Origin of the sequence: Bradyrhizobium sp. ORS 285, from assembly GCF_900176205.1 — a bacterium.
Classification (GTDB): Bacteria; Pseudomonadota; Alphaproteobacteria; order Rhizobiales; family Xanthobacteraceae; genus Bradyrhizobium.
The window spans coordinates 6432672-6894044 of record NZ_LT859959.1; the positions used below are offsets into that span (position 1 = coordinate 6432672).

The following is a 461373-nucleotide window of genomic DNA, read 5'->3' on the forward strand; positions in this document are numbered from 1 at the left end:
GGCTTCCTTCAGCCGCAGCGCTTCCTCGACGGCGATCTCGTCGAACGGATTCATCGACATCTTGACGTTGGCGAGCTCAACGCCCGATCCGTCGCTCTTGACGCGGACCTTGACGTTGTAGTCGACCACCCGCTTGACCGGCACCAGAACCTTCATCGATCCTCTTTCGCTCTATATCTTCCGGGGTTGATCTTTCGGGCGCGGAACCTAAAGCGCCCGTACCCCCCGGTCAACGCGCGAGGGGCGAAAAAACGCCACCCCGCACGCCCCCGGGTTAACGGTTTTGCCCCGGCACCCACAACACGTCGCCAGCGCCGTTCCGATTTGCGGCGCGGCTGGCCACGAACAGGAAATCCGACAACCGGTTCATATAACGAATGGCAGCCTCGCTGACCGGCTCGTCCGGTCGGGAAGCAAGTTCCGCCATGATCCGTTCCGCCCTGCGGCAAATGGTACGCGCGACGTGCAGATGCGCCGCCGCCGGGGTTCCCCCGGGGAGCACGAACGAGGTGAGCGGCGCGAGCTTCTCATTCAACGTGTCGATGTCCCGCTCCAGGCGATCCACCTGGCTCGCCACCACGCGCAGCCGCTCCGCCTTGCCCTCCCGCTGCGGCACCGCCAGATCGGCGCCCAGGTCAAACAGATCGTTCTGGATCAGGCCGAGCATCGCATCGATCTCGGGCGCGTCGGCCAGATGCAGCCGCACCACCCCGAGCGCGGCGTTGGTCTCGTCGACGGTTCCATAGGCGGAGACACGCAGATCGAATTTCGGCCGGCGTTCGCCATTGCCGAGCGCCGTCGTACCGTCGTCACCGGTCCGCGTGTAGATGCGATTCAGAACCACCATGCTGAAATCTCAATATCCTTGTCTCGACGTCTCGGCGCTCGATCTCAACGACCCATCTCAGCGCCCCATGGCCCAGATCGTCGCCATGGCAATGACGATCGCCACGAACTGCAGGATCACCCGCCAGCGCATCAGCTTCTGCGACAGGTTCGGCGAACCGCCGCGCGTCATGTTGACGAGGCCGAGAAACAGCACCAGGGCGACCGCGCCGACCGCGATCGGAAGGATGAATTTACCGAGAAGTGAAGCCATTGGTGCTAGATAACACCGCGAACGCAGGAGCGCCATGCCGGATCGGGGCATCCGCCCCTGCAACCGCTGGCTTTTGGCACCGTATTATTGGATTGTATCAGGCCAATTCCGTTGCGGAGTGCAGGGACAAGTGAAGGCGCTTCGCACCATCTTCCACGTCGTCATGGATGCGTTCTACACCTTCCTCGCCGACGACGGCTGGGCGATCGCGAGCCACATCGCGCTGTCGACCCTGATGGCGCTGTTTCCGTTCCTGATCGTGCTGACCTCGCTGGCCGGCTTCCTCGGCTCCAAGGACCTCGCCGACCAGGCCGCCGGCCTGATCCTCGAGACCTGGCCTGCCCAGGTCGCGGATGCGCTGACCGGCGAGATCCACGACGTGCTGACCACGACCCGCACCGACGCGCTGACGATCGGCGCCGTGCTCGCGGTCTACTTCGCCTCGAACGGCGTCGAGGCGCTGCGGGTCGCCCTCAACCGCGCCTATGGCGTGATCGAGCAGCGCCGCTGGTACTGGCTGCGGTTGGAATCGATCGGCTATACGCTGGTCGCCGCCGTGACGGCACTGGCGATGTCGTTCCTGATCGTGCTCGGGCCGCTGATGCTGGCCACCGCCCGGCGCTATCTGCCGCTCGCGGTCGAAGCCAATGAGCGCTTCGTCAACCTGTCGCGCTACGGCATCACGATCAGCGCGCTCGTCGTTGCGCTGTTCATCCTGCATGCCTGGCTGCCGGCGGGGCGGCGCAGCTTCATGCAGATCATGCCGGGTATCGTCTTCACCTTCGTCGCCTCGCTGGTGTCGGGCATCGTGTTCGGCCAGTATCTGGCGCGCTTCGCCAACAACTACGTGACGATGTATGCGGGGCTCGCCTCGGTCATCATCGCGCTGGTGTTCCTGTATTTCATCGCCGCCATCTTCGTGTATGGCGGCGAGTTGAACGCGTCGATCATCAAGTCGCGGCTGCCGCGCGGGATGTCGCTGCAAGAAGCGCAGTCGCTAGAGCCCGCGGCGAAACGGGCTTGAGCAGGAATGCGTCCGCGCCTGCGGCGCGCGAGGCCGCCTCGTCCTCGCCGCGCCCTGAGACGCCGATGATCGGGATGTCGCCATGGGGGGCACCAAGGGCGCGGATCAGGGCAATGGTTTCGACGCCGTTGATCCCGGGCAGCACCATGTCCATCAGCACGGCATCATAGTGGCCTGTGGCGATCCGTTCCGGCGCCGCCTCGCCGCGGCCGATGAACTCCGCCTGATGGCCAAGCTCGTTGAGGATGGTGTTGAGCACGACCCGGCCGAACGGGTTGTCTTCCACCCCGAGGATGCGCAGCGGCCGCGTCGGCGCCAGCGTCACACCGTCCTCGCCTCCCTCCGCTGTCGTGTGCGGCGCTGCCGCGACGGACAGCGTGACGGTCAGCGTGAAGGTCGTGCCGCCGCCTTCATGGGGCGTCACCGCGACGTCGCCCCCCATCGCACGCGCGAGCTGCCGGACCGAGGACAGGCCGAGGCCGGCGCCACCGAAGCGCGAGGCGATCGAGACGTTGGCTTGGCTGAAGGGACGGAATAGCCGCTTGATCTCCTGCAGGGTCAGGCCGATGCCCGAGTCCGAGACGTGGAAGGCGACCGCCACCTTGCCCTTCGTGCCGCCCCTGCCGCGGCCGGACTTGCCGGCCAACGCGATCCTCAGCGCCACCCCACCCTGCTCGGTGAACTTCACCGCATTGTCGATCAGGTTTTCCAGCGCCGCGCGCAGCCGCACGGGATCGCCGATCACGAGCGCCGGCAGTGCGTCGGAAACCTCCACCTTGGCCTCCAGCCCCTTGGCGGCCGCCCGGCCGGACAACGAGTCGCCCGCCGCGCGCGCCAGCACGCGCAGGTCGAACAGATCCTCGCGCAGCACCGCGCCGGTGGTCTCGTCCTTGGCGGCAGCGACGAACAGCGTCGCCAGACTGGACAGATGCTCGGCTCCCGCCTTGATCGTATCGACCCAGCGCCGCTCGCGCTCACCCAGCTCGGAGGTGGCGAGCAGATCGCTGATGGCGAGAATGCCTGTCAGGGGCGTGCGCACCTCGTGGGCGAACACCGCGAGCGCGGCCTCCACGACGCCAGGTCCCGGCGTCGCTGCACCAGTCTTCGGGGCCGGCTTCCCCGTGATGGCCTTCAGCGCTCTGGATTTGGCCGCACGTCGCCGCGTCCCCGCCGGCGCCGTGACCTGAGGAACGTGCTTCTGCAGCGGCCGCGCCTTCGCGCGCTCCTTGGCAGGCATAGCCTTCGCCGCGTCAGTCTTCGGCTTGCGTGCTTTGGACGACGGCGTCCTCAGGGAGGTCGTCCTGGAAGATGTCGTCTGAGAGGAGGTCGTCCTAGAGGGCGCCTTCACAGCGCGCGTCTTGGACGCGCCGGATGGCCTGGGCGCAGCCGGCTTGGCCGGTCGACCCCGCCGCCCCGTACTCATGTTCCGAACGCGCTTCATCATGGCCCCTGTGACATGAACTCCGACAAACGAAGGGGCACTTCTACTGTCATGTCTCGTCGTGCCGCTTTCGATTGAAGCTCCCGATAACCCGCGCCATTGAGCAGCATGGCACGGTCGTTTCCGGGTGTCACGATGCCCCGGAGGTTGTCCCCGCCGGAAACATTCGGAGACGCCGGGACTTGCGACAGGAGGCGGCTAGACCAAGCCGATCCTGTGTCGGATTTCCGCCGGCGAGACGCCCTCCGCGCGCAATGTGCGCAATCCCGTCGCCTGGGTGGACTTGGACAGCTTGTGGCCCTGCACGTCGCGAATCAGTTGATGGTGCCGATAGGCCGGCGCCGGCAGGCCGAGCAGGACCTGCAGCAGCCGGTGCACGCTGGTGGCATGAAACAGGTCCTGGCCGCGCACCACCTCGGTCACGCCTTGCAGCGCGTCGTCCACGACCACGGACAAATGGTAGCTGGTGGGCGTTTCCTTGCGCGCCAGGATCACGTCGCCCCATGCGGCCGGGCTGGCCTCGACCATCCCGATCTCGCCACCGGGCCCGCGGCCAACCTCATCCCAGCTCAGCCGGCCAGCGCGCGCGACCGCCGCCACCATGTCCAGCCGCAGGGCATAGGGCGCGCCGCCCGCCATCAGCTCTGCACGCTGGGCCTCAGAGAGCATTTTGGCCTGCCCCGGATAGAGCGGCGCACCGTCGGGATCGCGCGGCCAGCCGCCATCGCCATCCCGTTGCGCCACCAGCCGCGCGATCTCGGCCCGGCTGTCGAAGCTCGGATAGACCAGCCCCATCGCCTGCAGCCGCGCCAACGCGGCGCCATACTCGGCAAGATGCTGCGATTGCCGCCGCACCGGCTGCTCCCAGACGATGCCGAGCCAGCCGAGGTCCTCGTAGATCGCCTGCTCGTAATCGGGCCGGCAGCGAGTCGGGTCGATGTCCTCGATGCGCAGCAGCAGGCGGCCGCCGGTCTCCTGCGCGCGCTGGAAATTCAGCAGCGCCGAATAGGCGTGGCCGAGATGAAGATAGCCGTTGGGGCTCGGGGCAAATCGGAAAACGGGTGGCATGGCATATCGTCCTTGCAGGACTTGAGCTCGCGTGATCCGACACTCATGCTCCTTCGCGGGCACCTTCGATCCGAGATGGATGCGCGGTCAAGCCCGCGCATGACGATCCAGAAAGTCCTGCCACGATGACCCTCCATCTCGACAGCCAGGCCATTCTCGAGGATGCGATCCGCGACCTCGTCAAGCAGGACACGCGGCTTGCGCCGATCCTGGAGGTCACCGGCATGCCGGCGCTGCGGCGGCGCGAGCCCGGCTTTGCCGGGATCGCGCACATCGTCTGCGGCCAGCAGCTGTCGACAGCCAGCGCTGCGGCGATCTGGGGCCGGCTGCAGGCGGCGTTCGATCCGTTCGAGGCCGAGGCGATCCGCCGCGCCCGCGCCGACCGGCTGGGGCGCCTCGGGCTGTCGGCGGCCAAGATCAAGACGCTGAAGCACATCGCGCGCGAGCTCGCTGCCGGGCGGCTGAACCTCGACGTGCTCGCCAACGAGGATGCCGACGCGGCGCATGCGACGCTCACCGCCCTGCCCGGCATCGGGCCGTGGACGGCCGACGTGTATCTGCTGTTCTGCCTCGGCCATGGCGATGCCTGGCCGGCGGGCGACCTCGCCGTTCAGGAGGCGGTGAAGGTCGGGCTCGGCCTCAGCGCGCGCCCGACGGCCAAGCAGATGATGCCGCTCGCGGAGCCCTGGCGGCCGCTGCGCGGCGCCGCGGCGCATCTGTGGTGGAGCTACTATAGCGTGATCAAGAACCGCGAGGGCGTCATCGCTTCCGCGAACTAACAACGGCGGTGAACGCCGTTTGAAACAGGGTTGGGGTTGCAAAACGGTCATCGATGTCGGCCCGGATCGCAGGTGAGACATCCACCACCGCCCGAGGTCAGACGCGCCTCGACGGCTGGCTGACGGTAGCGGCGGGACGCGGGCCGGCGGCCGTGCCGCGTGTCTATCTCGACACCTCGCAGGGACGGATTCCACCGCACGAAGCTCACATCCTGTCGATGGCAGGCTGAGCGGGTTTCCGCCGGCGGCCGAACCCGTGTAGCCTTGCGCACACGCAGCTTGCATGGGGACAAAAGGCGATGGCTCATCTCGGGACCGGCGACTACACGTATCGCGTCGTCAAGCACTGGGCGAAGCTGCCCGAAGGCTGGGCCCTGACCGACGTCGCCTCGGTCGCCGTCGACAGCAAGGATCGCGTCTACGCCTTCAACCGCGGCGCCCATCCGATGATCGTGTTCGATCGCGACGGCAATTTTCTGCGCAGCTGGGGCGAGGGCCTGTTCAGCCGCGCGCACGGGCTGTCGATCGATGCGGACGACAATCTCTACTGCACCGATGACGGCGACCACACCGTGCGCAAGTGCTCTGTCGACGGCAAGGTGCTGCTGACCATCGGCCTGCCGGAGCGGCCCACGCCGTTCATGAGCGGCGAGCCGTTCAACCGCTGCACCCACACCGCGCTGTCGCCGTCCGGCGAGATCTACGTCTCCGACGGCTATGGCAATGCGCGGGTTCACAAATACACGGCCGAGGGCAAGCTCATCAGGAGCTGGGGCGAGCCGGGATCCGATCCCGGACAGTTCAACATCGTTCACAACATTGCGACCGATGCCGATGGGTTTGTCTATGTTGCCGACCGTGAGAACCACCGCGTCCAGATCTTCGATGGTGAGGGCCGCTACGAGACGCAGTGGAACAACCTGCACCGGCCCTGCGCGCTGTGCGCCTGCGGCGCCAAGCGCAAGACCTTCATCATCGGCGAGCTCGGCCCGGGCCTGCCGGTGAACCTCAACGTTCCCAATCTCGGACCGCGGCTGACGATTACGCATTCCAGCGGCAAGCGGCTGGCGCGACTCGGCGGCGAGCACGGTCCGGGCCTGCAAACAGGGCGTTTTCTCGCGCCTCATGGGCTCGCGATCGACAGTCGCGGCGACATCTATGTCGGCGAGGTCGGCGTCACCAATTGGAGCACGAGCTTTCCCGGCCAGCCGATGCCCGCCGAGGTCAACATCCATCGCTGCCTGCAGAAGCTGGAGCGGGTGCCGGCCTGAGGTCCCTTCTGCAACTGAGTTGCACTGCGGCGGAGCGTGGCACCGCCATGCTTTCGACGCGCTTTGGACCGACCTTCGAAAGGCGGGAGAAGTGATGTCAAACCATGTGTCAAGCCATTCTTGGGGCTTCACAATCCCGTCACGCTGCATGTAGTATGTGAGGGCATGCTGCTTCGCAGCCGTTATGGAGGCCAGGAGCGTTACTTGAACGCACATGTCTCGCAAGGCGGTTGGCCGGTGTTGGTGCTGAACGCGGACTTCCGGCCGCTGAGTTATTACCCGCTGTCTCTCTGGTCGTGGCAAGACGCGATCAAGGCGGTGTTCCTCGATCGCGTCAACATTGTCGAGTACTACGACAGGGCGATCCGAAGTCCATCGTTCGAGATCCAGCTGCCCAGTGTGGTCTCGCTGAAATCCTTCGTGAAGCCGTCGACGCATCCGGCCTTCACCCGCTTCAACGTCTTCCTCCGCGACCGCTTCGCCTGCCAGTACTGCCACTCCGGCGACGACCTGACCTTCGATCACGTCATCCCCCGCAGCAAGGGGGGCCAGACCACCTGGGAAAACGTCGTCGCCGCCTGCTCGCCCTGCAATCTGAAGAAGGGCAATCTGACGCCGCAGCAGGCCAAGATGTTCCCCAAGCAGGCGCCCTACGCGCCCACCGTCCACCAGCTCCATCGCAACGGCCGGCTGTTCCCGCCGAACTACCTGCACGACAGCTGGCTCGACTATCTCTATTGGGACACTGAGCTGGATCCATAGGGGATTGCAGCGTCCCGCTCGTTCGATGGCGCCTTTGCCGCCATGCTGCTCGTCTGTCGCCCGACGACCGGCGACATCCGGGCCGTCAACCCTAAGCGGTATTATCCGGCGGATTAACCCGGCCTTAGGCCCCTGTTCAGCATGCTCTCGCGCAAGGGCCGTCGACAGGGCTGGCTCGCTCCCATCATCGATCGACAGGGCCATCCGCTTCGCATGCAGACCGCTTCCACCGACACCAAGGCGGCGGCGCTTGCGAAGGCCCAGGCGGCGAGCTCGCTGCAGAACATTGCCCTGACGCTGTTCGCCAACGTCGCCATCGCGATCTCGCTCGCGCTGCTGATCTATCTGCGGGAGGGCAGCACGCCGATCCTGTGGTGGCTCGCGGCGGCGGTGGCCTTTGCCCTGCTGCGGGCCGGGTGGGTCTCGCACCTGAAATCCTCGGGAAAGATCGAGCGCCATCCGCACCGCGTGCTTCGCGGCCTGACGATCATGGCGTTCGCCAGCGGAGCGTTGTGGTCGGTGGTCCCGCTCGGCCTGCCGGTCTTCACCCAGGCCCACAACGTCAACGACGTCGTCTTCATCATGGCCGGCACGACGACCGGCGCGATCATCCAGAGTCTCGCTTATTCGCCGATGGCCATCGCCTTCGGCGCGCCGCTGATGGGCGCGACGGTGCTGCGCATGCTGCTGTCCGGCGGCGACGTCGGCTACATCGTCGCCGCCGACATCGCGTTCCTCACCGTGATGCTGTTCCGCGCCGCCCGGCTCGGCGAGCGCAATTTCATCGCCAGCCACAGCACGACCATCGCGGCAACGGAGCTGGCGGAATCGCTCGCCTCGGCCAATCATACGCTCGAGCGCCTGGTGCGGATGGATTCGCTCACCGGCCTCGCCAACCGCAGCCACTTCCGCACGGCAGCGGGCGCGGCCTGCGCCGCCGGCCATGGCGTGGCGTTCGTGCTGTTCGACGTCGACAACTTCAAGACCATCAACGACACGCGCGGCCACGATGCCGGCGACCGCGTGCTGCAGACCGTCGCGGCGCTGCTGCGGTCCGCCTGCGGCGACGATGATCTGCCGGTGCGGCTCGGCGGCGACGAGTTCATCGTCGTGCTGCAAGGCAAGGACTGCGCCGCCCGGGCCGTGGCGCTGGGCGAGCGGCTGATAGCGGCGCTGCTGCGGCCGGTGCTGATCGCCGGCCAGCCCTTGAGCGTCAGCTGCTCGATCGGCATCGCCGCGCAGGCCGACGGCGCCATCGACATCGAGGAGCTCTCCGCCCGCGCCGACGCGGCGCTGTATCGCGCCAAGGACGACGGCCGCGCCTGCATGCGGGTGTTCGACGACCGGATGCAGTCGGCGCTGACGATGCAGCGCCGGCTCGACGTCGAGCTGGCGACCGCGCTGGCGCGGCGCGAGCTGCATGTCGAATTCCAGCCGCAGGTCGCAATGGCAACCCAGGAGGTGATCGGCTTCGAGGCGCTGCTGCGCTGGAAGCACCCCTGCGCCGGGATGATCCCGCCGCCGGACATCGTCTCCGCCGCGATCCGGCTGCGCCTGTCCGGCCAGCTCACCGAGTTCGTCGGCGAGCGCGCCTGCGCGTTCCTGCGCGCGCTCGACCGCAAGAAGGCGCATGGCATCCGCGTGTCGGTCAACGTCTCGCCGCGCGAGTTTCCGATCCATTCTCCGGCGCAGACGCTCAAGCTGGTCACCGAGCGCTATGGCGTCGATCCCCGGCGGATCGAGATCGAAGTCACCGAGGAGGCGATGTTCGATCCCAAGCGCTGCGCCGACGAGCTCAAGCTGATCGACCAGCACGGCTTTGCACTCGCGATCGACGATTTCGGCGTCGGCCATTCCTCGATCGCCAATCTGATGGCGGTGGAGATCGACACCGTCAAGATCGACCGCTCCTTCATCGACGGCATCGCCGGCAATCGCCGGGACCAGCAGCTCGTCGCCGCGATCACCGCCGTGGCGCTGCCGCTCGGCCACCGCATCATCGCCGAGGGCGTCGAGCGCGAGGAGGACGCGCAGTGCCTGCGCATGCTCGGCTGCTCCTACGGCCAGGGCTGGCTGTACGGCAAGCCGATGAAGGAGGACGATGCGATCGCCTGGCTGGTCCAGCACCGCAACGCCGCCGCCACCGTCGAGCCGCTGCCGCGCAGCGCCTGAGCACGCCCCGTCATGGCTGCAGCAGATGGGCAAGGTTTGGTGCAAAGGCGCCGGCCCATGCGGCGGCGATGACCAGGACGAGGCCGGGGATCAGCCGCAGCGCGAAGGACGAGCCGCCGCTGGTCCAGGCCACCACGATCTTGCTGATCGTGTTGGCCGACAGCGCAGCCAGGATCGGGACCACCGCGTCAGCCGCGCCGATCTTGCCGGACGCCACCAGCGTGGCCGCAGCGACCGCCGGCGCGTGCGTATCGACGAGACCGGCGACGGCCGCGCTCACCACCAGGCCGGCTTCGCCGAACGCCTCGCGCAAGCCGGCTGACAGCACCAGCACCGCCGAGATCGTCAGCGCCAGCAGCAAAGCGCCCGGCAGGCTGAAGGCGTGTCCGGGCGGCAGGTCCGCCGCGCCGCTCTGCCGCAGTCCGATGATCGTGAAGATCGCGCCGTAGACCACGGCGGCGGCGCCGGCGCACAGCAGCGGGATCAGCAGCGACTGCAGCGCCGGCAGGCTGGTGGCCGCCAGCACCGCCGCGAGCTGGACGATGGTCGCGACGGTGGACAGCGTTGCGCCGGCGGCCGCGGCACCGCCGAGCTCCGGCGCCTTGCGCGCCCGCGCGCCCATCGCGCCGATCGTGACGGTGCTGGAGACGAAGCCCGAGGCAAAGCCGGAGACCGCGAGCCCCCCGCGCGCGCCGAGCAGCCGCATCGAAATGTGTCCGGCGGCACCGATCGCCATCATCAGCACGACCAGCATCCAGATGCTGCGCGGATTGAGCGCCCCGAACGGACCGACCGGCTGATCGGGCAGCAGCGGCAGCACCACGAGCGTCGCCGCGGCGAAGATCAGCCCGTCCTTGAGCTCGCTCTCGCTGAGCACCGAACGCACGAAGCCGTGCAGCGCCGGCCGCGCCGCCAGCAATACGGCCAGCACGACGGCGACACCTGCGGCCAAGGCAGGCCGCTCGGTGGAGAGGCCGCCGAGGAGCACGGTCAGGATCAGCGCCGTCTCCGATGTCAGTCCGGGATCGTCGCTGCGCGAGCGCAGATAGGCGATCGCGGTCAGACCCATGATGCCAGCCGCGACGACTGCGAGCAGCAGCTTGCCGCCGGTCAGCATGCTGATCGCGCCCGCCAGCGAGGCCGCGGCGAAGGTGCGCAGGCCGGCTGGCGAGCGCCCCGGCCCCTCGCCCTTGCGGCGCTCGCGCTCGAGCCCGATCAGCAGGCCGATGCCGAGCGCGACGGCGATCGCGACGATCTCGGGGCTGCGGCTCATGATCTCCGGCATCGACATGGTCCTGAAGGTCCCCTGCTGCTCACGGCGCGACGAAGGCGCTGACGATCATCAGCACACAGGTGACGAGACCGAGCGCGGGGATCCAGAGCGGGACGCGCACATGGGCGACCTCCGATCCGATGTGCCGGATACGAATGCGCAGCAGACACAGATTGACGATGGCAAAGATGGTCAGCGTCACGAGCGAGGTTCCCTCCGCCAGCCGCTCCAGCGGGAAGGCCAGCGCGAGCACGGCCACCGCCAGCATCACCAGCCCGGTCGCGATCAGCGGCGTGCCCGTGCGCGGGTGGACGCGGCCGGCGATGCGCGGCAGGTCGCCCTGCTCCGCCATGCCGTAGACGACGCGCGCCGTCATCGTCATCTGGGCAAGAACCGTGTTGAGCGTGGACACGACCGCAATCGTGCTGAATGTCGCCGGACTGATGCCGGCCACGGCGTTGAACACCAGGCTGAGCGGCGCCGGCGAGGTCGACAACACGCCCGGCGGCACCGCGCTGACCGCAATCGCTGCGATCAGCACATACAGCACCGCCGTGATGAGCAGCGTCAGCGCCATCGCGCGCGGAATGTTTCGCTGCGGATTCTTCGCCTCTTCGACGACATTGGCGAGATCCTCGAAGCCGACGAAGGCGAAGAACGCGAGCAGCCCCGCAAAGGTGATGCCCGAGAGGGCTCCGAGCTCGAGCGGCGGCGGCGTCAACAAGGCCGGCGCGAACGAGACTCCGGAATAGACGGCCGAGACCACGATCCACACCAGTCCGCCGGTCTCGATCAAGGTCAGCAGGCCCGCCAGCATCACCGATTCCAGAATGCCCCAGGAGGCGACGACGCCGAGCGCGACCACGATCGCCATCGCGATCAACGGCGTCGGCAGATCGATCAGTTGCCGGATGTAGCCGGCCCCGCCGAGCGTCACGGCGGCAGCGGCGATGATTCCCGTGGCGAGCCGCAACGCGCCCGTGGCGGTGGACAATAGCCGCGACTTGAACGCGGCCCTCACATAGGCTGCCTCTCCGGCGCTGACGGGATAGCGCGTCGCGAGCTCGGCGTAGGAGGCGGCGGTGAACGCCATCACGAACGCCGCCAGCGCAAACGCGAAGGCCGAATAGCTGCCGGCATGACCCGCGACCGCGCCGATCAGGACATAGATCCCGGCCCCGACGGTGACACCCGTCCCGTAAAGGACGAGCAACGGAAGCCCGAGCCGCCGCCGCAATCCGGAAGGAGGCACGATGTCAGTCTGCGGCACCACGAGGTCCATTCTTCATCACGACGAGCGACAGATGTTGTAGGGGCTTAGATGACCGAACGCGAGCGCTCTTGATCCCGGTCAATCGGGACCATGCACCCGAAGTCAGCGTCGGCGGCATTCGGCCGCCCGCCGCTTCATCGCGGACGATGCTCACCTGGGCATGCCTTCGCGCTCTCGCCGCTCCATGAGCCCGAGCTGTGCTGATCGATCCCCTCTCGCGTAACGAGAGGGTGCAGGGAAGACCGAGCCTCGGCTGAGGCCCGTGGCCCTCGTGCGGAGAAAAGTGCACGGGGCAGGAACCACAGGATCAGCCGGACAAGACCCGGCCTTCCCTGCGCGATGGTTGGAACGGCTGCTCCGCGCTCTCCCCGGGGACCGGCTTGTTTGCCCCCGTCATCGGCAACGACGCACGATTGTCACCGCACGAACGTCATCGCAAACTTGACGCCAGCTTCGGGGCGCCAGGACCACACGGCTTGACCGTCCGCGAGCTGCCAGTCGTCTTGCGCATCAGCGCACTGACAGGCCCGCGGCCACCACTCCCCGCCCCTACGTATCGTGACGACGCGTACGCCCCTTGCATGGGACGGGATGGGCGGAAGATAAGCATAGATTCCGAAAAAGCGAAACATGAATATTTTTCGCCGAGGCACTGGACAGCGACGGCTGATTGCGCCGGATGCCACGTGATTTGGGCGACGGGCAGCGAGGGACAACCGGCAGACGCCGTCGTCCGCCAACGGCGAGTGCGCGCGGTAGCTTCCCTCACGTGCCGCAGCGGCTTAGGATGCCCTCGTCCTCACGTTCCGGAATACGCGCCGTGGCTGACTTCGAGCCGATCTACACGACGAACGATACCGAGAGCGTCGGCCGCTTCGTCGCAAAACATTACGCGCTGCCAGAGCCGCTCACCTGCCGCCTGATGAACCGCGGCTTCAACGACGTCTATCTGATCACTGCGGCCAGCGGCGACCGCTACGTCCTTCGCCTGTCGCAGCACCGCGCCCGCGGCCCTGCCGATGTCCGCACCGAGACCGACTTCCTCGCGCATCTCGCGCGCTGCGGCGTGCCGGTCGCCCCCGCGAGTCCGGCTCGCGACGGAGCGCTGTTCGTGCACGGCGAGGCGGCGGAAGGCTCGCGGGAAGGCGTGCTGTTTCACGCGATCGAGGGCCGGGCCCGGACGTCGCCTCGCCAAGCGATGCGCGCGCCAACGGCGTGACGCTGGCCAGGATTCACGATGCGGCGTCGTGCTATCGCGCGGAAGCGCCGCTCTACCGGCTGGATCTCGATCATCTGCTGCATCGGCCGCTCGCGCGCGTTCAGCAGCTCTGCCGCCTGATCGATGCCGACGACGGCGGCATTCTCCAGGACATCGCGGCCCGCACCGCCGCCCGGATCGAGGCGATGCAGGGGCTGACGTGGACGCATTGTCATGGCGACTGCCATGGCTTCAATGCGCGCATCGCCGCTGACGGCACAGCCGTGTTCTTCGACTTCGACGACGGCGGCCCCGGCTATCTGGCCTACGATCTGTCGGTCTTCCTGTGGGCGAAGCTGTCGTTCGGCCGGCGCTTCCATGCGGCGTGGCACGCCTTCGTGGACGGCTACCACTCGGTCCGCCCGATCTCTGCCGCGGACCTCGAAGCCGCTCATGCCTTCGTGATCGTCAGGCACATCTGGCTGATGGGCGAGCAGGCCAGCCGCTCGCCCGAGTGGGGCAGCGAGAACATCCGCTGGGTGACGCAGCAGCGTGACTTTCTCGAAGGCTGGGAGGCGGCGCAGCTCACCGCCCGGCTGTTGTGATCGCGAAGGGACGGATGGATTGAACCATATGGCTTCGAGGGCCGACGCATGATCCGGCACTCAACGCAACGAGCGAGCAATCGAGCGTGCTGCGCGATGCAGCGCCCTCTCCCCTTGCTAGGGCTTTGCGCAATTGCAGCTTCGTGATTCGATGATTTTATCGTGAGTCGGGGCGAAAATCATGGTCGAGCGCAATGTCGGACAGATGAGCCTGGCGGACAGCTTGGTTCGTAAGTCGCGAAGCAGCATCCTGGACGAAGTCGGCGCTGTGGTGGACTGGGCGCCGTTGCGGTCGCTGCTCGGCAAGCGAGGTGGCGACGGCGCTGGTAACAGCAGCTATCCGGCGGAGGTCCTGCTGCGGTGTTTGCTCGCCGGAATCTGGCACAATTTGTCCGATCCGGCGCTGGAAGCTGCCATTGCGGACCGTCTGTCGTTCCGTCGCTTTGTCGGCCTCAGCCTGCACGACCGCACGCCGGATCACACCACGCTGTGGCGGTTCAGGCAGGAACTTGCCAAGGATGGACTGATTGAGAAGATATTCGAGGAGATCAACCGTCAGTTCGAAGCCAAGCATCTGATCTTGAAGCAGGGCACCCTCGTGGATGCCTCATTGATTCCGGCTCGTGCGAGACCGCCTCGAAAAGCGTCCAAAGAGCGAGAGGAGACCTCGCCAAAGCCCTCTGTCGACCCCGATGCGAAGTGGGGAAAGAAAGGCAAAAAGAGCGTGTTCGGCTATAAGATCCACACCGGCGTGGATGCGGGTCACACGATCATTCGCCGCATTCATATGACGGATGCCTCGGTCACGGACACCAAGCCCGCGGATCGGCTGTTCTGCGGTGACGAGAAAGCGGTTTATGGCGATCAGGCTTACTACACCCATCGCCGGCATGCGCGCCTGAAGAAGGCTGGCATCAAGGACCGTTTGATGCACCGGGCGAACAAGCATCACGCACTTACAGCCCGGCAAAAGCAGCGCAATAAATTGATCGCAAAGGTCCGCGCAGAGGTTGAAAGACCCTATGCGGTTCTCAAGGAACAATATGGTCTGCGGCGCATGCGCTTCTTCAATTACACGCGCAACAAGGTCCAGGTTGTTCTTGCTTGCTGTGCCTACAATCTACGTCGCGTCGCGGGTATCCTATCCTCACCACGGGAGAGGCATGCCTGCGGATGAAAAATCATGGGGATGGGCACGCAGAATGCCGCCATAGCAGCCGGTCTCGGCCAAACGACAGAGGCCGACCGCCTTCAAAAAAGCCCACGAGGCTAGATCAGCCTCAATCACCTCTTTGCGCAAAGCCCTCCTTGCGGGAGAGGGCATCGATGGCCCATCCCCTTGCGCGGTTGGGTGAGGGGTATCTCTCGGCAAGAGAGGCTCGCGGAGAGATACCCCTCACCCAACCGGGGTTGTAGCTCTGTCCTACATGCCCTCTCCCGCAAGGGGAGAGGGCGCATCCATCTGCACCTGCTGATCCAATCAGCGCTACCGTCGTTTGTTTGTATGGCAGTGATAGCTACCTAGCGGAATGCGTCAATCACGACGCGGTGGTTCCGGTGAGCCCAGCAATCTTCCGGATAAAACCGAACGGGCGGCGACTTCGGAGATTTTGGCAGTGACAGACGCATTAACTCGCTCCCGCCGGCTCGGCTCGATCGGCAGCGTGGTCGGACTGCTCGCGCTCGTTGCAGCGATCCTGCCGCACTGGGTGCTGCCGGCGATCGATCCGCCGCCGCCCATCGACAAGGTCCTCGTCGACGTCGGACATCGCGTCAAGGACCGGCTGGTGGCGCGGATCAAGGGCGTCGACTACCAGGCGCCTGTGCGCGAGCGATCGTGGACCGACCGGCTGCACCAGCAGCTGCCCTTGGCCGCGGTCTCGCTCGGCCTGCTCGCGATCATCCTCGGCGTCGTCGGCCAGCTGCGGCGCGAGGAGCGTCACATCGCGGCGATGGCCACGACCTTGGGCGGCTGCGCGATCGCCGTCCAGCTGTCCTTCGTGCTGATGGGCGTTCTGATCGTGGTGGCGATCATCTATTTCATCGGCGATTTCCTTTCGCTGTCCTGATCGCGGGATGCGCGTACATCGACTTGCTTGCCGCAGGCGACGCGCCTCTTCGTCGATCGAGATCTTTCAACCTCATTGCGAGCGCAGCGAAGCAATCCAGGATGGTGGGTGGGACTCTGGATTGCGTCGTCGCTGCGCTCCTCGCAATGACGGAGAGGGACCGACCATCATACACAGATGACCCATTCGTGTCCTGAGCGTCACAGCGCGACAGCGATTGAATTCCGCACATTGCCAACGGCATCATCCAGTGATTAGTACGCGGCCGGCGTCGAGCATTCCGCTCCGCCGCATGAGGAGAGAGACGATGACTGCGATCATCCGTTGCTCCGCCAGGAGCCGCCGGGCCTGATCCTCGCGTGAGGCGGGGTGTGGTTCGGCACGCGTGCGTTCGCGCGCGCTGTCAGTCCCAGACTACATCTCCCTGTCTTTCTCCAAGGTACCCACATGGGCAATTCCCATCACGTGGACGGCCGTGCGCCGGTCCACGGCTTCTACTCGTCCAGCTCCTGGATCGAGGGCGCCGCCGTGCGCCAGCTCGAAATGGTGGCTGATCTCGATGGCGTGCGCGCGGTCGCCGGCCTGCCGGACCTGCATCCCGGCAAGTTCGGTCCCGTCGGCTGCGCCATTCTCGCCGACCACATCCATCCCGGATTCGTCGGCTCCGACGCCGGCTGCGGCATGGCGCTGTATCAGCTCGATCTCGCTTCCCGCCGCATTCGCGTCGACAAAGCGGCCGACCGGCTGCGCGATGTCGCCAAGCCGTATGACGGCGACATCGCTGGCGAGCTTGCAGCGCATGAGCTCGCGCCGTCCGACCTCGACGCGTCGCTCGGCACGATCGGCGGCGGCAATCATTTCTGTGAATTGCAGGCCGTCGAGCAAGTGTTCGATGAAACGGCCGGCATCGATCGCGATCGCGCTTTCCTGCTGGTGCATTCGGGCTCGCGCGGCCTCGGCCATGCGCTGCTCGAACGGCACGTCGCTGATGGCCTGAAGCCGCTCGCGCCTGATAGCGCGGAAGGCCAGTCCTATCTCGTGGCGCACGACCATGCGCTGCGTTGGGCACGGCTCAACCGCGACGTCATCGCACGGCGTGCGGCATCGGCGTTGCGTTGCGAGGCAGATCCGGTCTGCGAATGCTCGCATAATTGCGTGGTCCATCGCAGCGAGGGCGTGCTGCACCGGAAGGGCGCGGCGCCGTCCGACCAGGGGCTCGTGGTGGTGCCGGGCTCGCGCGGCGCACTCTCCTATTTGGTCGCGCCGCTTGCCACCGCGCCAAAGGAGGCGCTGTGGTCGATCGCGCACGGCGCGGGACGCAAGTTCGACCGGTCGTCGATGATCGGCCGGGTCGGTGCCACCCGATCGGATCGCGAGCGGCTGGCGCGCAATCCATTCGGCGGCCGCGTGATCTGCGAGGATCGCGCGCTGCTCGCGGAGGAGGCGCCGGAGGCCTACAAGCCGATCGCGGGTGTGATCGCCGATCTCGAAAGCTTCGGGCTCGCGCGCGTCGTGGCCAGCTTCCGTCCGCTGGTGACGGTGAAGAAGATCGCGGTCGAACGGCGGCACAAGGAGGACCGCCGATGAGACGGCTCCTCCTCACCTCGGGACGCGGTCCGGCGGAATGCCGGATCGCGGTCGCGCATGCGCTCACCCGGCTCGCAGCCGAAGCGGAGGCTGCGGATTGCGATTGCGCGATCGCGCCAGGAGAGGCGGATCGTCACGGCCCGGCCAGCGCTGTTGTCGTGCTGGACGGGCCGGGCGCCGACGCGCTCGCGCAGCGCTGGACCCGGGGCTCGCTGCTCTGGGTGTGCCGCAGTCCGCTGCGGCCGCATCACGGGCGCAAGAACTGGTTCATCGGCGTGATCGATCTGCCGCTGCCGCCAATGGTGCCGGCATTGGCGGCGGCGGACATCAGGTTCGAAAGCTTCCGCGCCGGTGGTCCGGGCGGCCAGCACCAGAACAAGACCGAGAGCGCGGTGCGCGCCGTGCATCTGCCGAGCGGCCTCACCGCGATCGCCCGCGACGGCCGCTCGCAGCATCGCAACAAGGCCCTGGCGCTCGCCCGTCTTGCGGCGTTGCTGGACGGTCGCGCACGCGTGGTCGAGGCTGGCGAGGCGCGCCTGATGCAAGCCGCGCATGACCGCGTCGAACGCGGCGCAGCCGGTCTGCGCTTCGAGGGGCCGGCGTTCAGGCCCGCAGGGTGACAGAGGAGCGGCCAGGGAACGATCCCTTCCTGGCCGCCCCACGCCGCGCGAACACCTGCGCCCCTCGCTTACGGGCTAGCTCCTTGGAAGGCCAGAATTTTGCGCTCGTCTGTCTCCACGCCGTCATGGCCGGGCTTGTCCCGGCCATCCACGTCGTTCGGCGCACCGGGAACGACGTGGATGCCCGGGTCAAGCCCGGGCATGACGGAGAAACTAACTCGCAGCTTTCTTCGTGGCGCTGACTCTTAACGAGCTACAAGCAGCCGAACTAATCGCCGGATTATTGGACCGTTTCGATGTGTACGGCTATCATCTAACAAGAACGGCCAAATGTTCAATTAATGAACGAAACAATCCGGAGGATGGAATGCTCTGCAGATCGACGGCGCTCGCGATGCTCAGTGTGGGACTCCTGCTCGCAGGCCCGGCGCCTGCGACAGCTCAGCAGGCAGACGTCAACGCGCCCGATCTCGTCCTCGTCAATGGCAAGGTTCTCACCCTGGACGAGCAATCCAGCGTCACCGAGGCGATCGCCGTGCGAGACGGAAAGATTCTCGCGGTCGGAAGCAGCGCGTCGATGCGGGCGCTCGCCGGAGCGCGCACGCAGGTGCTTGACGTCTCCGGCAAGACCGTCGTTCCAGGATTGATCGATACGCATGCGCATTTCAAGGCGGCCGGACTTGGCGACTATGTCGTCATCATGGGCCGGGCGAAGACGGTCGCGGAGGCGCTCGAAGCGATCAAGGCCTTCGTCGCCAAGAGGAAGCCGGGCGAGTGGATCGTCGGCGGAGCGTGGCACCCGCCGTCACAACTCGCCGAGAAGCGTTATTTGACCAGGCAGGAGATCGACAGCGTCGCGCCTGATAATCCGGTCTATCTGCGCACCGTCGGACACTTCTCGATGGCGAATTCGATGGCCTTGCAGAAGGCCGGCGTCGACAAGACCACCGCCAACCCGGACGGCGGCTCGTTCGAGCGCGACGCGGCCGGCGAACTGACCGGCCTGCTCGTCGAGACCGCGATCGAGCGGGTCGAGAAGGCTGTTCCGCCGTGGACCGACGAGGATGAAATCCGGCAGTTCACGATTGCCGAGCGCGCGCTGAATAGTTTTGGGATCACGAGTGCAATAGAAGGCGCGACGGAAGCGCGCGACATCCGCACCTTGCAGAAGCTCGCCGCGTCCGGACAGGCGACGCTGCGGACGGGATTGATGTACAGGCCGGAGCCGCCCGCCGATCTCAACGCCTGGGACGCGATCATCTCGGGGAATGGCGCCTCGTCCGGATTCGGCGACGACTGGGTCAGGTTTGCCGGCATCAAGATCTTCTACGACGGCGGCATGACGCTGAAGACGGCGCTGATGCGCGACGTCTATCCGGACTCCCACGACAGCTACCATGGCATCGCGCAGCAGACGCCCGAGCGGCTGGCGCAACTCGTCTCGATCTGCAATCGCAACGGCTGGCGGGTGGGCGTGCATGTGGTCGGCGATCTCGGCATCGACCAGGTGCTCGACGCCTTCGAGGCGGCCGACAAGGAAAAGTCCATCCGGGATCGTCGTTTCGTTCTGATCCATGCGAGCCTGATCAGGCCCGAACAGATGGAGCGCGCGCGCAAGCTGGGATTAAGGGTCGACTTCCAGAACGTCTTCATGTGGGACAAGGCCGCGACCGTCGAGCGATTCCTGGGGCGGCCGATCGCCGATCGCGCCGTGCCGACCAGGACGCTGATCGAGACGATGGGGCTGGACAACCTCGGTGCCGGATCCGACTTTCCCGTCAACCCGATCAATCCGTTCCTCAACATGTACATCATGGTGACGCGGAAGGACCCGAGCGGGAAGGTCTACGGCGCTTCGGAGGCGATCAGCCGCGAGCAGGCGCTGCGCCTCTACACGTCTGCCGCATCGCGCTACACGTTCGACGAAACGCGAAAGGGGACGATCCAGCCGGGCAGGCTCGCCGATCTCACGGTGCTGTCGGCGGACTACATGACCGTGCCGGACGAGCAGATCAAGGACATCAAGGCCGATATCACGCTCGTCGGAGGCAAGATCGTATTTCAGCGCTGACGAGAGCCGTTGGCGTCGTGGCAAGCCACGATCGAGAAGGTGCCTCCGTCGTCGTCGCCACCTTCTCTGCTTTGCGCCGGTCATCCTCCTCGACAGTCGGACTTTTGCGACCGTCTGCCTCCCCGTCGTCATGGCCGGGCTTGTCCCGGCCATCCACGTCGTTCAGCGCCCGGGGAGCGACGTGGATGCCCGGGCCTTCGCCGCGACGAAGCGGCTTCGGCCGCGCAGGCGGGACAAGCCCGGGCATGACGGAGAAACTAACTGGCAGCATCCTTCGCGGCGATGCCCCCCTGCGTGCCGAAGGAGCCATGCGCCATCTGAGGCATCTTCATGCCGGCCATGCCGCACCTTCGCACATGACATTGCGCTGCGAAACGGCTAAGCGGACCGCCCCCCAGGACATCAGACGAGACGAGCATGGCGGCAGCGGCCCATTGCGGCATCGACTTCGGCACTTCGAATACGACGGTCGGCCTCAGCGATCACGCCTCCGCGCAGCTCATTCCGCTGGAGGGCGAGCAGCGCACCCTGCCGAGCGCGATGTTCTTCGATTTCGAGGATCACGGCGTGCAGTTCGGGCGCGCGGCGATCGATCGCTACCTGACCGGCCATGACGGCCGCTTCATGCGCGCGCTCAAGAGCATTCTCGGCACCGCGCTGATCCACGAGAAGACCTATATCCGGCAGAAGGCGGTGCCGTTCTCCGGCATTCTCGGCTTCTTCTTCGCGCATCTGAAGACGCAGATCGAGACCCGGCTCGGCCATGAGGTCAGCCAGGTCGTGCTCGGCCGCCCCGTGCGCTTCGTCGACAAGGACGACGCCGCCGACGCCGAGGCGCAGAGCGCGCTGGAGGGGATCGCGCGCGACCAGGGCTTCAAGCACATCGCCTTTCAATACGAGCCGATCGCGGCCGCGCTCGACTATGAGCAGCAGGTGAACCGCGAGGAGCTGGTGCTGATCGTCGACATCGGCGGCGGCACCTCGGACTTCTCGATCGTGCGCGTCTCGCCGGAGCGGCGCGGCAAGGCTGACCGCGAGGACGACATCCTCGCCAATGGCGGCATCCATATCGGCGGCACCGATTTCGACCGGTTGCTGAGCCTCAAAAGCGTCATGCCGCATCTCGGCTATGGCAGCTTCACCGCCGACGGCAAGCGCGAGCTGCCGACGGCGTACTACCACGAGCTCGCGACCTGGCATCGCATCAACCAGCTCTACAAGAAGGGCGTCATCCACGAGCTGCGCCAGATCCGCTACGAGGCCGAGCGGCGCGACCTCGTCGACCGCTTCATCAAGGTGGTGGAGGAGCATCGCGGCCATACACTCGCGATCGGCGTCGAGCAGGCCAAGATCGCGCTGACGTCGGCGAAGTCGCTGACCTCTGTGCTGTCCGAGAAGGACGAGTGGGCGCGCATCAAGTTCACGCGCAAGGATTTCGACCGCGCGATCGCCGATTCCGTCGAGCGCGTCGTCCGCACCGTCACGACGCTGCTGGATGACGCCGCGGTCGAGGCCGCCGCCATCAACACGATCTTTCTCACCGGCGGCTCGAGCATGGTGCCGGCGTTGCGCGAGGGGATCCTGAAGCTGTTTCCGGCAGCACGCGTCGCCGAGACCGACCTGCTCGGCAGTGTCGGCATCGGGCTGTCGCTCGATGCGCGGCGCAAGTTCAGCTGAAGGCTCCTCTCATTCAGGGGCGGCTGTCGCAACCGCCCGCGCCGTCCGCTTCGGCGCGCTCTGAAGCTGGGCTCGCGCCGCTGGCTGCGGCGCGGCGGACGCCGCGTCAACGCTGCGGACGGGGGCGGGCTTTGCGCGCGGCCGGGCACCAACCGCTCCGGTCCGTCCCAGCTCTCCCGCCCGGATGATGCCCCACGGCCCCGCATTGGCCGGAGACGGCGAAGGGCCCGCACCGGCTCGCTTCGCGCGCTGGGTCCGCGGCAGCTCGGCACGCGGCGCCGGGGCGGCTTCCGCAGGCGCCTCCACGCGGGACGTGACCTCCAGTGCGACGGGCTGGACCTGCGCCCCGACCAGGAGCGCCGGCTCGAGTGCAACGGCCGGAGCGACCGGCGCAAGCGACGCGGCTTCCGGCGCGGTTGCGTTCACGATCGGCTCGTCGGGCAAGGTCACGAGAGCCGGAGCGAGGACCGCAGCAGCTTCGCGCGGCGCGTCGGTGGTATCGTCGGCCAGCCCGAAAAACAGATGGCTCGGCAGCAGACACCCCGCCACCGCCAAGGCGACGGCCACGCTCGGACCAAGCGCGGCCTTCATGGACAGGGCCGGGGCCGGCAGCGCGTTGCCGGCGCGCTTGGCGATGTCGACAGTGGCGACCGCAATGAAGGCCGCAAGACCGAGGCTGCCGCCGACCATCGGCAGGACCGTCGATGCCTGCACCAGAACCACCGCGAGGGTCAGCGCGGCCACGATCGGCTGCAGCAATCCGGACAGCCGCTGCGGCGACGACATGCCGAGGAAACAACCTGCATAGTAGGCGTCGACGAGACAGCGCTGGTCCGGCCAAAGCGCCTGCATGATCGCCATGCCGGCAAACGCCAGCGTGGCCGAGACGAAGGTGCGCGCTGCCCGCCCCGCGTCGGCGACATGCGGAAGCCGCTGGATGAAAAGGGTCAGGAACGTGCCGGCGAGACAGGCCGCCAGAATCGCGAGCGAGCCGTCAAGCTCCTGGTCGAACTGAGTGAGATGCCTCAGATGCAGCGTGTCGCCTTGCCCGGCGAGCCACGGCCCGAGCGTGACGAACAGCAGCGATCCGAACGCCGCCAGCACGCCCAATCGTCCGCCATAGCCTTCCAGCAGCACGACACGCCGCCGGATTTCGATCGCGGTGAAGATGCAGAACAGCAGGCCACAGAAGATCGACAGCAGATAAAGCGACGATTCCTGCGGCAGTCCGGTGCGAGCGACGCTGTCGCTGAGCTGTGCGATCGGCGTCATGCCGCTGAAGCTGCCGCCATAGACCGAAGAGGAAAATGTGATCGCGGCGAGATTGCCGGGAGACGCAATGACCAGGCCGGCGCACAGCACGACCGTCACCGCCGCCGAGGCGAGCGCGGGCGGCAAGCCCAACGCGCTCAGATGCAGCGTCGCGAAACAGCCGAGACAGGCGCCCGCAAAGGACACCAGGAGTGCGACAGAGAGATCGTAACGCCGCGCGTGCGGACGCGGCTCGAACAGGACCGGCAGGCCTGTTCGCCATGGCGCGGAGTCACATGGTGCGGACTCAGAAGCCTGCTGCATCAACGAACCACCCCCCGTGTGGATCGACCGGGGCCCCGATCTCGCCGTCACCGCCGGACGAGACCCCTCAGCACCGCTTTGTGCACGATGAAGTGAAAACATGGCGAAACACGAGCGGCCGTGTGGCCGCGGCGCGTTATCGCCGCAAAAAGGCTCACGCTCTGCCGTCACGGCCCCGCGAATGTGGACGGATCGGGCGTCCACTCCGGCGCAGGCTGCACATCCTGGCGAGCCATGATGCGCGGCCGCGGGGCCACGCGTGGGACCACGCGCGCCTGGCTGCGCTTGGGCAGCATCGCCGGCACCGCACCCGCCTGGCCATAGCGGTCGACACGCCGCTGCGGCTCCGAGGACATCGGCAGGGGCGCGACGGCGCTGGGTTCCCCGGACCGGCCTCCGCCGTCCGGCCGCAGGATCTGCATCGGAAGCTCCGGCACGCCAGCGTTGGCCAACGGAGCGTCGGGCAGAGCGCCCTCTTCTCTTGCGTGGTCGACCGGTGGCGACTGGGGCGCGGGCGGCGCAACCGACAGCGGTGAAGCGGCCGGCTCGACGCGCGGCTGTTCGAACAGCAGCTCGCTCGACATCAGCATCGCGGCGATGGCCAGCGCGGCGAGAACACCTCGCGTCCACGCGATCATGGTCTGCCGCGGCGATTCTCCGGCTTCGATGAACAGCCGCACGCCGGCGTCGACGAACAACACCGAGACGAAGGCGACATAGCCGAGGCTGCCGCCGACCGCGGGAAGGATCGGCGCGGTGAGCATGAGCAGAGCCGCGAGCAGGACCGCCGCCGCCATCGCCTGCAGCAGGCTGCGCAGCCGGCGCGACGACGACATGCCGAGGAAGCAGCCGGCATAATAGGCGTCGAGCTCGGAGGCGTTGTTGGGCACGAATTGCAGCAGCAGCACAAGGCCGGCGAACGCCACCGTCGCCGCGACGAAGATGCGCACCGCGCGCCGCGATCCCGCGACCGGTGCCCAGCGCAGCGCCGCCATGGTCGCCAGCATGCCCACCGTGCACAGCAGGAAGGTGATCGCGGCCGCGACGAAGCCGAGCTCCGGCACCGGCCGGCGTGCGATCGGAAACAGCTCGCCCTCCGGGCCGAGCATCGGCGCCAGGCCGACGAACAGGAAGGAGGCGACAGCCGCGAGCGCGCCGAGCCGTCCGCCATAGCCGCGCGCCAGCCCGCCGCGCAGCCACAGATCGAGCGCACAGGCGAGACAGAACATCAGGCCGCAGAACAGCGAGAGCAGAACGAAGGCCGCATCGAGCGGCAGGCCGGCGCGGATGACGCTGGCATTCAGCAGCACCACCGGGGTCATGCCGACGAAGCTGCCGCCATAGGCCGATGAGAAGAACGTGCCGGGCACGAGGTCCGCCGTCCGCGTCAGGATCAGCGAGGCGCATAGCAGCAGCGCGGCCGCTGCCGAGGCGACCAGCGGCGACAGGCCGGAGGCGCTGAGATGCAGCGTCATCAGGCAGCCGAGGAAGGCGGCGATCAAGGAAGCCAGCGGCGGACAGCCGAGCTGAAACAGCTCCGAGCCGTAAAAGGGGATGGGCCGGCTCAGCTGCCGTGTGCGCCACATGTGTGGATCGAACGCACGCTGCGCCTGCGACCCACGCGACCGATGTCCCGCCGTCCCGCGATTCATTCCAACACCTCATCGGGCGCAACCCTGGGCCCGTCCCGCCTATGATACCTCTAGCGGTTGTACACACGCTGCATCCCTGCATTTGCGTGTGCTCGATTAATGCACTGCAATGCAGCGTTGTGAAGACGTTTGGTTCCATTGCTGGAAAGAAACAATTCCGTAACCTTAACGGCGGTCGGATCGCCGTAATATCAATGACATGGACATGGCATGGTCGGGCGCAGACGCCGCTTGCCCGAAGTCGTGTTTAACGGCAACATCCGGCATGCTCACGCCCACGTTGCATACCGCGCGCCTGGTCCTGCGTTCGCTGGCGCTCAGCGACGCCCCCGCGATCCAGCGCCATTTCGACAATTGGAACATCGTCCGCAACCTCGCGGCCACCGTGCCGTGGCCCTATCCGCCCGACGGCGCGGAGACCTTCGTCAGGCTGCAGCTCGACAGGATCGCGGCCGGCGAGGAGATCTACCAATGGGTGCTGGTGCTGCGCGACGGTGACGGCGAGGCCATCGGCAACATCCACTTCCGGCCGCGCCTGCAGTCGGCGAAGGGCCATCGCGGCTTCTGGCTCGCCGAGCCGTATTGGAATCGCGGGCTGATGAGCGAGGCGATCGGGGCGGTGAACGACTTCGCCTTCGGCCCGCTCGGTCTCGATCAGTTCACCGTCTGCAACGTCGCGAGCAACGTGGCCTCGCGCCGGGTCAAGCAGAAGACCGGCGCGGAGTTCACGGGCTTCATCACGCTCGCGCACCACAATGGCGAGACGCGATCCGAGCAATGGGTGGTGCGGCGGGAGACGTGGCTGCAAGGCCGGCGCGATCGCGCCACTCCCGCCTGAACCACAGCGCTACGCCTCCGCCACCACGTCGATCACCGCCTGCGCAAAAGCCTGCGGCGCTTCCTGCGGCAGATTGTGGCCGATGCCCCCGGTGACGAGGCGATGCTCATAGCGGCCGGTGAACTTCTTGGCATAGGCCTCCGGTGCCGGATGCGGTGCGCCGTTCGCGTCGCCCTCCATCGTGATGGTCGGGACCGCAATCGTGGGGAAGGTCGCGAGCTTCGCCTCCAGCGCATCATACTTCGACTCGCCCTGCGCGAGCCCGAGGCGCCAGCGATAATTGTGCACGACGATGTCGACATGATCCGGATTGTCGAAGGCGGCAGCGCTGCGCGCGAAGGTCGCGTCGTCGAACGCCCATTTCGGCGACGCGGTCTGCCAGATCAGCCGCGCGAAGTCGCGCCGGTTCTTGTCATAGCCATCGCGGCCGCGCTCGGTGGCGAAATAGAACTGGTACCACCATTGCAGCTCGGCGGCCGGCGGCAGCGGCTGGCGGCCGGCCTGCTGGCTGCCGATCAGATAGCCGCTGACCGAGACCATGGCCTTGCAGCGCTCCGGCCACAGCGCGGCGATGATGTTGGCGGTGCGTGCGCCCCAATCATAGCCGGCGAGCGTCGCGCTCTTGATGCCCAGCGCATCCATCAGCGCAATGATGTCGGCGGCGACCGCCACCGGCTGGCCGCTTCGCAAGGCGGTCGGCGACACCAGTCGCGTGGTGCCGTAGCCGCGCAGATGCGGAATGATGACGCGATGGCCGACGGCCGCCAGCGCCGGAGCAACGTCGGCGAAGCTGTGGATGTCGTAGGGCCAGCCGTGCAGCAGGATCACGACAGGACCATCGCCGGGCCCTGCTTCCGCATAGCCGATGCTGAGCTCGCCCGCGGTGACCTGCTTGATCGGACCGAGCGCCGTCGTCGTTCCCGGCTTGATCGCCGGCAACTTCGCTGAAGTGTTGACGCTCTGCGCCCCCGCACCGTTGGACCCGAGCTGAAGCGCCGCGGCGGCGGTTCCAGCCAGAGTGAGGAAGCGGCGACGGCTGGGTTGAAAGGGATCGCGCATGGCAGGCTCCTGGTTGATCTGGCGCGACCGTGCCTGATCCCACCTGCCCGCGCTTGGAGACGACATTGATTTTTCCTTGAGGCCGGCTTGATTTCGAGCCGCACCGCGTGAAGGTTGCCGAGCTCCCGAGGCGGCCGATGGCAACGCATGTGCTGTATTCCTTCGAAGATTGCGTGCTGGATCCCGGCCGCCGCGAGCTGCGCCGCGGCGAGCTCCTCGTCGCGATGGAACCGCAGGTGTTCGACCTGCTCGCGTTCCTGATCAGGATGCGCGAGCGCGTGGTCAGCCGCGACGAGGTTCTCGCCGAGGTGTGGGGCGGCCGCATCGTCTCCGAGGCGACGCTGGCGAGCCGCATCAGCGCGGCGCGGAGCGCGATCGGCGACAGCGGCGAGGCGCAGCGGCTGATCCGCACCATCCCGCGCAAGGGACTACGCTTCGTCGGCGTGGTCCGCGAGGAGGCCGATGCGCGTGAAGCGCCGACGGCTCCCACGGCGCGGATCGACGGTCCGTCGATCGCGGTGCTGCCTTTCACCAATATGAGTGGCGATCCCGCCCAGGACTACTTCGCCGACGGCATGGTCGAGGACATCATCACCGCGCTCTCCCGCTGCAGCGGGCTCGCCGTGATCGCGCGCAATTCGTCCTTCACCTATAAGGGCAAGGCGATGGACATCCGCGAGGTCGGGCGCGAGCTCGGCGTCGGCTACGTGCTGGAGGGCAGCGTCCGCCGCGCCGGCGAGCGGCTGCGCATCAGCGGCCAGCTGATCGACGCCGTCTCCGGCGCGCATCTGTGGGCCGACCGCTTCGATGGCGATGTCGGGGACATGTTCGCGCTGCAGGACCGCATCACTGAGCGCGTCGTGGCCATCATCGAACCGACGCTCGAGCTCGCCGAAGGCGAGCGGCGCCGCGCATTGCCGCAGCCCGCGGCCTATGACCTGCTGCTGCGCGCCGCCAGCCTACGCGACGCGTTCACTCCGGACAGCCTGAAAGCGGCGATCGCCTGCCTCGACGAGGCGCTGGCGCTCGATCCCACTTATGCGCCGGCCATGGCCGCGCGCGCCTACGGCCAGGCGCTGCGGCATTTCCAGGGCTGGAGCGACCCCGGCGAGGACTATCGTGATGAGGCTGTCGCGCTGGCCTGGCAGGCGACCGAGCGGGCGCCCGGCGATGCGCAGGTGCTGTGGATGGCCGCCTTCGCGATCTGGAACATGGCCGACGACATCACGCCTGCGCGCGAACTGTTCAAACGATCGCTCGCGATCAATCCGAATTCGGCGATGGCGCTCACGATGAGCGGCTGGATCGAAGCCATGGCCGGCCATCCCGCCGAAGGACGGGCGCTGGTCGAACGCGCGCTGCGCCTGAATCCGCGCGATCCGCGCGGCTGGTTCGCAGCCGGCGCGATGGCGATCTGCGCGGTCGCTGACGCGGATTTCACTGATGCGATCCACTGGGCCGAGATGGCCTTGACGCAGAACCGCCGCTTCGCCGTCGCGCTGCGCGTCCTGATCGTCGCCTTGGTGGGACGTGGCGATGTCGTCCGGGCGGCCGACATCGCGCGCCAGTTGCTCGCCGTGGAGCCTCACCTCTCCGTCTCAGGGTTCCTGAATCGGATCCCATTTCCAGTTCCGGCCATGGCTACAACCTACGCGGAAGCGCTGCGTGCCGCGGGTGTCCCCGGCTGAGTCCGATTGCGTGCAGAGGAACACGCTTCAACTGTGAATTCTGCCAGTTTCTGGGAAGTCGAGACACTTGGAGGAGCGTCGTTCACACTACCTTAGGTTCCACTCCGTAGTTTCGCGGACATTACCCGGGAGCCGAGAAACGGCGCATTGCGGAGGGGATGAATGAAGGCATTGCTTCTCAAATTTTACGAAGACGAATCCGGCGCAACCGCCATCGAATACGGGCTGATCGCCGCGGGCATCGCCCTTGCGATCATCACCATTCTCAACAAGCTCGGACTGACCCTCGAGGGCATCTTCACGACGCTGACAACAAAACTGAATGGTGGCTGATCCATCGAATTGTCTGGAATGGCGTTCTCAGGGCTGGAGCAATCCGGTCGCCATGGTCGGACGGGGCCGGGCTCTCAAGCCCGGCCTTTTGCTTTTGCACGCGTCGATGAAAGTGCCCGCGGCTCAATGCGCCATGCTGCGCCCGGCCTCCTCGCAGGCGCTCATGCAACGCCGGCAGGACTCGGCGCAGATCCGGCAATGCGCATGCATGCCGGCGTGCTTCTCGCATTCCTCCGCGCAGAGACGGCAGGCTGCGGCGCAGGCGTCGAGCATGCGGCGGATCATCTCCTGATCCGAGCCCGTCCGCCGCGTCGCAATGCGACCGGTGATGTTGCAGACGTCGGCGCAATCGAGATTGAGACGGATGCATTGCGTGAGCTTCGCGACGCTCTCCTCGCCGAGACAGGCATCCGCGCAGGACGTGCAGGTCTGGGCGCAGGAGTAGCACTCCTCGATGCAGCGGACGAGCGCATCATTGACTTGGCCGCGGACGTGCGGATGGGTTTCGATCATCTGTTGGGCGTGCATGGGTGACTCCAAGCGAGCTGGCCCCCGTGCGCGTCAATGACGATCGGCAGAGAAGGTTCTAATCGGCGCGTCGTTCTAAAGGCGCGATCTCTGCTGCAGCGGAACGGATGTGCCGTGCTTACGTTCTCCTTTAGCATGCCGGGTGACAACCGGCCGCAATGGGGAACGGCGGACGCAGCTGATTTTGCCGGTTTCTGGCTGCGACATCAACGTATCGGTACGCGCTGACGCCTAACCTGTTCCCGGCATGCATCTCATTCCGCCTTGCGTCGGCCGCTGTCTCAGTGACAGCAGCTGCCATCGGCCTCGCCAGACGTCCCATCCGCGCTCAGCACGCTCTTCGCGTTCCGCTCCGCCGGAATGTCGAAGCCGGCATTGGCGGCGAAGAAGCCGACAGGCTTCAGCATGAAGCCGGCATACTCGACCGGCATGATCGGGAAATCCTCGGGCTTGCACACATGGGTGTGCCCGAACGAATGCCAGACCACGATGTCGGCGTTCTCGATGTTGCGGTTCTGCGCGATGTAGCGCGGCAGGCCATCACCGCCGCCATGCACGTTCGGATAGTCGCCGCTGGCGTATTTCTCGGCTGGATCATAGGCGGTGACCCAGACATGCTTGGTGGCAAAGCCGCCGCGGCTGCGCACGAAGCTGCCCTCCTGTGCGAGCATCACCGGGCTCGGATTGACCACCAGCTTGTAGCCGGGCGCCCCGCCGACCGAGTTTGTCTCGTTGGGATTGGAGATCTTCCAGTAGCGCCCGGTCTCGCCATTGGCGAGCCTGGCCGCATCGCGCTCACGCGCCAGCACGCGGCTGGTGGTGTCGAACACGTTGCCATGCGGATTGTCGCGGCCCCACGGACGCGGCACGAATTCGTGCTCGGTGACGGTGTTGCCGCCGCCGTCGACATCCATGTGCAGGCGGGCGTTGAAGAAGTGCTGATGCGTGGGCCCACCCAAATTGTCATCGACCATGCCGCCCCACGGATAGGTCGCGCCCGGCGCGATCGCCGCCGTCTGGATGATGCCGGTGAGCTTGCATTCGAGCTGGATGGTGCCGTCCTGGTACAGGTACCAGTAGAAGCCGTAGTCGTAATTGCCGACGGTGGCGAAGAAGCTGATGACGAGCCGGCGCGAGCGCCTGACCTCGAACAGGCCGTTGCGGAATTCGTAGTGCTTCCAGAGGATGCCGTAGTCCTCTTCATGCATGCAGATCGCGTTCTGCATCACGAATGGCTCGCCCTTGCTGTCGGCGGCGGGCACGTTGAAGTAATGGATGTTGCCGAGACAGTCGCAGCCGAGCTCCAGCGCATTGGCGAGCATGCCGAGGCCGTACTCGCCGGCGTCGAAGGCCGACTTCCAGAAATGGTTGGCGGTCGGATCGGCATAAGGCACCACCATCTCGGTGACGCTGGCGCGATGGATGATCGGCCGCGTGCGCTCGCCGTCCTGATAGCATAGCCGATGCAGCACGAGACCTTCGCGCGGCGTGAAGCCGACGCGAAAGCTCCATTTCTGCCACTCGACCTTCCAGCCATCAACGGTGAAGCTCGGTCCCTGCGGCTGCTCGATGTTGAGCGGCTTGATGTCGGCGCGGGGCGCCGTCACCTCGTGGGCGCCGTAGTTGCGCTTCTTGCGCGGGATCGGGATGACCGGGTCCTCGTCGGTCAGATCGATGACCTTCCCGGCGATCAGGTCGACGACGGCGACCACGCCCTCGATCGGATGCGCATAGCCATTGTCCTGCGGATGCTCGCGGAAATAGCTGACCGCGCGCACGATGCGCGCGCCGCGCTCGAACGGCAGGTCGAAGAAGCCGGACGAGAACGGATCGACCTGCACCAGTTCGATGTCCTTGTCGGTCAGACCGCGCCGTTGCATCGCCTTGCGCCAGCCGGCGTCGGCCTTCACGGTGGCCTCGCAGCGGAAGAATTCCTCGAGCATGACCGGTGGCTGGCCGTAGGGCGCCGCGCGGTTCGGCACCACCTTGCGCGCAACGATAGCCTGAGCGCCGAGATCGACGACATGCTCGACCGACTCGCCGGAGGCGATATCGAGCGAGACCACGAAGGCTCTCCGCGGCAGCTTCTGTCCGCCGCCATGGGCCGCAAGCTCGGCCTTGCCCGGCTCCTCCAGCCGCACGATGGGAAAGCGGCAATTCTCCGCGGAGGCTGCACTCGCACGCACCAGATCGCAGGCAGCGGCGATCTCCTCCGACGTCAGCGGATCAAGCGGATGACTGACGGCGATTGCGGCGATGCCCTGCACGGATGTCTCCATCGAGGTGGATGGTCTCTGGGAGAGACTGCCAATCAGACGCAGGACAGCGTTATCGAAATCGGGCAAGATCCGGAGCGAGCCGGTCCTGCCGCCGGCCCGCGCTGGCGCGCATCTTGCACGGCCTTCGCACAAGATTTCGCCGTGATGTCATGAGCTTGAGCCCGACACATAGAGCGGACGTCAGCACCGGCCTCGTGCAGACGACCAGCACGGATGTCGACGAGCATTGCGCCAAGCTCGGCGGCTGGCGGCTGACCTACGACCAGATCAGCGCCGGCGCCTTCCGCGGCAGCTTCACCCAATTGTCGCTGCCGCAACTTGATGTCTTCCACGAGGTGACGAGCCAACAGGTGCGGCAACATGGCGAGCTCGGACGCGGCTGCTGCGGCCTCGCCGTCCGCTGCGGCGGCGACGGGCCGGTGAATGTCAACGGGAGCGGTGTCACGCACAACGTGCTGATCGTTTCCTTCGATGCCGAGATCGACATCTGCACGCCGCCCGGCTTCGCATTGCGCGGCGTGACCCTGTCCGTCCAACTCATCGACGAGATCGCCAACAAACTGGCGATCGAGCTGCCGCGCGATCTGCGCCATCGCATGCGCGCGCTGTCGGCGCCAGCGGATGTGCTGGCTCGCTTCCGCGCCGCGCTTGCGACCATCGACAGGCTCTACGGCGCAGAGGTGAAGCTACCGCTGAGCGCGGCGTCTCGCGAAGCCCTTCAGGACAGCATGCTGCTGGCGATCACGGACCTGCTGCCGGACGCGCGCCCCTGTGACGACACCCGCAGTACCGCCACACGCAAACGGATCGTCGACCGGGCCTGCGACATGATGCTCGCATCAGCCGACCAGCCCATCTCGCTGCTTGATGTCTGCAAGGCGGTCGGCGCCAGCCGGCGCAAGCTGAGCTACTGCTTCCAGGACGTGCTGGGCACCAGTCCCCTCGCCTATTGGCGCGCGGTGCGTCTCAATCGCGTACGGCGAGACCTCAAGGCACCGCACGATCCGCGCGACGGAATTTACGACATCGCCGTGCGCCACGGCTTCTGGCACTTCAGTCAGTTCTCGCTCGACTACAAGCGCCATTTCGCAGAACTGCCATCCGAAACCCTGCGGCGTGCGCGTATGGACGCCCCTGCGCGATTGAGGCAAAACTCCTTGCATCACTGAGATCGGCGGCGCTGAGTTGCTGAACCAAGAACGGCGCACCCAAGCGCCTGACGATGCGGAGGACCTGATGCTGATCCCGATGGCGGACGTGCCGCGCTGGTACGCCGAGCGCAAACCCAAAGACAGCATCGCGCTCCAACATGGAACTGACGCGCTGACCTGGGAGCAACTCGAGCGCCGCGCCAATGCGCGCGCCCGCGCCTTCGCCGCCAAGGGCGTCAAGCCCGGCGACTTCGTCGCCATCGGCTTGCCCAACGGCAATGCGCTGTTCGAAACCAGTTTTGCAGTGTGGAAATGCGGTGCCACGCCGACATCGTTGTCATGGCGGTTGCCACGTGGAGAAGCTGCCGCGGTGCTCGAGATTCTCAAGCCGTCGCTGGTGGTGGGCGGCGAGGCCGACTGGAACGCGCCGAATGCGCTGCCGGCTGATTTCTCGCCGGAAGGATTTTCGGACGAGCCGCTCACGGCCCCGGTGTCGCGCTATTGGAAGGCGATGACCTCGGGCGGCTCGACCGGGCGTCCCAAGGTGATCCTGGATCATCAGCCGGCCGTGACCGACACCGCGGCGGAGCCACCGCTCGGAATTCCAAGAGGCGCGGCGCTGCTCAATCCCGGGCCGCTGTATCACAACGCGCCGTTCATCGTGTCGCACTACGCGCTGTTCGCCGGGGGCACCCTCACGGGGATGGCGAAATTCGACGCCGAGGAGACGCTGCGGCTGATCCAGGCGCAGCGCATCCAGTGGGTCAATTTCGTGCCGACCATGATGCACAGGATCTGGGCGCTGCCGGAGGCGGTGCGCAACAGCTACGATGTCTCGAGCCTGAAGATGGTCTTCCACATGGCCGCGCCGATGCCGCCATGGCTGAAGGAGAAATGGATCGAGTGGCTCGGCGCCGAGCGCGTCTATGAGCTCTATGGCGGCACCGAGCGGCAGGGCCGCACCATCATCTCCGGCACCGAATGGCTGCAGCACAAGGGCTCGGTCGGCAAGATCGACGAGACCTGCGGCTTGCGCATCCTCGGCCCCGACGGCAACGACGTCGCCCCCGGCGAAAGCGGCGAGATCTACTTCCTGCCGGCCGATGGAGCGGGCAGCACCTATCACTATCTCGGCGCCGAGCCGAAGCGGCGCGCCGACGGCTGGGAGTCGCTTGGCGACATCGGCCGGCTCGATGCCGACGGCTATCTCTATCTCGGCGATCGCCTCGCCGACATGGTCTTGCGCGGCGGCGCCAACATCTACCCGGCCGAGGTCGAGGCCGCGCTGATGGCGCATCCCGACATCCGCTCCTGCGTCGTGGTCGGCCTGCCCGATCCCGAGCTCGGCCAGCGCGTGCATGCGATCGTCGAGATCGACCGCGCCAAGGACGCCCAGGCGATCGTCGACGGCATGGGGACGTTCCTGGCCGATCGGCTGAGCCGCTACAAGCATCCAGAAAGCTATGAGCTGGTCGACACCATGCTGCGCGACGATTCCGGCAAGGTGCGCCGAACCCTGCTGCGCGACGAGCGCGCGGCCTGGATCAAGGATGGCCGCGACTTCCGTCTGGTGCCGATCCGCGCGCGCCCCGCCGCCGACTGAGGGGACGACAATTTTTCGAACGTTTACGGTGCTGGCGTAGACTCCGAAGATGGGCAGGAGTGTTCGCGCCATGATCTCACGACGACGGTTTCTCGGCACCGCAGCCGCGGCTGCGGCGCTGCCCTTGGCGCCGATTCCGCGGGCGCGGGCGGAGCTACGCCCTGTCCTCAACGATGCCAGCCGGCTCAATCCGACGCCGGTTGCCAAGCATGTGGTGATCTCCAAGCCCGGCACTGACGACCTGATCGCGCGGCTGCGCGCCGAGTTGAAGGAAGCTGCGGCTGCGAGACGCCCGGTGACCGCTGCCGTGGCCCGGCATTCGATGGGCGGCCAGAGCCTGCCGCGCGACGGCACCGCGATCACGCTCGACGGCGGTGCCATCGAGCTCGACACGGCGGCGCGGACCTATCGCACCGCCGCCGGCAACCGCTGGTGGGACGTCATCGCCACCCTCGATGCCAAGGGCTTCTCGCCGGCGGTGATGCAGTCGAACAGCGACTTCGGCGTCGGCAGCACGTTCAGCGTCAACGCCCATGGCTGGCCGGTGCCGTACGGCCCGTTCGGCTCGACAGTGAAATCGATCCGCCTGCTGCTCGCGGACGGCACCTTGGTGCAGTGCTCGCGCACCGAGAATGCCGAACTGTTTGGCCTTGCCATGGGCGGCTATGGGCTGTTCGGGATCATCGTCGACCTCGAGGTCGAGATGGTGCCGAACGTCCTGCTCGAACCGCGCTTCGAGCGGATGGCGCCGGAAAAGTTCGCTGAGATGTTCACGCAGAGCATCGACGGCGATCCCAACGTGAAGATGGCCTATGGCCGGATGTCGGTGTCGCGCAAGGCGTTCTTCGACGATGCACTGCTCGTCACCTTCCGCCCCGCAGCCGATGCGCCCGCGACCCTGCCGGCCGTGGCGAGCTCGGGCAAGCTGACGGGCGTCGCCAACACGATCTACCGCGCCCAGACCGGCTGGGAGGTCGCCAAGGGCCTGCGCTGGTTCATGGAGACGCGGCTCGGCCCCGCCATCTCCGACAGCCGCTACACCCGCAACTCGCTGATGGCCGAGCCGGTGGCGAACCTGGCGCAGAAGGACATGCACCGCACCGACATCCTGCACGAATATTTCGTGGCGCCGGAGCGGTTCGGCGAGTTCCTGACCGCCTGCCGCGAGATCATCCCGAAGGCGCGCGCCGAATTCCTCAACGTCACCCTACGCTACGTCGCCGAGGACAAGACGCCGGCACTGACCATCGCGCCGGTGCGCCGCATCGCGGCGGTGATGTCGTTCTCGCAGGTCACCTCGCCGGAAGGTGAGATCGACATGCTGCGCACGACCGAGGCCCTGATCGACCTGGTCACCGCGATTGGCGGCGCGTTCTATCTGCCCTATCGTCTGCACGCGCGCCGCGACCAGGTCGAGAAGGCCTATCCGGCCGCGGCGCGCTTCGTCGCCGCCAAGCGGCAATATGATCCCAACCTTCTGTTCCGCAACACGATGTGGGACGCCTATTTCGCATGACGACACCTGCCGACGGCTTCTCATTCGACCGCTATCGCATCGCCGCCCTCGCGCTCGCCGTGGCGCTGCTGTTCGCGGCCGCGACCGACTACATCCCCGCCTTCCTCGATGCGCAGGGCCGCGTGTTCGGCCTGTTCCAGCTCGACATCTACAAGGACGCGCTGCACGTCGCCTCCGGACTGTGGGCGTTGGCCGCGATGCTGTCTCGCCGCAGCGCCGTGTTCTTCCTGCGCGTGTTCGGCACGCTGTATTTCCTCGACGGCGTGATGGGCGTGTTCACCGGCTCCGGCTATCTCGATCTCTCCATCATCATCGACGGCATCCGCAACACGTCTTGGCTGGTGAAGGTGCTTTCCAGCTTGCCGCATCTCGCGCTTGGTGCTGTTGGCATCGCCGTTGGCTGGTCACCCTGGCGCTCAGGGCGATCGCATATGAAGATTTGAGGCTGCTCGATGAGACCCTGCCTGTTAGTTACTCCGTCATGCCCGGGCTCGTCCCGGGCATCCACGTCGTTCTCAGGACGCCGGACAACGTGGATGGCCGGGACAAGCCCGGCCATGACGGCGTGGATAGACGTAAGCACAAAACATCGATCTTCATATGCAACCGCCCTGCCCCGGGGCACGAGGCCCGCGCTTGCATGAGCCTGCGTCGCAAGATCCTCTATTTCGCCGGCGCCGTCGTCGTCGCCGCGGCGATCGGCATCACGACGACGGTGATCACCGTCGAGACGGTCTGTAGCGCCGACGTGCCCACGCCCGTGGTGACCTCGCAGTTCGGCATCACCGATCCCGGCTATGCGAGGTCGCAGGGCGACAGCTTCCTGACCTTCCCCGAATGGTACATCGTCCACGCCTACAGCGATCTCGCCGGCGTGACTGGGCAGAAATCGGAATCCGACTTTCATTATCTCTCGAGCATCGCCGGCTTCTGGCGCAGCCTGTGCCGCGCGACGCGGCAGGCCGATGGATCGGGGCCCGCGACCTCCGATCAGAAGCTGACGAACTACATCATCGGCTTCAGCTTCACCGCCGAGATGGCGCTGCAGGGCGGCTATGAGAAGACGGTCGGCGCTCTCACCGAGGAGACGACCGACGGCGTGAAGACCGCCGAGGACGCCTTCAACCTGGCCCTGCTGAAGGACTACGCGGCATTCCTCTATCAGACGCCCTGGTATCGCTACCCGTTCTGGGCGAAACTCGAGCAGTTCTGGCGCGACACGCCGTTCGTACCCTCGTTGCGCTCGGTGGAACGGCGGCTCTCGCTCAGCCTGCAATATGCCGGGCGTGCGGCCTATGCGGCGGTCATCGGCTACGCCGCCGGCTACGATCCCGCAATCCTGACGATCCAGAGCGTCGTGACCGGCCTGCCCGCCGCCGACCTGGCGGCCATCCCCGGCGTGAAGGTGATCCGCGAGGTGACCGACGCCAAGGGCGTCAGAGGCGTGCTGGTGCAGACCGAGCGCTACGCCAGGTTCGACGCATTCGTGAAGGAGCTCGGACGCCATCCCGGCGCGGCCCTGGCTGAGGTCGCCGGCAACCACCGCATCCTGGTGACCATCGTGGTGCCTCCCGGCGATGGGCGACTGGCGGCCTTCGAGGGACTGCCTATATTCAGTGTCCCGATCCAATCCCGCCCCGGCGCGCGCCGCATCGGCGTCGACGTCCCGATCCGCTCCCTGGTTCAGGACATCACCCGCTTCGAAGCCGCCGGCTATGATTTCGAGCATGCGTACGACTATTGACAGGCTGTCTCCAGCGCGCGCCCTGCCCGTGCAAGGGTTGCTGGTCGTCGCCCTTGCGTGGTTCGCGGGCATGGCGGCGCTGGCACTGGTGGTCAAGCCCGAGGCGGTCGTCGTCTTCGGGCCGGCTGACCGCATGATTCCGGCGATCGTCGCCGGCGATGGAGCCTTGCTCGATGCCGGGCGTTTCCACGTCTCGGCGCGCACCGGCGCGGCGACGGTGGGCGAGCTCTATGCGGCGGGGGCATGGTTCGTCTGGCCCGTGATGTCCAAAGGCTGCGGCCGCGGATGATCGGCGCGAGAGCGTCGTTTCTCCCGGCACGGCCGCGGAGCGGCGGAACTGGCGCCCGTGGCCAAAGATGTTAAGCTCGCGTTGACGCTGCGGCCGAGACGCGACAATCACGCGACACGAAGCAAGCTTGGTCGAAGTCCCCCGGGGCATCGACAGAGCAGGAGAAAGAAATGCCTTCTTTGACCGAATGGAAAGTGCCGTTCGCCTTCCAGCCTCGCGCCGAAGACTATCAATATGATCTCGACCACGCGCTGTCGTCGATCGTCGGCCTGCATTCGATCATCCCGCCGGATGCCTTCAGCGCGGAGACGCTGGGCACCGAGCGCGCCGGCAATGCGGTCGTGATCGATGACGGGCTGGTGCTCACCATCGGCTATCTCATCACCGAGGCTGAATCGGTCTGGCTGCATCTCAACGATGGGCGCGTGGTCGAAGGCCATGTGCTCGGGTTCGATTTCGCGACCGGCTTCGGCCTGGTGCAGGCGCTCGGGCAGCTCGACCTGCCGGCGCTGCCGCTGGGCTCCTCGGCGTCGACCAAGATCGGCGACCAGGTCGTGCTCGGCGGCGCCGGCGGCCGGACCCGCTCGGTCGCAAGCCAGATCATCGCCAAGCAGGAATTCGCCGGCTATTGGGAGTATCTGCTCGACGAGGCGATCTTCACCCATCCGGCGCATCCCAATTGGGGCGGCACCGGCCTGCTCTCGCCCAAGGGCGAGCTGATCGGCATCGGCTCGCTGCAGCTCGAGCGTGAGCGCGACAGCAAGGCTGAGCACGTCAACATGATCGTGCCGATCGATCTGTTGAAGCCGATCATCGACGATCTCCGCCGCTTCGGCCGAGTCAACAAGCCGGCCCGGCCCTGGCTCGGCATGTACGCCACCGAGGTTGACGACCGCGTCGTGGTCATCGGCGTCTCCAACAACGGCCCGGCCGCGCGCGCCGAGCTGAAGGCCGGCGACATCATCCTCGGCATCAATGGCGACAAGGTCACGACCCAGAGCGAGTTCTACCGCAAGCTCTGGTCGCTCGGCGATGCCGGCGTCGACGTGCCGCTGACCGTGCACCATGAGGGCGTCACCTTCGACGTCACGGTGGCGTCGACCGATCGCGCCAAGCTGTTGAAGGCGCCGCGCCTCCACTGAGGCGCGGCCTCACGCTATCACGTGCCAAGCCGCCGCGACCTGATCGTGCAGATGAGCATCACTCGGCAGCTGTGAGGCGGCCGTCGGATCGAAGCCCGGATGGGTCTGCGTGTAGGTCGCCATCGCCTGCACCAGCTGCGTGACCTGGGTATCGAGCTCCAGGCCGCCCGCCTTGATCTCCTGCAGCTGATAGGAGCCGCCGAGGAACCAGTCGGCGATCGTCACCTGCTGGTGAGTGCCGAGAATGTCGATCTCGAGATCGTTGCCGGATTTGACGAACCAGAAATTGTCGGCCGTGTAGGCGCTGCCGAAATCCAGCGTGCCGGTCGGCTTGGACAGCGACGCGACACCGTTGATGATCACGTCATTGCCGTCGCCCGGCGCATAGACATAGGTCGCGCCGACACCACCGACCAGGATGTTGTCGCCGGCGCCGCCGTTCAGCACATCCCTGCCCAGGCCGCCGATCAGCAGATCGTCATTGGCGGTGCCGTAGAGCATGTCGTTGCCGCCGCCAGCAATCAACAGCGCGCCGTCGGTCGCTGCGATCGTCACGCCCGACACCGGATCGATCATCACCGTCGTCGCGGCATCGCTCAGCGCTGCGCTGAGCCAGTCGAGATTATCAGTCTTGCCGCCCCACAACGTGCTGATCGCCGTGTCGATCAGCTTGGCATCCTCGCCGTCGGCGCTCGCCACCGAGTCGATCAGGGCAATCTTGCCGAGGATGTCGACGGCCGAGCCCGTCGCGATCGAGGACCACAGGTCGGACGAGAGATCTGCGACGAGCAGGTTCTTGGCCGTGTCCTGATACAGAATGCCGTGCTCGTGCCCGATCACGCCCGGCGTCGCCGACAGCACCTCGTCATGGTTCTGCGCCAGCAGCGCCGAATACTCCACGACGATGTCGGCGAGCGCCTTCTCGACACCGCCGTTCTTGAGATAGTGCGCCGCCGTCGATGCGCTGACGCTGTCGGCGAGCACGCCGCCGCCATTGAACAGCGCCTGCACGGCGCTGTTGCCGTAACCGCTGGCGTCGGTCACCGTCGAATAGGCGATCATATCCTTCATCTTGTCGGCCGGCGCGCCTTCACCGCCCACGCCAGCCGCGGGAATGCCGACCGCCTTGGCGATCGCGTCATCCTCCAGCGGCGCCAGCAGCACCGCAGCCGCCTTCTTCCAGTCCTGCGCATTGTTGTCGCTCGCCCACTGCATCATCGTCAGCAGCGCGATCGAATGCAGCTTGATCGGATCGAGCCCGAGGTCGGTTCCCGCGCCGAGCACCGTCTTCTGCTCGGACGAGATACCTATCGCCGCATCGGTGATCGCCAACGCGCCGGCGACCGGTCCGAGCTGCAGCAGCGCAAGCGGCGCTTCCAGCACCGGCGCTGCGGCCCGCACATATTGCAAAACTTCGCCTGAGAGCGAGACCGTGTGAATGTCGGAATAGCGGTCGACCGGGTGCGAGCCGAGTGCGCCCCAGAAGCCGTGGAGCTGATCGTAGCGGACCTCGGCCGCGAACTCGAACGGCATCGCGTCATACGCGTAGGCCACCTTGTCGTTCAGCGCCGCGATGTAGCCGGCCAAGCCGCCGCCGAGCGAGTGACCGGTCAGCGAGACATGGGACGTCGTCGCCCATGTCTTGTAGTAGGCCTCCGCATCTGGAAACTGCGTCGGCCAGCCGGTGAGCCCGGCGCCGCCGAGCCACGCCGGCACGTCGGCGATGCTGTCGGTGCCGCGATACGAGATGATCCGCGTCGATGGATCACCAGCGAGCTGATAGGTCGCCGCCTCGAAATTATCAGCCGCAGCGACGACAGAGCCGGCCACCAGCTCGTAATTGCCGATGCGATTGAAATTGACAGAGAGCGTCGGATTGACACCTCTGTTGTAGACGTCCATGGCGAGCACCGCGTTGATCAACGCGGCTGACGGCGAACTGGTCATGATGCGCATCCCCCGTAACAGCCGGTCGGCCATTTTGACCGCAACATCAGATAGATTTGGAACCTGCTGCTGCGCCGTCGGCTTTCATGAAGTGCGACATCACGTCCGATGTTTGTCAATCGCGATTCGTCCACACGTGTATTTGCTGACGATGCGCTCGTTGCGCGATGCGCACACCATCAGCCCGCTCCCGATGCCCACGACTGGCCTGTGATGCCTTGGAGCGGTCATGCGCGCAGCGAACACCGGTTCGGAAAATGATCATTGCCGCCGCCGCCGATTTTGCGTTGCATGACAGGGCTCCCCGGCCAGCGGGTGACACATCGAAACCCGCCCGACCAGGAGATCTGCATGACCGACGCCGTGGTGGATGACATTCTCATCATGTTGCCGCCGCTGCTGCAGACGCTCGAGGCGCTGTCCTTCGTCGCGCGCTATCTGAACCCGCCGGATTTCGATCGCGTGATGGCCGAGATCGGCGATCCCGAGCAGACCCTGCACACCGCGCGCGTCCATCTGACATCGTGGCCGGCGGATTTTGCCCATATCCGGCTGGCGTTCGATACCGCCTCCGATGCCGCGCTGCTGTCCTTCGCCGGCCTGCGCGCGGTTCAGCGCGGTGAAGGCGATCTGGTCGACGTGTTCCGCGCCTTGCGCCAGCTGCCGCGCGCGCTCGAGGCGCTGTTTCCGCTGGCGCCGACGCTGCCGCCGCTGAGCGAGTTCTTCCTGGACCCGGCCGTCTCCGAGGACCAGGCCGTTCGCCAGTTGCTCGCTGCGTCGGCCGGCAAGGATGCGGTGTTCCACGATCACAACGAGATCGGCAATCGCGGCGGTTTCTCGCTCTACGTGCCCGAATACTACACCGCCGACCGCGCCTGGCCGCTGGTAATGGCGCTGCATGGCGGCAGCGGCAATGGCCGCGACTTCCTGTGGAGCTGGCTGCGCGCGGCCCGCAGTCTCGGCGCAATCCTCGTGGCGCCGACCGCCACGGGGCCGACCTGGGCGCTGATGGGCGAGGACGCCGACACGCCGAACCTCGTGCGCATCCTCGACCTCGTGCGCAGCCGCATCTCGATCGATCCCGCACGGATGCTGCTCACGGGAATGAGCGATGGCGGCACCTTCTGCTATGTCAGCGGGCTGGAGCGCAGCTCGCCGTTCACCCATCTCGCCCCCGTCGCCGCGACCTTCCACCCGCTGATGGCCGAGATCGCTGATCGCGATCGCCTGCGCGGACTGCCGATCCAGATCGTGCACGGCCAGCTCGACTGGATGTTCCCGGTCGAGATTGCGCGGCACACCCAGGAGGCCTTGGCAAAATCCGGCGCGCATGTCGTCTATCGCGAGATCGACGATCTCAGCCATTGCTATCCGCGCGAGGTGAATGTCGAGCTGCTGCGCTGGCTGATGAGCTGACACGATCAGCTCCGCTCGTCCGACATGACCGATCGGTAAGATCGGCGACATAATCTCGACGGATTTTCTCCGCATTGATTAGCGCTCGGCTAACAGCGGGGGCGCTGCACAGGGCGGACATGATGCCGCCGAAGGATCGCCCATGCCCTCGCCCGCTGCGCCGCTCTCCTCGGCCCGCCCCACCTCCGTCGTGCTCGCGGACGGCGTGAGCCGCCTGGAGGTCACGCTTAAGCTCACCACCGCGATCCTGGCGCTGGCGGCCGGCGTCTACACCTATCTCGGCGTGCGCGAGCTGCTCAATGGCAGCCCGACCACGGTGTTCTTCGCGGCCGTCATCTATTCCGTTGCGGTCTCTGTCGGCATCTACGCCTTCTGGGTGTTCATGATGCAGTTCATGCCGCACGTCACCAGCATGATGGGACGGCTGCTGATGGCCGGCTGCATGGTGCTGGGCTCGCTGATGATCGTCGCGATGTCGTCCTGGCTCAACGCCTCGGCGCTGGCCGGCGCCGCCGCCATTCAGCAGCACCTGGCGATCACCGTGCAGAACTACACGCGCGATCTGGACCGCGCGAACAGCCAGGCGATCGCCGCACAAAGCCTGTTGCCCGACATCCAGCTCGCCTCCTCGCGCTTCGCCAAGCTGGCCGACGCCGAGCGAGCCGGCTCGCTCACCGGCACCTCCGGCTCCGGTACGGTGGTTCAGCTTCTCACGCAGATGTCGACGCAGCTCGACGGGCTCGGGCAGCAGGTGCAGGAGTCCGGCAAACGAGTTTCGGCGCTCTACGAGCAGGGCGGCAAGAGCCTTGCCAAGATGCGCGAGCTGATCTCCGACCGCGGCCCCATCGCCAGTCGAAGCGATGCGTTCGCCACGGAGTCGCTGACCCTGATGGGCGTGATCGCCAATCTGCAGCAGACCTCGGTGGCGCCTGCCGTCAGGCGCACCGCGGCCTCGCTCTCCGCCGGCTTCATCGCGCCCGCCGCGGGCGGACGCAGCGGCGACCTCGCCGAGCGGCAGACCGCCGTGGTCGGCAAGGTCGAAGGGGCGATCGCCACGCAGGCGGCGTCGCTGGCGGACGCCGCCGACAAGATCCTGGCGCTGCCGCGCATCGAGCCGACGCGGTTTCAGACCTTGTCACCGGCGGAGGCCGTGCTGCGCTATGCTGGCGACTTCATTCCGAGCTGGGCCGGCGCCATCTCGATCGACCTGATGCCGGCGGTGCTCGTCCTGATCCTCTGCGTCGTGCACGCCGCAATCCGTCGCGAGGGCCTGCCCGCCGCCAGCGCCTCGAGCCTGACCGCGAGCGACCTCGTGACCGCGCTGCAGATCGCCCGCGAGGTCGAGGATGCTCGACGGGCCGCCGAGGCACGGCCTGCCGCTGCACCGGCCGACACACCCACGGCGCCTGCTGACGAGCCGCAGCCGGCGGCCGCCGTGGCCACCGCGGACGAGAACGTCACCTCGCTGTCCTCCGCTCGAATCGGGAAGTAGTCCGGTGGCTTCGGCCTTGAATCGACGCGTCCACGCCTGGCTCGCCGACAATCCGGACGAGAGCATTCTGCGCTGGGTGTTTCGCACCATCCTCGTCGTGACGATCGTAGTCCTCGCAGCCGACTTGATCGAGCTGAATGATCCGCGTGCCTCATCGGAAGCGGCATCGCCTCAGCTCGACATTCGGAAGGAGCCGACGGACGCTCCGGCCGAGACACCCTCGGTGCTCACGCCCTTGTTGAAGCGGTTGATGCCGCTGCCGAAGGGCGATCCGGCGCTGGAGCAGCCGATCAGCCTCGAGCTGCGCGGCGGCGGCCGGCTCTACGCGACCGGCACGATCACGCCCGGCAGCGCGCGCGCCTTCACCGACGAGGTCGAACGCCATGGCGAGTACATCAAGACCATCGTGCTGAACTCGCCGGGCGGTTCGGTGGCCGATGCGCTCGTGATGGGGCGGCTGATCCGCGCGCGCAAATTTTCGACCGAGGTCGAGCCCGGCAAGACCTGCGTGTCGTCGTGCCCGCTGGTGCTCGCCGGCGGCGTGGAGCGCCGCGTTGGCGAGCGCGCCACCATCGGCGTGCATCAGGTCGCCGCGGTGCGCGCCGCCAATGCCGTCCGCACCGACAACGACATGAGTCTGGCGCAAAACGTCTCGGCGCGCTGCCAGCGCTACCTCGCCGACATGGGGATCGACCTGAAGGTCTGGGTGCATGCGATGGAAACCCCGCATGACCAATTGTTCACCTTCAAGCCCGACGAGCTGAAAACGCTCAATCTTGTCACGTCGGGGCCGGAATCGCGTCCCGAAAAACCGCGCAGTTAGTTTGTCTGGTCCGGCTTGAACCTTCCGCCGCAACGGCGGAACCAAGCTTCGACGGCGGCGTTGTCGGCCGTCACACTGGAGAACATGATCATGCGGACATTGGTGGGAATGATCCTGGGTGCGCTGCTTCTGGGGTTCGGCGTCTACATCCACGATTCGATGCAGACCTCGGAAGTCGCCAACGGATCGGGCGCGCAATCGCGCCGGACCATCGTCAACTGGGACGTCGCGTCGGACAGCTGGAATTCGCTGAAGACCCGCGCGCATGACGACTGGGTTCGCATCTCGTCGAAGTAACGCGCGGCATCGCTGGTTTGCAGGGCGTCTCGACCTCGGGTCGGGGCGCCCTTTGCTTTGCACCCTAGTTGGCGGCCTTGGCTTTGCGCGCATCGGCGATGACCTGCTCGAACTGCGCCATGGTCAGCACGCCCGGCACCCTGAACTTGCCGACGATGAAGGACGGCGTGCCGCGGAAGCGCAGGCCGCGCGCCTGTTTGTCGTTGCGCGCCAGCATCGCGTCGATCGCCTTGGCGTTGGCGGAGAGATCGCGCTTGGCGCGATCGACATCGATGCCGGCCTCGGCAAGCAGCTCGTCTATGCGCGGCTCGGTGAGCTTGGAGCTGACACCGATCAGCGCCTCATGCGCCTTCGCATATTTGTCCTGATACTTGGTCGCCAGCGCCATCCGAGCCGCGGTCACCGACACCGGCCCGAGGATCGGCCACTCCTTGAGGACCCAGCGGACCTTGCCGTCGTCATGCACGACCTGCTGCAGTTCGGGATCGAGCTTGCGGCAATACGGACAATTGTAGTCGAACCATTCGACGATCGCGATGTCGCCCGAGGCGTTGCCGAGCACCGGCGCGTCGGGATCGCGCAGCACCGAGGCCTCGTCGGGCTCGTCGGCGTCGTCAGCGTTCTGGGCACGGCTTGATCGTGAAAAAACAGAAAGCGCGGCGCCGGCGGCCAAAAGGGAGAGAAGCTCGCGCCGGCTGCTCGCCGGGATGATCGCATCCGATGTGCTGCGCTTCATGAAAATCAGCTCCAGATATGCAGCAGGCTGCGTGTCAGCATGTAGAGCGCCACCGCCGCGATCACGACCGAGAATACCACGTTCAACGCACCGCGCCGCTCCGAGAGATGGCGCGCCAGGCGCGTGCCGGCAAGGCCACCGGCGATGCCGCCGGCAATGAACAGTCCGGCGAGATCCCAGGCGACCAGCCCCGACCAGGCATAGCTCGCGGCCGTGGTGAGCCCGAAGGTCGTCACGGCGACCAGGGACGAGCTCACCGCGTTCATGATCGGCATGCCCGTGGCGGCCATCAGCGCCGGCACGATCAGGAAGCCGCCGCCGATGCCGAAGAAGCCGGACAGCGTGCCGGTGGCAAGTCCGAAGCCGACGATGGCGGGGACGTTCGCCATGCTCATCTTGACGTCGGGGATGCCGACCCGCGCCCGGGTCTTCAGCATCAGCAGCGCGATCACCATCATCACTAGCGCGAACAGCGCCAGCAGCTTCTGGCCGTCGACCATCTTGCCGAGCAGCGAACCGGTGAAGGCGCCGACGATGCCGGCGGCGGCGAACAGCGCCGCGATCGGCCAGATCACGGTGCCGCCGCGGGCATGGTTGGCGAGATTGATCGCGGCATTGGTGGCGACCGCGATCGCGCTCGAGCCGATCGCGATATGCGGCTCCGGCACGCCGACGACATAGACCATCAGCGGCACTGCGAGCACCGAGCCGCCGCCGCCGACGAGGCCGAGCGAGAACCCGACCATTCCGCCGCAGAGCACGCCGAGGATGCCTTGAATCGTCGAAATCATGGCGGGAGCAGGTTCATTTCCCGGGCATCAAGGCAAGCCCCAAATTCACCGGAGCAGCATTGCCGCGCGACCGTCGCCGCAGGCCGGTACGCCCCGTCAACGACAGCGGCCGGACGCGCGAGGCATCCGGCCGCCGCGACACCTTGCGTAACGCCGAGCTCAGGCCGCGCCCTTCAGCTTCTTGGTGCACTCGCTGAAGTAGCCGCCGCCCTTCTGGATCCACTTCATGCCGCCATTGGCGTTGGTCGCCTTGTTGGCGTTGTACTGATCGACGCAGGTATGCATGCGGGCCGTGCCGGGCTTCTCCTTGGCGTATTTCTGATCCACCGCCGTCGGGAAGACGGCCGGACCGCTCGGCGCCGCAGGAGCCGCTTCCTCCTTGGCGGCAGACTTGCTCTCCTTCGCCGGCTTCGCCTCGGCGGCGGGCGCGGCCGGAGCGGCCGGTGCAGCAGCCGGCGCCGCGGCGGTGGCGTCGCTGCCGCACTGCGCCTTGCGGAAGTCGTTCCACTTCTGGCCGTTCAGCGTACCGGCCTCCTTCGCCTGCTTGTACTTGGCGCTGCACTCCTGCGAGGTCAGCGCCTGCGCCGGCACGACGGCGAACGCAGCCAGGCTGAGAGCTGCGATGGCAACCAATGATTTTGCGTGAAAACTCATTCTCGATCTCCCCGTGGAGCATGATGGAATGGGACTACAATCTTAGCGGGCGAAGGGCCTGCGACAAGGCGGGGAGGCTCGGCCTTGCGCGAAAATATAATTTGCCTCGCCTGCCGATCCGGCCCATGGCATTCACACCGGGTTCAGCATCGGCGGACATGGGCCGCGCGTTTCGTTCGAGGATTTCAGCATGACTCTCCCTGCCCGCGCGGCTGCCACGGTCGCCGCCATCGCCATCCTGTTGGCCGCGGGTCCCGCTGTCTGCCAGCCCGGATTGACGCTGCCGGCACGGCCCGATGCCGCCACCGACAAGTTCGCCACCATGGAGAAGACAGCGCGCCGCGCGATCTCGGTCGCCTGCTCCAAGGAGGCCGACGAGCAAGGGTTGAAGGGCAAGGCGCGCGGCAAGTTCCGCTCCGCCTGCAAGCGCGACAAGGCGGCGGCGGCCACCCCCCCGGCTGCGTCCGACAAGCCCAAGTGATCCGCGCGAAGTGATCCGCGGAACAACGGCGTAAAGCCTTTGTTGGCTTTCCTCCGCATGCATGGCCGCACCGCAGCGGCGGGGAATTGTTCCCCCGCTTCGGGTTTGGCATAAGGCGCCGTGCGCCAGATCATCTCCTCCCTCCCCTTTGAATGGCCGAGCCGCGCCAAGACGCTGAGCGCGCTCGAGACGCTCGCGCTCGGCACCGCCGGCGGGCTCCTTTTCCTGTTCGCCCATCTGCCGGGCGGGCTGATCTCGGGCGCGATGATCGCGACCGCGATTGCCGCCATTGCCGGCCGCCCGCTGGCGATGCCGCCGATCCTGACCCAGACCATCCTGCTGCTGCTCGGCATCTCCATCGGCGCGATCGTCTCGCGCGAGCTGATCACCCATGTCAGCGCCTATCCGGTGACGATCGGCCTGCTCGCGCTCGCGACCTTCTGCTCGACCTTCGGCTCCAGCCTCTATCTGCAGCGCGTCCATGGCTGGGACCGCACCTCGGCGCTGCTCGCCGGCAGCCCCGGCGCGCTGTCGCAGATCACGCTGCTCGCGGTCGAGCGCGGCGCCGACCTGCCGGCGATCGCCGTGGTGCAGACCTTGCGCGTGATCATCCTGACCGCGGCACTGCCGCTCGTGCTGGCGATCGCCGGCGTCGCGCCGGCGGCGCCGGTCTCGCTCGACCAGAGCGTCGCCTCGCCGCTCGGCCTGCTCGCGCTGCTGGTCGCTTCGCTCGCCGCGGCCGTCCTGATGCAGTTGATCAAGTTTCCGGCGAGCTGGCTGTTCGGCGCAATGGTCGCGAGTGGCATCCTGCACGGCACGGACCTGGTCGAAGGCGGCCTGCCTGAGTGGATGCGCGGCGTCGCGCTGGTCGGCATCGGCGCGCTGATCGGCAGCCGCTTCGCCCGGATGCGGATCAAGACGCTCGTCAGCCATGTCAGGGCGGCACTCGGCTCGTTCGCGATCGCGGTCGCGATCTCCGCGCTGTTCGTCACCGTGATCGTGCTGGTGACGCATGTGCGCTTCTCCGACACCATCGTTGCCTTCGCGCCCGGCGCGATGGACGCGATGATGGCGCTGGCGCTGACCCTGCACATCGACCCGATCTTCGTCGGCGCGCATCACCTCTCGCGCTTCGTCTTCGTCACCATCGCGACACCCGGCATCGTCCATCTGTTCGGACGGCCGCAGGAGGATGTCGACGACTAAAGCGCGATGAGATCAGGATGAATCATCATCGCGCGTTAGGTTGTTGTTTGCGCATGATCTATTCGGAAAACCGCTGCGCACTTTTCCGGATCATGCTTTAGGCGGCCGGAGCAGCACGCGATACTTGCAGGGTGCAGTAGCGCTCAGCTGGTAAGGCGTCCCCGGTCTTCACCTCTCCCGCAGGGAGAGGTCGGATTGCATCGCCAGATGCAATCCGGGTGAGGGGATCAGGTGAGAGCGATAGCGCGGATGGACCCCCTCACCCGGCGCTGCGCGCCGACCTCTCCCCGGCGGGGAGAGGTGAAGAGGCCCCGGCGATCGCCTTGCGATGATCAGGCGGCCGTCTTGCGCGTGATGCCCCGGCCAGAGATGGCGGCGATCAGCAGCGAGATCAGCACGCTGTAGCCGGCCAAGGACAGGCCGAGGAAGCGGAATTGCACCTCGTCGCAGCGCACGACATGGACGCTGTCGAGCCGTTCCAGCAGGCTGCCGGCGCTGCCGAGATTGCCGATCGGCCCGGTGCATTCGGTCGGCCCCGGCCAGAAGCCCCATTCGACGCCGGAGTGATAGACGCCGAGCCCGGCATTGCCGAGCGCCGCCAGCGCGATCAGGCCGAGGCCCGCGACCACCAGCGCGCGCGGCGCGCCGCCCTTGGCCGCCAGCGCAATCACCAGCCCGAGCGGCACGATCGCGTAATACGCCCAGCGCTGCTTCAGGCAGAGCTCGCAGGGTTGCAGGCCCCAGACCAGCTGCATGTACCAGGCGCCGGCCAGCGCCGCCGCCGCGATGCCGGCCGCGAGCAGCGCCGCCGTCATCGCCGGGCTCGTCGGCCCCGCTGCGGGGCGCGCCATCACCGAGGTATTGCTCATCGATCCTCCCGAACGGGCCTGCATCCGGCCCCAGGCGGGCCGCTCCGGCTCCTACTCCCGGCCGCGAAACCTGTCGAGATGCGAGCGCATCACGTCCGTGCGGGTTGACCCTGCCCCGCCGCCCGGTATAGTCCGCCCCGCTTCGTACGGTTCCTGCCCAGGGCCAATGCGAATGCCCCTGTGGCGGAACTGGTAGACGCGCTCGACTCAAAATCGAGTTCCGCAAGGAGTGCTGGTTCGATTCCGGCCAGGGGCACCAACTAGGCTGTTCACGCCCGTTCTAAATCGTCCGCAAGCGTTCGCGCAGCGCTCGGAACCCCTTGAAGAATAGAGCTTTCCGCGTACATCGGTGTTCGTCACCGTTTGTTCTCGTCCGACCCCAGCCGGCCAATTTGTTGGTATTTTTGTTGGTATCGTGTTGGTATCGCGAGAACAAACGTTCACGGTGACTTTCGCTATTCCGAGTGCAGGAATTGAGCAGATGGCCCGTAAGAACGCTGGCGCGTGTGCCGACCCCAAACAGATCAGAACCGACGTCGACTGCCGCGCCGCCCAGCCGAGATTCGACAATGGCGCGTGGAGTCCCGCCAAGATTTCCGACGTGACCGGCGGCGGTCTCTACCTCTTCGTCACACCCGACGAGAACAGGCCAGGTAAGGCCGTCTCCAAGCTCTGGCGGATGGCCTACCGCTTCTACGGTCGCCAGAAAACCTACTCGATCGGCCCTTATGGCAACGGAAAGGACGGCACGTTTTCGCTCGCCGACGCGCGTCGCGAGCGCGACAAGGCCAAAGACCTGCTCAAGGACGGCAAAGACCCCAGCACCGAGAAGCAGCTCGAGAAGCACAGGCAAGCGGCCGCCCGACCTTTCGAGCAATGGGCTGACGAGTGGCTGGCGAAGAAGAAGGTAGAGAAAGTCAAACGCGGAAGGATCGTCGCGGTTCGCGATTCCAAGACCATCAAGGTCCTTGAGCTGCGCGTCGGCTACGTCAAGGATCGCTTCGGCAAGCTGTGCAGGAAGGATATCAAGCGTCCGGACGTGCTCGCTTTCATGCGTTCATACGAAGCCGAAGGAAAGCTGGAAACGCGCGACCGCGTGCGCAGCATCGGTGCGCAAATCTGCGACTATGCCGACGTCGAAGGCGACGGCTACAATCCATTCCGCAACCTGAATGGACAGATGATTGCCAACATTTCGACGCCGCGTCCCGGCGTCACCGAACCACGCGACGTGGCGCGCGTATTCAAGCTCATCAGCGCACCGTGCGAAAGAGCGAGGTTTGGTGACGTTGTTGGCCTTGCCTTGCGGTTCGATGCGCTGACTATTCCCCGCCCAGGCATGATCAATGAAATGGAGTGGAGCGAGGTCGATTGGGACGCTGAACGCTGGACTATTCCAGCCGCCAAAATGAAGACCGGTTGGGACCATGTCGTGCCCTTGTCACGGCAGGCACTCGCAATCCTGCGCAACGTCCAGAAGCTGACCGGCCGTCGCCAGTACGTTTTTTCCTGCTCCAAGGATGCCCCGCTATCGAACAACACGCTCAACAAGCGCTTGAGGTTGCTTGGCATTGACACCAAGACTGATCATTGCGCCCACGGATTCCGGACCACCTTCTCGACCCTGTCTCACCACGAAGAGATCAAGGAGGCCAAGGCATGGGACGGCGATGTCGTCGAGCTGCAGCTCGCGCATCTCGATAGTTCAACCGTGGAAGGTCTCTACAAGAAACACGGACCACTCGCACTGATCGGCTCGCGCACAAAGCTAATGCAGCATTGGGCTGATCGTATCGACAAATGGCTCGATCCCAAGAAGGTGATGCCGATCCAGCGCGGCACGCAGCGAGCGTGACGCCAGCACAGATGAAGCTATCGCTCATTTGCTTGCTGAAATCGGCATGGCCAAACCCAAGTTGCCCAAGCACCTCGGCAGGGAACTCCGCTGCTCGCTAATGTGCTCGCGCGTGTATCATCGCGGCGTATATAATTTCTGATGCGCTGCATTCTCGGCAAGCAAGTCTGGAGATTTCGTCGTGTGCGGCAAGGCGGGCTCGATCTCCAACACCTTGCAGCCGCGCGCCAGCAGAAAATGGTACAGGAACAATTCGAAAAAGGCGCTGTGGTGCTGATCGTTGATCGTAGAACGAAACCGCGCGATCAGTTCGTCACGAGTTTTCGCAGGATATCCGGCACTAGACATCGAGCTTTTCGCGCACACGGCCAGCTTCGAGACGCGCGGAGAGATTGAGGTATGCAAACTGCGTCTCGCCCGCAGGCAACGCCAAGCTGGCACAAGAAATGTCGTCAAAAATGCTCATTCAATCGAGCTGCCCGTTCGGCGCAAATGTCTCCCTGTTTGAGCAAGCATCAACGCACCGTTTGTGGCAAGCGCGGCGATGCGGGGCAGCGAACCGCCCCGCATGCCACGTCATGCCATGCGGCGGGATCAAAAAGCCATCGGCTTCGCCTTGGTTGACCCGGCGGGCGCAACGAACATCACCGCCGAGATGCTCGCACCCGGGGGCGGCGGGGTTGCCCCCTGCTGATAGACGATCGTCATTGAAGATTGCGCTCCCGAGGGCCAACCCGTGACTGGAACCGTAATCATGAGGTTGGGAGAATTGATCACCTGCGTGGGAACGATGATCGGCGGGATCGCCGGCGTGGGTCCCGGCACCACAAATCCCACCTGGCCGCCGACCGGAATGTTGGTGCACTGAATGCCGAGGTAGAACATCTGCGCCGGCGAAGGGCCGGTGATCGGCACGGTCTCGGTCCATGTCGGTGCCAGGCCGTTGATGGTGATGACGCCGCGCACACCCATGTTGGGATGCGAAGTCACGAATTGCACGAGCGCGTCGTACGTGGGGAATGGCGCAAGCCCCTGGAACGGATTGACCGGCGGATTGGTCGGGTTGTTCTCGACCCAGGTGATTGTGATGTAATGACCTGACCCCATCGGCGTGGGCGGGGTCCATTCGAACGGCTGGTTGACGACGCAGATTTGATTGCCGGCGGTCGCCGCCAGCGGCTGGTGGTTGGTCGACTGGCCGCTGACAGTCACGAGGTCGCCGCGCCAGTTCTGCGGCCAGAGCGCCACACTGCTGTCGGTCCAGAAGAACCAGACGCGTCCGGTACCGGCGGTGCCCTGCGCATTGAGCGCGCGCGGATAGACAAAGTTTGTCACGTTGGTGAAGACGTTGCCGCCGTAGTCGGTGGCATAGCCTTGCGGAGTGACATATTGCGCGGAATTCGCCGGCAGCTTGCCGGCGAAGACGATGTCCGGTGAACTGCTCCACGGGCCGGCAGGCGGCTGGTTCGGCACTTGCCCGAGATAGTCACGTACGAAGAATCCGCTGAAAGACATAGGGTACTCCCTGGGGGGCGATGCAACAAACGCCGTGCGGACGGCGCAGCCGCGGCACGGCGTAGTGACGGACAGTGCGAGCTAGAACCCGTAGGTCATGGTGCCGAGGACGGCGGCGTAGATGTCGTAAGCGATGTCGACCCCGGCGAGCGTTTCGCGATTGACGACGAAGTCGAGCGTCGAGCGCAGCACCATGTGCTCCGGCGCGTCTTTCAGCAGCGCCAGGGTGTCAGATGCCAACTGCTGGCCCGGGATGATCAACGTGACCGTCACGTTGGCGCCGGTCTGCGGCTGGGTCGGCCCCTGCTTGTAATAGATGGTGATCGACGACACAGCGTTCCCCGGCCAGCCGTAGATCGGCACCATGTTGAGCATGTTGGGGTTGGAGATCGGCGTCAGGTTCGAGCTGATCGTCGCAATGCTCGGAATGGGTCCCGGGATGGTGTAACCGAGTTGGGCGTCGGTCGGCATGTTCTTGCACTGGATGCCCAGGTAGAACATGGGGGGCGCGGTGGATGGGCCGGTCACACCGGTGGTCTGCGTCCAGGTATAGCCGAGGCTGGTGACGTCGGTGGTGTTGCGCCAGCCCATGTTCGGGTTTTGCAGCACGAAATTGACGAGATCGTTGAAGGTGTTGAAGGCGCCGAAGCCCAACGCCGGATTTTGCGGCGTTGCGGTTGGGTTGTTTTCGATCCAGCTGACGCCGCAATAGTGCGTGCCGGCAGCCGGCGGCGGCGGCGTCCAGATGAAGGGCAGGTTGCAGATCACGACCTGGTTGTTCGCCGTGGTGGTGATGGGCTGATAGTTGATCGCGCTTCCGGCCACCGTGACCGAACCGGTGTTCCAGTTTTGCGGCCAGAGCGCGAGATCGCTCTCCACCCAGTAGAACCATGCCCGTCCCGTGATTGGCGCCTGCGGCGTCGCCGCGGGATTGGTGTTGAGCGCGCGCAGGAACGTGTAATTCGGCGTCGGCGGCGTGGTCGTGTAGACCGTCGAGCCATAGTCGGTCGCGTAGCCTGCGGGGCTCGTATACGTCGACAGCGGCGGTGGCGCCGGATTGCCGGTGCCCGCGAAGATGATGTCGGGGCAGCTCGACCAGCTTGAGCCGGTCTGGTTGGGCACTTGCCCCAGATTGTCGCGGACGAAAAAGCCGATGTAGTTGCCCATGGAATGCTCCAATCGAATGTCAGGTCTTGTTGGGCCCTCGACCGCGGGTCAGGTCGGGTTAACTTGCTGCGCGATAGCGATGTTCATCGAATTGATGGCGGCCGCGTACAGCCCCGTGCAGTCGGAAGCTGCTGCGATGCCCCACGGCCCGAGCACGCCGTTCGACCAGCTCAAGGTCTGCTTGATGCGGAGCGATTGGGCATCGAGGATGCGAATTGCCGCCGCGGCGACGTCGCTCGCATAAAGCGAGACGCCGTCGGCCGACACCGCCAGCGACACGAAGTTCGTGACGTTCGAAGGATTGGGCAGATGAACCAGCTGCGCCGTTTGTGTGGCGAGGTTGACGACCGACATGTAGGCATTGTTGCCGGCCTGGATCGCGACATATCCGGTCGAGCCGTCGGGGCTCACGGCGAGCGTGCTCGGAATGGGTCCGGTGACGCCGGCTGCGAGCGGCAGCGATGTGCCTACGCTCCAGTTGCTCGACGAGCCGGACAGCGTCCATAGCGTCGCTGTCGTCGCATCGACGGTGTAGGCACAAACGCCGCCGCCACTGGCCGGGCCGATCGCGAAAGGCGTCGACAGCGGCGGTCCGAGCCCGGTATAGGCTGCGACATCGGCGAGCAGGTTGAAGGCCTTGCTCGCGACATCGGTCGAGAACACCATGAAGCTGTACTGGTTGCCGCCGTTGCTGACCAGTGCGAACAACGTGCTGCCGTCCGGCGACACCGCCAGACCGACCGCCTGGCGGGCACTGAAGCCGGCGAGCGGGATCGGAATGCTCCCGATTTTCGACATCGTCGACAGAGTGTAGACGTCGATCCCCGCGACAGCATGCGTCGCGACATAGATGGCGTCATCGGCCGCTTGCGGCGAGATCGCCACCGTATTGATCTTGGCGCTGCCGAGATAGGGCGAGACCGCCGCGCCCGACACGGCGCCCTTGACGATGCCGGTGAGCGGACTCCCTCCCTGCGAGAAGATCTGAACCATCGCATCGCACCAGCCGACCATGGTTGTGTTGTCGGCGGAAAGGGCCACGTTGGTGATCACGCCGCCGGCGGACGTGGGCGCGGCGACTTCCGCATATTCCGCGAACGTAACCACAGCCACTGAGTTGCTCCCCGGCAGCGCCACCACGCACAGTTCTCCTTCAGGGGTGAAGGCGGCGCTGAGCGGCGCCGCAGGCAATGTCTGGGAGTTCTGGATCGTGGCCAGCGAATAATTGATCAGCGCCACGGTGTTGGGCCCGCTGCCGGTCGCGATCGCGTAGGCGCCGGTGGGCGAGATCGCAACGCTGTTGGCGCCGGGCAGCGGGTAGGTCTGCCGCGGGCTCGTCGCCGCGAACTGGGTGTTGTAGCCATAGACCGCGCCGTCGCCGGAGGCGGCGACGAGGAACTTCTTGCCGTCGGGCGTGAGACCGATCGATACCGGCTTTCCGATATTGCGGAGCAGCGTGCCCACCGCCGGCGTGTCGCCGCCGACCGTGATGATCGAAATCGTTCCCGACGCGGAATTGGCGACGTAGATCGATGCGCCGCTTGCGGATATTGCGAGGCCGCGCGGCGCGTTGCCGACCGTGACCGCCGGCCCGGCGGCATAGCTGCCGCCCGTATTGCTGATCGGCACCACCTGCCCTGCTGTGGAATCGCCCATGTCAATCGTCACCCAGCAGGTCCCGTCGGGCCCAACCGCGAGCTCTTGCGGCATCCCGCCGACATCGACGGTCGCGACAGAGGTGAAGGTGAACGCGGGGATCGCTGCGACATTGGCGACGCTGAAGATACTGACGGTGCCGTCACTCGAGTTGGCGACGTACATCAACGTTCCGTCGAGCGAGAAGGCGATGCCGAGCGGCCTGTTGCCGGTCGTCACCGTGGTGAGCGGGTAGTAATTGGCGGTCGACAGGATGGAGACGAGATTGCCGCCCGGTGCGGTCACCGCCACGAAGCCGGCATTGACCGGCGCCGCGCAATACCCGCTGTCCTGGTTCGTCGTCGCGGTCTGCACCGCGATATTGAAAGCCGAGACGAACAGGCTGCGGCTGACGGTCGGATCGTCGCTGCCGCCTTGCGGCGTGAGCGTGAGCATCTGCGGTGTCAGCAGCGCCGGCGTCGCCGAGCTGACCGCCGGATAGGCCGGTCCTACCGGACCGGTGGTGCTGCTGGTCAGCGTGACCGAGTTGTTGGTGTTGACGTTCCAGGCGAGGTTCGTCGGATAGCCATTACCGAAATCGTTGACATAGATGCTTGCTGGATTCGCGGTGAATCCGTTGATCACCGGCAGCACTTGCGCGGTGACGCTCAACGATGCGATGTTGTCGACATTGCCGGGTCGCTGGCCTTCAGCCACCAGCGTGAACTGTGTGGTGTCGCCGATATTCGGCGAGTAGCCGTTCAATGCCGTGACGTCGATCCCAAGCGGCTGCAGTGTCATGCTGGTCATGTTGGTTGTCGACCAGGTCAGCTGTACCGACGCCGAGCCATTGTTCAGGATCGATTGCGCCGGCGAGACGCTGAACGCGGTGATGGCGACATGCGGCTGCTTAACCAGGGTGACCGCGAAGCTGCCGGACTTGAAGCCCGTGACGTCGGAATAGCCGACCAGCACCACCGTCGGTCCCGGCTGGAAGTTGGTGAACAGCGAGGAGATGTCGAAGGCGATCGTGCCGCCCGAGCTTTTTGGGAACAATGGTCCCGCCTCTTTCGGCGAAAATGACCAATACGGCGGATTGGCATTGAGGTAGGGCGTGATCGTCCAGTCGGTCGTGCCCTGCGCGGCCTTCACGCTGAGTTGCTTCGCCTCGTCGACCGTCAGCAGCGCGCCATAGCCATTGATATCGGCGGCGAAGGCGAAGTTGAGGGTGAAGGTGCTGGACGGGGTGACCATGACGGCCGGCGCATTCGGATTTTGCGTCATCGTCAGTACGAGCGAATTCGACACCGGCGGGTTGAGATTGTCCGATGCCACGACCTGCAACGGCGACAGATCGACCCACATCGCGGTGGTGAGATCGCCGGTGTTGTCGTCCGGCACCTGGAACACCACGGGGATGTTGCCCATGATCGGGAAGAAACTGCTGCTGGTGATGCCGGTGACCCGATAGGCGAGCACGGTTAGGCCGGCCGAGGGGCCCGGCGCCGTCGCCAGCGTGAAATCGGTGAGCGAGAAGGTGATCTCGGCCGGCGTGGGCTGCAGCGTGACCGCGGCCGTCGGCGTAAGGCCGATATATTGTCCGCTCTCGTCGCTGTAACTCTCAAACGACCACCCGGAGGACACCAGCGAGAGCGCGTTGAACTCGGCTGCCGTCATGCCTAGCGGAGTGAGATTGAGATAAAGCAGCGAACCCGTTCCCGTCGACGCCTGAGCTGGCGGCACCAGCGTGCCGGCGGTAAAGCCCGCCACCACGGTCGAGGTCATCGCGAGCGTGAGCTTATTGTCGGCGGGGTTGGAGCTTATATAGATCGTCCCCGGCGCATCGGGGTTGTTGAGGCTGTAGCCAAGCTGCGGAATCACGCCTTGGGGTGCTTGCAGTTTGCGCATCGTCGCTCCTCTCCTTACGGGTCAGCTCACGCACTCACCACGATGGTATCGGTGAACACGCCATCCGCCGTCCCATCGACGGCGTAGTAATCGAAATATAAATTCGCCTGGCTGAGCGTGCTCGCCGCCTTGAGCCCGGTGACCGTCACGGTCACCGCGCCGTCGGGCTGCAGCACCACGTCGTCAGCCACGGGGGTCGCCGCCCAGTACGCGCCATAGATCGAGTCCTGCTGTAGCGCGAAGCTCCAGCTCGGTGCGGCCAGCGAGATCGAGGGCACGTCGACCGCGTCAACCAGCTGGCCGAAATGAATGTAGAAGATCGAACCGGCCGGCTTGCTGCCCTCCGGCGCCAGCACGCCCGGCGTAAAGGTGACGACGTTGGGCTTGGCGTTGCGGATCGTTAGCGTCATGTTCTGGGTCTGGCCGCCAGTGACGATCGCCTTGCCTGCGGAGTTGAGCAGGTCGAAGGTGAGCTGAGTCTGATTGATGCGCAGCCAGCCTTCGGTCAGCAATTGCGGCGTGTAGTTCCAGACCGCGCCGGTGGTCGCCGCCGCGATGTCGGAGACCGTCACCCATTCCGGCTTGCTGTTGAAAAGCATCTGCTCGACGAAAGAGATGTCGAAGCCGCTCGCCGCGGGCACCGGCATCAGGAGCAGCGCCGGCTCCTGCGGCACCGGCGTCGGCTTGAGCACGGGTGCAGCGAGGAAATAGACCTCGAGCGACGACAACGCTTCGCTCGAAATGTCCGAGGGGATCTCCAGCGTCTCGGTCGGCAGGATGCCGGTCACCGCGTGCACCGGGGCGCGCGGATCAACCAGCATCAGCACGCGGAACGTCTCGGCCCCAGCCGGCGGCGGATCGGGATCAGCAAGCGTCGGGGTCACTGTGAGCTGGATCGTGCTTGCGTCGGGTACCACCACGCCGGGATCGCTGCCGTCGGCGCCTTCGCTGAAGAAGGTCGACAGGTCGAAGCCGCTGCCCGATTGACGGAAGAAGCCGACCAGCCCGTCGTCGAGCTTGTCTGCATCGCCGAGCAACACCGGGAATTTCACGCCCGACAGTCCGTTCTCCGTGTCGGTCCATTGCGAGCTGGTGAGGCAGCCGAGCGTGTTCTGATTGAGGAGCGGCCGGCCCTGCAGGTCGATCCGGATCGCCGCCTGCACCACGGCAACGGGGCGCCCGACCAGCACCGCCAGACCGCTTTCCAGCGACAGGTTTTGCGGGTTGACCGTGCCGTGGGTGGTATCGACGGCGCGGAAGAAGGACTGGAAGAAGGCCGGCGTGGCGTTGAACAGCGCGAGCGCGACCTGTAGCAACAGCGGATTGGCGTCGGCGAGCGCCTGGGCGATCGGCTCATCGATAGTCGCGTCGTCGCCCGGTGCGCCCTGCCACACCACCTGCGGCGGCACGTTGCCGTTCACCTGGAGGGCGCCGAGTGGCCTTCCCGTGCCGTCATACAGGAAGAAGCCGCCGGTCAGATGGTTGGGCATCAGCCAGCCGCACACCGGCGAGGTGGCGGGATGCTCCGTCATCTCCTCGATCGAACTGACGTTTGCCGACATCCATTCGAACAGCAGGCGGCTCGGCTGCGAGATGCGCGGCGCGGCATAACCGATTCCGGGTTCGACGGTGTTGTTGCCGATCACCGTCGTCATCGACTCCGCGGTATAGAAGTCGCCGGCGCCGATCTGGAGCTGGCGCTGCTGGCCGAAGGCATCGACCACCATGCCGGAAACCTTGAAATAGCCCGCGCGGATCGGATTGTAAGCGGCATCGAACATCGGTCCGACCGGATAGCTGTTGCCGACGATTGCCGCCGTCTGAGCGGTGATGGCCACCGCTGCCGGACCGGCATTGGGCGGCGTCACCAGCGAGAATTGCGCCTGCAAGACCCGGTCGAGCAGCGCCGGGCCGAAGCCGGACAGCGGCTGGACCACGATCTGGGTGTTCTGCAGCGCGGTCAGAATGGCCTGCAGCGTCGGATCGCTGTTCTTCTTCACATACTGGGTGATCGCATTCTCGAGATTGGCGGGCGCCTGGTCCGACAGCAGCGCCGAACCCGAATAGGTTGGGGTGTAGGTCTGTGTGGCCGGATCGATGTTGATGCCGTTCGGTCCGCTCGGCGTGTAGGAGATGAAGCTGCCGGTGTCGGGATTGATCGTGTAGTTCGCGGTGAAGAACGCCGGATTGTAGTTTTCCAGCTGGGTCTGGTTGACGATGGTCGGCTGCAACGGCACGAAATCGACGGTCCATTGCAGGAACATCGGGATCCACGGATTTGCGTTTTCCCACCAGCTGACTTCGACCGGCGAAGGCGCGGCGCCCGCGGTGATGGTCCATTGCGTCTGCTGACCGCCGGTCAGCAGTGCCTTCAGCGCGGTTCGCAACGCCGGCTCGCCGACATTCGACCAGCCCGACGCAAGCTGCGTGTCCAGCAGCAGCGCTTCGGCGAGCAGCGCTTCGCAATCGGCGAGATAGGGCAGCATGTTGCTGTTCAGCCGTGTCACCGCGCTGTAGTCGCTTGCGCTGCGGCTGATCCCGTTGATGCTGAGGGCGCTGACGATCTGGTCGGTCGAGCGGCACACCAGCGTGCCCGTATCGGAATGATCGTTGTCGCCACCGTAACGCGCCGGCAGCTCGAGCCCGTCGCCGGCCAGCAGCAGCACCGGCTCGGCCGGCTGCCAGTAGCGGGGACCCGGCACTTCGCGCAGCGACAGATCCTTGCGCTGGGCGATCAGGTTCCGGAGGTTAGTGTCCGCCGTATCGCTGGCCGTCTGCGCCGCGGTCCAGGCCGCCTGCAGGCCCTGCCATTGCGGCAACAGCACTTGCGCAAAATGGTTGAACACCGTGGTCTGATTGAGGCTGCCCTGCGGCTGGTTGAAATAGCGGTACCAGTCCGTGAAGATCTGCCACTGGTAGGTCGAGACATGCTCGCCGACCGCGAGCTTGTCCTGGCGGGCGACGTTGGCATCGTTCAGTGCATCGGCGATGCCCGGCGGCAGATTGATCGCCTCGTGCGTGACGCCATCGGGGTCGCTCTGATAGATCGTCCAGATCAGGTTTGAGTCGACGCGCTGGAATTGACTGGTGTGCAGCTTCTCGGCAAGGCTCGCGAGCATGTCGACGGTCGGCTGCGACAGGTTCGGCCACTGACCCTGCTGAAACGCGGTGAGGATCTGCTCGAAGAACGGAATGTTCGGATGCAGCAGGTTGCGGAAATAGGCTGCCAGCGCCTCCGAAGGAGTATTGCCGACGGCGGCGGTTGCAACGATCGGCGGCAGCGAACCCCCTTGCGGCACATACGCGCCGTTGGGGTTCCAGTTCACCGCCTGGGTGGTGCCGCTATAGAGCGTGTAAGGCGGGGGCGGCTCGTCCTGCTCGCCGGGCATCTCGCTTCCATGCGTCGACCAGCGATAGTCGCTGCGCAGGGTGGGCTTTCGCCGGCCCGCCAGCGTCTTGGCGCGGCGTGCCGCGACGATCTGCGCCGGATCAAGCGTAATGTCTTCGTACCAGCCGGTGACGACATACATCAGCTGCGCCGGTCCGGCGAGATCCGCCAACGCATCGAAGAATCCAAACGAGCTGCGTCCCTCCGGATAGTAGGCGGCGAACTGCGGCGTACCGAGCGAGACGGCGCTGAGCGGCTGGCCGGTCGCGGCAGTCAAGGGGGTTTGACCGAGCTGCGTATTGTAATCGTCGAGGTTCGCGCGCAGGCCCATATAGGCGAAGCCCGGCGCCTGGCTGTTCTGCTGCTTGACCGGCAGCAGCGGCGCGTATTGACCGGCCGGGAGCGTCGTCGAAAGCCCGTCGCTCTCCACCACGAACGAGGTCGGGGTGACGGTGGAGCCGCTGATCGCAAAGCGCGTCACCAGCCAGCGGTTGGGCACCGCCTCGAACTTGACCGGCGCGGCACTGTCGGCCTTGCCCTTGGTGAGCGCATCGGGCAGCGCCCAATGCAGGTGCACGCCCGCTTCCAGCGGCTGCAGCGGCGGTGCGTTGAGGGCGCGGTTGGCGACCGCACCGGTGTAAGCCTGGAGGTTCGTCGGAGTCAGCGCCGCGTAGTTGACGGTTGCACCGGAGAATGAGGTCGTGCCTTGAATGGCGTCGCTCTCGCTGACGCAAAAAGCGACGAGATCGACCGGTACGACAACGCCCGTATTGCCTGCAGCGGCCACGACCTCGCCTCCCCTCAATTCCCGACCACGAATTCGACCTTGACCACGCCCTTGATGAATTCGAGCGCGTATTCGGCCGAGGTGAAATCGGCGATGTTCTGCGAAAAATCAGTATTCAGCTTGGTCAGCACCGAATTGGCCGCAGCGGCCACCTTGATGGTCTGGCCATCGGCCCGCAACGGCACGTCGGCGCTGGCCGGCCCGCCCTTGGGATCGGTGAGGAACTGCTGTCCCGGATTGGGCCCAGTGACCGCACGCAACGTGGTCGAGGCCGTCCCGCTTTTCAGTTCGACCCCGCAATGCAGCTGTTCGGGCGCTTCGTGGATTGCAACCATCGCGACCGTGCCGTCGAACAGACACAGCATCACGTCGCGAGACAGCATCACCATGCGCAGCTTCGGCACCTCGTTGTTGCCCTGTGTGTCGGAGTAGCCGTTGATGTTGAGCCGTGGCCAACCCGGCACCAGCTGCGAGCGCAGCAACACGCCAGTGACCTGCTGCGGCGAATTGCCGAGGTTCGCCTGCTTGGCGCGCGCCAGATGGGGACGGTCATTGACCCTCGCCTTTCGCGCCACGCGGGCGCTGCGCCTCGTCAGTTCGTCATACTGCTCCTTGTCGATCCGAAGCTCGCCCTGGGTCGCCCGGCCGATACTGAAGGCGCCGTCGACCAGGGCCTCAATCCAGTTGGGATCAACCGAGAACAGCCGAAAACTCTCGGTCGGCAGCATGGCCTCGCTCGGCACCAGCCAGGCGAAGGGCACGCCGACCAGCAATCGCAACTGGCCGATGAACTGCGAGACGATATCGGGAATTTCCGGCGCGAAGACGCGGTTGCCGCGCGTCTGCACCAGGCTTGGAAACAGCGTTCCATCGCCGAGCTTGGCGGAGAGCAACGCCTGCTCGGCCAACGCCGCCGCGTTCTTGCCGAGCGTTTTCTTCCATTGATAGAGCGCGGTCGAATAGGCCGCGCTCTGTAAGGCCAGCAACTGACCAAGTTGCCAGGCCGCGGCGTAGCTCGTGTCGAACATCCCGGTATAGGGATCGTAACGCAGCATCGCATCGGGCCCGAAGGCCGGGACGCTGACGAAGCTGCCGGTGCCGCCATAGGGCAGCAGCGGTCCGCGATACCAGGAGACAGTGTCGCCAGCCTCCCGGAGGTGATGGTCGAGCGGGACATAGCCTTGCGCCAGCGCGTTGAGCACCAGCGTGTCGGCGTCGGCGCCGGTCAAGGCTGTGGCTTCATCGGTGATGGCGTTTGCGACCGCAGTGGCGTCGGGGGCCGGCGCGTCGATCTTGATGGTGGTTGCGCCAAGTTCGCCGGCCATGTTCTTGTTGAGATTTTCCGCCAGATTCTGGAAATTCTCGTCGAGATTGTTGGCGTAGAAGTTCCAGCTCGCCAGCACGATCAGCCGGACCGTGCTGATGCCTTGCGGGAAATTTGCCGATGCATTGCCGTCGTCGTCCGGCAGATAGTCGCCCATATTCTCCAGCGAGACCAGCAGCGCGACCGCATTGAAATTGATTGCCGGCATGCGGTTGCCGAGCACGACCGAGAATTGCTTGCTCAGCTGGGTGTCGTCGACCGAATCCAGTGTATCGATTTCACGGATATGGGCCAGATACGGCAAATCGGTCGCGGTTGGCGCGATGCTGCTGAACATTGCGACCGACAGATCGATATAGCTGGTCGGCGTATCCGGCGCTTGGCCGTAGTCGAGCGGGTTGATGCCGGGATAGGAGAAAGTGCCGGCCGGCATCTTGCCCGTGCCGGTTACCTTCGACCCGAACACGGTAATTGTCTGACCCGTTGGGATCACGTCCGCGGCAGTCCCGTTCTTGATCGGTGGCGTCTCGCTTTTCTCAAGCAGCAGGACCGCCAGCCACGGCGCATCAAGCTCCGACTCCACCGAGGTGCGCTGCCAGGGCAATGTCGAGACCTTGAGCACGACGTTGGGCAGCACGCCGTCAAACTCGCCATTGGCATTGGACGGCGGAAAATAGGAGGCGATGGCGTCGCCCGGGAGCTGAAAGCGATTGCCGCCGACCGCGAACACGCGCTGGGCGGTGAAGTCGTTGGGTGTGGTCTGATCGACGGTCTGATGCGCGACCAGCTTGTATTCGCCGGCCTTGAGCGGTGGGATGTCGTACTGGATGAAGGTGACCGTCTTTTGCAGTGTGGTGCCCATCGCATCGCTCCCGTCACGCCGCTTCGCCGAGATAGCGCAGCTCCGGGGCGGCCAGCAGGTAGCTGGTCGCGCGATCCGCGAGGCTCGACACGTTCACCGCCGTGTTGACCGCAAAGCCCGAATTGTTGATTGCCGTGATCAGCGCGGCGCGGTTGGCGGTGGCGCGGGCCGATCCGATGGTGTTCTGCACGGTCTCGGCGGAGGTGAAGGGATCGCTGGTCTGCACGACGGGCTTGCTCCACGTCAGCGTCTGGACGGCCGGATCGATGGTGTATTTCAGGTACTCGAGCTTGATCGGCAGCGTGTGGTCGGGAGGCGGGACCGTAGGCACCAGCGTGAAGCCGGTGAGCACGTTGGGAATCGTCGTGTCGTTAAGCGGATCGACTCCCTTCGGCACGCCGTTGGAATCGAAGTCGCGTTTCTCCCACATTGCCTTGGAAATGTTCTGCAGCTGCATCTCCGCGAGGAACTGGCTGTTTTCCTCGGTGGTGAACTGCAGTGTCAGATTCGAGGTGAGCTGCGCGACGCCGACAGGACCGACGCCGAACGTGGTGGTTGGGTTCACCTGCGCCGGCGAAAGCGTGATGTCGACGATCGAATCGTTCGGATTGGTGGTGATGCTCTTGAGAAATTGATAGGCGCTGAGCGGGATGTTGCTGACCACGGTGCACTGGAAGCTGTGGCCGTCCACCAGCCAGTCGAGCCCGGTCGACGGGTCGAAGGTATTGAGCAGGCCAGTCGTTGCGTTGATCTGCAGCACCGGTGGCGGCGGCGGATCGGTATCATCCGCGGCGGCGTCGGCCAGTGCGAGCATCGCCGAGCGGCGCGCGAGCTTCGCGCTGCTGCCGGGAGCCTTGGGCAGCATCTGGCTCGTGAAGGTGCCCCAGTCCACCGTGGTGTCGCCGGAGCGCGGGGCGTGGCCGAAGCCGATGGTGAAGGAGATGATGTCGAGATCGACATCGACCTCGCCCGAGAAGTCCGGTCCCCAGATCTCGGCGCCGACGCCGACGTGGATGGTGATCGTGATGGTGGTGAACCACAGATCGATCGAGAACGACGCGCCGAGGTCGATCGAAGCCGAGATGTAGTAATGCAGCGGCTGGAACACGAGCAGGAAGTCCGCCTCGACGTCGAACCAGGCGCGGAGCCCGCCGCTCGACCACACCGCGCTGAGGCTGCCGCCGGCCATCACCGCGCTCGAGGTCAGCGCAAAATATTCGCCGCCCGAGATCGTCAGTTGCGGAGTGACCTGCCAGTTCAGGCCCAGCCGCGGCACCACAGGATAATATTTCGGCACGTTGTAGTGGCTGCTGTAGCCGCCGAGCGTGACCACGAACTGGCCGGCATAATCGCCGGAATACCAGAGATAGAAGGCGAAGCCGCCGGTCAGGTGGCAGTCCTTGGAAAGCAAATAGGAGGCGCTGGTGAGCTGTCCGGCGATCGACAGCACGCCCTGCGACGGCTTGATCGAAGCCTTGATTGCGAGCTGGGCGAAGGCCAGCGGCGTCGCCGGCGCGGGCGGCAGCGACAGCGACGACAGCCCGAGGATATCGACCTCGAAATCCTTGCCGAGCGAAACCGTCAGCAGCGCGAACGTATCGAGCAGCTCGAAGCTGGTGAAACGCAGTCCCGCGGCGAACCAGTATTCGCCGATCTCCGGCGCGATCACGCCGGATTGGCTGAGCGTCTGCATGGTGGCGGCGACCTGCGAGCCGATGTCGCCGCTGGGGCTGGAATTCGGCGCATTGATGCCGACGGCCCATTGCACCAGCGGGAAGTCCGCAACCCCGCTGACGTCGGGGATCAGCAGCTGGCGATTGATGCCGAAGCCCGCCGAAACTCCGGTCACGAAGAAGAAGCTCGGGCCGCCGAGCGGCGCGTCCAGCACCGCGTAAAGGAAGAAGGACGGATCGCCCTCGTAGGTGGCGTATCCCGCCAGGGCGCCCAGCGAGATCGGACCCATCTCCAGCGACAGCTCGCCGTAGAGATCGACCGGATCGATCTTTCCGACCAGCGCGCCGGAGATCGCAAGCTCGCCCGCCTGCAAAGATGCGCTGATTCCCGCAACGGTGAAGCTCGGCTGAAAACTCGTGAGCGGCGATCCTGCGCCCAGCCCCATCAGCCCGATTTCAAGCGGACCGATCGTGACCGTCGCATTGATCAGCGCCCACAGCTTGGCATCCGTGGTGTCGTAGTGGACACCGACCTTCTGGATCGACACCGGCCCGATGCTCTGCTGCACCGCGAACCATTTGGTGCCGTCGGACGCAGTCGCGGGCGTATCGCCCGTTGGCCGCTGTTGCGCAGGCGGCGTCGGCGGAGCAGCCGGCGCCGGTGCCTCTGCGAGCGACGTTCCCGGAGCCTCTGAGAGCGACGCTGTTGGCGTGCCGATGGTGATCGACGTCTTGCTGCCGTTGACGTCGAACTCCATGGTGAGCGCGACGCCGTTGGGAAGGCCGGTGGCTGGCGGCCGCGGATAGGCCGCGGGAAACTTGCTAAAGCCGTCGATGATCTTGCCGGCCTGGGTCTCCGTCAGCACGGGAACCGAGGCCATGCCCTGAATCGAATCCAGCGCGACATCGCCGAACTTGGAGATCGCCGATCCGACCAGCGGCAGCTTCGACAGGAGGATCGACGTGCTCGTCGCCATGCCGAAATAGAACTGCCAGCGGTTGGTCGCGTCGTACCAGATGGCGACATCGGCGGCGCCCCAGGTCTTCGAGATCGCGCCAAGCAGCAGGATCTGCTGGGTAATGTCGTAGGCACCGTCGACTTCGGTGAGATCGAGATCGAGCCCGGGCGGGATGTCGGGCGGCGTGATGCCGACGATGCCGCAGAGATCGGCGATGGTGACGACCTCATCGTCGACCGCCTTCCACTGCATGCTGAGAACGGTGTCTTTCTGAAAATCGAGGTTGACCGTGAACTGGTTCGATCCGACCAGGATCTCGCCATGGACGTTGCCCGTCCAGGTCTTGGCAGGCGTGCCGGAATAGGTGATTGCAACGCCGCCGCTGATCTTCTTCAGGATCGGGTCGCTCTCATTCACATAGTCAATCTCGGCCTCGAAGCTGAAATTGCCCGCCGCCGAGCCGTAGGTCATATCGAGCTTCGACAGCACGATCTGGATGGGGGTTGGAAGACTCACCCCGAAGATGGTCCCGATCTGAGAGATCAGGTCGGAGAGATTGATCGATTGCCCCGGCTCGCTGCCGCCCTCGAAGGCCCAGTTCGGCGAGGGGTCGTACGCCGCCGTCAGCGCCAGCGGGGCGTTGGCGATGGTGAAATGCGAGCCGAATTGGAACGATTGCACGGCGCTCGACGCATAGCTGATCGCCATGTCGATTTCGGTCAGCGTGAAGCCCGGGATCACACTGAGCGAGCCGTTCGCTCCGACATTCAGCGAATACGTGCTCTGCTGGATGTCGGCGGTCGCGCTGAACACCGAAACCGCCATATCGCTGGCCGTGCCGGGCAATTTCAGTCCTTGGGCGAACTGGCCAAGGAAGTCATTGATGTCGATGACCTTGCCTTGCTGCAGTCCCACCGTCATCACCAGCGACGGATAGGTGATCCCGACCTCGAGCGGCGCGGTGGCGACGATGAAGTCCGCCGCGACCAGGAGTGAGAAGCCGTTGCCGTCGGGCGGCGAGGTCGAACCGTTCCACAGCACCGGGATCGTCACAGCGGCGATCAGGCGCTGCAGCTGGAACACGCCGCCGATGACGGTCCAGTTGGTGCCGAGCGAGATCTCGAACTGCAGGTTGGAGATCGACCACGTCTTGGTGTTGATCGTCGCGAACAGGTAATCGAGCGTGAGCGTGCCGATCGGCGTATTGGCGGCCGTGAGCAGCGTCGCCGGCGAGGTGCCGTAGGTAAATCCGGTGAGCTGATCGAGCGAATTGATCGGCGGAACACCGCCCGAAGTGTCGAGCTTGACCATGTAGCTGGTCTGGTCGGCGGCGGTGACCTCGATCTGTATCGGCACCGTCAGCGCCGGCGTGAGCAGATCTGTCGTGATGGCGACCGTGCCTGCGAGCGGCGTCGTTCCGTCCGGCAATGGCACCGGCGAAGGCAGGCAGCCGAGCTCGAGGAAGAGATCGAGGCTGAAGCCGTTGATCGACGGTCCCTGGATCTTCTGGCTGGTGAGGTGGAAGCTCGGCGCGGCAAAGCCATTGCCGCCGGTCACCATCTCGGCTCCGCCGCTCACCGCGCAGCTCGGGCCGAGCAGAAACTCGAAATTGGCGGTGGCCGACTTCGTGGTGTCGATCGTCGCATCGATCAACGATGCCGACGCCGAGTCGGCTGAAGCCACTGCGATGCTCGCGGCAGTGAACGTCAGAGCGTTGAGCGCGCTGTCGGTCAGGTCGCCGACCGCCGGAAAGCTGGCGGCCAGGGTCCAGCCTGCCGGCATCGTCGCCGTCACCGCCAGATCGAGCGTGCCACCGCTACCAGTGGTGAAGGTCAGCGTCGCCGGCACATTGGCATCGACCAGATAGAACAGAAACGTCTTGCTCGCGAGCTGCGCCGCTGCATAGGTCACGCTCGTCGCGCCGACGGTTGCGACGCCGATCGTGGCCGTCAGCGTGCCACCGAAGCAGCCGGTGACCAGCGCATCGATCCGCGGCGCATTGGGGATGCCGCCGGGCACCAGCGTCAGGACGCCGCCGGGGCTGAGCCCGTCGATCAGTTGCTTGATGGCATTTCCATCCATGACCAGCTTCCGGCTACATGGTGAAGGAGATGACGACGGGCAGATGGTCGCTGGCGAACAGATTGACGAACTCGGCGACGCGCCGCGCGGCGGTGTTCTGCGCGTTGAAGTCAGGCTGGGTGCTGAAGCGGCCGGCGTTCATCTCGAACAGCGTCACCGTCGAATCGACCATGCTCGGCAGCGCCAGCGCCGCGTTGTGCACGTAGACGGCGGTCTGCACGTTGACCATGTTCGGAGTGTTGAGGCATTGCGCGATCGGATTGCCGATCATCGGCGCGCCGCCCAGCGAGCAGGCGCTCATCATGTCGATCGCTCCAGTATTGGCGGCATCAATGCCCATGCCGACGACGCCGGTGCCGAGCCCCCGGTAGAAGATGTTGTCGATCGCTTGGGTACGGAAATCGTTGATCGCATTGCCGTAGCGCGCCGGACCGCCGGGGCCGACGGTCAGCGCGCAAATGGTCTGATTGAGCGGATTGTCGCCCATGGTGCCGCCATGCGGTGCGGGATTGGCGATCGCCATCGTCGCATTCGCACCGCCGCCATAACCGCTCGGCGTGGCAAAGGCGTCAGTAAAGGCATCGTAGGCGTAGAATACGTTATCGATCACGACATTGAAGTCGCCGCCGATCAGCGCGTTGTTACAGTTGATCCAGTTGCCGCCGCCTGCCCAGTCGTAGGCCTGATACATCGGCTGCGAAAAAGCGGCACGCTGCATGCCGCCGGAAGAGGCGGGACTGGCCGACGGGGCGTGATAGCAGATGATCGGCAGCAGCTGGTCGGCCGCGGTGGCGTGGCCGGGACGATTCACCTTGACCGTGATGTAGGCGGGCCGCCGCGTTCCCGTGCGTTGGGCGCTGCCCGCTGCCGCTCCGGTGAACTCGATCCAGTTCCAGACATTGCCGCCGAGCGGATTGAAGTTCACCGTGGTGTCGGAGATATCGCCGTTGAAGCGGTCGGGACGGTTGGGATTGACCAGGGGATCGGCGCTGTCACGGCCGAACATCGCAAGGCCGAGCGCATTGACCGGCAGGACGACCGTTCCGGAGGCGGGCAACGTCAGCGCATCGGTGAGCGTATAACCTCCCGGCACCACCACCGGGTTGATGCCCCAGGTCACTGCGTTGAGCGTGATGCCGCCCGCGCCGACCTGCGTGCCGGCCGGCAACACCACACCAGCCGCGGTCGGCGTGTTCGCGCCGACAATGCCCTGGCCCGGGATGTTGGTGCCCGCCGGCACCACAAACGGAGTGCCGCCGCCCGGCACAGCCAACGTTCCGCCGAGTGCGACTCCAGGAAAGGGTATAGGAGGTCCACCGAAGGCGATCGCCCCCTGCATCCGGCAGTCCTGGGACTGGGAGTTCGGCGAAGGCCCGGCGGCCGCCGGCGGACGAATCGGCGGAGCCGCCTGCATCACGAACTTGGCGATGTTCTGATTCCAGAAAACCGCGTAGCCTTCGTGGTGAGCAACGTCCCAGTCCGTATCAACCGCGGTATTGAAAGGATCGGCCGGCAGCGGCGGAACGCCGGTGCGCAGCAGCGCGCCCTTGATCCAGTCGTAGTACCAGTTGTTCAGCGGCGCCGGCAGCGTATTCAGCGTCTCTTGCAGGGTCTGCAGATAGAGATTGCCGATCGCGTTCTGCTTCAGCTCCATAATAAAGAGAACGTCGGGCTGATAGGCGGCGACCGCCGATGCGATGAAATTGATGCGCGCCTGCCGCGCGCGATATCCGTTCTGGTCACCGAAGTTCTGGATGTTCCAGTACATGCAGCGGATATACGGCACGCGTTTATCCTTTGCCGCGGCGAGACCGCGGCCGAATGAATTGATTGCAAAAAGGGAAAGCACTAAGTGGACAACTATTAGTCCAGGTTGCATAAAAGAACAATGACAATTTGAAAGAGTTTTCGAATATTTAATCTAAGGTTGTAGAAGCGCGGCAGGAGACCGCTGTTACAGCCGCGTGGAAAATTTACGACGGGAGGAAACGAAGGGCGATGCGCCCTTTGATTGAGAAGACTGCAAGCAATTATTCCCCCGCCCGCGCACACTGGCCGCGTCTTGGTCAGCCATCCGGCGCTGCTTCTACGAATGAGTGGGGGCGAGGTTCGCGCTACTTCAGGCAACCGTCATTCGATGCGAACGATTGCCCGCTCGCCGTCTTGTGCTCGGAGTCGGCGGTGTCCGGCCTGCTTCGAGAGAGGCTGAGCCCGCGGGCCAGTGTGTAGACATCCGGCCCGCGTGCGTTGCGTCATCAACGTTATGCCTCGTAGGCGATCATCGGACCCGCATCTACGATGCGACAGCGAGTGCGTTCTGCAGGGTGACATCATTGAGCGACGCCAGCGCGGCCGAGGCCACGTCGAACCCTTGACCATCCGCCCCGTAGCTAGCCATCGCCTGCACAAGCTGCGACAGCTGCCTATCGGCATCGAACGTCGTCGTCGTTGCCACCGCCTGCTCCAGCGCCGTGAACGCATCATTGGAGACCACCGCGGGGCCGACTCCGATCATGCTCGCATCCGATGCGGTCGCCAGGGTGATTGCGGACACCGCGGGCGGATCGACATCGATGACGGTCGTGGTCGAATCGACCGCGGCGGAATCGACGGGCACAGAGGACAAATTGGTGACCTTGAAGATCACACCGGCATTGTTCGCACCGCCGGTTTGCGCCTCTCCCAACAGATTGCCGGCGGCATCCATCGTCAGCTGGCCCGGGAACAGTCCGTTGACGCCGTTGAAGTTCGTCATCGAGATCACCGTGCTGTTGTAGCCGGCGCCAGTCTTGACAACCTTGAACACATTCCCGCGGCCGAACGTACTGCTGGTCGCGGCTGTGCCGTAAAGATTTCCCGCACCGTCGATCACCAGCGGTCCAGCATAGGACGAGAAATTGCTGGTGAAAGAAGCTATCAAAGTGGGCGCACTGTAGCCGCTGCTCGTCTTCTGCAGCTCGTAGACGCCGCCGCTGTTGTAGGCTCCCCCTGTGGTCTGAACGCCGAAGAGATTGCCGTCTGGATCCAGCGTCAGCCCGCCCGCGCAATAGATTCCGCTGCCGAGCACGATCATGCTGCCATAGCCACTGGCGGTCTTGGGGATCTCGAAGACCGTGGTCGCCGTCGCCCCCAGCAGGTTGCCATCCGAATCCAGGATCAACTGGCCGAACGGCATCTGCCCGTTTTCGTTGTTGAACGATGCCAAGACGATCGGCGTGCTGCTGTAGGTGGTGCCGGTCTTGACGATCTCATACACGGTTCCGCGACCGCCAACCCCGCCTAATTGTGTCGTACCGAGCAGATTGCCTGCAGCATCCATGATTGGACTAGAAGGAGAGGAGCCGGTTGTGGCTGGCGTGAACGTAGCCACTGTGGTCACGCTGGGGTTCCAACCGCTGCCGTTCTTGACGAGCTCGTACACTGTACCGCCGCTGTTGGCCTTAGCCGCGGTCGCGCCAAACAAATTGCCAGCGGCATCCATGAACAAGTTGCCGGCCGTTCCGACACTCGCCAAATAAGATGGCGTGCTGCTCCAGCCGGAGCCACTCTTGGCCAGCTCAAAGATCTGACCGCTCGTTACCGTCGTCCCGAAAAGATTGCCAGCCGCATCGAGGGTCAGACCACCGATCGGAGTGCCATTGTTGCTATTGAACGCATACAGCACTCCCGGACTGCTGTAGCTCGGCGCGACGTAGCCCGAACTGCTGTCCGACAACGTGAACGTCGTCGTTGGGCTGCTATTCGGCACGCCGGCTGTCGGCGTAAACGTCAGCGCCCTCAACTGAGCGGTGATCGACGCCGCGCTGCCCGATAGGGTGTACACGCCGTTGGCGCCGCTCAGGCCCGTGCCGGACAGGGTGCCGCCGCCTCCGTTCAAGGTAATCGTCAGAGTATCCGTCGCGCCGACGTTGAGATCGTCGATCGTCACCGTGCTGAACGGATGAACGGCAGCCTCCGATGTTGTGGTCTGACCGGCAACCGTGCCGCGGATCGTGGGCAAAACGCCGGCATAGCTGTCGACCACGGCAGCGCTGCGTCCAGTGTTGCCATAATTGTCCACGACGGTCGCAACCAGCGCGTTCCCACCCAGCTTCGGCAGCGCGACGCCGAGGGAGAAGCTGCCATTGGCCTGAACCGTCGCCGTCCCCAATGTCACGCCGTTGTCCGTCAGGGTGACGGTCCGGCCCGCGACGACGGCAGCGCCGGCCGCGGTGACCGTTCCGGAGATAGTCTGGGTCGCGCCATAGCCGCTATGCGACACACCGGTGATCGCAACCGTCGGCGGTGTGCTGTAGAGGAAGTCAACAACAGCCGAGCTGGCGCCGGTATTGCCAAGACTGTCTGTCACGCTCGCAACAATGGCATTGCTGCCCTGGTTCGGTAGCGTGACCGTCGCCGAGAAGCTGCCGTCCGCCTGCACGGTGGCCGTGCCCAACGTGACACCATTGTCCGTCAGCGTGACTGTCTGCCCCACGACCTTGCCGATGCCGCCGGCTGTGACCGTGCCGGTGATGGTCTGAACCGCCACGTTGCTGGTCTCGGCTGCGCTCGAGATCGTTACCGTCGGCGCCGCGTTGTTGCGTAGGTCGATCACCGTGCCGCTGGGGCCGAACTGAAGCAGCTCGACCACGGTGCCTGAGCCAAGGAACTGGTCCTTGACGGTGAGCGTCTCGCCACTCGACAGGATGCGGATCAGCAGATCGGTCCCGTTTCGCGTGATGTCGACATCGCTCGGGCTCAGTCCAACCAGTCGAACGACGTCGGTACCGCTGTTGGTCGCCGCCTCCTGGATCACGTCGTTGCCGGAGCCGGCCCGATAGAGGTAGGTGTCCGCACCCGCGCCACCATTAAGCGTATCGCTGCCGCCGCGACCATCGATCGTCTCGGCATTCGCCGTTCCGGTGAAGGTATCCGCCGCGTCCGTGCCGATAAAGGCCGGCTGGCTCGCCACGATGCCGCTGATGGTCGGCGCGGACCAGCTCACGCCGTCGCTGAAGCTTACAGTCGCCAGCGAACCGCTGCCGAACTGCCCCTTCACGAGGATCGTCTTGCCGGTCGACGCGTTCTCGATCACGAGATCAGCGCCATTGCCCGGCCGGCTAAGGATCACCGATGTCGATGCAATGTCCTGCATCACGAGGACGTTGTCGCTGGTGTTGTCCTCGATGACGTCATTGCCGTCAGCGGAGCTATAGACGTAAGTGTCAGCTCCATTGCCGCCGTTCAGATAGTCGTTGCCGGGCCCGCCATTGAGCGTGTCGTTGCCGTCCCGCCCATAGAGGCTGTCGTTCCCCGTCCCGCCGAACAGCGAATTGGCGTCGAAATCGCCGTAGAACGTGTCGTCGCCGCCATTCGCCAGCATTGAGCGGGTAACGAGCGTCGACCGATTCCAGATCGTGCCGTCGGCAAAATGAACACTGTCGACGCCGCTCCAGGCTGCCCACCCGTTCAGCTGGCTCTTCAACAGGATGGAGTCCGTCGATCCCGCAATCGACAGTAAGAGATCACTGCCGTTGTTCGCCTCCGACACGATGATGTCGTTGACCGAGATGTCGGCGCCGAGATTGAGGACATCGGAATCGCCGCTGCCGCCGTTGTCGAGGATGGTGTCCTGCCCGTCACCGCGATTGAACACATAAGTATCGTTGCCTGCGCCGCCTTCCAAGTAGTCGTTGCCGGTACCGCCAGCCAGCACGTCGTTGCCGTCACGTCCATAGAGATTGTCGTCGCCAGCACCGCCGAACAAGGAGTTAGCGTTGAAATCGCCGTAGAAGCTGTCATTGCCGGAATTGGCGGAGATGGACAGCTGCCAGATCTTCGCTCGGTCCCACACCGTGCCGTCGGTGAAATGGACCTCGTCGGCACCGCTCCAGGCCGCCCAGCCGTTCAGCTGGTTCCTCAGATAGACCGCATCGGTGGTCCCGGAGATCGACAATAGAATGTCGCTGCCGTTGTTGGCCTGGCTCACGACCACATTGCCGGCACTGATCCCGGCCCCGAAGTTCAGGATGTCGAGCTCGCCAGATCCGCCATTGTCGAGGATGGTATCCTGGCCATCGCCGAGGTTGAACTGATAGGTATCGTTGCCGTTGCCACCCTCAAGATAGTCGTTGCCGGTGCCGCCCGCGAGGATGTCGTTGCCGTCGCGGCCGTAAAGATTGTCGTTGCCGGCGCCGCCGAACAGCGAGTTGGCGTTGAAATCGCCGTAGAAGATGTCGTTGCCGGAATTCGCAGCCATCGAGAGCTGTAGCAGCGTCGCCCGATTCCACACCGTTCCATCGGCAAAATGAACCTCGTCGGCACCGCTCCAAGCCGCCCAGCCGTTCAGCTGACTTCTCAGGAAGACCGCGTCGGTGGTCCCCGAAATCGACAGCAGAATGTCGCTGCCGTTGTTGGCCTGGCTCACGACCACGTTGCCGACATTGATCCCGGCCCCGAAGTTCAGGACGTCGAGCTCGCCAGATCCGCCATTGTCGAGAATGGTGTCCTGACCATCGCCAAGATTGAACAAATACACATCGTTACCGTTACCGCCTTCGAGATAGTCGTTGCCGGTGCCGCCGGCGAGGACGTCATTGCCGTCGCGGCCGTATAGACTGTCGTTACCTGCGCCGCCCGACAGGATGTTGGCGTTGAGATCACCGTAGAACGTGTCGTTGCCGGCATTGGCCAGCGTCGACTGCACCACCATCGCCTGGCGGTTCCACACGGTGCCGTCGGCAAAATGAACCTCGTCCACGCCGCTCCAGGTGCCCCAACCGTTCAACTGGTTGCGGAGCAGGATGCTGTCGCTGGTGCCGGCAATCGACAGCAGCAGATCGCTGCCGTTGTTGACCTGCGCCACGACGATGTCGGCCGGTCGAATGCCAGAGCCGAAATTCAGCAGGTCCACATCGCTGGTCCAGCCGTTGTCCAGGATCGTGTCCTGCCCGTCTCCAAGATTGAACTGATAGGTGTCGTTGCCGTTGCCGCCCTCGAGGTAGTCGTTGCCTGCCCCGCCGACCAGGATGTCGTTGCCATCCCGCCCATAGAGACTGTCGTTGCCGTCCAGGCCGAGGAGCATGTTCGGATTGTTGTCGCCATTGAGCGTATCGGCCCCTGAGGTACCCGGGATCACGATCGGAACGGCGTTCGCAATGCCTGCGCGGTCGAGCGACGTCCCGTCGGCAAATTGTAGCTTCTCGATGCCGGAGCCGGCTCCGAGGAAGTGATCGTCCACGGTGATGACGGCCCCAGTCGCATTCACCGTGATCAGCAGGTCGTTCTGATCCGCGACGGATCGCGACAGCGTCACCTGGTTGCGATTGAGATCGGTCAACAGCAACACGTCCGTGTCGGACGCACTGCCCACGTCACGAATGACGTCGCTGCCATCGCCGGAGGCGTAGCGGTAGGTATCGCTGCCGCCGGCTCCGAGCAGCAGGTCGTCACCACCGTTGCCTTGAATCACATCGGCACCGTCAGTGCCGGCAATCGTCTCAGCGCCGGTCGTTCCCGTGAACCAGGCCGCGGTCTGGATCTGGGCCCGGTTCCAGGTGGTGCCATCCGCAAAAGCGATCTGCTCGATGCCGCGGTCCGTCGAGACGAAATGCGAGCTAACGGTCGTGGTCTCGCCCGTCGCGTTGATCCGAATCAGGAGATCAGCGTTGACGCGAGACAGCGTGACGTCCCCCGAATTCAGTCCGACAAGCTGGACCACGTCAGTCGCCCAGCCATCCTCGCTCTCGAGGATCGTATCATTGCCGCCTCCGGCATAGATCCGATAGGTGTCGCCTCCGCCGCGACCGATCAGCACGTCGTCACCGGCCAGGCCATCGATCACATCGGCCGAGCGTGTTCCGACGAACGTATCGTTGCCGGCCGAGATGGCGTTGGTGCCATTGCCGCCATAGGCCCGGTTCAGGATCTCCGTCGTCTGCCACACCGTGCCGTCGGCGAATTCGAACGTCGAGATCTCGGAATTCGAATTGAACCAGTTCAGAATCGTCAAGGTATCGTCGGAGCCGGCCAAGCGAACGACGATGTTGGTGCCATCCGTCTCCAGGCGGAGGTCGGCGGGCGCGACGTCCGGCTTGAACAACACGCGATCTGCGCCGTCGCCGCTGTCGCTGATCGTGTCCGCACCATAACCCCGCCCGAACACATAAGTATCGCTGCCGCCGCCGCCCTGCAGCAGGTCGTTGCCGGCTCCGCCGTCCAGAACATCGGCACCGTTGAAGCCGGTGATCGTATCCGCGCCCGCGGTCTCGTTCTGAGCGATCCATCGTAGCCGCAGATCGTTCTGCGTCCAGACCGTGCCGTCATCGAGCTGCACTCGCTCGATGCCCTGGCTGAACCAGTCCTCGAGCGTCTGCTTGATCAGAATTGAGCCTCCATCCCCGGAGCCCACCGCGCTCTCGGCGATCAGCAAGGTCAGATCATTGCCGTTGCGCGCGAGCCTGACATCGGCGGCCGCGATGCCCTGGAGCTTCACGGTGTCGTAGCTGGAGGCGTTGCCCACCGTGCCCTCGATGATGGTGTCGTTACCATCACCGCGGCTGTAGACATAGGTGTCGTCACCGCTCCCGCCCGACATCACATCGTCGCCGCGACCGCCGGTAATGACGTCGTTGGTGTTGAAGCCGTCGATGACGTCGTTGCCAGTGGTCGAGTATTGCGCCAGCACCTTCAGCCGCAGGTCGTTCTGCGTCCAGACCGTGCCGTTGTCGAACACGACCTGCTCGATACCCTGGCTGAACCAGTTATCCAGCGTCTGCTTGATCAGGATCGAGCCGCCGTCACCGGCGCCCGCCGCGCTCTCGGCGATGACCAGCGTCAGATCGTTGCCATTGCGGACGAAGCTGATCGCGGCGGGATCGATGCCTTGCAGCCGCAACGTATCGAAGGTCGAGAAGTTGCCGGCCGGCCCGTCGATGATGGTGTCATTGCCGTCGCCGCGGGCATAGATGTAGGTATCGTCGCCGGCGCCACCGTTCAGCGTATCGTTGCCGCGCCCGCCGATCAGGATGTCGTTGGTGTTGAAGCCATTGATCACGTCGTCACCCGGCGTGAACGCCTGCGACAGCGCCGTCGTGCGCAGATAAGTCTGGTCCCAAGTCGTCCCATCGTCGAACACGATGGTCTCGACGCCCTGGCTGAACCAGTCGCCGAGCTCGTCTTTGAGGAGAATCGAGCCGCCGTCATTGGCGCCCGGCACGCTCTCATTGATCACCAGCCTCAGGTCGTTGCCGTTGCGGCTGAACGAGACGCTGGCCGGGCTGATGCCCTTGAGCCGGAGCGTATCGATGGTGCTGTAATTGCCGGCTGTCACCTCGGTGATGACATCGTTGCCGTCGCCACGATTGTAGACATAGGTGTCATCGCCGGCCCCACCGGCCAGCATGTCGTCGCCCTTGCCGCCGGTGATCACGTCGTTGGTGTTGTAGCCGACGATGATGTCGTTGCCATCGGTCGAGGCCTGAGCCAGCAGCTTCAGGCGCAGGTCGTTCTGCGTCCACACCGTGCCATCGTCGAACTTGACCTGCTCGATTCCTTGCGCGAACCAGTCGTCGAGCTCGGCCCTGAGCAGCACCGAGCCGGCATCGCCCGCACCGGGGGCGCTTTCGGCGAATACCAGCCGGACGTCGTTGCCGTCGCGGACCAGGGCCACGTCGGACGGATTGATGCTCTTGAGCACCAGCGTGTCGAAGGCGGAGGTCTGCGCATCCGGCCCGTCGATGATGGTGTCATTGCCGTCCCCGCGGACATAGACATAGGTATCATTCTCGCGGCCGCCGTCGATGACGTCGTCGCCCTTGCCGCCTTGCAGCGTATCGGCATAGGAGAAGCCGTAGATGACGTCGTTGCCAGCCGTGCCAGCGCTTGCATCCATGCTCTGGATCACCTCCTCCCAGCTGACATAGGAGCCATCAGCAAAGGTGAAGTACTCAATGCGGTCGATGGTGGTGTTGAGCAGACCGTAATCGACCCGGAACTGACCCTTGACCGTCACGGCATCGTCGGTGCCGTTGATCGAGATGGTGACATCGTTGGAATTGCCGTCGCGGTGGAACGACAGATCATCGAGAGTGATGCCCTGACCGAAGCGCAGGAAGTCCGGCCTCTCACCCCAGATCCAGGCCTGATTGTCCTCGATCGTGTCATGGCCGTCCCCACGGCCAAAGATGTAGGTGTCGCCACCGTCACCGCCGGACATATAGTCGGTGCCAAGGCCGCCATTGAGCACGTCAGCATCAGGCGTCCCCAGAAGACTGTCGTCAGTCACATAGGACGGCATTCCGACCGCTTTGGCGAGGTCGAGCTTGCTCCACGTCGTGCCGTCGGCGAACTTGATTACCTCGATAGACTTATCGAAATCCTGGTAGGCGGTGACGAGGCCCGGCCGGCGGCCGGCGAACTCGTCGACCACCCGGATCTGGTTGTCGGTTCCGTTCTGGGTGATGAGGAGATCGAGCCCGTCGCGCTCGAACGTGAGATCGGAGACATTGAGGTGCGCGAACCAGATCGCATCCTCCTGGCTATCGCCGAGCCCCTGCCAGACGTCCTGAATGACGTCGTGGCCGAAATTGTAACCGACCACGTAGGCATCGCGGCCGCCTTGCCCCCGCACGACTTGGTCAGAGCTGTTGAGGTAGAAGATATCGCTGGTATCGTCGCCACCGGTCAGGTTGCCGTTGCCGATCACCAGCTCTGAGGCCGGAATGTCGAACAGCTTGTCGGCAACCGCTTGCAATGACAGATTGACCGGATCGTTCTCATAGGCATTGACAATGTTGGCGAACAGATAGGCGTCGGTGATTTGCCTTCCCTGGTCGTCACGCTGGAAGTCCGGCAGCATCATGCCGATGATGCCCTTCCACTGCTCCAGATAGCTGCCTGCCGCGGTCGGGTCACTCGGTGTATGCTGGAAAATCTGCTCCAGCATCGGTGCGAACTGCTGGTCAGTGGTCGGCTTGAAGGTGTCGGTCGCGACATCGTAGGTGATGCCAGCAAAAAACGGCTTCAGCTCGCCTTGCATGGCTACGCGGATAGCAAGCCTGTTCAGCACATTCCAGCCAGCCGTGACCGCGTCGGCGGCGCGCGAGATGGCGTCCGCGCTCGGATTCGTCGGGATACCGAGGCCGATCTGCTCGCCGGTAAAGCGCTCGAGGAAGGCGATATCGGCGGCCGTCAGCGTCTGCCAGCTACCCCGCTCGGGCGTGCTGCCCACCACCTGCTGTAGCGTCGGCCGCTCGATGACTACCCCATTGGCATCGCGCACAGACTGGCCACTCGCATAGGCGTAGTAGAGACCATGGTCGTCCGACTTGCTGATGATGAAGTCGTAGAGCACCGCGCCTTTTTCGTTGGTCGTGCCGACGAACTGGAACTCTGCCGTTGGCTCGGTTCCCGGCGTGCCCGTAGGCACGGGAACAGCGGCCTGCCACGCGTAGAGAATCGGACGGACCGCCTCACGCAGCGCGGACAGGGAGAGCGTCGCCATCGACGGCAACACGGTGTCGACAACATTGGTCAGGCTCGGCTTCAGCGTCATCGCGACCCGAAGGTCGGTCAGCGTGCCGAACCCTTTCAAATTCGGCCGGCTCGAAGCCGCCTCGCTGACGCTCGAGTCCCCCAGCCACGTCGTATTATAGTTGTCGGTCTCGAGCTGGACATCCGCGGCGAGCCCGGTCGAGCCATCGGCCCGCGTAAAGGTTCCCGTCGCGGAGATCGTATCGGCGCCATCCGTGTAGGTCGAAGGCGTCGATCCGGTCCCGATCGCGACGATGTTGAGGTCGGCCAGCGACTTCAGCTCGCCGGCATTGGTGATGCCGTCTTCGTTAGCGTCCACCCACACTTTGATCGACGCGAACGTATCTGCCGCATCGATGACGCCATCGCCGTTGAAATCGGCCAGCCCATCGTCGAGCGCGCTGACCACCCCGTCATGATTGCCGTCGAGCTGAGCCAGCTGCGCAAAGCCGGATTCGTTCTCGTTGCCGAACAGCTCACCGACATCATCGACCACGCCATTGCCATTCAGATCCCGGACGAGGAAACCATCGTCTCCGCCGATCCATCCCACCGGCTCGGCAAACCCGTCCTTGTCGATATCGAAGCGAGCGCGCGACGCCTCCTGAATCGTGAAGCTGATCCCGTTGCCATCGAGATCGAGCACCAGCGGATCTTTCCGCCCGTTCGGTTTCCTGCCATACAGCGCCTGGCCAGCCTTATCGAGCGCCGTGAGCTCTGCCGCAGCCGTCTCAAACCCGCTCGTCCACATGTTGCTGCGGACGGTCTTGAATGTGATCTCGACGACGTAGAGGCCAGCTATCTGCGTGCCGCTGGTAACGCTAAAATTAAAGTGTGGAATGAAGGTCTTGTTGCCATCAGAATCGATAATGATCAGATCACCGGTCTTACTGCGACCGTACTTATTGCCGTAGATATCATACGCAAACTGATCCTCTGATCCGCCCCAACGTACAGCGCCCGAAAGAATATTCTTGTAAAACATCAGGCGATCGCTCTCGTCTGCGTCTTCGACGAGTAGCTCACCGTTATGAGAAATCTCTACTTTATCCTCACCTTTGCCTGTTTTTACGATTGTACCCGGCCCGCTCGACGAAAGAGTATCGTTTCCGGCTCCCATATCGACGGACACTCCCTCGCCTGAGACCGAGACGTCATCCTTTCCGTCGCTGGTGTAAAGCGACTTTATCGAACCAGTCGTCACCACGTCTTTGAATGTGTCTACACCAAACCAAGCCTTTGGCAGCTTCACGACATCAAAATTGTCGAGCACGATGTCGATGCCGTTTCCGATCAAATGTCCCTTAACGAACTCCAACCGCGCCCCGTACCCAGACGCATCGAAGACGTCCTGGCTACCATCAGGAGCCGTTCCAGCATTTATTTCCTTAATGCTTTTTAAGTCCGTGCCCGACGTTACGACAAGTTCGTCAGCTTGATCGGACAGCATCAGCTTCTCGACAGAATGAAGAACATCAACCTCCTTGCCGCGCTGAACAGTCAAAAAGACGCCTGTTCCAGTGGCCGAAAAGCCATCAGGTGCTGATCCGCCGCTCGAGATTACCAGCTTCTGCTTTTCAGTGGCATCGGCGTACGAGGCCGTGTCAACGCCACGATCCCCATCGAGGTAGTCGTCGTCGGCTCCGCCTAAGAGAACATCGTCTCCCCATGAGCCGTAGAGCACATCCTTTCCTGCCTCTCCGAATAAACGATTGTTGCTGGTGTCGTTCTCTCCGGGGACGTCAGATCCAGCATAAACTACGTCGTCTCCAGCGCCACCGTGAACGACATCTGCTCCCACGCCTCCCCAAATTGTGTCGGAATCATCACCTCCGTCTATTTCATCATCGCCAGCGCCTCCCTTGATAAAGTCCTTACCACCTTCCCCGAAAAGGAAGTCAGCGCCGCCCCCGCCATAGATGCGATCGGCACCATCTCCCCCGTAAATATGATCAATCGATCCTTCCGCATCGACGCCAGCAACATCCCCCCAAAGAACGTCGTCGCCTCCACCAGATCGAATAACATCCTCACCTGGACCACCAACCGCGTAGACCTGCTTGAAATTTCGGAGATCTAACGATCCACTACCGCCAGTTCCGAACGCCGCGACCACTGCTGCGCTCTGATCGATGCGCGTCATGTCCCCGTCAACGATGATGGCGCTTTTCGGCAGACTAATGCGACTACTTACTTGATCATCTACCGCTCCCCCCGGGATCTTAAGCGCAATTTTTGCACCCGACTGCAAGATGAAGAATTTATCAAAGTAGGGGAGTAAGATCTCAGCGTTAGTCGACTTTCCTCCTTTCGCATCTTCAGCCCAAGGCCAGTCCCTAACATCCGCCTCAGCAACGCCAAGTTTGCCTGCAATTTTTGATAGAATCTTCGGATCAAGAAGATCGTAAGTTCTGACCAACCCCTCGTTCGGCTGGCTGCTGTCGTCTTTGTCGTTGATTCGGACGTTTATGAAAGACCCAATCGCTGGCTTGACAAGCGCTCGATCGAGCCCCGTCATCACCAATGACTGAATGGCATCCAGCTCACTTACTCCTCCGAGCCCTCCCCTATAAATCACGCCAGTCGAAGCTGTTCCCGAACCATCGAATAGCTCAATTCGAGTCTTAACAGTCCCGAGGTATTCCTCTGCAGAGGCCATTGCCGGCTGAATGAAATTGGACCAAACAATGGTAGAAACTCCAGTCCCTACGACTGTCCCAATTATATAGGCCACACGAGCCTCGGGATTGGCCGCAATGATGAGATCCGTGACAATCGACGCGATCTTGGCCTTTGTCAGACTCTCAAAGACATAACGCTCGCCATCGATAAAGGCGTAGTCACCATCGCGCGTGATGACCTTATTAACTTCCAGGGCAGCGCCAACTGGTCCAAAGTTCTTAAAAAAGAATCTTAGAGTTCCGGATTGAACTCTTTTTGCGAGAAAATCACCCACAAACGCATCAATCTGGTCAGCGACATATGGATCCAGATCCACCGGAGTAACCGGCTTCGCTATGTAGTATTCGGGCGCTGACATAGTCACTGGCTCCAATTTTAGTTATTCGTCTATACGGTGGGCTGGAAGGATGAGATCCAATGAATTGCCACTTAGAGATCGTCAAATCTCGACAGAGACTTTCTCAACTCGACAACACCGCACACAAACTCCTGCTCTCCATAGTTTGGCTCTTGAGGCACTCGAATCGACGTCAGACGAGCAGCTCTCATATCCATCTTGTACTTGAAGTCTGATTGTCCTTTCTTTCTGATATGAAAGAAAATCGAGTCTCCGACGGTCGCATCAATCTTTCCTCTCAGCAACTCGCCTGACAGTGTCTCCTCCACCACGCCCCCCGTTTTGAGATCGAATGACACATAGAATGGCCGTGTATAAATGCACTTGAACGACAAACGTTGGGCCTCCCCCCCTGCGTTAGCAGTAGTGCTCGCATCACCAGCAAGAACAAGCGCGTGTAGAACGGCAATAGATCGCAGCCTTAGTGAGTACATCATCGTATCTTTCCTAGTCATTTCCATCGTCGCAAGGGTGCCACGGCCGATCACCTTTCTCTCAGGCTCTCCTGCCGATATCTGAACAGCGGCGACATCACGTACTCGATGATCCGCCGCGTCCCCGTCTTGATCTCCACCGTCACCGCCATGCCCGGTGCCAGCGCGACCATCTTGTCCTCGACCTGCATCTGCTTCTCTTCCAGCGACACCCGCGCCGAGTAGATGAACTCCTGCCCCGCCGGCTCGCTGGTCTCGGCCAGTGCGCCGGTAGGCTTGCCGCCGTTCTGCTTGTCCGCCGGCTTCTCGCGGACGATCGAATCCTGCGACACGCTCAGCACCTTGCCGTGGACGAGGCCGTAGCGGGTGAAGTTGAAGGTGTCGATCTTGATCTCGGCAGGCTGGCCGACATTGACGAAGCCGATGTCGCGGTTGGAGATCATGGCCTCGGCCTCGAGCTGGCTGTCGGCCGGAACAATGAGCATCAGTTGTTGCGCCGGTGTGACGACGCCGCCGACGGTGTGCAGCGCGAGCTGCTGCACGGTGCCGTCGATCGGGGCGCGCAGCACCTGCTCGGCGATCTTGCGCTCGGCCTTGACGAGGTCTTGCGTCAGTTCCTCGACTTTTTTCTCTGCATCGGTGAGATCCGACAGCACCTGGCGCTCGAAGCCGGAGCGGGTCTGCGCCAGCTGCTGCTCCAACACCAGCCGTGCCGCCTCGATCTCGACCAGGCGCCGCGTCTGCACGACGCGTTCGCTCTGCTGGTCGATCAGCCGCGACTGCGCGTCGATGAAGGCGATCTGGTTGCCGTACTGGATCTCCTTGGCGTTGCGGCGGATGTCGGCGGTCTCCTGCAGGAACGGCAGGGTCGCGTCGATCTTGGCGATGGCAGCCTCCACCGACTGCGCCTCGGCGCGCTTCTGCGCGATCTGCTGTAGGTTCGATGCGAGCTTCGATAGCTGCTCGGCCGCCTGCGCCTGCAAAGCGGCGCGGGTGCGCGCGACGTCATTGGTTGCGGCGCCCTTGGGCAGGCTGAGCGGCCGCAGCGCGGCGAGATCCGCAAAGCTGTCCCGCAGCACGCCCAGCCGGGCAACATCGAGCCGCGCCTGCATCAGGCCCTGCGCGACGCGGCGGCGCTCGGCCTCGGTCACGGTGCGGTCGAGCTCGACCAGCACGTCGCCGGCCCGCACCTTGTCGCCGTCCTGAACATGGATTGCGGCGACGACGCCGGCCTCCAGCGGCTGGATCGTCTTGGTGCGCCCGGTCGGCACGATCTTGCCCTGCGCCGAGGCGATGATGTCGACATGGCCCATGATCGACCAGGCGATCGCGATTGCGAAGAACAGCATGATGCTGCCGGCAATCGCGCGGCCCGCAGGCGAGGCCGGCGTCTCGACGATCTCCAACGCGGCGGGAAGAAATTCGCGGGCATCATTGCGGCGCTTGCGGTGCGCATTCAGCGAGATCGGCGCGTTGTCCTGCTTGTGCGCCTCAGCCGACGACATGGAGCCCCGCCTGGATCTGGTGCAAGGTCGCGTAGCGGCCGGCGCGCTTGATCAGCTCGTCATGGGTGCCGTCCTCGACCAGGCGGCCGCCCTCGATGGTGATGATGCGGTCAGCATTGCGCACCGCCGACAGCCGGTGCGCAATGATGAAGACGGTGCGCCCGGCGCAGATCTTGCGCATGTTGCGCTGGATGATGTTCTCGCTCTCATAGTCGAGCGCCGAGGTCGCCTCGTCGAAGATGAGAATGCGCGGATTGGTCACCAGAGCACGCGCGATCGCGATGCGCTGGCGCTGGCCGCCGGACAGGCTGGCGCCGCGCTCGCCGACCACCGTGTCGTAGCCGTCGGGCAGCCCGAGGATGAACTCATGCGCGCCGGCGAGCTCGGCCGCCTGGATCACCCGCTCCATCGGCATGCCGGGATCGGCGAGCGCGATGTTGTCGCGGATCGAGCGGTTGAACAGTACGTTCTCCTGCAGCACCGCTCCGATCTGCCGGCGCAGCCAGGTGACATCGGCCACCGTGAGATCGACACCGTCGATCAGGATCCGGCCGCCCTCAGGGACGTAGAGCCGCTGGATCAGCTTGGTCAGCGTCGACTTGCCGGAGCCGGAGGGGCCGACGATGCCGACCACCTGCCCGACCGGCACCTTCAGGCTGACGTCGTGCAGCGCCAGTGGTCCATCGACGCGATAGCGGAAATGGACGTGATCGAACACCACCTCGCCGCGCACTGGCGGCAGCGCCGCGCGGCCGGGGTTGAAGGCCGGCTCCGGCGTGGTGTTGAGGATGTCGCCGAGCCGCGCCACCGACAGCCGCGCCTGGTGGAAATCCTGCCACAGCTGCGCCAGACGCAGCACCGGCTGCGCCACGCGCCCGGCCAGCATGTTGAAGGCAATGAGCTCACCGACGCTCAAGCTCCCCTCGATCACCAGATGCGCACCAAAATACAAGGTCAGCGCGGTGACGATCTTGCTGATGAACTGCACCGACTGGCTGGCCCAATTGCCGAGCGACAGCACGTCGAAGCTGGCGCCGACATAGCCTGCGAGCTGCTCCTCCCAGCGCCGCTGCATCTGCGGCTCGATCGCCATCGCCTTCAGCGTCTGGATCGCGGTGACGGTCTCGACCAGGAAGGCCTGATTCTCGGCGCCGCGATTGAACTTGACATCGAGACGCTTGCGGAACAGCGGCGTCACACCGGCCGACAGCGTGATGTAGAACGGAAACGAGCCGACCACGATCCAGGAGAGGAACGGCGAGTAGTAGAACATCACCCCTAAGAAGACGAAGGTGAAGGCGAGATCGATCACCAGCGTGAGCGCCGAGCTGGTGATGAAGTTCCGGATATTCTCGAGCTCGCGTACCCGCGCCACCGAATCGCCGGCGCGCCGCGCTTCGAAATAGGCGATCGGGAGCGCCACCAAATGCCGGAACAGCCGCGCACCGAGCTCGACGTCGATGCGGTTGGTGGTGTGCGAGAACACGTAGGTTCGCAAGCCACCCAGCACGGTCTCGAAAATGGTTACCGTGATGAGCCCGAACACCAGCACGTCGAGAGTGGTGTAGCCGCGATGCGTCAGCACCTTGTCGGTGACGACCTGGAAGAACAGCGGCGTGACCAGGCCAAACAGCTGCAGGAAGAACGACGCCAGCAGCACCTCGCCGAGCAGCCGGCGATATTTCTGCATCGCCTGCAGGAACCAGGTGACGTCGAAACGGCGCGCGAGATCCGTCAGCGAGGCGCGGCGCGCCATCAGCACGACCATGCCGGTCCAGTTGGCCTCGAACTCGGCGCGCTTGAGGCTCTGCGGCCGGTTGATGAGCGGATCCTGGACCAGCGCCGCATCGGCCGTGACCTGGCCCAGGATGACGAACGAGCCATCCGAGCGCGCCGCGATCGCCGGCAGCGGCAGCTTGGCAAGGCCGTCCCAATTCTCCCTGACCGCCCGCGCCTTCAGCTTCAGCTGCTTCGCGCAGCGAAGCATCTGAGTCACACCGACTGGCTCTCCCGCCAACTGATGTGCAATCTGCGCCGGATCGACAGCAACCTGATGGAACCGCAGCAGCAATGTCAGGCAGTCAAGCCCCGTATCCCTCTGCCCCGCGTCCATCGCCTCAATCTACCGAAAGTTGTGCCACGTTATGGTGCACATGAGGCTATCGATGGGCAAGATGGAGCAGGGTTGTGTTTCCGTAATTTTACTAGTGTTTCAAATCAGCAACTATTCTACCGCCCGTTGATTGCAGGCCTCACTCGAGGTAACCGTCGCCTGTACCCCCTCTCTCAATTGTGATGCAGAGGCATTCTCAAAGACTGTTTTCCGTCCGTCATCTGCTCTTGTCGTCAGAGCTTCGATGCAGACGGATCCCGCGGCTAAGATGCCGGAACGGCCAGCGCCGAGCTCGACGTCGATGCAGTCGGTCGTGCGGGAGAAGACGTCCGTTCGAAGCCCACCAAGGACGGTCTCGAAGATGGTGACCGTAACGATGCCGAACCCCCGGGACGTCGCGCGTGTGCTGTAGCCAATATGCGTCAACACCTTGTCAGGGACGACCTGGAAGAGCAGCGGCAGGACCAGACCCAACACCTGCAAGAAGAACGACGCCAGCAGCACCTCGCCGAGAAGCCGACGATATGTCTGTATGGCTTGAAGGACCCTGGTGATGTCAACGCGTAGCGCGAGATCCGTCAGGGAGGCGCGGCGCGCCATCAGCACGATCGTGCCGGTTCAGTTGGCCTCGAACTCGGCGCGCTTGGGAGTCTGCGGCCGTTGACCGGGATCCCGGGTCAGCGCCGCATCGGCTATGACTTTGCCGAGAATGACAGACGAGCCGTCTGGCCGCGCCGCGATTCCCGGCAGCGGCAGCTTGGCCAAGCCATCCAGTTCTCCCTGACCGCCCGCGCCCTCAGTTTCAGCTGCTTTGCCAACGAAGCATCTCTGTCACTCCGACCGGCTCTCCCGCCAATTGTTGTGCAATCTGTTGCCCCGGATGGACAATCGGCAATTGCGACTGCTTAGCCAGAATGACGGGCAACAAATTCTCGAATCCTGCGGTCACCGACAGCGACCAGGGTTCGACGCAAGGGCGACCAGAGGCACGTGAGTGGGTCATGATGGGCCGCTCTGTGATTCAGAGAGCTGGGGAGCTTCTCCTGCGACGTCTCTCGCAACCTCGGCCGCGAGAACGAAGTCGAACGTCGTTTCCCAGAACGGCGACGAAAATCCGAGCTGTTGCGCCCGCTGGGAGTCATCCACCTTATCAAAGGTCGCCAGCAGGCTCTTCTTCACCCCAAACACCGCATCCGAATCGATGTAGCGGTCGTCGGGATCGAAGATGTGCGTCGTCAGCGTCTGGAATCCATTGGCCGAGATAATGAAGTGCAGATGGGCGGGCCTGAACGGATGCCGGCCGAGCTTGCCCAGAAGCTGGCCGACCGGGCCATCGTCGGGGATTGGATAGAAACGCGGCTTCACCGCACGGAACCAGTAGCGGCCGGCATCGTCGGTGCGGAACACGCCGCGCAGGTTGAAGTCGGGCTGCAGTCCCTTCTGCTGCACATCGTAGAAGCCGTCGTCATTGGTCTGCCAGACGTCGAGCTTGGCGTTGGGAATCGGCCTGCCCGCCGTGTCGCGGACGATACCGGAGATCACCATATCCTCGCCCTTGCGGTCGAGGCAGATGTTGGCGCCGAGCGGCAGCTCCGGCGCGTCATGCACATAGAACGGGCCGAGCACCGTGCTCTCCGATGCGCCAGCCGGCTTGCGGTGATTGATCGCGTCGACCAGCATCGAGACTCCCAGAACGTCCGAGAGCAGGATGAACTCCTGCCGCCAGTCGGTGCACATCTGCCCGGTCCTGGTCAGGAACATGATCGCCTCGAACCACTCCTGCTGGGTCGGCTCGATCTCCTTTACCGCCTCGTGCAGCTTGCGGGTGACGACCGCCATCACCTCCTTCAGCCGCTCGTCCTTCGCGTTCTTGTTGCGGCCGATCACGACCTCGGCGGAGTTCTCTTCGGTGAAATAGCCCTGCTCATGATCGTCCATGAGGTCTTCCCTTCCCACTTCAGTTCGCCAGGATCCGCTTGAACACGCGGCGCAGCTCTGCGGCCGGATCTTCGGCCAAGGTCTCGCGGCGCCAGCAGACATGCTGATCCGGACGCGTCAGCACGATGCCGCCGTCCTTCACCTCGCGCAGCCGCGCCCAGTCCCCCGTCAGGTCCTGCCACGTCTGGCGCGGGCCGACGACATGCGCATCGATCTCGATGCCGAGCTGCTGGCCAAGCTTCCTCGCCGCTGCGGCCCAAGCCTCGCCACCGATGCCGGTCAGCACCGTGAACTTGCCATGGCCGGCGAGATCGAGCGTCGAGATCTTCGTGCCGCCATCCTTGCCGAACAGCCAGGCGTGCGGCAGGCGCGCGCCGGGCCACGTCGTCTGCTGGAAATGCAGCTCGGGGTCTTTGGCAAAGGCCGGCTCCTGCTGCCCGTCGGTCACGATGGCGTCGGAGCGATAGCGATGGTTCATCTCGACACCATGCGCGTCGAACTCATAGACCTTGCTGGCTATGGTCTCGCGGATTTTGGCGCGCTGCTGCTCGGCCTGCTCGGTGCGGTCGCAGCGCGCATCCATGTTCTGCTGCATCTTCACCGGATCGATCGAGTCCAGCAGGCCGAGCGCCTGGAAGATCGGGCCGAACTCCTCGATCGACTTGTTGGCACGGGTCACGATCTGCTTGGCGACCGGGGCGCGCTCGACCGTGTAGCTGTCGAGCAGCTTCGGTCCGGCGCGGTCCTTGATAACGTAAGCGAGCTTCCAGGAGAGGTTGAAGGCGTCCTGGATCGAGGTGTTCGAGCCGAGGCCGTTCGACGGCGGATGGCGATGGATCGCGTCGCCCATGCAGAACACGCGGCCATGCGAGGTCCGGGTCGCATACATGTTGTTGACCGTCCAGGTCGACACCGACTGCAGCTCGATCTGAAGATCCTGGTCGCCGACGAGATCGCGCGCAACCTTCACCGCAAAGGCCTCGTCGACCTCCGGCGCCGGCTGGTTGATGTCATAGCCCCAGACGATCAGCCATTCGTTCCAGGGCCGGACCATGCGGACCAGCCCCATGCCTATGCCGCCGACATCGGCGCCAGGCTGCACCACCCAATACAGCACCGAGGGCCGATGCGCGACGTAACGCGACAGATCGGCCTTGAACAGGATGTTCATCGAGCCGCCGACACCCATCTTGCCCTCGAACGGCAGGCCGGCATGCTGGGCGACCAGCGAGTTGCCGCCATCGGCGCCGATCAGATATTTCGAGCGCACCGTGAACGTCTTTCCGGTGAGACGGTCGAGCAAGGTCGTGGTGACGCCGTCGTCGTCCTGGACATGGCTCTCATACACCGTCGACATCCGCGCCTGGGTGCCGCGCGAACACGCGGTCTTGAACAGCAGCGGCTCCATATAGGTCTGCGGCAGATCATTCATCTTTGCAGGTGACGACAGCTGATGCTCGGCGCGCGACAGCGGGTGATTGCCCCAGGTCTTGAGCCGGCCGATCTCCTCGCCAGCGAGCGAAGTGCAGAACACGTTCTCGCCCATAATGTCCTGCTGCGAGGCGAACATGTAGGCCTCGTCCTCGACGTCGCGGCCGAGGTCGCGCAGCACCTCCATCGTGCGCTGGTTGGTGATGTGCGCGCGCGGCGTGTTGGCGAGCCAGCGATAGCGGTTGACCACCATGTTCTCGACGCCATAGGTGGACAGCAGCGCCGCGGCGGCCGAGCCGGCCGGCCCGGTGCCGATGATGAGAACGTCTGTTTTGATGTCGGCCATCGGGCCCTCCCTGTCGTTGATTGTCTGTTGTCAGTTGTCGATCGGTCCGCCACGCAGCAGGCGGCGGACCGGCAGCAGCTGGATGCCGGTCCGGCTTGCGAACAGGCCCCACAATCCCTGCGGCGCGAACAGCATGATGACGATGCCGATCAGGCCGAGCGCGAGCAGATAGAGCGAGCCGAAATCGGCCAGCAGCTTCTGCAGGCCGAAGAAGATCAGGACGCCGACGATCGGCCCCTCAATGGTGCCGATGCCGCCGATCACCACGATGAAGATCACATAGGCGGTCCAGTCGATCACCGAGAACGCCGCATCCGGCGAGATCCGCGCCTTCTGCACGTAGATCAGCGCGCCGACGAGTCCCGTCAACGCCGCGCTGGTCAGATAGACCATCGCCTTCAGCCGCCGCGCATCGACGCCGACGGCGCGGGCCGCCTCCTGATTGTCGCGGACGGACGCGAGTGCGAGGCCATGACGCGAGCGCAATAGGCGATACACTGTAAAGATGGTCGCGACCGCGAGCAGCAGCGCCAGCCAGTAGCAGATGATGTCGACCGCCTGCGCCGGCCGCACGCCGAGCAGGCGCTGCACGATCTCCATGCCGAACATGGCGCGGGTCGCGGCACTCGGCAGCGACGTGCCGGTGCCGCCGCCGAGCGTCTTCCATTGCGCGACGAGGAGGCGGACGATCTCCGCGACCACCCAGGTGCCGATCGCGAAGTATGCCCCCTGCAGGCGGAAGGCGAAGAAGCCGGCGGGAATGGCGAGCGCGGCCGCCGCCACGCCGCCGAGCAGGATCGCGACGAGCGGATCGAGCTTCAGCAGCACGACGCCCGCGAACATCGCGTAGGCGCCGAGGCCAACGAACGCCTGCTGGCCGACGGAGACGAGACCGGCATAGCCGGCGAGCAGATTCCAGCTCTGCGCCAGCACCAGCATGGTCAGGATGAAGAACAGGTCCTGCAAGGTCGAGCGCGGCAGGTAGACCGGCGCGACGAATCCGGCCACGACGATCAGGGCCGCGATCACGGCGAAAGCCATCGAGGCCTTCGTCCTCGTCTCGACGCGCCAGGGGATGGTTCGTCCGTGCATCGGCCTGTCCCCTCAATCGACCGCGCGCGGGAAGAAGCCGCGCGGACGGACCAGCAGCACCAGCACGAAGGCGATATGACCGGCGAGGATCTGCCATTCCGGATTGATCGCGCCGCCCACCGTCTGCGCCACGCCGAGCACGACCCCGCCCGCCAAGGTCCCCCACAGCGAGCCGAGCCCGCCCATGATGACGGCCTCGAACGCGTAGATCAGCCGCGCCGGACCGATGGTCGGATCGAAATTGGCGCGGGTGCCGAGAAACACCGCGGCGATCGCGACGATCGCCATTGCGATGCCGGTCGCCACTGCAAAGGTCCGGTTGGGCTTGATGCCCATCAGCCCGGCGGTCACGGCATCATCCGACGTGGCGCGGAAGGCGCGGCCGAGCTCGGTACCATAGAGCACGCGATTGAGGATGAGGATCACGCCGACCGCCGAGGCGAAGGTCAGCATCGGCATGACGCCGATATTGAACGGCCCGATCGCGACCGACGCAGTCTCCAGCGCGCCTGAGGGAATGCGGCGGCTGTCGGCCGAGTACGCCTGCAACAAGCCATTCTGCAGCACCACCGAGAGCCCAAAAGTGACGAGCAGCGGCGGCAGGATGTCCGGACCGAGCGTCCGGTTGAGCACATAGGCCTGCAGCAGCCAGCCGATGCCGAACATCAACGGCATCGCGATCAGCACAGCCACAAACGGATGCAGGCCGAGACCACTGACCAAGACCAGGACCAGATAGGCCGCGAGCACGATCAGATCGCCATGCGCGAGGTTCACCAGCCGCATGATGCCAAACACCAGCGATAGGCCTGCGGCGAACAGCGCGTACAGGCCGCCGAGCAGCACGCCCTGCAGGATGGTATCCGCCCAGCTCATGCATGCGCTCCGAAATAGGCCGCGTGGATCGCCTCGCGGCTGAGCTCCGCGGGGCGGCCGCTCAGAGTCACGCGGCCCTCCATCATGCAGTACAATCGATCGGCGACCCTCATGGCCTGGCCGATGTCCTGCTCGACGATGACGATCGACGCGCCGCTCTCGCGGATCGCGGGAAAGGCCGCATAGATATCCTTGATGATGATCGGCGCGAGCCCGAGGCTCAGCTCATCACAGAGCAGAACGCGCGGGTTCGACATCAGCGCCCGGCCGATCGCCACCATCTGCTGCTGGCCGCCGGACAGCGCGGTGCCCGGGGTGTGGCGTCGCTCCTTCAGCACCGGGAACAATCGGTAGATGGTCTCGAGCGACCACGGTCCCGGCGTCGCGCGGCCGTAGCGCCCGATCAGCAGGTTTTCTTCCACGGACAGCGACGGGAACAACTTGCGTCCCTCCGGCACCATCGCAATACCCAGCGCCACGACATCAGGTGCAGCCAGCGCGCCGACCGGACGTCCGTCGAACAGGATCTGGTCGGCGCCGTTGCGCAGCACGCCGGAGATCGAGCGCAGCAAGGTCGACTTGCCGGCGCCGTTGGCGCCGACGATCGCAATCGTCTCGCCCGCCTGCAACATGAGGTCGACGCCGAACAGCGCCTGGAAGTCGCGATAGAAGGCGGTCAGCCGATGGGTTTCGAGCAGCGCCATCAGACCTCAATCCCCAGATAGATCTCACGCACCGCGGTGGAGGCCATGATCTCCTCGGGTTTGCCGATGCCGATGACCTTGCCGAAATTGAGCACCAGCAACCGCTGCACCACGGCATTCAGTGCATGCAGCACGTGCTCTATCCAGACGATGGTGACGCCCGAGCTGTGAATGCCGCTGATCGTCTCGACCAGCGAGCGGCATTCGGCCTCGGTGAGGCCGCCGGCGATCTCGTCGAGCAGCAGCAGCTTCGGATCGGTCGCGAGCGCGCGCGCCAGCTCCAGCCGCTTGCGCTGCAGGAGACCAAGCCCGCCGGCCAGCGTGTTGGCGCGGTCGATCAGCCCGGTCTTCACCAGGATGTCGGCACAGCGATCCGTCACTTCCGACTCCGCCTTGCGCGCCCCCATCGCCGCGGCCACCACGAGGTTCTCGAACACGGTCAGCTTCTCGAACGGCTGCGGGATCTGGAACGTGCGCCCCACCCCCGCGTGACACCGCGCCATCGGCGGCATCCGCGTGACGTCGACGCCGTCGAATGCCACGCGGCCGGCATCGACGCGCAGATTGCCGGTGATCAGGTTGAACAGCGTCGACTTGCCGGCGCCGTTCGGACCAATGATGCCCAACGCCTCGCCCGGCGCGACGTCGAAGGTCACGTCATCCGTGACCTTCAACGCGCCGAAGCGCTTGGCGACATGATCAAGCTCGAGGATGGGCACGCCAGCTGCTCCGCTCATCGATCATCAGGCGATCGGCTCCATCGTCCCGCCTGCGGGAATGTTGGGCGCCGTCTTGTTGTCGGTGATCACGAGGTCGTAGCCGCCGCCATCCCTGAGCCGCCACTGGCCGCCGACCAGTGGCGTCTTGCAGACGTTCTTTGCGGCGAAGGGCGGCAGCTTGGCGCCGTTCCACGCGATCGGGCCGACAATGGTGTCGAGCTTGGTCGCCGCCACCGCCGCAATCATCTTGTCGGCGTTGGTCGGATCGTCGACGCGCTTGAGCACATCGGCCGCGATCTCGAACAGCGCGTGCACGAAGCCGATCGGCTGCGTCCACGGCCGCTTGGTCGCGGCGGTGAAGCCGTCGGCGAGCTCCTTGGCGGAAGCGCCGGTCAGCGACGACTTGAAGGGATGGCTCGGCGTCCACCACACTTCCGAGGAGAGATTGTGTCCCTGCTTGCCGAGCGCCTCGACGGCCTGCGGGAACAACAAGGCCTTGCCGATGGAAGCGATCTTCGGCGCAAAGCCCTTCTGCTTGGCCTGATTCCAGAACGTGGTGAAGTCAGGCGGGATCATCACGCCGGTGATGACCTCGACATTGCCGGACTTGAAAGCGTTGATCTGGGCGGAGAAATCGTCCGACAAATTCTGGTAGCGGCCGGGATCGATCAGTCTGTAGCCCTTCTCCGTCAGCACCGGCGGGAAGCCGACCTTCGGATCACCCCACGCGTTGCCGTCACCGTCATTGGGGAAGAGACCGCCAACCTGCTTGTTGGTCGAGAGCTGCGCCCACATGTTGGTGAAGACGGCGATGACGTCCTCGAGGCCCCAGAAGAAGTGATAGCTCGAGCTGAACGGCTTCCAGGACGCGGGATCGCCGGGATTGCCCTGCTGGCCAATGAACCAGGGCTGCCACGGCGCGACGGTGGAGATGCACGGCAGGCCCTCGGACTCGCAGGTGGTCGAGACCGGATTGGTCGTCTCCGGCGTCGAGGCGACCAGCATGAGATTGACCTTGTCGCTGACGATCAGCTCCTTGGCGACCTCGGCGGCGCGGTTCGGATTGGACTGGCTGTCCTTGACGACCACCTGAACCTGCAGGCCGGCCGCCTTCGCCGCGGCGTTGAAGCCGTCGATGATGAACCTGTCGGCCTCTGCAAATGCGGCCAGCGGACCGCTCTGCGGGCTGACATAGCCGATCTTGGCCGCCTTGCCGGCTGCGAGCGCGGGCTTGAAGATCGTATCGGTGGCGGACAGCAGGCCGCCGACAGCGGCGGTCTCGAGGAGCCTTCGTCGCGTGATCATGTGTCGTTCCCTCCCTGTTTTGTTTTTTAAGTAACGATCGGTCTACAACGGTGGTTCTGTGCCGGCCCAGGCGTCCTGCAGCAGCGCGCGGATGTCGGCCTGGCTGAACGGCCGCGGATTGGCATAGGGATTCTTGACTGCGATCGCGGCGGCCCGGTCGAGATCGGACTCGGTCAGGCCAAAATCCTTAAGCCGGGTCGGCGCGCCAAGCTGTACAGCGAAGCGATGCAGCGCCTTGCCGGGCGTCGCACCGCCGAGCGAAGCGGAGATCGGCGTCAGGAGATCGCTTGCGGCCGCGGCGTTGAAGCCGATCGTATGCGGCAGCAGGATCGCATGCGTCTGCGCATGCGGCGTGTCGAAGCTGCCGCCTAGCGTGTGACAGAGCTTGTGATGCAGCGACATCGAGGCGCCGCCGAGAGTCGCGCCACACAGCCATGCGCCGTACAGCGCGTCGGCGCGGGCGCTTCTGTCGGAAGGATCTGCGACCACGGCCGGCAACGCCGTCGCGAACGCCCTGATCGCGTCCGCCGCCATCAGCGACAGGATCGGATTGCGATCGGGCGCATACAGCGCCTCGGCGGCATGCGCGATCGCGTTCAGCCCTGACGAGATGGTCATCTCCTTCGGCAGGCTCAGCGAGAGGTCGACATCGTAGATCACCGTCTCCGGCAGGATCGCAGGATCACGCCGCGTGGTCTTCTCGCCCTCGCTGGTCTCGCCGAGAATGTCGGTCATCTCGGAGCCGGCATAGGTGGTCGGGATGGCGATCTGGTCGGCGCCGGTGCGCAGCGCGATCGCCTTGCCGAGCCCGATCGACGAGCCACCGCCGAGCGCGATCACGCAATTCGCGCCGCTCTGCTCGTAGGCTGCGACGGCCTCGCGCGTGACGTCGACCGGCGTGTGCATCACCGCGCCCGCAAACACGCCGGCGGTCGCGCTGCCGAGCCGGTCGGCCAGCGCGTCGACATCGTTGCGCTGCTGCGGCGTCGCCAGCAGCAGCGCGCGCTTGCGGCCCAGCCGCTCCATCTCGGTTGCGAGCTGCGACAGCGTGCCCGCGCCAAACACGACGCGCGAGCGGATACCCGGGAAGACGAAGGCGCGTGTGCCGGTCATGTCATGCTCCGCGTCTTCGGCGCGCGCGCCATGACGAAGGTGTAGGCGAGGCTCCACGGCACGTCCTTGCGCCGGGTCGGCTTGAAGTCGGCGAGCAGGCTCGGCTTGACGCAATGCAACGCGTCCTCAGTCGCATCAGCGCGATCGAACAGCTGCGTCGTGATCGGCTCAAAGCCATCGGCCGACACGATGAAATGAATGCTGGCCGGACGCCGCAGCGGACAGCTGAGCTCGCCGATCAGCCGGCCCGCGGGACCATCGAGCGGCACCGCGTAGCTCGCCGGCTTGATAGTGAGATAATCGAACCCGCCATCAGCATCGGCCGTGAAGATGCCGCGGAGATTGCAGTCCGGCTGCTCGTCCGGCAGCTGGTTCTCGAAGAAGCCCTGCCCGTTGGCCTGCCAGGTCTCGACCACAGCGCCGGCGACGGGATCACCGTCGAGGTCAACCACCCTGCCCTGAACGGCCAGCGGCTCCCCAATGCGGTCTAGACAGATGTTGGCGCCATTCGGCCGCCGCGGCGCATCGGCCCGATAGAACGGCCCGCGCGGCGCATTCGGGGTGGCGCCGGCGGGACGGCGGCTGTTGATATCCTCAACCAGCGCGGTCGCGCCGATCAGGTCAGCGAGCAGCACCCATTCCTGGCGGTTGTCGGTCGTCGCCTCGCCCACCGCCGCGAGATAAGCCATCGCGTCCCGCCACTCGGTCCTGGTCGGCCGAAGCTCGCGGATCAGCTGATGGATATGGCCGACGATCGCCGCCATGCCGGTCGCAAGCCGGCCGTTTCCGGCTCGCAGGATGCGCTCCGCCATGGCCTCGTCCGGCCGTTCGCCGCGATCGATGGGCAGGTCCTGCCGCATCGTCCCTCCCCAAAGACGTTTCGCAAATTTGAGGAACGGTAGCAGGGGCTGGCGGCGAGGTTGATGATTTCTCTGCGGGATAATATAGCAGATTGCTATGAAGATCGACGAACGCCACCTGGTTCAGCTCGCGGCGGTCATCAACGCGGGCGGCGTGACCGAGGGGGCCGCACTGCTCGGCATGACGCAGCCGGCCGTTTCCCGCACACTGGCTGCACTGGAAAAGCGGCTGGGCGAGGCGCTGTTCGTGAAAGGCCGCAGGCCGCTGCGCCCGACGCCGTTCGGCCGCGCGCTCGCCGATCACGGCCAGGCCATGCTGCTCGCATCGCGCAAGGCCTCCGAACTGATCGATAATTTCCGCCATGGGCTGGCCGGCAGCGTCCGGGTCGCCGGCACGCCGTTCTTCATGGACGGTCTGATTTCCGGCCTGATTGCCGAGTTCCACAATATCCGTCCGGACGTGCGCGTGATCCAGAGCTACGGCTACATGGCGGAGCTGCAGGATGCGATCCGTGCCGACCGCATTGATCTCGCCATTTGCCCGGTCGATGTGCTCGATGGCGACGATCTCGAATTCCAGTCGATCCTGCCGGGACGAAACGTTGTCGCCTGCCGTGTCACCCACCCGCTGCTGATGAAGCGCAAGCTGAAGGGCCAGGAGATCCTCGACTTTCCCTGGATCGCCCCGCCGCCGACCAGTCCGCTGCAGGCCGACATGCGCGCACTATTGCTATCGTTCGGATCGACCGGCGTCAGCATGCCTTACGTCGGCGGCTCGCTGGCGAGTGCGATGAACTATCTGAAGCGGACCGACGCGCTCACCATCCTCCCGCACGGTGTCGTCTTCGCCTACCGCAAGGAGCGGGAGATCACGGCGCTGCCGCTACGCGTGCCGCATCCGGAGCGCGCGCTCGGCATTCTCCGGCTCACGGGCAGCCCGCAATCGCCGGCGGTAACCGCCTTCGCAGAATTCATCGCAGCCGGGTTCGCTAAACTGGCCGACCTCATCCGCCGTCACGAGCAATCCGTGATCTGGAAGGCCTAGAAGCCGGCGCTTGTCGCGGCCTCCCCTCGATGAGAAACGCGGCGAAGCTGAAGCCGGCATCGGCACAGCCGTAAAGAAAGGGCAACCATCCACATGTGCCCTCGATGATCGCCGCGGCCAAGTTGATCCATGAGTGACTCAGGCCATGCCTGTCAGCAGCTGAGCCTGCTCGCCTGTGTGCATAGCTGACACGCTTGCCTTGCAGGTCGAAAGCGTCGCCGTCTCACTTCGAGCGCTAGGGGCAAGATCAGCGCAATGCACTGCCGACTCGCCGGCCACAATCGACGCACACCAACTAATTCCGACAATTTTCGGTCGCAATTTACAACAATTATCGCCGAGCGTGCATCTGACTTGTGCAACCTCGGCGAGCTTTCATCTTGCTCGTGCGGATGATCGTTCGTATGATTCGAATGTGATCGGATCGTGAGAAAAGTTCACTTCGGCACACTCTCCTTCCCAACGCTCGCGAGACCCGGCCAGTGTTACAGCGACGTAGTTTCCTCGGGCTTCCGCTATTAGCCGTATGTGGCTCGCCGAACTTGGCCTGGGCGGGCAACTCCGTCGAGCCAGCCAAAGTCAGAGTCACGATTGGCGGAAAGGCCTTTCTCCAATACGCACCCGTGACACTTGCCGAACGACTCGGCTTTTTCAAGGACGCGGGCCTCGAGCCGGAGCTTCTTGATGTGAGCGGGGGATCGAAGGCGCTGCAGGCCCTGGTGGCAGGAAGTGCCGAACTCACCGCTGGCGCCTTCGACCACACCATTCAGATGCATGCAAAGGGACAAAAGATCGTCGGGGTTGTGCTGTTTGGCAGGCATCCGACATTCGCATTGGTCCTGCGCAAGGAGAAGGCTGCCGCCTATCGTGACCCAAGCAGCCTGAGAGGCATGAAGATCGGGGTCACGGCGTTGGGATCCCAAACGCAGTTCATGGTGGAGTACATGGCCCTGCGAACTGGCGTCTCCCCAGCCGACCTGTCCTTTGTCAGTGTGGGAGGTGGCACGGGCGCCGTGGCCGCGATCCGCAACGGCGCGGTCGATGCGGTCGTGACGGGAGAACCGGCGCTTACCACGATGATAGAAGCAGGTGACGTCAAGCTGATCGCGGACACGCGCACCAACGAAGGCACGATCGGCATTTTTGGTGGTCTCTATCCGTCAGGGACGATCTACGCTCGATCGGACTTCATCGAGCGCAATCCCGATACAGTCCAGGCCTTTGCTCTCGCCATGGTTCGCGCGCTCCAGTGGATTGATCGCGCATCGGTCGATGAGATTGCCGATGCTCTCCCGGAGGAATGGGCCAAGCCCGATCGAAACATATTTCTCGCCTCCATCCGGGGCACACGCGACATGTTTTCCCCCGACGGCCGGTTCAGCACCGAGAGCGCGGGCATCGCACTTCAGGTGTTATCGACCGTCGATCCACAATTGCGGGGCGTGACGGTCGATCTCGCGGAGACATTTACGAACAAATTCGTCGAGAAGGCTCTCCAGACGCTCGCATCGAAATAGCACCGCGGAGAGCTCGAATCGATGAACACGCCTGCGGCACTGTGTGATCGAGGCTAGGTGGTGGCGCCCAGAATTTCCCGGCATTTGGACGCCTCGGTTGCTGTCAAGAAGGCAGCGCGGAAGACGGCTCCAGCACATGAGCCCAAGCCCCCCAAAGGGCGCTCCACGATTCTTGCAAAGCGCCGGCGCGATATCCCGCTTCATCATCAGGTGTTCTTGGTTCTACAGGATGAAATCGCCGAGCGCCGCTATGCGCCGGGAGAGATATTGCCGGCGGAGGCGGATCTGGCGGCACTCTTCGGCGTCTCGCGCGTGACCATTCGGGCAGCTTTGGACACTCTGAACGAGCTCGGACTGATTGAACGCCGACAGGGCATCGGCACGTTCGTTCGGGAGCTGTCGAAGCCGGAACCTCTCACCGTGCCGATGATGGACCTCGCCGCCCGGGCCAGGGAGATCGTGCGCACAACGCGAGCTCATGTGGTCGAGTTCGAATTCAAGGTGGCCCCTCGTCACATTCGCGAGCACTTCCAAGCCCAGACAGACGACCTCTTCCAGCGAACAGTTCGCATCCGTTACATGAATGATTGGCCAATCATGCAGGTTACGACCTACATTCCGGAAGCGATCGGACGGCAATTTGGTCCTGAAGACATGGAAGGTGGGTCGCTCTATGCGATTTTGCAGCGCTTCGGCATTACGTTCGCGTCCGGCGAGCAGATCGTGACGGCAGCTGCAGCTGACCCCATTGTCGCCGCGCGTCTCAATGTCGCGATAGGAGCGCCGCTCCTGAAGGTGGTGCGCATTCATTTCGACGGCGCCGGACGTCCGATTCAGCACTTCGAGCTGCTCGCTCCTTCCGCAACCTATGAGCTGCGTATGCCGTTGAAAGACTTCTAGCCTGCCTACAAACACGCCAAATCCCAAGCACGCCCGTCCGAACCGCAATTTGGGTACGCGCAGGCGCAACGCTCTCGATCTCGCGGGGCTTACCCGCAGCAGCCCACCCCATTGGAAGAGATCACAAGACATGAGCCCCTGCACGGCGGCTGAACGGCACCAATGACGTCAGAACCAGCTACTCCTTCGTTCCCTCGCTTCCAATCGACTGTCCCACACTACGTGGCCGGGCGACCAAATTACGCACCCGCGCTCATCCAATTGGTGGCGGATCACCTTCGTCTGACCAAGCACCATCGATTGATGGATTTGGGCTGCGGCCCAGCCTGGCTCGGTATCGCGTTTGCGCCGCGGGTCGGCGAGGTCATCGGAATAGATCCGGAGCCCGCCATGCTCGAGGCTGCCCGGACGCTCGCGACCGCGGCGGGCGTTGACATCGAACTGATCGAAGGCAGCTCTTTCGATCTCACCCCGCAGCTCGGCCGCTTTCGCGCCGTGGCGATTGGCCGCGCCTTTCATTGGATGGATCGCGCCGATACGCTGCGAAGGCTCGATCCATTGATCGAGGAGGACGGCGCCGTCCTGCTGTTCAACGACGTGCGTCCCGATGTCCCCCAGAACGCCTGGTACAAGCGTTATTCTGACGTCGTCGATCGCTTCACCAACAGGAGTGTCGGCTTCGCACCCGAGCGCTTACGTCACGAAACAATCCTGCTGGAGTCGCGCTTCAGTGAGCTCACCAGAATTGGCGTTGTTGAACAGCGTCTGGTGCCTGTCGCTCGTCTGATCGATCGCGCACTATCGATGTCGACGTCCTCGCCTGAACAGCTGGGCGCCCTCTCTGGTCAGTTCGCGCAGGAGCTGGCGACAGAGATGTCGCCGTTCGCGGCCACCGGTGGCGTCTTGGAAGTGATTGAATCGCAAGTCCTCATCGCACAACGCCGCTGAGGCTCAAGCTCAGCCGCAGGCTCGACATCCTTGCCGTCCAACAGAGACGACAGCCAGCCCGCACGCGCCTGTCCGCCAGATCATCGGACCGCTCCAGGACCAAGGCAGCCCGCAGCAAGGACCTCAGCTCAGCTCGACGCCGGCTACGGAACACGCGGATTCGATGAGATGCCGCACCGTCCGGGCATCCCAGTCCAGCCGCTCGGGAACATCGGTCCAATAATTCGACAGCACATGTGCAGCATGCCGTGCCTTCACCCCCAGACCGACCACTGTTCGCGCCGGGGTCGCCATGATGGCGCGCTCAATCGGGTCGAGCGAGTTCAAGACCGCTTCGATGCGCTCGATGCTTGGCTCGACCACGGCCGCCATCTGGGACTTCGCATCGCAGGACGCTGCAGCTGATTGCGCATCTTGCTGCTGGAGCGCTGCGAGTTCTGCGGAGAGGGCTTCAAAGCTGCGGCCGAGGGCCACAAGCACGGCATCGGGATCTTTCTCGATGGTTTGCTGATCGAGCATCGGACCATTCGGCTCGACGGCTGCCAAAATTCGCAGGGTTTCATCAAGAGACATCACCGAACTCCAGGCCTAAAACGGTCGGTGGAAGGTCGCCGACAGCCGGTCGGTTGCAAGGGATCGACGTGCACCCAACGGACGCCATCGCCTCTCCTTCTCGATGCGAGACGATATCGCCCAGTCGTATTAACATCAATACAATATCTGCTACAGGCCGTAATCAATAGGTCCTAGATTGCCTGGAGCACGTGACCACTCACGCTGATCACGTTGAGAGTTCGCCTGCAAAGCAGGAACGGGTCGTCTTCGACGCCGACACTTTCCAAGCGATCTTTCGAGACCAAATCGGTGGCGTTCGGCCAGCCTGACCTACTCATGCCACGCAGGCGTGCTCTTGGCCAGCTACCGAAATTGGTGGTCCTACGCGGGCGGCAGACTCACGGGCTTGCGAAAGCTCGATCGCCTCCCGCAGTGCGGCCAATTGCCCTAGCGCGCCTTTTCCATCATTGCTCGTTATACGCGAGTAGCCTAGCGCCTCTTCTTCCACCGGTGGTCCACTTCCAGCGGTGGCCGCAGAACCGCGCAGACCGATCATGCCGATCGCCGCTGGCTACGCAGCAGATTTCGATAGCCGCCTCGCGTCAGAGCCTGACCTGCTTGAACCAGCCGGATGGTTCGGCTGCGCAGATCGTGCGTCTTCCAGCCCCGATCTTCGACTCGCGTGGATCCGAACAGCACCGCCGCGATCGCGCGGTAATTTTGGCCTTCGACACGGCCGTCGAAGGCGCGTAGCGCCAGAACGAGGCGCTGGCGCTGCTGAATCGGCCCGGTCTGAGCTGGCAGCCTGATCGGACCTCGTCTCAGCGCCGTCCAAAGCCGATAGGCCGCTCGTGTCTGCAAGTCGAAATCACGGTCGAGCGGCAGTTCGACGGCCAGGGCCGCTCCCCTTGCTGGAAGACGGGAGAGCAGCAGCCGGTGCGTCGCGCCACCCAGCTGCAGCACCGCGTGCCAGCCATCGGACGCCCGTCGCAGCTCGGTCTCGGGTGATCCGCGCAGGTCGAGCTGAGAGAATGGCGGAACCGAGCCTTGCGAGATCGGAGCAAGGCGAAGCACACTCGGCAGCACTTCCGGTGCCCAGAATATGGCCTGAGCATCAAACCGGCGTGTGGGGTCAGCTGCGAAAAGAAAGCCCCCAACGCTTGCGGAATTCAGGATCGCTTGGGCCGTCTTTATCCTGCTCAAGCAGGTCGCTGTAATCTCGCCGGTAGTCTGGATTACGACGTAGACACTCCCAGGCAAAATCGGCCGCATCGGCTGTTTCGAGCTTCTTGTAAGACTCCGGCGACCGCCAGTTGAACTCAGACATTACACGTTTGTCCCTGCATTGCAGCTCTCTCACCAACACTTGCGGAGGCTAGCAACGAGGAGTCTGGCGCGGGGCCTATCAATCTACGCACTTGACAGGGATCGAGCACAACAAAGTAGATTTTGAGTATTCCGGGGCTGATCGGTTTCACTCAAATCGCGCGGTTTTGAGTCCTGATACCACCCGCACCGCTTTGTCCGGTCTGCCAGGCCCTGCTCAGGTCGACGTGCTACACGGGATCGCAGCAAGCGATTGAGCTGCCCACCGCGAGATCACATCCAACCTATTGATCCCCAAGGCTGATCCCCAAGGCTCACGCGAACTCTGCAATGGCGCTCACGCTCCCTTGACGATCGCTTACTCTCGGCGAGGCAATCTCAGCTGGGCCTAGGCAAAACGTCTGCCTCAACGCGCTCCCCTCAATCTGCGGATTCGCGCGGTCGATGGCCAAAGGCGGTGCAGCCAAGCTGACCCGGCACAACGAAAGACGCCGCATCGTTTGCTCGAGCACACCTCTGCCGTCGCGAGTGACGACGTGCAGTGCTCCATCCGGGCCGCTCGAGCGCAAATGGCGGCGTTGACGCTATCTCTCGCGTCTATTGGACCATCTTAAGCCGCTCGATGGGCAACGCGTCATTCCGACCGGCGAACAGCTTGGCCTCCAGCATCGATTGTAAGGGGGCAACATCCCCCCCGCGCAACGCGCCAATCGCAGTTCGAATTCCAGCCGTGAGGCGGGGATCGATGCGACCCGCAGCAATGGCCTGGAATTTTGAACCGACGTCGTCCCAGCTCATCGGGTTCGTCGGCTCTCCCTTTGGCGCCAACACGGTTTGCTCGAAGGTGGCTGAGGCCGTGATGATTCGAACCCTTCCGGGAACTGCAGCCGGAAACATCCGGTCAAACTCGGGATTGACGGTCATTCGTACACGCCCGGCGATCTCGATGGCTGCTTGATCCGTCAGCAACTCGTTGGTCACCGGGAGCAACGCCGGTGCGCCGCTGGTCGCCGCCACACCAAGACAGAAGGGAAGGCTGTACTGCGCTCCCTCCAACGTCGCCGGCGCCACCTCGTTGCTCAGGGTCAAAGACCTTCCAAAGGTCTCCACATCGATGTTGATGATGGCTTCCGGGTGAATGCCATGATCTTTCATCAATGTGAGCAGAGCATCAATCGGCGCGTGAAGCCAACGGCAGCAACTATAAGGCTTGAAATAGGTGCTGTTGATGAGCCAGCTCGTCCCGATCCCGTCGAGCAGCCGGCCGCGATCGTAACGTTCCGAACTGTCCAGAATGTCGATCGGTCCAGTGAAGCCCTGCTTCGCCAGATCGACCGCCAGGATGCCATTGGCAGCTCCCCATGGGATCCCCTCCTTGACACTGTTGCCTCTGAAGCGCGTGTATGGGGTCGCCGACTGGCTCGGTGCCGTCGTGCCGGCGATTGAGATCGCATGCGCGATCTGCTCCCGCGAGAGCCCTCTCAGCCACCCCACCGCCGCGGCAACGGCTTGACCGCTCCAGAGGCCGCTGTTCACCGTCGGAACGCTTCGCAGATCCCGGGAACCAGAAATACGAATGCCGATCTCATATCCAATGGCAATGGCGGCAAGCGCCCGCTGCCCATCCAAGGATGGACTGCCGAGCAGTGACAAGACCCCGGGAATGATCGCTGCGCCCGGATGCCCCGACGCAGCGCGGTGGCCATCATCCAGGTCGAGCGAGCACGCAGCGGCCGCATTGACAAAAGTGGCCCCTGCAGCGGTGGACCGCTCTCCGGAAAACCACATCGCAGCCGGTCCATGGCCCCAGGTCGCGCTCGCGATCTGACGCACGGCCACCGCATTTGGCGTCTCATAACCGGCGATCGCGGCCGTCATCAGATCGAACACGCATTTCGCCGCACTGATCCGGGCTTCTTCTGGAACTTTGCTCGCGCTGACCCATTCGGCCAGCAGCTCGGCAGAGGTATAGGTCATGCGGCCTCCAGGATCTTCATCACGTGTGCCGGGTCGGACGACGTGGTAGCGCGACCGACCGACTCGTGATTGGCTGATTGAACTCTATCGACGTGACACGAAGCTTACGTATCTTCCTCGCGAATGGCGGCACGAAGTCAAAGTCGGAATTCGTGAGCGCCTATTCGTCTGAGTTATGGGCTCGGCGGAATGCCGCGCCGAGTCCGGTCAGTCGGTTTTGGCAGGGACGGTCGCGGTGTGGTGCCACTTGCCGGGCAGCCGAAGCTTCGAGGACAGTCCAGCCAGCTGCTCGTACATCGCAATGGAGAGGTTCGAGGCGATCACGACCGCAATGCCTGCCAGCTCGATCGGGGCAGGCATCTCGCGCCAGATCAGCAGACCAAGCAGAAAAGCAAAGACGAAGGTCGCGTATTCGAAGGGTGCAACGACGCTCGCCGGCGCCATCTGGTAGGCCTTGGTGAGCAGAATCTGGGCCGCACCGCCCAGAACACCAATTGCGACGAGGATCGGCAGATCAGTCATGCTCGGCCAGACTGCAGAGAACGGCAGCGTTGCGGCTCCCACCACAGTGCCCGACAGCGAAAAGTAGAACACAATGGCCATGCTCGTCTCGGTATCCCGCATCTTGCGAATCGAGATCAATGCAAGCGCTGTTGCCACGGCACCGGCCAGCGCGAACAACACTCCCGAGGAGAGGCCCCGGCCATCGGGATGGGCCATCAGCAATACGCCGCCAAATCCGAAAACGACGGCCATAAGACGATGGAGCCGAATGCTTTCGCCGAGCAGAGGAATGGCGAACAGCGTAATGAACAATGGCGCTGCGTAGCCGAGCGCCGTCGCGGTCGCCAGCGGCAGCATCCCGACCGCTGTGAAGCTGAGAAACAGAGAGCTGAGGCCAGCGACGGAGCGTCGCAGATGAGCGCCCGGCCGCTTGGTGCGAAGCAGGCGATAGCCCCCGAGACGCCGGACAAGCCAGAGGACCGGCAGCAGGGCGAAGAGACTGCGAACGAAAACGATCTGTCCGACAGGGTACTCGCCGCCCAACTTCTTGATCAAGGCGAACATGACGGCGAGCACCGCGGCGGACAGCACCTTGTAGCCGATCGCCGGCATGTGAGATGACACCGGATGGTTTGGTACGTTCTGCCGGCTGCTGATGATCGTCATACAAGCCTCGCCCCGGAAAACCTGCCAAGATCTACGCGATACGGCGAAGCTCATCGCGCCAGGGCGGCGCAAGCGGAGCGCTGAAGGTCTCGATCACCTGGTCCTTGGAGGCGGCGTCCAGTCCCAGCCGGCGCAGATTTCGGCCCTCTTCCAGATAGTTCGTCTCGTTGACGATGCAGGCGAGATCGATGATCGACTTGATCGCGGTGGAATGGAGCCCGACCTTGACGCCGAGCTCGAACCAGGGGACCAGAACATAGGGAACGTCCTGCACGATAAACCTGTCGCGCAGGTGCTGAGGTGCCATTTTCGTGGTGTTGTGCTCGACCGTCTCTCTGGCGAACTCGCCGAAGCTCGCGAAATGTCTGTCATAGTAGCTGTTCATGATCGCCACGACGGGTTGCGGTTCGAAGCCAAATGCCCGGGCAATCGCCATTCTCTCCCGATCGATTTCGTCGATGACCCGGGCAACCGAGGCCGACATCCCTTCCCGATAGAAATAGAAGTCGCCCTTTCGGGTCTCGATCCATCCGGCATTCATCAGCGCCGGCGTCGGATGGATCACTCCTGTAATGCAAGACATTCCGATCTCGAGAACATTGCTGCGCCACTCCAGCGGCATCGGGAAGAAGGCCCCGATCTCGTCACGTAAGGAGTCAGTGACGTCGACGGGCATGGCCGCGATCGGCATGATGCTCTTGATCCCGATCACCAGCACCTTTCCATCCTGCATTCTCGAGGCATAGGGCGCCGTGGCGGTCTCAAGGATGTACCGCGCATTGATTTGTCTGCGAGCCATGAGAGCAAAGAAATTGCCCGTGATCGAAATCACGACATGCTTGCTGAGATCGAACTTCGCGAGTTCGCTCAGGATCGCCTCATGGCCATAGGACGGGACCGTGATGATGATGAACCTGGAGAACCGGACGACGTCAGCCATGTCCGAGCTGACAACGGGATGGAAGCGGCCTTCGATCTTGAGGCCAGCTTCCAGATAGCCATTGCGTTCGATCGTCTCCGCGTGCCGGCGATGCTCAGGATGCGCGTACAACAATACGTTCGCTCCTCGGCTGGCGAGATCAGCCGCGAACGCACACCCGCAATTCCCGGCACCAATGATCGAAACCGACGTCTGCATGTCGCTGCTCCATGACACAACCTAACGTAGATTGCAGTATTCTTGGAGCGACGCGACTTGGTCAACATAATAATCCGGTAAACATCTAGAAGCATCTCGCTAACGTACGCGCCACAAATACTAATAATTACGTCGCGAGAAGCGAAAAATGCGCAACTCCACTTTGGCAGCCAGCCAACAGATTGCTTTTATCTCGACGATGACAGGCGCATCTGCGCTGAGGCGCCTTCTCGGCGTCCGAGGGCCATGGCGAGGATCATGCTTCGTCCCATGCGGGCCCTTGTGCGCGCTGGACGTCTGCAGAGAAATTCAAAGTTACAATTTTCGGGACATCCGTCTCGACATAGCGACGAACTAGAAGATCACCGCGTATGCGCCGGCTGCTGCAGACTCTCGCGTGCGTCGACCATCCCAGGCGCAAGACTGAAATGATCTGGGCCGCCGAGGCTCCACCAAGTCGCAGCCATGGCACCATACTGGGCGAGCAATGCTGCCCGACAATGACCGGCGGCCGATTGAAGAATGAAGTCGCCCTGATAACCAGCGAGTTTCAGCTGAATGAGCGCGTTGGCCAAGTCGGTTCGCTGACGAGATGGCGATGCCCGATCGGTATGCAAATTCCAGTCCTTGAGGTGGACGTTCACGATCCGGTTGCCGCATGCGGCAAGGGCCTCATGCGCCTGGGAACTGATCGAGGGTCGGCATCCAATTGTGTATGTGATGCCGAGCCGGTCTGCGGGATATGGCTCGAGCAGCGATCCCAGGAAGCGCGGGTCGGCATCAGACTGCACGGAGAGGATGACGCCGCAAGCCTCCAGCAGCGGCATCAGCCGATCCAGTCCCGATCGAAGTGCCGCTGCCTCCTCGGAGGAAAGCTGTTGCCCGCCGTTCGGGGACGGCATCACGAGAAGCTTGATGTCGGTCTCGGCACACGCCTCGATCACAGCGCCGAGCAGATCGAGCCGCGCCCGATGCTCGCGGCCTTCAGCCTTATAGAAGGGGACTTGCATCATGAAGTCGGCCGACAGCGAGGGGATGCAGATCTCGCACTCGCGGCTGACCTGCCGCATCTGATCTCGTCCGGTCGTCGACATCACAGGATTCATCAGGATCGGTTCTTCACCGATCCTCCACTCGACCAGCTCGAACCCTGCTTTTTGAGCAACCGTGAATTCCTCGCGCCAACAGTCCGTGAGAAAGCCTCGCCCTCTCTTGTCAGCCGGTTCCATGAGGTCGCCCTGCATAAATCCGATGCGGCTGACCATCTGCGCCCCTCCGAACATCATGCCATGGATCCTTCGACTGGACGCGCCACTCCGACGACCAGCAACCGGCTGCGGCACGGAGAGCCTGAGCCATGAAGATAGGGCGACTGATCCCGCGCTGCCACTACCAACCCTGGTAGAGGTCCGAGGTCCGAGCGCAGCTCCCCGTCTTGTCGCGACCGCCGTCATTTGCCGAATTGCGTCACCGATTCACCGATCCCTTTCTGCGCCAAGCCCGGCCGGCGGTAGCCGTACACGGCCTGCCCCCTATCCGGCTTGGTAGCTGTCGCGTCGGTAGGAAGCTGCTCTACTGCATCTGACGCTACGCAGACGTAATGGGAGATGGAATGATGCACAGGGCAGTCCTCGCTGATGGCGCTCATCCGGCAGGCGATTTCCGCGGTGTCGCAAACTCAGCTCAAAATCAGGACAAAGGCTTTGCAGCCACGACCGATTGGACCCCGGAGCCGGGGAGCGATCAACCCGCGGCGAGATGCGATCGCATGCCCGATCCTGCGCCCGTGGCCGGCGACGCAAGTCAGTTGATGTCGATGCCAGCGAAACCACGCATTCTGCTGGTCGGCGACAGGGGATTCACGAGCCTCCTCAAATACATTATCGAAAGCAACGGCTTCGACTGCGTGCTGGCCGACACCCTGCGAGATGCGATCGTCTCCATCACCGCGGTGCGGCCCGCTTTGATCGCCCTGGACGACGCCGCGTGCGGAGATCGAGTAGCCAACGCGCTCGAGCTGTTGCACCGGGACCCTGCAATGCGGAATGTCCCGACTCTGATCATGGCAAGCGTATCGCCCCACCTGGAGGCGACATGCGTCCAGACGGATCGGACGAGCTATATATTGAAGCCGTTTCTTCCGGACATCTTCATCGACCGGCTGCATGCTCTGCTGCGCGAACCAGCCTGCTCCAAGCCGAAAATGCTCCGGTTTGCCGACATCGTCATGGAGTCGGACGCCCATCGCGTCTCCAGAGGAGCGCGTTGTATTCGCCTCTGCCCCGTCGAATATCGAATATTGCAGTATCTCCTCGAAGCCCCGCGACGGGTATTTTCTCGGGAGCAGATCCTGTCCAACATACGGGCACAGACCCAAGAAAACGCCGTGCGTTCAATCGATGTTCACATCAGCCGTATTCGCAAGGCGCTCTGTGAAGGTGGCGAGCCGAACTATATCCGGACGGTGCGAGGATTGGGCTATTCACTCGACTTCGCCCCGGACGGACCTGCCACCTACATGCCACGCCCCAGGCTGATCAACAACGCGCCAGGGGCGCACCAGTCAGATCGAGAAGACTCCGCGGTCCGTCCATCCCTGGAGCGGACCGCAAGCTCGCCTTCGAGAGAGGGAGGTCCTACTCCAGTTCGACTCATCTCACGCTAAATGGCTGATGCATCACGATACGCCAGCTCGCCGCTGCATTCGTTAGGCGAGACGTCCCGTCATCGAGCTCCGATGCGCAGGCCTCCCCACGCGATGTCGGTTGCCTCCGGGTAGTAGCACGCCCGGGAGCGGTCATCGGCCACCGTTTCCAGCTGCGGCCGTTCGACGGAACATAGACCCTCTGCTCGCGCGCAACGCGGATGGAAGCCGCAGCCCGGCGGCGGATTGGCTGCGGAGGGAACTTCACCCACGATCTGGACCAGAGGCCGGCGTGCCCTTGGATCCGGGACCGGATAACTGTCCCGCAGAAGCCTCGTGTAAGGATGCAAGGGACGGTCGAAAACGTCCACCGTCGGTCCCTCTTCAACGATGCGACCAAGATACATGACGCAGACGCGGTCGCAGAAATGGCGGACCACCCCGAGATCATGCGAGACGAACAAGAACGACAGGCCGCGGCGCTCGCGGAGCCCTTCAAGCAGCCGAAGAATTTGCGCCTGGACCGAAACGTCGAGAGCAGAAACCGCCTCGTCGGCGACGACCAGTTCAGGATCCAGCACCAGGGCCCGCGCAATGCCAATCCGTTGCCGCTGGCCGCCTGAGAACTCGTGCGGATAACGTTCCATTGCTTCTCGCGGCAATCCGACCTCGGCCATGGCGGCTTCAGCCTTCTCGCGGATTTCTTTGGAAGAGATGCGGAGATGGACGCGAAGAGGCTCTTCCAGAGTCTGGCGAATCGTTCGGCGTGGGTTCAACGAGGAATAGGGATCCTGAAACACGATCTGCATCCGGCGACGCAGCGCACGCAACGCGGCCCCCTTGGCTGCCCGAACATCGATGCCATCGAATGCTATTGACCCGCTATCCGGTTCGATGAGACGAAGGATGGCACGCGCGACCGTCGACTTGCCACACCCGGACTCACCGACGAGGCCAAGGGACGTCCCCTTTGGCACCCGGAACGATACATCATCAACCGCCCGGACGCTTCGGGCGCCTGAACCTCCGTGCCTCGCGAAGGTCTTCGACAGATTGCGCACGACAAAGTCACCGTTTGCCAGAGACGTCGTCATCAGTGCATTCCTCCGACCGGCCTGACGGGACAGCGCACCAGATGTCCGGGATCACCTGATGATACGAGCTCTGGGTGCAGCTCAATGCAACTGCGGTCTTTGAACGGGCAACGCGGCGCATAGGCGCAGCCTGCTGGAACGGCAGACAGGGCAGGAACGCTGCCGGGGATCGGCTCCAGATTTTCGGTGGCCCGGTCAGCTCGCGGCATGGCACGCAGCAGCGCCGCCGTGTAAGGATGCATGGGCTTTGCGAACAGCGCATCGACGGTCGCAAGCTCGACGATCTCTCCTGCATACATCACCGCAACACGGTCGGCGATCTGTGCCACCACGCCAAGATTATGCGTGATGAACAGCATCGACATTCCGTAGGCCTGTTTGAGCTCTTCGAGCTGTGTCAGCACCTGCGCCTGGATGGTCACATCGAGCGCCGTCGTCGGCTCGTCGGCCAAAAGAACCTTCGGATGGCAGGCAAGTGCCATGGCGATCATGACGCGTTGGCGCATCCCTCCCGAGAATTGATGCGGATATTCATCCAAGCGGCTCTTCGGCGACGGAATCTTGACTTCTTCCAACAGCCGAAGCGCCTCAGCCTTGGCCTGCATGCGCGCCCCGCCACGGTGAATCAGGATCGCCTCCGCAATCTGGTCGCCCACCGTCATGGTCGGATTGAGACTCGTCATCGGCTCCTGGAAGATCATCGCAATCGAATTACCACGGATGGAGCTCATATCGCGCTCAGACAAGGTTACCAGATCCTGCCCCTCGAACAGCACCTCGCCGCCTTGGATGCGAGCACCGGCCTGCGGAAGCAGCCGGAGGATCGACAGGGCCGTGACGCTCTTGCCACTGCCCGACTCGCCCACGACGGCGAGCGTTTCGTTCGGCATCAGTGAGACGGAAACATTCCGGACTGCCGGGTACCAGCGATCTCGGATGCGGAATTCGGTCCGCAGGTTGCGCAGGTCGAGAGCTGGCCTAGGAAACGAGGTCATGACCGCTATTCTCCCCGCAGCTTTGGATCGATTGCATCTCGCAACGCGTCTCCCAGGAGATTGAGGGCGAGCACGATCAACAAGATCGCAAGGCTCGGAAAAACCGCCAGCCACCAGGCGTCAAGGATGTTGTCGAACCCTTCGCGGATCATGCTGCCCCAGGTCGGCGTCGGCGGTGGAACCCCCAGCCCGATGAAGCTCAGCGATGCTTCCGTGCGGATCGCGGATGCCATCCACAACGAGCTCATCACCACGACATCCGAGATGAGATTGGGAAGAATATGAACTCCCATGATCCGGACGGGTCCGAACCCGAGCGCGCGACCGGCAATCACGAAGTCCTGCTGCTTCAAGGCAATGGTTGGCGCACGGGCAACTCGCGCAAACGGCGCGATCTCCGTAATGGCGATCGCAATGATGAGATTCTGCAGACTGGCGCCGAGCATCGCCGCGATCATGAGACCGAGCAGGAGAGCTGGAAACGAGAGCATCACATCGAGCACCCCCATCACGAGCTGATCGACGACTCCCCCGACATAGCCCGCAACGATCCCGATCGTGCAGCCGATCGTCATCGCAATCAGGATGGCGACGAAGCCGACCATGAGAGAGATGCGGGCTCCATAGATCAAACGGGACAGAACATCTCGGCCGTAATTGTCTGTCCCGAACGGGAACTCCGCCGATGGCGGCTCGAGCCTGGCAACGATATTCTGCTCCAGCGGGTCATGCGGTGCGATCAGCGGCGCGAGCACAGCCACCGCGATGATGATCGCAAGGAGCAGCGCACCGAGCCAAAACAGAGGATTCTTGGAGAAGGTCAGCCACAATCGACTGGGCTGCGCCACTGCAACCGATGCAACCTCAATCGTCATTTGTACTTCACCCGCGGATCGATGAGCCCATAGGTAATATCCGTCAGCGTATTCACGACGATCACGCAGATGGCAAAGATGATCATCAGTCCCTCGAGCAGCGTATAGTCTCGTGCATTGAGGGCCCCGAAGATCAGCTTGCCGAGGCCCGGCCGGTTGAAGATGATTTCCGTGAGCACCGAATTGCCGATCAAGGTCCCGAAGTAGAGACCGACGACGGTGACTACCGGAATGAGGCCATTGCGCAGAGCGTGCCGCATGATGAGGCGCGTGGGCGTAACCCCCTTTGCGCGAGCCGTGCGGATGTAGTCCTCGCCCAGAACTCCCAGCATTGATGACCGCGTCACACGCACCACATAGGCCATCAGGATCAAGCCAAGATTCAGCGCAGGCAAGGCAAGGCTTCGTAACCGTTCGAGCGGATCAGTGCTATCCGACGTCAGAACCGGAAACCATCCCAGCTGGATGGCGAAGACGATGAGCAAGAGAATGCCCGACACGAACGCCGGGAATGAGAGTCCCACCAACGAGACCAGCCGCGATACGTAGTCGATCCAGCTGTTGCGGCCGAGCGCCGCGAGAATTCCGAGCGGCAGGCCCAGGACGATTCCAATCGTGATGGCAGCCAAGGTGAGTTGGATGGTGGAGGGCAACACCAGCAGGACCTCCTGAACGACGGTCCGGCCGCTGCTCAGCGATTGGCCGAGATTCCCGGTGAGCACCTCTGCAAGAAAGTGAAGATATTGAACCTGGATCGGCTGGTCGAGCCCGAGCCGGGCTCGCATGGCCCGAAGCGAGGCTTCGGTGGCTTGGTCACCAAGGATGACGGATGCCGCATCGCCCGGAACGAGACGCACCAGCACGAAGATGGCGGTCAACATCACGAGCAAGGTGGGGATCGCCAGCAGCAGCCGCTTGAAGGCAAAGCTGATCATTCGAGCGCCCCATTCACTTGCAAACAAAAGCCGGCATATCCGAGCGGGCCTTCTCTCTCCGGACAGGGGATGCGGCTCACAACACCTCCTCCTCTTGATCGAGCGTTGCCAGCTCTCCAAGCGTCACTGGCTTGAGCGGAGGCCTGACGTGGTAGAAGCCAATCTCCCTTGCGGGACAATTCTGGATGTCCGCAAGGATGCGGGTGACGGTGTAACCGCATTGCCGTCCCTGGCAGGGCCCCATCCCCGCTCGCGTGAAAGCCTTGATCTGGTTTGGGCCGGCCCCGCCGATCCGGGCCATCGCACGGATCTCTCCTGCCGTGACCTCCTCGCAGCGGCATATCACCGTCTGATCGGAGGGACTAAAGATCCTGCTGTGTGGCCTGAACAGCGCGTCGAGGAAGGGCCGCAATGCAAGTTCGCGAGCCAGGCTCTTTCGAACGCGAGCGGCTTCCTTGACCACGGTCGGCTCGTCCGCATAGCCGAGCTTGACGGCCAGCCTCTGTGCTGCAAGCGCGCCACGGCATTGCGCCGCCTTTGCACCGGCAATGCCCGCGCCATCTCCGGCAACGAAGATGCCGGCTCTTGACGTTTCACCCCATGGGTCGAGAACCGGAACGTAGCAATCCTGCTCGTCACGCCATTCGACCGCGCAGCCCAGCCCCAACGCTGCATGGATGTTCGGCACGACACCTTCATGCACAAGCAGATTGTCCGCGGACACGGTCGTCTGTTGTCCACCGGCCGTTCGATAGCTGATGGCTTCGAGCCGTTCCGACCCGTGCGCTTCCAGGTCGATGACGTGATGGACGATCGGCACGCGCCTGTGTCGCAGGACGGTCTTCCACGCAAGCCCTTTGAGGAGCGCGCCGCTGGCGCGCAGAGCCTTCGGCAGATGCCCGAGCGACGCCCAGTGACGTCCGGCCGGTGTGGTGTCGAGATAGCCGGCGATCTGACCTCCGGCGTTGAGCAACTGAACGAGGTAGAGAAGCGGCAACGGGCCACAACCAGCGACCCAGACGGGCTTCGAGGGGATCTGCCCGGCAGTTTTCAGGAGGACTTGAGCGGCCCCCACCGTGAGAACCCCCGGGAGTGTCCAGCCGGGAAAGGGAGTGGGCCTCTCCTGGGCGCCGGTTGCGAGAATGATGGCGCGCGCTTCGATCGTCCTGGCCTTGCCATCATGGGTCACGAAGGCGCGGAAACCAGGTTCGACCTGCCAAAGCTGTGTACGAGGCTCGTACCGCGCTCCGCTGGCGCGGAATGCATCGGCCGTCGCTTTTCCTTCCTGATAGGCCCTTCCAAGGATGGCTCCCCTTGGCGTCGCGGCTTGAGTCTCAACCGCGCGCCAGATCTGCCCGCCAGGCAAAGCTTGATCGTCCACCACCAGAACGTCAATTCCATAGCGGCGGGCCGTGATCGCCGCTGTCATGCCTGCAGGGCCGGCCCCTACGATCAGGAGATCGGTTTTGCTCATGACGGCAAGCACCGCTTACGCTGCTGGCGCTCAACCCTCATGCCCTCCTCCACCGGAGTCATGCAGGTCTGAACCGAGCCGATTCCATCCACCTGGGCGAGACAGTCGAAACAGACGCCGATCATACAATAAGGAGCCCGCTTGCTGCCCTTCACCGGCGTGGGACGCGACCAGGCAACAGCCTGCCGGAGCAGGACAGCTGCCACGCTCTCGCCCGGCTCAGCCGCGACAGGCCTGCCTTCGACATAGATCGTCACGGTCTCAACGGGCTCATGCAGCTTTCGGAACATCAAAGCGACTCTGGTGAAAGATATCGAGCGTATCCGGCAGCTGCCCGGCTAAGATGGCGTCGGCCAGGACAGTGGAATGCAAAGCCGCAAGCGTGACGCCTGAATGGCACAAGGCGACGAAGGCTCCCGGGTGGGTCTGCGACTGCGCGTAAACGGGACACCCGTCAGGGGTCATGATGCGCAAGCCAGCCCACTGCCGGACCAATTTCGCCTCAGCAAGCCCCGGCACGATGCGAAGCGTCCGCCGGCTGAGATCTGCGGCCGCGACAGCGGTCGCGGAGCTATCAAAACCGGTCTCCTCATGGGTTGCACCGATCATCACGGTGCCTTCCCGCGTTTGACGCAAGCCGCTGGTCGGCAAAGGCAGGAATGGTTCGACGCGCTCGGTCACCAGGATCTGCCCTCGCTGCGGCCGCAGCGGGATATCAAGACCCACTTGCCGCGCGAGCGCCTGGGACCCGAGGCCCGCAGCAATGAGCACACGTGGCGCACTGACGGTTTCGTCTCCAAATGCCACCGTAAAGCCCGCCTCGCAGGGCACGATCTTCCGCACTGCAACGTTACGGCGCAGGTCTCCGCCAAGGCGCAGAATTCCAGCATGAAGAGCGGCAAGGAGCTGAAGCGGATTGGCGTGCCCGTCCCGCTGACCGAAGCTTGCCCCGGACACGTCCGGCCCCAACCGAACCTTCGGAAGCAGCCTGGTCAGTTCGGCGCGATCGAGCATCCGCCAATCCGCCTCCGCTCCGCCGAGCTGATTGTGCAACCGCTGAAGGTCCGAGCGGCGCTTCTCGAACGCATCCTCTCCGAGGCAGAATGCCAGGCCGCCATTCTGCTCGTAGTGAAGATCCAGCTTGGAGAGATCAGTGAGTTCCGCCGCAAAGTCGGACCACATGTCGACACTACGACGCGACAGCTGCTGGTAGGCCGGCATGTTCTGGCCTTTGCCCTGGAGCCAAACAAGGCCGAAATTAGCCCGCGCCGCACGATGATCATGATCGTCACCGTCGAGCACGAGCACCCGGCATTGTCTTCGCGCAAGGCCATAAGCGATCGCAGCACCGACAGTGCCAGCACCGATAACTATTATCTCAGGATGCATCAGATTTCCTCTTGCCCAATAAGACGACAAAAAGGGATATTTGGTCAAAGTCGAAAATCTCTGGCTGTATTCTTCAGGGTTATGGGATGGCTCGTCAGATCAATCTCAGACAGGTTGAGGCGTTCAAAGCGGTGATCGAGAGCGGCTCGATCAGCCGAGCCGCTTTGATCCTCAACATCTCCCAGCCCGCGATGAGCAAGCTGATCGCCCATCTCGAAGAGGATACCGGACTCAGCCTGTTCGATCGGGTCAAAGGCCGCCTAGCTCCGACACAGCGTGGCATGCGGCTTTACAAGGAGATCGATCGGATCTTTTCAGGCGTTCGCCAGGTGGAGAATGCCGTCGAGGCGATCCGCCGCGAAGAGCAGGGGCAGCTTCTCGTCGGCGTCATGCCGGCCTTGTCGCGCGCATTCATCCAGCAGGCGACGATGGGATTTCTACGGCAGCATCCCAACGTGTTCTGCTCGGTCAAATCACGCAGCTCGGAATGGATTGTGGACTGGCTGGTGACACGCAAGCTCGATGTCGGCCTTGTCAGCTCACGGATCGACAACCCCTACGTGATCGCCGAGCCGCTGACGCAGCACCCGCTGGTCTGCATCATGCCGACGGATCATCCCCTGGCGATGAAGAACGTTGTCGAGCCGGACGATCTCGACAACATTCCCTTCGTGTCCTTCGATCCTGAGAGCCAGGCTGGTCAGTGCATCGCAACGATGTTCGACGCCTACAACGTCCGCCCCAACACCGTGCTCGTGGCCAATGTGTCACCGACACTTTGCGAATTCGTGGCCGCAGGCCTGGGCGTCTCGCTGGTGCACCCTTTGATGTTCAGCGGGCTTCAGGACCGCTTGGCCATCAGACGCTTTGAGCCCGCTTTGTCTTATGATTTCCAGCTCTGCCGCATGCGCGATAGCCGCAATGCAAGCCTAGTCGATGCCTTCCTCCAGCAAGCACGCACGACGGCTGCACGGCTTTCTCAGGAGTCCCTCAGCGCGGCATAAGCGTTGTCTCTTCGGTGATCGGCGGCGCGAGATTCATGGCTCCTTTGAGCTCATAGCCATAGTTGACGCGCTTGCTGTGGCCCCAGACCTGCTGAAGCTCAAACAGCGGAACAGAACAGACGGCCTCATGGACCTTGCGCTGAGCCTCCTTCCACAGCTCCTGCTGCCGCTCCACGCTGCCTTCCACCCGCGCCGCCTGGATCTCTGCATCCGCAACCTCGCAATGCGAGAAATTGGCAACGGCCGTCGGCTTTCCAATACTTGAGCTCGAGTGATAAAACTCGGTCAGATACGTATCGGCGACCGGAAATCTGGCCGCGCCATAGAACACCAGAGCGCTGGCATTGCCGCGGATCTGGCTCTGATAGGTCGCGTGATCGACTACGCTCATATCGAGCTTGATCCCCACCTTCGCGAGCTGGCGCTGAATGATTTCCATTGTCGGCAGGATAGCCGAGATGTTGGACACCACGACCTTGAGCGTCAGGCCATTCGCGTAGCCAGCGTCGGCCAAGAGCGCCTTGGCCTTGACCGGATCGTAAGCATAAGGCCCGGACGAACAGTCCTCTCCGATATAGCCTGGGGGAACCACCGAGCAACCTTTCAGGCTGACGCTCTTGCCGACAAACTGCACAAGGTCGTCGAGATTGACCGCAGCGGCGATTGCCTGCCGGACCCTGATGTCGTCGAGCGGCGGAATGCTGCTGTTGATGTGAAGCGTCCGAAACTCTCCGGGACGGAAGACATCAACGACCATGTTGCTGCGCTGCCGGGTCGTATCGACCCAGCGCTGCTCGCGACGGCCTTGAATGACGTCGAGCTCTCCGGACGAAAAGGCGAGCTCGCGAGCGCTGTCGGAGGGGATCGTACGGTACATGATAGTGCTGATCTGCGGGCGGCCGCGGAAATAGCCCTCGTTTGCAACCAGCTTTACATGCCGCTGAGTCTCGTGCTCCGCAAACGCAAACGGACCTGTACCGACCGGGTTGGAGGCAAACTTGCCGCCGAGCTCCTCGACTGCTCGTTTGCAGAGGATGTTTCCGCCGTGATAATTCGACAAGCGGCCGAGGAAATTCGGATCCGGATATTTCAGCGTGATGCGGATCGTCGCCTCGTCGACCTTCTCGATGCTGTCCATTGCCGCGAAGTCTGCAGCGAAGCTCGAGCGGTTGGGGTCTGCGGCACGCGTGAGCGAGTAGACGACATCATCTGCGGTGAGGCTGCCCCAGTCGCCATGGAACTTGACGCCCTTTCGAATGAAGAAGGTCCAGACTCGGCCGTCTGCGGAGGTTTCCCAGCGCTCGGCGAGATCGGGCTCGAGATCCTTAGGGTCTGCGCTCCCGGGCTTGAACCGGACCAGGCCGTTGAACATCAAGCCGATCAGGGGCTTGTCGGTGCTGGTCGTCGCACGATGCGGATCGAGCGTGGTGATGTCTGATCCTCCAGCACCGATTTGCAGGGTGGCCCCAGGCACCACTTCCCCCGCGCACACACCACCGGTCGCACTCACCATGGCGGCGATGCAGAATGCCAGTACACAGACATATTTCATAGAGATGGACTTCATCCGGTGCCTCGCCCGTTACCCCACCCGTCAGGCTGGAAGAGTCCTCCCCCTCTGTCAAAGTCCGAAATCAAGGAAACCTATTCTTACTCGTTATGGGTGCTCGCAAGATCAGATTGGGGCGGCTGACCGGCACTGGCTCCAGTCGGCGTCCTATCCGTCCACACCGGCGAAGTTGGGCCGGATAGTCCGGAGACCTCGATCAAACCAAGCCGTATCGCCCTGACGACGGCGACCGTCCGGCTGTTCGTGCCAAGCTTTCTCGTCGCCTTCTTGATGTGGAAGTTGATCGTGTTTTCGCTGATCTTGAGAATGATTCCGATGTCCCAGGAGGACTTGCCCTCCGCCGTCCACGCCAGACATTCGCGTTCGCGCGGCGAAAGCTTGATCGCCGTCTTGCCCATCGCTGGCTGGGCAAGCTCGCCAAAGGCAACATGGAACTGACACGCCAGTGCGTGAAGATGCTTCAACTGCCGGACCGGGTCGGCGTCGTCGAAGCGGGAGGCAAAGGATAGAACGGAGATGCGCCCGGACGGCCCAAACAGCGGCACGCTCACGCCGTGCTTGAGGCCGGCTTCGCGGCTCTCGAGAAGGACCAATCGCTCACCGTCGTGCAGCTGACGCCGCTCGAGCAGTTGATCCCACATGAATGGCTTGCTGTGCGACGCCGTTCGCCTGATGACCGGGTCGATCTCATGATACTTGTGCTCGAAATAATGGTTACGCCAGTCGAGCGGGAAGTTAAGTGCGATGGCCGGCATCGGATGGTCTGGCAGACGTACCGTCTCTTCGTAGTTCAACGCGCCATACGCTACTTGACCGAACCCCTCATCGGCCGCAGAACCGACGAGCAGATCGAACAGGTCGGCCAACGACTGTGTGCGGTTTGCACAATCGATGAAGCTGAAGAGGTCCATTGCTACCTCACGGCAGACAAAGCTGCGCACGCTCCGCCCAGATATGATCGTGAAAACGAATCCGTCTCAACGCCCCGGTTGCCGACGGTCCGTCCCAGCCCCTTCGTCGGCCTCGACTGAGGCGAGAAGCGGGCACTTGCTTGTCCAAACTTCAACCCAACCTGAGGTAGACCGTACCATCATACGCTCCGTCGTGCAATTGACGATCACAATCGCTTAATCTGTCAGAAGCCGTGATGCCACCAGCGTTGCCCTTCTCAGAAATCGGCCGCCGGTCGATCTTGCCGATCCGGTCGACCACATCGCGCAGTAAAAGTGCCTGCCAGATAGGCGTTCTTCGGCACTCCTCTCGGCAAGCATCAGCTCGCTGGTACAAACTTCGAGCGGATCATGCACGTCCACCGCATTCTTTCCGCACGCAGCACCTGCAACCCAGCAGCGCGCTTATGTCACGCGAGCCGTTCAGTATGGCCAGGACTAGCCTTGCAAAAGCCAACAACTGCCCAGCAGCACAACTCAGAATTGCGTCTAATTATAGGTGATATTGGGGCGCGGTCTGACAGACGTCATCTCCCGAGAGAGCGATGGCACAACAGCCCTCGATAGGTGAGGGAGCTACTCGACTCGGTAGCTCCCTCGGCGGAGCTGTGCCCATTAGTCTGCATCTTCCTGTCACGAGACACATTGGAAGATGCTCATGCGTACCGTTTCAATCAGGTGGGACACCGTCCATCGACATGGCGAAGCGTGGATTTCACATCACCGGCTGCGCTACCGGATGTTCGTCGAGCGCCAGAGGTGGTCCGTGCCTCATTATCAGGGCATCGAATATGATCAGTTCGACACACCGGCAGCCACCTATATTCTGGTCGTCGACGATCACGATCAGGCGCTGGGGACTGCACGGCTGATCCCGACGACACGCCCCTACATGGTCAGATCCTTGTGGCCAGACCTGGTTGACGGCTCGCTGCCGCATTCGGACGCCATCTGGGAAGCATCTCGATTCGGTTGCGATCGTGCGCTGAGCGCCGGCAAACGTCGCGAAGTGATCGGGCAGCTCATCCAGGGCTGCCAGGAATTCGGCCTGGCAAACGGCATCTCATGTTATCTTGGTGTCATGCCCAGCTGGATCTTCAAGAATGTCATCGCCGCCCATGGCTGCCCCGTGAGACCACTGGGCACGAAGCTGCGGTTGGAAGGGCATGACATCGGGGCAGCCTATATCGGCGTATCAGCGGCAATCCTGGAGTCGGTCCGCCGGCATACAGGCATCCCAAGCGCGCTGAACGCGAGTCCTTCTCCTGCTGGGCCTGTCTCACCCGCACTGTCCCCGCGCCTGGCGGAGGACGCCCTATTGGCGCCCGCCGAAGAGCTGGCGTACAGCCCGGACTTGGAAGGCCTCGCGGGAGTTCGGTGAGCACGATCCCGAACCTTCGACAATCCTGCCATGCGCCGCCCGCCCCGCCAGCAGCTCGATTGAGCTTGGATCGAAGCTCGATCGAGCATCTCTGCAGACGATGCAGCACGTCCGTCATCGTTGGCCATCAAAGCGTCGGTTCTTCGCCAGCCTCGCCATGCTGGACGTGGACTCTAAGAAGCTCTCTGCCCTGCGAACGCCGAATGTATCAAGCGCGTCTGCTCTGCGGACAGCCGTGTGTCGGGTGCTGCGGCGATCTCCCGGAGATTGGCGAGCCTTGTCGTCCCGAAGATGCAGGACGACACCTGTCTCAGACCCAAGACATATGAGATAGCGGCCTGAGCCGCCGACATTTCGTCGATACCAGCGAGGGCAGGTCGGAGGTGCCTGGCCGCCTTCGCAAGGCGCCTCGCATCTCTGTTCAGCAGAGAACGGGCCAAGTACCAAAGATCGGCCTTGTTGCGGGGCCGGCCGATCTTCCCTCCGCTGAGATGACCCTGGGCCAGAACAGTACCGGCGATGACGGCAACGCCGGCCTTGTGAAGATAGTCGAGCACCGGCAGCCGATCGAGCTGAGCGACGTTGAGATCAATGAGCGCAACATCAAAGATGCCGTCAAGATCGGCAATATATCTCATGTTTGCTTCGGAATGCGTATTGATCCCCAGGAGGCGGAACATACCGCGTTGGCGCATCCCTTGTAGTCTGGTCAGCAGCTCGTCTGTAATGGAAGCTGGCGGAAAGCTGTGGAGATAGAAGATATCGATGTAGTCAACGCCAAGGTTCTGAATGCTCTTCGCGCACGCTTGTTCAATGTAGTCAGGGCTAATGATCTTGCGTTTTGACATCCCGGAGCGATAGCAGAGGCTTGCGGCGGAGGGTGCCCGCCTTTGTGGATACAACGATCTTCGACCGGTCTGTGCGCCGCAGGATATCTGCTAAGGCCCGACCAAGACGTGGCTCGGCATTATAGTCACAGTAATTGTGGCCTGTATCGAAATGGTTGATTCCGAGCTCGACCGCCTCATGAACGATTTTGATCGCGTCACGCTCATCAAACTGCCGGTTTCCCCAAACCCGGAACAGCCCAGCCCGATTTCGGAGACGGAGATCTCACGGATTTCCCGATATTTCATACCGCGGCAACAGCAATCCATAGAAACAGTGGAGCCAAAACAACCATGTCCCGGTCACGTGCACAAGCTTCAACCGTTGACCGGGAAACGCATTCTTTTTGGAGCCCTGATCGCGCCGCCGACGCAGCTCAGAGTTGAGGCTTGCTGCTCCTCAACGGACACAAGTCACTTGCGAGGCTGAGCGCCGGCCGTTCCACTCTGCTTCGCCGAGCAGGCCGACGTGCAGCACGCTCCGCGTCATTTGATCTTGGGGACTGGTATCCGCTTCGACTTGGCAAACGCTCGATCGGTCGCCATGAAACGGGCCACCATTGCGGAGGCTAGACGACCGAGATCGTTTGCCGGCTGGTCTGAATGGCGGCCAACAGCCGCCGCGTAGGCCTGCAGATCGCGAAACACGCTTGCAGACAGCTCCAGCGTGATTTTGACCGGCTTCTCGTCGGGAAGTTCCGAGATCTTCAGCTTTGCCATGACTACCCCTGATACGGCTCGAGCACGAGGTCACGATTGACGATGACGCGGATCGGGAAGCCCGGCCTCACCGTCAAAGTGGGCTGGATGTTCATCTGCTGACCGACCAGCTCTTGACCTGTGCGGCTCATGGCATTGCCGAAGCCCTGGCGCAGCGCCTGGATGATGCCCGCGTTGCTCGTGTTCTGATTGGCGCCGGCGTTGACCTCGCTTCCCATCGAGAGCAGCGTCGACAGCAGCGCTGCGCCGACCAGCTGCCTGACATGATTGTCGACCTCGTCTGAGAGACCTGAATAGCCCGCAGCGTCGGCGCCCTGCTGCCGCTCCAGAACGATTGAACGGCCATTCGGCATGATCAGCCTGGTCCAGACCAGCAGGACGCGCGATTGGCCGGCCGTCACCTGGCTGTCGTAGATCCCAATCAACCGCGCTCCCTGCGGGACAAGCAGGAAGCGGCCTGACGGGGAATCGAACACGTTCTCGGTGACCTGCGCCGTGATCTGGCCCGGCAGGTCGGAGCGAATACCCGTGATCAGAGCGCCCGCAATCACAGCCCCGGCCTGGACCACATAGGGTGATGCGGCCCGCCCGATACGGTCGGGACTTGTGGTGCGGCGATCGATGGGAGCATTGACAAAAGCGAGCTTGCGCTCCTGACCATTCTGGGTGAACGCGTCGTCGGGACTGGACACCGCGCCTGTCCGTTCGCCGGCGTGAGCCGCGCTTGCCGCGCCATTGGCATCGTGAGCATTGATGGTCGCAAACAGGCGGCTCACCCGCGCAGCATCCCGCTCCTGCTCATGGCGGAGCTGTTCCTGATCAGGAGCCGCCGTAGGTGCCTCGCCCTGCGCAGCGACAATCGGCTTGCCGAGATCGCCGGGCAGCGGCGGCCCAATCACCGGAACGTTCCTGGGAAGATTGGCGTAGTCACGGGGCAGCGCCGAAATCCCGTCTGCAATGTCGTGATGATTCGTGCTGTAGAGCTCGGCCGAGCCCGATTTGCCTGTCCTGCTGGTCTGGAATGTCCAGGCGACTGCGCCGCCAATCAACAGGAGCGCCACGGCACTCCCACCGGCCAGGACGTTGCGCGACAATCGCGTCACCGGTGGGAGATCGCCGTTCAGGCGCATGGCCTTGGTGCGTTGTTCCGTTTTGTCGGCCGCAAACGCCGGCTGTGAGGGTGCGGGTTTGACGTCCTCGCCAGTCACAGAGAGGCTCCGTCGGTCCTGACGATCCTGACCGTGCGCTGCTGATCGCCACCGAGGCGCAACTCGGCCGCGGCAAACAGCCGATCGACGATCATGGTGTTGCGTAAGGCACGGTAGTTGACGATCTCCGGCGCGCCATCGCTCCCGATGATGAACAAAGGCGGTAATTCACCCTGCACAATTCCAGGGGCAAACTCGATATAGACCTTGCGACCGTCATCATAGGCGTTGACAGGCTTCCATGGCGGATCGTCACCCTCGATGCGATAGCGAAACCGCCGCAGCGCCGGATTGGGCAGCTCCGGCCTCAAGACGAGCTGGCGCGCTCTTGTCTCGGCATTCTGCGGATAGTACCAGCCCACGGCCGGCATATAAGGCTTCTCCCTGGCGCGAAGCTCGAGCAGATAGGTCCGCCGGTCGGTGTTGACGACGAGATTGGTCTCGATTGCGGCACGCGTCGGCTTGACCAGGATGTGGACGCGGCGGCGCTCGCCCGTACCGCTCTCGGTATCACCTATGACCCAGCGCACGGTGTCACCGGCGGACACTGGTCCCGATGCCGCGAGCTGTTCACCCTCCTCGAGCATGATGTCGGTGATCTGCCCGGGCGCCGCATAGACCTGATAAAGCGCGCCAGGACTATAGGCGTAGATCTGCGTCGCGTTGAAGTAGCCCTTCTTGCGCGGCTCGACCCGCGCCGCGCTGTTGGCCGTCTCGACGCGGTCGAGCGGCTCCGCGTCTTCCTGGGCACCCGCCTTGCCACCAAGGGACACCTTCCAGGGCGGCGGAAGATGAAGCGGCGGAGCCTTTCCATCAAGGACGGCAGGCGGCGCCGGCAATGATGGTGCTTCACTGTCATAGCTGATCTTCGGCGGACGGGTCGTGGTGCAGCCGCAGAGCAGAACCAGAATGGCGGCTGCAATCATCCTTGTCCCTGCAGGCACCCGGATCGTTGGCTTGCTCATTGCGACAGCTCCTTCGACCAGTTGATGGCGTGGACGTAGACACCCAGCGGGTTCTTGCGCAGGCGGTCAGCATCGTCCGGCATGGCCAGCACGATGGTGAGGATCGCGCTCCAGCGTTCGGTCGCAACCGAGGCACCGTTCTCGTAGCGACGCTCGATCCAGGCGATCCGGAAGCTGTCCGGCGAGGCGCGGATCACACTGGAGACCTCGACCGAGACCTGGACCTTCCCGAGCTTGGTAAAAGGATCATTGGAGCGGGCATAATCATTCAGGGCAGCCGCGCCGCGATCGGTGGTGAAGTCGTAGGCGCGCAGCCAATTCTGGCGTAGTACGATGCCATCGGCCGGCAGACCTCTCACATCCTCGACGAACCGCGCGAGATGGAAGGCGACCTGCGGATCGGTCGGCATGTAGTCGGCGACCGCAGGCGCCACCCGCTGGACCTCGCCGAGATGGCCGACCTCGACGACCCAGGGCGTCACCGTGCCGCGGGTCGACTGCCAGATCAGCGCGCCTGCGAAGCCTGCGGCGAGGGTGAGGCAACCGAACGCCATCAACCGCCAGTTCTTGGCCTGAACGCGTGCAGCGCCGATGCGCTCATCCCACACCTGGGCTGCCTTCTGATAGGGCGTCACCGGCTCGGGCGTATGGCCGTAATGAACGGATGATCGTTTGAACATGTCAGGAATTCTCCTCGGAGAGATCGATCGCGCTTCCCTGACCGCCGCGCTCGGCTTGGCGAAGGGCTTGTGCCGTGGCGGATGCCCCCTGTTGGACGGCGTGCGCAGCCCTCATGCGCCGCGCCCACATTGGAGAGCGGGCCACCGAGCTGTCCATCTGGCCCTGCCGGTCCGCGCCGCCGGCATCGACTGGCACCTTCTGGCGCAGGGGACTTGCGTTCGCTCCAGTTGCCTCGGCACTGGCACCACTGACGCGGCCTGCGCCGGACGCCACAGCCCCCAGCGGCGCTACGGCGCGGCCTGCGCCAGAGATCACTCCACCTGCGAGCCCCGCTCCGCCAGCGGCCATGCCGGCGCCGGCCACGACGAGCCCCCCCGCGGCGAGCGACGTCCCCACCGCGCTCCCTGCTCCCAGCTGCGGTCCACCACTGACAAGCCCATTGGCGATCCCGGGCCCGAACAACCCGAGGCCAAGCAGCGACAGGGCTGCAAGGACTAGGGCCATCGCACTCTCAACCGTCGGAGGATCGCCGCCTGTCACCTGCGTCAATTCACCAAACAGGGTCGAGCCGGTTCCTGAGATCAGGGCAAGCAGCAAGACCTTCACACCGGAGGAGATGACGTTGCCGAGCACACGTTCCGCTGCGAAGGCGGTCTTGCCGAACAGAGCAAACGGGATGAGAACAAATCCGGCAAGCGTCGTGAGCTTGAACTCGATGAGCGTGACGAAGAGCTGGATGGCCAGAATGAAGAAGGCGAGGAGCACAACCACCCACGCAAACAGCAGGACCGCAATCTGCAGGAAGTTTTCGAAGAAGCTCACATAGCCCAGGAGGCCGGAAATCGCCTGGAGCAGTGGCCGCCCTGTATCGAGCCCCACTTGCGCGATTCTGCCCGGCCGCAAGAAGTCCGCCGCCGACAACGCGGAGCCGGAGGCCTTCAGGCCGAGTGCTGCGAAGCTCTCGAAGACCACACGGGCGAGGCTGTTCCAGTTGCCGATCAGGTAGGCAAATACGCCGACAAACAGCGTCTTCTTGACCAGCCGGGCGACGACATCGTCTTCGCCGCCAAACGCCCAGAACAGCGCGGCCAGCGTCACATCGATGGCGACGAGCGTGGTTGCGAGATATCCGACCTCACCGCCAAGAAGACCGAAGCCACTGTCGATGGTCCGGGTAAAGGTCTCTAGGAACTGATCGATGATCCCCGTTCCTGTCATCGGGCCCTCTCGGCGATCAGTCGTCGCATAGCCGCAGCAAGGGTTCCGCCAGTTCGATCCGGAACACTCGTCATCATCAGTGAAACATTCGTACGTTGGAGGGCTGGTCCATCTGACTCTGCGTCAAGAAGCGGCGGAGCTGTTCGCGTGCCTGATCCTGGGCGGCTGCGCGCTCGGCCATCGAGAGGCCCTGCGCCCGTCCCTGGGCGGCCACGACGGCCGTCAGATCCGCGAGCTGCTGCGCCTGCATCGCCAGGATCTGGTTGCCGGCTTGCGTGACGGCCAACGCGCCGGCGGCCCCTTGGCTCGCAGCTATCAGCGCCGCGGACTGGCCCTTGACGGTGTCGAGATTACCGACGACCCCTGCCTGCAGCTTGAGCGCATCCTCCAGCGCAGCCACCGAGGTCTGCCAGCGGGTCCGGGCATTGCTGACAAGGTCGGCGGCGCTGGCGCCAGCAGCTGCCGGCGCGTAGATCGTCTTGAACGCCTGCTCGATCTGCTGCACGTCGTAGGCCAGGCGCTGGGCCTGCTTCAGCAGATCCTGGGTCCGCTGGATCGATTGCTGCAGCTGGATCAGTGACGAATACGGCAGTTGGACGAGGTTGCGCGACTGATTGATCAGCATCTGGGCTTGGTTTTGCAGGGCCAGGATCTGATTGTTGATCTGCTGCAGCTCGCGCGCGGCGGTCAGTACGTTCTGAGCATAGTTGTTGGGATCGAAGACGACGAGCTGAGCCCGCACCGGAGCCGCCGAAGTCAGGATCAGCAGCGCCATCGACGCTGCCCATCGCCTGGCAGACATCATCGCTCCATCTCCACATTTTCCAGCCGCGGAATGAGGTCGGCGGCCCAGCCGAGCTTGCGGTGCCGCAACCACGCTGCCGCAAAGCCCGGCCGGCCGGCGGACTTGAGAACCTCCGAGATCGCGGCCTGATCGGCTTTGGACGACACAGTAGCAAAGGCGAGCGCGACCTCGCCGAGACCAAGCTCGAACATGCGGTTGCCCCGGCGGGACTGGCAGTAATAGTCGCGCTTGGGCACCGCACGGCTGACGAGCTCGATCTGACGATCATTGAGGCCGAAGCGACGATAGATGCCGCTGATCTGCGGCTCGAGCGCGCGCTCATTCGGCAGCAGGATGCGTGTCGGACAGCTCTCGATGATCGCGGGTGCGATCGGCGAGCCGTCGATGTCGGAGAGCGACTGCGTCGCGAAGACGACGGAGGCGTTCTTCTTGCGCAGCGTCTTCAACCACTCCCTGAGCTGGCCTGCGAAATCGGTATCATCCAGCGCCAGCCACCCTTCGTCGATGATCAGAAGTGTCGGGCGGCCGTCGAGCCTCTGTGCGATCTGGTGAAAGAGATAAGCGAGGACGGCAGGAGCCGCAGCGGTGCCGATCAGCCCCTCGGTCTCGAACACCTGGACCGACCGATCGCCCACGAGCTCATGGTCGGCATCCAGCAGTCGTCCGTGAGCGCCATCGAGGCAATACGGCTTGAGGGCACGTTTCAAGCTGTTCGACTGCAGCAACACCGACAGGCCGGTCAGGGTGCGCTCAGCCACAGGCGCTGAGGACAACGAGGTCAGCGCCGACCAGAGATGCTCCTTGGCGTCGGGTGTCACCACGATCTTCTCGCGCGCGAGCAGGCCAGCGATCCAGTCGGCCGCCCAGGCACGCTCCATCACATCAGGTATTCCAGCCAGCGGCTGCAGCGTGACCGAGCTCTCGTCTTCAGCTGACAGCGTTCCGCCGAGATCATGCCAGTCGCCCTCCATGGCGAGCGCCGCGGCCCGCAGCGAGCCGCCGAAATCGAACGCGAAGATCTGTGCATTCGGATAGCGACGGAACTGCAGAGCCATTAACGCCAACAGCACCGACTTGCCGGCTCCGGTCGGTCCGACCACCAGCGTGTGACCGACATCGCCGACGTGAAGCGAAAATCGGAACGGGGTCGCGCCTTCGGTGCGGCCGAACAGCAGCACCGGCGCCCTCAAATGGTGGTCGCGCACTTCGCCCGCCCACACTGCCGACAACGGAACGAGATGAACAAGGTTGAGCGTCGATAGCGGCGGCTGCCGGACATTGGCGTAGACATGTCCCGGAAGGCTGCCGAGCCAGGCCTCGACCGCATTGACGGTCTCCGCCATGCAGGTGAAATCGCGCCCCTGGATCACCTTCTCAATTTGGCGCAGCTTCTCGTCAGCCTGCGCCGGATCAGCATCCCACACCGTGACCGTCGCCGTGACATAGGCTTGGCCAATCTCGTCGGAGCCGAGGTCCTGCAGCGCTGCATCGGCGTCGACGGCCTTGTTGTGGGCGTCACTGTCGACGAGGCTCGCCGCCTCGTTTGTCACGACCTCCTTCAGGATCGTTCCCAGAGACTTGCGCTTGGCGAACCACTGCCGCCGGATCCGTGTCACGAGCTTCACGGCATCCTGCTTGTCGAGCATGATGGCGCGCGTCGACCAGCGGTAGGCGAATGCAAGAGCGTTCAATTCGTCAAGCAGGCCTGGCGTGGTTGCGGAGGGAAAGCCGATAATGGTGAGCACACGCAGGTGGACCGCCCCCAGCATCGGCGCCAAGCCGCAGGTCAGCGGCTGATCGGCGAGCAGCCCATCCAGATGCATGGGGATTTCAGGGACGCGCACCCGCTGGCGCTTGGTCGAGATGGTCGAATGCAGGTAGCTCAGCACGGCGTCGTCGCCCAGCCAGCCGCACTCCGGCATGAAACCGCTGACGAGCTGCAGGACGCGGTCAGTGCGATCGACAAAGCTTCGCAGAATGTGGCGTCCGCGGGCGTGGTCCGGCTGCGACAAGCCTTCATAGAGCACGCGTTCGGAACGGGCGACGTCTTCGCGGGGCGGCAGGTATAGAAACGTGAGATAATAGCTCGACTCGTAGTGCGCCGCCTGCTCCTCGAACTGTGCCTTGCGCTCGGCATCGACCAGCGCGGACGCTTTATCCGGAAACATGCAAACCGGGTAGGCTCCAGTCGAATGCCGCTGCGCCTCGACGAAGATCGCCCAGCCCGAGCCTAAGCGCCGCAATGCATTATTGAGACGGGCAGCGACTGCCGTAAGCTCGGATGCGACCGAGCTCTCCAGGTCAGGTCCGCGAAAGCGCGCCGTCCGCTGCAGCGAGCCATCCTTGTTGAGGACGACGCCCTCGTCCACCAGCGCGGCCCAGGGCAGGAAGTCCGCAAGCCGGATATTGGTACGGCGGTATTCGGCCAAATTGAACATGGGCGCCTCACTGGCTGAGATGATTGGGGATCCGCAGGTGACGGCGCACGACCTCGATGAAGGAGGGATCGCGCCGTGTCGCCCAGACTGCGAGCATGTGGCAGACGAACCAGAGCAGCAGGCCGAAGAACCAGAGCCGCAAACCGAGACCGAGCGCCGCTGACAAGGTGCCGTTGAGAATGGCGACCGACCGCGGAGCGCCCCCGATCAAAATGGGCTCGGTCAGCGAGCGGTGGACGGGCGCGCTGAAGCCCTTGATTTCATCATTCATCAGATCACCACGCCGCCACCGAAGGAGAAGAACGACAGGAAGAAGCTCGAGGCCGCAAAGGCGATGGACAGACCAAACACGATCTGGATCAGCCGCCGGAAGCCGCCCGAGGTTTCGCCGAAACCCAATGACAGACCCGTCGTGATGATGATGATCACCGCAATGATCTTGGCGACCGGCCCCTCGACAGAAAGCAGGATCTTGTTGAGCGGCTGCTCCCAAGGCATGTTCGAGCCCGCCGCATGTACTGGCGCCGCCGCAAGCACGGAGGTTGCAACAATCGCCATCATGGCAATCGACGAACGAGACAGTCGCGCCTTCACTGCTGATCTCCTACGGGAACGAGCCTGTAATCTCCGCTGGCTGAGAGCCCATCGACGCGCACGAGCTCACCAAGCCGCCGCTGCGAGCCGCGTCCAGTAAGGACGGCGATCATATTGATCGTCTCGGCAATGAGAGCTTTGGGGACGGTGACCACGGCTTCCTGAATCAGCTGCTCCAGCCGGCGCAGAGCGCCGATTGCCGAGCCAGCGTGAATGGTGCCGATGCCGCCCGGATGGCCCGTGCCCCAGGCCTTGACGAGATCGAGCGCCTCGGGGCCGCGGACCTCGCCGATCGGAATACGATCCGGGCGCAGCCTGAGCGCGGTGCGCACCAGATCAGAGAGTGATGCCACACCCAGCTTTGTCCGAAGCGCCACCAGGTTTGGCGAGGCGCATTGCAGCTCCCTGGTATCTTCGATCAGCACGACGCGATCGCCGGTTCTCGCGACTTCAGCCAGCAACGCATTGACCAGCGTTGTCTTGCCGGTCGAGGTGCCGCCTGCCACCAGAATGTTGCAGCGGCTGGCAACCGCTCGCCGCAAGGCGACGGCCTGTTCCGCGGTTGCAATTCCAGCAGCCACGTAGTCGTCGAGAGTGAACACCGCGATCGCCGGCTTGCGAATGGCAAATGTCGGCGCCGCAACGAGCGGCGGCAGCAGGCCTTCGAAACGTTCGCCCGTCGTCGGCAGCTCTGCCGACACGCGCGGAGAGCCGGCATGGACCTCGAGCCCGACATGATGCGCGACCAGCCGGACGACGCGCTCGCCATCACCAGCAGCAAGACTCTCACCGGTATCGGCCAGGCCAGACGCGAGCCGGTCGACCCAGAGCCTGCCATCTGGATTGAGCATGATCTCGACGACGGATTGGTCGTCGAGATGGCGCGCGATGGCAGGTCCCAATGCTGTCCGCAGCATGCGGGCGCCACGAGCGATGCGCTGTGTCTGAACGAAGCCCGTCACCATCATCTCCAATCATCGAAACGCGATCGTTTGCGTCGCTTGGAGCGATCAAAGATGCAGACCTCTTGCAGGGGCAAGGCCAACAACACTTCGAGCGTAGCCCTTCGAAGAAAAGCGTAGAGGCCAGAGCGCTGCGCGGCCGGGAGGGAGCAGTCCGGCGGCTCACATCAACTCGCTTGGCCCGCGCCATAGGGGTCGCTGCATCGCTCTCTCAAAGCTAGGAGCGAAGATGTCGTCTGCTGGATCAAAGCCGATCGTGACCTGCAGCGTACCGGCCTGGCCTCACCACCTGGCCTGGCTGATCGGCTGCTGGGAACGAGCCCGACGCTCGCCTGGGGCTGCGACGAGATCAGCCATGACGATCTTCGTCGCGCTCCCTGACTGAACATCCGACGATCGCGGCCCCTGTTCTCTCGGAGCGGCAAACCAAATCAGGGCGGCCGCCTGGAGCGCAAGGTTCACTCCGAATGCGACTTGATAGGCAATGACAGGATAGTGCCCGTTGGACTGCGGCCATTGCGTCAGCAGCACACCGATCCCATACTGGGCAAGGAACCCCCAGCCAAAATGTACGACATTCAGTGCGCCATTGGCGCGGCCCGCCAATTCCTTCGGATAGTAATCAGAAATGATCGCAAAGCTGAGAACGGTAGCAGCGCCGACGATGGCGATGATCAGCCATGGCGCAATCGCCGGTACCGGCAGCCGCCATACCAGCGCCAGTTGAGCCGCCATGAAGAGCACTGCAACCATGGCCAGCAGATGCTCTGGGCTCAGTCCCTTGCGCCGTGTCCAGTTGGCCAGGGCGCCGAGCATCCAGGCACCGAGGCTCAGCATGAGCGCCGTCAGACAAAGCGCCGTCATGACCTGGGCACGTGTCATGCCCTCCACATCGGCCAACCACGCGGACGCCCATAGCCCTTGGAGCGACCACGCCGATCCGATGCAGGCTCCGGATAACGGCGCGATCCGCCAGAACCGGACGTCACGAAGAATGCTCCGCAAGCCGCCCACCGCCGGCGGCGGCGAGCCCTTCGTTTCGCCCTCCGGCACAAGCCAATAGATCAGGACCGCAGCGCCGGCTGTTATGATCGCCAGGATCTCGAACAGGCCGCGCCATCCGGTCTTCGCCAGGATCGCTTCCGCCGGCAGAGTCGCGCTGACTGCGCCAAGCGCGCCCAGCATGACCATGTAGCCGTTGACCAACGCAACCCGCTCGCGCGGAAACCATAGAACGATGGCCTTCAGGCCCGCGGTCAGAGCCGCGGCTACCCCGAGCCCGATCAGAGCGCGTGAGAGCAACAGAGAGAGCGGCCCCGTGGACCTTGCGAAGGCCTCCGCGCCCAGGGCTGCGACGACGAGAAGCGCGCTCTGAACCCGGCGCGGACCATAGCGGTCGAGCATCATGCCGACCGGGATCTGCGCAGCCGCAAGGACCAGGAAATAAGCCGCCGTGATCAGACCAAGATCGGCGGCATTCAATCCGATCTCCGCAGCAAGAGGGGCCGAGACGAGTCCATTGATGGTGCGAAAGAAGTAGGACAGAAAGTAACCCAGCGCGAAGGGCAGAAACACCAGAGCGGCGAGCCGCCAGCCCGTGATCTCGCGGTGGCCTTTGCTTCCAGCTTCGATGCCCTTGCGGCCGAACGTGACCGACAACGAACTTTCGTGGCCCGCGCGCCCGCTGGCGCGCTCAGCGGGTCGCATGAGGGGGAAGGCGAAAGGGATCCTCGCCGCCCTCCCCAGCGGCAGGCACGCCCCAGGACACCTCGGCGATTGAGGGCTCGGCATGGCGACGTTGAGCCGAAATCGGCTGGCTCACTTGACCGGTTCGTGCAACGCCATCAGGCCGCGTCTCTCGCCGCCGTTCCGACAAGTCGCGCTGCAGACGTTGGATCGCGCTAATCCGGCCCGCTTGATCGAAATTGCGATCGTCACCGCTGACCTCACCGGCGCTCTCCTGATCTGCCAGCGACGTTACCGCCAAATGGTAGCGTGCATGAAGCGCGACCGTCTCATTGAGGACCTCGATATCGCGTCGAATCGTCTGCAGCTGCTGCTCGAGGCCTTGCAGGCGATCTTGCGCCGGCATTGGTCCGTCCAGGGGCTGCGCCAGAAATTGTTCAAGCGCCCTTTCTACGACGATCGCGCGGTTCACGCATCTTGCCTCGGCTGCGCCGGCGAGCCGGGCGAGAATCTCGGCGGAAAGCTGCAAAGTGACTTTGTTCTTCATCGTTCGGACCTCATCTGGTCCGTCGATTAGGTCAGCTCCCCTTGCCTGGCACGCGCAAGATGCGATCGCTCGCAGCCTAGCGTGAGAAAAGAAACCCTGGCGTAGATGCTAAGCCGGCCCACGCGCGAGGATAGGTCACGATCGAAGCTGCGTCAGGAGCCCGGCTCGTTTGACGGCGGCCTGACGAAATCCTCAGGGATCTCGCGCAGGAAGCTCTGACCCTTCTGCAGTCGCCGGCCGAGCGCTTCGACAAATCCTTCGAACCGCTCGCGTCCCTTGATCTGCGCAGTGGCCTGCGCTTCGGACGGCAGCGGAGGCGTCACGGTCAGCCAGAAGCGAACGAACAGCGCATGGGTCTCGGCAAGGATGCCGACATCGCGCTCGAGCCGCTGCATCTGCCGCGACAGCCTGTCGAGCCGGCGTGTCAGTGCGGCCTCGCGCCGATCGGCGGCGTCGGGCGACAGGAACGACTGAACCGCCGCCTCGACGATCGCCGAACGCGAAAGCTTCCTGCGATCGGCGAGCTCTGCGATCTGCCGCAGCAGCTCCGGCGGGAAGTAGACGTTCATTCGATCCCGCATTGGTTTGTCCTCATAAGCCCATGTCATCACCCGGGTCGAGCGCAGCCTGGCGCGCAATCCCCGTGGTGCTCGCATCGCGTGAGCGGGCCTGCTGCGGCATCCCATCATCGTCATCGAAAACGACAGAAAACTCGTCCGCTGGATCCGGGCTCGTGGTTTCGCTCGCGATCGCCTGGTGCTGCGGCAGCTCCGGCTCCCGTCGCAAGCCGCCATTGGCCTGCTCGCTCCCCGTTTCAGCTGGCACCATGAGCTCGGATCCGGCGAGCACGGGCATGATGGGCGCGAGCGATGACCAGTCATCAAAACCTGCAGACGTCCTGGTCCTGGCAGGGGCCGGCGGCGGCAGAATGCGAGAGCTAAGTCTCTGATCCTCGAAATAGCGCGCCTTCCTGGCGAGAATCGGTGGAGCACCGGCAGCCATCACGATCTCATCGGCCGCCGGCAACTGCATCACTTCGCCCGGCGTCAGGAGCGGACGCGGCGTCTCCTGGCGCGACACCATGAGGTGACCCAACCATGGCGCCATGCGATGCCCGGCATAATTCTTCACGTCTCGCATTTCGGTTGCGGTGCCGAGCGCGTCGGACACGCGCTTGGCGGTCCGTTCGTCATTGGTTGCGAAGCTGACGCGGACGTGGCAGTTGTCCAGTATGGCGTTGTTCGGCCCATACGCCTTCTCGATCTGATTGAGCGATTGCGCAATCAGGAAGCTCTTGATGCCGTATCCGGCCATGAAGGCGAGAGCAGATTCGAAGAAGTCGAGCCGGCCTAGCGCCGGAAACTCGTCAAGCATCATCAGCAAGCGATGGTGGCGCTGCTTCGCCTTGAGGTCCTCGGTCAGGCGGCGGCCGATCTGGTTCAGAACGAGGCGAATGAGCGGCTTGGTGCGCGAGATATCGGACGGCGGGACGACGAGATAGAGCGTCGCGGGCTCTGCCCCTGCAATTATATCGGCGATGCGCCAATCGCTTCTCCCGGTGACGGCAGCGATCACCGGGTCCCGGTACAGACCGAGGAACGACATCGCAGTTGATAGCACCCCGGATCGCTCATTCTCCGACTTGTTCAGAAGCTCGCGCGCGGTCGATGCCACCACCGGATGCGACCCGGCGGCGCCCAGATGAGGCGTCGCCATCATCGCCATCAGCGTCGCCTCGATCGAACGCCGCGGGTCGGAGAGGAACGCGGCAACACCGGCCAAGGTCTTGTCGGCCTCGGAATAGAGCACGTGCAGGATCGCACCCACCAGAAGGGAATGGCTGGTCTTTTCCCAATGATTGCGCTTGTCGAGCGAGCCCTCGGGATCGACCAGCACATCAGCGACATTCTGGACGTCACGCACTTCGGACGGCCCTCGCCTGACCTCGAGCAATGGATTGTAGGCTGCGGCATCCGGATTGGTCGGGTCGAACAACAGCACGCGGCCATGCCGCGCGCGAAATCCTGCCGTGAGCTGCCAGTTCTCGCCCTTGATGTCGTGAACGATGGCCGATCCCGGCCATGTCAGAAGAGAAGGCACAACGAGACCGACGCCCTTGCCCGATCGGGTCGGCGCAAAGCAGAGCACATGCTCCGGTCCGTCATGGCGCAGGTAGTGCGCTCCCAATCGTCCGAGGACCACGCCGTCCTCACCGAGCAGCCCCGCCTTGCGCACCTCGCCCAGCTCGGCCCAGCGCGCGGACCCGTAGGTGGCTGCGGTCTTCGCCTCCCGCGACCGCCAGAGCGACATGCCGATCGCCACCGCAATGGACACAAGACTGCCACTGACCGCGATCGCCGCACCTTGGGCGAAGATCGAGGGCGCGTAGGCATCGTAGATGAACCACCACCAGAAGAAGACCGGTGGGAGGTAAACTGGCCAGCCGGCAAGCACGAACCACGGCGTTCCCAGTCGCGGTTGAAAAGCAAGCTGCCAGGCCGTCCACTCGGTCGCCGACCAGATCGCGAGCAGGTTGATCAGCAAGACGGTGAGCAATTGTGCCCATTGAATCCGGGTCGCAGGCATATGGTGTCCTCCCACGGCTAGAGACCGAGGTCGCGCTTGCGGCCAAGCTGCCATTCGATGCCACCGGTCTTGGCGAGACCTGTGACCCTCTGACCGAGCCGGTGATCGATGTCCCGGGACCACGGCACGAGGTAGAAGCCGAGAGCATTATCGATCATGGCGAAGCGGCCGGAGGCGAGGACAAGCCGCTGACGGTAGGTTCCCGTAATCTGTTCGCCGGCGGCGACCGGCAGCTGCGGCAATTTGTTCGTCGCCGACAGTCGCGCCCCGACAGATGCGAGCTCCTGCCGGCGCAGCGTCTTGAGGAGATCGCGTTGGGGGACGATCTGCTCGCCATGCCTCTGCGCGAGCCCCCGGTCCGCGAGATACTCTGCCCGGCTGCGGAGCGCGCCCCTCACTTCGGCGCCAAATCCGCTCAGCGCAGGAGAGGCAGGCTCTCGCTCGACCAGTCGATGATCGAGCCAGGTTGCCCCCTCAGCCTTGATCTGATCTGCCAAAGCAAGATCCGAGCGCGTCGCCAGAACCAGGGTCGGCTGCGCCTCGTCCGGTGCGCCAAAACGCCTGATCTCGACGATGCCGCCGGGCTGAGGCGCCTGCGCAAAGGCCTCGATCCCGCGGAAGCGGACGTGGTGGGCGCGGCCGTCCATGCCATCGATGACCGCATAGGCTTCACCTGTCAGCTCGTCATGGAGTCCATGGGCGACCAACCGGCCCACGACCGGTGATGAGCTGTCAAAGCCATGGATGACGTAGTCGGCAGCGCTCCGCTCCTCACCACCGTGAGCGAACGCCTGATGCATGGTCCTGATGATGTCATCGCGCGCGCCGAGCTCGCGGAGCTTTCGCTCTGCACCGAGCTCGACCATCCACTCGTTGGGCCCGACTGCTGCGGCCAATCCCAGACGCTCAAGATATTGCAAGCGCCCTCGCATCAGGCCGAGAACCTCGGGATCGGGCCGACCCGCCACGTGCTGACGGAGATCGATCGCACCCACGTCATCGGACGCCCTGCGGATTTCACGATCGAGGCGTGTCCAGCGGTCCGCCGTGATCTCCCTTTCGAGCACGTTGCGAATGTCATGCTCCGGCTTTGGACCAAGCTCGAGCGCGACCAGCTCCTCGGCCCGGGAGCGCAGGCCTCGGCCGATATAGTCGCGGGCAATCACGAGATCAGCGCCTGTCTGATCGACGCCGCGAACGAGCACATGGACATGCGGATGATCCGTGTTCCAATGATCGACTGCGATCCACTCGAGGCGCGTCGACAGATCGGCCTCCATCTGGCGCATCAGATCTCGCGTGAAGGCCCGGAGGTCCACCATGTCGACTGCGTCCTCTGGCGAGACGATGAACCGGAAATGATGCCTGTCGTCTCTGCTCCGCGCCTCAAAGGCTGCTTCATCGGCGAGATCACCTCGCGCGTCGAACATCTTTGCCGGCTCGCCGTCACGGGTGACACCTTCCCGTTTGAGATAGGTCAGATGCGTCGCCAGCGGCGCTGACCGAAACGCTCGGCCCTTGTGCCTTGCAATGCGGGCCTTCACCGTGACACGGCGGGCCGGGGCGAAGAGGCGCTCGCGACTGAAGCTGAGCCTGCCGCGGCCGAACGTCGAATGGGCACGAGCCGTCCGACCTCCTTCGATCGCCATCAGCGGGCTGACATGCCCAGCAGCGTTCGCGGCGCGCAGAACGCGACTGATGAAGCTCTTGGCCTTCCTTCCACGGCCCTGACGGATGCGGCCCGGGCGGATGCGGAACTCGCGCTCGCTGGTGCTCATGCGCGGTGCCCCGCAGCACAGACTGACGCTGAAGTGCCGGAGACAGCATTGAACTTGCTGACGAAGACAATGAGCGCGGCACGCGCTCCGACCGAACGGCACGGTTGAACGCAAGCCATGTCAATGGCTTGCTGATCAACCGGTGAGCCGCTTTTATCTTGCCGTCGAAGCCGGGCAAATCGCTGCCGGCTTCCGCCCCTCGTCTCAGCTCTCAGCCAGACATCCCGCGCCGACCGCTCGCATGCAGCGGCCAAGCAGCCGATGCCGTAAAGCAGGCGATGGACAAGCAAAATCAAAAATGACGCAACGCACCGCGCGACAGCGACAAAAACGGTTCTGCTACCGCAGCTTTTGAGAGGCAAAGCCTGGCGTCGCAATCGCGATGACAACAGTCTCTGGCCGCCGCCGCTGCTCATCGGAGCGGAGTTTATCTTCGCAGGTTGTGCGCAGATCGCCTGCATCATCTCGGCTGCCTCGTCCACAGGGGAATGGCACGCCCGACGACGTCTGACGTCGCCGTCGGACCGAAATATCTTCCATCCAGCGAACTCTCCGATTGCCTATTCATGAGAAAGAGCTCGTCATTGCCGATGGTGCGGCAACCTTGCCAGTCCGGCAGCTTCCGTCGATGTCTGTCGCTTGCTTGCGCGAGGCCGGCCTCGACATCATCGATAAGGATGACGTTGTTGCGTCGACACACCGCTTGCCCGGGAAGAGCAGAAATGTGCTTCAGCATCGGCACACCTCGGGGCAGGTAGCCTTCATCCGCGAGCCATCCGGCCAGCACGTCCTGGGGCTGGACAACGACGATCTCGTTGATACTCCATTGCCGGACCGGCTGAATCCAATAGAGGCCAATGGCAACACTGCCGGAGGCATTCCAGATGAGCAGCGGACGGGGCCGCGGGAGTCCAGCTTCCATCAGCAGCGACGCGCTCACGAGAATGATGAAGACACTGGAAAGCCGTCTCGTCATGGCATGACACTCCGCCGGTGCAGCCAGGCCCGATGCCGCAGGTGCGTGTAGGGACGCGGCGGTTGGCCAGCGGCCATGCGGTTCTGAACGTGCCGCCAATGATCAGGTGCGACATCAGCCGGATCGATGCCGAGAGCCTCGATCGCATCGATCTGCTGCAACACCCGTTCGACCTTCGGCCAGCCGAACACCTGCAGCAGGATCGCTGCTCCTGGAACGACGAAGGGCACGGTCGCGCAGTCTTCTCCGGGGCCGACCGCCTGCATAATGTTGATCCGCGACAGCGCCGTACCGAAACCATTCGACGACCAACGCACGAATGCGAAGACGCTTCCCGGCGTGAACGCCACCTCCCGGCGATATTGGTCGAGCCGGAGCTCCTGCACGGTTCGACCAAAGCGTATGCGGTTCTCGATCTTTCCCTGCAGCCATAGCAATTGAACACGCGTCAGCTCGCTCATTGGCAAACTCTGAAGTTGACGAAATCTGGATGGTGCTGCGGGCCGATCATGAGAACGCCTGCGGCAGCTCGAGCGGCTTCCGCGGTCGGCAGCAGGAGAAGCCAGCGTGCACTGGCGCCCGAAAGCGCGCGCCCGTTAGACAAAATCCGAAGGATTTTGCAGTTAGGGAAGTTAGAAGGCAAAAAGGAACCGCCCGGCCAAAGGCTTAGGAGCAATTTCGGTCCCCGATGGCACGACGATCCGGTCCCCGATGGCACGCGTCCTCCGGTCCCCGATAGCACGAGACAATTCACAGCTTGTCCCCCGCAGAGCTCGAGGGACGGTGCCTGGCGAAGCGCCGCGCGACTGGGTCTGTGACGACGGCTGCGAAGCTCAGCCGTTCGGTACCGTTGGGATCGCGCGACAGCACGAGCTCATAGCCCGGCAACCGCTGACGGCGGACAATTTCGCGAAGATCGTAGGCGAAATGCTTCAACGGCGAGAGGCTGCCGGACTTGGCATGGAGATAGCCGAGATCGAAGCTCCAACCGCCATGCTGATGGCCGCCATGCTTGCGCACGAGGCGATAGAGCCAACGCTCCAACCCACCCGTTAGCGCGAAATAGGCCCGGTCAATCGTCAGCACGAGCGCATCATCAATGACGCCCGAATAGAACCAGTCCGGCAGGATCAACTGCAATCCGGACGGCCTGCCATGGGCATCCGCCGTCTCCTTCCACTCGTTGATCCAGGAGAAGCGGTGCCGCCGCCGCTCGGCCGGCTGACGGATCGAAGTGAGCACGGTCGTCGACTGCAGCCGATCAAGTCCTGCCTTCAGACGGTCGTAGTCACGGACGCCGGTGCCGCGGCCGACGAATGTCAGGATCTCATACGGCGTGGCGGCCATCAGGCGTGACGTCTTCAATCCGGCGTCGCGAGCCTCCACGATCTGCGACGCCGCCCAGATCAGAACGTCCGCATCCCAGATCGTCGCCATGCCGTGTTCGGGGACGGCCTCGACCCTGATGGCGACAGGCCCAGCGCGGAAGTCGATCGGCAGAACGCGCTTGCTCTTTGCGAGCGAGAAGAACGGATAGGCCATCAGATCCTGTGCGTCGCGCGCTGCCAGATCCCCTGGCAGAGCGCGAAACAGATCGAGCTGATCGCGCTCGGATTTGCGCAAATGCCGCACGTTCAGGCCCGCCCTGCCCGTGATGCGCGACGCTCCTGTCCTGCATAGGGAATGAGACCCGGATGCCGCTTGGCCGGCAGAACGGTGCCCTGCCCGGGATCAGCCGTTGACGTTTTGGTGCCGCGATCGGCCCAGGCTTTCAGATCGTCGAGTGCATAGACAACGCGGCCGCCGATCTTGCGGTAGAGGGGACCTGTGCCGTATGTGCGGTGCTTTTCCAGAGTACGGCCGGACAGACCGAGATAACGCGCAGCCTCGGGTGTACGAAGAAAGCGCGGCGGCGAACCGGCTGTCTGATCGGGCATCGGGCATCCTCCGGGACAGTTTTGCGCCCTCACGGATCGTTCGGCGCGTCGACGGTCATGGTGGAGGCGCAGGGCAGCGAAGGGGGATGCCGGAGATTGGGGCGCGCGTTTTCGGCATCCCCGGCGTCAGCAAGGCATCTCATGCTTGCGCGGCGGACCCAATCTCAGTGACAGCCCCGATCCGCAGCTGGTCTTGCAGCAAAGGTGTTGCGGCCGAGCGCATGAAGCCGTCCAGCTGTACGCTAGGCGCGGGCCGCGTAATCAGCAGTTCGGCATGGCGATTGTGCTCGCCATGAGGTCACCATTCTTCGAGACTGCGCCGGCACTGGCAGGATGAGCTGTGGATCGTGTCCCATAGAGTGGTGTAGCTGGCATGGTGGATCACCGGGCGATTCCGGTGCGGGCCGAGCTCGTCAGCCTGCCACGGCGGGCAGGCCGGCAATGGGATCATCGCTCAAAGGCGCGATGGTTTCCAGCGTCATGTAGCGGGCGCGCTGGACGGCCCACTCGTCGTTCTGCTCGAGCAGGATCGCACCGACGAGACGGACGATTGCTTCCTCGTTTGGGAAGATGCCGACGACCTCGGTGCGGCGCTTGATCTCGCCATTGACCCTCTCGATTGGATTGGTCGAGTGCAGCTTGGCGCGGTGCTGTGCCGGGAAGCTCATATAGGCGAGCACGTCAGGCTCGGCCTCATCCATGAGGGCGGCGAGCTTGGGCACGTTGGGACGGATCTGGTCGGCGACCTTGCGCCATTGCGCCTTGGCTGCCTCGGCGTCGTCCTGGGCAAAGGCCGTGGCGATGAAGGCGGAGACCACGCGGCGCCCGCTCTTACCGGCATGAGCGAGAGCGTTGCGCATGAAGTGAACGCGACAACGCTGCCAGGTGGCATTGAGCACCTTGGCGACGGTGGCCTTGATGCCCTCGTGAGCATCCGAGATCACGAGCTTCACGCCACGCAGTCCACGGCGTGTGAGCTTGCGCAGGAACGCGGTCCAGAACGTCTCGGCCTCGGACGGGCCGACGTCCATGCCCAGCACCTCGCGCCTTCCGTCGCTGTTGACGCCGATCGCGACGATCACCGCGACCGAGACGATGCGCCCATTCTGGCGCACCTTCACGTAGGTGGCGTCGATCCACAGATACGGCCAGTCGCCTTCGATCGGACGGGCGAGAAAGGCCTTTACCTTGTCGTCGATCTCGCCACAGAGCCGGCTCACCTGGCTCTTGGAGATGCCGCTCATCCCCATCGCCTGCACGAGGTCGTCGACCGAACGGGTCGAGACGCCCTGCACGTAGGCTTCCTGGATCACGGCGGTCAGCGCCTTCTCGGCCATCCGGCGCGGCTCCAGGAAGCCCGGGAAGTAGCTTCCCTTGCGCAGCTTGGGAATGCGCAACTCGACCGCGCCGGCACGCGTTTCCCAGATCCGGTCACGGTAGCCGTTGCGCTGCGCCAGACGCTCGGAGCTCTTCTCGCCATAGGCCGCTCCGGTCAGCCCGGCGACTTCCATCTCCATCAACCGCTGGGCTGCAAAGCCGATCATCTCGCGCAGAAGATCCGCGTCCGGGGCCTTCTCCACGAGCGCGCGAAGGTTCATCATCTCGTCGGTCATCGGTGGTTCCTCGAATCAGGTTGGTGTCAGCAACCCGACCCTACCGGGCAATCGCCGGTGACCACCGCAAAGCCGTCCACCCACTACAGCGCTATGGGGGAGCGCGCGGGCGGACGGCTTTGCTCTACCGAGCTACACCACGCCCGGGGACACGACCAGAGTTGTGAACCACAGCGTGCTCGGACGCGTGTTGCAGGCTGGCGAATGGATGAGTGTTGTCCCCAATAGCGGCTGCCTGATACGGTCGTCAGATCAGGACCACAACATCCAATGGTGGACACATCCGACAGCAGCGCCCGCTCGGCCGCAGCTTGCAATAAGAAGAGGTCAGAGCCACCGCTTCAATGATTGCAGAGACCATTGGATTGCGCACCAGCTACGTCTGATCGGATCCCCGTAGCAGCTGATGATAGCCCTTCTCTGACATCCACTGCGCCCGCGCGAGATGGCTGTCGAAGGCACGCCGAGCCCGCTCGGGCTCCTTGGACGGATCGATGTGCAAAACGACCCGGGCAACCTCCTCCCAGTTCGCGCCCTCGGATGCTGCATCCAGCAGGCGCAGATAGGTCACGACATGCGCCTCGTCGTAGGGTGTAAGAACGGAATCAGTCGGCGCGACGTCGGCGACGGTGGGATTGAACGGCGGAACGGGCATTCTGTGACTACCTGTTGAGCGAAACACAACCTGCCGACCTGAAAAGCCGCGCAGAGCTTGTCGAGATCCGAGCACGACACCGTCTTCCAACGTCTTTAGCCGCCGCTCCCGAGAGACAATTCGACGCGTCTTGGCCGTTATCGTGAAGCGTTTGCGCCTAATCGGAGGCGCTTTGCTCCAAGCCCGCGCTCGCGCCTTGGCTTGTGCCTCTGCGCGCGTAAGCAGTCTAGTGTTTCATCTCAAGCATAGAGCGCACAGCGATGATGCCAAAGAGCGCTTGAAGCTCTGCGTCGTAATCTCGCTTGCCGAGACCACGACGGTATCCAAAAACCGCCTACACAATCTAGACGCCCGTGAGCGACCGCGTCGCCAAGCTGGTTCCGGCGAATCGAGTGCGTTTGCTGGTCTAGCCCTCGAACCGATCTCATGACTAAGCAGCCCCGTTCGGGTTCCTAGCCGAGGCCAAGGATTGAGGACAGAGACTTGGCTCATCCAGACGTAGCGGCTTTCCTGTCAGCCGCTGGATTGGAATCAATGGGCCATGACCACCCTCACGCGCCGGCGCGATCCACAATCACCTAACGAAACTTGGCGCATCTATTCTGTGGCTTCTATCCCGGCAGTCGGGCGAGCAGCAGGTCGGCAGCGCCCGTAGCTATGAGAAGGCGCATGAGACGCTCGAGGCGGCATGGCACGTATTCCCTCCAACCGCTCACCAGAGGACTTTAATGAATGGCGCGAGGATCACGCCTTCACGGTCTGGAAATATGCGATGTGGGATGCCGGATGCCGACTGCCGACACAGACCCATCGGGACGCTCACGCTGTTTTTGCGGCGCGATGATTGCCCTGACGACAACAGTCGCGCATATCCGTTCCAGCCAAATGCGGGCGGCAAAAGACTTTGATCCTGGGCACAGAGACTGATGTGCAATCTCTATTCGATCACGACAAATCAGGCCGCCATCGCGGCACTGTTTCGGATCGTCCTCCGCCACGAGGTAACCCCCTCAATGCCCGGTGTCTTTCCGGGCTACCCCGCACCCGTCACCCGCGGCAACGGAGAGGACCGCGATATAGTGATGATGCGCTGGGAATGCCGCCACCTCCGCGAACTGACCACCGGTGACAACATCCGCAACACCTCGTCCCCCGCATTACCGCGGCTGGTTGAAGCCAGAACACCGATGCCTGGTGCCGTTCAACAGCTTGGCCGAATATGCGCCGGAGCCGAACCCAGAGACGAAGACGATGGATGTGGTCTGGTTTGCGTTGTCGGATGATCGGCCATTGACCAGCTTCGCCGGCATCTGGACCGAGTTCAAAGGCCAACGCGGAACGAAATCCCGTTCCGGCCCTCATCTCGTCTAGGCTTCCTGACGACAGAACCCAACACAGTCGTGGCCCCAATTTACATTAAGGCGATGCCGGTTATTCTCACTACGAATGAAGAGCGGGACATCTGCCTGCGAGCGCCGTGGGATGAGGCCAGATCTTGCAGCGACTATTGGTCGATAATGCTCTCCGGATCGTCGCGCGCGGAACGGCCAAAGAAGATCCGTCTGCGGCCTGATCAGACGTTGCACACGGCTGTTCCAAGACGTTGGGTACATCCAGTTGCGATCCGAGCAGGAGATCACCGCATCCAAAAATCCCGCCGCCTAAGGCCGGAACTAAACCTGCCTGAAAGACTCGAATCGCTTGTTAGCGTGGAGTTCTTCAGTGGCGTTGCAGCGTCGCCGCCGAACAGTGGTCGGCATGAAATCATCCTATCCTGGATTTATCGAGCCCGCGCTCGCCAGTGCCGTCGACCGCGTGCCGAGCGGAGCGCGATGGATCCACGAGATCAAATTTGACGGGTATCGCGTCCAGGTTCATTTGGAGAGCAACGACGTCAAGGTCTTTACGCGCCGCGGCTATGACTGGACGCCACGCTTCCGCAAGATCGCCCACGAGGCCGCCGAGATCAAAACGCATTCGGCCATCATCGATGGCGAGGTCGTCGTCCCCCAAGCAAACGGCGCCACGGATTTCTCCGTTCTGCAGAATGAACTCAAAGGCCGCTCCCAGAAGATCGTCCTGGTCGCCTTCGACCTGCTCTATCTCGATGGCCACGATCTGCGCCGTTTGCCGCTGACGGAGCGCAAGACCAGACTCAAGAAGCTCATCGCCGGCAGCAGGCTCCAGTTCAGCGAAAGCTTCGCTATCCACGGCCGCGAGATGTTCAGCCACGCGTGCAAGGTTGGTCTGGAGGGTGTCGTGTCCAAGGTGGCGGACAGTCGCTACGTTTCGGGCCGCAACAATGATTGGGTCAAGAAGACCTGCGCACAACGGGAGACCCTACCCATTGCGGGCTTCTCGCTCGACGGGGACGAATGGGACGGCATCTATGTCGGCCGTTACAAGAATGGTGACCTGGTCTATGCCGGCAAGGTCGATCACGGCTTCGATCGCAACTCGGCCGATGAGCTCCGCACCCGCCTCACGCCGCTGATCCGCAAGACACAGCCCTATTCCAAGCGGATCGCCCACCACGGGGTGTGGGTCGAGCCGGAGCTGCTGGCGGAAATCGAGTACCGCACCAAGTCGGCCGAGGGAAAGGTCCGTCATCCCTTCTTCAAGGGGCTCCGGGAGGATCTTTGATGGCGAGCTATCGGCGATCGATGAAGCCCAAGGGGTCGATGAGCGTCCCGGAGCTACGCTATGCGATCTACGGAAACGCACATCCGCAATATCCAGAAGCAGACGGTGAGGCCATTACCGGAGTCGCACCGATGCCGCCCGCCCAGCGTCCGCAAGACCCTTACCTTGACGGCCGGGATATGCGTTTCAACGGCTACAAGATCAGGACGCTCGAGCAAGGCGGGGAGTATCCCGACACAATGCCTCAGGTCATCGAGGCCATCGATGCTGACGGGAGAACGGCGTTGTACGTCCCTCTTTCAAAGGACGGGAAGGTCATCCGGATCGCAGGATTTTTAGAAGCACTCAAGACATGCGGACAAATAGCCGGCTAAACACGAAGGCCTGGTAAGAGAACTCCGGAAGGATAAACAACACACAAGGGTCTTATGAGTTGAGGGGACGCCACTTCGTTGCTCTAAGCGATAATCACGTTTCTCAGACGACATGAAGATATCGAGCCCTGGCCGTACACAGTGGCCTACGGTCGTAACCCCTTTCGTCTGCAACATCTTTAGAATAGCGGTATTTTCAAGAATTGCTAGTATTCCCACTCGTGTAATTCTTCAGGAGAGTTCCATTGAGTGCCGGCGATGTTCCGAGCGATACAGCGCGCCATCATCCTGATCACGAATTGCTATCTGCGGAGCTCAGAGAAATCGAGACGATCTATGCGTCCGCGCGCGTCGGCCTCTGCGTGCTCGACCGCGACCTGCGCTATCGTCGCGTCAACGGTCGGCTTGCCGAAATGAATGGGATTCCGGCTATGGGTCACATCGGCAAGACCGTTCGCGAGATCGTCCCGACGCTTGCGGACGAAGTCGAGCGCATCGCTAGCCGGATCTTCGAGACCGGGGAGCCTGTCATTGACCTCGAGATTTCCGCGCAAGGCGAACGCTGGGACGAAGCGGCGATCAACGAATACGGCGATTTCGCCACCTTCCGCTCGATCGTCGAAACCGAGACCTACCGGCGCGACGTCGCCCCGCATCGCCACGCGGCGCTCGATGATTTCCGCTTGCTCGCGCTCTCCAAGACCATGTGAGCGCATTGAAAAGGCGAGGCGATTTGAGGCTATGCTAACGAAGGACATGCTGGACCTCGCCCAGCCCGTTGTGAACCAGGACGTTCACGCCGGAGAAGTTCGAGGACTGCTAGCTGCTGACGCGGCGCCTTATATACTGGGTAACACTTACGACCAAGGACGGAGCGAGCTGTTGGCCCGCTCCGTCGGGCGGTATCAGGTCGCGGCAAGGTGCTTGTGGGATGCCTTGTTAATGGTCTTGCGAGCGCCGATCCCGCGCGACGCGGCGATTCCCTTCGGATAACCGCTGCGATCATTGTATTTGCGGCGAGAACCGGCGAGTGGCGTGTGCCGCGCGCTGACCTCCTTTGCCGTTGCGAGATCGAGCAGCGCGATGCCTCCAACCATGAGCAAGGCCAGTGCCACGTTTCCCTTCTTGGGATTATCGGGGTGCAGGCCTCCCATCAATGTTGCGAGGTCGAGCCCGTCGCCGGCGACGCGGCTCCACAGCCCGGTCTTCTTCTCGGTCGAGAGCGAGAGCACACCTGAGGCGATCTCGCGGGCGCCATAGGCACGGACCAGCCCTTCCTGGCCTTCCATGCCGAGCGCACGCGTGACGCGTTGCGGAGCCAGCATTTCTAGTGCGCCGAGTCCCAGGCTGAACCAACCGAGGTTGCGCGCCATGCGGTCGGAGGCGCCGAACGAACTCGGCCCCGTGCTGATGACTTTCGGGTCGCCCTCTGAGCGTACGAAGTTCGAGATTTTTCCTAAGAGCATCGTATCCGTCCTCCTGTCAGGTCTTGAGCACCACTTTCACGCAGCTGTCCTGCTTGTCGCGGAACACCTTGTACATTTCGGGCCCCTGTTTGAGGCTCACGGTGTGCGTGACCACAAAGGAGGGGTCGATGTGGCCGTCCTGGATGTGACGAAGCAGCTCGTCGGTCCAGCGGTTCACGTGCGTCTGTCCGGTTCGGACGCTCAATCCCTTGTTCATCAGCTGGCCCATCGGAATCTTGTCGACCAGGCCGCCATAGACGCCGGGGATCGATAGAATGCCGCCCGGCCGGCAGACATAGATCATCTCACGCAACACGTGGGGACGATCGCTCTCTGCCAGCATCATCTGCTTCGCTCGATCGAGGATCGTATCCGGCTGGCCGAGCGACACATGCGACTCGGTTCCGATGCAATCGATGCACTTCTCGGGGCCCCTGCCATCGGTCAGTTCGTTGAGCCGGTCGACGACGCTTTCCGTCTCGAAATTGACGGTGGTCGCTCCCCCTGCTTCCGCCATGCTGAGCCGTTCCGGAATGCGGTCGATTGCGATGATCTGGTTGGCTCCAAGCAGGGCAGCGCTGCGGATCGTCATCTGCCCGACGGGCCCGCACCCCCAGATCGCGACCGTATCGGTCGGCTCGATGTCGCATTGCGCCGCCGCCTGCCACCCTGTCGGGAGGATGTCGCCGAGGAACAGCACCTGCTCGTCCGTCAATCCGTCGGGTACCTTAATGTGGGTTGCATCAGCAAACGGCACGCGGAGATATTCGGCCTGGCCGCCCGGGTAACCACCGGTCAGATGAGTGTAGCCGAACAGCCCTGCGGTCGTATGGCCGAAGACCTTATCCGCAATGTGCTTGTTGCGGTTCGTCCGCTCGCAAACGGAGAAGTTGCCGCGCTTGCACTGATCGCATTCGCCGCAGATGATCGTGAAGGGAACGACGATCCGATCGCCCTTTTTCAATTTGCCGTTGACGCCGGAGCCGACCTCGACGACCTCGCCCATCATCTCGTGACCCATGACGTCACCCGGCATCATGGCCGGAATGAAGTTGTGGAAGAGATGAAGATCCGAACCACAGATGGCGCAGCTCGTCACTTTGATGATGGCGTCTCTGGGATTCTCGATTTCCGGATCCGTGACGGTGTCACACCGGATGTCTTCCTTACCGTGCCAAACGAGAGCTTTCATGCGAACACTCCGACTGATGCCCCAGTGAAGGGCGCAACTCAGGCTCCCATTGTCGGTTGCTAATGAAATACAAAGTCATCGTTTGTCACAGCGGGGAGTTTGCGTCGTTGACCACAGAGATTCGGTGCACCAGGTCTCATGCGACGCTCGATAAGACCTTCAACACTTTTTATTCTGGAAAGCGTTCGGCCGGGCGACTTGTGACGGGTCGCAGAGCACTTAGGCCGATGACCCCTGTTGTTTTTGATCCTGCTGCCAAACCCGCTAGCAACGTCTCGTGACATACAAGGCTGTGCTGCAGCTCCAGGAACGTTGCAAGAGATTGCGGATTGTAGGCCGACCTTTCCGCTGGAAACCGCCTCATCTGCGTTTTGCCGCGGAGGCTACGCTGCGGCGGCGCTCCGGCACATGGTTGGGCTACGATGCCTCATTCGCATCAGCGAACGTCAAGGCCAACGCCCAGAGTACCGCGTCGACGCCGCTTGACAGCGGCGGCAGCCGGCCGGTGTCAACATCGCGCCGGACGGTACTTAAATCCTCAGCGTGGTCCCGGGAAAGCCGCCTCAGCCGACTATTCCTGCCAGGTGTGGTGCAGGAAGGAAAAGGTGGCCGATGCTCGACCTCTGGTACAAGAACGCAGCCGTCTATAGCCTCAACGTGGCGACATACAAGGATAGTGACGGCGACGGCGTCGGCGACTTCAAGGGATTGGCAGCGCAGCTCGACCATATCGCCCAGCTTGGCGTGAACTGCCTGTGGTTGCTTCCGTTCTATCCAAGTCCGGGGCTGGATCACGGCTACGACGTGACGGACTACTACAACGTGGCGCCTGCGCTCGGTACACTCGGAGACTTTGTCGAATTCAGTCATCAAGCGCGACTGCGCGGCATTCGCCTCATCATCGATCTCCCGATCAACCATACGTCAGAGCAGCACGCATGGTTTCAGCAGGCCCGCGCCGACCCGGAGTCGCCATTTCGCGATTACTATGTCTGGTCAGACACGGAGCCCGAGAACAGCGCCGAAGGCGTCGTGTTTCCAGGCGTTCAGTTGAGCGTGTGGACTTATGATCTTTGCGCTCGATCCTGGTACTACCATCGCTTCTACCAGCATCAGCCGGATCTGAACATTGCCTGCTCCGCCGTTCGCGAAGAGATCTTCAAGATCGTCGGCTTTTGGCTCGAACTCGGGGTGTCGGGCTTCCGGATCGATGCCGCCCCCTTCGTTGTCGAGGAGATACGTCCGGACCGCCCGCCGACGCGCCGATACGAATTCTTTGGAGAGCTTCGCGATTTTTTGTCATGGCGCAGAGGTGATGCCGTCTTGCTGGCGGAAGCCAATGTTGCTCCCGCCGAACTCGGCCACTACTTCGGCGACGGGTCGCGTATACACCTTCTCTTCGCGTTCCTGTTGAATCAGCATCTGTTCCTGGCGCTTGCGCGCGGCAAGGCCGAACCGTTGCGGGCATGCCTGGCCGCATTGCCCCGGCTGCCCGCATTCGCTCAATGGGCGCAATTCCTGCGTAATCATGATGAGCTTGATCTGGGACGCTTGACCGTGGACGAGCGCGGCGAGATCTATGCTGCGTTCGCTCCCGCTCTCAAGATGCAGCTCTACGGACGCGGAATTCGTCGCCGGCTTGCATGCATCCTAGGCAACGATCGTCAGCGGATGGAGCTGGCCTACAGCCTGCTGTTCAGCCTCCCCGGCACCCCGGTCATCTACTACGGAGACGAGCTCGGGATGGGTGACAATCTCGCGCTTCCGGAGCGATGGCCGGTCCGAACGTGCATGCAATGGGCCGACGTGGAAGGCGGCGGCTTCTCGCCGCGGCCGGCGGCCCGGCTGCTTTACGACATCGTCAAAGATGCCGAGTACGGACCGTGCAAAGTCAATGCCGTCGCCCAGCAGCGCGACCCTGAATCGCTTTTCAACTGGCTGCGACGCCTCGTGGAATTGCGCAAGTCTTGCTTGGAGATCGGATGGGGCGATTTGAGTCTGCTGCCAGCGCATCCTCTCTCAATCCTGGCTCAGAAATTCGCATGGGAGGGCCGATCGGTGCTTATCCTGCACAACTTGTCCGAGACCGAGTGCCGTGCGCATGTCGAGGGGCTCGTGGCGGGGCAGAAATTGACCGACCTGTTCGGCAACCGCGTGTACCCATCAAAACGCCATGCGGATTCTGCGATCGACATCGACGGCTACGGATATCGCTGGTTTCGACTGGATTGACGAGAGACTGAGAGGCGGCCTTTCGCAGTTGTGGTTGTCCCGCTGGTCCGAAGCGGGAGACCGGTGCAGGTGCCGTTCGGAGGTGCTGAATGAAAATAGCCCAAATTGCTCCTCTCGCCGAAAGCGTTCCTCCAAAGCTTTACGGCGGCACAGAAAGAGTGGTCGCCTGGCTCGTCGATGCACTAGTCGAACTTGGGCACGAGGTCACTCTGTTTGCGAGCGGCGATTCCAGCACGCGAGCGACGCTTTTTCCCGTCTGCCCTCAAGCTCTTCGCCTCGGGCGGCCACGCTCGGACCCGAATGCAGCATTGGCTGCCCAGCTCGAACTCATAAGCGATTGCGCAAGCCAATTCGACGTGATCCACGCCCACATCGACTGGCTCCATCTGCCAATGCTCGGCCGCACAGGAGTCCCGTTCGTGACCACGATGCATGGTCGGCTCGACCTACCGGGACTGCCCGCCGTCGTCGACAGGTTCCAGGATGCGTGTTTTGTGTCGATCTCGGATCATCAGCGTCGTCCACTTGCGGGCGCCAAATGGTGCGGGACGGTGTATCATGGTCTGCCGATCGAGCAGTTCAGCGCCTCGTTTGCTCCCGGATCATACCTCGCCTTTCTAGGGCGCTTGACCGCTGACAAGGGTCCCGAGGATGCCATTCGCATCGCTCGAGCCGCGAGAATGCCGCTTCGAATCGCTGCCAAGATCCCCCGTGCCGAAGGCGGGTACTTCAGAGAGAAGATTGAGCCTCAGATCGACGGCAAGCAGATCCAGCTCGTGGGCGAAGTCGGCGATGACGCGAAGCAGCCATTTCTGGCCGGGGCCGCTGCCTTGCTCTTCCCAATCCGATGGCCCGAACCGTTCGGATTGGTGATGATCGAGGCAATGGCCTGCGGTACGCCGGTCATCGCCTATCATTCAGGTTCGGTGCCCGAGGTCATCGACCACGGCGTGACCGGTTTCATCGTCGAGAGCGAGACGCAAGCAGTCGAAGCCGTCGAGCGGCTTGCACAACTCGATCGTCGGCGCGTCCGGGCGCGCTTCGAGGAACGCTTCACCGCGGAGCGAATGGCTCGGGACTACTTGCGGCACTATCATAGCCTCGCGGCTCGGTAGACGACCCCAGCCGTGATGGTCGACGCGGCCGCCATTCTCGTCGGGATACGTGATCGTACCGGCAGTCGTCTCCCTCCCCGGAGCGCCGCTATCGGCTCTAAGGAGATGCAGGCGTGGCTCGTAAGCACACAGCGAAGCCGGCCCATCCATCGCGATCGATACGCGGACGTAGGAACGATGCTTGAACGAGCTGATTGTCCGGCGGATTTTCAGCTGAAAGCGCCCCTCATGCGGTCAACCCTCGTCGGCTTCCTATCGGCAGCGCTGCTGTCATCCGTCGCCTTTGCACAGTCGGCGACAGACGATATCAAGGCCAAAGCGCAACGCCTTGTCTCCCCTCTGGTCGAAACCCGTGACAGTCGACTTCAAGCGGTCGCCACGTTCGACCATCAGGTCACCGGTGTCACGGTATCGCCGGACGGTCGGATCTTCGTGAACTTCCCGCGCTGGACCGAAGATGCGCCCATCTCCGTGGCCGAACTGATGCCGAACGGCTCGACCAAACCGTACCCTAACGAGGAATGGAACAGCTGGCGCAATGCGCGGATGGCCGAAGTCTTAGCCAACGATCACTTCGTCTGCGTTCAAAGCGTTGTTGCGGACCGAGATGGTTCGCTTTGGGTCGTTGATCCCGCGGCGCCGAACGCCGAGAAGACCGTAAAGGGTGGGCCCAAGATCGTCGAGATTGACCTGAAATCGAACAGCGTAAAGCGGATCTTTCCGATTGCGCCTGACATCGCCGGCCCAGCCAGCTATCTGAACGATATCCGCATCGCTCCCGACGGACGGTTTGCCTATCTGACGGATTCCGGCTCGCCTGGCGGTCTGGTCGTTCTCAACACCGAGTCAGGGAAGGCCTGGCGCGTATTGAACGACGATCCTTCCACGCAATTCGATCCGAACACCGTCGTGATGACTGACGGCCAGCCGCTGCGGCGGCCAGACGGTCGGCAACCGCAGTTCAGTGCAGATAGCCTGGCGCTATCAAAGGATGGCGCCACTCTTTATTGGCAAGCCCTGACCGGAAAGACGCTATATCGGCTCTCCACATCCAACATCCAGAACCCCGAGGCCGCGAGCCGTGCCCGTCCGGAGACGGTTGGAACGACCGAGCCGGCCGATGGACTCTGGATGGGCGAGAATGGCGAGATCTATCTGAGCTCGATCGCCAACAATGCGGTCAAGATCGTCAATCCCCAGGACGGCAGCATTCGGCAGGTGTTGACGGATCCTCGCCTGCGCTGGCCGGATACATTCTCACAAGGTCCTGACGGCCAGATCTATGTCACAGCTTCCCATATCCAGGATTCACCCTGGTTTCACATGGCCTGGACTGACAAGAACTTCACCTTGTTCAAGTTCTCTCCGGTCCAGGGTAGCGCAGTCGGGTCACACGGCGGCTCCAGCCGGCAGTAAGCCGCTCGCCCGAGAGGGCGACGCAAGGTGAGGTGGGCCGATGGCGCGTTGGGTGGAGCCAGTCTTCGGGGCGTTGCTGATGGCGTTGGTCCTTGCCGACGTCTTCCTCACGGTTCTCTACGCACGGGCGGGCACCGGCATCGTCAGCAGCCGCTTGGCAAGGGCCGTCTGGCTCTCATTACGCAGGATTGCCGCTGTCTGCGGCGATGGTCATCTGCTTTCATTCTGCGGCCCGCTCATCGTGGTTGCGTTGCTGCTGGCCTGGTCGATTTCTCTCGCACTTGGTGCTGCATTGATCGTGCACCCCCAGCTCGGGACGAGCATCGTCAACAGCAACCAGGAGACCCCGACCGACTTCATGACTGCGCTGTATGTCGCCGGAAGCAGCCTCTCGATTGTCGGTGGCAGCAACTACGGTCCGCAAAGCGCTGGAGCCAAGCTGCTGTTTCTCATCAATTCCGTGATCGGAACTTCAGTCATTTCGCTGACGATCACTTACTTGATGCAGGTCTACGGCGCACTCCGGAGCAGAAATTCGCTCTGTTTGAAAATCCACGCACTCTCCGGCGAGACCGGCGACGCCGCGGATCTTCTCGCCCATCTGTTTGCAAACAACCAGCTGAGCGCGGGTTACACCAATCTGTCCGAGCTTGCCGCGGATTTCACCGACGCCAAGGAAGCTCACCACTTCTATCCCATTCTATTCTACTTCCGCTTCCCTGAACCGATTTACGCCGTCTCCAGATCGTCGCTCATCGCGCTCGACGCTGTTTCGCTGATCCGAAGCGTCTTGTCGCAAGATGCCGAATGGCTGAAACAATCGGGGGCTGTCACCCAACTGTGGTCCTCGGCGCTACTCCTCATGTCCACCCTCAACGATGTATTTCTGCATGAAAGGGCATCGAGGGAGGCTGATGATACGGATTTGCATCTGTGGCGCGCCCGACTTGACAACGCACGAGAGCGACTTGAGCGCGCGGGCATTTGCGTGACTGTCGATCTACGTAGATCGGTCGACTTATATGTAACGTATAGAAATTTGTGGGCTCCCCTCGTCCACATGGTTGGCAGTTCTATGGCTTACGAAGGAACAGACATAGATCCAGCAATACGGAGGACGAAGACAATTGAGTGTCCTAGATCGGGACGTAGTCGATAAGGCGCAATTCAGACCAATTGCTTAAAACAGCCCGGAACAACTCTGAGTTCGATCGAGACAAGCACCGAACGCTTGGCGCCACCTCGTGAGCCTGGCTTCGGCTGCCTCGACGCTCCACTCTCGTCCGTCCAATGGTGTTGCGGCAAATCTCGGCCTCAGCGGTTTATTACGAAACGACGGATGCTTCTTCCGCCTCGATCAAAGCTGCATTGGAAAGTAACGACGCGCCCCGGCGGGTAGGCTGTTCCGTTCACCGCAGGGGTACCGTCTACGCGCTGTCCTTCATACTTGGTGTCGACGTCTGGCAGACGCAGTCGCAAAGCGGACGCCGCATGATTCGGCAGTGCGCCATCAGAACCGACGGACCCGTGGCTTCGGCCACTTCGCCAACGAGCACAATCAGGCCAATAGCGCCAGACGCCAATGTCAGCTTGACCGCCCTGCTCATCGCCAGTCTCCATGCCCGCCACCTAGGCGAACGACACTAATGTTTTCCGCTGACCTGATGCCGCACAATACTGGCAGCCCCTTCAGCTTTTCAACCGTCATATGCTGATCGCGTGTTGCGACAAGTCAGCTCCTGCCCTCGAATGGTGAGCGACGGCGCACCCGAAGGGCTGGAGCGACATGAAACGCAAGCGTTTTAAGTCAGTCTTGCGCTGTCGGCCGTATGACTATGCTGCCAACATCGATTTCGGGCGGCTGCTCGAGTGCAAAGAGAATGCCTCGTGCGACGGCATCAGGAGGGATTGCAATATCTCCTAGGCGCTCCCCGATGACCTCCTTGACTGTCCGGTCTGTAATCGAATCTCCGAAGTTGGTGGCGACCATTCCCGGTGATACCTCTGTGACTCGAAGGTTCGGTCCTGCCTCCTGCCTCAGCGCTTCCGTTGCCGTACGGACTGCATTCTTGGTCGCGGCGTAGACGCCCATTGTCGGTAGTATCTTGAGTCCCGCCGTCGAGACGACGTTGATCATGTGACCGCTTCCCTGCTGCGCAAATATGGGCAGCGCGGCCGCGATCCCATAAAGTGTGCCACGAAGATTGACGTCGATCATGGCGTCCCAATCCTCGACACGCAGTGCGTCGAACCGTGAGATCGGCCCGATTCCAGCGTTGTTGATGATGGCATCAAGTCTGCCGCCGCATTTGATCGCCAATGCGACAAGCGCTTCAAGATCTTGACGATGGCGTACGTCCGTCCTCTGGAACGCGGCCTTGCCTCCTGCAGCGGTGATCTCGTCCGTGATCGCTGCGAGCGCCTTCTCGTTTCGGGCGCCCAACACGACGAAACCGCCATGTTCGGCCAGCAGTTTAGCGGTGGCGCATCCAATGCCGCTGCTCGCCCCCGTGATCGCAACGACTTTACCCTCGATGCTCATTGCCCGTCTCCTTTGCGAGTCCTTCCCAGAAAGATAGCTAAGCGGAACAAGATGCCCTATGCTTCGTAGGCTATGAAGTTGTCGCAATCGTCCAAATTGATGCCCGACCCGCTATCGAATGTTCTCGATGCCCTTGGAGCGAGGGTGACGCGGCGCACCCGCCTGGAGGCGGCAGGGAACTGGGCTCTCGCGTTTCCCGCGATGGATCGGCTCAAGTTCGTTGCGGTGCTACGCGGCACAAGCTGGATGCTGCTGCCGTCGCGCGAGCCACAATACCTGCAAGCGGGCGACGTCTGTCTGCTCGGACGCACACCCTATGTCGTGGCCAGCGATCCGACACAGACACCGATCGATGGAAAGGTCTTTTATGGAGCTTCTGGCTGCGATGTGACGCGCTTCGGCGGCGATGACACAATTGGGATCGGAGGAACAGTCAAGTTTGCCGCTGACAATGCAGGCTTTTTGCTCGACTTGTTGCCAGACTTTCTGCTCGTTTCCCGCACCACACCTGCGTCGAGAGCAATAGCAACGATCCTCAGCCTGATGAACGACGAGCTCCAGAGAGACAGAATTGGCGGAGAAGTCGTCAGTGCACGGCTGGCCGACTTGCTGTTGGTAGAAGCGATCCGCGCTTTTGCGAGCCGGTCCGACCAAGTTGGGGTTGGATGGCTTGGCGCGCTTTCAGATCCCCGGCTCGGTCGGGTTCTTCGTGCGATCCATCAAGATGTCTCACGGCGTTGGACCGTGGAGGAGCTTGCCAATGTCGCGGGTATGTCGCGCGCGGCCTTTTCCGCAACGTTCATGCGCCGCTTAGGGCAAGCACCGCTCGCCTATTTGCGAGCCTGGCGTCTCACCATCGCCCGTGCAGCTTTGGCCAGAGGTGGCGCGACTGTTGCTACTATCGCAAGCAAAGTTGGCTACGAGTCGCAGAGCGCTTTCGCCCACGCCTTCAAACGCGAGTTCGGCATCAGTCCGAAAGCTGGCCTAGCATAGTAAACCGTCTGAGGTAAGCTTCTGAGAGAGGCTGCCTAATTCACGCCGTCTTTCTCGTCAGTCCGGAGACGCTTCGGCGGGTCGCTCAGCCCAGGGTAAGCCCCCGGTGACGGCCGCTTTGCGCCGGAGCTGACGCTTGTTTGGGCCATAGGACTAGTCCTGGAGCTAATCCTATGGCCAAAGCGAAAGTGGCGGTATCACGCCGTGCGGCGACGGCGGAATTGGTCGCGGGCGGACAAGGAGCGTGTCGTCGCTGTGCCGCTGCAGCTGGGGCCGCCGCTAAAGCACGGTCGATAGCGCCCCGCTCGGCAATTCGAGCGGGGCGCTATCGTTTCACTCAGCCGTCTTGCGCGGCCGCGACCAGAGGAGCGTGTAGCCCTCGCCGCCCTCGTCGTCGAACAGGTTGGCGTAGATCGGGGCGTTGAAGGAGGGGTCGTCGAGCTTGAGCGAGAGATAGTCGCGGCCCTCCTCGGAGCGGCGGGCCCAGGCGGCGCCGATCTCGACCCGGCCGGCGTAGACGCGGTGACTGGGCGCGTTCTCGCTGGAGCGGTTGGCTTCGGGGACGATGCGCACGCCCTTGGCCTTGAGGCTCAGGGTGATGATCTCGCCCTGGAAATCGTCGCCGACCTTCTTGAAGGAACCGATGGAAGCCATGTTCTCTCTCCTTGGCTGGTTCGGGCCGCGACCACCGCGGCCTCGATGGCGCATCTCGGGCGAATGGCGAGCGACGGCGCACCCGAAGGGCTGAAGCGACAGCGGAGGACGGCGCCAGCCAACTTTCTTGTCCCGCGAGGAATGGGCTTCAGCCCAGGGGAAGAAAGTTGACCGGCGGCGTTGCGCTCAGGCGATCGAGGCGGAGCCGGCCTTCGGCCAGATCAAGCCAACGAGGCAAGGTGCGTTGCCGGCCCTGATCAGCTCACAGGAGAGACATCGCGAACTGAGGCAGCACAAGAGGACGGCAGCACCAGGCGTACGATCAGAATTCGCCGGGAAGAAAAGCGCATCTGGATCGCGCTCAATGCCTTGCGAAGGCGCCTTGCTTCAGCCGTCCAACCGATCGAGCTGGGTCGAGATCCCCGCAAAAGTGCCCCCAAGCTGCTCGGTGACGCGCTCCTTCAGCTCAAGACGCGCTCATCATGCACGCCTGCCCACGTCGACGCCCACTCGACGACTGGGCGGCTTGGCGCCCGCACAAGGTTCGGGGCCGCAAGGAACGAAGAGGCTGGTCGTGGGCCCGCTCAAAGCAAGACGGGCGGAGTTCATGACCAAGCAACTGGCGCAAGGCGACACAACACACCAGCAGCGCTCCTGACCACCCGATGATCTCGCGCCAGAGCGGGAGTGGTCCGACGAGCAGTGCCAGCCCCAGCGCAGCCTGACGCCCGGCGATCGCAGCGGGAATGAGGAAAGCGGCCGCGATGACGCTACGCACCAGAACTGATCCCGAGACGGCGAACAGAACCCGGCCACAGACCAGGGTGAGCACGCCCGCGATGAACCCGGCGAGACATGCCACCCCGACCCCACTTCCAGCATTCACGAACGTGAAGCCGATGCTGACCGCGACGGAGAATGGCAACGCGTTGACGGCAAGCGCAAACAGCGCCCGGCACATCAGGCCAAGGCTGATCAGTCCAAGAATAAGAGCAAGGGCAAGCACGGTGGTGGCCTCCGCACATGACTTTGACGGATGCGCCTTCCACCACCACCGCGGCACAATCCAAACAGCATAGACCTCGATTTGGACAAAGTTGCGGAGAGTCGCGCCGACTTCGGCAGCGCTCCGTCTGCGTTGCATAAAAGGCGGCTCGGCGGCGCTCACGCGCCGCCATGCCCGAAGATCCAAACGGGAATACCGAGACGACGAGCCTTGTCGGCGAGGTTGCCTTGGATGCCTGAGCCGGGGAAGACCATGACGCCGATCGGCAGCGTCTCCAACATGGCGTCGTTGCGCTTGAAGGGTGCGGCCTTGTTGTGCCTGGTCCAATCAGGCTTGAAGGCAATCTGAGGCACCCTGCGGTTCGCGGCCCATTTGGAGGCGATCAATTCGGCGCCTTTCGGCGAGCCGCCGTGCAGGAGGACCATGTCCGGATGCTTGGCGTGGACTTTGTCGAGCCGGTCCCAGACGAGTGCGACATCGTTGTAGTCAGGTCCGCCGGTGAGTGCGATCTTCGGTCCCTTTGGCAGCATGACTTCGGTCTCGGCGCGACGCTTGGCTACGAGGAAATCACGGGAGTCGATTATGGCCGCTGTCAGCGTGCGATGGTTGACCTGCGATCCCGACCGCGGGCGCCAAGGTGATCGCGTGTGAAGCTCGAAGGCCTCTGTGGCTAGGTCGCGGAACAGCTCCATCGCGTTGCGGCGCTCGACCAGTGACAGCCCTTCCGACGTCAGGCGCTCGAGTTCGACGGAGCGGACTTCCGAGCCGTTCTGCTCACGTTGGCTCGCGCGCTGCGCCTGCTCGTTATCGTCGAGCTCGCGCTCGATGCGCATTGTCGCGCGGTGGAACAGGTTGACGGTCGACCACAAGAGATCCTTCAGCTCGGGCTCGAGGCGAGTGTCCGAAAGCGTCGCCACCAGGGCGTCGAAGATGTCGGCGACGGCGCCCGCGATAATCCTACCCTCGGGCAGCGGCCGGGGATCGGGTTCGTCGTCGAACGGCCTGTAGCCATGCAGCTGGAGTTCGGTCAGGGCATCGTCGGCCGTCGATTGGATGTCGCGCGGCTCACGCATCTCGTCGTGCGGGTCGGACATGGGGACCTCGTCTGTGATCGTCAGAGCCGCGCCCATCGCGGCCTTCCATAGCGATCTCCAAGACGGCGGGCGGCCCGGACCAGAACCCGCTGCACCTCAGCAGCGGGCCGGAGCGACAGCGGAGGATGGCGGGGCGCAGCTATTTTGCTTCGCGATGCAAAGGTCCGCTTGCGGGCCGGCGGAAAATAGCTGCGAGCCGCCATTGCCGGACCGGGCCGGCTGACGTCCGATCGCCTCTGAAGAAGGCCCTCGGCGCGGCCCTCTCGGGCATAGACGAGATTTCCCTTGCACCCGCACGCGTCGCTGATGCCGAACGGCACCCAAGCAAAGGCCGGGCGTCTAGGCCGCACCCACGCCCATGAACCTCGCGGCGTCTTCGGGCAGCAACTGAGGCCGCAGCATCTCCCGAAGCTGGGTTCTCCCGAACGCGCGGAGATCTTCGTTGAAGTCCTCCAGGCGCGGACAAAGTGCGACCGCCTCAATGCCGGAGTCCAGCGCACGTGTCGTCAAAGCCTTCGCCGCACTGACACCTGCGGCATCGGCATCGACAGCGACATAGAGCCGGCGCAGCGTGGCCGGCCACAGCAGCGTGGCGAGATGATTGGCCGAGAGTGCGGCGACAACCGGCAAGGTCGGCAGCACCGTGCGCAACGACAGCATGGTCTCGATGCCCTCTCCGGCCGCCAGCACATCGTCACCGATGCCGAAGCGAACGGCATGTCCGAGCAGATCGCCCATCGCCCGCCGCGGCGAATCGATCGGCGCCTTGCCAAGTCTGCGATCGTCGAAGCCGTCGGGATCGAGCCAGGTTCGATGGACGCCCGTGATGCGGCCCTTGAGATCGGTCACAGCGGCAATCAGCGCCGGCCAGGTCTCCACAACGTCTGTGTCTTCCGGACGATAGAAGCAGCGCGGATGAAAGCGGAGAGCATCGGTGCTGACTGGCGGGTCGATCCCGCGGTTTGCGAGATAGGTCTCTCCGAGCGTCCCAGGCAACGGCTGAGCCATTCCAAACAGGCGACGGGCCGCTTTGATCGCATCGCGCGGGCGGACGACCTTGGTCTCCACAGGGGGCTCGCGCTGCCACCGGGGCAGCTTCAGGAAGCGGCGCGCCTCCTCGGCAATCTCGCGGAAGCTTTGCAGGCCACACGTCGTCCCGATGATGTCGAGCAGATCACCATGCTCGCCGGTCGCGGCATCTACCCATTTGCCGGCTGCTCCCTTCGATGAGGCGTGCAGCCGGACGAACAGCGACCGGCCGGGCGTGTTGTTGACGTCGCCGACCAGCCAATAGCGTCCTTCGCGCCGGCCCTGGGAGAGATAGTGACGACACACCGCCTCGGCCTCACGCGCAAGCCGGTGTGCCAGTTCGGACGCGTCACCTGCCATCACGTCCGCTCCCGCCCGCGGACATCAGCAATCGGAAACCGCTCCAGAACCTTGGCCAGAACCGCAGCGCCGCTTGGATCAGTCGGGATGAACATCCTGAGCTTCCAGGAGATGATCTCGCCGAACAGCCCGTAGGCCCTGAGACAGTCCCTGAGGCCTTCAGCGAAGCCAGATAGCTCAATGCGAACGACGCTCATGACGCGGACGCGCCGGAGCTGCAGGCCTTCGGCGAGGTCGAGCGCGTAATCGTCGCGCAGCAGCGCCGCGAACGCGTCCTCGGGCGCGAGCACGGGAGCCTCCCTCGACATGGCCGAGACCCAGCTGAGCGGGACCTTGCGGCCAATGATGCGCTCGCCCGCGTCGGTCTGAAGCCGGTAGACGCGCGTGAACTCCTGCGGAAGGCGCTTCCAGATCGGCAGCAGCAGGCCCGTGACGAGATAGATCGTGCTCGTCGAGAACTCCGGAATCGACGCGAGCTGCGCCGTCCAGCCCGCCTTGAACTGCTCACGATCCGCTTCCACCCAATCGTGCTCGGCGAGCTTTGCGAGCGGCAAAGTCTGGCGTCCCATCGGCCCGATCAAATGGACGCGCCGCTCAATCTCTCCGTCGTCGAGCAGACCGCTCAGCGCCGGCAGTTGGATTGCTGCGCGCCCGGTTCGGATATTGCGCAGCGGAACGGCGCGGCGTTGCAGGAGCCGTTCCAGGGCCTCGTTGAGCGGCAGCGGCTGGTTGCGGTCACGCTGGGTGATGGTGACGAGATGGGTCTCTGCGCCCGTGGCCGGATGGCTGTAGATCGTCCTCCGGCCGGTGACGACTAAGCTCTCGGCGCGCAGCGTCTCCAAGCCGACGTCCAAGGTTCCGGAGGCGATCGCTCCCTCGATACGCGCCGCAAGCAATTGCTCGAACACCATGAACAAGATGTTCTGCAGCTCGATCGTGAGCGCCAGCAGCCGGTTCAGGAACGTCGTGATCGGCGGCAGCTCGTCGCGCAGGCCGTTCTCGTCCGTCAACTTCAATCCCGTTGCCTGCTCGAAGCGCTCCAGCGAGCAGCTGCCGACTTGGCCGCGGACCAGAAGCCCATAAAGCTGGCGCAAGGCATCGCGGGCGTGCGGACTTTCGAGATTGTCCTCCGGGCGGAACAGCCCCTGCCCGCCGGTCTGGCGCTGGCCGCGGGTGATGGCCCCTAACGTGTCGAGCCGTCGGGCAATCGTGGACAGGAAGCGCTTCTCGGCCTTCACGTTGGTCGCGATCGGCCGAAACAGCGGCGGCTGCGCCTGGTTGGTGCGGTTGGTCCGCCCAAGCCCCTGGATCGCAGCGTCCGCCTTCCAGCCCGGCTCCAGCAGATAGTGGACGCGCTGCCGCGTGTTCTTCGCCGACAGCTCGGCGTGATAGCTACGACCAGTCCCTCCGGCATCGGAGAACACCAAGACGCGTTTCTGGTCATCCATGAAGGCCGCCGCCTCCGCCAGATTCGCGGAGGCCGCCCGGGTCTCGACCACAAGCCGATCACGCATACGAACAATACGCCTGGAACGGCCGGTCACCTCGGCGACCACATCGGTGCCGAAGCGCTGGACGATCTGGTCGAGCGCGCCGGGTACCGGTGCAAGCGAGGCGAGCCGCTCGATCATCTCCGTCCGCCGCGCCACTGCCTCACGACACTCGACGGGCTGGCCGTCACGAGTGACAGGTCGCGAGGACAGGTTGCCCTCGCCGTCAGTGAACGGCTCATAGAGCTGGACCGGGAAGGAATGGGCGAGATAGTCGAGGACGTATTCGCGCGGCGTGATGTCGACCTGCACGTCTCCCCATTCCTCCGTCGGGATTTCCGCGAGCCGGCGCTCCGTCAAGGCCTCCCCGGTGGAGACGATCTGGATGACCGCAGCGTGTCCGGCATCGAGATCCCGCTTGATTGCGTTGATCAGGGTCGGCGTCTTCATCGAGGTCAGGAGATGCCCGAAGAAGCGCTGCTTGGCGGATTCGAAGGCTGAGCGTGCCGCCGACTTGGCCTGTGCATTGAGCGTCCCGGTTGCGCCGGTGATGTTGGCCGCGCGCATCGCGGCTTCGAGATTGTTGTGAATGACCGCAAACGCCTCGGCATAGGCGTCGTAAATCCGGACCTGTTCATCCGTGAGCCGATGCTCGAGCAACTCATATTCGACGCCCTCGAAGGACAGCGAACGCGCTGCATACAGACCGAGCGCCTTGAGATCCCTGGCCATCACCTCCATCGCCGCGACGCCACCCTCCTCGATCGCCGCCACGAAATCCGCGCGCGTCGCAAACGGGAAGTCGGCACCGCCCCACAATCCGAGTCGCTGGGCATAAGCGAGGTTGTGGACGGTGGTCGCACCTGTTGCCGAGACGTAGATGACGCGGGCATTCGGCAGTGCGTGCTGCAAGCGCAAGCCAGCGCGACCCTGCTGTGAAGCCGCCTGCTCGCCCCGATCGCCCTTGTTGCCCGCGGCGTTCTGCATCGCATGGCTCTCGTCGAAGATGATCACGCCATCGAAGTCGCGCCCCACCCAATCGAAGATTTGGCGGACGCGGGAAAGCTTCTCGCCCCTCTCGTCGGTCCGTAGCGTGGCGTAGGTCGTAAAAAGGATGGCTTCATCGAGCCGGATCGGCGTGCCCTGGCGGAAGCGCGACAGCGGCGTCACCAAGAGCCGCTCCATGCCGAGCGCCGCCCAATCCCGCTGGGCGTCCTCGATCAGCTTATCGGACTTGCTGACCCAGATCGCGTGGCGACGGCCCTTCAGCCAATTGTCGAGCAGAATGCCTGCGACCTGGCGACCCTTGCCCGCACCGGTGCCATCGCCGAGGAACCAGCCGCGCCGGAAACGCACCGCTCCCTCGGCGCCATCGCCGGCTGCGCGGACTTGGTCGAAGGTCTCATCGACGCTCCAGGAGCCTGCGAGGAATCCACCATGCGCCTCGCCGGCGTAGATGAGGCTCTCGAGCTGAGCATCGGAGAGAACGCCGTTGCTGACGAGTTGAGGCAGCACATGCGGCCGATACGTGGGCTTGGGCGGCAAGACCGAAGCCATCGCCGCTGATTGCACCAACTTTGTCGGATGAGGTTTCGCTCCAACAATTCGGATCGACTGTAGCCGATACGCCTCATAGAGCGCCTCGGTCAGGCGAGGTCCGTCCTCGGACATATCCTCCACGAGTTCATAGGCGAGCTCGCAGCCGGCCGGCTCGCGGGCCGGCGCCGACGAAGGTTCGCAGGCAGCAAGCGGGACGCGCCCTGCTCTCGCACGGAGACCAACGGGCTCCCCCGCCGGCGCGACGAGCCGACCCACCATCGGCAGCCGGGGCGGCACGAGCGCCGTGATCCAGTCGAGCAAGGTCCGGACATCCGGTGCCATTCCCGCCGACTGCGGAAACACGCAAGGATCCTGCGCCGGCTGCTTGTCGATCACCAGCAAGCGCGTGGCAGTCGTCGTGCCTTGTCGTGCGTAGACCGATCCGTCGATCGCAGCGGAGAACACGAGAAGACCTCGCTCCTGCAGGCGCACGAAGGCGTCCGTCCAGGTCGGATTGTCCGGCGCAAAGCCAGCGGCAGTAATAGCGACGAGGCGCCCGCCCTCTCCAAGCCGAGCAAGCGCTGAAGACACATGGCGCAACGTCGTATCGGCCTGGGGCCGATCCACATTCACCGTTGCCGAGAACGGCGGGTTCATCAGGACCACGCTCGGGACGCGCGCCCTATCGAGATAGTCATCGATCTGCGCAGCGTCGAAGCGCGTCATGGTCAGCCCTGCGAACACCAGATTGAGCAACGCTGCGCGGCTTGCAGCGAGCTCGTTGAGCAGAAGCGAGCCGCCGGCGAGCTCCGCGAAGATAGCGAGGCTCCCGGTCCCTGCGGACGGCTCCAGGACGCGATCGGCCGAGGTCACCTGCGCCGCCGCGGCCGCGGCAAGCGCCAACGGCAGCGGCGTCGAGAACTGTTGGAAGCTCTGGCTCTCCATCGAGCGCCTGGTATGGCTCGGCAGAAGCGCTGCGATCTTGCTGACCATTGGCAGCATGGCCGAGGGGCTGCCATTGCTGGCCTTGATGATCGCTGGGCCGTACTTGGCGAGGAACAGAACGGCGGCGATCTCGCAGGCCTCGTACGCCGTCTTCCAGTCCCAGCTGCCTTCGGCATCACTGGCGCCGAAGACGGTCTGCATGGCGTGGCGCAGGCACCTCGCATCGATGCGCTCGCCGCGGGCAAGATTTTGGAGCAGCAGCTCGGCGGCACGATGGGTGGCTTTGGCGCGAGCAAGGAGAGCGAAGGGAGCCGCAGGGCAGCTCGTCTCGGTGACCATGGTGAAGAGCCTCAAGGGAGAGCGAGGATGCGGATTGGCCGCCGAACGCTCTCTCTTGTCGGGCGACCTCACCCGCGCTGCCCCACCTCTCTCACTCTCCCCCCTCTCTTCAGTTCATTGATGACCTGCATGACAAAGCCCGGCCGACCTGGCCGGGCTTCCATCATCGATATCTCCACACTCGGGCCGCTCCGAACCGGGGGTCACTCCGCAGCGATGATCTCCTCGACTTCGTCAGCGCCCTCTGTCGCTTCCTCATCCTCGCTGAGGAAAGCCGGCAGGCCGTCGCCACCTTCGCCTTCAGCTGCCGGAGCGACATCAGTCTCTGCTCCTCGCAGTGGCTCCGGCAACCAGCCGCTGCCATCGAGCAATCGCTCGGCTTCGCGCGCCATGTCCGGCTTCTTGAGATGCTCGATGAGCTGGACCGAGGCCTCGCCCTTGGCCTCGCGCACGGTCTGCAGGATCCGATGCTTGGTGACGCGGCCGAGATAGTTGTCCACAGTGGGCTTCCAGCCGGCACTGATCATGTCGAGCCCGACGGCGCGCGACAGCCGGTCCGCCTGTTCGAGGCGACCACGGACGCCGTGCGCAGATAGGCGCCCTTGATGCACCCGGCTGGCCGGCTCCGAGATTGCGTTCACGGCCTGCGCCGCGCAATGGGCGAAGAGCTCGGCCTGCGCCGTCCCATCCATTGCCGTCAGTACCGTCCAGAGGTCCTTGTCGCTTGCCGGCAGCTTTGCTTTCCAGGCTGCGTGACGGGCGGCAATCGCCTTTGCCGGGATGCTGTCCTGCAGAGCCGGCGGCTGCTCCGGAAAGCTCTGGCTGCGCAGCGAGATCTCCAGGCAATTGAGCGCGGAGCCGAACGGATAGAACGTCGCCAGCACGAAGCTGTGCAGCACCGCCTGGAAGGCGACCTGCGGCTGCCGACCCAGCGCATCGCGCAAAGCGAGCGTGCGATAGGCCGAAAGCTCGCTGATCAGCCGTTCCGGCAAGGGCCGTTCGACGTCCTCCCCCTCTTGATCGGGCACCTCGCTCTGGCCGCCGCCGAGCACGATCGTCGGTGCCGTTGCCCTGACCTCCGCGTCCGGAATGCCGGTACATCCATCAGCGTCCGCCCCAGCTTCGGCACCCAGCTGGTCACTCGTCGCGGCGACCTCATCCTCCGGGCGGACGAAGCCACGGGCGACCCGAAGCCGGCCCTCGGAGTCGACGCTGACGAACGCGCCGGCGCGCGCCATCTCCGCCGCATCGAAGATCATGGACCGTTCCTCGAATGATTGCAGCGCCTCCTCGATCTCCCCAAGGCGTCGATCGACGTCCTCGGGCAGCTCATCGGCCTGACTATGGTCCGCCTCGAGCTTGGCCTGTTCGGCCCTCAGCGCTTCGATCGTTTCCTGCTCGTCCGCGGTGAGCTCGGCCGGCTCTCCCTGAAGCTCGCGCAAGCCATTGGAATGCCCGAATGGGAAGTCGACGGCGGCAGCGATCCACTTCCAGCCCTCGGCACCGATCCGCTCGGCCTCGGTCTGCAGCTTCTCCGCCACGAGGCGATCAAGCAGCGCGACATCCTCCAGCCAGCCGCCGTCGTCGGCCTCGAACAGATCCCGCAGCACCGCCCCGCCCGCATCCTCATAGGCGGCGAGCCCGACGAATTGGACCCTGCGATCGAAAGCCCGAACCGTCCGCTCCGTGAGCTGACGGCGGATCTGGTAAGGCGCATCACAGCCGGAGCGGCTGACCTTGTCCCAGACCTCCACCTGGCGCTCATGATCGGCCGTGACGGTGAAGGCCATCAACTGCTCGAGCGTCATGCCGTCGGCGGCGTAGACATCGAGCAGCACAGGCGAGACAGCGGCCAGCCGCAAGCGCTGCTTGACGACCGCCACCGTCACGAAATGTCGCGCGGCAATCTCCTCCTCGCTCATGCCGCTGTCATGCAACGCCTGGAACGCGCGGAATTGGTCGAGGGGATGCAGACCGATGCGCTGGTCGTTTTCAGCGAAGGAGTCATCCAGGGCCAAACCAGAATCGCGCACCACGCAAGGCACCGCCTGTGTTTTCGCCATCCGCTTCTGCTTCACCAGGAGCTCGAGTGCCCGGTAGCGCCTGCCGCCCGCCGGCACCTCGAACATCCCGGTCTCCTGGCCCTCGTCATCGAGCACGGCGCGGACGTTCAAGCTCTGCAGCAGCGTCCGTTCGGCAATGCTCTCCGCCAGCTGCTCGATCGAGACGCCATCCTTGGTCCGGCGGACGTTGGACTGGCTCAGGACAAGCTTGTTGAAGGGAATGTCGCGCGACGGCGACAGCGTGATCTTCTGGGGAGTCTTGGTCATCGCTCGGTTCTCCACGGCGGGCGGTCCAAGAGCCTCTCTCTCAGGCCTTCAACCCGTCGCAAGGCACCTCTCGCCCTCTTGCTCTCCTCCGCTCGGCCCCGAAGCGCCGCGCTCACGCAGCGGCGCAATCCGCTCCGCTCGTCTCGACCTGCCCATCCGCATCAGGTGCAAAGCCGAGGAGATAGCCGGCTACACGGCTTGCCTGGCTCGCTGCACGAACGATCGCGCGATTGTCTTCGCGCAAGACATCGAGCCAGGCGCCGATATAGTCGGCATGGCGCACGGTCGGCACGATCCCGAGCGCGGCGCAGCTAAAGGCGGACGCGATCTCCGCGATCAGCTCCTCGAATGCGTATTTGCTGCTTCCCAAACGGCCTGAGAGATCGCGGCTCAGCCGCGATGCGTGGCCACTTGCATGGGCGAGCTCGTGCAGAGCCGTGCGATGCCAGTTGATTGGCTCGAAGAAGGCGGCAGGCGGTGGCACCTGCACGAAATCTTCCACCGGAGCATAGAAGGCCCGCGGCCCCCCAATCCGGAAGTCGACGCCGCTGTTCGCGATCAGCGTCTCCACCACAGGCTCTACCACCCCAGGCGGCGGCGGTGGCGCAACGGTTGCGACATCCCCTGGCAAACTGTCGCATTGATCGGTGTTGAAGACGGTAAACCGCTTGAGAAACGGAATCGCCTGCGCCTCGTCGCCCACCTCATGGGCGCGCCGCCGCTCATCGGATGGGACAAAGCGGTCTGCATAGACGACGGTGACACCGCGCTCGCCTTTGCGCACATGGCCGCCGACGGACAGCGCCTGCCGGAACGTCAGCCAGCTCTGGCCAGTGAATCCCTGCTCGATCACTGCGCCCCAGAGGATCAAGACGTTGATCCCAGAGTATGGCCGCCCTGTCGTCGCATTGCTTGGAAGATTAAGCTGGGCCTTCGCCGCCTGCGTGCCCCACGGCTGCACCCAGGGCACACGGCCAGCTTCCAGCTCGGCGATGATCTTGCTCGTGATCTCCTCATAGAGGCTCGCCTGGCTCCCGCCAGCGCGCCCACCAACTCTCCGTGCCTGCATCGCGGATCTCCGCGACGGGCGCGGCGAAACTCTCTCGCCGCTTCCAACCCGTCACAGCCAATCCGGCCTGCACTGTTGCTCTAGCTTACCGCGCACAGCATTACCTCAGGCGGCCAACTGGGCGAGAACATCTGCTCGCTCCAGAGTGGGTCTCAGCGCCTCGTCCGATACGTGCGTGTAGATCTCGGCCGTCGCGATACTCGAATGATCGAGTAGATGCTGAAGGAATCGTATGTCGACGCTACGCTCGATCAAGAGCGTTGCCGCCCTGTGCTTAAGCACATGCGCTCGTTCCAGCGACCTAGCGGCAGATTGGTGCAAAGCAGATGACGTGGTCCCCAGATTCTAATCGGCCGCGATGTCGGAACCCGGCGCCCTCATTCGTCTTGAATCCGGACCGCTTCAACCGGAGTTCCGCGTGCATGGCCCCCCGCGCCAACTGGAAAGGCTTCCTGCGCCTGTCGCTCGTCACCTGCCCGGTGGCCCTCTACCCCGCCACGTCTGAGTCGGAGAAGATCAGCTTCAACCAGCTGAACCGGACGACGGGCCACCGGATCAAGTACGTCAAGGTCGACGCTGACACCGGGGAAGAGGTCCCCAGCGAGGACATCGTCAAGGGCTATGAGCTCGAGAAGGGCCAGTACATCGAGGTCTCGAAGGAGGAGCTCGAGGAGATCGCCCTGGAGTCCACGCGCACGATCGAGATCGACGAATTCGTCGACAAGACCGACATCGACCCGCGCTATCTGATCCGCCCCTACTATCTGCGCCCGGACGGCAAGGTTGGCCATGACGCCTTCGCGGTGATCCGTGAGACGATCCGGGAGATGAACAAGGTCGCGATTGGCCGGATCGTGCTCACGAACCGCGAGCACATCATCGCGCTCGAGCCGATGGACAAGGGCCTGGTCGGCACCCTGCTGCGGTACCCTTATGAGGTGCGGTCGGAGCAGGAACATTTCGACGAAATCCAGGACGTGAAGATCACGAAGGACATGCTGGATCTCGCCCGTCACATCGTGAACCAGAAGGCCGGCACGTTCTCGCCGGAGAAGTTCGAGGACCACTATGAGACGGCACTGATCGACCTGATCAATCAGAAGCGTGCGGGCAAGACGATCCGCCCGAAGGATCGGCCGAAGGGCGAGAACGTGGTCGATCTGATGGAGGCGCTGCGACGCTCGGTCGGGCAGCCAGCGCAGCCATCGGAGGCGGCCAAGCCCGCGAAGAAGCCGAAGAAGACTACCGCCGGCCAGAAGGAGATGCTGGTGCCGATCGCCGGCAAGAAGGCTGCCGCCAAGGAGGCGCCAGCGAAAAAGCCAGCCGCCGGCCATCAGCGGAAATCCGCTTGAAGCATCCCGTGACTCCGGACGGGCGCTACTTCGTGGTCCGCGGGCGCCTTTGGCGCATGGCCGATCCCAGGCTTGGGGAGACCGAGCGCTCCTTGCTGACACGGCAGCTGATGTCTGCCAGGCGCGCCGTTCGAGCGGCCAAGGCGGCGGGGGACCCGGAGGCCGAAGTCGCGGCGCACCGCGCCGTGGACCAGGCCAAGAGAGCGCTGGGGGAGCGGGGGCCGGTCTGGTGGACGGACGGCTCGCCCGATCTGAACCGCCACATGGCAAAGAACACCCCCTACGCTGCATGGTACGCTGAACCCTCTCAGTCGTGCAGGTGACTTCCCGTGCCCCGTAAGCTGAAGACCTATCAGACCTCGCTCGGATTTTACGATCTCGCGATCGCCGCGCCCTCCATGAAGGCGGCGCTAGAGGCATGGGGCGCGGGCAGTAATCTATTCCACCAGGGGGCCGCCAAGGAGACCGAAGATCCGGACGTGGTCGCGGCCACCATGGCAAAGCCGGGCGTGGTCCTAAAGCGCCCGGCCGGATCGAGCGGCCGCTTCGCGGAACAGGCTGGCCTGCCCATCGTGGACAACGAGTCCGCCGGACCGAAGAAAGGGCGCCGTCGCGAACCGAAGCGGAGTGACGCTCCAGCGCTCAGCGTGGAAGATGCGCGCAATGCCGCTTCGGAGTTCAATCGTCAGCAGAAGAAACGCGAGGCGGAGCGCCGCAGAGAGGAGGCCGCGCGGGAGAAAGATCGCACCAGACGCGAGAAGCTGATCGCAAAAGCGCAGGCGGCCCTGGAGGCAGCGCAGCAGCAACACGAAGAACGTGCGGGGGCTCTCGATGCTGAGCGGCGTGATCTCGAGAAACGTATCGAAGCCGAGGACACGCGGTGGGCGGCCGAGAGTGAGAAGCTGCAGGAAGCGCTGCGCCGAGCACGGGACTAGACTAGTCGCCGGTAGATGCAAGTCGGCTAATGGCCACGAACCAGACGTGGCGCAGACTACTCGGACTGGACCGCTTTTGACCCCGAGCGGACACCGATCTCATCGATGCGGATTTGTTCAAGTTGAATAGCCGATCTGAGCGATATCCTCACCGAGTGAAGCTGGAGCGATTGTTGGATTGATAGCAGCAACGATTTCATCCGTCAGCACACGATGCTCGTACACCGCGATCACGGCTTGTGAAGGCACGTCTCTTTCGTAGTATTCAGACGCCCATCGCCGGTACGTTTCAGGCGAACGATCAAGTATTGATAGCAGACGCGCCGAGCCATCGCTGTCTCCGGATGATGCTAGCTCAGTTGCTGCACTGGACCAAGCAGGCGACTCAAGAAGGCGCCACATGCAAAATGTGACAAACTCCGGCGAAAACGCAGGCTCACTGCAACAAGATGCGAACTGGCTAGGCAGATCGCGATAGAACTGCTGACCTGGTAATCTTAGGGACGCTACGACCGACCCGTGATCAAAGCCTTTGATGAATGCACCATGAGAATTGAACAATACGAAAAATTCGTCGCCTTGGCCATTCCGCATTGAGCCCATCATTTCTCCCGCGGCCCAATTGGCGTTGAAAGAGTAGTAACGGTACTCCCAGTCAGGGCAGATGATTGCATCAAGCATCGCGACTGATTGAAGCAGCCGCTTCAATGAGACGATGTCAGGCAGATGATGCATGTCTCTTGTAGATGGTCCTGGCATGTCTTGCCTCTAGCAAAGGGGCCGACTTGAGCTATAGCGAATTGAGAAAGCCACAGGTGCGGCCGAGTTGGCAATGTCTCCTTGTGGCCCGTACCGGCCCAATCCGGCATGCGTGCAAATGTCGGCTGTCAGGGGGCAAACCGGAAGTGCTCGGACAAAGGCAACACCGGCGCCTTTGACCCAAAGCAGACCTTTGATTCCGACCTGAGTTCAGCCAAGATAGGGATCTAACAATTCAGACAACCTTCACGGATGAGGATTACGCCGTTGAACCTTGAACTGGACGGCAAGACAGCGCTCATTACAGCGGCCAGTGGCGGAATTGGCCGCGGCATCGCGGTTGCACTTGCAGAGGCTGGCGTTCGTGTCGCGATTAGTGGAAGGAATCATGATGCGTTGAAGCTCGTGGCCGATTGGTTGGTATCTAGCGCTGGCGGCCGCCCAGTCATCGTGGTGGGAGACGTATGTGCGCAAGGCGGTCCAGCTCGCATTGCTGGTGAGGCGCTTGCATCATTTGGGGGCTGCATCGATATTCTAGTCAACAACGCAGGGGGCGCCAGGCCCGTTTCAGGCGTAGCTGATGATGCCTTTTGGGACGAAGCAATGACGCTCAACTTCCTTGCGGCACGTCGGCTGACGGACCTCATCTGGCCAAAAATGAAAAGCCGCAACTGGGGTCGGATCATCAATATCTCGGGTGCGGTTGTCGCGCCGAAGCTCAACGGCGCGGCGCCGGCCAAGGCAGCGCTTGTCAGTTGGTCGAGAACATTATCATCGGAACTCGGTCCGTATGGTATCACCGTCAATACCGTCGCGCCCGGGCGCATCAATTCAAACCAAATTCAGAGATTGCATCCAACAGACCAATCGAAGGCGGACTTTATTCGGCAAAACATCCCTGCGGGCTACTTTGGAGAGCCTTTTGACATAGGTCATCTGGTGGCATTCCTCGCGTCTCCCCTGGCTCGGTATATCAACGGCGCCGCCATCCCAGTCGATGGTGGCGCGGTGCGTCGCGTATAGGCGACGAAACAGACCTGCCGTTGCCGATAACAAGTCTGGCTTTCAGGAAAGGACAGCCTGACTTGCCTTTGGGTTACTTCCGCTTGTGGCCCCAATGCTGATCTTGCACGCCGCATGCCGGCCGTCAGCTTGCGCCCCCAAACCGAAACCTGAGCGGGGCCGTTGATGGTGTCAGCCTTCAGACGACGGTGGACAAAGCCGTTTCCGAAGCGCACCTCGTGTCATGGCAGATCGATTGCCATAACGGTGCGCATCTTTCCTAGGTATTCGACCTCCTCGACTGGCTTCCATCCTTGCGCAGCGTAGTACGCAGGCAGTGGTCCCGACGTAAAGAGATGGACACGCTGAAAGCCCAGTGCGAAAGCACGGTTCATCATCGCCTGAATCAGTGCGCTTCCGACCCCACGCCCTCGGGACGAGTCGGTCACAAAGAGCTGAGCCATCCACGGCGAAAGCGCAGGCCGTATCGTCATCTCGCTGGCCAATAAGTTGGCCGAGCCCACGTACATTGGGCCGCGCCGGGCGACCAAAACCATTGGCAATCGGGCTGATCGGGCCGCGTTTTTCAAAAATTCTTCGTAGCCCAATGCTGTATCGTGACCGGTCAGCGCCCTCCAGTACGCGAACTGAAGCGTGGCGATTGTAGCTGACAAGACTGACGCGTCGGTCAAGCGTTCAATCTCAATAGGCGGCTCGTCCATGATGAAGTGCCCTCAACCAACGTCAGGAGCATCAGTTTAGAAATTGATGAACCTATTTCCATTCACACTTTCTTACCTTCTTCGACACTTACCGATGCTGCTGCTCGGCTGCGAGTTCTGCGCAAGAAACCACCACTGCCGCGGTGAAACATCCCACTGGCCTGAAGCGGATATCGCAGCGACTGTTTCAACTGCTTTTGGCCCGTCTCGGACCTTCCGGCCGGCACCGGGAATGTCCGCTTTCAGGTTTCAACCGGAAGCAAGTCGTCGGACCGTCGAAAGACCGCTTTTGACCCAGAGCGGACATGTCGCCTTGCGGATACGGATGTCGTCATACGCCGTGCCTTTGTTGTGCTACAAGATGGCAATTCCAACCTACTCGTCGCGGTGCAAGTGATTCGCCTGACCGAAATCAAGTTACCGCTGGATCATCCGGCTGAAGCAATCAAGAAGGCGGCCGCCGCTCGGTTGCGCATACCGGTGGAGCATCTGCTCTCGTGCGCGATATTCCGGCGCGCCCATGACGCACGTAAAAAGTCCGATATCGCGCTGGTCTATTCGCTCGATGTCGAGGTGAGGGACGAAGCGGCCGTGCTGAAGCGCTTCGCAAAGGACAAGGATGTTGTTCTCGCTCCAGATATGACTTACCGGTTTGTCGCTCGCGCGCCCGAAAGCGTGCGCGTGCGGCCGCTCGTGATCGGAGCCGGGCCTTGTGGACTCTTCGCGGCGCTTGTGCTTGCCCAGATGGGCTTTCGGCCGCTCATTCTGGAGCGCGGCAAAGTGGTGCGGGAGCGCACCAGGGACACTTGGGCGCTATGGCGCCGCTCTGTGCTTGATCCAGAATCGAACGTGCAATACGGCGAGGGTGGCGCGGGAACGTTTTCCGATGGCAAGCTCTACAGCCAGGTCAAGGATCCGCGCCACCTCGGCCGCAAGGTGCTGACCGAGTTTGTCAAGGCGGACGCGCCATCTGAAATTCTCACCGAAGCTCACCCCCATATCGGGACTTTCCGCCTCGTGAAGATGGTGGAGAACATGCGGGCCACGATCGAAGGGCTTGGTGGGGAATACCGTTTCAAGAGCCGCGTTGCGGATTTCGATATCGAGACGTCCAGCAACGGTGAGCGGCGCATCCGTGGCGTAATATTGTCCGACGGTGAGCGCATCGCAGCAAGCCATGTAGTGCTCGCGATCGGCCACTCGTCGCGCGATACTTTCCAGGTTCTGGCGGATCGCGGGGTCCACGTGGAGGCGAAGCCGTTCTCAATCGGCTTCCGGATCGAGCATCCGCAGTCTGTTATTGATGCGGCGCGGTTCGGCGCTCGCGCGGGGCATCCTGTTCTGGGCGCCGCGGATTACAAGCTTGTCCATCATGCCTCCAATGATCGCGCCGTTTACAGTTTCTGTATGTGTCCGGGCGGCACAGTGGTCGCAGCAACGTCCGAGCCTGGACGTGTGGTCACCAATGGCATGAGCCAGTATTCACGCGCCGAGCGCAACGCCAACGCGGGTATCGTGGTCGGGATTACCCCGCGCGATTTTCCGGGCGGGGCGCTGGCGGGGGTCGATTTCCAACGGCGCTGGGAGTCGGCGGCGTTTGTTGCGGGGGGCAGCACTTACGCGGCGCCGGGGCAGCGTGTCGGCGATTTCCTTGCCGGCGTACCGTCAACGTCGCTCGGCAGCGTTATCCCGTCCTACAAGCCAGGCGTTACACCGGCTGACCTTTCTGCGTGCTTGCCCGACTATGCGATCGCGGCGATCCGCGAGGCGCTCGTTGTGTTCGGCCGCAGGATCCGCGGTTTCGATATGGGGGATGCGGTTCTTACCGGCGTGGAGACACGCACGTCTTCCCCCATTCGCATCACGCGCGACGACACGTTCCAGAGCCTCAACACCAGAGGGCTGTTTCCCGCCGGCGAGGGCGCCGGCTATGCCGGCGGAATTCTCTCCGCCGGCATCGACGGCATCAAGATCGCGGAAGCGGTGGCGAAGAGCATAGTCGCCGACTGACGTCCAGGAGAGCCGGTCCGACGACTGCCTATCGGTATCTGCTATTGACCCGTTGCGGACATTGCTGATTTGAACGAAGCTGTTAACTCGGCTCGAAAGAGGTTCCGCCATCCTAACGGAGCCTGAGGTGAGATTTCGCTACTGGGAGGCTTCCCCTGATACGCTTTGCAGCGGTGGCATCGGCGGCGATTCTCTTGACGAGCGCCACGGCTTTCGCTTGGCCTCCCTACTCGTTTTCGGACCACCCGTCGCAAGATGGCCGGTGTGTCGGCGACAATGGTGGCGGCGATCTTGATCGCTCCGAGAAGGCTTGTCTGGAACAGGTTGGCGAATTGGCCCAGCGCGTCGGTCCTGGTTTGCAGTTGAAGTTCAGGAACGGAAAGACAAGAATCTATCTGAACGAGGAAACCAAGTGTGAGAGCAACGACGCTGACGGCTGCGTCAAATATCAGCTGACGGGGTATTTTCCCGAGCACGACCTTATTTTGATCGAGGTTGATTACTGGGAGGGCGCGAGTTGGCTCCTCGTGCGAGCCAACACGGGTGAGGATGCAGAAATCGTTGCGCCTCCACACTATTCGCCGGACAGGCGCTGGCTGGCATCCGTCGCCTCGGGTGAGGGTCCCTCCGGACCCCCTAACGGAATGGACGTAGTCCCGACCATACCCAATTCATCCATCAAGGAGTGGCACTACCGCACTCCGGATGATGGGCAATGGCTCTATGAATTTGCTGGCTGGGAGGGAAACACTCGTGTCAAACTTCTTGCATCATCACTGAGAGCGCCTCAACGAAGCATCCCGACCTCTATTGAGCGCCGGAATGGCGAATGGCATCTGAGAGAGCCACGATGAGAAACGCGGGCGACTTCCGCTTGTGGCCCGTCTCGGACCTGCCGGCCCGCACCGGGAATGTCCGCTCTCGGGGTTCAACCGGAACTAAGTGGCCGGAGCACCGAAAAGCTGCCTGACCCACTGATGACACTCCCTCCGTTGAAGGCATAAACGTGGAACGTCCTTTGGCTGAACAAATGGTCCGCGAGATACTCGCCATGGGAGCGAGCCTCAATCGCCTGAACGATCTAATCGAAACCCATGTCGCGGAGGAAGACGTGAGAATACAGCTCAAGACAGCTCTCGGAGAGGCGATGGGCAGCGGAGCAATATTGCTGCTGGCCATGGTAGGCCGACACCCTGATCTTGATCCAGACAGATAGCGTCGGCTGATACGCGGCGACCACCCAGGTCCGCTTTCGGCTTGTCTCGGCCTTTCGACCTGCGCGAACGATGTCAGCTTCAACGGCTAATTCGGGCGTGGCATTTCGCTGGAGCTGAGCACCCGTCTTCGAGGCGAAGCTGGCGCCTGAAGATGGAGTTGGCATGTGACGGGTCGCGTCATTTGGTCGGGGCGACAATTAGGTCGGCTTAGAAGCGGAGCGGACGCCGAGAAAACTTGTAACACGGGTAGATCCAAGGCGCTATTCGGGCACGCACTCTGGGCAGGTGTCCCCTAGCGAATCCAGGACCTCGCGGACCTCCGCGAGGGCTTTGTCAGGCGAGATGCCGTCCGGAGGGTCCAGACGGGCAATATCGACTGCGCGCTGGCGCGCGCGGGTCCGCCCGGTCCCTAGCCCAACCGTGCTCCTCACATTCGTGGATGGCTCCAGCCTCTTGCAGGACGTGGATGGCCCAGCCCCTCAGACTTCGGATTGCAGGTCTTCGTTCGGTCGTTGTCAGCATCGAAATCACTCCACCAGGACGAATCCTCCCGCCCGCCTGCTCGTTCCGCTCGGTCAGCATGCAGCAGGGATTCGCAACCATCAGAGCTCGCGTTGGTCCAGGTGTTGCGGGCCTCAAGACCTAGCCCAACGGCCAAGGGTCCTCTTTCGGACCGGTCGCTACGATCCGCAGCGCGCCGTCTGGTAAAGGCCGCTGCAGCGCCTTGGCCTCGTCCCACGGGCCGCGCAGCCAGGCGTCGAATTCCTCGGATCTAGTCAGGATCACCGGCATCGCCTTCGGGTGCACGGCGCCGACCTCGGTGTTCGGCTCGCAGGTCATAAAACCATACACGTCGATCGTGACTTTGCCCTCCTTGGCTTTGCGAACTGATGTCCAGGTCGTCCAGAGGCCGGCGAACGCCAGGAGAGGCCTGCTCTCGTCGGCGGCGAACCAGACGGGCACCTTCTTGCCGTCAATCGTGTCGTACTCGGAGAATGAGGTGAACGGGACCAAGCACCGGTGGTCGGGGCCGAGCCAGCGCTTCCAGTGTGCGCTGTTGACGTTGCGGATGTTGGTCGTCCCGCTGTCCGGCTCCAGGCGCAGCAGATCCTTGAAATCGACTGTCTTGCCCTTGGCCTCAAGCTTCTCGGCGCGCTTCTTGGTGACGTCCATGAGCGCCTTCGCGGATGACGGCATGCCCCACCTGGCCATCGCGAGTTCCGGCCCGGAGGTCGAGTTGCGGACGATCGGCGCCGGGTAGTCGGGGAAGATGCCCGGCATGGACGGCAGATTGCCGGTCCGGTCGTTCCCCTGCTGCACTCCGAACAGCCGCCGGATGGCATCGGCGTTCTTGGTCATCGAGTAGAGATTGCACATCGTCAGGTCTCCGGAGCGGCCTAGCGGGGGCGCCGCGCCAGTTGTACCAGCGTCGCAGTCGGCCGGCGATTAGCCCCCGCGCACCGACTGCACCGGAGCCGGCCAGCCAAGTCGTGGACAAAGGTGGTCGGCGGATGGCGCAGCGTGACCAAGTCGACCTCCCGCCGCGCCTTGCAGCGGGAACACTCGATCTCGAGCCACGGATAGCCGCCGTTGATCGCCTGGTCGAGCGCTGGCGACGGGTCGACCGGGCCGCCGTTGGCCCATATCCGCTCGTTCCAGCTTTCGCAGAGAAGCCTATCGGCCTTGCGGATCAGCGCCTCGCCCTCGGCCCGTGCTTCGGCGGCCTGATCGGCAAGGATGGTCGTCATCGCCCGAGCCCGGCCGATTTCCTTCTGCAGCGCCTTGCGGTCGCCTCCGCTAAGCGGCGTCGGGTGACGCTTGGGCGCCATACAGGGGGCTCAGCTGAATGACGGCCAGCAGCCGTCCTCTTCGTAACGCCCGGTCCGCTGCGTGCAGGTGTCGTCGAGCAAGCGCTGGCCCACGTCCCGCCAGACGGACTCTGGACCGTAAAGCCGGACGGCATCGGCCTTCTGGATCTCGACGGTTCGGCCGCAGCGCCGACAGCCGACGCGCAGCACGTGATCCGGCACCCGACTGAGCCGCAGGCGTCCGGAGGCGCCGGGCCCTGCTTGGCCAGCGTCGGTGTCGGCGGCCTCCAGGAGCGCCTGCCAGTATTCAGGCGGCAGATCGTCGTTGGGCGCGAGTCCGAGCGCTGACGGGGTCTTCCCGCCGACGGCCCGCGCCAGCTGCTCCATCTGTCTTCGGGTCGGCATGCGCCAGCTCGCAGGGCGATCAGTCATGCACGCCATGAGAACATATAGTGAACATAGAGTCGAGTCGGTTCTGAGCCTCCCGATTGCGACGGCCGGCCCTGTCGGAGCTGACGAATGATTGTGCCAGGATCGCCGACCTCGAAATCCAAAGGCCGAGCCGCCCGGCCGCGAGGATGTCTTCGACAGGCACCAGGATCAGGAGAGTTCCTCAAGTGGACCACTGGTTAATAGCCGGCAGCAGTTCCCCTCCCCCGCATGTCCAGGGACGCCGTAAGATCGCCATTGATCGATGTTGTCGTGATCGGTAACCGGCGGCGGTCACGCATCGTTGAGCAAGATCAACGACTGCGACGGTCGCGCTGTTATGCTAAGTGTGCCGCTCTGTGGCTCGAAAGGTTAAGTTCATCTCGATGCGGCTCGTCCGTACCATCCTGGCGTTCGCGATCGCCCTCTCGCTAGCGATGCTGCCGATCGGCGCATCCGCTGCGGGCGTCGCGATGTCGTCGGATGAGATGCAGACGGGCCTGCAGCAGATGAGCATGCACATGGGCGATGGCTCCGACATGTCGATGGACGAGTGCTGTCCTGACGACATGAAGGGACAAACGTCCCCTGCGCACAGCGGCAGATGCGGAATGGGTTTCTGCTGCGCCGGCGGGACGGTGGCTCTCGGCGATTTCCGAGCCTTCAGCTTAGCATCCCTGACCGTGACAGCGACCACGCTCGCCCTTCCTACCGATCAGGTGATCTCTCTTCACAGCGGCAGTCCCCCCTTCCGACCTCCTCGAATCTGATCTCCCCAGAGTTCGACGCGCGTGCACGCTTGCGCACGCCAACGACGACGTGCGCGCCAGCGAGCGCCACGGCCGAGATCCATTCATGAGGACAGGACCATGCTTTCCAGAATCAGCATCGCGGCGTTCGCCGCCACCCTTTCGGTCGCCTCGTCGGCTGCCCTCGCGGGCGCCGCTGACTACACTTTCGAACCCGTAACCCCGGAGATGAAGAAGGGCGACGACGTCACGCTCGCCATTCGTCTCACCAACAAGCAGACCGGCAAACCGGTCAGCGATGCGGTGATCTTCAAGACTCGCGTTGACATGGGTCCTGATGGAATGGCCGACATGGTGTCGGACGTGGCGCCGCTGCCGTCCAAGGAGCCGGGCGTCTACGCCTTCAAGACCGACCTGCCGATGGCCGGCCGCTACCAGGTCACGCTCTCGGCGAAGGTGCAGGGCGAAGCTGAGACCATCACCGGCAAGGTCGTCGTCAAGGCGACGAAGTGAGCCAGAGGGAGCGCCCGCTGCGGGCGCTCCCGCCTTCCTCCTGCGGATCATGCGCGCTCACGCGCCTCACGGTGATGCCATGAACACATTGCGTTTGCTCGCGACGGTCGCGCTCGGAGCCGGCCTTGGGCTGGGCGGTCTCTGGTCCATCCAGACGTCGCCTCCCTCACTTCATGCCAATCCTGCGGTCGCCGCCACTGACCGCGTGCCGCTCTACTATCGCGAACCGAGCGGTGCTCCGGCATGGTCTGCAACTCCCAAGAAGGACGACCAGGGACGCGACTACCTGCCGGTCTATGACGACGGTCAGGCGGCGCCGGAGCCGGCCAAGCCGAAGCAGCAGGCGGATTCCACGCGCAAGATTCTCTACTACCGCAATCCGATGGGCCTGCCGGACACCTCGCCCACTCCCAAGAAAGACCCGATGGGGATGGACTACGTTCCGGTCTACGAAGGCGATGACGCTGATGATGGCGTGGTCAAGCTTTCGCCAGGCAAGATCCAGCGCACCGGCGTGAGATCCACGCCCGTCGAGCGGCGCACCCTCCATATGGCCGTCAAGGCGCCCGGCACGATCCAGCTCGACGAGCGACGCGTGTCGGTCATCGCGATGCGCGCCGAAAGCTTTGTGCAGAAGGTCGCCGACGTGACCACCGGCACCCGTGTGAAGGCCGGCCAGCCGTTGATGGAGATCTATAGCTCAGCCGTTGCAGCAGCCGCTGCCGAATACCTCTCGACGATCAATTCCAACATCGTCGGGGGCAATGCCACCTACGGCCGCGGCTCCCGGCAACGCCTGACCAATCTGGACGTCCCGGAGCCGGTCATCGCCGCGATGGAGAAGTCCCGCATCGCGCCGGTCACGGTGCAATGGTCGGCGCCGCGGGATGGCATCGTGCTCGAGCGCAACGCGATCGAAGGCATGCGCGCCAATCCCGGCGACGTCCTGTTCCGGATCGCGGACATCTCGGTGGTCTGGGCGTTGGTCGATGTTGCCGAGCGCGACCTCGGCAGCATCGCCGTCGGACAGCCCGTGACAATCCGCGCGCGCAGCTTCCCCGGGCGCAGCTTCAACGGCGCTATCGCCGTGATCTATCCCCAGGTCAACAAGGACACGCGGACCGCGCGTGTGCGGATCGAGCTGGCCAATCCCGATCTCGCATTGCTGCCCGACATGTACGTCGATGCCGAGATCGACACCGCCGCCTCGGCGCCGGTGCTGGCCGTGCCGTCCGATGCCGTGCTCGACACCGGCAGCCGCCAGGCCGTTCTCGTCGACAAGGGAGACGGACGCTACGAGCCGCGCGCCGTGAAGCTCGGCCTCCGAAGCGCGAGCTATGTCGAGGTGCGCGACGGCCTTTCAGATGGTGAGGCAGTCGTCACGTCCGCCAATTTCCTGATCGATGCCGAGAGCAACCTCAAGGCCGCGCTGAAGAGCTTCGCAGAAGCCGGTGACGCGCAACCTGCCGCAGGCGGTCACGCCGGGATGGGAGAGCACCAATGATTGCCCGCATCATTGCCTGGTCGGCACGCAATCTCCTGCTGGTGCTGTTCGGCACCGGCTTTGCGGCAGCCGCTGGCTTTTACGCGCTGGTTCACCTGCCACTCGACGCCATCCCGGATCTGTCCGACACTCAGGTCATCGTCTACACCGAATACCCCGGCCAGGCGCCGCAGGTGATCGAAGACCAGGTCACCTATCCCTTGACCACGGCCATGCTGACCGTCCCGAAGTCGAAGGTCGTACGCGGCTTCTCGTTCTTCGGCGTGTCGTTCGTCTACGTGATCTTTGAGGACGGCACCGACATCTACTGGGCACGGTCACGCGTCCTGGAGTTTCTGAATAGCGCAACCTCGCGGCTTCCGACGGGCGTTACACCGACGATCGGGCCGGACGCAACCGGCGTCGGTTGGGTCTATCAATACGCTGTCGTCTCGAAGGCGCTGAATCTCGCCGACACCCGCACGATCCAGGACTGGAATCTGAAGTTTGCACTGGCCAAGGCCGAAGGCGTCGCGGAGGTCGCAAGCATCGGGGGCTTCGTCAAACAATACAATGTCGTGCTCGACCCGCAGCGGATGCGCGACCGCGGCATCAGCATGCAGAAGATTCGCGACGCGATCCGCGCCAGTAATGCCGACGTCGGCGGCCGCACGGTCGAACTCGCGGAGTTCGAATACGTCATCCGCGGCAAGGGCTATCTGAAGAGCATCAACGACCTCGGCAACGTCGTGCTGAAGACCTCCGGCGGCACGCCGGTGCTGCTGCGCGACGTCGCCCATGTCGAACTCGGGCCGGACGAGCGGCGCGGCATCGCAGAGCTCAACGGCGAAGGCGAGGTCGCCAGCGGCATCGTGCTGCAGCGGTTCGGCGTCAACGCGCTGGACGTGATCGAGAACGTGAAGAAGCGGTTTAAGGAGATCGCGAGCAGCCTGCCGAAGTCGGTCGAGATCATCCCGGTCTACGATCGCTCGGACCTGATCTATGCCGCAGTAGACACGCTGAAGCACACGTTGCTGGAGGAGAGCATCGTCGTCGCACTGGTCTGCGTGGTGTTTCTGCTGCACATTCGCAGCGCCCTGGTTGCGATCCTGATGTTGCCGGTCGGCGTCCTGATGGCGTTCGGGGCCATGAAGCTGCTGGGGCTCGGCTCCAACATTATGAGCCTGGGCGGCATCGCCATCGCCATCGGCGCCATGGTCGACGCCGCCATCGTCATGATCGAGAACGCGCACAAGCACATCGAGCGCGCCAAGCCCGATCAGTCGCGCGTGCAGGTTCTGATCGATGCGGCCGCCGAGGTCGGCCCCGCGCTGTTCTTCAGCCTGCTAATCATCACCGTGTCGTTCATGCCGATCTTCACGCTGGAATCGCAGGAGGGACGGCTGTTCAGCCCGCTCGCCTTCACGAAGACGTTCTCGATGGCGGCGGCAGCGCTGCTGTCGGTGACGCTGGTGCCGGCGCTGATGGTCATCTTCGTTCGCGGCAGGATCGTTCCCGAGCACCGCAACTTCATCAACCACTTCCTGATCTGGATCTACCGTCCGGTCATCAAACTCGTGTTGCGGGCCAAGACGCTGGTGATCCTGGCCGCAATCGTGGTGCTCGCCGTTACCATCTGGCCGGCGCGCCAGCTCGGCACCGAGTTCATGCCCAGCTTGAACGAGGGCACGCTGCTCTACATGCCGACCACCCTGCCCGGCATCTCCGTCACCAAGGCCGCCGACCTGATGCAGATGCAGGACCGCATCATCAAGTCCTTCCCCGAGGTCGCCTCCGTGTACGGCAAGGCCGGACGCGCGGCGACCGCGACCGACCCTGCCCCGACCGAGATGTTCGAGACGGTCGTCAACCTCAAGCCCAAGGAGCAGTGGCGTCCCGGCGTCACCGTCGACAGCCTCGTCGCCGAGATGGACAAGGCGCTGCAATTCCCCGGCGTCTCCAACGCCTGGACCATGCCAATCAAGGCGCGCATCGACATGCTCTCGACCGGCATCCGAACGTCGATCGGCATCAAAGTCATGGGCACCGACCTGAGCGAGATCGACCGGCTGGCCAAGCAGATCGAGCGCGTGGTCAAGACCGTGCCTGGAACGTCATCGGCCTATGCCGAGCGCGGGATCGGCGGCTATTATCTCGAGATCACGCCTGACCGCGAGGCGCTCGCCCGCTACGGGATCCTGGTACAAGACGTCCAGGACACGATCGCGGCCGCGCTCGGCGGCCAGACCGTCACCACGACCGTCGAAGGCCGCCAGCGCTTCACGGTCAACATGCGCTATCCCCGTGATCTCCGGGACAATCCGAAGGCGATCGCCAGCGATATCCTGGTGCCGATGCCGGCCGGTGGGGCCGTCCCCCTCGGCGAAGTCGCCAAGGTGGAGCCCGCTCGCGGACCGACCTCGATCCGCACCGAGAACGGGCAGCTTGCGACCTACATCTATGTCGATATTCGCGACCGGGACATCGGCAGCTACGTCGCCGACGCGCAGCGCGCCGTCACCGAGAGCATCCAGTTTCCGGCCGGCTACTACGTCGTCTGGAGCGGCCAGTACGAATATCTGCAGCGGGCTGCCGCGCGCCTGAAGATCGTCATTCCGGTGACGCTCACCATCATCTTCCTGCTGCTGTACCTCAATTTCAGGGCCATCACCGAGACCTTGATCGTGATGCTGTCGCTGCCGTTCGCACTGGTCGGCGGCATCTGGATGATGTGGTGGCTCGGCTTCAATCTCTCCGTCGCCGTCGCGGTCGGCTTCATCGCCCTCGCCGGCGTCGCCGCCGAAACGGGAGTCGTGATGCTGATCTATCTCGACCATGCACTGGCCGAGATGACGGCCAAGCGCAGCGCCGAGGGCCGATCATCGAGCCGGCAGGATCTGCAGGACGCGATCATGGAAGGCGCCGTCGAGCGGGTCAGGCCGAAGATGATGACGGTGGTCGCTATCATGGCCGGCCTGCTGCCGATCATGTGGAGCACCGGCACGGGATCCGAGATCATGCAGCGCATTGCCGTGCCGATGATCGGCGGCATGATCTCGTCGACCCTGCTGACCTTGATCGTGATCCCGGCCATCTTCGGCCTCGTGAAGGGACGCGGACTTGCCACGGGCGGAGATCTCGCAAGCGGCCTGTCGACCAACGGATCGCAGGACGTGCCGAAGGCAGCTTGAGAAGCACCTTAGAACAACAATTCAAAAGGAGAGACGATGCACCGTGTCACAACCATTGGACTGATCATGGCCCTGGCCGCAGCAGCGCCGGCCGTTGCCCATGACCATGGTGAGCATCAATCCTATTCAACGGGAGAGCGGCTGAACGTAAGGAACACGGCCCGCCTCTAGCTCGCCAATGATTTTGCTTGTGATCTCCCCACAGAGGCTCGCCCGGCCCACGCCAGCGCGTGCACCAACTCTGCGTCCCTACATAGCGGATCTCGGTGGCGGACGCGGCGAAACTCTCTCGCCGCCGCCCACCCGTCACGTCAAACCGGCCTGCACTCTCACTCTAGAGCATCAGGATCGGTCTCAGGCGCACGCCCTGAGGACGCGAAGAGGGTCCCCTGATCGCTTGCCTTGAAGAGCGGCGGCTTAGGGGCAGATCACCATGCATGGCGAATGGAGGCTCTGCCGGAATAAGAACGTGTGGTGCTCGAGAACTCCCCCTCGAGTGTAGCAGCAGCGGACCAGCCATTGCTCCATTGCCGTTCGAGACCCAGAGTCGTCAACGCAGCGTCTGGCGCTGGCTGCGCGCCGCCGACGGTAAAGCTCGCCCCCGGCAGTAATTGGAAGGTTGCAGCAACGCTGCGGTCTGAATTGAAGTCATGAGCCCAGGCGACGCGGCCTCGCCAGTTGAACACGCCGTCCTCGTCACGCCAGGACAAGCCGGCCAGAAGTCCTAATTCAGTCCGATATTCTGTTACTCGCTTGCCCGAATAGCTCAGGGCGAGCCGAGGCGCCGACTAGAGATTGCTCGGCGTATCGAGGCAGATCGAGATGGGTGGCCTCGCCTGCGGCATAGGGCGTCACACTGAAATCGCGGAGCGAGGGCACCGGAAGCCGATAGCCGGCTTCAACACGTCCGGAATAGGCGTTCGCTTTGAAGGATGCCTTCAGCCGGTCGATGCCGCTGATGCTGAGAGTGCGATCTGTCGTTACATCCTGCCAGCCGTAAGCCAGTGCGGCGCCCAAATAGGCGGGTCCTTGAACGTGTTGAACATAGGCGCCAGCTTGTAAGAGATCAGATCTTCCGGCCCCGAGTGCATCGACACTGAAACCTGTGCCGCCACCCGCGAGCGCAAGTCCCACGACGGTGGTCGGCGTCAAGAGGTAGTCTGCCCCGACTGCAGTTCCGTAGAGGCGGCTCGAGGAGCGAGCTGATCGGGCTGCAGTCATTCCATCCGTCGACTGTGACCCGACAAATCCGTCAGCCCAAACACTCCAGCGCGGTTCGATCGCTGCTGGTTGCCTGCTCACGGACGCAAACGCGGTCCCCATCCGCCAGCTCGGTGCCCCAGCTTCTTCCGCATAGGCCAGCGGGGCAACTTCACCAACGCCGCCGCGCTTGGCCTGGCCGTGATCGCCAAGTAATCGGACAAACTGCCCCTTCGCATTGAAGGTGGCCTGCTGCGGAGCTGACGCGAGCTCTCCAGATACCTGGGTCAGCCCTGCCTGCGAGAGTGTGCCAAACACGAGCGGGATACTGCCCGTCGTGTCGAAAAACCGCGTCAGTGCGTTGGCAACACTCCGCTGGTTCGCGGACAGGCCACCGCCGTAGTTCGGCGCGCTTGGCGGAACGAAATCCAGCGATAGGTCGAGATAGGCAGCATTGGCGTCATAGCTGAGGGCGGACTTGAAACCAGCCGGAAGATTGGTATTCGCAAGCGAAGCAAACGTGCCGCTGACGCCGCCACCGGCAGTCAGGATCGTATAGCGCTTGGCGACGTAGCTTCCAGCGGCAAAGAATGCATCAACCATCGCTCCTCCAGGAGTCACTGTACCGCTGACATTGGCGAAGCTCGAGGCTGTCGGATTGGGCTGGACGAGATAGCTCGCGCCAGACTGAAACGCCAGATTTCCCACAATTGTCAGCGAACTACCGGCCGTGCCGTTGCCAGGCGCGAGGACGGATCCATTGTTGATGCTCACCGTCAGGGGATCGATTGTCCCGGTGCCGCTGATCATGCCGGAGTTCAAATTGACCGCTGAGGTCCCAGTCAGCGCTCCGTCCACCTGGAAACGCCGCCGTTGATATTCGTTGCTCCCGTGTAACTGGCCGTTCCCGCGAGGACGAACGTACCCGAACCAGTCTTTGTGAGACCGCCCGAGCCGCCGAGATCGAGGTTCGCAGTGCCGGATTGAACGACAAAGTCTGTGTTGGACGCGATCACACCATTTCTGACGGTCCCGCCCGTCAGGAAGACACCTCCATTCTGCGTCTGGGTGGTCCCGCCAAGATCGAGGACCCCGCCCGCGACCGTCGTTGATCCGTAGCCGCACCAAGCGTCCCGCTGCCGGCCAGCCGCAAGGTGCCCGCATTGATCAACGTCCCTCCGGTGTAGGCGTTAGCGGCGGCCAGCACCATCGTTCCAACACCGTCGAACACCACCGTTCCGGCAGAACCTCCATCCGAGATCGTCCCCTGGACGGTCTGCGTTGTGCCTGCCGGCGCCGAGAGATGACCGCTCCCTGTGAGCTGAATGGCATTGCCGATCGAAAAGTTGGCCGTGTTCGCAAAAGAAAGGCTTGTCCGCTCGCCATGTTGAGCGTGCCGCCGCCCAAGGCGTTGTTGCTGGCAACGACCAAAGAGCCGGCATTCAGCTGTGTTCCTCCAGAATAGGTGTTGCTGCCCGACAGGATCAGCGCGCCGTTTCCAACCTTCGTCAGACTGCCACCGGCGCCCGATATCACACCCGAAACCTCAGTATCGGTATTCAACAATCCGGTCGTGAGGGTTTTCGAGCCGAGAGCAAAGTTGCCGGCGCCAGCAATCGATCCAACACTTATCCCACTGGATGTCAGCCCAGACATGTCGACAGCGCCGCCGAGATTGGCCACGAGCTGAGCCGTGCCGCCACTGCTGGTATCAGTAAAGCGTGTAACCCCGAATGCCCCTGTGGTGATGACCGCGTCATCCGCCGTCGCGGAGTTGGCAAACTGCAGCGTCCCGAGATTGCCGGAGATGCCGGATACCACGAAGCTCGGGCGATTGCCGGACTGGTCGTCAATCCCCACTCCACTGATCACCAGCGAAGCGGCCCCGCCAGCATTGCCGGTCACGTTGAAGCTGTGGGCCGGTGCGCCGCTCAGAAAGCTCAAACCAGCGACCTGCGTTGCCTGCCTGACGTCGATTGCGGTCACGGTCGGGGCACCAAGCCGGACGGTATCTGTCGCAAGGGGTACAGATCCGACAGTCCAATTCGCGGCCGTGTTCCAATCAGAATTGACCGGCGTGGCGAGCCATCCGGGCGCGACGGAAACCACCGTTCGTGTGTCCGTGGCCACATCGTTCCAGTTGAACGTTGCCGTCGGATTGGTGCTCAGCCACATCTGTATCTGCTGCTGACTGGGCGTAGAGAAATTGACCCAAATCCGCTCGAAGTTGAGCTGCAGCAACACATCGTACGTGCCAAACCCGGGAACGGTGTCCGGGATGGGGAAAATCACCCGACATTCGACAGGTGTACAGTTCGTCCCTGATAAATTCCCCTAGGTGTAGTGAGCGGTCCCCAGCACGCCTCCCGCATCGATCGTGATATTCGCCCCAACCACATTGAACGTCGACGGCGAGCCAGCCGATACCGGAATGGCGAAATTGGCCGGATTGACCAGAAACTGTCCGCCACCGCGCGACGACGAAAAATCGAACTGCCAAAGGTCGGTCGCCAAGCCGGAAAAGCTGCACAGCACCCCAAAGCGACCGCGATCGTTACGCGAGACAGCACCTGACGCATGAACCACCCCCAGGGCGCCTGAGTATCCCCAGGTTACCGTTCGTGTCAGCATGTTACCGGAGGCTTCCAAGAACCGTGGGCGCTCTGCGAGTCGGACGCCCAACAGCAACCCCGCAGCTATTTTATCGACCACCTCCACAAGCTTTCACGGTCGGCCCTATCGTACATGCGACGCCTATCGTGGCGGAGGCCACACACCAGGATGGCCACGCCAAAAGCAAAACATAGCGGAAGGGCCGGCGTCATTCCCCAGTTTTGCGTAGCCATGAAGAAACAAAGCCAACCCCGCGGTCCCTCTGGGACAAGCATGCTGCTGCATGCAAGGACCGGCTTCCAATTCCGTTCGTCGAACATGACCGACGATCCTCGCACATGCGAACCTGGACGGCTGCCTGCGGGACCGCAATCAGAACGGGAGAACGTCTGCCGAAAGCACGCCAGACCGTGGGTGGCTCGCGCATGGCCTTTCCGCTCGATGTGGCTTGGACGGTTGCACGTCACTACCACATCCGGTTGAATAGGCTCATGAAGTCGGGGGCAATAATCATTCTGCTAGGGCTGGCGGCCCTGGTGTCGTATTCCGTCGGGCGGCAAAGTGCGCCAGACAACGGCGCGGCTACGCCCGCGCCCACAGCGCGAGTCGCCCAAATCAAATCGGTGACATTTGCAGCGGTTCCGACCGAAAGCGCGAGCCCGCCAGTTCGCAAAACGGAGACTGATAGTCGGGTCATTCAGGCGACAACAAATCTCGCCCCGCCCGTGAAGACGGAAGGCGACCGACAATTCGCCCCGAGGCAGGCGAAGCTCGCACCGCCGGAGAAGTCGGAGGCACCTGATGCAAAGCGCAAGGCTGAAACCGCGCTCACAGCCGCAGCCATCGTGGCTATCCTGATCAAGACGAGCCGGGATCAGTATTACGCCACAGGGCATCCGTGTGCCTGCCCAGACGACCTGATGAGAAACGGCAGAACTTGCGGAGCCCGCAGCGCTCACTCAAGACCCCGAGGCGCCTCACCTTTGTGCTATCCGAGCGATGTTACAGCCGAAATGATCGAGGCGTATCGGCGTCAATCGACGCGGGCCAATCGATAGAAGTTGGTCCAGGCGTGCCAAGATTGGCCGGGCGGGCGTCTTCTTTCACCCTGCTCGACGCGCTGGAGCGGATCGTGACGCCTATAGCGAACTCGCCGCATCCGTTCTCCACAGCAAAGCCCCGCGGCCTTCCAAACGAGCACTCGACGTGATCATGCGTCATGAGGACGATATTACGGGAGCGCCGTTCCGGCTCTGCCATTCAGGTCGCAAAAGATTGAGTGGCCTCGTGAGTGCAACGAGCCGACTGCCTCGCGCGTGCGTCGCCGGGAACAAACGCATGCCTGAGATTATCGCCAATCATCTGAACCGGGATTCGTTCCGTGATCGGCGAGCCCGCTTCGTTTAAACGGAATTTACCTTGCGCCGTCGGGCAAATCAGTGGTTCATAGGGTGCTGACTCAAATCGGGAGACAGCGATGACCCAACAATCAGGTCCGACATCTGACCTTGTTCATATCTCCAAATTGAATGGCGATTTTCGACGTAACTATGGGCTGCTCCTTGGAGCGTATCTCTACCTGCGTTCTATCGACGCCGTGCGTCAGCGCCCTCTGCGTTGGATCGGAACCGTTTCACTGATCGGGTCAGTTTTCGCCGCTCTGATCGCGCGACACGGGTTTCGTTGGTGAGCAGGCGAACCACTGAGCGGACAAGCTCGACTTCCGTTTTGAAGTAGGTGACACCATGCTCGGCACGCCCCTTCTCTCGAAATCTGATCATATTGCTGTTGTTTTGAGCTGTTGGCATCAAGGCGTAGTCGAGGATGGCCTCATTGTGCTCATTCAGTCGGATTGCGACAATCCATCCCGTCGGCAAACGCCGACATGAGACAGTCCAGAAGGGGGAAAATCCGGGACGCGCTCCAGCCGTCCAATAAGCTATCCGAAAGAAAATCTGCCATCGGCTGTCAACGATCACATGCTGCTCGGGAACACCGACGTTGAGCCAGCGGCTTTTGACGCTATGAATGGCTGCTTCGTATCCCGCCTTTTGCACCACTTGGCAGATACGTCCTGCGAGAGCTGAGAGTGGCTCAACCCAGGCACGACGACTATCCATGTACTCGCAGCGTCGCGACGACTGATATCCGATCAACCTGTAGGCATTTCGCAGCGTCCCGAAATGGTCAACAAAGGTTCGGGCGGATGGGAGCTCCGCAGTTGCATTGATGATTGTCGGAGTGAGACGCCCCTCCCTCTTCAAGATTTTCTTCAAACGGAGCAACATCTCCTCCTCGCTGATGTCGACGCGCCTCTCTTTCATGATTTTTTGAACAGTAAGAAAGATATCCTTTGAAACAATGGCTTCAAAACATTGCTCGGCGCGGACCCATAAGTTTGAAGGATTGTTGATTCGCTCGCCGCCTAACTTTTTTGACTGTCGATTGTAGACGAGGTTACCGATGTAGTTTTCGTTTCGCAGAATACGACTGATGGTGGGTGCTCTCCAGGCCTTCCCGCGGCACCATACTCCTTCGCAATTAAGTTCTCTTGCGATGGCCTTCTCTGACTTCACCTGAACGAAGCGGGCAAAGATCCGTTTCACAATGGCAACTTCGTGCGCATCGCCAGGCCGCAGACGAATGTGATCTGTGTGAAGATACTTCCGCTCACCTTTCTGCATGACCTTCTTTGGCTCAAGGCGCTCGTTCACCAAAACGCGCTCCAGGCCGTAGCCAACGGGGCCGCCGGGCAAAAAACCAAGTCCAACGAACCGGCAAATACCGGTATGCACTTTGACCGACAATTCGCGGCTATATTCGGCCGCCATAACCCTTTTCAGGTTCTTGACGATGTTGGAGAGCATGCTGCCGTCATTGTCGAATTGCTCGGCGCAATAGCTCACCTTGATGCCGGCCTGCTTGCAGATGAACTCGTAATGTGCGGCTTCATCCACGTCCTGGAAGCGTCCCCACCGGCTGATGTCATAGACGAGGATATGGTCAAACTCGGCGCGTCCGCTACTGACATCCTCGATCAGCTTGGCAAGTCCGGGCCTGTTCTTGATCTTGAGACCGCTCTCGCCATGATCCGCGAAAGTTTTGACGATCGCAAGTCCATGGGCATGAGCATAGGCCGCGATTACTGCTGCCTGGTTCTGGATCGAATAGCGCTGATAGTCCGTCGACATACGAACGTATTGCGCCGCGCGACCGTTCGGCGCTTGCGGAAGATGGGTCTCCCGGATGACGAGCGCATTGACCATCATCATGCCCTCAGCAGGTTCGCCGCAGGCATCAGACGCTCCTTTGGGTTGGCTGACAAGGCGAAATTTGATCTTGAGAGGACGCAATCCGGGAAGGCCATATTCGCTCTTCTGCCGCGAGGAGATCACTGGGCTGAACTGCAGTGATCCATCACAGCGAGGGAATGCGCCCATCGATGGACCGGCGATCCAGCTAGATAGAAATAGTTTCTGTGGCCGCGAGATCGCTCTGCCTGTCTGACGCCCACACTTCCGACAGCTACGCTAACATGAATAGAGAATCCCCGACCAAAGGCGGTGGCTTCAAGTTGCAGCCCCCGTTTGCATTGGCGAACGTTCGCGCGGTAACAGCCCACATCAGAAAACGACTGCAAGGCCAAGCTAGTCATCCAATACAGCCAGAAACGCGTCGACTCCCTCGAACACAGCGGTGCTGTTCCGCCCCGGAAGATGACAGGATTGCCGTTGCGGCAATTGTGAATGTGAGTTCCGGGTCCGGCCCGACAGGAGCATGGTCGCAATCGCCGCTGCTCCGATAGAGGGCGCCGGCGATCGCGATGTCCGACAGCGGCGCTACCTTGGTCACGACGGGAACACGATGCAGGGGCGGCGGCGCGATCACGCAGAGGCCGCGCAAGCCGGTCAGGCCAGTCGCCAGCGTGCGTGGGCGGGGCGTCGCACTCATCCAGAGTGTGCGTTTACCAAGGCAAGCGTGCGAGACGTCGCTCCCCGCAAGCAAAAACAACCCAGCAAATCCAGAAACATCCGCTTGCTCTTTGCCGAATAACCGTTACGTTGCCAAACATAAATAGAACCCAATTTAGACACATTTGGTCATTCAGCGGGGGCTGCTGTGAGGCCTGATCTTTTTACGATGGCCGCGACGGTCTCCGCTTTGAGTTTCGCGGGCTACATGACGATCTCGACGCTGTATGGCGGGCCCTCAGTCTCTCTCAAAACATCAAAAGCGGCTCAGCCGGAAGCGATCCTGCCCTTGGCCCTCGCAGCAATCGAGGATCAGACCCGCGTCGATGGCGCAATCATCACCGTGGCAAGCGGCAACAGCAGCGAGGTCTACGCGCTGCCGATCAATTTGCCATGGAGGGTTCGCTGTGGAGCGGGCCTGTCTCTGCAGCTGGGAGCAGTGACCGGCACGTCCCAAACCGCGCCAGCGGCTGAGGTCACACTCAGCGAGCGACCTCTGGATAGGGCCACCTGCGCCACGGTCGCCCCGCGCGTGGCCAAGGCTTTTCAAGAAAAGCTCGTCAAGGAGTGAGAGTGAGTATCGTTACGCCTACAACCGCCTCGATGTCCCGCCTTCGGAAAGCTCACCTGGATTTTCTACTGGTGTTGAAGTGGTTGGGTGTGGCCCTGACAATAGCCGTTGCGGCGTCCTCAATCTATTCCGCTTCCAAATGGAGCGAGCGGCGCGGCGTCTTCGACGACATCGGTTACTTGCGCCAGGCTCACCTGTTCCAGCGTTTCGGGCTCGATGGCATCGATACCGACTTCGCGCGCGACGACGATAACTATTTCAAGGATGCAGCGACGGCGATACGCCCGATCGAGCCGAACGATCCGGGGCGTCCCTTCGCACATACTTACATGCCGGCGACGGGCAAATTGGTGATTCAGTATCCACCGGGAACTGGTGCGCTGCTGGCACTGTTTCCGGAAGGGCATCAGGTAGCTGGACTATACACATCCTCGTGCCTTGTGGTGCTTCTTCTGGCCATATTGCTGATCACGCGATCGCAGAGCTGGATCCAGGCGATCGCGTGCTCACTTCTAGGAGCGGCAAGCGTGCTTTTTTTCGTCAGCCCGCTCAAGTCCAGTTATTCTGCAGCTCCGTCAGTTGCGCTTTGCGCCGTCCTCGGATTCCTTACACCGGCTCTTTTTGACGACCGGATTTCACGAGTTCGGCGGCTTGCCCTGTTCGCTGCGGCGGGCGCAATGCTAGGAGGTCTGGTGGATCTCCGGATCGCCAATGTCTTGCTGTCCGGCGGCTATGCCGTTGTGCTGCTGGTGCTGCTCCTTGCAAGACGAACGGGAGGCCTGATCGCGAGCTGCGGAACAATGGCGGTGGCCTTCATGATCGGGATATCTCCGACTCTTATGGCCAACTGGGTGAATGCCGGAAGCCCGTTTCGCACCACATATGGGACTGCCGACACGCAGCCACCGGAGCTTACCTGGGGGCCTCTGACCTACTACATGAACGATGTGCAAGGCTTCCTGCTGGTCATCGCTCTCGTAGGCAGCGTTGCCGTCTTCGTTAAGTCCTCTCGCAGAGAGGGTTCTATTGCCGCAGCGGTCGCGTTTCTGACTGCCGCGATCAGTGCCATCTTCTTCTTCACGCACACCCTGGTGACACCGTACTACCTGATGCCGGCAGCGATGCTGTCGCTGTGGATCGTCGTCCGGCTATTTGCGGATCAGTCCCATCACCGGATTGAGCGCGGCTGCGCGAATTAGCCAGAATTCAGCTGTGATTGGCAGCGTTTCTGTGTGACGGGAAGCTTACTCGGAAAAATTTATCCGACGCTGGTTGTCCGAGCGGCATCTTCTGCTCCGGACGAATGACTTCGAAAGAACGAGCTTATAGTTATGGTCAGCTTGATACTTGGCGGCACGGGTATGGTTGGCAGCTATATCTTTGATCACCTCGCCCGCACCGATGAAGAGGTGATTTCCCTTTCGCGCCATCCTCGCCGCGGCCAACTCTATGGCGATGTCACGCAACCGGACACACTTCGCGTACAGCACGCGGACACGATCTATTGCGCAACGAACCCCCGGCCCCTCAGCCGGTCGTTACCGCACTTGCTTGAGGCCGCGCAACCGGAACGGCTCGTGGTCATAAGCTCAACGAGTGTCTTCAGCAAAGTGGATTCGAGAGACACCATTGAGCGCCAATCGATTGCGGAACTGATCCAAGCGGAATCAGCAATTTGTGAGGAATGCGAGCGGCGCAACGTCGCGTGGACAATCTTGCGCCCGACTTTGATCTATAGCGAGGGCCGCGACCGAAATATCTCTCAGATCGCGCGGGTCATTCGGCGGATAAGGTGTTTTCCTCTCTATGGCGCTGCGTCCGGCCTTCGTCAGCCCGTCCACGCAGAGGATCTGGCAATCGGCGCAATCGCCGCCGCCAAGTCCAAAAGGGCCGCCAACCGGGCGTATTGTACGACGGGGACCGAAACCTTGACCTATCGGGAGATGGCTGGCCGCGTTTTCGACTCACTCTCCATCAGGCGGCGCTTGGTCTCGCTCCCGCCCATGGCCTGGAAGGCGGCGTTTTGGATTGCGAAGCCGGTGTACCCGCATGTCACATCCGTCATGGGGGAACGAATGAACAAAGACCTCGCTTTCGACTTCTCGCCCGCGATAGAAGATTTCGGCTGGCGCGCACGGGAGTTCAGACCCGTCTTCCGAGCCGGTGTTTCGACGCCAAACAATTGGGGCTGATCGCTTAAATATCAACGTGCGCATGGGCGCTGCGACGCGTGCAGCCGCCTGACACAGAGCAGACCACCAGCGCCAAGAACTCATGAAGTTCTCAGGAGAGACTGAACTTGTTTCGCTGCCATTGCGGCATTCTTCAGGACTAACGATGTCCGTACTGGCCAAGCGGAGCGCATTGACTGGCCGTAGCGGAGCGCAGGCAGAGAAGGCACCCGCAGGAGGGTCCTGCATAGCGGCTACCGCGTCAGCAATGGGACCCGGGACCGAGTGCAGTCGCGAGACCGGTTAACGAGGCACCCGCGTTCGGGGCAGTGATAGCGGTGCCGCTAAGGGGCAGCCCCTAACGCGAGTGCCTCCGGCGAGCGACACCATGAACTCATTCATGGATCCAATGGCAGCATTCTCTTCAGCATGACGCTATGGGGACCGATGCAGCGCGCAGCTTGATCGGGGGCTCATGGAGTGCTTAGCACCTGCGCCAGCACAGAGGCGAGTTCGTCGCTTTTGAACGGCTTGGACAAGCGCGGCAGATCGGGCGCAAGGCCTTCTGCTTCCGCGTAGCCGGATATGATCAGAACTCCCGCGTCAGGGCGAGTCGTAAGGACAATGCGAGCCAATTCTACGCCGCTCATTCCGGACATCAGGTGATCGGTTACGAGCAGATCGATGGGTTCACCCCGGTGCACAATGCGGAGTGCCTCCTCGGCCGAGGAAGCCTCAACGATGGCGAACCCCAAGCGCTCCAACATATCTGCCGTGCTGGCGCGAACCAGATCCTCATCATCCACGAGGAGTGCACGGCCGCGAGGTCCTGCGAGGATCCCTGCATCAATCGAAGACAGCCGTATCTCTGGAGCCACGTCGCTGAGCGGAAGCCAGAGCTCAATGTTCGTGCCGAGCCCAGGCCGACTATTGATCGTGAGCGCACCGCCGAGCTGCGAGGCCAAGCCATGCACCATGGACAGCCCCAGCCCCGTGCCCTTGCCAATGCCTTTGGTGGAGAAAAACGGCTCGACAGCGCGCGCGATCGTCGCCTCATCCATACCGACGCCGGTATCTGCGACGGAGAGCTGGACGTAATCCCCCAGCCGCAGGGCTTGATCGTTACGTGGTCCAACACTGGCCGTCTTCGCGCTTATCCTCAACGTACCGCCCCCCGGCATCGCGTCTCGCGCATTCACAGCCAGATTCAGCAGTGCCATCTCGAGCTGGTTGGGGTCAGCTTTCGCCGCCGGCAGATCGTCAGCCACGTCGACCACGACCCCGATTTGCGGCCCTGTCGTGCTCGAAACGAGTTCGGCCATCCCGACCACGAGAGCGCCGACGTCAACCGACACCGCTTGCAATGGCTGGCGCCGCGCAAACGCCAGGAGACGCTGCACGAGCGTCTTGGCACGCTCTGCTGACTGCATGGCGCCTGAGATGAGCCGCTGCTCGCGATCTGAACCGAGACCCCTATGCTGGAGAAGATCGAGCGCCCCCACGATGGGGGTCAACAGATTGTTGAAATCGTGCGCAACGCCTCCCGTCAGTTGCCCCATCGCTTCCATCTTCTGCGATTGTCGCAATGCCTCTTCGGCTTGGGCAAGACGCTTTTGTTCCTCGAGCCGTTCTGTCACGTCGCGCCCGGTCAGGAACGCGCCGGTCTGTCGGCCACCTGCATCGCGCAGGATCTCGAACCGCATCTCGTAGGAACGGCGGCCGAGCTGCGGATCGCCCCACTCGGCAGAGGCCGTGAAGGCCGTGCCAGCCAAGGCGCGCGCCCACACCGCCTTTGCTGCCTCGAGATGCTCTGGCTTGTGAGCAAGCAGGTCGAGGAGACTGTCGCCGATGCTTGGCCGAACGCCATACAGGCGCTGATAGGCATCGATGCATGCGGGGTTGATGGCGAGCCAGCGGTAGTCGAGGTCCAAGGCCTGGATCTGCTCCTCCGTGGTGTCGACGATACTGGCGAGCAGATGCCGCTCAGCCGTCCGCTCCACGACGCGCTGCTCGAGCGTGGCGTTCAGTTCGCGCAGTTCGGCCTCGGCGCGCTTTGCCTCGGTCACTTCCTCAGCTGAGACAGTGATGCCGACGATGTCGCCCGCGACATTCCGAAGTGGCAGCCAATTCTCTCGCCAAATTCGCATGACGCCGGGCTGAGCCGCTGTCTCACCCACGAACTCGGCGCCAAAGATCGCCTCGCCGGCCAGCACTCGGTGTAACGCGCTGAGCGATTGGTCGTGAAGTCCCGGCACCATCTCGAGGACAGTTCTGCCGATGTGATCGGCTGCCGGCTTGCCATTGATCTCCGCAAGCCGCTCATTGATGCGGACATAGCGCAAATCCCGGTCGAAGACGCAAAGCCCGATCGGCGCGGCATCGTAGACGACGGCGATCTCGTTGGCCCTTTGACGTGCGAGTGCCTCGCTCTCGCGCAATGCTGTCTCGGCCGCGCGCCGCTGGCTGATGTCTTCGACCGAGACCACGACCCGGCCTGGTTCGCCTGGAAGCGGCGCGCTTGCGATCCGCACCGGAAGCAGACGGCCGTCTCGCAGCCGATACTCCTTTTCGTACGGCTCCCACCAACCACGCTCGTGCGCCTGGGCGATGGCGGCCTCATCCTTGGCCAGGTGATCGGGGACGGTGATGTCGCGCCAGTCCCAACGCCCCTCCTCGAAATCCAGGCGGCTGTAACCGGTCATGGCGAGGAAGTGATCGTTGATGGCCAACGTCTCGCCTGTCTGAGTGTCGAAGATGGTAAAACCCATCAGATCCGAGTTGAAGACGCCTTCGAACCAGGCGGTTGCCTGCCGCCGCTCCGTGACATCATCGGCGACGCCTGCATAGCGGCGAACGCCGTCCGCCTTCACTGGAAACGCCCGATCGCGGATGAAGCGGACCTCGCCATCCGGTCGCACGATACGGTAGTCGATCTCAAATGGTTCGCCGGCCGCCTGGCGTGAAGCCATCGCGGCGACACGCTCTTGATCATCCGGATGCACAGTCTTCAGAAAAAGTGTCAGATCGGCGAGCAGTTCGGACGCGGGGCGCCTCCAGACCCTCTCATAGGCCGGGCTGAGGTAGAGGAGCTGGCCCGCCTTGACATCGGTGATGTAGAAGACCTGATCGACTGTTTCTGCAAGCTGGCGAAAGCGTTCCTCGCTCTCGCGCAATGCCATACTCGTGCGCTTGACTGCATCGATGTCGCTGATCGCCAGGCTGAAGGCGGCGACCTGGCCATCATGATTCTTGATCGGTACGGTGGCGATGGACGTCCAGACTTCACGACCATCGTCGTCGGTAAACAGGGCCTCCACTCCCGGCACGACGCGCTCACCGCGGATCGCGCGGGCGCCTGGGAAATCCTCTGGCTTCAGCACCTCTCCGTCCGCGGACCAGGCGCGCCACCGTGGCGTCGTTTCCGGGTCTTTTGAAGGAATGCGGCTGGTCAAGAAGCGGCGTGCTTCAGGATTCGACAGGGTCAGGCAACCATCGGAGTCGAAAATGCCCACTCCGACAGGCAGGCTGTCGATGACGGCGGCCAGGCGGGCCTCGCTGGCCCGCAGCGCCTGCTCCGCCTGCCGGCGAGCGATCGCACCGCGAGTCCGTCTGGCGAAATCCCGAACAAAAGCGACCTCCTCCTCCGTCCATATGCGGGGTATCGCCGAGTGGACGAACATGACCGCCACCGCGCGCTTATCCTCTACCACCGGCACATCGAGATGGGCCCGAAGACCCAATTGTTCAAAGGCAGTCGCGTGAAGAACGGTACGAGTGTCGCTTGTGACATCCGCGTTCGCGACAACCAAACCCTGCAGAAGCTCGTCGAAATAGGCGCCGTAGCGCTCGACATAGTGCCGACCGGCAACGTCAGAGAAACCCTGCGCGCTCCAATTTCGCTCGACCTGGATCGAGCGCGCTTGTTCGTCCAGGACCCCATAGCCAACCCGACAGGCGCCCAGCGCCTCACCCAGGATCCTGGAAGCGACGAACGACAGATCGGCCGCTTCGGGAAGATCTCGCAAGCGCTCGTCCAAAGCGATCAGAGACACGCGACGACGCTCGGCGAGCACTCGCGCCGTCGTTTCGACGACAATGGCCAGCACGCCGACAGGGACACCGCTCTCGTCGACGACAGGCGAGTAGTCGAGATTCATGAAGACCTGTTCTGGCCGGCCATGCCTGAACAGCGTAAGTTCCTGGTCGCTATAATGTAATGTGCCGCCTGCCAGCCCGACCTTCATAACATTGTCGTTGAAGTCAGCGACCTCGGGCCAACCTTCGCGAACCTTGGAGCCAAGTAGCCTCGGATGGCGCGCTCCGGCAAACACTGAGTACGCGTCGTTGTAGAGCATCACCCCGTCGCCGCCCCACAACATCACCATGGGCACAGGTGATCGAAGCAGGATCGCTGTCGCGATTTTCAGGGTTTGAGGCCAATGCTCGATCGGACCGAGCGAAGTCTGCGCCCAGTCGCGGGTCTGAATGAGCCGGCCGGCTTCCCCTCCGCCGGCCAGAAAGCTCCGGTTTATCCCCTCGTGCAGCCCCACAGACACCGTTCTCCTTGGCCGGCCACGCTTCTGGCCGTCTAATCCATTAGTGCTGTCTTACCTTTGATGGCGCTGGCGGCTCACACAAACCTCGCCGTAACGGCAACCCCGCTGGTGAGCAGAGGTTCCGGGCTTGGCTGCGGATATATGGGATTTGGACGATGCCGTCCTACGGGGACGACTTGCACTCTACTCTTGGTGCATTGGGGCGCTTCCCGGAACTTACGACATAACCCTGGGCAACGTGTATATTGTGCTTCAAGCCGGGGAGCGGACGGTTAAAGCTTCGAGAGCATCTCTGTGGCCACACGAGATTTCCTGGCGGCACGACGACGAAAGTTCATTGCTCGGTTCAGCCTGAGCGCCGAGACCTGCGACCGGGCTCTTCCTGCGGAAAGAGCAACGCTTCCTGAATTGGGATCGAGGTTGGGAAGAAGCCTCCAGCTCACGAGGTTGCTTGACAGGGTCGCACTCAGACAAACTCAATTCTACGCCACTCTATCCAAATCACGCACCACAGCTCCAAAGCTCTTCCATCTTTGATCTGCGGCCTCTTGAGTGCCTTCGGCGGCCGCGCGGCGCTATGAGCCTAGGGCAGAAACGCTTGTGAGGTTCTCGCCTGGGTTACCGTTGCGAATTGAAGCGACCCGAGCATCTCTATGAACTTAAATAACAGCGACGATATCAAGCAGCGCCGCCTAGTCGAGTTTAAGGATGGCTGCCGGTATGGAAAATTCGGCAAGACGAAGGCCTATGAGCTGATCGCGAGAGAACAGATCAAGGCTTACAAGATGGGAGGCAAGACACTCATCGATCTAGACAGTATCGACGAGTATCACGCCTCCTTACCCCGGGTCGAGTCTCGGGCGATGATCTGAGCTGATTTGCGCACGACGATGAACTGACTGACCTTGACGCCGGAGCCTTGCAGCCGCTGCGGCCACGCGAGAAGCTCTTCCTAGCTGGTGACGCGCCAAGCGCTGTGGTTGGCCATCTCGGCCGCCGCCTGCGTAAGCGAAACGGCGGGCGCACCGTCGCTCAGGCTATCAAGGCGATCCGACTAATGCTGGATTAGACGCACGCCTTCCCATGGGGCCGCGCGGTTACAGATGCCGGTTCTTGCTGTTCCAAAACTGGGGCCGCACCACCTCCTCGCGCCATGGCCCTCCTTTCGTCCGTACCATGGGCGAGTTGGGCTTCCGACTACATCGTCGTCAAACGCGACCTACTCGTTCAGCTGGTCGACGCGGTCGCGCAGAAGCCCCCGCGCGCAGTGGTCGCCACCCGGCAGTTATCGCAGTCCATGGTCCACAGCGCCTTGATCAGCGCTTTTGCACGTTGGGACGCTGTCGTCATTCGACGCGCAGCAGTTCGCGGATTGGCGGTACGCGATCGCTTGTTTTCAATGCAAGTTTCGCGTGCACGTGACAAAGGCCCGCTCTTAACCTCTCGATCTTGCGTTAGGTGGAAGTCCGCCGGGCCTTCGAGCCAAAACCGGGTTCGATTCCGGTCGAAGTGATTTTAGAGACCGGAACGCGATGGGCTGTGCCTGCTGCCGAAGAGCCTGCAATTTTTTTTGCCAGCAAATGCAGTACGTCATCTTGTTGGTATTCCTGTTGGTACCGGCAGCCACCGACAACGAGAATGATTTCAAATTCAAATGGTTACGGGTTTAAATGATTGCCGGCCAGGGGCACCACGCTTCGCCCTTCGGGCTACGCGTGGCGCAGCCGCGCCGTGGCCTGAAGGGCGAAGCGTGCCCGGCGTAGCCTCTTGGCGAAGCCGGGCGTTTGAGCCCGCCAAGTCTCGCTTGAGCCGCGCTTTCTGATCTTGGATCAACTCTGTCAAACAGCCACGCTTCGTCAACCTCACGATCATTCCAGACACGCGTACTTACTCTCGCGGCTGAACCAGCCCGAGGGTTGCATCCGTCGCGCGCCTCGAAATATCAGAGGCGCAGGGAGAGCCGGACCTCGACTGAGGCCCGTGGCCCGCCTGCGAAAAAAATGCAGGCGGCAGGTACCACAGGTTCAGCCGGACGACCCGGCCCTCCCTGCGCGCTGGTTTTAACGGTGTCCTTCGTGCTCTCCTTGGGGACCGGGCTTTCTTGCCCCCATCACCCGCGCCAACACTGTCGCCTCGGCACGGGCTTGACCTCAGCATCGGGAGGCCGGGACCACACGACTTTGCCGTCCGCGACGCGAGCGCTCGTCCGGCGCCGCATCCACGTCCATCGCAGCCCACCTCCACGTATCGTGACGACGCGTACGCCCTCTGCATCGAGGCGGGATGGCGGGAGTAGAGCATGATTTTCGGAAAAAGGGAAGAGAAATATTTGGCGGGGGAGGCTTGAGGGAAGCGAGCGGTTGCAATCTCACCGTAAAATCGCTTGCTGCCGGAAAGCTTCTCCGGCCCTCGCTGATCGCCGAAGGCTCCAACCCGACCTTCCCTTTCGACGTTCAACTCGCATATCATGGGTCATGACAAAGCTCCTGGACAAAGCTCTCGAAGCCATCCGCCGCCTGCCGCCGCACGACCAGGACGAGATCGCTCGCGCCATGCTGAGTCTTGCAGGTGATGGCAATGAGGCGGAGACGATCGATCCGGCTCACCTCCCGTCGGTCCTGGAAGGGTTGGCTCAGGCTAAGCGCGGTGAGTTCGCGACCAAGGAAGAGGTCGAGGCGGCATTCCGTCGTTTCGATCAGTGAGGCTGCGCTTCACCTCCCGGGCCTTGGACGACCTGCGCGAAATCGCAGCCTACTTGCACGATCTCAGCCCGACTGCCGCGCAGCACGTGCGCGGCGATATCCTACGCTGTCTGGAACGGCTCACCGCGTTCCCACGAATGGGAAGGCAGCAAAATCTCGACGGAGTACGGAAGTCGATCACGCGGAAATACTTCTATCTCGTGTACTACGCTCTCGACGAAGCCGATCGAGAGATCGTCGTCTTGAGCATTCGACATCCTTCCAGAGAGCGCGAGCACGAGGATTGTTGAGAGAGCCGCTGACGCGTCCGAAGCTCAACACGAAACATCCTCTGCCGGTTGCAAGGAACCGCTGATCTACTCGGTCGACATATCCAATGGCCTGATCTGCCGGCCGCCCCGGTCGAAATTGGCGTCCGACAGCCACTGCTCCAGCGCGGCCTTGCGGTGCGGCCACTCATCCTTGAGGACTGAGAACCAAGCCGTGTCGCGCTGCCAGTCGTTCACGACGGCCGCACGCCGCCAGACGCCTTCGGGTGTAAGGTCGAGATTCATTGCCGCTCGGGGCGATTTCGTGTTCTCTGCGCTGCACAGCGCCACACAAGCCGCTCAAAGCCGAGATCATTCATCGCCGTCACATATCAGAAGGAAGATCGCTTCGCGCCCCGTCGCATTCCCTGCAGCCACGGCGAGAACCAGATGCTGCCGATCTCCTGGATAACGTCAGCATCAGAGGACGTAGTTAAGCGCCTCCGCGTGAGCTTGATCGCAATAATCCCTGACCCACGAAACGTGCTGATCGAATTGACCTCGGACATCGCGCATAGCGCACAGCAATTCGTCACGCGTCTTTGGCAGTACACCGCAAAAAAGCTTTAACGCAACTAACGGCGGCAAAAATGCTACCAAATCGCCTTTCGGAACGGCACGCAAACGCTTCTCTATCGCCCCGAACGGGCAATTCGCACTTTTGTGAACAGGAAAGATGGCAACCCAGGCGTCCGGATGCTCGTGGAGCCGGCGCCGATTGATCACGTGGTCCGCCTGAATTCCAGATTGACCAGTAATGTCAACGCCATAACACTGCTTTGCGACATTGCGGAGGGCACGTGCGTAGCCGGAGTACGTAGCGCGAGCCCAAAGTTGGTTATACCCAAAGATCTCTTTTTGGCCACTAAGCCAGCCCGATACTCTGACAGCTGAGGTGGCGTAAACGCTAGGAATGTTTTGAAACGAAAGACAATTGTTCGCTGCCCAACGGCAGAGTGCGTCGATGTTGGCAAACATCACAGGAGGCCCGGGCAGACAGGCCTCAACCATAGAGACCAAATCGATTCGAAAGGGCGCAATCACGCCGGCCGTCTCTGGGGCGAGCGGCGACCAAGCAAATGCTGAGGATGTGTCTTCCTCTTTTCGAGATCGCCATCACAGTTCCTGAAGCTAGCTTACGTCATGAGCTGTTCATTGTGTCTTGAGGGCGCTAGCTCACAACACAAAATTGGCTTTCATTCAAGAAGGCTCGGAAAACCGCTTGTTCAGTAAATCAGTCCTTCCGACTAAGAAGTCCTTCCTCAACCGGTTTACCTTGCAATAGGTCGCCAATCCGAAGGCCAATGATATTGTGCGCATGATGGTGGAATGGTGACGGTGCAACCGACGTCCGTTAGATCGAATTCTACGGCAACGAAGAATTGGTGCACAGTCACCATCCTTAAGCAAGCCCTACTTGCTCATGCTCCCTGCCTGGTTCGTGCCCGGGCCGACATTGCCCTGGCTCGACGAGGTGGAGTCGCGGCCGGACTTCATGTTGGTGGTGCCGGGCTGCATGTTGGCGCCGGTGGTCTGCGAGGAGTTCGTCGACATCGACGACTGGTGCTTCTTGTGGTGCTTGGCTTCGGCTGCGAACGGCGCGGCGGCGAAGCTGACGGCGACGAGCGTGGCGAGGGCAAGCTGGGTCTTCTTCATGGATCCGATCTCCATCGGGTTGAAACGACACGCTCGCCCAACCCGCTGCTGACCACCGAGTTCCGGATCTCCGATCAAGCGTTGGTGTGCGCTCAGGCACGGCTTATTAGGAACGAATCCTATAAGCAGTGGTCCAGCGGTGATTGCTGCTTCGCAACAGGCTCACGCCGGAGCTTGCACAGGCGCTGACGCTTGCTGCGTTTTCGGGAACGGCCTGAACGTCATCATCATCAGGACGGCGCCGAGGCCCATCACCCAGGAGCCGACATAGAGCCACGTGTAGCTGGCAAAGCTGTCGTAGATCAGGCCGCCGGCGAGCGGGCCGGTCGCCATCCCCAGGCTGCCGGCCATCGCGGTGCCGCCGATCACCGTGCCCATGATGCCTTGCGGAAAGTTGTCGCGCGCGATGGAGGCGTAGAGCGGCATCGTGCCGGCATAGAGGAAGCCGAAGGTGGCGGCGACGGCGTAGAACGCGGCGAGACCGCGCACGGCCACATAGGCGAGCGCGCCGAACGCCTGCGCCAGCAGGCCGAGGACGAGCACACGCTTGGCGCCGAAGCGGTCACCGAGCAGGCCGAAGGCGATGCGGCCGCCGAGGCCGGCGAGGCCCTCGACGCTGTAGATCGTCACCGCCGCCATCAGCGGGATGCCGCACGTGACGGCGTAGCTGACGGTGTGGATGATCGGGCCCGAATGGGTGGCGCAGCAGAAGAAGTTGGTGGCGAGCAGGATCAGGAATTGCGGCGAGCGCAGCGCCGCCGATCGCGTCATCTCGGGCGGGCCGGCCGCGGGACCGGACGCGACGATGTCGCCCGGCGCTGACGCCGGCGGACGGCCGACCAGCAGCGAGGTGGGGATCATGATGGCGGCGACGATCGCGGCGATGCACTGCATCGCGGTACGCCAATCATAGGTCGAGACGAGCCAGGCCGCGAGCGGCGACATCGTCATCGGCGCCACGCCCATGCCGGCCGACACCAAGGACACCGCGAGGCTGCGATGGCTGTCGAACCAGCCGGTGACGGTCGCCATGACCGGCGGGAAGATCGCCGCGGTCGCCACGCCTGCGATCAGGCCGAACAGCAACTGAAACATCAGTAGCGAGGATGTCAGGCTGGCCAGCAGAAGACTTAGCGCGAGCAGGGTCGAGCCGATCAGCAGCACGGGGCGCGGTCCGATGCGATCGGACAGCGTGCCCCAGGCCATGCTGGTGCAGGCCATTGCCAGAAAGCCGATCGTCAGCGCGCTGGAGATGCCGGCGACCGACCAGCCGGTTGCGGCAGCCATCGGCTTGAGGAACACCGGCAGCGAGAACAGGCCGCCGACGGCGACGCAACCGAGCACGCCTCCCGCCGCCACGATCACCCAGCGATAATACGATATGGTCATCAATTGTCTCCGTCCTCTTCGGTGAGAAGACGTCCGGAAGATCGCCTGGACGACAGAAGACCGCAAATTATTCAGGGCAGCACGACCGAACCGGAACCGCGGGAGATCGCGACATCAATCGCTGCGACAACGCGTCAATGATCGTAGCGCGTCAACTCATCAGGTCCCAGAAGCTCGCCTTGCGACCATGCTCGAACTTCAGGCGCGCGAGATAGGCCGCATGCGGCTCGAACTCGCCGAAATCCGCGATGATCGCGGCGAGGCTGCCGCATTCGAGCACATGCCTGGCGGCATGGCGATAGCGGCCGGTGCGGCTCCCCTGCAGCGTGTCGTCGATCATCGCGCGCAGCAGCAGCGTGGCCGCGAGCGGATGCTTGCCGGCGAGCGCATCCGCAGCCGGCGCGAGCACGTGATAGGCCTCGCCATTCAGCTCCCGGCTGCGTCCAAGCACGAGCTTCGCGGCGCGATCCAGCGCCGGCCAGCGAATCAGGAAGTCGAGCGCCCATATCATCCGTGGAAACTGCTCGACGTGATCGAGGGCGCGCCGTTCGGCCTCGACGTCGTCGAAGTCCGGCAGGCGCTTGAGATGAGCTCGCAGTTGCCTTGCGTCGAGGCTGCGCGCGAAGCATGCCCAGCGTGCCGCCTGCGCGTCCTCGCTGCGCCCGAGGCCGTCGAGCACCTGGATGCGCGCATCCTCCCAGTCCGGATCGGGACGGCTGGGATTGCGAAGCTCGGCGGCGTCGAGGACCTGCAGCGCCTCCGCGCCTCGCCCGACCGCCAACAGCCGCAGGGCGATCTCGGCGGAAATCTCGGAGCGGCGCGCCTCCGTGTCATCGAATTGCGCGATGTAGAGCTCGACGTCATGGGTCGCATCCGCGATGGCCAGCAGCGCCGAGCGGGCATTGCTGGTGCGGCGGCGCTGCTCCTCCTCCTGCTCGTAGAGGCCGTCGCTGCTGCCCCAACCGGCGGATCTGCGCTGGGTATGCGCGGTGCGTTCGACCGGTGTCTTCGCAAACGCGATGAAGCGCTGCTTGAGATGATCAAGGCCGGGCCCGCCGAGCGCCGGCGCCACGCTCTCGATCAGATCGCCATATTGGCCGTAGGCGTTGCGGTCGACGGCGATGAAGACGCGGTCGGCCAGTGCAATGGGATCGGCCTTGGCCAGCTGCGCCAGCGGTCCGAGATCAGCGCAGGCCGCGCAGAAGATGTCGTGAAGCACCCCGTCGCTGTCGTCACAGCGGCCGAGGACGCCGTTCGCCAGATCCATGAATTGCCACATCAGCTCCAGGGCTGCTGGAGAATCGTTTTCCGCCACTTGCTTGGTGATGCTGCCGCGCAGCGCTTCGAGGTCCCCGGCCAGCGGACGCAGCTTGTTGCGCTCGAGAAAGGTGGTGGCGCGGCCGATCTGCGCCAGCCGCTTGCGCAGTTCGGTTGCGAGCTTGGTGGGCGTCGCGATCTCGAGCTTCAGGCGCCGCTTGATGGCCGCATCGCGCTCGGCGACCTCGAGCAGCAGCTCGGCGAGGCGCTGCGCCCCGAGCTGCTCCAGGGCCTTGGCAGTCAGTGGCGTGCTGGAGGCCATCGCAGCCCTCGTTGGTTTACAGAGGGGTCATGCCGTGCTGGCGCTTGGTCTCGGCAGTCTCCTCGGAGACGAGATATTCGATGAAGGCGCGGGCCGCGTCGGGATGCGCGCCGGCCTTGCACAAGGCGGCGGCGAACACAGTGCCCGGCTGCAGCGCCTCGGGTAGCAGGCCGACGATGTCGATGCCGGGGGCACCGAGCATCTCGCTGAGCTGCTGGAAGCCGACATCGACCTCGCCATCGGCGAGCAGCTTGGCGACGGGAATGCCGGGCTTGGCCTGCACCAGACGCGAGGCGCCCTCGCTCTCCAGGCCCCAGTCGCGGGCGAGCTTCTGCACGTGGGTGCCGCTCGGGCCGGTGGAGATGCCGATCGCCTTGGCAGTCTCCATCGCCTTGCGCACGGCGGCCTCGTCGAGCGGATCGGGCTTTGCAGCACCCGCGCGCACCGCCATCGCCATTGGTGATTCCGCGATCTCGATGATGCTGCCCGGCACGAGATGGCCGTCGGCCTCGAGCTTCTGCAGCGCGTCGGAGGCGAGCACCGCGAAGTCGAACGCCTCGCCGGCGCGGATGCGCTTGGCGGCATCGACGCCGCCGACGGATTCGATGGTGATCACCTCCCCGGTCGCCTCCTCATAGGCGGCCGCGAGCTCGGCCAGGATCTGCCGGGTCGCCATCGAGGAAATGCCGGCGGCGGTGACGCTCATCGGGGGCTCCGTTCAAGATCGTTTGGCACGTAGACGCTTTTTGTGCGGGATTGCTATCCGATATGGCAAGCGGGACGGCGGAGCAAGATGGCGGGATGCGACGGCCTCGCGACGAGCCCCGCTGCGCTCCCTCTCCCCGCCCTTCACGGGGAGAGGGTTGGGGTGAGGGGCAGCGGCGTCGGTGGTGTTCATTGGACACGGGACTTATGACGACGAGACTGCGGAAGCGCGACTCCATCGAAAATAGGTCCCTGCTTGTAGCAGACATCTGTCCGACAACTAAGTCTGCCCGCGTGGCTGCCCCTCACCCCGACCCTCTCCCCGTAAGAACGGAGCGAGGGAGCGCACCGCACGTGCTGAAACATGGCGCGTCTCCATGACGACGATGTAGTCGCGCCGGGGGCTCCTACTTCGGCACACTCTCAAGATCCTCCAGCCACGCCGTGGCATTGCCGTCAGACGGCGCGCGCCAGTCGCCGCGGGGGGACAGGGCGCCGCCAGCGACGACCTTGGGGCCGTTGGGCATCGCCGAGCGCTTGAACTGGCTGAAGGCGAAGAAGCGCTTGAGGAAGACCTCCAGCCATTTCCTGATGTCGCCGAGCGCATAGGCGTTGCGCTTGTCATCCGGGAAATGCGGCGGCCAGGCGCCGTCGCGCGCGTCCTTCCATGCGTGATGCGCCATGAAGGCGATCTTCGACGGGCGCATGCCGTAGCGCAGCGTGTAGAACAGATTGAAGTCCTGCAACTCATAGGGGCCGATCGCGGCCTGCGTGCTCTGCGGCGTCTCGCCGTCCTTTACCGGCACCAGCTCCGGCGAGATCTCCGCCGACAGCACCGCCTCAAGCGTGCGGTCGACGTCGGCCGAGAACTGATGCGAGGCGATGACCCAGCGGATGAGATGCTGGATCAGCGTCTTCGGCACGCCGGCATTGACGTTGTAGTGCGACATCTGATCGCCGACGCCATAGGTACACCAACCGAGCGCGAGCTCGGAGAGATCGCCGGTGCCGAGCACCAGGCCGCCCCGGTCATTGGCGAGGCGGAACAGATAATCGGTGCGCAGGCCCGCCTGCACATTCTCGAAGGTGACGTCGTAGACCTCCTCGCCGCGACCGAAGGGATGGCCGATGTCCTTGAGCATCTGCGTCGCCGTTGGGCGGATGTCGAGCTCGGCGGCGCTGACCTCGAGCGACGTCATCAGTGCGTGCGCGTAGGACTTGCTCTGCGCGCCCGTGGCGAAGCCAGGCATCGTGTAAGCAAGGATATTGGTGCGGGGCAGGCCGAGCAGGTCCATCGCTTTGGCGGCGACGATCAGCGCGTGCGTGGAATCGAGGCCGCCGGAGACGCCGATCACGATGCGCTTGGTGCCGGTGGCGCGCAGCCGCTGCGTCAGGCCGGCGACCTGGATGTTGTAGGCCTCGTAGCAGTCCTGATCGAGCCGCGCGGGATCGCTGGGCACGAAGGGGAAGCGCTCGATGCTGCGCCTGAAGCCGATGTCGCCCTCGGCCGGCTGCAGCTCGAAGCCGATGCGGCGCCAATGCTCGCCGCTGTCATGTGCACGCGCGTTGTCGTCGAACGTGCCCATCAGCGCGCGCTCCTGGCGCAGCAGGTCGAGATCGACGTCGGCGAAGATGGTCTGGCCGGTCTGGCGGAAGCGCTCGCTCTCGGCGAGCAGCACGCCGTTCTCGAAGATCGAGGTCTGGCCGTCCCAGGACAGGTCCGTGGTCGATTCGCCGACGCCGGCGGCCGCATAGATGTAGGCGGCGAGGCAGCGCGCCGACGTCGAACGGCACAGCAGCGAGCGGGACTCGGCGCGGCCGACGGTGATCGGGCTGCCGGAGAGATTGGCGAGCACGGTGGCGCCGGCGAGCGCAAGTTCGGAGGCCGGCGTGATCGGGATCCACATGTCCTCGCAGATCTCGACGCCGATCACGAGGCCGGGGACATCGGCGGCCGCGAACAAGAGGTCGGTGCCGAACGGCGCCATGGTCTCGGCGACTTCGATCATCTCGCCGCGGAGGCCGGCGCCTGAGGCGAAGTGGCGGCCTTCGTAGAACTCGCGATAGGTCGGCAGATAGCTCTTCGGGATGACGCCGAGCACCTCGCCGCGATGAATGACGACGGCGCAATTGTAGACGCGATGCGCGAAACGCAGCGGCGCGCCGACGATCAACACCGGCATCAGATCGTGCGAGGCTTCGACCAAAGTGAGCAGCCCGCGCTGGACGGCATCGAGCAGCGGGTCCTGCTTGACGAGGTCCTCGATGGCGTAGCCGGACAAGCACAGCTCGGGGAACACCGCGACCGCCGCGCCCTGGTCATGACAGGCGCGCGCGGCGGCCAGGATCGCCGCCGCATTGGCGGTCGGATTGGCGACGCTGGAGGCCGTGACGCAGGCGGCGACGCGGGCGAAGCCGTGGCGGTAGATCGAATGGAAATTCATCGGGCAGTCCATCTCCTGTCGCCTGATCATACGACATGTTCCATGACGGGAGCCATGACAAGGGCGGCAGGTCAGTACCGCCACATCTGCAGGCTGCGCCACCTTGCGGACGGGCCTCATTTGATTTGCGCCGGTCGCCGGATGCCGGATAGATCGGGGCTCCCACGCGAGCAAACGCATGAACCTGTTCGTCATCGGCTTCGGCTATTCCGCCCAGCGTTTCGTCGATCTGCATGGCGGCGACTTCGCTGATATCAGCGGCACCGTTCGGAGCGCCGATAAGCGCGCGCAGCTCGCGCGTGATGGGCTCGACCTGTTCGACGGGACGACGCCTGCCGCCGCGACGCTCAAGAAGGCCGCCGAGGCGGATGTGGTGCTGATCTCGGCGCCGCCCGGCGCCGGCGACGATCCCGCGCTGACCCATTTCGGGGATGCGATCACGTCCGGTCGCGCGCGCGTCGTGTATCTCTCGACCGTCGGCGTCTATGGCGACCACCAGGGCGCCTGGATCGACGAGGACACGCCGCTGGCGCCGGAGCACGGCCGGGTGCAGGCCCGCGTCCGCGTCGAGGAGGCGTGGAGACGCCGGATCGGCGACCGGCTGGCGGTGCTCCGGCTCGGCGGCATCTACGGCCCCGGCCGCAACGCGCTGGTCGAGCTGCGCGCCGGCCGGGCGCGGCGCATCGTCAAGCCGGGCCAGGTGTTCAACCGCATCCATGTCGACGACATCGCCGGCGCCATCCTGGGCGCGATCCGGCGCGAGACGGGCGGCGCCTGGAACATCGTCGACGACGAGCCGGCGCCGCCGCAGGACGTCACCGCCTATGCCGCAAACTTGATGGGCATCGCCCCGCCGCCGGAGCTGCCGTTCGACAGCGCCGAGCTGTCGCCGATGGCGAAAAGCTTCTACGCCAGCAACCGGCGGATCCGGAACGCCAGGGCCAAGCAGGATCTCGGGATGGTGTTCGCCTATCCGACCTATCGCGCAGGCCTGGATGCGCTGTGGGCGGCGGGCGAGGGGCGCAGCTGAGGCGGGAGATTTTGCCGGGGGTGGGAAACCTTTCACGCCACCAGCGATTGCACCGAACAGAGATTGTCATGCGGGGCTGACGCGACTGCACGTCGTGCGGCCCTCACGCAAAGGATGTTCGACATGCAAGCCGACCACCCCATCACCTGGCTCACCTTCTTCACGCTTGCCGCCGGCATCGTCATTGCCGCCGGCGCCTTCCTGGCCTTCCTGCGCTCGCGGCACAACCGCGAGATCGCGGCGGTCGCACTCGAGGGCGACGGCCGCGGCCGTGGCATCGCGCCGTCGGGCGCGCTGCCCGAGCTCGGCGGCATCTTCGTGCTCGCTTTGATTGTCGCCGGCCTGCTGGTGGCGGGCTACCAGAGCGGCGGCGCGACGCGTTTTGCCGGCGGTGACAAGCCGACCCCGGTTCCGACCGCGCCGACCAACACGGACCGCGGCACCACGGTGGGCGCCGGTGCGGCGATCACCCCGCCGCAGGCGCCGACCATGACCCAGCCGGCCCGGCCCGATCCGGACCTGCGCACCGCCCCCGCCTCCTCGCCGACCGGTGCTGGCCCAGAGAGTGGCGGACATCCGGAGGCCAATCCGCCGGCCCGGTAAAAACGGACCGTCCGAAAAGCACGAAGGCCGCGCTCAGCGCGGCCTTTTTCATTCACACGGCATCCCAAAACCGCGTCAGATCATCGCCGCGACCTTGTCGAGGCCGATGGTGCGCGCGAGCCGCCGCACTTCGTCCTTCTGGTCGTCGCGGAGCTGCCAGAGCAGCGGCATGGCGGCCGACTTCAGCTGCTGCACCTCGTCGGAATCCGGATCAATCGCGACGGCGCCCGGCTTGGCGGCACCCTGGCGCGTGCTGTGGATCTTGCGGGCGACGGCGCGCAGCGCGGTCTCGACCGCCGGCCAATAATATTCCTGGCTCGACGACAGCCGCAGGCGATCCTTGATGCCGGCGATCTGGGTGTCCGACAGCAGCGAATAGGCCTTCTGCACCTCCGGCTTCAGCGGGGCCGGCGCCGGCTCGCTCCGGGCGAGAATCTTCGACTTCGGCACCACCGGCTCGGTCGCAACCACCGCCGCGGCAGACGCCGAGGCTTTCGCCATCTCGGCCTCGGACGGCGCATAGGCGTAGGCCTGGCGGAGCGTCGTCTTCGGCGCGGCGGCCGGCTGCTGCGGCTCGGGAGCCGCAAGTGTGACCATGGCGAGACGGTCGCCCTTGGCTTCGCGGTTGGAGATCGGGCTCTTGGCGACGACTGCCGGCATCATCGCACCGGCCGAGGGCACGCTGTCCCGCATCAGGACGCTGGTCACGGCCGCGCCTGCGATCAGAACACCCAGCAAAGCGACAAAAGCGATCGACTTCGTCACGCACATCTCCGTATTCCGGCCGACAGGCCGCACTTCGCCGTAAAGTGGGAGTTAATTAAGGCTATACGATGCCACAGAAACACCGAGGCCACCATTCCGCCCTGTGAACATGGCGGATATTTTTTTCACGCAGCAGAATAGAGCTCGGCCGGCATCTGCAGATCATAGGCAGCCTGGATGTCGGCGACGATGTCGGAGGCTTCCCACAGCGCGGCCGGTTCCACCGAGTGCAGGCTGATGGTCCAGTTCCCGCCGCGCGCCGTGCGCGGCACGCTCATGATGTCGAACTGTACGTTGCGGCACAGCGGATGGCGCTGCAGGGCATGACCGACCCGGATGCGGATCTCATCGAGCGTCACGCGCTCCTTGCCCTGTCCCAACTCGATTCCCATCGCGCAATTCCGCCAATCTCAAACTTGGCCGATTGTGGGATCGGATGGTTAATGCCCGCTTAAGGAGAAAGGCCGTGTTTCTCCGCATCAGGACACCTCCCGGGCACGGCGATACTCATCAGTCGTGCGCGCGACCAGCGTCGTCACATCAACAATGTCGATCACTCCCGACGTCGCATGGCCCGCGCTCCAGACGTCGCGCCAGCGCTTCGGACGGCTCTCGCGCGCGCCGACATCGATGTCCTTGCCGATCTCGATCGTGCCGCGCGCCGGCAAATTCTCCGGGTCGAGCCCGGCGGCCACGATCGACGGGCGAAGCATGCTGGTCGGCAGGCCGGTGAAGGCCGAGGTCAGCAGCACGTCGTCGGCCGAGCTTTCCACCAACATCGTCTTGTAGCGCTCGTCGGCCATGCTCTCGCGCGTCGCGATGAACTTGGTGCCCATGTAAGCGAGATCGCAGCCGAGCACCTCGGCCGCGCGCAAGCTCACGCCATCGCTGATGCCGCCGGCGAGCACGATCGGACCTGCAAAGAAGCTGCGTACGGCGCGCACGAAGGCGAAGGGATTGAGCCAGCCGGTCTGCCCGCCCGCGCCGGCCGTGAGCAAAACCAAGCCATCGGCGCCGGCCTCGACGGCACGCTCGGCGTGGCGGATCGAGGCGACGTCGGCGAACACCAGCGCTCCCGCGTCGTGCAGCGGCGCGATCACCGGCGCGGGCGAGCCGACCGAGGTGATCACAATCTCCGGCCGATGCAGCAGCAGCACCGCGAGATCATCCTGCAGCCGGGCATTGGAGCGATGCACGATCAGGTTGGGGCACACCGGCGCCGTCGCGATGCCGCTGCCATCCGCCGCGCGGCCGCGGCGTTCGGCGAGTTCGCGCAGCCACGCGTCGAGCTCGTCGGGCGTACGGCAGTTCACGGTCGGGAATGCGCCGATGACGCCGTTGATGCAGGCCGCGCTGACGAGCTCGATCCCCGACACCAGGAACATCGGCGCTGCGATCAGCGGCAGGCGCAGCCGCCCCCGCAGGGCGGCAAATGGACTCTCTTGCATGGCGCGCTCTCCCTCAAGCGTCTTGCCTAAGGGGATAACGGCGCCGATGCTTGCGTTCAATCGTCGCCGAAGAAGCTGAACCGCGGGCCCTGCATGTCGACCGGCTGTGCCGCATAGGTCCGCGGCGTGGAATCGTCGCGGACGGCCTGCTCGACCGCGCGCATATCTTGCTCGCGGCGCTGGCGGCGGCGCTCGACATATTGGCGATGCCGCTCGGCGCGGCGCTGCTCGGCGGCGCGCTTGCGCTCGGCCTCGCGCGCCTTCTGATCGGGATCCTGGGTCTTCTCTGCGGACCTGTCCTGAACCTTCTCCGGCTCCTTGGCCTGCGCACCCTCGGGCATGCTGGTCTGCGCATTGGTCTGCGCCGGAGAGAGCGCGGCGGTCGTGGTCTCCGTGGCCGGAGCTTGCGGCTGCGGCGAGGCATTTGCTGCGGCAGGAGTCGTCGTCGCCGATGTTGCCGTTGCGGGAGCAACCTTGATCGGCGCCGTCGCGGCCGCCTGCGTCGCCGCGAGATAGGAGGTGACCGTCGGACTCGGCGACGGCGCATCCGGGACGGTCCGCTCGAGCTTCGTCGATTCCAGTGCGGGCGTCTTCGGATGCATGCCCTCGGCAATCATCAGTCCGCCGCCGAGACCGGCAGCGACGGCGATGGCGACCGTTCCGGCGCCTGCAAAGAAAGCTGTCGAGGTGCGCATGGCCGTACTCCCTGATTGTTCGGCCGGGCAACGCGGCGCGCGCGGCGATGTTCCGAGCTAAGCGTGACGCGCTTGAGCGCAAGGCGCATTCTGCTAGCCTTTGCAACAAGCCCTGCGGCGCAACAACGATCGGGGCAAATCGGGAGGACGTTCCATGCACCATCAGCTTCATTCATTTCCGGTCGTCTGCGAGCAGACGCTGCTGACATTGTCGCGTCATCCCTCGCGGACCGCCTTCAGCTGGCCGGGCGGATCGCTGACCTATCAGGGCGCGATCGACCTGATCGGGCGCATGCAGAGCGTGTTCATGCGACTCGACCTCGCGGCGGGAACACGCGTCGCGTTCCTCACCGCGAACCGCGCCGATGCCTGGTGCGCTGGCATGGCCGCGCAACTGTCGCGGCTCGCGATCACCTGGCTGCATCCGCTGGGGTCGCTGGAGGACCAGCTGTTCCAGCTGTCGGATTCCGAGTCGCAGGTTCTGGTGATCGATGCCGCGACGTTCCGCGATCGCGGCGGCGAACTCGCCTCGCGCGCCCATGGCGTGCGTCACGTGTTCACGCTCGGGACCGCGGACTATGGCGCGGACCTGCTCGCCGCCATCGAACAGGCCGGCCACGCCACCGCGCGCAACTTCGCCACGCCGAACGATGTCGCGACCTTGAACTATACCGGTGGCACGACCGGCAAGTCGAAGGGCGCGCTGCGTCACCACCGCGAATATGGCGGCTTCGCCACCGCCATCCTCGCCGACTTCGAGATCCCGGAGGGTGCGCGCTATCTGACGGTGGCGCCGATCAGCCACGTCGCCGGCACCAAGGTGCTGCCGACCCTGATGCGCGGCGGCACCGTACACATGCTGAAAGGCTTCGACCCCGAAGCCGTGCTGAAGACGATCGAGCGCGAGCGCATCAACTTCACGCTGTTCGTGCCGACCATGATCTACGTTCTGCTCGATCATCCGGCTCTGGCGAAGACCGACCTCTCCTCGCTCGAGCTCGTGCTGTACGGCGCCTCGGCGATGTCGCCGACGCGGCTGGTCGAGGGCATTGAGCGCATCGGCCCGGTGTTCTCGCAGCTCTACGGCCAGACCGAATGCTATCCGGTCTCGGTGCTGCGCAAGGCGGACCACGATCCGAAACAGCCGGAGCTGTTCCTGTCGTGCGGCTTTCCGATCGCGGCCTGCGAGGTCAAGATCCTCGACGACGACGATCAGGAGGTCGCGCAGGGCGAGGCTGGCGAGATCTGTGTGCGCGCGCCGCATGTGATGACGGAATATTGGAAGCGGCCTGATATCACCGCCGAGACCTTGAAGAACGGTTGGCTGCACACCGGCGACATCGCCCGCCGCGACGAGCGCGGCTACATGTACATTCTCGACCGCAAGAAGGACATGATCGTCTCCGGCGGCTTCAACATTTTTCCGCGCGAGATCGAGGATGTCCTGACGCAACACGCCGATGTCGCGATGTGCGCGGTGGTCGGCGTGCCCGACGAGAAATGGGGCGAGGCTGTCACCGCCATTGTCGTGCCGCGCGCCGGCGCAGAGCCCAATGCGACCGAGCTGATCGAGCTGGTCAAGACGCGCAAGGGCTCGGCGCATGCGCCCAAGCGGATCGAGTTCGTGAGCGAGCTGCCGGTGACCGGCGTCGGCAAGATCGACAAGAAGGTGCTGCGCGCCAGGTACTGGGAGGGACGCGGGCGGATGGTGGGGTAGCGGCACGGCAAGCTCACGCAGTGGAGATCGTCATTGCGAGGCGCTCTTGCGCCGAAGCAATCCAGGGGCGGCACGCGTAGCCCTGGATTGCTTCCGCCTACGCTCCATGAGCTTCGGCGGACCCGTCGCTTCGCTCGCAATGACGAAGCTCTCTCGGATCACTGAGACCAGACCACGCGATGGCGCGAATGTCTGATCAGCCCAGCTAGCAACCCCGACACTCCACCGTCGTCCCGGGCCAGCGCAACGCGACCCGGGATCCATAACCACAGGAGAGCGTGGTGAACGCGGATGTCGCGACTGGCCTCATTCAACGTCCTGTGGTTATGGGTCCGGGCGTTCGCCGGGACGACACCATTTGCGTGGCACGATCGCCGGCGCCCCACGTCCGCGTTCGACCGAGATGCGCCCCTCCAATCGACCTGAACGTCTGTTGTCCGCCGCAAACACGACATTGCCGCCTCGCGGCGCATCGGAGTCCGAGTATTGCTGAAATCATCCCCTCCATCAGGACATGACGACGCGAGAGAGATGAGGCCGTAGGGTGGGCAAAGCAGCCGCCCGCAGGGCGGTCGCGTGCCCACCGCCCCCCAAGGCGGTGGTGACGATGGTGGGCACGGCGCGTGGTGGCTCGGCGTAACAAGCATGCAGTTGGGCGCGCCTTTGCCACCCTACGGGTTGAGCTGTTTGAAAGGTGGTCGCTCGTCCCGGACAAGCCACGCCGCGGTGCGCGTGCTGAGCAAACGGCTCATGACCTGCGTGGCCCGAAAGTGGGGCTGTTGGAGACCGCGCACGCAAACACTCGCGCAAGCTCGCAGGTCTCCGAACGCATCATGCGGGCGCGAGCAGCAAAGCGATCCACGACGCTTCGGAGAGACCCTCTCCTCAAGAGACTCTCGGCTTGACCCTGGATTGCTTCTCTGCTCGCAATGACGCGGCTGTCGATGGCCTCTTGAAGACGAGGTCGACGCTTCACCGCTTCGTCTTCGCCATGTTCAGCTTCACCGCTGCACCAATCAAAGCCTTGAACGCGACCTCATCGATCTGGTCGTTCTCGTGAATATCGATGGCGCGGCGGGCGTTGCCGTCGAGGCTGGCGTTGAAGAGGCCGTTCGGGTCGGGCAGTGAGGCGCCCTTGGCGAAGGTCAGCTTGAGATAGGCCTTGTAGCTCTCGCCCGTGCAGATGATGCCGGCATGCGACCACACCGGGACGCCGCGCCATTTCCATTCTTCGACCACCTCGGGATCGGCCTGTTTGATCAGTCCGCGGATCCGCGCCAGCATCGCGCCGCGCCAATCTCCAAGTTCCTCGACCCTTTGATCGATCAGTTGCGAGGCCGACGCCTCGCGTGGTTCCGCGACCGCAGTCGGCTTTCTGATCATTCTCGCACCCCTCTCGATGACCGACCGTATTACTACGGCCGGCCCGCTCTGCACAACTTTAGGGCAAAGTTTAACAGTTGGGGACCTAATCACGACAAGCCCCATACGGCGGACTCAACGACGAGCCTCCTTGCGCAGACGAGCCACGTGCCGCACTGCCCGGGCCTTCCTCCCATCGCCCCCCCCGGACTGACCCAATTTGGAGTCGCTCATGTCGTTCTTTTCCAATCTATCGATTCGCAACAAGGTGCTGCTGGCGTTCGGCATCGTGCTGCTCACGGCCATGGGGCTCGGCGGCTTCTCGATCGATCGCCTGTCGACTGTGAACGGCTCGGCGGCGGAAGTGCGCGACAACTGGCTGCCGGCCACCGGCTGGATCGGCGCGATGGCCAAGGCCACGGAACAGTATCGCAGCCGCGAGGGGCAGATGCTGATGGTGACGACCGCGGCCGAGCGAAGCCAGTACGAGAAGTACATGGCCGATGCCTATAACTATTTCGAGAAGAACTGGCGTCTCTACGAGCCGACGGTCACGACGCCGGAAGAGAAGGCCATTGTCGCCGCCTTCAAGGGCTCATGGGATGCATATCTCGCCGACGGAAAGCAGTTTCAGGAGCTGATCGGAAAGAACCAGACCGAGGCTGCTACCGCGCTGTTCCTGGGCCGCATGAGGGACAATTTCGCCGGCGTGCGCAAGGCGCTGGAGCAGGATCTCGCGTTCAATGTCGAGCAGGGCAAGAAGGAGGCTGACAGGGGCGCAGCCGTCTACACGTCCTCGCGCATATGGATCTTCGGTGTGATTGCGTTGGCCGCCCTGCTCTGCATCAGCATGGGCTATCTGATCGTGAGCGGCGTGGCGCGCCCGATCACCGCGATGACCGAGGCGATGCGCCGGCTCGCCGGCGGCGACATGTCCGCGCAGATTCCGGGCGCGGAGCGCAAGGACGAGATCGGCAACATGGCCGGCGCCGTGCTGGTGTTCAAGAACAACGCGATCGAGACCGAGAAGCTGCGCGCCGAGCAGGCGGAAGCGGAGAAGCACGCGGCCGAGCAGCGCAAGCGCGAGATGCACGAGCTTGCCAATCGTTTCGAGGGCGCGGTCGGTGAGATCATCAACACGGTCTCCTCGGCCTCCACCGAGCTCGAGGCCTCGGCCACGACGCTCACCTCCACCGCCGAGCGGACACAGCAGCGCACCACCACGGTGGCCGCCGCCTCCGAACAGGCGACCGCCAACGTGCAGTCGGTGGCTTCGGCGACCGAGGAGCTGAGCTCATCGGTCACCGAGATCAGCCGACAGGTGCAGGACTCCGCACGGATCGCCAACGAGGCGGTCGACCAGGCCCGCAAGACCAACGACCGCGTCAGCGAGCTGTCGAAGGCGGCGGCGCGCATCGGTGACGTCGTCGAGCTGATCAACACCATCGCCGGCCAGACCAACCTGCTGGCGCTGAACGCCACCATCGAGGCCGCGCGCGCCGGCGATGCCGGCCGCGGCTTCGCGGTGGTCGCTACCGAAGTCAAGGCGCTGGCGGAGCAGACCGCCAAGGCCACCGGCGAGATCGGCCAGCAGATCTCGGGCATTCAGGCCGCGACGCAGGAGTCGGTCGGCGCCATCCGGGAGATCAGCGGCACGATCGAGAAGCTCGCGGAGATCTCATCCACCATCGCCGCGGCCGTCGAGGAACAGGGCGCCGCGACCCAGGAGATCTCACGCAACATCCAGCAGGCGGCGCAGGGCACGCACGAGGTGTCATCCAACATCACCGACGTGCAGCGCGGCGCCAGCGAGACCGGCTCCGCCTCCACGCAGGTCCTCTCAGCCGCGCAGTCACTGTCGCAGGACAGCAACAAGCTGAAGCTGGAGGTGGGGAGGTTCCTGAACACGGTGCGGGCGGCGTAGCGTTGCACCTTGTAGGAAGAAGTCGCCTAGTCCTTATCCAGCTGAGTTATCGCGACAAGGGCGGTCTCCTCCCTCTCCCCGTTCTTACGGGGAGAGGGAGCGCACCGATCGTGCCGCGATTGCTTGTGCCTTGCAGCTCGACACTTTCGGCCCGATTGCAACTGAGCGTGACTCATTAGTCCGGCGGCCTCACCGCTTCTCGATCACCAGGCTCTGGACCACGCGTCCGAAATAGCCCCTCACATCGCCCAGCCGCGCCATCGCCAGCCCTGCTCCATCAGGGCCGATCCAGCTCTCCGCATCCAGCAGAATCCACTCGCCGACCGGCTCGCGCGCCATGTTGACCGTGAGGTCGGCGTTCAGAAACGTGTAGCTGTGGAAGTCGAGCGCGGCCGAGGTGCCGTTGCAGAAATCGCTGGCGACCACCGCGCGCATCGCCTGTGACACGGCGTGGCCCTCGACCAGCGGCCAGTCGACGCGATACCAGATCGCACCGGGGCCGCGGACGCCGAAGCGGCCGCGCGCGGCGCGCAAGGTCATGCCGCGCACGAACGGGCTGGTGGAGAAATCTGGGGGCTCCGGCTGCGCCTGGTCGGGACCGACGAGATCGACCGGCAGTTCGCGGACGTCGTCCGGCAGCGGCACGGCCTCCTGCCTGATCTTCAGCACGGTCGCCGTGACGACCACGGTGTCGCCGGCGCGCAGGCGCACCGCCGAGAGCTGTATCTTGCGACCCTCGCGCAGCACCTCGGTCTCGACGCTGAGTTCGGCCAGTGGCACCGGCCGCATCAGGTCGATGGTGACGCGGGCGATGCGCATCGGCGACTTCGTCGGGATGCGTTCCGCCGCCCACACGGCGAGCGCCGAGGGCGCCGAGCCGTGCTGCATGGTCGGATCCCACGGACCCGCAGCATCGGGACTGACGGCGACTTGATTGTCCGTGACGCGGAAGATCGGCCGCATCAGCGCACGCCTCGCCGCACGTCAGCCCGCGCTGGCAAACCCGCGATCGGCGCCGTTCGGCAGTTCGATGTCGACCTCGAGCGTCGAGACATGCTTCCCCCGGTCCATGCGGACGATGACCTTGTCCGGATCGAGTAGCACATGGCGCGAAACCACCGCGAGGATTTCCTCGCGCAGCTGCATCAGGAGATCAGGCTGGCCGCGCAGGCTGCGCTCATGCGCGAGCAGGATCTGCAGCCGCTCGCGCGCGACCGGCGCCGACGCTGCACGTCCCGTAAAGAGCCGCAATACGCTCATGCAGCCCTCCGTCCGAGCAGCAGGTTCATCAGGCCCTTGCGCTCGGTCGGGATCTGCATCTCGACCTCCTCGCCGAGCAGGCGGCGCATCGCATCGTGATAGGCGCGCGCCGGCGCGCTGGCCGGGCTGTTGAGCGTCACCGGACAGCCGACATTGGAGGCGCGCAGCACATCCTGGCTCTCCGGCACGATGCCGAGCAGCGGCGTCGCCAGGATCTCCAGCACGTCGTCGATCGACAGCATCTCGCCGCGCGCGGCGCGGCCGGCATCGTAGCGGGTGATGAGGATGTGCTTCTCGACGCGCTCGCCATTCTCGGCGCGCACGGTCTTGGAATCGAGCATGCCGATGATGCGGTCGGAATCGCGCACCGACGACACTTCCGGATTGGTGACGATCAGCGCCTCGTCGGCATAGCGCATCGCAAGCATCGCCCCACGCTCGATGCCGGCGGGGCTGTCGCAGATCACCCAGTCGAAACTCTTGCGCAACTCGTGGATGACGCGGCCGACACCGTCCTCGGTCAGCGCGTCCTTGTCCTTGGTCTGCGAGGCCGGCAGCAGCCAGAGATTCTCCAGCCGCTTGTCGCGGATCAGCGCCTGCGGCAGCTTGGCGACGCCGTGCACGACGTTGATGAGGTCGAACACCACGCGGCGCTCGGCGCCGAGCACGAGATCGAGGTTGCGCAGGCCGACGTCGAAATCGACCACCACGACCTTCTCGCCGGCCTGCGCCAGCGCCGCGCCCATCGCCGCCGTGGTGGTGGTCTTGCCGACGCCACCCTTGCCCGACGTCACAACAAGTACTTTCGCCATTTTACGAATCCTCCTGCTACTCAGTTCAATGCGACGATCTTCATGGAATGACCTTCGAGCCGGGCCTGTGCGGCCCGACCGCGCAATGCATCGTCGATCTGCTCGGCGGTCTGGTAGTAGCCGTCGATCGCGACCAGCTCGGCCTCGATCTTCTGGCAGTAGATGCGCGCCGCGGAATTGCCGTTGATGCCGGCCATCGCGCGGCCGCGCAGCGCGCCGTAGACATGGATGGAGCCGCCGGCGACGATCTCGGCGCCGGAGGACACCGCGCCGAGCACGGTGACGTCGCCATCCGGAAACACGATCGACTGGCCGGAGCGCACGGGCTGATCGAGCAGCAGCGAGGTCGGCTGCTGCAACTGCGGCTTCTCCGGCTCGATCTCCTGCACGGCGCAGTGACGGCCGCCGGACAACAGCGGCGGCATGCCGAGCGACAGCCGGCCCTGCTCGACGCCTTCGAGGCCGAGCACGCGGATGTTGCGCGATTCGATGCTCTTGATGAGATGGGTGATGGCGAGCGGGCTCAGATCGACCGCCGAGAGATCGAGCACCACCGGCTTGCCGACGAAGAAGCCGGGCGAATTCCTGAGCGTCGCGTCGAGCTCGGCGAGCCAGTCGGCGACCGGCACGACCGGCGAGAACACGAAGGCGACGTAGGAGCGCCCGCGCAGACGAATAACAGGACGTACCGTTTCAGCGCTGGCACTCATGACCATCCGACCCAACCCTCTTAGTGATTGGTTAACTCTCGGCGCCAGATGGTTAACGGATGGTTAAATCGACGCTAAGCCGCTCGAAAATCGACAGCGGCGCGCCTGACATGGTTCGATGATGATCGAATCAAGGCACAAACTTGGCGGCATTGAGACGCAAATCATGAGCAGATGCGTCAAGACTAAACTCGCCTCATTTTAATCACATCATGATGATAACTTTAACGTACATATAATTCGGAGCCGACGGCTTTAAGCGGTTCCGATCAATTGACACTCGTCAGGGGGCGGGGCATGGGATCGATAGAGGCGCCGAAGGCACGATCAACGTGTCATGGCGCCTTGCAGGAAAGGGCTCTTGGCGTGCGATCGCTGATCGGCGCGAACCGTCTGATTCTGCATGTGATTCCGGCTGGACTGAAGTGGCAGAACCGCTCCCGCTCTTCGTTTGAAACTTGCTCTCATACGACCGCAGCAGAAGCGTATCAGTTTACCGGAATCGAGCGTCAGAGGAGTAGCGTATGAGTTCGTTGAGTGAACAGAATCCGATGAACCCGCAGGACCCGCTGCACTATGCACCGCGGTGGCTGCGTGAACGTCCGGAAGCCGCGCGTCTATCTCTCGTCGGTGACACCACCAAGGCAGCGGAGGCGGCCGAGCGTCCCGCTTCGGGACAGCAAGGACCGCTTGATGCTCGCCTGGAGACCGCCGTGTTCGAGTCCCTTCGTCAATCGTTGAACCCGCAAGTCATGCGTGAGCCGCCGGAGTTCGAGCGCGAGCGCGACCGCCGTTCGGTCGTGTTCAAGATCGCCGGCCGCTTTGCAGCCGCCACCGGCGTCGCCGCCGTCGTCGCGCTGTTCTTCGTCAACATCGTTCCGGTGTGGCGCCAGCCCGATGCGAGCTCCTCCTTCGTCGCCGCCGTGCAGTCGATGAAGACGCTGCCCCCGGTCGCGGCCGATGCGCAGGACGCCAAGGCCGACCAGACCAGCGCTCTGCCTGAGCGCGTCGAGCCCCAGGTCCCGGCGCTGTCGCAGTTCAAGTCGCTGCTCGCGGACGCCCCGGCGCCGGCGGCAGAGGCCGATACGCCCGAAAAGCCGATGCTGCAGCAGTTCATGCAGTGGAATCAGAAGACGGGTCAGATGGAGCGGGTTCGCTAATCCGCCACGCCTGAGCCGAACTCAAACAAACATCTCGCACAAGGCGATCATGATCGACGTCCTACCGCAGAAGGCGGCAGCACGCGGTCCGTTGGTTCACGCCCGTATCGCAGCCATGCTGCTCGGGACCATCGTGACCATCGGAGCCTTTGCCGTGACCGGCGATGCCCAGGCAGCGCCGGGCGAGAATGTGAGCGTGGCGCGCCAGCTCGGCAGCCGCGTCGGACCGATCATCGGCTCGGCGCTCGCCTGCCGCGACATCGCGCGGCCGCGCATCCAGGCGATCATCGAGAAGTTTCAGCTGGTCATCCGCGAGGCCGCCACCAGCGAGGCCGACCGTGACGAGCTGACCCGCCTGCTCGACCGTTATGTGGCCGAAGGTCGCACCCTGGTGACCTCAGGCCGGATGGATTGCCGCGGCGCCGACCGCCAGCTCGCCGATCTCGAACAATCCATCGCAGCGCCGCCCGCCGCGCGCGCGAACCTGCCGGGCGTGACGATCGCGCCTTCGGCTGCGGTCGCCGCCACCGCGCCTGCGCAGATCCTGCCGCCCGTGGTCGAGACGCGCGGCGTCACGCAGAACGACATCAAGTTCGGCATGGTCATCCCCCACAGCGGCCCCGTCAAAGAAAGCGGGCGGCAGCTGAAGATCGGGGTCGAGGCCGCCTTCAACCGCGTCAACGAGGCCGGCGGCGTCAACGGCCGCGTGCTGAAGCTCGTGACGGCCGACGACGGCTATGATCCGGCGCGCACGCTCGATGCGATGAAGCAGCTCTACGAAAAGGAGCAGGTGTTCGGCTTCGTCTGCAATTTCGGCTCCGCGACCGCTGCCGTTGCCATTCCCTATGCGCTGGAGCGCCGCGCGCTGTTCTTCGCACCCTACACCGGCGCCAACGTCGTGCGCCACGATCCGCCGGATCGCTACGTCTTCAACTACCGGCCGAGCTATGCCGAGGAGACCGACGCGCTTGTGCGCTATCTGGTCAAGGTCCGCAAGCTGAACCCGCGCCAGATCGTCGTGTTTGCCCAGAACGATGCGTTCGGCGATGCGGGCTTTGCCGGCGTGTCCAAGGCATTCCGGACGCTCGGCGCCAACGAGAACGCGATCGTGCGCGTCAACTATCCGCGCAACAGCATCGAGGTCGACGACGCGATCAGCCAGCTCAGGCTGTTGAAGGCGCCGGTCCGCGCCGTGATCATGCTGGCGACCACCCGCGCCGCCGCCAAGTTCATCGAGAAGGCGCGCGACGTGTTTCCGGGCGCGGTCTTCGCCAACATTTCGGCGGTGGATGGCTCCGCGCTCGCCAGCGAGCTGATGCTGCTCGGGCCGCGCTACACCGACAATGTCATCGTGACGCAGACGGTGCCGGGCGTCTCCGGCTATTCCAGCCTGGTGCTCGACTACAAGAATGCCCTGGCCAAGTACTTCCCGGGCGAGACTGCGGACTACATGTCGCTCGAAGGCTATGTCTCGGCCAGCATCCTGATCGAAGGCTTGAAGCGCGCCGGCCAGAGCTTCGACACCGAAAAGCTGGTCGAGACGCTCGAGACCATGGGCAATGTCGATCTCGGACTGGGCGCTCAGCTCGGCTTCGGCCGCTCCGAGCACCAGGCCTCGCACAAGATCTGGGGCACCGCACTGGACGAACGCGGCAACTATCAACCGCTCGAACTTGATTAGGATACCGCTGGAAAGAAGCCCGGCACCCACTACCACAGACAAAAGCACGACAGAGAAACCCGACATTAATTCGAAATGGCACGAATAGCAGAGCAATGAGGGTTAGCTAGAGAGCGAGTGAATAGTTCGATGACACTTCGTTGGTCCGCGTTGATCATCGGGAGCCTGTTTGGAGCTCCCATCGGCACCGCCTTTGCGGCGGCCCCGGATATGGTCCGGGACCTCGCCAGCCGGGTCGGACCGATCGTGGGGCAGGCCTCGGCCTGCCCGGACATCGCGCAGGGGCGCGTCCAGACCATCGTCGACAAATTCCGCGAAGCCATCCGCCAAGCCTCGAACAATGACAGCGAACGGGATCAGCTGACCCGGACCTTCAACGGCTACATTGCCGAAGGCCGCAGCCGCTCCGGAGCCGCGCAGGCGAACTGTCCCGCGGCCGAGCGGCAGCTCACGGACCTCGAGCGCTCGCTCAGCCAGCCGGCCGCGGCCGCAACACCCTCACAAACCAGGGCTGACGCAACCACAGGCGCCGTCACCAGCGCGCCGGTGCGCGGCATCACCGACCGCGAAATTCGCTTCGGCATGGTCCTGCCATTCTCCGGCATCCGCAAGGAGACCGGGCGCCAGATGCGGCAGGGCATCGAGGCCGCCTTCGCACGCGCCAATGATGCCGGCGGCGTCAATGGGCGCACCTTGCGGCTCGTCGCGGCCGATGACGGCTACGATCCGAACCGCACGCTGGCGGCGATGACGCAGCTCTACGACAAGGAGCAGGTGTTCGGCTTCATCGGCAATATCGGCACTGCCAACTCGGAAGTCGCGATCCCCTACGCGCTGGAGCGGCGGGCGCTCTATTTCGCGCCGAACTCCGGTGCGGCGGTGGTCCGGCGCGATCCGCCGGATCGCTACGTGTTCAATTATCGGGCCAGCTACGCCGAGGAGACCGCCGCGCTGGTGCGCTATCTGGTCAAGATGAAGCGCATTCCGCCGAAGCAGATCGCCGTCCTGACCCAGCAGGACGCATTCGGCGATGACGGCTTTGCCGGTGTCGCCAAGGCCTACCGGCAGTTGAACATCCCCGATCCAGTGACGCGCTTCTCCTATCCGCGTGCCACCATGGACGTCGACGAGGCCATCGCCCAGGTGAAGGCGCACAAGGGCGGGCTCAAGGCCATCATCATGGTGGCGACCGACCGTGCCGCCGCCAAGTTCATCGAGAAGACGCGCGATGCGGTGCCGGGCCTGATCTATGCGAACGTGTCTGCAGTCGGATCGACCTCGCTGGCGACCGAGCTGAAGCTGCTCGGCCCGCGCTTCACCAACGGCGTCATCGTGACGCAGGGCGTCCCCGCCGTTTCCGGCTATTCGAGCCTCGTGCTCGACTACAAGAATTCACTGGCCAAATACGCTCCGGGCGAGGCACCGGACTACACCTCGCTCGAAGGCTACATCGCGGCGACGATCCTGATCCAGGCGCTGAAGCAGACCAACCCGCTCGATACCGAACGGCTGGTCGACACGCTGGAGTCCATGCGCAGCCTCGATCTCGGCCTCGGCACCCCACTTGCATTTGGACGCGCAGAGCACCAGGCGTCGCACAAGATCTGGGGCACGGCGCTCGACGAGAACGGCACGTATCAGGCAATCGAACTGGAATAGGCTGAGCTTAAGGGGAATGAACTGGTTGTATGCGACGTATTAGCAAGTCCTAAAGCATGATCGGAGAAAGGCGTGCCGGGTTACCGAAATGGTCATGCTCTTAGGAAAGGCTGGTCTGTGCATGGTGACGGTCTTATGTCTACTCCGTCTCAGACACAGAGCGTCAAATCACCAGGCGGAAGACCTGGATGGGGTCCATAGTGGGATAGTGGCAATGAGCTTTCGTTCTAGCGTGTTCTTGGTTGCGGCATTGCTCGCAACGCCCGCCAGCGCGGCGGGCACCAATGCGGATGTGGTGCGTAATCTTGCGAGTCGGGTCGGGCCGATCGTGGGAGCAGCATCCGCCTGTCAGGCGATCGACCAAGGCCGCGTTCAGGCCATCGTCGACAAATTTCGCGAGGTGATCCGGGAGGCCTCCACGGGCGGCTCGGATCGGGACGAACTCACCCGCGTGTTCAACGGCTACGTCGCCGACGGACGCAACCGCGTGGGTGCAGCCCAGACGGACTGCAACACGGCGGGCCGCCAGCTCGCCGAACTCGAGCGTTCGCTCGGCCAGACCGCGCCGAGCCAGACCGGAGCCAGCCTCGCCGGCGTCATCGCGCCGGCCGCGGCCGTTGCCGCGACGGCGCCGACCGTGACGCTGCCGCCCCCGGCTGCCAGCAACGTCCAGGGTGTCACGGCGAACGAGATCCGCTTCGGCATCGCCGCTCCGTTCTCGGGCGCGTCGAAAGAGCTCGGCCGCCAGATGAAGATGGGCATCGAGGCGGCCTTCAACCGCGCCAACGACACCGGCGGCGTTGCCGGCCGGTCGCTGCGGCTCTACTCCGCCGACGACGGTTACGAGCCGTCGCGTACGCTCGACGCGATGAAGCAGCTCTATGACAAGGACAAGGTGTTCGGCTTCATCGGCAATGTCGGCACGCCGACCTCGGCAGTGGCCATGCCCTTCGCCCTGCAGCGCCGCACGCTGTTCTACGGCGCCTTCACCGGCGCCAACATCCTGCGCAACGATCCGCCGGATCGCTACGTCTTCAACTATCGCGCGAGCTATGCGGAAGAAACCGACACCGTCGTCCGCTATCTCGTGAAGCTGCGCCGTCTGCCGGCGCGCGACATCGCCGTGTTCGCCCAGCAGGACGCCTATGGTGATGCCGGCTTCTCGGGAGTCGCCAAGGCGTTCCGCTCGCTCGGACTGGCCGACACCGCGATCACGCGCTTCAACTACAAGCGCAACACGGTCGACGTCGACGAGGCCGTGAACCAGCTCCGCGCGATGAAGACGCCGCCCAAGGCGATCGTCATGGTGGCGACCTACCGGGCGGCCGCGAAGTTCATCGAGAAGACGCGCGATCTGTACCCGAACATGATCTACACCAACGTGTCGTTCGTGGGTTCGACCGAGCTGTCGGATGAGCTGATGCTGCTCGGCCCGCGCTATGCCTCCGGCGTGATCGTCACCCAGGTGGTGCCGGCGGTCGGCGGCTATTCCAGCGCCGTGCTCGAGTACAAGGGGGCGCTGGAGAAGTACTTCCCCGGCGAGGCGCCGTCCTACGTCTCGTTCGAGGGCTATGTCGCCGCCAACGTGCTGATCCAGGCGCTGCGCAAGGTCGGGCCGCAGCTCGACACCGAGGCGCTGATCGACACGCTGGAGAACATGCAGAACGTCGATCTCGGCCTTGGCGCCAAGCTCGGCTTCGGCCGCGCCGAGCACCAGGCTTCGCACAAGATCTGGGGCACGGCGCTCGACGACCGCGGCAAATTCCAGGCGATCGAGCTGGAATAGCCGAGCCCCCTCCATCCGGACTTCAACACACAGAACGCGGCAGCCCATGGTTGCCGCGTTCTTTTTTGTGCACTCCGAGGCAACTTTGTGCATTCCGAGGCAACACCGAGCTCAGCGTGGCGGTGCATCCGGGTAACGAGGGACGCGGCCCGACGGATTCCAGGCTCGCCGCGCTGGCGCGCGTCGCCCCGGAATGACACCGAGATGGAAGCGCGATCGATATCGCTACCTCACAGCGGGGGATCGATCGCCTCGTCATATTCCTTCTTGAAGCGGGCGATCAGCTCGGCGGCGGGGAGCACGTCCTTGATGGCGCCGATGCCCTGGCCGGAGCCCCAGATCTCCTTCCACGCCTTCGGCTTGGCGCGCTCGCCGGAGGCATCGGTGCCGAAGCTCATCTTCGACGGATCGGAGGTCGGAAGATTGTCGGGATCGAGACCGGCGGCGACGATCGACGGTTTCAGATAGTTGCCGTGCACGCCGGTGAACAGGTTCGAGTAGACGATGTCGTCGGCTCCCGACTTGGTGATCATGTCCTTGTAGCCCTCGACGGCATTCGCCTCCTTGGTGGCGATGAAGGCCGAACCGACATAGGCGAAGTCGGCGCCGAGCACGCGCGCGGCGCGGATGGCGCGGCCGTTGGCGATCGCGCCAGAGAGCGCGATCGGGCCGTCGAACCAGCTGCGCGTCTCCGCCACGAAGGCAAACGGCGAGATCGTGCCGGCATGGCCGCCGGCGCCGGCAGCGACGAGAATGAGGCCGTCAGCGCCCTTCTCGATCGCCTTGTGGGCGAAGAACTGGTTGATGACGTCGTGGAAGACGATGCCGCCCCAGCTGTGCGCCGCCTGGTTCAGCTCCTCGCGCGCGCCGAGCGAGGTGATCATCATCGGCACCTTGTACTTCTCGCACAGCGCCAGATCCTGCTCGAGCCGGTTGTTGGAGCGGTGCACGATCTGGTTGACCGCGAACGGCGCCGACGGGCGCTCCGGATGCGCGCGGTCATACGCCGCGAGCTCCTCGGTGATGCGCGCCAGCCATTCGTCGAGCAGCGCAGCCGGCCGGGCGTTGAGCGCCGGAAACGAGCCCACGACACCGGCCTTGCACTGCGCGATCACGAGATCAGGCACGGAGATGATGAACAGCGGCGAGCCGATCACCGGGATCGACAGGCGCCCCTTGAACAAGGCGGGCATGGACATGGATGTGAATTCCTCGTTGTGAAATGCGGTGATGCTCGTGATGGCGAGCATGCCCGACATCATGCCGTGATGGCAATTCGCTCGCAGAGGGACCGGAAAAGCGCGATCAGGGTCTTGCGTTGAGGCGCTGGCGCGCCGGCAGCCGTGACGATGCGCTTACTGGCACAGCGCGGAGGTCACGAACGTATCGGTCCGGCAATCGCCGGGCTTCCGCTGCCGGCCGGGGATCAGCACTCGCGCCGAGCAGGTCTCGGCCGAATCGGTGTTGAGGCTCTTGCCTTCCTTGTAGCCCTTACCCTGGCACAGCTTGTCGGCTCCGAGCTTGCAATCCGGCGTGCCGTTCGTTGCAATCGGACAGACGATGCGGCCGGAGACCATGCTGGAGGGCGTGGTGAGCCGCGACAGCGTATCGCCGGTCTCCTTCAGGACATTTGACGGGCCGCTCGCAGGGGCGCTCTTAGAGGCGCTTGGCGGTGCATCGCCGCCTTTCGGCGCCATCGGCTGGACCGCCTGCCGGGGCGGCTGCGGCGGCTGTTCGGTGGGAGCAGCTGCCCCGCTCTCTGTCGGAGGCGGCTCGGCGGCCGCCTCAGGACGCTTCAGCGGAATGATCGACATTTTCTCGAACAGCTTGCCGAGCTCTTCCACCAGGCCAGGATTGGACGGCTGTGGTGCCGGCTCGGCAACCGGCGCAGGCTGCTGCGGCGGCGCTTCGCGCACGCCCAGCCCCGGCGCCGATTGCGCCCATGCCGGGGCCGTGGAGAGCGCGATGACGAACAGCGCCCAACCGACGACGAGGCGTGGACGCGAGGACGCCATCAGATCAGCTTCACCGCGACGACGAAGCCGGCCACCAGAACGGCCGCGCCAAGCGCCACCCACAGACCGAGATGCCTTTCGATGTGCACCCGGATCCATTCGCCATACCGGTTCAGCACGATCGCGGCGATAAAGAAGCGGCCGCCGCGCGCCACGATCGAGCAGACGATGAACAGGAACAGGTTGTAGCCGGCGAAGCCCGAGGTGATCGTGACCAGCTTGTAGGGGATCGGAGTCAGCCCCTTCAGCAGGATGATGATCGCGCCCCACTCCGCATAGGAGGCGCGGAAGGCCTCCACCTTGTCGCCCAGACCATAGAGATGGATGAGCCACTGGCCGAGCGAGTCGTAGAGCAGCGCGCCGATCGCATAGCCGACGACGCCGCCCGCGACCGAGGCGGCGGTGCAGACGCCGGCGAACAGCCAGGCGCGCTGCGGCTTCGCCAGCGACATCGGGATCAGCATCACATCCGGCGGCACCGGAAAGAACGAGCTTTCAGCGAAGGCGATCGCCGCCATGATCCAAAGAGCATGCGGCTTGTGGGCGGCGTCGATACACCAGTCATAGACACGTCTGAGCATGGCTGGCGATGAAGCAAACCGAGCAGCGTTTGTCCATGACTCATATGCGGAGGTCGAGGTGGGGACCCCTGGCGCTAGTGCCGCTTGCGGATCGTTCTCTCTTCGGCCGCGACGATCGGTCGCTCCGCGCCCCGCCCCGGCGCGACCTTGGCGATCTTCAAGGCCGATTTCGGCAGCTTCTCCGCGATCCCGAGCAGCAGCTCGCGCCGTTCCATCTCGCGCCAGACGTCTTCAGGCTGGATGCCGAGTTCGGCCCAGAGCACCGCCAGATTGTAGAACAGGTCAGCGCTTTCGCGTACCACCGCCTGCGCGTCGCCACCGACGGCATCGATCGCGACTTCGATCGCTTCCTCGGCGAGCTTCTTGGCCATCTTGCCCGTGCCCTGCTGCATCAGCTTGGCCGTGCGCGAGCGCGCGGGATCCAGATCCCTCGCCGCCAGAACTGCGCGATAGAGCCGCTCGATCGAATCAGTCATCAGCGCACAATATTTAAAATCAATGGCAGCGGTGTTAAAGTCTGCGGCAGACATGAAAAAATCCGCCGGCGCTGAGGCCGGCGGATCGTTCGAGATGACCCGACGTCACCAGGGATTATAGTAGCCGCCGCCGTAGTACGGACCGCCGCCGCCATAATAGTGATAGCCCGGACCGCCATAATAGGCCGGGCGGCCATAGTAGTAGTTGTCTTCGTAATAGGCGCGGCGGTTCTGCGCCGCGGCGATGGCCAGGCCGGTGCCGACGATGCCGGCAAAGGCTGCGGCCGCGGCTGCGCCGCCATTGCCGCGATAGTGACGGCGACGGGCGCTGACGTCGGTCAGACCGCCCTCATTCGCCGTCTTGGCGACGACACCCTTCTCGGCAGGGGCAGAGCCGGCAAATGCGAGCGTCGGCTGAACTGCCGCCAGCGTCAGCGCGGCCACCGTCGCCAGGACGGTAGCACGGCCGACGCGTGAGATATTTCCGCGCTGTGCGATCATGTGGATCCTCCGTTCGATCAATCTCGCGAACCAACTCTCCAACTAGGTCTACAGTTCCCGCCTGGAAACCCGGTGTCGAAGCCGCAATTCGCCGCAGGCCTTGCTCATGGACCGTTCAGATTCGATCGGACATGATCCGGCGCCGGCCGCCCGGACAGCCCGTCACGGAATTGACACATCGCGTGGGACAGGCCGTGTGAACTTGCCGCATCAACTGATTAGAATACCGGCGTGACAAGACCGGTGCGACCTGCGAAGACCGGCGTGACCCGATGCGTATGCGAACACCAGTCACTCTGCTTGCCCTGGCGCTGATCGCAGCCCTTGTCGTGCCTGCATGGCTGTCCGGGCAGGTTGTTGCAGCCGAGGAGCCGAAGCGTCCGGTCGCCGTGATGTTCGCGCTGGATCGTCCGCTCGACGGCAGCATGGCACCGGTGGTGCTGGCCACGAGCCGCGGGCTGTTCGGCGCGCAGGGCGTGGCCGTCACCATGACCACGGCCAAGGGCTCGCCGGATGCGATTGCGCGTGTGGCATCGGGCGAGGCGGACATGGCGCTCGCCGACATCAACGAACTGATCCGCTATCGCGACGGCGCCAACAGCGCGCCCGTCAAGGCCGTGTTCGTGCTGTTCAACCGCGCGCCCTACGCGATCATCGCCCGCAAGAGCCGCGGCATCAACGCGCTCGCCGACATCGATGGCAAGACGCTGGGCGTCGCCGAGGGCGACCTGTCGATCCGGCTATGGCCGGCGGTCGTCAAGCACAACCATCTCAAGCCCGAGACCATCAAGCTGTCGCGCGTCGGCGCGGCCGTGCGCGAGCCGATCCTCTCGGCCGGCCAGGTCGACGCCGTCAGCGGCTTCTCCTACCTCTCGGCGATCAATCTGCGCGACCGCGGCGTGCCCGCCGCCGATCTTGCAGTGCTGCGCTTCGCCGATTATGGCTGCGACGCCTATGGGCATGCCGTGATCGTCAATCCCGGCTTCGCCGCCAAGCAGCCGGCGGCGGTGAAGGGAGTTCTCCGGGCGCTGACGTCGGGCCTGCAGCTCGCGATCAAGGATCCGCAAGGCGCCGTCGCCGAGGTGGTGAGCCGGATGGACGATGGCTCGCGCGAACTCGAGCTGGAGCGGCTGCATACGGTGCTCGCCGACAACGTGCTGACATCAGACGTGCGACGCGACGGCATCGGCGGCATCGCTCCCGCGCGGTTCGAGCGCGCGCTGGGCCAGATCGCCGACGATTTCAAATTCCAGCACAAGCGCCCCGGGCCGGCCGACATCTTCGACGACAGCTTCCTGCCCCCCGCCGACAGCCGCCTCGTCAACTGACACCGCGGATTGCCCTGTCACCTGGTGCCCATACCTTGCTAACATGCGCGCGCGCCGCTCCGGCCGCCGATTCCGTCTCCGCATCTACAGAAGCGCCTCGCCCATGTCCCTGCTCCGCATCTATGCCCGCGTGCTCCAATTGCTCGGAAAGGAGGCGCGGCTCGGCTGGATCGTGGCGATCGCCAACCTTGCCCTCGCGGTCGCGCAGTTCGCCGAGCCGGTGCTGTTCGGACGCATTGTCGATGCGCTGTCCGGCAACGCCTCGACCGCGACGGCCTGGCCGCTGCTCGCAGCCTGGGCGGCCTTCGGCCTGTTCACGATCCTCGCCAGCGCCTGGGTCGCGCTGCAGGCCGACCGGCTGGCGCACCGCCAGCGCCATGCGGTGCTGACCAGCTATTTCGAGCACATCCTGCAGCTCCCGCTGACGTTCCATTCCGGCACGCATTCGGGACGGCTGATGAAGGTGATGATCAACGGCACCGATGCGCTGTGGAAGCTGTGGCTGTCGTTTTTCCGCGAGCACTTCGCCGCGATCATGTCGGTGCTCGTGCTGCTGCCGTTGTCACTGTATCTCAACTGGCGGCTCGCGATCCTGCTGTTCGTGCTCTGCGTCGTGTTCACCGTGCTGACCACGCTCGTCGTGCGCAAGACCTACGGCATGCAGAGCGAGGTCGAGGAGCAATACAGCAACCTCTCCGCACGCGCCTCCGACGCGCTCGGCAATGTCGCGCTGGTGCAGAGCTTCGTGCGCATCGATGCCGAGGTGCAGGGGCTGCGCAGCGTCGCCGGACAATTGCTGTCGTTGCAGATGCCGGTGCTCGGCTGGTGGGCGCTGGTGACGGTCATCACCCGCGCCTCCACGACCATCACCGTGCTCGCGATCTTCACGCTCGGCATCGCCCTGCACCAGGCCGGGCTTACCTCGGTCGGCGAGATCGTGATGTTCGTGTCGTTCGCGACCATGCTGATCCAGAAGCTCGAGCAGGTCGTGTCCTTCATCAACAACGTCTTCATGGAGGCGCCGCGGCTCGCCGAATTCTTCAACGTGCTCGACGCCGTGCCCGCCGTGCGCGACCGCCCCGATGCAATCGACGTGAGCCGTCTCTCGGGTTTGGTCGAATTCAACGACGTGTCGTTCTCCTATGACGGCAAGCGCCCGGCAGTGGAGGACCTCACCTTCACCGCGCTGCCCGGCCAGACCATCGCACTGGTCGGCCCGACCGGCGCCGGCAAGTCGACAGCGATCGCGCTGCTGCATCGGGCGTTCGATCCGCAGTCCGGCTTCATCAAGATCGACGGCATGGACGTGCGCGGCTTGAAGCTCGCCTCACTCAGGCGGAACATCGGCGTCGTGTTCCAGGAAGCGCTGCTGTTCAACCGCTCGATCCGCGAGAACCTCCTGGTCGGCAAGCCCGATGCGACCGACGAGGAGCTGCGCACCGCCGCGGCGCGCGCGCAGGCGCTCGACTTCATCGACCGCGCCGAGCAGGGCTTTGACACCAATGCCGGCGAGCGCGGCCGCATGCTCTCGGGCGGCGAGCGCCAGCGGCTCTCGATCGCGCGTGCGCTGTTGAAGGATCCGCCCATCCTGATTCTCGACGAGGCGACATCAGCGCTCGATGCGGTGACCGAGGCCAAGCTGAACGCTGCGCTCGATGAAGTGATGAAGGGGCGCACGACCTTCGTGATCGCGCACCGGCTCTCGACCATCCGCAACGCGACCCGGATTCTGGTGTTCGAGAACGGACGCGTGATCGAAAGCGGAACGTTCGATGAACTCGTTGCCAAAGGCGGCCATTTCGCGGAACTCGCGAAGGCCCAGTTCATGGTTCAGGAAAACGCCCGCGCGACTCTCGCGGCAACGGAGAACGACGCGTCCACCGTCAAGGCTTGATGGCGGGACGCTTTCATCGTGGAATTGAATGGCTGGGCTCTGTTAACCAGCATCGACCCGGTATAGGTTCGCGACCTGCCGCAACCGACGCGGCGCCGGACACGCTTGAAACCCGAAAGCCCGTTGCCCACCTCGCGTGACCGAGGCGGGTTCTCAAAGGACCGGACCAGACCAGTGCAGACGCTTCGCCTGTTGTTCCGCTATTCCCCGCTGAAGATCATCGCTATTGCTGCCGCGCTCGTGCTTGCGCCGCGCCTGGCCAATGCCGAGGCGCTGCTGCTCGTCGAGGCCGACACCGGCAAGGTGCTCGAGGCGCAGAACGCGACCTATCCATGGTACCCCGCCTCCGTCACCAAGCTGATGACGGCCTACGTCACGCTGAAGGCGGTGAAGGACGGCAAGGCCTCGCTGGACACGCTGCTGACGGTGTCGCCGACCGCGGCGTCACAATCGCCGTCGAAGATGGGCTATCGTCCGGGCACGCAGCTCACCGTCGACAACGCGCTGAAGATGATGCTGGTGAAGTCGGCGAACGACATGGCGGTCGTGCTGGCGGAAGGTATCGGCGGCTCGATCGACGGCTTCTCGATCATGATGAACGAGACCGCGCAGCGGCTCGGCATGACCCAGACGAGCTACGTCAATCCGAACGGCCTGCCGGCCGACGGCCAGATCACCTCGGCGCGCGATCTCGCGATCCTGGCGCGCGCCATCATCCGCGACCTGCCGGAATACGAGTACTTCGTTCACATCCCGTCGATCCGCTACGGCCGCCGCGTGGTGCAGAACTTCAACCGGCTGATCGGGCGCTATCCCGGCGCCGACGGCTTCAAGACCGGCTTCATCTGCGCCTCCGGCTACAATCTGGTGGCCTCCGCGACCCGCAACGGCAAGCGCCTGATCGCGGTGGTGCTCGGCGCCTCATCTGGCCAGGCGCGCGCCGTGCGCGCGATCCAGATGCTCGACCGCGGCTTCAACGGCAATCAGCTGAGCTGGCTGAAGGCGCCGCTCGGCAATGTCGAGCAGCTGGTGCCGGTCGACGCCACGCCGCCGAACCTGCGCGACGACATGTGCAGCGGCAAGCGCCATCGTCCGGCAAGCGACGATGACGGCGAAGAGGCGAGCACCGACGGCGAGACGACCACCGGCGGCACCCTGCTCGCCGGGCTGCAGGCCCCGACGATGAAGCCGTCAGAACTCTTGGCCGCAGCGCCCGCCCCGTCCGAGCCGGTGCTGGTCTATACCGGTCCCACCCGCACGGGCACGGCCCTGATCGCTGCAGTCGCAGCCGATGCCGATGCGCAGACCCCGGCGAAACACCGCGGCAAGAAGGCGCATGCCGTGGCCGCCCGAAAGGACGTCAAACCGGCGCCCCGCACCGCGGCGAAGTTCGAGGCGGAGGCGAAGCCGACCGCCAAGCCGGACGCGAAAAACGCCGAGGCCAAGCCGGCTGCGGCCCGCCACGTCGCCGCCAAGCACGATTCCGGCACGAAACCGCCGGAAAAACCCGCTGCCGACACAGCGGCCAAGCCAGCCAAGCCGAAGGCAGCCGCCAAGCCGAAGACCGAGGGCAAGCCGGCCCCGAAGGACGGCTGATCCCCGCGCCGCACAGCCGCGCCCGGCAGGCAGCCAGCCTCGCCGCCGGCGGACAGTTCTCCCCGTCCCTCTTTGGTCTACGCCCCGGCCGCTTGCCTTGCCCGGCCGGAGGCTGGATATTGGCGCCGAAAGTCGCCCGGGCACGACCGGCGCAGACGCATCAAGCAACCAAAAGAGACGATCAGGAGAGGAAGGGTCATGGAGCGCATCTGGCTCAAGCACTATCCGGCCGGCGTTCCCGCCGATATCGATCCCGGCAAATATCAATCGCTGGTCGATCTGCTGGAAGAAAGCTTCAAGAAATTCGCCGACCGCCGCGCCTTCATCTGCATGGACAAGGCGATCAGCTATCGCGAGCTCGACGAGATGTCGGTCGCGATGGGGGCCTATCTGCAGGGCCTCGGGCTATCCAAGGGCGCGCGCGTCGCGCTGATGATGCCGAACGTGCTGCAATACCCGATCGCGATCTCGGCCGTGCTGCGCGCCGGCTATGCGGTGGTGAACGTCAACCCGCTGTACACGCCGCGCGAGCTCGAGCATCAGCTCAAGGACTCCGGCGCCGAGGCGATCATCGTGCTGGAGAATTTTGCCCACACGGTACAGCAGGTCGTCAGCCATACCCAGGTCAAGCACATCGTGATCGCCAGCATGGGCGACCTGCTCGGCTTCAAGGGCGTGATCGTCAATCTCGTCGTGCGCCGGCTGAAGAAGATGGTGCCGGCATTCTCGCTGCCCGGCGCGGTGCCGTTCAACGACGCGCTCGCGGCCGGCCGCGGCAAGCGTTTCCAGAAGCCCGTGATCGGTCCCGACGATGTCGCCTTCCTGCAGTATACCGGCGGCACCACCGGCGTTTCCAAGGGCGCCACGCTGCTCCACCGCAACGTCGTCGCCAACGTGCTGCAGAACGATGCGTGGCTGCAGCCGGTGATGGACCGGCCGCCGCATGTCGATCAGCTGCTGATCGTCTGCGCGCTGCCGCTCTATCACATCTTCGCGCTGACCTGCTGCTTCCTGCTCGCGGTGCGCGCCGGCGGCGCCAATCTGCTGATCCCCAATCCGCGCGACATCGCGGGCTTTATCAAGGAGCTGATGAAATATCAGGTCAACACCTTCCCGGCCGTCAACACGCTGTACAACGGCCTGCTGCATCATCCCGATTTCAAGAAGATCGACTTCTCCAAGCTCAAGGTCTCCAACGGTGGCGGCATGGCCGTGCAGCGTCCGGTAGCCGAGCAGTGGAAGCAGGTGACGGGATGCAGCATCGCCGAGGGCTATGGCCTGTCAGAGACCGCGCCGGTGCTGACCTGCAACGTGCCGACCTCGACGGACTTCACCGGCACGATCGGCTTGCCGCTGCCCTCGACCTTGCTGTCGATCCGTGACGATGACGGCAACGAGGTGCCGCTCGGCCAGCCCGGCGAAATCTGCGCCAAGGGCCCGCAGGTGATGGCGGGCTATTGGAACAGGCCTGACGAGACCGCCAAGGTGATGACCGCGGACGGCTTCTTCCGCACCGGCGACGTCGGCGTGATGGCCGCGGACGGTTCGGTCAAGATCGTCGACCGCAAGAAGGACATGATCCTGGTCTCCGGCTTCAACGTCTATCCGAACGAGGTCGAGGAGGTCATCGCCACCCATCCGGGCGTTCTGGAGACCGCCGTGATCGGCCTGCCCGACGAGAAGACCGGCGAAGTCGTCAAGGCCTTCGTGGTCAAGAAGGACCCGAACCTGACGCCCGAGGACATCGTCAAGCACTGCCACGAGCAGCTGACGAACTACAAGGTGCCGAAGCAGATCGAGTTCAGGACCGAGCTGCCGAAGACCAATGTCGGCAAGATCCTGCGCCGCGAGCTGCGTGACGAGAAGAAGAATCCGGCAGCCGCCGCCTGATCCGTTGGCACTGCAGCACCGTTGTGCGATGACGGAGTCGTGAACGCGGCGGGCCGTTGCCGTTTTTCGCCCGCCGCATAGTGTAGCGCGCACCGCGCAAGACACGTTCGAGAAGCACGTTCGCAAGACACGCGCTCAGCATAGATCCAGGGGAAGGAGTTTCGATATGACGATCCAGGTTGGCGACAAGCTGCCGGAGGCCCAGTTCCGCGTCATGACCGGCGAGGGCCCGCAGGTCAAAACCACCGACGACATCTTCAAGGGCAAGAAGGTCGCGCTGTTCGCGGTGCCCGGTGCCTACACCGGCACCTGCCACAAGATGCATCTGCCTAGCATCTTCCTCAACGCTTATGCGATGAAGGACAAGGGCGTCGACAGCATCGCGATCGTCTCGGTCAACGACGCCTTCGTGATGAACGCCTGGAAGCGCGACACCGACCAGCGCGACGAGGCCATCTTCCTGGCCGACGGCAATGCCGACTTCACCAAGGCGATCGGCATGGAGCTCGACGCCTCCGGCGCCGGCCTCGGCATCCGCTCCAAGCGCTATTCGATGCTGGTCGAGGACGGCAAGGTCACCAAGCTGAACCTCGAAGCCGCCCCGGGCAAGGTCGAAGTCTCCGGCGGCGACACGCTGCTCGGGCAGCTTTAAGGCCACGCCGCTCGATCTGAATACGAAGGCCCGCGCTCATGCGCGGGCCTTTTGCTTGTTCGCTCCTTCGTATTTTACCGAACCGAGAAGAGCATCGGACACGTTCTGTCGCTAGGAATAGGCGGGGAGATCGCATGACGACAATCCTGATCACTTGCGCCTTCCTCATCTTTTGCCTTTGGCGCATCCGCCGCGCGCATGAGGATGCGCAGAAGCATTGGGCCAGCGGCCTGGCACGTGACCCGCTCTACTGGATCGGCAGCGTCATCGCGCTGATCGTGCTCGGACTGGCGATGTATATGGCCCGTGAGCACATGGGCTTCACGGGCCCGGGACGCTGGTTCTGGGGCGCAGAACTCGTTTTGATCGTCGCGACCCTCCTGGTTCGCCGGACGCTCAAATGGAGATACGGCTAACCCCGCACGTTCTTCTGCATCCTGGCCATCGCCACGCCATCACGCGCCAATTGATCCGCGCGCTCGTTCTCGGGGTGGCCGGCGTGGCCCTTGACCCAGTGCCAGTTCACCTTGTGCGGCTTCAGCGCCTCGTCCAGGCGCTGCCAGAGCTCGGCGTTCTTGACCGGCTTCTTGTCGGCGGTCTTCCAGCCGTTGCGCTTCCAGCCGTGGATCCAGCCGGTGATGCCCTGTCTCACATATTGGCTGTCGGTGTAGAGCTCGACCTGGCACGACTTCTTCAGCGCCTCAAGCGCCGAGATCGCGGCCATCAGCTCCATACGGTTGTTGGTCGTGTGGGGCTCGCCGCCCTTGAGCTCTTTTTCCTTGTCGCCGAAGCGCAGGATCGCGCCCCAGCCCCCGGGGCCGGGATTGCCCGAGCAGGCGCCGTCGGTGAAGATGCTGACGACCGGATGTTCGCTCATGCCGCCGCCCCAATGCCGTAGTCCCGCACGCTGGTCACCGCCTGATGGAAGCGCAGCTTGCGGAGATATTCGAGCGGGTCCTTCGGCTTGACCAGGGCGCCCGCGGGCACGTTGAGCCAGTCGACCAGTCGCGTCAGCAGGAAGCGGATCGCCGCGCCGCGCGCCAGCAGCGGCAGCGCCTCCAGCTCGGCCTCCGACAGCGGCCGCACGCGGCCATAGGCGTTGAAGAAGGCGCGTGCCTTGGTGACGTTGAGCGAATGGTCGGCCTCGAAGCACCAGGCGTTCAGGCAGATCGCGACGTCGTAGGCGAGGATGTCGTTGCAGGAGAACGGGAAGTCGATCAGCCCAGACAGTTCATCGCCAAGGAAGAACACATTGTCCGGAAACAGATCGGCGTGAATCACGCCTTCCGGCAGATGCGTCGGCCAGGCGCGCGCGAGCAGATCGAGCTCGGTCGAGAGCAGGTTGGATAGACCCGCCTGCACGGTGTCGGCGCGGTCGCGCGCCTGGGCGAACAGCGAGCGCCAGCCGGACACCGACAGCGGGTTCTTGCGCACCAGCGGGAAATCGCGGCCCGCGAGATGCATCCGCGCCAGCGCCTCGCCGACCCCTGCGCAATGCACGACCGCCGGCTTGCGCGGCCACATCCCTTCGAGGAAGTTGATGATTGCCGCGGGCCGGCCGGAGAGGCTGGAATAGACCGCGCCGTCGCGATTGCGCGCCGGCTGCGGACAGCTCACGCCGCGCTCGGCCAGATGCGCCATCAGGCCGAGAAAATAGGGGAGATCCTCCACCGCGACGCGCTTCTCATAGAGCGTGAGGATGTAGGAGCCCGTGGTGGTGTGGAGCAGGAAGTTGGAGTTCTCGACGCCCTCGGCGATGCCCTTGTAGGAGAGCAATTCGCCGATGTCGTAGGTCTTGAGAAAGTCCGCAAGCTCGTCGGCGGTGACATCGGTGTAGACCGCCATGCGCCATCCCAGTGATCGAAGTTCGCCTGCCCCGCCTCTCCGATGCGAACTTCATCATCGGACAGGCCCATTGCGCCCTTCATCGCGCATGCAGGCGCCGCGTTCAAGGCCGACGGGCCGTCGAGCGTGGAAAAGACGGCGGCCGATTTACTCGGCCGCAGCTTCCGGCCGCAGCGAGCGGGGCAGCGGGAAGAACTCGTTCTCCTCGGCGGCCGACACGGTCTCGACATGCAGCACGTAGCGCTCGGCAAAGGCGCCCATGATCTCCTCGACGATCACCTCGGGTGCCGAGGCGCCGGCGGTGATGCCGAGGCTCTTGATGCCCTCGAAACGCGACCAGTCGATGTCCGAGGCGCGCTGGGCCAGCACCGCAATCGGACAGCCCTCGCGTTCGGCGACCTCACGCAGGCGCTGCGAATTGGACGAGTTCGGCGCACCGACCACGATCAGCGCATCGACCACCGGCGCCACCTTCTTCACCGCCAGTTGGCGGTTCGTGGTGGCGTAGCAGATGTCTTCCTTGTGCGGGCCGGAGATGTTCGGGAAACGGCCCTTGAGGATCGCGACGATATCCTTGGTGTCGTCGATCGACAGCGTGGTCTGGGTGACGAATGCCAGATTGTTCGGGTCCTTCGGGGTGAAGGTCGCCGCGTCATCGGCGGTCTCGATCAGGGTCACGGCGCCGGCAGGCAGCTGGCCGACGGTGCCGACCACCTCTGGGTGGTGGGAATGGCCGATCAGCAGGATTTCGCGGCCGCGCTTGAAGTGGATCGCGGCCTCGCGGTGGACCTTGGTCACCAGCGGGCAGGTCGCGTCCAGGGAGAAGAAATTGCGCGCCTGAGCCTCGGCGGGAACCGATTTGGGCACGCCATGTGCGGAAAACACCACCGGTGCGTTGGTACTGTCGGGGATCTCGGCCAGCTCCTCGACGAAGATCGCGCCCTTGGTCTTCAGGCTGTCGACCACGTATTTATTGTGCACGATCTCGTGGCGGACATAGACCGGGGCGCCATAGATGGCGAGCGCCCGTTCCACGGTATCGATGGCGCGGACCACGCCGGCGCAGAAGCCGCGCGGCGAACAAAGCACGATTTTCAGGTCTGGTTTGGCTGCCATGGGCGGTCTGAGCTGATCTGTGCGGGCTTGTTGCGGCGACCGGGGCACCCCGGGCCGGCAAGCGGGGGCGGTCGAAACGTCACGGCTTCGAGCTAGAACTCGTTTGGATAGGACACTTTCGGATAGGACTTGGGACTGCTTTCGAGCCCTGTCAAGGCCGTTTTCGTCAGGCCATTGCGCGCCGCCCCCGGGACGGCTTATATAGGGCGAATTCCCCGTCATCGCCGATGACCGCAGGTTTCGCCTCCCAGGGCCGGGGCGGAGCACAAAGGAGATTTGCCATGAGCAACGCCCCGCTGATGCCGAAGGCAACTGCCGTGTGGCTGGTCGACAATACCGCCTTGACCTTCGACCAGGTCGCCGATTTTACCAAGATGCACCCGCTGGAGGTGCGCGCCATTGCCGACGGTGATGCGGCCCAGGGCATCAAGGGCATGGACCCGATCTCGACCGGCCAGCTCACCCGCGAGGAGATCGAGAAGGCCGAGCGCGACCCGAATTACCGGCTCCGGTTGCAGGAGAGCAAGGTCGTGCTGCCGCCGCAGCCGAAGCGCAAGGGCCCGCGCTACACCCCGGTGTCGCGTCGCCATGAGCGTCCGAGCGCCATCCTCTGGCTGGTGCGGAACCATCCCGAGCTCAAGGACGCGCAGATCATGCGCCTGGTCGGCACCACCAAGACCACCATCGCCAGCGTCCGCGACCGCACCCATTGGAACGCGCAGACCCTGACGCCGATGGACCCGGTGACGCTCGGCCTGTGCTCGCAGATCGAGCTCGATTTCGAGGTGCAGCGCGCCGCCAAGGAAAAGCCGCTCGACGCCAATTACAGCGGCGCCACCCTGCTGCCGGCCTCCGAGACCACCCGCAAGGACGAGTACGAGCCGGCGGGCCACGACGAGGACGACCTCAACGTCGACGCCGTGTTCGCCAAGCTCAAGACCATCGGCGGCAAGAAGCACGACGAGGACGAGGAGTAGGACGCGCGGGCGTCGTCCGCATCTCGACATCGGTCCCGGCACCGGTGCGCGAGACAATCCTCGGTGTCGTCCTGGACAAGCCCACCGACGCGTAGCGGCGGTGGGCGCAGATCCGGGACCCATGACCACCGAATTCAATGAGGTCCGCGGAACGGGCCGCCTGCCCACTACAAACATCGCGCGGTATGGGTCCCGGCTCAAGGCCGGGACGACAGCTGTGGGAAGGCGCGACCTCCCCATCAAGCTAACGCGATCTCCCCATCGAGCCAATAAACCCGCAGCAGCAAGCCTCCCAAAAAAATGGCGCCGGGGATGCCGGCGCCATCGCAGTCTTGGGAGGAACGCTAACAATCAGAACTTGTAGGTGATGCCGGCACCGACCAGCCACGGGTCGATGTTGGCGCGGCCGGTGACCGGAATGGCGCCGTTGACGGTCGCCGAGTAGTTGGGCTGCAGCCACAGCTTCTTGACGTCGACGTTGAAGCCCCAATGCTTGTCGAGCATGTAGTCGAAGCCGAACTGGACCGCGCCGCCCCACTGGTTCGAGATGTGCAGGTTGGTCACTGCGAGACCGTTGAACACCTGATTGGATGCGCTCTGGTTGAAGAACACCGTGTAGTTCACACCCGCGCCGATATAGGGCTTGAAGGCGCCGAAATCAGTGAAGTGATATTGCAGCGTCAGGGTCGGCGGCAACAGCGTGGCCTTGCCGATATTGAGTCCGTCCAGCGTGCCGGTGCCGCTGATCGAGTGGCGGGTCACGCCGAGGATCAGCTCGGCCGCGATGTTCTTGGTGAAGAAGTAGCTGATGTCGAGCTCGGGCACGACCTGATTGGAGATCTTCAGGCCGGAATTCGGCGACGACAGCGCCGGCACGCCGGCGACGTTCACGCTCGACCCGCCGGCATCCGGCAGCACGCCGAGCGCACGGACGCGGAGCATCCAGGGATTCCAGGCTTCGACGACCGGCGCCTTGGTGTAGACCGGCGCGGCCGACAGGTCGGCTGCCTGCGCGGAGCCCATGGTTCCGCAGATCGCTGCCAGCACCAGCAGCGACGACGAGAGTTGGAAGGTTCTGTTCATCGAGGTCCCCATAGCCACACGTGAGCTACATCCGCTTGATTTGCGCAGGCCAAGCCGCGCTCTTGCGGTCACAGATGTGGCAGGGACGCCATGGAGTTGGATTTGATCTCAATCAATCGGCGATGTTGCAGCGCCGATGTCGCCGAACTGTTGCATTGACGACACGCGCCATGAGAGGCGGTTGCAGTCGCGGTCAGGGGCGATCGGGATGGTTCATCATGTATTCGCCGAGATCGCGCTGCCGGCGATCGGCGCGCGCCTCGGCGCGTTGCCGCTGCACGTCGCGGTCCTTGCGGCAGGCGACATAGTCCGAGGAGCCCGGCGCAACCTTGCCGCCGGCTTGGCAGACCGCATCGTCATCATCATTGCCGAGCGCCACCGCGGCGCCTTGGTTCCGAGAGGCGCAGGCGGCAAGCGAGAGCGCGGTCAGCAGCACCAAAGCGAGGCGGGCGGAGGTCTGTCGCATCGGGCGTTCCATTCTCGTCAATCGGGCGGTCTGAAGCCGTTGATTGACGACAATGAAGGCCGGGGTCAAGCCCAGGAGCGCACCCGTGCTCCTCACCCTGAGAGGATGAGAAAGAATTCGAATTTTGCAGTTTTCGGACGAGCTAAGTCGTTGATTTGACTCATGTCGAAAATTGCCGAAATCGAAAGATTCACACCCTCTGAGGAGCACGCCAGAGGCGGGCGTCTCGAAGGGCGAGGCCCGACTGTGGCCTCATGGTTCGAGACGCGCCTTCGGCGCTCCTCGCCATGAGGGTTGAGCGCGATCGACGCCGCGCGGTGACCCTGAGCAGCGTGACGCTACACCCGGCTCTTCAGCGCCTCGCCGATCTCCTCGAGCACCTTGGGATCCTCGATCGTGGCCGGCATGCTCCATTGTTCGCCGTCGGCGATCTTCTTGATGGTGCCGCGCAGGATCTTGCCGGAGCGCGTCTTTGGCAGCCGGCCGACAGTGATCGCGAGCTTGAAGGCTGCGACCGGACCGAGCTTGTCGCGCACCAGCGCCACGATCTCCTTCTCGATCACCGACGGGCTGCGCGACACGCCGGCCTTGAGCACCAGGAAACCGCAGGGCACTTCGCCCTTGATCGCATCCTTGATGCCGAGCACAGCGCATTCGGCGACATCAGGATGCGAGGCGAGGATCTCCTCCATGCCGCCGGTCGAGAGCCGGTGGCCGGCGACGTTGATGATGTCGTCGGTGCGTCCCATCACGAAGACATAGCCGTCCTCGTCCTTGAAGCCGGCGTCGGAGGTCTTGTAGTAGCCCGGGAATTCGCTGAGGTAGGATTCCTTGAAGCGGTCCTCCTGCTGCCACAAGGTCGGTAGGCAGCCCGGCGGCATCGGCAGCTTGATTACGATCGAGCCCATCGTATTGGCGGGCACGGGCTTGGCCGCCTCGTCGACGATGTCGACCTGATAGCCGGGCATCGGCACCGTCGGCGAGCCATGCTTGACCGGCAACAGGCCGAGGCCGACCGGATTGCCGGCGATGCACCAGCCGGTTTCGGTCTGCCACCAATGGTCGATCACCGGCACCTTGAGCTGCTGCTCGGCCCATTCCACCGTCGGCGGATCGGCGCGCTCGCCGGCCAGGAACAGCGTGCGGAATTGGGACAGGTCATATTTGCGCAAGAACGTGCCTTCCGGATCTTCCTTGCGAATGGCGCGGAACGCCGTCGGCGCGGTGAACAGCGCCACCGCCTTGTGATCCGCGATCACGCGCCAGAACGCGCCGGCATCGGGTGTGCCGACCGGCTTGCCCTCGTACATCACCGAGGTCGCGCCATGAATCAGGGGGCCGTAGATGATGTAGCTGTGACCGACCACCCAGCCGATATCCGAGCCGCACCACCACACCTCGCCCGGCTTGATGCCATAGAGGTTTTCCATCGACCATTTCAGCGCAACCAGATGCCCGCCATTGTCACGCACGACGCCCTTCGGCTTGCCGGTCGTGCCTGAGGTGTAGAGGATATAGAGCGGATCGGTCGCGAGCACGGGCACGCAAGGCGCGAGCTTGCCGTTGGCGAGCGCGGATTTGCGCAGCGCCGCCCAGTCGTAGTCGCGGCCGGGCTTCAGCTCGCAGACATGCTCGGGACGCTGCAGGATGATGCAGGCCTTGGGCCGGTTGTCGGCCAGCTCGATCGCCTGGTCGAGCAGCGGCTTGTACTGCACGATACGGCCGGGCTCGATGCCGCAGCTGGCCGACAACACCAGCTTCGGCGTCGCGTCGTCGATGCGGGTCGCGAGCTCCTTGGCGGCGAAGCCGCCGAACACCACCGAATGCACCGCGCCGATCCGCGCGCAGGCGAGCATTGCGACCATCGCCTCCGGCACCATCGGCATATACAGGATGACGCGGTCGCCCTTGCCGACGCCGAAATCCTGCATGATCGCGGCGAGCGTCTGCACCTCCTTCAGCATCTCGGCGTAGGTGATCCTGGTGACGGAGTTCGTCAGCGGCGAATCATGGATCAGCGCCAGCTGGTCACCGCGGCCGGCGGCGACGTGGCGGTCGAGCGCGTTGTAGCAGGTGTTGACGACGGCGCCGGCGAACCAGCGGCCGTAGGCGCCCATCGTGGGATCAAAGACCTTCTTGGCCGGCTCGATCCAATCGATCGCGCGGGCGGCCTCGGCCCAGAACCCTTCGGGGTCCTGCAGCGACCGGGCATGGACCTCGTGATAGCGGCTCGCAGCGCTCATGACGTTTCCCCAAGATCTGTGTTTATTCCCGACTATTGTCCGGGACAAAGCGACAGTTCAAGCCGTCATGAATTGATCCAGATCAGGCGAGCCTGAACCTCCGGCAATTTTCCAGGCTGGATCAATGCGCCGCGTCCCGGAGCATATCCAGGCGGCGCTGCATGGCTAGACGAAGGTCGTAGCCGGGCTTGCCGAAGCGGACGTTGCGCTCGGCGATGAAGTCGCGCTGCGTGCTGCGCAACTCCGCGGCAGCACGGCCGCGGGACGACTTCAAGAGCCGGGCATAGCTCTCGGAAATACCGAGATCGAGCACCGAGAGCTGCGGGTCGGCACAGATGACCTTCTCCACTTCACGCACGGCGGTCGCGCAGTCGAACGACGGGCCGCTGCGCTCCGACGGCGCATTCAAAGGCCGCGGCGGCTCGGCGCCGAACTTCTTGATCTCCGCCAGCATGACGCGACGGCCGCTCGCGGCATTGTCGTTGCCCGGATCGAGGCGCAGCGCGGCCTCGTAGTCCGCGAGTGCCTTGGCGCGCTCGCCCATCTTGCGGAACAGCACGGCCCGGTTGTTGTAGGTCAGCGCAAAATTCGGATCGAGGCGGAGAGCGGCATCGTAATCGCTCAAAGCCGAGCCGAGCTCGCCCTTGAACTGATAGGAGTCGCCGCGGTTGGTCAGGAAGTTCGGCTTCGGCTGCAGCTTGATCGCCTGGTCGTAATCGGCGATCGCCTTGTCGTACTCCTTCATCGCGGCGTAGGTCAGGCCGCGGTTGTCGTAATATTCCGGCACCTTCGGATCGCGCCGGATCGCCTCGTGATCGTCGGCCAACGCCTTGTCGATCTGGCCGAGCTTCTTGTAGGCGGCGGCGCGGTTGGTGAAGGTGCGCGGCCGGTCGGGATCGAGGCGGATGGCCTCGTTGTAGTCCTGCACCGCCTTTTCGTTGTCGCCGCGCAGATAGAACGCGACGCCGCGATCGGCATAGGCCTGCGCGTAATCAGGCTTCAGGCGGATGGCCTGGTCGTAGTCGGCGAGCGCGCGATCGAGCCGGCGCTGCTCGGTATAAACGACGCCGCGCAGCTCATACGCTTCGGCATCATTCGGATCGAGCGAGATCGCCATGCTGAGATCGGCCGCGGCCTTGCCGGCATCGCCGCCGGCCTCGCGCATGAAATCACCGCGCAGCCGGTAGGCGCGCGCATTCTTGCCGTCGAGCGCGATGGCGCGATCGAGATCTTTGAGCGCCTGGCTCATGCCGCCTGTCGTGCGCGCATGGGCATCGGCGCGGATGACGAGCGCAGCCGACTGGCCCCTCGGCGCGCTCGCCGCCTCGATCGCAACGGTGCACGTGGTGATGAGTTCAGACGGCGATGCTCTGCTGCCTGGCGTGCATTCCGTCGCGACCGCCGGGAAGGCCCCCAGGCAGAGAACGAAACCGAGGGCCAATGACGGCGCGCGGTAAGACTTGCGGGGCGACATCGCTTGAATGGAGGAGTGCATCGGCGAGCTCGGCTTGGGTCTTCGACCGGGAGCGGTCAGCTTCCCCGTTGTCGTCACCGGCCGGAGCGGGGTTCAAGCCGCCCGGCTGATGGTCAATAGCCATCCGAGCCGTTCAGCCGCCGCAGGCGGTCCTGCATCGCCTTTTTGAGATCGTAGCCGCTGCGGCCGAACCCGGCATTGCGGCGGGCGATGAAGGCATCCTGCTCGCGCTGGAGCGCGCGGACCGCGGCCGGCCCTGGTGCCTCGCGAACCACCCGGGCATGCGAGCCGTCGATCTCACGGTCGAGATTGGCAAGCTCCGGGTCAGCACAAATCGCCTTCTCCACCGCGCGCCGCGCCGTCGCGCAATTGAAGCTGGGCCGCCCTGCGACCGCCATCTGCGCGCCGAGACGCTCGAGCTCGACGGCGAGCGTATGATAGTTGCTGCGGGCGCTGGCGTGATCCGGATTGAGCCGCAGCGCCGCGGCGAAATCGGCCAGCGCTTTCGGGCGGTCGCCCTTCTTCCGATACAGCTCGCCGCGCGCATTGAAGATGTTGGCGAGCGTCGGATCGAGCTGCAGCGCGACGCCATAGTCGGCGATGGCGCGATCGGCATCGCCTCTGCTGATGTAGATCGAGGCGCGCGCGATCAGCGCGTTGATGCGATCGCTCTTCGGAACCTTGGCGTTGTCGATCAGAGCGCCGCATTCGGTGAGCACCTTGTCGCCGTCACGCGCCTCGGACGCGGCGATGCAGGCGGCCGCATCAACCACCGGCTCCTTGCCTGGTTCGGCCGCACCGACCGCATGCGCTGCCGTCGCGAACAACATTCCCGAGGTGATGAGCGCGGCCAGCCGCGCACTGCCACGGCGAACGGAGATGGCCTGCGTGAAGACGGGTATCGGCAAGGCGGCTGGTTCTCTCAAGGCGTGGACAAACCGGACATCGGCGACAAACAGTGCTTTCCGTCAACTATACAGCCGTGGCGCGGCCGCGGAAGTCCTTCCATGCCGACGTGTTGCGGCCGCTCAGACCGAATCGTCCCTGCAGGCAACTGACATGCACGTGATCATCTGACCTGCACCGCTCGCGATCTCGTGGATGCGGTGCGGCTGCCGCGACGACCGCGGCATTGAACCTGCGGCAGCCGCGGCAGACACAACCTCCATGACGATCCTGACAGAGCATTCGCGCGCACGCGGCGTCATTGCGTCTCCTGCGCGCTATTTCTATTTCAACATGGCCCTGGCCTGCATGGCCACAGCCTTTCTCGGCTTTGCGCCGACCTACTGGATGCCACTGGCGCGCGGCGCATTTTCCGGCGCGCCCGTGGTTCATTTCCACGGCTTCCTGTTCTTCACCTGGACGCTGTATTTCACCCTCCAGACGTGGCTCGCCGCCTCGGGGCGGACGTCGTGGCACCGCTCGCTCGGCATCTTCGGCGTGTCGCTCGCCACGGCGATGACGATCTTCGGCTTCTTGGTCGCTGTGGAAGCCATGAAGCGCTCGGCCGCGATCGGCCAGCCCAATGAAGGCATCGCTTTCGCAATCGTGCCGCTCAGCGGCATCGCCTTCTTCGCGGTCGTGTTCGCGCTCGCGGTGATGCAGGCCCGGCGGCCGGAGACGCACAAGCGGCTGATGCTGCTTGCCGGCATCTCGCTGCTCGACGCCGCCGTCGCGCGCTGGTTCCTGACGTTCCTGGCGCCGCCCGGCCCGCTCGGCCCGCCGCCGGTGTTCGTCACCATCCCGCCCGCCTTCGTTGCCTATCTGCTGCTCGCCGTCGCGATCATCTACGACCGCCGCACATTCGGGCGGGTTCATCCGGTCTATCTCTATGGCGGCCTGGCGCTGATCGCCGTGAAGCTGTTGAACTGGCCGATCAGCATGACGTCGGCGTGGCACGCGATCGGCAGCGGCATCCTGGCGATGGCGCAGTAGGCACTACTCTTCAGTCAACCACCGCCGTCATTGCGAGGAGCCGAAGGCGACGAAGCAATCCAGGGGCTCCGCGGATGCCCTGGATTGCGTCGCTTCGCTCGCGATGACGGAGGAAACGTCCGGCGCGTCAACTCCGGCAGGTCAATCCACCGTCGACCACCAGCGTGATGCCGGTGACGTAGCGCGATTCGTCCGAGGCGAGGAACAGCGCGGCGTTGGCGACATCGAAGGCGTCGCCCATGTGCCCCATCGGCACCTGCGCATCGCGCTTCCGCCACATCTCCTCGACGTCGCCCTTGGCGTAGCTCGCAGCCAGGCCTGCGGAATGCTCGACCATCGGCGTCTTCATCAGGCCGGGCAGGATCGCATTGACGCGAACATGCTTCGGCGCGAACTCGACCGCGGTCGTGCGCGTCATCTGGTTCATCGCCGCCTTGCTGGCGCCGTAGCTGACATAGGAGATGCCGACCTGGCGGATCGAGGCCACCGAGGAGATGTTGATGATCGAGCCGCTGCCCTGCCCGATCATCACGGGAACCACGTGCTTCATCGCGAGATAGGCGCTCTTGAGGTTGACCGCGAACACGCGGTCCCATTCGGCTTCCTCCACGTCGACGACGCTGCCCATCTCGGCGATGCCGACATTGTTGTCGAGCACGTCGATGCGGCCGTAGGCCGCAAGGCAGGCCTTGACCATCGCCTCGACCTCGGCGGCCTTCGAGACGTCGGCGGTGTAGGCCTGAGCCTGGCCGCCCTCGCCTGAAATGACCGCGGCCGTTTCCGCCGCAGCGTCCTTGTTGCGGTCGACGCAAAAAACCTTGGCGCCCTGCCGGGCGAAGGTCACCGCGGTCGCCTTGCCGTTGCCCCAGCCCCGCCCGATCGAGCCGGCGCCGACCACCAGCGCCACCTTGCCCTCGAGACGTCCCATCGCGTTCTCCCGTTGTTTGTTATTCGTTGCAGGCGCTTATCGTGATCGTGGCAGCCCCGATGTCATGGCCAAAGATCTCCGAGATCGTCCGGCATTGTCCGTCGTTGCAGATCCGCCATTCACCAGCCGCGCCGGAATTGGCGAGCACGATCCGCGACAGCGGCTCGCGACCGATAGACCATTGATACCAGCCATCGACCAGCCGCGCCTCGGGTGGCGGCTCCATGCCGGCACCGGAGCCCTTGACCCGTGCCTGCACCAATTGCAGGCCATCTGGCGTGACGCGCCAATCCTCCTGCCACCCGGTCTTCTCGACCGAGTGAGTCCAGGCCAGCGTGAAGGCGGCGAGCGCCAGCGTCTTCACGACGCCGGCAGAAGCGAGACACAGGCTCAAGCTGAGGCCGCCACGGTCGTCGGCGGCCGCTGCCACCACTGCCAAGCCACGATCACGACAGCCAGCGCGAAGCCCAGCACATCGCTGTAGGGGAATTCGCCGAGCAGGCAGACCGACGCGACGAAGGCCAGGAGGCGCTCGATCAGCGTCATGCGCGTGTACAGGAAGCCGATCGCGACCATGCCGAACAGGCCAATCGAGATCAGCGCCTTGACGAACGCGTAAGCCACCGCGCCATAAAAGCCGATCTGCGCTTCCATCGGATCGCCCGCCTGCAGCATCAGGGCCGGCGAATAGACGAACAGGAAAGGAATGACATAGCCGGCGAGCGCGATGCGCATCGCCTCCCAGCCGATCTTGTCGGGGTTCTCCTTGGCGATCGGCGCCGCGGCAAGCGCCGCCAGCGCGACCGGCGGCGATAGGTCGGCCATGATGCCGTAGTAGAACGCGAACATGTGGCTGGCGATCAGGGGCACGCCGAGCTTGGCGAGCGCGGGCGCGGCGAGCGCCGCGGTGATGATATAGGTCGGGATGGTCGGAATACCCGTTCCCAGCAGGATCGACAGCAGCATGGTCATGATCAGCGCCGCGAACAGGCTGGTCTTGCCCAAGCCGATCACCCAGCTGCCGAAGATCGAGCCGACGCCGGTCTGGGTCATCATGCCGATGATGACGCCGACGATGGCGCAGGCCATGCCGACGGTGAGCGCCGATTTGGCGCTTTCGGCGAGCGAGTCGCGGCAGGCGTGCAAGGTCCCCATTCCGCCGCGCACGAACGCGGTGATGACGACCAGCGCGACCACGACCGAGGCGACGGGCACGATCTGCAGACCGTTGCGCGAGAGCGCGCCGACCACCAGCGCGAGCCCGATCCAGAACACGTAGCGCAGCACCTGGTTGGAGAAGCCCATGGTGATCGATGTGCCCAGGATCAGCGCCACGGTGAGCGCGAGGCCCATGGAGCCCGCATAGAGCGGCGTGAAGCCTTCGAACAGCATGTAGACCAGCGCGGCGAGCGGCAGCACGAGATACCAGCGCGCGACCAGCGCCTTCCAGGCGCTCGGGATCTCCGACGGCTTCATGCCAGTCAGGCCGTGCTTGCCCGCTTCCAGATGCACCATCCAGAACGCCGAGGTGAAATACAGGATCGCAGGGATGACCGCGGCCTTGACGATCACGGAGTAGTCGACGCCGAGCGTCTCGGCCATGATGAAGGCGACAGCGCCCATGACCGGCGGCATGATCTGCCCGCCCATCGACGCCGTGGCCTCGACGCCGGCGGCGAAGGCGCGGCGGTAGCCGAACCGGATCATCAAGGGAATCGTGAACTGGCCGACGGTGACGACGTTGGCGACGCCGGAGCCGGAGATGGTGCCCATCATGCCCGAGGCGAACACCGCCACCTTGGCCGGGCCGCCGCGGGTGCGGCCAAACAGGCCGAGCGAGACGTCGGTGAACAGCTGGATCATGCCGGCATGTTCGAGGAACGAGCCGAACAGGATGAACAGGAAGATGTAGGTCGCGGAGACGTAGATCGGCACGCCGTAGAAGCCTTCGGTGCCGAACGACAGATGGGTGATCACCTGATCAAAGTCGTAACCGCGATGGTTGAGCGGAGACGGCAGGTACTGGCCGAAGAACCAGTACAGCAGACAGGCGCCGCACATCAGCGGCAGCGCCAAGCCCATCAGGCGGCGCGTGCCTTCGAAGATCAATACGGCGAGCAAGGTTCCGACCACGAGATCGGCACGCGTGGGATCGCCGTCGCGCGCGATCAGGTCGGCGTAGAAGATCCACTGATACAGGCCGCACAGAAAACCGATCGCGCCGATGGCCCAGCCGGCGATCCGGCCGGCGTCGGTCTTGGCGGTGAAATTGCCGATCAGGCCGAACGTCAAAAGCAGCAGGAAGCCGACATGGACGCCGCGCACCACCTGACTCGGCAGATAGTTGAAGGCGGCGACATAGAGCTGGAACAGCGCAAACGCGAGGCCGATGCCGTAAGCCAGATAGCCCCAGCGGCCAGGACCGAAGCCCTCGGGAAAGCCGTGCTCGAAATTGTCGAACTCGACCTTGACCGGCGTCTCCATGTTTACGGCTTCGATCGTCATGATCCCCCCAACGCGCTCTTGCCAGGTCCGCCCATCAGTCGCGGTCGCCTGAAACGATAAGACTGCGCGGGAGCAGATCCCGCGCAGTCGAATGCGAATGGTCCTGCGATGCAGGCGGAGAAACAGCGCCCTTACTTCAGGACGCCCTTTTCCTTGTAGTAGCGGATCGCGCCCGGATGCAGCGGCACTGGGCTGTCCTGCGCGGCCGTCTCCAGCTTGATCTCCTTGCCGGCGGCGTGCGCGTTGGCGAGCTCGGGCAGCGACTCGAAGATCAGCTTGGTCATCTGGTAGGCGAGATCGTCAGAGACCGCCGAGCTGGTGACGAGATAGTTGATCACGGCCGCGGTCGGCACGTCCTTGTCCTGGCCGGTATAGGTGTTGGCCGGGATGGTCGCGGCCACGAACGGCGCGCCGATCTTGTCGACGACCTCCTTCGGCACCGACACCACGGTGATCGGCGACGACGTCGACAGGTCCTTCAGCGAGGCGACGCCGAGGCCGGCCGATTGCAGGGTTGCGCCGAGCTGGCGGTTCTTCATCAGATCCACCGATTCCGCGAAGGGCAGATACTCCACCTTGCCGAGATCCTTGTAGCTCATGCCGGCTGCGGCCAGGATCGCGCGCGAGTTCAGCTCGGTGCCGGATTTCGGCGCGCCGACCGACAGGCTCTTGCCCTTGAGATCCGCCAGCGTCTTGATGCCGGACTCGGCGGTCGCGACGATCTGGATGTAGTTCGGATAGATCGCGCCGAGCGTGCGCAGCTTATCCAGCTTGGTCTTGAAGCCGGCCTCCTCCTCGCCGTTCCAGGCGGATTTCAGGGAGTCGCCGAGCGCAAAGGCGAGTTCGCCGCGGCCCTGCTGCAGCAGGATCAGGTTCTCGACCGAGGCCTTGGTCGCCTGCACCTGTGTCTTCACGTTCGGGATCTTGTCGCCGTAGATCTTCCCGATCGCGACACCCAGCGGATAATACACGCCCGAGGTGCCGCCGGTCAGCACGTTGATGAAGCTCTGGGCCTGTGCCGCGGGGGCCGCGAGCAGGCTGGCGGCGGCCAGGAACAATCCGGTTGCAGTGCATGAGACTTTAAGGAAACGCATCGGTCCTCCCATTGATTTTGCCGGCAAATTGGACGGATGCAGCGGCGGGGTCAACCCATCCGAAAGACTGGCAGCGGCGCACGGCGCGGCTGCGCAGCAGCTCCGGGGCCGTAAGGCAGAACTCCGCCCCATGCTTCAACCCAGCATTGACGGCGCCGCTTCCTTGAACCGCAGATCCGCCAGGGCGCCGCGGCCGCGACATGCCGTCAAGCCGAGTGAATCATTGGAACGTCATGTCGACGCATTTGGAAATGTCGGAGCCGAGGCCCGAGGAGATGGTGATGCAGCCGCGCAGCTTCTGCTGGGTGGTGTCGGCCACCCAGATCGAATAGCCGCCATTGCCGAAGAAGGAATTGGTGTTCGCCGGCTCGGTCTCGGTGGCATCGAACTCGTATTTCGAATCGGTGTCGAACACGCGCGGCTTCTTGATGCAGCTGCCATCGGTCTGGACGTTGAGGACTTCCTTGTTGTCCCGGGTCAGCGACAGCGACACCTGGCAGCGGAAATACTCCGATGTCTTCGCGTTGAAGAGATAGGCGTAGGACTTGCAGACGGCGGTATTGAGCTTGCCGGCGGACAGGCCGCGGCTGCAGGCAATGCGCTGGTTATTGGACAGCTTGAAGTCGTCGGCCCGGGCGGCGGATGCCAACATCACCAGTGACAGCGCCGCACCCCAACCGATCTTCGTGACGAGGCTCATCCGAATCATCCCCCAAATCGCTTCTTGGCATTTGTTTCTAAACCACGCTGCAGGATAATCGCGAGATCGGCGAATGGAAATTCCGTCAGGCGCCCCCGCGCGCTGACGGCGTTGACCTCGCAATCACGTTCGTGATTTGTTCAAGACAATTGGGAAGTGGAGGAGGACATGACGAGCCCGGTTCTGAAAGCCCTGATGATCCTGGGGGCGCTGTGCGCGCTGGCAAGCGCAGCCCAGGCCGCGCCGCCCGAGCCGTGGGATCTCAAGCCCGACATGGGCTACGCCTATGGCAAGGACGGCAAGACGCTCGCCTACAAGATGGGCACCAAGAACGCCGACATGCTGCTGAAGGGCGCCAAGAAGGTGCCGAAGGGCACGCTGTTCTTCATCGGCCAGAACGGTCAGCTCTACATGCGCACCGCGCCCTATCTCGAAGGCGACGGCAGCTTCTCGTTCGGCGCGGACGAGTGAGTTCGCCTGTGACATAGGGCCCAATCGCGCCTCATCAACGGTGTCGTCCCGGCCTCCGAGCCGGGACCCATAACCACCGTCCTCGGTTGGCGAGCACGCTGGAGCTACGCTCTTCGCAATCACAACGCCCTGTGGCTATGGGTCCCGGGTCGGCGCCTTGCCGTCGCGTTGCGACGCCAAGGCTTGCCCGGGACGACGGCGGTGGATGTGGTGCGAGCGCGTTTCGCTCGCTCCAGCGATGGCAAGACACTTCTCAGAACGCCGCCGCCAGTTCCTTCGCGCCCGGCAGACTGCTCAGCGAGTCCATCCTCGAGTCAGTGACCGCGAGCAGCTTGGCCACCGTGTTATGACGCACGGCGACAGGATTGCGCTCGTAGCCGCCGCGCTGGAAGAAGTTGGCGGTCGGCACCTGGTCGCGCATCTCCTGCGGCATGGTCACCATGTCGAAGCCGGTGCCGTCGCCGGTCAGGTTCATCATCTCCAGCTCGGCGGCCGAGAGCGGCCGCGTGTAACCCTTGGCGCGCGCGAACAGCACCGAGGTCAGCAGCTTGTGGGTCTGCAGCATCGGCCCGACGTCGATGTCGAGCACCATCGCATGCATCGCCCAGCCCTGCTGGGTGTTGCCGATCTTCTCATGCGCCGACCATTCGTCGGGGACCGATCGCGCGATCGCGACCATCTTCTTCAAGACGGCGAGCTTGTGCTCCATCGCGCCGCGCGCCGGGCCTGACGTTTGCGCCACGCGCTCGCCGAGCAGGCGGATGAACAGCGGCCCTTGCTCTGCCAGCAGCTCGACCGTGTTGGTCGTGAGCAGCTGATTGTAGCCGATCGCGGTCGAGATCGCCCGGTTGCCCTTGAACCCCGACTGCGAGTCGTGGCGACCGTTGCCGCCGGTCTCGAAGGAATAGACGCGGACCGCCTGCTCGCGGGTCAGTCCCGACGCCGCTGCGAAGCGCGCATACGCGCGCTTGAAATCGACGTCGTTGGTCGGCCGCTGCGGCGACCATTGGAAATGCTCCTGCGCCGCCTTGAGGAGATCGGAGACCACGGGAATGTATTTGCGCTCGCGCGGCTCCCCCTCCGGCTCCGGCTCGGGATTCACCGGCCGCTTCGGCCCCGTATAGACCGGCGGCTGTTCCAGCACGTAGTCGTCGAGCCCGATCGGCTGGCGGTCGCGGCGCTTGGCATTGCGGATGCGGCGCTTGTCGGAGATGGCCTTCCAATAGGCGCCCGCCTCCTGGTCAAACTCCGCGCGCGCCTGCTGATATTCAGCCAGCCTGCGCTGATACTCGGCAATTGCGGCCGGCGAGGCCATCTGCGCCAGGGCCTCGCGCGAGGCTGCGGCCGGAGCGGGTTCCCCGGCGAACAACGGCGGCGCGCTTGCGACGGCGCAGGCGAGAATCAGGGCAAGCTTGCGAATCGGCTGGTGCAGCATGCCGTCCTTGTAGCCGAAACGGTGGTTACTTCCAGGCAAACACCGGCTGTTCCAGTTCGTGGACGCGCGTGTCACGACCAGCCAGGACCTCGCGGAACTGATAGATCAGCGCGGCCGTGGGTGCGTGGATCAGGCCCTCCCGAGCGTGAAAGCGGATCACGCGCCGCGTGCTTTCGGCAATCGCTGTGAAATCGAACGCGTCGTCCACGGTGATTGCATCCAGCCCGATCCGATGCACCGAGGCGACCTCGTCCGGGTTTGGCCGGAGCGTGCGGCCATTGGTCGCCCAGAGGACCACGGGGGTGATCAGGTAACCCGACCGGGTCGGATAGTCGTCGAGCAGGCCGAGCACGGCGTCCGGCGCAAGCTTCAGCCCAAGCTCTTCCTCCAGCTCGCGCAGAGCGCCTTCGACCGGCGTCTCGCCGGCGTCGCAGCGCCCGCCCGGCAGCGCCCATTGGCCACCATGGCTGCGCAGGCCGGACGCACGCAGGGTGAGCAGCAGCGCGGTGGCGCCGGTGTCATCATGCGGGGCCAGCGCAATCGCCACCGCCGCCCGCTTCAGGGACGACACTTGCGCCACTGCATCCTGGCGCACGAAACGCCCGCAACAGCGCTGGATTTTCCGTCGTGTGGCATCGTCGAACGGCATGGCCATGCAGCTTGACTACACCAGCCCCGCGGCGGATGAAACGACCACGTGCCGGCCTGCGGCACTGACCGGAGGGGTGTCCAACATGACGAAATCGGCCGCGGCAAAGATGAAGTCCGAGGGCTGGGAAATCGTCGACACCTCCGGCTTCCTGCATCTGATCGGCCCGCTGTGGCAGCGGATCGTCGACGATGTCCACGAATACGCGATTCAGACCGAGGACAAGCACCACAACCGCCGCGGCCTGGTCCAGGGCGGCGTGATCATGACGCTCGCCGACCGCAGCTGTGGCATGACCGCCCGCTACGCCGCCGGCAAGGAGCACATGGCGACGATCCAATTCGACACGCATTTCGTCGAGTCCGGCAAGATCGGCGAGACCCTGGTGTCGCGGCCACACGTGGTGCGGATCACCCGCAGCCTGGTGTTCATCACCACCGAGGTCACGGCCGCCGATCGCGTGATCGCGATGGCTTCGGGCGTGTTCAAGATCCTGAAGAGCGAGTGAGCCGCCTCTTTCTCAGCCGTCATTGCGAGGAGCAAAGCGAGAAGCAATCCAGGGTCGCGCGTTCAGCCCTGGATTGCTTCCGCCTTCGCCCTGCGGGCTTCGGCGGACACGTCGCTGCGCTCGCAATGACGCTCTGAGAGAGCTATTCTACCCACCCCGTCCGCGGGCGGTGATGGTTTGAAATGAGGCAAGAATGCAATATCGCCAGCTCGGCCGTTCCGGCCTAAAAGTGTCGCCGATCTGCCTGGGCACGATGATGTTCGGCGGCCCGACCGACGAGGCGACCTCGGGACGCATCATCGCGAAGGCGCGTGACGCCGGCATCAACTTCATCGATACGGCAGATGCCTACAACAAGGGCGCCTCGGAAGAGGTCGTCGGCCGCGCCATTGCGCAAGAGCGCGGCCGCTGGATCGTCGCGACCAAGCTCGCCAATCCGATGGGCGACGATCCGAACCGAGCCGGCCTGTCGCGCCGCTGGGTGCTGCAGGCAGCGGATGAAAGCCTGCGTCGTCTCGGCACCAGCCACATCGACATCTATTATCTCCACAAGGAGGACCACGCGACGCCCCTGGCGGAGACCGTACGCGCGATCGGCGACCTCCTGCGCGCCGGCAAGATCCGCTATTTCGGCGTCTCGAACTACCGCGCCTGGCGGGTCGCCGAGATCTGCAATCTCTGCGACGCGATGGGCATCGACCGTCCCGTGGTCAGCCAGCCCTATTACAACGCGATGAACCGCATGCCGGAGGTCGAGCATCTTCCGGCCTGCGGCTATTACGGCCTCGGCGTGGTCCCCTACAGCCCGCTGGCGCGGGGCGTGCTCACCGCCAAATACACCCCTGATGCGCCGCCCGACAAGGAAACACGTGCCGGCCGCAACGACACCAGGATGATGCAGACGGAGTGGCGGCCAGAGTCGTTGAAGCTCGCGCAGGAGATCAAGCGCCACGCCGAGACCAAAGGCTTTACGCCCGGACAGTTCGCAGTGGCCTGGGTGCTGAACTCGGCCTTCATCAGCTCGGTCATCGCCGGCCCTCGCACAGAAGCGCAGTGGGACGACTACATCCGCGCGCTGGACTATCCGTTCGCGGCCGACGACGAGGCGCTGATCGACCGCCTCGTGGTCACCGGCCACGCCTCGACACCCGGCTACAACGATCCGGCCTATCCGATCGAAGGCCGCAGGCCACGGGTGGGCTGACATGGAAGAGGATCGCTACGGCCTGCCGCTGTCGACCGCCTCCGCTGATGCGGCGGCCGCCTATCGCGAGGGCATGGATCTGCTGCTTGCGTTCTGGCCCGGCGCGACGGATGCGTTCGAGCGGGCGATCATGCTCGATCCGGATTTCGCGCTGGCGCATGCCGCCCGCGCCCGCATTCACGCGATCTACCAACAGCGCGAGGCGGCGTTGCAGACGATCAAGCGGGCGCGGGACCTCGTCGCCAGGCGGGGCACGGAGCGCGAGCAAAGCCATGTCGCGACCCTGGTGCTCGCCATCGAGGGGCGCGGCGGCGAGGCGCTGACGTCGACGCTGACACATCTCGCGAGTTGGCCGCGCGACGCCATGATCATGGCGCTGCCGCTCGGCGCCTTCGGCCTTCTCGCCTTCTCCGGGCGCGCCGATCACGATGCCGCCCGCCGCGATCTCTGCAACACCTTTGCTGCCGCCTATGGCGAGGACTGGTGGTTCATGTCCAATCACGGCTGGGCGCTGACGGAGGCCGGCGATGTGACGCAAGGGCGCGCCATCACCGAGCGCAGCTTCGCGCTGCGCCAGCACAACGCCTATGCCGTGCATGCGCTGCTGCATGCGATGTTCGAGGCGGGCTCGCTGGACGAAGCTGATGCCCTCGTCGACGGGTGGATCGGCGACTACGATCGCACGGGCATGCTGCACGGTCACATCTGCTGGCACCAGGCGCTCGGCGCGCTGGATCGGGGTGACGCCGCGAAGGCGTTGGCGGTCTACACCGACGTACTGGTGCCGACGATGGACACGGCGCCGCCGCTGAACACGCTGTCCGACTGCGCCTCCCTGCTGTGGCGCCTGATGGCCGAAGAACAGCCGGTGCCGTCGAACGCATGGGCCGATATCTCGGCCTATGCGAGCAATCGCTTCACGAGCTCCAGCCTGGCCTTCGTCGAGATGCATCTGGTGATGATCGCCGCCGCCATGCATGACAGCGCCGCGCTCAAGGGGCGTCTCGCCGCGATGGAGCGGCGGCTGGCCGAGGGCAAGCTGCCCGCCGGCCGCATCGTGCCGCACATGCTGCGGGCACTCCGGGCCTTCGCCGACGCCAATTGGCGTGGCTGTAGCCGCGAGCTCGCGCCTGTGATGGGCGATCCCGCCCGCATCGGCGGCAGCCATGCGCAGCGCGAGGTGATCGAGGACACCTACATCCTGGCCCTGATCCGCAGCGGCGATCTCGTCAAGGCGCGCGAGGTCCTCGACGCCCGCCTGCACCGCCGCCCGTCAGCACGCGATACGAGGTGGCGACAGCTCACCGGCGCCTGAGGACGGCTAACCCTCCGTCTCCAGCCCCGTCGGCATCGGCACGTTCTCCGGCCGCAGCTTGAGGCCGGCGGCGAGCGCCACGGTCTCGAGCAACGCGGCAAAGTCCTTCTCCAGATAGGCAGCCGGATCTGGCTGCAACGAAGCCGCCCCGACATGGGCCTGCAGCGCTTCGCGGGTCGCCGCTGTCACGGGCATCGCGAAATCGAGCTGGCGCGCTGCGGACAGACCGAGATCGAGGTCCTTGCGCAGCAGCGTCGGCGTGAAGGTCGTAGTCCAGTCGAGATTGACCAGCGCGTTGCTCTTGTACTTGGTGAAGGTCGAGCCCATCACGCTGGCATTCATGAAGTCGAGGAAGGCGTGGCGGGGAACGCCGGCCTTCTGTGCGAGAATGGTGATCTCGGCGAGGTTCTGGATCACGACACCGAGGAAGACGTTGTGCGCAATCTTGCAGATGCGCGCGAGCTCGCCCTCGCCGACATAGGATACGCCGGAGACCGCGATCTTCGCCAGATACGGCTCGATGGCCTCGAACGCGGCCTTCGGACCTGAGACCACCGACGACAGCTTGCCGGCCTTGACGCATTTGCCGTTGCCCGAGACTGGCGCGCGCACGAACGCACAGTCGAGCCGCTTCAGTCTCGCGTCGATGGCCTCGGACTGCTCGACACCGATCGAGGAGCAGTCGACCAGGATCTTCGGACGCGGACCCGAGCCTGACGCAACGAGGCCGTTGTCGCCGAAATAGACCTGCTCGAGATCCTTGCCCGTGGACACCATCGAGAACACGATATCGCATGACGCGAGGTCGCTCGGATGATCGACGATGACGCCGCCTTTTGCCGCGAGCGGCTCGGCCTTGGCGCGGGTGCGATTGTAGATCGACAGCTTGTGCCCGGCCTTCAGCAGGCGCTCGGCCATCGGGTAGCCCATGCGCCCCATGCCGATCCAGCCGAGCGAATGCGTCGTGGTCATTGTCATCTCCTCGTCCTACTGATCACTGTCTCCGTCATTGCGAGGAGCGAAGCGACGAAGCAATCCAGGAGTCACGACTGCCGCCCTGGATTGCTTCCGCCTTCGCCCTACCGGGCTTCGGCGGACACGTCGCTTCGCTCGCAATGACGAAAACACAGGATACCTATACCGGCCACTGTCTATTCGCTCAGTAGCGGTTGGCGATCGGCAGCTCTTCCGCGGGAAAACGCGTGATCACCTGGCAGCCCTTGTCGGTGACCACGACCTCCTCCTCGATACGCGCGGCGGAGAAGCCGTCTGTCGCCGGACAGTAGGTCTCCAGCGCGAACACCATGCCGGTCTTGATTTCCATCGGATTGTCTAACGAGACGAGCCGCGAGATGATCGGACGCTCATGCAACGCGAGGCCAAGGCCATGGCCGAACTGCAGGCCGAACGCCGCCATCTCCGAGGGGAAGCCGAACTCCTCAGCTGCCGGCCACACCTTGGCAACGGTGTCGGTCGAGACCCCCGGCTTGATCAGCGCGATCGCATTGTCGAGCCATTCGCGACACTGCTTATAGGCGTCGTGCTGCGCCGGCGTGGCGCGGCCGACATTGAAGGTGCGGTAATAGCAGGTGCGGTAGCCCTGATAGGACTGCAGGATGTCGAAGAACGCCTGGTCACCCGGACGCAGGATGCGGTCGGTGAAATTGTGCGGATGCGGATTGCAGCGCTCGCCGGAGATGGCGTTGATGGCCTCGACGTCGTCGGAGCCCATCTCGTAGAGCATCTTGTTGGCGAGGGCGACGATGTCGTTCTCGCGCACCCCCGGCTTCAGATTCTCGTAGATCGAGTGATAGACGCCGTCGACCATGGCGGCGGCCTGGTTCAGCAGCATGATCTCGTCGATGTTCTTGATCTCGCGCGCGTCCAGCATCACCTGCTGGCCGTCGACGACCTTCATGCCGGCCTTCTGCAGCTCGAAGAACATCGCGGTTTCCGCCAGGTCGACGCCGACCGGCATGTCGGCGACGCCAGCCGCGCGCAGCAGGCTCATCACCTCCTCGGCATGGGCCTTCATCAGCCCGACGGCCGGCGGCACCGTGCCGCGCATGCCGAGCATGCCGGCGCGGCAGTTCTCCGGCGCCAGCCAATCGCAGAACATGCGATGGTGCACGGCGGCCGAGCCGAAATCCCACACGATCGGCTCGCCGTCGCCGGCCAAGAGCGCAAAACGACAAAGCTTGTCGCGCTCCCACTCGCCGATCTTGGTGCCGGAGACGTAACGGATGTTGTTGACGTCGAACAGCAGCAGCGCGCCACAGCCCGAATTTTTCAGGGCCTGGCGTGCCCGCGCCAGCCGGTATCGCCTGAGCCGGTCGAAATCGACGCGGCGCTCGAAATCGACCGAGACGTGGCCATGCGAGGGAATGGCGCGGCTCCAGCGCCAATGCGGATCGAGATGCTCCGGGCTGACCAGATGGGGCTTCAGCGCGCTGGCTGTCATGTGGACGTTTCCCGTTCAGTTATTGCAATCGATTGCATAAGCGGATTTATTGCACGCACGTTAAGGGTGTCAAGGTAAGACAGGGTGGAAACGTTGCTGCGCCGCGAGATCGGAGGCTGAACATGAAGGGCACGTTGCGACCGGCGAGAGGCCCGAGGATGACTGCCTCCGCACGCCCGACGATCAAGGACGTGGCCGCCCGCTGCGGCGTGCATCCCTCGACAGTGTCGCGCGCGCTCAGCCCGGCGATGAAGCATCTGGTCGCGACCGAGGTCGCCGACCGCATCCAGGCCGCCGCCAATGCGATCGGCTATCGGCTCAACATGGCGGCCAAGGGTTTGCGCACCGGACGCAGCGGCCTGATCGGCGTGCTCGCGCCTGACATCGCCGACCCCGGCTTTCCACCTGTGTTGTCTGGCATCGCCGATCACCTCAATGCCGAGGGCTATGCGACGATCGTCGTCGACGTCGGCAGCAAGGGCTCGGAGCAGGATCTCGTCGATCGCCTGATCGCGCGCGGCGTCGATGGCCTCGTGCTGGCGACGGTGAGCTTGCGCGACGATGTCGTGAAGCATTGCCTGGATGCGGCGCTGCCCGTCGTGCTGGTCAATCGCGTCGATGCCGCCGGGCAGCTCCCATCTGCCGCCAGCGATGACGCCGCGGGCATGCGGCTCGCCGTCGAGCATCTCGTCGCGCTCGGTCACCAGCGCATCGGCCATATCGCCGGCCCTCAGGAGATTTCGACCGGCGCGCGGCGCCGCGAGGGCTTCGAGGCCAGCGTCAAGGACGCCGGCCTGCCCGCCCGCTACACGCCCGTCGAGATCGCGGAAACCTACACGCGCGCGGCCGGCCGCGAAGCGGCGCTGCGCCTGCTGGTGCGCCGCACCAGACCGACGGCGATCGTCGCCGCCAACGATCTGCTCGCGCTCGGCGTCTATGATGCGCTCGCCGCGCGCGGCCTCGCCTGTCCCGGCGATGTCTCCGTGGTCGGCCACAACGACATGCCGTTCGTCGACATGGTGTCGCCGCCGCTCACCACGGTGCGGATCGCGCAGCGCGACATGGGCGAAGCCGCGGCACGGCTGCTGCTCGCGCGGATTGCCGCGCCCGGAGCATCGAGCGAGCACATCGTGCTTGCACCGGAGCTGATCATCCGCGACTCAGCCATCGCGCGCGAGCACTGACAGGCCGGCAGCGGACCGCTACACTCGACGGTCGAAACATAACAGGAGGACGCCGATGACCGAGATGGTCAACCTGGAGGCACTCGTCGCCTCGATCGCACCGGGACAATCGATCGCGATTTCGGTCGACCGCGCCGGCGTCTCGATGGCGGCGACGGCGGCGATGATCGAGGCCGGACTCACCGGCCTGCATCTGGTCTGCGTACCGATCTCGGGCCTGCAGGCCGATCTCTTGATCGGCGCCGGCGTTGCGACTGTGGTGGAGACGAGCGCCGTCTCGCTGGGTGAAGCCGGCGGCGCGCCGCGCTTTTCAGCGGCCGTGCGCAACGGCAGCATCACCTTGCGCGATGCGACCTGCCCCGCGATCCATGCCGGCCTCCTGGCCGGACAGAAGGGCGTGCCATTCATGCCGATCGCCGGCATCATCGGCAGCGACCTGCTCCAGGTGCGTCCCGACTGGAAGGTGATCGACAGTCCGGTCGGCGAGCCTGGCAAGATCGTCGTCGTGCCCGCGATCACGCCGGATGTCGCGCTGTTTCATGCGCCGGAGGCGGACCGCTTCGGCAATGTCCGCATCGGCCGCTATCGCGAGCTGGCGACCATGGCGTATGCGTCCAAGCGCACGCTGGTCACTGTCGAGCGCATCACCGATCGCGACTTGATGGCCACCGAGGATTCGGCGGCCGGTGTGCTACCCTCGCTCTACGTCGACGCCATCGCGGTGGCCGAGAACGGCGCCTGGCCGCTGCCGCTGTGGGACGAATACGAGACCGACGGCGCGGAGCTTTCGCGCTATGCCGCGATGGCGCGCACCGACGAAGGTTTTCGCGCCTATCTCTCGGCGTTCCTGAGCCGCAGCACGCAGGTGGCCTGATCATGCAGGACGATCGCGCGCGCAAGGAACTGCTCATCACCATCATCGCCGACCTGCTCGATGGCATCCGCCATGTTGCGGTCGGCGCCTCCTCGCCAATCCCGGCCGCTGGCGCGATGCTGCTGCGCGCCCGCAACGAACAACAAGGCAAGCCGCCGATCAGGATCTCGATCCTCGGCTCCAGCCGGCACAATTTCTTCACCAATGGCGGCGTCGAGCTGTTCGACTGCGCGGCGCAGGGGCGCGTCGATGCGTTCTTCCTTGGCGGCGGCCAGATCGACGGCGCGGGGAATATCAACCTGGTCGGCACCGGCGACTATCCGCGCATGGACGTGCGCTGGCCGGGCTCGTTCGGCTCGGCCTATCTCTATCACCTCATCCCCCGCGTGATCCTGTTTCGCGAGGAGCATTCGCCGCGCGTGCTGGTGCCGAAGGTCGACTTCGTCAGCGCCGCCGCCGTCACGCCGGAGGTGAAGCGCCGCGGCGGGCCGCATGCGCTGCTGACGAATCTCGCGCTGTTCGACTTCGACCGTAACAGCGGCGGCTTCCGGCTGCGCTCGGTGCATCCCGGCTACTCGGCCGAGGACGTCCGCGACCGCACCGGGTTCGACTACGAGATACCGGCGATGGTGCCGCAGACGACTACGCCCGACCGCGCGACAGTCGAACTGATCCGCGGTCGAATCCTGGACGAGCTCGCTGAATGCTATCCAGAGTTCGCGCGCGCGATGGCCGCGGCGGCTTAGCTCACTGCACGCCTGCGCGCGTGATCACCCGTCCCGCGCGCGCATTCTGGTGCGCGCCTTGCCACCAGGTCAGCGCGCCGTTGACGATGACGGCCTCGATGCCGGCGGCGGGCACGCAGGGATCATCATAGGTCCCGCTGTCGCGCACGCTGGCGGCATCGAAGATGGTGATGTCGGCGTGGTTGCCGACGGCCAGCCTGCCGCGGCCCTTGATGCCGAAATTCTGCGCCGTCAGCCCGCTCATCTTCCAAACGGCGGTCTCCAGCGAGAACAGTTCGAGCTCGCGGCAGTAGTAGCCGAGCACGCGCGGGAATGTGCCCCAGAGCCGCGGATGCGGGCGCTCGCCGAACGGCAGACCGTCGGAGCCGATCATGGTCGGCTCGAAGGCGAGGATGGTCCGCACGTCGGCCTCGTCCATCGAGAAGTAGATCGCCGACGCCGGTTGCAGCCGCTTGGCGGCTTCGAGCCGGTCGACGCCCCATTCGGCTGCGATGTCGGCGAGATCGCGGCCGGCGACCTCGGGATGCGGGCCGGACGCGGCGACCACGACCTTCACCTGCAGCTTGGCCGGGTCGGTGTGCAGCATCGTCGAGGACGCATTGTAGGGATAGCAGTCGAGCGCCACGCATTGACAACTCATCGCCTTGGTGATCAGCGGCAGCGTCTCCTTGGTGCGGCCGAAATTCGCCGGGCCCACTACCTTGTGGTGCGAGATCACGACCTGGACGTCGAGCGCCTCGCCGATGGCAAAGCTCTCCTCCAGCGACTTCACCACGTCGTCCGCCTCGTTGCGCATATGCGTCGCATAGACGCCGCCGCTGCCTGTCAACGGACGGCAGACCTCGATGATCTCCTCGGTCGACGCCGCCTCGGCCGGCGGATAGAACGTGCCGGTCGAGACGCCGATCGCGCCGGCATCCAGCGCCTCCTGCACATGGCCGCGCATCTCGGCCACTTCGCTTTCGGTCGCCGCACGGCCGAGATCATTGACGACGGAAGCACGCAGCGCGGTGTGGCCGACCATCGGCGCGACGTTCACCGCCGACGGCGCCGCGCGCAAGGCTGCGACATAATCCGCGAACGAGGCATACTCCGCCACGCGCCCATCGCCGGGCGACAGCAGGCCGAGCGGCATCGGCCGCGGCGAGCCCGGCTTCAGAGGCGCAATGCTGACACCGCAATTGCCTGTGACGACCGAGGTCACGCCCTGCGACACCTTGCAGGTCATGCCGGGATCGACCAGCACCGCGCTGTCGTCGTGGGTATGCGCGTCGATGAAGCCCGGCGCGACGATCCGGCCGGACGCATCGATCACGCGCTGCGCATCACCTGCGACCTCGCCGATGGCGACGATGCGGCCGTCCTTGATGCCGACATCCGCCGCGAAGCGCGGCGCGCGCGTGCCGTCGATGACGGTGCCGCCGCGAATGATGAGATCGAAGGACGTCGGTTGATCGGTCATGAGCTTGGTCTCGCTGGGAACTGCAGAACTATCCAGGAGCCGTTTGCGTGCGTCCAGCATCATCCGCATGTCATGCGCGCCGGGCTGGACTGCGCTTCAATAGGCCGGTCCCATTTTCTGAGACACGGGATCGTGAGACGGATCGCGGCCGGCCTTGATACGCCTCAACGGCGCGCAACCTCGCTTGCGCCACTCTCCCTCCAGCAACCCTGGCGGAGGAGCCCTCATGAAAGCCCTGGTCTATCACGGTCCCGGTCAGAAATCCCTGGAGGAGCGCCCGAAGCCTGCAATTCTCGAGCCCGGCGATGCCGTGGTCAAAATCCTCAAGACCACGATCTGCGGCACCGATCTTCACATCCTGAAAGGCGACGTGCCGACCTGCACGCCAGGACGCATTCTCGGCCATGAGGGCGTCGGCGTGGTCGATGCCGTGGGCAGCGCCGTGCGCGCGTTCAAGCCGGGCGACCACGTCATCATCTCCTGCATCTCGGCCTGCGGCACCTGCGATTATTGCCGCCGCGGCATGTATTCGCATTGCCGGAACGGCGGCTGGATCCTCGGCCACAAGATCGACGGCACCCAGGCGGAATATGTGCGGACGCCGCATGCCGACACCAGCCTCTATCACGTGCCCGCCGGCACCGAGGAGGACGCGCTGGTGATGCTCAGCGACATCCTGCCGACCGGCTTCGAATGCGGCGTGCTCAACGGCAAGGTCGAGCCGGGCGCGAGCGTAGCGATCGTCGGCGCCGGCCCCATCGGCCTGGCGTCGCTGCTCACCGCGCAGTTCTACTCGCCGGCCGAGATCATCATGATCGACCTCGACGACAACCGCCTCGAGGTCGCCACCCGCTTCGGCGCCACCAGCGTCATCAACAACAGCGACGGCAAGGCCGTCGAGAAGGTGATGGCGCTGACCAATGGCCGCGGCGTCGACACCGCGATCGAGGCGGTCGGCGTGCCCGCGACCTTCGTCACCTGCGAGGACATCATCGCCCCCGGCGGCATCGTCGCCAATGTCGGCGTCCACGGCGTCAAGGCCGACCTGCATCTGGAGAAGCTGTGGGACCGCAACATCGCGATCACCACGCGGCTGGTCGACACCGTGACCACGCCGATGCTGCTGAAGACGGTGCAATCCAAGAAGCTCGAGCCGAAGCGGCTGATCACGCATCGCTTCAAGCTGGACCAGATCCTCGACGCCTATGAGACCTTCGGCGCGGCTGCGAAAACGCATGCGCTGAAGGTGCTGATCGAGGCATGAGACCTAGGTCTCGGTGTGTTGCGCTTCGATCGTTGCAGCTACTACTCCGGCGCGACGCGACATGGAAGGCTTCCGCATCGACGGTGCGCTCCCTCTCCCGTCCTTCACGGGGGCGCGACGAGTTCCGCTCGCGCTGAGAGGGTTGGGGTGAGGGGCAGACGCACCCACCGACATCGCGGAGAGCCCCCCTCACCCGGATTGCATCTGACCATGCAATCCGACCTCTCCCCGCGCGCGGGGAGAGGTAAGGAGCGAGCAAGCCGCGCGATCCTCGCATCAAAAAAAGCCGTCACCCCGCCGGACGCCGCTGCGCCACGATCTGGCGGTACAGCTCGGCATAGCGTCCCGCCCGATGCCGCCATGACACGTCCGTCAGCATCGCGTTGAGCTGCATGCGGGTCCAGTTCGAGGCGTTGCTGCGCGCGGCGTAGAAGGCGGCGGCGGCGCGGCGCAAGGTCTGGTCGAGCGCCTCGGCGGTCACAGCCGCGCACTTGAAGCCGGTAGCCGCAACGCCGGCTTCCGTCTCGTCGATCACGGTATCGGCCAAGCCGCCCACCGACGTGACGATCGGCAGCGCGCCATAGCGGAGCGCACAGAGCTGCGTCAGGCCACATGGCTCGAACCGCGACGGCACCACCAGCGCGTCGCAGCCCGCCTGGATCAGATGCGCAAGCTGCTCGTCATAGCCGATGAGAACGCCGATCTGCCCCGGGTGGCGCGCGGCGGCGGCGCGGAAGGCGTCACGTAGTTCGGCCTCGCCATCGCCGAGCAGCGCCAGCTGGATGCCGGCGCTGGTCAATGTCGGCAGGCAGGACAGCAGCAGGTCGAGCCCCTTCTGCGAGGTCAGCCGGCTGACGACGCCGAGCAGGAAGGTCTCGGGCGACACCTGCAGCCCCATGCGGGTCTGCAGCGCGGCCTTGTTAGGCGCCCGCGCCTCGAGCTTCTCGATGCCGAAATGCGACGGGATCGCCGGATCGCTGCCGGGATCCCACACATGGGTGTCGATGCCGTTGAGGATGCCGACGAGATCGGTCGAGCGCTGGCGCAGCAGGCCGCCGAGCCCCATGCCCTGTTCGTCGCTCTGGATCTCCCGCGCATAGGTCGGCGACACCGTCGTGATCTTGTCGGCGAATTGCAGCCCCGCCTTCAGAAAGCTGATATCGCCGTAATATTCGAGGCCGTAGATCGAGAACGATTCCGGCGGCAGTCCCAACGGCGGCAGGAAGTGGCGCGGGAAGCGGCCCTGGAACGCCAGATTGTGCACGGTGATGACCGTGCCCGGATGCGGCCGATGGCTGTAGAGCAGATACGCCGGGATGAGCCCCGCCTGCCAATCGTGGCCATGGACGATATCGGGCACGAAGCTCGGCACCGCACCGAGGCCGATATAGGACGCGGCGCGCGCCAGCGCGGCGAAACGGAATGGGTTGTCCGGCCAGTCCTTGCCGTCGGGCCCGAGATACGGGTTGCCCTCGCGATCGTAGAGATGCGGCGCGTCGAGCACGAACAGATCGAGCGCGCCATGGCTGCCGCCGAGCAAACGCGCATTGCCGCCGAAGAAGTTCGGCAGCGAACTGATCTCGCTCGCCTGCTCCAGCGCCTTCATCACGGCGGGATAGCCAGGGATCAAGGTGCGGACCTCGACATCCTCCGCCATCAGCGCCCATGGCAGCGCGCCGGCGACATCGGCGAGGCCGCCGGTCTTGATGATGGGATAGACCTCGGACGCGACCGACAGAACGCGCAGTGGCGTCATGAATTGAGCCCATCGATCATCGGCTGAGTGATCAGGGTGACGCCGTTCTCCGTGGTCCTGAAGCGCTTGGCGTCGAACTCCGGATCCTCGCCGACGACCAGCCCTTCAGGGATCTGCACGCCGCGATCGACCACCACGTTGCTCAGCCGCGCGTGCCGGGCGACGTTGACGTAAGGCAGCAGCACCGCGTTGTGCACCTTCGCATAGGAATGCAGATGTGCGCCGGTGAACAGCAGCGAGCGCTGCACCGAGGCGCCGGACACGATGCAGCCGCCGGACACCAGCGAGCAGGTCGCCTCGCCGCGGCGCCCGCCGTCGACATGCACGAACTTGGCCGGCGGCGTGATCTCGGAATAGGTCCAGATCGGCCAGGAGCGGTCATAAAGATCGAGTTCGGGCACGACATCCGTCAGGTCGAGATTGGCGGCCCAATACGCGTCGACCGTCCCGACGTCGCGCCAATAGCTGCGGGGATCGTGGCCGGCGCGGACGCAGGACCGCGAGAACTGGTGCGCCACCGCGCGGCCGTTCTTGACGATGTAGGGGATCAGGTCACGACCAAAATCATGGTTGGAGTTCGGATCGGCCGCGTCGCGCTTCAGTTGCTCGAACAGGAATTTGGCATCGAACACGTAGATGCCCATGCTCGCCAGCGAGACGTCCGGCTTGCCCGGGATCGGCGGCGGATCGGCCGGCTTCTCGATGAAGTCCCGGATGGTCTCGTCTTCGTTGATATGGATGATGCCGAAGCCAGAGGATTCCGCCCGCGGCGTCTCCAGGCAGCCGACCGTGACGTCGGCGCGCTGGTCGACGTGCTGCTGCAGCATCAGCTCATAGTCCATCTTGTAGATGTGGTCGCCGGCCAGCACCACGATGTATTTGGTGTTGTAGGTCTCGAGAATGTCGATGTTCTGGTACACGGCATCGGCCGTTCCGACGTACCACATGGTCTCGGAGACGCGCTGGCTGGCGGGCAGAATGTCGAAGCTCTCGTTGCGCTCGGGGCGGAAGAAGTTCCAGCCGTTCTGCAGATGCCGGATCAGGCTGTGCGCCTTGTATTGCGTGGCCACGGCGATCCGCCGGATGCCGGAGTTGACGGCGTTCGACAGCGCGAAATCGATGATGCGCGACTTGCCGCCGAAATAGACCGCGGGCTTGGCGCGCCGGTCGGTCAGCTCCAGCAGGCGGCTGCCGCGTCCGCCAGCCAGCACGAAGGCCAGCGCATGACGGGACAGCGGTTCGGTCCTGGCGGCTGGTGCCATATGTCTCCTCCCTGCAACTCGTTGTCGCGTCACGATTCCGCGGGCCCGTGGCGGCCGCCGCGGGGTCTCGCGTCAGCTTCCGGTCCTCTCATATGACGGGGAAATAGCCAACCAGTTCCCAATGCGGAGTGCAATGGGGTGCTTCAGCCCAGGCGATCCCAGGTTGCAGCCATCTCGCTCCATCGCGGCGGGTCGGCGCCCTCGCGCGTGCAGGTGACGGCGGCACAGGCGCCGGCAAAGGCGAGCACCTTGCGCAACTCGGCTTCGCCCAAGCCCTTGAGCGCCTCCCGGCTGATCCGTCCGAGCTTGCGCAGGGCAAACAGCATCCCGGCCTGAAAGGTGTCGCCGGCGCCGATCGTATCGACGACATTAACCTTGGGCACCGCAACTTCCACCGCGCCGGCTTGGGCGTGCCAGCCGAGCGCGCCCTTCGGCCCGCGGGTGATGACGACGAGGCTGGTGCCACCCGCCAGCAGCGCCGCGGCGCGTGTCGCATAATCGTCATGACTATGCAGATAGTCGAAATCGACATCCGACATCTTGATCAAATCGGCGCGTGCGGCAAACTCGTCCATGCCGACGACATAGGCAGCCTTGTCGGCCACGAGGTTCGGCCGGCAGTTCGGGTCGAACGAGATCGTCACCGCCCCCTGGGTCGCGTCGATCAACGCGCGCGTCTCTCGGGCGCCCTGGTCGTGGATCAGCGTGGTCGAGCCGACATGGATGGCGTCGATGTCGGCAAAGGCAATGCTGCCCGGCCGGAACGTCCAATTCCGCGCCGCGGTCTCGGCATCATAGAACGCGTATTGCGCCTCGTTGCCGACGTGACGGACGAAGGCGAGCGTGGTCTGGTCGGAGCTGCGGCTGGCATAGCGGAGGTCGACGTCCGAGCCTTGCGCATGCGCGGCGATCATGGTGCCGAACAGGTCGGTCGAGATTCCGCCGACGAAGCCGGTCGGCGCGCCCAGCCGCGCCAGGCCGACCGCGACATTCAGGCAGGAGCCGCCAACGACAGGCCTCAGCACGTCTCGTCCGTCAGCCAATTTTGCCGGCACGAAATCGATCAGCGCATCGCCACAGCTCAGGATCATGGTCAGCCCTCCCCCATCGGCCCTCGTGTGAGCACGCGTCCGCGCGGCGACGCGACTCCACCTCGCCCCGCTTGCGGGGAGAGGTCGGATTGCATCGAAAGATGCAATCCGGGTGAGGGGGACTCTCCACGCACCGCGCTCGTGGAGAGTCCCCCTCACCCCAACCCTCTCCCGCAAGCGGGGAGAGGGAGCGCACCGTCCGTGCCCTCAAGAGCCTGGATCCGATGTCAAGATGCGTGCTCGCGCCCGCCACCGGCCCCTTGCATCACGGAACGGCTGTCGCGATCAAGCGTCCGCAGCATCCCGTGGATGCGGCGCTTGCGGCGGTGGAAGTCGGCAATCCCTGGCTCGGTCGGATCGCTGAGGCGGCCGAGCGTGGACATCGACGCCATCGTCTCGCCGATCGAGCGGAAGGCGCCGCTGGCGACGGCCCCTAACATGGCCGCACCGAGCAGCACCGGCTCCTGCGTGCCGGGCAAGGCGACCGTCAGCCCGGTCGTATCGGCCATGATCTGCCGCACCAGCGGGCTTCGCGAGGCGCCGCCGGCCATCACCAGCGTCCGGCTCGTGACGCCGTTGGCCGCAAAGGCATCGATCACGTCGGCGAGTCCATAGGCCAGGCCGCACAGGCCCGCGACGAACAGCCGCTCCATCGCGCCGATATCGGTGTCGAGGTCGAGCCCGGCGATGACGGCACGCGAGTCCGGATCGGCATAGGGCGAGCGGTTGCCGAGAAACTCGGGCAGGATGTGAATGTCACGCGCGAGCAGCGCCGCCGCGCCGACGCTCGGCGTGCGGGCCATGATCCGCTTCTCCAGGAAGCTGATCAGGTCGAGGCCTTCGGAGCGGGCTGCGGCGGTTGCCTCGGTAGCCGCCGGATGCGAGCGCAGCAGATGATCGATCGCGGCGCCCGCAGCCGACTGTCCGCCCTCGTTGAGCCAGAAGCCGGGCACCATGCCCTGATAATACGGCCCCCACACGCCGGGCACGAAGGACGGCGCCCGCGTCGTCGCCATGATGCAGGCCGACGTCCCCATGATGTAGGCGAGGCGATTGCAGACATCGACCTCGCCGCCATCAGCGGCGCGCCCGCCGATCGCGCCGATGCCGCCGGCATGCGCGTCGATCAGCGCCGCCCCGACCGGCGTGCCCGCGACGAGGCCCAGCTCCGCCGCGGCCGCGCGCGACAATCCCTGACCAAGCGGCGTGCCGGGCGCGACGATCTCGGTGCCGATCCGCGCGTAGTCCTCCGTGACGAAGTCCTCAAGACCGATGCGGCGGAAATAGTCCTCGCTCCAGCGCGCCTCATGGGCGAGATAATTCCACTTGCAGGTGACGGTGCACATCGAGCGCGCCGTCGAGCCGGTCGCCCGCCAGGTCAGGAAGTCGGCGAGATCGAAGAAGTGTCCGCCCGCGTCGAAGCTCGCGCGCAGATGCCGCTTCAGCCAGAGCAGCTTCGGCATCTCCATCTCCGGCGAGATCGAGCCGCCAACATAGCGCAGCACCTCGTCCCCAGACGCGTTGATGTCGCGCGCCTCGGCCAGTGCACGATGATCCATCCAGACGATGACGTTGCGCGCGGCATCGCCGCAGCCGTTGACGGTGACCGGCGCGCCGCGCGGATCGAGCGCCACCAGCGAGCACGTGGCATCGAAGCCGATGCCCTTGACCAGCTCCGGCGCAAGGCCCGCTTCCGCCAGCGCGGCTTTGACCGAGGCGCAGCAGGCGCGCCAGATGTCGTCGGACGACTGCTCGACGACATCGCCGGCCTCATGCCAGGTCTGGATCGGATGCCGCGCTGCCGCAAGCAGGCGGCCGGTCTCATCGAAGACGCCGGCGCGCGTGCTGCTCGTGCCGACATCGACACCGACAAACGCACCCCCGACAGAGGCCTGGACCATGTTTCGCTCCCGTCAATTTTGACGCGAGCTTACCAGCAAGTATAGCCGCCATCGACAACGACGACGCTGCCGGTCATCAAACTTGCCGCCTCCGAAGCCAGGAACAGCACCACCGAGGCGATCTCCTCGACCTGCCCCATGCGCGCCATCGGGGTTCCGCCGATCCAGGCGTCGTACATGCGCGGATTGCTCTTCACGAAGGCGTTGAGGGGCGTCTCGATATAGGTCGGCGCGACCGCGTTGACGCGGATGCCGCGTGCGCCCCATTCGGCGGCCAACGACTTGGTCAGATGGTGCACCGCGGCCTTGGAGGCGTTGTAGAACGACTGCTCCTGCGGCTTGTTGACGATGAAGCCGGACATCGAGCCGATATTGACGATGGTGCCGCTCTTGGCGGCCAGCATGTGCTTGCCGAAGGCGCGGCAGCACCAGAAGGTGCCGTTGAGATTGACGTCGAGCACGTTGAGCCAGTGCTCGTCGGTGACGGTCTCCGCCGGCGTCTCGCTGCGCGCAATGCCGGCGTTGTTGACGAGGATGTCGACCTTGCCGTGGCGCGCGACGAGATCATCCGCCACCGCGCTCACTAGCGCCGAATTGGTGACGTCCATCAGCGCGGTCTCGGTGGTGAAGCCCTTGGCCTTCATCGCCGCCTGTGCGTCCGCGGCTGCCTTGGCATCGCGATCGGCGATCACGACATGCGCGCCTGCCTCCGCCAGCGCCTCGACGCAGGCCAGGCCGATGCCCTGCGCACCGCCGGTGATCAGCGCGGTCTTGCCGTTCAGCTTGAATTTTTCCAGATACATCGTCGTGGTCCGTGGTTGTCGTTGACGCCCGGAGGGGACGTCACCTCTCATGCGAAGATGGAATGGCCGCTCTCGTCGAAGCGATAGATGCGGTTCGGCTCTGGCTTGAGCGTCACGGCATCACCGGCGCTGAGCCGCTTCTCGCCGACACAGCGCACCGTCAGCGTGCCCAGCGCGCCGGCATCGACATAGAGGAAGGTGTCGCTGCCGAGATGCTCGGCGATCAGCACCTTGCCGCGCCAGCCCTCGCCGCCGTCCTCGACGATGCCGATGTGCTCAGGCCGCACGCCGATCGTCGTGGCCCCGCGCTGCGAAGCTTCCGCGCCGACGATGAAGTTCATCTTCGGCGAGCCGATGAAGCCGGCGACGAACAGATTGGCGGGTCGCTGATACAGCTCGATCGGCGAGCCATATTGCTCGATGCGGCCGGCGTTCAGCACCACGATCTTGTCGGCCATGGTCATGGCCTCGACCTGGTCGTGGGTCACGTAGATCGCGGTCGTCCCGAGCTGCTTCTGCAGCCGCGTCACCTCGAGCCGCATCTGCACGCGCAGTGCTGCGTCAAGGTTCGACAGGGGTTCGTCGAACAGGAACGCCTTGGGCTCGCGCACGATGGCGCGGCCGATCGCAACGCGCTGGCGCTGGCCGCCGGAGAGCTCGCGCGGCTTGCGGTCGAGATAGGGCGTCAGGTTCAATGTCGCCGCGGCGGCCTCGACCTTCTGGTTGATCTCAGCCTTCGGAAGCCCGGCCATCTTCAGGCCGAAGGCGATGTTGCCGCGCACGCTCATATGCGGATACAGCGCATAGGACTGGAACACCATCGACAGGCCGCGCTTGGCCGGCGGCACGTCGACGACGTTGTTGCCGTCGATCAGGATGCGTCCGCCGGAGACATCCTCCAGCCCCGCGATCAGCCGCAGCAGGGTGGTCTTGCCGCAGCCGGAAGGACCGACGAACACCACGAAGGCGCCGTCGGGGATGTCGAGGTCGGCGCCCTTCATGATGTGGACCGGCCCGAACGATTTCTGCACACCTTCCAGCGTGATCCGTCCCATGATTCAGCCCCTCTATTACTTCACTGCGCCGAAGGTCAGCCCGCGCACGAGCTGCTTCTGGCTGAACCAGCCGATGATCAGGATCGGCGCGATCGCGAGCGTCGAGGCCGCCGACAGCCGCGCCCAGAACAGGCCTTCGGGGCTCGAATAGGAGGCGATGAACGTCGTCAGCGGCGCCGCCTCCAGGGTCGACAGGTTCAAGGTCCAGAACGCCTCGTTCCAGGCGAGGATCAGATTGAGCAGCAGGGTCGAGGCGAGACCGGGGATCGCCATCGGCGTCAGCACATAGATCAGCTCGCGCCCGATCGTGGCGCCGTCCATCCGCGCGGCTTCGAGGATGTCCTTCGGGATCTCCTTGAAGTAGGTGAACAGCATCCAGATCACGATCGGCAGATTGCCCAGGCACAGGATGAAGACGAGCCCGGTGCGGGTGTCGAGCAGGCCCATGTTCTTGTAGATCAGGTAGATCGGCACGAGCACGCCGACCGGCGGCATCATCTTGGTCGAGAGCATCCAGAGCAGGATGTCCTTGGTGCGCTTGGTCGGCGAGAACGCCATCGACCATGCCGCCGGAATCGCGATCAGCATCGCGATCAAGGTCGAGCCACCCGCAACGATCAGCGAGTTCAGCGCGTGGTGCAGATAGTCGCTGCGCTCCTGCACGGTGACGTAGTTCTCGGTGGTCCAGTGGAAGAACAGGAACGAGGGCGGCGTCGCGAACGCCTCCAGCTCGGTCTTGAAGCTCGCCAGCACCATCCACAGAATCGGGAAGAAGATCACGAAGCCGGCGAGCCAGGCGCCGAGCGTTGAGATCACGACATGACGTCCGCTGACCTTGCGCGCCATGGTCAGGCCTCCAGATTGCGGCCGACGATGCGGACCAGGAAGAAGGCAACGATGTTGGCGATGACCACCGCGACCAGGCCGCCGGCCGACGCCGTGCCGACGTCGAACTGGATCAACGCCTGCGAATAGACCAGGAAGGCGATGTTGGTGGTCTGCAGGCCTGGGCCGCCACCGGTCGTGACGAAGATCTCGGCGAACACCGTGAGCAGGAAGATCGTCTCGATCAGGATCACCACCGTGATCGGGCGCGCCAGATGCGGCAAGGTCAGGTAGATGAAGCGCGACAACGCGCTGGCACCATCCATCTCGGCGGCCTCCTTCTGCTCCTCGTCGAGCGACTGCAGCGCGGTCAAGAGGATCAGCGTCGCGAACGGCAGCCATTGCCAGGCGACGATGAAGATCACCGCGAGCAGCGGCGCGTCGGTGAACCAGTCGATCGGCTTCAGCCCGACCGAGGTCGCGATCCACGCGAACAGGCCGGACACCGGGTGCATCAGCAGGTTCTTCCACACCAGCGCGCTCACCGTGGGCATCACGAAGAACGGCGCGATCACCATGAGGCGGATGAAGTTGCGCCCGATGACGGGCTGGTCGAGCAGGATCGCGAGGGGAATGCCGAGGCCGATGGTGAGCAGCAGCACCGAGCCGACCAGCACGAGGGTGTTCTGCAGCGAGGCGAGAAAGGCGGGGTCGGTGAGGAAGTATTCGAAATTCTCCAGGCCGACAAAACTCTCGGAGCCGGGATCGAGCAGGCTGTAATGCAAGGTCGAGAAGTAGACCGTCAGCGCCAGCGGCACGATCATCCAGATGAACAACAGGATCACCGCCGGCGACATCAGCGCCCGGGCGAGCAGTTGTGTTTGTCGGGTGGCCATGTCGCGATCCGTTCTGCTCGATGAACACTGCCGTCATTGCGAGCTAAGCGACGCAATCCAGGAGCGTCGACGGGACTCTGGATTGCTTCGTCGCTTCGCTCCTCGCAATGACGGCTGATGGTTTTGCGAGAGCATCACTAAATCCAAACCTTAGCGCTTAAAGCTCTACAAGCGGACGCAGTGCCTGTGAATGCGCCCTCTCCCCTTGTGGGAGAGGGCAAGTTTGGCCCATCCGCGCACTCGGTTGGGTGAGGGGTCTCTCTCCGCGAGCTCCACTGTGGAGACAGACCCCTCACCCAACCGAGCTTGTTGCGCTGTCCTACTTGCCCTCTCCCACAAGGGGAGAGGGCGCAGTCATGGGCACCGGCCTCATGCTCGAGCCATCAAGTCCGTAGGGTGGGCAAAGGCGCGAAGCGCCGTGCCCACCGTCTTCACCGGTGCCGTGGGCGGTGGGCACGCTTCGCTTTGCCCACCCTACGAAATCAGCCGGCGAGAAAATGCGGCCATCCCTTGTGGGGAGGGATGGCCGCCAGTGATCAGCTCGGGAGGAGTTTCGTGTCGAGCTGATAACCTGAGCCGCGCCTATTTGATGTAGCCGGCGCGTTTCATCTCGCGTTCGGTGGCAGACTGCGCTGCTGCGAGCGCCGCATCGACGGTCATCGATCCCGCGAGCGCCGCGGAGAACTGCTGGCCGACCGCGGTGCCGATGCCCTGGAATTCCGGGATGGCGGCGTATTGCACGCCGACATAGGGCACCGGCTTCACGGTCGGATGGCTGGGATCAGCCGCGTCGATCGAGGCGAGCGTGATCTTCGCGAACGGCGCGACCTTCAGATAGTCCTCGTTCTTGTACAGCGAGGTGCGCGTGCCCGGCGGCACGTTGGCCCAGCCTTCCTTCGAGGCGACGAGCTTGGTGTAGTCCTTGCTGGTCGCCCAGGCGATGAACTTCTCGGCCGCATCGACCTTCTTCGAACCGGCGGGGATCGCGAGATTCCAGGCCCAGAGCCAGTTGGCGTTCTTGCCGAGGCCGGTGTTCGGCGCCAGCGCGAAGCCGACCTTGTCGGCGACCTTGGACTCCTTCGGATTGGTCACGAACGAGGCGGCCACAGTGGCGTCGATCCACATCGCGCATTTGCCCGAGTTGAACAGCGCGAGGTTCTCGTTGAAGCCGTTGGAGCTGGCGCCGGGAGGGCCGGCGTCCTTCATCAGGTCGACATAGGTCGACAGGGTCTTCTTCCATTCCGGCGTGTTGAACTGCGGCTGCCATTTCTCGTCGAACCAGCGCGCGCCGAACGAGTTCGACATCGCGGTCAGGAACGCCATGTTCTCGCCCCAGCCGGCCTTGCCGCGCAGGCAGATGCCGAACGTGCCGGCCTGCTTGTCGGTGAGCTTCTTGGCGGCGTCGATGACGAAGTCCCAGCTCGGGCTCTCCGGCATCTTCAGCCCGGCCTTCTCGAACAGATCGGTGCGATACATCACCATCGAGCTCTCGCCGTAGAACGGCGCGGCGTAGAGCTTGCCGTCGACGGAGACCGCATCCTTGATCTTCGGCAGGATGTCGTTCGCGTCATAGTCGGCGCCGAGCTTGTCGAGCGGCACCAGCCAGTTCTTCTTGGCCCAGATCGGCACTTCGTAGGTGCCGATGGTGAGGATGTCGAACTGGCCGCCCTTGGTGGCAATGTCGGTGGTGACGCGCTGGCGCAGCACATTCTCTTCCAGGGTCACCCACTTCACCTGGATGTCGGGATTGGCCTTGGTGAATTCGCCGGTCAGGCCCTGCATCCGGATCATGTCGCCATTGTTGACGGTGGCGATGGTCAGGGTGGTCTCGGCCGATGCGGGCAGCGTGGTCAGCAGCGTGGCGGCGCCCATCAGGGCGGCAAGCGTGCGCGTGCGAGTGAAGATGGTCTTCACGGTCTCCTCCCTTCCCGTGTCTTTTGAACATATGCTCACGGGCTGAGCTGATGTTCACAACAACAGTCAGACTTTGTCAAGCACGCGCCGACGCCCACAGGTTGTGCGCCGCGGGACGTGGATAGCTTGAGATTGAAAAGCAGCTGTTTCGAAAGCGGCGCTTAGTCCAGGACCGCGCGCGCAGTGGCCTCGTCGGTGATCAGGCCATTGATCAGCTTCCCGCCCAGCGCGGCGCGAATGGCCGGTGTCTTCGCCGGTCCGAGCGCCGCCGCGATGGTCATCGCGCGCGCCGGGACATCGGGCGGAATGCTGGTCAGGCGGCGGTTGATGCCGGCATCGATCACCCGGCCCTTCGCGTCGTACGCCCAGCCGGTGATCTCGCCGATGGCCCCCAGCCGCATCATCTCGGTGAGCTCGTCGCGGGTGACGAAGCCGTCGACATGCATCTGCGCCTTCTGGTCCATCTGGCCAATGCCGACGAGCTTCAGGTCCGCCTTGTCGGCGACCGCCTTCACCTTGGTGATCGCATCGAGCCGGACCATGCGGTCGCGCTCGTCCTCGCTGCCCATCAGGAACGGCAGCGGCATCGGGTAGTGCCGCGCGCCGGTGCGATCGGCCAGCCGGCCAACGGTGTCGAAGAAGCTGGCGGAGCCGTCCGCCAGGATGTTGCCGACCAGCGAGACGATCTGATGCTCCGGCCGGTCGATCGGCGAGACGCGCTCGACCGCGGCGCGCACGGCGCGTCCCGTGCCGAGCGCGATGATGACCGGCGTCTCCGCGCGGAGCGTTGTCTCGAGCAGGTTGGCGCAGCGCTCGGCGATCCCCGCGGCACCGGTTGGCGCGGCGGGATCGGTCGGCACCACCTCGCAATGCACCAGCGCGAACCGCTCCTTGAGTTGCGCGGCAAGCGCCATGCAGGAGGCGATCGGATGTTCGAGCCGGAAGGTGATCAGCCGCTCGGCAAGGCACAGCGACACCAGGCGCTGCGCCGAGGCGCGCGAGACCTGCAGCATCCGAGCGATCTCGTCCTGGGTATGGCCGGCGATGAAATACAGCCAGCCGGCGCGGGCGGCGTCGTCGAGCCGTGATTTGTCGCTGTCGCTGGCCGCCATGACGCCGCGCGGTCTCCTACCCCATTCGTCCGCCGCGCGCCGAGCCCGAGCGTGACGCGCATTATGGCACGCCCCTCCCGGCAACGGGAACCGACGCTCGGCCACCATCCCCAAGCGCATGGGCCAGCGGCGCTCGTAAAGAGATCATATGCTCTGAGGATGAGCAATAGCTCGTGCAGTGCTCGGCCGGTCACTGGCAAGAGCTCCTGGTCGGTGCGCTGGGCGCCGGCCCGGTCTAGCCGGTACTGACGCCATCGCGCGGAACCCCGTCTGCCGCACAGCGGCTGCGCATTCTTGAGCGATGCGGCAGAGGATGTGGCCACCTAGCTGGATCAGCATGGCCCGTCCCTCCATCGTCACGCCCCGCCGCGCTGCCCCTGTCTTCATCTGCCGCAAATGCCTGAAGCGCAGCGATGACGCCAAGGGAATCAAGAAGGGCATCAAGAAGGCGATCAAGCGTGAGGCCAGGCTCGCTGCCTCGTCCAGCTGCAAGCCGCCGCGCCTCATCATGACGAGTTGCTTCGGCCTGTGTCCGAAGCGCGCGGTCGTCATCACCGGCGGCGCCTGCGCGGCGCGTGGGGACTATGTTCTCGTCGCCACGAGCAACGATGTCGCAGGCGCCCTGGCCCGCCTGAACGACGATCAGAACAGGTCGTCCTGAAGATCATCCTCGTCGTCATCCTCGCGGGCGAGCGCCGCGACGGTCCGGTCGGCGATGTTGCGCATCAGTCCGATCTTCGAGAGATCATGGCCGTCGAGCACGGCCCGCGCGACCACGGCGAGATCGGCCCAGCTGAGCCACTCGCCCGGCGGCCCCTCGCGCATCCACAGCGCGGTCAGCACGAACAGCTGCGCCCAGCGCTCTCGCTGCGCGCCGATCGCGCCATTGTCCTGCAGCAGCTTGGCGGGAAGCTTCTCGCGGGCGCGCTGGCTCGCGCTCTTCACCTTCTGCTCCAGCTCGGCATCGTCCTCGAACCAGGAGCCTTCGATCTCGTCGAGCTCTGAGATCTCACCGCTATCGGCGAGCGCCTGCGCGACGTCGTCCGGATCGCGCAGATCGTCCGGCAGGTCGGCAATCAGCGCGTCGAGCGCCGCGCGGCAGTCGATCCGCTCCGGCTGCCACGCGGCGCCGCCGATCGTCTCCGCGACTTCCAACAGCCCGGCCGGCGGCGCATCGCCCGCCTTCACGGTGAGAGCGAGATGATGCGCGATCATGCGGTCGATGAAGGCGCGGCTGACGTCCAGCACGGGGCCGTGCGTCCCGATCTCCGCCACCGTCTTCTTGACCGTCGGGACGGGCTGCGGCGGTCCGGTCATCGCCTCGGTGATTCCATTGCCGGTGAAGATGGTCGACATCCGTTTCGTCTTGCGGTCGACGGGCGAGACCGCGAGCAGCAGCTGCGCGCCGGAGCCGTCGATCGGGCTGGACTTGAGCTCATCGACCGCGCCCTTGTCCCAGGGGGCGCAGTCCACGCCGGCCGCGCGAGCCTTCTGGATGATTGCATCGACGGCCGCGCGCTCGCGCTCCGGCCGCCAGTTGCGCAACGCGATCACGCGCCGGAGATCGACCGGCGACAAGGTCGAGGCCCGCTCTGCCAGCACCCTCGCGGCTTCCTTGCGCACCGCTGCGCTGGCGTTCTGCAGGAACAGCACCGCAGCGGCACGCGCATCGGATTGCTCGTGTTGCGCGAGCAGGGTGACCAGAGCGACCTTCGCTTCATCAGGAAGAAGGTGCGCCCCCTGCGCGAACGAGGACACCAGCTCGAACGGGTCGCCGTCGCAGGCTTCGAGCATCTCGTCGAGCACCTGGCCGATATCGCCGGGCAGCAGGTCGTCGTCGTCCTCGTCGACGAGCTCGGCCGAGACCGCGGCGAGCTCCGGAGATGCGGCAATGCCGGCCTGCTGCAGCGCGCCGCCGAGATAGGCCAAGAGCGTGCCCTCGATCTCGCCGTCTTCGACGCGGGCGGCGAGATCGGACTGGAAGCGCGCAATGAGCTCGGCGGCATCCTTGGCGCCGCGCTTGGCCCGCTCGTTCAGCCCCGCGAGCAGCATCTGCAGCAGAAACAGATAGGCGATGCCGAGCGGTTCGTCGTCGCCCGCCGGCGGCATGTGACGGCACACGCCCTGGGAGGCCGCGAAGATCTCGGTGTTGTTGCTGAGCAGGAAGCGCTCGAGCTCCGGGGTCGGCTGCGGCAGCCGCCCCTTGGCAAAGCCCACGGCGAGCTTCTTGGCGTGGTGGTCGAGACCGGCAGTCTGGGTGCCAGATTTGGGCATGACGAACTCCTCGAAGATCGCGAAAATACCGCGGAAGCAGGCTCTTAGAAATCGGCTTCCGCAGCAATCCACCGTGATCAGGCCGCCGTTGGGGCCGGCAATGGTGAACGAAACCTTGCGTCGAACGGTCGGATGTCGCCGTCCGCCTTGACGCTTGCTTCGCACGCGGCGGGCTTAACTGCCGCCCATGAGTCCGATCGCCTCCAACGCCGTTTCCGGCATGAACGCGGCCACGCGCCGGCTCGAAGTGTCGGCGTCGAACGTCGCCAATGCGATGAGCACCGGCGCGCTGCCCGATGCGAGCGGCAATGTGCCGGCGGGCGCGCCGAAGGCCTATGATCCGCTGACGCTGATGCAGAGCGACGCAGCCGGCGGCGGCACGCAGACCACCATCGCCAAGGCAAGCAACGGCACCTCGGCGAGCTACCAGCCCACGGCGCCGTTCGCCAACAAGGACGGCCTCGTCGCCGCCCCCAATGTCGACCTCGCCCAGGAGATGATCAGCCAGCTCGTCGCCAAATACACCTTTGCCGCCAATGCGCGCGTACTCAAGGCGACCGACGAGATGAGCCGCATCGTGGTCGACATGAAGGTCTAGCGCGCCGCGGCGCTTTCCTGAGTCTCCCTGCTCATCAGCAGCGCCCCCGTCTTCCGCTGCCATCGCCCGGCGACCACACCGAGGCCGCGCGTCCCGCGGCCCGACAGGCGTGCTTTCACGCAGCCGTGATGCCGGATCGAGATCCGGCGACAGGCCGCCGGCGTAGCAGCAGGGTGAGCACCTCTTCTTCCTCATCTGTCGTGACGCGATCCCAAGCGCAGCCGCACTGTGCGCCGCGCGCGGTCGTCGCGCCGCAGCGGGGGAGGAGCGCATGATCAACGCCGCCGCACTTCTGATCACTGCGCTGCTGTTCGGCGGCATGACGCTGTTCTCGTTCGGCTTCGCGCCGTTCCTGTTCAGCGCCCTGCCCGCTGAGACCACGCGCACGCTGATCCGCCGCGCCTTCCCGCATTTCTATCTGTTCGTGATCGCAACGGCGGCCGTCGCCGGCCTGTTGGCACTGACGGGAGACGAGCTATCGGGCGCGGCCCTGCTCGCGATCGCGCTGACCGCGGCGCTGGCGCGGCAGATCCTGATGCCTGCGATCAACCGCGCCGCTGACGCCGGCGAGAAGCGTCGCTTCGCCCGCCTTCACGGCGCCTCGGTGATGCTCACCTTGATCCATATCGTGCTGAGCGCCGCCGTGCTGCTGCGCCTCGCGCAATAGTAACGGCGGCGGAGAAAGGACCCTGCGATGCTCTACAAGGATGCCGTGAAGCCCGCCTTCGCCGCCACCGCGGACGGTCCCTCGACCATCGATCCCGCCGAGATCGCGCGGTTCTCGCGGCTCGCCGACGAATGGTGGAAGCCGGACGGCGCGTTCAAGCTCGTCCACGCCTTCAATGCGGCGCGCGTCAGCTATCTCTGCGATCGCCTGCCCGCGCTGGTCGGCCGCGATCCCGCGGCAAACCTGCCGCTCGCGGGCCTCGAGATCATCGACGTCGGCTGCGGCGCCGGCATCGTGACCGAGCCGCTGTCGCGGCTCGGCGCCAGGACGCTCGGGATCGATGCGGCCGAGCGCAACGTGCTGGTGGCCGCAGATCACGCGCGCAAACAGAGCGCCGATGTCGCCTATCGCCACGCCGTGCCGGAGGACCTCGTGAGGGAAGGCGTGCGCGCCGACATCGTGCTGACGCTCGAAGTCGTCGAGCACGTTGCCGATCTCTCCCGCTTCGTCGGCGATGTCGCCGAGCTCGTGCGCCCCGGCGGCTGCCTGGTGATCGGCACCCTGAACCGCACGCCGATCTCGTTCGTGAAGGCGATCATCGGCGCGGAATACATCCTCGGCTGGCTGCCGCGCGGCACGCATGACTGGCGCCGCTTCGTCAAGCCTGTGGAGTTGCAGGCGCTGCTCGCGCCGCATCGCTTCATCCTGCTTGAGACGGTGGCCGTCGAGCTCAATCCGCTGACCATGCGCTGGTCGATCGGCGGCCGGCCCTCGACCAACTATCTGCAGATCTATCGCCGCATGCCGTGAACCGCTCGATCAGCGCGCGAGCACCGCGATCAGCCAGTGGATCAACGTCACCCCGCCGACCGGCGCGACCACCAGCAGCACCATGTTGAAGCCGAGCAGCCCGATCAGCACCTTCTCGCCCCGCGCCGATATCCGCCGCTTCGGGCGCTCGGGCTTGGGATCATCAGGCCAGTAAGCGGGCAGGTCCACGAACATGGGCGACCTCCGACAGGCGCGCTTCAGGCGCGGGACGATCAGTATCATCGATTGAAGGTCTTGGCTCAACGGCAGCGCCCCGCGACCAGATCAGACCTCGCACGCCCGATTCCTCGGCGAGGCGAACGCGCATGCCCCTCGCAGCTCGCAGAATTATCGTTTTACAATAATAAATTGCTGGGATAGACAGATCGCGTCGAAACCAAGAGAGGCAAGACGCGGCCGGGCATGGACGCCATCGCAAGATGGCGGCAGGGCGGCCGTAGCGATACATGACCTGGACAACACCCGCGCGCTGCGGCGAGACCCTCATCAGCTCCGGCCGTCGCAGGCCTTCGGCCCATCGACGCTTTCGGCGACGGCGCGTGCCCATTCGCGGGCTCGCCGCCCTCCTGGCCCTGCTCCTGACGGGCTGCGCCGCAGGGCTCGACGAGATGCATCCGCCCTCCGCAGAGCCATCGCTGCAGAGCCTCGCGCAACGTCACCGCGTCTGCGCAGCCGCCATCGGCTTCCTCACATCCGGCAGGCTCGCGCGCACCGAGATGCTCGCCGGCTGCCCCGGCGCGACGCCGCCGTCGGCGCACAGCGTGTTTCAGGTGGCCTCGCTGAGCAAGCCGGTGTTCGCCTATGCGGTGCTGAAGCTCGTCGCCGCCGGCAAGCTCGATCTCGACGCGCCGGTGCTGTCCTATCTTCCCAACGGCTACATGCACATCCCGGCGCCGTGGGACCCGGCCTCCGCGGGCGAGCTGGTCGACGCGCCCGGCCTGCGCAAGGTGACCGTGCGCATGGCCCTGAACCACACCTCCGGCCTGCCCAACGCCGCCAGCGGCAAGCTCGCCTTAGCGTCCGAGCCGGGCACGACCTGGGACTATTCCGGCGAAGGCTACATCCTGCTGCAACGCGCGGCCGAGGCCGTCACCGGATGTCCGCTCGATCAGCTGATGACCAGGCTCGTCTTTCAGCCGCTGCGCATGACCGACAGCAGCTACATCAGCCGCACTGACGCGCAGATGATGCCGCCGGACGGACGCGCGCTCCCCTTCACCCGCCCCGTCGCCGCCTACTCGCTCAGCACGTCGCTGCAGGACTACACGACCTTCGTCGCCGCCGTCCTCACCGACAAGACGATGCTGGAGACCATCACGCAAGCCCCCGCTCCCGTCGACGCCAAGCTCGGCCTCATTTGGGGCCTCGGCTGGGGTCTCGAACGCACCAGCAACGGCACGCACATTTGGCACTGGGGCAACAATCCCGGCTACCGCGCCTTCGTCATGGCCTCGGTCAAGACCGGCGACGGTGTCGTCCTGCTGAGCAACAGCGAGAATGGCCTGGCTCTGGCCGAAGCCGCGACGGAGCAGGCGCTGCCCGGGCGCCACGGCGTGTTCAGCTCGTATCTGATCCGAGAGGGCGCGGCGCATGTGAGCTGCAAGCTGGTCGGCGTGTGCTTCTGAGCAACAACGACCCGTGCCACCAGCTTTGCCCGGGCGGTCGTTGGGCGGTTCATTGTTGGGCGCGGATAACCTCGATGCGTCCCCGCGAAACTGCGACGAGACATCGAATTTATCCTCACGTCACCGGCCTTCGGTTCGCAAGGATCCGGGCTCCTGCACCTTCTACCGGTCTTGCCGACACGCCGGCGACAGCATCGGCACGTTCGCCCACGGCCAATTGTGCCACCGCCCATCGTCGCCGACGCAAGCGGAGGCTGTCGGAGGCTGGCTCGCCGTCGCGTCCGTGGATGCTTCAAGCGCGGCAAATCGGTGGTCGACATAGGTCGTGGAGGCATATCCGGCGACGGTCACCACCAGGACGACCACAAATCCCTTGGCCGAGTCACTCCAGCGCATCTCATCACCTCCCTTGTTCGACGTGCCACGACCACATGGGACGACCTTGACGCGCAATCGGGCGGCGGGCTGTGAGAGAGATCACATCGACGTCGAACAGGACGCACTCATCCATGAAGCGCAGCCCGAGTCACTCATCGGCAGGATCGTTCGCCGAGACAGCCCCGCTGCCACCCTCCCCTGGAGGGGGAGGGTGAGACCGCGGCGCCCGCCGTCGTCATCATCGGAACGTGGGCGACGCGTCCGCGGAATCGCCTCACGCGCCTAGAACGCATAGTCGAGCCCAAAGCTCATGCCCCGAAACAGCGTGCTCCCGCGGTGATCGACGCCGGAGGCGCTGACACTGGTCGGCGTGGTCGAGACCTTCTGGATCTGCGCCGGTGCCAGCGCCACGCCGTCGAACCACAGCGCGTCGACCCCGAGCTTGAGCGTGACGCTGCCGGTCAGCCGGTACTTCGCGACCACGCCGCCCTCCGCGACGAAGGTGGCGGCGCTGGTGGCGGCGGACGCCGGGAAGAGCTGCTTCGCCATGCTGACTAGCGTGGTCTGCCGCGACCGGTTGTCATACAGGCCGGCCTTGATGACGCCCTCCACCGACAAGCGTCCGTTCTGCCAGAGCTCGGATCTGGCTCCGACCTGGATTCCATAGAGATTGTTCATAGTCGTGGTGGTCCAGAACGGCGGATTGACGACGACCGCACTGTTGGCGAGCGGCACCGCGTTGGGCAGCGTGACCGCGCCGAGCAGCTTCCATGCGGGCTCGCCGAGATCGTCCGGGGTCAGCGTCCCCTGCAACTGGTCGCGCAGCTGCAGCCAGCGGACGCCGAGCGAGAGCGTCGTGCGCTGCGACAGCTCCAGGCGCGCCTCGGCCTCGAGGCTGTGCAGCCGCGTGTCGTCCCGCCACACCATCGACTGATAGGAATAGTCCTGCGTCTGCCAGAAACTTCCGGGCGCCTTCATGACCAGCCACTGCGCCGGCATCTCCGGCCCGGTCGACCTGACCGCCTTCAAGCCGGGCACCCCGACATAGGACAGCGCGAGCCCGTAGCCCGAGGGGGCGCGATAAGCGAGACTTAGCCGCGCGCCCGCGGCCAGGCGCTGGCCGAGCTGGCTGCTGTTCAGGACTTCGACGCCGGGCGTGTTGGTCGTATTGGCGCCGGTCAGCGTCAGCCACGGCACGTTGCCGGGCACGAGCGAGACGAGCAGTTGATGTGATGCGCCCGAGCGGCCGAGCAGGATCGTCTCGGCGGATAAGCTCCAGCGGGCGGGCGGCTCGGACGGCGGCGCCGAGCGGAAGAGCGGGCGTGCGTCATCGGCCGCAGGGCTATGATCATCGGCCGCCGCCGCGGTCGACGCGAGCAGCGCGACGGCGAGCGCGCACGGGACACGGGCGAAGCACCGACGCCGGCGGTCGCGTGGTGAGGCGGAAACGACGATCACCCGACTCCCCCTGTCTTGCGCCCACATGGCCTTACGCCGTCGCGCGCATTCGGTTGGGACTCTCACGCCACCGGATACGCCGCGTCGTCTCCGCGACGACAGCGACACCATCGCTCGGCATTCGCGATGGCGTCCGTTCGCCGGCAGAAAGCACGCTCGTTCGTAAGCATCCGCCGTAGACCCAGATGACGCCATCCTCGATGTCCAATTCGCTGGCGACGTCGTGCAACCATTCCTCATCTTCGCCGAGGTCCTTGGCAACCTTGGCGATGGTGGTGACGTGGTGAACTTTGTTGACGTGCGTGGTCATGCTGCTCGGGTGGAGAGCGCTGCGGCCTGAGGCGTCCAGTTCCAGGGCAGCAGTTCGTCGAGCCGTTGGGACGGGTGAGCGGCAATCCGGTCAATGACATCGGTCAGCCAGGCTTGCGGATCGATCCCGTTCATTTTGGCGGTGACGATCAGGCTGTACATCGCAGCTGCGCGCCGGCCGCCGCGATCAGACCCGCAGAAGAGCCAGGATTTTCGACCTAGGGCGATGCCTCGCAGACCGCGCTCGGCGGCATTGTTGGAGAGGCACACACGACCGTCATCGAGGAACAGCGTGAAGCTCGGCCATCGCTTCAGCACGTAATTGAATGCCTTGGCAAGGTCGTGCCCCCGGGCGAGCTTGGCGAGTTGCTCTTGCATGTAGAGCCGCAGGTCTTCGGTCAAAGGCCGACTGAGCGTCTGCCGTGCTTCGAGACGCTCCTGCGCGCTTTTGCCATTGATGGAACGCTCGATCTCGAACAACGCATCGATCCGGCGCACGACCTCGATTGCGATCGGAGAAAGCGGGATCTCCTTCTTGCCCGCAGCCTTGCGGCGCGCATTCTCCTCCAGATCGGCCATGGCAAAGAACGGGCGCCGCGCATGCGCCCAGCACGACGCCTCGCGGATCGGTCCAGGGCCGCGTCCAGCCAGATAGAGCTGGTTATAGCCGTCATAGGCGTCGGCCTGCAGGATGCCGGCATACCGCGCCAGATGCGCCTGCGGATGCTCGCCCTTGCGATCGCGCGAGTAGTAGAACATCGCTGCCGGCGGGTCCGCACCACCGAACGGCCGGTCGTCCCGGACATAGATCCAGCACCGCCCCGTGTCAGTCTTTCCCTTGGCCAGCACCGGCACGGTCGTATCGTCGGCATGAAGGCGCTCGGCCGTCATGACATGCGCTTCAACCAGGCGCAGCAGCGGGTCCAGCGACGCACAGACCGACCCCACGGCATCCGCCATGGTCGAGAGCGCTATCGGCACGCCCTCCAGCGCATAGCGCTCGGCCTGGCGGTTCAAGGGCTGATGCTGACCGAACTTCTCGAACATGATCATCGCCAGCAGGCTCGGCCCGGCCCATCCTCGCGCCACGGCATGGAACGGCGCCGGCACCTGGCTGATCTTCTCGCAGTCCCGGCAGGAGAACTTCTCCCGCACCGTCTCGATCACCTTCCATTGGCGCGGCACCACCTCCAGCGTCCGCGTCACGTCCTCGCCGAGCTTGCGCAGGCGATTGCTGCCGCAGCATTCGCAAGCCGTCGGCGGCTCGATCACCACCCGCTCGCGGGGCAGATGTTCGGGGAAGGTTTGTCGCTCGGTGCGCTTGCGCGTGAAGGCGCGGACCGTGCTGGTCTTCGCCGCGGCGCGTTCCGCCGCAAGCTCGTCCTCGGTGGCGCCAGCTTCCTGCTCTTCGAACGTCAGCGCCAGTTGTTCGAGCAGGCGTGATGAACGCTCCGACCGCTGCCCGTAGATCTGATGCCTCAGCTTGGCGATCTGCAGCTTCTGGGACGCGATCAGGGCTTCGTCTTCCGATGCCTTGGCTCGGGCAGCCGCAAGCTCGGCAGCGACCTCCAATCCCTTCGCGCGCTCGGCCCCCAACGCCTGTTTCAGGGCGACGACGTCATCCGGTCCAGCATCGCAATCGGCGTTCATGCGACGCAGTGAATCACAGATCAGGCCGGTTGGAACTCCCTAAATACCGGAAAGCCGCAACTATCTCTGCTCAGCCTGCGCTCTGTGGCCGCCATGTCAGCTGCGGATTCCTCCAATCGATCGCCTCAAGCATGTAGGCCATCTGCGCGGCCGAGATCGACACCGCGCCATTGGACACCGAAGGCCAGATGAACTTTCCTCGGTCGAGGCGCTTGGCGTAGAGCGACAAGCCGATTCCGTCATGCCACAGGATCTTGACCAGATCCCCGCGACGGCCGCGGAAGATGTAGAGATCGCCGGCGTGGGGATCTCGCTTCAAAATCTCCTGGACCATCAGGGCCAGGCTCTGCATACCACGGCGCATGTCCGTGTGGCCGGTCGCAATCCAGACCTTGACGTCGCTCGGGATCGGAATCATCGCCGCCTCAAAAGGTCGAGAATGCGCCGAAGTGCCTCGGTGTCCACGTCGCGGTCGACGCGCACGCAGCAGTCGTCCAGTTCGATCTCGATCGTTCCGGCCCGCATGCTCGGTGCGGCACGCGATGGCGACGGTGGTGATGGCACCCTCGTCAAGTCGTCAGCCTGCGACGACACGATGGCGACAGGAACGATAGCCGGCACAGCCTCGGCACCCAGCCGGCCCTGCCGCGCCTGCCGGCGCCAGGTGAACAGCAGGCTCTGAGCCACCCCATGCCGCCGGGCAACTCCGCAGACGGTCTGCCCGGACTGCATCGTCTCCTCGATCAGACGAACCTTATCCTCATAACTCCATCGACGCCGCCGTTCGGCGCCCAAAACTTCCATCTGCATCGCCGCATGACCTCAAGGCTGGACTTAAGGCCATATCCTTAGGCGGCCGGTGACGCCGAACAAGGCGGCCTACGCCGGAGCGATACGCTCGTTCTGCACCGCGCCCACCGATTCGGAAAGAGCGCGCTGCCCCTGCGGCGAGCGATAGCGCCTTCGAGCAAGCTTCGTGCGAATGACACTCACAGTCTCATGCGAAAGGCTTCCACTCCGGCACATCCGCCACCATCCCGTGCGCTGAGCGGGGCGTTCTTGTCGTCGCATCCGAGGTTCGCTCGCAGGAGAAGCAACACGTCGAGGCCGGATCAACAGCGGAGTTTCATGCACTGTCACCGTAATCCCACGTCGTCATGGCCGGGCTTGCCCCGGCCATCCACGTCGGTCGGCATGCTGTGAACGACGTGGATGCCCGGGACGAGCCCGGGCATGACGGAGCAAACTAGCTTGCAGGATTTTTCGAGTTGCGGTGACAGTGCACAGTTCCGGTGACAGCACTGTCACCGGAATCTCCGCTTCGACGGCACCCTAGGCTTTATTTATCTCCCGTTGACTGCCTTGGAAGCGTTCGGGCATTCAATGCCGTCACGACTTGAAAAATCCAGTCGGAGAACGGTTGCTTCCAAATTCCACCGTGGCCATCGATAACATCTTTGTCAGTGTGGGCGACAATGAATGGAAAGTGCCTCTGATTTTCATTGGCTACGACGGACCAGCCGTAGGGATCGAGCCCAGTCTCCCCATTGCGCTTTTCGCTGTCTTCATTGTGCCACTTCGGTTCTCGTTTAAGGCAAAGTGTGGAGGCATAGAAAGTCTCGGCAATATCCGGCGTATTCTCTGACGCGCAGGGAGTTTCCGTCCGCAAAAGCGAATGAGTGTAGAACGGGGCGTAATTTCCGAGTGTCACCAGCGCTCTCTTGTCGAAGGAGAAGTCCGCAAATTGCCCAAGAGGAAAAGCCAATTTCGTAGCCCAGTCGTTGTCTGTGGACACGGTGACGACAAGCGGAGGCTGTTCCGGTGGAAAGACCTCCTCATTGCGCATAAAGCTGTCGATCGTCGAATATCGTGAGGCTTCGAAAGCGGGGTTGAGCAGCAGAACGGCGTCGGCAGATGCCTTGACGAGCTGATATTTGTTGCTGTTCGGCTTGGGGTAGGCCTTTTCAACATCCACAATCGTCGGTGCGTTGACTGCAGCAAAGAGCATGCGAGCCCCGAAGCTGTGCCCAATGGCTATGAATGAATCTCTTTTTCCCGAGACGCCCCTGATATTTCCAATTGTGCCGACAATTCTCGCAAGTATTGCAGATTGTGTGATGCGGTCTGCGACGCGGAAACGAGACCAAAACGAGAAGTAATCGAGGAACCCATTCCCTGTTGATCCATTCCAGCCGATATAGATTCCAAGCACTTGCTTGTCGGGCGACGCCGCAGCGAGTCGCTGCACCAACGTATCGAACTGCGTGTAGTTTTCATCGTTCCTGTTGGCCGCATGCATCCATCCGTGCACGTAGAGGACAATGAGCTTGGGTTTCGAAACGGCACCCTGCTTAACCGTGACACGTCTGTTGAAACACCTCTCTCTGAAAGGCGCGTCTGGTGGGTCCGCGCAGAGGTCCCACACGATTTCATTGAGTACATCAGTGAGCTCACAGCGATTAGCAAGACTTCCCTCGTTGGTCAGACGAACCATGATCGTCTTGCCTGAATTTGGCCGTGGAATATAATAAGGGTCGGTTTCGCGAGTGGCGGTACATTTGTTCTGAATGCCGACACTCAGCGGTTCGGCGTCGATGAACTGGGTGGATAGGACTAGCGCATAGGCGAGCAGGCCGAGCCCAAAGAGCGAGTAGATTGAAAACTTCAAACGTCTCACCTTAATACCTCCTATGAAAATCGTTCGTGCAAAACTCAATGATGACGGGAGCGCGGCGGTGTGTCGATATCTCGGCGCGTTGCGCGCGAGAATGCCGAACTGCTTGAACGCGTCGTCAACAGCCCCAATCTAGACGAGACCAATTAGCCACCCGCCTTCAATATGAATGACGCTGCTTAACCGCAGCTCCCTGCATTGCATTGATCGCGGACGCTGCATTTTCTGGTAAAGCTACGGTGCACTGAACTCCGCAAGTCGCCTTTCAAGTCCGCTCCCGCTCATCCTTCTCGGCCGGCTTCGGCCCGCGCTTGGCCGGCTTGAGCACGCGACCGGCCATCCTCTCGATGCGGCGGAGGAAGCGGTCGCTGCCGATCGGCCGTCCGATACTCTTGGCGGCGCGAAGGCGGGCCAGCAGAGCCTCCTCGGGATTACGGTAACAGCACTGTCACCGTAATTCTGAAGTACCAGCGCCGCCTCTCACGTCAGCGCCAGCACCACGTTGTTGACCAGTTCGCTTATGGTGTCGTCGGCTTGGTGCTGGACGACCACCACCGTTGATGGGTGGGCCACAATATTTCGACGGTCGAGCTTATCCTTCAGGATTTTGAAAATACTGGAGTTGATAAGGTTGGCTGTGTTGCAGATCTCGATGACTTCGCGCTCCTTCAGCTCGTCGGTGAAATCATCGTACTTCGCGATGGTGAGGCCGGTTTTCTTCGGATAGCGCTTTGTGATGGCCGTGTTAAAGGTCGCAAGACGGTTGGGGTCGCCCAATAGCCAATCGAGCAAGTGAGCGTAAGCCAGATTCCAAACCATGACAATGCAGGCACGGAAGGCCTTTGACCGGTAGCAGGTCAGAGCCTCCTGCAGAAAAGACCGCTCCTCGATGTTCGGGACCATCGCCGGAAGGTCTGTGAGGATTTTGTCCACGGCGATCACGCTATGATGGACACCATATTTCCCATCAAGTTCGGTGCGGCGGCTGCGGGCGAGCTTAAACATACCACGCTCCCGCATGAGGTCGGCCGGCTTCCGATCGGCCATGCGGTTGAGGTTCATCGCGATGTTGATTTGCGAGAGGTGAAGCCGATCGTAGCACCTTTTAATGTCGTTCGGCTCAAATAGCTCCTTGCCGCCGTGGACGTGTAGCCACCACGCGAAAAGACACATCTTCTCGCGTGGGGGATGGGCGTCAAATCCGGCGACTTGGGAAACCAGGTCTTCAAGCAGCATCGCCACCAGAGCCATTCTTCATCTCGGCCACGCGCTGGAGGCCAAGGTGATGGAGGGTGTAGGTGCCCTTCTCTGACGACGTGAAGAACTGCTGAGCCTTTAGATCTCTGAGAGGCTGGGAGAAGTCCTTCACATCGGTGGGCCACTTCAGCCATCGGTATACGGAATAGATGTGAGCCGGGGTGACCTTCTGGACACCGCCGTGCTCATAAAACCATGCCGCGGCTAGCAGGTATCGTTTGAGATGGCTCTCTGGCTTGTAGTCAGCCACGAAGGTCGTCAGCGGGACCTCGTAGGCGTTGAAATCGATCGGCAGAATGTCCGGCGTCGGCGCAGCCTTGCGCACGCCGTTCGACTTCGGCTTCTTCGGTGGGATGACCTCGGCCTCTTCGCCGGCATCAACGCTATCGAAATCCATCTCTTCCTGCTCGGGCTCGCCGCCACCGGTCAACTGAGGTGGAGAAGGTGGCAGGCGTCGCAGAGCGGGCGCCGCCGGCCGCAGCGCGTTCGTCAGGGCAGTGGTCAAAGTATGGATCTGGTCGTCAGCAACCTCGGCGTCCAGCACAATCAACTTGATCCGGGAGGTCCCGGTCGGCTTGTTACCCTTTGCCATTACTCGGTTTCCAAACTAGAGGGCGAATCAGACGTTGTGGGGTGGTGCCTATGTATCTCCGGGTAGCAATTTCCGGGCAAGGGGAAGTTGCTTTTTTGTTCCCCTTATCCCGTTTATGCCCCACCTCGACTTTTGTTCCTTGTTTGTTCTATTGGACGAGCAAGGGACTCCATGGGATTGGACGAAATTCTTAACGAAATCAGCTATATGCAACGCAAGATCGGCCGCCGCAAAAGGAAATTCTGACCCTTCGGCGGGCCGGGATACCGACCGCTGCAGCTGAATCGCTCTTGGAGCGGATGCAGCCAAGATGGATGGCTGTGCGAGCAGCGTGATGCCCTGGTGGCAATTACGGTGAAATTGCACAAAAGTTCTGACAGCCGCCCTGCTCGGCGCCAGCCGCCGGTCACGCCGCTCGCGGCTTGTTCACCGTCTCGATCCGATCGAGCGTCTTGCCGAGGCTGCGCTTCGCGATCTGGACGTCGTAGTCCGTCTGCAGGTTGAGCCAGAGCTCGGGCGTCGTATCCAGCGCCTTGGCGAGCCGGAGCGCGGTGTCGGCGGTGATGCCGGTCTGCTCGCTCGCGATCCGCTCGATCCGAGTTCGCGGCAGGCCGCACACCTTGGCGAGCGCGCCGGCGGACATCCCGAGCGGAATGAGAAACTCCTCGCGCAGAACCTCGCCGGGATGCATCGGCTTCAACTTCCTGGTCATTGCAGCGCCTTTCAGTGTAGTCCATGAGAACGGCAACGTCTCTGAGTTCCTTGCGCTGTTTCTACCAACTCCTAATTCATCGGCCAGAGCATCCCACCGCTGCCCAAACTGCCCGTCGTGCTGATTCCCCTTGCGCCGTCGAGGCTGGGCAAGAATCCAAATTAGGAGGCTAGGAGGGCTCGGCGCGGTGCGACTTCGAGCCATAGCCGTATCATCGTCCAGTTTCGTATCAAGGCAAGCGGAATCGCCTCTCGTGCGGCGTTGGCCTCGGCAGAGGCGGCGTGTTGAGCTGCAATAGCCCACGCGGTGATGCGGGCGAGGAAGTCGTTCAGGCCGAGAATGTTGAGGACGCGGCTAAAGTTGTAAGAGAGCGCCATGAGGCTCCATTCCCCGCGAACCTTGTCGAAGCTGCGGACGAGGAAATGCTGATACCCGGCGCGGCACTTGAGTGTGCCGAACGGATGTTCGACGAGGGCTGAGCGGCGACGCATCAGCTGGCCAGCCTGTTCGCTCGCCATTCTCTGGCGGTGACGATCCAGCACCTCCTCGTGCTCCCACCGAGAGACGTTGCGGCTTTTGGCCTTCGCGGAGAGGCAAGACGCCTTGAGGGGGCAGACGCTGCAGGTCGGCACTGAGCCCAGGTAACGGCGTTCCATTCTGCCGCTCGTATTCTTCCAGAGCTTCTTCGTGGGATGCAGCGCCTGGCCTGCGGGACACCGGTAGGTGTCGGTTGCGGAATCGTAGGTGAAGTCAGCTCGCGTGAAGCGCGTGTGCTTCTTGCCATTGCCGTGATGCAGCGGGACATAGGCGGTGATGCCATCATCCTCGCAAGCCTTGATATCCTCGCTGTTGTAGTAGCCGACATCGGCCAATATCTGCAGCGACGAGACCTCCAGGTTCTCCTTGGCCGCTATCGCCATCATATGCAGGTGTCGGACATCGCTGCGATTGACGACCTCGCTGGCGACGATCAGCTTGTTCTTGTCGTCAACGACGCTCTGGACGTTGTAGCCTGCAATCGTCTGATCGCCCTTGCTCAGCAGCCGCGCATCGGGGTCGGTCTTCGACACCTGTCCCTTGTCGTTTTTGTCAAGGTTCTCCAGATCGGACTGAGCGCGCTCACGCCGCGCCATCAGTTCCTTGATCCTGTCCCCGACATCGCCGCCGCCATTGCCATCCTTGCCGTTGTCGGGCCGCTTGGCTTCTGCTGCATCGTTGGTGTCGAGGGACTTGCCGTACGCCTCGATCTCCTCATCGAGCTTGGCGATCTGTTTGGCGAGCTTCCCGCGCGTGAAGATGCTGTCCTTGCTGGCATTGCCGTGGAATAGCGCCCCGTCGACCGCGACCAGGGTCCCGCCGATCAGATCGAGTTCGCGAAGCAGCAGCACGAAACTGCGGTTCGCGGCCTTCAGGGCCGCCCAGTTCTCCTTGCGGAAATTGGCGATCGTCCGGTAGCCGGGCTTGAGAGACTTCAGCAGCCAGATCAGTTCCAGATTGCGGCAGGCTTCACGCTCCAGCCGGCGTGATGACCGGATCTGGTTGATATAGCCATACAGGTACAGCTTCAGCAGATCGGACGGGGCGTATGGCGGCTGTCCCGCTCCCGCCGCGCGCCGGTCGGCGTGCCGAAATCCAAGCTTGGCAAGGTCGAGCGCATCGACATAGCCATCGATCGCACGAACCGGATTGTCCGCAGATACGTAATCCTCGATCCGCGGTGGAAACAGGCTGGCTTGCTCGCGGCTCTCACCGCTCTTGAACGGGCGATTCGTCATAAGCCGAATCGTACATCCCGCCACGCAAAACGCCCGAGATTCTTGCCCAGCCTCGTCGGGCAAATCACCTCCACATTTCCCGCCAGCCCGCCCGCACTGAGAGGGGCGCATCGCGATCGTCACGGGACGTTGCGGCGGGGAGTGGTGGCCGCGGGGCGACGCAGCATCTCATTGGGGGTGCGGACGAACGTCGTGCCGCGGACGGTCAAGCCGTGTGGTCCCGACACCCCGACGCTGGTGTCTTGGTCGGCGACGATGTCGATGACGGGGGCAAGCAAGCCCGGTCCCCTGGGAGAGCACGGAGCAGCCGTTCAAACCATCGCGCAGGGAAGGCCGGGTTGTTTCCGGCTGAGCCTGTGGTTCCTGCCCCGTGCATTTTCCTTCGCACGGGGGCCGCGGGTGCCAGTCGGCACTCGGCCTTCCCTGCGCCCTCTCATTGATGAGGACGCTCACATGCAGCAGAGCTCGGGCTGGTCAGGCCGCGAGGTCGCGGCGGCATGGGCGCGAGCGACGGCTGCTGAGTGCAGCAGGCTATTTGACAGGGTTGATCAGGAGATCAGGGAGCGCGGGCTGGCATGAGCACGCAGCTCGACATCGGATCCAGGTGAGACCTCTCTGCGAGCGCGGTGCGCGGAGAGTCCCCCTCACCCGGATTGCATCTTCGATGCAATCCGACCTCTCCCCGCAAGCGGGGCGAGGTAGAATGCCCGTCGGCGCGAAGAGAAGATATGTGCTCAACCAGGAGATGGCGGCTCAAGCGGGACTCGGGGGGCTCAAACGCCCGGCTTCGCCAAGTGGCTTCGCCGGGCACGCTTCGCCCTTCGGGCTACGGCTCGGCTGCGCCACGCGTAGCCCGCAGGGCGAAGCGTGGTGCCCAGGGGCGGGATCGAACCACCGACACTGCGATTTTCAGTCGCATGCTCTACCAACTGAGCTACCTGGGCAGGTCTCGTTCCGGGCCAAAAAGCCCAACGAGCCGGCGGGTTATAGTGGGGCGAGACGGTGCTGTCTACCGCCCTGAGGGGAAGTTTTCACATTCCTTTCGCAGTTGCGCGGAACGCCCCCGGGCCCGCCGCCGGACGGCGGGCACCGCCGGTGCAAGGCCATGAAAGCACGGCCTTATTCGACGTCGTCCTCGTCGCCCTCGGTGGCCGGGATGACATAGGAGCCGCTGAGCCAGCGGTTGAGGTCGACATCGCGGCAGCGCGGCGAGCAGAACGGGCGCGAGGCTTCCGCGGCGGGCCGGTTGCAGATCGGGCAGCGGCGAATGGGTTTGGCCGCGGTGGCGGTGTTGGGTTGGGGCGATTCGTCGGACATGGCCGCTATCTAGGCGCACGCGCCGGCCAATGCATCCCCTTCGGCGTCAGACGCCGACGGTGTTCAGCCACCCGAAGCGGATCGGAAAGCCCTCGCCGGCGAGCAGGGTCGTGGTCTCGTACAGCGGCAGGCCGACGACGTTGGTGTAGGAGCCGACCATCTTGACCACGAACGAGCCCGCGATGCCCTGGACGGCGTAGCCGCCGGCCTTACCCCGCCATTCGCCGGAGCCGATATAGGCCTGAATGTCGTCCTCGCTGAGCCGCTTGAAGCGGACGCGAGTCTCGACCAGGCGCTGGCGGAACGCCTCCTTCGGCGTCACCAAGGTGATCGCGGTATAGACGCGGTGGTTGCGGCCCGACAGCAGGCGCAGGCACTGCGAGGCCTCGTCGACCAGATTGGCCTTCGGCAGGATGCGGCGGCCGACCGCGACCACGGTGTCGGCGGAGATGATGAAGGCGCCGCGCAGCTCGTCGTCGAGCTGGACGGATTTCAGCGCCGCATCGGCCTTGGCCCGCGCCAGGCGGTTGGCGCAGGCGCGCGGCAGCTCGCCGCGCTTCGGCGTCTCGTCGACATCGGCCGGACGCAGCGCGTCGGGCTCGATGCCGGCCTGGTTGAGCAGCGCCAGACGCCTCGGCGAGCCGGATGCAAGAACGATTTTGGGACGGCCGAGCATGCTGATTTCGCTAGGGGATTCGGAAGGCGTGGGGCGAGCGCGCGGAACCTATCGGAAGGGGTGCCATTCCACAACCCGGAGACTGCGACAAGGCTGCGACAGCCTGCTCTACGGGCTCAGTTTGAGCGGCGGACGACGTTGGTATTTCGGTTCGATGACACCTCGCGGCGGAACTTGGAACTACAGACCCGCGGGTCCCGGCTTGGCGAAGCGCTTGCGGATGCGCGTGAACAGGCCGTCGCAGACCTCGCGATAGGCCGACAGCTTCTGCTCGCGATTGCCGTCGGTATTCGTGGGGTCCGGCGTCGGCCAATATTCGACGTCGGCGGCGATGGTGCGGGTCAGCTCGAGGGCCTTGTGATGCGCTTCCGGAGAGAGGGTGATGATGAGGTCGAAGTTCAGGCCCTCCCAATCCTCGAGCTCCTCGAAGGTGGTCGGCTTGTGCTGCGAGATGTCCTGGCCGAGCTCGGCCATCACGGACACCGCGAACGGGTCGAGCTCGCCCTTCTTGACGCCGGCGGAGCGGACGTAGAGCGCATGCGGAAACATCTGCCGCAGCAGGCTCTCGGCCATCGGCGAGCGCACGCTGTTCTGCCCGCAGGCGAACAGCACCGCCTGCGGCTGGCGCGCGCGCGGCGGCCCCTCGGCCATGCGTCTAGGCGCCCTTGGCCGGACGGCAGGACGCGCGGAGAGGAGCGCGCGGCGTCACTGGCCCTCGCCCTTCCAGTGCAGCACCGTGATCAGGGTGAACAGGCGGCGCGAGGTCTCGAAATCGACCCGCACCTTGCCCTTGAGCCGCTCCTGCAAAGTGCGCGAGCCCTCGTCATGGATGCCGCGGCGGCCCATGTCGATCGCCTCGATCTTGTCGGGCGTGGCGGTGCGGATCGCCTGGTAGTAGCTGTCGCAGATCATGAAATAGTCCTTCACGATCCGCCGGAACGGCGACAGCGACAACAAATGCGTGACGACCGGCGTGCCGTCCTCGCGGCGGATGTCGAACATCAGCCGGTTGGCGGTGATGCCGAGATGCAAAGTGAAGGGGCCGGTGCCGTCGGCGCCCTCGGGCGCGAACAGGTTTTCCTCGACGAGGTCGTAGATCGCGATCGCCCGCTCATGCTCGATATCCGGACCGGAGCGGCCGATCGACTCCTCGTCGAGCGTCACCGCCACGATGCGATTGGTCCGGTCGTCGCCTGGCGGGTGCTGGGTCATGGCAGGTTGAGGCGTATTCCCACGGAGCGTGAATGGGCGTCGAGACCCTCGGCCTTGCCCAGAGTCATCGCCGCTGGCCCCAGCGCGCGCAACTGGTCCGGACCGCATTTCAACAGCGACGTGCGCTTCATGAAGTCGAGCACGCCGAGACCGGAGGAGAACCGCGCCGAGCGCGCGGTGGGCAGCACGTGATTGGAGCCGCCGACATAGTCGCCGATCGCCTCCGGCGTGTGCGCGCCTAGGAAAATGGCACCGGCATTGCGGACCTTCGAGGCGAAGGCATCCGGGTCGGCGGTCATGATCTCCAGATGCTCGGCGGCGATGGCGTCCGCGAGCGGCACGGCCTTGTCGAGATGGTCGACCTCGATGATGGCGCCGAAATCGGCCCAGGACGCGCCGGCGATCTCCGCGCGCGGCAAGGTCTTGAGCTGGCCCTCGACGGCGCGGGCGACGTCATCCGCGAGGCGGCGGCTGTCGGTGATCAGGATCGATTGCGCGCTGGCATCGTGCTCGGCCTGGGCGAGCAGATCGGCAGCGATCCAGTCGGCATTGCCGCTGTCGTCGGCGATGACCAGCACCTCGGACGGGCCGGCGATCATGTCGATGCCGACCTTGCCGAACACCAGCCGCTTGGCGGCGGCGACATAGGCATTACCCGGGCCGACGATCTTGGCGACCGGCGCGATCGTCGCCGTGCCATGGGCGAGCGCGGCCACGGCCTGGGCGCCGCCTACGCGGTAGATCTCGGAGACGCCGCCGAGATGGGCTGCCGCCAGCACCAGCGGGTTGAGCTTGCCGTCGGGCGCCGGCACCACCATCACGAGCCGGCCGACGCCGGCGACCTTGGCGGGAATGGCGTTCATCAGCACCGAGGACGGATAGGCCGCGGTGCCGCCGGGGACGTAGAGACCGGCGGATTCGATCGCGCTCCAGCGCCAGCCGAGCTCGACGCCGGCGGCGTCGGTGAAGCGCTGGTCGGACGGCAGCTGCTTGAGATGAAAGGCCTCGATACGGTCGCGGGCGAATTTCAGCGCATCGACGGTGGCCGGGTCGCAGGCCTTCATCGCGACTTGGATTTCATCGGGTGTGACGCGCAGCGTGGCGGCGGTCAGCTCCAGCCGGTCGAACTTGGCCGTCGCCTCGAGCAGCGCCGCATCGCCGCGCTTGGCGACGTCGTCGACGATGGCGCGGGCGGCGGCTTCGACGTCGGCGGAGGTCTCGCGCTTGGCGGCGAGAAACTGCCGAAACTGGGTGTCGAAATCGGCGTGAGCGCGGGACAGGCGAATGGGCATCTCTGGCACTTTCCGAAGGGGTGGCTGCCCCAGACCCCCTGCTCAATGGCGCGGCAGCGCGGGGCCGTCAACCCTTTGAACCGGCCCCTACCCGGTCAGCGGCGGCACGTCGTCGGAGGTGCCGAGATCATCGGCACCGAGATCGGTCAGCTCGCATTCCAGGCACTCGACATCGAGCCGCAGCGCGCCGCCATGGGAGAACAGCAGCAGCGCACTGCCGGCGGGGGCCTCGGTGCCCGGATGGAATTCGATGCCGATCAGCTCCAGCGCGGCATCGGGCGCGGCGAGATCGATGCGGCGCGACTTGCAGGCGAGCACGCGGTCGAAGCGCAATGCCGCCAGCAGCCGGCGCGGCTCGTTCTCGCCATGCAGCGCCTGCTCCCAGTCGAGCCGGTTCATGCCGATGACCAGCCGCTTCTCGGCCTGGCGCCAGATGATGTCGGCCGGCTGCACCCGCGCATCCTGCACATGGGCGGAGATCACGGCGAGATCGTCGGCGTCGAGCGCGATCAGTTTGAGCCGGTCGGTCACGACATCATCCTCTTGGCAGCCTCATTCGCGAATGCGCTCGATCGTCGCGCCGCAGGCCTTCAGCTTGTCTTCGAGCCGCTCGAAGCCGCGATCGAGATGGTAGACGCGGTTGATCATGGTCTCGCCTTCCGCCGCCAGGCCTGCAATCACCAGCGACACCGAAGCGCGCAAATCGGTCGCCATGACAGGCGCGCCGCGCAGGGTCGAGATGCCCTCGATCCGCGCGGTCTCGCCGTCCAGACTGATACGCGCGCCGAAGCGGGCGAGTTCCTGGACGTGCATGAAACGGTTCTCGAAGATGGTCTCGGTGATCGCCGACGCACCCTGCGCCCGCACCATCAGCGCCATCAACTGGGCCTGCAGGTCGGTAGGGAAGCCGGGAAACGGCGCGGTCGTGACCTGCACCGGGCGGATGCCGTGGCCGTTGCGGACGACACGAATGCCCTCGGCATCGCTCGAGATCTCGGCACCGGCTTCAGCCAGCACGTCGAGCGCGGATTGCAAGAGCTCCGGCCTCGCGCCGGCGAGTTGGACGTCGCCGCCGGTCATCGCGGTCGCGATCGCATAAGTGCCGGCCTCGATGCGGTCCGGCAGCACCGTATGCCGCGCGCCGTGCAGCGATGCCACGCCCTCGATCTCAATGCGTGGCGTGCCGGCGCCGGAGATACGCGCGCCCATCTTGTTGAGGCAGTCGGCCAGATCGCTGATCTCCGGCTCGCAGGCCGCGTTGGTGATGACAGTCGTGCCCTTGGCGAGCGCCGCGGCCATAACCGCGACGTGGGTGCCGCCGACGGTGACCTTGGGGAAATCGATCGTGCCGCCGCGCAGGCCGCCCGGCGCCTTGGCGACGACATAGCCGGCGTCGATGTCGATGCTGGCGCCGAGGCTCGTAAGCGCCATGATCAGGAGATCGACCGGCCGCGTACCGATGGCGCAGCCGCCGGGCAAGGATACCCGCGCCTCGTGCATGCGCGCGAGCAGCGGCGCGATCACCCAGAAGCTGGCGCGCATCCGCGACACCAGCTCGTAAGGCGCCGTGGTGTCGATGATGTTGGCCGCCGAGATCTGCAAGGTCTGACCCTGGTACTGGCCATCGCCCGGGCGCTTGCCGACGGACATGATGTCCACGCCGTGATTGCCGAGAATACGCTGCAGCTGCGCGACGTCGGCCAGGCGCGGGACGTTGTCCAGGATCAGCGTCTCCGGCGTCAGAAGACCCGCGATCATCAGCGGCAGCGCGGCGTTCTTCGCGCCCGAAATCGGGATGATGCCGTGAAGCGGTTTGCCGCCGACGATGCGAATGCGATCCATGCTGGTCCTGCTGAGCTGGCCGGGAGATTTGCCTAAGGTTGGCGCAACAGGACCGACATTACGGCGATTTGATGGGTTGGCAACGGCAGCTCGCAACCTCCGGATATTCATCCCCGAACACCGCAATCGCCGCCGCGAATCACACCGGCGGGACCAGCGCATCGGCGAGAAAGCCGTGCAGCGCCGCCACCACCTGGGCGCCCTCGCCGATGGCGCCGCCGACCCGCTTGACCGAGCCGGAGCGCACATCACCGACCGCAAAGACCCCGGGCACCGAGGTCTCCAGCGGCGACACCATCCGTCCGGCATTCTGCTCCGACTGCGCGCCGGTGACGACGAAGCCGGCGCGGTCGAGCGTCACGCCGCAATCGCCGAGCCAGCCGGTGGCCGGATCGGCGCCGACGAACAGAAACAGATGGCTGATCTCGGCCGGTGTCTCCTCGCCGGACAGCCGGCTCTTCAAGGTGATGCGCTCGAGCCCGGTATCGGGACCACCATCGAGCCCGACCACCTCGGTGTTGAACAGGAGCTCGATGTTCGGCGTCGCCTCGATGCGCTCGATGAGATAACGCGACATCGATGCGGCGAGGCCGCCGCCGCGGATGATCATCCGCACCTTCTTGACGTGCCCCGAGAGAAACACCGCGGCCTGCCCTGCGGAATTGCCGCCGCCGACCAGCGCAACCTCCTGTCCGGCGCACAGCCGCGCCTCGATCGGCGAGGCCCAGTACCAGATGCCGCGGCCCTCGAATTCCTTGAGCCGGTCGAGATCAGGCCTCCGATAGCGCGCGCCGCTGGCCACGACGATCGAGCGCGCCCGCACCTCGTCGCCGCCCTCCAGCGCCAGCACGAAGGCGCCGTTCTTGCGCTCACAGTCGAGCGCGTTCACCGACACAGGGATCATGATCTCGGCGCCGAACTTCTGCGCCTGGTTGAAGGCGCGCGCGGTCAGCGCGAGCCCGGTGATCCCGGTCGGAAAGCCGAAATAGTTCTCGATGCGGGCGCTGGCGCCGGCCTGGCCGCCGAAGGCGCGCGAATCCAAGACCGCGACCGACAGACCTTCGGAGGCGCCGTACACGGCGGTGGCAAGCCCCGCCGGGCCGCAACCGACCACGGCGACATCATAAATCTTCTCGCCGCGCGGACCGCCGATCATGCCGATGGCGCGGGCGAGCTCGGTCTCGCTCGGATTGCGCAGCACGCTGCCGTCGGAGACCACGACCAGCGGCAGCTCCGCGGGGGTCGGCGAATAGCGCGCGATCAGATCGGCCGCGTCATGATCCGTGGCGGGATCGAGCAGATGGTGCGGAAAGCCGTTGCGGGTGAGAAAGCTCTGCAGCCGCGCGATCGCGGCCGATTGCGGCGGGCCGATCATGACCGGGCCCCCGGCGCCGCCCTGAATGAGATTGACCCGGCGCAGGATCAGCGCCCGCATGATGCGCTCGCCGAGCTCGGCCTCGGCGATCAGCAATGCGCGCAGCTTGTCCGGGGGAATCAGGATGACCTCGACCTCGCCTTCGGCGTGGCCGTCGACCAGCGCGACGCGGCCGGAGAGCTGGGCGATCTCGGCGAGAAACTGCCCTGGCCCCTGGTCGATGACCGGCGTGACATGGCCCAGGCCGTCGCGCTGGGTGATGGCGACATGGCCCTTGAGGATGACGAACATGCCCGGCCCCGGCTTGCCGGTCTCGAACAGGCACTCGCCGTCACGGTAGGTGCGGATCTCGCCGAAGCCGCGCAGGCGCGCAATCTCGGCCGGGGTCAGCTCCGGGAAGGTCTGCTCGAATCGGGCAAAGGTCTTCGCGAGCTCCGCGCCTGGTGCCGCTTCATTCGCCGTCGTCCCGTCAGTCGCCGTCATCACGCTCCCCGCTTCACTCTGCTCACTGCTTCGATTCGTCGGCGCTTTCGACAGCAGCGGCATCGATACTCTCCCTCTCGACAGCCGCCTGGCTCCGCTCCCGGCTCTGCGCCTTGCGCCGCTTGAGGTTCTCGCGCAGCGCCTGCTTCAGCCGCTCCTCGCGCGCGGTTTTCGGCGCCGCCGGCTTGCTCTGATCGGTCATCCCCCTTCCCCGGTCATCTTTTACCAGAAGCACAATCGGTGCTGCGGACGCGAAAGCCAAGAGGGACGCGCCGCAGACGGTAAGTTCCGCTGCGTACTGCGTCGCCTGCCCGGATGGGGAGTTGCGGGGGGCACCACGTTGATTTCCGCCTCTTCCGACCGCATGCAGCGACAAACGCCGTCCGAACCGGCAATTTCGGACCGATTCGGGGCTCTTTCGCCCGGTTTCGGCGAAAAGCATCTGCGTCTTTCCCCGAAAACCGGGCGAGCCGCGCTTGCGCATGTCCGGACCTTGTGGCAAGAACCGCCCGCGTTCGGGCGCGGCCTTCGGGCCGGCCCCAGTCGCGTTCCTGCTGCCGTAGCTCAGTGGTAGAGCACTCCCTTGGTAAGGGAGAGGTCGACAGTTCAATCCTGTCCGGCAGCACCATCTCGTTCTCCCCCGACACAGATCCGCACCAACTCGGCCTCATGGTTCTCAAGGCGATGCAAGCGCATCGCCTGAACGCGCCGCGTTTGGCGATCGTCGTGACCGCTTGGTTCGGGCGCGGCGCACCATGAGGGGCGAGGCGTGAGATTGCAGCGGCACCGCGACTCTCCCTCTCCTGAGGAGACCGCCGGAGGCGGTCGTCTCGAAGGATGTGCCACGAGCACGATGCTCGCCACAGCACGCCTCACCGCGGCAACAGATTCTCCTTCGCCAGATCGATCACCTCGTCGCCGCGGCCGCTCATGACGGCGCGGATCAGCCAGACGCTGAAGCCCTTGACCTGCTCGAGGCCGATGGTTGGCGGCATCGACAGCTCCTGGGTGGCGGTGACGACGTCGAGCACCGACGGGCCGTCATGCGCCAGCCACTCGCTGACGGCGCCCGGCAATTCGCCGGGATCCTCGACGCGGCGGCCGTGGATGCCCATGGCCTTCGCCATCGCGGCGAAATCCGGATTCTCCAGGCTGGTGCCGTGCTCGACGAAGCCCGACGCCTTCATCTCCAGCGCGACGAAGCCGAGCGTGCCGTTGTTGTAGATCACGACCTTCACCGGCAGCTTCATCTGCTTCAAGGTGATGAGATCGCCCATCAGCATCGCGAAGCCGCCATCGCCCGACAAGGAGATCACCTGCCGCCCGGCCTGCGCCGCCTGGATGCCGATGGCCTGCGACATTGCATTGGCCATCGAGCCGTGCACCAGCGAGCCGCTCAGACGGCGGCGGCCGTTCATGGCGATGTAGCGCGCGGCCCAGATGGTCGGCATGCCGACGTCGAAGGTGAAGACCGCGTCATCGGACGCGGTCTCGCTGATCAGCCGCGTCAGATATTGCGGATGGATCGGGCGGCGGCCGGGCGTGCCGACGGCGAGATCGTCGAGGCCTTTGCGCGCGGAGGCATAGCGCTTGAGGTTCTCGTCGAGATGCTGGCGATCCGACTTCGTCGCGAGCTTCGGCAGCAGCGCGCGAATGGTCTCCCCGACATCGCCGACCACGCCGACATCGAGCCGCGCGCGGCGGCCGAGCTGGCTTGGCCTGATGTCGACCTGCGCGATTCTGATGTCGGATGGAATGAACTGCTTGTAGGGGAAGTCGGTGCCGAGCATCAGCAGCGTGTCGCAGCTGTGCATGGCGTGATAGCCGGAGGAGAAGCCGATGAAGCCGGTGAGGCCGACATCATAGGGATTGTCGTATTCGACATGCTCCTTGCCACCGAGCGCATGCACGATCGGGCTCTTCAGGGTCTCCGCAAGCTGCATCAGCTCGGCATGGGCGCCGGCACAGCCGCGGCCACAGAACAACGTGACGCGCTCTCCCGTGTTGAGCAGCACGGCCAATGCGTCGAGCTGCGGCTCGGCCGGGCGCACCACTGGCTTCGGCGGCAAGAGGCCGATCGTCGGCGGCAGCGCCCGCTTCGGCGCGGCCTTCAGCGCCACGTCGCCGGGAATGACGATCACCGCGACGCCGCGCTCGCCGACCGCAGCGCGGATCGCATTGTCCAGCACGAACGGCATCTGCGAGGGATCGGAGATCAGCTCGCAATACACGCTGCATTCGCGGAACAGATTTTGCGGATGCGTCTCCTGGAAGTAGCCGCCGCCGATCTCGCTCGACGGAATATGCGCGGCGATCGCCAGCACTGGGGTGCGGCTGCGCTGCGCGTCATAAAGACCGTTGATGAGATGCAGATTGCCCGGGCCGCAGGAGCCGGCGCAGACGGCGAGCTCTCCCGTGATCTGCGATTCACCTGATGCTGCGAAGGCCGCGGCCTCCTCATGGCGAACATGCACCCAGTCGATCGTCTTGCGGACGCGCAGCGACTCCGTCAGCCCGTTCAGGCTGTCGCCGACGACGCCATAGATACGTTTCACGCCGGCAGTCTCGAGCGTCTCGACGATCTGGTCTGCTAGGGTGGCCATGAGCTGATCAATCCTGTGGTCATGAGAAGGGCCGCACGGCGCGACCTCCGTCGATCCGGTGTCGTACCTTGCACGAGCCGGGCCAACCCAATCAAAAACCCGCGTAACGCAAGAGTTCCAGACGGCGGCATGCAACGGAGACGATGACGGGGACATGACAGCGCCCGATCGCGGGCCATGACAACGCATCCTCGCGACGCATCCTGCGTCCGAGCTTTGCTTGCAAGACCGCCCTCTAACAATCGAGGGCGCAGGGAAGGCCGGGAGCCTGCCGCCCCCATGGCCCGCCTGCAGAAAAAGAATGCAGGCGGCAGTCACCACAGGTTCGGCTGGGACATCCCGGCCCTCCCTGCGCGATGGGCTTACGAATTATACGCGATCTCCCTGGGGACCGGCTGTCTTGCCCCCATCACCCGCCATGCGCGCGAGGCACATCACGAGCTTGACCTCAGCACCGGGAGGCCAGGACCACGCGACTTCTCCGTCCGCATCGAAACTGTTCGTCCGCTCGCGAATGCGTAGCTGCAACTCCGATCCGGCCACCGCATCCCACGCTCAACGCTCGTGACGACTCGCGAAGCGCCCCTCGTTGATGAGCACGGGACGGCCGGAAATGTGCAGGTGATTTGCCCGACGACACAAGCCGAAATGCTGCGGCAAACTGGCACGACGGGCAGTTTGGGCATAAGAGATATGCGAAAGCACTTGCGGGCTCGATGTCCACCGCCGACCGAGACCGACGCAACGAAACCCCAAGCGAAAAAGAAGACGACCAAGCCAAGCTGCTTCGACCGTAAGTCCTTACTACAGTTCTGAGATGCGTCCATGTCCCTGATCGACCGCCTGTTGCCGAACTACCAGTTCTCCGAGCGGCACGAGACGCAACCTGATGTTCCTGCCCTATTGGCTCGTGATCCGGCCAGTGAGCAGTCTAATCCGGCGGCGCATGCTCGGCGCCATCATGCAGACGGCGGAGCAACGGAGAATGGACCCAGCCGCAGCCAGAAAACTGGATCCGCGCGGGGATTGTTGACTCCGATGTTTCGATCGTGGACCGTACCGGCATCGGGAGCGATGAGATGGTGAGCCCGGAGCTGGCGGCACAATGGACGATGGTGAGGGCCCTGCTCGGCCGGGCTCAGGCGACGCTTCCGTCGCCTCCGCTCCGGCATGTGCAGGCCTGCGCCAAGCTGTACGAGGATTTTGCTGACTATCTCGAGCAGAACGAGCTCGAGCTTGCGCTCGACACGCTGATGGAGCTCGGCCATCTCACCTCGCCCGGCGGCGGCTTCTGGCGGGACCTGGAGCGCGCCGCCGAGGTCATGGGCCTGACCGACCGGGTGGTGGCGCTGAGGCAGGCGCTGCCTTCAGCGCCGCTGCCCCCGGACGGCGAGTAGGCTTGAAGATGACTTGAAGGTGAGTTGGAGATGATCAGCGCAGCGATCCCCGCACGCGGCGGGGCGATCGCATATGGCTCGGCACTCCTCAGGGCCTCGTGGTTCGAGACGCGCCGAAGCCGGCACTCCTCACCATGAGGGTCTGACACCGAGGACGGTCCTGCACATCGACCATGAACACCTCGAGAGGCGTGTTCATGGAGAGGGTTTGAGAATCCCGTCGCGAAACAGGCCTCGTCCTGAGGAGCCCGCCCGAGGCGGGCGTCTCGAAGGACGGTGGGAGGCGCGCTGCGGCTGCGAGCTTTGCTCATATGCAATCTTCCTGGCGCGGGCGTGGCGAGCTAAACTGAAGTTGTCGCGACGGCGCCCATCGATCACTCACCCGGTTACAAATCGAAATTCGTCGGCAGCATTACGACGTCGCGGATGGTCATGCCGCGCGGGCGCGTCAGCATGAACATCACGACATTGGCGACCTCGGCCGGCTCCAGCAGGCTGCCGGATTCGCGCGCTTCCTTCAGCTTCTCGGCCGGCCAGTCGGCGATCAGCGCGGTCACCACAGGGCCCGGCGAGATCGCACCGATGCGGATGCCGTGCTTGAAGACCTGGCGGCGCGTGGTCTGCACGAAGCAGTCGATCGCCCATTTCGAGGAGGCATAGACCGGCTCCCACGGCGTCGGATAGTGCGCGGCCAGCGAGCTGGTGACGATGATGTCGCCGGAGCCGCGCGCGATCATGTGCGGCAGCACGTCGCGGACGTTCTTGATCACGACATTGACGTTGAGATTGAGCATGCGGTCGATCGCATCGGTCTTGGCGTCGACGAGATCGCCGCCGAGATAGCTGCCGGCATTGGCGTGGAAGATGTCGAGCCGGCCGGCCGCGTCGAGCACGCGCGGCAACAGGGTGGCGCAGTCCGTCGCATCGAGCAGGTCGATGACCACCGGGATCACCGCGTCGCCATGGCGCTCGCGCAGGCGCGCCAGTGCGGCGGCGTCGCGATCGATCATGACGACGCGCGCGCCGGCGGCCAGCATCGCCTCGCTGCTGGCGAGCCCGATGCCTGACGCCGCACCGGTGACGGCCGCCACCTTGCCTTCGAGTTCCCTGGTCATCGCATCCTCCCTGTTGGGACACATCCTAGCGCAGTTCGGATGCGCCTGCTGCTGATCGGTTTGGACCCAACACACCATCCGCGCGTTTGCTCACCACCGCACCAACGATGAGTCCGATGGAGACGATCGACGCTTATCTCGCCCGCAAGCATCAGGAACTCAAGCTCCTGAACGGCTGCCTGCGGCGGCCGCACGCGCTGCCGATGCCTCGCACGGTCGGCGAGGTTATCAGGCAGAAGTTTCAGCTCGCCGCCGCGCTCAAGGCGGAGCACGCCCTGAACGACTGGACCGCGACCGAGACGGCCTGGGCGGACGCGGACGATCACCGCGCCGGCCCGTTCGCGTTCGCCTACGACTATCAGCGCGCGGATCTCGAGGTGCGCGGGCCGTCGTTCTATGCGGCCGGCAATGATATCGCGGACACGCTCTATACGATCTCCGGCATGGCGGCGATTGCGGCGCTGCTGCTGGCGACGCGGCCGGTGCTCGGCGAGGCTGACCTGCTGATGCTGCCGGGCTCCTATGGCGAGACCCAGGAGCTGGTCGAGGCGCATGCGCGGCATCTGCATCCCCTGGCGCTGACGCGCGACCTCGCCGACGCGCTGGCGCAGCGATCATCCAAAGCGAGGCTGCTGCTGCTCGATTCCAGCACGACGGCCGCGCGGTTCGAAGCCGTGCTGCGCTGCCGACGCCCGGCGCTCGATCTCTTGATCTTCGACACGACGTGCTTTGCCAATGGTTCGGGCCGCATCCGCCGCGTGCTCGCATGGGCGCGACGCTCGCGCGTGCCGGTCGTAATGGTGCGCAGCCACACCAAGCTGGATTCGCTCGGCGCCGAATATGGCCGTCTGGGCTCGGTCGCCTTCGTCGACTGGACACACGTGCCGGAGGCGCTCGCCGCGTTGCCGGAGCAGACGCGCAACGCTGTCCGACTGCTCGGCGGCGCGGCGCTGCCGGCGCATTTTCCGCCTTATGTCGGCACGCGAGACTATCGCGCGCTGACGGCGCGGCGCATGGCGGCGATTCTGCGCAACAGCCGCCGCGCGCGGTACCGGTTTGCCGCGGCACTGCGCGGCCTCACCGCGGAGCTGGACTACGCGCACGGCCTTTACGTCACTCTGGCGAGCCGCACGCCGCTGGACGAGACCACGGCCCGGCAAGCCGCGGCAGCGATGAGCGACGACCTCAGGCGCGACGGCCTGCCGATCCGCCACGCCGGCAGCTTCGGCTTCGACTTCGCCGCGACGGAATGGTTTCACGACGCCACCACCGATTGCTACAGCGTCCGCGTGGCCGTGCCCGATCTGCCCACCGCCATGTGGGATGAGCTGACCGACGCGATCGCCGGCTGGTGGCGCGCGCATCAGGGACGATCCGCCGCGGCGTGAGCGCGCCATTGGCCTGGCGATGGTGGCACGCGCCTTGCCTTCCTCAACGTCAATCGTATCACGCCGCAGGGGGGTCTCCATGAGCAGCTCGCATTTCGATTTGACACGCCGCCATTTCGTGCTCGGCGGCCTTGGCGCCGCAGGGCTCAGCGCCTTTGGCCCGCGCGTCGCGCTGGCGCAAGGCCGCGCCGAGACGCTGCTGGTGGTGCAGGAGCTCGGGCCGAACTCGCTGGACATGCAGGGCGTCGGCTCGAACCAGACCGTGAACGGGCTCGCCTGGAATTGCTACGACCGGCTGCTCAGCTACGCGGCGAAGACGCTGCCGGACGGGACCATCTCCTATGATCGTGCGACGCTGGCGCCGGAGCTCGCCGAGAGCTGGGAGGTCGCCGCCGACGGCATGTCCTGCACCTTCAAGCTGCGCAAGGACGCGACCTTCCATGACGGCACGCCGGTCACCGCGAAGGACGTGAAGTGGTCGTTCGACCGCGCCGTCTCGGTCGGCGGCTTCCCGACCTTCCAGATGTCGGCGGGCTCGCTGGAGAAGCCGGAGCAGTTCGTCGTGGTCGACGACCACACCTTCCGCATCGACTACATCCGCAAGGACAAGATGCTGCTGTTCAACGTCGCGGTGGTCGTGCCCTTCGTGATCAATTCGGAGCTCGCCAGGAAGAACGCGACCGCCGAGGATCCATGGGCGCTGGCCTGGCTGAAGAACAACGAGGCCGGCGGCGGCGCCTACAAGGTGGAGAGCTGGAAGCCCGGCACGGAGACCATTCTCAGCCGGTTCGACAAATGGACATGCGGGCCGCTGCCGAAGATCAAGCGCGTGATCGCGCGCGACATCCCCTCTGCCGGCACGCGGCGGGCGATGCTGGAACGCGGCGATGCCGATCTCTCCAGCGGCTTCGCGCCGCGCGACTTCGATCAGCTGATCAAGGAGGGCAAGGTCAAGGTGACGGGCGTGCCGATTCCGAATGCACTGTGGTACGTCGCGCTCAACACGGCGAAGCCGCCGTTCGACAATGTCAAGCTGCGCCAGGCGATCGCCTGGGCGATGCCCTATGAGCAGATCCAGGGAAGCGCGTTCTTCGGGCGCGCGGTGCCGATGTATGGCGGCGCTGGTGACGTGACCAAGCCGGTGTGGCCGCAGCCGTTTCCTTATGTGACCGATCTCGACAAGGCCAAAGCGCTGATGAAGGAGGCCGGCCTGGAAGGTCTCGAGACGACGTTGTCGCTCGACGCGGGTACCGCCACGGTCGGCGAGCCCACCGCGATCCTGATCCAGGAGAATCTCGCCAAGATCGGCATCAAGGCGTCCATCGACAAGATCCCGGGCGCCAACTGGCGGACGACCTTGAACAAGAAGGAGCTGCCGATGGCGCTCAACCGGTTCTCAGGCTGGCTCGATTATCCCGAATACTACTTCTACTGGAATTTCCACGGCCGCAATTCGATCTTCAACATCTCGTCCTACCAGAGCAAGGAGATGGATGCGCTGATCGACAAGGCGCGCTTCACGACGGACGCGGCGGAATATGAGACGACCGTGAAGGATTTCATCGGACTGTGCATGCGCGAGGTCCCGGTGGTGCCGCTGAACCAGCCGATCCACGACGTCGCGATGCAGAAGGCGGTGAGCGGCTACGAGTTCTGGTTTCACCGCGAGCCGGACTATCGGCAGTTCGTGAAGGGGTAGCGTATCAGTCGGGACAGGCTGGTCCGTCCTCGCTGGCAGCATGATCACCCTTCTCGCCACGGCACCGGTGTACCCTCTCCCCTTGCGGGAGAGGGTGCACCGTCATCGCGGCTTGCACTTTTCCTTCAATGCTCGATGGAGATAACGCAGCCGATCGCCGCCCTCACAGCCACCCGCGCCGGCGGAACTGCCAGTACAGCACGCTGCACACCACCGCGATGAAGCCGAGCACCGCGTAGTAGCCGTATTGCCATTTCAGCTCCGGCATATGCTCGAAGTTCATGCCGTAGATTCCCGCCACTGCGGTCGGCACCGCGAGGATGGCGGCCCAGGCTGCCAGCCGGCGGGCGATGTCGGTCTGCTGCGCCTGTCCCGCCATCATGCTGGCCTCGAACACGAAAGCGAGGATCTCGCGCAAGGAGTCCGCATCCTCCTCGGCGCGCTTGGCGTGATCGAGCACGTCGCGGAAGAGCGGCGCCATCTCGGCGTCGATGGCGACATTGTCGACATGCTCCAGCCGCTTGCAGACGTCGACGACGGGGCCGACGGCGCGGCGCAGCCGCAGCAGATCGCGACGCAGGCGATAGAGCCGGTCGACCTCGTGACGCGCCAGGGGACGCTGCAGCACGACCTCCTCCAGGGTCTCGACCTCGGCCATGATGCTCTCGGTCACCGGGCGGTAGTTGTCGACGATGAAGTCGAGGATCGCATAGAGGATGTAGTCCTCGCCCTTGGCGAGCGAGCCCGGACAGCTCTCGCAACGCTCGCGCACCGCCCCATAGGATGTCGAGGCGCCGTGGCGCACGGAGACGACGAAGCCGGGGCCGACGAAGATATGGGTCTCGCCGAAGACGATGTGATCCTTGACGAGCTGCGCGGTGCGGGCGACGACGAACAGCGCATCGCCGTAACGCTCGACCTTCGGCTGCTGATGCGCCTTGGAGGCGTCCTCGATCGCCAGCTCATGCAAATTGAACTGATCGGCGATCCGCTGCAGCAGCGCCGCATCGGGCTCGTGCAGCCCGATCCACACCACATGGCCCGGCCGCCGGCTCCATTCGCCGGCATCCTCGATGGCGATATCGGCGACGCGATGGCCATTGGCGTAGACGCCGGCCGCGACCACGCCGGGCTCGCGCGGGCCACCGGCTGCTGGTTGAATCGTGACGTGGCGCATCCCTGGTTCTCCGCTCGCAAGACCGACTTTCGACGCGAGGACTCGCTGGGTCAAGCGGCGCATCAGGTCACGCCCGTCGGGCCGTCGAGCAGCTGCCGCACGCGGCGGACCAGATCGGTGCGGCGGTACGGCTTGTTGATGATCTCGAACTCGCCGATGTTGGCGTCGGCGCGCTCGACGGCGGCATCGGAATAGCCCGTCGTCAGCAGCACCTTCAGCTTCGGCTGGCGCTTGCGCGCCTCGCGCGCCAGCACCGTGCCGTTCATGCCGCCGGGCATCACGAGATCGGTGAACAGCAGATCGAAGCGTGTCTCCGAATCCAACAATTCCAGCGCCGCATGCGCGTTGGCGGCAACCTCGGTGCGGTAGCCGAAATCCTCCAGGATCGAGCGCGCGAGCTCGGCCACCTCGGCGCGATCCTCGACGATCAGGATGCGCTCGCTGCCGGTGCGATCCATCGCCATCTGTGGGCGCACCGACGGCGCGGCGATCGCCTGCTCGGTTGCCGGAAACAGCAATTGCACCGTCGTGCCGAGCCCGAGCTCGCTGTAGATGTAGGTGCTGCCGCCGGACTGGCGGGTGAAGCCATAGACCATCGCGAGCCCGAGCCCGGTGCCCTTGCCCTCCTCCTTGGTGGTGAAGAACGGCTCGGCGACACGCGCGAGGATGTGGTGCGGAATGCCGACGCCGTCGTCGGAGACCTTGAGCGCGACATAGCGGCCGCCTTTGGGCACGCCGAACTGCACGACGTCCTCATCCGAAATCTCCTTGTTCTCGGTGCGGATCGTCAGCGTGCCGCCCTCCGGCATGGCGTCGCGCGCATTGACGAACAGGTTGAGCAGCGCGACCTCCGCCTGGGTCTGGTCGACCCGGCTGTTCCACAGGTCCGGCTGCGGCTTGACCACGATGCGCACGCTCTCGCCGAGAGTATGCCGCGCCATCTGCACCATGGTCTCGATCATGTTGTTGAGGTTGATCGGCCGGCTGTCGAGCCGCTGCTTGCGCGCGAACGACAGCAATTGCTGCGTCAGGGTCGCGGCGCGATTGGCGGCGGAGCGGATGTTGTCGACGGCGCGGCGATGCCGCGGCGCGAGCTCGCTGACGGCGCCCTGCAAGGTCTCGGTGTAGCCGATGATCACCTGCAGGATGTTGTTGAAGTCGTGCGCGATGCCGCCGGTGAGCTGGCCGATCGCCTCCATCTTCTGCGACTGCACCAGCGCGCTCTCGGCGTCGCGCCGGCGCGACACGTCGAGCTGCGAGCCGAAGAAATAAACCAGCTCGCCGTCGCGGTTGTAGACCGGGCTGATGAACAGCGCATTCCAGAACGCGGCGCCGTTCTTGCGGTAGTTCAGGATCTCCACCGCAATGTCCTGGCGGTTGGCGATCGCGGTGCGCACGGCGTCGATGGTGTCGCGATCGGTGTCGGGCCCTTGCAGGAAGCGGCAATTGGAGCCGACGATCTCGGCGAGCCGGTAGCCGGTCATCTCCAGGAAGGCGCGGTTGGCGAACAGGATTGGATTGTCGTTCTGGCGCGGATCGGTGACGATCATCGGCATCCGCGTGGTCTCGACCGCCGCGAAGAAGATGTCGTGGCGCTCCGACGACAGATCGGATGCGTCGCCGCTGTCGACGACCGCCCGATCGCGCTGCGGCTTGTGCTCTGACATCGTTCTCTGCTCCACCTTGGTCAGTGGTGACGCGCGGGGGTCGCGCGTGCGCCAAATGTTCCAATGCAGGCGCCTATCGATATGCCGCTGGAGGGGCTCGGGTTCCCGCAGGTAGGGTTGTGTGAGACCAGCCGACGGCCCCCTCACGAAAATGCGACGAGCCGCCGCTGGAACCATCCCGGCGGAACGAGATACAGCGCGCCGCACGGACCCAGCACGCCCTCGACGATGCCGGAACAACCGCGCTACATCGGTGCTCCGATCATCAGGGCAGGAGTCACCGTCATGGCAGCACACAAGGTCGCATTAGTCACCGCGGGCGGCAGCGGCATGGGCGCGGCAGCCGCTCGCCGTCTCGCCGCAGATGGTTTTCACGTCGCGATCCTGTCGTCCTCGGGGAAGGGCGAAGCGCTGGCAGCCGAACTCGGCGGCCTCGGCGTCACCGGCTCGAACAAATCGAACGATGATCTCAAGCGCCTCGTCGACGGCGCGATGAGCCGGTGGGGTCGCGTCGACGTGCTCGTCAATAGCGCCGGCCACGGCCCGCGCGCGCCGATCATGGAGCTGACCGACGAGCAGTGGCACGCCGGGATGGACACCTACCTGCTGAACGTCATCCGTCCGACGCGGTTCGTGACGCCGATCATGCAGGCGCAGAAGAACGGCGCGATCATCAACATCTCGACCGCCTGGACGTTCGAGCCCTCGGCGATGTTTCCGACTTCGGCCGTGTTTCGCGCCGGGCTCGCGTCGTTCACCAAGATCTTCACCGACACATACGCCGCAGATAACGTCAGAATGAACAACGTGCTGCCGGGCTGGATCGACAGCCTGCCCGCGACCGAGGAGCGCCGCAGCACGGTGCCGATGGGTCGCTACGGCAAGGCCGAGGAGATCGCCGCGACCATCGCCTTCCTCGCCTCCGACGGCGCGGCCTACATCACCGGGCAGAACATCCGGGTCGACGGTGGATTGACGAGGAGCGTGTGAGGCGCCTCAGAACATCTCGAAATATTCGCGCTGCTCCCAGTCGGACACTTCGGCGTTGAAGCGCTCGATCTCGGCGTTCTTGATGAAGGTGTAGTAGTCGATGAAGGTGGCACCGAAGGCTGCGCGAAAGAACGCGTCGTCCTTCAGTGCATCAACGGCCTCGCGCAGCGATTTCGGCAGCAGGCTCGCCTTGGTCTCATAGGGCACGTCGGCCGACGGGCCGGGATCGAGCTTGCGGTCGATGCCGTCGAGGCCGGCCGCGATCTGCGAGGCCATGTAGAGATAGGGATTGGCGGCGGGCTCGCCGATGCGGTTCTCCAACCGTGTGGCGCGGTCGCCGGGGCCGCCGAGCACGCGGATCATGACGCCGCGGTTGTCGCGACCCCAGATCGCGCGATCCGGCGCCAGCGAGTAGGCGCGATAGCGCCTGTAGCCGTTGATGGTCGGGGTTGAGAACACCGCGGCTTCGCGGGCATGCGCGAGCAGGCCGGCCATGTAGGCACGGCCGAGCGCCGACAAACCTTCGGCCTCCTCCGTCATAAAGGCGTTGCTGCCGTCGCGCGCGACCAGCGACTGGTGCAGGTGCCAGCCCGACGACATCACATTGGGAATGCGCGGCCGGCACATGAAGGTGGCGTGATAGCCATGGCGCTGCGCGATCTGCTTCACGGCGCTGCGGAACAGCACCATGGTGTCGGCAGGCTCCATGCCGATGCCGGGCTGCAGCACGAACTCGCACTGGCTCGGGCCATATTCGAGCTCGATCGAACGCAACGGAAGTCCGAGCGCGTTGAGATTGGCCCTGATGATCTCGAGCGCGGGCTCCATCTGATCGAAGCGCTGCTCGGTGAGATATTGGTAGCCCTGCGTCAGCAGGCTGACCGCCGGCGGCACGCCGGGCTGTCCGGGCGAGCCGGCATCCGCCGGCGCCAGACGCGGGTCCTCGACCTTGAAGATGTGGCACTCGACCTCGAGGCCGGCCTTGAACTGATAGCCGCGCTGATCGAGTGTCGCGAGCGCGGACCGCAACAGATTGCGCGTGGCGAACGGGACGGGCGCGCCATTCGCGAAATAGAGATCACACAGCACCCAGCCGGTGCCGGGCGCCCAGGGCAGCACGCGGAACGTGGTGGGATCGGCAACCATCAGCGCATCGCTGCCGCCCTGCATCTCGGCCATGCCGAAACCGCCGCCGGCGGTGAACACCGGAAACACCGTGCGATGCGAGGTATCCTTGGCGAGCAGCGTCGTCGTGATCGAGCAGCCGTCCTCCAGCGAGGCCAGCGCGGCGTCGACGGTCAGCGCCTTGCCGCGCAGGATGCCGTGCTGATCGGGGAACGAGAGGCGGATGGTGGTGAGGCCGTGCTCCTCAGCGAGCCGGCGCATGCGGACTGCGGCCTCGGTCTGCTCAGCGGTCCATAGCTGATGCCTGGCGACGAAACTCAACGATGGCTCCTGATGAGGTGGCAACTTGCATGATCAAATTCCTGCCCGCGAGCGGGCACTGTCCTTACCTCGCCCCGCCAGGGCGAAGCTAAGCTTCGCTAGGGCGGGGAGAGGTCGGATTGCATCGTCAGATGCAATCCGGGTGAGGGGGGCTCTCCGCGCGGTCGGTGCGCGTGGCTGCCCCTCACCCCAACCCTCTCCCCGTGAAGAACGGGGAGAGGGAGCGCACTGCGTCCGGGGCCAGTGCTCGCCAATCACTCTTGCTGTTCGTATTTCAATCACGCTTAGCCTACTCCGCAGCGCTCAGGTGCGGCGCGAGGCGGATGATATCCGCTGGCACCGGCGCGGCCCAGGGGGCGTTGCGGCGGCGGCGGACGTCGACTTCCATCCAATAGGTTTCCCAGCCGCGGGTCGGGCCGATGCCGTCCATGGTCGCCGGGCCCTGCACGCTCCGGGCGGCAGCCGCGTCGAGATGCAGCATGGGCAGCTCGCCGCGCGCGACCGTCTCGATCTGCTCGCGCAGCAGCCGGCGATACTGGATGATCGCCTTGTCGGACTGGCCAAGATGCTCGCGGGTGCGGTCCTGGATACGCCCCATCGACTCCACCGCCCACTGGTCGTGCACGTTGATGTCGTTGCCCATGCCGGTGTAGGTCGCGGTCGCCTGCTCCCGCGGATCGAAGCCGTAATCGTTGCTCTTGTTCTTGCGCGAGCGGTAGTCCGGCAGCTCATAGAGCTCGAGACGCTGCGCGCGCATCCTGGCGCGGTCGACCGGCGCGCCATAGCTGGTGAAGATCGCGTACCAGTAGCAGGTCTCGTCGTCGACCGGCACGTGCCACTGCGTGATCGTCATCTCCGTGCTCATCGGGATCACGAAGGCATGCGGGAACAGCTGATTGGTGACGCGCACATGGGTGCGCTCGGCGTCGATCTCGCGCAGCGCGATGATGCGCAGGCCGTATTCGGTGCGTTCGACATTGATGATCGGGCGATCATATTCGCGCAGCACCTTGGTCATCGGCAGTTCGCTGTCCGCGGAGGCGCCGCGGAACTGCTTGCCATACGCGGTCGAGGTGTCCTCGTCCTCGAAGAAGCGATGCAGGAACGAGGCGTGCGCCGGATCGATGCCGACCTCCAGCGCCTGCAGCCAGTTGCACTCGATCAGGCCCTTGAAGGCGAAGGTGTAGGTGTCGGGCGCGGTGAAGCAGTCGAGATCCGGAAATGCCGGCGGCGCGCCCTCGCCCAGCCACGCCCAGAGGATGCCGCCCTTCTCGATCACCGGGTAGGAGCGCTGCTTGACGTTCTTGCAAAGCGGAGAGCCGGCCGGCTCGGCCGGGGTTTCCAGGCACTGCCCGTCGACGTCGAACAGCCAGCCATGGAACGAGCAGCGCAGGCCGCCGTGTTCGAGACGCCCGAAGGCGAGGTCCGCACCGCGGTGCGGACAATCGCGGTCTAGTAGACCATAGCGGCCCTGCGCATCCTTGAAGAGAACAAATTGCTGGCCCAGCAATTTCACCGCGCGCACCGGCCGCTCGCCCGCGAGCTCATCCACCAGGGCAGCCGGCTGCCAGTACATCCTCATCAGTTTACCGGCAGGGGCGTCAGGTCCGATGCGCGTGATCAGGTCGTTCTGCTCCTTGCTCATCATGATGGCTGTCTCTCCGGTTCCGTCGCAAGTCGGGCGTTGACGTCACGCGATCATCTAATAATGTTCGCTAGCCGAACACATGTTCGCCAAGATTAGATTCGCTTTAAGTGGGGAGAAGCGCAAGTGAAAAAGCTACAACCGAAGCCGAAGGGCAAACGGGCGGCAGCTTCACTGCGGCCGAAAACAACAACAGCGGATCGTGTCAGGCCGATGCCAAAACTGAAGCGGACTGATGAGGAGAAGAAGCAGGCGCGTGGCGACGGGCCTGAGTTCGTCGAAGCGCTCGATCGTGGACTGCGGGTGATCCAAGCCTTCAGCCGCGAGGGCCGGCCGATGACATTGAGCAAGGCCGCCGAACTCACAGGTCTCGCCCGCGCGACGGTGCGGCGCATTCTCCTGACTCTCAAGGCATCCGGCTTCGTTCATGGCGACGATCGGCTGTTCTCGCTGACACCACGCGTGCTGCTGTTAGCATCCAGCTACCTGGCGTCCAACCAGATCAACACCGTGGTACAGCCGCTGATGGACATCGCGGCGACACAGGCGCACGAGGTCTGCTCACTCGCCGTTCTCGATGGTGAGCACGTGGTGTTCATCGCGCGGGCGACGCCGACGCGGATGTTCTCCGCCGGGCTCGAGATCGGCTATCGGCTGCCGGCCTACTGCACCTCGGTCGGGCGCGCGCTGCTCAGCCGGATGCCGGATGATCAGCTGCGCGAGATCGTCGCGCGGATGACACTCGCGCCGATGACGCCGCAGACCATCACCGACAAGGAGGCGCTGCTCGCGCAGATCATCGCCGTCCGGAGCGACGGCTATTCGCTGGTCGACGGCGAAGCCGAACAGGGCTTCCGCTCGATCTCGGTGCCGATCCGCCGCTATGACGGTGCGATCATCGCCGCGGCGAACATCGGCGGGCACGTCGACCGGATCACGGTCGAGGAGATGAAAGAGCGTTTCCTGCCGCTGCTGAAGCAGCTGGCAGCCACGGTCCAGCCGCTGCTGGTCTGATCCCTTCACCATCCACTGCATGGCCGGCCTTGCCGGCACCGGCAGCGCCGCCATGTTGCGCATCGCGATCAGCGCGTTCGGCTCCGCGCACGTTTGCTCATGAGCGCCGGCTCTGCAGCCGGATCACAAGCGCCGCCACGCGCGACTTTCGCGCCGCAGACGGCCCTCCTCGCACAAGCCAAGATTCACGTCCGCGCGTAAACGTGAACGACGACCGCTGCACCCGGCGCACGCAGCCTGCGACGCCAGCTCCGACATCCCTGCAGCGACCGCAATGCGACCGGTGCCCTGAGTTGCGCAGGGATTTCCGGCATCGGCTCCGCGCTCCGAAGTTACGCCGCGCTCGAACTAATCGCTATGGTCGCAATCGCCCCCGGTGGCGCCTCGCCTGCCAATTACGTGATATTATCGTGACCTCGGGCGCGCCTGCCACGATTGAGAACGCTTCCAGGTATCATCACGCTGCTGGCGGTGGTGACGGGGTGCGGAACGGAAGTCATTGGATCGGGAGCAAAGCGGCGCATTGCGGACGCTGCCACCAGTTTGCCGCGAATGATCGCACGAGCGCTCTCGGCTCGGCCGCCGGGCTTCCATAGAATCCAACATTCCCCGTCGGCGCGCTTGAAGCCGATGCTCCCGTCAGGCCGGATCATCCGGGCAAAGCTGTACACGAGATCCGCCGCTCTGGCGGCGCAACTCGAAGCGAACGACTTCGTTGGACATCGACGGCATCTCGCGCGTAAATGGCATGTCGGGCGAGCGACACCCGATTTCAGCGAGCGGAACGCCGTCCCAGGGGGAAATGCCATGACTGACGCGCTGCCGCTCGTGCTGGTGCCCGGGCTGATCTCGTCGCCCCGCATCTATGCGCCGGTGGTTCCGGCGCTGTGGCGGGTTGCCCCGGTCATGGTGGCGAACCACATCCGCGATGACAGCATGGCCGCGATCGCGCGCCGCATCCTGGCCGAGGCGCCGCCGCGCTTCGCGCTCGCGGGCCATTCGATGGGCGGCTACATCGCCTTCGAGATCATGCGCCAGGCGCCCGAGCGCGTCGGCCGCCTCGCGCTGATCAACACCCAGGCGCGGCCCGATACGCCCGAGGCGAGCGCGCGCCGCCGGACGATGATCACGCGCGCGAAGGACGGCGACTATCACACCGTCGTCGACGAGCTGTTCGCGGGTTTCGTCCATCCCTCGCGCCAGGACGATACGCGGCTGCGCCAGATGGTGCACGACATGGCCGAGGAAGTCGGCGTCATCGGCTTCATCCAGCAACTCACCGCCATCATGGCGCGTCCGGACTCGCGGCCGACGCTCACGGCGATCCGTTGTCCGACCCTGGTGCTGACCGGCGACAGCGACAACACCATTCCGAATAGCCTGTCGAAGGAGATGGCCGACGGCATCGACGGCAGCTGGCTGGTCGTGCTTGAGAATTGCGGCCACCTGCCGCAGCCCGAGCAGCCGGAGGAGACGGCACAGGCGCTGATGGAGTGGTTGCGGGGGTGACCCTGCCGCTGCGCCGATCAAGGCTCAGCACGATCGCCGGTGGCAACTTTCCCAGATGAAGCGTAGAATTTGACGATGCTGGACAACGCCAAAATCGCAAAAATCGCCCGCGAGGTTGCCACTGCAAATCTGAGCAGCTCGGCCGCAGTGACTGACGTCACGACGGCGCCCTACGCGGATTCTGAAGGTCGTGACGCGCTGCGGATTACGATAGTGGTGAGCCCCATCGAAGGCACCGACATTGGCGGAGAAGCCGTTCTGGACACGTTGGTCCAGATCCAAGAGCAGCTCCAGGCCGCAGGCGAGGACCGTTTTCCGCTGATCGAGTACGAGGCGGAGAACGAAGTCGTTGGCGATACTTAATCCGGAGCATCTTTTCCAGCAGGCGGAGCAGTTGATCGTTCCGCCGGCGGCTGGGCCGCCGCGGCAGGTCAATATTCGTCGCGCAATTTCGGCTGCCTACTACGGATTATTTCATGCGACGCAGATCGCTGCTGCGGATCAATTCGTCGGCAAGACGAAACAAGGGACACCTTTATACGCTCTCGGCTACAGATCCGTAGATCATCGAGACCTCCGACTGCTTTGCGAAGAGGTCAAGAAGTCGAAACTCTCCGCCAAATACCTGCCGTTTGCGCCTTCTGGAAGCTTTGGAGCAAACCTCCAAGCGTTCGCGTTCGCTGTTCTGGAGCTGCAAGAGAAGCGGCATGAGGCCGACTACAATCCGATGATCCGCGTCAAAAGTCTGGATGCACAGGCGGCCATCAGAATGGCGCGGGCTGCGCTGACGAGGTTCGAGGCCGCCCGCACACAAAGCCAGGACGCGTTCCTGACGTTGCTGACTTTGTTGCTCTTCCCGCCCCGCTGAGCGGGAGGTGGCTACGTATCCCCGACTCGCCCGTTGCTTACCCGCAACCCATCCACGAACACATCCAACAGCCGCAGAACGCTCTGTTGCCAGCCGGTCTGGTCGTGCATGTAGCACATGCCGATCAGGGCGCGCAGGACGTCATCGGCGCTGATGTCGTTGCGGATCTCGCCGGCATCGACGGCGCGGGCGAGCAGCGCGCCGATCGAGCGGGTGAGATGGGCGTGCGAATAGGCTGACAGTTCGGAGTTGGCATTCATCACGATCGCGAGTGCGGCCATCATGCCCTTCTTGGTGGCGACGAACTGCACCGTCGAGCGCAGCCAGCGCCGGAGCGCCTCGACCGCCGAAGTCTCGTTCTTCAGCTCCTCGGCCAGCTCGGCGAGCTGCTCGACCTCTCTCCGATACACCGCCTCGAACAGGTCCTCGCGCGTGGGAAAATGACGATACAGCGTGCCGATGCCGACGCCGGCCTGGCGCGCCACCGCCTCCAGACTCGCCTCCGCGCCGCCGACGCTGAACACCGCCTTGGCGGCCTCGAGCACACGCTCGCGGTTACGCTGCGCGTCGGCGCGCGGCTTGCGATGGTGCTCTTGTGGTTTCGTCTCCATCTCACCAGCTCTTGATGACGGACCGTTCATGTCCACTTGCTAAACGGAGGAACCCTCCGTATAACTAGACCTGCCACCCCGGGGACAGCCAACTTTTCCTCAGCTCGTCGTCCCGCGGTCGCTGGATCTGGTCGGACCACGGCCCGTAAGGCCGTGCCCGCTGCGATCCGATTAGGCCATCGCTTCGATCGGAACAACGCATGAATTGGACTGTCAGACTCACCGTCAACGGTGAGCCGCGCACGCTTGCGCTCGACGACCCTCGGGTCACGCTGCTCGACCTCCTGCGCGAGCGCCTCCATCTCTCCGGCACCAAGAAGGGCTGCGACCGCGGCCAGTGCGGCGCCTGCACCGTCCTCGTCGACGGGCGCCGCATCAATTCCTGCCTCACCCTCGCACTCAGCCTCGACGGCGCCGCCATCACCACCATCGAAGGCCTCGCGCACGGCGATCAGCTGCATCCCGTGCAAGAAGCGTTCATCGCCCACGACGCCCTGCAATGCGGCTTCTGCACGCCGGGCCAGATCATGAGCGCGGTCGGTCTCATCAACGAAGGCCACGCCGGCAATGATCCCGAGCGCGTGCGCGAGGGCATGAGCGGCAACCTCTGCCGCTGTAGCGCCTATGTGGGGATCGTCGAGGCGGTGCTCGATGCGCAGGCGACGCTGGCGGACGAGAAGGAGCGCGCAGCATGAACCGGTTCGACTATGTGAAGCCCGCCACGGTCGCCGAAGCGATCACGGCGGCCGGCGCGCCGGGCGCGGCGTATCTCGCCTCGGGCACTAATCTGCTCGATCTGATGAAGGGAAATGTCGTTCGGCCGGCGCGGCTGGTCGACATTACCCAGATCAAGGAGCTGACGCGGACCGAGACCCTCGGCAACGGCGACGTCAGGATCGGCGCGCTGGTGCGCAATGCCGATCTCGCTCACGAGGCGTCCTTCGCGCGCGATTTCCCCGCCGTGGCCGAAGCGCTGTTGTCCGGCGCCTCGGCGCAGCTGCGCAACGCCGCGACCGTCGGCGGCAATCTGCTGCAGCGGACCCGCTGCGCCTATTTCTACGACACCGCCTCGGCCTGCAACAAGCGCGCGCCTGGATCGGGCTGCGATGCCCGCGACGGCGAGAACAGCCAGCACGCCGTGCTCGGTTGGAGCGATGCCTGCATCGCCACCAATCCGTCCGACTTCTGCGTACCGCTCGCTGCGTTCGATGCGATCGTCGAGATCGAAGGCGCAGCAGGCCGCCGCGAGGTCGCGCTGGAGGCATTGCATCTGTTGCCCGGCAACACGCCGGAGCGTGAGAGCGAGCTCACTCCAGGCGAGATGATCGTGGCGGTGCGGCTGCCGGCGGCCGCGCGCGGCTTCGCCAAGCACGCGCGCTATCTCAAGGTGCGCGAGCGTAACTCCTACGCCTTCGCCGTCGTCTCGGCTGCGGCCGGCCTCGTCATCGAGAACGGCAGCATCAAGCAGGCGCGTCTCGCGCTCGGCGGCGTCGCCGCCAAGCCATGGCGCGCACATGAGGCGGAGGCGCTGCTCGACGGGCAGCCGGCTGAGCACGGCTCGTTCGAACGCGCCGCCGAAGCCGCGCTGCGTGGCGCGCAGCCGTCCGGCGACAATGCCTACAAGATCCCGCTCGCACGCCAGCTGATCGTGCGCGCCCTGCAGGCCGCAGCGCAAGGCACGCCGTCGCGCATGCCGGCGCTGCCGGCCTCGCCCTTCTCCGCCGTTCCAGGAGCACTTCATGACGCCTGAGCTCAATCTCTCCCGCGATCCCGCCCATCTCCGCCATGGCTCGAACGTCGGCCAGCCGCTGTCGCGCGTCGACGGTCTCGCCAAGGTCACGGGCCGCGCCACCTACGCGGCGGACAACAATCCGCCCGGCCTGCTTTATGCCGTGATCGCGACCTCCAGCATCGCGCGCGGCCGTGTCGCCGCGCTCGATGTCGAGGCTGCCAAGGCGCATCCCGGCGTCGTCGAGGTGATGACCTCCGCCAACCGGCCGCCGCTATATTCCGACCCCGACGGCAAGCCGAATCCGTTCTCGTTCCGCTTCGAGGCGCTGCAGAACGATCGCGTGCGCTACGCCAACCAGCCGATCGCGGTCGTCATCGCGGAGTCGCTGGAAGCCGCGACCGAAGGCGCCGCCCTGCTCGCGCCGCGCTACGAGGCTGAGCCGGCGCGCATCGGCCTCGATGCTGAAGCGGCCTATGTGCCGCCGGTCGTCGGCATGGGCATGCCGGCCGAGCAGCGCCATGGCGATGTCGAGGCTGCGCTGGCTGGCAGCGACAAGCAGATCACCGCGATCTACGAGACGCCACCGCATTATCACAACGCGATGGAGCCGCATGCGATCGTCGCCGAGTGGCAGGGCGACAAGCTCGTCATCGACACGCCGACGCAAGGTCTCGTGATGATGCGCGCGCGCCTCGCCGAGTTGTTCGGCATCGCGCCGGACGATATCCTGATCCGTAGCCCGTTTCTCGGCGGCGGCTTTGGCGGCAAGGGCCTGATGGCGGGGCCGCAGGTGCTCGGCATTCTCGCCGCGAAAATGGTCGGCCGGCCGGTGAAGCTCGTGGCGCGCCGCGAGCAGCTCTACGGCCCGTTCGGCCATCGCTCGCCGACCCGGCAGACTTTGCGCCTCGGTGCCAGCAATGTTGGGCAGCTCGCAGGCATCCATCACCACGCGCGGATCGCGACGTCGAGCTTCGAGGATTTCTACGAAGCGGCGGCCCACGTGACCCACACGCTCTACGCGGCGCCGGCGATCGCGACGACCTATGACGCCGTGCGCATGGACACCGGCACGCCGCTGTTCGTGCGCGCCCCCGGCATCGCGCCGGGATCGATCGCACTGGAGAGCGCGGTCGACGAGATGGCGGAAGCCTGCGGCCTCGATCCGCTCGCCTTCCGCGTCAAGAACTACGCCGAGGTCGAGCCTTCGACGGGCAAGCCGTTCTCATCGAAGGCGCTGCGCGAGTGCTACACGCAAGGCGCCGAGCGCTTCGGCTGGTGGGAGCGGCCGATGAAACCGCGGATGATGCGCGACAAGGATGGCTTCCTGGTCGGCTGGGGCATGGGCACGGCGACGTTCCATGCGCTGATGTTCGCGGGCCAGGCGCGCGCCGTGATCCGGCGCGACGGCTCCGGCGTGGTGGAGAGCGGCGCGCACGACATGGGCCAGGGCGCATGGACCGCGTTGGCGCAGGTCGCGGCGGATTCGCTCGCGCTCGAGCTCGACCAGGTGACGTTCAAGGCCGGCACGTCGGATCTGCCCGATGCCGGCATCGCCGGCGGCTCGGCGCACACGGCGACCGTCGGCACCGCGATCCACAATGCGGGCGCCGCCGTCATCGCCAAGCTCGCCGAACTGGCCACGTCAGACCAGCGGTCGCCGCTGTACGGCGCCGGCAATGCCGGGGTGATCGCGCGCAACGGCCGCCTGCTCCGACGCGACGATGAGGGCCGCGGCGAAAGCTATGCCGACATCCTCGCGCGCGCCGGCCTCGACGAGGTCGACGGCTCCGGCAGCGGCATGCCGGATCCGGCTGCCAACGAGCAGTACGCGATGCATTCGCATGGCGCCGTGTTTGCCGAGGTGAAGGTCGATCCCGATCTCGGCCAGGTCCGCGTCACCCGCATGGTCGGCGCCTTCGCGGCGGGGCGGATCATCAATCCGAAGCTGGTGAAGAGCCAGCTCGTCGGCGGCATGATCTGGGGCATCTCGCTGGCGCTGCACGAGGAGGCGGTCACCGACCGCCGCAGCGGGCGGATCATGAACGCCAATCTCGGCGAGTACCATGTGCCGGTGAATGCCGACGTCCCGGCAATCGAGGCGTTCACGGTCGCGGAGCACGATCCGTTCGTCAACCCGCTCGGCATCAAGGGCGTCGGCGAGATCGGCATCACCGGCTCCGCCGGTGCGGTCGCCAACGCCGTGGCGCATGCGACGGGAATTCGCATCAGGCGCTTCCCGGTGCGGATCAGCGACCTCGTGCGCAAGGCCTGACGGACACGGCACGCGCGTCAAGAAAAAAGCCTCCGCCCATCCGGCGGAGGCTTTTGCGTTTGTACAGCGACACACGCGGCTCAGGCCGCCTCGCGCGTGAAGGCCGACTTGAACCAGGCCACGAAGGACTCGCGCTTGGCGCCGAGATCGAACTCGACCCGCAACGCGTCGCGGTCGCGGCCGCGAACCAGATAGGGGACATCCTGGTCGAAACCTGCGAATTGCAGAACACCGCGATCGCCGATTCCCGGCTCGGGCTGGAAGCGGAACCAGGCGCCGCCCTCCGAGATGTCCACCAGCTCGGCCTTCACCACCCCCTTGTTGGCGTCGATGACCTTGATCGGCAGGCTGGATTTGAATCGCGGCGCGTGCCGGCGGTCGGCCTCGGCGGTCGTCGTCCTGACCACCTTCACGAGCGTCGTCCGCAGCGAGCTCAGGCTGGAGGCGACGTCGCCGATCGCGCTGCGGACCTCCGCGGCGCGATCATTCACCATGCCGGCGTCCTTGCCGACATTGCCGATCTTGGACGAGACATCGCGCGCGGCGCTCGCGGAAGAGTGAACCGAGCGGCTGATCTCCTGCGTCGCCGCGTGCTGCTCCTCCATCGCGGCGGCAATCGAGGCCGCCACCTCGTCGATCTCGGAGATCTGGCTGCCGATGCCTTCGACGACATCGATGGTCGCCTGCGTGGTGGCCTGCACCTCGCCGATCAGGCGCGAGATCTCCTCCGTCGACTTGGCGGTCTGATCCGACAGCGACTTGACCTCGGCGGCGACCACCGCGAAGCCGCGACCGGCCTCACCTGCTCGCGCCGCTTCGATCGTGGCGTTGAGCGCCAGCAGGTTGGTCTGTCCGGCGATGCCGCCGATCAGGTTCGACACCTCGGCGATCTTATCGACCGCTTGGCTCAGCGACAGCATCGTGGTCTTGGCCCTTTCGCGCCCGCCGACGGCCGATTTGGTCAGGGTGCTGGCACGCGCGACCTGGCTGGAGATCTCGCGGATCGCCGAGCTCAACTGCTCGGCCGCCGACGAGACGGTCTGGGCGTTTGCGAGCGACTGCTCCGAGGCCGCCGCGACGGACTGGGCGTCGGCAGAGAGTTCGTGCGCGAGGTTGGACAGTCCGCTGGCCACGGCCTCGACCTGCCGCGAGGCGCTCGCCGCTGATTCGACCGACGTGCCGGTCTCGCGCTCGATGATGTCGGCCATGTTCAGCATGGCCCGCTTCTTCGCCTGTTCGGCCGCGGTGCGGTCGCGGTCCTGCTTGTCCCGCAGGCTGTTGTTCTCGATCGCATTGGTCTTGAACACGTCCAGCGCACGCGCCATCGCGCCGATCTCGTCGCCGCGTTCGGCATACGGGATCTCGGTGGCCAGTTCGCCCTCGGCAATGCGCCGCATCAAGCCGGTCATGCGCGACAGCGGTCGAACGACGCCGATCACGAGGCCCGACATTCCCGCGACCACGACCGCCAGCACGATGCCGGCCACGGTCCAGACCACGACGGAGATGCTGCTGTCCTTGGCTGCCGCCGTGGCCTCCATATCCGAATTCAGCTTGTTGGCCTTCTCGACCAGCAAGTCGATCACCGCCCGGTGCGCGGCATAGGCGTCGCGGAGCCGGGCATAGGCCGCATCCGCCTTGGCCGTGTCGCCGGCACGCAACGCCGGGATCAGCTCGCTTTCCGCAGCCTGCCAGAACTTTCGGACCTCGGCGTCGGACCGCTCGACCAGCAGCGACTTCAGATCGGGCTCGAGCGGCGAGCCGGTCCAGAACGCCTTGCGGTCTTCATAGTCCTTCTTGAGCTGCGCCAGCTTCTTGACATGCACGTCCACATTCTTGGGCTCGCGCAACGCCAGCGTCGCCTCGAGATAGGCCTCGATCACGTATTCCGGCGGCGGCAGGATGTCGGCGACGAGATCATTGCCGAGCTTGATCTTGTCGTATAGCGGCCCGCCGACTTTGAGCTCGCGAAGCGCATAGGCGCTGGTCAGCACCACGGCTCCGAAGCCGAAAGCGAGCACGAGGCCGAACGCGGCAATGACCGCGGAGATCGACAAACGCATTTTCATGTCGGACGACGCATTCCTGATGGGGGGTATGCGATCGCGGCAAGGCTTGCAGGCCTCACCTCGTCATCATTGACGAGATCGCGCTTCGGTCCGAAACCGGCGCCGAATTCAAATGCCGAATGGTTCGACAATGCTTGTTCAAGGAATGTAAATTTCGCCGTCCGTAGGATTACGGCTCGCGGCCGGCGCACCCTCTGCCGTCCGAGGTCCGTGCAGCGGCATGCGGCCTCTGATCTGGCGCAAGGCTGCGCCAAATGCATCTGCGAGGATGCGGCGTATCCCCATTGAGGAGCCGCCCATGTCGAAGCCGGTGCCCGACAAGGCCGAGATCGCGCTGGAATATCCCGACAAGTTCTACGTCGGCACGTTCGAACGGTCCTCACGCTTCGAGGTGCATCTCGAACCCTCAGGGCTGGCGCTGACCCTGGAGCGGCCGGGAGCAGAGGACGTCCGCAAGTCGATCCACATGCACCTGAACTACGGGCTGCTCGCCGCGATCCTCACCGAGCTCGCCGCAAGCGTCGGGGCGATTCCCGCGGATGACGACTTTCACCGGTCGCAACTGCGCGACGCCGCCGCGGCGCTGCACGAAGCTCTTAAGGCGCGTTAACCGCTTGTGTCGCAACGGCACAGCCACGCGGGCCGTTCACCCGCGCGACAGGCTTCGTTAGGACTCCGCTAACTACGCCACGACGTTTGCCCGCCGACAGGTTGGGTTCGAGGGCGGTGTGCTGCGCGAGTGACAGCATTTTACTCAAAAGCGATCTATCTCCAATCCATCGACGGCGCGCACTGCGCGAGCCTTGTTAGTTCTGAGTTGGAGACCCGCCATGAAGAAGATCCTGTTCGCCACCGTTGCGCTCGCCGTGCTCGCCTCGGCCCCGTCCGCCTTCGCAGCCGACCTCGGCGCCCGCACCTATCCCTACGCGACCAAGGCACCTGCCTATGTCGCGCCGATCTACAACTGGACCGGCTTCTATCTCGGCGCCCATCTCGGCGGCGCGTTCTCCAGCAACAACAACTATTCCGGCCTCGGCACCGGCAACAATTCCAACGGCCGCTTCCTCGGCGGCGTGCAGGTCGGCGCCGACTGGCAGTTCGCGCCCACCTGGGTGATCGGCGCGGAAGGCCAGTACAGCTGGCTGAGCGGCAATGTCGGCGCGGCGTTCCCCGGCGGCTATGTCTATACCAACAGCCAGCGCGGCCTCGGCTCGATCACTGGCCGCTTCGGCTACACCTGGGGTCCGGGCCTGCTCTATGTGAAGGGCGGCTACGCCTATTCGGACAATAACGAGAAGGTGACGCAGTTCGGCAACCCGGTTCCCTTCGCCACGAACGGCGATCACCGCAACGGCTGGACCATCGGCGCCGGCCTCGAATACATGTTCGCGCCGAGCTGGTCGGCCAAGGCCGAGTATCAGTACTACAATTTCGGCAACGCCACGTTCACGGCGCCCGCCGCACTGGTTCCGACCGGCAGCTTCAGCACCGACGATCACACCTTCAAGGCCGGCGTGAACTACCGCTTCAACTGGGGCGCTCCGGTCGCGGCCCGCTACTGATCCACAGGCGTCAAATAACAACAAGCAGCGAGAGGCCGGCAGCGATGCCGGCCTTTTGTTATCATGGGTTATCAGTTCCGCATCTTAACAGCTCTTTCTGCGCCGTTAAATGCCGCGACGTGAAATGCAGAAATGCGCAAAAAATCAGCACGAACTGCGTAATTTCCCTGATTGTTAACTCGCTGCCGCGATAGTGCCCCGTAAACATCAGCTCAAAGTAGCGGCTATCGAGGGAAACGAGACATGGCGGGTCGATTCAGCTTCAGCAGAATGCTCGGAGTCCTGCGTCCCAGATGGGGCGTCCGTGGCAGCCTGTTCGCCGCCTTCGCCGTGATCGCCGGCATGGCGATTGCAATCAGCATCGGCGCCGGACTGATGCTGCGCCACATCGGCAGCACCATGGTCGAGCTCTCCGGCCGCGACATTCCGCGTCTCACCTCCAGCCTGCAATTGCTGGCGCAGAGTTCCAGCCTCGCCAGCCTCGGCCCCGCGCTGTTGGGCTCGCAGAGCGAGGACGCGCTCAACGAGCGGCTGAAGAAGATGCAGGAGATCCAGAAGGGCACCGAGCAGCGGCTTGCGGAGATCGCAGCACTCGGCGCCGCCAAGAGCGTCGTGGCGCCGCTCGCCGAGACCATCAAGAACATCAACGAGGCCAATCAGAGCCTGGTCTCGGCAGCCCGCGAGCGGCTCGCCGTCGTCGCCACGCACAATCAGCAATATGACGCGCTACGCAAGGCGCAGGAGGAGTTCACCAAGGCGGCGAACGAGCCGATGCTCGATGCGCAGACGCAACTCAACGCCGTACTCGGCGCCGCCGAAGTGTCGGCCGACGACGCCACCTCCGCGGCGCGCTTCGTCGAGCAGCTCGGCAACGTCATCGCGTCAGGCAACCTGATCGTGGCGCAGATGGCGGCCGCGCTCGCGGCCAATGACAGCGATACGCTGGAGGCGGTCGAGCGGCAGTTCAAGGAGTCGCTGGCGCAGCTGAAATCGAACCTGGAGCTGCTGCCCACCGGCCGTAGCACCAAGGCGATCCAGGATGCGGCGATGAAGCTCGCCGCGCTCGGCGAAGGCAAGACCCGCGTGTTCAAGACGCGCGAGAAGGAGCTCGACGCCAACGATTACGGCCAGACCGTGCTGGAGGAGACGCGCAAGCTCAATGTCGGCCTCGACATCAGCGTGCAGCAGCTGGTCGAGGGCGTCCGCAAATCGACCGAAGGCGCGACCAGCACGGCCGGCCGCGAGATCGAGCTGGGAACGCTCGGCATGATCGGCGCCGGAGCGGCCACCCTGCTCGGCTCGGTCCTGTTCGTCTGGCTCTATGTCGGCGGCAACATCCTGCGCCGGATCAAGCGGCTGCAGCAGGCGATGCAGAACCTGTCGAGCGGCGACCTGGAGACGGAGATCGCGGCCTCGAAGCAGCGCGACGAGATCGGCGCAATGGTCGACACGCTGCAGGTGTTTCGCGACAACATGATCCAGGCGCGCACGCTCGCCGCCGAGCAGGACCGCGAGAACGCCGCCAAGGCGGAGCGCGCCACGCGCATGGAGGCGCGGATCGCCGAGTTCGAGGCGACGGTGCGCAGCGCGCTGGCCAATCTGCAGAGTTCCGCCAGTGCAATGCAGACCACGGCGCAGAGCATGTCGCAGACCGCCGATCAGTCCAACTCGCTGGTGAGCGCGGTCGCCGCGGCGGCCGAGGAGACCTCGGTCAACGTGCAGACCGTGTCGGCCGGCACCGAGCAGCTGTCGTCGTCGATCGCCGAGATCGGCCGCCAGGTCGTGACCTCGGCGCAGATCGCCAAGAAGGCGGTCGAGGAGGCCGGCGCCACCGACTCGACGATGCAGGGCCTCGCCGACAATGCGAGCCGCGTCAGCGTCGTCGTCGACCTGATCCAGGCGATCGCCTCGCAGACCAACCTGCTCGCGCTGAACGCCACCATCGAGGCGGCGCGCGCGGGCGAGGCCGGCCGCGGCTTCGCCGTGGTCGCCCAGGAGGTGAAGAGCCTCGCCAGCCAGACCGCCAACGCCACCGACGAGATCCGCACCCAGATCGCAGGCATGCAGCAGGTCGCCTCGTCGGCCGTGTCGGCGATCCGCAACATCGGCGAGACCATCGCCGAGATCGACAACGTCACCACCGCGATCGCCGCGGCCGTGGAGCAGCAAGGCACCGCGACGCACGAGATCGCCCGCAACATCCAGCAGGCGGCCTCCGGCACCACCGAGGTCTCCAACAACATCACCGGGGTCTCCAGCGCCTCGGCCCAGGCCGGCACCTCCGCCAACGAAGTGCTGAGCGCCTCGGAGACGCTGCGCCGCGAGGCCGAGACGCTGCGCGAGGAGGTCGATGCGTTCCTGACCAACATCAGGGCGGCATAGTCACCAACCCGGCCCGCCCTTCGAGACACCCGCCTCTGGCGGGCTCCTCAGGGCGAGGGGATGCAGATCGCTTTTGGGCCAGCCGACCGATGGATCAAAGCGCAGATTCTGCCCCCTCATGGTGAGGAGGCGCGCAGCGCCGTCTCGAACCATGAGGCCCAACTGCCGCGTCCCGGAATGCCGTCCAGCCATGTGTTTTCGCCGCGTTTTTCGGCTGGCGCTCGACCGCGGCGGCCGTTAATCGATGAGACATGACCAAGACCGACACCGCCCTCTCCTCCGCCGAAGCCCTGCGCTACCCCTGGGAGCAGCATCCCGGTGAGGACCAGGTGGTCGAGGTCGCGCCCGGCGTGCTGTGGCTGCGGCTGAAGCTGCCGTTCCGCCTCAACCATGTGAACATCTATTTGCTCGCCGACGGCGACGGCTGGGTTGCGGTGGACTCCGGCTTCGGCAACGAGGAGTCGATCGCCGCCTGGACGCGGCTACTCGACGGACCGCTCCGTCACGTCAAGATCACCCGGCTGATCGTCACCCATTCGCATCCCGACCATGTCGGGCTTGCGGGGTGGATCGTCGAGCGCTTCGCCTGCCCGCTGGTGATGTCGCAGGTCGAGTACCTGCAATCGGTCTATCACCAGAACCGCGGCACCGAGGAGCGGCGCAACGCGCAGCGGCTGTTCTTCCGCCGCCACGGCATGGACGAGACCCTGACCGACAAGCTGCTCGGCCGCGGCCAGGAATATCTGCAGCGCGTTTCGGTGCTGCCGGCGTCCTACCGCCGCATCGCCCATGGCGACGAGATCCAGATCGGCAGCCGACGCTTCAAGGTGATCACCGGCGGCGGCCACGCGCTCGATCAGGTGATGCTGTATTGCGCCGCCGACAAGCTGTTCCTGTCCGCCGACCAGGTGCTGAGCAAGATCTCGCCCAATGTCAGCGTCTGGGCGGTCGAGCCGGACCAGAACTCGCTCGGCGAATATCTCGCGTCGCTGGCGAGCCTCACCACCACCCTGCCCTATGATCTCCTGGTGCTGCCCGGCCATGGCGTGCCGTTCTACGGACTGAAGACCCGGATCAAGCAGCTCGCCGACCATCACGAGGAGCGCTGCCGCATGATCGCGGACGCCTGCCGCGACGAGACCAGGACGTCAGCCCAGCTCGTACCGGTCGTGTTCCACAAGCACGTGCTCGATCCGCACCAGATGGGCTTCGCCGCCGGCGAGCTGATCGCCCACGTCAACTACATGCTCGTCGAGGGCCGCCTGACCGCCCGCGAGGTCGACGGCGTGCTGCACTATCGCACCACCTGAGGCTGCCGCGCGCTCGCCGCAATGCCGGCGCGGATCGGTCCAGATCGGGCGATCCGTGTATGAAGCTTGGACAAAACGCCCAACTCCTGCCGTGGGATTCCGGCTCGACAGCCGCTCTGGAAAAGCTCTAAGAAGGCCTTAAGCCCCCGTCGCTTAGAGGGTCCGTTCCAGGCGCTGCGCTGCAGCGCAGCACGTCAGGTCTCGTGATGGACTACAGCCAATATTTCAGCGCCGCCCTCGGTCGTCTGCATGACGAGCGCCGCTACCGGGTCTTCGCCGATCTCGAACGCATCGCCGGCCGGTTCCCGCACGCGACGTGGCATTCGCCGGGTGGTCCTCGCAATGTCGTGATCTGGTGCTCCAACGACTATCTCGGCATGGGTCAGCATCCCAAGGTGGTCGGCGCGATGGTCGAGACCGCGACCCGCGTCGGCACCGGCGCTGGCGGCACCCGCAACATCGCCGGCACGCACCATCCCCTGGTGCAACTGGAAGCCGAGCTCGCCGACCTGCACGGCAAGGAAGCGGCGCTGCTGTTCACCTCCGGCTACGTCTCCAACCAGACCGGCATCGCCACGCTCGCCAAGCTGATCCCGGACTGCCTGATCCTGTCGGACGCGCTCAATCACAACTCGATGATCGAGGGTGTGCGCCAGTCCGGCTGCGAGCGTCAGATCTGGCGCCACAACGATCTCGCCCATCTCGAGCAGTTGCTGATCGCCGCCGGCCCCAGCAGGCCGAAGCTGATCGCCTGCGAGAGCCTGTATTCGATGGACGGCGACGTCGCGCCTTTGGCTGCGATCTGCGACCTCGCCGAGCGCTACAATGCGATGACCTATGTCGACGAGGTGCACGCCGTCGGCATGTACGGCCCGCGCGGCGGCGGCATCGCCGAGCGCGACGGCGTCATGCACCGCATCGACATCCTCGAAGGCACGCTTGCGAAAGCGTTCGGCTGCCTCGGCGGCTATATCGCGGCCAAGGGCGAGATCATCGACGCCGTGCGCTCCTACGCGCCGGGCTTCATCTTCACCACCGCGCTGCCGCCGCCGATCTGCTCGGCCGCGACCGCCGCGATCAAGCATCTGAAATCGTCGAGCTGGGAGCGCGAGCGCCACCAGGACCGCGCCGCGCGCGTCAAGGCGATCCTCAACGCCGCCGGCCTGCCGGTGATGGACAACGACACCCACATCGTGCCGCTGTTCGTCGGCGATCCCGAGAAGTGCAAGCAGGCCTCCGACCTCTTGCTCGAGGAGCACGGCATCTACATCCAGCCGATCAACTACCCGACGGTTGCTAAAGGCACCGAGCGCCTGCGCATCACCCCGTCGCCCTATCACGACGACGGGCTGATCGACCGCCTGGCGGAAGCCCTGCTGCAGGTGTGGGAGCGGCTGGGGCTCGCGCTGCACAAGAAGCCGCTGGCGGCGGAATAGATACGACTCGTTGTGGTGAGCCCGCAAACGTCCCCGCAACGGCGGTGCGCTCCCCTCCCCCTTGCGGGGAGGGGTCGGGGGTGGGGGTCCACGAGTCCCGCTGTTCGTGAGGCCCTGAGCTCACAAGCGCACACTGAAATCTCCAAATAGGCGACGCGCGCCTCACTCAATTCAGCGCCCGGGGGACCCCCACCCCCAACCCCTCCCCGCAAGGGGGAGGGGAGCAGACCGGCCTTGCTGCGACGACGTCGGCTCTCATGGGCGCTCGCGCCGCGACAGCGGATGCGACGCACGCCCTTAACGACGCCGCCTCATTCCCCGCGTCCCCAGCTACATCGCTATCGCCCCACCTCCCCCAAAGCGCTAAGCTCACGGCCCTCATCCAGAGGGAGCGATCGAGGAGTTCGCGCGACACATGCTGCACGACTGGGGCGTGATCCTGGCCGCGTTCGGCTATATCGGGTTCCTGTTCCTGGTCGCGAGCCGCGGCAACCGGGCCGGGGAGCGGCGCGCGCCCGAGAGCCGCAGCTGGCTGGCCGGACTGATCTACCCATTGTCGCTCGCGATCTACTGCACCTCGTGGACGTTCTTCGGCTCGGTCGGCTTCGCCTCGCGCACCAGCGTGGATTTTCTGGCGATCTATCTCGGCCCGATCCTGATGGTCGGCGCCTGCACGCCGCTGCTGCGCCGGGTCATCCATCTCGCCAAGACCCAGAACATCACTTCGGTCGCCGACCTCGTCGGCGCGCGCTACGGCAAGAGCCAGGCGGTGGCGGCGACCGTAGCGCTGATCGCGATCATCGGCTCGGTGCCCTACATCGCGCTGCAGCTGAAGGCCGTCGCCTCCTCGCTGCAGACCATCCTGATCGACGACCGCGCCTTCGCCCACATCCCGATCGTCGGCGACATGGCGCTGATGGTGACCCTCGCGATGGCGATGTTCGCGGTGCTGTTCGGCACGCGCCAGACCGACGCCACCGAGCACCAGCACGGCCTGATGCTCGCGGTTGCGACCGAGTCGATCATCAAGCTGGTCGCCTTCATCGCCGCCGGCGCCTTCGTCACCTTCTGGATGTTCTCGCCGGTCGAGCTGATCGAGCGGGCGATGAAATCGCCGGAGGCCGAGCGCGCGCTCGAATACGTGCCGGGGATCGGCAACTTCCTGACCATGACCCTGCTGTCGTTCTGCGCCGCGATGCTGCTGCCGCGCCAGTTCCACGTCAGCGTGGTCGAGAACGCCAGCGACGCCGAGGTGTCGCGCGCGCGCTGGCTGTTCCCGCTCTATCTCGTGGCGATCAACCTGTTCGTGATCCCGATCGCGCTCGCCGGCCTCGTCACCTTCCCCTTCGGCGCCGTCGACAGCGACATGTATGTGCTGGCGCTGCCGATCGAGGCGGGCTCGCAATGGCTGTCGGTGCTGGTGTTCGTCGGCGGCCTGTCGGCGGCGACCGCGATGGTGATCGTCGAATGCGTCGCGCTGTCGATCATGGTCTGCAACGACATCGTCGTGCCGCTGGTGCTGCAGCGCCAGCAGGCCCAGCGCGAGATCGGCCGCGACTTCGCCGGCTTCCTGCTCGGCACCCGCCGCATCGCGATCTTCGCCATCATGGTGATGGCCTATTTCTACTACCGCGCGCTCGGCACCGCGCAGCTCGCCGCGATCGGTCTGCTGTCGTTCGCCGCGATCGCGCAGCTGGCGCCGAGCTTCTTCGGCGGCCTGTTGTGGCGGCGCGCCACCGCGCGCGGCGCGATGGGCGGCATGCTGGTCGGCTTCGCCGTCTGGCTCTACACGCTGTTCATCCCGAGCTTCCTCGACACCTCCACCGCCGGCATTCTCTTCCTGCAGCATGGCCCGTTCGGCTTCGAGCCGCTCAGGCCGCAGGCGCTGCTCGGCACCGATCTGCCGCCGCTGCTGCATGGCGTGCTGTGGAGCCTGTCGCTCAATCTCCTGACCTACATCGTGCTGTCGCTGGCGCGGCAGCCGTCGTCCATCGAACTTTTGCAAGCCGATCTGTTCGTGCCGGCCGAGCTGACGCCGAGCGCCCCGAGCTTCCGCCGCTGGCGCTCCACCGTGACCGTGCAGGACATCCAGAGCACCGTCGGGCAGTATCTCGGCCCCGACCGCGCCCGCGCCTCGTTCGAGGCCTTCGCCCTCCAGCGCAACATGTCGCTCGATCCGGCGGCACCGGCCGATTTCGAGCTGCTGCGCCATGCCGAGCACCTGATCGCCTCCTCGATCGGCGCGGCGTCGTCGCGCCTGGTGATGTCGCTGCTGTTGCGCAAGCGCACCGTCTCCGCCAAGGCCGCGCTGAAACTGCTCGACGATTCCCACGCCGCGCTGCATTTCAACCGCGAGATCCTGCAGACCGCGCTCAACCATGTGCGCCAGGGCATCGCGGTGTTCGATGCCGACCTGCAACTGATCTGCTCCAACGGCCAGTTCGTCGACCTGCTCGGCCTGCCGCCGCATCTGGTGCAGATCGGCAGTCCCCTGCGCGAGATCCTCGAATTCATGGGCACGATCGGCGCGCCGACCTATGAGGACAGCGAGGCGCTGCTGGCGCGGCGGCTCGCCGCCTATACCACCGAGGGCGAGCCGTATCTGGAACGCCTTGCCGACCGCCATATGGTGATCGAGGTCCGCACCAACCGCATGCCCGACGGCGGCCTCGTCATCACCTTCACCGACGTGACGCCGTCCTTCGAGGCGGCGGAAGCGCTGGAGCGCGCCAATGCGACGCTCGAAAAACGCGTGCGCGACCGCACCGAGGAGCTGACGCGGCTGAACTCCGAGCTCGCGGTCGCCAAGAGCGCCGCCGAGGATGCCAACATCTCCAAGACCCGCTTCCTCGCGGCCGCGAGCCACGACATCCTGCAGCCGCTGAACGCGGCGCGACTTTACGTGACCAGCCTGGTCGAACGTCAGACGCCGGGAGAGGATTCCCGCCTGGTCGAGAACATCGACGACTCGCTGGAGGCCATCGAGGAGATCCTCGGCGCGCTGCTCGACATCTCCCGGCTCGATGCGGGCGCGATGACGCCGTCGGTGTCGAGCTTCAAGATGGCCGACCTGATGCGCTCGCTGGAGATCGAGTTCGCGCCGGCCGCGCGCGCCAAGGGTCTTGATCTCATCTTCGTACCCTGCTCATTGCCCGTCGAATCTGACCGGCTCCTGCTGCGCCGGCTGCTGCAGAACTTCATCTCCAACGCCATCAAATACACGCCCAATGGCCGCGTGCTGGTCGGCTGCCGCCGCCATGGCACCTCGCTGCAGATCGGCGTCTACGACACCGGTGTCGGCATTCCCCCAGTGAAGCGCGGCGAGATCTTCAAGGAATTCCACCGCCTCGAACAGGGCGCGCGGATCGCCCGCGGTCTGGGCCTCGGGCTCTCCATCGTCGAGCGCATCGCCCGCGTGCTCAATCACGGCATCGCGCTGGACTCGCGGCCCGGCCGCGGCTCGGTCTTCTCCGTGACAGTGCCGGTCGCCAAGGCGATCAACCACACCGCCGCCGTCACCAGCGCCACCCCGCTCGCCAAGACGCCAATCGCAGGCGCCCTGATCGTCTGCATCGAGAACGATCCCGCGATCCTCGACGGCATGCGCACCTTGCTCACGGCCTGGGACGCCGAGGTCATCGCCGTCCCCGACCCGGAATCCGCCGAAGAAGCGATCGCCGCCCGCAACGGCGCCGTGACCGGTCTCCTGGTCGACTACCACCTCGACCGCGGCAACGGCATCGCCGCGATCCGCGACATCCGCCGCCGCTTCAACGAGGCGCTGCCCGCGATCCTGATCACCGCCGACCGCAGCCCCCACGTCCGCGCCGCCGCCCGCGACGAGAACATCGCCGTGCTGAACAAGCCGCTGAAGCCGGCATCCTTGCGCGCGCTGCTCGGACAATGGCGGATCCAGCAGATGGTGGCGGCGGAGTAGCGAAGGCTCTCTCGCGCCGACTTGCGCTGTCGCCAGCTCAGTGGCTGCCTGTCGTCAACAGCGCCCGAAGGACCGCGATCGCGAGCCAGAGGACCCCGACGACGAATGGGGCCGAGACCTTCAGGTTCAGGTTCGATTGAAAACCCGGCGGCCGGATCTTGTCGTGCTTGGCGGAGGCCTGGACGAACAGGATGTTCTGCTGCGCGCACCTCACCAAGAGGTCGTAGCTCTCGGCCTTGGACCGCGGCACCGTCCAGCTCTCGACGGTCAATTCCTTGAAGCTCTCGACATGGCGGCCGTCGGAGCTGTAGCGGCTCGCGAGCCTGAGCCCGGGCAGCTCATGCGTCTCCTCGGACCGCGCGTCCGGCCAGTCGCGGGGCATTTCGACCTGCAGCAGCCACGACAGGCGCCTGGGGCGGCCGACATAGATATCGTGCTCGCGCGCAGCCAATCCGGCGCCCGACAAGTCCGTGCCGATATTGTTGTCGACGAACTGCAGATGAATCTGATCCGGCTTGTCGGATGCCCGCCAGCAGTCGCTCATCGTGTATCGCGCATCCAGCACGATCTTGTTGTGGACCCGGTCGTCCTGGATCTCGATCGGCGTAGCCTCAGTCGCCGTCGGCCAATTGGCCTGCAACTGGCTGAGCAGGCCGCGCGCGAGACCGGTCTCCCCCTCATTGGCAATCATGTTCCTGATCTGGTCGGCACCCCAGGCTGAAAATTCGAGGCTGCGACGCAACGTCGCCGGAGCCTGGCGCGTGGGACCGACGCGCCAGTCGTCGTGGCAGTGCATGATGTGCTGGACTGCGTGCTCCGGCATCTGCTCCAACCGCGAGACATCCGGGGCCAGCGGCAGCGCCCATCCGAGATGAGGCACCTCGATCTGGTCGAGGCTGCCGCCCTGAACCGAGAGCGTCGGATCGAGCCAATAGCTGCGCCCAGCGAGCCGGAGGCGGACGATGCAATGATCGAACGCGGCCGGGCTCGGCAGCACCTGATCCAGCGCGACACCATGCGTCGTGGAGACCAGCGCGGCGCAGGCGTCGAGACCGAGGCGGCGTGCACCGGCCACGTAGAGCCGCGCCTTGTCCTTGCAGTCGCCGAAGCGACCGGACCAGATCGTCTCGAGGTCGCGCGGCGTCAGGCCGCCCTCCCCCAGCGAGAGAAAGAAGTAGCGCAACTCCCCTTGGACGAAGCGCAGCCATTCGACCGCCCGCTGCTCCGGATCAGCGAACGCCTGTCCGATCCGATCGATGTCGGCGGCAAGCTCCGGCGGAATGTCGCCGCTGTCATAGGCTCCGGCCATCAAGCCCGCGACGTCGCCCCAGCTCTCGAACTCGCTGAGTTGAAACGCGGGCGTCTCGAACACCCAGGGCGGTGTCAAAGGCGCGCTCGGGCTGATCTTCTTCTGACCGACCAGACGCCGGCGGATGTCCTCGACGTCGTCCCGCACGCTGATCTCGGGATGCGGAGGGTCATTGAAATCGCGGCTGGCGATGGTGCGACCGCGCGGCTTCAGCACCCGGTGACGGTGATCGAAGGTCGGATTGAAGGCGTCGAGCGCCACCCAGGTCTGGTACTTGCCGCCGAAGATCGGCTTGTCGCCCTGGAGCGTGCAGCAGAATTCCAGGATGTCATTGGCACGCACGTCCGGGACCAGGAAGGACGCCGTGAGGCGCCCGTTGAGCATCAGCCGCTCGATGTCCCGCTCGCGGCGGAAGACCTGGAAACATCCGGGCCGCGCATGCTCGATCGCCTGATCGCCGCGCAGGATGCGAACGTAATGGACCTCGAGCGTCTGGTAGCCGGGGTCGAACTCGATCACGATGTGGGACGCCCTCTCGGCGCCGTCCTTGGTCAGGATGCGCTGCGCCGACCGGAACGTCCAGAGCGGCTGCGATCCGGTAAGGTTGACCTGGACATCGGCCAGCAGCCGGCAGACCCCGTTCGCCACGCAGGACTCCTGCTCGGGCGACGGCTCCGTCGCATACGCGGCGAGATCCACCCAGGCCGGGACGGGCGTGTGACGCACCTCGTCGGCCTTGCCCGCCACTCCCCCGGCGAGCGCCTTTTCCTCAATCTCACTCACGATGACACGCCCCACGCGGAACCCCGGCTTGGGTTACCGTCGTTTGCAAAAGCGTTCAAGCGAAGGCAAGCCCGGCGCCATCAAACAGGGCCGCTACGCCTCTCTCCGCGCCCCCATCCGCTCCACCAGATAGTCCACGAACACACGCACGCGCGCGGGCGTGTTGGCGCCGCCGACGAACACCGCGTGGAAGACTTCCCTGTCGCCGGGGTTGAACGCCTCGAGCAGCCGCACCAGCCGCCCCTCGGCGATCGCGTTGCCAAGGGTGAAATCGCCGACGCGGGCGATGCCGACGCCATCGCCCGCGAGTTCGGTCAGCGTGTCGCCGCTGTTGGCTTCGATCGCGCCGCGCAGCTTCAGCGCGTAGTCGACGCCGTCGCGGCGGAACGGCCACACCGGCTCGGCGCGGCGGAAGCCGTAGTTCAGGCAATTGTGGTTGTGCAGATCCTCGGGCGTCTCCGGCACGCCCCAGCGCGCGAGATAGTCGGGCGAGGCGACGATGCTGCGGCCGGTCTCGCTGAGCCGGCGCGCGGTGAGCGCACTGTCGGCCAGCGGACCGCCGCGGATCGCGACGTCGGCCTGCCCTGCCGCGACGTCGACGAGACCGTCGCTCAGATTGATGTCGACCAGGATGTTGGGATAGCGCCGCACGAATTCGCCGAGCAGCGGCACGATACAAAGACGGCCATGCGAGATCGCGGCGCTGACCCGGATGCGCCCGCGCGGCGCGCCCTGCTCCGCGATCGCCTGCTCGGCCTCGTCGAGATCGGCAAGGATCCGCCGGGCAGCCGCGAGATAGGCCTGCCCCTCCGCCGTCAGCGTCAGCGCGCGCGTTGAGCGCAACAGCAGCCGCGCGCCGAGCCGCGCTTCGATCCTGTCGAGCGTGCGGCTGACCGCCGACGGCGTCAGTCCGAGACCCCGTCCCGCGGCGGAGAAGCTGCCACTGTCGGCGACGGCGCAGAACACTTCGAGGTCCCGGGCCCGATCTGCACTGGCCAGCGTCATTTTTGCGTCCAGATCAAAAATCCTTGGCGTGACACCCCTCTAATACCGCGAACGGCTCCGGTCTAGCTTTGCGTGCATCGACCAACCCGGAGGAGACTGCCATGACCCTGCCCCGCCTGCTGCAACGAACCGCCCTCGCCGCCACCGCGCTCACCGCGCTGGCCAGCGCCGCCCTTGCCGACGCCACCGAGGCGCCCGGTCAGTTTCCGGCGACCTTCCGCACCCAGGAGATCCCGACCAACGGCACCACCATCCACGTCCGCGTCGGCGGCACTGGGCCGGCCGTGGTGCTGCTGCACGGCTATGGCGACACCGGCGACATGTGGGTGCCGCTCGCCATCAAGCTGGCAGCGAACCACACTGTGATCGTGCCCGATCTGCGCGGGCTCGGCCTGTCCGCCCGCGCCGACAAGGGGTTTGAGAAGGCCAACCAGGCCGAGGACATCACCGGCGTGATGGACGCGTTGGGCGCCCGCACCGCCGACGTCGTCGCGCACGACATCGGCAACATGGTCGCCTATGCACTGGCCGCGCGGCACTCCGACCGCATCACCAAGCTGGTGCTGATGGATGCGCCGGTGCCCGGCATCGGCCCGTGGGACGAGATCCTCAAGAGCCCGCTGCTCTGGCACTTCCGCTTCGGCGGCCCCGACATGGAGCGCCTGGTCGAAGGCCGCGAGCGCATCTATCTCGACCGCTTCTGGAACGAGTTCTCGGCCAAGCCTGCGAATTTCCCGGAGGCCGCGCGCGTCCACTACGCGCAACTCTATGCCGGTCCGGGGCGGATGCACGCCGGCTTCAGCCAGTTCGCCGCCTTCGATCAGGACACGATCGACAACCGCGCGTGGCTCGCCGCGCACGGCAAGCTGACCATGCCGGTGCTGGCAATCGGCGGCTCCGCGTCGTTCGGCCCGACCATGGCCGTGGTGGCACGCGCCGGCGCCGACAACGTGCAGCAGCAGGTCATCGAAGGCTCCGGCCACTGGCTGATGGAGGAGCAGCCGGCTGCGACAGTCGCCGCGATCGACGCCTTCCTCAATGGGCAGCCGGCCCCCAAAGCGGCTCCCTAGAGGATGATGCGATGAAGCTGCCGCGAATTCAATCTCACCCTCCCCTGGAGGGGGAGGGTCGATCGCGCGCGAAGCGGGCGAGCGGGGTGGGGTGATCCCTCAGCGGGCGCCGGTGCGAGTGGAGAAATCACCCAACCCCGGCTCACACGCGCTTCGCGCCTATGAGCCGACCCTCCCCCTCCAGGGCAGGGCTATCGCATATGGCGATCGCAGTTTAGCGCTCGTCTCTCTCCGCGTCGTCATGGCCGGGCTTGTCCCGGCCATCCACGTCGTCCGGCAAGCTGAGAGCCACGTGGATGCCCGGGACAAGCCCGGGCATGACGGAGTAACTAACCGGCAGAATTGTCCGTCGGGAGAGCCTAGAATTTCCATCTGCGATAGCCCTGCCCTCCAGGGGAGGGTGACAGCGGGCTGACCTCGAAGCTGCGCACAGAGAATCCGAGCCGTGCGTGATGCCGCCATGATCCGATTCCGTGGAAGGCACATCATGCTCTAAGGTGGCACCCCAAGCCGCGAGCGCGTCAGGAAGAGCACGGAGGGCGCGAGCTCCTACGGCACCTGCTTGACCCGGCCTGATCCCGACACGTGCGAGCTGAGCCGCGCCACGGCGCCGTGCAGCCGCACGACTCCACTGCCCGAAACGGAAACATCCGCGTCCTGCCGCGGCGCGAGGTCGACGTCGCCGCTGCCACGAATCGTCGCGCTGGCGCGTTCGACGACCAGCCTGCCGAGATCGGCGCGGCCGGACCCGGAGGCTTCCAGGGACACCTGCTGCGCCGTGCCACCGGCGCTCACGCCGCCACTGCCGCGCAGCGTAATCCGCAGCGAGTCCTGGCTGCTCTCGGGGAGCTTCACATTGCCGCTGCCATGGACGTTGGCCAGGGTGGTCCGGGTCACGAGGCGACCGAGATCGACGCCGCCGGAGCCGGCCGCCTCGACCATCATGACGCGGACCTCGCCGCTCGCACTGATCGCGCCGCTGCCATTCGCCGTGATGCGGAGGGCATCCTGGCGCAGATCGGAGAGTTCGAGACGGGCCGACCCTTGGACGGTCCAGGCCGCAACCGAAGGCCCGGAGATTTGCACGACGAGATCATCCGCCTGGAGACAGTCGACCTGCCTGCCCCATTCAGGCGTATCCCATTCCAGGCTGCCGTCGCGCAGGCGGACATGGCCGACCAGATCCGCGCGACCGGTGACGCTGGCCCGCGGCGACGGGCCGGGCTGATAGTGCACCTGGGCCGGAATTCTGATCTTGATGGCGTCGCCGCCGGACCATGCGAGTTCGACCGTGCGACGGTCGCGCGTTTCAACCCCGCTCACCCCTGGCATCCCTCCGCAGCCGGGCGACGCCGCGGCCCAGGTTCTGCCCACCCAAGGCCGCCCTGCCCAGGGCAGGTCGTCGCCGTCGATCCAGTCACCCGCAGATGCGAGGACCGTGATGATGGCGCAGGTTGCGGCGACGCTGAATGACGCCGCTGCGATACGTCCGAGCCGTCCGTTCATGGCACATCTCCACTCACACAGGTTCATGTTCCGGCCTGAGCAGCCGGTAGTGCAGCCTCGCGTAGTTGCCAAGCATCCTCACCGCGGAATTGAGCGCCAGCAGCAGCAACGCCCCGCAGCCGATGCTGCCGGCGATGAGACCGACGCCGGCAATCGCCCGCAAAATCATGGCTGCGATCGACGCGAAGTGGCCGATCTTGAGGAGACTGAGCAGCAGGCCGATGCCGACGATCCCGAGCACGAAGACGACGAGCCCCACGGCCAGAGTCACGAGGATAACCGCCAGCAACAGCGGCAGCAGCAACAGGATGTCGACCGTGGCCAATCCGCCAAGCGCCAGCAGCACCGTGGCTGAGTTGCCGAGGCTGCGGTGATTTTCCCAATGCCGCAGCCCGGTCTCGGCGCGCAGCTCGCGCGCCAGTCGCCGGGGATCGCCGAGCGCCGCCGCCACGTCCGCCTCATCGCGCCCGGACGCAGCGGCTTCGTCGAAATAGGACATGTAGTCCGCGATGATCTCGTCGACGTCAGCAGCGGGCAATCCGGCAAGACCGGCCTTGAGCAGATCCAGGAAGCCGACGCGGTTCATCAACGTTCTCCCAGCAAGCTATCGACGGCATTCGTGAACGCCCGCCATTCGCGCTTCTGCGCGGCAAAGGCGGAGCGGCCGGCCGCTGTCAGCCGATAATATTTGCGCGGCGGTCCGCTGTTGGATTCGGCCAGCCGCGTCTCCACCAGTCTGTCGTCCTGCATGCGCCGCATCAGCGGATAGATCGTACCCTCGCCCATGCCGACGCCCGTCGAAAGCTCACTGGCGATCTCGTAGGCATAACTCTCGCCGCGCGCGAGCAGCGCCAGCACGCACAATTCGAGCGCCCCCTTCTTGAGCTGCACCTGCATCTGGTCCGTCATGAGAGAGAAGGTATCAGAAGCTATCTTGTGATGCAAGGTACATGTTTTGAACAGGTAGACGTTACTGAAGAATACAACCCGAGGGCTAGCAGGCTCTTGCCTCGGCGGCTTGCGCGTTTCGTCCGACTACCCTTGAGAGACGTCATTGACGCTTTACGTAAAGCATAATTTGAGCTATGGGACGGGATCATGATCGTCGGCTACCGTGACAGGAAGACCGAGCGTTTCGCCAACGGCGAGGCCGTGAGGGAATTCTCCGGTTTCGCCCGGTAGGCCGAGATACGGCTCGACCGGCTGGAAGCGGCGAAGAGCCTAAGTGATCTCGGCGCGCTTCCAGGAAATCGGCTGGAAGCGCTCAAGGGCGATCGGCGCGGCCAATATAGCATCCGCATCAACGATCAGTGGCGGATCTGTTTCGAATGGCCGCCCGGCTCGCCGGGTCCCGTCAACGTCGAGATCGTCGACTATCATTAGGAGGCCATCATGGCACGCAGTCCTATTCATCCCGGTGTTCACCTTGCCGAAGAGCTGGGCGAACTCGGCATGTCAGCCGCAGAGCTGTCGCGTCAGCTCGATGTGCCCGTCAACCGGATCACCGCGATCATCAACGGCCAGCGCGGCATCACGGCCGACACGGCCCTGCGCCTCGGCCACTGGTTCGGCAGCAGCCCGGAATTCTGGCTCAACCTGCAGAAGATCTACGAACTGCGGCTGGCGCAGCAGGAGGTGGGCGAAGCCGTGAAGAGGCTGCCGACGCGCGCAGCCAGTTAATCTGGACTTTCGTCCGGCCTTGCCGGTCCTGGAGAACAGGCCCGACCAATTCAAGCAAGGCATCCATCGGGTCGTACACGTCGCCCTAAAGCCCGGTAGAATTTCCGAGTCGTCCTCGCTCCGTTTTCCATTTCTTTTTCTCAGAAATCATGCTATCCCTTGAGTCGTTCCGTGCTCGTCATGAGGGGCGCTTCGCGATCGTCACGAACGTGGGGTGCGGGATGCGGTGGGCGCGTCGGGTTGCAGCGGGTTTGGCTCGCGGACGAACGATCTGGCGCGCACGGTCAAGCCGTGTGGTCCTGGCATCCCGGTGCTGATGCCAAGTCCGTGACGACGATGTTGCGGATGACGGGGGCAAGAACGCCGGTCCCCGGGGAGAGCTCGGAGCAGCCGTCAAAACCATCGCGCAGGGAGGGCCGGGTGTATTCGGCCAGACCTGTGGTGACTGCCGCCTGCTTTTTTTTCTGCAGGCGGGCCACGGGCGCGGCCAGCGCCCGGCCTTCCCTGCGCCCTCTGTTTTGAAGAGGGCGATTGATCAGCAAGACTCGGACGCGTCATGCGCCGCGAGGGCGAGAAGGTGTGTCGCGATGGGCCGTCGGTCAAATGAGTTGAGCTTCTGGCGCCGGCATTGCTGTGATCGCCCGGCCTGAGCCCACGGGGATTGGAGCCCCTCACCCTGAGAGAATGAGAAAGAATTCGAATTTTGCAGTTTTCGGACGAGCTAAGTCGTTGATTTGACTCATGTCGAAAATTGCCGAGATCGAAAGATTCACACCCCCTGAGGAGCACGCCGCAGGCGGGCGTCTCGAAGGGCGAGGCCCGCGCTGTGGCCTCATGGTTCGAGACGGCGCTACGCGCCTCCTCACCATGAGGGTCAACAATCTCGCCCTGGAGACCGGCTTTGGATCAAACAGGCTTGTATCAACAGGCGATCAGCCCGTTACTTCCCCGTCGGCACGTCCTGCCGCCACGCGCTGCCCGCGATCTTCGCCGCGGCGATCACGGCCTGCGTGCGGCTTTCGACGCCGAGCTTTTGCAGGATGGCCGAGACATGCGCCTTGATGGTCGCCTCGGAGACGCCGAGCTCGTAGGCGATCTGCTTGTTGAGCAGTCCCTGCGACAGCATCATCAGCACGCGCACCTGCTGCGGCGTCAGCGTCACCAGTCGGTCGCGCAGTTTTGTCATCTCCGGATCGGCGCCGGCCGCGAGGTCGGTGTCCGGGGGCAACCAGACGTCGCCGTCCATCACCTTCTTGATGGCGTCGCGCAGCGTGTCGACGCCGAACCGCTTCGGAATGAAGCCGGAGGCGCCGAAATCGAGCGAGCGACGGATCGTGGCGCCATCGTCGCTGGCCGACACGATCACCACCGGAATCGCCGGATATTGCGCGCGCAAATAGATGAGGCCGGAGAAGCCGGAGATGCCGGGCATCGTCAGGTCGAGCAGCACGAGGTCGACTTCGGAGTTCTTTTCAAGGAGCGCGGTCAGGTCCTCGAACGAGCCGGCCTCGTCGACCACGGCTTCGCTGAGCACACTTGCGACCGCCTGCCGCAGCGCGTTGCGGAACAGCGGATGGTCATCGGCAATGACGAGATGGGTACTGGCAGCCGCCATGAATCCTGACTTAACCAATCCTGACTTGAGCAATCCTGACTTGACCAATCCTGACGTGACCTTGCGTCGGCGACGGCATGCTGCATCTGCACGCGCGCCGATTTTGGCGGAAATACTCGCCCGGCCACCGGTTGCTTGCAAGCATGCAATTCCACTTGGAGGGAAGGCGGTTAATCCGCGCCTTGTGCGACGCAGCATACTTAGCGCGGCGCCCGATCAGCGAACTTGATCCGCCGCAATGTCCCCACCTTTCCCGCCCGCCTCGGCGGCCAGGGCCGAAAGTCGTATTGGGCCGCGTTTCACTGCAATGTTACTTAGGCGCCAAGGCCTCCGCGATGACAGCCGTCCAAGTCCGGCATGCGGAGACGAAGCCATCATCACAAACGATCTTGGGGAGCGAATGCCAATGTCAACAATGGTCGCCACACCAGCGCGAGCGGGAGGCATGACGAAGGACGAACGCTTCGTCATTCTGGCCTCTTCTCTCGGTACCGTCTTCGAGTGGTACGACTTCTACCTGTACGGGTCCCTGGCCTCGATCATCGGCGCGCAGTTCTTCTCCGCCTATCCGCCGGCCACCCGCGACATCTTCGCGCTGCTCGCCTTCGCCGCCGGCTTCCTGGTCCGCCCGTTCGGCGCGATCGTGTTCGGGCGCATCGGCGACATCGTCGGCCGCAAATACACCTTCCTGGTCACGATCCTGATCATGGGTCTGTCGACCTTCATCGTCGGCCTGCTGCCGAACGCCGAGACGATCGGCTTCGCTGCGCCTGTCATCCTCATCTCCCTGCGCCTGCTGCAAGGCCTCGCGCTCGGCGGCGAGTATGGCGGTGCCGCGACCTACGTTGCCGAGCACGCGCCGAACGGCAAACGCGGCTACTACACCTCTTTCATCCAGACCACTGCGACGCTCGGCCTGTTCCTGTCGCTGCTGGTGATCCTGTTCACCCGCACGATCATCGGCGAGGCCGATTTCGCGAAGTGGGGCTGGCGCGTTCCGTTCCTGGTGTCGGTGCTGCTGCTCGGCATTTCGCTCTGGATCCGCCTGCGCCTCAACGAGTCGCCGGTGTTCCAGAAGATGAAGGAAGAGGGCAAGAGCTCGAAGGCGCCGCTGACGGAAGCCTTCGCCAATTGGGGCAACGCCAAGATCGTGCTGCTGGCGCTGATCGGCGCCACCATGGGCCAGGGCGTGGTCTGGTACACCGGCCAGTTCTACGCGCTGTTTTTCCTGCAATCGATCCTGAAGGTCGACGGCTACACCGCCAACCTGCTGATCGCCTGGTCGCTGCTGCTCGGCACCGGCTTCTTCGTGTTCTTCGGCATCCTCTCCGACAAGATCGGCCGCAAGCCGATCATCATGGGCGGCTGCCTGATCGCGGCGCTCACCTTCTTCCCGATCTTCAAGATGATCACCACCAACGCCAACCCGGCGCTGGAGAAGGCGATCGAGGCGACGAAGGTGGAAGTGGTGGCCGATCCTGCCGGCTGCGGCTCGCTGTTCAACCCGGTCGGCACTCGCGTCTTCACCGAGCCCTGCGACACCGCGCGTGACTTCCTGGCCAAGTCCTCGGTGCGTTACACGACGGTGCCCGGTCCGGCCGGTTCCGGCGTGAAGGTCACCTTCAACGGCAAGGACGCGCCCTACACCGATGCCAAGACCGGCAACCCGGCCTTGACCGCGGCGATCGGCGCGGCCGGCTATCCGAAGGCGGGCGACGCCTCGATCGTGAAGATGTCGAACCCGTTCGACATCTTCCGTCCGCAGGTCGCCGCCATCATCGGCCTGCTGTTCATCCTGGTGATCTTCGTGACCATGGTCTACGGCCCGATCGCCGCGATGCTGGTCGAACTGTTCCCGACCAAGATCCGCTACACCTCGATGTCGCTGCCCTATCACATCGGCAACGGCTGGTTCGGCGGCCTGCTGCCGGCGACCGCCTTCGCGATCGTGGCTTCGACCGGCGATATCTACGCCGGCCTCTGGTACCCGATCGGATTCGCGGTGATCACCGCAGTGGTGGGCTTCCTGTTCCTGCCGGAGACGAAGGACGTCAGCATCCAGGACCATTGATCGCGAGACGAGCGGCACTGCCGCTCGCCTCATTCTCTCTCGAACGAACGGCCGCGGATCGCTCCGCGGCCGTTCCGCATTTCAGCCCTGGGGTTTTGTCTTTTGACGTCAGATCGCGCCGATGAACTGCAGCACCACCTCGCGGGCGTGCGGCCGCGCGCGATGCTCGATCAGGTAGATCGCCTGCCAGGTGCCGAGCAGCATGCGGCCGTCCCGCACGGGAACTTGCAACGAGACCGAACTCAGCATGGTCTTGATGTGCGCCGGCATGTCATCGGGCCCCTCGGTGTCATGCACCCAGCCGGCATCCTCGGGCGCCAGGCGCGACAGCGCCGTGGTGAGATCACGCAGCACCGTCGGATCGGCGTTCTCCTGGATGGTCAGCGACGCCGAGGTGTGGCGGATGAAGACGGTGACGACACCTTCTCTCGCGGAGACCTCGCGCAGGAACGCCTCGACCTCGCGCGTGAGCTCGGTGAAGCCGCAGCCCGGCGTGCGGACGGTCAGAAGAGAGGTCACGACAGTATTGATGGCGACGGCCGACGATGCCGTCCGCGATGTCGATCTTGTGGGCATGTGCCCCGCCTCCTCGGCTCGACCTCAGATCCTGCCCGAGACGTCCTTCTGCACACGGTTCGCCATGTCGAGCAGCCGGCGCCAGGCCTGCTCCAGGAAACCCATCATGCGATCCATGTCCTGGTCGCTGGGCAAGGGAATTTCCAGCTTGCGCGGTCCATCGGACGACTTCGAGTCTGCGGACTTGTCGCCCGCCTTGGGCTCAGCCTTCTTCAACTGATCGGATTTGGGCAGCGCCTGGTCCTTCGGCAGCGCCTCGTCGATCTTGCCGGCGATGCTGTGGTCGCGCGAGGCGAGCTGAGCCTTCAGGTTCTCGTTCTCAGCCTGCAGCCGACCGATCTCGGCATCCAGCGCCGCGCGTTCGTCGGGGACAGCATAGCACGCCCAACCCGAACCGGAATTGTTGTTGCAGGTCGAGACCGCGCCGGTCCGCGTATCGAGTCGGACGACGCCGTCCGGCGTAGTCGACATCGTGTAGCGGCCTTTGTCGCCATCTGGCGCGGCGTCCTCGGCCAGCGCGGACCCACCCAGGCAACCGACCGCCAGAAGAGCCAGGAGATGCTGCCGATAGAGTTGCATGAGATGCATGACTGGCCGAGCCTCCAAGGCACCACGACGCGCGGTTCAAGACGGCGGCCATGCACGCCTGCATTGTGTCGACCCCATGACATTCCGCTCCGTGCGATGAGCTGCCACAGGACAATCCGCCGTTCACGACGTAGGGGCGACGCGCGCGGATTTCAACGCGGCGCCTGGTGGTGCAGGCGGCGCAGGCCTGGAACCAGCGCCTTGCGCGCGCGTCGCGCCGACGCGGTGATGACCGCGCCGATCCGAGCCACATCGCAACCGCACAGAACACTGTTGATGCGGCGCGGTGACACGCGCGACCGATCTGACGAAAAAGCCGAGAAAACGAGCAGAATCAGGCATCTAACAGATCAACACGCAATCTTGACTTGGGGGAATGCGGTCAGTATGGTCCGCGCGGCTTTAAAGGGCGATGGGGCGCTATTTCCTGAAACTCGCAGCAACGGCTCGGGTCTCCACACATGGCGGACAAGCACATGGCGGATGGCACGAACGAGAGCAGCGGACACGGAGATCGCGACAAGTCGCCCGATGAGGTTGCGCTTTCCGCAAGGCTCGGAAGTCTCGATCAACGGTTGTCCGAATTTCGCGACGGCCGAAAGAGCGGGGCTGATCAACCTGGAAACAGCGGCGGTGACACTGCAGCCCGGGCTTCGGCCATGGCGCGTGGCCTGCGACTGTCCTCCGAGTTGATCGCCGGTGTCCTCGTCGGCGCGGTGCTTGGCTGGGGCTTCGACCGCTTGCTGTCGACATCGCCCTTCGGATTTATCGTGTTTTTCCTGCTCGGCTTCGCCGCCGGCGTGTTGAACGTGGTCAGATCTGCAGGCGTCGCCCCCGACAGGTCCCGCCAATGAGTTCTGCGCGAAAGGCCGCGACTCTGAAGGCCCACGAGTGAATTGCAAAGCGCCGGCGTGGCCGGTGAACAACTGAGACGCCACGCGGATGATCGATCCGATCCATCAATTCCACCTCAACAAGATCTTCACGATCGGCCACATCGGCAATCAGGAGATCGCGTTCACCAATTCGTCCGCGTACATGCTGCTCGCGGTCGTTCTCATCGCCGTCATGATGATGGCCGCCGGACGCGCGCTCGTCCCGGGACGCTTCCAGTCGATGGTCGAGCTGTCCTACGAATTCGTCGCCAACACCATCAGAACCAGCGCCGGCTCACACGGCATGACGTTCTTCCCGCTGGTGTTCTCGCTGTTCATGTTCATCTTCGTCTCGAACATCGTCGGCATCATCCCCTACACCTTCACCGTCTCCAGCCACATCATCGTCACCTTCGCGCTGGCGCTCTTGGTGTTCCTGACGGTCATCATCTACGGCTTCTACAAGAACGGCCTGAAGTTCTTTAAGCTGTTCGTACCCTCCGGCATCCCCGCGGTGATCCTGCCGCTGGTGGTCGTGATCGAAATCATCTCCTTCTTCTCCCGCCCGATCTCGCACAGCGTCCGTCTGTTCGCCAACATGCTGGCCGGCCACGTCACCCTGAAGGTGTTCGCGAGCTTCGTGACCATGCTCGGCGCGCTCGGCTTCGTCGGCAAGGTGGGCGCGCTGCTGCCGCTCGGTCTCACGGTCGCCCTGACCGGCCTCGAGCTGATGGTCGCGTTCCTCCAGGCCTACGTCTTCACGATCCTCACCTGCATCTATCTCAACGATGCTATCCATCCGGGCCACTGATCCGGCCCTCTCTACCTAACCTCTCAAAGGAGTTCGTCATGGATCCGGTCGCAGCGAAGTACATTGGCGCGGGCATTGCCTGCATCGGCATGGGTGGCGCGGGTGCCGGCATCGGCATCATCTTCGGCAACTACCTGTCGGCTGCTCTGCGCAACCCGTCGGCCGCCCAGGGCCAGTTCGGCAACCTGATTTTCGGCTTCGCGGTGACCGAAGCGCTCGGCATCTTCTCGCTGCTGATCGCCCTGCTCCTGCTGTACGCCGTCTAAGACGGCCTGAGCCGGACAGGAGAAGCCCGTGGCTGAAAGTCATGGTGAGGCCAAGGGCGGCGAGGCCAAGGGCACCGCAAGCGCCCATACCGAGGCCGATGGCGGGCATGGTTTCCCTCCCTTCTCGAAGGAAACCTTTCCCTCCCAGATCGTCTCTCTGGTGATCGCCTTCGTGGCGCTGTACGTGATCGTCTCGCGTGTGGCGCTGCCGAAGGTCGGGGCCGTCATCGACGCCCGCCAGAAGGCGATCGACGGTGATCTGGCCGAAGCGCAGCGGCTGAAGGATGAATCCGAAGCTGCGATGAAGGCGTATGAGACCGAGCTGGCGACGGCTCGCGCCCGCGCCCAGGCGATCGGTGCCGAGACCCGCGACAAGCTCGCGGCCTCCTCGGATGCCGAGCGCAAGGCGCTGGAAGACAGCCTCGCGGCCAAGCTCGCGGCAGCTGAGAAGTCCATCGCCACCACGCGCGCGACCGCAATGAGCAATGTCCGCGGCATCGCCGCCGATGCGGCCAGCGCGATCGTGCAGCAGCTCACCGGCAAGGCCCCCGCGGCCAAGACGGTCGAAGCTGCGGTCGATGCATCGTTGAAGGGAACAGCCTGATGCATTTGCTCGCTGATCCGGAAACCTGGGTTGCGATTGCTTTCGTGATCCTGATGGGCCTGTTCGCCTATCTCGGTGTCCACCGCATGGTCCTGAAGGCGCTCGACCACCGTGCCGACCGCATCAGGAACGAGCTGGACGAGGCCAAGCGGCTCAAGGACGAGGCGGCCAAGGTGCTTGCCGACTACAAGACCCGCCGCGCCAGCGCCGAGCGTGAGGCCGAGGAGATCGTCACCAGCGCCAAGGCGGAAGCCGAGCGCATCGCGGCGGACGCCAAGGCCAAGATGGAAGACTTCGTCGCCCGTCGCACCAAGGCCGCCGAGAGCAAGATCGCCCTCGCTGAAGCCCAGGCTCTGGCCGACGTCCGGGCCGCTGCGGCCGACGCCGCCGTCCAGGCCGCCGCGACCGTGCTGTCGCAGTCGGTCAAGGGCGGTCTCGGCGAAGACCTCGTCGCCAAGGGCATCGCGGAAGTCAGCCGCAAGCTGAACTGAGCGGCGGCAGATCATCCATCCAACATCTTCCAAAAGGCCGGTGCCCTGCACCGGCCTTTTGCTTTTCCAGCCTGTTCCCGTCACGGCCGCCGGCGTGACCAGTCGCGCCTCACTTCCGCTTCTTGCCGCCGCGCTCGGGTGTCAGGGCCTGCGGATCGAAACCGATGTAGAATACGTAATTGTCGGCGTTGCTGCCGGGTGGCGGCACCGGATAGACCATGTCCTCGGCGACGATCGTGAACGGCACGCTGCCGTCGCCGGTCATCTGCACAGTGGTGCGATAGGCCTTGGTCGCGATCACCTTCTCGCCGATGCCGCCCTGCACCACCGCGATGCGCATGGGGATATCGACAGTCGCCGGCGCGCCGGCCGGACCGGCGACGACACGGCCCTGGATGCCGATCTTGGCGACGATCTCGGCACCGTTGAGATTGCACTCCCGCGCAGTCTTCACGATCGACGCCTGGAAGCGCACGTCGTTGCCGACCGCCTGCTTGCCCGGCGCCGCCACAGCATAGGTCGAGGCGCCGGCACGGATGTTGACCTGCGGACACGTCAGCCCCTCCGTCGGATCCACCGGCGGACCGCCTGCGGGCAGGTTGGGCTGCTCCTTGTCGTCCGAGCCGCCGCCAAACAGGCTCTTGAAACGGTCTGTGAGCGATTGGGCCGCCGCTGGCGGGGCGACCGCTGCCGCTCCCACGGCCAGCAGCACGGCCGCCAACGTCCCCACCCGAATCACACGCGTCTGTCGCATCTCGAAGTCCCCGGCATCTCGGTCGCCCGGCTCGACGGCCCGACCCAAGGCTCGGATCGCGCGATCGCGGACCAGCCGAAGGACGCCGGCACCAAGGCGGCTCTACTGAAGGCGTCTATACCCATTTCAAAGGCCGGAACCAGCCCCGTTCGGCCTCGCATTCTCCCCGCCCGATCACAAATGCTAACCTCTGAAGTCCTCATGCAGCAGGCCGTAGAGGTAGTGGTCCTGCCAGACCCCGTTGATGCAGAGATAGCGCCGCGCCAGCCCTTCGCGGGTGAAGCCGCATTTCTCGAGCACGCGAATGGACGGCGTATTGGTCGGAATGCAGGCGGCCTCGACGCGGTGCAGATTGAGCTCGCCGAACAAGGTCGGCAGCAGCAGCCGCAGCGCCGACGTCATGTAGCCATGATGAGCGAACGGCTGCCCCATCCAGTAGCCGATCGTGCCGGCCTGGACGATGCCGCGGCGGACATTGGCAAGCGTGATGCCGCCGAGCATGGCGCCGTCTGAGTCGCGGAACACGATGAACGGATAGGAGCGGTCGGCCGAGATGTCCTCGGCATAGCGTCGCAGCCGTCGGCGGAAGCCGGACCGGGTCAGGTCGTCGGACGGCCAGATCGGCTCCCACGGCGTCAGATAATCGCGGCTGATCTCGCGCAGCCGCGCCCATTGCGCATAGTCGGCCATCTGGGGCGAGCGCAGCAGCAGGCCGTTGCCGCGCGGGGCGAGCGCAGCCGGTCCACTGGACGGTAGACGAAACAGGGCCATCGGTGATGCTCCCCCGCCCTTCAGCACCCGAATCCGTCACCGTCGCTCCCGGCGGCGACCCACCAGACGCTCGCGATGTCAGAACCCGTGCTCAATGCAGCTGGGCCTTCGACTTCGGCCCGGTGAGACCTTCGGCGAAAGTCACTGCCGTGTCCAGACCCCTGCCGGTTCCCAAGGCCACGACCGCGGGCTTGCTGCGTGCGAGCAGCGCACGCGCCGCATCGCGCGTGCTCTCGACGCTGACCGCCTCGATCTTGGCGACCATCTCCTGCAGCGTCTGCGGCCGGCCATAAGCGAGGATATGCCGCGCGAGCTGCTCGGCGCGCGCGCTGCAGCTCTCCAGCGCCATCAGCAGCCCCGCCTTCATCTGCGCCTTGGCGCGCGCCACCTCGGCGTCGGTCAGGCTCTCCACGGCGTTGCCGATGATGTCGACTACGACTTCCATCATCTCCGGCGCGTCGGCCGGATCGGTGCCGGTGTAGAGGCCGAAGAAGCCGGTGTCGCTATAGGGCGCGTGGAACGTGTAGACGGAGTAGCAGAGGCCCCGGTTCTCGCGCACTTCCTGGAACAGGCGGGACGACATGCCGCCGCCGAGGATGTTAGTGAACACCTGCAGCGAGAACAGCGACGGATCGGCCTGCGGCACGCCTTCGAGCGCGAGCGTCAGATGGGCCTGCTCGAGATCACGATGCACCACCCGCGAGCCACCCTTGCCGAACGAAGCCGGCAGCGGCTTCGGCCCCTCGCCGCCGTTGAAGCTGGCGAAGCGCTTGGTCACGTCCTCGACCACGCGCTGGTGATCGACGGCGCCGGCCGCGGCGACCACCATGTCGGGCCCGCGATAATGCGTCGAGAGATAGCCGTGCAGCTTGTCGCGATCGAACGCCTCGAGCGTCTTGGCGGTGCCGAGCAGCGAGCGGCCCATCGGCTGGTCCGGGAAGCACAGCTCGTTGAGATGCTCGAACACGACGTCGTCAGGGGTGTCCTGCGCCGCACCGATCTCCTGCACGATGACGTTCTTCTCGCGCTCCAGCTCCTCCGGCACGAAGGACGGATTGGCGAGAATGTCGGAGAGCACGTCGAGCGCCAGCGGCACGTCGGCCTTCAGCACGCGCGCATAGTAGGCCGTGGTTTCGGTCGATGTGCCGGCGTTGAGATCGCCGCCGACCGCCTCGACCGCCTCGACGATCTCCCGAGCGCTGCGCGTCGTCGTGCCCTTGAAAGCCATGTGCTCGAGCAGATGCGAGATGCCGTGCTCGTCGGGCTTCTCGTCGCGGCCGCCGACCCCGGCCCAGACGCCGAGCGCCGCCGTTTCCAGATGCGGCATCGTGTCGGTGACGACCGTCAGCCCCGTCGGCAGCTTGGTGACTTCCACGCCCATCATGCAATTCCCTGCTTGGCGGCCCGGCTGACCGAGCGGATGAATTTTTCCACCTCGGCCTGATCGTTCCGCATGATCCTTGAATCCTCGCGCTTGCTCATCAGCCCTTCCAGCCAGACCGGCAGATGCGGACGCTGTCCGCAGGCGGCCTCGACCGCGTCGGGGAATTTGGCGGGGTGCGCCGTCGCAAGAACGATGTTGGGGACGGACAGATCCGTGCCGTCGCGATCGGCCACGGCCAGCGCCACCGCCGTGTGCGGATCGACGAGATCGCCGGCCTCGCGGAAGGCGGCGCGGATCGCGGCCGCCGTCTCGGTCTCGTCGGCACGACCAGCGTCGAAATCGGCGCGGATCGCAGCCAGCATCGCATCGGGAAGCACGAAGCGGCCGGACTGCTTCAGGCCCTCCATCAGCCGCCGCACGGTGCCGGCGTCGCGGCCGCCGGCCTCGAACAACAGCCGCTCGAAATTCGAGGAGACCTGGATGTCCATCGACGGCGTGGTCGTCTCATGCACCTCGCGCACCTCGTAGATGCCGGTGGCAAGCGTACGGGCCAGGATGTCGTTGACGTTGGTGGCGACGCGCAAGGTGCGCACCGGCAGGCCCATGCGCTTGGCGACGTAGCCGGCGAAGATGTCGCCGAAATTGCCGGTGGGCACGGTGAAGTCGACCGCGCGATGCGGCGCGCCGACGGCGACCGCTGACGTGAAGTAATAGACGACCTGGGCGACGACACGGGCCCAGTTGATCGAGTTGACGCCGGACAGCGAAACGGAGTCGCGGAAGCCATGGTTGTTGAACAGGCCCTTCACGATCGCCTGGCAGTCGTCGAAATGACCTTCGATCGCCAGCGCATGCACATTCGACGCGCCCGATGTCGTCATCATGCGACGCTGCACCTCGGAGATGCGGCCATGCGGGAACAGCACGATCAGATCGGCATTGTCGCGGCCGGCAAAGGCCTCGACAGCGGCGCCGCCGGTATCGCCCGAGGTCGCGACCACGATCGTGGTGCGCTCGCCGCGCTTGGCCAGCACGTGGTCCATCAGCCGCGAGATCAGCTGCATCGCCACGTCCTTGAACGCCAGGGTCGGGCCGTGGAACAGCTCGAGCACGAACTGGTGCGGGGCGATCTGGTCGAGCGGCACCACCGCGGGATGCCGGAACGTGGCGTAGGCCTCGTTGGCCATGCGACCGAGCTCGGCATCGGAGATCTCGCCGGCGACGAAGGGTTTGATGACCTCGACCGCGACCTCCCAATAGGGCCGCCCGAAGAACGAGGCGATGGTCTCGGGCGTCAGCTGCGGCCAGGTCTCGGGCACGTACAGGCCGCCGTCACGGGCGAGCCCGGTCAGCATCACGTCGCAGAAGGTGAGCGCGGGGGCCTCCCCGCGGGTCGAAACATACCGCGTCAAACCGCTCTCCTGACCTGCGTCACCAGGCCGTAACCCGTTGATTGAACTCGAAATCGGAACCGCCTGCCGGCAGCATGGTCCGGCACCATAATGGTTTTGGGCAGGCTGCGAAACCGGTTGTTGGCGGCGAGATGGTCATGGCTGCGGGTTACGGCGGGGTTACGCGGACGGCTATCGGCCGGGCTTGGGCGATGCGAGCCCCCGCCTCCCGGTCTCGTCCCCTGGCACCCGTGTTGATGCCCAATCTCGCCTCCGCCACAGCTGTCATCGCCCGGTTCAACCGGGCGATCGAGTAGGCCGCAGCGCCTGTGATCGACCGCGCCGCCGCGGCGTACTGGATCCCCGCCTTCGCGGGGATGACGAGCGTGGTGGTCAACAGCCGGACTCCATTCGAGACTTTTCGTGGGAAACACTGCCGGTTGCTCCTTCATTCCGAGCGAAGCGAAGCAATCCAGGGTGGTGGGCGGGACTCTGGATTGCTTCCGCCTTCGCCCGATGGGCTTCGGCGGACACGTCGTCGCTGTGCTCCTCGCAATGACGCGGCGAGAGCCTAGGAGGTCACAAACAGCCCGCCCGCAGAGACGTCTCCTGCGTGTGCGCGCAGCCTCACCTTCTCGCCGCGCGATCAGCGCCCGAGCTTTGCGGAAAATTCCTCCCTCCTTGAAGCAGAGGGCGCAGGGAAGACCGGATGCCGGCCGGCACCCGCGGCCCCCGTGCGAACAAGAATGCACGGGGAAGGAACCACAGGTTCAGCCAGAGCGACCCGGCCTTCCCTGCGCGATGGCTTACGACTTATAGGCGCTCTCCTCGGTGCACCGGGCTTTCTGGCCACCGTTGCGCATGATGCTTGCGCATCAGCGCGTGACACCAGCGTCGGGGTGTCAGGACCACGCGACTTCGTCGTCCGTGCCGGCCGCACTCGTCAGCTGCAGCCTGCCCGTCCATCGCATCCCACCTCACGTCCGTGACGACGCGTACGCCCCTCGCCTTGAGGCGGGATGGGGAGATACAATCATGATTTCGGAAAAAATGAAAGAAAAAACTTGCCACCAATCGATGCGGAGGGCCGCAGCACGTTGAGCGTGCTCATGAAATAAGTTCTTCGTCGCGGCGAATTTGGCTGCTGCAAATCGCCTGCAACGCCACGCAAGACTGCCCGTCGGGCGACTCATGTGATGTGCCCGCTGCGGGTATGCTGGCCATGAAGCTAGTCGCTTGGTCTGTGCAGCGGGCTGCCGTTGCGCCCCTGGAGGACGGCCTCCAAGACCAGACGCTGCTTCGAGAGCAGGTGCGCGAACGGCATCGCAAAATCAATCTGGGGCTCGTGGAGCCGTAGGGGAGCTTGGTCGATGGCCGGCGTGTAGGGAGCGAAAACGAGAATTGCCGCCGAGTGATCGGCGAGCCGAGCGGACACCATGATGGCGTCAGTACGAGCGTCATCAATGGTCGAAATCGTATTCAGGGCGACGCTGACGAAGGATGCCTTGCCATGGTCAGCCATGAACCAGTATCGAGCCGCGCGCTCCTGGAGTTCGGCATTCTCGCCGCCGATGACGGTGACGTGCTCCTTGGTGCCGCTCCACAAGCTCAGAGTTGACGTCATGCCGCTCGGAGCGAACTGACCATTCTTCAAGAGAATGCTGCTAACTATGGCCAGATGGCGGCCCGCAAATCGGGAGAGCGCGAGCAGTGCTCTATCGGAGCGCAGCGAGAACAAGAACCTCTCCTTTACAACGCCTGACCGATCAGCACGTCGTGATGGCCATTGCGACAAAGGACACAATCTGTAGCCCCCCCGTCTTGAACCGGCCAGCGGCTCCGGCTGTCAAATATAAAGGCGTCCAGCGACTTGAAGGGCTTAGCATGATCGTCGTGACAACGGAAAACGTGACCGGCCACCGCACGGTGCAGATGCTGGGCCAGTGCTTTGGCGTGGTGGTGCGCAGCCGGGGACTTGGCGGCAATCTGGTGGCCAGCCTGCGCTCGATCGTCGGTGGCGAGATCCATGAATACACGCTGATGCTGGAGGAGGCGCGCCGCCACGCGCTCGACCGGCTCGTCCACAACGCGACGTCGATGGGCGCGAACGCCATCCTGATGATGCGCTTCGACAGCGCCGAGATCGGCCAGACCATGAGCGAGATCGTCGCCTATGGCACGGCCGCCGTCATCGAACCCGCGCCATGATCGGCCTCATGCTCTGGCTCGCGGTCATATCAGCGGTCGTGCTGGCGTGGTTCTTCTTCCGCCAGGGCGGCTACAAGCGCGATGCGCTCTCCGCGCCGCCCGGGCCGGACTGGATCAAGACCGACGAGCGCTTCGTCGACCCGACCAGCGGCGAGACGCTCGACGTGTGGTTTCAACCGCGCACCGGCGAGCGGGCGTATGTGAGAGCGGGACGGTGAGCATCGTCGCTTGTTTCTGGTAAAGGCTCTTTCACTTTGCAACGATACTCTGCGTCAGAAAGTAAACTGATCGGCGAGGTCGGAGCATCATGGCCTTCTGGAATGCACTGATACCCGATGAGCCTCCGTTCTTGGATGCGGAACGAGCTGAGGCTCGATATCAGGGGCGCATACCACCTGCCGTCAAGGTATGGCGCCTCGTTTCTCTGGGATTGATTGGCTTGATCGTGGCAATCGCCACGCCGCTCTTCCGAAACGCCGGCCCAATTCTGGCGGGGATGATCTTTGCGCTCGTCCCTTCATGGATCCTGTTCTTCTGGAACGACCTGGCTTCCACCCTCAAAGACACGAAGCAAAAAGTGTTTGAAAGAATACCGCTTGCCTCTCAACTCAGTCTGAGTGTGCAATGGGTGGCGATCTCGATCTCGGCGGCAGCACCGATCATGCTCATATGGCTCTGCGTGCTGCTCTGGAGCACACATATGGGTTAGCGAGCGAGTGAGTTGCTGGAGTCGCGGTGAGGCACGGGCACCGAACTCATCGCACCAGCGCCAAGCAAGCCGCGTCATACTCCGCTGTCGTCCCTGCGAACGCAGAGACCCATAACCACCGCCCTTCGTGAGACGATGACTGGCAGTTGCGCGCCAAACTTGGATTTCCGCGGTATGGGTCCCTGCGTTCGCAGGGACGACACCGCCCGTGTAGGCAGATCTCACACCACATTGTCATGAGGGAAGCGCGTCACCAGAGGTGAAACGCAGCCGCGCGTCGACTGGTCCGGTCGTCCATCTTCACTTGCGGGCGCTGGACGCCTAACATTCGGCGACAACGATCAGGCGCGAGTCCACTCATGATCATTCAGCGCATTGCAGCCTTCACCGACGGACCACGCGGCGGAAATCCGGCTGGTGTCGTCATTGGCGAGACGCTGCCTGAAGCAGCCGTGATGCAGGCGATGGCGGCGGAGATCGGCTACTCCGAGACGGCGTTCGCGGCGCCGATCGGCGGCACATGGCGGGTGCGCTACTTCGCGCCGCAGGCCGAGGTCGACTTCTGCGGGCACGCGACCATCGCGCTCGGTGCGGCGCTGGCACGGCACGAACGCTCGGGGACGTTTGCCCTCAAGCTCAATCATGCCGACATCACGGTCGACGGGCATCATTCGGCGAGCGAATGGAGCGCGGCGTTTCGATCGCCGCCGACGCGGACTCGCGCGCTGTCGCCGGCCGCATTGGGCGAGATCCTCGCGCTGTTCGGGCTGAAGCAGGGCGAGCTTGACGAGCGGATTCCGCCGGTCATCGCCCATGCCGGAATGGATCATCCGGTGATCGCCCTGCGCGACCATGGCCGCCTCGCGGCTATCAGCTACGATTTCGGCCGCGGCCAGGCGCTGGCGCAGCGCGAGCGCTACTGCACCTTCGCCCTCGTTCACGTCGAGACGCCGGAGCTGTTTCACGCCCGCAACCCGTTTCCCTTCGGTGGTGTCTATGAGGACCCGGCGACGGGCGCGGCCGCCGCGGCGCTCGCCGGCTATCTGCGCGAGCTGGCGTGGCCGGTCCAAGCGCAGGTCATGATCCGGCAGGGCGAGGACATGGGTGTGCCGTGCTGCCTGCAGGTCGATCTCGACGGGCCTGCGGGCGCGCCGGTGAAGGTGTCAGGCAGCGTGAGGTCGATCGAGGCGTAGCTCGCTCGAGCCGCAGACACATGCGGGTCCCCCACCCCGTCCTGCATCTCGCTTCCCTCGTGCGGGCCGTGAGGCCCTCAATCGCCGCCCAGACCTAAGCGTCCGCACCGGCCTTTGCATCGGCCTCGGCATACACCGCCTTGGCTGCGAACAAGCCGTTGAGGGCCGCGGGGAAGCCGGCATAGACCGCCATCTGCATGATCACCTCCGTGATCTCCTCGCGGCTGAGACCGACATTGAGGCCGGCGTGAATATGCACCTTCAACTGCGGGCCGGCATTGCCGAGCGCGGTCAGGGCCGCGATGGTCGCGATCTCGCGGCTGCGCAGATCGAGTCCCGGGCGCGAATAGATGTCGCCGAACGGGAATTCGATCACGTAGGTGGCGAAATCCGGCGCGATGTCGGCGAGCGCCGCGATCACGTTGTGACCGGCCTCGCCGTCAATTCTATCGAGCGCGCGCCGGCCGCGCGCCAACCGGCCCTGATCGTGGTTGGCGTCGGATTGCGCGCCGGTTGGCGCCGTGCTCGTTGTCGTGGATCGGCTCGGGATGGATTGCGTCATGGTCATCAGTCCTCTCGCTGCTGCCGGCATAGCCGGCGATCTTGCCGTCGAGAACGAGAAGGCAATCCTGCAACGTGGCGACCCGCGCCCGGACCGCCTCGCGATGCCGCTCCAACAGCCGGCGTCGTTCCGGCTCGGTGGCGGCGCCACGGGCACGCAGCTCCGCATAACGGAGCATGTCGCGGATCGGCATTCCCGTGGCCTTCATGCGGCCGAGAAATTCGATCCAGGTCAGGATCGATGCATCGTAGTCCCGCTGGCGGGCATGATCGCGATCAGCTCTGGGCAGCAGCCCGATCCGCTCGTAGTAGCGGATCGTGTGGGCCGTCAGCCCCGACTGTCTGGCCAGCTCGCCGATCTTCATGCGTGCCTCATCTCATTCACGACGCAGGGCAGGCTACGGGTTCGAGCGCGCTCTAAGTCAAGCCGCGTTTAGCCGGCGGTGTCCGGGGCATGAGCGGCGACGGCTTCATCCGTTCGCCGCGCGGCGTCCCCTCGCCCACACGGCAAAGGCTGCGATCAGCGCCGCGGCCAGCGAGAACCATGTGATGGCGTATTGCATGTGCTCGTCGCGCAGATGCGGCGACAGCGGACCGGGCTTGGGAATGCCATTCTCCGGCACCGGGTATTCGAGGTCGATGTAGAACGGTGCGACCTCGCCCCAGCCGAGCGCACGGGCCATGGCGAAGTGGTCGCGGGTGAACCACAGGCGCTTGTCGTGGTTTTCTGCGGCGGTGAGCAGGCCGGCGGCTTCGGGGAAGCGCAGATAGCCGGTGAGGGTCACGGGCTCGCCGGTGACCAGCTTGCCGACCTGGCGATCCTGGATGCTGCGCTCCTGCATGGTGTTGGCGACGAAGCCGGCGTCGATCACGACGGTCTCGCCGGAAGGCAGGCGCGCCGGCAGAAAGGCCCAGGTGCCGGGGCCGGAGACGTCCTCGCGCACGGCCGAGCCGGCGCTGTAGACCATGGCGTCGGGCAGCTTGGCGTAGGTGGCGCTGAAGCTGACGCGGCGGAATTCGTCACGCTCGGGCGTCAACATGCGCCAGTCGCTTTGCGGCGGCAGCGGCGCAGGCGCCGCGGCGACGCGATCGGTGAGTGCGGCGATCAGCGCGTGCTTGGCGGCGCGGCGCTGCAGCTGCCACACGCCGAGGCCGATGAAGAGCGCGACCATCACGAGGGTGAAGGCGGCGAAGGCGCGGGAGGAGGTTTTGGGAGGAGTGGAGGTCATGAGTAGGTTGGATCAGTCATGTCTTGGCGCCCCTGCAGTTGATTTCACGAGACCCTACCGCGGGTTCGGTCCTCACCTCGCCCCGCTTGTGGGGAGAGGTCGGATTGCATCGCAAGATGCAATCCGGGTGAGGGGGTACAGGTCTCACCACGAACACTCCCCGTGCGGATGCCCCTCACCCCGACCCTCTCCCCGTAAGGGAGCGCACTGGTTACGTGGCGCGGGCTTACCTCTCAAAAAGCGGGTCCAAACTCAGTGCGGCGTCTTGTCCACCAGACGGCCGGGGGCGGCCTTGTGGTGGAATTGGAGGGCGATCAGCAGCGACTTCATGGCGCGGAGCGGAAGCAATGTCGTGACCAGGATCAACGGGCCCCACAGCGCGGCGTGCACCCAGAACGGCGGCTGATATTTGACCTCGACGATCAGGGCGGCGCCGACGACGATGGCGCCGGCGAGCATCATGATGAAGATCGCGGGGCCGTCGCCGGTATCGATGAAGGCGTAGTCGAGGTCGCAGGCCTCGCAACGCTTGCGCAGGTTGAGGAAGCCCTCGAACAGCTTGCCCTGGCCGCAGCGCGGGCAGCGGCAGGCGAGCCCGCGAAAGATGGTCTGACTCAAGGTGACGGGCGGATGGGTGGTCATGATGTCTTGCCCCTTTCTTGCCCCTGGTCTCGAGCTGGGCGGCCGGACGACGCCTGCCGGTGATACAGCCGGAGGCGGCGAGAGCGGATCACATTTGGATCAGCCGGCGCGGCGCGATACGAAAAAGGGCGACCCGACGGCCGCCCTTTCTTAACACGTTCGATGCAACCGGCGCGTGCTGGTTTAGTGCGCGCCGTGCGCCATGGACTCGGCGCCATGGCCCCAGACGTAGATGCAAATGAACAGGAACAGCCACACCACGTCGACGAAATGCCAGTACCAGGCGGCGAACTCGAAGCCGAGGTGCTGCTTGGGGGTGAAGTGGCCGGCATAGGCGCGGATCAGGCAGACGATCAGGAAGATCGTGCCGACCAGAACGTGGAAGCCGTGGAAGCCGGTGGCCATGAAGAAGGTGGCGCCGTAGATGTGGCCGGCGAACGAGAACGTCGCGTGGCTATACTCATAGGCCTGCACGCAGGTGAAGGTCGCACCCAGCAGCACCGTGAGGATCAGGCCATATTTCAGACCCTTGCGGTCGCCTTCGAGCAGCGCGTGGTGCGCCCAGGTGACGGTGGTGCCCGAGGTCAGCAGGATCAGCGTGTTCAAGAGCGGTAGGTGCCAGGGATCGAAGGTCTCGATGCCCTTGGGCGGCCAGACGCCGCCGATCAGCGCGTCGCGGGTGGCCTGCACCTCGTAGCCCGGGAACAGCGCGACGTTGAAATAGGCCCAGAACCAGGCGACGAAGAACATCACCTCGGAGGCGATGAACAGGATCATGCCGTAGCGGTGATGCAGCTGCACCACGCGGGTGTGGTCGCCCTTGTACTGGGCTTCTTTGATGACGTCGCCCCACCAGCTCGCCATCGTGTAGAGCACGCCGATGGTGCCGATGCCGAACACGATCGGCGCGGCGCCGAACATCTTGTGCATCCAGCCGATCGCGCCGAACGCCATGATGAAGGCCGACACCGAGCCGACGAACGGCCACGGGCTTGGATCAACCAGATGGTAGTCGTGATGCTTGGCGTGCGCCTCAGCCATGGCAAGTCTCTCCCCAGATCGATGCCGGTCGCCCCGGCAAAGTGTCGTTCAACAGCGATGGTCCCCGAATTTCGGAGGTCGCCGCGGTCATAGATTGCCCCGCGGCTTGTCCGGCTCGCCCGCAGCCACCGGCTTCGGCCCGGCGTCGCGAACGGGATAGAAGGTGTAGGACAGCGTAATCGTCTTCAGCGAGTCGTTCTCGTGATCGGCCGTGATCGCCGGATCGACGTAGAACACCACCGGCATCTCGCGGGTCTCGCCCGGGGCCATGGTCTGCTCGGTGAAGCAGAAGCAGTTGATCTTCTGGAAATACGCACCCGAGGTCAGCGGCGCCACATTGTAGGCCGCCTGCGCCATGGTGGTGCGCGCCGACTGGTTGGTGACCTTGTAGTAGACCGTGACGACCTCGCCGATCGCGACCTCGATCTCGGTCTTCTCCGGTTCGAACTTCCAGGGCAGCCCGCCGGCGACGTTGGCATCGAAGCGCACGCCGATGCGGCGCGCCAGCGGCGCCGAGGATGGCGCAGACGTCGCGACCTGGGTGGTGCCGTTGAAGCCGGTGGCGCGGCAGAACCAGTTGTAGAACGGCACGGCGGCATAGGAGGCGCCGACCATCAGCACGACGATTGCGCCGCAGATGGTGCCGACCAGCGCGTCGCGGCCGAGCCCCCGGCGCGGCGCGGTGGCGCCCTGCGCGGCGGAAGCCGGCGCAGCCTGCGCTGATGTCGGAGGGGTCTGGTCGCTATCGTCCATCGGCTGCCTGCTCACATCCCTAGATCGGCCGCTTCAGCACGATCGGGCCCTTCACCATGGTCACGGCGAAGAACAGCACCACGAGGACACCGAGCGCCAGTGCAATGGCGATCGAGCGCCGGCGGCGGCTGCGCAGCTGCGCCTCGGTGAGGACGATGCCCTCTGGCTCGTTCGGATCGGCCATCGCGGTTGCCATTCGTCCTTTACCAGATCAGCGGCGCGATCATGCGCGCGACCGCCTCGAGACCGAGCGTCGCGAACAGCGCGAACAGATACAGGATCGAAAACGCGAACAGCTTGCGGTTGGCACGCAACGACTGGCTCCGCTCGCGCTTGCGGAACACCTCGATGGCCAGCCACAGCATGCCGGCGCCGAGCGCGAGCGAGACGACGCCGTAGACGGCATCGAAATAGCCGAGCGGCCACGGCGCGGCGGCGATGGCCACGAGGACGATCGTGTAGAGCAGGATCTGCAGCCGGGTCGCATCGGGACCGGCGACCACGGGCAGCATCGGCACGCCGGCGCGGGCGTAGTCGTCGGTGCGGAACAGAGCCAGGGCCCAGAAATGCGGCGGGGTCCAGAAGAAGATGATGAGGAACAGCCAGAGCGGCTCCGGCGCCACCGATCCGGTGGCCGCGGCCCAGGCCACGACCGGCGGCAAGGCCCCGGCGGCGCCGCCGATGACGATGTTCTGCGCGGTCCAGCGCTTCAGCCACAGCGTGTAGATCACGACGTAGAAGAAGATGGTGAAGGCGAGCAGCGCGCCGGCGAACCAGTTGACGAGGATGCCGAGCGTCAGCACCGAGAAGAACGACAGCGTGATGCCGAAGGCGAGCGCTTCCTGGCGGGTGACACGGCCGCGCGGGATCGGGCGGTTGGCAGTGCGCGACATCAGCGCGTCGATGTCGCCTTCCAGCGCCATGTTCAGCGCGCCGGAGGCACCGGCGCCGACGGCGATGCACAAGAGCGAGGTGATCGCGAGCACGGGATGGAAATGGCCGGGGGCGATCAGAAGGCCGATCAGCGCCGTGAAGATCACGAGCGACATCACCCGTGGCTTCAGCAGCGCGAGATAATCGCCGACATCGGCCTCGGAAATCCGCGGGCCGACAGCGATGGCATTCTGATCAATGACCGACACGGCGAATCCAGACTTCAATTCAAAAGGGCGCTGGACATTCGCGCTGGTGCGCGCAGGTCAGCACGTTGGCTTCGGAGATCCGGCCGGCACGCCCGAGTTTGGATCAAGGGCGTCCCGGCTGGCAGATGTCGATGCGGCGCCGATCACGGCGCCGCAGATGGAGGCCGTCGGGGCTTACTGCACCTTCGGCAGCACCTCGAACTGGTGGAACGGCGGCGGCGAGGAAAGGGTCCATTCCAGGGTGGTCGCGCCCGGTCCCCACGGATTGGCGGCCGCCTGCTGCTTGCGCATGAAGGCATCGACCACGCCGTAGATGAAGATCAGCACGCCGAAGGCCGAGATGTAGGAGCCCAGCGAGGAGACCAGGTTCCAGCCGGCGTAAGCGTCGGGATAGTCGATATAGCGGCGCGGCATGCCCGACAGGCCGAGGAAGTGCTGCGGGAAGAACACCAGGTTCACGCCGATGAAGGTGACCCAGAAATGCGCCTTCGCGATCGTCTCGTTGTACATGTAGCCGAACATCTTCGGGAACCAGTAGTACCAGCCCGCGAAGATCGCGAACACCGCGCCGAGCGACAGCACGTAGTGGAAGTGCGCGACGACGTAGTAGGTGTCCTGCAGCACGCGGTCGACGCCGGCATTGGCGAGCACCACACCGGTGACGCCACCGACCGTGAACAGAAAGATGAAGCCCACGGCCCACAGCATCGGCGCGCGGAACTCGATCGAGCCGCCCCACATCGTGGCGATCCAGGAGAAGATCTTCACGCCGGTCGGCACCGCGATCACCATGGTGGCGGCGACGAAATAGGCCTGCGTCGCCGAGGACATGCCGACCGTGTACATGTGGTGCGCCCAGACCACGAAGCCGATGCCGCCGATCGCGACCATGGCGTAGGCCATGCCGAGATAACCGAACACGGGCTTGCGCGAGAAGGTCGAGACGATCTGGCTGATCATGCCGAAGCCGGGCAGGATCAGGATGTACACTTCCGGATGGCCGAAGAACCAGAACAGATGCTGGAACAGCACGGGGTCGCCGCCGCCGGCCGGATCGAAGAAGGTGGTACCGAAATTGCGGTCGGTCAGCATCATGGTGATGGCGCCGGCGAGCACCGGCAGCGACAGCAAGAGCAGGAACACCGTCACCAGGATCGACCACACGAACAGCGGCATCTTGTGCAGGGTCATGCCCGGCGCGCGCATGTTGAAGATGGTCGTGATGAAGTTGATCGAGCCGAGGATCGACGACGCACCGGCGAGATGCAGCGACAGGATCGCGAAGTCGACGGCCGGACCGGGGTGGCCCGAGGTCGACAGCGGCACATACATCGTCCAGCCGGCGCCGACGCCGTTGGCGCCCGGCTCGCCCTCGACGAAGGTCGAGGTCAGCAGCAGCGCGAACGAGGCGGGCAGCAGCCAGAACGAGATGTTGTTCATGCGCGGGAACGCCATGTCCGGCGCGCCGATCATCAGCGGCACCATCCAGTTGCCGAAGCCGCCGATCATCGCCGGCATGACCATGAAGAAGATCATGATCAGGCCGTGCGAGGTCACGAACACGTTGTAGGTGTGGTTCTCGTGGAAGAGCTGCACGCCCGGATACATCAGCTCGATGCGGATCGCGACCGACATGGCGAGGCCGATGATGCCGGCGCACACCGCGAAGATCAGATACATCGTGCCGATGTCTTTGTGGTTGGTCGAATAGACCCAGCGCCGCCATCCGGTCGGATGGTCGTGCGCGTGATCGTCATGGCCGGTATGGGTCGCTACGTTCGTCGCCATTGTCCAATCCTCAGTGTCCCCGTGGACCGCGTGACGCGGCCCTCAATTCCTTCGCGTTCGTCCCCGTGCGTTACTGCGACACGCCCGCAGCAGAGGCGTAGGTGCTCGTGGGCGCGCTGGCGTACTTCTTCTTGGCGTCCTCGACCCAGGCAGTGAATTCCTGGTCGCTCACGACGCGCACCGCGATCGGCATGTAGGCGTGGTCCTTGCCGCACAGCTCGGAGCACTGGCCGTAATACATGCCGACCTTGGTCGCCTTGAACCAGGTCTCGTTGAGGCGGCCCGGAATGGCGTCGATCTTCACGCCGAAGGACGGGATCGCCCAGGAGTGGATGACGTCTGCGCCGGTGGTCTGGACACGAACCACCTTGTTGACCGGCACGACCATCTCATTGTCGACCGCGAGCAGGCGCGGCTTCTTGTCCTGCGCCAGCAGCGAGTCGAACTCGAACTTGCCGTTGTCGGGATACGCGTAGCTCCAGTACCACTGCTTGCCGGTCGCCTTGATCGTCAGGTCGGCCTTCGGCACGTCAAGTTCGAGGAACAACAGGCGGAACGACGGCACCGCGATCATGACCAGGATCAGCACCGGAATCAGCGTCCACGCCACTTCGATCAGCGTGTTGTGCGTGGTCCGCGACGGCACCGGATTGGCGCGCGCGTTGAACTTCACGACGACGGCAACCAGAAGCGCGAGCACGAACAGCGTGATCAGCGTGATGATCGTCAGCAGCAGCCCGTGGAACCAGGTGATGTTCTCCATCACCGGCGTTGCGGCTTCCTGCAGCTTGTATTCCCACGGCGCAGGCTGCCCGGTTTCAGCAAATGCCGATCCACCCGTCATGCCCGCCACGGCCAACCCCAGCAAGCAGGCGCCCAATTGGCCTTTCGACATCTTCATGCCGTCGCGCTCCCTTCAGAACTTTCCCCCTCAGCGCCCCGCGAGTTTCGCGCGGCGCGCCGTCGATCCGCTCTCCTGACAAATGGCCTTCGGGCGGACGCTTAGAAAAGCACCTGGGCCAGTTCACTGGAATGACGAAATCTTTCTTCTCAAACCATAATTCTTGATCTATCGCAATGCAGTCTTAAGCCGGATTTCGCGCGCAGCGTCATCCGCTACGATGAGCTAATTTTCCGGGAAATTGCCGCATGCCGTGATTTCCCGGACAACGAGCGCTTGACAGGTGTATGCTGCGATGTAGGCAACGGATCATGGCCGCTTGCGACGCTGATTCGGCGAGGCGCAGCGGCCGTGCACCGGATGCGGCCATATTTCGTATCGTTTCGTGCCGTAGGCTGGTGAGGCTGTCCTCATGACGCCATCATTGCCGTATCATGGCGTCGGATGCGCAGATCACCCACAGGAATTTGTCATGGCACTGACCCGCACCAGGGTTTCAACGGACAGGACAGCTGACATGTCAGCCCCAGCTGCGAATGACTCGCGCCGTTTGTGCCGACTCAGCGCGATCGGCGGCCGCTTCACGCGCGCCGTCGCCATGGTCTCTGCCGCAGCGACCGCGCTCGTGGTGACCGCGACTGCAATCGGTGTGCCTCACGCCGCGCTGGCGCAGGGCGCCGTGCGCTCGGTGCATGGCGACTGGCAGATCCGCTGCGACACGCCACCGGGCGCGCAGGCCGAGCAATGCGCTTTGATTCAGAGCGTCGTTGCCGAGGACCGCTCCAATGCCGGCCTGACGGTGATCATGCTGAAGACCGCGGACCAGAAGAGCCGGTTGATGCGCGTGGTCGCGCCGCTCGGCGTGCTGCTGCCGTCCGGCCTCGGGCTCAAGCTCGACAACCAGGACGTCGGCCGCGCCGGCTTCGTGCGCTGCCTGCCAAACGGCTGCGTCGCCGAGGTCGTGCTGGAAGACAAGCTGCTCGGCCAGCTCAAGACGGCGAAGACCGCGACCTTCATCATCTTCGAGACGCCGGAGGAAGGCATCGGCTTCCCGCTCAGCTTGAACGGCCTCGCCGACGGGTTTGACAAGCTGCCCTGACGTCGCATCGAATTGACGACGCCACCCGATGCACATTGCCGTGATCGGCTCGCGTGCTCCTGCAGCGGTCCGGCCGTCGCTCAGCGCGACGCGTCGAGCGCCAAGGCCATCACCAGCAGCGTCCTGTCGAAGCCGTCATCGCCCGCCTCCCGCGGCTGGACCGCCTTCAGCAGGAAGCCGGCCCTCTGGTACAGCCGGATCGCATTGGTATTGCCGCGATAGACGTTGAGCTCGACGCGCGAGAAACCGGCGACCCGCGCTGCCTCCAGCGCCGCGTCCATCAGGCGCCGGCCGAGGCCCTGGTGCCGGAACTGCGGCAAAAGGCCCATGCCGAGCACCCCGATCCGGGCATCGATCGGCCCCGATTTGGGCGTCACATCGCACCAGCCCACCACCTCGCCGGCCGAGAGAGCGACGAATTGCGGATATCCTTCGTGGATGTTGTTCAGAATGAAGGCGCGTGTCTTATCCAGCGGCGGCGCCTGCACGAAGGACAGATAGCGCCGTTCGCGCGCGACGCAGTCCAGCGTGCGATGGAAGCTCTCGATGTGAGCGGCGGTAATGGGAACGATCTCAACCATGTCAGTTCGGTAATCATCCTGCCCCTCGCGCCCCGGCGTCAAAACAACTATCTTGGAATGAACGCTCCGACAACGGATTGACCCATGACAGCTCCCACCACTTCCCTGCTCGAGCGCGCCAATCTGGATCGTGATGCGGTCCGGAGCGAGGTCGCGCGGGGCTTGGCCGGCGCCGATGACGGCGAATTGTTCTTCGAATACAGCCAGACCGAGGCGCTGACCTTCGACAACGGCCGGCTCAAGCAGGCGACCTATGACACCAGCCAGGGTTTTGGCCTGCGCGCGGTGAAGGATGATGCGGTCGGCTACGCGCATTCCTCCGACGTGTCGTTGCCGGCGCTGATGCGCGCCGCCGATGCGGTGAGCGCTGTCCGCGGCGGCTATTCCGGCACGTTCGCGAGCGCGCCGCCGCACACCAACGTCCGCCTCTATGGTGACGACAATCCGCTCGACGCGCCGGGGTTCGAAAGCAAGGTCAAGCTGCTCGGCGAGATCGACGCCTATTTGCGCGACAAGGATCCGCGCGTGCGCCAGGTGACGGTGAGCCTGGGTGCGACCTGGCAGGTGGTGGAAATTCTGCGGCCCGACGGCGAGAGCTATCGCGACATCCGCCCGCTGGTGCGCGTCAACGTCTCCGTCGTCGCGGGCCAGGGCGACCGCCAGGAGAGTGGCAGCAAGGGCTATGGCGGCCGCGAGGCCTATGCGCGCTTCATCGAGACCAAGGCGTGGCGCGAGGCCGCCGACGGCGCGCTGCGCGAGGCGCTGGTCAATCTCGAATCCGTCCCCGCCCCCGCAGGCGAGATGGACGTCGTGCTCGGGGCCGGCTGGCCCGGCGTGATGCTGCATGAAGCGGTCGGCCACGGCCTGGAAGGCGACTTCAACCGAAAGAAGACCTCGGCCTTCGCCGGGCTGATGGGCAAGCCGGTCGCCGCCAAGGGCGTGACCGTAGTCGATGACGGCACCATGGCGTCGCGCCGCGGCTCGTTGTCGATCGACGACGAGGGCACGCCGACCAGCCGCACCGTGCTGATCGAGGACGGCATCCTGGTCGGCTACATGCAGGACCGCCAGAACGCGCGGCTGATGAACATGGCGCCGACCGGCAACGGCCGCCGCCAGGGCTACGCGCATGTGCCGATGCCGCGCATGACCAACACCTACATGCTGGCCGGCGAGCGCGATCCGGCCGAGATCATCGCCTCCGTCAAGAACGGCATCTATGCCGTCAATTTCGGCGGCGGCCAGGTCGACATCACCTCGGGCAAATACGTCTTCCAGTGCACCGAGGCCTACAAGATCGAGAACGGCAAGGTCGGCGCGCCGGTGAAGGGCGCGATGCTGATCGGCAACGGCCCGACCGACCTCAACCGCATCAGTATGATCGGCAACGATCTGTCGCTCGACACCGGCATCGGCACCTGCGGCAAGAACGGCCAGGGCGTGCCGGTCGGCGTCGGACAGCCGACGCTTCGCATGGATCGCATCACGGTGGGAGGCACGGGCCGATGAGCCTCGACAAGATGTCCACGAGCAAGGTCAGCACCAAAGCGCCGCGCAAGGAGACGACGTGGACTGGGCAGATCGCCCAGCTCGCCGCCGTCGTCGCGGTCGTCTTCCTCGCCAAGGGCGCGATCGCCGAGCCGTTCTACGTGCCCTCGGGCTCGATGGAGCCGACGCTGCTGATCGGCGACGCGCTGCTCGCCTCCAAATTCCCGTATGGCTACGGCACGTCATCGCTGCCGATGCAGATCACCCTGCCGGAGACCGGGCGCCTGTTCGGCGAGACGCCGAAGCGCGGCGATGTCGTCGTGTTCCGCTGGCCGGGCGACACCTCGCAGGCCTGGGTCAAGCGTGTCGTCGGCCTGCCCGGCGACCGCATCCAGATGCGCCAGGGCCAGCTCTACATCAACGGACAGGCCGCCCAGCTCAAGCCGGACGGCATCGGCGACGCCGAGGACGACACCGGCCGCAACGAGCCGGCTTATCGCTACGTCGAGACGCTGCCAAACGGCGTCTCGCATTTGATCTTCAAGATGCGCGACAACGGCCGCCTCGACAACACGCAGGAGGTGACCGTGCCAGCCGGCAAGCTGTTCGTGCTTGGCGACAACCGCGACAACTCCGCTGACAGCCGCGTCTCGCTGCGCGACGGCGGCGTGGGCTTCTTGCCGATCGACAATCTGGTCGGCCGCGCCGATGCGGTGGTCGGCTCCTGGGATCTCGGCTTCAAGAACCAGCCGGTCTGGGCCTGGCTGTCGGGCTTCCGGCTCGATCGGTTTTTCACCGCGGTCCGCTGAGCGGACCGCAGCCGTGACCTTCGACGATGTCAGGGCGCTCGCCCTGGCATGGCCGGAGGTCGAGGACGGCACGTCCTACGGCACGCCGGCGCTGAAGGTGCGCAAGAAGCTGCTGGCGCGGCTGAAGGAGGATGGGGCCAGTCTCGTCCTCCCCGGCGTTCCGCCGGACGAGCGCGCGATGCTGGTCGAGAGCCGGCCAACGCTGTTCTACTTCACCGATCACTATCGCGATGATTCGATCGTGCTGCTGCGGCTGTCCAAGGCGCGAGTTGCTGAGGTCGAGCCGCTGTTGCGGCGGCAGTGGCGGACACTGGCGTCCAAGAAGGCGCTTGCCGCATTCGATCGCGGCTGAGCGCTCGTTCTTTTCCCCATCCCTCGCGAGGTGTCCCGCGATGTCCGCGTGAGCGGACGGTATTTGCATGCTATCAAGGGACATGACCGAGGATGACTTCGTCACGTCAGCGCTTCGCAATCCCGTCAACGCGGCGATCATCGATGTGCTGCGCGCGACGGCGTTGCCTGATGCGTGGGTCGTGTCGGGCTGCCTGGTGCAGACGGTCTGGAATGTGCGCACCGGACGCCCCGTCGACCACGGCATCCTCGATTACGACGTGTTCTACTTCGATCTCGACACCTCATGGGATGCCGAAGATGCGGTGATCCGGCAGGTCGCGTCCTGTCTGGCCGGGATCGATGCCAAGGTGGAAGTGCGCAACCAGGCCCGCGTCCACATCTGGTATCCGGCCAAGCACGGCCGCCCCTACCCGCCTCTGTCGCAATCGACCGCTGGCATCGATCGGTTCCTCACCGCCAACACGCAGGTCGGCCTTCGCCCTGTCGGCGACGGATACGAGCTCTATGCGCCCAAGGGCCTGGACGACATCGACCAGATGATCGTGCGGCCGAACTACACGGCCAATTTCTCGGCGGCGAACTACGCGGCCAAGGCGGAGCGGTGGAAGGCGTTGTGGCCGGAGATCCGTGTCATTACAGCCGAGGAATGATCCCGCGAGCGTTGCACTTGTCTCTTTCCACGCCGTCATGGCCGGGCCTGTTCCCGGCCATCCACGTGGGTCGGCATGCCGGGAACGACGTGGATGCCCGGGACAAGCCCGGGCATGACGGAGAAAATCATCGGAAAGATCGATCGCCGAGACGACTCCGAGTTTCCCATATCGGGTGACTGTCTAAATCGACGTCGTCAGCTCCGTCAGCCACGCCGGTGAGATCGCGACCAGCCACGCCTCCAGCTGCTTGTCGGCGCCGCTGAGGATCGCGACTGCGACGATGACGAACGCCGCGCCCATCAGCGTCTTGCCGAGCTTGCCGGCGGACAGCAGCCGCTCGCGGAGCCGCATCATGGTTGTCCGCGACACCATTCCAAGAACGACCAGCGGCAGGCCGGCACCAAAGCCGAATGCCAGCATCGTCAGCGTCACGCGAACGAGGTCGTGTCCCTGCGAGGCCAGCAGCGACGCGGCGCCCAGCGTTGGCCCAACACAGGGCGACCACACAGCGCCGAGCAAGAGCCCGATCATGAATTGACCGCCCGCGCCTGATGCCGCGAAGTCTTGGGAATTCCGGTCGGCCCAACGCTGCACCGGGCCGCCGGCGACGGCGAGCTGCGCCTGCCAGGACGGCACGAGCAGCACGACGCCGATCGCCAGCATGAGGACCGCCGCGACGAGGCGGAAGACGCCGGCATCGAGTCCGACGCTATTGCCAGCGAGCGCGATGAACAGTCCGATGGCGGTGAATGACAGCGCGAGTCCTGCCGCCAGCGCTAGCGCGCCGCGCGGATGCGCCGAGACCGCCGCGCCGAGCACGATCGGCACCAGCGGCAACACGCAGGGCGACAGGATCGAGAGCAGGCCTGCCACGAAGGCCAGCGCCAGCATGGCGCGTTACAGGCTCTTGTCGAGCAGCGTGGCGATCGCGGCTTCCCTGGTGTCGCCGACGGAGCGGCCGGTCTCGCTCGCCCCCTTGAAGACGATCAGCGTCGACTGCATCTGCGCGCCAAAGCCCTTCACCACCGGCTTCTGGTCGTCGAAGTCGACGCGGAAGATCTTCAGGTCCTTGAATTTCGGATCGGCCGCGAGCTTGTCGATGATCGGCATCTGCGCCTTGCAGGTCGGGCACCAGCCGGCATGGATCTCGATCAGGATCGGCTGGCCGGCGGTCTGCGCCGCCTTGAAGGCGGCGTCTGTATAGGGCGTGGTCTCGACGGCGAAGGCCGTCCCCAGTCCGGAGAGCGCGAACGTGGCAGCCGCCGCTGCGGTGGCAAAGAACCTGCGCGAAAACATCATGGCAAACTCCGATCCCTGCGTTGCGACAGGCAGCCGGCGAGAGCTCCGGCGCCGCACCTCATTTCGGATGGGACTGCCGTCCTGTTACGCGCCGACGGAGAAAATAATCCTGACGGCCAGGGTCCGACGCGTCAGCGAACCACGCCGGACGTGAAGCCGGCGCGACGCCGCGGCGGCTTGATCTCCTTCTTCAGGAAGCAGTGCGCCTCCTTGCCGGCATAGCCGGGCCGCGCGAAGGTCCAGGCGCGGCATTTGTTGTCGCCGGTGCAGGCCGCCTTGCAGATCTCCTCGGCGTCGGCAGCCTTCTCGTCCTTCTTGTCCGCCACCTTGGTGTCGCTGCCCTTGTCAGCGACCTTGTCGGCGGGCTTTTCGACCTTGTCGTTGGCCTTGAGATCGGTGGTCTTGATGTCGAAGCTGCGATAGTCGCCGCCGGGCCGATCGATCGAGGTCTCCACGGCATCGTTGCGGATCTCGACGACACCGGCGCCGCGTACGCCGGAGACGCAGCAATTGTCGGGCACCCGCGCCGGGACGCTGTTCTTCAGCCAGCAGACGGCGCCGGCTTCCATCACGGTCGGATAGTTGAAGCTCCAGGCGCGACAGCGCCGATCATGCTCGCACAGCAGCGCGCAATCGGCGGGATCGCCCGAGGCGATCGGCGCGCTCATGTAGTCGCCGCCGGGGCGGTCGGAATAGGTCTGTGCGGACGCGGGCGTCAGGCACAGGGCCGCGATCAGGCACGTCAGTGCCCGCAGCCATGCCCCGATGAAGCGCCCCGCGCGCCGCTGAACCATCCGACCCATTGTTAACGCTTGTGTTTTCTTGCGTGCTTTTGGGTGGTCATTTGATCGCCACGAACCTGTATGGCGCATGAACGGCGCGGGCGTCTTGGAACAGCTCTAAGCAAAGCGCCGGCGCCTGGCCGTCGAACCGCGCAGCAGACACAAATCGCAACAAAAAGTAGATCGAGCCGTCCGCTCCAAAACCGGAAGAGAGTGCGCTGAACCTGCGACAACAGCAGGTTCAGCCGTTCCGATCAGAACGCATATTCGTCATAGGCCGGCTCAACCGAGCCGTGCCACGGGCCGTTGAACTTCTCCAGCATCTCCTCCGCCGGCGAGCGGCCGCAATCGATGATGTGGTCGAGCGGCTCGAGGTAGCGGCTCTCGTCGCGGCCGCTCTGATCGACGCGGTTGCGCCGGCGCAGGCCGGAATGGGCGAGCGTCAGGCAGTCCTTCGCCACCTCGAATACATAGCGATTGCGGATGCGTGCCTTGAAGCCCAGGCGCGGGACGTCGTCACGCAGGTTCTGACGCTCGAAGGCGGTCCAAGTCTTTACCAGGTCCCACGCGGCATCGAGGCTGGCATCGTCATACAGCAGGCCGACCCAGAACGCCGGCAGCGCCGGCAGCCGGCCCCACGGCACGCCATCGGCGCCGCGCATTTCGAGATAGCGCTTCAGCCGCACCTCCGGGAAGATCGTCGAGAGGTGGTTGGCCCAGTCCGACAGGGTCGGACGCTCGCCGGGCATCGCCGGGTTCTTGCCTTCGAAAAAGTCGCGGAAGGAGGTGCCGGAGACGTCGATATAGGTCTCCTCGCGCTTGACGAAATACATCGGAACGTCGAGCGCGTAGTCGACCCAGCGCTCGAACCCCATGCCGTCCTCGAACGCCCAGGGGATCATGCCGGCGCGCTGATTGTCGGTGTCACGCCAGATCTCGGAACGAAACGACAGGTAGCCGTTCGGCTTGCCTTCGGTGAACGGCGAGTTGGCGAACAATGCCGTCGCGATCGGCTGCAAGGCCACGGAGACGCGCAGCTTCTTGATCATGTCGGCTTCGGAGGAGAAGTCGAGATTGGTCTGCACCGTGCAGGTCCGGAACATCATGTCGAGGCCGTAGCTGCCGACCTTCGGCATGTAGTCTCGCATGATCTTGTAGCGGCCCTTGGGCATCACGGGGATTTCGGCACGCGTCCAGGACGGCGTCATGCCGAGCCCGAGGAAGCCGATGCCGAGCGGGGTCGCGATCTCGCGCACCTGCGCCAGATGCGCCATCAGCTCGGAATGCGTCTGATGCACGGTCTCGACCGGGGCGCCGGACAATTCGAACTGGCCGCCCGGCTCCAGCGAGATCGCGCCGCCGCCGGTCACGTCATAGAGCCCGATGATGTTGCCGCGCTCCATGATCGGCTCCCAGCCGAGCAGCAGCTTCATGCCTTCGAGCAGCGCGCCGATCCCGCGGGCGCCCTCGTAAGGCACGGGGCGGTGACCGTCGAGCGTGAACGGCGTCTTCTCGTGCTCGGTGCCGATGCGGAATGCCGACGGCGGCTTCACGCCGGCCTCCAACCACGCCACGAGCTCGTCGCGCGACTGCAGCGGGGTCATATCGATCTGGTCACGCGCCATGGGAGTCTCGGTTCAGAAGCGCTTCGATGGTCGCGCGTGGTGACAGGAAGAGCCGCGGACCCCGGAGGGCCGCGGATGTGATTGGGAGCGGATGGGTCATCGGGTCGACGCGCCCTCTCCGGCCGCCAACGGCGCGGCCTGACCGCAGGAACAGCCGAGCCGATCCAGCAGCATGCAGAGCTTGGCGGCATCGGTATCCGACAGCTTCGAGCCGACATGCTTCTCGATCGCGGCCGAATAGGCCGACCACATCCGCTTCTGCAGCTCGCGGCCAGCCTCGGTGATCTCGACGAACTGGCCGCGCTTGTCGATCTTGCATTCGCGCCTGACGACCAGACCTTCGTCGACCAGACGGTCGATCAGGCGGGAGGTCGAATATTGCGGGATCAGCATCTGCCGCTCCAGCTCGACCGGGCGCAGCTCGCCGGACGGCGAACGGGACAGTTCGAGAAGCGCATCATACCAGGCGAGCGGCGGGAACCCGGCCTTCTTCAGCTCCTGCTCGACGCAGTCGAGCACCCGGCTCTGGACCCGCATCAGGCGGATCCAGGCGGCGGTCGCCTCGGTCGATGGTTTGCGTTTCATGGGCCGGCTCGTATCCTCTGGTCCTCGTTCTAGCGCATTTGATGCAGCTGCATCAATCTTGACGATTCCATGCACATGCATTTAAGGGCGGTGTTAACGCCCGGTCGGTTCCACAAGAAACGGTCTCACGGAGGGAATACACGATGAAGCTTTATTATTCACCCGGCGCCTGCTCGCTGTCGCCCCATATCGCCCTGCTCGAGGCGGGCCTGCCCTACGATCTGGTGAAGGTCGATCTGCGCGCCAAGACCCTGGAAAATGGCGACGATTATCTCAAGGTCAATCCGAAGGGCCAGGTGCCCGCCCTGGGGCTGCCGAGCGGCGAAATCGTGACCGAGGGTCCGGTCATCGTCCAGATGATCGCCGACCAGGCGGCGGGCAAGGGCCTGGCGCCGGCGCGCGACAGCGGCGAGCGCTACAAGCTGCTGGAGTGGCTCAACTTCATCACGTCCGAGCTGCACAAGAATTTCGGCCCGATGTTCTCACCGGTGCTCGCCGACGACGCCAAGGCGTTCTTCAAGGACCGCGTGATGGGCAAGTTCAAGTACATCGACAGCCAGCTCGCCGGCCGCGACTACCTGATGGGCAACCAGTTCACGGTGGCCGACGGCTATTTGTTCACGATCCTGACCTGGGCGGAGCGGATGAAGTTCGATCTGTCTGGGATGCCGAACCTGGTGGCCTACAAGAACCGCGTAGCGGCCCGGCCGAAGGTGCAGGAGGCGCTGACAAAGGAAGGGCTGATGAAGGCGGGGTAATATCCCGCGTCAGAAGCGAGCACATCGCCACGAAAACGGTGAGCTCCCCTCCCCCTTGCGGGGAGGGGTCGGGGGTGGGGGTCCACACGGGGACTCTAACGTTGTCCATGGACCTCCCGCCTCCAACATTAAGGCTGACCTGATGTCCCTTTCGTTCGACATTTCCAAGCTGACCGTGAAACAACGGCTCGATCTCATAGGCCTGTTGTGGGACAGCCTGACGGCTGAAGACGTGCAGCTGACCTCGGCTCAAGAAGCCGAATTGACTCGCCGCATGGCTAGCTTCGATGCGGATGCGCGAGCCGCTGTGCCGTGGGACGATATAGAGCGCGAGTTGACGAGCAAAGCTCGTGCTGAGACTTCGAGATGAAAGAGGTCTCACCAACTCGGACCTCTTCCTGAGACCCCCACCCCCGACCCCTCCCCGCAAGGGGGAGGGGAGCGCACCGTCGATGCGGCGCTATGGGAGCTCTGGTCACAGGCAGCTGATCACATCAAGCCGCGGCCTTCTTCGGCGGGAAGCGGCCGTAGAAGGTTTCGTTCTTGGCGGCCATCTCTTCCAGCAGCTTCGGCGGGGCGAAGCGGGAGCCGTACTTGGCCGTGTATTTGTGGCACAGCTCGACGAACTTTTTCGTCCCCATGAAGTCGATGTAGGACAGCGTGCCGCCGGTGAACGGGGCGAAGCCGAAGCCGAGGATGGAGCCGACGTCGGCCTCGCGCACGTCGGTGATGACGTGGTCCTCGACGGTGCGCGCGGCTTCCACCGCCTGCACCACCAGGAAGCGCTGCTTCAGCTCCTCGACATCGAGCGTGTCGGGATCGAGATGCTTGGGCTGCAGCTTCGCGAGATCCGGCCACAGGCTCTTCTGACCCTTGCCCTTCTCGGGATAGTCGTAAAAACCCTTGCCGTTCTTGCGGCCGAAGCGGCCCTGCTTCTCGACCAGCTCGACCATCAGCTTCTTGTGGTCCTGGTTGATCGCGTTGGCGCCGAGATCGTGTTCGGTCGCCTTCATAATCTTGAGGCCGAGATCGAGCGCGACCTCGTCCGACAGCGACAGCGGGCCAACCGGCATGCCGGCCATCTTGGCGGCATTCTCGATCATCGCGGGCGGCACGCCTTCGAGGAACATCTCGTTGCCCTCGGCGATGTAGCGCATCACGCAGCGATTGGCGAAGAAGCCGCGGGAGTCGTTGACCACGATCGGCGTCTTGCCGATGGTGCGGACATAGTCCAGCGCGGTCGCCAGCGCGACATCGCCGGTGGCTTTGCCCATGATGATCTCGACCAGCATCATCTTCTCGACCGGCGAGAAGAAGTGGATGCCGATGAAGCGGCCCTGGTCCTTGAACTCCTCGGCCAGCGAAGTGATCGGCAGGGTCGAGGTGTTGGAGGCGAAGATCGCGCCGTCCTTCAGATAGGGTTGCGCCTTGGCATAGGTCTCGGCCTTGACCTTGCGGTCCTCGAACACGGCCTCGATGACGAGGTCGCAATCCTTCAGGGCAGCATAGTCGGCGGTCGCGGTGATGCGGCCCATGATCGCCTCGGCCTCGCCGGGCTTGGCGCGGCCCTTCTTGACCAGACCGTCGATCACGCTCTGCGCATGCGCCTTGCCCTTGTCGGCACTCTCCTGGTCGCGGTCGATCAGCACGACCTCGAGGCCGCCGCGCGCCGACACATAACCTACGCTCGCACCCATGAAGCCGGCGCCGATCACGGCGATCTTCTTCAGCTTGGTCGCGGGCACATCCGCCGGACGGCGCGCGCCCTTGTTCAGCTCCTGCATCGACAGGAACAGGCTGCGGATCATCGCCGCCGCTTCCTTGGAGCGCAGGATCTTGGTGAAGTAGCGCGACTCGACGCGCAGCGCGGCGTCGATCGGCAGCTGCAGGCCCTCATACACGCAGCTCATGATGGCGCGCGCGGCCGGATAGTTGTCGTAGGTCTCGCGGCGATAGATGGCGTTGCCAGCCGGGAACATCATCATGCCGTTCTTGGAGAACACCGGGCCGCCGGGCAGCTTGAAGCCCTTCTCGTCCCAGGGCTGAACCGCCTTACCGCCGCCCTTGATCCAGTCCTTGGCGGCCTTGATGAGATCCGCAGCCGGCACGATCGCGTCGACCAGCTTGAGCGCCTTTGCCTTATCGAGGGTGAGTGCCTCGCCCTTCAGCAGCAGATTCATCGCGTCCTGCGGCTGCACGATGCGCGGTACGCGCTGGGTGCCGCCGGCGCCGGGAAACAGGCCGACCTTGATCTCGGGCAGGCCGAGCCGGGTCTTCGGATTCTCGGCCGCGACACGATAGTGGCACGACAGGGTGATCTCGAAGCCGCCGCCGAGCGCGAGACCGTTGATCGCGGCGACCCACGGCTTGCCCGAGGTCTCCATCGCCCGGTTGATCTGCGAGAACCGCCGGCTGGTGTCGAACAGCATCTGGTTGGCGGCTTCCTCGCCCTTGCTCTTCAGCACATCCGCATAGATACGGTTCATGCCTTCGAGCATGGAGAGATCGGCGCCGGCGCAGAACGCCTCCTTGGCCGAGGTGATGACGACCCCCTTGATGGCGGCGTCGGCGGTGGTCTCCTTGACGAGGGCCTCGAGCTCGTTGGTCGATGTCTCGTCGAGCACGTTCATCGAACGGCCGGGAATGTCCCAGGTGATCAGCGCAATGCCGTCGGCATCGGTTTCGAGCTTGAAGTTCTTGTAAGCCATGTGGTGCTCCCTCGGTGCCAGCAGCCAGGCGGCGCGGCGTTGTCCGTAATCGTGGGGTGGGCAAAGGCGCCCTTGCGCCGTGCCCACCGACGGTGTCGATGACGAAAGGCGGTGGGCACGCTTCGCTTTGCCCACCCTACGTTCCGTAGTTACTCGTCATTGCGAGGAGCGAAGCGACGAAGCAATCCAGGGCTCGGGTGGGACTCTGGATTGCTTCGCTTCGCTCGCAATGACGACGGTTACACCCGCTCGATGATCGTCGCGGTGCCCATGCCGCCGCCGATGCACAGCGTGACGAGCGCGGTCGCCTTGCCGGTGCGCTCGAGCTCGTCGAGCACGGTGCCGAGGATCATCGCGCCGGTGGCGCCGAGCGGATGACCGAGCGCGATGGCGCCGCCATTGACGTTGATCTTGTCCTTGTCGATCTCGAACGCCTGCATGTAGCGCAGCACCACGGACGCGAACGCCTCGTTGAGCTCGAACAGGTCGATGTCGGACTTCTTCATGCCGGAGCGTGCGAACAGCTTTTCGGTGACGTCGACCGGGCCGGTCAGCATCATCGCCGGCTCCGAGCCGATATTCGCGAACGCACGGATCTTCGCGCGCGGCTTCATGCCGTACTTCTCGCCGGCCTCCTTGCTGCCGAGCAGCACCGCGCCGGCGCCGTCGACGATGCCCGAGGAGTTGCCGGCGTGATGCACGTAATTGACGCGCTCGATCTCCGGGTGCGACTGCACCGCGACGGCATCGAAGCCGCCCATCTGCGCCATCTGCACGAAGGACGGCTGCAGCTGCGCCAGCGACTGCATCGTCGTCGAGGGACGCATGTGCTCGTCCTTGGCGAGGATGGTCAGGCCGTTGATGTCCTTGACCGGCACCACCGACTTGCTGAAGCGGCCCTCTTCCCAGGACTTCGCCGCGCGCTGCTGGCTCTGCACGGCGTAAGCGTCGACGTCGTCGCGCGAGAAGCCGTATTTGGTGGCGATCAGATCGGCCGAGATGCCCTGCGGCATGAAGTAGGACGGCACGGCCATCGACGGATCCATCGGCCACGCACCGCCGGAGGCGCCGATGCCGACGCGGCTCATCGACTCCGCGCCGCCGCCGATGACGAGCTCATGCTGGCCGCTCATGATCTGCGCGGCGGCGAAGTTCACGGCGTCGAGGCCGGAGGCGCAGAAGCGGCTGATCTGCACGCCCGGCACGGCCTCGCCGAGGCCGGCGTTGAGCGCGGCGAAGCGGGCGATGTCCGAGCCGGCCTCGCCGACGGGATCGACGACGCCGAGCACGACGTCGTCGACGGCGTCCTCAGGAATGTTGTTGCGATCCTTCAGCGCCTTCAGCGGCACGGTGGCGAGCGCGAGCGCGGTCACCTCATGCAGGGCGCCATCGGCTTTGCCGCGGCCGCGGGGAGTACGCACGTGGTCGTAGATAAAGGCCTCAGGCATCACGCCCTCCTCATCTGGTCCAATTTGTCGTTGTCAGCATAGGGAGAAGGCCGGCACGCGGGTCGCGCCGGCCTTCGCTCCGAAATCAGAAGGCTTCCGCCGGCAGTTCCATCACGGTCGCGCAGCCGGCCTGCAGGCGGGCGAGATGCGCCGCCGTCTCCGGCAGCACGCGCTCCATGAAGAAGCGGCCCGTCACCAGCTTGGTGGTGAGATAGGTCGAGCTGTCGCCGGCCGCAATCTTGTCCTGCGCCACCTTGACCATCTTCGCCCACATGTAGCCGAAGGTGACCAGCGCGAAGAGATGCATGTAGTCGGTCGCCGCCGCGCCGGCGTTGTCCGGCTTGGTCATCGCGTTCTGCATCAGCCAGGTCGTGGCCTGCTGCAGATGGCCGAGCGCCATCGACAGCGGTGTGATGAACGGCTTCATCGCCTCGTTGCCGCCGTGCTCCTTGGCGAAGGAGCCGACCTCGCCGAAGAACGCCATGACCGCGCGGCCGCCGTCGCGCGGCAGCTTGCGGCCGACGAGATCCAGCGCCTGGATGCCGTTGGCGCCTTCGTAGATCATGGCGATACGGGCATCGCGCACGAACTGCTCCATGCCCCATTCGGCGATGTAGCCGTGGCCGCCATACATCTGCTGCGCCTGGACCGCGTTGGCGAAGCCCATGTCGGTCATGTAGCCCTTCATGACCGGGGTCATCAGGCCCATGTGGTCGTCGGCGGCCTGGCGATCCTTCGGGTCCTGCGAGCGATGCGCGACGTCGCTCTTCAGCGAGGTCCACACCACCATCGCGCGCGCCGCCTCGTTGAAGGCGCGGATCGACAACAGCGTGCGGCGGACGTCGGGATGCACGATGATCGGATCGGCGGCTTTGTCCGGCGCCTTCGCACCCGTCAGCGAGCGGCCCTGGATGCGCTCGCGCGCATAGGCGACCGCGTTCTGATAGGCGACCTCGGACTGCGCGAGACCCTGCACGGCGACGCCGAGCCGGGCCTCGTTCATCATCACGAACATGCCCTGCATGCCCTTGTTCTCTTCGCCGATCAGCCATCCGGTGGCATTGTCGTAGTTCATCACACAGGTCGAGTTGCCGTGGATGCCCATCTTGTGCTCGATCGAGCCGCACATGACGCCGTTGCGCGCGCCGACCGTGCCGTCCGGATTGACCAGGAATTTCGGCACCACGAACAGCGACACGCCCTTGATGCCGGCCGGTGCGCCCTCGATGCGGGCGAGAACGAGATGGATGATGTTGTCAGCGAGATCGTGCTCGCCCGCCGAGATGAAGATCTTGGTGCCGGAGATCTTGAAGCTGCCGTCGTCCTGGCGCACCGCCTTGGTGCGCAGCAGGCCGAGATCGGTGCCGCAATGCGGCTCGGTCAGGTTCATGGTGCCGGTCCATTCGCCGGCGACCATCTTCGGCACGTAGGTCTTCTTCTGCTCCTCGCTGCCATGCACGATCAGCGCGGCGGTGGCGCCCATGGTGAGGCCGCCATACATCGAGAATGCCATGTTGGCCGAGCACTGGAATTCGTTGACGGTCTGGCTGAGCGTGACCGGCAGGCCCTGCCCGCCATATTCTGATGGCGCCGACAGGCCGAGCCAGCCGCCCTCCTTGATCTGCTTGTAGGCCTCCTTGAAGCCCTTCGGCGTGGTGACACTGCCGTCGTCATGACGCTTGCAGCCTTCGAGATCGCCTGTGCGATTCAGCGGGTGCAGCACCTCTTCGGCGAGCTTGGCGGCCTCGCCGAGAATCGCCTCGCGGACATCGGCCGAGGCATCGGAGAAGCCCGGCAGATTGTCGTAACGGTCGATCTGGAACACGTCGTTGAGCAGGAAGGTGACATCTTCCACGGGGGCTTTGTAGATCGGCATCGGCGTCTCCGGCAGGAAGGCTGAAGGTTCAGACTGGAATTTGCGGACGCGGCAGGCAATGCAGGCCGCGGACTTTAGCGATTTCTCTCAGCTTGGGGCAGCCGTTCGTTTGCGGCCGTCGGTCGCGTCAGGACGGCTTGTTCACGAAGGCTTGCTCATGGCCGCAAGCTGCTCGCCCATCAGGCGGTGCAGCAAATTGATCGCCTTGAGCGGGCGCACCATCACCTTGAAGTGAGTGATCAGACCGGCTTCATCGAACGTGATGATATCGACGCCGTTGAGCTTGATGCCTTCGATCTCGTTCTCGAATTCGAGCACGGCGCTCGTGGCGTTACGCCACTCCCCGACATACTTGAATCCGGGTCCGCCCAACACTTTCTCAGCACTCGCGAGATATTTGAAGGTGATGTCGCGGCCGCGCTGCGGCGTATGCACGACGGGGCTTTCGAACACGGCGTCCGGGTGCAGCAGCTCCCGCAAAGCGCCGAGATCGTGAGACCTCATATAGCCGTACCATCCATCGAGGCCGGTCTTTGTCATTGGGCGTCTCCTCGGGGCGGAACAGGCCAGCACCACAACCACCCCATATGCACATTGACGCATATGCGCCAATGTGCATAATGTCAAGCGTGGAGCGGGGCGGACCAAGATCAGAAAAACGGGAGCAGTTTCCGGCCATGGCCCTCGGCGACGCCATTCTCGCTTGCCTCACCGAACATCCGATGACGGGCTATGAGCTCGCCAAGACCTTCGACTCCTCGATCGGGTTCTTCTGGAAGACCGACCACCAGCAGATCTACCGGGAGCTCTCCCGGCTGCGCGACCGCGGCTATATCCAGGGGCGCGAGGTGGTGCAGACCGGCAAGCCGAACAAGCTCGTCTACACCTTGACCCCCGAGGGCCGCGCCGCCTTCCGCAGCTGGGCCGCGCGACCGAGCACGCCGGCCTCGACCAAGGATGATCTGCTGGTCCGACTCTATGCGCTGGGTGCGGCCGACATCGCGCCGATCCGGGCGGACCTGATGGCGCGGCTGGAACATCATCGCGACCGCGCCGAGCGCTATGATCGCATCCTGAAGAAGCACTACGCCGACGGCAGCGTCGCGCCGGCCGACATGGGCAAGCTGCTCAATCTGCGCCTCGGCCTGCGTCACGAGCGCATGGTCGCCGAATGGTGCGAGGAGGCGATCACGGCATTGTCGGCCATGTCCGGCACCGGCAGCGTGCGGCCGCTCGATTCCTCTTCGCGCGAGAACGCCCGCTGATTCGCGTCGTTCGCTCAGCGCAAAACTTCTGACCGCGCCAGCGGTAAACTTAACCCGTTATTTACCGTAAAAGTCAAAAGTCGGGACCTGGAGCAGACGATCTGCGCGGACCCGTTCATGTTCACGTCCGGGACGCGTGGGGAGGCTGGAGGCGCTTGGTGGAGCGCTGGAAGCGGAACCGGACGAGACATGAATTCGCGCGTACCGTGGAGTAATGAAGGCATCGACCCGTCCGTCCGCGAGAGGGCCGAGGCTGCGGCGCAACGCGCCGGCATGACGCTGAACGACTGGATCAACTCCACGCTCGGCGCATCGGCTCCGCCTGATTTCCGCGGCAGCCCCGCACCACGCAGCCCGGCGCCGGCCAGCCGCGATGCTCGCGAAGTCTCGGACATCCATCAGCGGCTCGATTCCATCGCAAGGCAGATCGAGCACATGTCGCGGCCCGGGGCACGCAAGGACTCGCCGCGCGACGAGCAGGGCGTGGCGCGCCAGCTCAACGACGCCATCTCGCGGCTCGACGCCCGCCTGTCCCAGATCTCGACGCCGCTGCGCAAACCCGCCACCGAGGACCGCTACCGCGGCCCCGACGGCGTCGAGCGCGCCGCCGCACAGCTTTATCGCCCGGCCCAGCCGCTCAGCGCCGGCTCCTTCGACATCGCCGTGGCCGAGATCAGCGCCCGTCAGAGCGAGCTCGACAATGCGCGCCCGCTGCCGCCGCATCAGGCGCCGCCGACCGCGCCTGCGATGGCGCCCGCTGCAGCCCCGCTGATGACGCCGCCACCCGCGGCCGCAACCAGCCCCGATTTCTCGCAGCTCGAACGTCACCTGCTGAAGATCACCAGCCAGATCGAGGCGCTGCATCGTCCGGATGACGGCATCGAGCAGTCGATCGCGGGCTTCCGCACCGAGCTGGCCGAGATCCGCCTCACCATCACCGAGGCGATGCCGCGGCGCGCGATCGAGTCGATCGAGAACGAGATCCACTCGCTGTCGCGGCGTATCGACGAGAACCGCCAGAGCGGCGTCGACGGCCAGGCGCTCGCCGGCATCGAGCGCGCGCTGACCGATATCCGCGAGGTGGTCGGCTCGCTCAAGCCCGCCGAGCAACTCGCCGTCTATGACGAGGCGATCCGCAATCTCGGCGCCAAGCTCGACCTGATCCTGCGCGCCAATGACGATCCCGGCACGGTTCAGCAGCTCGAAAGCGCCATCACGGCGCTGCGCGCGATCGTGGCCAATGTCGCCTCCAACGATGCGCTGGAACGGCTGTCGGACGACCTTCGGCAATTGTCCTCGAAGGTCGACCAGGTCACGCAGGCGCGCGACACGCACGAAGCCTTCCACGATTCCTTCGCGGCGCTGGAGCAGCGCATCGCGGCCCTGACCTCGACGCTCGAAAGCCGCGAGCATCCCGCCCCCGCGCCCGACAACACCGCCCAGATCGAGGACGCGCTGCGCGGCCTGTCCGACCGCATCGACCGGCTGCAGGTCGGCAATGACGGCTCGTCCGCCATCACCCATCTCGAGCAGCGCATCAGCTACCTCCTGGAGCGGCTGGAAGCGGCCAACGATCCGCGCGGCGGCAACATGTCCCGGGTCGAGGACGGCCTGCAGGACATCCTGCGCTATCTCGAACGGCAGCAGGCGACGTTCGCCGCTTTGTCCGAGAGCCGGTCGCAGCGCGAAGCCTCGCATGACACTGGCCTCGTGGACATGGTCAAGCGCGAGCTGTCGGACATCCGCTTCAGCCAGACCGAGACCGATCGCAACACCCAGGATTCGCTCGAAGCGGTCCACAACACGCTCGGCCACGTCGTCGACCGCTTGGCGATGATCGAGGGCGATCTGCGCAACGTGCGCGCGACGACCAGCCAGCCGGCCGTCCTGCCGCCGCTTGCGCCGACGATCGAGCCGCCGATGCCCGCCGCCGCACGTGCGCCGGCACCGCAGGCCTATGCCGATCCACCTCGAGCTGAGCCGTCCTATCGACCGGAGCTGCCGAATCCGGCAGCCGCGCAGATGGCTGCCCCCATCGCTGCTCCGGCGCCCACCGCATCGGCGTTCGCCGCTGCCCCGCGCGACTTCCACGCGGCAGCAGCACCGGCCCCTGCTCCGATGCCGCCGCCGATCCCGCCCAAGGCGATCGCCGACATCCTAGAGCCGCACGCCGCCCAGGCAGCGCAGGCCGCGCGCCCCGCCGCAATCGTTCCCGAATTGCCGCCGGACCATCCGCTGGAGCCGGGCACGCGCCCGCCCGGCCGGACCGCGTCTCCCGCGGAACGCATCGCCGCGTCCGAGGATGCGCTGAGCGAACTGCCCGCCGGAAAGCGTGAGCCTGTCTCCACGTCTAGCTTCATCGCCGCTGCCCGGCGCGCCGCGCAGGCTGCGGCCGCGGCGCAGCCGGTCGATCCGAAGAAGGCGAAGAAGGACAAGCCGAAGGAGAAGGCCAAGGAGCCGCCACCGAAGGCCGTCGCCAAGGAAGCGCCCAAGGAGCCACCAAAGGCCAAGACCAAGGAGAAGCCGACAATCGCTCTGACGGCCGAAGGTGACGAGGAGGTCTCGACCATCGGCTCGAAGATCCGCTCGCTGCTGGTCGGCGCCAGCGTCGTGGTGATCGTGCTCGGCACCTTCAAATTCGCCATGTCGCTGCTCGACACCGGCTCCACGCCGCCGCCCGTCGCGCCGATGGAGAGCCAAAGCGAGGCGCCGCGCGCGCAAATGCCGTCGTCGACGCCCAGCATGTCGCCGCGCCCGGCGACACCGGACCAGAGCGTGCCGTCGCTGACCTCGCCGACCCCGATCGACCGCCAGTCCTATAACCGGGCCATGCCGAGCGAGGCGGAGACGATCGCGATGCTCGCGATCCCGCAGGATACCGACAAGCAGGCCGCCGCCGCGAACGACATCACCGGGACGATCCCGACCGCCGCCAACGGCCAGAAGCTCGGCCTCGTCCAGGTGCCGGCTTCCGAGAAGCTGCCCGATGCGATCGGCGGCATGGCGCTGCGCAATGCCGCGCTGAAGGGTGATCCGAGCGCGGCCTACGAGGTCGGCGTGCGCTTCGCCGAAGGCAAGGGCATCGCGCCGAACTACGAGGAAGCCGCCAAATGGTATGACCGCGCTGCGCAGGCCGGGCTCATTCCGGCCGTGTTCCGGCTCGGCACCTTCTACGAGAAGGGCCTCGGCGTGAAGAAGGACGCCGACATCGCCCGCCGCTACTACGTCGTCGCCGCCGAGCGCGGCAACGCCAAGGCGATGCACAATCTCGCCGTGCTCGACGCCGATGGCGGCGGCAAGGGCGCGAACTACAAGAGCGCGTCGCAATGGTTCCGCAAGGCCGCCGAGCGCGGTGTCGCCGACAGCCAGTTCAACCTCGGCATCCTCTATGCGCGGGGCATTGGCGTCGAGCAGAACCTCGCCGAGTCCTACAAATGGTTCACCCTCGCCGCTGCCCAGGGCGATGCGGACGCCGGACGCAAGCGTGACGACGTCGCCAAGCGCCTCGATGCGCAGTCGCTGGCCGCGGCCAAGCTCGCGATCCAGACCTTCACGGTCGAGCCGCAGCCGGACGACTCGATCAACGTGCCGGCACCCGCCGGCGGATGGGACGGCAACCAGGCGATCGCCAAGGCCGCCGCAGCCAAGGCCGCATTGGCGAAGCGTTCGGCTTCGGCGGCACCGCGCTGAGGGCCCCCAGCGCAGGTTGCAGGCGAGATGCTGCGGCCTCGAAGATGGCGACAAAATCCTGAACACGTCCGCCCGCGCGCCATAGTGTCGTGCGGGCGATCGGTATAGGACTTCGCGACGGCGCGTGATGGACGCCGCGAGGGAGTGGCGGCGCGTGACAGCCGGAGACCAGCAGCAGAACGGCGCGCCGTTTCGACAACCGCCGACGGGCCCGCGGGTGGCGCCACAGCCGCAGCCGAGCTTCACCGCCGCGCCTCGATCCCCCGTGCAGCAGGTCACCGACGGCTATCCCGCGGCGTTCCGCTGGCGCCGGATGGCCTCGGTGATCTTCTTCGTCGGGATCATGCTCAGCGGCGGAATCCGCGCCTATCGTGACCTGTCGCGCCCGGATGCCTGGTCGTTCTGGAAGGATCAGTACGTCTCGCCAAGCCTGTCCTCGGTGCTGGTTGCCGACGCCGCACTCGGCGCGACCGGCGGGACTCGTGCAGTGCTCGCGGTGAGCGGCCGCATCGGCCCGGCCGCCGCGATCTGGCTGCGCGAGCGGATCAACGAATCCAATCTGAGAATCGGCGACGTGGTGCTGTTGTCCTCGCCCGGCGGCAATCTCGAACAGGGCGTCTTGATGGGCGAGATCATCCGCGCCCACGGCCTCGCCACCGCGGTCGGCGTGGTTGACAAGGACGGCCGCATTCGTCCCGGCTATTGCGCGAGCGCCTGCGTCTTCACCTTCGCGGGCGGCCAGACCCGCTACGGCCTCGACGGCTCGGCGCTCGGCGTCCACCGCTTCACCTCCAAAGCGGAGGGCGAGGACGCGGTCGCCGACACCCAGCGCGTCACCGGCGCGATCCTCGGCTATGTCACCCGCATGGGCATCTCGTCGCAGGTGATCGAAGCCATGTCCGAGACGCGCGACATCCGCTGGCTGGATCCGCAGGAGGCCGAGGCGATGAAGCTGGTGACGGCGCCACTGAAGCCACTCTGATCGGTCGGCCGGTGACGGCCTCAGCAGATCGCAGGGCCGGGATCGGGAATCCCTGATCCCTTCGGCAGCATTTTCGGTTATGCAGGACGCAAAGCACCTGCTTCGCATGCGTGGGATGCTTCGGTTGAACGTTCGCAGGGCCGCGCGGATGCAGATCTACCTCCCCATCGCCGACATCCCGGTCAACATCTTCCTGCTGCTGGCCATGGGCGCGGCCGTCGGTTTCGTGTCCGGCATGTTCGGCATCGGCGGCGGCTTCCTGATGACGCCGCTCCTGATCTTCGTCGGCATCACGCCGGCGGTCGCGGTCGCCTCGGTGTCCAGCCACATCGCCGCCTCCTCGTTCTCCGGCGCACTGTCCTATTGGCGAAGGCGGGCGATCGATCCCTCTTTGGCGCTGGTGCTGATGATCGGCGGCACGCTGGGCACCGCGCTCGGCGTCGCCACCTTCACGTTGCTGCGCTCGCTCGGCCAACTCGACCTGATGATCGCGCTGTCCTATGTCGTGCTGCTGACCAGCGTCGGCGGCGTGATGTTCTGGGAGGGCCTGCGCGCTATCCTGCGCGAACGCCAGGGCGCGGCCGCCACGGTGCGCCGGCCCGGCAGCCATGTCTGGGTCCATGGCCTGCCGCTGAAGATGCGCTTCAAGCGCTCCAAGATCTACGTCTCGGTCATTCCCGTCATCGGCATCGGCGTTCTCATCGGCTTTCTCGGCGCCGTCATGGGCATCGGCGGCGGCTTCATCCTGGTGCCGCTCTTGATCTATCTGCTGCGCGTGCCGACCTCGACCGTGATCGGCACCTCGATGGTGCTGACGCTCGCCACCATGATGATCGCGACCATGCTGCATGCGCTGAGCAATCATCTGGTCGATGCCGTGCTGGCGCTCATCCTGATGATCGGCGGCGTCACCGGCGCACAGTTCGGCGCCCGCGCCGGCCAGATGATCCGCGGCGAGCAGTTGCGGCTGCTGCTCGGCCTCTTGATCCTCGCCGTCGGCATCCGTTTTGCGATCGAGCTCGTGATCAAGCCCGACGACCTCTTCACCATCCGCGAGACCGAGGCGAGCCGATGACCCTGCTCCGCCTCGCTTGCGTCACGCTCGCGCTGCTGTTGGCCGGCGCGGCACCGGCGTGCGCGGAACGGCTGATCGCCTCCGTCTCCAACCATCGCGTGACGGTGACGCCGAATTATTCCGGCGAGGAACTCGTCTTGTTCGGCTCGGTCGAGAAGGACGCGCAGACCCCGCCGACCCGCACCGCCTATGATCTCGTGGTCACCGTGCGCGGGCCGCGCGCCGACATGGTGACGCGGCGCAAGGAGCGCAAATTCGGCATCTGGATCAACACCGACTCGCGCCAGTTCCTGAAGGTGCCCGGCTATCTCGCGCTGTTCGCCAACCGGCCGTTCGATGCGATGGCCAATCCCGAGGTGCAACGGCGCCAGCAGCTCGGCCTGACCAACGTGCTGCTGACGCAGCGCGTCGGCCCAGACTATGGCGACGTGGTGCCGAACGACGTCTTCCGCAGCGCTTTCGTGCGGCTGCAGTCGCAGCACGGGCTCTATCGCGAGGACACGTCGGCGGTGACGTTCCTGACGCCCACCCTGTTCCGCACCGGCATTCCGCTGCCCGCCGCGGTTCCGATCGGCACCTATGAGATCGAGATCAAGCTGCTCGCCGACGGCGCGCTGATCACCAAGACGGAGACCGCGTTCGAAATCGTCAAGGTCGGCTTCGAGCAGTTCGTGGCAAGCTCCGCGCGGCAGAATGGCTTTGTCTATGGCCTCGTCACGACGGCGATGGCGCTGATGACGGGCTGGATGGCGTCGATCGTGTTCCGGCGCGATTAGGCCACGCTGACACGCACCGGCGTACGCGTCACCAGGTAGATGCCGATGGCCACGGGGACGACGCCGAGCAGGTCCTGCAGCGCGACGTGCTCACCGAGCACCAGGAAGGCGAAGATCATCGCCAGCGGCGGCATCACGAAGTGATAGGCGCTCGCAGCGGTCGCGCCGCACACCTTCAGCAGGTGGAACCAGAGCACGTAAGCGAGGATCGACCCGCCCAGCACGAGGAAAGCAAACGCGCCGGCAAGCTGCGCATTCGGGGTGATGTCGTGGATATCGGAGATGCCGAGCGCGACCGGCCACAGCACGAGGCCCGCGGACAGGTTCTGGATGCCGTTGCCGACCCACAGGCTGCCCTTGGGCGCGAGCTGCTTGAACAGGATCGTGCCCGTCACGATCGAGGCCAGCGCTGCCAGCGTGTAGAGAATGCCTTCGAGATGATCGGTGCCGACTGACATGCGGTGCCAGACGATCATCGCGACGCCGAGCGTGCCGAGCGCCAGCCCCGCGATCTTGCGCAAGGTCAGCGGTTCGCCCAGCAAGAGCGCCGCGAACACCGCGGTGAATACCGGATTGGCCGAGACGATCAGCCCGCCCAGCCCAGCCGACACCGTCTTCAGCCCGGTATAGCCGAGGCCGAGATACAGCGCGTTGTTGGCGATGCCGATGATCGCGAACACGGCCGCATCGCGCCACGTCATGCGCAGCTCGCCGCGGATGAGCGAGACCGCCAGAATCATGACGCCCGCGAGCGAGAATCGCGCCGCGAGCAGCAGCAGTGGCGGGCAATAGGTCACGCCGATCTTGCCGGCGACGAAGGCGAAGCTCCACAGCAGGCAGAACAGGCCGATCTCGAGCGGCAGCAGGTTCGATTTCATCGGGGTCGCGGCAACTGGTGTGGACACGGACGACATCGGGGGGCTCCTTTCCCGCCGGTGTAGGGCTGTTCTTCCTCATTTGGAAATTAAATGCTAAACTGAAACTCAGTGGAATTTTGAATGGACGCTCCCGATGCTTGATCTGGAGCTGTTGCGCAGCTTCGTCTCGGTGGTCGAGGCCGGCGGCTTCACCCGGGCCGGCGAGCGGGTCCACCGCACGCAATCGACCATCAGCCAGCAGATCCGGCGTCTCGAGGAGGATCTCGGCCAGATCCTGCTCAACCGGGACGGCCGCGAGGTGACGCCGACTGAAGCCGGCGAGCGGCTGCTGTCCTACGCCCGCCGCCTGCTCGCGCTGGCCGAGGAAGCCCGTGATGTCGTGGCTCGTCCGGGGCCTAACGGCGCGGTGAAGCTCGGCATTCCCGAGGATTTTGCCGCCTACCGGCTGGCAAAACTGCTCGCGGCGTTCTCCCGTGCTCACCCCGATCTCAGGCTCGACGTCCGCGCCGACCAGAGCCTCAACCTCAAGCGCGACATCGAGCGCGGCGATCTCGACCTCGCACTGCTCAAGCGCGGCGTCGACGACACCCGTGCGGCGATCGCGGCGTGGCCCGAGCAGGTCCATTGGGTCACCAGCAAGAGCCATCCAGTCAGCCTCGAGGCCCGCTCGGTGCCGCTGATCGGCTTTCCGCTCGGCTGCATCTATCGCAGCCGCGCGATCCACGCGCTGGAAGCCGCGGGGCGGGCCTGGCACATGGCCTACACGTCATCGAGCCTCGCCGCGATCCAGGCCGCGGTGGCGGCGGGCATGGGGCTGAGCATCCTCTCAGAGATGTCGGTGCAGGCGGAGCACCGCGTGCTGACGGCGCGTGAGGGCTTCGCTCCGATCGATCGCACCGAGGTCGCGTTGCTCGCCTCTCCCACTGCCAGCCCGGCCACCTTGCGGCTGGCCGACCGGCTGGCGGAATTCTGCGAGAAGGTGCAGGCGAAGGCGGCGTAGCAGTTGCCAGGAGGATCACTCACCCAACTATCAATGACGATCGTTCAACTAATAACACCTCGCCGCCGCGATGCTGTGCAGCCTGGTGTCGCCCAGCACATGCGCGATGAAGGCGCGCTTCGGGAACAGTTTGGCGAAGGCGGCATCGCGGACGTTGAGGCCGCCGGCATAGGCGCCGAACGCCGGCATCACCGCGCAGGCGCCGTCCGAGACGAAGCAACGACGTTCGAGTGTGCGGGCGCGGGTCGCCACGCGGGCCTTGGGATGCAGATGGCCGGCGATCTCGCCGGGCGCGCCGGTCGGCTCGTGGCGGAACGTGACGGCGCCAAGCGTGATCTCGTCGGCAACCTCGCCGCCGATGCCATGCGGCGCGGGATCGTGATTGCCGGTGATCCAGATCCAGTCACGGCCGACTTGAAGGTTCGCGATGCAGGCGCGGTCGTCGCCGCTCAGCCGGGTATGCGCGTCGCGATCATGAAAGCTGTCGCCGAGCGCGATCACGGTGCGCGGATTGTAGTGCGCGATGACCGTCGCAAGCCGGCGCAAGGTCGCAACCGTATCGAACGGCGGCAGCAAGGTGCCGCGCGACGCGTAGCTCGAGCCTTTTTCCAGATGCAGATCGGAGACCACCAGCAGGCGCTGCTCGTCCCACACCAGCGCGCCGGAGAGATCGGCGCGCAGCGCGGTGCCGGCGACCTCCATCATCCCCGATACGCAGAGTGTGCCCCGCAAATCCGCCTCGCCTGTCGCTACCCCATCGCCTCCTTGACGAGTTCCTCGGCGGCTTCCGCCAGGAGCTCGTCGGCGGCCTCGCCATAGACGGATTCGCGCCCGATTTCCAGCATCACCGGCACCGCCAGAGGCGAGACGCGATCGAGCGGGCGATGGGTGATTCGGCCCTCGATGCGCTGGAGCATATCACCGAGGCGACGCAGATCGAGCAGGCCGGTGGCGGCATCGGCGCGGGCGGCGCGCAACAGCATGTGATCCGGCTGGTGCCGGCGCAGCACGTCATAGACGAGATCGGTCGAAAACAGCACCTGGCGACGGGTCTTCTCCTCGGTCGTCGAGCGCCGCGCGATCAGGCCGGAGATAATGGCGCAGGAGCGGAACGTGCGCTTCATCAGCGCCGATTCGTCGAGCCACGCTTCGAGATCGTCGCCGAGCATGTCCGGATCGAACAGCGCGGCGAGATCCAGTCGTCCCTGTTTGACCATCAAGGACATGTCGCCAAGCCCCCACACCGCGAGCGCATATTCATTGGCGACGAAGCCGAGCGGCCGGGCGCGCGCGCGCTCCAGCCGCCGCGTCAGCAGCATGCCGAGCGTCTGGTGCGCGAGCCGGCCCTCGAACGGATAGCAGACGATGTAGTGCTTGTTGGAACGCGGAAAGGTCTCGACCAACAGCTCGCGCCGCGCCGGGATGCGCGACACGTCCGTCTGCAATGACAGCCAGTCGCGCACCTGCTCCGGCAACACGCCCCAGGCCGTGCGGTCGTCGAGCAGGCCGCGCACGCGCTCGGCCAGGTAGGTCGACAGCGGGAACTTGCCGCCCATGTAGGACGGCACCTTCGGATCGGAATCGCTCGCGCGCGACACATAGACCTGGTCTTCGGCCAGCGCCTCATAGCGCACGATCTCGCCGCTGAAGACGAACGTGTCGCCGAGCGTGAGACCTTCGATGAACGCCTCCTCGATCTCGCCGAGCAGCCGGCCGCCGCGCGCGATCGCGCCTGTCGTGCCTTTGCCGCCGCCACGCGAGCGCACCAGCCGCACCTTCAGCATCGCCTCCTCGACGATGGTGCCGACATTCAGGCGGTAGCTCTGCCGCACCTTGGGATTGGCGACGCGCCAGCGTCCCTTCGCATCCTGCTTGATGCGCGCGAAGCGCTCATAGGTCTTCAGCGCGTAGCCGCCAGTCGCGACAAAGTCCACGACGTCGTCGAAATCGGCACGTGTCAGCGTCGCGTAGGACGCAGCCGTGATCACCTCGGCATAGAGCTCGTCACTCAGAAACGGTTCGCCGCAGGCGCAGCCGAGCACGTGCTGCGCCAGCACGTCGAGCGCGCCGGTGCGCAAGGGTGGCGTGTCCTGCGCGTTGTCGGCAATGGCGTCGATCGCGACCGAGCATTCCAGCACCTCGAAGCGATTGGCCGGCACCAGCACCGCGCGCGAGGCCTCGTCGAGCCGGTGATTGGCGCGGCCGATGCGCTGCATCAGCCGCGAGCAGCCTTTGGGCGCGCCGACATTGATGACCAGATCGACATCGCCCCAATCGACGCCGAGATCGAGCGAGGACGTACAGACCACGCCGCGCAGCCGGCCGGCCGCCATCGCGTCCTCGACCTTGCGGCGCTGCGCGACGTCGAGCGAGCCGTGGTGAAGCGCGATGGCGAGATTGTCGTCATTGATGCGCCAGAACTCCTGGAACAGCATCTCGGCCTGGCTGCGCGTGTTGACGAAGACCAGCGTGGTCTTGTTGGCCTTGATCAGCTCGTACATCTCGTTGAGCGCATGACGCGCGCTGTGACCGGCCCAGGGCAGGCGCTCGCGCGTGTCCAGCATTTCGACGACCGGCTGCGCCGCGCCGCCGGCGGCGACGACATCAGCGGCATCGGTCGCGCCGCGGGGCTGCGGCACCAGGAAGCGCGCAAGCTGATCCGGCTCGGCCACCGTCGCCGACAATCCGATCATGCGCATCTCGGGCGCAAGCCGCCACAGCCGCGCCAGCCCGAGCGACAGGAGATCGCCGCGCTTGGAGGTGACCAGGGCGTGCAACTCGTCGAGCACCACGCGCTTCAGCGAGGAGAACAGGAACGGCGCGTCGTCCGAGGACAGCAGCAGCGCGAGCTGCTCGGGGGTCGTCAGCAGGATGTCCGGCGGATAGCGGCGCTGGCGCTGCTTGCGCGACGCCGGCGTGTCCCCGGTGCGGGTCTCGACCTTGATCGGCAGGCCCATCTCGGAGATCGGCGCTTCGAGGTTGCGCGCGATATCGACGGCGAGCGCTTTGAGCGGGGAGATGTAGAGGGTGTGCAGGCCGGCCGGACGGGCGACCGACCGCGCTGGCGGCGCCTCGCCGAGCTCGACCAAGGTCGGCAGGAACCCGGCTAGCGTCTTGCCGGCGCCGGTCGGCGCGATCAGCAATGCCGAGCGTTGCGCCCGCGCCTTGTCCAGCAGCGCGAGCTGATGTCCACGCGGCGCCCAGCCGCGCGCGGCGAACCATCGGGCGAAATGGTCGGGCAGCGCAGCGCTGTCGTCGGGCGGGACTGGTCGGATGCGGGGCGGCACCGGGGGAAGGTAGGCAGTCCCGCGCCCTTCGTCGAGGGCGGGATGGCTGCCTCAGCGGCAATGGCTATCGCCCCCGAGGGAGGTGGGGGGCATCAGCGCCTCCTCAAACACCGCTGTCGTCCCTGCGAACGCAGGGACCCATAACCACCGGCCGCGCTGAGACGATGACTGGCAGTTATGCCTCAACGATAGATTCCGCGGTATGGGTCCCTGCATTCGCAGGGACGACACCGGAGAGTGCAGCCACATCTCCGGTGTCATCATCCAACGGGAGGAAGCCCACTACTCCGTCATCGGCTTCTCGGAGATATTCCAGTCCTTGCCGTCGAAGATCGAGATGTAGAGCGTCTTCATCGGCGTGTAGTCGTCGGGCGTGTAGGCGTAGTTGACGCCGTCGAGGAAGTAGGGCGAGTGGAAGCCGGCGAGCGTGGTGGCCTGCTTCAGCACGTTCTCGCGCGTCAGCGTGTCGCCGCAGCGGCGCAGGATCTCGGCCATCGAGGCCGCCTGGCCGTAGCCGGCATAGGCGATGCTGTTGTCCGGATCGATGGTCGGGACATATTTCGCGCGCAGCGCCTCGAATGCCTTGACGTAGGGATCATCCTTCCATTGCGGCACGCCGGCATCCTTGGAATAGCGGATGGCGACGATGTCCTTGGCGTTCTCCAGTCCCGCGGCCGAGAGGATCGAGCGGCCGGTCGAGCCCGCCGACAACAGCTGCAGCGGCTTCCAGCCGAGCTCGGCGACCTTGCGGATCGACTGCGACGTCGCCTTGCCGGTGGTGATGTTGTAGAACACGTCGGCGCCGGACTTCGACAGGTTGATCAGCTGCGAGTCGACCGTGGGCTCGGTGAGATCATAGGTCTGCTCCATGATCACCTGAGCCTTGCCGCCGGCATCGGCGAGCACCTTTTTGAAGGGACCGAGGAAGTCGCGGCCGAAATCGTCGTTCTGGTAGAGTATGCCGATCTTGGCCTCGGGCTTCACGCTCAGCACGTGCTTGGCGAGAATGCGCGCCTCCGTCGGATACAGCGGCAGGCCGGCCATGGTCCATTTGAAGTTCTTCGGATCATTCCACTTCGAAGCGCCGGTGTTGAGCAGCAGCTGCGGCACGCCCTTGGAGTTGAGATATTTGTGCACGGCGGTCTGCGGCGCAGTGCCGAGCGAGCCATACAGCGCCAGCACCTCCTCCTGCTCGACCAGGCGGCGGGTCGCCTCGACGCATTTCGGCGCGCTGTAGGCATCGTCCATGGTGAGGAACTTGACCTTGCGGCCGTTGATGCCGCCCTGCTCATTGAGCATCTGAAAATACGCCTCGCCGATGCGGCCGAGCACGCCATAGAGCGAGCCCGGACCGGAATGCGGAATGGTCTGGCCGATCTTGATCTCGGTATCGCTGGCGCCGGCGTCGTATTTCTTCTCGGCGGCCCAGACATAAGGCGAGGCGATGGTCGAGGCGCCCAAGGTCGCGAGCGCGGTGGCGCAGAAATCGCGCCGGGTCAGATGTTTTTTCATTGTTGTCTCTCCCTAGACTGCCGGCATTTTTTGGCATCAAGAGAGCCGCGGCAAGAGCGAAGTTGCCGCATCGCGCGCTGCGTGCAGCGCATTCAATAGCGTGTAGACTCAAGTCTTCATCGCGATCACTGAAAGGCCACACACCGGTGCCTGATCCTCAGTACGCGGCGACGCCGGCGCGAGATGCGCGAGCTTCAATCCAACGTCCGTCACGACGCTTTTTATATATTCCGCACCATGGGCATAGCGCAGCCCCTTACCCATGATCACGCCGTCACCGTCATGCGTCTCGACGGTGAAGGTCACGAGGCCGCCGGGCATCAGCACGCGCGCCGCTTCGCGCAACACGGGACCGAGATCGCCGACATAGACCAGCGCATCCGCGGCGAGAACGAGATCGGCCGACGCATCCGCCTGTCGCGCGAGGCCAGCCGTCATGTCGTCGACCTCGAGCGCAGCATACAGACCGGTGTCGCGCGCCTGCGCGATCATGCCGGCGGAGAGATCGATGCCGATGAAGCTGTCGACGTTGCTGACGAAGGCCGCAGCACCCAGGCCGGTGCCGCAGCCGAGATCGATCGCGCGCTTGAAGTAAGCCGGCTTCTTCGCGGCGGCGCGGACGGCAAGCACGGCCTTGAACAGGATCGCGGGCGCGCGATAGTGCAGCCGCTCGATCAGCTCGCTCTCGAAGCGCGGTGCATACTGGTCGAACAGCGACTGCACATAGGCCTTGGGCATGTCCGTGAGCGGCGCGGCGCCGAGCTGCATCAGCCGGACGGCCGCGCCATGGCGGTCATCCGGATCGGCCGCGACGGCGTTCTGGAAAGCGGAGATCGCCTTGTCGGTCTCGCCGAGTGCGAGTCGGATCTTGCCGAGTTCGAACCACGCCGAGGCGAAGCTCGGCGCGACCTCGATGGCCTGCTCCATCACTTCCGCGGCCGCGGCGAGATCACCCTTGATCTGCAGGTCACGGGCGAATTCGTAGCGGCGGTCGGCAATCAGGTCGCCGGAGGAGAGGAACAGGCGGTGGGGCATCGGGGAACCATTGGGATCGTCATGGCCGGGCTTGACCCGGCCATCCATCGAGGAACTTCATTCAGGAGATGGATGCGCGGGTCAAGCCCGCGCATGACGAGCGGAGAATGATGCGACAAGCTGAAAATCCTCACGCGCGACCTATATGAGCAACATGCGTCCGCAAGACATCCTGCTGCCCGTTCCCTCCGGCCTGTGCTGCAAGACCGGCGGCTTCCACATCGATCCCGTGCGCCCGGTCGAGCGGGCGCTGATCACGCATGGGCATTCCGACCACGCCCGCGCCGGCCACGGCGCCGTGCTGGCGACGCAGGAGACGCTCGACATCATGCGGCTGCGCTATGGCGAGAATTTTGCGGGATCAACGCAGGCGATCGGTTATGGCGAGGAGATCAAGCTGGGCGATGTCACCGTCAGCTTCCACCCGGCGGGGCATGTGCTCGGCTCGGCGCAGATCAAGGTGTCGTCGGGCGGTACCTGCATCGTCGCGTCCGGCGACTACAAGGATGCGCGCGATCCGACCTGCGCGCCGTTCGAGCTGGTGCAATGCGACGTCTTCATCACCGAGGCGACCTTTGGGTTACCGGTGTTCCGGCACGGCGACACGGCGCTCGAAGTCGACAAGCTGCTGGCGTCAGTTGCGCTGTTTCCCGAGCGCGCGCATCTGGTCGGCGCGTATTCCCTCGGCAAGGCGCAGCGCGTGATCGCGCTGATCCGCGAGGCCGGCTATGACGCGCCGATCTATTTGCATGGCGCGATGGAGAAGATCACGCGCTACTACCAGGACAAGGGCATTCCCCTCGGCGAGCTCCGGCCGGTCAAGGGCGTCAAGAAGGCCGAGCTTGCGGGCACCATCACATTGGCGCCGCCGAGTGCGACGTCGGATCTGTGGACGCGGCGCTTTCCTGATCCGGTCACCGCCTTCGCCTCGGGCTGGATGCGGGTGCGCGCCCGCGCCCGGCAGCGCGGCGTCGAGCTGCCGCTGGTGATCTCCGATCACGCCGATTGGGACGGGCTGACCGCGACCATCGCGGCGACCGGCGCCGGCGAGGTCTGGGTCACGCATGGCCAGGAGGACGCGCTGGTGCATTGGTGCCAGAGCAAGGGGCTGGCGGCGCGGCCGCTCGATCTCGTCGGCTATGGCGACGAGGAGGAGAGCGAGGTCGTGGCCGCGGAGGAGTCCGAGGCATGAACCGCTTCGCCGAACTGCTCGACCGCCTCGCCTATGAGCCCGGCCGCAACAACAAGCTGCGCCTGCTGACGTCGTATTTTCGTGAAGTCGGGGATCCAGACCGCGGCTACGCGCTGGGCGCGCTGACCGGCGCGCTGTCGTTCAAGCATGCCAAGCCCGCTCTGATCCGCGACCTCATTGCGGCGCGTACCGACCCGGTCCTGTTCGCGCTGTCGTATGACTATGTGGGGGATCTGTCCGAGACGGTCGCGTTGATGTGGCCGAGGGATGGTGCACATCAGGGGCAGCGCGTTTCCGGGGCCCCCCCTCCCCAGCCCTCCCCCACAAGGGGGGAGGGAGCCGAATTGCGTGCGGAGCTTGCAACTCGGACGGCATCGAACAGCGACTCGCCACGATCGAGCCCTGCTTCCGGGACCGCGAGCGCGGCAGCAGCAGTTTCTCTTGCGTCACCGACCACCGCTCTCTCCGCTCCCTCCCCCCTTGTGGGGGAGGGGCAGGGAGGGGGGTACCCCAGGGGTGGTCTCTCGGAGCAGCCCCCGCCCGGCCACAACAACCCACCGCCGCCGACGCTCACCGAGGTCGTCACCACGCTCCGGACCCTCGGCAAGACCGAGATGCCGAAGCAGCTGGCGCAGTGGCTCGATGAGCTCGACGAGACCGGCCGCTGGGCGCTGCTGAAGCTGGTCACCGGCGCATTGCGCATCGGCATCTCCGCGCGCTTGGCCAAGACGGCCGCCGCCGCCCTCGGCGACAAGGACCCGCACGACGTGGAGCTGATCTGGCCCGGCCTGTCGCCGCCCTATCTCGACCTGTTTGCCTGGCTGGAAGGCCGCGGCGACAAGCCGGTCAACCGCGATCCCGCCCCGTTCCGCCCCGTCATGCTGGCGCATGCGGTGGAGGACGGCGACTTCGCCAACATGGACGCGAGCGACTACATCGCGGAATGGAAATGGGACGGCATCCGCGTACAGGCCGTGAGCGGACGCGAGACCGACGGCCGGATGGTGACGCGGCTGTATTCGCGCAGCGGCGAGGACATCACCGCGAGTTTCCCGGACCTGTTGCCGTCGCTGCATCTGCCCGGCGCGCTCGACGGCGAGCTGCTGGTGGTGCGGGACCAGCGCGTGCAGAGCTTCAACGTGCTGCAGCAGCGGCTGAACCGCAAGACGGTGTCGCCGAAGCTGATGAAGGAGTATCCGATCCATCTGCGCGCCTACGATCTGCTCGGTGACGAGGACAACGATTTGCGCGAGCTACCATTCGAAGCGCGGCGCGCGAAACTCGAAGCCTTCATCAAGCGGCTGGACAATCCACGCGTCGATCTGTCGCCCACCGTCGCGTTCGCCACCTGGGACGAGCTGACCGCTGCACGCGCCGATCCGGCGTCAGCCGGCGCCGGAGACGATGCTGAAGCGGTCGAAGGCGTGATGCTGAAGCGGCGCGACGCGGTGTATCTGCCGGGCCGGCCGAAGGGGCAGTGGTGGAAGTGGAAGCGCGATCCGCACATTATCGACGCCGTACTGATGTATGCGCAACGCGGTCACGGCAAGCGCTCGTCCTATTACTCCGACTACACGTTCGGTGTGTGGACGTCAGGTGACGCCGGCGATCAGCTGGTGCCGGTCGGCAAGGCCTATTTCGGCTTCACCGACGAGGAGCTGCTGCAGATCGACCGCTTCGTCCGCCGCAACACCACGGAGAAGTTCGGCCCCGTGCGCCACGTCGTGCACGAGCCCGAGCAGGGGCTGGTGCTGGAGGTGGCGTTCGAGGGCCTGCAGAAATCGCCACGTCACAAATCCGGCGTCGCGATGCGCTTCCCTCGCATCAACCGCCTGCGCTGGGACAAGCCGCCGCGCGACGCGGACAGGTTGGAGACGTTGGAGCGGATGTTGAAGAGCGAAACGGCGGGGTGACGACGTCTTACAATCTCGACGGGCTGGGCACGCCTCGTGTTGCTCGTCATGCCCGGGCTTGACCCGGGCATCCATCCTCGTTGGAGAGATGGATGGCCGGGTCAAGCCCGGCCATGACGATCTCTGAGAATACGTGCCACCGGCAAGCTGAGAGGCAGCAAGAACATTAAATGCCAGTAACCGGCTTGCGGCCGTGAGACCAGTTCCCCACCTGCCCTGCCGTGCTTTATAATCGGGCACGAATCCGCCGGTGAACCGGCCTTCGCAGCGGCCTTGGAGACGATGACATGTCGAACGACATCAGGGATTATCCGGGCCGCGCCCGCAGCTCGGATGGCCTGTATCGCTTTCTTGGCGGCTCGCCGGTCGCGGTGGCGTTCCGGCTGATCCTGCTGTCGATCCTGGTCGGCGTGGTGCTGTCGGCGATCGGCTTCGATCCGCTGAACATTCTGCACAGCATCCGGCTGCTGTTCATCCGCCTCTACGAGCTCGGCTTCGACGCCTTCAACTGGCTGTGGCGCTACTTCCTGCTCGGCGCCGTGATCGTGATCCCGCTCTGGTTCCTGTCGCGGCTGTTCGCCCCGCGCGGGCGGTGAGAGGGCGCAGCCGGTGCAGCTTCGCTTTGTCGGCTGCGGTGACGCGTTCGGGTCGGGCGGCAGGTTCAACACCTGCTTCCATCTGACGGGCGCCGCGACCGACCTGCTGATCGACTGCGGCGCCTCGTCGCTCCCTGCGCTGAAGCGGCTCGGCATCGCCTGCAACGATGTCGGGCTGATCCTGATCACGCATTTCCACGGCGATCATTTCGCCGGTCTTCCCTTCCTGCTGCTCGATGCGCAGTTTTCGCGGCGAACGCAACCGCTGGTGATCGCCGGCCCCGCCGGCATCGCTGCGCGGCTGACGCAGGTGATGGAGGCGATGTTCGAGCAGTCCTCGAGCACGCCGCGCAAGTTCGAGCTGTCAGTGATCGAGCTCGCGCCCGGGCAGCTCGCGCGCTTCGGCGAGGTCGGCGTGACGCCGTTCACGGTCGTGCACGGCAACTCAGGCGGGCCGTTTCTCGGCTATCGCATCGAGGCCGAGGGCAAGATCGTCGCCTACACGGCCGACACCGAGTGGACGGACAGCCTGATCCCACTCGGCCGCGACGCCGACCTGTTCATCGCCGAGGCCTACACGTTCGACAAGCCCGTGAAGAACCATCTCAGCCTCGCGGCACTCGAGACGCGTCTCGCGGAGATCAGGCCGAAACGGCTGGTGCTCACCCATCTGAGCGACGACATGCTGCGAAGGGTAGCGACCCTTCCTCACATAGCGGCGCATGACGGTATGACGATTGATCTATAGCCTCATACCGGACGCAGCGGCTATCCTGAGCAAAGACCGGAGCTGAAATCCGCCGCAGCAGCGCGGCGGATGGGCCGGTATCGCGGGCGAGCATTCCATTGCATTCACCGGGACCGAAAGCGCCGGCAGTCACGACCGCGCAGGTGTTTAACATCGCGGGTCCCGCGATGATCGCCAATCTGACCACGCCGCTGATCGGCATCGTCTCGACCACGGCGATCGGCCGGCTCGGCGAGGCCGCGATGCTCGGCGGCGTCGCCATGGCCTCGGTGATCTTCGACTGCCTGTTCTGGCTGTTCGCCTTCCTGCGCGCCAGCACGCTGGCCTTCACCGCGCAGTCGCTCGGCGCCGGCGAAACCGACGAGATCCTGAGGGTGCTGATCCGCGGGCTGGCGCTGGCCGCGCTGATCGGCGTCGCATTGATCGTGCTGCAGCTGCCGCTGGCGGCGATCATCTTCGAGATCATGGGCGGCAGCGATGCCGTGCGGGGCGCCGCGCGCACCTACTTCATGATCCGGATCTGGTCGGCGCCGCTCGCGCTCGCCAACTACGTGCTGCTCGGCTGGCTGGTCGGGCTGGCGCGCGCAAGGCTGGCGCTGGCGGTGCAGGTCGCGATCAACCTGATCAACATGGCAGCGACCATTCTGCTCGTGCAGGTGCTGGAGGCCGGCATTGCTGGTGCGGCGATCGCGGCTGTCATCGCCGAGGCCATCGGCGTCGCGATCGGCCTCGTGCTGGCGCGGCGGCTGGTGGCGACGACGAACGGGCTGTCGCTGCCATCGCTGCTCGAGCGCGCCAAGCTGATGCAAATGATGGCGGTCAATCGCGACATCATGATCCGCACCGCGGCGATGATCGTGGCCTTCCTGTTCTTCACCTCGCAGGGCGCGCGCGCCGGCGACACCACGCTGGCAGCGAATGCGGTGCTGAACAATTTCCTGCTCGTCGCCGCGTTCTTCCTCGACGGCCTCGCCAACGCCGCCGAGCAGCTCTGCGGCCATGCCTATGGCGCGCGCAACCGCGACGCCTTCGCCGGCGCCACGCGGCTGGTGCTCGCCTGGGGCTTTGGCTTCGCACTTGTGGTCGCCGTGATCTTCGTGTTGTTCGGCCCGCTGCTGATCGACGTGATGACGTCGAGCGAGGCGGTGCGTAGCGCCGCGCGCGACTATCTGCCGTTCGTGGTGGTGTCGCCGCTGGTCTCGGTGTTCGCCTTCGCGTTCGACGGCGTCTACATCGGCGCCACCTGGGCGCGCGACATGCGCAACCTGATGATCGCCGCACTGATCGTGTTTCTCGACACCTGGCTGGCGCTGCGCGGCTTCGGCAACACGGGATTGTGGGTCGCGATGCTGAGCTTCTACGCCGCTCGCGGCGGCTTCCAGGCGGCACGCTATCCGGCGTTGTTGAGAGCGTCGTTCGGGAAGTAGATCGGCGACGCTGGATGCGTAGGGTGGCAAAGCGGCCGCCGCAGGCGGTAGCGTGCCCACCGTCTTGCCGCGAATGGTGGGCACGCTTCGCTTTGCCCACCCTACATTCTTTGCTGACGAGGCAATCCGTCTAAACCGGCCAGTCCTCCGCCGTGATCGTCGCCGCATCCGCGCCGACGATCTCCGACAGTGAATCTCGCCCGGTCCGCAGCAAGGTCGAGGTCAGATCCGCCTTGATGCTCTCGACCAGGCCGAGGCCCTTGTAGACCAGCGAGGAATACAGCTGGATCAGGCTGGCGCCGGCGCGGATCTTGGTCAGTGCGGCGCCGCCGGTGTCGATGCCGCCGACGCCGATCAGCGGAAATGCCCCTTCGACGCGGACGAAAGTCTCGGCCACCATGCGCGTCGAGAGCCGGAACAGCGGCCGGCCGGACAGACCGCCCTGCTCCTTGGCGCGCAGCTGCTCGCGCAAGGAGTTGGGCCGGGCGAGCGTCGTGTTCGAAACGATCATGCCGTCGACGCCGCGCGAGCGCGCGACGTGCACGACGTCGTCGAGCTCGGCGAGGCTGAGATCGGGCGCGATCTTGAGCAGCACCGGGGTGTCGCCGGCCTTGCGGCGGACGCGGTCGCGCGCCTCCAGCACCTTGGAGAGCAGCTCGTCGAGCTGCGAGGCCTGCTGCAGGTTGCGCAGACCCGGCGTGTTCGGCGAGGAGATGTTGACGGTGAAATAGCTCGCCACCGGCGCGAAGGTCTCGATCAGCTTGACGTAGTCGGCGACGCGGTCGGTGGAATCCTTGTTGGCCCCGACATTGACGCCGACGATGCCGCCCTGGCTGGCGCGGCCGGCCAAGCGTCGCAGCACGATCTCGGCGCCGTCATTGTTGAAGCCCATGCGGTTGATGACCGCCTCGTCGCGCTCCAGGCGGAACAGCCGCGGCCGCGGGTTGCCGCTCTGCGGCAGGGGCGTCACCGAGCCGATCTCGACGAAGCCGAAGCCGAGCCGCAGCAGCGCGTCCGGCACCTCCGCGTTCTTGTCGAAGCCTGCGGCCATGCCGACCGGGTTGGGGAAGTTGAGGCCGAACGCCCGCACCGCGAGCTTGGCATCATCGGGCCGCGGCTTCACGGCGGGCAGCAGCTTGAGGCCCTGGATGGCGAGCCGGTGCGCATCCTCGGCGTCGAGCCAGCGGAGCAGCGGCAGCGAGAGCTGGTCAAAAGCGCGGATCACGGCTTCAGGTCCGGAATGTCGTGGCCGCCATCGGCCCGGCTGTGCATCTGGTGAACGGCGGTGACGGCGCCCGGATCGAGCTCGCCATAGAGGTGCGGGAAAAGCTCGTCGTTGCGCGACCGCTCCCAGCGCAAGCCTGGGCCGAGCGCGTCGGCCTCGACCTCGACAAGGAACAGCGCGCTCTGCCCGAAAAAATGCTTCCGGGCGGTCTCCGGCACCTGGGAGGCGGTCGAAAAATGGATGAAGCCGTCGCGCAGATCGTCCGCGCTGCCGCGGTAGACACCCTGCCGCTCCGCCTCGCGCCAGGCCGAAGCTGAGCAGATTTTGTAGATTTTGGGCACCTTCGCGCGGTCCTGGCTTGATCTTGAGTTTGCTGATGTTTTCGGGAGCGGCCGACCGTATCGGCAGGGGCTTTCGAACTCAAGCATCGATTGCCCTGAAGTGGCGCCGCCCGGCCCGCGAAGGTTGTGCCCGTGGCAACACGGGTTTTCCTGGGTGCAGCCGGTTCCCTCAGCAAGGATTAACGGAATTCGGCTTTTCTAGAGGTCGCGATTCGCCCCGCGCCGCCGGCGCTGATGGGCCGCATTGTTTGCCTGCATCACACTTGATCTTTGGAGATTGCCATGGACCGCCGCAACGTTTTGAAGGCCCTTGCGGGGCTCGCCCTCTGCCCCGTCTGCGCCCAGCCGGGCTTCGCCGCCGAAGGGGCGCCGCATTGGAGCTATGAGGGCGCGACCGGCCCCGCCAAATGGGGTGATCTCGATGCCGCCAACAAGGTGTGCAGCGTCGGCACCCAGCAATCCCCGATCGATATCGAGCATCCGACCCAGGCGCGCCTGGCCGACTTCAAGCTGAACTGGGCCAAGAGCGCAGAGACCATCGTCAACAACGGCCACACCATCCAGCTCAACTTCCCCGACGGCAGCAGCACGCTGAAGCTCGACGGCACCACCTACAAGCTGCTGCAGGTGCACTTCCATCGCCCGAGCGAACACCAGATCGGCGGCAAGAACTATCCGATGGAAGCGCATTTCGTTCACCGCGCTGCTTCGGGCGGGCTCGCGGTGGTCGGCGTGCTGATGACCACCGGCCGACCCAATCCGGCTTTCGCTCAGATCGTCGCGACGATGCCGGACAAGGAAGGCCCTGCGGTGAAGGCCGATGCGCGCATCAATCCCAACATGATGCTGCCGAACCGCCGCTCCTATTATCGCTATGCCGGGTCGCTGACGACGCCGCCCTGCTCGGAGGTGGTCGAGTGGCTGCTGCTGGCCGATCCGATCCAGGTGGCGGAAGCCGACGTGGCGAAATTCGCCAAGCTCTATCCGATGAACGCCCGCCCGGTGCAGAAGCTCGACCGCCGGTTTGTGTTGCAGGGGGTCTAAAAGGGGCGCCGGCCGCTTCGAACTGAGGCGGCCGCCAAGCATTCCGCTGTCGTCCCGGCCTCCGAGCCGGGACCCATACCGCGGATTGCTGGTTGGTTTGGAAGGTGGCGGAGATCCTCCGCCACACAACGGCCGGTGGCTATGGGTCCCGGCTCAAGGCCGGGACGACACCATTTGCGGAGTGAAGAGCGTGGGCCTCACGCGCTCCGCGCCAAGGCGCCGTCGATCATGCTGACCGCGTTGTTGACGCCATACACCGCGACAAACGAACCGAAGCGCGGGCCCTTCTCCTGGCCGAGCAGGACCTGGTAGAGCATGTTGAACCAGTCGAGCGACACGCCGGGCCGGCCGTCCTTGCCCTTCTTGACGTGGTCGAGGAACGGCTCGCGGCGGCCGATCTCGTAGACCACGTTCTGGATGTCCTCGGCCGTGGCCTCCGCAGGAAGATTCGACAGCGCGTCGCGCAGATCCTGCAGCGCCACGCGCTCACCTTCCGTGGGCTCGCGGAACGTCTTGGTCGGCGCCACGAAGTCGCGATAGTAGTTGATGGCGTAGCCGACCATCGCGTCGAGCTTGGGATGCGTCTGCGGCGTCACGCCCGGCCGGTAGCGGCCGATGAAGCCCCACAAGGTCTCGGCATTCTCCGCGTTCGACGACGACACCAAGGTCAGCAGCAGCTGGAACGTCACCGGCATGTCCGCCTTCGGCGGCTTGCCGGAATGGATGTGCCAGACGGGATTGCCGAGCTGCTGCTTGGCGTCCTGCTTCGGAAAGCCTTCCAGGAACTGCTGATAGTCGTCGACGTTGCGCGGGATGACGTCGAAATACAGCCGCTTCGCCGCCTTGGGCTCGCGATACATGAACAGCGACAGCGATTCCGGCGAGGCGTAGCGCAGCCATTCGTCGATGGTCAGGCCGTTGCCCTTCGACTTCGAGATCTTCTGGCCCTTCTCGTCCAGGAACAGCTCGTAGTTGAAGCCCTCCGGCGGCGTGCCGCCGAGCGCCGCGCAGATCTTGCCCGACAGCTTCACCGAATCGATCAGGTCCTTGCCGGCCATTTCGTAGTCGACGCCAAGCGCGAACCAGCGCATCGCCCAATCCGGCTTCCATTGCAGCTTGCAATGGCCGCCGGTGACCGGGACGGTCATGCGCTCCTTGGTCTCGGGATCGTCATAGGAGATGGTGCCAGCCTTGGCGTCGTGCTCGACGATCGGCACGTACAGCACGAGGCCGGTGCGCGGGCAGATGGGGAGGAACGGCGAGTAGCTGGCCGCGCGCTCCTCGCGGAGCGACGGCAGCATGATCGCCATCACCTTCTCCAGCCGCTCCAGCATGCGCAGCAGCGCCGCATCGAACTTGCCGGAGGTGTAGTAGTCGGTCGAGGAGGCGAACTCGTACTCGAAGCCGAAGGTGTCGAGGAAGGCGCGCAGCCGCGCATTGTTGTGCGCGGCGAACGACGGATACTCGTTGGAGAACGGATCGGGGATGCGCGACAGCGGCTTGCCGAGCTGGCTCGCCAGCATCTCCTTGTTCGGCACGTTGTCCGGCACCTTGCGCAGGCCGTCCATGTCGTCGGAGAACGCGATGAGGCGCGTCTTGATCTTGTCCTCGGTGAGCACGCGAAAGGCGTGGCGCACCATCGTGGTGCGCGCGACCTCGCCGAAGGTGCCGATATGCGGCAGGCCGGACGGGCCATAGCCGGTCTCGAACAGCACCTCGTCCTTGGGATTTTTCTTCAGCCGGTTCACGATCGCCTTCGCCTGCTCGAACGGCCAGGCGTTGGAGTTCTCGGCGAGCGCACGCAGGTCGCTCGGGCTGGGGAGGGCGAGATCGATCGTGGACATATCAACTACCGATTTTGATAACGTAGGGTGGGCAAAGCGAAGCGTGCCCACCGCGGTGGTGGTGGGCACGGCGCTGCGCGCCTTAGCCCACCCTACGGGTGAAAAGTCAGAACGGGCTGATCGAGAAATAGCGCAGCCACAGGTCGGTGTAGCGGCCTTTTTCCCAGACCCGGAACAGCGCCCAGTTCAGGGCCTGCCGCAAGAGGTCGTTACCCTTGCGCACCCCGATCCCGACGCCCTCGCCGAAATAGCGGCTTTCGACGAAAGGTCCACCGGAAAAGGCGCAGCAATCGGCCGAATCAGTGCCGTTGACCCAGAACGCCAGCGCGATGCCGTCGCCGAAGATCAGATCGACCTCGCCCCGGCGCAGCGCCTGGCGCAGCGCGTCGTCGTTCGGATAGGGCTTGATCTCGGCATCGGTGAACATCGCCTTGAGGTAGGCCTCATGCGCGGTGCCGGCGATGGCGCCGATCTTCTTGCCCTCGAGGAACTCGGGGCGAATCTCGGTCATGACCGCGTCGCGCCGGGAGACGAAGCGCGCCGGCGCCCGGTAATACGGATCGGAAAAATCCAGCCGCGCCCGCATCTGCGGCGTCACCGCCATCGAGGCGATGATCGCATCGCCGCGGTTGGAGGACAGCGCATCGAGCAGAGTCTCGAAGCGCCGCATCTGAATGGTGCAGGTGACCTTGATCTCGTCGCACAGCGCTCGCGCCAGATCGACGTTGAAGCCGGCCGGATTGCCGTCGGGCCCGGTGAAGTTGAACGGCGGATAGTCGGTCTCGGTCAGGAAGCGAATCACCGTGAGGCGCGACAGATCCGGCCGCTCCGGCCGACGCCGCGGGTCCCAGAAGCCGGGGACCGCCTGCGGGGCCGCCTCGACGGCGGGACGAACCGGAGCCTGGGCGCGCGCCGCCGGGCCGGAAGCAGCCAGGCCGAGACAGAGCAGCACGCCCGCGATCGCGACGCGGGCTGCGCGGGTGGGCTTGGCGGGGTGTGACAAGGCGGTCGGCATCAGCGCTCCCGATGGTCAGCGCGCGTTATAGACCATCCCGGCGCAATTTCGAGGCTGGAGGAGGGCTCCACGGCCCCCGCCCCGCCACTGGCGTTAACGCGCTCAGAGGTATTTCTTCAGGTCCGAGGCGGCTTCCTCGGGGGTCCGCTTCAGGTTGAACGGAGCGACGAAGCGGCCGTTGCGATCCATCAGATAGACCAAGGCGGTGTGGTCCATGGTGTAATCGCCGTCCTTGAGCGGGACCTTCTTGGCATAGACGCGGTATTCGGTGAGAACCTTGGCCAGCACCTCGGGATCGCCGGTCAGCCCCTTCAGATGCGGGTCGAAGCTGGAGAGGTAGTCCTTCATCGTCGCCGGATTGTCGCGCTCGGGATCGACCGAGATGAAGTAGGCGTTGACGCCGTCCGCGTCCTTGCCCATCGCCCGCAGCACCTCGGAGATCTCGAACAGCGAGGTCGGGCAGACGTCCGGGCAGTGCGTGAAGCCGAAGAAGATCAGGGTCGGGCGGCCTTCGAGGCTTTTCTCGGTGACGACGGCACCGGTCTGGTCGGTGAGCTGGAACGGCCCCCCGATCGCCGCCGGCGCCGCGATGTTGCGGCCACCGCCGCCCATCACGAGGAACATCCCCGCCAGCCCGATCAACAGGCTCAGGGCAAAGGCTCCGACGATCACCAGGGGGCGGATGGCATTGGACGACATGCCGTGTTCCTTATCTCTGTCTCAGAAGCAGGCGCTGAAGCCGGCCGCGATCATTTCGAAGAACACCGCGGTCCCGTAATGCGCCCACAGCGTCACGGCCCCGACGACCAAGCCGAAGGCCAGAACCGCAGCCGCGATCGCCGGTGCGGTCAAACGGCGGCCGGGACCGGACGATATCTCTTGCTGCGCTGAAAGAGGCTGCATGATGGCGTGCCCACTTCGCGGGGCACTGGCCTGAAATGGCACACGCCGTGACCCGTCTCGACCTTTGAAATAGGCCGCAGCGGCGGGCGAGGCAAGCGCTCAGGCGCTTGCCGAGGTCGAGAGGTCGCGGAGAGACGGCTGGATCAGTGCGAGGCCGAGGCCTTGGCGGCGGCCGGCGAGATCGCCGGAGCGTTCGGGGCAACCTGCGGCGCCGACGGCGAGGAGGCCTGGGCGTCCATGTAGCACGGCTTGTACATCGCCTGCAGCTCCCTGCCCTTCAGGAAGATCATCCGCGGGGTCAGGCCGCCACGCTGGGTGATCCAGCGGCGGATCGGCGACGGATACATCGAATACAGCATCTGGGTCGCCTCGGGGTTGGTGACGGCCCGGCCATTGGCGCCGAAATCCCAGGCGGCATGGAAGCCGAGATTGGCATGCGAGGTGACGCAGATCTTGTCGTGCGGAACGGCGCCGAGCACGATGGTGCAGGCCGACGCGCACAGGCCGTCGATGATCACATACTCACCGGACGACCGCAGGCCCTGGTACTTGTCGACATAGGTCCCGATCCGACCACCGCGGTCATCGGCAATGCGGACCACGGCCTGGCTCGCACTGACACCCGACAGCAAGAGAACGACCGCGAGCAACCCCGTCCAGAATTTCATGTCGAGCCCCAGTTCAACCCGGCGAAGCCGATCTGACCGACTGTGACGCGCCTCGCATGATGGAAGTCACGTGATGCGCTTGTTGTGATGCTTGGACTGCGGCGGACCTTGCAATCACGAGTCCTTCCCCAGACCGGAACGTGAAAGCCAAATCCAAATCGCACATGCAGCGTGTTGCGAGATCGTGTTTTTGTCCAGGACGGTGCAGCAGCGCGAACCAAATTCAGGGCAAGTGTTGCAGGCCCGCTGCACCATCCGGTTGCTGGCGGGAAAAAATCGCCTGACTTGGCTCAGAGCATGGCAGTTGCGCCACGGGCGGGGCGACGGCCCGGCATGATTCGCCCACAGGCGCGGCATTCGCATCACGGCAGCGCAAAAGACCCCGGGAAAACCCGGGGGTCCCAAGCGGAACCGCGGGCGTGCGCGCGAAGATGCGCTGCATTCGGGGACAGGAGATTCGGTGCGGTATCCTCGTCCACGCGACCATGGTGATCGCGGACCAGGGCATGAGGTGGGCGGCCGTGAGACGGGTGGTCACGCAACCAAAGCTGCCGGCGCAACATCTGACCGGCTCGGCTAAGGATCTCATGACGCGACACGTCTCTCGACGTGTGCCGTTTCGTGCGGGCAGCGGACCAAACAGTTCGACGCGCGCGTCAGCGTCCGCGCGCTGGCGCGCGGCGGCTAATCGTTCGGCAGGCGAATGCGCGCGCCAAAGGTGACCAGCGGCGCATCGGCGGCGCCGAGCTGGATCTGCCGCTCCGGCACTTCCTGATAGCTGCCGTCTTCAGTCTTTCTTAACTCGTATTGCCAGACCGTTAACGTCTCGCCGCGCGCGAGCGCATCATGGATGCGCGCGGCGCCGCGTCCCGGCAGCTTGACGAGATCATCACGCATCACGCCGATCACCGTCGGGCTCTCACCGCGATGCAGCTCGAAGAACACCATGCGATTGGGCTTGTCCTGCGGCTTGAGCACGGTGTCCGCCGTGAACAGCACGAGACAGATCGCAACCGCGATCAACTTCCAAGTATCGGACAACATGCGACGCAAATCCCCCGCACCGTCTCTGTGCGCTGGGTAGGCCTCGCGCAGAGAAGCGGCAACTTACAGTTTGGTCATGCCAAATGAGATGACGTCGGAGGTAATCGATTCGATGCGCGGCGTGCGCGATCTTCGGCTCCTCATCGTTCACAACATGGAGAGCAGAGATGACCGACATCGCCGCAATCGCCGACGGCTACATTGCGCTGTGGAATGAACGCGACGACGTCGAGCGCCGCGCCCGGCTCGCGCGTCAATGGACAGCGGATGCCAGCTATGTCGATCCGCTGATGCAGGGCGATGGAGTCGACGGCATCGACGCGCTGGTGAGCGGTGTGCAGCAGCGCTTCCCGGAGTTTCGCTTCCGCCAGCTCGGCGCCGCCGACGGCCACGGCAATTATGTCCGCTTTTCCTGGGGGCTGGGTCCTGACAAGGCGGACTGTCCGATCCAGGGCACGGATTTCGTCGAGCTGGCCGATGGTCGCATCCGGCGCGTCACCGGCTTTCTCGACAAGGTCCCGGAGGGCGCCTGACCTCGAAGGCGGCGCTGCATCCGCGCGAATCCGCTCAAGCGACATGGCAGACCGCGCCCCGGCTTTGACAGGCTGCCATGCCGAGGCAAGCGAGCACATGCCGGGGGATTGCGCTACGTCAACGTCGGTCCTGACCCGCGGCTGCAAGACGCAGCCGGTGCGACGATTCAGGATCGCCGGAGGCGCGGGTGCAGCAAGCAAGTCCCATCGATGATCACGCTGCGGCGGCCGGCACGCTGGCGGCCGTCGCCACCCTCCCCGAGCTGTGGCGCTGGCGCGTCGGTCAGAGCCCCGACCAGCCGGCCTATCGCCATTTCGACGCGGAACGCGGCTGGGTGAGCTTCTCCTGGCGAGAGACCGACGATCTCGTCGCGCGCTGGCGGCGGGCGCTCGCGGCCGAGGGATTCGACGCCGGCGAGCGCATCGCCATCCTGATGCCGAACGGCATTGCGCATCTCGCGATGGACCAGGCGGCGCTGTCACGCGGCCTGGTGCCGGTGCCGATGCACGCGGTCGATAATGCCGACAGCATCGCCTACATCCTGGCCGATTCCGGCGCCCGGCTGCTGCTCGTGGATTCCGATGCGCGCTGGCGGGAGATCGCGGCCGTGGGCCAGGCGCTGCCGGGCCTGCAGCGGATCGTCTGCGCCGAGCGGGGCGACGATTCCGGAGCAGCCGAAGATCCACGTCTCGTCGCGCTCGATGCCTGGCTGAACGCAGCCGCGGGCGCAGCGCCACTCCGCAACGACATCGCGATCGCGCCGCACGATCTCGCCGCCATCGTCTACACCTCCGGCACCACCGGGCGGCCGAAGGGCGTGATGCTGACGCATGACAACGTCGTCGCCAACGTCAAGGCCATTCACCAGCGGCTGGAGGCCGGCATCGACGATGTGTTCCTGTCATTCCTGCCGCTGTCGCACACGTTCGAGCGCACCGCAGGCTACTACTACGCGATCGCGATCGGCGCCTGCGTCGCCTATGCGCGCTCGGTGAAGCAACTGGCGGAGGATCTGCTGGAGGTCCGTCCGACCATCCTCGTTTCGGTGCCGCGCATCTATGAGCGGATCTACTCGCTGGTGATGCATCACCGCGCAGTGGCGAATCCGATCGAACGCGCGCTGCTCGATCTGACGGTCGCGATCGGCGGCCGCCGCTTCGATGCGCAGTATGGACAGGCGAGGCTTTCGGCCTTCGACCGCCTCACCTGGCCGCTGCTGCAACGCCTCGTCGCCGACAAGGTGCTGGCGCGGTTCGGCGGGCGATTGCAGGTGGCGGTCAGCGGCGGCGCGCCGATCGCCGAGCCGGTGGTGCGGCTGTTCCTCGCGCTCGGGCTCGAGGTGCTGCAGGGCTACGGCATGACCGAGACCTCGCCTGTCGTCAGCGTCAACACGCCCGGAGATAACGACCCGCGCACCGTCGGCCGCGCCTTGCCGGGCGTCGAGGTGCGGATCGGCGATAATGATGAGCTGATGGTGCGCGGCCCCAGCGTGATGCTGGGCTATTGGCACAAGCCCGAGGAGACCGCGCGGGTGAAGGAGCCCGACGGCTGGCTGCACACCGGCGACCAGGCCCGCATCGACCAGGGACGCATCACCATCACCGGGCGGATCAAGGACATTCTCGTCACCTCGACCGGGGAGAAGATCGCGCCGGCCGATCTCGAAACCGCTGTCCTCACCGACCCGCTGTTCGAGCAGGCGATCGTGATCGGCGAGAACCGTCCATTCCTGGCGGCGATCGTCGTGCTCAATCCCAAGGGCTGGGCCGAGCAGCAGGCGAAGCTCGCCGCCCACGGCCAGCGCGGCCCCGAGGCCGAAGCCGCTTCACTGCTGCGCCACATCGCCCGCGCCGTGAAGGCCTATCCGGCCTACGCAACGCCGAAGGCCGTACACTGGACCTTGGAGCCGTGGACGGTGCAGGCGGGCCTGATCACGCCGACCTTGAAGAACAAGCGCCCTGCGATCGAACGCGCCTTTGCGCGGGAGATCGAGGCGATCTACGCGAAGCGGCCGGCAGCCACCGCCGTGCTTCGCTAGATCAAGCATCGGCGGCGCGCCTCAGAGCGAGGCGGTGATGCCGCCGTCGACATACAGCACGTGTCCATTGACGAAAGAGGACGCGGCCGAGGCGAGGAAGATGCAGGCGCCGACCAGCTCCTCGACCTTGCCCCAGCGCCCGGCCGGCGTGCGCTTTTCCAGCCAGGCCGAGAACGCGGGATCGGCGACCAGCGCGGCATTGAGGGGGGTATCGAAATAGCCCGGCGCGATGGCATTGACCTGCAGGCCATGCTTGGCCCAATCCGTCGCCATGCCCTTGGTGAGATTTCCGACTGCGCCCTTGGTCGCCGTGTAGGGTGCGATCGACGGGCGCGCGAGCGAGGTCTGCACCGAGGCAATGTTGATGATCTTGCCGGCGCGCCTGCTGATCATGTGTCGCGCGCAGGCCTGGCCGACGTTGAAGACGGAGGCGATGTTGGTCTGCAGCAGCCGCTGGAACGCCTCCTCCGGGAAATCCTCGAGCGGCGCACGATGCTGCATACCGGCATTGTTGACGAGAATATCGATCGGGCCGATCTCGGCCTCGAAGCGGTCGATGGCCGCGCGCGCCGCAGCGTGATCGGTCACGTCGAAGCCGAGCACGCGCGATCCCTTGATCGCGCTCGCGGCCGCAGCAAGCTTGGCCTCGTCGCGGCCATTGAGCACGACCTCCGCGCCGGCATCAGCCAGGCCCCGCGCCAGCGCCAGCCCAATGCCTTGAGATGATCCGGTCACCAGGGCGCGACGCCCCGCCAGATCGAACAAGTCGACCGCCACTCCGCTTCCTCCGCTGCTGGATTCGATCTGTGTTGCGCGAGGTTATCTTATCGATGGTAGCAGCCGTCAACGTTGGCCTGGGTATTGCTCCCGCGGATGGCCGGCAGTGACCACTCGCAAATGACGCGAGTTGGTCGTGCTGCGACGCGAACGCAAAGCACGCGGTGGCACACTGGGAGTGTCAGGCGGGCTGATGGGCTTGGAGCGGGCGAAGGGAATCGAACCCTCGTATGCAGCTTGGGAAGCTGCCGTTCTACCATTGAACTACGCCCGCAAACGCCTGTTTTTGGCTCTTAGGCACCGGCTAGGCACCGGTTTGATGCCGGGATAATATCCGGCTCGTTTCGCGTCGTATACGGCAATCTTGGCAGGGAGGAAAGCCAGTGGCGAAATGTCCGCGGTGCGACGGTAAGCGGTACGTCCAGTGCACGGAATGCTACGGCAGCGGGATCAGGAAGGGCGGCGCCCCGTGTAATTATTGCCACGGCTCGCGGCGGATCCTCTGCACAAGGTGCGACGGGACCGGGACGCCGAAACGATAGTCAGACGGTTCTATTTTTTCTTTTTCCCGTGCTCCGCATGGATTTGATCGTGGTGCACATTGCACAGTGTCACCAGGTTCTCGGCGGTATTTTCACCGCCTTCGACGTGAAATGTCGTGTGGTGAAGTTCGAGGAACTTCCGTGGATCACCCTTCGCCAGTTTGTCACGCGACCAGTTGCATCCGGGATAAGTACACTTAAAACCGTCTCTGGTCAGGACTTCGACTCGAACCGGATCGGGAATATGCCGATCGTGAGGCTCGGCCTGTTTATCCTCTTCGAGAACGTAGACGCCGACGGGAAGGTCTTCCCGGCCGCTCATACGCGTCGCGACGGGCCAGCCGTCCTCAGTGCGCAATTCACGGCTCCGGCGCGCCCATTCTTTTTTGTCGTTGGCGAGGTAGCGAAGTTCTTCGCCGGTAACTGGTTTGCCGACATTCTTGCGGAGATATGCGAGCAATTTCCCTTTGACGCCGCCGGGCTGTTTACGAATCTCGTTGAGCGTCTCCCACCTCTCGGCTGCGTCGGCGTCCGGCTCGGTACGCATGAGAACGTACTGATCCGGTCGGATCGCGGACACGTCAATTTCGTTCGATTCGAGCGAGATCTGCCCGTCGTCCTCCTTCATGTCGCGGAAGGTGACACCGGAAAATATCCACCACCCTTGCTGAACGCGGAGTTCGCGAACGCGCCGTGCCCATTCCCCGATGCCGGAAACGACCATAAGTTCGTCGCCGTCTATGACGGTGAGGGGATATTTCAGAAGGTACGAGATCAGACGGTCAATCGCCGCTTCACCCTTGTCGCTCGGTGCAATCGAACTGCCGAGGTCGCGAAGTTTATGGAACGCGGGAACGAGCGCGAGGACTTTTTCGCGCACGTCCTCCTCGTCAATCTTTTCGTTGAATCCCTCAAGAAGCCCGCTGAGTTCCTCGGCAAGCTGTTTTAGATCGTCACTAGGCCGCGACCTTCGCGCCACGCTTCCCGCTCTGCTTCGGACGGGCGCTGCGCGAGGATAGAATTTCCTTCACAACCTCGGCGATTGCCCCTGCAAACGGTGGTGGCACAGCATTGCCGATTTGTCGTGCGATTTCGACCTTCGTTCCACAGAAATGAAAGCTATCCGGGAAACCCATGAGGCGGGCCGCCTCCCGATGCGTGATCGGTCGGTTTTCAACTGGATGAAGATAGCGTCCCTTCTCTGGCTTGAAAAACTCAGTACGGATCGTGACAGATGGGCGATCCCACCAAAGCCGGCCAAAAAGATCTGTGCCGCCGGACGTTTTCCTGATCCAGCACTGTGGCGTTAAGTGTAGAGCGTTCCGCTGTAGGTCAAAGCGGTTTCCGCCTGGCGGAACCGCGGCGTAGCGTGCAAGACTGATGTCGGTCGGATTACGCCCAAAATGCAGGTTCAGCGTCTTTTCAGTCCCGATCTCCGTTCCGATCGGAGTTGCGGGAAGATCTGCGATCGCGTCACGGACAGTGCGCCAGCGGGGGAGACGCTTCGATAAGAGCGTTTCGGGTTGGGCATGGGTGGGGGTCGGGGGAAAGGAAGGGACCAGATTTGCCTTAAACCCGAGCGCGATGGTCCGCTTACGGGTCTGTGGGACGCCGTAATCAGCGGTATTCAGGACGGCGGCACGCATTTCGAAACCCATGCGCTTCGCTCGACGCTTGATAGCGAGAAACTCAGCTGAGGAGTAGAGCTCCGCAACGTTCTCCATGACGAACGTGCGGGCTCCAGAAAGCTCAACGACGTCTAGGAAAGGCTCCCAGAGTGCCCGACGCTCGTCCCCAATTCGGTTCTTATTCAGCAGGCTGAAACCCTGGCAAGGCGGCCCTCCGATTACGACATCTGCCTTCGGAACCTTGTTCGTCTTGAGCCATTCCTCGATGTCTGCACAGACGGCTTTACCGCCGAAATTGGAAGCGTGGGTGTCTACGGCGGCCTGATCGTTGTCAATCGAAAGCACGGATTCGAACCCGCCGCAAAAGTCGCGGTGAGTGAATCCTAGAGTCATCCCTCCCGCGCCGGCGAAAAGGTCAATCAGACGATAAGCCATGGAAAAAATTTACTCGCTCCCCGCGGAGCATATTTACGTCATTCGAGGAATTGCGCAAGTTTGCCTGTGATTATCTCCGCCTCCTTCGTCTCGCACTCCCAGACGATGAACGACTCCCATCCGAGCTCTTTCAGACGTCCTATGGTCTGCTCGTCCCGAAGGCGGTTTCCGGAAATCTTCTTTTGCCAGAATCGCTTATTCGAACTCGGCGCCTTTCCACGACGGCAATCGTGCCCGTGCCAGAAGCAGCCGTGCACGAAGACGACCTTCCGTCGCCCCGGAAAAATAATGTCGGGGCGGCCCGGTAGTTTCGGGCTGTGAAGACGGAACCGGAAGCCCGCTCGATGCAAAAGCGAGCGGATCAGCAATTCCGGGGCGGTGTGCCGCTGCTTTACCCGGCTCATGAGCGCGGACCGAGCGGCTTTGGTAAGTTTGTCGGCCATGGCTCAACGTATCAGCCAAGTGACAAATACCAAAAGGGCGACGAGGGCCATGCATACGGCCGTTCGTCGCCCCATCTTCTCCAGGTACATCATATCGCGGTCTCGGATCTCATACTCAATAGCACGGCGTGCCGTTCAAAAGCATTACGCCAAACACGACGTTGATGATGATCGAGATCGCGCACACCACTTCCACGGGTGATCGCATATGCGGCCCCTCCTTATGGCCGCAGTTCATTGTACCGCCCGTACCGTCACCATCTGCAGGGCCGTAAAGCCCCACAGTGGAAACGCTACTTGAACAGCGCGCGGTAATAAGACGTCGCCGTAATATCCACGCAGTAGTTGGTGAACCAAGCCGGGCAGAGCGAGACGTGATCCGCGGCGTACTGGCCGGGCTGAATGTGCGGGACGCCGGCGTTGGTGGTGCCCCACACGCTCACGACCTGTTCCGGGTTGCCGTTGCCGCACGCAACATCGGCGCAAGTCGCGGCCGAGCTGAACGCCGGAGCGACAATCGCAAGTGCGAGGATCGCACAAGCAATAATTTTGTTCATACGTTTTTTGTGAGTGATGTTTTTAATTCGACCGTGACACGTCTATTCGGCGCGTGTCGTTCCGAGCTCTTTCGTGGTTTCGGGATCGTGTATGAGATCCTGCACGGCACAATGCGCATGCTCTCCGCGCCGCCGAGCCATTTCGCCTTGTAGCGTTTCAGATCGTTGCGGTTCGGTGAGATTACATACACATCCTGAGCACGCGGCGGCTTCTTCAGTCCGTCCTCGAAATGGTACCTCTGCAATTGTTCCGTTTCGAGTTTGCTCTGACGAATGATCGCCCATGCCTTTACGTCTCTGAACCGCCCATTGAGGACGGCGACGAGATCGGCTTTCGGTATGCGTTTCATATTCCGATAACCTGTGACGGCAAGCACACGGCACGTCGCCACGGAAGATCGGGGCAGTAGACTGCAATCCCGATTTCCGCAGCGATGCCGCCGAGCACCGTCGCACTTATAAGTATTCCTGCAAGCGAGAAGCGGATCATTCCAAGCGGTAGCCTACGCCGCGAACGGAAGTAATCTCGCGATCGATCTTCCGACGCAGGTTTTTAATGTGAACGTCGGCGATGTTGCTGAAGCCGAATTGGCTTGCATTCGCCCGGCTGCTACGGCAGACCGCAACAATGTCCTCGCGCGATACCACTTCCGGCGATCGTTTGGAGAGTAGGTCAAAGATGGCCTGTTCGTTGCGAGTGAGCTTCATATACGCATGAGCTTCAACGCAACGGCTCCCGCCTGGCTCTTAGCGATCTGATAGTGATTTTCTCGGCCGCGCTTCGTGTCTGTCACGATCTGCTCGCGTTCAAGAACGGCGAGCTGGTGAGAGATTGCGGAATGCGTCATGCCGAGATCGGCCGCGATGTCCTGTACAGCGATGCCTTTCGGGTGCTTCATCAGCACACCCATGATCTTGTACCGTGTCTCGGTGCCGAGTGTGCGGATGACCCGGTATGTTTCGTATTTCATTTTCTGATGGTTATTTGGTAACGACGCGCCACGCATGGCACGTCTTGCCCGTCACCGCGCACGGCCGCGTTTGCGACCATTCGACGATGCCGGCTTTTACGAGCTCGCCGCGGCGGGGCGTGACGGTGTTGATGTCCCAATTGAGCGCGCGAGCGAGCTCCTTATCGGTCAGATCGGCATGTAGCGCGAGCATTTCGCGGACCTGGTGCTGCTTCTTGGGCAGCTTCTTCTGCACGTCCCGGTATGCGAACAGGGACGTCGTTTGTACGTTCATACGGTCTGAGGTTTAAGGATCCCGATCTCAATGAGGTAATCGATGTAATTGTCCGGCCCGCCGCTCGGGAAGATCGTCTCGTGCCAGTGCTTCCACTTCTTCGGGTCCATCGCTTCGATCGGGGGACTGTAATTTTCGATGAACCAGTTCTCGACGCGTTCCACGTAAGGATCGAAGACCATGCGGCCCTTCGTCGATCGCGCGACCCGCTGCACTTTGCCAGCGACGGTGACGAGATCGGCGTTGAACTCGACCTTAAGCCACTCCCGCACGCGCCGCCGGTGCTCGGGATTGTTGTGATCGAAACCTTCCTGGTAGTAGCAGATCAACCGCACCAACCCGCCTTCGAACCATTTTCGCTTCTTGTTGCTTTCGGGCGGGTCATGCGTGATCGTCAGCGCGATTTCACCACCCTGCCTTTGCAGGTATTCGATGATCGACGCCTTACTGCGGCCGAGCGTGATTCTGCCGTCGGGATGGCCGATCGCTGTCCACTCGGCCATACGCTACCATTCGCGATATTCCCGATAACTGCGCGACGTAATCGCCTTGTTTACCTCGGAAAGCGCGAGGCCGTTCTGCTGTGCGAACGCGCGGCTGCTCAGGTCGCCGATCTCCTGAAGATGCTTTAGTTCGTCGAACTGGTCCTCGGTCAGCGGCTTAACTTCCTCGTCCTCCTCGCGGAGCGGCGTGCTGGGAAGCGATGCGCTTTTTCGCGGTGCCGGACCGCTCGCGGCCGGGCAGCCCTTCTTGTGACGCGCGCCTTTGGAGCCGCAGCACGGCTTCGGCGTCCATCCGCCGGGTCCCGCCTTCTGCGGCTTCTGAGGTCCCGGCTTCCGGCCGCGGCGCTTGGGTTCCGGTTCGTCGTGAGCAGGTGGTAATACTTGCGGCCTCTCCGCTGTGAGATCCACAGGGCGGTCATTGTTGTTGATGCTTGGCATGATTAGCCGGAGAGCATCGTCCGTGCTGACATCTATCGAACCAACGATCTTTCCTTCGTCGTCGATACCGGTCAGTGTGAATGTAATTTTTGACATGGTTATTGTATTCGTTTAGCGCGCTCCGCCATCATGGCGTCCGCGACAAGATAAGCCTCCTGCGCGATCATGCCGGGATTGTTTCGGTTGAGTCCTGTGCGAGCGATGATCGGCCCCAGTGCGTCTCCGGCGAACATGTCCCGAATTTCGTTCTCGTTCATAGCCTAGAACGGAATGTCGTCCGGATTGATGTCGTCTTTCGGATAATCGATCACTGGCCCGGAGCTCGCCGGCGGCTGATATGCGCGCGTCTCCTGCTCCTCGTCTATCTCGTCCTGGCTTCTTGCGGTCGTGTCGGCGTCCTTTGTCGGCGTGGTCCCCCGCGGCCCGAACTGCACGATGTCGGCGATAACCTCGGTGCGGTACTTCTTGTCGCCGTTCACTTCCCACGATCGCGTCTGCATGCGGCCCTCGACGTACACACCGCTGCCCTTCTTTAGATACTGATTGACCGTATCCGCCTGGCGGCCGAACACCACGATGTTGTGGAAGTCGGTCTGTTCTTGGCGCTTGCCGTCGCGGTCCTTGTACGTCCGGTTCGTAGCGACGGAGAAGTTGCACACGTTCATGCCGGACGGCAACGCGCGCAGCTCGGGGTTCCGCGTGATGTTGCCGTAGATCATTGCCTTGTTGAGGTACATAGGCGTTAGAACACTAGCTTCGAATAAGTGTCGTCGAGTTCCGCGAGGAACGTCTTGAGCGCCGCTTCGTCGGTTTCGAGATCGACGTACTCCGCGCGTGTGACGCGCTTGACCATCATCTGCATCGACGGGATTTTCACGCGGCTATCGAACGAAACGAAATCCCACCATTGCAGGGTCGGGATTGCGAGGAATGCCATTTTGACCTGCTCGACATAATCGTTCGGCACTCTGCCGTCGATCAGATAGCCGACGTGCGTCTTGCTGTCCGGATTCTTAATCTCGATGCCGCCGACGATTTCACCTTCCTCGCGCACAACGCCGTCGGGCGAAAACGCCACGCGATCGTCGATGTGGTCTGCGATGATGAAGCCGACCTTCTCGACCTTATTGAGCGACTGCCGCTCATATTCCTTACGAGCGAACGCCTCCTCGATCTGGCCGCGTTCCATCGCGGCATTCATCGGAACCTCTTTGGTCTGCTCCGTGATCTTCTCTGCGATCAGCTCACAGATAAGGGCGCGGCGTGCTTTGGGTGTTCCGAGTACATCGCCGAGTCGAGTGCCGGTGACACGGCCCAGGCGGAGCTGATGCCATTCGAACGAGCCTTGTTCGATGTCTTTGATTTCCAGCATAGGTTATTTAAGCGTGGTTTTTAATTCCTCCTTGAGCGCGAGAATGTCGGGATGCGCCTTCTTCTCGTTTGGCAGAGCCACGAAATAGGCCTGAAGATCGCGGAGTGTTTTGCACGCGCGCATTTGCTTCAGCTCGTTCGTGACGGGTGCCGGCGCAGTGTCGGCCGGGATCGAATCACGCACGCGCAGTGCCGTCACCTTTTCGCCGAATGCGTTGACCTCAGCGGAAAAGATCTGGATGCGCTTGCCGATCCATTTGTCGGTGTACGGGCCGTACAACTTACTGATCGTGGCCGCGTTCGTCTTGTTGAGAACCATTTTGGGAACGGCGGCTTCCTTGAAGTAGATGACCGGCAGGATCTCCTTGTCCTTTTCGCCCTTCTTTCGGACTTTGCGGCCGATCTCTTCCTCGACGATCTTGCTAATTTCTCCGACCAGCTCCTCGTCGGGCATGAGGTTGTGCGAACCGAGGTATTCGTACTCGAAAAGATTTTTCCAGTGCGTATTGCCCTCGGTCTTTTTCTTGGGCTTCTTGATTGTTTTCGTTGCCATAAATGGCTACTGATTGAGTAATTCGTCCACCGCGTCGCCGATGGTATCGGCGAGCGGTTCGGGGCAATCCATCTTGTGCCCGTCCATGCGGTCGTTTCCGCAGCCGGGGCACTTGTTGTCGTCCTCGTCTTGTTCGCGGTCAGGCATATGACGATACGGCCATTCCGATAATCGCGAGCGTCATGAGTGCGGATCGCAACGTGACGCGTGCTCGGTAGCCGGCGAGAGCGCGGTCGCTATCGCGGCGCGCGTCGGCGGGTGAGTAGGTCATACAGTCGGGATGTATTCCACCTCACCGTCGTTCCATCGGGAAATCGCGTCGATTGTATATGGACCGTCCATCGTGGTCTTCTCTGCCGGAGCTTCCAGCGCTTCTTCGAGCGAAGATGCTCCCCTCGTCAAAGTGTAGGTGGGATTCAGGCTTTCTTCCACGATCCGATAATAGGTGCCGTCATTGTTGATGACGTCTCCCATCCGCAGCCTGTTTAGTTTCATTTTCATAGTTGCGCCCGGCTTTACGGGCGATGCGTTTAGTTTTTAACCGATCCGCACGCCTTTCAGCACGGGACCGTTTTGATCGAACTCGTACATGTACCGCACGCCGCTTTTGATGTGGAGGTAGTCGGATTTATCGGCCGGTACGAGCGCGAAGAAGTGCTCGGCAGCGGCCTGTAGCCATGTGCAAAGGCCGCGCTGCTTCCAAACCTCGATCGGGATAATTTTGGACGCCTGATTGATCGCCGTCACCGAGAGGCGCAGTTTTGCCATCTGATGATTGAGATCTATCGCGCCCGTGCCCGGCATTTCGTCGTACGCGATTTCCTCCATAACCCCGTCCTCGTTCATCATGCGGATGCGGGGCTTTCGGTCCGTCATGGCTATGCGTGCACTTTGCGCAGGTAGCCCCAAACGCCGCTTCGTGAGCACCCGACACTGGCGGCAATAAAGCGTTCGCTTTTGCCTTCCCGGTGTAGTTCGACGATGCGTGCTTTCTGTCTGTCGCTAAGTTTTATTGAGTTCATGTAGAAGATTTGTTGAATGGTAAGTGTCCGGCACGCCGAGGGCTCGACGTAGGTCTGGCTCGTGTGCCGGTATAGGTTCGTAGCAATGAGGGAGAGGCATATCGGGGACTTTCACCCGAACCAAGCTCGCCGGAATCGAACCGACTTTTATTTTCTGTCTCTCCCCCTCACTACTACGAAGTTGTCAAAGACCTTCTATGAACACATTACCATATGCACGGATGAGCGCATGTGGATAGCACGATGGGCAACGCGATCGCGGTTTGTCAATAGCTCGCCGATGCACCGTCGGACGGTTTTTCCTTCCGCTTTTTCCGCGCCCATTCCTGGCGCGCTGGTTTGTTGAGATCATATTCCACCTTCTCGCGCGTCCGGGCGTACCGGGATTGGGTCACCGCGATATTTCGGTCGAGCCATCCCGTAGCGAGATCCGGCAATTCGACTTCGACGAGCTGCGCGACCGTCGGCCGCCCGCGGTAGATCGTGCGCATACGTGCGCGCCCGACCGCGAGGCTCATGAGATCTTCGGCGTGCCAGTCAATCGCGGACGCGATGATCGGCGCGTCGTTCGCTCCGATGCGGAATGACATGATCGTTGAGCAGTTTCCGAGCACCGCGTCCCGGATCTCCTCGTCGAGCTGCGAAATGAATTGATGCGCGAGCGTGAGGAAAAGTCCGCGCTTGCGGCTCTCGCTCAGAATGGTCGCGATGATCGAGGTGCCAAAATTTTGGAACTCGTCGATGTAGAGACGGTACGGTCGCTCTGGTATTCCTACCGCGTCGGCCGCTTGTTTGAACGCGTTGATGATGACCGCGCCGAGGATGGCGGCTGGTTCGTCGCCTATGTCGGATAAATCGAGAATAAGCGGCATACCGCGGGTGATGATTTGCGCGATGCTCAGTGTGCTCGTGGGCTGCCCGAAGATGTAGCGCAGCGGTAGCGGGTCGGCGAGCGCGGCGACTTTGTTTTGCAGCGACCCGATTTCTTGGGCCTGCTGCTTCGCGTCCTTGCCGTCGAACTCGTCCCATGTCTGGCGGGTTTCGCGGTCGGTGCATTTCTTCAAAAGCCGCGCGCGGTATTTTTCGTCCGAGAGGACGCGGCGGATGTCGAGCAGCGTCGTGCCTGGCGTGTCGAGGAGTAGCCGAACACTGGCGCGCAGATAGTAGAGCAGACGCGGCGTCTCCGGCCCGAGCCCCCAGATGTCGCTGAATATGGAAACGATGGCCGCAGTGACTTTCCAGCGGTCATCCGGCGGGGCGTTTTCGAGCGGGTTGAACCCGACCGGAAAACTCAGATCGGCGGGCCGCCAGTAGATGCACTCCCGGCTGTCTGCAAGACGCCGGGCCGCCTCGCCGTGCTTGTCCAGAAATGCAAAGCCGCGCTCCGGCGCTTCGGAAAGGATCTCGGTTGTCTTGCCGGAGCCTGACGCCCCGACGATATAGGTATGCGCTTCCATGAAATTGCAGCACCGCGGCCGTGGCCCTGCTTGCCGTCGCGAAACGGAATCCCGGTGCGCGGAGCTGCGACTGCATCCCTCGATCGAGGGGAAAGAGCTCCGCCCCGGCTCCCAACAGGATCGGGGCGGCTGCGCTCATTCTACCGCAGCCCCGGCTTATAAGAGGCTGAGCTGTCCCGGATCGCGCGGCGGCTTCGGCGCGGGCGCTCGCTTCTCCGGCTCAGGCCTCGTGAACTCTCCGTGCGGCTTGTCGTATTCGTAAATAAACGGCGGCCGGACCTGCCATAGCGTGTGCATTTCTCCGGACAGGCTGTCGCCGCAATAGACGTTGCCGCGCATGTTGCGCCAGAACAGATTCAGCGCGGTCATTTTGGCGCAGCGCGGATCAAGATCGATACCGACCAGGAACGTGCCCGGTGTGTGGCTCGCGATCAGCATACGGCCGCTGCCGCATGCCGGATCCGTGACACTCCCCCCATCGGGGGCGGTAATCTCCGCCATCATTTTCGCGACTGGCTCAGGGGTGAAAAACTGCCCGTGCTCGCCGAAGCTGATTTCCTCCATGAAAATATCGCCCAGGCAATCCGCGCCGGTCTCGGTCATTTCTTCGATCAGATAGGCGAACGCCTGGGCGAACCGATCTATCGGCCGCTCGCCGGGCTCCTGGTTGGTCGCGTACCGCTCCACGACGGAAAGGTATCGCTCCTCGTATACCCCGCTCCATTTCTCCGGGTCTCGCTCGCCACGCCGGATATTGTCGGAGCTGGAAAGCAGGGCGTAGAGCATGAGGTCGAGCCAATCGTGGAATACCTGGCTGCGCTGCCATCGGCCGGTGCTTACGATCTTCTCCAGCTCCTTCCAGGAACGGCCGGAATATGTGGCGCCTCGTCCCTTCATACCTCCTTGCGAGGCCGCAGGAGGCGGCCCAAGCGCGCATTAATCGGCTTCGGCTTGTCGGTCTCGGGAACGTAGCGCGAGCAAAGGCAGCCGGGGATGAGGCAGTGCCCACGTGTGCGGCTCGCGTGCCACTGATGGTCCTTGCCTCGGTGTGTGCATGATCGGCACGGCGACATATGACCATTCTATCATACGCCGGGCTCGGTGGAACTGGCGGGGAAGTGCGGAACGTGGTGTAGAACTGCCCGCCCTGTGAGCGCGACCGTGGCGACGGCCGCGACTTCCTCATCCGCCCTGCCGTCCCGACAATACGGAGTATTGGACGGGAAAAAGACATCCCCCATGCGAGGACAATCGGACGCCGACCGGAGGGAGGTGTTCGACTTGCCCGCAGCTTGGGGGATGTCTTGGATCGGAAGGATTCCGAGAAGCAAGGCAGGAACAAGGGAAAGCGGATGAGGAAGTCGCGGCCGGAGGCCAGCGCGAACAGGGCGGAAAAAGCAAGGAATAGAGCCACTTGCGGAGCAAGGGGCGAACGGGCAGCATATGCCTACAGGAAGCATATGTGAGGGCACAGCCGAAGGCACAGGGGGAACGGCATGAACGAGGTGATGAATCGCATTCTGAATATGCGCACGATGGCCGAGTTCGAAGGGCTGCTCGCGCAGGTCGGTGTCAAGAAGCCGGATCTGTTGCAGACGATCTGCACGCTGGCGATGGAGCAGCTTCCGCCGGATGAAGCCAAGGCGTTCGTGCTGGTCGCCGCGACGGAATACGACAAGGATCAGAGCGGCGGGTTGGAAAGAGCAGCGAAGCGGCCGCCGATTTTCCGGCAAGTCGAGGACGAATTAATGCAAGGCTTGGCGGCGTCCCTGAAAAAGAAATGACGGCTATCCCCAGGATTTCCCCAGATCTGCAAAATCCCCAGAAATGCCGCAGGGGTAGGATGAAGGCATGGTGAAGTGTGAGATAGTAATAGGGTGCGGTCGCGCGTCTTCGGACGTTCGCTCACACGCTATTTCACATAGCACCATCGCTTAGAGCCAGCCTTACCGCTGGCTTTTTGCGTTGTCCCGGGGGGTATAACGGGGGGACGTTAATAAGCCCGTTCCAGCGCAGGCTACGCCATGCCGAAAAACAGGCGACAACTCAACGGAGCAAATTAGCCGCGCCGCCGAACTCAAAACACTTTGCTGTTTTGGGGGAGGGGGGCGCATCTTCCAATCTAACAAAGCAATATGAAATCGAACCCGGTATTTCGGTCTCTGAGGTCAGAGCTAGATATTCCGAACGCTGAACCGTTGAGGATTTTGCGGCGGCGCGCGCAGAAATCGAAACGACTGAAGTGCCCTCGCCCGTCTAAGATCCCGACGCAGTACAAGGCGTACATCAAGAGTGTGTTCTGGAGCGAGCGGCGCGAGCGCTATTTTCGGAAGCATGGGAAGCGATGCGCAGTATGCCGCACTACTGAAGGCATCAATCTGCACCATAAGGTCTACGGGAATTACGGCTCTGAGCCTGATGCGGATCTAATGCCGCTCTGTGGGCGGCACCACATCGGATTTCATACGCAGCACGGAGTGAAGCGAGACATGCGCGCCGATACAGCCGAATACGTCCATGGCGCTGCATTCGAGGAAGAAGCTGAGCGCGTAATGCGCTCGATCTGATAACCGAAAGGCCGCCCGGAGGCGGCCGATCGGAAGCTAGGTTTTTCGACTGCTACTGCTGCATGATCCCGTTGTCGCGCATAGCGCCTGCAACAGATCCGCCCGTGTGTACTCCGAGGATCGAAAGGCCGCCTGTCAATAGGCCGAAAGCCTCAGCGGGGCCGAGCTGCCCGGTGATGTATCCGACGCCGGCGGTCAGGACCGCGAGCACCGCACCGACGATGGAAAGAGTCTGAGACAAATTCATATTCGTTTGGCTTGGCTGATAACGCGACCTTTACCGGTGGTCTGCCCACCTCCCCGAGCGCCGGTCGAATTTCACTATGAGTGTGGAAAGCGGCGCCGGGGGAGCTAGGCAGACGAAAAGAACAGTAGCCTACAAATACCGTTGGATCTGCTGCCAGTATACGAGCGTCGAGGGCTTTTCGTAGCCGAACGGTCCGCCGTTCCAAATTCGGCAAATGTCCTCTGTTGTGGGAGCGCGACCGAGCCGTTTATCCGTGGCGTAGATCTTGAGATACTTCTCGAACGTGTCGATCGAGAGCTGACGATTTCCTCGCATTATCTGCGCGGTAAGATTCGTCCCAAAAACTCGGTTCACATCGTCGCAAACGGGCTGACGGATCTGCATCGGCCCATATGCTTTATTGGGCAGGTGAAGATCGCCGATAGCCATGTCGTCGCCGCGGCTTTCTTGCATGATGACGGCGTTGATTATCTTGTCGGTGATGATCGGCATGTCATTGCGATGAGCCCGTAAGACGTGAGTACAACGTGCGCAGGAGCGCGAGTACGCGTTGCTGTAAGGGGATGATTTGAAGGTCAACGGCGTAGCGCCCGTTGAAATAAGGCCTGGGGTCGATACAGCCGTTAAAACCGTTGTGGGCTTCGATCGGGTAGCCGGTCATGTCGAAAGGGATCAGACCAACGTGCAGATGATCTCCCGAACTTTCGAATGGAGCGCCGGTGTTGTCGGTCCAGCAGATGAAATCACCGGCCTTGACTGGGTACGATTTGCCATCGAGCGGGAACGGTGAGGGAAATACCGGATCGGTATCGCCGATCAAGTGCCACAAGATCACATTGTATGTGCAAGGTTGCCCTTTATATGTCGATGGCCCTGTATTGATTACGATACCCTCGCCGCCGTGTGCGTCCTTTTCGTAATGGGCCATTCCGCTGCATGGCGCGTATCCGCGCGTGGCGTGCGGCGCGCGGAAGTCGAGCCCCATGTGACCTTGCTCGGGATTGCCGAAGCGATCCTTGAAGCGCGCGGCATAGTAGCTGTGATTCGCGCCGAAATCCTGGACGATGATGGCTGGCTTCACTACGTAGTAAAGCGACGGTTCCATTGGGAAATTGTAGCACGGGCTACGGGACCAGGTTGCCGAGTAGGTTCGCAATGATGTCGTGAGTATTCATGTTCTGCCCGATTAAAATCCCGAAAACGAGTACTAGGGCAATGATGATTTTTTTAACCTTCCCGTTCGTGAAAATGCCCTGGCGCTCAATTCTCGGCAGATACCCTTCTTCTTCGTCGAAAAGCCGGTGTTCAAGCGTGTCGAATCGAGCGTCTATTTCGCGGTTCGAGTAAGGTTGCTCGGTCATATCGCTATGACCCGATTTTAGCGCAGTCGTCGCAAACGACGGAATGAGTTGCCAACAGTTCGGTTTCGAGGGCCTTGTCGCTCTTGCGACCGTGCTCGGAGGGGAAACGGATCTCGCCGCACACCTTCCCGCATTTGCATTTGAGATCATGGACGACTTCGTGAACATGGACGTCGCGCGTAATCTTGCCGCTTGGAGTGTCGAACTTGCGCGCCTCGATCCTGTGGTCTTTTCGGAGTGCCATATTACGCGTGGAATGTATTTACCGCCCGGAGGGTAGCGCCGTTTGCGCCAGCGGAACCGCTGGCCCCCGTTCCGGTGCCGCCTGCACCTCCGCTAACGTTGTATGTGCCGCTGTCGGCGGTCAGGGTAGCGTAGAGGACCAGGCAATTGCCGCCGGCTCCGCCGCCGCCGCAACCGCCCTGCAAGCCGCCGGATACGTTGTTCGTATTCGCGGATCCCGCATTGCCGGAAAGGTCAATCGCGCCCGTTGTGAAGTTGTACGCCGCACCGCACTCGATATAGAGGCCACCGCCGCCCGCGCCGCCGCTTCCAGGATTGCCGATCGAGAAGCCGTTTGCGCCGCCAGTTGTACCGGCGCAGCCGTTCCCGCCGGCCGGTGCGAATCGGTTGAAGGGAGACAACGCGGGAAGGCCTGGGCCGGCGAGCACGGAATGGATATTCGACGCGCCGGCAATGGCGATATTGCTTCCGACTCCCACTCCGGCGATCGATCCCCCGCCCGCACCGCCCATGCCTGAGACGGAGGCAACCGTGTTATCGACGACGCGAATGGCGTCCGGGCCGCCGCCGAGCCCACGCATGTCGATCGCGTGCGTGCTCGATGTCGTGATGGTTACGTTACCCTGCGAGCGCAGGGCGAACGTGAAACCGCGGCCGACGCTGCTGAAGGCGAGGTTCGCCGTTCCCGTGATGCTGACGGACGTGTAGTTTTTCTCAAGATAGCTCGCGCTTCCCGCGCTAAGCGTCGTTGTCCCTGACGAGATCGAGAGTGCGCCGTCGGTTCCGGTGCCGCCGAATTTCGAAATGGCGGCTGCGCGACCCGCGACGTAGATGTTGGTCTTCGCGTAGATGTTATTGAACTGAAACGAAAGGCTGCCGAGATCGCGGGTGCCGTCGGCATCCGGCAGAATATTCGCGGCCACGGATCCTGGATTGAATGGATAGGCGATCATAGGCCGAACATCGTACTGGATGTACGCCTGGCTCGTGGACTGGTTGTCATTGTCAAGGATCTTCGTTTCGCCAACGACGTTGTAAATCTCGCACAGCGGCACCTTGTTCGCCGGATACGCCGGGACCGCCGGAGACGCGTTTTCAACGCCGGTCGTCCAGGCGAGCGTGCCGCTGCTGTCGATCGTGAGGACGTCGATACGAGGGTTCGTGCTCGGTGCGGTCACGGTCGGCGTGCTGCCGCCGGCGTATTTCACTTCCGTACCGTTGATCCATACCGTGCCCGGATGGACGCAGAGCGCCATCGTGTTGGCTGTCCAGGTCGCAGACGTGACCGTGGTTGCTACCGAGAGTGATGTGAACGGCGCGTAGATCGTCTTGTTGCCGTGACCGACGATCGTGCTCGTAGATACCGTCAGGAAGCTGAGGTAGCTGAGCAGCGTCTGATTTGCCGAGCTCGCGGCGACCTGAGTGCTCGTCGTGGTGCCGGGATTTGTCAGGAAATTGTAGAGGTTCGCGGCCGTTGCTGCGGCTGTCGCGCCGATGAGGACGTTATTGGCCGCGACGCCGAGGCTCGTCACGAACGTAATCACGATCGCGGTGCCGTTGATCGTGAGGGTCAGCGTCTGATTGTTGCTCGGGTTCGTGCCCATAGCGATCGTGCCGAGCATTTGATGCACAAGGCAAGACGCGCCGCCGCGCGCGTCCGATCTGATGCCGTTGATGTTGCCGGAATAGATCGTTTCCGAATTAGCAATCGGGCCGGACCTCATACGAAAATTATAGCATCACTGCGTGAGCGTGAATGTCACTTGGACGGTCGTGTCCTGGCCCGCAACCTTCACGTAGGGTGTGCCGAATACGACGTGATTGAAAAGCTGGGTGCCGTCTACGAAGGTGCCGAACTCGTTGTAGGTATTGTTCGGCAGGGTCGAGTCTGGGAAGAAGAATTGCAAGATGGCCTGTTGCGTCCCGTAGTCCTGTTGCAACGTGGGTGCAGCTCGGGTCACCTCGGCCGTGAGCGCGGTGTCGCTCAGCGCCACGGCGGTCGAGCCGGTGCCAATGGCGCCCTGCGTGATGTTGAGCGAATACGTGTTCACCCCGATCAGGCGCTGAATGATGAGATCGAGGCCGGTGTTGTTGCCCTGCATTACGAGATTTTCGTGGACGCTCTCGCTTATCAGCTCTTTCGTGCCAGCTTTGTAGGCGCGAATCGTGACAACGCCTTTGATCTTGAGCCCGTCGTGAAGTTTGGGGATCATGAGTATTTTGAGAAGCCCGCGCGCGCTGTTCCGTAGACGTAGGGCGGGCTCGATGAGGAAATTGTAACACTGTCGTCAACGAGGGTGTCTTCCTCCACGTCGAGCAAGATCTGAAGAACGGTGCTGGCATCAATGCTCGTCTGCGCGTTCTGCTGCTGAAGCAGGGTCAGCATGATGTCTGTAAACGTCACCTTGTCCGATCCGATCGCCTCGATGTGATAGCGCAGCGCGGTCGGCGTCTGCGCCCGCGCCTCAATGCGCTTGATGATGAGGGGGTAGTTGCTGACTCCGAATTTCGTGCTGTTGTACATGATGACCTGGCCGACGCGCGCGCCGGTCTGCACGGTGTAGAATTTCACGTCGTAAACCGGGTGGCCGAACTGGACGAGCTCCGCCTGCGCGCGCTCCTGCGCTTCGGCGACGCTCTTGATCTGAGCGTCGATGATGCTGTCCTGGTACTCCCCGTATGCGGCTACGCTCGCGCTGTCCTGAACGTGCGCCACGATCGGGATTTGGGCGTTTCCGTAGACTTTGAGGGTGTGGCCGCTGCCGGGGTCGGACGTAAAGCGGATGAACGGCCCTGTGCTGTTATACAGCGTCTGATGCGTTCCAGGGTCGTCCTGTTGGTCGATACCGACGCTCTGCACCACACCATCGAGCGTGACGAAGAATGCACCCGTATATTTATAGGCGAGGTGGTACACCGTCTGGCCGGCGACCGTGGTGTACTTGTCCGGCGTCGTCGTGGCGTCGTAGGCCTTGGGATACGAGCCGCCGATCACGTAAATGCTGTTCTTCAGGTTCGTGATGTCGAGCGTTGAGTCGAGGGTTGGCCAATCGAGATCCGCGCTCGTGTCGTCGATAGGGAACGGCGCCGGATTGTATTCGCTGCTGCCGGTAACGGTGGTCGCAAAGAAGAAGTGAACCTTCTTGTCCGGGCCGACATACCAGTCCCAGCCGATATGACGCGCCAGGGCTTCGAGGCAGCGCGTGACCTGTTCGTAGTTGAACGAGATCGTCGGAATCGTGAAGCCTGCGCGCTGGACGTTCGTGGTGTAGTCGAAGCCGGCCGCTGCGAAGCGGGACACGATGTCGGCCACGATGTCCGCCGGATCCATGTTCGTGTAGGACGCCTTCACGAGCTTGCTGTCGAGCTTGAACCCGTAATCGAGGACGCCGATACTCACCTCGATCAGCCCGCCGCCCTTTACGATCTTCTGCACGCTCGTCACGACGCCGCCAAATATGGTGCCGCTCGGATCGGTGAGCGTGATGTCGTCTCCGATTGCGGGAATGGACGATGCGCTCGCCGGCTTCAGATGCATGCGGAACTTCAGCGATCCGCGCTCCTTGGTGAGTACGGACACCATTTCCAGGCTGTCCCACACGACGTATCCGCTGATGTCGGTCGTGCCCTTCCATGTGATGTACACGGGCGCGGTCATAGAGCCTTAGAAGGCGCGGAGCTTGATCTGCGAATTAATCATGCCGGCGAGATCTTGCGCCAAGCGGCGCATCATAGAGCTGTCGCTGCCGTAGAAGTTGCCGGAAAGGTTGATGACGATGTTCCCCCCTCCCGCGCCTCCGCCCGCTCCCGCGAGCCCTGCTCCACCGAATGATGAGAGCGGAATGATCGCTTCCGGCCCGGCCTCGCCAACGAGTGCGAGCGTGGGCGACGATACGATGCCGCCTTCGGCAAATTTCGGGACATTCGGTATCAGCCCTGCGGCGCTGCCTGCGACGGCGCCGGGGAGCGATGAGACGGCCGAAAGCGCCTTTTGCATCGACCCGACGAAGCCGTCTATTGCGCTCTCGATGCCGGAAATTGCCCCCGTGACCGCGCTCGTGATCTTGCCCCATAGCTGGGTCGTGAAATCGAGGATCCACTGCCATGCGCCGCCGATGTCGTGCTTGATGGTGTCCCAATGTGCGGCAAGCGCTATGACGAGCGCGCCGACGCCCGGCAGCAAAAACTGAACGATCGCCTGCCAATCGTCCTTAATGAACGCGGCGATAGCGCTCCATACCTCGCGTGTTCTTGCGGTGATGCTGTCCCAATTCACGATGATAGTCGCGACCAACGCAGCAACGCCCGCGATGATCGCGGCAATTGCGACTGCGATGCCGGCCGATGCGAGCGTGAAGCCCGCGCCGAACATTCCGACGATGATGATGAGCGGCGCGATGGCGATGAATACGGCCCCGAGTACAAGGAGAAGGCTGCCGAGAATTGTGGCGGTCAACGCGATTGCCTCGGTCAGCTTCGGATGTTCGGCAGTCCAGGCGGTGAGTACGGTCACGACGTGATCCACGGCCTGCGCGAACGCCGTGGCGTGTTCAAGGAGGGGAATGCCGGCAGTTACCAGGAAGTGCTGCCAATCCTCTGTGAGCCGCTTCGTGGCCGCGTCATACTGGTCGGCCGCTTTGCCGGCGTGCTCGTGCGCGAATGCCAGCGGCTCGATCTGATCCTTGAGCTCAGAGATCTTCTGCTTCACGGCGTCGATCTTGGCGGCCTGCTCTGCCTCGTCTGCCCACAGCTCGCCGGTCGTCTTACCCTTCCCGCTGATCGGCTGTTCGAGCTTAAGAAGCTCCGCTTGCTGTTCCCGCAGTTGATTTGTGAGATCGGCCAGCTTCGTCGGATCGCCTGCTGCGGCCTTTACCGCGTCGTCTACCCATGACATGAGCGATTTCCCGGCCGTTTCGGCCATATAGCCGGCTATGAGCATGCGGAAGTACCCGTGCATGCCCGCCATGGCGTTGGTGGCCTTGGCGGCGCTCTCCTCGGCTTTGCCGCCCATCGCGGCAAACGCCGCCGCAGCCTGCTCCTCCGTGCCGTTCATCATCAAATCGAGGTTCGCGAGGCTTTCATCCCAGGACATCGTGGATGCCCCGGCCGCGGCGCCGCTTGCGCCCGCAATGGCGTCGTAATCGGCCTCGATCGAGCTTGCCGCCTCGCCGGCGGACGTCGTTATGTCATCGACGGCCGCGATCCACGAATTTGCGGCCGCTTCCGCGGTTTTGGCGGCCGCAGCTTCTACGTCAGCGAAAACAGTATCCAAATTCTCGGCCATCCCATCGGCGGCCTTGCCGACGGCCATCGACATCGACTCAGCAGATTCGGCAACATTGTCGAGCGCGCCGGAGGCCTGGTCTACGGCTGTGATGTTGATCTGTAGATTCTGCTCGTCCATAGGGTCATTATACGGTGCCGCGCTTCTTCTGCTCGTGCTCGGCCTCGGATTGCAGCATCGTAGCTACCGTAAGTAAAAAGTCGGCCGGCTGCCGGTCGTATTCGTCGTAGGTCCACCCCATCGCGCGGCAGACGATGGCGCGATGCATGTTCGGCGTGAAGTCGGACGTGTCTTGCACCTCGAAGAACACGTCCCACGCATATTTCACTTCTTGGGGACTAAAAAAGCGCGAGTCTTTTCCTTGATCTGTGCGACGGCCTCGTCGTACTCGTCGCTCGGCATGTTTTCGAACTTGGCGATCGGATTGTCAGTGTTGCCGTCGAATGAGACGATCAGCTTTTCGAGCGTGGCGCGCTCGTGTGTGACGGTATTTGCAAGCGGGACGGAGGGCGTATCGCCCGGCTTCACGGTGATGCCGGCAAAGAGCGTCGCGCGGAGGTCGCTGCTTTCGCGGCCTGTGAGATATGCGTTGACGACCACGGTGTGGCCGTTCGTCGTGGTGATCGTGATCGTTTCGCGAGTTGTATCTGACATAGGTCGATTTTAGTAGGCGGCCGAGACGGTGTTGCGGAGCGTGATGTCCGCCATTTCCGTATCAGAGAGGGAATAGAAGGCCTGGAACTTCACCGTCTGCTTTACGATGCCGTTGTTGGCCTGCGCGCGAGCTACCTCGCTCAGCTTCACCTTGGCGAGACGGATCGTGAGTGTCGGATTGGACGACGTACCGAGCGTGACGCCCGCGTTCGTGACGGTAATCTGGATCGCCTTGGCGAGATCGCCGAGCATGATCGTGTCGATCATGGTGCGATCGGTATAGAACAGCTCGAAGCTGCCCGTGATGCCGAACTGCTTATTCAAACGATCCACGGGATCGATCGAACCCAGTACCTGATCGTCCTCGGTGTTCTTCTTGATGCTGACCTGGATCTTTTTGCACTGAACCGCCGTACCGGCGCCGAGACCGGCAAGGTTCGCTGCATACTTCAGTGTGATGTCCTGCGGACGGAATGCATTCTCGCTCGTGAAGGAAACCGTGTTCGACTGCGACTGATTTTTGTTCGCCTTGAACACCGCCTTGTACATCGCATACTTTTCGAGATCGAAAGTGAAATCGAGGCTGTCGAGCATACCGAGCGGGTACACGACGCCGCCGGCTTCGTTCGGGCTGTATGCCGAGATCGAATAGGACGGATGCTGCGCGCTCTGAAGCACCGTGAATTTGTGGTCGTACACCGACGCCTCGCCGCCCACAGTCGTTTTGGTATCGGTGCCAAATGCCGCCATGAGGATGGCACCGAACGACTGGTCGGTGATGCGACCCTCGATCGACGCCTCGCTGTAGCGCGCGGCTACTTCCTGTCCCACTCCGTCTTCAATCGCGTAGACATTCGTTTCGTCCTTCGCGGCCTTGATCTTGTCGTCGATGGTGAGCGATGCATCGGGGAGCCAATATGCCGCGGAAACCGCGGTGCCGCGCACGCTCTCTTTTCCGATGCCGATTACAAACTGACGGCCGGTAAATTTCGCCATAGCTAAGTAGTGGGGTTATCTCCTTGTAAATGAGCCGCGAGCATTGCTTCAGCTTCCTCGCGGGAGGACGCTTCAAACGCAATGGAGTGGCCTGGGAATGAATAGAGCTGTGTCGGCGCGACAATGACCGCTTCCTCGGGAGTTGACGTTTTCGCCTTCTTGTCGGCTGCTGCCATACTCGAATTATACATCACCGCAACTGCACAATAGACGCGACTGCGGATAACGTGCCCTCGATCGACCAGGACGGGCTGCCGCGCTTATTCTGATACGTGGCGTACTGGATGCGGGTCGGCGTATCGATGTCCGTCCAAATCTGGTGGGCCTGGTCGATGTCGATGTTGTGCCGGAGTATGTTGAGCAGCGATCCGCTTTTGAGCTGAAGCGTACTCGGGTCTCGGCCTTCCATGAGGTCGTAGAGAAGCTGATAGCCGGGCACGAGCGTTTTGTCGTCCGTGATCGTGCTTCGCACGTCGGCGACGACGCAGAATTGAAGCGTTAGCTTGTGCAGGTCCTCAGCGTTCGTAGCCGGCTGTGCGGCCGTCGATTGGCGCGTGATGATGAGCGCCGGCATGTTCGAAGCGGGAATGGCGATCGGATCGCCGACGTAGAACGTCTTGAATGCCGACGTGTTCGCTTTGATGAGCTCGATGTATTTTTGTATGAGCGGATCCATAGATTAGAGCGAGCCAACCTGCTCGATGAAATAGGCCTGCATGTTCTTGATGAGCTTTTCGCGGATGTTCTCAGTGAGTTTCATCATCACGCGCCGCGGAAGTCTCGTGCGCGGCTGATTGCTTTGGTGGAATTTGAAGTACGGCGCCGTGTTGCGCACGATGAGGCTCATTGCGGACGGCTGCGATACGAAACTGTCGCGCATGAGCCCGGTCGCCTGAAGAATGCCGGCGTCAGGATACTTCTTTTGCTTGCGCTTTTCGTAGTCGGGATTGAGCGCGGCCCACGGATCATCGACGGCTGCTCCCTCGGTATCAAAGACGTCCTCGCTGAAGAAATCGACCATTTGCTCGCCGCTCTTTTCAAACGCCGGCCGCCAGTTCTTTACGGTCGCACTGACGCCCTGTAGAACGCGAGAAAGCTGCACCTCACCTTGCAGCTCCATTCGAAGATAAAGGCCGCCTGCCATACGGTCAAAAGATGTCGTCCATGTTGGTGCGGGCATCTTCGGACGAATCGGTGCTTGCGTTCGGAACGCCTGCGAGCTCAGTATTTTCTACATTGAGCGGCAGTTCCTGCTTGTTTGCGTCGAGCAATCGGCGCTTTCCGTCCTCGATACCCTTCAGAATAGCTCGCGCCTCGCCGAGCCATCGTACGCCCATGCCTTCCTGCCCAAATTCCTCGTAATCGATGTAGCCGGCCGCCAGCAAGATGCATACACGCTCGATCAACTTCGGAACGTATGAAAGTGGTAGCACATAACGCACAGCGAGTGCGCTATCGATTTCATTCTCTGCCTGCGTGCGCTTTGCTTCGACGAGCAGATCCGAGTATCGCGGGTTCTGCGCGACGCCGGCGTGCCTTCGGATGAAATACAAGCCTGCATAGCGGCCGGACTCGTCGCCCTGAACCGCGACGGCATCGGCGATGTCGGTCTCCGTGTTCGTGAACGAATTGAAATAGGTCGCCTTGAAATACGTGTACGTCGAATCGGTGTATTCGAGCGTTGTGCCCATCGGATCGTCGGCCTGGATCAGCTTCGGAGATCCGTAGGACGTCAATTCGGTGAATGCGCCGGTAGCGGACGTCGCCCCGTAGAATTTGCGCTTGTCGTATTTGTAGACGCGTATCGGCTCGCCGGCGCGGTGCGCGAGTTTCAAGGTGCCGACGACGATCTGCGTGTTGCCGACGATGGACCCGATCTGCGCGACCTCGGCGAGCTCCGTTCCCTCATTGCCGATCGCGACGAAATCGTTCGCCGAAAAGCCGTTGTTGTCCTGAAGCGTGATCGTGATGTTCGTGCCGGCCGCGGCGTCGGCGGCGAGAACGCCCATTTCCCCCTTGATGAAATCTTCGGTCGGCGCCGTGAGGGTCTTCATGCGCCCATTATAGCAAGGTGGGTTCGTCGCCCTTGTCCGAGGGTAGGATAACGGCGTCGCGCTGGATGCTCGTCGTGAGCGTCACGCGCGCGGCGGCAGTGCGCAGCACCGGCACGCCCGGCTTGGTCGTCGCGACGATCGTCTCCGTGATTGACCGCAGTACGACGGACGGCGTACCCGGCTTATAGCTCGTGTGCCTGACGGAGCCGATTCGGCCGCCGTATTCTACGCTGGCATACGCTGCGCAGCCGTACATCATATTAGACACCGAGGATGCTCGGGGCGTGCGTCGCTGCGTCAAGCTGCCGGTCGTAGGGCGTTTCCGGGAGGAGCGCGACCGTCGCGAGAAGCGCCACGAATGCGATCGTCAGCAGAATGTAGGAGATCGTTACAGGTTTCATATGGTCGAATTGTACCATCTACAGCGAAAGGATCTCCAGGACGTATGGAGAGTACGTAGATCCCCCTGAAGCCGGCGCGATTTCGTCGAAGGAAAAGTTCGGACCTGTGCCGCCTCCGAAATAGAATTGGAAGTTCGTGACCGCGCCCGTGGTGCCGAAGTTGAGGTTCGAGCTGTAAGCTCCACCGTCGATCGAGACCTTGTACGTGTTGGCGACGCTGCCGAAATCGATGCAGATCTTGTACCACTGGTTGATGTTGTAGCCGGTCAGGAGTGTGGTGCCGGTGCCGCCGTTATACGCGACGATGTTGCCGCTCTCGAAACCCATGAGAACGGCGTAGCCTGTCGCCTGTCCCGTGCTGTTGTTGAGGACGTGATACCAATTCCCGGTCGTGGAACCATTGCGCATGTAAAAGCAATAGCTGCCGATGGAGATCGACGTGATCGTGCGGTTGAGAGTGGCGGATCCGCTCGTCGTGTTACCACTTAAGGTCGTGCTGTTTGCAGCGGTCGCGTTTTGAACGCTCCATGTGCCAAGTGTCGTCGTCCAGTTCCCGTTCCAGCCAGAGCCGCCGGATGCGCCCGAAAGGGAAGCACCATTTGAATAGCTTTCGAAATTGTCGCTCGCCGTCCATGCCGCATGGCACGTGACCGGCAGAAACATCAGTCCGAGAATGATCGGTAGTAATAGTCGCTTCATACTAGTCGCTGGTGAGCGTCCAGGTCGGCGTGATCGTGAAGCTGTCGCCGTTGGTGCCGATCAGAGTACCGATGTCGAGCCACACCGCGCCGCGCGCCGCGAACGATGTGCTCAATCCCGAGGCACTACCGGCGATGTCTTTGCCGCAGATCAGCGTCGTCGTAGCTGAGCCGTTACCGAATCGGATGGTCGAAGTTGCTCCGTTGCCCTGACAGTAGAGATCGGTGAGCGTGCGGGCGCGCTTGAAGTTGGCGAGCAAAATGTTCGATGTAGTGCCGGACGTGCCGAAGGCGCCTTTGTATGCGGCGGTCGAAGTGGAGATCTGAAACCCCTTATCGTCTTCCATGATCGCGATGTGGTTCGACGTACCGTCAAACCATCGGAGCTGTCCGGTCGTCGTGTCGATACCAATCGCGCCCGCTACCGCCGTCGTCAGGGCCGCAAATGTCGGAAGTTTGAAGGTGTCGATTGCTGCGAAGATCGTCGATGAGGCAAAATTTGCCACGAGGTTCGTCGAGGATGCGAGCGAGGCGAATAGTGTCGTGGACGTCGCCCGAACATTGAAGAGATCGGTTGTAGATGCGTAGGGAGCAAAGAAGCGCGTCGAGGTCGCATTCGTCGTAGACGCGTTAGTAGCGAAGAGGTTCGTCGATGTGGCGCTGCCGCTGATAAGGAAGCTGCCGGTCGTCGTGCCGTTTCCGAGGATCGTGAGGCCGGATGTTACACCACCGCCGCCGATGGTGGACGAAGCGGTCGCGTAGAAGCCGCCCGTCAAGCCCATGATCGACGAGGTGGCCTGGGCTCCGGCCGTTGTGAACGAGGTCGAGTATGTGAATGCCCACGGGCTCCCGGCTCCTGAAACCGCTCCGCACGTCACCGTGCCTGCACTGTTGCTTTGCCACGCATTTGATCCGGTGCACGTACCGATACCGGAGACAGTGAGATTCGTGGTTGAGGCCGTCGAGGCTACCGAGAGGTACGTGGTCGATGCCTGGATTGAAAACAGGTTTGTCGATGAGGCCAGCGTAGCGGATAGGTTGGTCGTGGTCGCATTCGTGAAGACTGCAAACACTGCCGCGAATTTCGTCGTCGTCCCGTTGAGCGCGCTGAGGTTCGTCGAGGATGCCGTTGTCGAGAAGAAGGTTGTCGATGTCGAGTTTCCGAGAGTGGTGTTTTGGGACAGTTGATACGCGACCGACGTCGTAGAGTGGCCCAATCCGACCGACGACCAGAAGTTGGCCGAGGTGGTGCTGAACGCGAGTCCGAGGCTGCTGAAGTACGAGGCCGATGTAGTGGAAAAGCCGGTTGTGGTCGTCGAATTTAGTAAGTACGTGGCGCTCGTGGTGCTGAACGCCTGTCCTGTGTTCTGAGTCAGCCAGTAGTTTGATGATGTGGTCGAAAACGCCAGGCCGACTGACGCGAAGTATGAGTCTGAGGTCGTGCTGAACGTCTGGCCCTGGCCGACGAGGATGGCGAAGGTCGAGGTGGAGAGACGGCTGTTGAAGGAGTTCCAGTCGGTAGAACTGATGTAGCCGTTTTGCGCCGATGTGCCTTGCTGGATTGAAAGCGTGCCGGCGCTGAACGAGAGCGGCGTGTTTACTGTCGCACCGCCGACCTGGCCGCCTGCATCGGTGGTGAGCAGTTTCGAAAGTTGGCCGGTGATGTAGAGCCCGGACGTGGTGGCGTTGGTGCTGTACTGAGCGGTGGAGCTCGCCAACGTGGCAAAGAAGTTCGTGCTCGTCGAATTCCCGAGCGTCGTGTTCTGCGAGAGCTGGTATGCGACGGAGGTCGTTGAATGACCGAGCCCCACCGACGCCCAATAGTTCGCCGATGTGGTGGAGAAGCCGCCGACTCCTTTCGTCGTGAGCCAGTAGTCTGCTGAAGTCGTCGAGAAGGAAAGACCGACGGACGCGAAATACGAATTGGATGTGGTGCTGAAGGCGAGGCCCGCGGAGCTGAAGAATGATGCAGAGGTGGTGCTGAAGAATTGGCCGTTGCCGATCTGTAGGACCGTGGTCGTGGAGAGGCGGCTATTGAAGGACGTCCAGTCCGTGCCGGTCAGCAGACCCGACACGCCGGAAGCGGCGTTATTGAAAAGCGTCGAGGTAGCGAATGCCTGGATGTTTCCGGTCGCCCCCGTCGGGTTCCCAAGCACGGTGTTCGCCGCGGCTGTGGCGAGCATGCCCACGGTGACCTTGTTGGCGCCGATCGCGGTGGTGATGGCCGTGCTGCCGCTTCCTGACACGTCGCCCGACAGGGTGATCGTCTGGTTGCCGGTCAGATAGTCCGTACCGGGTACGGCGGTTTGGATCTGGCCTGTCCCGTTGCCCTTCAGGAGCCCCGTGAGCGTCGTAGAGCCCGTCCCGCCCCTATTCACGGCCAAGGTCGATGAGGCGCTTACAGCGCCCGAATTTACGACCACGACGCCCGTAGAACCCGAGAGGTCAGCGCCTGTACCGCCGTGGGCGGTGCCGAGCTGCCCCGAGAAGAAGGCGTCTGCGACCGATGTACAGCCGCCCAGCGCGCCCGCGGCGCTGAGCGAGGTAGGAAACTGGTTCGTGCAGACGCCGGATGAGCCGCCATAGGCCGAAAGGGCTCCCGTACCGCTGAACAGGCCCAAAGCCGACCGAACGGCCGAAACGGTCAGGTTTGTGCTCGAAGCGGTGCCGGTTGCGGTGATGTTGGTCGCGGCTAAGCTCGTAGACGTAGCGGCGCCCAGGATCAGGTTCTGGGTGAGCTGATAAGCGACCGATGTGGTCGAGTGCGCGAGGCCGACCGATGCGAAGAACGATGCCGACGTCGTACTGAAGAAAATTCGCTGAGTGGACCAATAATCCGCGCTCGTTGTTGAGTACGCGGCACCCTGGTTTTGGCTCAAGAAGTACGCGTTGGAAGTCGTCGAAAAGGCCAATCCAACCGACGAGAAATACGACGCGCTCGTGGTCGAAAACGATGCCGGCGGTACGGCAGCGAGATATGCCGCCGCTGACGTGGTGCTGAAGAAGTATCCCTTATCGATCGTGCCGAGCTGGTACGTGACCGACGTGGTTGAATGAGCGAGACCAGCGGAGGCAAAGAAGGATGCTGACGTCGTGCTGAAGTAGTTACGCTGCGTTTGCAGATAGTCAGCGGATGTCGTGGAAAAGAAATTATTGACGCCTTTCCAGTAGGCGGCCGACGTCGTAGAAAATCCCGTGGTGGTCGTCGCATTCAGCAGCGACGTGACGCGCGCGGCAGTGTAATAGAGATTCGTGGATCCTTCCGCGAGGTTGTCGGTCGTCTGAGTTGCGAACCACGCCGCAGCGCGCGTGGCGAACCACGTCGAGACGTTCGTGATGTAGTCGCCGAGGAGATACAGCGCGGTGCCGATCGAAGTGCGCGGCAACGTGCTCGTCGCGCTCGTGTTCGTTGCCGTGACGTACCCAAACGTCGGGGATGTCGTCGAAGTGAGCCGGAGCGTCGATGTGCCGCCGACCGGAAACGCGCCTTGCGCAATCGAGGTCAGGCCCGTACCGCCGCCGGGCACCATGACCTGCGCGTTGGCTATGCCGATGCAAAAGGTGAGGAAAGCAGAAGTGAAGATTGCGCCGACGATGATTGAGAGTCGTTTCATATCGCATTTACATAATACCAAAGATGTCCCCGCCGGAGCCGACAGGGAATTGAAGCACGGCATTCGCCCCGTCCCACGTCCAGGCGAGCGTGCCGCCGATTTTCGAAGTTCGAATAAATGTTGAGCCGTTGATGACGACGGCTTTCGGTTGCTTGGAAAACGGGTAGAGCAACGTCGTGTCGTCCGGGGTAGTTGCCGGTACTTCCGTCGGATAGTCCACCGCAGCAATCGCCGCGCTGATGTCGTCGATCATCTTCTTGGTCATCGCGAGCGCCATCAGATACGTCTTGCCGGCGGTGTTCTTCGTGCTCGCGGAAGTGCCCTCCTGTGCGCGGGTGATCGTGAGCACGTCGGCGGCGAGCGCGGTCACGCGCACGATTTCCACGTTCGGATCGTCGGACGGATCGGGATAGTCGGTGCTGTTCCACCAAACGAGATTGTAACCCTGGCCCCCGCCGGTGCTCGGCAGGCGCGCACCGTGACCGGAAAACAGCGCGACCGACGTATCGGCCGCGCTGTATCCGGTGGAAACCGTGACTTTTCCGAAATTGGTGACGGGATCAAGCGCCATAGCGTGATACCCGTATTCTAGCAGCTACTTGTACTGCTGAATCGGGATGAACCGAGCCCACACGGTGCTCGTGGCGCCCGTAGCGGTGAAGACGGCGCGCACGTAACGCGTATAGGTCTGCACCAGGAACGCGCCGGTTTCGCGCGGACTGGACGACGTGGCGCCGCCGATCGTCGTCGTGGCTGCGCGCCACGCGATCGATGCGGCCGGACCGACATATGCGGTCGTGGTCGCGCCGTAGTTGACGCCCGTGTAATTCTGATACCAATCGCACGCTGCCGGCGTGACGGTGCAGTTCGTACCGCTGATGTCGTCGGCATATTCGAACGCGATATTCAGGACGGCCGACGTGCTCGATCCGGTCTTCTGAACGAGCAGAAGGCCGAAATCAGGGCGCTGCTTGTTGCCGCCGAAGAACGTCTGCGCGTAGCTGTCAAAGTACAGCGTCGTGGTCGCCAAGCCCGCACCCATAGAGGTGACCGTCGTGGTGGCTGCGGCTGTTGACGTCGCGATGGCGAACAGCGAAGGGTTCGCGTGCGCCGGCGTCGCAAAGCCGAAGACGCTCAGGATCATGCCGATCCCAAGCAGCACGGCTGCGATGTTCTTTGTAGCAAGAGCTTTCGACATAGGCTTAGAGGTCCTTCGACGGATCAGCGACTTCAGGGGTCACGTCGGTCGCCTTGTCCTCCGAATCTTCGTCAGGCAGACCTGCGGAGGGTTCGGCCGGAGCGTCCTCGTCCCCTTTCTTGGCCGACTTCTTGGCCTTCTTCGCGGCCGGCGCATCGCCGTCGCGCTCGATCACGCCGATTTCAAGAAGCGCCTCTGCCTCTGCCTCGGTGAGATCCACAACGTCGCCCTCCGTGTATTCGACCTGATCGTGCTTGAGATTACCCGTTACTGTGAATTTCATAGCAATTGCGGATTACGTTTAATCGCTCTGCACGTATTCGACGAAGACGTTCGCCTTTCCGGCGGTCAGCGTCTGTACGCCCGTTACGATCGTGATTTCGCGGACGGCGGTCGTCTTGATGTCGGATGCAGCGCCCGCGGCGGCCATGCCGACCTGCGTGAGCGCGTTGCCGTCGAGCGCGAAGTTGCCCGGAAGGCAGCCGTGAATGCCTGCGTTCCAGGGATTGCCGGCGGCGTTGATCGCGGAAGCGGCGATGAGATCGCCGGAGCTTTCCACCTGGACGGCAAGCGTCGCCGTGCTGTTGGCGGATGCGAATGTCGTGACGACATCGACCCACGCTGCGGTGATGATCGCCTTCGCCGGGATGTACACCTTCAGGCCGTGCGAGCCGGCCGTGCCGTCCGCGCCGCCCGAAACGTCGTAGGTCGCCACGGCGATTTTCGGCACCGTGACGCCCGTCTGCTTTACGGCAGTCTGTCCGGCCTTGTTCACGAAGAAAAGATCCTGGATGAGCTGCGCGATGCCTCGATTTTTTGCTGCCATAGAATGAGATTGAGGCGCGCCCGGCCCGGCTGTGACGCCGGGCCAGTGCGCGGGCTATTAAGCGATGGCGTTGGCGAACAGGTATGCCGAACCCGGAGCGACGAGCTCCATGTCGCGGTAATCCTCGCCGCGGCGGATGAACTGGCCTCGGCGGTCGATTTCATCGACGCCCTGGAGGCGTTCAACGACCGGGGTCTGCCACTGGTACGTGACGCCCAGCGTGACGATCTTCTGGCCCCTGCGCGGATTGATGTAGCAAAGGAGCGCATTCTTGCCCCAGATGTCCGACATCGAGTCCGACTGACCTTCGACGGCGGTGTTCTTCTGCGCGGCGCCGATAATGACGCGATCGACATCAAACGCGCGAGCGAGCATTTCATTCGTGATGATGCCGCCCTGCACGTACTTGAAGCGATCGATGATCGCCGGGTGATCGATGAGCTTGTCACGCACAGACTGCGAGAGCATGAGCGTATTCGGCACCTGGATGACCGAGCTGCGAATGACGTTCTTGGCCGTGCGGACGTCGCGGATCGGATCGGAGTTATCGTCCGACCACTGGCTCGTGCCGGAAAGCGTCGTGTTCTGAGTGATGTTCGAGGTGTTGAGGAGCAACGACGCCGCGTTGACCTCCTTTTCGACAAGCATCATTTCGGTGACGTTTTCGGTCGCATCGACGTACGGATCCATGCCCGCGTGTGCGTTTTTGACGTCCTCGTCCGGAACGAACTGCTTTGCGGCGTGATCTTCGCAGAAGAACGTCAGGCCAGGCGTGAGATTGAGCGTGACTTCCTTCGAGCGAGCACCGGCGCCACGGCGCGAGTCCAGGGAACGGAACTTTCCTTTGTCGTAGACAAAGTGTTTCCCGCTTTGCACGCCAACCGGAACGGTCGGCAGAAGCAGGTCGGCGATGTAGTCCGCATTCTGGTAGCCGAGAGAAATGTCGGTCAGGATGGGATCTACGCCGAGGTATCGATTTGTATCTGCCATAGATTAGGGATGAAGGCGATTAATTTAGTAGCGGAAGATTCCCATCTGTACTTCGATGAGATCGCCGGACGCGGCCGCTGCCGTGCCGACATAGCGACCGATAACGGTGTCGCCGTTCGTGGTCGTACTGACCGCGGCGCCGCTGCCGTTGGACGTAACGAAGTCGCCCGGATTGATCGTGCCGCCAGCCTTCACTTTCGTGACGCCGGTGAACTGATAGACAGCCTGGTGACCGCTGACCGGGTAATTTTTGAGGACGCCGACAATCGCGTCCGTCGCGGCGGCTGCGAGCACAAGAGTGCCGTCGGACTGCGCCTTGACGATCAGGTTCTGGCTCGCGGAGAGGTCCGCGCCGGCCACTGCCGAGCGATTGTGACCCGTGAGTTCGGTAGTCATATCGAGAATGAATTACGTGATTAATTCTTGCCGGCGAGCTCCTTCTCGTAAGCGGCTTTGAGATCGGGCTTTTCGTTGAAGACCATTTCGACCGCAGTGCGGTAGGTGATCTTCTTGCCGAGCGTTTCGGACGCTGCGATCTTTTCGTTCGCGAGCTTCTTGACGGACTCGGCGATCGACTGAAGGGTGCCCTCGACGTCTTCGCCCTGCCCGCCAATCTCCTTGAACATCGTCGTGGTGTTGGCCGGGATCGCCTTGATGAGTTCGGCAAATTCGTTGCGCATCTCCTTCGAGAGCTTGGCGACGAATTTTGAGACTGAATCCTTCTGCGCAACCGCGAAGCGGCCGGCAGCATTTGACTGCGAGAACATGAGCGCTTCGACGAGCGCCGCGCGCTCAGACGCTTCGATGCGCTGCATAGCCTCACGGCCCGCCTTCGCGTCAGCCTGAAGCTGTGCGAGCTCGGATGCGCTGATTTTCACTTCGGAAGCGGCGACCGGAGGCTCCGGCGTCGGCGTCGGTTCCGGGGTCGGCTCCGGTGTGGGCGTCGGCTCGGGAGCCGGCGTCGGTTCCGGGGTCGGAGTCGGGGTCGGATCTACGACATCATCGAATTTCTTGGACATATCATCATTAAAATCGTTACTCATAATGCCGGACTCGCTGAAAGCGCCGACCGGCTGCATTTCCTTAAAGTACGGTCGATTTGTCAGAGCGCCGCCGCAAAGGACGTTGTTGTACACGCGACCCGACTGCGGGTCGGAGTACGTCTGATAGAACTCGGTGCTGAAATACTTGAAGGATCGGTTCTGAATCAGAGCCTTTCCCTCATCGTTCCACTTAACCGTGGTCCACAGACCGTCTTCGCCGCGGTCCTGCACTTCGCCGTACCATGCAACCGCCGGAAGCTCGCCGCCACTCATGCCGTTGTCGTGGCCTGCGGTGATCGGGAGATCCAAACGGATGCCATCATCGAAATTTTTCTTCATCTCGGTGATGTCGGCCGGCGTGATCTTCATCGATCCGTACAGCGGGTGTTCCCACTCGCCGCACGGAATGACTTGAATCACATCCGGCACCTCCGGCGTCGATCCGTCGGAGAAGTCAAGCCGCGTAGCGAATGCGAATCGCTTCTTGCTATCGCGATGCTGCTGCTTGTTCATGCCCCAATGATACGGCACCGTTTCCCGTGCAACGCATGTTTCGCGTGTAACGCGATGGGGATAACTACGCGGCGGTGAGAATATCCATGTGATACGTGTACACTCGATGGCTGATGCCTATGTCGGCACCGTGGTAGCACCGCCTTGTCATTCGCGGATCGCACATGATGCGTTCGTCAGTGCCGTTGTAGCACTTGCCGCACATATCGCATTCGTAGGAGTTGATCGGATCCATGTCACTGCGGCGGAAGAAACACCGCGATGACGGCGGCCACGAGCAATGCGAGTGTGAGCAGCGTGTATGAGATATGCAGGCTGTTGAGCGCGTCGATGTCGCGATGATCCTCTCCGCGGCTGTCGTAAGAATCTATCGGGGCATTGTTGAGCGGCATCATCATAAGGCTATTTTACCACCTCCGGCGGCTGCGTCAGGTCGTTCACAGTGCCGCCGTACCGATCGCGCAATGACTGCGGGACGCCGGTGATCTTCGGCGGGTTTTCTTCGTCGGTCAGGATCGCCACCCAGATTCCACGACAGTACGAATGAAACGCGCGCGCATGGGTCATTTCGTCGTCCTTTTCGACCACGCGGCCATCCATCGAAATGCAGAATTTGCAGGTCTTCGAATCGAGCAGTTCCGAGCGCTGCAAGGCGTAGATCTTGTCCTGGGCGCGGTTGAACGTGATCTCGCGGCCGTAGTTGATGTACTCGGAAACGACGATTGAGCTCGTGTTCCGCGCGAGCTCCACGATCGTTTCCTCTGCGGCGCGCTCGGCGGCCGCCAGCGCCTGCAACGTTGAGCCCTCCTGGCTGATGACGTTGAGGTAGGCCGTCTTGCTCGCATGCACGATGTCGGTCAGGTGCGAGTCAACGATCGTGGTCGCGAGTATGTCGATCTGCGAAAGCACCTCGGCCGGATTGGCAGGGGCTGGGACGCCGATTTCACGAGCGGCGCCGTTCTTCCCGAACTCGAATGCTCCCTTGAATGCAGCTTTGAGCATCCGGCGGTACTCGTCGTCGCCCTTGATCGTCGCGTCCTTGATTGCCTGCGTGTCGCCGGCGTTGGCGGCGCGGGATAGCTGCGCGATGTACTTCTCGTTCGCCGCGCTCAATTGCGTAATGATGTCATTGCGAAGCCCGTTTTCGAGCTCGTCCATCTTGTCCTGGATGCGCTGAAAATCGACGCGCATCTCCGCGAGGGTCAGCTTGCGGAACGGCTCAAACGTATCTGAAAAGTTTTTTTTTAGGCCGTGGCGGTGTTCGCTCGCTTCGGCCGGATCGTTATCGTTTGCAGCGCCCTTCTTTCCCTTCTGGTTCGGGTTCTGCGGGTCGGGCTGTGCCGGTTCCTCGCGCACGCCTGCTTCGTCGAGATCCGGCAGGCCCATCTTCTCGCGGAACGCGTTCTCGTCGGCGTCCTGGGCGGTGATGGCGCCGGCAGTGCGGAGCTGCGCGTAGGTCTGCGCGAGCTCCTGAATGTTCTCCTGGCTGATGCCTTCGAAATCGAGCTCCGGGTATTTCTTCACGCCGGGAAAATTGAGATCGACAAGCTCCTTGATTGCGCCCTTCATCGAAGCGGCGAACCACCGGGCTCGGTTCTCCTCGCCCTGCAAGAAGATCTCGGAATGGTTCTGCGAGAGCGCGCGCGAACCGCCGGTGCCGCCGGCATGCGTCGAGCCGAGCTCGAT

The 461373-nt window shown here is 64.2% G+C and carries 413 protein-coding genes, 4 tRNA genes and 3 pseudogenes (2 of these 420 running past the window's edge); 144 read left to right on the forward strand and 276 right to left on the reverse strand.

The window, feature by feature from the left end:
• The 3 genes from BRAD285_RS28840 to BRAD285_RS28850 form a co-directional block, all read right to left on the reverse strand.
• Window positions 1-156 carry the 5' end (the start) of an electron transfer flavoprotein subunit beta/FixA family protein gene (locus tag BRAD285_RS28840; protein WP_006610576.1) on the reverse strand. The gene continues 594 nt to the left of window position 1, outside the view, so only the first 156 of its 750 coding nucleotides appear in the window; the start codon lies at window positions 154-156; its stop codon lies beyond the left edge, outside the window.
• A gap of 118 nt (window positions 157-274) precedes the next feature.
• Window positions 275-847 (reverse strand): cob(I)yrinic acid a,c-diamide adenosyltransferase, encoded by a 573-nt coding sequence (locus tag BRAD285_RS28845; RefSeq protein ID WP_006610577.1) that lies wholly within the window; start codon window positions 845-847, stop codon window positions 275-277.
• Between the two features lie 57 nt (window positions 848-904).
• A complete protein-coding gene (locus tag BRAD285_RS28850) occupies window positions 905-1099 on the reverse strand; it encodes a twin transmembrane helix small protein (RefSeq protein ID WP_006610578.1) in 195 nt (64 codons plus the stop codon).
• Window positions 1100-1229: 130 nt separating this feature from the next.
• On the opposite strand from BRAD285_RS28850, the gene BRAD285_RS28855 reads away from it, so the two are divergent.
• The gene (locus tag BRAD285_RS28855) at window positions 1230-2123 is read left to right on the forward strand and encodes a YihY/virulence factor BrkB family protein (protein WP_035645302.1); all 894 of its coding nucleotides are present in this window, start codon (window positions 1230-1232) and stop codon (window positions 2121-2123) included.
• On the opposite strand, the gene BRAD285_RS28860 is transcribed toward BRAD285_RS28855, so the two are convergent.
• Together BRAD285_RS28860 and gluQRS are read right to left on the reverse strand one after the other, a co-directional pair.
• Window positions 2050-3360, reverse strand: a complete 1311-nt coding sequence (locus BRAD285_RS28860; protein ID WP_244422119.1) for an ATP-binding protein — start codon at window positions 3358-3360, stop codon at window positions 2050-2052. The genes BRAD285_RS28855 and BRAD285_RS28860 overlap by 74 nt on opposite strands.
• Window positions 3361-3762: 402 nt before the next feature.
• The gene (gluQRS, locus tag BRAD285_RS28865; protein ID WP_006610581.1) at window positions 3763-4632 is read right to left on the reverse strand and encodes a tRNA glutamyl-Q(34) synthetase GluQRS; all 870 of its coding nucleotides are present in this window, start codon (window positions 4630-4632) and stop codon (window positions 3763-3765) included.
• 125 nt (window positions 4633-4757) lie between these two features.
• On the opposite strand from gluQRS, the gene BRAD285_RS28870 reads away from it, so the two are divergent.
• The 4 genes from BRAD285_RS28870 (at window position 4758) to BRAD285_RS28885 (ending at window position 9616) form a co-directional block, all read left to right on the forward strand.
• A complete protein-coding gene (locus BRAD285_RS28870) occupies window positions 4758-5411 on the forward strand; it encodes a DNA-3-methyladenine glycosylase (RefSeq protein ID WP_006610582.1) in 654 nt (217 codons plus the stop codon).
• A gap of 299 nt (window positions 5412-5710) precedes the next feature.
• The gene (locus BRAD285_RS28875) at window positions 5711-6682 is read left to right on the forward strand and encodes a peptidyl-alpha-hydroxyglycine alpha-amidating lyase family protein (protein ID WP_006610583.1); all 972 of its coding nucleotides are present in this window, start codon (window positions 5711-5713) and stop codon (window positions 6680-6682) included.
• Window positions 6683-6886: 204 nt separating this feature from the next.
• Complete coding sequence (locus BRAD285_RS28880) at window positions 6887-7444, forward strand: HNH endonuclease (RefSeq protein ID WP_006610584.1); 558 nt, start codon at window positions 6887-6889, stop codon at window positions 7442-7444.
• A 213-nt stretch (window positions 7445-7657) separates the two neighbouring features.
• On the forward strand, window positions 7658-9616 hold the full coding sequence (locus BRAD285_RS28885) for a bifunctional diguanylate cyclase/phosphodiesterase (RefSeq protein ID WP_006610585.1): 1959 nt from the start codon (window positions 7658-7660) through the stop codon (window positions 9614-9616).
• Window positions 9617-9626: 10 nt separating this feature from the next.
• Here the strand turns inward: BRAD285_RS28885 and BRAD285_RS28890 are convergent, their stop codons facing one another.
• Window positions 9627-10907, reverse strand: a complete 1281-nt coding sequence (locus tag BRAD285_RS28890; protein ID WP_006610586.1) for a DUF4010 domain-containing protein — start codon at window positions 10905-10907, stop codon at window positions 9627-9629.
• 22 nt (window positions 10908-10929) lie between these two features.
• Window positions 10930-12171: an APC family permease gene (locus BRAD285_RS28895; protein ID WP_006610587.1), complete on the reverse strand. Its 1242-nt coding sequence runs from the start codon at window positions 12169-12171 to the stop codon at window positions 10930-10932.
• A gap of 811 nt (window positions 12172-12982) precedes the next feature.
• On the opposite strand from BRAD285_RS28895, the pseudogene BRAD285_RS28900 reads away from it, so the two are divergent.
• The 7 genes and pseudogenes from BRAD285_RS28900 (at window position 12983) to BRAD285_RS28935 (ending at window position 21989) form a co-directional block, all read left to right on the forward strand.
• Window positions 12983-13965, forward strand: a pseudogene (locus tag BRAD285_RS28900) (phosphotransferase enzyme family protein).
• Between the two features lie 181 nt (window positions 13966-14146).
• Window positions 14147-15142, forward strand: coding sequence for an IS5 family transposase (locus BRAD285_RS28905; protein WP_087877678.1), 996 nt, complete (start codon window positions 14147-14149; stop codon window positions 15140-15142).
• 439 nt (window positions 15143-15581) lie between these two features.
• On the forward strand, window positions 15582-16034 hold the full coding sequence (locus BRAD285_RS28910; RefSeq protein ID WP_006611744.1) for a hypothetical protein: 453 nt from the start codon (window positions 15582-15584) through the stop codon (window positions 16032-16034).
• Window positions 16035-16481: 447 nt separating this feature from the next.
• Window positions 16482-17621, forward strand: a complete 1140-nt coding sequence (locus BRAD285_RS28915; protein WP_006611743.1) for an RNA ligase RtcB family protein — start codon at window positions 16482-16484, stop codon at window positions 17619-17621.
• The gene (prfH, locus tag BRAD285_RS28920) at window positions 17618-18241 is read left to right on the forward strand and encodes a peptide chain release factor H (RefSeq protein WP_006611742.1); all 624 of its coding nucleotides are present in this window, start codon (window positions 17618-17620) and stop codon (window positions 18239-18241) included. The genes BRAD285_RS28915 and prfH overlap by 4 nt, the downstream gene beginning before the upstream one ends.
• 367 nt (window positions 18242-18608) lie before the next feature.
• Window positions 18609-20312, forward strand: a complete 1704-nt coding sequence (locus BRAD285_RS28925; protein WP_035646206.1) for an amidohydrolase — start codon at window positions 18609-18611, stop codon at window positions 20310-20312.
• A gap of 417 nt (window positions 20313-20729) precedes the next feature.
• A complete protein-coding gene (locus BRAD285_RS28935) occupies window positions 20730-21989 on the forward strand; it encodes an Hsp70 family protein (protein ID WP_006611738.1) in 1260 nt (419 codons plus the stop codon).
• A gap of 9 nt (window positions 21990-21998) precedes the next feature.
• Here BRAD285_RS28935 and BRAD285_RS28940 read toward each other — a convergent pair whose 3' ends face one another.
• Both BRAD285_RS28940 and BRAD285_RS28945 read right to left on the reverse strand, forming a co-directional pair.
• Window positions 21999-23564, reverse strand: coding sequence for a hypothetical protein (locus BRAD285_RS28940; protein ID WP_006611737.1), 1566 nt, complete (start codon window positions 23562-23564; stop codon window positions 21999-22001).
• 167 nt (window positions 23565-23731) lie between these two features.
• Window positions 23732-25150 (reverse strand): hypothetical protein, encoded by a 1419-nt coding sequence (locus tag BRAD285_RS28945; protein ID WP_244422185.1) that lies wholly within the window; start codon window positions 25148-25150, stop codon window positions 23732-23734.
• 331 nt (window positions 25151-25481) lie between these two features.
• Here BRAD285_RS28945 and BRAD285_RS28950 point away from each other — a divergent pair, with 331 nt between their 5' ends.
• Window positions 25482-26054, forward strand: a complete 573-nt coding sequence (locus BRAD285_RS28950; protein ID WP_006611735.1) for a GNAT family N-acetyltransferase — start codon at window positions 25482-25484, stop codon at window positions 26052-26054.
• Window positions 26055-26063: 9 nt separating this feature from the next.
• On the opposite strand, the gene BRAD285_RS28955 is transcribed toward BRAD285_RS28950, so the two are convergent.
• A complete protein-coding gene (locus tag BRAD285_RS28955) occupies window positions 26064-27113 on the reverse strand; it encodes an alpha/beta fold hydrolase (RefSeq protein WP_006611734.1) in 1050 nt (349 codons plus the stop codon).
• A gap of 137 nt (window positions 27114-27250) precedes the next feature.
• On the opposite strand from BRAD285_RS28955, the gene BRAD285_RS28960 reads away from it, so the two are divergent.
• Together BRAD285_RS28960 and BRAD285_RS28965 are read left to right on the forward strand one after the other, a co-directional pair.
• On the forward strand, window positions 27251-28801 hold the full coding sequence (locus BRAD285_RS28960) for a winged helix-turn-helix domain-containing tetratricopeptide repeat protein (RefSeq protein WP_006611733.1): 1551 nt from the start codon (window positions 27251-27253) through the stop codon (window positions 28799-28801).
• Between the two features lie 162 nt (window positions 28802-28963).
• Window positions 28964-29134 carry a Flp family type IVb pilin gene (locus tag BRAD285_RS28965; protein ID WP_006611732.1) on the forward strand — a complete coding sequence of 57 codons (171 nt, stop codon included), beginning with the start codon at window positions 28964-28966 and terminating at the stop codon, window positions 29132-29134.
• Between the two features lie 123 nt (window positions 29135-29257).
• On the opposite strand, the gene BRAD285_RS28970 is transcribed toward BRAD285_RS28965, so the two are convergent.
• Window positions 29258-29662: a four-helix bundle copper-binding protein gene (locus BRAD285_RS28970; RefSeq protein WP_172889840.1), complete on the reverse strand. Its 405-nt coding sequence runs from the start codon at window positions 29660-29662 to the stop codon at window positions 29258-29260.
• 281 nt (window positions 29663-29943) lie between these two features.
• Window positions 29944-31941 (reverse strand): primary-amine oxidase, encoded by a 1998-nt coding sequence (locus BRAD285_RS28975; RefSeq protein WP_006611730.1) that lies wholly within the window; start codon window positions 31939-31941, stop codon window positions 29944-29946.
• Window positions 31942-32090: 149 nt separating this feature from the next.
• On the opposite strand from BRAD285_RS28975, the gene BRAD285_RS28980 reads away from it, so the two are divergent.
• From BRAD285_RS28980 to BRAD285_RS29010, 7 genes are all read left to right on the forward strand, one after another.
• Window positions 32091-33110 (forward strand): helix-turn-helix domain-containing protein, encoded by a 1020-nt coding sequence (locus BRAD285_RS28980; protein ID WP_006611729.1) that lies wholly within the window; start codon window positions 32091-32093, stop codon window positions 33108-33110.
• Window positions 33111-33177: 67 nt separating this feature from the next.
• Window positions 33178-34695 (forward strand): AMP-binding protein, encoded by a 1518-nt coding sequence (locus tag BRAD285_RS28985; protein ID WP_006611728.1) that lies wholly within the window; start codon window positions 33178-33180, stop codon window positions 34693-34695.
• 70 nt (window positions 34696-34765) lie between these two features.
• Complete coding sequence (locus BRAD285_RS28990; RefSeq protein ID WP_035646203.1) at window positions 34766-36211, forward strand: FAD-binding protein; 1446 nt, start codon at window positions 34766-34768, stop codon at window positions 36209-36211.
• Window positions 36208-36654, forward strand: coding sequence for a DUF4383 domain-containing protein (locus tag BRAD285_RS28995; RefSeq protein WP_035646199.1), 447 nt, complete (start codon window positions 36208-36210; stop codon window positions 36652-36654). The genes BRAD285_RS28990 and BRAD285_RS28995 overlap by 4 nt, the downstream gene beginning before the upstream one ends.
• Window positions 36655-36851: 197 nt before the next feature.
• Entirely contained in the window at window positions 36852-37955 is a 1104-nt protein-coding gene (locus BRAD285_RS29000; protein ID WP_006611725.1) for a hypothetical protein, read from the forward strand.
• Window positions 37939-38244: a hypothetical protein gene (locus tag BRAD285_RS29005; RefSeq protein WP_006611724.1), complete on the forward strand. Its 306-nt coding sequence runs from the start codon at window positions 37939-37941 to the stop codon at window positions 38242-38244. The genes BRAD285_RS29000 and BRAD285_RS29005 overlap by 17 nt, the downstream gene beginning before the upstream one ends.
• A gap of 170 nt (window positions 38245-38414) precedes the next feature.
• On the forward strand, window positions 38415-39386 hold the full coding sequence (locus tag BRAD285_RS29010; protein WP_006611723.1) for a S1C family serine protease: 972 nt from the start codon (window positions 38415-38417) through the stop codon (window positions 39384-39386).
• Between the two features lie 9 nt (window positions 39387-39395).
• Here BRAD285_RS29010 and BRAD285_RS29015 read toward each other — a convergent pair whose 3' ends face one another.
• A complete protein-coding gene (locus tag BRAD285_RS29015; RefSeq protein ID WP_035646209.1) occupies window positions 39396-41333 on the reverse strand; it encodes a calcium-binding protein in 1938 nt (645 codons plus the stop codon).
• A gap of 351 nt (window positions 41334-41684) precedes the next feature.
• Between BRAD285_RS29015 and BRAD285_RS29020 the strand changes: the two genes are divergently transcribed.
• From BRAD285_RS29020 to BRAD285_RS29035, 4 genes are all read left to right on the forward strand, one after another.
• On the forward strand, window positions 41685-42749 hold the full coding sequence (locus tag BRAD285_RS29020) for a hypothetical protein (RefSeq protein ID WP_006611721.1): 1065 nt from the start codon (window positions 41685-41687) through the stop codon (window positions 42747-42749).
• 142 nt (window positions 42750-42891) lie between these two features.
• On the forward strand, window positions 42892-44241 hold the full coding sequence (locus tag BRAD285_RS29025) for a hypothetical protein (RefSeq protein WP_006611720.1): 1350 nt from the start codon (window positions 42892-42894) through the stop codon (window positions 44239-44241).
• A 4-nt stretch (window positions 44242-44245) separates the two neighbouring features.
• Window positions 44246-45064 (forward strand): hypothetical protein, encoded by an 819-nt coding sequence (locus BRAD285_RS29030; protein ID WP_006611719.1) that lies wholly within the window; start codon window positions 44246-44248, stop codon window positions 45062-45064.
• 90 nt (window positions 45065-45154) lie between these two features.
• The gene (locus BRAD285_RS29035) at window positions 45155-45361 is read left to right on the forward strand and encodes a hypothetical protein (RefSeq protein ID WP_006611718.1); all 207 of its coding nucleotides are present in this window, start codon (window positions 45155-45157) and stop codon (window positions 45359-45361) included.
• Window positions 45362-45425: 64 nt separating this feature from the next.
• Here the strand turns inward: BRAD285_RS29035 and BRAD285_RS29040 are convergent, their stop codons facing one another.
• The 3 genes from BRAD285_RS29040 to BRAD285_RS29050 form a co-directional block, all read right to left on the reverse strand.
• On the reverse strand, window positions 45426-46097 hold the full coding sequence (locus tag BRAD285_RS29040; protein WP_006611717.1) for a DsbA family protein: 672 nt from the start codon (window positions 46095-46097) through the stop codon (window positions 45426-45428).
• A 5-nt stretch (window positions 46098-46102) separates the two neighbouring features.
• Window positions 46103-46888 (reverse strand): sulfite exporter TauE/SafE family protein, encoded by a 786-nt coding sequence (locus BRAD285_RS29045; RefSeq protein ID WP_006611716.1) that lies wholly within the window; start codon window positions 46886-46888, stop codon window positions 46103-46105.
• 159 nt (window positions 46889-47047) lie between these two features.
• A complete protein-coding gene (locus BRAD285_RS29050; protein ID WP_006611715.1) occupies window positions 47048-47542 on the reverse strand; it encodes a hypothetical protein in 495 nt (164 codons plus the stop codon).
• Window positions 47543-47732: 190 nt separating this feature from the next.
• Here BRAD285_RS29050 and BRAD285_RS29055 point away from each other — a divergent pair, with 190 nt between their 5' ends.
• Window positions 47733-48023: a PsiF family protein gene (locus BRAD285_RS29055; protein WP_006611714.1), complete on the forward strand. Its 291-nt coding sequence runs from the start codon at window positions 47733-47735 to the stop codon at window positions 48021-48023.
• Window positions 48024-48143: 120 nt separating this feature from the next.
• On the forward strand, window positions 48144-49229 hold the full coding sequence (locus BRAD285_RS29060; RefSeq protein WP_035646196.1) for an AbrB family transcriptional regulator: 1086 nt from the start codon (window positions 48144-48146) through the stop codon (window positions 49227-49229).
• Window positions 49230-49561: 332 nt separating this feature from the next.
• Here BRAD285_RS29060 and BRAD285_RS29065 read toward each other — a convergent pair whose 3' ends face one another.
• Window positions 49562-50098: a disulfide bond formation protein B gene (locus BRAD285_RS29065; RefSeq protein WP_006610078.1), complete on the reverse strand. Its 537-nt coding sequence runs from the start codon at window positions 50096-50098 to the stop codon at window positions 49562-49564.
• 174 nt (window positions 50099-50272) lie between these two features.
• Between BRAD285_RS29065 and BRAD285_RS29070 the strand changes: the two genes are divergently transcribed.
• Window positions 50273-50357: transfer RNA gene (locus BRAD285_RS29070), tRNA-Leu, on the forward strand.
• 222 nt (window positions 50358-50579) lie between these two features.
• On the forward strand, window positions 50580-51953 hold the full coding sequence (locus tag BRAD285_RS29075) for a site-specific integrase (protein ID WP_035644869.1): 1374 nt from the start codon (window positions 50580-50582) through the stop codon (window positions 51951-51953).
• A gap of 117 nt (window positions 51954-52070) precedes the next feature.
• Here BRAD285_RS29075 and BRAD285_RS35540 read toward each other — a convergent pair whose 3' ends face one another.
• The 23 genes from BRAD285_RS35540 to BRAD285_RS29180 all read right to left on the reverse strand — a co-directional run bounded on the left by BRAD285_RS35540 (window position 52071) and on the right by BRAD285_RS29180 (window position 98279).
• Window positions 52071-52301, reverse strand: a complete 231-nt coding sequence (locus BRAD285_RS35540) for a hypothetical protein (RefSeq protein ID WP_035644867.1) — start codon at window positions 52299-52301, stop codon at window positions 52071-52073.
• Between the two features lie 246 nt (window positions 52302-52547).
• The gene (locus BRAD285_RS29080; RefSeq protein WP_006610076.1) at window positions 52548-53468 is read right to left on the reverse strand and encodes a hypothetical protein; all 921 of its coding nucleotides are present in this window, start codon (window positions 53466-53468) and stop codon (window positions 52548-52550) included.
• An 81-nt stretch (window positions 53469-53549) separates the two neighbouring features.
• Window positions 53550-54635, reverse strand: coding sequence for a hypothetical protein (locus tag BRAD285_RS29085; protein ID WP_035644864.1), 1086 nt, complete (start codon window positions 54633-54635; stop codon window positions 53550-53552).
• 48 nt (window positions 54636-54683) lie between these two features.
• Complete coding sequence (locus BRAD285_RS29090; protein ID WP_006610074.1) at window positions 54684-58178, reverse strand: beta-propeller fold lactonase family protein; 3495 nt, start codon at window positions 58176-58178, stop codon at window positions 54684-54686.
• A 26-nt stretch (window positions 58179-58204) separates the two neighbouring features.
• A complete protein-coding gene (locus tag BRAD285_RS29095) occupies window positions 58205-62353 on the reverse strand; it encodes a hypothetical protein (RefSeq protein ID WP_035644861.1) in 4149 nt (1382 codons plus the stop codon).
• 14 nt (window positions 62354-62367) lie between these two features.
• The gene (locus tag BRAD285_RS29100) at window positions 62368-64539 is read right to left on the reverse strand and encodes a hypothetical protein (protein ID WP_006610072.1); all 2172 of its coding nucleotides are present in this window, start codon (window positions 64537-64539) and stop codon (window positions 62368-62370) included.
• 13 nt (window positions 64540-64552) lie between these two features.
• The gene (locus BRAD285_RS29105) at window positions 64553-69253 is read right to left on the reverse strand and encodes a DUF6603 domain-containing protein (protein ID WP_006610071.1); all 4701 of its coding nucleotides are present in this window, start codon (window positions 69251-69253) and stop codon (window positions 64553-64555) included.
• 13 nt (window positions 69254-69266) lie between these two features.
• On the reverse strand, window positions 69267-71039 hold the full coding sequence (locus BRAD285_RS29110) for an endonuclease/exonuclease/phosphatase family protein (protein ID WP_157681699.1): 1773 nt from the start codon (window positions 71037-71039) through the stop codon (window positions 69267-69269).
• A gap of 507 nt (window positions 71040-71546) precedes the next feature.
• Entirely contained in the window at window positions 71547-83804 is a 12258-nt protein-coding gene (locus BRAD285_RS29115) for a calcium-binding protein (RefSeq protein ID WP_139020563.1), read from the reverse strand.
• Between the two features lie 523 nt (window positions 83805-84327).
• Entirely contained in the window at window positions 84328-85782 is a 1455-nt protein-coding gene (locus tag BRAD285_RS29125) for an HlyD family type I secretion periplasmic adaptor subunit (RefSeq protein ID WP_006610067.1), read from the reverse strand.
• A complete protein-coding gene (locus BRAD285_RS29130) occupies window positions 85769-87895 on the reverse strand; it encodes a type I secretion system permease/ATPase (RefSeq protein ID WP_006610066.1) in 2127 nt (708 codons plus the stop codon). Before BRAD285_RS29130 ends, BRAD285_RS29125 begins: the two co-directional genes overlap by 14 nt.
• Window positions 87896-88006: 111 nt before the next feature.
• Entirely contained in the window at window positions 88007-88495 is a 489-nt protein-coding gene (locus BRAD285_RS36405; protein WP_035644855.1) for a hypothetical protein, read from the reverse strand.
• Window positions 88496-88513: 18 nt separating this feature from the next.
• Entirely contained in the window at window positions 88514-88660 is a 147-nt protein-coding gene (locus BRAD285_RS36410; protein WP_006610063.1) for a hypothetical protein, read from the reverse strand.
• A 37-nt stretch (window positions 88661-88697) separates the two neighbouring features.
• Window positions 88698-88898, reverse strand: coding sequence for a hypothetical protein (locus tag BRAD285_RS36415; protein WP_244563566.1), 201 nt, complete (start codon window positions 88896-88898; stop codon window positions 88698-88700).
• On the reverse strand, window positions 88895-89833 hold the full coding sequence (locus BRAD285_RS29140; RefSeq protein WP_006610062.1) for an intradiol ring-cleavage dioxygenase: 939 nt from the start codon (window positions 89831-89833) through the stop codon (window positions 88895-88897). The genes BRAD285_RS36415 and BRAD285_RS29140 overlap by 4 nt, the downstream gene beginning before the upstream one ends.
• Window positions 89834-89852: 19 nt before the next feature.
• Window positions 89853-91610: an FAD-dependent monooxygenase gene (locus tag BRAD285_RS29145; protein WP_006610061.1), complete on the reverse strand. Its 1758-nt coding sequence runs from the start codon at window positions 91608-91610 to the stop codon at window positions 89853-89855.
• A 30-nt stretch (window positions 91611-91640) separates the two neighbouring features.
• A complete protein-coding gene (locus BRAD285_RS29150; protein WP_006610060.1) occupies window positions 91641-92702 on the reverse strand; it encodes a branched-chain amino acid ABC transporter permease in 1062 nt (353 codons plus the stop codon).
• 12 nt (window positions 92703-92714) lie between these two features.
• Window positions 92715-93578, reverse strand: a complete 864-nt coding sequence (locus BRAD285_RS29155) for a branched-chain amino acid ABC transporter permease (protein ID WP_006610059.1) — start codon at window positions 93576-93578, stop codon at window positions 92715-92717.
• Window positions 93575-94282, reverse strand: a complete 708-nt coding sequence (locus tag BRAD285_RS29160; RefSeq protein WP_006610058.1) for an ABC transporter ATP-binding protein — start codon at window positions 94280-94282, stop codon at window positions 93575-93577. Before BRAD285_RS29160 ends, BRAD285_RS29155 begins: the two co-directional genes overlap by 4 nt.
• Window positions 94282-95001, reverse strand: a complete 720-nt coding sequence (locus BRAD285_RS29165) for an ABC transporter ATP-binding protein (protein ID WP_035644888.1) — start codon at window positions 94999-95001, stop codon at window positions 94282-94284. Before BRAD285_RS29165 ends, BRAD285_RS29160 begins: the two co-directional genes overlap by 1 nt.
• A gap of 24 nt (window positions 95002-95025) precedes the next feature.
• Window positions 95026-96306 carry an ABC transporter substrate-binding protein gene (locus BRAD285_RS29170; protein ID WP_006610056.1) on the reverse strand — a complete coding sequence of 427 codons (1281 nt, stop codon included), beginning with the start codon at window positions 96304-96306 and terminating at the stop codon, window positions 95026-95028.
• A 42-nt stretch (window positions 96307-96348) separates the two neighbouring features.
• Window positions 96349-97419, reverse strand: coding sequence for a maleylacetate reductase (locus BRAD285_RS29175; RefSeq protein WP_006610055.1), 1071 nt, complete (start codon window positions 97417-97419; stop codon window positions 96349-96351).
• Window positions 97416-98279 (reverse strand): dioxygenase, encoded by an 864-nt coding sequence (locus BRAD285_RS29180; protein ID WP_006610054.1) that lies wholly within the window; start codon window positions 98277-98279, stop codon window positions 97416-97418. Before BRAD285_RS29180 ends, BRAD285_RS29175 begins: the two co-directional genes overlap by 4 nt.
• A gap of 97 nt (window positions 98280-98376) precedes the next feature.
• Here BRAD285_RS29180 and BRAD285_RS29185 point away from each other — a divergent pair, with 97 nt between their 5' ends.
• From BRAD285_RS29185 to BRAD285_RS29200, 4 genes are all read left to right on the forward strand, one after another.
• Window positions 98377-99324 carry a LysR family transcriptional regulator gene (locus BRAD285_RS29185; protein ID WP_006610053.1) on the forward strand — a complete coding sequence of 316 codons (948 nt, stop codon included), beginning with the start codon at window positions 98377-98379 and terminating at the stop codon, window positions 99322-99324.
• Window positions 99325-99947: 623 nt separating this feature from the next.
• Window positions 99948-100841 carry an ABC transporter substrate-binding protein gene (locus BRAD285_RS29190; protein WP_244422076.1) on the forward strand — a complete coding sequence of 298 codons (894 nt, stop codon included), beginning with the start codon at window positions 99948-99950 and terminating at the stop codon, window positions 100839-100841.
• A gap of 60 nt (window positions 100842-100901) precedes the next feature.
• Complete coding sequence (locus BRAD285_RS29195; RefSeq protein ID WP_244422074.1) at window positions 100902-101741, forward strand: GntR family transcriptional regulator; 840 nt, start codon at window positions 100902-100904, stop codon at window positions 101739-101741.
• A 303-nt stretch (window positions 101742-102044) separates the two neighbouring features.
• Window positions 102045-102689: a class I SAM-dependent methyltransferase gene (locus tag BRAD285_RS29200; RefSeq protein WP_050886751.1), complete on the forward strand. Its 645-nt coding sequence runs from the start codon at window positions 102045-102047 to the stop codon at window positions 102687-102689.
• A 123-nt stretch (window positions 102690-102812) separates the two neighbouring features.
• Here BRAD285_RS29200 and BRAD285_RS29205 read toward each other — a convergent pair whose 3' ends face one another.
• From BRAD285_RS29205 to BRAD285_RS29230, 7 genes are all read right to left on the reverse strand, one after another.
• Window positions 102813-103262 (reverse strand): hypothetical protein, encoded by a 450-nt coding sequence (locus BRAD285_RS29205; RefSeq protein WP_035644853.1) that lies wholly within the window; start codon window positions 103260-103262, stop codon window positions 102813-102815.
• Window positions 103263-103796: 534 nt separating this feature from the next.
• Entirely contained in the window at window positions 103797-104318 is a 522-nt protein-coding gene (locus BRAD285_RS29210; protein WP_244563567.1) for a DUF2285 domain-containing protein, read from the reverse strand.
• Between the two features lie 58 nt (window positions 104319-104376).
• A complete protein-coding gene (locus tag BRAD285_RS36420; RefSeq protein WP_244422070.1) occupies window positions 104377-104571 on the reverse strand; it encodes a transcriptional regulator domain-containing protein in 195 nt (64 codons plus the stop codon).
• Between the two features lie 596 nt (window positions 104572-105167).
• The gene (locus BRAD285_RS29215) at window positions 105168-106547 is read right to left on the reverse strand and encodes an MmgE/PrpD family protein (RefSeq protein ID WP_006610046.1); all 1380 of its coding nucleotides are present in this window, start codon (window positions 106545-106547) and stop codon (window positions 105168-105170) included.
• A 207-nt stretch (window positions 106548-106754) separates the two neighbouring features.
• Complete coding sequence (locus tag BRAD285_RS29220; protein WP_035644851.1) at window positions 106755-107717, reverse strand: DMT family transporter; 963 nt, start codon at window positions 107715-107717, stop codon at window positions 106755-106757.
• Window positions 107718-107748: 31 nt separating this feature from the next.
• Window positions 107749-108855 (reverse strand): NAD/NADP-dependent octopine/nopaline dehydrogenase family protein, encoded by a 1107-nt coding sequence (locus BRAD285_RS29225; protein ID WP_139020562.1) that lies wholly within the window; start codon window positions 108853-108855, stop codon window positions 107749-107751.
• A 362-nt stretch (window positions 108856-109217) separates the two neighbouring features.
• Window positions 109218-110141, reverse strand: a complete 924-nt coding sequence (locus tag BRAD285_RS29230) for a sugar phosphate isomerase/epimerase (protein ID WP_139020561.1) — start codon at window positions 110139-110141, stop codon at window positions 109218-109220.
• A 482-nt stretch (window positions 110142-110623) separates the two neighbouring features.
• On the opposite strand from BRAD285_RS29230, the gene BRAD285_RS29235 reads away from it, so the two are divergent.
• A complete protein-coding gene (locus BRAD285_RS29235) occupies window positions 110624-111520 on the forward strand; it encodes a response regulator transcription factor (protein ID WP_244563568.1) in 897 nt (298 codons plus the stop codon).
• Window positions 111521-111579: 59 nt separating this feature from the next.
• On the opposite strand, the gene BRAD285_RS29240 is transcribed toward BRAD285_RS29235, so the two are convergent.
• From BRAD285_RS29240 to BRAD285_RS29270, 7 genes are all read right to left on the reverse strand, one after another.
• Window positions 111580-112593, reverse strand: a complete 1014-nt coding sequence (locus BRAD285_RS29240; RefSeq protein WP_006610040.1) for an ABC transporter ATP-binding protein — start codon at window positions 112591-112593, stop codon at window positions 111580-111582.
• Window positions 112593-113588, reverse strand: a complete 996-nt coding sequence (locus BRAD285_RS29245; RefSeq protein ID WP_006610039.1) for an ABC transporter ATP-binding protein — start codon at window positions 113586-113588, stop codon at window positions 112593-112595. The genes BRAD285_RS29240 and BRAD285_RS29245 overlap by 1 nt, the downstream gene beginning before the upstream one ends.
• Window positions 113589-113593: 5 nt before the next feature.
• Entirely contained in the window at window positions 113594-114463 is an 870-nt protein-coding gene (locus BRAD285_RS29250) for an ABC transporter permease (protein ID WP_006610038.1), read from the reverse strand.
• Window positions 114460-115398 (reverse strand): ABC transporter permease, encoded by a 939-nt coding sequence (locus BRAD285_RS29255; RefSeq protein WP_006610037.1) that lies wholly within the window; start codon window positions 115396-115398, stop codon window positions 114460-114462. Before BRAD285_RS29255 ends, BRAD285_RS29250 begins: the two co-directional genes overlap by 4 nt.
• A gap of 76 nt (window positions 115399-115474) precedes the next feature.
• Window positions 115475-116872, reverse strand: a complete 1398-nt coding sequence (locus BRAD285_RS29260; protein WP_244422069.1) for an NAD(P)/FAD-dependent oxidoreductase — start codon at window positions 116870-116872, stop codon at window positions 115475-115477.
• Complete coding sequence (locus BRAD285_RS29265) at window positions 116869-117162, reverse strand: (2Fe-2S)-binding protein (protein WP_006610035.1); 294 nt, start codon at window positions 117160-117162, stop codon at window positions 116869-116871. Before BRAD285_RS29265 ends, BRAD285_RS29260 begins: the two co-directional genes overlap by 4 nt.
• Window positions 117143-118261 carry an FAD-binding oxidoreductase gene (locus tag BRAD285_RS29270; RefSeq protein ID WP_006610034.1) on the reverse strand — a complete coding sequence of 373 codons (1119 nt, stop codon included), beginning with the start codon at window positions 118259-118261 and terminating at the stop codon, window positions 117143-117145. The genes BRAD285_RS29265 and BRAD285_RS29270 overlap by 20 nt, the downstream gene beginning before the upstream one ends.
• Window positions 118262-118347: 86 nt before the next feature.
• On the opposite strand from BRAD285_RS29270, the gene BRAD285_RS29275 reads away from it, so the two are divergent.
• Entirely contained in the window at window positions 118348-119265 is a 918-nt protein-coding gene (locus BRAD285_RS29275; RefSeq protein WP_006610033.1) for a LysR substrate-binding domain-containing protein, read from the forward strand.
• Here BRAD285_RS29275 and BRAD285_RS29280 read toward each other — a convergent pair.
• Both BRAD285_RS29280 and BRAD285_RS29285 read right to left on the reverse strand, forming a co-directional pair.
• Window positions 119252-120832: an ABC transporter substrate-binding protein gene (locus tag BRAD285_RS29280; RefSeq protein ID WP_006610032.1), complete on the reverse strand. Its 1581-nt coding sequence runs from the start codon at window positions 120830-120832 to the stop codon at window positions 119252-119254. The genes BRAD285_RS29275 and BRAD285_RS29280 overlap by 14 nt on opposite strands.
• 83 nt (window positions 120833-120915) lie before the next feature.
• Complete coding sequence (locus tag BRAD285_RS29285) at window positions 120916-121746, reverse strand: LuxR family transcriptional regulator (RefSeq protein WP_050886749.1); 831 nt, start codon at window positions 121744-121746, stop codon at window positions 120916-120918.
• 697 nt (window positions 121747-122443) lie between these two features.
• Between BRAD285_RS29285 and BRAD285_RS29290 the strand changes: the two genes are divergently transcribed.
• Window positions 122444-123166: an acyl-homoserine-lactone synthase gene (locus tag BRAD285_RS29290; protein ID WP_006610030.1), complete on the forward strand. Its 723-nt coding sequence runs from the start codon at window positions 122444-122446 to the stop codon at window positions 123164-123166.
• Between the two features lie 173 nt (window positions 123167-123339).
• Here BRAD285_RS29290 and BRAD285_RS29295 read toward each other — a convergent pair whose 3' ends face one another.
• From BRAD285_RS29295 to BRAD285_RS29400, 23 genes are all read right to left on the reverse strand, one after another.
• Complete coding sequence (locus tag BRAD285_RS29295; RefSeq protein WP_256387654.1) at window positions 123340-124014, reverse strand: aldo/keto reductase; 675 nt, start codon at window positions 124012-124014, stop codon at window positions 123340-123342.
• Window positions 123992-124252, reverse strand: coding sequence for an aldo/keto reductase (locus tag BRAD285_RS36545; RefSeq protein WP_371507733.1), 261 nt, complete (start codon window positions 124250-124252; stop codon window positions 123992-123994). Before BRAD285_RS36545 ends, BRAD285_RS29295 begins: the two co-directional genes overlap by 23 nt.
• Window positions 124253-124539: 287 nt before the next feature.
• A complete protein-coding gene (locus tag BRAD285_RS29300) occupies window positions 124540-124773 on the reverse strand; it encodes a DUF2274 domain-containing protein (RefSeq protein WP_006610028.1) in 234 nt (77 codons plus the stop codon).
• Window positions 124774-124775: 2 nt separating this feature from the next.
• Entirely contained in the window at window positions 124776-125981 is a 1206-nt protein-coding gene (locus BRAD285_RS29305) for a TrbI/VirB10 family protein (protein ID WP_006610027.1), read from the reverse strand.
• Window positions 125978-126946 (reverse strand): P-type conjugative transfer protein TrbG, encoded by a 969-nt coding sequence (trbG, locus tag BRAD285_RS29310; RefSeq protein WP_006610026.1) that lies wholly within the window; start codon window positions 126944-126946, stop codon window positions 125978-125980. The genes BRAD285_RS29305 and trbG overlap by 4 nt, the downstream gene beginning before the upstream one ends.
• The gene (gene trbF, locus BRAD285_RS29315; RefSeq protein ID WP_006610025.1) at window positions 126943-127626 is read right to left on the reverse strand and encodes a conjugal transfer protein TrbF; all 684 of its coding nucleotides are present in this window, start codon (window positions 127624-127626) and stop codon (window positions 126943-126945) included. Before trbF ends, trbG begins: the two co-directional genes overlap by 4 nt.
• A 1-nt stretch (window position 127627) precedes the next feature.
• Complete coding sequence (trbL, locus tag BRAD285_RS29320; RefSeq protein ID WP_006610024.1) at window positions 127628-128845, reverse strand: P-type conjugative transfer protein TrbL; 1218 nt, start codon at window positions 128843-128845, stop codon at window positions 127628-127630.
• 76 nt (window positions 128846-128921) lie between these two features.
• On the reverse strand, window positions 128922-129620 hold the full coding sequence (trbJ, locus tag BRAD285_RS29325; protein ID WP_035644846.1) for a P-type conjugative transfer protein TrbJ: 699 nt from the start codon (window positions 129618-129620) through the stop codon (window positions 128922-128924).
• 26 nt (window positions 129621-129646) lie between these two features.
• Entirely contained in the window at window positions 129647-132088 is a 2442-nt protein-coding gene (gene trbE, locus BRAD285_RS29330) for a conjugal transfer protein TrbE (RefSeq protein WP_006610022.1), read from the reverse strand.
• A gap of 7 nt (window positions 132089-132095) precedes the next feature.
• A complete protein-coding gene (locus BRAD285_RS29335; protein ID WP_006610021.1) occupies window positions 132096-132359 on the reverse strand; it encodes a VirB3 family type IV secretion system protein in 264 nt (87 codons plus the stop codon).
• Window positions 132359-132646: a TrbC/VirB2 family protein gene (locus BRAD285_RS29340; RefSeq protein ID WP_371507330.1), complete on the reverse strand. Its 288-nt coding sequence runs from the start codon at window positions 132644-132646 to the stop codon at window positions 132359-132361. Before BRAD285_RS29340 ends, BRAD285_RS29335 begins: the two co-directional genes overlap by 1 nt.
• Before the next feature lie 32 nt (window positions 132647-132678).
• Window positions 132679-133647, reverse strand: a complete 969-nt coding sequence (trbB, locus tag BRAD285_RS29345) for a P-type conjugative transfer ATPase TrbB (RefSeq protein WP_035644875.1) — start codon at window positions 133645-133647, stop codon at window positions 132679-132681.
• A 279-nt stretch (window positions 133648-133926) separates the two neighbouring features.
• On the reverse strand, window positions 133927-135351 hold the full coding sequence (locus BRAD285_RS29350) for an MFS transporter (RefSeq protein WP_006610018.1): 1425 nt from the start codon (window positions 135349-135351) through the stop codon (window positions 133927-133929).
• A complete protein-coding gene (locus tag BRAD285_RS29355; protein WP_006610017.1) occupies window positions 135338-135877 on the reverse strand; it encodes a CopG family transcriptional regulator in 540 nt (179 codons plus the stop codon). Before BRAD285_RS29355 ends, BRAD285_RS29350 begins: the two co-directional genes overlap by 14 nt.
• A gap of 152 nt (window positions 135878-136029) precedes the next feature.
• Entirely contained in the window at window positions 136030-136458 is a 429-nt protein-coding gene (locus tag BRAD285_RS29360; protein WP_006610016.1) for a CopG family transcriptional regulator, read from the reverse strand.
• 10 nt (window positions 136459-136468) lie between these two features.
• Complete coding sequence (locus tag BRAD285_RS29365; RefSeq protein ID WP_006610015.1) at window positions 136469-138463, reverse strand: conjugal transfer protein TraG; 1995 nt, start codon at window positions 138461-138463, stop codon at window positions 136469-136471.
• A 17-nt stretch (window positions 138464-138480) separates the two neighbouring features.
• Complete coding sequence (locus tag BRAD285_RS29370) at window positions 138481-140241, reverse strand: DUF3363 domain-containing protein (protein WP_006610014.1); 1761 nt, start codon at window positions 140239-140241, stop codon at window positions 138481-138483.
• A gap of 460 nt (window positions 140242-140701) precedes the next feature.
• On the reverse strand, window positions 140702-141217 hold the full coding sequence (locus BRAD285_RS29375) for a S26 family signal peptidase (RefSeq protein ID WP_006610013.1): 516 nt from the start codon (window positions 141215-141217) through the stop codon (window positions 140702-140704).
• Window positions 141214-141678: a DUF2840 domain-containing protein gene (locus BRAD285_RS29380; RefSeq protein ID WP_006610012.1), complete on the reverse strand. Its 465-nt coding sequence runs from the start codon at window positions 141676-141678 to the stop codon at window positions 141214-141216. The genes BRAD285_RS29375 and BRAD285_RS29380 overlap by 4 nt, the downstream gene beginning before the upstream one ends.
• A 289-nt stretch (window positions 141679-141967) precedes the next feature.
• Window positions 141968-142849 carry a replication initiator protein A gene (locus BRAD285_RS29385; RefSeq protein WP_006610011.1) on the reverse strand — a complete coding sequence of 294 codons (882 nt, stop codon included), beginning with the start codon at window positions 142847-142849 and terminating at the stop codon, window positions 141968-141970.
• A gap of 2 nt (window positions 142850-142851) precedes the next feature.
• The gene (locus BRAD285_RS29390; protein ID WP_006610010.1) at window positions 142852-143154 is read right to left on the reverse strand and encodes an AlpA family transcriptional regulator; all 303 of its coding nucleotides are present in this window, start codon (window positions 143152-143154) and stop codon (window positions 142852-142854) included.
• A gap of 413 nt (window positions 143155-143567) precedes the next feature.
• Window positions 143568-144767, reverse strand: a complete 1200-nt coding sequence (locus tag BRAD285_RS29395) for an IS256 family transposase (RefSeq protein ID WP_087877580.1) — start codon at window positions 144765-144767, stop codon at window positions 143568-143570.
• Window positions 144768-145143: 376 nt separating this feature from the next.
• A complete protein-coding gene (locus BRAD285_RS29400; protein WP_006611615.1) occupies window positions 145144-145422 on the reverse strand; it encodes a DNA -binding domain-containing protein in 279 nt (92 codons plus the stop codon).
• 926 nt (window positions 145423-146348) lie between these two features.
• On the opposite strand from BRAD285_RS29400, the pseudogene BRAD285_RS29410 reads away from it, so the two are divergent.
• From BRAD285_RS29410 to BRAD285_RS29425, 4 genes and pseudogenes are all read left to right on the forward strand, one after another.
• Window positions 146349-146995: pseudogene (locus tag BRAD285_RS29410) on the forward strand (SOS response-associated peptidase family protein).
• Window positions 146996-147144: 149 nt separating this feature from the next.
• Window positions 147145-148065, forward strand: a complete 921-nt coding sequence (gene ligD / locus BRAD285_RS29415) for a non-homologous end-joining DNA ligase (RefSeq protein WP_006611613.1) — start codon at window positions 147145-147147, stop codon at window positions 148063-148065.
• Window positions 148065-148439 (forward strand): hypothetical protein, encoded by a 375-nt coding sequence (locus BRAD285_RS29420; protein WP_006611612.1) that lies wholly within the window; start codon window positions 148065-148067, stop codon window positions 148437-148439. The genes ligD and BRAD285_RS29420 overlap by 1 nt, the downstream gene beginning before the upstream one ends.
• 245 nt (window positions 148440-148684) lie before the next feature.
• On the forward strand, window positions 148685-149149 hold the full coding sequence (locus tag BRAD285_RS29425) for a PAS domain-containing protein (RefSeq protein ID WP_006611611.1): 465 nt from the start codon (window positions 148685-148687) through the stop codon (window positions 149147-149149).
• Window positions 149150-149344: 195 nt separating this feature from the next.
• On the opposite strand, the gene BRAD285_RS29430 is transcribed toward BRAD285_RS29425, so the two are convergent.
• Window positions 149345-149812 carry a hypothetical protein gene (locus BRAD285_RS29430; RefSeq protein ID WP_349509735.1) on the reverse strand — a complete coding sequence of 156 codons (468 nt, stop codon included), beginning with the start codon at window positions 149810-149812 and terminating at the stop codon, window positions 149345-149347.
• Window positions 149813-149921: 109 nt separating this feature from the next.
• On the reverse strand, window positions 149922-151097 hold the full coding sequence (locus BRAD285_RS29435) for a zinc-dependent alcohol dehydrogenase (protein WP_006611609.1): 1176 nt from the start codon (window positions 151095-151097) through the stop codon (window positions 149922-149924).
• A gap of 612 nt (window positions 151098-151709) precedes the next feature.
• Here BRAD285_RS29435 and BRAD285_RS29440 point away from each other — a divergent pair.
• The 4 genes from BRAD285_RS29440 (at window position 151710) to BRAD285_RS29455 (ending at window position 157019) form a co-directional block, all read left to right on the forward strand.
• Window positions 151710-153329 (forward strand): alpha-amylase family protein, encoded by a 1620-nt coding sequence (locus BRAD285_RS29440; RefSeq protein ID WP_006611608.1) that lies wholly within the window; start codon window positions 151710-151712, stop codon window positions 153327-153329.
• A gap of 89 nt (window positions 153330-153418) precedes the next feature.
• The gene (locus tag BRAD285_RS29445; protein ID WP_006611607.1) at window positions 153419-154444 is read left to right on the forward strand and encodes a glycosyltransferase family 4 protein; all 1026 of its coding nucleotides are present in this window, start codon (window positions 153419-153421) and stop codon (window positions 154442-154444) included.
• Between the two features lie 177 nt (window positions 154445-154621).
• Window positions 154622-155860, forward strand: coding sequence for an SMP-30/gluconolactonase/LRE family protein (locus BRAD285_RS29450; protein WP_244422178.1), 1239 nt, complete (start codon window positions 154622-154624; stop codon window positions 155858-155860).
• A 40-nt stretch (window positions 155861-155900) separates the two neighbouring features.
• Window positions 155901-157019 (forward strand): hypothetical protein, encoded by a 1119-nt coding sequence (locus BRAD285_RS29455; protein WP_006611605.1) that lies wholly within the window; start codon window positions 155901-155903, stop codon window positions 157017-157019.
• A 648-nt stretch (window positions 157020-157667) separates the two neighbouring features.
• Here the strand turns inward: BRAD285_RS29455 and BRAD285_RS29460 are convergent.
• Entirely contained in the window at window positions 157668-158402 is a 735-nt protein-coding gene (locus BRAD285_RS29460) for an SDR family oxidoreductase (protein WP_006611604.1), read from the reverse strand.
• Between the two features lie 144 nt (window positions 158403-158546).
• Here BRAD285_RS29460 and BRAD285_RS29465 point away from each other — a divergent pair, with 144 nt between their 5' ends.
• Entirely contained in the window at window positions 158547-159395 is an 849-nt protein-coding gene (locus BRAD285_RS29465; protein WP_244422177.1) for an AraC family transcriptional regulator, read from the forward strand.
• 333 nt (window positions 159396-159728) lie between these two features.
• Here BRAD285_RS29465 and BRAD285_RS29470 read toward each other — a convergent pair whose 3' ends face one another.
• From BRAD285_RS29470 to BRAD285_RS29505, 8 genes are all read right to left on the reverse strand, one after another.
• The gene (locus BRAD285_RS29470; RefSeq protein ID WP_006611602.1) at window positions 159729-160049 is read right to left on the reverse strand and encodes a DUF736 domain-containing protein; all 321 of its coding nucleotides are present in this window, start codon (window positions 160047-160049) and stop codon (window positions 159729-159731) included.
• Window positions 160050-160515: 466 nt separating this feature from the next.
• Window positions 160516-161217, reverse strand: a complete 702-nt coding sequence (locus tag BRAD285_RS36425; protein WP_244422175.1) for a hypothetical protein — start codon at window positions 161215-161217, stop codon at window positions 160516-160518.
• Window positions 161214-162149 (reverse strand): DUF2493 domain-containing protein, encoded by a 936-nt coding sequence (locus BRAD285_RS29480; protein ID WP_035646081.1) that lies wholly within the window; start codon window positions 162147-162149, stop codon window positions 161214-161216. The genes BRAD285_RS36425 and BRAD285_RS29480 overlap by 4 nt, the downstream gene beginning before the upstream one ends.
• 339 nt (window positions 162150-162488) lie before the next feature.
• Window positions 162489-163538, reverse strand: a complete 1050-nt coding sequence (locus BRAD285_RS29485; RefSeq protein ID WP_006611599.1) for a toprim domain-containing protein — start codon at window positions 163536-163538, stop codon at window positions 162489-162491.
• Window positions 163538-167851, reverse strand: a complete 4314-nt coding sequence (locus BRAD285_RS29490) for a strawberry notch family protein (protein ID WP_006611598.1) — start codon at window positions 167849-167851, stop codon at window positions 163538-163540. The genes BRAD285_RS29485 and BRAD285_RS29490 overlap by 1 nt, the downstream gene beginning before the upstream one ends.
• A 203-nt stretch (window positions 167852-168054) precedes the next feature.
• On the reverse strand, window positions 168055-170181 hold the full coding sequence (locus BRAD285_RS29495) for a ParB/RepB/Spo0J family partition protein (RefSeq protein ID WP_006611597.1): 2127 nt from the start codon (window positions 170179-170181) through the stop codon (window positions 168055-168057).
• Window positions 170182-170293: 112 nt separating this feature from the next.
• Window positions 170294-171250, reverse strand: a complete 957-nt coding sequence (locus BRAD285_RS29500) for an ArdC family protein (RefSeq protein ID WP_006611596.1) — start codon at window positions 171248-171250, stop codon at window positions 170294-170296.
• Between the two features lie 105 nt (window positions 171251-171355).
• Window positions 171356-171532, reverse strand: coding sequence for a tyrosine-type recombinase/integrase (locus BRAD285_RS29505; protein ID WP_244422173.1), 177 nt, complete (start codon window positions 171530-171532; stop codon window positions 171356-171358).
• A gap of 140 nt (window positions 171533-171672) precedes the next feature.
• On the opposite strand from BRAD285_RS29505, the gene BRAD285_RS29510 reads away from it, so the two are divergent.
• The 3 genes from BRAD285_RS29510 to BRAD285_RS29520 are packed head-to-tail and all read left to right on the forward strand — an operon-like array spanning window position 171673 to window position 173537.
• Window positions 171673-172602 (forward strand): Ku protein, encoded by a 930-nt coding sequence (locus tag BRAD285_RS29510; RefSeq protein ID WP_006611595.1) that lies wholly within the window; start codon window positions 171673-171675, stop codon window positions 172600-172602.
• Complete coding sequence (locus BRAD285_RS36430; RefSeq protein ID WP_006611594.1) at window positions 172599-172925, forward strand: hypothetical protein; 327 nt, start codon at window positions 172599-172601, stop codon at window positions 172923-172925. The genes BRAD285_RS29510 and BRAD285_RS36430 overlap by 4 nt, the downstream gene beginning before the upstream one ends.
• 6 nt (window positions 172926-172931) lie before the next feature.
• Window positions 172932-173537 carry a hypothetical protein gene (locus BRAD285_RS29520; RefSeq protein WP_006611593.1) on the forward strand — a complete coding sequence of 202 codons (606 nt, stop codon included), beginning with the start codon at window positions 172932-172934 and terminating at the stop codon, window positions 173535-173537.
• Window positions 173538-173654: 117 nt separating this feature from the next.
• Here BRAD285_RS29520 and BRAD285_RS35550 read toward each other — a convergent pair whose 3' ends face one another.
• Entirely contained in the window at window positions 173655-174272 is a 618-nt protein-coding gene (locus BRAD285_RS35550) for a hypothetical protein (RefSeq protein ID WP_172889842.1), read from the reverse strand.
• Between the two features lie 291 nt (window positions 174273-174563).
• Between BRAD285_RS35550 and BRAD285_RS29525 the strand changes: the two genes are divergently transcribed.
• Complete coding sequence (locus BRAD285_RS29525) at window positions 174564-175319, forward strand: SDR family oxidoreductase (RefSeq protein ID WP_035648842.1); 756 nt, start codon at window positions 174564-174566, stop codon at window positions 175317-175319.
• A gap of 221 nt (window positions 175320-175540) precedes the next feature.
• On the opposite strand, the gene BRAD285_RS29530 is transcribed toward BRAD285_RS29525, so the two are convergent.
• Window positions 175541-176020 (reverse strand): GNAT family N-acetyltransferase, encoded by a 480-nt coding sequence (locus BRAD285_RS29530; protein ID WP_006615355.1) that lies wholly within the window; start codon window positions 176018-176020, stop codon window positions 175541-175543.
• 393 nt (window positions 176021-176413) lie between these two features.
• Between BRAD285_RS29530 and BRAD285_RS29535 the strand changes: the two genes are divergently transcribed.
• Window positions 176414-178030, forward strand: coding sequence for an NAD(P)/FAD-dependent oxidoreductase (locus tag BRAD285_RS29535; protein WP_006615354.1), 1617 nt, complete (start codon window positions 176414-176416; stop codon window positions 178028-178030).
• A 194-nt stretch (window positions 178031-178224) separates the two neighbouring features.
• Entirely contained in the window at window positions 178225-178884 is a 660-nt protein-coding gene (locus BRAD285_RS29540) for a hypothetical protein (protein WP_244422396.1), read from the forward strand.
• Between the two features lie 623 nt (window positions 178885-179507).
• Here BRAD285_RS29540 and BRAD285_RS36435 read toward each other — a convergent pair.
• The 4 genes and pseudogenes from BRAD285_RS36435 to BRAD285_RS29565 all read right to left on the reverse strand — a co-directional run bounded on the left by BRAD285_RS36435 (window position 179508) and on the right by BRAD285_RS29565 (window position 181460).
• Window positions 179508-179769 (reverse strand): annotated as a pseudogene (locus tag BRAD285_RS36435) (hypothetical protein).
• Between the two features lie 120 nt (window positions 179770-179889).
• The gene (locus BRAD285_RS29555) at window positions 179890-180624 is read right to left on the reverse strand and encodes an SOS response-associated peptidase (protein WP_006615350.1); all 735 of its coding nucleotides are present in this window, start codon (window positions 180622-180624) and stop codon (window positions 179890-179892) included.
• Between the two features lie 20 nt (window positions 180625-180644).
• Window positions 180645-181076 carry a hypothetical protein gene (locus tag BRAD285_RS29560; protein ID WP_006615349.1) on the reverse strand — a complete coding sequence of 144 codons (432 nt, stop codon included), beginning with the start codon at window positions 181074-181076 and terminating at the stop codon, window positions 180645-180647.
• A 9-nt stretch (window positions 181077-181085) separates the two neighbouring features.
• Window positions 181086-181460, reverse strand: a complete 375-nt coding sequence (locus tag BRAD285_RS29565) for a hypothetical protein (protein ID WP_050887001.1) — start codon at window positions 181458-181460, stop codon at window positions 181086-181088.
• 410 nt (window positions 181461-181870) lie between these two features.
• Here BRAD285_RS29565 and BRAD285_RS29570 point away from each other — a divergent pair, with 410 nt between their 5' ends.
• The 4 genes from BRAD285_RS29570 (at window position 181871) to BRAD285_RS29585 (ending at window position 187420) form a co-directional block, all read left to right on the forward strand.
• Window positions 181871-182254: a hypothetical protein gene (locus BRAD285_RS29570; protein ID WP_035648831.1), complete on the forward strand. Its 384-nt coding sequence runs from the start codon at window positions 181871-181873 to the stop codon at window positions 182252-182254.
• Window positions 182255-182353: 99 nt separating this feature from the next.
• Complete coding sequence (locus BRAD285_RS29575; protein WP_035648829.1) at window positions 182354-182746, forward strand: FixH family protein; 393 nt, start codon at window positions 182354-182356, stop codon at window positions 182744-182746.
• 79 nt (window positions 182747-182825) lie between these two features.
• Window positions 182826-184250, forward strand: coding sequence for an efflux RND transporter periplasmic adaptor subunit (locus tag BRAD285_RS29580; protein ID WP_035648827.1), 1425 nt, complete (start codon window positions 182826-182828; stop codon window positions 184248-184250).
• Window positions 184247-187420 carry an efflux RND transporter permease subunit gene (locus BRAD285_RS29585; protein WP_006615344.1) on the forward strand — a complete coding sequence of 1058 codons (3174 nt, stop codon included), beginning with the start codon at window positions 184247-184249 and terminating at the stop codon, window positions 187418-187420. The genes BRAD285_RS29580 and BRAD285_RS29585 overlap by 4 nt, the downstream gene beginning before the upstream one ends.
• A 428-nt stretch (window positions 187421-187848) precedes the next feature.
• Here the strand turns inward: BRAD285_RS29585 and BRAD285_RS36720 are convergent, their stop codons facing one another.
• The 7 genes from BRAD285_RS36720 to BRAD285_RS29625 form a co-directional block, all read right to left on the reverse strand.
• On the reverse strand, window positions 187849-188190 hold the full coding sequence (locus tag BRAD285_RS36720; protein WP_139020738.1) for an autotransporter outer membrane beta-barrel domain-containing protein: 342 nt from the start codon (window positions 188188-188190) through the stop codon (window positions 187849-187851).
• Window positions 188150-189430: an autotransporter outer membrane beta-barrel domain-containing protein gene (locus BRAD285_RS35560; RefSeq protein WP_050886999.1), complete on the reverse strand. Its 1281-nt coding sequence runs from the start codon at window positions 189428-189430 to the stop codon at window positions 188150-188152. Before BRAD285_RS35560 ends, BRAD285_RS36720 begins: the two co-directional genes overlap by 41 nt.
• Window positions 189431-189462: 32 nt before the next feature.
• Window positions 189463-189636: an autotransporter-associated beta strand repeat-containing protein gene (locus tag BRAD285_RS36725; protein WP_157681701.1), complete on the reverse strand. Its 174-nt coding sequence runs from the start codon at window positions 189634-189636 to the stop codon at window positions 189463-189465.
• Between the two features lie 23 nt (window positions 189637-189659).
• Window positions 189660-189830 (reverse strand): autotransporter-associated beta strand repeat-containing protein, encoded by a 171-nt coding sequence (locus BRAD285_RS36730; RefSeq protein ID WP_083846481.1) that lies wholly within the window; start codon window positions 189828-189830, stop codon window positions 189660-189662.
• Entirely contained in the window at window positions 189788-190912 is a 1125-nt protein-coding gene (locus BRAD285_RS36580) for an autotransporter-associated beta strand repeat-containing protein (RefSeq protein ID WP_006615340.1), read from the reverse strand. Before BRAD285_RS36580 ends, BRAD285_RS36730 begins: the two co-directional genes overlap by 43 nt.
• A gap of 42 nt (window positions 190913-190954) precedes the next feature.
• A complete protein-coding gene (locus BRAD285_RS35565; protein WP_139020734.1) occupies window positions 190955-191251 on the reverse strand; it encodes a hypothetical protein in 297 nt (98 codons plus the stop codon).
• Between the two features lie 1568 nt (window positions 191252-192819).
• Window positions 192820-194628: a recombinase family protein gene (locus BRAD285_RS29625; protein ID WP_244422394.1), complete on the reverse strand. Its 1809-nt coding sequence runs from the start codon at window positions 194626-194628 to the stop codon at window positions 192820-192822.
• A 745-nt stretch (window positions 194629-195373) separates the two neighbouring features.
• On the opposite strand from BRAD285_RS29625, the gene BRAD285_RS29630 reads away from it, so the two are divergent.
• The 3 genes from BRAD285_RS29630 to BRAD285_RS29640 all read left to right on the forward strand — a co-directional run bounded on the left by BRAD285_RS29630 (window position 195374) and on the right by BRAD285_RS29640 (window position 197967).
• Window positions 195374-195775 (forward strand): hypothetical protein, encoded by a 402-nt coding sequence (locus BRAD285_RS29630; RefSeq protein ID WP_035648822.1) that lies wholly within the window; start codon window positions 195374-195376, stop codon window positions 195773-195775.
• A 2-nt stretch (window positions 195776-195777) separates the two neighbouring features.
• On the forward strand, window positions 195778-196974 hold the full coding sequence (locus tag BRAD285_RS29635) for a hypothetical protein (protein ID WP_087877682.1): 1197 nt from the start codon (window positions 195778-195780) through the stop codon (window positions 196972-196974).
• Window positions 196975-197106: 132 nt separating this feature from the next.
• Window positions 197107-197967 (forward strand): NAD(P)-dependent oxidoreductase, encoded by an 861-nt coding sequence (locus BRAD285_RS29640; protein WP_006615332.1) that lies wholly within the window; start codon window positions 197107-197109, stop codon window positions 197965-197967.
• Window positions 197968-198419: 452 nt separating this feature from the next.
• On the opposite strand, the gene BRAD285_RS29645 is transcribed toward BRAD285_RS29640, so the two are convergent.
• On the reverse strand, window positions 198420-202502 hold the full coding sequence (locus tag BRAD285_RS29645; protein WP_006615331.1) for a PAS domain S-box protein: 4083 nt from the start codon (window positions 202500-202502) through the stop codon (window positions 198420-198422).
• Between the two features lie 653 nt (window positions 202503-203155).
• Here BRAD285_RS29645 and BRAD285_RS29650 point away from each other — a divergent pair.
• The 3 genes from BRAD285_RS29650 to BRAD285_RS29665 all read left to right on the forward strand — a co-directional run bounded on the left by BRAD285_RS29650 (window position 203156) and on the right by BRAD285_RS29665 (window position 205494).
• The gene (locus BRAD285_RS29650; RefSeq protein WP_006615330.1) at window positions 203156-203374 is read left to right on the forward strand and encodes a helix-turn-helix domain-containing protein; all 219 of its coding nucleotides are present in this window, start codon (window positions 203156-203158) and stop codon (window positions 203372-203374) included.
• Between the two features lie 1602 nt (window positions 203375-204976).
• Window positions 204977-205204 (forward strand): hypothetical protein, encoded by a 228-nt coding sequence (locus BRAD285_RS29660; RefSeq protein ID WP_006615357.1) that lies wholly within the window; start codon window positions 204977-204979, stop codon window positions 205202-205204.
• Complete coding sequence (locus BRAD285_RS29665) at window positions 205201-205494, forward strand: type II toxin-antitoxin system RelE/ParE family toxin (protein WP_006615358.1); 294 nt, start codon at window positions 205201-205203, stop codon at window positions 205492-205494. Before BRAD285_RS29660 ends, BRAD285_RS29665 begins: the two co-directional genes overlap by 4 nt.
• 66 nt (window positions 205495-205560) lie before the next feature.
• Here the strand turns inward: BRAD285_RS29665 and BRAD285_RS29670 are convergent, their stop codons facing one another.
• From BRAD285_RS29670 to BRAD285_RS29700, 7 genes are all read right to left on the reverse strand, one after another.
• Window positions 205561-205758, reverse strand: a complete 198-nt coding sequence (locus BRAD285_RS29670) for a hypothetical protein (RefSeq protein WP_050887002.1) — start codon at window positions 205756-205758, stop codon at window positions 205561-205563.
• 174 nt (window positions 205759-205932) lie between these two features.
• A complete protein-coding gene (locus BRAD285_RS35570; protein WP_139020739.1) occupies window positions 205933-206490 on the reverse strand; it encodes a hypothetical protein in 558 nt (185 codons plus the stop codon).
• Window positions 206491-206925: 435 nt separating this feature from the next.
• Complete coding sequence (locus BRAD285_RS29680; RefSeq protein WP_035648849.1) at window positions 206926-207168, reverse strand: hypothetical protein; 243 nt, start codon at window positions 207166-207168, stop codon at window positions 206926-206928.
• A gap of 162 nt (window positions 207169-207330) precedes the next feature.
• Window positions 207331-208557: an MFS transporter gene (locus BRAD285_RS29685; RefSeq protein WP_006615362.1), complete on the reverse strand. Its 1227-nt coding sequence runs from the start codon at window positions 208555-208557 to the stop codon at window positions 207331-207333.
• 151 nt (window positions 208558-208708) lie between these two features.
• On the reverse strand, window positions 208709-210136 hold the full coding sequence (locus BRAD285_RS29690; protein ID WP_006615363.1) for a DUF6880 family protein: 1428 nt from the start codon (window positions 210134-210136) through the stop codon (window positions 208709-208711).
• Between the two features lie 16 nt (window positions 210137-210152).
• Complete coding sequence (locus tag BRAD285_RS29695) at window positions 210153-210842, reverse strand: extracellular solute-binding protein (protein WP_006615364.1); 690 nt, start codon at window positions 210840-210842, stop codon at window positions 210153-210155.
• Between the two features lie 406 nt (window positions 210843-211248).
• Complete coding sequence (locus tag BRAD285_RS29700; protein ID WP_006613184.1) at window positions 211249-213285, reverse strand: NAD(+) synthase; 2037 nt, start codon at window positions 213283-213285, stop codon at window positions 211249-211251.
• A gap of 178 nt (window positions 213286-213463) precedes the next feature.
• On the opposite strand from BRAD285_RS29700, the gene BRAD285_RS29705 reads away from it, so the two are divergent.
• Both BRAD285_RS29705 and BRAD285_RS29710 read left to right on the forward strand, forming a co-directional pair.
• A complete protein-coding gene (locus BRAD285_RS29705; RefSeq protein ID WP_006613183.1) occupies window positions 213464-214315 on the forward strand; it encodes an SDR family oxidoreductase in 852 nt (283 codons plus the stop codon).
• Window positions 214316-214438: 123 nt separating this feature from the next.
• Entirely contained in the window at window positions 214439-214918 is a 480-nt protein-coding gene (locus tag BRAD285_RS29710; RefSeq protein WP_006613182.1) for a hypothetical protein, read from the forward strand.
• Window positions 214919-214993: 75 nt separating this feature from the next.
• Here BRAD285_RS29710 and BRAD285_RS29715 read toward each other — a convergent pair whose 3' ends face one another.
• From BRAD285_RS29715 to BRAD285_RS29730, 4 genes are all read right to left on the reverse strand, one after another.
• Entirely contained in the window at window positions 214994-215626 is a 633-nt protein-coding gene (locus BRAD285_RS29715; protein ID WP_006613181.1) for a hypothetical protein, read from the reverse strand.
• A 182-nt stretch (window positions 215627-215808) separates the two neighbouring features.
• The gene (locus BRAD285_RS29720; protein ID WP_006613180.1) at window positions 215809-216075 is read right to left on the reverse strand and encodes a hypothetical protein; all 267 of its coding nucleotides are present in this window, start codon (window positions 216073-216075) and stop codon (window positions 215809-215811) included.
• Between the two features lie 87 nt (window positions 216076-216162).
• The gene (locus BRAD285_RS29725) at window positions 216163-217131 is read right to left on the reverse strand and encodes a nitronate monooxygenase family protein (RefSeq protein ID WP_006613179.1); all 969 of its coding nucleotides are present in this window, start codon (window positions 217129-217131) and stop codon (window positions 216163-216165) included.
• A gap of 56 nt (window positions 217132-217187) precedes the next feature.
• Window positions 217188-217826 carry a hypothetical protein gene (locus tag BRAD285_RS29730; RefSeq protein WP_006613178.1) on the reverse strand — a complete coding sequence of 213 codons (639 nt, stop codon included), beginning with the start codon at window positions 217824-217826 and terminating at the stop codon, window positions 217188-217190.
• A 154-nt stretch (window positions 217827-217980) separates the two neighbouring features.
• On the opposite strand from BRAD285_RS29730, the gene BRAD285_RS29735 reads away from it, so the two are divergent.
• Complete coding sequence (locus BRAD285_RS29735) at window positions 217981-219543, forward strand: AMP-binding protein (protein ID WP_035647246.1); 1563 nt, start codon at window positions 217981-217983, stop codon at window positions 219541-219543.
• A gap of 972 nt (window positions 219544-220515) precedes the next feature.
• On the opposite strand, the gene BRAD285_RS29740 is transcribed toward BRAD285_RS29735, so the two are convergent.
• Window positions 220516-220926: a DUF1801 domain-containing protein gene (locus tag BRAD285_RS29740; RefSeq protein WP_006613176.1), complete on the reverse strand. Its 411-nt coding sequence runs from the start codon at window positions 220924-220926 to the stop codon at window positions 220516-220518.
• Window positions 220927-221137: 211 nt separating this feature from the next.
• On the opposite strand from BRAD285_RS29740, the gene BRAD285_RS29745 reads away from it, so the two are divergent.
• Window positions 221138-222829 carry a methyl-accepting chemotaxis protein gene (locus tag BRAD285_RS29745; protein WP_006613175.1) on the forward strand — a complete coding sequence of 564 codons (1692 nt, stop codon included), beginning with the start codon at window positions 221138-221140 and terminating at the stop codon, window positions 222827-222829.
• A gap of 189 nt (window positions 222830-223018) precedes the next feature.
• Here the strand turns inward: BRAD285_RS29745 and BRAD285_RS29750 are convergent, their stop codons facing one another.
• Genes BRAD285_RS29750 through minC form a run of 4 tightly spaced genes read right to left on the reverse strand, consistent with a single transcriptional unit; the run spans window position 223019 to window position 225617 of the window.
• Window positions 223019-223792 (reverse strand): thioesterase family protein, encoded by a 774-nt coding sequence (locus tag BRAD285_RS29750; protein ID WP_006613174.1) that lies wholly within the window; start codon window positions 223790-223792, stop codon window positions 223019-223021.
• Between the two features lie 21 nt (window positions 223793-223813).
• Window positions 223814-224089, reverse strand: a complete 276-nt coding sequence (gene minE, locus BRAD285_RS29755; protein WP_006613173.1) for a cell division topological specificity factor MinE — start codon at window positions 224087-224089, stop codon at window positions 223814-223816.
• The gene (gene minD / locus BRAD285_RS29760) at window positions 224086-224901 is read right to left on the reverse strand and encodes a septum site-determining protein MinD (RefSeq protein ID WP_006613172.1); all 816 of its coding nucleotides are present in this window, start codon (window positions 224899-224901) and stop codon (window positions 224086-224088) included. Before minD ends, minE begins: the two co-directional genes overlap by 4 nt.
• A 20-nt stretch (window positions 224902-224921) precedes the next feature.
• A complete protein-coding gene (gene minC, locus BRAD285_RS29765; protein WP_035647243.1) occupies window positions 224922-225617 on the reverse strand; it encodes a septum site-determining protein MinC in 696 nt (231 codons plus the stop codon).
• 518 nt (window positions 225618-226135) lie between these two features.
• Here minC and BRAD285_RS36445 point away from each other — a divergent pair.
• The 4 genes from BRAD285_RS36445 (at window position 226136) to BRAD285_RS29785 (ending at window position 231897) form a co-directional block, all read left to right on the forward strand.
• Window positions 226136-226771 carry a hypothetical protein gene (locus BRAD285_RS36445; protein ID WP_244422278.1) on the forward strand — a complete coding sequence of 212 codons (636 nt, stop codon included), beginning with the start codon at window positions 226136-226138 and terminating at the stop codon, window positions 226769-226771.
• Window positions 226772-226820: 49 nt separating this feature from the next.
• Window positions 226821-228452, forward strand: a complete 1632-nt coding sequence (locus BRAD285_RS29775) for an ABC transporter substrate-binding protein (RefSeq protein WP_006613168.1) — start codon at window positions 226821-226823, stop codon at window positions 228450-228452.
• A gap of 129 nt (window positions 228453-228581) precedes the next feature.
• The gene (locus tag BRAD285_RS29780; protein WP_035647240.1) at window positions 228582-230111 is read left to right on the forward strand and encodes an ABC transporter substrate-binding protein; all 1530 of its coding nucleotides are present in this window, start codon (window positions 228582-228584) and stop codon (window positions 230109-230111) included.
• A 214-nt stretch (window positions 230112-230325) separates the two neighbouring features.
• Window positions 230326-231897, forward strand: a complete 1572-nt coding sequence (locus tag BRAD285_RS29785; protein ID WP_244422276.1) for an ABC transporter substrate-binding protein — start codon at window positions 230326-230328, stop codon at window positions 231895-231897.
• Window positions 231898-232127: 230 nt separating this feature from the next.
• Here BRAD285_RS29785 and BRAD285_RS29790 read toward each other — a convergent pair whose 3' ends face one another.
• The 5 genes from BRAD285_RS29790 to BRAD285_RS29810 all read right to left on the reverse strand — a co-directional run bounded on the left by BRAD285_RS29790 (window position 232128) and on the right by BRAD285_RS29810 (window position 235470).
• Complete coding sequence (locus BRAD285_RS29790; RefSeq protein ID WP_006613165.1) at window positions 232128-233096, reverse strand: nitronate monooxygenase family protein; 969 nt, start codon at window positions 233094-233096, stop codon at window positions 232128-232130.
• Window positions 233097-233252: 156 nt separating this feature from the next.
• On the reverse strand, window positions 233253-233912 hold the full coding sequence (locus BRAD285_RS29795) for a hypothetical protein (RefSeq protein WP_006613164.1): 660 nt from the start codon (window positions 233910-233912) through the stop codon (window positions 233253-233255).
• Window positions 233912-234493, reverse strand: a complete 582-nt coding sequence (locus tag BRAD285_RS29800; RefSeq protein WP_006613163.1) for a YqaA family protein — start codon at window positions 234491-234493, stop codon at window positions 233912-233914. Before BRAD285_RS29800 ends, BRAD285_RS29795 begins: the two co-directional genes overlap by 1 nt.
• A 74-nt stretch (window positions 234494-234567) precedes the next feature.
• Entirely contained in the window at window positions 234568-234969 is a 402-nt protein-coding gene (gene hisE, locus BRAD285_RS29805) for a phosphoribosyl-ATP diphosphatase (RefSeq protein WP_006613162.1), read from the reverse strand.
• A gap of 105 nt (window positions 234970-235074) precedes the next feature.
• A complete protein-coding gene (locus tag BRAD285_RS29810; RefSeq protein WP_006613161.1) occupies window positions 235075-235470 on the reverse strand; it encodes a hypothetical protein in 396 nt (131 codons plus the stop codon).
• Between the two features lie 272 nt (window positions 235471-235742).
• Here BRAD285_RS29810 and BRAD285_RS29815 point away from each other — a divergent pair, with 272 nt between their 5' ends.
• The 6 genes from BRAD285_RS29815 to BRAD285_RS29840 all read left to right on the forward strand — a co-directional run bounded on the left by BRAD285_RS29815 (window position 235743) and on the right by BRAD285_RS29840 (window position 243246).
• On the forward strand, window positions 235743-236798 hold the full coding sequence (locus BRAD285_RS29815; RefSeq protein ID WP_006613160.1) for an ABC transporter substrate-binding protein: 1056 nt from the start codon (window positions 235743-235745) through the stop codon (window positions 236796-236798).
• 103 nt (window positions 236799-236901) lie between these two features.
• Window positions 236902-238692: a glucan ABC transporter ATP-binding protein/ permease gene (locus tag BRAD285_RS29820; protein WP_006613159.1), complete on the forward strand. Its 1791-nt coding sequence runs from the start codon at window positions 236902-236904 to the stop codon at window positions 238690-238692.
• 174 nt (window positions 238693-238866) lie between these two features.
• On the forward strand, window positions 238867-240288 hold the full coding sequence (locus BRAD285_RS29825) for a serine hydrolase (RefSeq protein ID WP_006613158.1): 1422 nt from the start codon (window positions 238867-238869) through the stop codon (window positions 240286-240288).
• Window positions 240289-240486: 198 nt separating this feature from the next.
• Window positions 240487-242178 (forward strand): long-chain fatty acid--CoA ligase, encoded by a 1692-nt coding sequence (locus BRAD285_RS29830; RefSeq protein ID WP_006613157.1) that lies wholly within the window; start codon window positions 240487-240489, stop codon window positions 242176-242178.
• Between the two features lie 166 nt (window positions 242179-242344).
• Complete coding sequence (locus BRAD285_RS29835) at window positions 242345-242830, forward strand: peroxiredoxin (RefSeq protein WP_035647238.1); 486 nt, start codon at window positions 242345-242347, stop codon at window positions 242828-242830.
• A gap of 134 nt (window positions 242831-242964) precedes the next feature.
• Window positions 242965-243246 (forward strand): hypothetical protein, encoded by a 282-nt coding sequence (locus BRAD285_RS29840; RefSeq protein WP_006613155.1) that lies wholly within the window; start codon window positions 242965-242967, stop codon window positions 243244-243246.
• Here BRAD285_RS29840 and rnhA read toward each other — a convergent pair.
• The 3 genes from rnhA to ispH form a co-directional block, all read right to left on the reverse strand.
• Window positions 243243-243707, reverse strand: coding sequence for a ribonuclease HI (gene rnhA, locus BRAD285_RS29845; protein ID WP_006613154.1), 465 nt, complete (start codon window positions 243705-243707; stop codon window positions 243243-243245). The two genes, BRAD285_RS29840 and rnhA, sit on opposite strands and share 4 nt — an antisense overlap.
• Window positions 243704-244675 carry a homoserine kinase gene (locus BRAD285_RS29850; protein ID WP_006613153.1) on the reverse strand — a complete coding sequence of 324 codons (972 nt, stop codon included), beginning with the start codon at window positions 244673-244675 and terminating at the stop codon, window positions 243704-243706. Before BRAD285_RS29850 ends, rnhA begins: the two co-directional genes overlap by 4 nt.
• A 147-nt stretch (window positions 244676-244822) precedes the next feature.
• Window positions 244823-245791, reverse strand: coding sequence for a 4-hydroxy-3-methylbut-2-enyl diphosphate reductase (ispH, locus tag BRAD285_RS29855; RefSeq protein WP_006613152.1), 969 nt, complete (start codon window positions 245789-245791; stop codon window positions 244823-244825).
• A 281-nt stretch (window positions 245792-246072) separates the two neighbouring features.
• Between ispH and BRAD285_RS29860 the strand changes: the two genes are divergently transcribed.
• Window positions 246073-246768 carry a DUF1013 domain-containing protein gene (locus BRAD285_RS29860; RefSeq protein WP_006613151.1) on the forward strand — a complete coding sequence of 232 codons (696 nt, stop codon included), beginning with the start codon at window positions 246073-246075 and terminating at the stop codon, window positions 246766-246768.
• Between the two features lie 351 nt (window positions 246769-247119).
• On the opposite strand, the gene BRAD285_RS29865 is transcribed toward BRAD285_RS29860, so the two are convergent.
• The 5 genes from BRAD285_RS29865 to BRAD285_RS29885 form a co-directional block, all read right to left on the reverse strand.
• Window positions 247120-247851, reverse strand: a complete 732-nt coding sequence (locus BRAD285_RS29865) for an OmpW family protein (protein ID WP_006613150.1) — start codon at window positions 247849-247851, stop codon at window positions 247120-247122.
• Between the two features lie 193 nt (window positions 247852-248044).
• Complete coding sequence (locus tag BRAD285_RS29870) at window positions 248045-248317, reverse strand: hypothetical protein (RefSeq protein WP_006613149.1); 273 nt, start codon at window positions 248315-248317, stop codon at window positions 248045-248047.
• A gap of 338 nt (window positions 248318-248655) precedes the next feature.
• Complete coding sequence (locus BRAD285_RS29875; RefSeq protein ID WP_006613148.1) at window positions 248656-250560, reverse strand: propionyl-CoA synthetase; 1905 nt, start codon at window positions 250558-250560, stop codon at window positions 248656-248658.
• Window positions 250561-250681: 121 nt separating this feature from the next.
• A complete protein-coding gene (locus tag BRAD285_RS29880; RefSeq protein ID WP_050886916.1) occupies window positions 250682-252055 on the reverse strand; it encodes a tetratricopeptide repeat protein in 1374 nt (457 codons plus the stop codon).
• 92 nt (window positions 252056-252147) lie between these two features.
• Window positions 252148-252864, reverse strand: a complete 717-nt coding sequence (locus BRAD285_RS29885; protein ID WP_050886917.1) for a tetratricopeptide repeat protein — start codon at window positions 252862-252864, stop codon at window positions 252148-252150.
• 337 nt (window positions 252865-253201) lie between these two features.
• Between BRAD285_RS29885 and BRAD285_RS29890 the strand changes: the two genes are divergently transcribed.
• Window positions 253202-253972, forward strand: coding sequence for a hypothetical protein (locus tag BRAD285_RS29890; protein WP_035647235.1), 771 nt, complete (start codon window positions 253202-253204; stop codon window positions 253970-253972).
• A 127-nt stretch (window positions 253973-254099) separates the two neighbouring features.
• Here the strand turns inward: BRAD285_RS29890 and BRAD285_RS29895 are convergent, their stop codons facing one another.
• From BRAD285_RS29895 to BRAD285_RS29915, 5 genes are all read right to left on the reverse strand, one after another.
• On the reverse strand, window positions 254100-254900 hold the full coding sequence (locus BRAD285_RS29895) for an SDR family NAD(P)-dependent oxidoreductase (RefSeq protein WP_006613144.1): 801 nt from the start codon (window positions 254898-254900) through the stop codon (window positions 254100-254102).
• 19 nt (window positions 254901-254919) lie between these two features.
• Window positions 254920-255294, reverse strand: a complete 375-nt coding sequence (locus BRAD285_RS29900; protein WP_006613143.1) for a DUF1850 domain-containing protein — start codon at window positions 255292-255294, stop codon at window positions 254920-254922.
• Window positions 255291-257384, reverse strand: a complete 2094-nt coding sequence (locus BRAD285_RS29905) for a TRAP transporter permease (protein ID WP_006613142.1) — start codon at window positions 257382-257384, stop codon at window positions 255291-255293. The genes BRAD285_RS29900 and BRAD285_RS29905 overlap by 4 nt, the downstream gene beginning before the upstream one ends.
• 152 nt (window positions 257385-257536) lie before the next feature.
• Entirely contained in the window at window positions 257537-258499 is a 963-nt protein-coding gene (locus tag BRAD285_RS29910; RefSeq protein WP_006613141.1) for a TAXI family TRAP transporter solute-binding subunit, read from the reverse strand.
• Between the two features lie 220 nt (window positions 258500-258719).
• Window positions 258720-259199 carry a hypothetical protein gene (locus BRAD285_RS29915; protein WP_035647230.1) on the reverse strand — a complete coding sequence of 160 codons (480 nt, stop codon included), beginning with the start codon at window positions 259197-259199 and terminating at the stop codon, window positions 258720-258722.
• Between the two features lie 168 nt (window positions 259200-259367).
• Here BRAD285_RS29915 and BRAD285_RS29920 point away from each other — a divergent pair, with 168 nt between their 5' ends.
• Window positions 259368-259670 carry a hypothetical protein gene (locus BRAD285_RS29920; RefSeq protein WP_006613139.1) on the forward strand — a complete coding sequence of 101 codons (303 nt, stop codon included), beginning with the start codon at window positions 259368-259370 and terminating at the stop codon, window positions 259668-259670.
• A gap of 253 nt (window positions 259671-259923) precedes the next feature.
• Here the strand turns inward: BRAD285_RS29920 and BRAD285_RS29925 are convergent, their stop codons facing one another.
• Both BRAD285_RS29925 and BRAD285_RS29930 read right to left on the reverse strand, forming a co-directional pair.
• Window positions 259924-261105, reverse strand: coding sequence for a hypothetical protein (locus BRAD285_RS29925; RefSeq protein ID WP_006613138.1), 1182 nt, complete (start codon window positions 261103-261105; stop codon window positions 259924-259926).
• Window positions 261106-261130: 25 nt separating this feature from the next.
• On the reverse strand, window positions 261131-261760 hold the full coding sequence (locus BRAD285_RS29930) for a CoA pyrophosphatase (protein WP_006613137.1): 630 nt from the start codon (window positions 261758-261760) through the stop codon (window positions 261131-261133).
• A 79-nt stretch (window positions 261761-261839) separates the two neighbouring features.
• Here BRAD285_RS29930 and BRAD285_RS29935 point away from each other — a divergent pair, with 79 nt between their 5' ends.
• From BRAD285_RS29935 to BRAD285_RS29945, 3 genes are all read left to right on the forward strand, one after another.
• Complete coding sequence (locus tag BRAD285_RS29935; protein ID WP_006613136.1) at window positions 261840-262262, forward strand: PaaI family thioesterase; 423 nt, start codon at window positions 261840-261842, stop codon at window positions 262260-262262.
• A gap of 193 nt (window positions 262263-262455) precedes the next feature.
• Window positions 262456-263466 (forward strand): aldo/keto reductase, encoded by a 1011-nt coding sequence (locus BRAD285_RS29940; protein ID WP_006613135.1) that lies wholly within the window; start codon window positions 262456-262458, stop codon window positions 263464-263466.
• 1 nt (window position 263467) lies between these two features.
• The gene (locus BRAD285_RS29945) at window positions 263468-264781 is read left to right on the forward strand and encodes a tetratricopeptide repeat protein (RefSeq protein WP_006613134.1); all 1314 of its coding nucleotides are present in this window, start codon (window positions 263468-263470) and stop codon (window positions 264779-264781) included.
• A 6-nt stretch (window positions 264782-264787) separates the two neighbouring features.
• Here BRAD285_RS29945 and BRAD285_RS29950 read toward each other — a convergent pair whose 3' ends face one another.
• Window positions 264788-265753 carry an NAD(P)-dependent oxidoreductase gene (locus tag BRAD285_RS29950; protein WP_006613133.1) on the reverse strand — a complete coding sequence of 322 codons (966 nt, stop codon included), beginning with the start codon at window positions 265751-265753 and terminating at the stop codon, window positions 264788-264790.
• Between the two features lie 187 nt (window positions 265754-265940).
• Window positions 265941-267242, reverse strand: coding sequence for a Xaa-Pro peptidase family protein (locus BRAD285_RS29955; RefSeq protein ID WP_006613132.1), 1302 nt, complete (start codon window positions 267240-267242; stop codon window positions 265941-265943).
• Window positions 267243-267451: 209 nt separating this feature from the next.
• Between BRAD285_RS29955 and BRAD285_RS29960 the strand changes: the two genes are divergently transcribed.
• Genes BRAD285_RS29960 through BRAD285_RS29970 form a run of 3 tightly spaced genes read left to right on the forward strand, consistent with a single transcriptional unit; the run spans window position 267452 to window position 270046 of the window.
• The gene (locus tag BRAD285_RS29960) at window positions 267452-268426 is read left to right on the forward strand and encodes a LacI family DNA-binding transcriptional regulator (RefSeq protein ID WP_006613131.1); all 975 of its coding nucleotides are present in this window, start codon (window positions 267452-267454) and stop codon (window positions 268424-268426) included.
• A 55-nt stretch (window positions 268427-268481) separates the two neighbouring features.
• Complete coding sequence (locus BRAD285_RS29965; RefSeq protein ID WP_006613130.1) at window positions 268482-269300, forward strand: CoA transferase subunit A; 819 nt, start codon at window positions 268482-268484, stop codon at window positions 269298-269300.
• A gap of 2 nt (window positions 269301-269302) precedes the next feature.
• Window positions 269303-270046 (forward strand): CoA transferase, encoded by a 744-nt coding sequence (locus tag BRAD285_RS29970; protein ID WP_006613129.1) that lies wholly within the window; start codon window positions 269303-269305, stop codon window positions 270044-270046.
• 1 nt (window position 270047) lies between these two features.
• On the opposite strand, the gene BRAD285_RS29975 is transcribed toward BRAD285_RS29970, so the two are convergent.
• Window positions 270048-271508, reverse strand: a complete 1461-nt coding sequence (locus tag BRAD285_RS29975) for an amidohydrolase family protein (protein ID WP_006613128.1) — start codon at window positions 271506-271508, stop codon at window positions 270048-270050.
• A 226-nt stretch (window positions 271509-271734) separates the two neighbouring features.
• Here BRAD285_RS29975 and BRAD285_RS29980 point away from each other — a divergent pair, with 226 nt between their 5' ends.
• Entirely contained in the window at window positions 271735-272772 is a 1038-nt protein-coding gene (locus BRAD285_RS29980; protein WP_006613127.1) for a zinc-dependent alcohol dehydrogenase family protein, read from the forward strand.
• 289 nt (window positions 272773-273061) lie between these two features.
• Here the strand turns inward: BRAD285_RS29980 and glgA are convergent, their stop codons facing one another.
• The 10 genes from glgA to BRAD285_RS30030 form a co-directional block, all read right to left on the reverse strand.
• Entirely contained in the window at window positions 273062-274528 is a 1467-nt protein-coding gene (glgA, locus tag BRAD285_RS29985; protein ID WP_006613582.1) for a glycogen synthase GlgA, read from the reverse strand.
• Window positions 274525-275790, reverse strand: a complete 1266-nt coding sequence (gene glgC, locus BRAD285_RS29990) for a glucose-1-phosphate adenylyltransferase (RefSeq protein ID WP_006613583.1) — start codon at window positions 275788-275790, stop codon at window positions 274525-274527. Before glgC ends, glgA begins: the two co-directional genes overlap by 4 nt.
• 143 nt (window positions 275791-275933) lie before the next feature.
• Window positions 275934-276881, reverse strand: a complete 948-nt coding sequence (locus tag BRAD285_RS29995) for a carbohydrate kinase (protein WP_006613584.1) — start codon at window positions 276879-276881, stop codon at window positions 275934-275936.
• 227 nt (window positions 276882-277108) lie between these two features.
• Complete coding sequence (locus tag BRAD285_RS30000; protein WP_006611405.1) at window positions 277109-278782, reverse strand: FGGY-family carbohydrate kinase; 1674 nt, start codon at window positions 278780-278782, stop codon at window positions 277109-277111.
• 29 nt (window positions 278783-278811) lie between these two features.
• Complete coding sequence (locus BRAD285_RS30005; protein ID WP_006611404.1) at window positions 278812-279585, reverse strand: SDR family NAD(P)-dependent oxidoreductase; 774 nt, start codon at window positions 279583-279585, stop codon at window positions 278812-278814.
• A 47-nt stretch (window positions 279586-279632) separates the two neighbouring features.
• Window positions 279633-280640: an ABC transporter ATP-binding protein gene (locus BRAD285_RS30010; RefSeq protein WP_006611403.1), complete on the reverse strand. Its 1008-nt coding sequence runs from the start codon at window positions 280638-280640 to the stop codon at window positions 279633-279635.
• Between the two features lie 15 nt (window positions 280641-280655).
• Window positions 280656-281486, reverse strand: a complete 831-nt coding sequence (locus BRAD285_RS30015) for a carbohydrate ABC transporter permease (RefSeq protein ID WP_006611402.1) — start codon at window positions 281484-281486, stop codon at window positions 280656-280658.
• A gap of 2 nt (window positions 281487-281488) precedes the next feature.
• Window positions 281489-282361, reverse strand: coding sequence for a carbohydrate ABC transporter permease (locus BRAD285_RS30020; RefSeq protein WP_006611401.1), 873 nt, complete (start codon window positions 282359-282361; stop codon window positions 281489-281491).
• Between the two features lie 582 nt (window positions 282362-282943).
• Window positions 282944-284233, reverse strand: a complete 1290-nt coding sequence (locus BRAD285_RS30025; protein ID WP_050886821.1) for a sugar ABC transporter substrate-binding protein — start codon at window positions 284231-284233, stop codon at window positions 282944-282946.
• A 203-nt stretch (window positions 284234-284436) separates the two neighbouring features.
• Window positions 284437-285387 (reverse strand): sugar-binding transcriptional regulator, encoded by a 951-nt coding sequence (locus BRAD285_RS30030; protein WP_006611399.1) that lies wholly within the window; start codon window positions 285385-285387, stop codon window positions 284437-284439.
• Window positions 285388-285724: 337 nt separating this feature from the next.
• On the opposite strand from BRAD285_RS30030, the gene BRAD285_RS30035 reads away from it, so the two are divergent.
• Window positions 285725-286048 carry a hypothetical protein gene (locus tag BRAD285_RS30035; RefSeq protein WP_006611398.1) on the forward strand — a complete coding sequence of 108 codons (324 nt, stop codon included), beginning with the start codon at window positions 285725-285727 and terminating at the stop codon, window positions 286046-286048.
• Here the strand turns inward: BRAD285_RS30035 and BRAD285_RS30040 are convergent.
• Window positions 286030-287826 (reverse strand): hypothetical protein, encoded by a 1797-nt coding sequence (locus BRAD285_RS30040; RefSeq protein WP_006611397.1) that lies wholly within the window; start codon window positions 287824-287826, stop codon window positions 286030-286032. The genes BRAD285_RS30035 and BRAD285_RS30040 overlap by 19 nt on opposite strands.
• Window positions 287827-287848: 22 nt before the next feature.
• Between BRAD285_RS30040 and BRAD285_RS30045 the strand changes: the two genes are divergently transcribed.
• The 3 genes from BRAD285_RS30045 to ubiG all read left to right on the forward strand — a co-directional run bounded on the left by BRAD285_RS30045 (window position 287849) and on the right by ubiG (window position 289736).
• Window positions 287849-288259: a flagellar basal body rod protein FlgC gene (locus BRAD285_RS30045; RefSeq protein ID WP_006611396.1), complete on the forward strand. Its 411-nt coding sequence runs from the start codon at window positions 287849-287851 to the stop codon at window positions 288257-288259.
• A gap of 271 nt (window positions 288260-288530) precedes the next feature.
• Window positions 288531-288926, forward strand: coding sequence for a DUF4149 domain-containing protein (locus tag BRAD285_RS30050; protein WP_006611395.1), 396 nt, complete (start codon window positions 288531-288533; stop codon window positions 288924-288926).
• Window positions 288927-288953: 27 nt separating this feature from the next.
• On the forward strand, window positions 288954-289736 hold the full coding sequence (ubiG, locus tag BRAD285_RS30055; RefSeq protein WP_006611394.1) for a bifunctional 2-polyprenyl-6-hydroxyphenol methylase/3-demethylubiquinol 3-O-methyltransferase UbiG: 783 nt from the start codon (window positions 288954-288956) through the stop codon (window positions 289734-289736).
• A 9-nt stretch (window positions 289737-289745) separates the two neighbouring features.
• Here the strand turns inward: ubiG and BRAD285_RS30060 are convergent, their stop codons facing one another.
• A complete protein-coding gene (locus BRAD285_RS30060) occupies window positions 289746-289931 on the reverse strand; it encodes a hypothetical protein (protein WP_006611393.1) in 186 nt (61 codons plus the stop codon).
• Window positions 289932-290296: 365 nt separating this feature from the next.
• Between BRAD285_RS30060 and BRAD285_RS30065 the strand changes: the two genes are divergently transcribed.
• Window positions 290297-291382 (forward strand): serine hydrolase, encoded by a 1086-nt coding sequence (locus BRAD285_RS30065; RefSeq protein ID WP_244422162.1) that lies wholly within the window; start codon window positions 290297-290299, stop codon window positions 291380-291382.
• Between the two features lie 660 nt (window positions 291383-292042).
• Here the strand turns inward: BRAD285_RS30065 and BRAD285_RS30075 are convergent.
• From BRAD285_RS30075 to BRAD285_RS35575, 20 genes are all read right to left on the reverse strand, one after another.
• Window positions 292043-293218 (reverse strand): hypothetical protein, encoded by a 1176-nt coding sequence (locus BRAD285_RS30075; RefSeq protein WP_139020605.1) that lies wholly within the window; start codon window positions 293216-293218, stop codon window positions 292043-292045.
• A gap of 31 nt (window positions 293219-293249) precedes the next feature.
• Window positions 293250-293528 carry a hypothetical protein gene (locus BRAD285_RS30080; protein WP_087877684.1) on the reverse strand — a complete coding sequence of 93 codons (279 nt, stop codon included), beginning with the start codon at window positions 293526-293528 and terminating at the stop codon, window positions 293250-293252.
• Entirely contained in the window at window positions 293525-295177 is a 1653-nt protein-coding gene (locus BRAD285_RS30085) for an IS66 family transposase (RefSeq protein WP_157681702.1), read from the reverse strand. The genes BRAD285_RS30080 and BRAD285_RS30085 overlap by 4 nt, the downstream gene beginning before the upstream one ends.
• A 70-nt stretch (window positions 295178-295247) precedes the next feature.
• On the reverse strand, window positions 295248-295595 hold the full coding sequence (gene tnpB, locus BRAD285_RS30090) for an IS66 family insertion sequence element accessory protein TnpB (RefSeq protein ID WP_006613318.1): 348 nt from the start codon (window positions 295593-295595) through the stop codon (window positions 295248-295250).
• Complete coding sequence (locus tag BRAD285_RS30095) at window positions 295592-295981, reverse strand: transposase (protein ID WP_157681650.1); 390 nt, start codon at window positions 295979-295981, stop codon at window positions 295592-295594. The genes tnpB and BRAD285_RS30095 overlap by 4 nt, the downstream gene beginning before the upstream one ends.
• A 535-nt stretch (window positions 295982-296516) precedes the next feature.
• On the reverse strand, window positions 296517-297854 hold the full coding sequence (locus BRAD285_RS30100; RefSeq protein WP_006609591.1) for a hypothetical protein: 1338 nt from the start codon (window positions 297852-297854) through the stop codon (window positions 296517-296519).
• Between the two features lie 477 nt (window positions 297855-298331).
• A complete protein-coding gene (locus tag BRAD285_RS30110; RefSeq protein ID WP_035644626.1) occupies window positions 298332-299102 on the reverse strand; it encodes a hypothetical protein in 771 nt (256 codons plus the stop codon).
• Complete coding sequence (locus BRAD285_RS30115; RefSeq protein ID WP_006609593.1) at window positions 299077-299700, reverse strand: hypothetical protein; 624 nt, start codon at window positions 299698-299700, stop codon at window positions 299077-299079. The genes BRAD285_RS30110 and BRAD285_RS30115 overlap by 26 nt, the downstream gene beginning before the upstream one ends.
• A gap of 406 nt (window positions 299701-300106) precedes the next feature.
• Window positions 300107-300412: a HigA family addiction module antitoxin gene (locus BRAD285_RS30120; protein ID WP_035644629.1), complete on the reverse strand. Its 306-nt coding sequence runs from the start codon at window positions 300410-300412 to the stop codon at window positions 300107-300109.
• Between the two features lie 161 nt (window positions 300413-300573).
• Entirely contained in the window at window positions 300574-302187 is a 1614-nt protein-coding gene (locus BRAD285_RS30125; protein ID WP_087877574.1) for an IS1182 family transposase, read from the reverse strand.
• An 868-nt stretch (window positions 302188-303055) separates the two neighbouring features.
• A tRNA-Phe gene (locus BRAD285_RS30140) sits at window positions 303056-303131 on the reverse strand.
• A 175-nt stretch (window positions 303132-303306) separates the two neighbouring features.
• Window positions 303307-303504, reverse strand: coding sequence for a DNA gyrase inhibitor YacG (gene yacG / locus BRAD285_RS30145; RefSeq protein WP_006613057.1), 198 nt, complete (start codon window positions 303502-303504; stop codon window positions 303307-303309).
• A 46-nt stretch (window positions 303505-303550) separates the two neighbouring features.
• Window positions 303551-304180 (reverse strand): Maf-like protein, encoded by a 630-nt coding sequence (locus tag BRAD285_RS30150; RefSeq protein ID WP_006613056.1) that lies wholly within the window; start codon window positions 304178-304180, stop codon window positions 303551-303553.
• Window positions 304181-304360: 180 nt separating this feature from the next.
• Entirely contained in the window at window positions 304361-304831 is a 471-nt protein-coding gene (locus tag BRAD285_RS30155) for a low molecular weight phosphatase family protein (RefSeq protein WP_006613055.1), read from the reverse strand.
• 54 nt (window positions 304832-304885) lie between these two features.
• Window positions 304886-305392, reverse strand: a complete 507-nt coding sequence (locus BRAD285_RS30160; protein WP_006613054.1) for a UPF0262 family protein — start codon at window positions 305390-305392, stop codon at window positions 304886-304888.
• Window positions 305389-306684 carry a histidinol dehydrogenase gene (gene hisD, locus BRAD285_RS30165; RefSeq protein WP_006613053.1) on the reverse strand — a complete coding sequence of 432 codons (1296 nt, stop codon included), beginning with the start codon at window positions 306682-306684 and terminating at the stop codon, window positions 305389-305391. Before hisD ends, BRAD285_RS30160 begins: the two co-directional genes overlap by 4 nt.
• Window positions 306685-306771: 87 nt before the next feature.
• The gene (locus BRAD285_RS30170) at window positions 306772-307215 is read right to left on the reverse strand and encodes a DUF2948 family protein (protein ID WP_006613052.1); all 444 of its coding nucleotides are present in this window, start codon (window positions 307213-307215) and stop codon (window positions 306772-306774) included.
• A gap of 21 nt (window positions 307216-307236) precedes the next feature.
• On the reverse strand, window positions 307237-308526 hold the full coding sequence (gene murA / locus BRAD285_RS30175) for a UDP-N-acetylglucosamine 1-carboxyvinyltransferase (RefSeq protein ID WP_006613051.1): 1290 nt from the start codon (window positions 308524-308526) through the stop codon (window positions 307237-307239).
• Between the two features lie 139 nt (window positions 308527-308665).
• Window positions 308666-310384 (reverse strand): cyclic nucleotide-binding domain-containing thioredoxin-disulfide reductase, encoded by a 1719-nt coding sequence (locus tag BRAD285_RS30180; RefSeq protein ID WP_006613050.1) that lies wholly within the window; start codon window positions 310382-310384, stop codon window positions 308666-308668.
• Between the two features lie 22 nt (window positions 310385-310406).
• On the reverse strand, window positions 310407-310868 hold the full coding sequence (locus tag BRAD285_RS35575; RefSeq protein WP_139020650.1) for a hypothetical protein: 462 nt from the start codon (window positions 310866-310868) through the stop codon (window positions 310407-310409).
• Between the two features lie 69 nt (window positions 310869-310937).
• Here BRAD285_RS35575 and BRAD285_RS30190 point away from each other — a divergent pair.
• Window positions 310938-311012: transfer RNA gene (locus BRAD285_RS30190), tRNA-Thr, on the forward strand.
• A 244-nt stretch (window positions 311013-311256) separates the two neighbouring features.
• Here the strand turns inward: BRAD285_RS30190 and poxB are convergent.
• Complete coding sequence (poxB, locus tag BRAD285_RS30195; RefSeq protein ID WP_006613048.1) at window positions 311257-312987, reverse strand: ubiquinone-dependent pyruvate dehydrogenase; 1731 nt, start codon at window positions 312985-312987, stop codon at window positions 311257-311259.
• 1079 nt (window positions 312988-314066) lie between these two features.
• Between poxB and BRAD285_RS30205 the strand changes: the two genes are divergently transcribed.
• Window positions 314067-314384 carry a hypothetical protein gene (locus BRAD285_RS30205; protein WP_035646349.1) on the forward strand — a complete coding sequence of 106 codons (318 nt, stop codon included), beginning with the start codon at window positions 314067-314069 and terminating at the stop codon, window positions 314382-314384.
• A gap of 386 nt (window positions 314385-314770) precedes the next feature.
• Here BRAD285_RS30205 and BRAD285_RS30210 read toward each other — a convergent pair whose 3' ends face one another.
• On the reverse strand, window positions 314771-315499 hold the full coding sequence (locus BRAD285_RS30210; protein ID WP_006611911.1) for an SDR family oxidoreductase: 729 nt from the start codon (window positions 315497-315499) through the stop codon (window positions 314771-314773).
• A 116-nt stretch (window positions 315500-315615) separates the two neighbouring features.
• On the opposite strand from BRAD285_RS30210, the gene BRAD285_RS30215 reads away from it, so the two are divergent.
• Together BRAD285_RS30215 and BRAD285_RS30220 are read left to right on the forward strand one after the other, a co-directional pair.
• Window positions 315616-316887, forward strand: coding sequence for a hypothetical protein (locus tag BRAD285_RS30215; protein WP_035646346.1), 1272 nt, complete (start codon window positions 315616-315618; stop codon window positions 316885-316887).
• Between the two features lie 79 nt (window positions 316888-316966).
• Window positions 316967-318586 carry an ABC transporter substrate-binding protein gene (locus BRAD285_RS30220; RefSeq protein ID WP_006611909.1) on the forward strand — a complete coding sequence of 540 codons (1620 nt, stop codon included), beginning with the start codon at window positions 316967-316969 and terminating at the stop codon, window positions 318584-318586.
• A gap of 163 nt (window positions 318587-318749) precedes the next feature.
• On the opposite strand, the gene BRAD285_RS30225 is transcribed toward BRAD285_RS30220, so the two are convergent.
• Window positions 318750-319763, reverse strand: coding sequence for a magnesium and cobalt transport protein CorA (locus BRAD285_RS30225; protein WP_006611908.1), 1014 nt, complete (start codon window positions 319761-319763; stop codon window positions 318750-318752).
• A gap of 62 nt (window positions 319764-319825) precedes the next feature.
• Window positions 319826-321430 (reverse strand): hybrid sensor histidine kinase/response regulator, encoded by a 1605-nt coding sequence (locus BRAD285_RS30230; protein WP_006611907.1) that lies wholly within the window; start codon window positions 321428-321430, stop codon window positions 319826-319828.
• 285 nt (window positions 321431-321715) lie between these two features.
• Between BRAD285_RS30230 and BRAD285_RS30235 the strand changes: the two genes are divergently transcribed.
• Window positions 321716-322420 carry an SDR family oxidoreductase gene (locus BRAD285_RS30235; RefSeq protein WP_006611906.1) on the forward strand — a complete coding sequence of 235 codons (705 nt, stop codon included), beginning with the start codon at window positions 321716-321718 and terminating at the stop codon, window positions 322418-322420.
• A 6-nt stretch (window positions 322421-322426) separates the two neighbouring features.
• Here BRAD285_RS30235 and BRAD285_RS30240 read toward each other — a convergent pair whose 3' ends face one another.
• On the reverse strand, window positions 322427-323866 hold the full coding sequence (locus BRAD285_RS30240) for a glutamine synthetase family protein (protein WP_006611905.1): 1440 nt from the start codon (window positions 323864-323866) through the stop codon (window positions 322427-322429).
• A 289-nt stretch (window positions 323867-324155) separates the two neighbouring features.
• Window positions 324156-325514: an aromatic ring-hydroxylating dioxygenase subunit alpha gene (locus tag BRAD285_RS30250; protein WP_006614147.1), complete on the reverse strand. Its 1359-nt coding sequence runs from the start codon at window positions 325512-325514 to the stop codon at window positions 324156-324158.
• Between the two features lie 210 nt (window positions 325515-325724).
• Between BRAD285_RS30250 and BRAD285_RS30255 the strand changes: the two genes are divergently transcribed.
• The 4 genes from BRAD285_RS30255 (at window position 325725) to BRAD285_RS30270 (ending at window position 328902) form a co-directional block, all read left to right on the forward strand.
• Window positions 325725-326525: an IclR family transcriptional regulator C-terminal domain-containing protein gene (locus BRAD285_RS30255; RefSeq protein ID WP_035648051.1), complete on the forward strand. Its 801-nt coding sequence runs from the start codon at window positions 325725-325727 to the stop codon at window positions 326523-326525.
• A gap of 807 nt (window positions 326526-327332) precedes the next feature.
• Window positions 327333-328034, forward strand: coding sequence for an alpha/beta fold hydrolase (locus BRAD285_RS30260; protein WP_006614145.1), 702 nt, complete (start codon window positions 327333-327335; stop codon window positions 328032-328034).
• 75 nt (window positions 328035-328109) lie between these two features.
• Window positions 328110-328397, forward strand: a complete 288-nt coding sequence (locus BRAD285_RS30265) for a hypothetical protein (protein WP_175345163.1) — start codon at window positions 328110-328112, stop codon at window positions 328395-328397.
• A complete protein-coding gene (locus BRAD285_RS30270; RefSeq protein ID WP_006614143.1) occupies window positions 328384-328902 on the forward strand; it encodes a hypothetical protein in 519 nt (172 codons plus the stop codon). The genes BRAD285_RS30265 and BRAD285_RS30270 overlap by 14 nt, the downstream gene beginning before the upstream one ends.
• Window positions 328903-328913: 11 nt before the next feature.
• On the opposite strand, the gene BRAD285_RS30275 is transcribed toward BRAD285_RS30270, so the two are convergent.
• Window positions 328914-329513, reverse strand: a complete 600-nt coding sequence (locus BRAD285_RS30275) for a TetR/AcrR family transcriptional regulator (protein WP_006614142.1) — start codon at window positions 329511-329513, stop codon at window positions 328914-328916.
• A gap of 200 nt (window positions 329514-329713) precedes the next feature.
• Between BRAD285_RS30275 and BRAD285_RS30280 the strand changes: the two genes are divergently transcribed.
• From BRAD285_RS30280 to BRAD285_RS30290, 3 genes are read left to right on the forward strand one after another with little or no spacing between them, the layout of a single operon-like run.
• Window positions 329714-330208: a (2Fe-2S)-binding protein gene (locus tag BRAD285_RS30280; protein ID WP_006614141.1), complete on the forward strand. Its 495-nt coding sequence runs from the start codon at window positions 329714-329716 to the stop codon at window positions 330206-330208.
• Entirely contained in the window at window positions 330205-331263 is a 1059-nt protein-coding gene (locus BRAD285_RS30285; protein WP_006614140.1) for a xanthine dehydrogenase family protein subunit M, read from the forward strand. The genes BRAD285_RS30280 and BRAD285_RS30285 overlap by 4 nt, the downstream gene beginning before the upstream one ends.
• Entirely contained in the window at window positions 331253-333517 is a 2265-nt protein-coding gene (locus tag BRAD285_RS30290; RefSeq protein ID WP_006614139.1) for a xanthine dehydrogenase family protein molybdopterin-binding subunit, read from the forward strand. The genes BRAD285_RS30285 and BRAD285_RS30290 overlap by 11 nt, the downstream gene beginning before the upstream one ends.
• Before the next feature lie 80 nt (window positions 333518-333597).
• Here the strand turns inward: BRAD285_RS30290 and BRAD285_RS30295 are convergent, their stop codons facing one another.
• A complete protein-coding gene (locus BRAD285_RS30295; RefSeq protein ID WP_006614138.1) occupies window positions 333598-335586 on the reverse strand; it encodes a methyl-accepting chemotaxis protein in 1989 nt (662 codons plus the stop codon).
• A 298-nt stretch (window positions 335587-335884) separates the two neighbouring features.
• Between BRAD285_RS30295 and BRAD285_RS30300 the strand changes: the two genes are divergently transcribed.
• From BRAD285_RS30300 to BRAD285_RS30325, 6 genes are all read left to right on the forward strand, one after another.
• On the forward strand, window positions 335885-336196 hold the full coding sequence (locus BRAD285_RS30300; RefSeq protein ID WP_006614137.1) for a hypothetical protein: 312 nt from the start codon (window positions 335885-335887) through the stop codon (window positions 336194-336196).
• Between the two features lie 220 nt (window positions 336197-336416).
• A complete protein-coding gene (locus tag BRAD285_RS30305) occupies window positions 336417-337148 on the forward strand; it encodes an outer membrane protein (RefSeq protein WP_006614136.1) in 732 nt (243 codons plus the stop codon).
• 243 nt (window positions 337149-337391) lie between these two features.
• Complete coding sequence (locus BRAD285_RS30310) at window positions 337392-339530, forward strand: methyl-accepting chemotaxis protein (protein WP_006614135.1); 2139 nt, start codon at window positions 337392-337394, stop codon at window positions 339528-339530.
• Window positions 339531-339781: 251 nt separating this feature from the next.
• A complete protein-coding gene (locus BRAD285_RS30315) occupies window positions 339782-340840 on the forward strand; it encodes an MBL fold metallo-hydrolase (protein WP_006614134.1) in 1059 nt (352 codons plus the stop codon).
• A 206-nt stretch (window positions 340841-341046) separates the two neighbouring features.
• Window positions 341047-342276: a 5-aminolevulinate synthase gene (hemA, locus tag BRAD285_RS30320; protein ID WP_006614133.1), complete on the forward strand. Its 1230-nt coding sequence runs from the start codon at window positions 341047-341049 to the stop codon at window positions 342274-342276.
• Window positions 342277-342691: 415 nt separating this feature from the next.
• Window positions 342692-346213 (forward strand): PAS domain-containing hybrid sensor histidine kinase/response regulator, encoded by a 3522-nt coding sequence (locus BRAD285_RS30325; RefSeq protein WP_006614132.1) that lies wholly within the window; start codon window positions 342692-342694, stop codon window positions 346211-346213.
• Between the two features lie 37 nt (window positions 346214-346250).
• Here the strand turns inward: BRAD285_RS30325 and BRAD285_RS30330 are convergent, their stop codons facing one another.
• Window positions 346251-348305 carry a DUF3857 domain-containing transglutaminase family protein gene (locus BRAD285_RS30330; protein WP_006614131.1) on the reverse strand — a complete coding sequence of 685 codons (2055 nt, stop codon included), beginning with the start codon at window positions 348303-348305 and terminating at the stop codon, window positions 346251-346253.
• A gap of 93 nt (window positions 348306-348398) precedes the next feature.
• Window positions 348399-349310 carry a LysR family transcriptional regulator gene (locus tag BRAD285_RS30335; protein WP_006614130.1) on the reverse strand — a complete coding sequence of 304 codons (912 nt, stop codon included), beginning with the start codon at window positions 349308-349310 and terminating at the stop codon, window positions 348399-348401.
• Window positions 349311-349411: 101 nt separating this feature from the next.
• On the opposite strand from BRAD285_RS30335, the gene BRAD285_RS30340 reads away from it, so the two are divergent.
• Window positions 349412-350380 (forward strand): alpha/beta fold hydrolase, encoded by a 969-nt coding sequence (locus BRAD285_RS30340; protein WP_006614129.1) that lies wholly within the window; start codon window positions 349412-349414, stop codon window positions 350378-350380.
• A gap of 549 nt (window positions 350381-350929) precedes the next feature.
• Here BRAD285_RS30340 and BRAD285_RS30345 read toward each other — a convergent pair.
• From BRAD285_RS30345 to BRAD285_RS30355, 3 genes are read right to left on the reverse strand one after another with little or no spacing between them, the layout of a single operon-like run.
• Window positions 350930-351886, reverse strand: coding sequence for a GIN domain-containing protein (locus BRAD285_RS30345; RefSeq protein ID WP_006614127.1), 957 nt, complete (start codon window positions 351884-351886; stop codon window positions 350930-350932).
• Between the two features lie 13 nt (window positions 351887-351899).
• Window positions 351900-352472: a DUF1700 domain-containing protein gene (locus BRAD285_RS30350; protein ID WP_006614126.1), complete on the reverse strand. Its 573-nt coding sequence runs from the start codon at window positions 352470-352472 to the stop codon at window positions 351900-351902.
• On the reverse strand, window positions 352472-352795 hold the full coding sequence (locus tag BRAD285_RS30355; RefSeq protein WP_035648044.1) for a PadR family transcriptional regulator: 324 nt from the start codon (window positions 352793-352795) through the stop codon (window positions 352472-352474). Before BRAD285_RS30355 ends, BRAD285_RS30350 begins: the two co-directional genes overlap by 1 nt.
• A 279-nt stretch (window positions 352796-353074) precedes the next feature.
• On the opposite strand from BRAD285_RS30355, the gene BRAD285_RS30360 reads away from it, so the two are divergent.
• Together BRAD285_RS30360 and BRAD285_RS30365 are read left to right on the forward strand one after the other, a co-directional pair.
• Window positions 353075-353269 carry a type II toxin-antitoxin system RelE/ParE family toxin gene (locus tag BRAD285_RS30360; protein WP_244422328.1) on the forward strand — a complete coding sequence of 65 codons (195 nt, stop codon included), beginning with the start codon at window positions 353075-353077 and terminating at the stop codon, window positions 353267-353269.
• A gap of 9 nt (window positions 353270-353278) precedes the next feature.
• Window positions 353279-353566, forward strand: coding sequence for a HigA family addiction module antitoxin (locus tag BRAD285_RS30365; RefSeq protein ID WP_006614124.1), 288 nt, complete (start codon window positions 353279-353281; stop codon window positions 353564-353566).
• 284 nt (window positions 353567-353850) lie between these two features.
• Here the strand turns inward: BRAD285_RS30365 and BRAD285_RS30370 are convergent, their stop codons facing one another.
• Window positions 353851-354108, reverse strand: coding sequence for a hypothetical protein (locus tag BRAD285_RS30370; RefSeq protein ID WP_087877688.1), 258 nt, complete (start codon window positions 354106-354108; stop codon window positions 353851-353853).
• A 398-nt stretch (window positions 354109-354506) separates the two neighbouring features.
• Window positions 354507-355181, reverse strand: coding sequence for a response regulator transcription factor (locus tag BRAD285_RS30375; protein WP_035648971.1), 675 nt, complete (start codon window positions 355179-355181; stop codon window positions 354507-354509).
• Between the two features lie 400 nt (window positions 355182-355581).
• Between BRAD285_RS30375 and BRAD285_RS30380 the strand changes: the two genes are divergently transcribed.
• A complete protein-coding gene (locus BRAD285_RS30380; RefSeq protein ID WP_006615617.1) occupies window positions 355582-357252 on the forward strand; it encodes an MFS transporter in 1671 nt (556 codons plus the stop codon).
• Between the two features lie 108 nt (window positions 357253-357360).
• Here BRAD285_RS30380 and BRAD285_RS30385 read toward each other — a convergent pair whose 3' ends face one another.
• The gene (locus BRAD285_RS30385; RefSeq protein WP_006615618.1) at window positions 357361-357828 is read right to left on the reverse strand and encodes a secondary thiamine-phosphate synthase enzyme YjbQ; all 468 of its coding nucleotides are present in this window, start codon (window positions 357826-357828) and stop codon (window positions 357361-357363) included.
• A gap of 24 nt (window positions 357829-357852) precedes the next feature.
• On the reverse strand, window positions 357853-358416 hold the full coding sequence (locus BRAD285_RS30390; protein ID WP_035648975.1) for a hypothetical protein: 564 nt from the start codon (window positions 358414-358416) through the stop codon (window positions 357853-357855).
• A 476-nt stretch (window positions 358417-358892) separates the two neighbouring features.
• On the opposite strand from BRAD285_RS30390, the gene BRAD285_RS30395 reads away from it, so the two are divergent.
• The 5 genes from BRAD285_RS30395 to BRAD285_RS30415 all read left to right on the forward strand — a co-directional run bounded on the left by BRAD285_RS30395 (window position 358893) and on the right by BRAD285_RS30415 (window position 361463).
• Complete coding sequence (locus tag BRAD285_RS30395) at window positions 358893-359270, forward strand: AtpZ/AtpI family protein (RefSeq protein ID WP_006615620.1); 378 nt, start codon at window positions 358893-358895, stop codon at window positions 359268-359270.
• Between the two features lie 88 nt (window positions 359271-359358).
• The gene (locus tag BRAD285_RS30400) at window positions 359359-360102 is read left to right on the forward strand and encodes a F0F1 ATP synthase subunit A (RefSeq protein ID WP_006615621.1); all 744 of its coding nucleotides are present in this window, start codon (window positions 359359-359361) and stop codon (window positions 360100-360102) included.
• Between the two features lie 38 nt (window positions 360103-360140).
• A complete protein-coding gene (locus BRAD285_RS30405; RefSeq protein ID WP_006615622.1) occupies window positions 360141-360368 on the forward strand; it encodes a F0F1 ATP synthase subunit C in 228 nt (75 codons plus the stop codon).
• 28 nt (window positions 360369-360396) lie between these two features.
• The gene (locus BRAD285_RS30410; RefSeq protein ID WP_006615623.1) at window positions 360397-360972 is read left to right on the forward strand and encodes a F0F1 ATP synthase subunit B'; all 576 of its coding nucleotides are present in this window, start codon (window positions 360397-360399) and stop codon (window positions 360970-360972) included.
• Window positions 360972-361463 carry a F0F1 ATP synthase subunit B gene (locus BRAD285_RS30415; protein WP_006615624.1) on the forward strand — a complete coding sequence of 164 codons (492 nt, stop codon included), beginning with the start codon at window positions 360972-360974 and terminating at the stop codon, window positions 361461-361463. Before BRAD285_RS30410 ends, BRAD285_RS30415 begins: the two co-directional genes overlap by 1 nt.
• A gap of 109 nt (window positions 361464-361572) precedes the next feature.
• Here BRAD285_RS30415 and BRAD285_RS30420 read toward each other — a convergent pair whose 3' ends face one another.
• The 5 genes from BRAD285_RS30420 to BRAD285_RS30450 form a co-directional block, all read right to left on the reverse strand.
• The gene (locus tag BRAD285_RS30420; protein ID WP_006615625.1) at window positions 361573-362184 is read right to left on the reverse strand and encodes a hypothetical protein; all 612 of its coding nucleotides are present in this window, start codon (window positions 362182-362184) and stop codon (window positions 361573-361575) included.
• Between the two features lie 216 nt (window positions 362185-362400).
• Window positions 362401-362988: a GNAT family N-acetyltransferase gene (locus BRAD285_RS30425; RefSeq protein ID WP_006615626.1), complete on the reverse strand. Its 588-nt coding sequence runs from the start codon at window positions 362986-362988 to the stop codon at window positions 362401-362403.
• Between the two features lie 91 nt (window positions 362989-363079).
• Window positions 363080-364369, reverse strand: coding sequence for a pitrilysin family protein (locus tag BRAD285_RS30430; protein WP_006615627.1), 1290 nt, complete (start codon window positions 364367-364369; stop codon window positions 363080-363082).
• The gene (gene thrC / locus BRAD285_RS30435; RefSeq protein ID WP_006615628.1) at window positions 364369-365784 is read right to left on the reverse strand and encodes a threonine synthase; all 1416 of its coding nucleotides are present in this window, start codon (window positions 365782-365784) and stop codon (window positions 364369-364371) included. Before thrC ends, BRAD285_RS30430 begins: the two co-directional genes overlap by 1 nt.
• 1207 nt (window positions 365785-366991) lie before the next feature.
• Window positions 366992-367501 (reverse strand): hypothetical protein, encoded by a 510-nt coding sequence (locus BRAD285_RS30450; RefSeq protein ID WP_035648980.1) that lies wholly within the window; start codon window positions 367499-367501, stop codon window positions 366992-366994.
• Between the two features lie 146 nt (window positions 367502-367647).
• On the opposite strand from BRAD285_RS30450, the gene BRAD285_RS30455 reads away from it, so the two are divergent.
• The 4 genes from BRAD285_RS30455 to BRAD285_RS30470 all read left to right on the forward strand — a co-directional run bounded on the left by BRAD285_RS30455 (window position 367648) and on the right by BRAD285_RS30470 (window position 369873).
• Window positions 367648-367971 (forward strand): heavy metal-binding domain-containing protein, encoded by a 324-nt coding sequence (locus BRAD285_RS30455; RefSeq protein ID WP_006615630.1) that lies wholly within the window; start codon window positions 367648-367650, stop codon window positions 367969-367971.
• Complete coding sequence (locus BRAD285_RS30460) at window positions 367968-368189, forward strand: hypothetical protein (protein WP_006615631.1); 222 nt, start codon at window positions 367968-367970, stop codon at window positions 368187-368189. Before BRAD285_RS30455 ends, BRAD285_RS30460 begins: the two co-directional genes overlap by 4 nt.
• 89 nt (window positions 368190-368278) lie before the next feature.
• A complete protein-coding gene (locus BRAD285_RS30465) occupies window positions 368279-368680 on the forward strand; it encodes a hypothetical protein (RefSeq protein ID WP_006615632.1) in 402 nt (133 codons plus the stop codon).
• Window positions 368681-369039: 359 nt separating this feature from the next.
• On the forward strand, window positions 369040-369873 hold the full coding sequence (locus BRAD285_RS30470) for a PhzF family phenazine biosynthesis protein (protein WP_006615633.1): 834 nt from the start codon (window positions 369040-369042) through the stop codon (window positions 369871-369873).
• Between the two features lie 94 nt (window positions 369874-369967).
• On the opposite strand, the gene BRAD285_RS30475 is transcribed toward BRAD285_RS30470, so the two are convergent.
• The 10 genes from BRAD285_RS30475 to coxB all read right to left on the reverse strand — a co-directional run bounded on the left by BRAD285_RS30475 (window position 369968) and on the right by coxB (window position 377930).
• A complete protein-coding gene (locus BRAD285_RS30475; RefSeq protein WP_244422411.1) occupies window positions 369968-370435 on the reverse strand; it encodes a carboxymuconolactone decarboxylase family protein in 468 nt (155 codons plus the stop codon).
• Window positions 370320-370799, reverse strand: coding sequence for a MerR family transcriptional regulator (locus tag BRAD285_RS30480; protein ID WP_006615635.1), 480 nt, complete (start codon window positions 370797-370799; stop codon window positions 370320-370322). Before BRAD285_RS30480 ends, BRAD285_RS30475 begins: the two co-directional genes overlap by 116 nt.
• A 105-nt stretch (window positions 370800-370904) precedes the next feature.
• Window positions 370905-371663 carry an SURF1 family protein gene (locus BRAD285_RS30485; RefSeq protein WP_006615636.1) on the reverse strand — a complete coding sequence of 253 codons (759 nt, stop codon included), beginning with the start codon at window positions 371661-371663 and terminating at the stop codon, window positions 370905-370907.
• A gap of 252 nt (window positions 371664-371915) precedes the next feature.
• Window positions 371916-372305, reverse strand: a complete 390-nt coding sequence (locus BRAD285_RS30490) for a DUF983 domain-containing protein (RefSeq protein WP_006613029.1) — start codon at window positions 372303-372305, stop codon at window positions 371916-371918.
• Window positions 372306-372488: 183 nt separating this feature from the next.
• On the reverse strand, window positions 372489-373346 hold the full coding sequence (locus BRAD285_RS30495) for a cytochrome c oxidase subunit 3 (RefSeq protein ID WP_006613030.1): 858 nt from the start codon (window positions 373344-373346) through the stop codon (window positions 372489-372491).
• Window positions 373347-373433: 87 nt separating this feature from the next.
• The gene (locus BRAD285_RS30500) at window positions 373434-374099 is read right to left on the reverse strand and encodes a cytochrome c oxidase assembly protein (RefSeq protein ID WP_006613031.1); all 666 of its coding nucleotides are present in this window, start codon (window positions 374097-374099) and stop codon (window positions 373434-373436) included.
• Window positions 374100-374118: 19 nt separating this feature from the next.
• Window positions 374119-374295: a hypothetical protein gene (locus tag BRAD285_RS30505; RefSeq protein ID WP_006613032.1), complete on the reverse strand. Its 177-nt coding sequence runs from the start codon at window positions 374293-374295 to the stop codon at window positions 374119-374121.
• Window positions 374296-374302: 7 nt separating this feature from the next.
• A complete protein-coding gene (locus BRAD285_RS30510) occupies window positions 374303-375241 on the reverse strand; it encodes a heme o synthase (RefSeq protein ID WP_006613033.1) in 939 nt (312 codons plus the stop codon).
• Window positions 375242-375415: 174 nt separating this feature from the next.
• Window positions 375416-377029, reverse strand: a complete 1614-nt coding sequence (gene ctaD, locus BRAD285_RS30515; protein WP_006613034.1) for a cytochrome c oxidase subunit I — start codon at window positions 377027-377029, stop codon at window positions 375416-375418.
• A 70-nt stretch (window positions 377030-377099) separates the two neighbouring features.
• On the reverse strand, window positions 377100-377930 hold the full coding sequence (gene coxB, locus BRAD285_RS30520) for a cytochrome c oxidase subunit II (protein WP_006613035.1): 831 nt from the start codon (window positions 377928-377930) through the stop codon (window positions 377100-377102).
• A gap of 472 nt (window positions 377931-378402) precedes the next feature.
• On the opposite strand from coxB, the gene BRAD285_RS30525 reads away from it, so the two are divergent.
• On the forward strand, window positions 378403-379029 hold the full coding sequence (locus BRAD285_RS30525; RefSeq protein ID WP_006613036.1) for an invasion associated locus B family protein: 627 nt from the start codon (window positions 378403-378405) through the stop codon (window positions 379027-379029).
• An 80-nt stretch (window positions 379030-379109) separates the two neighbouring features.
• On the opposite strand, the gene BRAD285_RS30530 is transcribed toward BRAD285_RS30525, so the two are convergent.
• Window positions 379110-379610, reverse strand: coding sequence for a GNAT family N-acetyltransferase (locus BRAD285_RS30530; RefSeq protein WP_006613037.1), 501 nt, complete (start codon window positions 379608-379610; stop codon window positions 379110-379112).
• Window positions 379611-379694: 84 nt separating this feature from the next.
• Between BRAD285_RS30530 and tldD the strand changes: the two genes are divergently transcribed.
• The 4 genes from tldD to BRAD285_RS30550 all read left to right on the forward strand — a co-directional run bounded on the left by tldD (window position 379695) and on the right by BRAD285_RS30550 (window position 382911).
• A complete protein-coding gene (tldD, locus tag BRAD285_RS30535; protein ID WP_006613038.1) occupies window positions 379695-381119 on the forward strand; it encodes a metalloprotease TldD in 1425 nt (474 codons plus the stop codon).
• Window positions 381116-381907, forward strand: coding sequence for a signal peptidase I (gene lepB, locus BRAD285_RS30540; RefSeq protein WP_006613039.1), 792 nt, complete (start codon window positions 381116-381118; stop codon window positions 381905-381907). The genes tldD and lepB overlap by 4 nt, the downstream gene beginning before the upstream one ends.
• 13 nt (window positions 381908-381920) lie before the next feature.
• Window positions 381921-382259, forward strand: coding sequence for an MmcQ/YjbR family DNA-binding protein (locus tag BRAD285_RS30545; protein WP_006613040.1), 339 nt, complete (start codon window positions 381921-381923; stop codon window positions 382257-382259).
• A gap of 82 nt (window positions 382260-382341) precedes the next feature.
• A complete protein-coding gene (locus BRAD285_RS30550; protein WP_006613041.1) occupies window positions 382342-382911 on the forward strand; it encodes a nucleotidyltransferase family protein in 570 nt (189 codons plus the stop codon).
• Window positions 382912-383094: 183 nt separating this feature from the next.
• Here BRAD285_RS30550 and BRAD285_RS30560 read toward each other — a convergent pair whose 3' ends face one another.
• From BRAD285_RS30560 to BRAD285_RS30580, 5 genes are all read right to left on the reverse strand, one after another.
• On the reverse strand, window positions 383095-383805 hold the full coding sequence (locus BRAD285_RS30560; protein ID WP_006613042.1) for a cytochrome c biogenesis CcdA family protein: 711 nt from the start codon (window positions 383803-383805) through the stop codon (window positions 383095-383097).
• A 6-nt stretch (window positions 383806-383811) separates the two neighbouring features.
• A complete protein-coding gene (locus tag BRAD285_RS30565; RefSeq protein ID WP_035647148.1) occupies window positions 383812-384213 on the reverse strand; it encodes a thioredoxin family protein in 402 nt (133 codons plus the stop codon).
• Between the two features lie 131 nt (window positions 384214-384344).
• The gene (locus BRAD285_RS30570; RefSeq protein ID WP_035647150.1) at window positions 384345-385007 is read right to left on the reverse strand and encodes a PAN domain-containing protein; all 663 of its coding nucleotides are present in this window, start codon (window positions 385005-385007) and stop codon (window positions 384345-384347) included.
• A gap of 242 nt (window positions 385008-385249) precedes the next feature.
• The gene (locus BRAD285_RS30575) at window positions 385250-386620 is read right to left on the reverse strand and encodes a glutamate--cysteine ligase (protein ID WP_006613045.1); all 1371 of its coding nucleotides are present in this window, start codon (window positions 386618-386620) and stop codon (window positions 385250-385252) included.
• Between the two features lie 96 nt (window positions 386621-386716).
• Entirely contained in the window at window positions 386717-387205 is a 489-nt protein-coding gene (locus BRAD285_RS30580) for a MarR family winged helix-turn-helix transcriptional regulator (protein ID WP_006613046.1), read from the reverse strand.
• 143 nt (window positions 387206-387348) lie between these two features.
• Between BRAD285_RS30580 and gstA the strand changes: the two genes are divergently transcribed.
• Both gstA and BRAD285_RS30590 read left to right on the forward strand, forming a co-directional pair.
• Window positions 387349-387963 carry a glutathione transferase GstA gene (gene gstA, locus BRAD285_RS30585; RefSeq protein ID WP_006613047.1) on the forward strand — a complete coding sequence of 205 codons (615 nt, stop codon included), beginning with the start codon at window positions 387349-387351 and terminating at the stop codon, window positions 387961-387963.
• Between the two features lie 142 nt (window positions 387964-388105).
• The gene (locus BRAD285_RS30590) at window positions 388106-388333 is read left to right on the forward strand and encodes an addiction module protein (protein ID WP_087877689.1); all 228 of its coding nucleotides are present in this window, start codon (window positions 388106-388108) and stop codon (window positions 388331-388333) included.
• Window positions 388334-388457: 124 nt separating this feature from the next.
• Here the strand turns inward: BRAD285_RS30590 and BRAD285_RS30595 are convergent, their stop codons facing one another.
• From BRAD285_RS30595 to BRAD285_RS30610, 4 genes are all read right to left on the reverse strand, one after another.
• Complete coding sequence (locus BRAD285_RS30595) at window positions 388458-390671, reverse strand: 3-hydroxyacyl-CoA dehydrogenase NAD-binding domain-containing protein (RefSeq protein ID WP_006615259.1); 2214 nt, start codon at window positions 390669-390671, stop codon at window positions 388458-388460.
• A gap of 239 nt (window positions 390672-390910) precedes the next feature.
• Window positions 390911-392119 carry an acetyl-CoA C-acetyltransferase gene (locus tag BRAD285_RS30600; protein WP_006615258.1) on the reverse strand — a complete coding sequence of 403 codons (1209 nt, stop codon included), beginning with the start codon at window positions 392117-392119 and terminating at the stop codon, window positions 390911-390913.
• An 85-nt stretch (window positions 392120-392204) separates the two neighbouring features.
• Window positions 392205-393995, reverse strand: coding sequence for an acyl-CoA dehydrogenase C-terminal domain-containing protein (locus tag BRAD285_RS30605; RefSeq protein WP_006615257.1), 1791 nt, complete (start codon window positions 393993-393995; stop codon window positions 392205-392207).
• Window positions 393996-394136: 141 nt separating this feature from the next.
• Window positions 394137-394535 (reverse strand): nuclear transport factor 2 family protein, encoded by a 399-nt coding sequence (locus BRAD285_RS30610; RefSeq protein ID WP_006615256.1) that lies wholly within the window; start codon window positions 394533-394535, stop codon window positions 394137-394139.
• 137 nt (window positions 394536-394672) lie between these two features.
• On the opposite strand from BRAD285_RS30610, the gene BRAD285_RS30615 reads away from it, so the two are divergent.
• The 5 genes from BRAD285_RS30615 to BRAD285_RS30635 all read left to right on the forward strand — a co-directional run bounded on the left by BRAD285_RS30615 (window position 394673) and on the right by BRAD285_RS30635 (window position 401783).
• Window positions 394673-395260 carry a PadR family transcriptional regulator gene (locus tag BRAD285_RS30615; protein ID WP_006615255.1) on the forward strand — a complete coding sequence of 196 codons (588 nt, stop codon included), beginning with the start codon at window positions 394673-394675 and terminating at the stop codon, window positions 395258-395260.
• Window positions 395261-395449: 189 nt separating this feature from the next.
• Window positions 395450-398950: a tetratricopeptide repeat protein gene (locus BRAD285_RS30620; RefSeq protein WP_006615254.1), complete on the forward strand. Its 3501-nt coding sequence runs from the start codon at window positions 395450-395452 to the stop codon at window positions 398948-398950.
• A 127-nt stretch (window positions 398951-399077) separates the two neighbouring features.
• Window positions 399078-399932: a hypothetical protein gene (locus tag BRAD285_RS30625; protein WP_050886991.1), complete on the forward strand. Its 855-nt coding sequence runs from the start codon at window positions 399078-399080 to the stop codon at window positions 399930-399932.
• A gap of 148 nt (window positions 399933-400080) precedes the next feature.
• Window positions 400081-401007, forward strand: coding sequence for a sulfite exporter TauE/SafE family protein (locus tag BRAD285_RS30630; protein ID WP_035648730.1), 927 nt, complete (start codon window positions 400081-400083; stop codon window positions 401005-401007).
• Window positions 401004-401783: a TIGR02186 family protein gene (locus BRAD285_RS30635; protein ID WP_006615251.1), complete on the forward strand. Its 780-nt coding sequence runs from the start codon at window positions 401004-401006 to the stop codon at window positions 401781-401783. The genes BRAD285_RS30630 and BRAD285_RS30635 overlap by 4 nt, the downstream gene beginning before the upstream one ends.
• Here BRAD285_RS30635 and BRAD285_RS30640 read toward each other — a convergent pair.
• On the reverse strand, window positions 401780-402697 hold the full coding sequence (locus tag BRAD285_RS30640) for a DMT family transporter (protein ID WP_006615250.1): 918 nt from the start codon (window positions 402695-402697) through the stop codon (window positions 401780-401782). The genes BRAD285_RS30635 and BRAD285_RS30640 overlap by 4 nt on opposite strands.
• Before the next feature lie 97 nt (window positions 402698-402794).
• Between BRAD285_RS30640 and BRAD285_RS30645 the strand changes: the two genes are divergently transcribed.
• Complete coding sequence (locus BRAD285_RS30645) at window positions 402795-403661, forward strand: LysR family transcriptional regulator (RefSeq protein WP_006615249.1); 867 nt, start codon at window positions 402795-402797, stop codon at window positions 403659-403661.
• Between the two features lie 48 nt (window positions 403662-403709).
• Here the strand turns inward: BRAD285_RS30645 and pdeM are convergent, their stop codons facing one another.
• The 4 genes from pdeM to BRAD285_RS30665 form a co-directional block, all read right to left on the reverse strand.
• Window positions 403710-404363, reverse strand: a complete 654-nt coding sequence (gene pdeM / locus BRAD285_RS30650; protein ID WP_244422390.1) for a ligase-associated DNA damage response endonuclease PdeM — start codon at window positions 404361-404363, stop codon at window positions 403710-403712.
• A 47-nt stretch (window positions 404364-404410) separates the two neighbouring features.
• A complete protein-coding gene (locus BRAD285_RS30655; RefSeq protein WP_006615247.1) occupies window positions 404411-406948 on the reverse strand; it encodes a ligase-associated DNA damage response DEXH box helicase in 2538 nt (845 codons plus the stop codon).
• Window positions 406949-407230: 282 nt separating this feature from the next.
• Window positions 407231-408460 (reverse strand): ABC transporter substrate-binding protein, encoded by a 1230-nt coding sequence (locus BRAD285_RS30660; protein ID WP_006615246.1) that lies wholly within the window; start codon window positions 408458-408460, stop codon window positions 407231-407233.
• A gap of 108 nt (window positions 408461-408568) precedes the next feature.
• The gene (locus BRAD285_RS30665; protein WP_006615245.1) at window positions 408569-409495 is read right to left on the reverse strand and encodes a methyltransferase domain-containing protein; all 927 of its coding nucleotides are present in this window, start codon (window positions 409493-409495) and stop codon (window positions 408569-408571) included.
• 145 nt (window positions 409496-409640) lie between these two features.
• On the opposite strand from BRAD285_RS30665, the gene BRAD285_RS30670 reads away from it, so the two are divergent.
• The 5 genes from BRAD285_RS30670 to BRAD285_RS30690 all read left to right on the forward strand — a co-directional run bounded on the left by BRAD285_RS30670 (window position 409641) and on the right by BRAD285_RS30690 (window position 415371).
• The gene (locus tag BRAD285_RS30670; RefSeq protein ID WP_006615244.1) at window positions 409641-410687 is read left to right on the forward strand and encodes a ligase-associated DNA damage response exonuclease; all 1047 of its coding nucleotides are present in this window, start codon (window positions 409641-409643) and stop codon (window positions 410685-410687) included.
• Window positions 410684-412600: an ATP-dependent DNA ligase gene (locus tag BRAD285_RS30675; protein ID WP_006615243.1), complete on the forward strand. Its 1917-nt coding sequence runs from the start codon at window positions 410684-410686 to the stop codon at window positions 412598-412600. Before BRAD285_RS30670 ends, BRAD285_RS30675 begins: the two co-directional genes overlap by 4 nt.
• Window positions 412601-412887: 287 nt before the next feature.
• Window positions 412888-413196 carry a DUF6460 domain-containing protein gene (locus BRAD285_RS30680; protein ID WP_006615242.1) on the forward strand — a complete coding sequence of 103 codons (309 nt, stop codon included), beginning with the start codon at window positions 412888-412890 and terminating at the stop codon, window positions 413194-413196.
• Between the two features lie 13 nt (window positions 413197-413209).
• On the forward strand, window positions 413210-413944 hold the full coding sequence (locus tag BRAD285_RS30685) for an MBL fold metallo-hydrolase (protein ID WP_006615241.1): 735 nt from the start codon (window positions 413210-413212) through the stop codon (window positions 413942-413944).
• 143 nt (window positions 413945-414087) lie between these two features.
• Entirely contained in the window at window positions 414088-415371 is a 1284-nt protein-coding gene (locus BRAD285_RS30690) for an MATE family efflux transporter (RefSeq protein ID WP_006615240.1), read from the forward strand.
• 130 nt (window positions 415372-415501) lie between these two features.
• On the opposite strand, the gene BRAD285_RS30695 is transcribed toward BRAD285_RS30690, so the two are convergent.
• Window positions 415502-416596, reverse strand: a complete 1095-nt coding sequence (locus BRAD285_RS30695; protein WP_006615239.1) for a quinone-dependent dihydroorotate dehydrogenase — start codon at window positions 416594-416596, stop codon at window positions 415502-415504.
• Window positions 416593-416937: a DUF952 domain-containing protein gene (locus BRAD285_RS30700; RefSeq protein ID WP_006615238.1), complete on the reverse strand. Its 345-nt coding sequence runs from the start codon at window positions 416935-416937 to the stop codon at window positions 416593-416595. The genes BRAD285_RS30695 and BRAD285_RS30700 overlap by 4 nt, the downstream gene beginning before the upstream one ends.
• A 282-nt stretch (window positions 416938-417219) precedes the next feature.
• On the opposite strand from BRAD285_RS30700, the gene BRAD285_RS30705 reads away from it, so the two are divergent.
• Window positions 417220-417981 (forward strand): carbonic anhydrase, encoded by a 762-nt coding sequence (locus BRAD285_RS30705; RefSeq protein WP_006615237.1) that lies wholly within the window; start codon window positions 417220-417222, stop codon window positions 417979-417981.
• Between the two features lie 197 nt (window positions 417982-418178).
• On the opposite strand, the gene BRAD285_RS30710 is transcribed toward BRAD285_RS30705, so the two are convergent.
• The 6 genes from BRAD285_RS30710 to BRAD285_RS30735 all read right to left on the reverse strand — a co-directional run bounded on the left by BRAD285_RS30710 (window position 418179) and on the right by BRAD285_RS30735 (window position 423455).
• Window positions 418179-419825 (reverse strand): lysine--tRNA ligase, encoded by a 1647-nt coding sequence (locus BRAD285_RS30710; protein ID WP_006615236.1) that lies wholly within the window; start codon window positions 419823-419825, stop codon window positions 418179-418181.
• A gap of 106 nt (window positions 419826-419931) precedes the next feature.
• Window positions 419932-420840, reverse strand: coding sequence for a transporter substrate-binding domain-containing protein (locus BRAD285_RS30715; protein ID WP_006615235.1), 909 nt, complete (start codon window positions 420838-420840; stop codon window positions 419932-419934).
• 102 nt (window positions 420841-420942) lie between these two features.
• Entirely contained in the window at window positions 420943-421539 is a 597-nt protein-coding gene (locus BRAD285_RS30720; RefSeq protein WP_006615234.1) for an SCO family protein, read from the reverse strand.
• 21 nt (window positions 421540-421560) lie between these two features.
• A complete protein-coding gene (locus tag BRAD285_RS30725) occupies window positions 421561-421743 on the reverse strand; it encodes a hypothetical protein (RefSeq protein ID WP_006615233.1) in 183 nt (60 codons plus the stop codon).
• A 143-nt stretch (window positions 421744-421886) separates the two neighbouring features.
• Window positions 421887-422411, reverse strand: a complete 525-nt coding sequence (locus BRAD285_RS30730) for a hypothetical protein (protein WP_006615232.1) — start codon at window positions 422409-422411, stop codon at window positions 421887-421889.
• A gap of 684 nt (window positions 422412-423095) precedes the next feature.
• Window positions 423096-423455: a hypothetical protein gene (locus BRAD285_RS30735; RefSeq protein ID WP_006615231.1), complete on the reverse strand. Its 360-nt coding sequence runs from the start codon at window positions 423453-423455 to the stop codon at window positions 423096-423098.
• A gap of 167 nt (window positions 423456-423622) precedes the next feature.
• On the opposite strand from BRAD285_RS30735, the gene BRAD285_RS30740 reads away from it, so the two are divergent.
• Both BRAD285_RS30740 and BRAD285_RS30745 read left to right on the forward strand, forming a co-directional pair.
• On the forward strand, window positions 423623-423988 hold the full coding sequence (locus tag BRAD285_RS30740) for a nuclear transport factor 2 family protein (protein ID WP_006615230.1): 366 nt from the start codon (window positions 423623-423625) through the stop codon (window positions 423986-423988).
• A gap of 188 nt (window positions 423989-424176) precedes the next feature.
• On the forward strand, window positions 424177-426027 hold the full coding sequence (locus tag BRAD285_RS30745; RefSeq protein ID WP_006615229.1) for a long-chain fatty acid--CoA ligase: 1851 nt from the start codon (window positions 424177-424179) through the stop codon (window positions 426025-426027).
• 21 nt (window positions 426028-426048) lie between these two features.
• Here the strand turns inward: BRAD285_RS30745 and BRAD285_RS30750 are convergent, their stop codons facing one another.
• The 21 genes from BRAD285_RS30750 to BRAD285_RS30835 form a co-directional block, all read right to left on the reverse strand.
• Window positions 426049-426804 (reverse strand): SDR family oxidoreductase, encoded by a 756-nt coding sequence (locus tag BRAD285_RS30750; RefSeq protein WP_006615228.1) that lies wholly within the window; start codon window positions 426802-426804, stop codon window positions 426049-426051.
• A 200-nt stretch (window positions 426805-427004) separates the two neighbouring features.
• A tRNA-Gly gene (locus tag BRAD285_RS30755) sits at window positions 427005-427078 on the reverse strand.
• Between the two features lie 278 nt (window positions 427079-427356).
• Window positions 427357-428325: an HNH endonuclease gene (locus BRAD285_RS30760; protein WP_006615226.1), complete on the reverse strand. Its 969-nt coding sequence runs from the start codon at window positions 428323-428325 to the stop codon at window positions 427357-427359.
• Window positions 428303-429409: a DNA cytosine methyltransferase gene (locus BRAD285_RS30765; protein WP_006615225.1), complete on the reverse strand. Its 1107-nt coding sequence runs from the start codon at window positions 429407-429409 to the stop codon at window positions 428303-428305. Before BRAD285_RS30765 ends, BRAD285_RS30760 begins: the two co-directional genes overlap by 23 nt.
• A gap of 38 nt (window positions 429410-429447) precedes the next feature.
• Complete coding sequence (locus BRAD285_RS30770; RefSeq protein WP_006615224.1) at window positions 429448-429852, reverse strand: very short patch repair endonuclease; 405 nt, start codon at window positions 429850-429852, stop codon at window positions 429448-429450.
• A 293-nt stretch (window positions 429853-430145) separates the two neighbouring features.
• A complete protein-coding gene (locus BRAD285_RS30775; protein ID WP_006615223.1) occupies window positions 430146-430409 on the reverse strand; it encodes a hypothetical protein in 264 nt (87 codons plus the stop codon).
• Window positions 430406-430759 (reverse strand): hypothetical protein, encoded by a 354-nt coding sequence (locus BRAD285_RS35580; protein WP_139020728.1) that lies wholly within the window; start codon window positions 430757-430759, stop codon window positions 430406-430408. Before BRAD285_RS35580 ends, BRAD285_RS30775 begins: the two co-directional genes overlap by 4 nt.
• A 136-nt stretch (window positions 430760-430895) precedes the next feature.
• On the reverse strand, window positions 430896-431117 hold the full coding sequence (locus BRAD285_RS30780) for a winged helix-turn-helix domain-containing protein (RefSeq protein WP_006615221.1): 222 nt from the start codon (window positions 431115-431117) through the stop codon (window positions 430896-430898).
• On the reverse strand, window positions 431114-431380 hold the full coding sequence (locus tag BRAD285_RS30785) for a helix-turn-helix transcriptional regulator (RefSeq protein ID WP_050886990.1): 267 nt from the start codon (window positions 431378-431380) through the stop codon (window positions 431114-431116). The genes BRAD285_RS30780 and BRAD285_RS30785 overlap by 4 nt, the downstream gene beginning before the upstream one ends.
• Window positions 431381-431390: 10 nt before the next feature.
• Entirely contained in the window at window positions 431391-431615 is a 225-nt protein-coding gene (locus BRAD285_RS30790; protein ID WP_139020727.1) for a winged helix-turn-helix domain-containing protein, read from the reverse strand.
• A 35-nt stretch (window positions 431616-431650) separates the two neighbouring features.
• A complete protein-coding gene (locus tag BRAD285_RS30795) occupies window positions 431651-432157 on the reverse strand; it encodes a hypothetical protein (RefSeq protein WP_006615218.1) in 507 nt (168 codons plus the stop codon).
• Window positions 432158-432160: 3 nt separating this feature from the next.
• A complete protein-coding gene (locus BRAD285_RS30800; RefSeq protein WP_006615217.1) occupies window positions 432161-432691 on the reverse strand; it encodes a hypothetical protein in 531 nt (176 codons plus the stop codon).
• 2 nt (window positions 432692-432693) lie between these two features.
• On the reverse strand, window positions 432694-432852 hold the full coding sequence (locus BRAD285_RS35585; protein ID WP_006615216.1) for a hypothetical protein: 159 nt from the start codon (window positions 432850-432852) through the stop codon (window positions 432694-432696).
• A gap of 3 nt (window positions 432853-432855) precedes the next feature.
• A complete protein-coding gene (locus BRAD285_RS30805) occupies window positions 432856-433332 on the reverse strand; it encodes a single-stranded DNA-binding protein (RefSeq protein ID WP_006615215.1) in 477 nt (158 codons plus the stop codon).
• Window positions 433333-433337: 5 nt separating this feature from the next.
• A complete protein-coding gene (locus BRAD285_RS30810; protein ID WP_006615214.1) occupies window positions 433338-433967 on the reverse strand; it encodes a lambda exonuclease family protein in 630 nt (209 codons plus the stop codon).
• Window positions 433968-433970: 3 nt separating this feature from the next.
• A complete protein-coding gene (locus BRAD285_RS30815; RefSeq protein WP_006615213.1) occupies window positions 433971-434519 on the reverse strand; it encodes a hypothetical protein in 549 nt (182 codons plus the stop codon).
• A 6-nt stretch (window positions 434520-434525) separates the two neighbouring features.
• Complete coding sequence (locus BRAD285_RS35590) at window positions 434526-434666, reverse strand: hypothetical protein (RefSeq protein WP_006615212.1); 141 nt, start codon at window positions 434664-434666, stop codon at window positions 434526-434528.
• 120 nt (window positions 434667-434786) lie between these two features.
• Window positions 434787-434993: a hypothetical protein gene (locus BRAD285_RS30820; RefSeq protein WP_035648721.1), complete on the reverse strand. Its 207-nt coding sequence runs from the start codon at window positions 434991-434993 to the stop codon at window positions 434787-434789.
• A gap of 63 nt (window positions 434994-435056) precedes the next feature.
• Window positions 435057-435395 carry a hypothetical protein gene (locus BRAD285_RS30825; RefSeq protein ID WP_035648719.1) on the reverse strand — a complete coding sequence of 113 codons (339 nt, stop codon included), beginning with the start codon at window positions 435393-435395 and terminating at the stop codon, window positions 435057-435059.
• Between the two features lie 412 nt (window positions 435396-435807).
• A complete protein-coding gene (locus BRAD285_RS30830) occupies window positions 435808-436998 on the reverse strand; it encodes a type IV secretory system conjugative DNA transfer family protein (RefSeq protein ID WP_006615209.1) in 1191 nt (396 codons plus the stop codon).
• 156 nt (window positions 436999-437154) lie between these two features.
• The gene (locus BRAD285_RS30835) at window positions 437155-437895 is read right to left on the reverse strand and encodes an N-6 DNA methylase (RefSeq protein WP_006615208.1); all 741 of its coding nucleotides are present in this window, start codon (window positions 437893-437895) and stop codon (window positions 437155-437157) included.
• A 599-nt stretch (window positions 437896-438494) separates the two neighbouring features.
• On the opposite strand from BRAD285_RS30835, the gene BRAD285_RS30840 reads away from it, so the two are divergent.
• The gene (locus BRAD285_RS30840; RefSeq protein WP_006615206.1) at window positions 438495-438782 is read left to right on the forward strand and encodes a hypothetical protein; all 288 of its coding nucleotides are present in this window, start codon (window positions 438495-438497) and stop codon (window positions 438780-438782) included.
• Between the two features lie 1159 nt (window positions 438783-439941).
• Here BRAD285_RS30840 and BRAD285_RS30850 read toward each other — a convergent pair.
• From BRAD285_RS30850 to BRAD285_RS30970, 25 genes are all read right to left on the reverse strand, one after another.
• A complete protein-coding gene (locus tag BRAD285_RS30850; protein ID WP_035648717.1) occupies window positions 439942-440304 on the reverse strand; it encodes a hypothetical protein in 363 nt (120 codons plus the stop codon).
• Window position 440305: 1 nt separating this feature from the next.
• Complete coding sequence (locus BRAD285_RS30855) at window positions 440306-440917, reverse strand: hypothetical protein (protein ID WP_035648715.1); 612 nt, start codon at window positions 440915-440917, stop codon at window positions 440306-440308.
• A 19-nt stretch (window positions 440918-440936) separates the two neighbouring features.
• Entirely contained in the window at window positions 440937-441173 is a 237-nt protein-coding gene (locus BRAD285_RS30860; protein ID WP_035648713.1) for a hypothetical protein, read from the reverse strand.
• Between the two features lie 245 nt (window positions 441174-441418).
• Window positions 441419-443140, reverse strand: a complete 1722-nt coding sequence (locus BRAD285_RS30870) for a hypothetical protein (protein ID WP_006615198.1) — start codon at window positions 443138-443140, stop codon at window positions 441419-441421.
• Window positions 443141-443155: 15 nt separating this feature from the next.
• The gene (locus BRAD285_RS30875) at window positions 443156-443629 is read right to left on the reverse strand and encodes a hypothetical protein (protein WP_006615197.1); all 474 of its coding nucleotides are present in this window, start codon (window positions 443627-443629) and stop codon (window positions 443156-443158) included.
• Window positions 443626-445074, reverse strand: coding sequence for a hypothetical protein (locus BRAD285_RS30880; protein ID WP_006615196.1), 1449 nt, complete (start codon window positions 445072-445074; stop codon window positions 443626-443628). Before BRAD285_RS30880 ends, BRAD285_RS30875 begins: the two co-directional genes overlap by 4 nt.
• 6 nt (window positions 445075-445080) lie before the next feature.
• On the reverse strand, window positions 445081-446820 hold the full coding sequence (locus BRAD285_RS30885; protein WP_006615195.1) for a hypothetical protein: 1740 nt from the start codon (window positions 446818-446820) through the stop codon (window positions 445081-445083).
• Between the two features lie 7 nt (window positions 446821-446827).
• Window positions 446828-446998, reverse strand: coding sequence for a hypothetical protein (locus tag BRAD285_RS30890; RefSeq protein ID WP_157681703.1), 171 nt, complete (start codon window positions 446996-446998; stop codon window positions 446828-446830).
• Window positions 446999-447024: 26 nt separating this feature from the next.
• Entirely contained in the window at window positions 447025-447300 is a 276-nt protein-coding gene (locus tag BRAD285_RS30895) for a hypothetical protein (protein WP_139020724.1), read from the reverse strand.
• A 63-nt stretch (window positions 447301-447363) separates the two neighbouring features.
• A complete protein-coding gene (locus BRAD285_RS30900) occupies window positions 447364-448350 on the reverse strand; it encodes a phage tail tube protein (RefSeq protein WP_006615192.1) in 987 nt (328 codons plus the stop codon).
• Between the two features lie 190 nt (window positions 448351-448540).
• Window positions 448541-449026: a hypothetical protein gene (locus BRAD285_RS30905; protein WP_006615190.1), complete on the reverse strand. Its 486-nt coding sequence runs from the start codon at window positions 449024-449026 to the stop codon at window positions 448541-448543.
• 3 nt (window positions 449027-449029) lie between these two features.
• Window positions 449030-449530 (reverse strand): phage virion morphogenesis protein, encoded by a 501-nt coding sequence (locus BRAD285_RS30910; protein ID WP_006615189.1) that lies wholly within the window; start codon window positions 449528-449530, stop codon window positions 449030-449032.
• A complete protein-coding gene (locus tag BRAD285_RS30915; protein ID WP_006615188.1) occupies window positions 449499-450404 on the reverse strand; it encodes a phage protein Gp36 family protein in 906 nt (301 codons plus the stop codon). The genes BRAD285_RS30910 and BRAD285_RS30915 overlap by 32 nt, the downstream gene beginning before the upstream one ends.
• 7 nt (window positions 450405-450411) lie before the next feature.
• Entirely contained in the window at window positions 450412-450663 is a 252-nt protein-coding gene (locus tag BRAD285_RS30920) for a hypothetical protein (protein ID WP_035648707.1), read from the reverse strand.
• A gap of 160 nt (window positions 450664-450823) precedes the next feature.
• Window positions 450824-451468: a hypothetical protein gene (locus tag BRAD285_RS35595; RefSeq protein ID WP_139020723.1), complete on the reverse strand. Its 645-nt coding sequence runs from the start codon at window positions 451466-451468 to the stop codon at window positions 450824-450826.
• 37 nt (window positions 451469-451505) lie between these two features.
• Window positions 451506-455117, reverse strand: a complete 3612-nt coding sequence (locus tag BRAD285_RS30930) for a hypothetical protein (RefSeq protein WP_035648701.1) — start codon at window positions 455115-455117, stop codon at window positions 451506-451508.
• A 7-nt stretch (window positions 455118-455124) separates the two neighbouring features.
• The gene (locus BRAD285_RS30935) at window positions 455125-455688 is read right to left on the reverse strand and encodes a hypothetical protein (RefSeq protein ID WP_006615182.1); all 564 of its coding nucleotides are present in this window, start codon (window positions 455686-455688) and stop codon (window positions 455125-455127) included.
• Between the two features lie 24 nt (window positions 455689-455712).
• Window positions 455713-456315, reverse strand: a complete 603-nt coding sequence (locus BRAD285_RS30940) for a hypothetical protein (RefSeq protein ID WP_006615181.1) — start codon at window positions 456313-456315, stop codon at window positions 455713-455715.
• A gap of 4 nt (window positions 456316-456319) precedes the next feature.
• Window positions 456320-456535, reverse strand: a complete 216-nt coding sequence (locus BRAD285_RS30945) for a hypothetical protein (protein WP_139020722.1) — start codon at window positions 456533-456535, stop codon at window positions 456320-456322.
• 81 nt (window positions 456536-456616) lie between these two features.
• On the reverse strand, window positions 456617-457090 hold the full coding sequence (locus BRAD285_RS30950) for a hypothetical protein (RefSeq protein ID WP_139020721.1): 474 nt from the start codon (window positions 457088-457090) through the stop codon (window positions 456617-456619).
• 108 nt (window positions 457091-457198) lie between these two features.
• Window positions 457199-458131 (reverse strand): major capsid protein, encoded by a 933-nt coding sequence (locus tag BRAD285_RS30955; protein WP_006615178.1) that lies wholly within the window; start codon window positions 458129-458131, stop codon window positions 457199-457201.
• Between the two features lie 24 nt (window positions 458132-458155).
• Window positions 458156-458527 carry a capsid cement protein gene (locus BRAD285_RS30960; protein WP_006615177.1) on the reverse strand — a complete coding sequence of 124 codons (372 nt, stop codon included), beginning with the start codon at window positions 458525-458527 and terminating at the stop codon, window positions 458156-458158.
• Window positions 458528-458547: 20 nt separating this feature from the next.
• Window positions 458548-459687 (reverse strand): phage protease, encoded by a 1140-nt coding sequence (locus tag BRAD285_RS35600; RefSeq protein ID WP_035648698.1) that lies wholly within the window; start codon window positions 459685-459687, stop codon window positions 458548-458550.
• A 236-nt stretch (window positions 459688-459923) separates the two neighbouring features.
• Window positions 459924-460085: a hypothetical protein gene (locus BRAD285_RS35605; protein WP_006615174.1), complete on the reverse strand. Its 162-nt coding sequence runs from the start codon at window positions 460083-460085 to the stop codon at window positions 459924-459926.
• 4 nt (window positions 460086-460089) lie between these two features.
• Window positions 460090-461373: the 3' portion of a DUF935 family protein gene (locus BRAD285_RS30970; protein WP_035648696.1), read on the reverse strand. 912 nt of this gene lie beyond the right edge of the window; 1284 of the gene's 2196 nt are visible here — the last part of the coding sequence; its start codon lies off the right edge, out of view — the gene reads right to left on this strand; its stop codon occupies window positions 460090-460092.

Coding starts and splice junctions, on each gene's coding strand:
- BRAD285_RS30880 (WP_006615196.1), bottom strand. CDS start 445,074: ATGACCGCGCCCGTGTACATCACATGGAAGGGCACGACCGACATCAGC.
- BRAD285_RS28925 (WP_035646206.1), top strand. CDS start 18,609: ATGCTCTGCAGATCGACGGCGCTCGCGATGCTCAGTGTGGGACTCCTG.
- BRAD285_RS29270 (WP_006610034.1), bottom strand. CDS start 118,261: ATGCATCCTGAGATAATAGTTATCGGTGCTGGCACTGTCGGTGCTGCG.
- BRAD285_RS30480 (WP_006615635.1), bottom strand. CDS start 370,799: ATGAAGATCGGCGAGCTGGCCAGACAGTCGGGGCTGACGGCCCACACG.
- BRAD285_RS29295 (WP_256387654.1), bottom strand. CDS start 124,014: ATGTCAAAACGCAAGATCATTAGCCCTGACTACATTGAACAAGCGTGC.
- BRAD285_RS30870 (WP_006615198.1), bottom strand. CDS start 443,140: ATGAGGTCCGGCCCGATTGCTAATTCGGAAACGATCTATTCCGGCAAC.
- BRAD285_RS29560 (WP_006615349.1), bottom strand. CDS start 181,076: ATGGCGCCCAAGCGTCACCCGACGCCGCTTAGCGGAGGCGACCGCAAG.
- BRAD285_RS28845 (WP_006610577.1), bottom strand. CDS start 847: ATGGTGGTTCTGAATCGCATCTACACGCGGACCGGTGACGACGGTACG.
- BRAD285_RS29105 (WP_006610071.1), bottom strand. CDS start 69,253: ATGGATGGAAATGCCATCAAGCAACTGATCGACGGGCTCAGCCCCGGC.
- BRAD285_RS30715 (WP_006615235.1), bottom strand. CDS start 420,840: ATGCCGACCGCCTTGTCACACCCCGCCAAGCCCACCCGCGCAGCCCGC.
- BRAD285_RS28915 (WP_006611743.1), top strand. CDS start 16,482: ATGGGCAATTCCCATCACGTGGACGGCCGTGCGCCGGTCCACGGCTTC.
- BRAD285_RS30730 (WP_006615232.1), bottom strand. CDS start 422,411: ATGAAATTCTGGACGGGGTTGCTCGCGGTCGTTCTCTTGCTGTCGGGT.
- BRAD285_RS29530 (WP_006615355.1), bottom strand. CDS start 176,020: ATGGACGAGCCGCCTATTGAGATTGAACGCTTGACCGACGCGTCAGTC.
- BRAD285_RS28945 (WP_244422185.1), bottom strand. CDS start 25,150: ATGTGGCGCACACGGCAGCTGAGCCGGCCCATCCCCTTTTACGGCTCG.
- BRAD285_RS29280 (WP_006610032.1), bottom strand. CDS start 120,832: ATGAAGTCCATCTCTATGAAATATGTCTGTGTACTGGCATTCTGCATC.
- BRAD285_RS30600 (WP_006615258.1), bottom strand. CDS start 392,119: ATGCCTGAGGCCTTTATCTACGACCACGTGCGTACTCCCCGCGGCCGC.
- BRAD285_RS30900 (WP_006615192.1), bottom strand. CDS start 448,350: ATGGCGAAATTTACCGGCCGTCAGTTTGTAATCGGCATCGGAAAAGAG.
- BRAD285_RS29435 (WP_006611609.1), bottom strand. CDS start 151,097: ATGAAAGCTCTCGTTTGGCACGGTAAGGAAGACATCCGGTGTGACACC.
- BRAD285_RS29585 (WP_006615344.1), top strand. CDS start 184,247: ATGATTGCCCGCATCATTGCCTGGTCGGCACGCAATCTCCTGCTGGTG.
- BRAD285_RS30225 (WP_006611908.1), bottom strand. CDS start 319,763: ATGCGCCACGTCACGATTCAACCAGCAGCCGGTGGCCCGCGCGAGCCC.
- BRAD285_RS29420 (WP_006611612.1), top strand. CDS start 148,065: ATGGCGAGCTATCGGCGATCGATGAAGCCCAAGGGGTCGATGAGCGTC.
- BRAD285_RS35600 (WP_035648698.1), bottom strand. CDS start 459,687: ATGAACAAGCAGCAGCATCGCGATAGCAAGAAGCGATTCGCATTCGCT.
- BRAD285_RS30380 (WP_006615617.1), top strand. CDS start 355,582: ATGCCAATGTCAACAATGGTCGCCACACCAGCGCGAGCGGGAGGCATG.
- BRAD285_RS29430 (WP_349509735.1), bottom strand. CDS start 149,812: ATGGCGCGCAACCTCGGTTGGTTCAGCCTGGGACTCGGCGCACTAGAA.
- lepB (WP_006613039.1), top strand. CDS start 381,116: ATGAGCCTCGACAAGATGTCCACGAGCAAGGTCAGCACCAAAGCGCCG.
- coxB (WP_006613035.1), bottom strand. CDS start 377,930: ATGAAGATGTCGAAAGGCCAATTGGGCGCCTGCTTGCTGGGGTTGGCC.
- BRAD285_RS28860 (WP_244422119.1), bottom strand. CDS start 3,360: ATGCCTGCCAAGGAGCGCGCGAAGGCGCGGCCGCTGCAGAAGCACGTT.
- BRAD285_RS30705 (WP_006615237.1), top strand. CDS start 417,220: ATGGACCGCCGCAACGTTTTGAAGGCCCTTGCGGGGCTCGCCCTCTGC.
- BRAD285_RS30000 (WP_006611405.1), bottom strand. CDS start 278,782: ATGGTCCAGGCCTCTGTCGGGGGTGCGTTTGTCGGTGTCGATGTCGGC.
- BRAD285_RS30620 (WP_006615254.1), top strand. CDS start 395,450: ATGAATTCGCGCGTACCGTGGAGTAATGAAGGCATCGACCCGTCCGTC.
- BRAD285_RS30285 (WP_006614140.1), top strand. CDS start 330,205: ATGAACCGGTTCGACTATGTGAAGCCCGCCACGGTCGCCGAAGCGATC.
- BRAD285_RS30390 (WP_035648975.1), bottom strand. CDS start 358,416: ATGCATCTCATGCAACTCTATCGGCAGCATCTCCTGGCTCTTCTGGCG.
- BRAD285_RS30385 (WP_006615618.1), bottom strand. CDS start 357,828: ATGCCCACAAGATCGACATCGCGGACGGCATCGTCGGCCGTCGCCATC.
- BRAD285_RS30345 (WP_006614127.1), bottom strand. CDS start 351,886: ATGAACGGACGGCTCGGACGTATCGCAGCGGCGTCATTCAGCGTCGCC.
- BRAD285_RS30340 (WP_006614129.1), top strand. CDS start 349,412: ATGACCCTGCCCCGCCTGCTGCAACGAACCGCCCTCGCCGCCACCGCG.
- BRAD285_RS29050 (WP_006611715.1), bottom strand. CDS start 47,542: ATGAGTTTTCACGCAAAATCATTGGTTGCCATCGCAGCTCTCAGCCTG.
- BRAD285_RS35590 (WP_006615212.1), bottom strand. CDS start 434,666: ATGCCTGACCGCGAACAAGACGAGGACGACAACAAGTGCCCCGGCTGC.
- BRAD285_RS29860 (WP_006613151.1), top strand. CDS start 246,073: ATGAGCAACGCCCCGCTGATGCCGAAGGCAACTGCCGTGTGGCTGGTC.
- BRAD285_RS30495 (WP_006613030.1), bottom strand. CDS start 373,346: ATGGCTGAGGCGCACGCCAAGCATCACGACTACCATCTGGTTGATCCA.
- BRAD285_RS29340 (WP_371507330.1), bottom strand. CDS start 132,646: ATGGCGATTGTTGCAACCTCCGTGCTTGCGGCGGCGCCAGTACATGCG.
- BRAD285_RS30565 (WP_035647148.1), bottom strand. CDS start 384,213: ATGATGTTTTCGCGCAGGTTCTTTGCCACCGCAGCGGCGGCTGCCACG.
- BRAD285_RS30085 (WP_157681702.1), bottom strand. CDS start 295,177: ATGAACGCCGATTGCGATGCTGGACCGGATGACGTCGTCGCCCTGAAA.
- BRAD285_RS30010 (WP_006611403.1), bottom strand. CDS start 280,640: ATGGGACGGATCACGCTGGAAGGTGTGCAGAAATCGTTCGGGCCGGTC.
- prfH (WP_006611742.1), top strand. CDS start 17,618: ATGAGACGGCTCCTCCTCACCTCGGGACGCGGTCCGGCGGAATGCCGG.
- BRAD285_RS29785 (WP_244422276.1), top strand. CDS start 230,326: ATGAGCTTTCGTTCTAGCGTGTTCTTGGTTGCGGCATTGCTCGCAACG.
- trbB (WP_035644875.1), bottom strand. CDS start 133,647: ATGGTGACGGGCTTCGTTCAGACACAGCGCATCGCTCGTGGCGCCCGC.
- rnhA (WP_006613154.1), bottom strand. CDS start 243,707: ATGAGCGAACATCCGGTCGTCAGCATCTTCACCGACGGCGCCTGCTCG.
- BRAD285_RS29260 (WP_244422069.1), bottom strand. CDS start 116,872: ATGAGCAAAACCGATCTCCTGATCGTAGGGGCCGGCCCTGCAGGCATG.
- BRAD285_RS30560 (WP_006613042.1), bottom strand. CDS start 383,805: ATGCTGGCGCTGGCCTTCGTGGCAGGCCTGCTCTCGATCCTGTCGCCC.
- BRAD285_RS29150 (WP_006610060.1), bottom strand. CDS start 92,702: ATGCACGGACGAACCATCCCCTGGCGCGTCGAGACGAGGACGAAGGCC.
- hemA (WP_006614133.1), top strand. CDS start 341,047: ATGGACTACAGCCAATATTTCAGCGCCGCCCTCGGTCGTCTGCATGAC.
- BRAD285_RS29145 (WP_006610061.1), bottom strand. CDS start 91,610: ATGGCCGACATCAAAACAGACGTTCTCATCATCGGCACCGGGCCGGCC.
- BRAD285_RS29945 (WP_006613134.1), top strand. CDS start 263,468: ATGGAAGAGGATCGCTACGGCCTGCCGCTGTCGACCGCCTCCGCTGAT.
- BRAD285_RS29395 (WP_087877580.1), bottom strand. CDS start 144,767: ATGACCGACGAGATGATGAACCTTCGCGCGCTCGTGGAGAAGGCCCCG.
- BRAD285_RS28895 (WP_006610587.1), bottom strand. CDS start 12,171: ATGGACCTCGTGGTGCCGCAGACTGACATCGTGCCTCCTTCCGGATTG.
- BRAD285_RS30575 (WP_006613045.1), bottom strand. CDS start 386,620: ATGGCGCGTGACCAGATCGATATGACCCCGCTGCAGTCGCGCGACGAG.
- BRAD285_RS29375 (WP_006610013.1), bottom strand. CDS start 141,217: ATGACGAGACGGCTTTCCAGTGTCTTCATCATTCTCGTGAGCGCGTCG.
- BRAD285_RS29080 (WP_006610076.1), bottom strand. CDS start 53,468: ATGTCTTTCAGCGGATTCTTCGTACGTGACTATCTCGGGCAAGTGCCG.
- BRAD285_RS29445 (WP_006611607.1), top strand. CDS start 153,419: ATGAAAATAGCCCAAATTGCTCCTCTCGCCGAAAGCGTTCCTCCAAAG.
- BRAD285_RS29490 (WP_006611598.1), bottom strand. CDS start 167,851: ATGGTCACCGAGACGAGCTGCCCTGCGGCTCCCTTCGCTCTCCTTGCT.
- BRAD285_RS29140 (WP_006610062.1), bottom strand. CDS start 89,833: ATGGACGATCATGAGCAGGGCTATTTCACCGAAGAGAACTCCGCCGAG.
- BRAD285_RS30940 (WP_006615181.1), bottom strand. CDS start 456,315: ATGTCGAAAGCTCTTGCTACAAAGAACATCGCAGCCGTGCTGCTTGGG.
- BRAD285_RS30550 (WP_006613041.1), top strand. CDS start 382,342: ATGACCGAGGATGACTTCGTCACGTCAGCGCTTCGCAATCCCGTCAAC.
- BRAD285_RS29725 (WP_006613179.1), bottom strand. CDS start 217,131: ATGCAAGAGAGTCCATTTGCCGCCCTGCGGGGGCGGCTGCGCCTGCCG.
- BRAD285_RS30475 (WP_244422411.1), bottom strand. CDS start 370,435: ATGACGCAATCCATCCCGAGCCGATCCACGACAACGAGCACGGCGCCA.
- BRAD285_RS29925 (WP_006613138.1), bottom strand. CDS start 261,105: ATGCTGCACCAGCCGATTCGCAAGCTTGCCCTGATTCTCGCCTGCGCC.
- BRAD285_RS29285 (WP_050886749.1), bottom strand. CDS start 121,746: ATGGACCTCTTCAGCTTCATCGATTGTGCAAACCGCACACAGTCGTTG.
- BRAD285_RS29630 (WP_035648822.1), top strand. CDS start 195,374: ATGGCCGCGACGGTCTCCGCTTTGAGTTTCGCGGGCTACATGACGATC.
- BRAD285_RS29380 (WP_006610012.1), bottom strand. CDS start 141,678: ATGAGCGAGCTGACGCGTGTTCAATTGCTATGGCTGCAGGGAAAGATC.
- BRAD285_RS30625 (WP_050886991.1), top strand. CDS start 399,078: ATGGACGCCGCGAGGGAGTGGCGGCGCGTGACAGCCGGAGACCAGCAG.
- BRAD285_RS30665 (WP_006615245.1), bottom strand. CDS start 409,495: ATGCCCCACCGCCTGTTCCTCTCCTCCGGCGACCTGATTGCCGACCGC.
- BRAD285_RS29290 (WP_006610030.1), top strand. CDS start 122,444: ATGCGTACCGTTTCAATCAGGTGGGACACCGTCCATCGACATGGCGAA.
- BRAD285_RS29870 (WP_006613149.1), bottom strand. CDS start 248,317: ATGCGACAGACCTCCGCCCGCCTCGCTTTGGTGCTGCTGACCGCGCTC.
- BRAD285_RS29580 (WP_035648827.1), top strand. CDS start 182,826: ATGAACACATTGCGTTTGCTCGCGACGGTCGCGCTCGGAGCCGGCCTT.
- BRAD285_RS29025 (WP_006611720.1), top strand. CDS start 42,892: ATGCCCTCGCCCGCTGCGCCGCTCTCCTCGGCCCGCCCCACCTCCGTC.
- BRAD285_RS30780 (WP_006615221.1), bottom strand. CDS start 431,117: ATGAAGCTCACTCGCAACGAACAGGCCATCTTTGACCTACTCTCCAAA.
- BRAD285_RS30005 (WP_006611404.1), bottom strand. CDS start 279,585: ATGTATCTGGAAAAATTCAAGCTGAACGGCAAGACCGCGCTGATCACC.
- BRAD285_RS29920 (WP_006613139.1), top strand. CDS start 259,368: ATGACGAGCCCGGTTCTGAAAGCCCTGATGATCCTGGGGGCGCTGTGC.
- BRAD285_RS30615 (WP_006615255.1), top strand. CDS start 394,673: ATGGCCCTCGGCGACGCCATTCTCGCTTGCCTCACCGAACATCCGATG.
- BRAD285_RS29570 (WP_035648831.1), top strand. CDS start 181,871: ATGCGGCTCGTCCGTACCATCCTGGCGTTCGCGATCGCCCTCTCGCTA.
- BRAD285_RS29240 (WP_006610040.1), bottom strand. CDS start 112,593: ATGACGACGTCTCTGGCAAACGGTGACTTTGTCGTGCGCAATCTGTCG.
- BRAD285_RS29220 (WP_035644851.1), bottom strand. CDS start 107,717: ATGACGATCATCAGCAGCCGGCAGAACGTACCAAACCATCCGGTGTCA.
- BRAD285_RS29460 (WP_006611604.1), bottom strand. CDS start 158,402: ATGAGCATCGAGGGTAAAGTCGTTGCGATCACGGGGGCGAGCAGCGGC.
- BRAD285_RS30465 (WP_006615632.1), top strand. CDS start 368,279: ATGGCCTTCTGGAATGCACTGATACCCGATGAGCCTCCGTTCTTGGAT.
- BRAD285_RS30275 (WP_006614142.1), bottom strand. CDS start 329,513: ATGGAGACGAAACCACAAGAGCACCATCGCAAGCCGCGCGCCGACGCG.
- BRAD285_RS30115 (WP_006609593.1), bottom strand. CDS start 299,700: ATGGCAAAGGGTAACAAGCCGACCGGGACCTCCCGGATCAAGTTGATT.
- BRAD285_RS29255 (WP_006610037.1), bottom strand. CDS start 115,398: ATGATCAGCTTTGCCTTCAAGCGGCTGCTGCTGGCGATCCCCACCTTG.
- BRAD285_RS30820 (WP_035648721.1), bottom strand. CDS start 434,993: ATGGGAGACGTCATCAACAATGACGGCACCTATTATCGGATCGTGGAA.
- BRAD285_RS30020 (WP_006611401.1), bottom strand. CDS start 282,361: ATGGCCACCCGACAAACACAACTGCTCGCCCGGGCGCTGATGTCGCCG.
- BRAD285_RS30205 (WP_035646349.1), top strand. CDS start 314,067: ATGGTGAGCCCGGAGCTGGCGGCACAATGGACGATGGTGAGGGCCCTG.
- BRAD285_RS28995 (WP_035646199.1), top strand. CDS start 36,208: ATGACGACACCTGCCGACGGCTTCTCATTCGACCGCTATCGCATCGCC.
- BRAD285_RS28890 (WP_006610586.1), bottom strand. CDS start 10,907: ATGTCGATGCCGGAGATCATGAGCCGCAGCCCCGAGATCGTCGCGATC.
- BRAD285_RS29705 (WP_006613183.1), top strand. CDS start 213,464: ATGAACCTGTTCGTCATCGGCTTCGGCTATTCCGCCCAGCGTTTCGTC.
- BRAD285_RS35570 (WP_139020739.1), bottom strand. CDS start 206,490: ATGTTTGCCAACATCGACGCACTCTGCCGTTGGGCAGCGAACAATTGT.
- BRAD285_RS30355 (WP_035648044.1), bottom strand. CDS start 352,795: ATGACGGACCAGATGCAGGTGCAGCTCAAGAAGGGGGCGCTCGAATTG.
- BRAD285_RS29360 (WP_006610016.1), bottom strand. CDS start 136,458: ATGCGGGATCGAATGAACGTCTACTTCCCGCCGGAGCTGCTGCGGCAG.
- BRAD285_RS29215 (WP_006610046.1), bottom strand. CDS start 106,547: ATGACCTATACCTCTGCCGAGCTGCTGGCCGAATGGGTCAGCGCGAGC.
- BRAD285_RS30720 (WP_006615234.1), bottom strand. CDS start 421,539: ATGTCGTCCAATGCCATCCGCCCCCTGGTGATCGTCGGAGCCTTTGCC.
- BRAD285_RS29170 (WP_006610056.1), bottom strand. CDS start 96,306: ATGATCACGCGACGAAGGCTCCTCGAGACCGCCGCTGTCGGCGGCCTG.
- BRAD285_RS29015 (WP_035646209.1), bottom strand. CDS start 41,333: ATGACCAGTTCGCCGTCAGCCGCGTTGATCAACGCGGTGCTCGCCATG.
- BRAD285_RS30050 (WP_006611395.1), top strand. CDS start 288,531: ATGATCAACGCCGCCGCACTTCTGATCACTGCGCTGCTGTTCGGCGGC.
- BRAD285_RS29970 (WP_006613129.1), top strand. CDS start 269,303: ATGCAGGACGATCGCGCGCGCAAGGAACTGCTCATCACCATCATCGCC.
- BRAD285_RS30160 (WP_006613054.1), bottom strand. CDS start 305,392: ATGACCCAGCACCCGCCAGGCGACGACCGGACCAATCGCATCGTGGCG.
- BRAD285_RS35565 (WP_139020734.1), bottom strand. CDS start 191,251: ATGCTGACACGAACGGTAACCTGGGGATACTCAGGCGCCCTGGGGGTG.
- BRAD285_RS30255 (WP_035648051.1), top strand. CDS start 325,725: ATGCCAAAACTGAAGCGGACTGATGAGGAGAAGAAGCAGGCGCGTGGC.
- BRAD285_RS30500 (WP_006613031.1), bottom strand. CDS start 374,099: ATGGACGATAGCGACCAGACCCCTCCGACATCAGCGCAGGCTGCGCCG.
- BRAD285_RS30785 (WP_050886990.1), bottom strand. CDS start 431,380: ATGAAATACGAAACATACCGGGTCATCCGCACACTCGGCACCGAGACA.
- BRAD285_RS29790 (WP_006613165.1), bottom strand. CDS start 233,096: ATGTCCATGCCCGCCTTGTTCAAGGGGCGCCTGTCGATCCCGGTGATC.
- BRAD285_RS30675 (WP_006615243.1), top strand. CDS start 410,684: ATGAACCGCTTCGCCGAACTGCTCGACCGCCTCGCCTATGAGCCCGGC.
- BRAD285_RS29470 (WP_006611602.1), bottom strand. CDS start 160,049: ATGGCTTCCATCGGTTCCTTCAAGAAGGTCGGCGACGATTTCCAGGGC.
- BRAD285_RS30570 (WP_035647150.1), bottom strand. CDS start 385,007: ATGGTTCAGCGGCGCGCGGGGCGCTTCATCGGGGCATGGCTGCGGGCA.
- BRAD285_RS29875 (WP_006613148.1), bottom strand. CDS start 250,560: ATGAGCGCTGCGAGCCGCTATCACGAGGTCCATGCCCGGTCGCTGCAG.
- BRAD285_RS28950 (WP_006611735.1), top strand. CDS start 25,482: ATGCTCACGCCCACGTTGCATACCGCGCGCCTGGTCCTGCGTTCGCTG.
- BRAD285_RS30470 (WP_006615633.1), top strand. CDS start 369,040: ATGATCATTCAGCGCATTGCAGCCTTCACCGACGGACCACGCGGCGGA.
- BRAD285_RS30015 (WP_006611402.1), bottom strand. CDS start 281,486: ATGGCGCGCAAGGTCAGCGGACGTCATGTCGTGATCTCAACGCTCGGC.
- BRAD285_RS35540 (WP_035644867.1), bottom strand. CDS start 52,301: ATGTCTAGTGCCGGATATCCTGCGAAAACTCGTGACGAACTGATCGCG.
- BRAD285_RS30735 (WP_006615231.1), bottom strand. CDS start 423,455: ATGTTGTCCGATACTTGGAAGTTGATCGCGGTTGCGATCTGTCTCGTG.
- BRAD285_RS30250 (WP_006614147.1), bottom strand. CDS start 325,514: ATGATGAGCAAGGAGCAGAACGACCTGATCACGCGCATCGGACCTGAC.
- BRAD285_RS29690 (WP_006615363.1), bottom strand. CDS start 210,136: ATGGCCTCCAGCACGCCACTGACTGCCAAGGCCCTGGAGCAGCTCGGG.
- BRAD285_RS30095 (WP_157681650.1), bottom strand. CDS start 295,981: ATGGAAGTTTTGGGCGCCGAACGGCGGCGTCGATGGAGTTATGAGGAT.
- BRAD285_RS35605 (WP_006615174.1), bottom strand. CDS start 460,085: ATGATGATGCCGCTCAACAATGCCCCGATAGATTCTTACGACAGCCGC.
- BRAD285_RS29840 (WP_006613155.1), top strand. CDS start 242,965: ATGACGACAATCCTGATCACTTGCGCCTTCCTCATCTTTTGCCTTTGG.
- BRAD285_RS29720 (WP_006613180.1), bottom strand. CDS start 216,075: ATGGGAATCGAGTTGGGACAGGGCAAGGAGCGCGTGACGCTCGATGAG.
- BRAD285_RS29440 (WP_006611608.1), top strand. CDS start 151,710: ATGCTCGACCTCTGGTACAAGAACGCAGCCGTCTATAGCCTCAACGTG.
- BRAD285_RS29565 (WP_050887001.1), bottom strand. CDS start 181,460: ATGCCGACCCGAAGACAGATGGAGCAGCTGGCGCGGGCCGTCGGCGGG.
- BRAD285_RS30395 (WP_006615620.1), top strand. CDS start 358,893: ATGGCGGATGGCACGAACGAGAGCAGCGGACACGGAGATCGCGACAAG.
- BRAD285_RS30375 (WP_035648971.1), bottom strand. CDS start 355,181: ATGGCGGCTGCCAGTACCCATCTCGTCATTGCCGATGACCATCCGCTG.
- BRAD285_RS30830 (WP_006615209.1), bottom strand. CDS start 436,998: ATGGAAGCGCATACCTATATCGTCGGGGCGTCAGGCTCCGGCAAGACA.
- BRAD285_RS30350 (WP_006614126.1), bottom strand. CDS start 352,472: ATGAACCGCGTCGGCTTCCTGGATCTGCTCAAGGCCGGTCTTGCCGGA.
- BRAD285_RS30180 (WP_006613050.1), bottom strand. CDS start 310,384: ATGACGGCGACTGACGGGACGACGGCGAATGAAGCGGCACCAGGCGCG.
- poxB (WP_006613048.1), bottom strand. CDS start 312,987: ATGGCCACCCTAGCAGACCAGATCGTCGAGACGCTCGAGACTGCCGGC.
- BRAD285_RS30300 (WP_006614137.1), top strand. CDS start 335,885: ATGTCGAAGCCGGTGCCCGACAAGGCCGAGATCGCGCTGGAATATCCC.
- BRAD285_RS36420 (WP_244422070.1), bottom strand. CDS start 104,571: ATGTCTGAGTTCAACTGGCGGTCGCCGGAGTCTTACAAGAAGCTCGAA.
- BRAD285_RS28960 (WP_006611733.1), top strand. CDS start 27,251: ATGGCAACGCATGTGCTGTATTCCTTCGAAGATTGCGTGCTGGATCCC.
- BRAD285_RS36405 (WP_035644855.1), bottom strand. CDS start 88,495: ATGGCGCGCCGCGCCTCCCTGACGGATCTCGCGCTACGCGTTGACATC.
- BRAD285_RS29935 (WP_006613136.1), top strand. CDS start 261,840: ATGACGAAATCGGCCGCGGCAAAGATGAAGTCCGAGGGCTGGGAAATC.
- trbG (WP_006610026.1), bottom strand. CDS start 126,946: ATGAGCAAGCCAACGATCCGGGTGCCTGCAGGGACAAGGATGATTGCA.
- BRAD285_RS30580 (WP_006613046.1), bottom strand. CDS start 387,205: ATGAAACGCAAACCATCGACCGAGGCGACCGCCGCCTGGATCCGCCTG.
- BRAD285_RS29890 (WP_035647235.1), top strand. CDS start 253,202: ATGACGATCCTGACAGAGCATTCGCGCGCACGCGGCGTCATTGCGTCT.
- BRAD285_RS29930 (WP_006613137.1), bottom strand. CDS start 261,760: ATGGCCATGCCGTTCGACGATGCCACACGACGGAAAATCCAGCGCTGT.
- BRAD285_RS28935 (WP_006611738.1), top strand. CDS start 20,730: ATGGCGGCAGCGGCCCATTGCGGCATCGACTTCGGCACTTCGAATACG.
- BRAD285_RS30955 (WP_006615178.1), bottom strand. CDS start 458,131: ATGGCAGATACAAATCGATACCTCGGCGTAGATCCCATCCTGACCGAC.
- BRAD285_RS28850 (WP_006610578.1), bottom strand. CDS start 1,099: ATGGCTTCACTTCTCGGTAAATTCATCCTTCCGATCGCGGTCGGCGCG.
- BRAD285_RS30875 (WP_006615197.1), bottom strand. CDS start 443,629: ATGATCCCCAAACTTCACGACGGGCTCAAGATCAAAGGCGTTGTCACG.
- BRAD285_RS28975 (WP_006611730.1), bottom strand. CDS start 31,941: ATGGAGACATCCGTGCAGGGCATCGCCGCAATCGCCGTCAGTCATCCG.
- BRAD285_RS30795 (WP_006615218.1), bottom strand. CDS start 432,157: ATGGCCGAGTGGACAGCGATCGGCCATCCCGACGGCAGAATCACGCTC.
- BRAD285_RS28885 (WP_006610585.1), top strand. CDS start 7,658: ATGCAGACCGCTTCCACCGACACCAAGGCGGCGGCGCTTGCGAAGGCC.
- BRAD285_RS30485 (WP_006615636.1), bottom strand. CDS start 371,663: ATGACCTCCACTCCTCCCAAAACCTCCTCCCGCGCCTTCGCCGCCTTC.
- BRAD285_RS29950 (WP_006613133.1), bottom strand. CDS start 265,753: ATGACCACGACGCATTCGCTCGGCTGGATCGGCATGGGGCGCATGGGC.
- BRAD285_RS36730 (WP_083846481.1), bottom strand. CDS start 189,830: ATGGTGCTGGCCGCCGCTAACGCCTACACCGGAGGGACGTTGATCAAT.
- BRAD285_RS30825 (WP_035648719.1), bottom strand. CDS start 435,395: ATGACGGACCGAAAGCCCCGCATCCGCATGATGAACGAGGACGGGGTT.
- BRAD285_RS29500 (WP_006611596.1), bottom strand. CDS start 171,250: ATGCAGGCACGGAGAGTTGGTGGGCGCGCTGGCGGGAGCCAGGCGAGC.
- BRAD285_RS30365 (WP_006614124.1), top strand. CDS start 353,279: ATGGCACGCAGTCCTATTCATCCCGGTGTTCACCTTGCCGAAGAGCTG.
- BRAD285_RS29710 (WP_006613182.1), top strand. CDS start 214,439: ATGCAAGCCGACCACCCCATCACCTGGCTCACCTTCTTCACGCTTGCC.
- BRAD285_RS30855 (WP_035648715.1), bottom strand. CDS start 440,917: ATGGAACCGTCGCTTTACTACGTAGTGAAGCCAGCCATCATCGTCCAG.
- BRAD285_RS30460 (WP_006615631.1), top strand. CDS start 367,968: ATGATCGGCCTCATGCTCTGGCTCGCGGTCATATCAGCGGTCGTGCTG.
- BRAD285_RS30770 (WP_006615224.1), bottom strand. CDS start 429,852: ATGGCCGACAAACTTACCAAAGCCGCTCGGTCCGCGCTCATGAGCCGG.
- BRAD285_RS30215 (WP_035646346.1), top strand. CDS start 315,616: ATGGAGACGATCGACGCTTATCTCGCCCGCAAGCATCAGGAACTCAAG.
- BRAD285_RS29480 (WP_035646081.1), bottom strand. CDS start 162,149: ATGTCCGACCCGCACGACGAGATGCGTGAGCCGCGCGACATCCAATCG.
- hisE (WP_006613162.1), bottom strand. CDS start 234,969: ATGACTGATTCGATCGAGCGGCTCTATCGCGCAGTTCTGGCGGCGAGG.
- BRAD285_RS29555 (WP_006615350.1), bottom strand. CDS start 180,624: ATGTGCAATCTCTACTCGATGACCAAGAACGCCGATGCCATCCGGCGG.
- BRAD285_RS30295 (WP_006614138.1), bottom strand. CDS start 335,586: ATGAAAATGCGTTTGTCGATCTCCGCGGTCATTGCCGCGTTCGGCCTC.
- BRAD285_RS29230 (WP_139020561.1), bottom strand. CDS start 110,141: ATGATGTTCGGAGGGGCGCAGATGGTCAGCCGCATCGGATTTATGCAG.
- BRAD285_RS30120 (WP_035644629.1), bottom strand. CDS start 300,412: ATGACCAGGAAGTTGAAGCCGATGCATCCCGGCGAGGTTCTGCGCGAG.
- BRAD285_RS29085 (WP_035644864.1), bottom strand. CDS start 54,635: ATGGGCAACTACATCGGCTTTTTCGTCCGCGACAATCTGGGGCAAGTG.
- BRAD285_RS29160 (WP_006610058.1), bottom strand. CDS start 94,282: ATGGCGCTGCTCGAAACCCATCGGCTGACCGCCTTCTATCGCGACTTC.
- BRAD285_RS35550 (WP_172889842.1), bottom strand. CDS start 174,272: ATGCATCATCTGCCTGACATCGTCTCATTGAAGCGGCTGCTTCAATCA.
- BRAD285_RS29850 (WP_006613153.1), bottom strand. CDS start 244,675: ATGGCGGTCTACACCGATGTCACCGCCGACGAGCTTGCGGACTTTCTC.
- gluQRS (WP_006610581.1), bottom strand. CDS start 4,632: ATGCCACCCGTTTTCCGATTTGCCCCGAGCCCCAACGGCTATCTTCAT.
- BRAD285_RS30490 (WP_006613029.1), bottom strand. CDS start 372,305: ATGACCACCCATCCGCCCGTCACCTTGAGTCAGACCATCTTTCGCGGG.
- murA (WP_006613051.1), bottom strand. CDS start 308,526: ATGGATCGCATTCGCATCGTCGGCGGCAAACCGCTTCACGGCATCATC.
- BRAD285_RS29390 (WP_006610010.1), bottom strand. CDS start 143,154: ATGCCCGATCAGACAGCCGGTTCGCCGCCGCGCTTTCTTCGTACACCC.
- BRAD285_RS30930 (WP_035648701.1), bottom strand. CDS start 455,117: ATGAAACGACTCTCAATCATCGTCGGCGCAATCTTCACTTCTGCTTTC.
- BRAD285_RS29795 (WP_006613164.1), bottom strand. CDS start 233,912: ATGGCGTCCTCGCGTCCACGCCTCGTCGTCGGTTGGGCGCTGTTCGTC.
- BRAD285_RS30885 (WP_006615195.1), bottom strand. CDS start 446,820: ATGGACGAGCAGAATCTACAGATCAACATCACAGCCGTAGACCAGGCC.
- BRAD285_RS29010 (WP_006611723.1), top strand. CDS start 38,415: ATGCCTTCTTTGACCGAATGGAAAGTGCCGTTCGCCTTCCAGCCTCGC.
- BRAD285_RS30530 (WP_006613037.1), bottom strand. CDS start 379,610: ATGGTTGAGATCGTTCCCATTACCGCCGCTCACATCGAGAGCTTCCAT.
- BRAD285_RS30505 (WP_006613032.1), bottom strand. CDS start 374,295: ATGGCAACCGCGATGGCCGATCCGAACGAGCCAGAGGGCATCGTCCTC.
- BRAD285_RS30805 (WP_006615215.1), bottom strand. CDS start 433,332: ATGTACCTCAACAAGGCAATGATCTACGGCAACATCACGCGGAACCCC.
- BRAD285_RS30920 (WP_035648707.1), bottom strand. CDS start 450,663: ATGATGTACGGCTGCGCAGCGTATGCCAGCGTAGAATACGGCGGCCGA.
- BRAD285_RS30290 (WP_006614139.1), top strand. CDS start 331,253: ATGACGCCTGAGCTCAATCTCTCCCGCGATCCCGCCCATCTCCGCCAT.
- BRAD285_RS29730 (WP_006613178.1), bottom strand. CDS start 217,826: ATGCGCACCTCGACAGCTTTCTTTGCAGGCGCCGGAACGGTCGCCATC.
- BRAD285_RS30265 (WP_175345163.1), top strand. CDS start 328,110: ATGCTGGACAACGCCAAAATCGCAAAAATCGCCCGCGAGGTTGCCACT.
- BRAD285_RS29975 (WP_006613128.1), bottom strand. CDS start 271,508: ATGACCGATCAACCGACGTCCTTCGATCTCATCATTCGCGGCGGCACC.
- BRAD285_RS29350 (WP_006610018.1), bottom strand. CDS start 135,351: ATGCGACCCGCTGAGCGCGCCAGCGGGCGCGCGGGCCACGAAAGTTCG.
- BRAD285_RS29880 (WP_050886916.1), bottom strand. CDS start 252,055: ATGCACTCCTCCATTCAAGCGATGTCGCCCCGCAAGTCTTACCGCGCG.
- BRAD285_RS30030 (WP_006611399.1), bottom strand. CDS start 285,387: ATGGCGGCCAGCGACAGCGACAAATCACGGCTCGACGACGCCGCCCGC.
- BRAD285_RS30905 (WP_006615190.1), bottom strand. CDS start 449,026: ATGGATCCGCTCATACAAAAATACATCGAGCTCATCAAAGCGAACACG.
- BRAD285_RS28990 (WP_035646203.1), top strand. CDS start 34,766: ATGATCTCACGACGACGGTTTCTCGGCACCGCAGCCGCGGCTGCGGCG.
- BRAD285_RS30325 (WP_006614132.1), top strand. CDS start 342,692: ATGCTGCACGACTGGGGCGTGATCCTGGCCGCGTTCGGCTATATCGGG.
- BRAD285_RS29940 (WP_006613135.1), top strand. CDS start 262,456: ATGCAATATCGCCAGCTCGGCCGTTCCGGCCTAAAAGTGTCGCCGATC.
- BRAD285_RS29235 (WP_244563568.1), top strand. CDS start 110,624: ATGCCCGATCCTGCGCCCGTGGCCGGCGACGCAAGTCAGTTGATGTCG.
- BRAD285_RS30840 (WP_006615206.1), top strand. CDS start 438,495: ATGAACGAGGTGATGAATCGCATTCTGAATATGCGCACGATGGCCGAG.
- BRAD285_RS29695 (WP_006615364.1), bottom strand. CDS start 210,842: ATGAGCGTCACCGCCGCCGGCATTTCCTCGATGGCGACCCGGCAGATC.
- BRAD285_RS29910 (WP_006613141.1), bottom strand. CDS start 258,499: ATGCGTTTCCTTAAAGTCTCATGCACTGCAACCGGATTGTTCCTGGCC.
- BRAD285_RS29660 (WP_006615357.1), top strand. CDS start 204,977: ATGACAAAGCTCCTGGACAAAGCTCTCGAAGCCATCCGCCGCCTGCCG.
- BRAD285_RS29265 (WP_006610035.1), bottom strand. CDS start 117,162: ATGTTCCGAAAGCTGCATGAGCCCGTTGAGACCGTGACGATCTATGTC.
- BRAD285_RS29225 (WP_139020562.1), bottom strand. CDS start 108,855: ATGCAGACGTCGGTTTCGATCATTGGTGCCGGGAATTGCGGGTGTGCG.
- trbL (WP_006610024.1), bottom strand. CDS start 128,845: ATGACAGGAACGGGGATCATCGATCAGTTCCTAGAGACCTTTACCCGG.
- BRAD285_RS30670 (WP_006615244.1), top strand. CDS start 409,641: ATGAGCAACATGCGTCCGCAAGACATCCTGCTGCCCGTTCCCTCCGGC.
- tldD (WP_006613038.1), top strand. CDS start 379,695: ATGACAGCTCCCACCACTTCCCTGCTCGAGCGCGCCAATCTGGATCGT.
- BRAD285_RS29865 (WP_006613150.1), bottom strand. CDS start 247,851: ATGAACAGAACCTTCCAACTCTCGTCGTCGCTGCTGGTGCTGGCAGCG.
- BRAD285_RS28970 (WP_172889840.1), bottom strand. CDS start 29,662: ATGCACGCCCAACAGATGATCGAAACCCATCCGCACGTCCGCGGCCAA.
- minD (WP_006613172.1), bottom strand. CDS start 224,901: ATGGCGAAAGTACTTGTTGTGACGTCGGGCAAGGGTGGCGTCGGCAAG.
- glgA (WP_006613582.1), bottom strand. CDS start 274,528: ATGACGCCACTGCGCGTTCTGTCGGTCGCGTCCGAGGTCTATCCCATC.
- BRAD285_RS29495 (WP_006611597.1), bottom strand. CDS start 170,181: ATGACCAAGACTCCCCAGAAGATCACGCTGTCGCCGTCGCGCGACATT.
- BRAD285_RS29800 (WP_006613163.1), bottom strand. CDS start 234,493: ATGCTCAGACGTGTCTATGACTGGTGTATCGACGCCGCCCACAAGCCG.
- BRAD285_RS29045 (WP_006611716.1), bottom strand. CDS start 46,888: ATGATTTCGACGATTCAAGGCATCCTCGGCGTGCTCTGCGGCGGAATG.
- BRAD285_RS30710 (WP_006615236.1), bottom strand. CDS start 419,825: ATGTCCACGATCGATCTCGCCCTCCCCAGCCCGAGCGACCTGCGTGCG.
- BRAD285_RS30305 (WP_006614136.1), top strand. CDS start 336,417: ATGAAGAAGATCCTGTTCGCCACCGTTGCGCTCGCCGTGCTCGCCTCG.
- BRAD285_RS29400 (WP_006611615.1), bottom strand. CDS start 145,422: ATGCCCGTTCCGCCGTTCAATCCCACCGTCGCCGACGTCGCGCCGACT.
- BRAD285_RS30660 (WP_006615246.1), bottom strand. CDS start 408,460: ATGAAAAAACATCTGACCCGGCGCGATTTCTGCGCCACCGCGCTCGCG.
- BRAD285_RS29915 (WP_035647230.1), bottom strand. CDS start 259,199: ATGAGCCTCGTCACGAAGATCGGTTGGGGTGCGGCGCTGTCACTGGTG.
- BRAD285_RS29055 (WP_006611714.1), top strand. CDS start 47,733: ATGACTCTCCCTGCCCGCGCGGCTGCCACGGTCGCCGCCATCGCCATC.
- BRAD285_RS29455 (WP_006611605.1), top strand. CDS start 155,901: ATGGCGCGTTGGGTGGAGCCAGTCTTCGGGGCGTTGCTGATGGCGTTG.
- BRAD285_RS30935 (WP_006615182.1), bottom strand. CDS start 455,688: ATGGCGCTTGATCCCGTCACCAATTTCGGAAAAGTCACGGTTTCCACC.
- BRAD285_RS29485 (WP_006611599.1), bottom strand. CDS start 163,538: ATGGCAGGTGACGCGTCCGAACTGGCACACCGGCTTGCGCGTGAGGCC.
- BRAD285_RS29700 (WP_006613184.1), bottom strand. CDS start 213,285: ATGAATTTCCATTCGATCTACCGCCACGGCTTCGCCCGCGTCGCCGCC.
- BRAD285_RS30035 (WP_006611398.1), top strand. CDS start 285,725: ATGGCCCGTCCCTCCATCGTCACGCCCCGCCGCGCTGCCCCTGTCTTC.
- BRAD285_RS29955 (WP_006613132.1), bottom strand. CDS start 267,242: ATGACAGCCAGCGCGCTGAAGCCCCATCTGGTCAGCCCGGAGCATCTC.
- trbE (WP_006610022.1), bottom strand. CDS start 132,088: ATGTTCAATTTGGCCGAATACCGCCGTACCAATATCCGGCTTGCGGAC.
- BRAD285_RS30235 (WP_006611906.1), top strand. CDS start 321,716: ATGGCAGCACACAAGGTCGCATTAGTCACCGCGGGCGGCAGCGGCATG.
- BRAD285_RS29830 (WP_006613157.1), top strand. CDS start 240,487: ATGGAGCGCATCTGGCTCAAGCACTATCCGGCCGGCGTTCCCGCCGAT.
- BRAD285_RS30680 (WP_006615242.1), top strand. CDS start 412,888: ATGTCGAACGACATCAGGGATTATCCGGGCCGCGCCCGCAGCTCGGAT.
- BRAD285_RS29005 (WP_006611724.1), top strand. CDS start 37,939: ATGCGTACGACTATTGACAGGCTGTCTCCAGCGCGCGCCCTGCCCGTG.
- BRAD285_RS29250 (WP_006610038.1), bottom strand. CDS start 114,463: ATGACGATTGAGGTTGCATCGGTTGCAGTGGCGCAGCCCAGTCGATTG.
- BRAD285_RS29155 (WP_006610059.1), bottom strand. CDS start 93,578: ATGAGCTGGGCGGATACCATCCTGCAGGGCGTGCTGCTCGGCGGCCTG.
- BRAD285_RS29835 (WP_035647238.1), top strand. CDS start 242,345: ATGACGATCCAGGTTGGCGACAAGCTGCCGGAGGCCCAGTTCCGCGTC.
- BRAD285_RS30605 (WP_006615257.1), bottom strand. CDS start 393,995: ATGCCGATCTACAAAGCCCCCGTGGAAGATGTCACCTTCCTGCTCAAC.
- BRAD285_RS29885 (WP_050886917.1), bottom strand. CDS start 252,864: ATGTTGTTCGCGACGGCAGCGCATGCGGTCGGTGCGGCCGAACCAGGC.
- BRAD285_RS29650 (WP_006615330.1), top strand. CDS start 203,156: ATGAACTTAAATAACAGCGACGATATCAAGCAGCGCCGCCTAGTCGAG.
- BRAD285_RS29905 (WP_006613142.1), bottom strand. CDS start 257,384: ATGGAGACGCCGGTCAAGGTCGAGTTCGACAATTTCGAGCACGGCTTT.
- BRAD285_RS29245 (WP_006610039.1), bottom strand. CDS start 113,588: ATGACCTCGTTTCCTAGGCCAGCTCTCGACCTGCGCAACCTGCGGACC.
- BRAD285_RS30815 (WP_006615213.1), bottom strand. CDS start 434,519: ATGGCAACGAAAACAATCAAGAAGCCCAAGAAAAAGACCGAGGGCAAT.
- BRAD285_RS30645 (WP_006615249.1), top strand. CDS start 402,795: ATGCTTGATCTGGAGCTGTTGCGCAGCTTCGTCTCGGTGGTCGAGGCC.
- BRAD285_RS30060 (WP_006611393.1), bottom strand. CDS start 289,931: ATGTTCGTGGACCTGCCCGCTTACTGGCCTGATGATCCCAAGCCCGAG.
- BRAD285_RS30860 (WP_035648713.1), bottom strand. CDS start 441,173: ATGACCGAGCAACCTTACTCGAACCGCGAAATAGACGCTCGATTCGAC.
- BRAD285_RS30765 (WP_006615225.1), bottom strand. CDS start 429,409: ATGGCTTATCGTCTGATTGACCTTTTCGCCGGCGCGGGAGGGATGACT.
- BRAD285_RS30915 (WP_006615188.1), bottom strand. CDS start 450,404: ATGAAGACCCTCACGGCGCCGACCGAAGATTTCATCAAGGGGGAAATG.
- BRAD285_RS30610 (WP_006615256.1), bottom strand. CDS start 394,535: ATGACAAAGACCGGCCTCGATGGATGGTACGGCTATATGAGGTCTCAC.
- BRAD285_RS30110 (WP_035644626.1), bottom strand. CDS start 299,102: ATGGCTCTGGTGGCGATGCTGCTTGAAGACCTGGTTTCCCAAGTCGCC.
- BRAD285_RS29020 (WP_006611721.1), top strand. CDS start 41,685: ATGACCGACGCCGTGGTGGATGACATTCTCATCATGTTGCCGCCGCTG.
- BRAD285_RS29450 (WP_244422178.1), top strand. CDS start 154,622: ATGCTTGAACGAGCTGATTGTCCGGCGGATTTTCAGCTGAAAGCGCCC.
- BRAD285_RS30220 (WP_006611909.1), top strand. CDS start 316,967: ATGAGCAGCTCGCATTTCGATTTGACACGCCGCCATTTCGTGCTCGGC.
- BRAD285_RS29275 (WP_006610033.1), top strand. CDS start 118,348: ATGGCTCGTCAGATCAATCTCAGACAGGTTGAGGCGTTCAAAGCGGTG.
- BRAD285_RS30640 (WP_006615250.1), bottom strand. CDS start 402,697: ATGTCGTCCGTGTCCACACCAGTTGCCGCGACCCCGATGAAATCGAAC.
- minE (WP_006613173.1), bottom strand. CDS start 224,089: ATGAGCGTATTGCGGCTCTTTACGGGACGTGCAGCGTCGGCGCCGGTC.
- BRAD285_RS30315 (WP_006614134.1), top strand. CDS start 339,782: ATGACCAAGACCGACACCGCCCTCTCCTCCGCCGAAGCCCTGCGCTAC.
- BRAD285_RS28955 (WP_006611734.1), bottom strand. CDS start 27,113: ATGCGCGATCCCTTTCAACCCAGCCGTCGCCGCTTCCTCACTCTGGCT.
- BRAD285_RS36445 (WP_244422278.1), top strand. CDS start 226,136: ATGAGTTCGTTGAGTGAACAGAATCCGATGAACCCGCAGGACCCGCTG.
- BRAD285_RS30425 (WP_006615626.1), bottom strand. CDS start 362,988: ATGGCCCTGTTTCGTCTACCGTCCAGTGGACCGGCTGCGCTCGCCCCG.
- BRAD285_RS29750 (WP_006613174.1), bottom strand. CDS start 223,792: ATGCGGCCGATCTTCCGCGTCACGGACAATCAAGTCGCCGTCAGTCCC.
- BRAD285_RS29810 (WP_006613161.1), bottom strand. CDS start 235,470: ATGATCGCACAGCGCGGAAATATCTCACGCGTCGGCCGTGCTACCGTC.
- BRAD285_RS30635 (WP_006615251.1), top strand. CDS start 401,004: ATGACCCTGCTCCGCCTCGCTTGCGTCACGCTCGCGCTGCTGTTGGCC.
- BRAD285_RS28940 (WP_006611737.1), bottom strand. CDS start 23,564: ATGCAGCAGGCTTCTGAGTCCGCACCATGTGACTCCGCGCCATGGCGA.
- tnpB (WP_006613318.1), bottom strand. CDS start 295,595: ATGATTCCGATCCCGAGCGACGTCAAGGTCTGGATTGCGACCGGCCAC.
- BRAD285_RS29510 (WP_006611595.1), top strand. CDS start 171,673: ATGGCCCCCCGCGCCAACTGGAAAGGCTTCCTGCGCCTGTCGCTCGTC.
- BRAD285_RS30740 (WP_006615230.1), top strand. CDS start 423,623: ATGACCGACATCGCCGCAATCGCCGACGGCTACATTGCGCTGTGGAAT.
- BRAD285_RS30280 (WP_006614141.1), top strand. CDS start 329,714: ATGAATTGGACTGTCAGACTCACCGTCAACGGTGAGCCGCGCACGCTT.
- BRAD285_RS30525 (WP_006613036.1), top strand. CDS start 378,403: ATGGCACTGACCCGCACCAGGGTTTCAACGGACAGGACAGCTGACATG.
- BRAD285_RS35595 (WP_139020723.1), bottom strand. CDS start 451,468: ATGTTTCTGCCGGTCACGTGCCATGCGGCATGGACGGCGAGCGACAAT.
- BRAD285_RS30910 (WP_006615189.1), bottom strand. CDS start 449,530: ATGCCCGCACCAACATGGACGACATCTTTTGACCGTATGGCAGGCGGC.
- BRAD285_RS29735 (WP_035647246.1), top strand. CDS start 217,981: ATGCACCATCAGCTTCATTCATTTCCGGTCGTCTGCGAGCAGACGCTG.
- BRAD285_RS29980 (WP_006613127.1), top strand. CDS start 271,735: ATGAAAGCCCTGGTCTATCACGGTCCCGGTCAGAAATCCCTGGAGGAG.
- BRAD285_RS29130 (WP_006610066.1), bottom strand. CDS start 87,895: ATGGACGCGGGGCAGAGGGATACGGGGCTTGACTGCCTGACATTGCTG.
- BRAD285_RS30415 (WP_006615624.1), top strand. CDS start 360,972: ATGCATTTGCTCGCTGATCCGGAAACCTGGGTTGCGATTGCTTTCGTG.
- BRAD285_RS30125 (WP_087877574.1), bottom strand. CDS start 302,187: ATGACGAATCGCCCGTTCAAGAGCGGTGAGAGCCGCGAGCAAGCCAGC.
- BRAD285_RS29775 (WP_006613168.1), top strand. CDS start 226,821: ATGATCGACGTCCTACCGCAGAAGGCGGCAGCACGCGGTCCGTTGGTT.
- BRAD285_RS29820 (WP_006613159.1), top strand. CDS start 236,902: ATGTCCCTGCTCCGCATCTATGCCCGCGTGCTCCAATTGCTCGGAAAG.
- BRAD285_RS35575 (WP_139020650.1), bottom strand. CDS start 310,868: ATGCGCAAGCGCGGCTCGCCCGGTTTTCGGGGAAAGACGCAGATGCTT.
- yacG (WP_006613057.1), bottom strand. CDS start 303,504: ATGTCCGACGAATCGCCCCAACCCAACACCGCCACCGCGGCCAAACCC.
- BRAD285_RS35585 (WP_006615216.1), bottom strand. CDS start 432,852: ATGAACGAGAACGAAATTCGGGACATGTTCGCCGGAGACGCACTGGGG.
- glgC (WP_006613583.1), bottom strand. CDS start 275,790: ATGGCACCAGCCGCCAGGACCGAACCGCTGTCCCGTCATGCGCTGGCC.
- BRAD285_RS30025 (WP_050886821.1), bottom strand. CDS start 284,233: ATGGGCGCCGCCACGCTGCTGACCACGCTGCCCGCATCGGCCGAGACC.
- BRAD285_RS30590 (WP_087877689.1), top strand. CDS start 388,106: ATGTCCCTTTCGTTCGACATTTCCAAGCTGACCGTGAAACAACGGCTC.
- BRAD285_RS28980 (WP_006611729.1), top strand. CDS start 32,091: ATGAGCTTGAGCCCGACACATAGAGCGGACGTCAGCACCGGCCTCGTG.
- BRAD285_RS30595 (WP_006615259.1), bottom strand. CDS start 390,671: ATGGCTTACAAGAACTTCAAGCTCGAAACCGATGCCGACGGCATTGCG.
- BRAD285_RS29740 (WP_006613176.1), bottom strand. CDS start 220,926: ATGATCAGAAAGCCGACTGCGGTCGCGGAACCACGCGAGGCGTCGGCC.
- BRAD285_RS30455 (WP_006615630.1), top strand. CDS start 367,648: ATGATCGTCGTGACAACGGAAAACGTGACCGGCCACCGCACGGTGCAG.
- BRAD285_RS30150 (WP_006613056.1), bottom strand. CDS start 304,180: ATGCTCGGCCGTCCCAAAATCGTTCTTGCATCCGGCTCGCCGAGGCGT.
- BRAD285_RS30310 (WP_006614135.1), top strand. CDS start 337,392: ATGGCGGGTCGATTCAGCTTCAGCAGAATGCTCGGAGTCCTGCGTCCC.
- BRAD285_RS29745 (WP_006613175.1), top strand. CDS start 221,138: ATGTCGTTCTTTTCCAATCTATCGATTCGCAACAAGGTGCTGCTGGCG.
- BRAD285_RS30080 (WP_087877684.1), bottom strand. CDS start 293,528: ATGACCACGCACGTCAACAAAGTTCACCACGTCACCACCATCGCCAAG.
- BRAD285_RS29205 (WP_035644853.1), bottom strand. CDS start 103,262: ATGTCTCTTGATGAAACCCTGCGAATTTTGGCAGCCGTCGAGCCGAAT.
- BRAD285_RS29185 (WP_006610053.1), top strand. CDS start 98,377: ATGAAGATCGACGAACGCCACCTGGTTCAGCTCGCGGCGGTCATCAAC.
- BRAD285_RS30960 (WP_006615177.1), bottom strand. CDS start 458,527: ATGACTACCGAACTCACGGGTCACAATCGCTCGGCAGTGGCCGGCGCG.
- ctaD (WP_006613034.1), bottom strand. CDS start 377,029: ATGGCGACGAACGTAGCGACCCATACCGGCCATGACGATCACGCGCAC.
- BRAD285_RS29355 (WP_006610017.1), bottom strand. CDS start 135,877: ATGAAGAACAAAGTCACTTTGCAGCTTTCCGCCGAGATTCTCGCCCGG.
- BRAD285_RS35560 (WP_050886999.1), bottom strand. CDS start 189,430: ATGATCAGCGGCACCGGGACAATCGATCCCCTGACGGTGAGCATCAAC.
- ubiG (WP_006611394.1), top strand. CDS start 288,954: ATGCTCTACAAGGATGCCGTGAAGCCCGCCTTCGCCGCCACCGCGGAC.
- BRAD285_RS29065 (WP_006610078.1), bottom strand. CDS start 50,098: ATGAGCAATACCTCGGTGATGGCGCGCCCCGCAGCGGGGCCGACGAGC.
- trbF (WP_006610025.1), bottom strand. CDS start 127,626: ATGTTCAAACGATCATCCGTTCATTACGGCCATACGCCCGAGCCGGTG.
- BRAD285_RS29995 (WP_006613584.1), bottom strand. CDS start 276,881: ATGATCCTGAGCTGTGGCGATGCGCTGATCGATTTCGTGCCGGCAAAA.
- BRAD285_RS29680 (WP_035648849.1), bottom strand. CDS start 207,168: ATGAAGAAGACCCAGCTTGCCCTCGCCACGCTCGTCGCCGTCAGCTTC.
- pdeM (WP_244422390.1), bottom strand. CDS start 404,363: ATGGAGGTCGCCGGCACCGCGCTGCGCGCCGATCTCTCCGGCGCGCTG.
- BRAD285_RS29175 (WP_006610055.1), bottom strand. CDS start 97,419: ATGACCGGCACACGCGCCTTCGTCTTCCCGGGTATCCGCTCGCGCGTC.
- BRAD285_RS29090 (WP_006610074.1), bottom strand. CDS start 58,178: ATGCGCAAACTGCAAGCACCCCAAGGCGTGATTCCGCAGCTTGGCTAC.
- BRAD285_RS30725 (WP_006615233.1), bottom strand. CDS start 421,743: ATGCAGCCTCTTTCAGCGCAGCAAGAGATATCGTCCGGTCCCGGCCGC.
- BRAD285_RS29685 (WP_006615362.1), bottom strand. CDS start 208,557: ATGACCATATCGTATTATCGCTGGGTGATCGTGGCGGCGGGAGGCGTG.
- BRAD285_RS30210 (WP_006611911.1), bottom strand. CDS start 315,499: ATGACCAGGGAACTCGAAGGCAAGGTGGCGGCCGTCACCGGTGCGGCG.
- BRAD285_RS29035 (WP_006611718.1), top strand. CDS start 45,155: ATGCGGACATTGGTGGGAATGATCCTGGGTGCGCTGCTTCTGGGGTTC.
- gstA (WP_006613047.1), top strand. CDS start 387,349: ATGAAGCTTTATTATTCACCCGGCGCCTGCTCGCTGTCGCCCCATATC.
- BRAD285_RS30335 (WP_006614130.1), bottom strand. CDS start 349,310: ATGACGCTGGCCAGTGCAGATCGGGCCCGGGACCTCGAAGTGTTCTGC.
- BRAD285_RS29575 (WP_035648829.1), top strand. CDS start 182,354: ATGCTTTCCAGAATCAGCATCGCGGCGTTCGCCGCCACCCTTTCGGTC.
- BRAD285_RS29335 (WP_006610021.1), bottom strand. CDS start 132,359: ATGAATGATGAAATCAAGGGCTTCAGCGCGCCCGTCCACCGCTCGCTG.
- BRAD285_RS30850 (WP_035648717.1), bottom strand. CDS start 440,304: ATGCCGATCATCACCGACAAGATAATCAACGCCGTCATCATGCAAGAA.
- BRAD285_RS35580 (WP_139020728.1), bottom strand. CDS start 430,759: ATGAAACGCATACCGAAAGCCGATCTCGTCGCCGTCCTCAATGGGCGG.
- BRAD285_RS29780 (WP_035647240.1), top strand. CDS start 228,582: ATGACACTTCGTTGGTCCGCGTTGATCATCGGGAGCCTGTTTGGAGCT.
- BRAD285_RS29670 (WP_050887002.1), bottom strand. CDS start 205,758: ATGAATCTCGACCTTACACCCGAAGGCGTCTGGCGGCGTGCGGCCGTC.
- BRAD285_RS29365 (WP_006610015.1), bottom strand. CDS start 138,463: ATGCCTGCGACCCGGATTCAATGGGCACAATTGCTCACCGTCTTGCTG.
- BRAD285_RS30405 (WP_006615622.1), top strand. CDS start 360,141: ATGGATCCGGTCGCAGCGAAGTACATTGGCGCGGGCATTGCCTGCATC.
- BRAD285_RS30155 (WP_006613055.1), bottom strand. CDS start 304,831: ATGGCCGAGGGGCCGCCGCGCGCGCGCCAGCCGCAGGCGGTGCTGTTC.
- BRAD285_RS28985 (WP_006611728.1), top strand. CDS start 33,178: ATGCTGATCCCGATGGCGGACGTGCCGCGCTGGTACGCCGAGCGCAAA.
- trbJ (WP_035644846.1), bottom strand. CDS start 129,620: ATGGCGCTGCTGATCCTGACTTCGGCGGCTCCGGTGCGGGCTCAGCTC.
- BRAD285_RS28965 (WP_006611732.1), top strand. CDS start 28,964: ATGAAGGCATTGCTTCTCAAATTTTACGAAGACGAATCCGGCGCAACC.
- minC (WP_035647243.1), bottom strand. CDS start 225,617: ATGGTCATGAGTGCCAGCGCTGAAACGGTACGTCCTGTTATTCGTCTG.
- BRAD285_RS29125 (WP_006610067.1), bottom strand. CDS start 85,782: ATGTCGTCGGCTGAGGCGCACAAGCAGGACAACGCGCCGATCTCGCTG.
- BRAD285_RS36415 (WP_244563566.1), bottom strand. CDS start 88,898: ATGACCCACTCACGTGCCTCTGGTCGCCCTTGCGTCGAACCCTGGTCG.
- hisD (WP_006613053.1), bottom strand. CDS start 306,684: ATGCCCATTCGCCTGTCCCGCGCTCACGCCGATTTCGACACCCAGTTT.
- BRAD285_RS29200 (WP_050886751.1), top strand. CDS start 102,045: ATGGATTTGGGCTGCGGCCCAGCCTGGCTCGGTATCGCGTTTGCGCCG.
- BRAD285_RS29640 (WP_006615332.1), top strand. CDS start 197,107: ATGGTCAGCTTGATACTTGGCGGCACGGGTATGGTTGGCAGCTATATC.
- BRAD285_RS30630 (WP_035648730.1), top strand. CDS start 400,081: ATGCAGATCTACCTCCCCATCGCCGACATCCCGGTCAACATCTTCCTG.
- BRAD285_RS30400 (WP_006615621.1), top strand. CDS start 359,359: ATGATCGATCCGATCCATCAATTCCACCTCAACAAGATCTTCACGATC.
- BRAD285_RS30045 (WP_006611396.1), top strand. CDS start 287,849: ATGAGTCCGATCGCCTCCAACGCCGTTTCCGGCATGAACGCGGCCACG.
- BRAD285_RS28905 (WP_087877678.1), top strand. CDS start 14,147: ATGGTCGAGCGCAATGTCGGACAGATGAGCCTGGCGGACAGCTTGGTT.
- BRAD285_RS30260 (WP_006614145.1), top strand. CDS start 327,333: ATGACTGACGCGCTGCCGCTCGTGCTGGTGCCCGGGCTGATCTCGTCG.
- ispH (WP_006613152.1), bottom strand. CDS start 245,791: ATGGCAGCCAAACCAGACCTGAAAATCGTGCTTTGTTCGCCGCGCGGC.
- BRAD285_RS29075 (WP_035644869.1), top strand. CDS start 50,580: ATGGCCCGTAAGAACGCTGGCGCGTGTGCCGACCCCAAACAGATCAGA.
- BRAD285_RS30810 (WP_006615214.1), bottom strand. CDS start 433,967: ATGCTGGAAATCAAAGACATCGAACAAGGCTCGTTCGAATGGCATCAG.
- BRAD285_RS30835 (WP_006615208.1), bottom strand. CDS start 437,895: ATGAAGGGACGAGGCGCCACATATTCCGGCCGTTCCTGGAAGGAGCTG.
- BRAD285_RS29815 (WP_006613160.1), top strand. CDS start 235,743: ATGCGTATGCGAACACCAGTCACTCTGCTTGCCCTGGCGCTGATCGCA.
- BRAD285_RS28870 (WP_006610582.1), top strand. CDS start 4,758: ATGACCCTCCATCTCGACAGCCAGGCCATTCTCGAGGATGCGATCCGC.
- BRAD285_RS29180 (WP_006610054.1), bottom strand. CDS start 98,279: ATGCGGCAGGACCTGCCCATCGATCGCGGCGAACGGCCGGACGAGGCC.
- BRAD285_RS30775 (WP_006615223.1), bottom strand. CDS start 430,409: ATGAACAAAATTATTGCTTGTGCGATCCTCGCACTTGCGATTGTCGCT.
- BRAD285_RS29100 (WP_006610072.1), bottom strand. CDS start 64,539: ATGGGCACCACACTGCAAAAGACGGTCACCTTCATCCAGTACGACATC.
- BRAD285_RS29370 (WP_006610014.1), bottom strand. CDS start 140,241: ATGAGCACCAGCGAGCGCGAGTTCCGCATCCGCCCGGGCCGCATCCGT.
- BRAD285_RS29300 (WP_006610028.1), bottom strand. CDS start 124,773: ATGGCAAAGCTGAAGATCTCGGAACTTCCCGACGAGAAGCCGGTCAAA.
- BRAD285_RS28875 (WP_006610583.1), top strand. CDS start 5,711: ATGGCTCATCTCGGGACCGGCGACTACACGTATCGCGTCGTCAAGCAC.
- BRAD285_RS29000 (WP_006611725.1), top strand. CDS start 36,852: ATGAGCCTGCGTCGCAAGATCCTCTATTTCGCCGGCGCCGTCGTCGTC.
- BRAD285_RS29115 (WP_139020563.1), bottom strand. CDS start 83,804: ATGTCAGCGCCCGAATACTACATAGCGAAGCCGGTTACTCCGGTGGAT.
- BRAD285_RS30430 (WP_006615627.1), bottom strand. CDS start 364,369: ATGGGCGTGGAAGTCACCAAGCTGCCGACGGGGCTGACGGTCGTCACC.
- BRAD285_RS29895 (WP_006613144.1), bottom strand. CDS start 254,900: ATGGGACGTCTCGAGGGCAAGGTGGCGCTGGTGGTCGGCGCCGGCTCG.
- BRAD285_RS29040 (WP_006611717.1), bottom strand. CDS start 46,097: ATGAAGCGCAGCACATCGGATGCGATCATCCCGGCGAGCAGCCGGCGC.
- BRAD285_RS29965 (WP_006613130.1), top strand. CDS start 268,482: ATGACCGAGATGGTCAACCTGGAGGCACTCGTCGCCTCGATCGCACCG.
- BRAD285_RS30800 (WP_006615217.1), bottom strand. CDS start 432,691: ATGTCAAAAATTACATTCACACTGACCGGTATCGACGACGAAGGAAAG.
- BRAD285_RS30230 (WP_006611907.1), bottom strand. CDS start 321,430: ATGTCAGAGCACAAGCCGCAGCGCGATCGGGCGGTCGTCGACAGCGGC.